This window comes from Actinoallomurus sp. CA-142502 (assembly GCF_050936355.1).
Classification (GTDB): Bacteria; Actinomycetota; Actinomycetes; order Streptosporangiales; family Streptosporangiaceae; genus Actinoallomurus; species Actinoallomurus iriomotensis.
In genome coordinates this window covers 10555115-11002434 of sequence record NZ_JBNJMY010000001.1, presented here as the reverse complement: position 1 = coordinate 11002434, position 447320 = coordinate 10555115, and the positions used below count along the sequence as shown (strand labels likewise).

Sequence of the window (447320 nt, the reverse complement as noted above, 5' to 3'; positions counted from 1 at the left end):
GGCGTGAACGCCGCCGTCGACTCGCCGCCGGAACCGGTCATCGTGGGCTCGCGCGGCGGCGGGGGCACGTGCGGAGCGCTCGGCGAACCGTAGCCGCCGGTGTTGTAGCCCTGCTGTTGCTGGGGCTGCTGCTGGTACGGCTGCTGCTGCTGTCCGTAGCCCTGGTCCTGGTGCTGTTGCCCGTAGCCCTGGTCCTGGTGCTGCGGGGCGTAGCCCTGGTCCTGCTGCGGGGGCGGGTAGCCGCCCTGGTCGTGCTGTGGCGGGTAACCGTGCTGCTGGGGGGGCGGATACCCCTGCTGCTGCCGGTCCTGCTGCGGTGGGTACCCCTGGTCCTGCGGCGGCGGGTAGCCGCCCTGCCGCTGCTGGTCGTGGGGCGGAGGGTAGCCGCCCTGGTCGTGCTGGGGCGGGTAACCGCCCTGATCGTGCTGCGGCGGGTACCCCTGCTGCTGGGGCGGGTAGCCGCCCTGCTGCCGGTCCTGCTGGGGGTAGCCCTGCTGTGGGGGGTACTGCTGATAGGGCTGTTGATCGTGACCCTGGTACCCCTGCTGCTGAGCGTAGGGAGACTGGTCCTGTGGCGGATACCCGTGCTGCTGGTCCTGCTGTGGTGGGTACCCCTGCTGCTGAGGTGCCTCGCGCCTGGCGAGGTTGGCTCCGCAGTTGATACAGATCAAGTCTCCCTGTCGTACCGGAGCGGCACAGACCGGGCATGTCAGGGACGCCATGACACCTCCCCGCCGTGGACTCCGGAGAGCGAGAGTCGCTCTGTCAGCCGCTCCATGTCGCCCCTCCGTGGAATCCCGATGTAGTAAACACGATCGGCTTCAACCGATATCTGCATGTGCGGCCGCGTTTCGCCGCCCTCCGCGTCACCATAGCGTTTCCTGCCTAGCTCACTAACAGGGATGATGCGCTGATTGGCCGAACCACGCCAGAGGTGTCCGGAGTCTGGGGAGTTCAGGCGGTCGATGTACGGCCCCGTGACCACGGCGTCGCACAGCGCGAGAAGTTCGCGCGACCACGCGGAACCGCGCAACCGTGACGATGCGTATCCGCTGTACACCAGAACGTCCACCTCTGGTGGTGCCCAGGCGCGGATTCCGAGGAGTAGCTCGCGCAACGCCTCCGGCTGCTGGAACGGCTCTCCCCCGGAGATCGTCACGCCGTCCACCCGGTCGAGCGACCTGAGCCAGCCGAGCACGGCCGGAACCGGGATCGCGGTGTCCGGGTCGGCGTCCCAGGTGTCGCGTGACAGGCAGCCGGGGCAGTGCAGCGTGCAGCCCTGGGTCCAGATCCCCGCCCGTCGCCCGGGCCCGAGCGTCGTCACCGGGTAGTGCGCCTTGGCGAGCAGCAGCTCGCTCATGCTCGCCCTTTCACCGCAGGTCCACGACGGCGATGTTTCCTTCTCTGCGGATGCCGGTGACGGTGACCTCGGCGGCGGGGCCGCGGTCGAACAGGGCGCGGGCGAGGGGGTTGATGAACGACGACTCGAGCGCCATGCCGATGCCGCGGCCGCCCTTGTCGAGCTCGCTCGTGCACCAGTCGCGGAGCGTGGCCGTCACCTCCTCCGACAGCAGGAGCTTCATGTGGTGCTCGTCGCTCACCCGGCGGCAGATGTTGGCGAGTTGCAGGTCGAAGATGCGGCCGGCCGCCTCCGGCCCGATGAAGTCGAAGATGACGATGTTGTCGCCGAACCGGTTGAGCAGCTCCGGGCGGTTCAGCTCGGTCGTGAAGTGCTCGGTGATGGCGCCGCGGATCGAGCTCTCCAGGTCCTCGTACGGCATGCCGGGCCGTACGCCGCGGGTGCCGAGGTTGGAGGTGAAGACGAGGATCGACTCGGAGAAGAACGCCGTGTTGCCCCGGCCGTCGGTCAGCCGGCCGTCCTCCAGGATCTGCAGGAACTTGTCGAGGATGCGCGGGTGCGCCTTCTCGATCTCGTCGAAGAGGATGACGCGGAACGGGTCCTCGCGCACGGCGTTGGTCAGCTCGCCGCCGGCCTCGAAGCCGACGTACCCGGGCGGCGAGCCGATCAGTCGGTCGCCGGCGTGCTCGGCGGAGAACTCGCTCATGTCGAAGCGGAGGTAGGCGTCCTCGTTGCCGAAGACCAGCGAGGTGATCGCCTTGGCCAGCTCGGTCTTGCCCACGCCGGTCGGCCCGGCGAAGAACAGCACGCCGCGCGGGCGGCTGGAGGCGCGCGCCGCCTGGGCGCCGGACAGGCCGAGGACGGCGCGTTTGAGGATGTCGAGGGTCTTGGTGACGGCCTGCGGCTGGCCGACGACGCGTGCCGGCACGCGTTGCTCGCCGTCGACGATGCGCCTGCGCAGGTGCTCGCGCTTCCAGGGGTTGTCCAGCACGCCCAGCTTGTAGGTGCGGACGGCGTCGGGCAGGTCCTCCAGCGCGACGTCGCGCTCCTTGGCGAGCCGGGTCACCTCGATCATCGCCTGGAGCGTGAGGCCCTCGGCCTCCTGCGCGAAGTCGTCGGTCACGTCGACCGACGGGTCGGCGGCCTCGAACGCGCGGGCCAGCAGCCGCGCGGTCTGCTGCCGGTCGCCGAGGTGCGGGCGCGGCACGGAGATCTCGCGGACGCCGTCGTTGTCGGCGGTCAGCCAGGGCGGCAGGTCGCCGGGACGGCGCGCGAGCCAGATCACCGGGTTGTAGAGCGGCTTGGGACGCTCGCCGTCGGTGCGCACCGGCGTGGCGGTGCGCGAGAGCTTCTCGCAGAAGACGAAGAAGTCCTTCTCCGCGGGCTCGAGCTCGGTGGGGTTGCGGGCGATGCGCGAGGCGTAGTCGATGACGAAGGCCGCGCGGATCGGACGGTTGGGCCGGGCGAGCGCGCCGAGGTAGGTGCGCAGCCCCTCCAGCGAGGGCACCTTGCGTTCGTCGACCCGGCTGCCGAACAGGCTCGCCGCGGCGTCGGCCGCGTCGCGGTCGTCGGCGGGGTGCACGCGCAGCCCGTCGACCTGGTCGTACACGACCATGAAGGAGTAGCCGCTGCGCCGCAGCGTCTCCCACAGCAGGTCGCGCAGCGGGAACAGCCGGCCCTCCTGGGGCACCAGGAAGCTGTCGTGCAGGTTGCCCCACAGGACGTACTGCGGATGCACCGAGAGCGTCGCGTCGAGCTCCCGGACGAAGGCGGGAAAGCCCTCCAGGCGCGTGTCGTCCGGCGTACCCGGCTGCGTCGTCACCTGATGAAGCGTAACCGCAACACGGTCGGGTTTTGGAAGGACGACGACCGCGTGACCACCCGGCGCGGGCGGTCACGCGGTCGTGGCCGTAAGCGGTCGTCAGCCGCCGATCATGTTGCTGGGGACGTTCTTGTCCTTGAATCCGGCGCCGGCGCTGCCGGCCGTGCTCCGGGTCTGCTCCAGCGCGCCCGAGGCGGCGCCGATCGCCGACGGGTCGGCGTTGCCGCCCCTGAGCTTGTCGACGGCGCTCTTCATCACGTTGCTGAGGTTCTGCAGGGGGGCGGACAGCGTCCTGCACAGCATCGGGTCGGCCTGGACGTTCGCCTTGGCCCGGCGCAACTGGTCGAGGACGAACAGGCCGGCGGCCGCTGCCTTGACGATCGCCCGCTTGTGGCCCTTGGCGTCGCTCTTGAACGCGCCGCTGCGGTACGGGTCGTAGATGTAGCGCTTGAACGCGCCCGCCGCGAGGCCCGCGTTGGCGATGAAGCGGGTCTTGGCGAGCTTACGGGTCTTGCCGGTCGGGCACGCGGTCGGTGTCGCCGTGGCCGTCGGCGCGTTGCCGGGAGCAGCCGGGGCCCCGACGCTGGGCGCCGCACCCTGGGCGGTCTCCTTTGCTTTGGTGTTGCTGCACCCGGCTAGCGCGAGCAGGATGATCGGAATGATGACGAATGTTTTCCGGAGCATTGAGCTTCCCCCGATACAATGCCACTGTTTCGGACAATTCCTCTGCGGGTTTACGAGCGTCGGCCGCATCGCTCTTCTTTTTTACCCTGTGGAAGGCCCTTGGGGTTAATTCCAACGAATGATTTGCGCAGCGTGCCGGGCCAATAGTGCGCTATCGTCATTCGGTATGACATCGCGGAGACTGATCGTCGTTGCGGCGTTCCTGTCCCTGGCCTCGGCCGCGGGCTGCGGCGGAGGTGGCGGCGGCCGTGCCGGGGGTGGTTCCACTCCGTCCTATGCCGCGCCCGTGCCGGGCTCCTACAACGCCGACCAGCTCACCCAGGCGTTGCTCACCGACATTCCCGGATACGTCCGATCGGGCGCGCCTCAATGGGGCGAATACGGATCGCTCGCCGCCATCCAGAATCTCAACCAAATGCAGCAGGCGGTCAAACTCGACAAACCGCAGTGCGCGTCGTCGACGCGCGCCGTGTCGCAGGAAAAGGCGGTGCAGACCGCGCCTTCGGCCCTCGTGGCGTTCGCCCAGGGCAACAAGCAGAGCGTCACCGAGACGCTGATGGCGGTCGGGCCCGACGTCGCCGCCCGGCAGGTGAAGGTCAGCGTCCCGGCGGACTGCCGCAGCTTCCGCGTGAAGGTCGGTGGCGCCTGGGTCACCGACACGATCTACGAGCCGACGGGCACGCGCATCGGCGAAGGCTCGCGGACGGCGGGGATCCTCACGTCCTCCGGCGTCACGAGCGTCCGTACGTGGTTCGTCGTGTTGCGCTCACGCGGTTACCTCGCGACGATCACCTTGTACGGCCCGGGTGCCACCCGGGTCCAGGCCGAGGGGTTCGCGCGCCAGGCCTACCAGCAGGCGGAGCGGATTCTGCCCTAGAGGGTGTGCGCGCGGGCGAAGGAGGACGCCGTGGTCGGCAGGCAGGGCCGGGTCACCGGCAAGATCGGACCGGGCCTTGTCGGCGAGGTGATGATCCCGATCAGGGGCGGCGTCGAGGCGTTTTATGCCTATTCGGCCATCCAGGGGGAGGAGATTCCGGTGGGATCTCTCGTCGTGGTGATGGATTATCACCCACCGCGAACCGTTTACGTCTCCTCTGCGTCTATTTGACGTCACCATCCCTGCTGTCCGAGGAGGAACGATGCCGATAGTCGCCGTGGCGATCGGCGCCGTCGTCGCGATCATTGTTCTGATCATCATCTTCAAGGCGATCTGGCGCGTCGCCGAGCCGAACGAGGCACTCATCATCTCCGGCTTGGGGGCGAAGGCACACAACCGGGACACCGCGGAGAGTCTGGGCTTCAAGATCACCACGGGTAAGGGCACGATGGTGCTTCCCGGGTTCCAGACCTGCCGCCGTCTCTCCCTCGACACGCGGGTCTCCGGCCTGGAGGTCACCTGCGTGACGTCGCAGGGCATCAAGGTGCACGTCCGAGGCGTGGTGATCTACAAGGTCGGTGACGACTTCTCCTCGATCGCCAACGCCGCGCGGCGGTTCCTCGACCAGCAGAAGATGATGGACGACAAGACCCACCAGCTCTTCGCCGGTCACCTGCGCTCGATCGTCGGCAACCTGACCGTCGAGGACCTCCTCCGCGACCGCGACCGGCTCACCAACCAGGTGCGCACCTCGTCCGCGGACGAGATGGGCAAGCTCGGTCTGGTGGTCGACTCGCTGCAGATTCAGGACATCGAGGACGAGGTCGGCTACATCGACAACCTCGGCAAGCCGAACTCCGCCGCCGTCGCCTCCGCCGCCCGCATCGCCGAGGCCCAGCGCAACCAGGAGGCCACCCAGGCCGAGCAGATGGCCGAGCAGGCCAACTCCGCGCAGATCCGCGACACCGAGATCAAGAAGCGCGAGTACCAGGGTCAGGTCGACCAGGCCGCCGCCGAGGCGCGCCAGCAGGTCATCATGAAGGAGACCAAGAACGCCGAGCTGGAGGCCGACCGCCGCGAGAAGGCCCTGGAGGCCGAGGTCCGCAAGCCGGCCGACGCGAAGGCGTACGAGCGGGTCACCCTCGCCGAGGCCGAACGCCGCGCGGCCGTGGCCCAGGCCCAGGCCGAGGCCGAGGCCACGAAGATCAACGGTCAGGCCGAGGCCGAGGCGACCCGCATGAAGGGCATCGCCGAGGCCGAGGCGATCAAGGCGCGGGCCGACGCTCTCGCCGAGAACCAGGAGGCGGTCATCGCCCAGCAGCTCGCCGAGCGCTGGCCGGAGATCGTCGAGGCCGGGGCGGGCGTCTTCGGCAACGTCGACAACATGGTCGTGCTCAACGGCGCCGAGGGCGTCGAGGACATGCTCGCCAAGGCGCTCACGCTCGGCGGCACCGGCCTGGGCGTCGCCCGGCAGCTCCTGTCCACCATGAACGGCCAGCGGTCCGCGGACGCCCCGGCGAGCAACGGCAAGCTCGTCCCGGTCGACCCGGACCCCGAGAAGAAGTAACCCTTCGCGACCAGGGCCCGGAGCACACACTCCGGGCCCTTCGCATACCCATGAGCGGCGCGGCCGGCCGAGATCCCCCGCCCGCGGAGTCCCCGTCCGCAGGGTTCTCGTCGGCAGGGTTCTCGTCGGCAGGGTTCTCGTCGGCAGGGTTCTCGTCGGCAGGGTTCTCGTCGGCAGGGTTCTCGTCGGCAGGGTTCTCGTCGGCAGGGTTCTCGTCGGCAGGGTTCTCGTCGGCAGGGTTCTCGTCGGCAGGGTTCTCGTCGGCAGGGTTCTCGTCGGCAGGGTTCTCGTCCGCAGGGTCCCCGCCCGCCCTGGGGGCCGACCCCAATTCCATCGTCCAGTGGCCCGGGGATTCGCGGCAAGGCCCGCCGTACGGCTGTGGATAACAGACCGCGCCGGCTGGGCGGTTGGGGATGACAGGCCCGGCCGGCCGTGTCGCGCGGCTGGACGGCGGGCGCATGTGGCAGGCGCTAACGTGCGGAATATGACCATTGCGCGCGTGGCCGTCACCGTCGATCTTGTCGTGCTGACGGTCCGTGAGCAGCAGCTGTCCGCGCTCGTGTGGTGGCGTGACCGGTCCCCGTACGCGGAGAGCTGGTCGTTGCCCGGCGGGTTCGTTCAGCTCGACGAGGATCTGCCGGTCGCGGCTCATCGTCTGATGGCCGAGCGGGCCGGTCTGGCCGACGTGCGGGTGCACCTGGAGCAGCTCGCCACGTACGGCTATCCCGACCGGGACCCGCGTCAGCGCGTGGTCAGCGTCGCCTACCTCGGGCTCGCTCCCGACCTGCCCGCCTCGACCCGGGCACAGGTGATGTGGCGGCCGGTCGCCGACCTGACCGAGAAGGGGCGGATCGCCTTCGACCACCGCCGCATCCTGCTCGACGGCGTCGAGCGGGCCCGGGCCAAGCTGGAGTACTCCCCGCTGGCGGCGGCGTTCTGCCCGCCGGAGTTCACCGTGGCCGAGCTGCGCCGGGTGTACGAGATCGTCTGGGGTCATCCGCTCGACCCGCGGAACTTCCACCGGAAGGTCACCGGCGCCCAGGGGTTCCTCGTCCCGACGGGGCGGACGACGACGCGTGACGGCGGCCGGCCGGCCCGGCTCTACCGCCGCGGGGACGCCGAGTCGCTTCACCCGCCGATGATGCGTCCGACCTGGTGAAACGATGGAGCCCCTCGTGGCGCCCGATGCCACCTCGGGCTTGCCCGGTCCGGCGCAGTCCTTAGAGTGATCTCGTAAGACTTCTGAGGGAGGACAAGGGTGTCCGAGCAGCGCAGTCCCCGCTTCCGTTCCGTGCTCGACGAGTACGTCGCCTACCGGCCCGGCAAGGTCGCGCTCTCGCCCGAGGGCCGGTCGTACAAGCTGTCCTCGAACGAGTCGCCGTACGGCCCGCTGCCGTCGGTGCGTGAGGTGATCGCCGACGCGGGCGGCCTGGTCAACCGCTATCCGGACAACGGCTGCACCGCGCTGATCCAGGCGATCGCCACGCGGTTCGGCGTACCGGAGCAGCACGTCGCCGTCGGCTGCGGGTCGGTCGGCGTGGCGCAGATGCTCCTGGAGTCGATCGGTGAGCCCGGCGTCGAGGTCGTGTACGCCTGGCGCTCGTTCGAGGCCTACCCCACCCTGGCCGACCTGTCCGGCGTGACCTCCGTACGGGTGCCGCTGACCGACGAGACCCACGACCTGGCGCAGATGGCCGACGCCGTGAGCGACCGCACCCGCCTGGTGTTCGTCTGCAACCCGAACAACCCCACCGGCACGGTCGTCCGCCGCCGTGAGCTGGAGGCGTTCTTCGACCGCGTGCCGGAGGACTGCCTGATCGTCCTGGATGAGGCCTACACCGAGTACGTCCGCGACCCGGAGGTCCCGAACGGGCTCGACCTGTACGCCGACCGGCCCAACCTGGTGATCCTGCGGACGTTCTCCAAGGCGTACGGCCTGGCCGGGCTCCGCGTGGGCTTCATGGTGGCGGCCGAGCCGATCGCCACCCAGGTGCGCAAGACCTACCTGCCGTTCTCGGTGAACTCCGTCGCCCAGGCCGCCGCGATCGCCTCGCTGAACGCCGAGAGCGAGCTGCTCGACCGCGTGGAGTCCACCGTCAAGGAGCGCGGCCGGGTCTACGAGACGCTCGCCGCCCAGGGCTGGAAGGTGCCGCCCACCGAGGCGAACTTCCTGTGGCTGCGCCTCGGCGAGGACACCATGGCCTTCTCCGCCGCCTGTGACGCGGCGGGCGTCAGCGTACGCCCGTTCGCCGGCGAGGGCGCCCGGGTGTCGATCGGCTCACCCGAGGAGAACGACGCCTTTCTCGCCGTCGCCGGGGCGTACCGGGCGGCACGGGAGCGGTGACCTCCTCGCGCGGGCGGCGCTCGGTCGATACGACGAGCCCGACGCCGAGGATGATGATCAGGCCGCCGGCGACGATCGTCCACGTGGCGTTCTCGCCGGCGAAGGCCACGCCGAGCAGCACGGCCACCGCCGGGTTGACGTAGGCGTACGTGCCGACCAGCGAGATCGGCGCGTTGCCCAGCAGCCAGACGTACGACGTGAAGGCGATCAGCGACCCGAAGGTCACCAGGTAGGCCAGGCCGAGCCAGGACGCCTGTGAGACCTCGTGCGGATGGAACCGCTCACCGCGCCCGAACCCGACCGCGAGCAGCGTCACGCCGGCGGCGGCCATCTCGTACACGCTCGCCACGAACGGGTTCGCCGGCATCGGCATGCGGGCGGACAGGAACGACCCGACCGACCAGGACAGCGACGCGCCGAGGACGATCGCCACGCCGAGCGCGCTGCCCGAGCCGCCGCCCCGCGTGAGGGTCAGCAGCGCCAGCCCACCGAAGCCGACGAGGACGCCGGCGATCGTGCTCGCCGCGGGCCGGTCGCCCGTGACCCAGCGGAACACGACCAGCCACAGCGGCACGCTCGCGACCAGGAGCGCGGCCAGGCCGGTGGACATGTGCTGCTCGGCGACACCGATCATGCCGTTTCCGCCGGTGAGCAGCAGCACGCCGGCGAGCGCGGCGGTGCCGAGCCGCCGCCACGGCACGCGCAGGACCCGCGGGCCGCTCCGGATCGCGAGGACGGCGGCGAGCAGCACGGCCGCCACGACGAACCGGAGGCCGGCGCCGACCATCGGCGGGATCGTCTGGACGAGGTAGTGGATGCCGAGATAGGTCGATCCCCACACGACGTAGACGATGGAGAGGGCGACCCAGACGAGCGAGGAGCGGTTGTCAGCAGTATGTGAGCTCATGGCTCATTACACGCTAGACGATCCGGGGCGAATCCGCGCGTCGATTTCTCACCGGCACGTGTAGTCGAAGGAGGCCGACGCCGTGCCGTCCGGGCCGGTCGGCGAGACGACCTCCAGCGTCGCGACGGCGTGCAGGGAGCCGGGGCCCTGGACCGTCCAGCGCAGGGGGACCCGGATCGTGCGCCGCCCCCGCGACAGGCTGTCCGTGAAGACGCCGGAGTTCTGGCCGTCACTGCGCTTCCAGCGGTACGACACGTCGCCCTGTCCGCCGTTCGTGTGGATCACGCCGACGACCGTCGTCGTCGCGCCGCAACCCTGCACCCCGGCCGGCGCGGTCACGGTGACGCCGGTGACCTGGACGGGCGGGCCGCCGTGCAGGAGCCACCAGACCACCAGTCCGGTCAGCACGGCCAGCCCGAGCGTCGCCAGCCCGCCGGCGATCCGCCACGGCAGCGGGCGCCCGCGCCGGCCGCCGGACCGCCAGGCCCGGGTCACGCCCGGCGGTACGCCGGGCCCGAACCGCAGCGTCACGTCATCGGTGGAGGACCGCTTCTCCGGCCACGTCTCCGCGTCGTCCGGTTCGCCGACGTCCCGTGTCGTCTCGTCCATCGGCTACTCCGGCTTACAGGTCGTCTTCGCCTCGGCGGTCCGGCCGAGTGACGTGGTCACGGTGACGCGGGCCGCCGGACATCGTTCGCCGTAGTCGTGCGTGAACGTCAGGTCGTGAGCGCCGCTGCCGCTCACGGTCTGCGCGCCGGAGTCGCCCGCCGCGGCCACCTGCGCGGTCGGGGTGTCCGCGCCGAAGACCGCCGACACGGTCACCCGGCCGGGCCCGCTCACCGTGACCTTCACCTGAGCCGTCGCGACCGTCCCGGTGAGCGTGAACGAACCGATCGTCAATCCGGTGACGCTGGTGGCCGGGACGGTGGGGGAACGCCTGGTGATCAGCGGCCGGGGAGGCGTCGTCGCCGGCGACGCGACCGGCGTGCTCGCCGGGGACGACGTCGTGGGCGCCGTCGTCTCCGGGCTGGGAGAGTCGCTCGGTGACGGGCTCGGCGAGTCCGCCGGAGGCGTGCCCGGTTCGGCGATCGGCGCCGGGCTGGACGTCGCGCTCGTGTGCGCGCCGAGGCTCCGGTGGACGCCGGCGAGCACGGCCGCGCCTCCCCCGCCCGCCACGACGGCGGCCACCAGCGCGCCCGTCGCCATCGCCAGCCGCCTGCGGCCGAGCCGGGTGAGGGCCAGTGCGGTGCCGGCCTCCGGCGGCGCACCGGTCAGCGGGAACAGCGAGGCGAGCAGGGCGGCCAGCGCCGCGAGCCGTACGCGCCCGCGCTCCTCCCAGCCGGGGCCGTACGCGGCGAGGGCGACCTCCTCCAGGTCCTCCAGGAACACGGCGGCCGAGCGCGGCCGGTCGTCGGGGTTCTTGGCCATGCCGTACGCGACCAGCCCGCGCAGTGGCTGCGGCACGCGCTCGACCGGCACCGGGTGAGAGCGGTGTGCGGCGGCCAGGGCCCAGTGTCCCTTCACCGGGAACGGGCGCTCGCCGGTGAGGCACTCGAAGCAGACCGCGGTGGCCGCGTAGACGTCCGTGGCCGCGCTGACCGCGCCGGAGGCCCACTGCTCGGGCGCCATGTACGCCGGAGTGCCGGACGCGCCGACCTCCTCACCGGCCCGTACGGCGATGCCGAAGTCGGCGAGCTTGCTGTGACCCTGGTCGTCCACGAGCACGTTGGCCGGCTTGTAGTCGCGGTGCACCACGCCGGCGGCGTGCGCGGCGGCGAGGCCGAGCAGCGACCCTTTGAGCACCAGCAACGCGGCCTCGGGCCCGGTCGCGCCCTCGGCCCTGATGACGTCCTTGAGCGTGACGCCGTCGACCAGTTCCATCACGAGCGCCGCCGAGTCCGGCGTCTCGGCGTACTCGTAGAAGCGGACGACGTGGGGGTCGTCCAGCCGTGACATCAGCCGGGCCTCGGCGCGGAAGCGCGGCAGGAAGGCCTCGTCCGTGCGGAGCCGCTCGGAGAGGTACTTGATGGCCACCGGAGCGTTCGTCGCCTCGTGGACCGCGAGCATCACCTTTCCGGAGGCGCCTTCGCCGAGAGGGCGCAGGTGCCGATAACCCGGAACCGTCCAGTCACCACCCATGGGCGATCCTTGCTCTAAGCGACGCATGCGTCGTTCGACCTGAGCAACCGCTATGTGTGCGACGCCTGGAGAGGTGTCCCGGTTGGTGCCACTCCGCCGCTGTGACCGGATGCGGCCACGTTGGGTCACGATCCGGGCACAGCGACGGAGAGAGCGTCAGCCGGTGTTCTTCGGCCCGAGCTTCTCGACGATCAGCCGGTAGAGCTGCCGTGGCCGGCCCGGCTGAGGAGTGCGGTTGGGCGGCAGCGGCCAGGCGAGACCCTCCTCCACCAGGGTCCGCAGCAGCCGGCGCGCGGTGCGCGGGGTCACGCCGAGCATGTTCCCGGCGTTCTCCGCGTCCACGATGAGCGGCTGCTCCTGGTCGCCGAGCCGGTCGGCCAGCCGCGCGAGGATCTCCAGGCCCTTCGGCTTGGCCGGGGCCTGTGCGCGCGGCGGGGTGCGGGGCGCGGGCACGAGCGCCCGCCCGTCGCGGTCGAGCGCGAAGCCCTGCGCCCGCTGTGAGGTCTGCGACCGTGCCAGCGCCGCCCGCGCGTGGCTCTCCGCCTCCTGGGCCGTACGGCCCATGCCGATGCCCACCTCGATGGCCAGACCCAGCTCCTCGCGTACCCGCTCGACGAAGGGCGGGGTGCGGAAGCCCTCGGTCGCCGCCGCGATCGAACCACGGGTGGCGGTGACCAGGTAGCTGTGGTCGTCGAGCGGCCACACCGCGGCGCTCATCCGGTGCGCCTCCTGGAGGAGGAGCCGCTGCAGCGACAGCTTCAGCTCCTCGCGCCAGTAGCGCGGCGTGACCCGCCGGGGGGTCTCGCGCAGCGTCGGCACGTCCACCAGGACGACGACGAGCTGGGACTCCTCCAGACGGTGGTGCGCCCCGAGCAGCGCCGAGGTCTGCAGCGCCGAACGGATCGCGGCGCCCGTCGGCCGGATCCGCAGCGTCGGCACGCCGGCCAGCTCCAGCCGCTCGGCGGTCGCGTGCACGCAAGTGAGCGCAACACTTGTGGCGCCGCGCCGCCAAAGACGCTCGTGAAACGCGGCCAGCGTGCCCGGCCCGGCGGCCTCTTCGCGCAAGTGCACATGATCGGTGTTGAGGTCGATCTCGCTGAAGGCCTCTTCGACCTCGGCACGGGTGAGCACGTCGATGCTCACCCGCTCGGGTTCGTGCCGCTCGTCGAGCGAGGCCCGCAGGAGCGCGCCCTGCAGGGCGGCTCCGTTCAGCGGCACGTACGTCGCGGGCATCGTGAGCACGCCCGCCTTGCGGGCGAACTCGTACGGCACCGGGCTCGCGAAGAGGCAGACGTCCACCCCCGACCCGAGCCGTACGACCTTGTCCGCCGCCTCCTGCTCGTCGCGGTACGCCGCCGCGACGAGTCGGCTCGGCACCGATGTCGGGCCGTGGCCCATGAGCATGACCCGCTCGACCAGGTCATGAGGACCGACGACCCCGATTGTCAGATCCGGAGTTACCGAACCACTCCGCGGACCGCTCATGTAAGCCCCCTCCTGGCTTCGAGCGATCGCGGGTGGTTTCGGGCCGGTGAGGCCAGTCGCTTGACCCCGATAACGTCCGCCCTTGGACGGCCTTCACCCAACGCATGACTCATACCTTTGACGCCCCTGTCCGGTCGACAGCCCCTGCCTCCGTGTACTTCATTCCTCCATTGGGCAGATCGGCCGGAGACCACGAGATGTGACGCCTCTGAGCAAAATCGGTTAAGAGCACGTTGAAAAACTACTAGTAGGGCGGATCCGGTGAGGAACTTATTACTAACCGGACAGGTAACAAACCGTCGGGTACGCGTCTGACAGATACCGGTCAGTACGCGTCAGGCGATACGTTCGATCTCCGCGCCGAGCGCAGTGAGCCGCTCCGCGACGTGCGCGTGGCCCCGGTCGATGTAGTAGGCCGACGTGATCGTGGTCTCGCCCTCGGCGGCCAGGCCCGCGAGCACCAGAGCGCTGCCGGTACGCAGGTCGTGCGCGACCACCTCGGCGCCGCGCAGCGGGGTCACTCCGTGAACCTTCGCGCGGTTGCCGTTCACCTCGACGTCGGCGCCCATCCGCACGAGCTCCTCGGCCAGCTTGAAGCGGCCGTCGAAGATCCGCTCGTAGATGTAGCTCTCGCCCTCGGCCTGCGACGACAGCGCCATGATCGGCGACTGCAGGTCGGTGGCGAAGCCGGGGTACTCGTCGGTGATGACGTTGATCGGCCGCAGCGGCCGGTCGCGGCGGACCTGGAGCACCGCGCCCTGGGAGTGGAACTCCACGCCCATCTGCTCCAGCTTGTCGCCCGCCACCCCGAGATGCTCCAGCGACGCGCCGACGAGGCTGATCTCCCCGCCGCTGATGGCCGCGGCCATCACCAGCACGCCCGTGTCGATCCGGTCCGGCATGACCGTGTGCTCGACCGCGGTGAGCCGGTCGACGCCCTCGACGGTGATGAAGCCGGTGCCGCCGCCGGTGATCCGCGCGCCCATGCGCTGCAGCAGCGTGATGACGTCGAGGACCTCGGGCTCCAGCGCGCAGTTCTTGATCAGCGTGGTGCCGTGGGCCAGCGAGGCCGCCATGAGGAGGTTCTCGGTGCCGGTGTGCGACGGCGTGTCGAGGTAGAGCGTGCCGCCCTGCAGGTGGCCCGCCTTGACGTGGATCGAGCCGGTGCCGTCATCGGTGACCTGCTCGGTCACCGTGGCGCCCATGCGCTTGAAGCCGTTGTAGTGGAAGTCCAGGTTGCGGCTGCCGAGATTGCAGCCGCCGACCCCCTCGATGACCGCTTCGCCGAGCCGGTGCAGCAGCGCCGGCACGAACAGGAAGGAGCCGCGGAAGCGGGCGGCGATGTCGGCGGGCAGCACCGGGCTGGTCAGCGTGGAGGCGTCGATCACGAGGGTGCGCTCGGCCTCGTGCAGCTCGGCCTTGGCCCCGATCGCCTGGGCCAGCTCGACGGCTCGCCGTACGTCTTCGATGATCGGGACGTTGCGCAGGACCGTACGGCCCTTCGTCGCCATCAACGACGCCCCGATCATGGGCAGGACGGCGTTCTTCGCGCCCTGCACGAACACGGTGCCGCGCAGCTCGCGGCCGCCTCGTACGCGGTAACGGACCTCGTGGCCCAAGCTCATAGCGCCGATACTCCTTTGATGCGGGGATTGACTTGACCTGCCCGCTCGTCTGTCGTCAGCGGGTCACGAGTGCCCACACACGGTGTGTGCCGCGTGGGGCACAGTATTCCACCGGGTCTGCTGTGGCATGACCGAAACATCCGGTCTTGTTCGCCCACTCGATCTCTTAGAGACCCCCGGCCGGGGATTGGTTCGGACCCGGTGATGACGGTCTCAGGTGTCGCCGGCGGTTCTTCATGTTCTTCGAGTGTCTCATGAGGGCGAACGCCGCGTAGAGGCCCATACGGCGTCACCTGGGCAAATGTTGTCAAACGTGCCCGGGATGCCGTTCTGGCTGCAGGAACGCCGCAGGGCCCTGGCATCCCTGCGGCCGCTGCGATGGCTGACGAACCCGCACAGCGGCGGTCGCGCTCACGCCGCTCCGACGCGAGTGGTGGCGGTCACGTTTCGGCCGCCCGTGGCACGGCCGGAACCGGCGGTCACGGCGCGGTCACAGGTTCTCGGACCGCGGCGTGACCGCCCGCCGTCTGGAACGGCGCGCGACGTAAAGCTCGAGCAAAGGATCATTGGTCATGATCCGCGGAACCACGGTCCGGGTCACCGGTCTGACCTGCGCTGCGCCCACCGGCGACCGGTGATCCATCGCCCGGCTCAGGCCCCGTCCTCCGCCTCGACCCGGCGAAGCCAGGCATCCCACGCCTCGTAGTCGGGGTGGTCCGGACCGATGGTGACCAGAGCGTCACCGATGATCCCGCCGGTCTCGGCGCGCATCGGCACCGTCAGGGTGCCGTCGGGGTTCCGTGTCGCCCGCACGTTCGGCCTCCTCTTCGGTCTCGATGGCTAAAGGCTGTCCTGCAAGGTGGAGAAGTAGCGGTCGAGCGCGATGCTCATGTGCTTCTTGTCGGCGCTGAGGTCGAGCGTGTCCGCGATGCTCAGAGCGCGAGCGTCGTCCGACCAGTGGCGATGGTGCGCCCAGGCCGCGAAGGCATCGGCGAAGGTCTCCTGCCGTCCGGCGACGCCGGGCTGAGCGCGGTAAGGCGACAGCGCTCCGAGCCGGTCGTACAGGTCGGTGAACTCTTTCGAGCCGGACCAGAGGCCGCCGGCGAAGTCGACGGCATGGCCGAACTCATGGAGCGCCGAGAGCCGTGGGCGGTCATGGCCGCTGATGACCAGCCGTCGCGTCTCAGTGTCGAGCAGTCCTGGCACCTGCGCCCACGTCGAGCCTGCCGGCCAGCCGCGCGGGGTCTGTCCACGCAGCTCGGGCATGACGTCGGTGACCGGGCCGTCGACGATGTCGATACCGCCCTCGGGATGGCCCCTGAGGTATTCGGCGACATGGGCGTGGAAGGGGCCGGGGACGTCCTCCAGGTCAATGAGGTGCCGGAGGGTGACCTGTGAGCTTCCGACGACCCTGAGCCGGGCGCCGTAGACGCCGGACAGGAAGGTGCTGGGGACGCCGACCCGGGCGGGCGACGGCGAGTGGAGCGCGCCGAAGTCCGCGGCGCCGGGCACGGCGCGAAAGTACTCCGCGGCTCTCTCGAAGACGGTGCGTTCGACGGAGGAAATCGGCGTCTCCTTCCGAGTCGCGCCGCCGTCTCAGGAGGGCGTGCTCGAGGGCGAGGCCCGTACGGTGTCACCTACACGGATGGTGCCACAGGTGCGCGGGATGCCGTTCTGGCCGAAGAACACCCCGCGGCTGCCGTCCTCGTCGCGCGCCGTGCGGTAGGTCGCGAGCGTGCGCAGCGGTTCGCGGCCGCGCAGGCCCGTCTCCTGGTCCGTGGTGGTGATCACGCAGCGGTCGCAGGCCCGGACGAGCTCGATCTCCACCGGGCCGATCCACAGCCGCCGCACCGAGTCCTCGCCGAAGGGGCCGAGGCCCTCGACGACGATGCTGGGACGGAAGCGGTCCATCGGCAGCGGCTCATCGAGCCGGCCGTTCAGGTCCGCCAGCGACTCGGCCGAGATCACGAGGAGCGGATAGCCGTCGGCGTAGGCGACCGTGCCCCCGCCGCGCGACGTCTCCCGGCGGCCCGCGAACCGTACGAGGCGGCACTCGACGTCGAGGAGGGCCCCGAACCAGTCGGCCGCCTCGTCGCCCTGGTCGACACCCTGGCACGTCGTACGCGGCAGCCGGACCTCGCGGAGCGGCCCGTCGGAGCGTGCCTCGTGGACGAGGGGCGTCACCGCGTTCAGGGCGTCCACGACGAGCTTCTGGCCGTCGTAGGAGGGCCGCAGCCGCGCCATGCGGGGCACCTCGCGCTGGGACAGCCGCGCCCCGTCGGGCCGGATGAGGATGAACTCGCGGTCGTACCGGATGCCCGTCGGGGTCACCTCGGCGGTCGTCAGCCCGGTCCCCCCGCCGCTCTTCAGGGGATAGACGGTGAGCTCCCGGACGACCGCTCTCACGTCAGTGCCGCCAGGCGGTCGAACATCCCCGACAGCCGTTCGACGTAACGCTCTGGGCGGCACACCTCGTCGAGCCGCGCCTCGTCGAGGGTCTGCCCGGCGTCCGTGGCGTGGCGGCGAAGGGTCTCCCGGAACGGCACCCCGGTCTCCCAGGTCTCCATCGCCGCGCGCTGGACCAGCGGGTACGCCTCGTCGTCACGCGACATCCCGGCGTTCACCAGTTCGAGCAGCACCGTGCTCGTGTAGATCAGGCCGCCGGTGGAGTCGAGGTTGGCCCGCATCCGCTCGCGGTCGACGACGAGGCCGGTGACCAGCCGCTGCGTCAGGTTGAGCATGTAGTCGAGCGCGATCGAGGCGTCCGGCAGCGCGATCCGCTCGGTGGAGGAGTGGGAGATGTCCCGCTCGTGCCACAGCGGTATGCCCTCCATCACCGGCGTGACCTGGGCGCGCACGATCCGCGCCATGCCCGCCAGCCGTTCGGACATGATCGGGTTCTTCTTGTGCGGCATGGCGGAGGAACCCTTCTGCCCCCGGCCGAACGGCTCCCACAGCTCGCGCACCTCCGTGCGCTGGCCGTGCCGCACCTCCAGGGCGATCGCCTCGCACACGGTCGCCATGATCGCCAGCGCGGACGCCCACTCGGTGATGCCGTCGCGCATGACCACCTGCGTGGACACGTCCGCGGGCTGCAGCCCGAGCGCCTCCGCGACGTACCGCTCCACCTCCGGGTCGATGTTGGAGTACGTGCCGACCGCGCCGGAGATCGCGCAGACCCCGACGGCCTCGCGGGCCCGCCGCAGCCGGTCGCGCGAGCGCGCCATCGCGAACGCGAAGTCGGCCACCCGGTGCCCCCACACGTCGGGCTCGCCGTGGATGCCGTGCGTACGGCCGACGCGCAGCGTGTCGCGGTGCTCCAGAGCGTGGTCGCGCAGCGCCGCCACCAGCGCGTCCGCCTTGACCAGCAGCAGGTCGGTGGCCTCGGTGAGCTGGAGCGCCAGCGCGGTGTCGAGCAGGTCCGAGGAGGTCATGCCGAAGTGGACGTACGCGGCGGCCTCGCGCGGCACGGTGTTGTCCGCCCAGGCGCTGAGGAACGCGATCACGTCGTGCTGGGTGGTCGCCTCGATCTCGGCGACCCGCTCGGGCGCCGGTGGCGGAGCGGAACGCACCGGCTCGACGGCGTCGGCCGGGACCGTGCCCGCCTTCGCGTGCGCCTCCAGCACAAGGGTTTCCACCTTGCACCACAGCTCGTACTTGTGCGCGTCGCTCCAGACGCGGCCCATCTCCGGGAGGGTGTAGCGCTCGATCACCCTCACAGTCTCCCAGGTCCGGCCCTGGAGCCGGTCGTCGCGGGTCGCCGGACCTCTAGGAGCAGTCGAACCGGTGGTCGTAGGGGAGATCCATCGCCGGACTCAGGCGCGTGCGGCGATGTCGGTGCGGTAGTGGGCACCGCGCAACCGGACGCGGTCGACGGCCGCGTAGGCGCGTGCGCGGGCCGTCGCGACGTCGGGGCCGGTGCCGACCACGTTGAGCACCCGGCCGCCACCGGTGACCGGGAGGCCGCGTTCGAGCTTGGTGCCCGCGTGCAGGACGTACGCGCCCTCGACCTCGGCGGCCTCCTCCAGACCGGCGATCGGGTCGCCCGTGACGGGCTTCTCCGGGTAGTTCTCCGCGGCGATCACGACGGTGACGGCGGCGCCGGGGTGCCACTCGATCGGCGGTGCCGAGTCGAGGCTGCCGACCGCGCAGGCCTCCAGCAGGCCGCCCAGGGGCGTGGCCAGCCGGTCGAGGACGACCTGGGTCTCCGGGTCGCCGAACCGGGCGTTGAACTCGATCACGCGCGGCCCGTCGGTGGTCAGCACGAGTCCCGCGTACAGCACGCCGACGTACGGCGTCTCGCGGCGGCGCAGTTCGTCGACGGTCGGCTGGATGATCCGCTCGACCACGTGGGCGGCCAGGTCCGGCGGCGCCCAGGGCAGCGGAGCGTAGGCGCCCATGCCGCCGGTGTTGGGGCCCTCGTCGCCGTCGAGGGCGCGCTTGAAGTCCTGTGCCGGCAGCAGCGGCACCACGGTGACGCCGTCGGTCAGCGCGAACACCGAGACCTCGGGGCCGTCGAGGTACTCCTCGACGACCACCCGGTCGCAGGAGTCCGCGTGCCGCTCGGCGAGTTCACGGTCGTCGGTGACGACGACGCCCTTGCCCGCGGCGAGGCCGTCGTCCTTGACCACGTACGGCGGCCCGAACTCGTCGAGGGCCTCGCGTACCTGGCCGGAGTCCTCGCAGACGCGTGCGGCCGCGGTCGGGACCCCGGCCTCGGCCATGACCTCCTTGGCGAACGCCTTGGAGCCCTCGATCTTCGCCGCTTCGCGGTCGGGTCCGAAGCACAGCAGCCCCGCCCGGCGTACGGCGTCGGCGACCCCGTGGACCAGCGGAAGCTCGGGTCCGATCACGACCAGCCGGGTGTCGAGCCGCTGCGCGAGCTCGACCACGGCGACCGGGTCGGTCGGATCGAGGACGTGGTTGTCCGCGAGTGCGGCCGTGCCGGGGTTGCCGGGGGCACAGTGCAACGCGGTGACATTGGGATCAAGGGCGAGGGAGCGGATCAGGGCATGCTCGCGTCCGCCCGAGCCGAGAACGAGGACTCGCACCCCCAGAGCCTATCCAGAACCGGATACCCCGCAGTGCCCGATCACCAGGAGGGAAGCGATGGGACGATGAGGTTGTTGTAGCGGGGGTATGCCGGTCGGTCGTTCACCGACGGCGACCGGGGGCCCGACAAAAAGTTCGGGCACCATGTGAACCCGGAGCCCCATACGGGCGTCTTCTTACCCGGTATAGCCTTGAGCTCGGCTCTGGCGCCAACGGACCTAAGGAGGTGGTTGTGATGAGTCCTGGTGATCCTTGCGGAAACGCCGAGATTCCTCCTAGTACCACCCCCTCTACTCGGCGTCCGGCCGCTCGCTGCGCGCGCTCCCCGTTCTAGCTCGGGCTGACGCGCGGACAGGCGCGTGTGCCGGGCCGGGGAAGGACCCCCCATGGCCATGACAAAGGTTCGTCCGACCCGCGCTACCCGCGTTCTCCTCAAGCCACTGGCCCGCCCCGGGCGCGGTGCCCCTCGCGTCGCCGCCCGCCGGAGCTCGGCCGTCATCGACTGGGCCGCCTACATCGACGGCAAGCGCGTCGACACCCCCGACGTCGCGGACGCCGTGCAGCTCGTACGCGCCCCGCAGTCCTCCGAATACGCCACCAACCTGCACACCGACGCGGAGAGCCGCTTCGTGTGGGTCGGCCTGCACGAGCCGGACGCGTCCGAGCTCGAGCGGCTGGCCGAGGTGTTCGGCCTGCACCCGCTCGCCGTCGAGGACGCCATCCACGCCCACCAGCGCCCCAAGTTCGAGCGCTACGACGACGTGCAGTTCTTCGTGATGAAGACGGTCGGCTACGTCGAGCGCGGCGACGCCGACGTCGTGCAGACCGGCGAGATCGCCATCTTCTGCGGCCCCGACTTCGTCGTCACCGTGCGCCACGGCGACCACGGCGCCCTCGGCCCGGTGCGCATGCGGCTGGAGGAGAGCCCCGAGCGGCTCGCCCTGGGCCCGGCCGCCGTCCTGCACGCCATCGCCGACCGGGTGGTGGACGAGTACATCTCCGTCGCCGCGGCCGTGCAGGAGGACATCGACGACGTCGAGGAGTGCGTCTTCTCCGCCGACGCCACCAACCAGGCCGAGCGGATCTACCGCCTCAAGCGCGAGGTCATCCACCTCAAGCGCGCCGTCGGCCCGCTGGCCGGCCCGATGCGCAACCTGGCGAGCCGCCGGTTCGTGCCCGCGGAGATCCGGGAGTACTTCCGCGACGTCGACGACCACCTTTCCCGCGTACGGGAACAGGTCGAGTCGTGCGACGAGCTGCTCACCCCGATCCTGCAGGCGCACCTCACCCAGGTGACCGTCACCGACAACCACGACATGCGCAAGATCTCCGCATGGGCGGCGATCCTCGCGCTGCCGACCGCGATCACCGGCATCTACGGGATGAACTTCTCCCACATGCCGGAGCTGCACTGGAAGTACGGCTACGCGCTGGTGCTCGGCATCATCGCGGCCTCCTGTTTCACGCTCTACCGCCGCTTCCGCCGCACCGGCTGGCTCTGACCGGCCTGCCGGGCCCGTGTGGGAGAGGGTCTCGATCGGCCGGGGCGGGGCGCGGGTCAGCCGCCACGGCGGGGTCTATCGCAAGGAGTCCGACGACCCGCGGATCGATCTCGTGGCGGAGGGCGAGCGCCTGGCGTGGCTGCGGCGGCAGGGCGTTCCCGCCGCCGAAGTGCTCGACTGCCGGCCCGGGCTGCTGGTCACCGCCGAGGTGCCCGGCCGGTCGGCGGCCGAGCCGTGGCCTGTGGCGGATCGCCCGCGCGTCGTCGACGCGCTCGCCGACCTTACGCGGGCCCTGCACACCCTGCCGGTCGCGGACTGCCCGTTCGACCGGCGGCTCGCGGTGACCGTCCCGCGGGCGCTGGCGGCCGAGGTCGACCTGGCCGGCCTGGACGACGAACGCCGCGGCCGGACCCGCGAGGAACTGGTCGCCGAGCTCCTCGCCACCCGGCCCCGCGAGGAGGACCAGGCGGTCTGCCACGGCGACCTGTGCGTGCCGAACGTGCTGTTCGACCCTGGAACGTGCGAGGTGACCGGCGTGATCGACACCGACCGCCTCGGCGTCGCGGACCGCTGGACCGACCTGGCGATCGTCACGCGTTCGCTGACCGCCCGCTACAACGCGCAGTACGGCCCATGGGCGGCCGAGCGCTTCCTCGACCGCTACGGCATCGCGCCGGACCCCCAGAAGATCGCCTTCTACCGGCTGCTGGACGAGTTCGGCTGACGCTCCTCCCGGCGCGGCATCGTACGGAGGCGGTCAGGGTGGCCCGTGACGACGGCGTCGCCGCCGGACGCGGCGTACCGGGCGCTCTCCGCCGGATCGTTCACCGTCCACACTGACCGCGGCCGGCAGCCGCGAGCGGTCGCATCCGCCGTACCGGCCGGCCGTGGGTCAGGAGACCCAATCGTTGATCGCCGTGACGGCGGCGGCCGGGTCGGCGGCGCGCATGTGGATCCGCCGGTGGCGGTCGCCCGGCTCCGGGAACCGCGGCGGCCTCTCGTGCCTGCGGGGTACGAGCCAGATCCAGGTGCCGCCCCGGCGGCGCCTGGCCGATGTGAAGATGTGCTCCTCGGTCAGGAGGATCGCCACGTTCAGCGGCTCGCGGTACGGCGACAGCTCGGCGGTGTCGTACCCGGCCTGAGCGCTCCCGTCCAGGCGTTCGGCCCCGGCGATGATCTCGCGTCGGATCCGGGCCGCCCCGCGGAGCAGGGCCGCGTCGTGGACGACCAGTGCCTCCGGGCCGAGGGCGAGGCGGGGGCGGCTCACCAGCGCGCGTACCGTCTGCGCCTGCGCCGGCACGGTGACGGCGGACGCCGCGCCACCGAGCACCGCGACGGTGAGTTCCAGCGGCCCCCCTTCTCCCGCGACGGCGTCCAGGACGAAGGCCACGGCCGCCAGGGGCAACCCGAGGCCCCACGGCACAAGGGCGACGACGGCGAACGCGCCACGCCATCGCGACCGCAGGACACGGATGACCACGGTCTCACCCTCGGCGGCCGACCACGTCGCGGAGGCGATCCGGGTAGTCCGTGACGATGGCGTCGGCGCCGAACGCGACGTACCGCGCCATCTCGACCGGGTCGTTCACCGTCCACACGACCACGGCCAGCCCGCGGTCGTGCGCGGCGGCGACCAGCTCCGGAGTGACCATGACCCGCTTGGGCGAGATCATCGTGGCGCCCGCGGCCGCCGCGGCGGCGACCAGGCCGCCGGCCGGGTCGTGCCCGGCCATCCACGACGCTTCGAGTGTGTCCGGCTCGACCAGCGCGATCCGCTCGCCGCTGGGCAGCAGCCCGCGGGCGACGCCGAGGACCCGCCAGTCGAACGCCAGAAGCCGCGAACGCTCGGTGAGCCCGTAGGAGTCGAGGACCTTCACGGCGGCGGTGGTGATCGTCTCGACCTCGGGCCAGGACGGGTCGGTCTTGATCTCGACGGCGAGCCGTACGTCGTGCGGGGCGAAGAGCTCGCAGGCCTCGGCCAGCGTGGGCACCCGGGCCCCGGGCAGCGGAGTCTGCGTCTCGGCGAACCGCGGATGCGGGACACCCGCGTCGACGGTCTTGACCTGCGCGAGCGTGAGCTCGCGTATCGGCCGGCCGACATAGGGGTACATCGGGTCCCCCGGCCGGCACGGCTCACGGTCGCGTACGGTGTCGCCGCGCAGCGCCTGGTCGTGGTGCAGCACCGGCACGCCGTCGGCGGTCAGGCCGACGTCCAGCTCCACCACGTCGACGCCGAGCTCCAGCGTCCGCGCGAACCCCGGCAGGGTGTTCTCCGGCCACAGCCCCCGCGCACCACGATGCCCCTGGATCTCCACGCCGATCAGCGTAGGGGGTGCCGGGCGATCGGGAAACGTGCGCTCAGGTGGTGGGACGCGTGGCGGCCAGCGACCGGTGGTGCTCGCCCAGGGCGGCGTTCATCTTCGCCAGGTAGCGGGCGACGGTGTCCAGCTCTTCGGCGGAGAAGTGGGACCGGACCTCGGCGGCCCGCTCGCCGAGCGGGAGGAAGAAGTCCCGCGCGAGCGCCATGCCCTCGGGGGTGTAGTGCAGGTGGACCAGGCGCCGGTCGGCCGACTCGCGGCTGCGGCGCAGGTGGCCGGTGCGTTCGAGGCGGTCGATCGCGGCGGAGACGGCTCCGGTCGTCATCGAGAGCGCGCGGGCGAGACCGGCGGGGGTGATGGGCGCGCCGCGGCGTTCGGCGTCCATGACGATCCCGAGCGCCTGGAAGTCGGTGCGGTGCATGCCGTGGCGCTCGCAGAAGGCCCGGCCGATCCGGTCCGCTTCGACCGAGTAGCGGCGCAGCAGAACGTCCAGGTCATCGCGGGAGGGTGAATCGGTGGGTGGCACGGACGCTCCGGGATCGGTTCGACGTTCCCCTCAAGAATAAGATAGCTTCACGGTGAAGTTACTTTATTGTCGAGTGATCCGGCGGGAAGCATGGGAGAACGACTGGCCTCGTTCGTCTCCGGGCGTCGCACCGCGTGGGTGGTCCTGATCGTCACGATGGCGCTCGGCGGGTTGATGATCGCGTTCGGTGGATCGCCCAAGGTCTCCGACGACCCGTCCGCGGGACTGTCGGCCTCGGCCGAGTCCAGCCGCGCGGCGCGGCTCCAGCGGGAGCTGCCCTCGGGCAAGGTCACGGCCGCGGTGATCGTCTACGCCCGCGCGTCCGGCCGGCTGACCGGCGCGGATCTCACGGTGATCTCCGCGCAGCGCGCCGGGATCGCGAGGGCGGCGCGGGGCGGCACGGTGGTGACGCCGGCGCGAAAGTCCGATGATGGCCGGGCCGCGACCGTGGCCGTGCCACTGCCCCGCGACACCGCCTCGACCGAGCTCGCCGCGACGGTCGGCCGCGTACGGGCGGCCGCGCGCGCCGGCCTGCCGCCCGGTGTCACCGCCCAGGTCACCGGGCCGGCGGGCATCACCGCCGATCTGGCGGGAGTCTTCGACGGCGCCAACCTCACGCTGCTCCTCACGACGGTCGCCGTGGTGGCGCTGCTGCTGATCATCACCTACCGCAGCCCGTGGCTCTGGCTGGTGCCGCTCCTCACCGTCGGCGTCGCCGATCAGGTGACCTCCGCCCTGGTGGCCGTGCTCAGCCGGCACAGCGGGCTGAACGTCTCCAACGCGACGGTCGGCATCGTCGAGGTTCTCGTCTTCGGCGCCGGCACCGACTACGCCCTGCTGCTCATCGCCCGCTACCGCGAGGAGCTCCGCCGCGACGCCGACCGGCACGACGCGATGCGGCGTGCGGTCCGGCGGGCGGGGCCCAGCATCATCGCCAGCGGCGTCACCGTCGCCCTGAGCCTCGCCTGCCTCCTCCTGGCGACGCTGCCCAGCAACACCGGCATCGGCGTCGCCAGTGCGATCGGCGTGCTCTGCGCCCTGTTCTTCGGCCTGTCGGCGCTACCCGCCGCGCTCGTCATCTGCGGACGCGGGCTGTTCTGGCCGCTCGTGCCCCGCGCCGACGGTCGCGACGACCACCTCACCGGCCGTACCGGCGGCGTGTGGGCACGGCTCGGCCGGGGCGTCGCCCGCCGCCCGCGCGTCGTCGCGGCCGCGTCGATCGTCCTGCTCGCCGCGCTGGCCGCCGGCCTGTCCGGCGCCCACCTCGGCCTCTCCCAGGCCGACCGGTTCCGTACGAAGGCCGAGTCGATCGACGGGCTGGCCACCCTGTCGGCGCACTTCCCCGCCGGCGAGGCCGACCCGGTCAGCGTGATCACCGTGCCGGCCCAGGCGGAGCGCGTGCTGGCGGTCGTGCGCCGGAGCCCCGGCGTCGCGGACGGCACGATCGCCGAGAAGGGCGCGCGCGACGTCCGGATCACCGCCGTGCTGCGCGCCCAGCCCGACACCGACGCGAGCTACACGGCGGTCCGCGTCCTCCGCGACCGGGTGCACGCGATACCCGGAGCCGAGGCGGTCGTCGGGGGCACGGTCGCCACCGATCTGGACACCAGGGACGCCGCCGCCCGCGACCAGAAGGTCATCATCCCGCTCGTCCTCGCCGTCGTGCTGATCATTCTCGTGGGCCTGCTGCGGGCCCTCGTCGGGCCGGTGCTGCTGGTGCTCACCGTCGTGGCGAGCTTCGCCGCCGCGATCGGCGGTGCGGACTTCGCCTTCACCCACTGGCTGGGGTACCCGGCGCTGGACACCTCCGTGCCGCTGCTCGCCTTCCTGTTCCTGGTGGCGCTCGGCGTGGACTACAACATCTTCCTCGTCAGCCGGGCCCGCGAGGAGGCCACTCGGCAGGGCACCAGAGCGGGCGTGCTGACCGCGCTGGCGGTCACCGGCGGGGTGATCACCAGCGCGGGCGTCCTGCTCGCCGCGGTCTTCGCCGTCCTCGGCGTGCTGCCCCTGATCACCCTGACCGAGATCGGGATCATCGTCGGGTTCGGCGTGCTGCTGGACACACTGCTGGTCCGCACCGTGCTGGTGCCCGCGCTGGTGACCATCCTCGGCCGCGGTTTCTGGTGGCCCGGCCGTCTCTCCCGTACCGACGGCACGGGAGAGGCCGGCGAGGCGCAGCGGGCGCGGACCTCCCCGGTCGGCTGAGCGAGTGCCGGCCGGGGCCGCCGTCAGAGGAGCGAGCGGACCTGAATGGTCTGGTCGCGGCCGGGACCGACGCCGATGGCCGAGATCTGCGCGCCCGCCATCTCCTCCAGCGCGCGGACGTAGTCGCGCGCCTTCTCCGGCAGGTCGTCGAAGACCTTCGCGCTGGAGATGTCCTCCTGCCAGCCGTCCAGGTGTTCGTAGATCGGCTTCGCGTGGTGGAAGCCCGTCTGCGTCATCGGCAGCTCGTCACAGCGCTCGCCGTCGATGTCGTACGCCACGCAGACCGGGACCTTCTCCAGGCCGGACAGGACGTCCAGCTTGGTCAGGAAGTAGTCGGTGACGCCGTTGACGCGGGTCGCGTACCGGGCGATCACCGCGTCGAACCAGCCGCAGCGCCGGTTGCGGCCGGTCGTGACGCCGTACTCCCCGCCGGTCTTGCGCAGCCAGTCGCCGGTCTCGTCCAGCAGCTCGGTCGGGAACGGGCCCGAGCCGACGCGGGTCGTGTAGGCCTTCAGGATGCCGATCACCTTGCCGATGCGCGTCGGGCCGACGCCCGAGCCCGCGCACGCGCCGCCCGAGGTCGGGCTGGAGGAGGTGACGAACGGGTACGTGCCGTGGTCGACGTCGAGGAGCGTGCCCTGCGCGCCCTCCAGCAGTACGACCTTGTCGTCGTCCAGCGCGCGGTTGATCACCAGCGAGGTGTCGGCGATGTGCGGTGCCAGCCGCTCGCCGTAGGCGACGAACTCCTGCACGATCGCGTCGATCTCGATCGCCCGCCGGTTGTAGACCTTGGCGAGGATCTGGTTCTTGTCGCGCAGCGCGAGCTCGAGCTTCTGCCGCAGGATGCCCGGGTCGAGCAGGTCCTGCACCCGGATGCCCATCCGCGCGATCTTGTCGCCGTACGCCGGGCCGATGCCGCGGCCCGTGGTGCCGATCTGAGCCTTGCCCAGGTAACGCTCGGTGACCTTATCGAGGGCCTTGTGATGGGGCATGATCAGATGCGCGTTGGCGGAGATCAACAGGCGGTCGCACGAGATGCCGCGCCCCTCCAGTACGTCGATCTCCTCCAACAGCACACCCGGGTCGATCACCACGCCGTTGCCGATGACCGGTATGACGTCGGGGGAGAGCACCCCCGACGGCAGCAGGTGCAGCGCGTACGACTGGTCGCCGATGACGACCGTGTGTCCCGCGTTGTTCCCGCCCTGGTATCGCACGACATAGTCGACGTCGCCGCCGAGGATGTCGGTGGCCTTGCCCTTGCCTTCGTCACCCCACTGGGCGCCGACGAGCACGATGGCCGGCATCGGAATACTCCCTGACATCGACGAAGCCCCTGCGCAAGCAGCGACAGGGGCTCTTGCGATCAGAGCGTACCCGCCGGATGGCCACCAAGAAAACGGGAGAAGCCGGTCAGGTGGCGAGAACCTCGACGGCGGCGGAGCTACTGTCCCGCAGGAACGTCCGGCAGCGGTCGGCCTCTTCCTCCTCACCGATCGCGGCGGCCGCGCGCCCGAGGGCGTGCAGGGACCGCAGGAACCCGCGGTTGGGCTCGTGCTGCCACGGAATCGGGCCGTGGCCCCTCCACCCGGCACGGCGCAGCTGGTCCAGCCCCCGGTGGTAACCGGTGCGGGCGTACGCGTAGGACTCGATGACGTCGCCGTTGCCGAACGCGCGGTCGGCGAGTTCGGCCCACGCCGCCGGGTTGTCGGGGAATCTGGCGGCCACTTCGAACGGGTCCACGCCGGCCTCGAGAGCCTGGCGGGCCTCCGGGTTGTCCGGAAGCTCGGTCGCGGGCGGCCCTCCGAGGAGGTTCTGTTGCTCCATGTGCACATCCTGCCCAATCCGCGGCAGATCTCCTATCCCGCTGATCGGGATTCTTCGGCGGGCAGGCTCCAGGTGGGCGGCGCCGGACGCGGCCGCCCACCGTCGAAACCGTCGTGTCAGCCGAGCTTCTTGCCCGAGGACAGGAGGTTCTCGCAGGCGTGGCTGATGCGCTCGGCCATGCCCTGCTCCGCCGCCTTGCCCCACGACCGCGGGTCGTAGGTCTTCTTGTTGCCCACGTCACCGTCGATCTTGAGCACGCCGTCGTAGTTCTTGAACATGTGGTCCGCGACCGGCCGCGTGAAGGCGTACTGGGTGTCGGTGTCGATGTTCATCTTCACGACGCCGTACGAGACCGCCTCGCGGATCTCCTCCAGCGTGGACCCGGAACCGCCGTGGAAGACCAGGTAGAACGGCTTCTCCTGGCCGTGCTTGGCGGCCACCGCGTCCTGGATCTCCTTCAGCACCTCGGGCCGCAGCTTGACGTGGCCCGGCTTGTAGACGCCGTGGACGTTGCCGAAGGTCGCGGCGAGGAGGTAGCGCCCACGCTCGCCGAGGCCGAGCGCCTCGACGGTCGCCATGGCGTCCTCGACCGTGCTGTACAGCTTCTCGTTGATCTCTCCGACGACGCCGTCCTCCTCGCCGCCGACGACGCCGATCTCCACCTCGAGGACGATGTTGGCCTTGCGCGCCTCTTCGAGCAGCTCGGCCGCGATGGAGAGGTTCTCCTCCAGCGGCACCGCCGAGCCGTCCCACATGTGCGACTGGAACAGCGGGTTCTGCCCGGCCGCCACCCGCTCCTGCGAGATCTTCAGCAACGGCCGTACGAAGCCGTCGAGCTTGTTCTTCGGGCAGTGGTCGGTGTGCAGTGCGATGTTGACCGGGTACTTGTCGGCGACGACGTGCGCGTACTCGGCCAGCGCCGTGGCACCGGTGACCATGTCCTTGACCGTGCTGCCGGAGAGGTACTCCGCGCCGCCCGTCGACACTTGGACGATGCCGTCACTCTCGGCCTCGGCGAAGCCGCGCAGCGCGGCGTTGAGCGTCTGGCTCGACGTGACGTTGATCGCGGGGTAGGCGAAGCCCTCACGTTTTGCCCGGTCGAGCATCTCCGCGTAGACCTCAGGGGTCGCGATGGGCATGACTTTTCCTTCCTTAGGGCTGTGGCTCCCGGCGGGCTCGCTTCCAGTATCCCGAAATCGTTGCCGTGCCGAGACCAGGCCACACCTACCGGTACGCTCGGCGCGTGGCTCTCGCCGTGAACGTCATGGATCCCAAGTCCCTCATCGAGGCCTTCGGGCTCATCGGAGTCCTCGTCATCATCTTCGCCGAGACGGGGTTGCTCGTCGGGTTCTTCCTGCCCGGCGACACGCTGCTCGTCACCGCCGGAATCTACACCGCGGCGGGCACCACGCTCGCGCACCCGCTGCCGCTTCCGGTGCTGATGATCGGCGCGCCTGTGGCCGCCATCGCCGGTGCGCAGGTCGGGCACTTCCTCGGCGCCAGATACGGGCGGAAACTCTTCGAACGCCCGAAGTCTCGAATCTTCCGCCAGGAGCACGTCGACAAGGCGGAGCACTACTTCAACAAGTTCGGCCCCGCCAAGGCGGTCGTGCTGGCGCGGTTCGTCCCCGTCGTGCGCACGTTCCTCAACCCGCTCGCCGGCATGCTCGAGATGTCGGCGATCAGATTTTTTGTGTGGAATGTCGTCGGTGCGGTGCTCTGGACCGAAGCGATCATCTTGCTCGGCCGTTTCCTCGGCGACCGGGTCAAGGGAATCGACAAGTATGTGCTGCCAGTGGTGGCAGTGGCGGTCCTGCTGTCGGTGGTGCCGGTGTTGCGTGAGGTGTTCCGCGGCCGCCGTCAGGATTCGTACAAGTCACCCAAGACGCAACAACCAACTGGCCGTCACCGTCGCTGACGGGGCCCGGTCACCGCTAATCTCCCCCTGTGGGACGTCACCGGTCGGACCCAATGGGCCTCGCGCGCATCGCCATCGCGGTGCTCGCCGTCGTGCTGGCCTGCGGCCTGCTCGTCATCGGCGGCATGGCGCTGTGGGGAGCGCTCACCGGCAAGGACGAGAAGAAGTCGAACGCCGCGCCGTCGCAGGCCGGCAGCGCGGCGGCGTCCAGCACGGAGGCCAAGCCGAGCGCGTCCTCCGGCCAGGTGGGCAACAGGATCACCGTCCGCTGTCTGGCGGCGCAGTGCCCGGTGTTCGTCTCGGGTCCCGCCAACGATGTCCAGTTCAACGGCAACCTGCGCCAGAACGAGACCCGCATCTTCGAAGACACCCGGCTGACCGTCGCGGTCCAGGACGCCGGCGGCGTCACCGTGACGATCAACGGGCACGTCCAGCCGCAGGGACGCCACGGCGAGGCCAAGACGTACGAGGCGCCCACCGGGCAGTGAGCCCGGTGTTCCGATCGCGCGCGCTCAGTCCAGCCCGAGGTCGGCGAGCGTGAACACCGACCGGTACTCCAGTCCCGTCTCCGCGATGCGCTCCCGCGCTCCCCGCTCCACGATGGTGGCGACGCCGGCGATCTCCGCGCCGGCCTCCCGCAGCGCCTCCACGGCGGTCAGCACCGAGTTGCCGGTCGTCGAGGTGTCCTCCACGGCGAGCACCCGCCGCCCCGCGACGTCGGGGCCCTCCACGCGCCGCTGCAGCCCGTGCGCCTTGCCCTCCTTGCGTACGACGAAGGCGTCCAGCGTCCGCCCGCGCGCGGCCGCCGCGTGCAGCATCGCGGTGGCGACCGGATCGGCGCCGAGCGTCAGCCCGCCGACCGCGTCGTACCCGAGGTCCTCGGTGAGGTCGAGCATGGCCCGGCCGACGAGCGGCGCGGCCCGTCCGTCGAGCGTCACCCGTCGCAGGTCGACGTAGAAATCGGCCTCCCGGCCGGACGACAGGACCACCCTGCCGTGCACGACCGCCTTGCTCTTGATCTCCGCGAGGAGATCGTCCCGGTCCGTCATGCCTGAAACTTTAGTCATGACACCGGGCACGCTCGTCCTCCTGCACAGTCCGTTGACCACCGCGTCGGCGTGGGGCTCACTGCCCGCGGCGCTCGGCGCGTACGACGTGGTGGTCCCGGAGGTCACCGACGACGACCGGCCGCCGTACGCCGGCCGTTACGTCGCGCGCGCCGCGCTGGAGATCACCGCCGCCGGCGCCAGGCCGCCGCTGGTGCTCGTCGCGCACGGCGACGCGGGGCCGCTCCTGCCGCCCATCGGGGCGGCGCAGCGGGCGGCGCACCGGCTCGTGGGCGGCTACGTCTTCCTCGACGCCCGGCTGCCCGGCCCGGGGACGAGCCGCCCGTACCGGGAGGAAGAGGTGCCGGTCGGCGTGACGGTGCGTCAGCGCGGTGGCGACTTCCTCGGCGAGGAGCCGCCGATGGCTCAGGACTGGCCGGACGCGCCGTGCGGATACCTGGCCACCTCGGACCGTTACCAAGATCAAGTACGGCAGGCGCGGATGCGCGGCTGGGAGGTCCGCGAAAGCCTGTTTTCGCACTTCTCGGCGGTGATCGATCCCGGTGCCACGGCGGAGGCTCTCACCGCCCTCATCTCCGCTCTCTGAGATGTTCCCACCGCTTCAGAATCGGGTGATACCGTCGCCGAACGGACGTACTGACTGTCGAGCTTCGGAAGTCACGCAGTGTTGTCAGGCGACTCGTCCTACAGTGGCGAGCGACCGAGTCAACGTGACACGCCGGAGTGGTCTGGCCAACTGAATGAAAGTAAGCCGCATTCGCCCCATAGTCCTCAGGAGACTCCAATTACTGGATCGGCATACGGCGGCCGCGGACTTCACTACGCTTTGGTTGCCCAAGGTCGCTCGCCGGCTCGAAAGTTCACCCGTAAGCCATCGATATAGGGTCTCGTGCCGAGGAAGGGGCGGTGTCGCGTGGATCGCTGCGCGCTGTTCGTTGATGCCAGCTATCTCCTGGCGGACGGCGCGATGGCGGTGCACGGAACCCGCCGTCGCGAGTCCGTCTCGTGGGACTACGCCGGCCTTCTCCAGCTGCTCGGCAATCTGGCGCGCGAGCGGACCGGCCTGCCGCTGCTGCGCTGCTACTGGTACGAGGCGACGGTCGAGGGCCGCCGGTCGCCCGAGCACGACGCCCTCGCCGACCTGCCCGGCATCAAGCTCCGCCTCTCGCGCATCCGCCCGGGCCGCCGCGAGGGCGTCGACACCGAGATCCACCGCGACCTGATGACCCTCGCCCGCAACGGCGGGGTCGCCGACGCCGTCGTCGTCAGCGGCGACGAGGACATCGCCCAGGTCATCGCCGACGCCCAGGACCACGGCGTCCGCGTGAGCGTGCTGCACGTCGCGGTGGACGGCAACTGGACGATCTCCCGCGTGCTCCGTCACGAGTGCGACGACCTCATCGAGATCGGCGCCGGCCACCTGCGGCCGTACGTCAACCTGCTGGCGGGTGTGAACACCTCCTCGCCGCCGCTGTCCAACGGGCACGGGACCAGCACCACCGGCGGCGCGCTGACCCCGTTGCAGCCCTCGGTGTCGAGCCCGCCGCCGAGCACGCCGATCACTCCGCCGCAGCTCGGCGGCTCCTCCACGTCGTCCACGTCGGGTCTGGGCTCGTCGCCGACCGCCGGCCCGGTGATCCCGGTGCCGCCCCTGCGCTCGACGCCCACGCACTCCGCGCCGACGCCGCCGATCATCCCGCCCAAGCCCACGAGCCCGCCGTCGTCGAGTACGCCGTCGTCGGGAGGCTCGTCGTCGAACGGCAACAACAGCGGCCCGCAGTACGTCCAGCAGCCCGTCGGCCCCTACACCGGCCCGCAGCAGATCCCGCCGCCGCAACCGCAGCAGTCCACGCCGACGCTCTCCGACGCGGTCAAGGCCGCCCACCAGGAGGGTCAAGACTTCGGCGAGTCGGTCGCGCGCGACGCGCCGGCTCTGTGGCTCGAGGCCGTGCTCGCCCGCAAGCCGCGAATGCCGTCAGACCTTGAGGCCCGGCTGCTTCAGGGGTCCTCGCTGCCGATCGACTTCCTGCTGCACGACGAGGTGCGACACGCCCTTCGCCGTGGGTTCTGGGATGCGCTCGAACGCTCACGCCGCGTATAGCCTTCTCGCGGCGGGGGCCGTCCCGTCCGGCGAACCCTTGTGACGTGTCGCAGGGATGATACGAAATGACCAGATTCGCAGGAGGTCCGCCGGGTAGCGTCTAGAAGGTGACGCATGTGACCGAAGACGATCTCGATGACATGGAGTTCGACACGCTCCGCACGGGCGATCACGCGGCGGCGGCGAAGCGTTTCGTCGAACTCGCCGAGACGGTCTCAGGCGGCGTGTCACGCGCCAGCCTGTTGCTGCGTGCGGGTGAGCAGTGGCAGCACGCGGGAGACCACGGCAAGGCGGCGGAGAACTATCGCGACGCGCTCGCCGACGGCGGCGACACCTACGGCGATCCGCGGATCTATCTCGCCGGCGCCCTGTTCGAGCTGGGTGAGCTCGACGAGGCGCGCGGACTGATCGCCCAGGTGCGCGCCGACTCGCCTCAGGACCCGGAGGTCCATCGTGCGGTGGCCGAGCTGCTGTACGAACAGGGCGAGCTGGCCGCCGCGCACGACTGGGCCACGGAGGGCGCCGACCTGGCACGGGCGGGTGACCAGGAGAGCCTGGAGGGTCTGCTGCGCATCCGCTACCGCTGCCGGCTCGACCTGCGCCGTCCGGAGGACCGGTACGACGCGCTGCTGGACGAGCTGCTCAAGAAGACCGACGACGCGCCGGGCCGTCAGTTCCGCTGAGCCGTGCCACGCGGCTCCACGGGCTTCGACAGGGACGCGTGGTCGACTTCGCGGAGCTTCCTGCCGGGGCCGGCGGCCTCCCAGCGCACGGACGCGGTGGACCCGTCCACGACGAGCGTCGCGACGGCGTTGTCGAACCACGGGCCGTGGCTCAGCCGCCACGTCATCGGCGCCCTGGGCACGCGGGCGAGCCGGGCGAGGGCGCGGGCGGGCCCGTCGGTGAGCCGGCCGTACGCCGCGCGCTGGAGCAGCCGGTACTTCAGCGGCAGATGGTTACGCATCGGTGAGCAGACCACCTGGGAGATCGGCGTGGTCGTGCCGGCGACTCGCGCGAGGTAGGAGTAGTGGACGTCGCCGGAGAGCAGCGTGATGCTCTGCGGCCCGTCCTCCCGCCGCGCGACCTCCAGCAGCGTGTCGGCGAGCGCGTGGAAGGACGCCTCGAACGCCGCCCAGTGCTCCAGGTCGGCGCCCTGCCGGATCTTCTCGCCGAGCCGGGCGAACCGGCGTCCCCACACGCCGCCCGCGATCGCCTCGTCGAACGACTCCAGGTGGTGGATCGTGGCCGGCAGCAGGAACGGCAGCGAGGTGGCGACGATGAGGTGGTCGACGTCGCCGCGGCACTGCTCCTGCACCCACTCCAGCTCTTCGTCGTCGAGCATCGACCGCCGGCCGTCGCGGAGCACCCGCCCGCAGCGGCTGTCCACCACGACGAGCCGCGTACGCCCGTAGTCGTGGGAGTAGCTCCACCGGGTGCCGTCCGCCTGCCGGTCGGCGCGTTCGGCGAACTCGTCGACGATCCGCCCGGCGTCGCCGTCCGCCGCCAGCACCTCGCGGTAGACCGGGTCCTCGGCCCGCTTGGCCGCCGACATGTTGCCCAGATGCTGGTAGACCCAGTACGCGCCGAGCCCGCCGGTGATCCGGTCGTGCCACCAGGACTGGGCGCGGATGTCGCGCAACCAGGTCTCGGAGGTGTTCCAGTCGTCCCGGATGTCGTGGTCGTCGAAGACCATCAGGCTGGGCACGGTGGACAGCAGCCACCGCACCATCGCGTCGTCGGTCCAGGCGAGCCGGTACAGCTCGGTGTACTCCTCGTAGTCGGCGATCTCCATGCCCGGCGCCTCGCCGGTGTCACGGCGGGCCTCGATGAACTTCCGCATCTCCGGCCCGGTCTCGTCGGCGTACACCTGGTCGCCGACCATCAGCAGCAGGTCGGGCCACTCGTGCCCGTCCGCCAGCCGCCGCGCGAACGCGCCGAGCACGTCCGGCCCGTGGACCTCCTCCACGCCGGGAGCGACCCGGCACGAGCCGAAGGCGATCCGCTGGGCCGCGCCGGGCGCGGGAATCCGGATCCGGCTGGGCGGCGAGCCGGGCTCGGGCCAGACGGTCTCGCCGTCGAGCGCGACCTCGTACTCGGTGTCCGAGCCGGGGGCCAGCCCCTCGATCTGGACGAGCGCGTAGTGGTGCCCGTGGACGGTGAACGTCGAGGCGGTCGTGCCGAGGACGCGCACGTCACACGGCTGGTCGGTCTCGAGCCAGATCGCGGCCGTGTCCGGTCCGACGTGGCGGAGCAGGGGGCCGACGACGAGTTGGGTCATGGATGTATGGACTACGCCATAACCAGGGTGTTAGTCCACTTGGAGGTGGTTGAGCCGCTACAGCGACGTGCTCAACGCCGACGATTCGCCGGAGATCATCGCCCTGCACGAGGCCGCCAGCGCCTGCGCGTCTTCGGTCACCCGCCGGGTCGCGTCGGCGATGCCGTTCATCGCGTCATGCATGCCATGCCATTTGTTGATCTCGACGCCGCCGAACGCCGCGGCCACCGCCGAGGCGATCGCAGCGCCGATCGGCGAGAACGCGGGCACGAACACCAGCGCACCGATCATGGTGATGTGTATGACGGTCTGTTCCGCCATGAACCGCTCCTGTGCCCGCGCGATCTGCCCGCACAGGTCGCTCACCTCCAGCGCCAGATCCCCGAACCGATTGACGGTCTGGACGAACGCCGAGTCGACGTACCGGGCGAACGCGTCGGAGGCGTCACCGATCCAGTACTTACGGTAATGGCGGAGAGCGCCCTCAGCCGCACCGGCCAGGCCGCCCTCGCCCGCAGTGGCCGTCGCGATCTTGCGCCACCGGTCCTGCTCGACGGCGAACGGATGCGGGGCGACCTCGTTCGGGATCACCAGACTCGCGTCGATGGTCGCGATCGCCAGATCCGCGCCGAACCCGGCGGCCGTCCGGAGGAGCAACCCGCGCGACGAGCGCAGGGCCTCCACCAGCGGGGAGTACCTCACGGCGTCCCGAATGCCGACAGGGGCGTCCAAGGCACGGATGGCCTCCAGCACCGGTGCCCCCTGCTTGAGCCGTCCCAGGGACGTGTTCAGCGGGCCGATGTTCCTTCGGAAGCCGAATGCCGCATTCAAGATCGGTGCGCCCAATGCGGGGTAGTCACGGTCCACGTGACCGCTCGGCTGCGAAGCGTGCGTAATGTCGTCGATGAGGGTCTGAGCGGCCCGACCTGCCGTTGAATCGTGGAGCGCCTTTCCGACGTCGAACGTAGCGATCTCTGCCGCGCGTTCGGCATCGCCGTACTTGCCCAGCACGGCCGCCAGCCGCTCAACGATGTCGTGCCCCACTTCGCCGATTCCCTTGCCGGAGCCCGTGCCGCCGACGGCCTCGGCCAAGCTCGTGCGCGCCGACTCGTAGGCGTGCTGGGCGTTCCGCGCCACATCCGGCCAGGCACCGGACGGAATGTTCGTGTATTCGGAGATGCCGGAACCCACGTGATCGCACAGGTAGGAGATCTCTTTGACGCTGTGGGCGAGATCAGTCAGTGCCGTGAGCCGGGCCGCAAATTCGTCCGCCATCGATTCCCATCCATGCTCGTTCGCGCTGGCGATATTTACGGAAGCACAGAGAGAGTCTCGCAGCAGCGCGTGCCCCGCGGTGGGGAGCCCGGGTGGTGGCTCCCCACCGTCGCGCGTTGTGTCAGGCGGCCCGTACCGCGGGTTTGACGGTCGCAGGAGGCGGGAGCCGCCTCATCCCATCTGCCCGCCGCGCTCCCGCATCGTCGTCTGCCTGATGAGGATGCGGCGCATCATGCCGTAGCTCACGCCGAACTCGGCCGCGACTCGGCGGATCGGCCACCCCTGGTCGTAGAGCCGGGCCGCGTCCTCCTCGATCCGTCGTTGGTGGTGTTGGCGGTCCGCAGGGCCAGCACCTCGCCACGCCGGTAGCGGCGATGGCCACCAGGGGTGTGGACGGCGGGCTTGATGATCCCGTCTCGTGCCCACCGGGCGATCGTGGTGGTCCGTACGCCTAGCAGTGCGGCCGCCTCGCGCGGCGTGAGCAGATCGTCGAAGTCAGGAATGGCAGATGACATGGGGAGAGAGCCGATCCAGTCGGGTATCAGAAGCGAGACGTCCGGCACGGTGAGCGCCGGTCGCGATAACGGCTCAGGGTTTGAGTGACTCTCTCTCCTCGGGGGTCAGCTCCACGCCGGTGCGGGTCACGACCACGTGGACTGTCTTGTATTCATCGGCTTGCTCGACCCAGGTCATGGCCGCGAGGTGGCGGATGATCGGGATGCCCCGTCCAGAGGTCGGAAGTGGCCCGTAGCCGGTTTCCCTGGGCAGGTCCGGGGCCGTATCGACCGCGGAGATGTGGGTCCAGCGGGGCCGGACGGCGAGGCCGAGGTGTACCGGTCTGCCATCGTCTTGCGCGCGGTTCAGCCTGGCGACCTCGCGGACGGCATTGGTGATCAGCTCTGAGACGACCAGGACCACATCGTCGACGTGGTCGGCGTCGGGTTCGGCCACCTCCGCGAGGACGCCTTCTGCGAACCGACGTGCCTGCGTCACCGACTCGGGCGCGGCCGGCAACGATCGCCACCTCCGGCCGGCCACGGTTCCCAGAGCCAACCGTCCGCTCTCATCTGCTCGGTGCATCGGTTGCTCTCGCGGGCCGACCGTCGCCCTACTCACTGGCCACCGCCAGCAGGTCCACGGGCGGCAAGCGAGCTGACAAGCTGGTCCAGGCATGTCAACGTGGTCATGCGGACCAGTGAACCGGGCGGCCACGGTCGGCAGGAGATGACATCTGGTGACACGGGAAGGGATGCCATGCCGCGCGCCGTGACGATCACTGGGACACGGTCAACGGGGCATCGCCCGCTGGAGAAGTACCGGCATCTGTTCGAGGAGTACCTCGCCCCGTTCGCCCTTGACGGTGTCCGGTTCTATCTGGGCGGTGCGAAAGGCATCGACAGCTTGGCGCTGCTGTGGCTGACACGGGAGACCCGCGTACACCTGACGGTCGCCGTACCGGCTCGGCTGGCCGACCAACCCGCGGACGCACGCCAAGCCATCGCCACGGCGAAGGACGCCGGCCGGCTCGACGAAGTGGTCGAGCTCGGTGGGCCGCTCGCGACAGACGGCTATCACGCGCGGAACCGGTGGATGGTCGACCGGTCGGAAATGGTCATCGGCTTCCCCCGAATGGGAACCACCGCTGGCGGCACCTATTACACCCTCGACTACGCGGCGAAGCTGGACAAACCGCGAATGGTGCTGCCCGTCTGAGGCGTCAGTGGTGTACTGCGAGAGTGACTGCCGGCCGGGACAACGCAGCCGCGAGTGCAACGATTGCGTGTCGCGCGTGGCATGTCGTGGTCCGCGCTTGCCGCTGGGCTGCGGGAGACGGCGCGGAGGCTGCGTATCGACCGGATCGCGTCCGCGCAACAGGCCAGCGTCCGACGCGCCATCGCACGTTGGGCAGCCGGGGCGGTCGTCCCGGACGAGCAGTATCGGCTGCTGCTCGCGCACATCTACGCACGTACTCCGGCCGGAGAGGTCGCGCTCGGTCCCGGCTCCGATCTGGCCGAGCTGCTCGACGCGTACGCGGGATACGACGTCCCACAGGCCGCCATTGACGAACTGGCCTCGACCGTCACCGCATCGGTCACCGGGAGCGGCGGGCATCTGCTGGCGTTTCTCAACCCCTCGTTGCGTGGGGCGCTGACGGCCGCGCTCGCCGATCCGGCGACGCTGGACTCTGCCGTCGTGGACGCACTCGGCGCGGCGTCGGTCGCCGTTGACCGGCAGATCGGGACCGTCCCGTTCGTCCGGCTGCACCTGGCCCAGGCCGCGATCACCGAAGCGTGCCGTCACCTGCTCGCTGGTCCCGTCCCGGCCCCGGTCGTAGGGCCGTTACGGCGAGTCGCGGCGGAGGCGTTCGCGCTCGCGGCGCGACTCGCGTTCGAAACCCACGATGACGGTGCGGCGCTCGCCCTGTACCGGCAGGCCGTTCGGACCGCGGACCCGGCGGTTCCGGAGCGACGGGCACTGATCCGCACTGGCCAGACGATGGTCACCTACTACGCGACGGGCGACATCGCCGCCGCCCGCCGGATCGTGGAGGCGGCCGTCGCGGATGCTCGCCGCGGGCAGAGCGCGCTGATGCGCGCGCGAGCACATGCCCTCCAAGCGGAGATCGCCGCTCGCGGGGAACCACCCGCGGAGCGGCAGGCCCGGACGGCACTGCACCTGGCGTACCACGACGTTGACCGAGACACCTCCGACGATCCGATGCCGCAGGTTTTCTCCGCCGCCCGATTGCATGGGTTCATAGGGGTGTGCGGCATCTTCCTCGGTGAGTCCGGCGAGGCGGAACGACGGTTGTCGGCGGCTGCGGCCGAGTTGACCCGGCCACGTGAGTCGGTGCAGCGGGCGATCGTGTTGACGGATCGGGCCCTGGCCCTGTTGCGCACCGGGGAGCCAGGCGGGCCGGAGACGGCGGCGACGGACCTGCACGAGTGCGTGACGCTGACGACGGCGACGCGCGGCCGGGTGCCTGCCCAGCGACTTCGGACGGCGCGGCTCGCGCTGCGCCCCTGGCGCACGGAGCCGTTCGTCGCCGAGCTGGACGACCACATGCACACCGCCCTGATCGGGTTGTGACATGCGCGGTGGGGAGCCTGGATGGTGGCTCCCCACCGTCGCGAAGCCGCGTCAGGCGGCCCGTACCGCCGGTTTGACGGTCAGGCGGTCGGCGGTCGGGTCGGCGTCGACGACGACCTCGTCGCCGTCGCGGATCTCGCCCGACAGCAGCTCGCGGGCGAGCTGGTCGCCGATGGCGCTCTGCACGAGCCGGCGGAGCGGCCTCGCGCCGTACGCCGGGTCGTAGCCGGTCAGCGCCAGCCAGTCGCGGGCCGCGTCGGTCACGGTCAGCGTCAGGCGGCGGTCCGCCAGGCGTGCCGCGAGCCGGTCCACCTGGAGATCGACGATCTTCGTGAGCTCCTCGGTGGACAGCGCGTCGAAGACGATCACATCGTCGAGGCGGTTGAGGAACTCCGGCTTGAAGTTCGCCCGCACCGCGTTCATCACGGCCTCGCGTCGGGCCTTGTCGTCGAGAGACGGGTCGACCAGGAACTGCGAGCCGAGGTTCGACGTCATGATCAGGATCGTGTTGCGGAAGTCGACCGTACGGCCCTGGCCGTCGGTCAGCCGTCCGTCGTCCAGCACCTGGAGCAGCACGTCGAAGACCTCGGGGTGGGCCTTCTCGACCTCGTCCAGCAGCACGACGCAGTACGGCCGGCGGCGGACCGCCTCGGTCAGCTGGCCGCCCTCCTCGTACCCGACGTAGCCGGGAGGCGCGCCGACGAGCCGTGCGACGGAGTGCTTCTCGCCGTACTCGCTCATGTCGATTCGCACCATGGCCCGCTCGTCGTCGAACAGGAAGTCCGCCAGGGCCTTGGCCAGCTCGGTCTTGCCGACACCGGTCGGGCCGAGGAACAGGAACGAGCCCGTGGGCCGGTCGGGGTCGGCTACGCCCGCCCGCGCCCGGCGTACGGCGTCGGAGACGGCTCTGACGGCGCTCGACTGACCGATCAGGCGGCGGCCGAGCTCCTCTTCCATGCGCAGCAGCTTGGCCGTCTCGCCCTCCAGCAGACGCCCGGCCGGGATGCCGGTCCAGGCCGCGACCACCTCGGCCACGTCGTCGGCGGTGACCTCCCGCTTGACCATGGCGTTGGGGTTGTTGGCGGCCTCCGCCGCGGTCTCGAGCTCCTCCTGGAGCCGCTTGATCTCGACCGCGATGTCGCTGGGAGCCTTCCAGTCGCCGTCGAGCTGCGCCTGGCGGAAGGCCTGCTCGCGCCGGCTCTCGGCCTCGTCGATGCGCTTCTTCAGCTCACCGACCTTGTTGAGGCCCTCCTGCTCCTCGTGCCAGCGGGCGTTCAGGTCGTTGAGCTGTTCCTTGCGGTCGGCGAGCTCGGCCTTGAGCCGTTCGAGCCGCTGCTGGGAGGCCTCGTCGGACTCCTTGCTGAGCTGGTGCTGCTCCATCTCCAGCCGGTCGACGACGCGTTGCAGCTCGTCGACCTCGACCGGCCGCGAGTTGATCTCCATGCGCAGCCGGGACGCGGCCTCGTCGATCAGGTCGATGGCCTTGTCCGGCAGGAACCGGGCGGTGATGTACCGGTCGGAGAGCGACGCCGCGGCGACGAGCGCCGCGTCGGTGATCACCACCTCGTGGTGCGCCTCGTACCGGCCCTTGAGCCCGCGCAGGATCCCGACGGTGTCCGCGACCGTCGGCTCGCCGACGAAGATCTGCTGGAAGCGGCGCTCCAGCGCCGGGTCCTTCTCGATCCGCTCGCGGTATTCGTCCAGCGTGGTCGCGCCGATCATGCGGAGCTCGCCGCGGGCCAGCATGGGCTTGAGCATGTTGCCGGCGTCCATGGACCCCTCGGCCGCGCCCGCGCCGACGACGGTGTGCAGCTCGTCGATGAAGGTGATGATCTGGCCGTCGCTCTGCTTGATCTCGTTCAGGACCGCCTTGAGGCGCTCCTCGAACTCGCCGCGGAACTTCGCGCCGGCGACCATCGCGCCGAGGTCGAGCGCGACGAGCCGCTTGTTCTCCAGCGTCTTCGGCACGTCGCCGTCGATGATGCGCTGGGCGAGGCCCTCGACCACCGCGGTCTTGCCCACGCCCGGCTCGCCGATCAGCACCGGGTTGTTCTTCGTGCGCCGCGACAGCACCTGCACGACGCGGCGGATCTCGTTGTCGCGGCCGATGACCGGGTCGAGTTTGCCCGCCTCGGCCTGCTCGGTCAGGTCGACGCCGTACTTCTCCAGCGCCTGATAGGTGTCTTCGGGGTTCTCGCTGGTCACGCGCGCGTTTCCGCGGACCCGGGGGAACGCCTCCACCAGGGCGTCGGGGGTCGCACCGGCCTCACGCAGCAGCTTCGCCACCGGCCCGCCGTCGGCCGCCAGGCCCACGAGCAGGTGTTCGGTCGAGATGTACTCGTCCTCGAGCTGCTGGGCGCGGTTCGCCGCGGTGTTCAGCACCACCAGCAGCGCCCGCGAGGTCTCCGGCGCGCCGACCGTGCTGCCCGCGGCCTTCGGCAGCGCGGCGATCTGCTCCTCGGCCCGGCGGCGCAGCGCCTGCGGATCGGCGCCGACCTCCTTCAGCAGCCGGTTCACCGTGCCCTCGCCCTGCGACAGCAGCGCGACGAGCAGATGGGCGGGCTCGACCTGGGGGTGCCCCTCGGTCGCAGCCCGGCGCAGGGCGGCGGAGAGCGCCTCCTGACTCTTCTCGGTCCGTTTGTAGTCCACTTATTCCTCCCCGCGTGAGCGCCACACGACCACACTCGTCTGACGGATCGGCACCAGCTCGGCGCCGGCCGTCGACTCGGGGGTGTTCTTCAGCCGGGCGAGCCGGGCGGCCACCGCACGGGTGGACTCCAGCTCGTTGCCCAGCTCCTCGACCAGCCCCCTGAGGCGTGCGACCTCGGCCCGCAGGGCCTCGGACTCACGCTGCAGGTCGAGGATGTGCCTGATGCCGGCCAGGTTGATGCCCTCGTCCTGGGACAGCCGCTGGATCTCCCGCAGCAACACGATGTCGCGCATGGAGTAGCGGCGGCCGCGGCCGGACGTACGGCCCGGCGAGACCAGGCCCATCCGGTCGTACGTGCGGAGCGTCTGCGGGTGCATGCCGGACAGCTCCGCGGCGACGGAGATCACGTAGACCGGGCTGTCGTCGCCGAAAGGGTCCATGATGTTCACTCCTCACGCGCCATCCGGATCAGCTCGCTCCGCACACCGTCACCGCCGAGGCTGCCGGACATCTTCTCCAGTGCCTCGCGGGTGGTGTCGTCGACCTCGCTGGGTACCTGAACGTCGACGGTGACGAGCAGGTCGCCCCGGGTGCCGTCGCGCCGTGGGGCGCCCTGGCCGCGGACCCGCAGCACCCGCCCGTTGGGCGTGCCCGGCGGGATCCGTACGGTCTTGGGCTGGCCGCGGTGGATCGGCACCTTGATCTCGGCGCCGAGCGCGGCCTCCGGGAAGGTGACCGGCACCTTCAGCGTGAGGTTGTCGCCCGAGCGGCCGAAGACCTTGTGCGGCTTGACGTGCACGACGACGTACAGGTCGCCGTTCGGTCCCCGGTTCTCTCCCGGCGCGCCCTTGCCCTTGATCCGGATGCGCTGCCCGTCGTTCACTCCCGCGGGGATGCGCGCCTGGATCGTGTGGGTGCTCTGCGCCCGGCCGCTGCCGTAGCACGTGGTGCACGGGTCGTCGACGACCAGGCCACGGCCGTGGCACTCGCGGCAGGGCTCGGAGAAGGCGAACCCGCCGGCGTTGCGGCTCTCCTGCCCGGTGCCCTCGCAGCGGGGGCACACCCGGGGGACCGTGCCGGCCTTGGCACCGGTCCCCCGGCAGGTCGGGCAGGCCGCCTCGCTCGTCAGCCGGAGCGGGACGGTACGGCCGTCGAGCGCCTCGCCGAACGTCATGGTGATCTCCGACTCGACGTCGGAGCCACGACGCGGCCGCTGACCCGCCTGGCGGCGACCGAACAACCCGCCGAACAGGTCGCCGATGCGTTCGCCCGTCCCGCTCGTGGTCTGACCCGTGCCCGTGTTCCCGAACAGGTCGCCGAGATCGAAGCCGAACCCCCCCTGGGCGCCTCCACGGGGCCGCGCACCGCCGAACAGGCTGCGCGCCTCGTCGTACTCCTTGCGCCGTTTCTCGTCCGACAGCACGTCGTACGCCTCGGAGATGTCCTTGAACTTCTCCTCGGACTCCGGGTCGCCCTTGTTGGCGTCCGGGTGGTACTGGCGAGCGAGCTTGCGGTAGGACTTCTTGATCTCGTCCTGGGTGGCGGTCTTCGTAACACCGAGGACCTTGTAGTAGTCCTTCTCCAAATAGTCCTTGGTGCTCACCGGCGCCCCTTACCTCGTTTCGTTGTGCTCGTTCGTCAGTCCTCGTCGGCCGTGTCGGCCTTGGGCGGCGTCTCGGCCTCGGAGTCCTCGGCCTCGGCCGTCTCCGGCTCGACCGGCTCCTCGGGCTCCGCCTCACCGCCCGGCTCGGCCACGGCGACGCGGGCCGGCCGGAGGATCCGCTCACCGATGCCGTAGCCCGGCTGCAGGATCTGCACGGCCGTCGGCTCGGTGACGTCGGCGGAGTAGGAGTGCATCAGCGCTTCGTGGATGTTCGGGTCGAACGGCTCGCCCGGAGCGCCGAAGGACTGCAGACCCAGCTTGCCGACGATGCCCTCGAGCCCCTCGGCGACCTGCTTGAACCCGCCGTTCAGCTCGTCGTGTTCGCGGGCCCGCCCGATGTCGTCGAGCACCGGCAGCAGCTCGGTCAGGACGTTCGCCAGGGCCTGCTCGCGCACCATGACCCGGTCGCGCTCGACCCGTTTGCGGTAGTTGGAGTACTCCGCCTGAAGCCGCTGCAGGTCGAGCGTGCGCTCGGTCAGCTGCTTCTTGAGGTCCGCGGTCTCTTCGTCGGCCGCGGTCTCGGGAGCGCCCGGGGAGGACCCGGGAGCCGGCTCAGCCGACTCCCGGACCTTGCCCGTCTTGGGGTCGATGCGCCGCTTGTCGCGGATCACCGGTCCCTCGCGCTCCTCGGCGTCGTCACGACGCTCCGTCACGCTTCCTCCTCGCCTCGCGGCTCGTCAGCGCGTGACGAACCGTGCTGTGCTCTTTGGTCCGCTCCGCTCACCAGTCCTCCTCTGCGAAAAGGACCAGGGCGGAAAGGGGGGTGCGGCTCACGCCGCACCACCTTCGCGCTTGTCCTTGTCGTCGTCGACGATCTCGGCGTCGACGACCTCGTCCTCCTGGGCGGTGCCCTGCGCGCCCGCGCCGGCGTCGGCGGTGGGCGCACCCTCACCGGGCTGGTTCTGGGCGTACATCGCGGCGCCCATCTTCTGGCTGACCTGGGCGAGCTTCTCCGACGCCGAGCGGATCGCGTCGATGTCGGTGCCCTCGAGGGTCTTCTTGACCTCGTCCAGCGCCGTACGGACCTCGGTCTTCACGTCGTCCGGGATCTTCTCGTCGTTCTCCCCGAGGAACTTCTCGGTGGAGTAGGCGAGCGTGTCGGCGTTGTTGCGGGTCTCGGTCTCCTCGCGGCGCTTGCGGTCCTCCTCGGCGTACTGCTCCGCCTCGCGCATCATCTTGTCGATGTCGTCCTTGGGCAGCGCCGAGCCGCCCGTGATGACCATCGACTGCTCCTTGCCGGTGCCGAGGTCCTTCGCGCCGACGTTCACGATGCCGTTGGCGTCGATGTCGAAGGTGACCTCGATCTGCGGCACGCCGCGGGGCGCCGGGGGCAGACCCGTCAGCTGGAAGGTGCCGAGCTTCTTGTTGTACGCCGCGATCTCACGCTCGCCCTGGTAGACCTGGATCTCCACGGACGGCTGGTTGTCATCGGCGGTAGTGAAGACCTCCGACCGCTTGGTCGGGATCGTGGTGTTCCGCTCGATGATCTTGGTGAAGATGCCGCCCTTGGTCTCGATGCCCAGGCTCAGCGGGGTCACGTCGAGCAGCAGGACGTCCTTGACCTCGCCCTTGAGCACGCCGGCCTGCAGGGACGCGCCGACCGCCACGACCTCGTCGGGGTTGACGCCCTTGTTGGCCTCCTTGCCGCCGGTCAGCTCCTTGACCAGGTCGGCGACGGCGGGCATACGGGTCGAGCCGCCGACGAGCACGACGTGGTTGATGTCGCTGACGTTGATGCCGGCGTCCTTGACCACCTGCTGGAACGGCGTCTTGCACCGGTCGAGCAGGTCGGAGGTCATCTTCTGGAACTCCGCCCGGGTGAGCTTCTCGTCCAGGTGGAGCGGGCCCTCGGAGGACGCCGTGATGTACGGCAGATTGATGCTCGTCTCCGAAGAGCTGGACAGCTCGATCTTGGCCTTCTCCGCGGCCTCACGGAGCCGCTGCAGCGCCATCTTGTCCTTGGACAGGTCGACGCCGTGGGCGTTCTTGAACTTGGTGACCAGCCAGTCGACGACCTTCTGGTCCCAGTCGTCACCACCGAGGTGGTTGTCGCCGTTGGTCGCCTTCACCTCGACGACGCCGTCGCCGACCTCGAGGAGGGAGACGTCGAAGGTGCCACCACCGAGGTCGAAGACGAGGATCGTGGCCTCGCCCTCCTTCTCCAGGTGGTACGCCAGCGCCGCGGCGGTCGGCTCGTTGATGATGCGCAGGACGTTGAGGCCCGCGATCTGGCCGGCCTCCTTGGTGGCCTGCCGCTGGTGGTCCGAGAAGTACGCCGGGACGGTGATCACCGCGTCGGTGATCTTCTCGCCCAGGTAGGCCTCAGCGTCGCGCTTGAGCTTCTGCAGCACGAAGGCGCTGATCTGCTGAGGAGTGAAGTCCTTGTCGTCGATCTTCTGCTTCCAGTCGGTGCCCATTTCGCGCTTGACCGACCGGATGGTGCGGTCGACGTTGGTCACCGCCTGGCGCTTGGCGACCTCGCCGACGAGAACCTCACCGTTCTTGGCGAAGGCGACGACGGACGGCGTGGTCCTCGACCCCTCCGCGTTGGCGATGACGGTGGGCTCGCCACCCTCCAGGATCGCGACGACCGAGTTGGTCGTCCCAAGGTCGATACCGACCGCTCGTGCCATGAGTTGGTTCCTCCGACCGTGCTCTCTTGTCCATGAAGCTGAGTTCAGCAGACGCAAGGTTGCCCGAGCCATCCCGGCTTGTCAAATGACTTGAGTCTGGCACGCTCAACTTTGCTGATTGGTTCAACGAGGGAGCATGCCGCGATGTTCCCGTGTGAGGACGGAAGTTCCTGTGGGGCTCAGCGGCGGGAGATGTAGTGCATGCCGGCGCCGATCTGCAGGGCCTTGGCCAGCACCCTCGCGGGCAGCGTGTGGACGCCGCCGGTGGGCCGCCAGGGGTCGAAGACGGTGATCGTGCCGGCGGTCTGGTCGTAGCCGTACGCGAGGATCGCGTGCCCGATCCACTGGCCTCTGAGCCGGCCCTGGTTCCAGGGCAGCTTCTCCATCCACACCTGCATGATCGGCGCCCGGCGCAGGGTGCCGACGTCGTAGGAGACCCGCTGCATGAGGATCTGGGGACGGCCGACGACGTCGGCGACGATCCGGTCGTCGTACCGGCGCGGGTGCAGGTAGCCGTCCATGACCTCGGCGGCGTTGTCGCCGCCGGTGCCGCGGATCGTGGTCTTCATCTTCCGGGCGAGCGTGTCCTGGCTGACCTTGATCCCGAACGTGGACAGGCTCATCGCCGTGGACGCGGGGACGCAGTAGTAGTTCGTGGTCTGGAACTGCGCGTGGAGAGCCAACCGGTACGCCCGCGGCATCGCCCGGAGAGCCGCCGTGGCCGGCGTGGCCCTCGATACCCAGGCGACCGGTGTGACCGATGTGACGGCACTCGGAGTCGCCGTGGTCGCGTGGGCCGGCGGGGCGGAAGTCCCCACCAGCAGGGCGGCGACGGCGAGACCCACCGCCGGTCGCAGGCCGGGTGCGTTCTTCACTTGCGTCCCCCAGACATCACGTGGCCCGGTCGGGGCCGTGTCGGCGGTACCTGCAAGACGGTCCAAGCGAATGCTGCTATATGCGCATGTAACGCGTTGTAGAACTCTATTTACTCATATGGGCGCGGATGGGTGCTTGGCTGGAGTGCCGGTCGCCGCACGGCGCCGTCGGCGCGGGGCGATGAAGGTGATCTCAGGCCGACGCGCCACGGAGCGACCGCGCCAGAAGGCGGGCCGGTGCCCTCGGGGGCAGGGTGACCCGTGCCACGCACGACGCCGTGGTGGTCGGAGGGCGAGCGCACCTCACCGAGATGCGCGCACGTGATGAGGAGGGGCGACCGGAGCAGGCCGCTCTGTGTGGGGACGACGCCGGCCCCCGGGCGGGGTCACATGCTGATCGGTACGGGAAGATCCTTGGCCACCTCGTCGACGCGCTCCTGGATGCCGCCGTCGTCGGTGACCGTGATCGTCCGGCGTTGCAAGGTCGAGCCGCGTAGGACGTAGAGGGTGACGAGATGGCCGCCTTGCCGGGGCTCGGCGCCGGGCGGTGCGATGACGCCTCGCAACCGGTGGACCAGCGCACCGATCTGCTCCGGCGGAGGAGCGAGCGGGCCGGACGCCCACTGGATGTCGTCGACGCTCCTCAGGACGCCGCTGAACACGTTCATCGCGCGAGTGGTCTCAACGAACCAGCGCGCGACCGCGACCGCGTCCGTCGGCGAGGCGACACGGAGTCCGGCGGCACGCATCATCTCGGTGAACGCATCCGGTGACTCCGTGAGGTAGAAGATCTTCCCAACGACGACTCCGACGTAGAAGCTCGCACCGGGATGCGGGAAGGAATCGAAACGAACCACTTCCGCGCCACCGGGAAGGACGCTGGACGGGCGCATGATCGCCGAAGCGGGGTTGGCCGCCAAGAACGCCTTGTCGGGGTGATCTTCCGCTGCCAGCGCACTGCTTATGAGCTCGCGAGTTTCCCGGTCTCCAGTGATCATAGGATCCATTCTTAATGGTGCGGCTAGCTCATCTGCCCGTTTTGACGACGCCAGGCTTGGTAGGCGTCCCAGAAATCACCGTATTGTTGCGGATAGGGGACGCCCGTGCTGGAGCCTGTAATCGCTCCACTGTGGTAGGCGGCGTTCACTGCGGCGCGACCACCCGCGTCGCCAAGTCGTTCCAATTCGGCATAAGAGAGAGGTTTGCCCTGCGACTTCGCTATGCGCTTGTTCCATCGATATGATTTTTTGTAGCCATATTCGTAATGACTCTGGAGGAGGGATTTGGGCACCTTGATGCCATTTTTCCGCAACTCGAAGACCCCTTTGATCTCATTTACCGTGGCATCGGTTTCTTCGTCCAGAGTTTGCTTGATGTAGTCGTCTTTGCCGAGCTTCGAGAGCTCTGCATGCCTGCCCTCATGGTTCCATCGAGAATGCGTGGCTTCGTGGATCAGCTGGTTTGTGGGGTGGGCGATCTTCACGTCGACGTAGATCGTATTATTTACGGGGTCATGCAGGCTGCCCCCGCCTTCTCTGAAGATGACCTTGACGTCGTATTTTTCGAGCGTATCCATAGCCGCGCGACCTTGAGGTCCGGCAAATTGCGTCAACTCTCGCTGGTATTTCTGAGGAATTGAATATGCGATGACCTTTGGCTCTGAGCCGGTGGCCGCCTTGGCGACCTGTGACTCGGAAGCACGGAAGAACGACTTCGTCGCCCGAAAGATTCCCATCTCGGCGAGACGGCCGACCTTGGCCACCGAAGACTCCGATCCAGGGCGATGAACTAAGGGGAATTTGCGGGATAAAAGGTTACTGGGTGTCCTTCGGGGTCGTCAGCCGACCACGACCTCGGCGCACGCACCGGCCCGGCCGTGGCGGTGCGCCGAGGATACGACCGGTGCGGTCGCCGTCTGGTTCCGTGTGAAAGCTGAGGGATGCTCCGCCGGAGTACCGGTGTGAGCCATACCGATCACCGGAAGGTGACCTCGATGACGGAGCCCCCCGCGTGAGGGCCGGGCCGCGGACGACGCCCACGGCCGCCGAACCGGGCCTGCCGCAGGCCGCGTTCACCGCCCTGTACGACGAGCATTTTCACGACATCTACCGCTACGTCGCCGGACGGCTGGGCCGGGAAGTGGCCGACGACATCGCCGCCGACACCTTCCTCGTCGCCTTGAGGAAGCGGGACCGCTTCGACGGGTCCCGCGGCGGCGTACGGCCGTGGCTGTTCGGCATCGCCACGAACCTCGTCGCCGACCACCGGCGGAAGGAGACACGCCGCTACCGCGCGCTCGGCCGTCTCCGTCGGGATGAGGTCGCCGAGAGTCACGAGGGTCAGGTGGTGGACTGGGTCACGGCTCAGAGCCTCCAGCCGCGGCTGGCGAAGGCCATCGCCGCGCTGTCTCCGGGCGACCGCGACGTCCTGCTGCTCAACGCGCTCGGCGACCTGTCCCACGAGGAGATCGCCCAGGCGCTCGGCATCCCGTACGGGACGGTCGGTTCGCGCCTCAGCCGGGCCCGTAAGAAGGTGCGCTCCGCGCTGGAGGAGGACAGCAATGGATGAGATCCGCATGATCCGGAACCTCCTCGAGGAGGCCCCGCCGACGGGAGAGGTCGTCGCGGAGGGCCGCCGGCGCCTGACCGACCGCGCGCCGGTGCGCTCGACCCGTACGCGCCGCCGCCTGTGGGGAGGCCTCGCCGTGGTGGCGGCGGCCACCGCGGTGGCGGTGGCGATCGGCCTGACCGGCGGTGGCACACCGGCCACCGGCGGGCACACGCCGGTCCGGCCCATGACCGCCCGGCAGATCCTGCTGACCGCGGCGGAGAAGGCCGCGGCCACGCCCGTCGGCCGGTACTGGCACGTCCACTTCATCCGCAGCGAGGGCTACCACATCGACCACGGCGATTACATGATCTTCGGTACGCGGACCGAGCAGGACAACTGGACCGCGCGGAGTGACAAGGAACCAGACCTCATCCGCGTACGGACCGCCGGAGCCACGCCGCAGACCGCGGTCGACCGCGCGGCGTGGGCGCGGGCGGGGTCGCCGGCGAGCTGGACAGTGCTCGTCGATGAAGGCGGCGTCAAGCAGTCCGCCAGATCACAAGCCTGGAGGCTGATCCGATACACGCCGGCGGCCAAGCGGGAGCAGAAGCAGGCCGAGACACGAGTGGCCGCCTGCGCCAAGCGTGGGGCGTGCCCGCCGATGCCGCCGACCGACAAGGATCGGGACGCCATGGCCCGTGACCCGCAGGCACTCGAGAGGTACCTGCTCGCGGCCGCTGGGAACGGTGAGGCGAGCTCCCTGCCGACCGTCGCCGGGCACTTCTTGACGGCCCCATCTTCGCCGCAGCTGCGGTCCGCGGTCTTCCGCGTGCTCGCCGGTGTCCCCGGTGTCCGGAGCCTCGGCACGGCACGCGACTCATCGGGGCGTCCCGCGATCGTCCTGGCCGGACGGATGACGCAGGCGGGGAACGTCTTCGACAACGAGTTGCTGCTCGACCCAATGACGTACGCGCCACTCGAAACCCGGCTCGTCCTCGTGAAGGACAACGGTGGCAAGCGGGTCCCGCCCACGCCGGGTAGGCCGCCCGTCTCGCACGTGGATACCAAGGGGATGAAGCCGGGCGCCATCGTCCGCAGCGAGATCTACCTGACGATGGGCTGGACGAACACCGCGTACGGCGACTGAATTCCGGCTCCGGGGGGCCGGCGCCGGCCCCCCGGAGCTTCTGTCGTCTGACCTGCCGTTTTCGGTACCGTACGTCCGAATTTGGGCTCTGGGGACTGGCGCGTAAGCTACTGATCGGTAGTATGCGGAGCGTTGTCCGTGGCTGTCAGTCGCCGGTCATACGCTGACTGCACAGCGCCGCAACCAGGCCGTACCGGAAGGACGGAAACGTGGTTATCAGGTTGATCATCGGGCTCGCGGCCACCGTGGTCGCGCTCGCGCTCGCCGGGCGGCGGGTCCGGTTCCTCTACCGCGTGGCGATGAGCGGCCAGCCCGCTCCCGACCGGTTGGCCTCGGCCAAGGACAACGTCGGCGACGAGGTCAAGGGTCAGGTCGTGGAGGTCCTCGGGCAGCGCAAGCTGCTCAAGTGGACCGTGCCCGGCCTCGCTCACTTCTTCGTGATGTGGGCGTTCATCATCCTCATCACCGTCTACATCGAGGCGTACGGCGCGCTGCTCACCGGGCTCGACTTTCACATCCCGGTGGTCGGCAAGTGGGACGCGCTGGGCTTCCTGCAGGACTTCATCGCCGTCGCCGCCTTCCTCGGGCTGGTGGTCTTCAGCGTCATCCGGCTGAAGAACTCCCCGAAGCGGCTCGACCGCAAGTCCCGGTTCAAGGGCTCCCACCTGGGCGGTGCCTGGCTCGTCCTGTTCATGATCTTCAACGTCGTGTGGACGATGTTCCTGTTCCGCGGCGCGGGCGTCGCCACGGGCAACTTCCCGTACGGCGACGGCGCCTTCATGTCCCACCTGGTGGGCAGCGCGCTCAAGCCGGCCGGACACGACGTCAACGAGGCCCTGGAGTCGGTCGGCCTGCTGCTGCACATCGGCGTCATGCTGATCTTCCTGATCATCGTGCTGAACTCCAAGCACCTGCACATCTTCCTGGCGCCGCTCAACGTCATGTTCAAGCGCCGTCCCGACGCGCTCGGCCCGGTGCCGCCGATGATGAGCGACGGCAAGCCGATCGACTTCGAGGAGGCCGACCCCGACGAGGACACCTTCGGCCGCGGCAAGATCGAGGACTTCACCTGGAAGGGCTTCCTCGACTTCGCCTCCTGTACGGAGTGCGGCCGCTGCCAGTCGCAGTGCCCCGCGTGGAACACCGGCAAGCCGCTGTCGCCCAAGACGCTCATCATGGACCTGCGCGACCACGCCCTGGCCAAGGCGCCGTACCTCCTCGCCGCCGAGGACGAGCGCGACAACCTGCCCGAAGACGTGCTCAAGGAGGCCGGCCGGCCGCTCGTCGGCGACGCCGAGTCCATGGGCGTCATCGACCCCGACGTGCTGTGGTCCTGCACCAACTGCGGCGCCTGCGTCGAGCAGTGCCCGGTGGACATCGAGCACATCGACCACATCGTCGACATGCGCCGCTACCAGGTCATGATCGAGTCGAGCTTCCCGTCGGAGGCCGGCGTCATGCTGAAGAACCTGGAGAACAAGGGCAACCCCTGGGGCATGTCCGAGATGAAGCGCGCCGAGTGGATCGAGGAGCTGGACTTCGAGGTCCCGATGGTCGACGACAAGCTCCCCGAGGACACCGAATACCTCTTCTGGGTCGGCTGCGCGGGCGCGCTGGAGGACCGCGCGAAGAAGACCACCAAGGCGGTCGCGGAGCTGCTGCACATCGCGGGCGTGAAGTTCGCCGTCCTCGGCCCGATGGAGGCCTGCTCCGGCGACCCGGCCAGGCGGCTGGGCATGGAGTTCATCTTCCAGATGCTCGCCCAGCAGAACATCGAGACGCTCAACGACGCCGGCGTCAAGAAGATCGTCGCGACCTGCCCGCACTGCTTCAACACGCTGTCCAACGAGTACCCGCAGCTCGGCGGCACGTACGAGGTGGTGCACCACACCCAGCTGCTGTCCCACCTGGTCGAGACCGGCAAGCTCACCCCGGTCACGCCGGTCGAGGAGAAGATCACCTACCACGACCCGTGCTTCCTGGGCCGGCACAACAAGGTCTACTCCCAGCCCCGCGACATCATGGCCAAGGTCCCGGGCGTGCAGACCCAGGAGATGCACCGCTGCAAGGAGCGCGGCTTCTGCTGCGGCGCCGGCGGCGCCCGCATGTGGATGGAAGAGCGCATCGGCAAGCGCATCAACACCGAACGCGTCGACGAGGCCCTGGAGACCGACCCGGACACCGTGTCCACGGCCTGCCCGTTCTGCCTGGTGATGCTCGGCGACGCGATCAACGAGAAGAAGTCCGCGGGCGACGCGAAGGACTCCCTGGAGGTCGTCGACGTGTCCCAGCTGCTGATCCGCTCCATCAAGGGCGAGCCCGCGCCCGCCGCGACGGAGTAACGACGCGAGCGCCCGGTCGCGGTCGCCGTCCCGACGACCGCGACCGGGCGTCAGTCGGAGCTCTGCCAGACCAGGACGCCGGGGCCGTCGGCGGTGAGCACCGGGATCCACGCCTCGTCCAGGTCGCCGAGCCGGCTCTCGTCCAGCTCCAGCGCCTGCGGACCATCGCCGTCCACGCCATCCGGGCCGGCGGCCGATCTCCAGAAGACGATCTTCGCCACCGCGCCGCGCAGCCGTCGCACCTCGTCCTCGGTCCAGGACCGCCCCTCCGCGCCGGCGCCGCGAAGGCGACGTTCGAAGAACGTGCGCAGCTCGGCCAGCGCCGGGGCGCTCCGCACCGGGACCAGGTAACCCTCGACGTGGCTCGACCGAGTCGCCGTTCCGCCGTACTGCTGCTCGTAGCAGATCCCTGTGAGGGCCCGGACGATGACGTACGACCAGTCGCGTCCCTGCGTCCCGTCCGGATCCAGGAAGACGTACCGCCGCGCGAGCACCATGAACGGGCAGTATCCCAGGATCCCGGTCTTTCGTACGTGATCATTCCGTGACGGGAGTGGGGATAGTCTCCGTGCTCATGAGAAACCGAGTGATCGCCATGGCGACCCTCCTATGGCTGGTCACGGGATGCGCGCCGGCGAGCGCGGCGCTGCACGGATATCACCGGTACACCAATCCGAGTGTCGCGATGGAGCCCACACTCCGGGCGAACCAGACGTTCAGCGCCCGGCCCGTCCAGCACGGCAAATACGTGCCGAAGCGCGGGGACGTGGTGGTGTTCACCATGCCGAGCTGGACCCCGGACGGCCGGGGCACGCAGCCCTTCGTCAAGCGGGTCGTGGCGATCGCCGGCGACCGGATCGGCTGCTGCTCGGGCGGCCGGATCACGCTGAACGGCACGCCACTGGCCGAGCCGTACCTCGCGCCGGACACTTCTGAGACGGCCTTCGGCACCGTGGCGATCCCGCCCGGTCAGATGTGGCTGATGGGCGACAATCGCGACAGTTCGGCGGACTCTCGTATGGGTCGCGGCCCCGTTCCGGCCTCCGCGGTCATCGGCGTGGCGGTGCTCAAGTGACGCCGGCGCCGCGTCAGGGCGGGTCCAGCGCCCACCAGCGCGCGGCGAGCGCGTCGAGCGTGGGTTCCGGTGGCGCGGGCATCTCCTCCAGGTACCAGGCCAGATCGCTGTAGCGGTGCAGCAGCGTGTAGGCGAGAAGCCGCCGCTGCAACGCGGCGTCGAGCCGGTCGTCGGGATGGCCGTAGGCGGTGAGGAGGCGGCGTAGGAAGCGCGCGTCGCCCTGGGCGACGAAGACGCCGACCGAGACGAACTCATAGTTCCGGTCGCCCACCATGGCGGGCTCGAAGTCGTAGAGGCCCGAAAGCGACCAGCCGGCCGGTCCCCGAGTGACGAGGAGATGTTCGCGCATGACCTCGGTGTGCAGGAGGACCGGAGGTGACGGCGGCAGCGGCACCGAGTCGAGGAAATCGGGGATCTGTGCCAGCCACCGCGGCGCCAGCCCGCGGGCGCGCTGGCGCTCGACGCAACCGGCTCGCTGGTCGGCGACGAAGCGGTGCCAGTCCGGCGGCCCGAGCGCCGGGACGGTGATCTCGTGCAGGGCGGCGAGGGCACACCCGAGCTGTTCGGCGATCGCGTCGCGGTCCCGCTCGTCCATGCGTGACCAGACCTCGGTCAGCGGTTCGCCGCCCAACCGCGTCATGAGCACGTAGCGCCAGCCCTCGAACTCGCCGGCCGCCTCTACTCGTGGCGTCGGCACCGGCAGCCGGCCGTCGATCACCCGCAGCACGTGGTCCTCGACCTGCCCGTTGTCCCGGCAGGTCGGCGGATAGAGCTTGAGCACGAGCCGGTCCCCGACCGCGTAGACGGGCAGCGAGCCACCCGGAAAGCGCGTGACGTCCGCCCCGCCGTGTCCGAGCCGACGGCACAGTGCGAGGACGCCCGGCCGCAGGTGAGCCTCGTCCCGGCGTACGGCGGCGAACCGCGCCTCGGTCTCCGCCGCCGGGAGCGCATGGTTCGTCACCTCGCCACCGTACGGTTGGGGCGGGCGACCGTTCACTCCTTTTTCGCCCGCACCGGCAGGAGGGCTCATGCGTACGAGGTTGCGGAGGCTGCGTACCCGCGGACGGGAGTTCGTGTGGAAGGCCGACATCCGCTGCGTCCGCGGCGAGCGTGACTGCCACCGGTGCATCCGCGTACGCGCGTGGGGCGCCGGGAAGAACAGCCGCGCGCTGCAGGCGGACCTGCTGTCGAAGAGCTGGGGATCGCCCTGGGGCGCCTGCGCGACCGACGGCGCCTACCCGGAGCCGGGCGACGTACGATCCCTGATCGAGTACGCCCTGGCCCACGGGTGGGCCCCCGATGTCGTCGGCGGCACGCACTTCCTGACCGAACGGGAGCACCCGGCGTTCGAGCTGCCCGGCTTCCTCCTCACCGACCGGCTCCGCGTCCCCACCGCGCCGGACCCCACCGACCGCGTCATCCGCGCCGCCGAAGCGGACTGACCCTCAGTGCTCTGCCGGGCAGACGAGGTCCCGGGCGGGCAACCGTCCCGTCGCCAGGTAGTCGTTCACCCGGTCGCGGACGCACAGGTTGGGGTATCCGCGCTGGTAGGGCGCGTGGACATCGGCGTCCCGCAGGGTGATCATCCGGGAGCCCGGCAGCAGCCGGTGGACCGTCCGGTTGCGTTCGTACGGGGTGCGGGTGTCGCCGGTCGCGGCGACCATGAGCGCGGGCAGGGGGCCGCCGAGGCTGGTCGGCGGCTCGGCGGGCCGCGTCGGCCAGAACGCGCAGGGGCCGATGTCGTAGCTCATCGACGCGAAGACCGGGCTGTCGCGCCGGTGTCGCCGGACGTCCCGCCAGTAGCCGGCGGGGTCGCGGGGCGCGGCCACATCTCCGCAGATGATGGCGGCCTGACCGCTGCCGTCGCGCGAGTCCGTACCGGTCAGCACGTAGGCGAGCTCATCGTCGAGCGCCGGGGTGGGCCGTACGGGCCGGCCGGCGGCGGCCTGCGCGAGTACGCGGACGGAGTCGGCGAGAGTGGCCCTGGCCTCCTCCTCGTCGGTGCCGAGGTTGTCGGCCAGCACGACCGGCAGCATCGTGTCGTCGAGGCGGTAGCGGCCGACGACGAGCGGAGAGTGGGCGGACGCCGCGAGGATCCGGTGCACGGTGGCCAGCACTTCGGCACGGGTGCCGCCGAGCCCGTACGTCGCGTGGCGCCCGGCCGCCCACGCCGCCCAGTCGGAGAGCGCCCGCTCGTTCGCCTGTTCGGTGCCCGCCAGCAGCCGTGGTCCCCAGGAGGCCCCGTCCTGTGAGCTGTCGAGGACGACGCGGTCCAGGCGCCCCGGGAACATGGCCGCGTAGACCTGGCCGAGGTACGTCCCGTACGACGCGCCGTTGTAGGACACCTTTCGCTCGCCGAGCGCCCCGCGGACGACGTCCAGGTCGCGGGCGATGTTCGGCGTGCTGATGTACGGCAGGACGGCGCCGTTGGTCCGCGCGCACCGTGCCGCCAGGTCCTCGGCGAAGCCGACGGAACCCTCGAAGGACCGGCGCGTCTCACCCGCACCCCTGATCCACGTCGCGCTGGGCCAGCCGCAGTCCACCGCCCCGCTGCGACCGAGAGAGCGCGGATCCACGCCCACCAGGTCATAGCGCGGGCCGGCCGCGCCCATGAGTTCGCGCATGTACGGCGGCAGGTCGATGGAGGGCCCGGGGCCGCCCCCGTTGAGGATCATCGTCCCGATCCGGTGCCCGGTGTCGGACGCCGCGAGCCGGGAGATCGCGACCGTCATGGTGCGTCCCTCCGGGTGGGCGTAGTCGAGCGGGACGGTCACGTCCGCGCAGCGGGCACCGGCCGCGTCGAGCTGAGCGCCGACCTCGTCACCCGGACCGAGCGTGCAGGCCTTCCAGGCGAGCCGCTGATGGTAGAACCGGCCGAGGCCGCCGTCCGAGGCCGAGGCGGGGGTCACCGATGACACGACCACCGCGGAGACGGCCGCGGCGGCCCATCGGATCCTTCTCATCGTCGCTCCGTTCGTCATGAGTCGCACAGGGCGGTCTGGATGAGGTTCAGCTCGTCGTCGAAGGCTTCTTGCGTGGACGGGTTCTCGTTGAAGGCGATCGCGACGCGGCGTCCGGACGGTGCGACCCCGGAGATCGCGGTGAACCCGTCGATGTCGCCCGCGTGCCCCCACCAGACGCCGCCGCACCGCAGCGGCGTCCGGATCAGGCCCAGGCCGTACTCCGCGCCCGGCCACAGCCGATCGGGATCGCCGGGTACGGCGCGTTCCATCTCGGCGAGCATCGCCGCGGGCAGCAGCCGCCCGCCGAGCAGGGCTCCGTAGAACGTGCTCACGTCGCGGGGGCTGGAGATCAGGGCACCGCCGGCCCAGGCCACGGTCGTGTTCATCGCGGTGGTGTCGGCCCACTCGGCCTGCCCGCCCCGCTCCTCCCGCACGTAGCCGCGCGGATGCGGACCCCGGATGCCGAGTTCGTCGCCTGGCCAGTAGAAGGTGTCCATGTGGTCGGGCAGCCCGCTGGTGTGCCGCAGCAGGCTCCGTACGGTCACCCGGCGTCCGTCGTAGCCGTCTCGGTCCAGCAGTCCCGGCAGGTAGCGCTCGACCGGAGCGTCGAGCGAGATCCGGCCCTCCGCCGCCAGCGCGAGCACCGTGACCGCCGTGAACGACTTGGTGATGCTGCCGATCCGTCCCCGTAGGTCCGCCCGCATCGGACGCCCCGTCCGCCGGTCGGCCACCCCGCTCGCGTCCGTCCACGCCCCGCACCCGGGGTCGTCCACGCGTACGGCGGCGCCGGTCAGCCCATGCCGGTGCGTCATGCGCTCCAGGACGCGATGGGTGGCGGCGTGGCCCCCGCATTCCCGATGGTCCGCCCGCGCGGACGCCGGTACGACGCCGACGGCCGCGGCGCCCACCGCCAGCACCACGATCGCCCGCCTGCCGAGCCGTCGCTCTCTGGTCCTCATCGCCATGCGGCTCGACACTAGGCAGCCACGCTCCGCGGCACACTGCGGTGATCACCCGTATGACGACTCGGGACAGCGGGCTCATCGACGGTGGGGCCAACCCCCGCCAAGTTTCCTGTTCACCGCAAAAGGCTTCATTTGCTCCGCTATGGTGCTCCCCGGTACGCGGGGGGCTGCCGATATGCAGGAGGAGTCGTGCGCCTTTCCGTGGTCATCACCGGTCTCGCGTTGCTCGCGGTCGCCGCGACCGCGTCCGGATGCGGATCGTCGAAGCCGGAGCAGGCGAAGGCCGCGGTGGTGCCAAGCCCGACGCCCACCCCGCGGAAGGTCGTCGTGGTGGTCGACCACAAGAAGAAGGCCGAGACCATGACCACGGCCGGGACCGTACGCGCGGTGCTCGCCCAGGTGGGCGTGCAGCTCGGCCCGCACGACCTGGTGACCCCGCCCGCCGACGCCGCACCGGCCGCGACCGTCAAGGTGCTCCGGCTGCTGTCCGACCCGGTGACCAAGGTCGTCAAGATCCCGGCACCGATCGTGCGGAAGAAGAGCAGCAAGGTCCCGGCCTTCAGCCAGAAGGTGCTGCGGAAGGGCCGCACCGGCCTCAAGCAGGTGCAGGTCGCGTACGTCCGGCGGAAGGGCAAGAAGGTCAAGGCGATCATCGCCCAGAAGATCAAACGCAAGCCGGTATCGCAGATCATCGCCGTCGGGCCGCAGCCGACGGGCGTCGGCTCCGCCGCCCGGCTCAACTGGAGCGGCTTGGCGAAGTGCGAGTCGGGCGGAAATCCCCGCGCGGTCAACCCCGCCGGTTACTACGGGCTGTACCAGTTCAACCGGCAGTCGTGGGCGACGGTCGGCGGCTCGGGACTGCCGAGCCAGGCCTCCGCGGCCGAGCAGACCTACCGCGCCCAGCTCCTCTACAACCGGGTGAACGGCAACTGGCAGGGCCAGTGGCCGAACTGCGGTCGCTACCTCTTCAGCTGAATCGGGGAAGGTCAGCAGGCCAGTTCCTCCTGCGTGCCGGTGAAGCTCAGCGGCAGGGTCTCGACGGCGTGGGTGGCGATCGTGATGCGGAAGGACCTGTCTCCGCCCGCCACGAGCAGGTGCGCGCCGTCGCCCTCGCGGCAGATCGCGTCGCCCAGGAGGTTCGCCGGCGTCGGTGGCTTGCCGGGCACCTCCGCCGCCTCGTAGTGCCGCTCGAACAGGACGCGGGCCGCGCCACCTCCGGAGACCGGCGCCGCGATCACCCGATCGACCGCGCGTGGAGGGTGGCTGTGGTCGTGGGTGATGAAGTACGTCTGCGTGCCGTCGCCGCTCAGCGTGCCCGCCTCGGCGTCCACGTCGCCGTACCATCCGGTCGCGGGCACCACCAGGCGGCTGTCCCGGGCCAGGTCGTGTGCGGTGCCGGTGTCGACCACGCGGATGCCGGGGCCGGCGCGCTGCGCCAGCCGCAGGGTGCGTCCGTTCGCCGCCCAGGAGAGACCGACGATTTCACTCCAGCCGCGGTCCGCCCAGAGGGTCGTCCTCGGCCGTCCGGTGGCGCCGGTCACCACCACCCCATAGGCCATCCCACCTTTGCCGGGGCGGCTGGTGGGGAAGGCGAACCGGGTGCCGTCGGGGGTGACGGCGATAGCGTCGACCGCGTCGTCGGCCGAGGTCATGCCGGGTACCGGCGCCAGCTCAACGATCTTTCCGTGCTCGTCGACGCGTATCCGGTAGAGGCGCATGTGGGCCCGATCGGTCGTCAGCCCCCTGAGAAAGAAGATCCGGGACGGCCGTCCGGGCGATACGCCGGCCGTCACCGTGCTCCAGTCGCAGATGCCGGCGGGACGCCTCACCAACGCGACCTGCCGCCCGGCGGCGGTCAGCAGCCGAGCCACTCCGTCACCGCAGACGGCGCCGCCGGACGACCGTACGGCCAGCACGTAGTGAGCTCTCTCCGGGGCGTGGCCGTCCTGGCACGCGCCGGTCGCTAACAGCACCGACACTGCCGGGACCAGCGCCGAGAGGGAGCTCTGCCGGCCGCGGTTCCCGGTCACAGGGGGGCGCCGCCGAACCCGATCTCGTTTCCGTCGGGATCGCGGTAGGTGGTCTTGCGCACGCCGTTCGCGTAGGTCTCCTGCACCGCCGGCTCCAGCCCCCGTTCGGCGATCCCCGCGACGAGCGCGTCGTGGTCCTGCGCGAAGATCGTGTGCAGGGCGTGGCCGGCGTGCTCGGGCCGCCGCACGATGTAGACGTACCGGTGCTCGGCGACCTCCCACACGGCCTCCGTGTCATTCGGGAAGAACGCCGGCGGCGCACCCAGCAGCCGCTCGTACCACTCGAGGGCCGCGGCGTAGTCGGTGACCGGGATTCCCGCGAACAAGTCCAGAGTCATGAGGCGATCGTAGAAATGTCCTCGGCGCCGTAACCAGACTTATGCGAATCGGCATCGGCCGAGGAGGCGTTCGCCGACCTCGGTGATCTCCTCGCCGCCGCCATCCTGAGCACCCGCGACCGCCACCACCGGAGGCGATCGGCACGCCCCCGGGTCAGAAACGACGGGTGAACGGGGACGCCGCGCGCATCCGGATCAGCAGCAGGAGCGGCACCAGGACGTACGGCAGGTTGAACGCGAGGAACTTCGCCGGGTTGCCGGTGCGCGTGGCCGGGTCGCCGAAGAACTCCACGCCGAACACGACGATGCCGGTCAGCGTGACGATCATCGTGGCGTAGATCACCGCCGGCAGCTGGATCCAGTTCTTCCCGGTCACCAGAGCGAACACGAGCACGACGTAGAACGGCATGTAGACGAACGCCGAGAGCCCGGTGACGATCCGCATCCAGTCCGGCGGGTGCATGAACAGCGGGTCGGCGTCATGGGCGTACCAGTAGTTGGAGTCGACGAAGAAGTCGCCGGTCGGCCGGGAGAAGTTCACGCCCACGGTCGGCAGCAGGTCGCTGATCAGCGACGTCACCGTGAAGGCCGCGAACAGCACCGCGAAGAAGATGTCGACCTTCCGGTCGCGCAGCGGCAGCGACACGCTCATGACGCCGATCTTAGGCATGCCGCCCTTCTACGCATACGGGTTGTTCAACGCCTCACTGGCCCACGCGACCGTCGATGCACTCCCGCAGCAGATCCGCGTGGCCGCAGTGCCGGGCGTACTCCTCGATCCGGTGGACCAGCAGTTCCCGGACCGCGATGGCGTCCTTGCCCAGCCGTACGCCCAGATCCGGATGCTCGGCCAGTGCGGCGTCGGTGGCCGCCTGCTCGCGGGCCAGGTCGGCGTACGCGGCGTCGACCACCGCCTGGTCGGCGACCGCTCCCTCGAAGTCCCCGTCGCCGTAGAGCTTCGGCGGCGGGTCACCGGGCAGGACCCAGCCGCGCCAGTCCCGCTCCACCTCGGCGAGGTGCCGCAGCAGGCCGAGCAGCGACATGGTCGACGGCGGCACCGACCGGCGGGCCAGCTGTTCGGCGTCGAGGCCCTCGCACTTCATCAGCAGAGTGTGCCGGTAGTTCGTCAGGTAGTCCTGCAGCGTCGCCGGCTCGCCGTCCGGACTGGCTCCGGCGTTGTCGCGGGGATCATCATCCGGATCCACCCACATGTCCGGGTAGACGTTCGCCTGGCTCCAGCGTTCGGGTCGGTCGCTCACCCGGGCCATGGTGGTCCTCGGGTGCCTGGTTCGCCAGCGAATTTCCGTTGCGGCTCCGGACGAGCCACAGGCCGGTCAGGATCGCGCCGGCCGCGGTGACGACGCCTGCGGCGAGGAACGCGGTGTCGAGTCCGGTCCCGAAGGGGGCCCCGTGGCTCTGCCGGGTACGGACGACGGCGCCGAGCACCGCGACTCCCAGAATCGCGCCGATCTGCCGGGCGGTGCTGCTGACGCCGGAGGCCAGGCCACTGTCCTGAGGGTTCACCGAGGACACGGCCGCGCCGGTCAGCGGCGACATCGCCAGACCGAAGCCGACGCCGACGACGGCCAGCCGCCACCACACGGTGCCGTAGCCGGTGGCGTGATGGACCGTGGACAGTGTCAGGAGTCCGACCGCCGCGAGCGCCAGTCCGGCGGTGACCACGACCCGGAAGCCGAATCGGGCGGCGACGCGACCGGCGTACGGCCCAATGATCACCATGGCCAGCGAGCAGGGCAGGGTCTGAACACCGGCCGACAGGACAGAACGCCCTTGGACGAAGACGAAGAACTGCGAGAAGAAGAACGCCGAACCCATCAGGGCGAAGCCGACCACGGCCATGGCGGTGTTGGACACGGTGAACAGCCGGCGCCGGAACAGCCGCAGCGGCAGCATCGGTGTCATCACGCGCGCTTCGACGGCGACGAACGACGCCAGCAGGACGGCGGCCACGGCGAGAGCGCCGAGGATCAGCGGTGAGGTCCACCCGTGGTCGCCCGCCGCGATGAGGCCGAAGGTGAGCGCGCCGACGCCGAGAATCGACAGTGCCTGGCCGGCGATGTCCAGCGTGGGCGCCGCCGGGTTGCGAGACTCGTCCAGCACTCGCATTCCGGCCAGCAGCGATATAAGGCCGATCGGCACATTGACCAGGAAAATGCTGGGCCAGCCGAACGCGTCGGTGAGGATGCCGCCGGCCACCGGACCGGCGGCCATTCCGACGCCGCTCAGGCCCGCCCACAGCCCGATCGCCTTCACCCGTTCCTGCGGTCGCGGGTACGCCGAGGCCAGCAAGGCGAGCGAGGCGGGACTCAACGCCGCGGCCCCGACGCCCTGCAGAACGCGCGCGGCGACCAGCCAGCCGAGCGTCGGGGCGACACTGCACAACAGCGACGCCAGCGTGAACACCGCCACACCGGTCAGGAACACTCGTCTGCGACCGAGACGGTCGGCGAGCACGCCACCGGCCAGCAGCAGCATCGCGACCACGAGCACATAGGCGTCCACGATCCACTGCAGGCCGGTGAGGGTGGTGCGCAACTTGAGTTGCATGGCGGGCAGGGCCGCACCGACGATGGTGTTGTCGAGCAGCACCATGAACTGACCGACGCAGGTCAACGCCAGCAATATGGCTCTGTTCGGCCGAACGTCTTCGGACACGGGCGATTCCCTTCTTCCCGACCGGCGGAACGTGGACGCTAACGATTGACATCGATGTCACCTCAAGCCCGGCCGAGGGTGCGGATCCAGAGACAGGAGTCTGTGATGCGGATCGGTGAGCTGTCGCGTCTGTCCGGGGCGAGCCCGCGTTCGATCAGGCACTACGAATCGGTGGGGCTGCTGTCGTCGGGACGCGACAGCCGCGGGTACCGCGACTTCGATGAGAGCGCGGTCGCGCAGATCGCGAAGATCAAGCTGTTGCTGGGAGTCGGCCTCGACATCACCGACATCGTCGTGATGCTCCCCAGCGCGGACACTTCCGAGGTCGTCTACTGTGCGCGCGCCCAGGAGCGCATCGATGAGCAGATAGTCCGCATCGAGCGCCAGCAGGCGCTGCTGAGCGAGGCCAGGTCGCTACTTCTGGAGCTGCAGCGCGTCGGACAGGTCACCGCCACCGTCCGCCCGCCCGCCGAGCCCATCCGAGCGGTCAGCGGGAACAGGACCGCGGGCATCCGCTGACCGCCCGCTCGGAGTACGACGCCAACGGTTCGGCGGACGCGGACGTCCTACAGATCATGAGCCAGGACTCGCCCCCGGTGCCGGATTACGGGACCCGAATCGGCTTGGGATGCGCCCTGCTGATCCTCAGCCCGCTGATCGGCGCCGCGCTCGCCCTCCTTCAGAACGCGAACATCGAGGACGCCTGGGTCCACTGCTCGGGGCTGGCGCCCGAGGTGGCGAACGACATCGCCGACACGGGACAGGTCTGGCTCGGCTCGCTGGTGCTCCGCGCCATCGGCTATTCGCTGTGTCCGCCGGTGGGGATCATCGTCGGTCTGTGGATCTGCCGCCGGCGTACCCGCGTGGTCAGGGTGACCGTCGCCTGCGCGCTGGCCCTGGTCATCTGCGCCCTAGCGTTCTGGGGCGACTACGCCCTCAACAACGGCATGACGCATGGCTTCTACCTGCCGTCCCTGTGCCCGGGCGGCCGTCCGCCGTGGTGGCCGGCATGGCTTCCCCTACGGATCACCGGGCACCGATGAATATCCGGCGCGTACGAAGTCTGTGCCCTGAACGTAAGGAGCAGAGTATGGCGACAGAGCCGGACACAGGCTTTCCCGCAGGTATCCCCGCGCCCGCGATCCGGGCACTCCACGCCGCTGGGTACCTCGACCTCGGGCAGCTCGCGGACGTGCCCGCCGCAGAGTTGCGGAAACTCCACGGGGTGGGTCCGAAGGCGTTGCGACTGCTGCAGGAGGCTCTCCAGCGGCACGGCCTGTCACTCGGCTGACGCCGTCCCGCGTGATCAGGACTGGCACGCTCGCCGCAGCCGGGTCAGGGCGCCTTCGGGGTCGTGCAGGATTCGCACGCCGTCGGTCACCACGCGGCGCGTGCCGGGATCGACGGGGTCGGTGCGCGCCCAATCGGAAGAACCGATGTTGAGCTCGACCTCGAGTCCGGCGCCGGTGAGAAACCGCCGTTCGGTGATGGGGCCCCACGTCTGGACTCTGGTCAGTTCGCCGAGGTCCAGCTCGTCGGCCCAGGTGCCATCGGCGTAGCGGTCGATCTCCTTGGTGAGCAGGATGAGATCGAGGTCGGAGTCCGGTCCGGCCGCGTCCCGGGCGTAGGAGCCGGCCAGGAGCAGCCCGAGAACGTCGTCACGCTCGGCCGCCCAGCGGGTGACCCGCGCGATCACGTTCTCGACGTCAACGGCACCCTCGGCCGGAACGGCAACCGAGCCGGCCGCCGGGCGTTCATCACGCTGGGTCACTTCTGCTCCTCGGTACGCAGGCCGGCGGGCTCTGGAAGCGGTCACTACATCGTGAGCCGCGTACGGCTAGGGCACAGCCCGCCTGGCGGCGTTGATCAACTCTGCCATCTTGATCAGACGGCGGACGTACGCCGCGGACTCGCCACGCAGGCGGGGAAGAATCCTTCGGAGATCCCGGGCGCAGACCTGTAGTGCGCGGAACCGGTCGTCGTCCAGTGCGCCGCGGCTTTTCACATAGGCCGAGACGCATCCGGCCATCGCACCGTCGATCTCGACGACATCCTCGTCACGGTCGTCCACCCGGTAAAGATCGTCAGGCCACGTTGCACCGACGTGTTCGGCCCACAACACCGCGACTTCGTTGAAGATCGCCTCGTTCATCCAGCCGAGCCTACGGTCGTGATCGCCCCTTCTGAACGAGCGCCCGGGCCGGCGATTCAGCCGAGATATCCAGCCCATTTCACCTGACCGTTGAGCGCGCGGCCAGAGGCGCTCAGAGCGAAGCGATCGGGATCTCGGCCGTCCAGTAGGAGTTCGGCGGCCGGTGCGCCTTCTTCAGCCGCAGCCGTTCCTTGCGGTACAGCGCGAGCGAGTCGGTGACGGCATCAGGCAGGTCGGCCAGGTCGTCCGGTACGGGAACGGTCAGGACGAGGTTGTCCTTCTCGTGTACGAGGACCAGCTGCCCGGCGGGATCGAACTCCCTCAACTGGAACCGCGCGAGCGGCTTGTGCTCCTTGTCGTCGGTGGACAGCCGCGCCGTCCTCCTACCAGCGTCGTCGAACACGTACAGGCCGAACGTGTTGAGGTGGAAGATGCGACGCCGCGCCTGGTCCACGACCACGTCGTACCGGACGCCCCGGCTGGCCGAGTCGCGATAGGTGTGCAGATCCAGCTGGCCCAGGAGCTTCCCGCCGGCGTCCACCAGGGCGAACACGAACTCGCAGCCCCGCGTGTAGGCCTTCTTCTTCCACCCGACGGTCAGTACGACGAAGGTCGAGTCGTCGATCGGCACGGCGTCGTACAGCCAGGCATGACGCGGTCCACCCGGTCCGGGGCGCTCCGCCCAGATCTGCTCGTCGAGTTCGGTGAGGGCCTCGCCCTCGCCCGAGGCGCCGTTCGGTGGGCAGTAAAAGGCCCAACGCGTGCTTCCGTTCGGCTTCCGCAACAGCGCGGTCACGGCCGTCAGCGGGGGCATCACCGCTCCCACCGGTTCGGTCGAGACGGCCACGACGTTCTCGCCGATCAGGCACAGTGCTCGCCCGGACGGCGTCAGCCGGGTACGGAACGCCCAGTGCGGCTTCTCTCCCGATCCCGGTGCGGTGACCTCCTCGGCCGAGCCGAGCGCCGCGTCGAGGACGAACGCCTGGTTGCTCTTCGTGGAGAACAGAACCCTCCCGTCCGGGAGAACGCACAGCGAGGCCTGCGGGTAGAGCGCGCCCACATTCTTGCTCGCCCACCGTACGAAGACCTGGTTGATCGGCTCGCCGTCCGGGCCGTACCGGCTCACCACATGACCGGCGACCATGTCCCGCTCGTCCGTGCTGTCATACCGGTAGTAGTTGTAGGCGAGGTCCGACAACACGTAGCGGTCCCCTCCCGGCCCCGTGCACACCGATCGGTGCGTCCACTCGAACGTGTTGTCCAGGTCGATCTCCCGGTCGCGCACGAGCGTCTTGGAGAGCTGGATCGGGTACACACGGGTCATTGGTCGTTCTTCCTCGCCTTCGGCCGGCTACGAAGAACTTGGAGCGGTCGGACGACGATTCGGTTCCGGGCGCGGAGCTTCTCACGGAAGCCGTCAGCGGTCGGTGCGCCCATGGTCAGCGAGCGCGAACAGAGTGCTGTTCATCGAGACGCACCTGACGGAGGTTCGATCATGGACGGCACCAGCGTCACCGCGATCCGCGGCGAGTTCCCCATCGACGGCCGCCGACTGTCCTACCTGGACTTCGGCGGACCGGGCCGGCCGCTGCTGGCCCTGCACGGCCACCTGTACGAGGGCCGGACCTGGGAGCAACTGGCCGAGGCACTGGCGCCGCAGTGGCGGGTCATCGCACCCGACCAGCGCGGGCACGGCGACTCCGACCGGGCCGCCTCCTACACCCGCGAGGACTACGTCGCCGACACGATCGCCCTCCTGGACCACCTGGGGATCGAGCAGGTCGTGACGCTCGGCCACTCCGGCGGCGGCATCACCGCCTTCCAGATCGCCGCCCGGCACCCCGAGCGCGTGTCGGCCATCGTCAACGTCGAGGGCCCGGTCCGCGATCTCGATGACGGCCCCAGCGCGCTCTCGTTCGTCCTGTCGATGCCGTACACGGCTCCCGACCGGCAGGCGCTCCTGGACGCCATCGGCCCGCTGGCCCCGATGCTCGGCGACAAACTGCGCCCCACCGCCGACGGCGGCTGGCGTCTGCCGTTCCACCCGCAGGACACCATCGCCTCAGAGCAGGGAACATACGGCGACCACTGGGCCGACTGGACCTCCACCGGGTGCCCCGCCCTGTTCGTGCTGGCCCGCGACAGCCAGGTCATCACCCCAGAGGAAGGCCGGCAGATCGTCACCCGCCGTGCCAACACGCGACTCGCCGAACTCGACGGCGACCACTTCGCCCACACCACCGACCCGGATGGCTTCGCCGCCGTCGTCAAGGACTTCCTGGACACCCTCGCCTGACCGTTCGCCGGGGATCCGCACGGCCGTTGCCGATCCCCGCTCACGCCCCGAAGATTGTCGGCCCGGCCTGCTAGCGTCCGAGCGATCGGGAAGGGCGTGGACTGGATGGACGACGCTGAGAAGAACGCACTGTTGATGTTCTTGGAGGCGCAACGCGCGAGCGTTCTGGCGATCATCGACGGGCTCGACGATGAGGCCTTGACGATCCCGGTACGGCCTCTGGGGTGGACGCCTCTGGGTCTCGTGGAGCACCTTGGTCACGCCGAGCGGCACTGGTTCCAGGAGATCGCCACCGGTTCCGCCGAGCCGCTGCCGTGGCCCGACGACCACACGCCACTGACCACCTCACGGCCACCATCGGTGGTCTTCGCGTTCTACCGCACTCAGTGCGAGCGCTCGAACGCGATCCTCGCCTCGATGCCACTGTCGACGCCCCCGCGCGGACGTCACCCCGATCCACTCGGAAAAGAAATCACCGACCTACGCCGCATCGTCCTCCACATGATCGAGGAAACCGCGCGCCATGCCGGCCACCTCGACATCGCGCGCGAGCTACTCGACGGAAAGACGGGGCTCGGACCCCGATAAGGGCTGCCGATCCAGTCGGTGGAAGTCTGATAAAAGATCACACATGGTACGACTTACTGCCGTCGATCCGATCGATGCTCCCGAAGCTGCCGGAGGATACACACAGGCGCTGTCAGTCGAAGCAGGCTCTCGTCTGTTGTTCATCAGCGGCCAGATCCCGGAGACGCGTGAAGGCGAGGTCCCGCAGGAATTCGAGGGCCAGTGCCGACTCGTCTGGACCAACATCCTCGCCGCACTCCGCGAAGCCAATCTTGATGTGTCCAACCTGGTGAAAGTAACGACCTTTTTGTCCGACCGCCGCTATGCGGACATCAACTCACGAGTACGGCGCGAGATCCTCGGTGAGCACCGCCCCGCTCTCACCGTGATCATCGCGGAGATCTACGACAGCCAGTGGCTCCTCGAAATCGAGGCGATCGCCGCTGGGTGATCTGGCCGTCCCCGGGCAACGGACGTCTGTCAGTCCGTCGCGGGCAGAAGAAGCCAGCGCGCGAAACACCCGTCATCGCCGAGCTCGGTGTACCACCGAATGCGAAGCATGTACTCGCCTCGGACCATGGCGAGCATGAGGCCAGGGTCGAGTCCTCGTGACATCGGTGGCCTCGTGACGGGAGGCGGCCTCGGGTTCGCGCGCACCAGTTCGGCACCGTGCGGCCCCACGCCGTCCATGGCGGCACTGAACAACGCGAGATCGCCGCTGCGTACCTCGACCACGTCACCGGCATCGTCATTGCCGACGGGAACACAGTATGAAGCGTCGGCGTGATGAGCCCGGTCTCATGGGATCAGACGGTGAGGACGAGCTTGCCCTGGAGGTGACCGCCGTCGAGCAGCCGGTGCGCGTCGGCGATGCGCTCGAACGGGAACGTCTCCTGCACGTGGACCCGGAGCCTGCCCTGTTCGACGAGCCCGACGAGACCTCGCAGGGCGACTGGATCGGGGGCGACCGCGATGCCGCTGAAGCGCATGCCGGCCGCCTCGTACCTGGCGGCTAGCTCCAAATCCTCCTCGGCGACCGCCGTCACCAGGTGACCGCCTGGGCGGAGCACTTCGAGCGACCGTTCGACGGTGTCGCCGCCGATCGTGTCGAGCACGATGTCGATGTCGCGGACCGCCTTGGTGAAGTCGACCGCCGTGTAGTCGATCACCTCGTCGGCGCCGAACCCCTCGACGAACTTCCGCTTGCTCCCGCTGGCGGTCGCGATCACGTGCGCGCCGAGCGCTTTCGCGATCTGGATCGCGACGTGACCGACCCCGCCACCGCCGCCGTGGACCAGGACCCGGTCGCCCTCGGTCACGCCGCCGAGGTCGACGAGGCCCTGCCACGCCGTCAGCCCGACGACCGGCAGTGCCGACGCCTCGACGTGCGAGAGCGACGCCGGCTTGTGTGCCAGGTGCAACGCCGGCGCCGACACGACCTCGGCGTACGCGCTCGCCGCCCGCGGGAACAGCGGCATCCCGAACACCTCGTCGCCGGGCCTGAACCGCCACGTCTGCGGCGCCTCCTCGACCACGCCGCTGATGTCCCAGCCGAGGATGAACGGCGGCTTGCCGATCAGCGGGAACTCGCCGGCGCGCAGGCGCGCCTCCAGCGGGTTCAGGCCGATCGCCTTGACGCGAACGAGAACCTCGGTCGGGAGGGGCTGGGGCTCGGGCGCGTCCACGATGGTGAGCACCTCGGGACCGCCGAGCGTCTGCTGGGTGATGACTCGCATGGCTCTCCTGGCTTTGGAGGGGGAGAGACCAGGCTATTTTTCCGATAGGAACCGCCAGGTACCTTTGGCGCCATGAGCAGTTTCGGTCCCGGTGGTCCCTTTCTCGCCGACTGTCCGGCGCGTCTGACGGTCGAGCTGATCGCCGACAAGTGGACGGTGGTCGTGCTCTACGGCCTCAGCAAGGGCCCGGTGCGCCATGGCGAGCTGATCGAGCTGATCGGCGGTATCTCCCGCAAGATGCTCACCCAGACGCTCCGGCGGCTGGAGGCGCACGGACTCATCCGCCGCCACGCCTACGCCGAGGTGCCGCCCCGTGTCGAGTACGAGCTCACCCCGCTCGGAGCGACGCTGATCGATCCGATCCACACGCTGACCGAGTGGGCGAGGACGAACGGCGACGCAGTGCTCGAAGCGCTCGACGCCGATCCCGAGCCGGCCGCCCGCGGCGACTGAGGCTTCCGACCTTACGGCTGGCCGGTTCTCCGCGAGCCTGGCAAGTTGCGCCGCGTGTCTGACGCCCGCATACTGCGGTGTGTCAGAGCCGACCACGGAGGTACAGCGATAATTATCAAGGCCGTCCACGCCGCCGCGTCATCCGTGCGATTCGCCTGAGCCTGGATCTTCTTCCACCCACCCGGTCTGGAGCAACAGCCCATAGGAGAGGCTGAGCGCAGGCGTATACGGGTTGCTTCAGGGCCTTCGCGCGCGGGACGCCGCGGCTGCAGCGTTCAATCGTCGCAGCTCCGCGTGGAGGCCTTCTTTCATGCCTGTTTTCTCGGGTGGCCGCCGTATCCCGGCGCACCCGGTTCGTCCTTCGTTCCGTGATCCGCGCTTCGCCCTCCTGCTGGTCGGCCAGTCGGTCGGCTGGGTCTGCAGCTGGGCGGCGTCCCTTGTCCTGTGGGGATTCGCCGCCTACCACTTCGGCGCCGACCCGGCGGGCATCTCGCTCACGGCTCTGTGCTGGTCGGGTCCGCCCGTAGTCCTCACCGCGTTCACCGGCGGTCTCACCGACCGGTTCGGCCCGCGGACCATGCTGATCATCGGCTACACATGCTCCGCCGGCACGTCGCTGGGGATGTCCGTCTCGGGATCGCTGACGTCCCTGGACATCATGGCACTCGCCTGCGGTGCCGCCCGGTCACTGTGCAGCCCCGCGAGCAGTGCGCTGCCGACACGAATCGTCAAGTCCGATGACTTGCTCGCCGCCAACTCCCTCCTCGGCGTCACCGCCTCGATCGGGCAGGTAGCAGGACCGCTGGCGGCCAGCGTCCTCATGGCCACCGCGGGATTCCGGATCGCGTTCACCGCCGACGCCATCATGTACCTGGTGGGCGCTCTGGTCCTCATTCCGCTTCCGGTTCTCCCGCTGCCGGAGGAGCCGAGGAATGCCGGGGCAATGGTCACCAGGCGTCCGGCGTACGGGCTGTCGTGGTTCCGTACCGCCACGGCGGGCGCGGTCGCGGTAGCCCGGGAGCCGCGACTGCGCGCCATCGCGCTGGCCCGGATGGGGGTGGGCTTCACATCCGGGGCGTTCCTGGTCATCGAGCCGCTTTACACACGGCACGTGCTGCACCAGCCGTCGTCCCAGTTCGCACGGTTCGAGGCGGCGATCGGGATCGGAGCGGTCGTGACCGGGCTGCTGCTCCCGGTCATTCGCCGCCGAGTACCGGGGATCCGGTCGCCAATGTGGCTCCTGACGGCAGGAGCGGTCAGCTGCGGGCTGGCGGCGGCGCTGTTCACGGGCACGCCGTGGGTTCTCGTTGCCTACCTGGGTGCGTTCGTCTGGGGTGTCTGCGGCACCGTGTTCTACGCGGTCGCGGCCACGACCTTGCAGCGGCTCGCCCCCGTGGGGAAATTGGGCCGGGTCTCGGGTGTGATCTCCACGGCCGAATCCACAACGGAGAGCCTCAGCATGCCGGCGGCGGGCGCACTCGTGGCCGTCGCCGGCCTTCAGCCGGGCGCGCTCATCTTGGCAGCGGTAGCCGTCGCGGCCGGGGCGGTGTGCCTGCTGAGATAGTCGGAAACTCGACTACGCGCTCGTGTCCGGTCTCTACGCGCTGCCGGGCATGAGCGCGCCACCCGCTGAAGGCTCCTGCGTCACCTGGGTCAACGAGGCCGAAACGGCGTAGTCGATTCCGACGGCACAGGGGCCGTAAGCGGTGACATGCGGCGGCTACGCGCCAGACAGAGCGTCGAATTTACACGGGGCGGCGGCTCGTACACTTGCCCGCGATCGGGCGTGCTTCCCAGCTCGCCACGGTTAGCCCGATGGGAACCGCCGCAGGGGCTCCGTGCCAAATCCGGCACGGCCTGGTGACTTCATGGGGTTCAGCGGGCCCCGGCTCGTCTCGCCTTTCGCGCCAGCCGACCGGAGTTCCTTCTGGTACTAGCCACCCAGCGTCAGCGTGGCCTCTTATCCCCTGCCCTCCCGTGCGCTCTTGACCTGCCGCGTCCGGAATTCGCCTTCTGGCCGCACATGGGTGGCTCCCGGACTGAGGCGGTATCTGGAGTGGTGGCTAAGCGGTCAGATCAAGCTATGAATCGGCCTATTGCCGAGCGCACAGATGGTCTTGCTTGGCTTCGCCTGGGACGTCGACGGGGGGATGGCCCAGCTTCCACCTCAACCAGTGACCACCCTGGCTTGCGCGCCGTGAGCGAGCCGTCCCCGAGTCGGAGTGCCCCCGCCGGAGGCAAGTAGTAAGAGTTCCTCGACATGAGCGGCGCTGCCGTCCCGATCGCGGGGTACCACCTCGGGCTGGACCCCGTGCTCCGCGAAGCCGAATATCTGGGTGACGCGCAAGAAGAGTCTGTCTACGGTGACGGCGTGAATCCGGCTGACTTCTACACGGGTATCGTCGCGGAGCTGTACGGGCCGCTGAAGTCTTTCTCTCAGGATCCCGAACCGTATGCGGCCTTCATCGAGCAAGTCGGCGCCCCGGCGCTGGAGTTGGGCTGCGGGGACGGTGATCCCCTGCTGGAGTTGCGTCGGCGCGGCCTGGAGGTCGAGGGCGTCGACTCCTCCGCCGACATGCTGGAGCGCCTCGGTCGCCGGGCGCACGAACAAGGGATCACGGCCACGGTGTTTCACCAGCGCATGGAGGCGTTGGAACTGCCCCGTCGCTATCGGGCGATCTTTTTGGCCGGACCGACCTTTACCCTGCTGCCAGACGACGTCGCCGCGCTGGCCTGCCTTCGTGGGATCCGGGCTCACCTGGCTGAGGGCGGCGCCGCCCTGGTGCCCCTGTTCGTCCCCTCTCCGACTCCGGCCGAGCAGATCGGCCGAGTCCGCACGTCGTTCGCAGCTGACGGTGCCGAGCTTCGGGTGTCCGTCGTCGCGGAGGAACGTGATGAGGTTGCGCGGACGCAGACGACGCTGCTGCGCTACGAACGCCACCGCGGCGCAGACCGCTCCGTCGCCGAGCGCCCATGGGTCCTGCACTGGTACTCCCGCTCCGGATTCGAGGCGCTGGCCGCATCCGCCGGCCTGACCGTGACCGCGGTCACCGATGACCACGGAAACCCTGCTCCTATCAGTGCCACCGACCTGAACTTCCGTCTTCGAACCACCGCCTGACCGTCCTTACAAGGACGCGCGGGAGTGGGGGAAGCCAACTGGCGGCCCTCCGCGCCTGACGCAGCGGCAGCGCGGGCGCGACGATGCGCTGAAGATCCTTCACGGCAGCGATTCGTGGGGGCGAAGCCCCTCACATCGGGGGTTCCAGGGGGTCGCCCCGCCTGGGCCAACACGAGCGGGTGACGGGAATCGAACCCGCACTACCGCTTGGGAAACGTAGGGATCTCGGCCGTCACGGGCGCTGACCTGGGCGTCGGTGTGCTCGTGAGTGACCGGCGTTGACCCTTGATCACCGGGGCTAATGGCACGACGATCACTCGGCTGCAAGTTCTGCGATGATGAGAGCGCTACGTACCTTCGCCCGCGAGGTGATCGTTTGAGGAAGGTGGCACTGCGTCCTCACGCACTGTTGCCTCGGCAGTACGACGAACGAAAAGTCCTGGCCACTACCGTGGACGCATGGGGCAGAGCCCTTTGGTTGCTCTGCCTCGACGCGGACGTCATAACGTCTTCGCGCGGAGAAACTCGATCTTGGCCACGGAACTACCCCTATGACGCGCTCCTCGTCACCAGCGATGCAGGGAGTGTGCGAGAACGTGTGCTGCGTGATGTGATTTTGCGGCCCCAGCACATAGACGCTCTGCCCAATGGCCGGCTCATCTTGCAGAGCCATGGTGCAGTGGGAGAACGGAACGCGCAGATATTCGGGGATGACGGCCGACCGCGACGCAGCTTTGTCATGGGCCGTGCCATCGAGTTCATGATGGCTGATCGACAGAACAACCTATGGAGCGCCTACTTCGACGAGGGGGTCTACTCCGACCCGATCAGCGCCGCAGGTCTGGTCCGCTGGGACAGCGATGGCGACCAGACATGGAGCTACTCGTCGCCACAGGGGGTGGAATACATTGACACCGTCTACACCTTCAACGTTGCCGAAAACGTCGCCTGGGCCATCTACTACCCCACGTTCCCGCTCCTCGAAGTGCACGCCGATGGGCATTTCCACCTGCGAAAGAACACCGTGGAACCTAGAGGCATGGCCGTCCGCGGCAGCGAGGCACTTATGCTCGGCTACGGCTCGCGGCTGCGCTACTGCGAGATGACCGGCCGCGAAGCCACCGTGGTCGGGGAAGCGGAAGTCACCATGCCCGACGGAACCCCACTCAAGCGGTACGCGCGACCCGTCGGGCGAGGAGGAAGCCTCTACCTGCGCGGCGATACTTCCGTCAGACAATGGTACGTACTGGCCATGTAGGGCCGATTCGACGTACCTCATGCCGTGCTGACGACAGGAAGGCACGAAGCGTGAGGACGACGCGCTGGTCTTCGCCGGGATCAAGGGCGGACCGCTCCGGCGGAGCAACTTCAACAAGCTGACTCGCTGGGTCGACGTCGTCCGCACGATGGGCGTTCCCGGCCTGCACTTCCATGACCTTCGGCACACCGGCAACACCCTCGCCGCCGACATGGGCGTCTCGCTGCGGACTCTGATGGCGCGCATGGGTCATGACAACGAGCGGGCGGCGCTGATCTACCAGCACGCGTCGAACCAGGCGGACCGGAAGATCGCCGAGGGCTCGACGCGTTGCTCAGGACAGCACGCGACGAGGACGACCCAGATGACGACGGGACCGCCGGCAGCCTGGTCTCCGTGGCCTAATGGCACGCTAATGGCACGGCGGGCGGAAAACCGCCTCGACAGCAAAGAGGCCCAGTGCCGGGATCATCTCCCTGACCTGGGCCTTCGGCGTGTGGAGCAGAATCGAACCCGCACTACCAGCTTGGGAATCGTCTGGTTCCGAGCCGTCACGGGCGCTGACCTGGACTTCGACATGACCACGAGTGACCGCTGTTCACCGTGGCTAATGGCTCGTTAATGGCCCGGACGGCCGAACCTGGACCCGGCCGACGGACCATTCTAATCCGTAGATACCCAAACGCTCTCCGAAGCCGTTCGGATCCGTCCGCAGGCTCGGCTGACGTCGTCTCGGTCGTCCAGATCCGTACGGCTCCACTCAAGATCGTTCGTCCCGGTGGCTCCCGCTGTGGCTCCCGGGAGCCACCGTCGCGCACCAGTCCCAAAGCCGAGCACACCAGGGCCGACGACGGACGGGAAGATCAGGCCTAGGGAGCCCACTGGGATTGGGGTACAGCTGACAGACTGGCCTGATGTACGAGCCGAACATGCGGATCCTGCGACCGTCGCGCCGGAAACTGCGCCCCGGGGATGTGTTCGCGCTGAAGCCCGACGAGTGCTACCTGTTCGGCCGGGTGATTTACACGGATATGCCCGCCGGCCCGATGGGGCCAGGCTCCAACCTCATCTACCTCTACGACGCCAGAGCCAACACCGAGACGCCGGACCTGTCCGCGCTGGTCACTGATCGGCTCCTCATCCCGCCGCAGATCATCAACAGGCTGCCTTGGTCGCGGGGGTATCTGATGACCGTGCATCACGCCGATCTTCAGCCTGGCGACGTGCTCCTCGATCACTGCTTCTTCGACTCGGCGCGCCGCCGGCACGTCGGCCTGGACGGCAAACCCCGCGACGCCGGCTTCGAACCGTGCGGGCGCTGGGGCCTCAACAGCTTCGCCAGCCTCGACGACACGATCAGCCGAGCTCTCGGGATCCCCCTGGCACCCGACTGAGCAAGCAAAGCCGCCTTAGCGGACCCGGCCGCAGCCGAACGCGCGGAACCATCACGGAACGGGCGACCCGATCGTGCTGGGTGGGGCCGTCTGTGCGCGGTCAACGGCTCGGCGCTAAGTGACCTGGTCACTCCACATGATCGAGTGGGAGTTCAGCCCGTCTGCGATCTGGTCGCTGTCCTAGATTGTCTCTCCTCGACGGCACCCACGGATTTACAGGACGCCATGGATCTCGGCGCCATTTCCTCGCTGACCTGCACGGCATCCCGGCCAGCGCCCCCGCTGCCGTCGATGCGTTCCGCTTATGTTCCGGATCTTGAAACAGGCGCCCAGGGCCTGTCCGTGTCGATCTAGAAGAAGCCGAAGAAGCGATCCCACCAGCTCGGCTGCCCGTGCGGTTCGCGACCAAGCCGAAAAAGTCGGCTCTGTCCGTCGTAGCGGCGGTCCAAGAGCTCTTCGGGCACGGCGACGAATCCCGCGTCGTGTACAGCGCGTTGCACCTTGGCCAGATCCTTGCCGTCCAGATCACCGAGCGCCTGTGCCTCGTCCAGGCCGAGGTAGGCACCAGGGTTCTCTGCGGTCACCAGCGCGAGCGGCTCGAACTTGCTCACGCACACGATGATCCTCGTCCCGCGCACGGTCGCTGGCGCGGGGATCTCGACGCGGCCGTACTCGCTGGAGTCCTGGTTGTTCCCCTCCGCTGGGCAACGGGTGTCGAAAGCACTCTCCAGGCCGGACGCAAGACGTTTCAAGGAAGCGGCAGCCTTGCTGTTGCTGTAGTCCGAGGGCCACTCCAACCACTCGGGATCATCGAGTCGATGTAGCAGCGCCACGAGGTCCGATTCATCCGTCGCCACCAGCCCAGCCTCGCACGGCCGAGTTATCTGCAACAGCAGGACCCGACGCCCTCTTCCAGCTTCGTAGCGACACCAGGGTTGTCAGCTTGGGAAGCGTAGGGATCTCGGCCGTCACGGGCGCTGACCTGGGCGTCAGTGTGCTCGTGAGTGACCGCTGTTGACCCTTGATCACCGGGGTTAATGGCACGCTAATGGCACGGACGGCCCATCGCGCACAGCGGTGAGTCATCCACTCCCGTCGTTTGACAGCAGCGCCCAGATACAGCTCTCAGGCTGGAGCGATGGGTGATTGGCTACGTGGAGAGTCCGTTGTCCTCTGATCTCGCTCGCCTCGTTGACGGCCGGCATCATCTCCGCATCCCCGATCGGGTGTATCTGGCCGTCTCGCCGGCGGAGCTCAAGCCGCTCGCCAGGGTTCCAGTCTCCCGAGCGCCAATGCCCCATCAACGCGGCCTTCCCGTAAGGCACCGGGATGACTCGCTTGACCCGAAAATGGAATGGCCCGCCCTGACCACGGCGGGCAATCGAATAGCGCTCTCCGCACTCACACCGTCGCTCCCACCACGTCGATGGCTCGTCGCCCATCCACCTAACCTCTCGCCGATCGCACTGGCGCGCACCTGCGCGCAGCCCTCGCCTGCCTGGTCATCCCGTCTGCCTTCGGCCCACCGCCCGCTCGGCTTGTCCTGGGACGAAGGCGGCCGGGATAACCAGGCTTCGACCTCAACCACCCACCCAGCTCAGCCCCGTCACCGCGGCCATCCCGGAGCGTGAGACCCCCCGCCGGAGGCAGGAACCGGGGTATGTCGCCGGTTGCTTGTCTTGCTAGGAGTCGATCTCCCAAAAGAGCGCGCCGGCCTCCTCGAGGTCGCTGAGAGGGGCCGTCAGTGGTTGTGGGTCGGTTCCGGGTGGCAGGTCGACGGCCAGGTAGGTGCCTTGCAGCCACTCGTGGGCCAGTCCGGAGGCTGCGGCTTCGCGGTGGAGTAGTTCGTGGAGTTGGTTGAGTTGGGGGTGGTCCCTTACGAGCGCGACGCGCAGGGTGCGGTGACCTGATTTCTCGACCACGGCGGAGACCAAGTGCTGGTCATCGATGGTCACGATGTCGCGGTGGCAGATGCCGTAGGTGAAGAACGGCAGGCAGGCGATTTGGAATCTCTGCGGCGTGAGCTGGTGGGTCCACAACTGCTCGCGCGAGCCGTCCTCCCGGTCGGACAGGTCCGCGTGGATCAGGTAGTTACTGGCCTCGCGGCCGATCGGGTTCTCATGCGCGATGACGGTGATGGGTCACCTCCTAGTCGACGCTGGGACGGAGACATGTTCCAGCACTGGCGTGAGATCGCCAAGCGGGGATAGGCATCGGCAGCGAGCCAGCGTGGTTGGCCGCCCGATCGGCACGACCGGAGGGACCGGCGCCCACGCCGCACGCCCGTAGGGCGTGCCGGAGCCGGCGACCAGCGGCGGCGCTTGCGTCGCCGCCTTGATCCATTACAGCGGAATTCAGCAATACACCGCACCAAGGTCACGTCGGGAACCATGCCCCGTCGGTGGCTCGGCCACGAGGCAAGATGCTTCTCGGCCTGTCCAGCAACGCGCGCTGCGAAACGGCACGGGATGCGAAGGGACCCTCTTGAGGCAGCCACCAGTGGAGGGCGTGGGGGGCGGAGCCCCTCACCTCGGGGGTTCCAAGGGGTCGCCCCCCGGACCAGCACGAGCGGGTGACGGGAATCGAACCCCACTACCAGCTTGGGAATTCAATGGAGACCGGCCGTCAGCAGCCCTGACTTGCGGTTGCGGTGCTCCGCGAGCGACCCCTCTTGACCCCTGTTCACCCTGGCTAGTTGCACGCTAATTGCACGCGCTCGGCTGGTCGTCCTGCTCTTTTGCGGCCCCTCGGTAGCCCGGTCACCTCGGTCGCAAGCGGACCCGGAGCGCAGGGCCGGCTGCGGTCCGAGCACCGGAAGCCGCGCGGCAGCGATCGCCCCAACCACGAACGGTGAGTAACCATCCACGGCGATCGTCACGGCCTCACTGCCACTCCACCCGCTGTAGGCCGGCAGATTTACAGAGGGTCACCGAATCTACGTCCCTTACCCGCTGACCTGCGCTCGTACCATGCGACAGGTCACGGTGAGGCAAGGTCATCCCGCGCATATCCCGTGCTCGATCCCTCGACTGTCACTGCTGTGCCCTGGGCCACGCGATCCCGATCGTTGCTGCCTCAGGAGTGCGAGTGGATGCCGTCGATTTGTCACGGATGCGTGTCGCAGCCGCTTTTGCCGCGATTCCTGAACTTCGCTAATCCCAGCAGTCGAGCTGCGAACCACCTATCGAGCTTGCGGTATTGGAGGACGATGAACATCGACTAAAGCTCAGCCATTATCCGGACGGCTTTGTTCAGTTCTCCGGGCAGGCATCCGGTCCGGACGCAACGTCGACGGCTCGCCCAAGGGGGGTGGGATTCGTATCATTTCCCCTCGGCTCGGCCATCGCCACTTTACCGAGAGGACCTAGGTCCTCACCACCGGGGAACTTGATTCATCGACGGTCTGGGAGGGCCTTCGGCCGAACCGGCGGCGCCAACTGGCACGTCCTCGACTTCAACGCTTCCTTCTTGCCGGAGGCGCGAGTGATGGGCGAGGACCCGGCACGGGCCCGCTCTCTCAGAGGCTGGAGTCGAGGCGGCGCGGCCTTCATGAACGCGCAGCCTCCAGGCGGGAGCGCAGACGGCCTATCTCGGATCGCAGGGCCCGGCCGGCCTCGTGGTCGTGCAGGTCGTCGTCGATCAGGTTCAGCTCGGCGGTGCGCAGCTCGATCAGGAGGTCGCGGGGCGCCCCGTGCGGTGTACTGCGGAGTTCCCTGTGACGCCGTCGGCGGTGGGTCAGGATTTCGGTCTCCGTCTCGGTGAGCACGCCACGGCTCACCTCGGCCACGGCTGCGTTCCGGAAACATCTGAGGTATTGCCGGCGTGCGACACGGTAGACGGCCACAGCGCTGATCAGGATCACCGATCTCCTGAGGACCTCCCAGCCACCGCCGGCCAGAAACGGAGAGTCCCACCAGGCGTGCATAATCACTGCGAAAAGGAACGCGCCGACGGCGACAGGCAGCCGCCATGCCAGCGGACGCTCGCGGTTGCCGATCAAGTACCCCAGACCGGCGCCACTGACCGCGGTGAACGCCCAGTGCGTGAACCAGAGGTCAAGGGCGACCCGCCCTACCAGCGAGGTGACGGCGGCGGAACCGGCCTGCACGGCTCCTTTCTGCGTGATGGTGATGAAGACATAGCTATAGTCCTCCAGGACCGCGAAGCCGAAGCCGATCAGGGCTCCGTATGCGAACCCGTCGAGCGGGCCGCGAATCGCCTGCGGTGCCATCAGCGCTAGCAGCACGACCCCGATCAGCTTCAAGGTCTCCTCATCGATCGGAGCGGCGATCGCGATGCCCCATCGGTCTGCGAGGTCCGCCCCTGCTAGTTTCTTCACGATGTTGAGCAGTGAGCCGTTCGGAATGCCGGCGATGCCCCCCGCGCTGAACGCGCCCCAGCCAATCATCAGCAGCGCATAACCTCTCGGATGAGAGCGGATCGGATGCAGCCGGCGGAAGAACCAGTACCCGGCTAGCAGCACCGGGAGCAGAACCAGCAGCCCTACAAGGGCACCGTCGGGGAACACCGCCGCGTTCACGCCGATGTCGAGGCCCGTGAGGACGAAGCCGATCAGGAACGCCACGGCCCACAGCCAGAACGCCGAACGTCGCGTCAGTCGCGGTGTCCGTGTCGTGCGCGTCGTGCGCGCCATCACGCGCCGTCCGCGAACCGGATGTCGCGCATCATGCCGCGGATCTGGTCCGTCTTACTCCGGAAATCTGCGGGCGGGCCGGTGGCGACCATCTCGACGCCGCCGGTCGGAAGGGCGAGCACGGTGGCGATGCCGATCCGGTGGCGATCGACGAGCGCGCCGCTCAGCCCCGACACCCCTTGGGCGTTGGTGACCGGGTCCGGGCGCGCGGAGCGCCGGCGCCTTGATCCACTACAGCTCAATTCGGCAACCGTTCGTGATGATCTTCGCAGCCACTAGCTGCTCGCTCGACCCCGCTTCAAGGGGCGCCGCACGGTTGGAAAGCCATCCTGCCGACCGGCTCGTAAGCGCTTGGCCGGATCCGGCCTCCGCGCGGGCGGCATCAGGTCAGCCCAACTAGGTCGCTATGTCTGGCCTCTGTGTGAAGGAGGCATTGCAGGCAACACCGCCCGATCTGGCCCGCTACGTACTACCCTCCTCTGCTGGGGACAGGGGGTGGGAGGAGAAGAATGGCGGGGGACGAGATCGACCCGTCCACTCATCCGAAGCAGGCCGTACGGAAGGTCTTGAAAGCCCTCGTGGCGCAGGGCTGGACTCTTCGCAAGGGCGGGCACTGGGGCAAGCTCTACTGTCCATGCGAGGACGGTGGATGCACCACTATTCCGATCAGCGGCACACCTGCGAACCCCGATCGACATGCACAGCGCCTGCAACGCCTAGCCGATCGTTGCCCGCTGGAGCCAGATGATCCCCGCAGGAGTCTGACGGGCATGAAACGTGACGATGACGACAGGGATAACCGTTGACGATTGTCAACAGCTGCCTCAAGCTAGCAGGTAGGCTGCTATGAGGGATCAGCGGAGGTGCGCGTGGAATACGAACTGACGTTCGTAGTTACTGGCGCTGACGTTGATGACGACGGCGCCGTCTGGAGCTTGATGGAGCATGCTGACGCAACGCTCCATCGTGGTGCCGGCGTGGATTTGTTGACGATCTCGGTAGATGCCGACAACGCGGTAGATGCCACACAAATGGCCATAGTTGAGTGCAAGCGGCACGTGCCCGAGTTGGTATTCCTGCGATTGGATCGTGACCTGGTCGGCGTGTCCGAAATCGCCCAACGCACTAAGCGCTCACGACAGAATGTTTCGCAATGGATTTCTGGTGAGCGACATGTAGGGCTTGCCCCTTTTCCTGCACCTGAAGGGGTAGTCGGGAGAGCGCGGGTCTGGCTTTGGGGTGAAGTAAATACATGGCTGGCGCAGTTGGGTCTAAACGATGATCTATCGCGGCCTACTCGCGATGAGATTTTGGAGATCGACTACCTACTAAGCGTTTTGGAAAAAAGTAAGCGGCTTCGCGCTGAGCGAGCTTTGCTGTGGTCTGCTACGCGAGTTCGCAGAGGTAAGAGTTTCAACGTCGGGCTGCTAAATACTCGTAAGAGTTTGAGTAGAATCCATGCCGATTTCACAAATACCGGGCATATCGTTTTCGATATACACTCACTATCTCGCGTAGCGCCAAAGCGGGCGGTATCGGAAGAATTCGATGCTGCTACATCTGCTTCGAGCGCAGTGGAACTGACAGAGGTAGAGCAGTGAAAATAAGCTCGGCGATTCTAGCCGAAGCCTTTGCACGTGACAGCCGGAACGCGTTGACGCTTGTCGGGGTTGGGCAGAACGTAATCCTGACGTCGAAGCTTCCCTTGCAATTGAGGCGTGTCGTTTTTGTTCAAGTTACGGGCGATGTCGACGAATTTAAAGAGGATCGTCTTGTGACGTTTACTTTGAATGTCACGTCTCCTTCAGGTGATGTTCTCACCGATATTTCGAGTCAGGCGAATATTAGTTCGCTGCCGTGGAGTGATATTCCAGGCAGCTTGGATCTCCTGGCGGAGACCGATTTCACGGCGAAAGAGTACGGCAAGTATCCGCTAAAAACCCTTGTGAATATGGATGAACACCAAGAGTTTGATATAGAGCTGACACTCTATATCAAAGAGCCTTCGCCTTGAAAGCCTTAATCTCGCGCTAGAAGCTTTTGCGCCTAAGATTCCCCTGAAATCAATGGCGGACTGAACCGTATCCCTGTAAGTAGCGCGCCGTCGCAGCCATAGTTTGGGCCGTAGTAGGTTAGCGAGTCTTGTTCTGCGGGGCTGTAGATCCAACTAACAGGATCCAGCTCTGTTCCAGGAATATGCCGAAAGCATGCTGCTTCATCCTGGATATTTATACCCGTTGGTAGCGGTCCACTGCCAAATGACCTAGCGCTTTGCTGCGCTTGATCGCGGCGGACTATCGTGCACATGATATTTGGCCCCACTAGCTTGTTGCTGGATGAGACTTCTCTGATTGAGGATGCTAGAAGTCGCGCGATGGATTCGGGGTGGCTAACCCTGTGAATGGAGTGACGCAGGCTTCTTTCTAGCCGATTTCTCACTGACCCCGCGAAATTCTGGCCTGCCGCATGTAGCAGATAAGCTTGATTTTTGTCCAGATGACGGAAGGCGACACTGAAGTGATCGTCGGCGACAGGACGCCAATTCTCATCGAGGTCTTGAGCGTTGCTTATTACTGCGATAAACGGATGAGTGGTGCTGTCCATATGGTGTCCGTTGGACTGACGCTCAGCAGTCATTCCAGCAAAGCCGCAGCCTACGAATGATGTTCGCTTCAAGCTGTCCTGCTGTAAGGCGGGCACTGGAAGACGGAGATTGTTAATAGCCTGTGCTGCTTCTTCCGCGAGACCGGTCAGTAGATCCAGTAGGCGAACACTACGCCGAGCAAGGCAGCGTAGTAGCAGCTCATCAGTGCGTTCTAGCCGACTGCAGCGCGCTAAACCAGTAAAAGCAAACGACGAATGGCCGCACAGTACTGTTGCCTTATTTGCCGTATCTTCATGCACGCTTCCGCCGGACAGCGTCAGCCTGCGGTCAGATGCTTGGATTGTGAATCTCTGGGTAATGCACGTAAGTATCAAGGTCATTGCTCACCTTGCCCGCCATCGATCATCTATTGATCTCGCAGTTATTCCCCTGGCCGCCTATAGAGATCCTAGCTTGTGCTGCTACAACATTAGACTGGGTGCGGTAGCTGGCCGGTGCTCTGCTATGAAATCGGGGATCAGAAGCTTTCTAACAACAATCGGCCGGGCGGAGCCATCACGGTCAGGACTCTGTCACCGCTCTCCTGACGGCAGCAGGATCGGCAAGGTCGGTGAGTACAGTGATCGCTCCGGCGGTCCGCAGTTCCTCTGGAGGCGTGCTGCCGGAAGCGACGGCGATGATCTGTGCGCCGCCCTTCAGTGCGGCTTCAACATCACTGGGGCTGTCGCCGATGATCACAGTAGTTTTCTCAGTAAACATGATGCCCGTTTGCTCACGCGCTCGCTGTCTGGCGATGTTTACGAGGTTGGCGCGTACTGGGTCGTCATCGCCGTATGCGCCGGTGTTGCCGTTCAGCAACACGGCCAGGCCGAAGATGCTTAGTTTGGCTTCTGCGGAGAGGCGTGGGTTGCCAGTCAGGACGGTCTGGTGAATGTATGGGATCGTTGCAAGGCTTTCGAGTGCTTCGCGGGCTCCTGGTAGGACTCGACCGCGGCGCCGCATCTCGTCTGCGCGGCTTCGATATATCTTGGCCTGAGTTTGGACGAACTTGGGGAAGTAGTCGCCGGGGTCCTCGATGCCGTACATCTCCAGCGTCTCGCGGAAGATGATCGGCTCCGTTCGGCCGGTGACGTCGGCCAGCTTCTCGATCTTGCGGCCGGTGACCTGCTCGAACGCGGCGCGGAAGACTTCGCTGCCGACTCCGCCGGTTTCGATCAGTGTGTGATCGATGTCCCACAGGATGAGTCTCGCGGTCGTCACCGTTCCGTCCCCTGATGGCCTACGTATCTTCACGACAGCCTGCCACACCATGTTGCGGCTGTTTATGCTCCGGAAAGACAGAGGGCCATCAGAAACTCAGTTAAGCGAGCATACGCTCCGCCTCGCTAAGAGCCAGCGGCCAAGGGAACGCCTCGATGCGTTCGCCTCCTGTACCTGGAGGGTGCGGCTGGAATTCGTCGTCTCCTAGAAGAACGCGCACGCCTTCGTTCTGGAGTTCATCAACACTGCGGTGAAACGCGCGGCGCCCGGCTAGTGCGCTGTTAACAAACGGTAGGACGACCGTCGGGATCTTTAGACCCGGAGCCTCTGCGAGGATTCCCAGGGCGTAAGTGTCGCTGGTCCCCGCAGCCCACTTGTTGATCGTGTTGTAGGTGGCAGGAGCAACGATGATGGCATCGGCTCTGGGTGAACGTGGTTCACCAGGGGTCCGGTATTGGCTGCGCACGGGGCGGCCTGTCTGTGCTTCGAGCCTAGAGACGTCGATGAATCCCAGGGCCGCAGGCGTCGCAATGACAAGAACGTCCCAAGCCCGTTGCTGTGCAAGCTCGACCAGTCGGCCAACATCGGTGGCCGGTCCGGCACCACACACGATCACATAGAGAACGCGAGCGTTGCCCGGCTCTGTCACAAGCGAACCCCGATCTGAGTCGTGAACTCCCGTACCTGTCTCCTCAGACTCGGCGGGGATGTAGCTGCTAGATCGCGGAGTAGTCGATGGACAGCCGGGCGGGCCGAGACTTCTTCCGGCGCGAGTTGCTCAGCGGCACGGAGAATCTCGTATGCCTTCTCATGCTTGCCCCACTGCGTGAGAGCGCGTGAGGTGTCGATCAAGAGCGCTGCCTTGCGCTCGGTGATGGGAATGCGCTCTAGGCCGATACGGCGGGCTTCGGCGATGGCGTGGCCGGCGTCGCCGAGGAAGGTGGAGATGTTGACGCGGTGGAGTTGGACGTTGGTGGGGCCGAAGGCGGTCCAGCGGTGGTTGTAGTCGCCGCCGAGGCGTCGTCCGGCGTCTTCTGCTTCGTCGAGCATGGTGGCGACGGCTCCGCGGTCGTTGCGTTGGCCGGCGGCTACTGCTCCGCGTAGGAGGAGTGAGCCGTAGACCGAGAGGGAGTCGGGGTTGTGCTGGTCGATGTCGCGGTCTAGGCGGGCGGCGAAGCGGCTGGCGGTGGTGGTTGCTGCGCCGAAGTGGCCGTCGTCCATGAGGGCGTGGGTGATGATGCGGGCGCTGGAGGCGACGGTGACGGGGTCTTGGCTGAGTTGGGCGGCTTGCATGCTGCGGTCGGCGGCGAGCCAGGCCAGTCCCTCGTCGTCGAGTTTGAGCAGGATGCTGGCCGCGACGTGATGTGCTTCGGCCGAGAGCGCGTGGACCTGGAGCTGGGTGTCTCCCTCGATGCTCTCGGTCGCTGCTCGTAGGTCCGACAGCAGGCCGGGGAGGGTCTCGATCACTGTCGAGTAGTGGCACGCCTGGTAGTTGCGCTTCGCTGAGGCAACTGAGGCGGCCAGTGCGGACACGTTGAAGCGGGTCGCCTCGGGGAGTCCGCCGGGGACGTCGGGGTAGCCGGCCAATGCGGCGGCGAATGCCTCGACGCCTTCGAGTGGGGCGTCGCTGTCGGGGATGTCGGCGAGTACGGCGCTGAACAGCCCGGCTGCCGCGAGTCGGTGGAAGGTACGTCTGCGCAACGGGTCCCCCGCTTCCTCGGACTCGTCGTGGTCCATCTCTAGTGAACCTAGGAGAGAGGAACTCGCCAACTCCGGCGGGGTATCCCGCGGCTGGATGTCAGGCGGCGGGGTGAACGATCGGGGGGCCAGGCCGAGGGCCATGCGGGCCTGGTCGGGCATGTTCAGGCCGTCTGCGATGCGTTCGAAGACTTCTAAGGTGAGGGCTTGGCGGCCGCCGCGCTTCATGTACTCGCTGACCTTGCCCTGGGTCATGCCGCACGCGATGGCGATCTGGGTCTGGCTTGCTCCGGCGTACTGGCGTACGAGGTGGAACAGGCGTCCGACGTCGCGGGAGTTGAGGGCGTTGAGGGTCTCGGGGCGGTCCCACAGGGACGGCGGGATCGATACCGGGTCGGTTCCCTTTCCCGGCATTTCACATCTCCTCGTGCTCGCGGTACACCGACGGACACTCGCCTGTCACTGAGCGTATATCCCACCGGGGGATACCGCCGGGTTATGGGTTCGGGCTTGCTGCTGGACGACGGTTGAGGCATGCAACAGCAGCAAGCCGACGAGCAGTCACCGTGGGTCTCCTGCAACGGGCGTCGCTGGAAATTCGTGACTCCCCGCCGGGGTCTGGTCCTCGCGCGGCCTGGTGAGCCGGTGGCCCAGGAGCGGACTCGTCAGCCGTGCTCGCTATGTGCCGGTTCAGGCCTCGAACGTTCGGCGGCCTGATCAAAGCTGCAGGACCGGCGATGGCCTCCGTTTGACCCCCTGCGGAATCCCTATCTCCGTCGCCGGTCCCGCCTCCACTTCGAGAAGCGATTGGAGTTGTGGCGTTGTGTTCGACCGTGATGCGGACCTTCACGCGGTGGCGATGCTGTGCCGTGAGCTGGCGAAACTCGGGCTGAGTATTGGACTGAGCGACGCGCGGCCAGCGGTGTTAATCCGTGTCAATCGGATGTCTTCTTTGTACGTCACGCTCGACAGTTCGGGTGAGTTCTTCGAGTGGGGGAAGCCGGAGGACCGGCACCCGGTCGGGGACCCGGCTGGGGCGGCCGCCCAGCTCGCCGAAGAGGTCAAGGCACGGCTGGGCGCTCAGGACGGTGAGGCGTGATGTCGCTGAGACGTCTGGTCGGCCGATTCGTATCTAGGCGCGCGGTTCGGCGTTCGCGTCCATCTGTCCACAGGGTTTTGGATGATGTCGCCTGCACGGCTGAGGCTCGGCGGATTCAGGCGGTGCATCGCGGGTGGGTGGTGATGTGGTCGGCCTGGCACCGGACGTTCACGGCCTTCAGCTACTTCACGCCGGTCCCGCTCGTGCTGGATGAACCAACCCCCAACGCGTTGATCAACCGGATGCGTCAGGCCGAGCTGGGTTACAGCACTGCCCGCATCAACGCCCGGCCTTTCTAACGCCCTGTTGTTCCCAACCCCTTCGAACATCTTCTACGCCCTGCTGGATTGGCTCCCCCATGTCATCTCCCCGTTCTGGTTCCGGTTCTGACTTCGATGATCTGCTCAAGCCGCGGGAGGCGGCGGCGTTGTTGGGCGTGCGGACCACCACGCTGGCTCACTGGGCACGCGATGGGCTGATCAAAGCTGCCGTGCACACTCCCGGTGGTCATCGCCGTTACCGCCGTGGTGAGGTCCTGGCCCTGCGGGCCGCCAACACCACCCAGCGGCAGCAGTTCGAGCAGGACGCGGCCCGGCTTTACGACCAGGGCTGGTCGATCCGACGGGTCGCGGAAGAGTTCGGCGTCAGTTACGGCCAGATGCGCCGAATCCTGTTGAAGCAGACGGCGTTGAGGGAGCGTAGTGGTCGGGAGTGATGGCTGGTGGCTCCTGCGGACGCACCTGAGCCGGACGTCCTGGTCTTACGCGGAGTTGAGGCTGGACCGCCGCGCCGGAGCAACTTCCGCAAGGTCATCCGGTACATCTACCTGGGTGGCAGTGTTGGGAGCTTGCGGGTCCGCACCTTCACGACCTGCGGGGCGACGATCAGGGATCTGATGCGGAGGATGGGCCAGGACGGCGAGTGCTGGCGTCAGTGGCCTAGTTGCACGATGGGGCGACACACAAGCTGATCAGCGATCCGGCTTAGAGCCAACGAAAGCCGAGAAACGAAAAGAACCCTCTTGAGGCAAGAACCCGTGGGGGGCGTGGGGGGCGGAGCCCCTCACATCGGGGGTTCCAGGGGGTCGCCCCCCTGGGCCAGCACGAGCGGGTGACGGGAATCGAACCCGCACTACCAGCTTGGGAAGCTGGAGTTCTGCCATTGAACTACACCCGCAGCGGTCCGGGGACCGTTCGCACATGCTACCGGAACCCGCGACCCGGTGGTTCCCTTCATCCCCGCCTCGTACACGTCGCAGTGTCGTAGCCGGTAGTTTCAGCCTGTGCTGCTCTCCGATCGGGATCTCAAGGCCGAGATCGAGTCCGGGCGTATGAAGATCGACCCGTACGAGCCTGCGATGGTTCAGCCGTCGAGTGTCGACGTGCGGCTGGATCGGTACTTCCGGGTCTTCGAGAACCATAAATATCCTCACATCGACCCCGCCGTCGAGCAGCCAGATCTCACCCGGCTCATCGAGGTGGCGGCCGATCAGCCGTTCATCCTGCATCCCGGGGAGTTCGTGCTCGCCTCCACGTATGAGGTGTTCGGGCTGCCCGACGACCTGGCCGCGAGGCTGGAGGGTAAGTCGAGTCTCGGGCGGCTCGGGTTGCTCACGCACTCCACGGCGGGCTGGATCGATCCCGGGTTCTCCGGGCACGTCACGCTGGAGTTGTCCAACGTCGCCACGCTGCCGATCAAGCTCTGGCCCGGCATGAAGATCGGGCAGATGTGCCTGTTCCGCACGAGTTCGCCCGTCGAGCATCCGTACGGTTCGGCGCTGCACGGGTCGCGCTATCAAGATCAGCGCGGGCCGACTCCCTCGCGGTCCTACCTCAACTTCCACCGCACCCAGGTGTGAAGCGCTACAGAAAGTAACGCATACACCACGCTGCGCAGAATAATTGTGCATAGCAATTAACCTGTCGATAACCTCGCCAGACGTCTGACCTGAAAGTTCGGTTGGCGGATCCGTGCGTGGCGTGCGTCACATCGGACCTTTCGGGTCGTACAGGCGAGCCATCGGTGCGGTGCGGAGCGAGGCCGGCGGCTCGCGCCACTTGCCGCGCGGCCCCCGGGCGCGGCCTGGCTCGGTCTGGCTCGGTCCGGTCGCGCCCGTCCGTCCCGGGGCGGTGCGGCCGTACCGGAAGGACGATGTGTCCAGACTGCGCGTACGAGGGGTCTCCAAGGTCTTCGGCCGGAAATCCGCCGAAGCACTGCGCAAGATCAGTCAAGGCGCCGAGCCGGGCGAGGTACGCCGGCTCGGTGCGACCGTGGCGGTGGCCGACGTCTCCTTCGAGGTGGGAGACGGCGAGATCTTCGTCGTCATGGGCCTGTCGGGCTCGGGCAAGTCGACGCTGATCCGGATGCTCAACGGCATCCTCGAACCCAGCGCCGGCAGCATCGAGATCGACGGCGTCGACGTGGCCAAGATGAGCGGCAAGGAGCTCCGCGAGCTCCGCCAGCAGAAGATCAGCATGGTCTTCCAGCACTTCGCGCTGTTCCCGCACCGTACGGTGCTGGAGAACGCCGCGTACGGGCTGGAGGTGCGGAACGTTCCACGCCAGGAGCGGCTCGCCAAGGCCGAGGAGTTCCTGAACACCGTCGGCCTGGAGGGCTGGGGGGACCGCTACCCCGACCAGCTTTCCGGCGGCATGCAGCAGCGGGTGGGGCTCGCCCGCGCGCTGGCCGCCGAGACCGACATCCTGCTCATGGACGAGGCGTTCAGCGCCCTCGACCCGCTGATCCGGCGCGAGATGCAGGACCTGCTGCTCGACCTGCAGGGACGGCTCAACAAGACGATCGTGTTCATCACGCACGACCTCAACGAGGCGATGCGCCTCGGTGACCGGATCGCGATGCTGCGGGACGGGCAGGTCATGCAGATCGGCACCGCCGAGGAGATCCTCACCGATCCGGCCAACGACTACGTCGCGCAGTTCGTGGCGGACGTCGACCGTACCCGGGTCCTCACCGCGCGCTCCGTCATGGAGAACCCGGTCGCCGTGGTCGACGCGAACGGCGGCCCGCGTGCGGCCGTACGCGTCATGCGCGAGACCCAGTCGTCCGCGGCGTTCGTCCTCACGCGCGAACGCCGGCTGGTCGGCGCCGTCCACGCCGAGTCCGCCGCCAAGGCCGTCCGAGAGGGGCGGGCCGACCTGGAGGGACTGGTCGACGAGGACGTTCAGCCGGTGGAACCGGACACGCCCGTCGCCGACCTGTTCACCCGGTCCGCCGAGAGCCCCTTCCCGGTGCCGGTCGCCGACGGAGACGGCAAGCTGCTCGGCGTCATCCCCCGGGTCACCCTGCTCGCCGCGCTGGGCAACGGCAACGGCACCGGCAACGGCAATGGAAACGGCAACGAGGACAGCGAGGAGGTCGCCGCCGGTGTTTAGGCTCCATCTCGGTGACTGGGTCACCGACGTCGTCAACTTTCTCACCAAGCACTGCAAACCGGTCTTCTCCGCGATCAGTGACGTCGTCGACGCCGTGGTGCACGGCCTGAACCACCTCCTGGGCGCGCCGCCGTCGCTGGCGCTCGCCGCGCTGGTCGCGATGGCGTGCTGGTGGTTGCGCGGGCTGGCCGCGGGCGTGCTGACGTTCGCCGGGTTCGTGCTGATCGACGCGCTCGGGCAGTGGAACGCCGCGATGGAGACGCTCTCCCTCGTGCTCGTCTCCAGCGTCGCCGCGCTGGTGATCGGGATTCCGCTGGGCGTCCTGAGTGCCCGCGCGCCGGCGTTCAGCGCCGTCGCGCGGCCCGTGCTGGACTTCATGCAGACGATGCCGGCGTTCGTCTACCTGATCCCGGCGATCTCGTTCTTCGGACTCGGGGAGGTGCCGGGCGTCATCGCCACGATGATCTTCGCGATTCCACCCGGCGTGCGCCTGACCGAGCTCGGCATCAAGCAGGTCGACCGGGAGACGGTCGAGGCCGCCGAGGCGTTCGGCACGCCGCCGGGACGCGTGCTGACGCGGGTGCAGCTTCCGCTGGCGCTCCCGACGATCATGACCGGTGTCAACCAGGCCATCATGCTGTCGCTGTCGATGGTCGTCGTCGCGGGCATGGTCGGCGCCGAGGGGCTGGGAGCGAACGTCTTCGGCGCGATCACCCAGTACGACCTGGGCGCCGGCGCGGAGTCCGGCCTGGCCGTGGTCGTCCTGGCCATCATCCTCGACCGGATGACGGGTGCGCTCGGCGCCCGGCTGGCCCCGGCCGCCCGGCGCTCGGCCGACCGGGCCGCGCGCGGGGGCGCCGCGGCGGTTCTGCGGTACCGTCCACGGCCGGCGCTCGGCCTGTCGGGCATCGTCGTGTTCGCGCTGCTCGCCACCACGCTGGGCATCGTGGGCACGGGCGGCGGCGGAGGCAAGGGCAAGCCGATCACCATCGGCTACATCCCGTGGGACGAGGACATCGCCGTCACCCAGCTGTGGAAGACGGAGCTGGAGAAGCGCGGGTACCAGGTCACGCTGCGGCAGGTCGACGCCGGTCCGCTGTTCGCCGGGCTCGGCCAGGGCGACATCGACCTGTTCCTCGACGCCTGGCTGCCGTCCACCCACGCCGACTACTACAACAAGTACAAGAACAAGATCGAGGACATCGGCACCTGGTACGACAACGCCACCCTGCAGCTCGCCGTGCCCAAGGACGACCCGGCCAACTCCGTGGCCGATCTCAAGGGGCAGAGCTCGCGCTACCAGGGCCGCATCGTCGGCATCGAGCCGGGCGCCGGCGAGATGAAGATCGTCAAGAACAAGGTGCAGTCCGCGTACGGACTGGGTGACTACAAGCTGGTCGCGAGCAGTACGGCGGCGATGCTCGCGGAGCTGAACCGGTCGGTGCAGAGCCACCAGCCGATCGTGGTGACGCTCTGGACGCCGCACTGGGCGTACTCCAAGTTCCCGATCAAGCAGCTCGCCGACCCGCAGAAGGCCTTCGGCGCGCCGGAACAGATCCACGCGCTGGGTCGCCAGGGGTTCGGCAAGGACTTCCCGGAGCTGGCCGGCTGGCTGAAGAAGTTCAAGATGCCCGACGCGCAGCTGTTCCCGCTGGAAGACCTGGTGATGAACAAGTACAAGGGCAAGGAGGCCCAGGGCGTCGCCGAATGGGAGAAGCAGAACCCGGCGGTGGTGAAGAAGCTGACCGGGTGACACTTCGGCCGGCCGTTTCCGGTCGCACTGAGTGGCCGTCAGGTAGCGCAGACGGTAATTCTCGGTACGAGGGGTGGATAATTCCCCGTCGAAGGCGGTAACGTCGGCCCCGACGCGTTACTGGTCGATTCGGTTGACGAGAGTCACTGTGGCCTTCGTCACACGGATCGGCCGGGGACGTTGACGGCGCCATCGCACTCCCCGCTCCCCCCCGCGATGGCGCCGTCAGTCATTTCCGGGCCGTTTCCCGTAAGGGCTCATAACGTCGCGCGCCGGTCCGGATGAGGCGGTGACGTACAGTCCCAGGCATGGAGATCACGTGGCTGGGCGCGGGCGATGAGGAGCGGTACCGGGAGATACGGCTGCGGGCACTGGCCGACGCGCCGCAGGCGTTCGCCTCGACGTACGAGGACGAGAGCGCGTTCTCCCCGGACGTCTGGACCTCCCGCCTCACCAGCGACAAGAGCGTCAATCTCCTCGCCGTCGAAGACGGTGCGACGCTGGGCATGACCTCGGCGCTGATCGAGGACGGCGGCGTCGCGCACATCGTCGGCATGTGGGTCGCCCCCGAAGCGCGCGGCCGGGGCGTCGCCCGGCACCTCATCGACACGGTCGCCGGCTGGGCCGTCGACCAGGGCCTGCGTGAGCTGACCCTCTGGGTGGCCGAGCCCAACGCGCCGGCGCGTGCGCTGTACGAGAGCTGCGGGTTCCGCCCGGCCGGCGAACGGCAGCCGCTGCCCTCCGACACGTCCGTCATGGAGGATCGGCTCGTACGGGAGGTCGGGAGCGGGCTGCTGGTCGAGCGGAGCCCGTTGCCGGACGGCCTGGACGCGCGGCTGGCCGAGCAGCTCACCTTCGTGATCGAGATCGACCGGCTGAAGGCGATCCTCCGGCAGTCGCCGCTCGCCGCCGCGCCGCGCCGGGAGAACGACGCCGAGCACTCCTGGCACCTGGCCATGATGGTCCTGGTGCTGGCCGAGTACGCCGACGAGCCCATCGACGTCGGCCACACCCTCCGCCTCGTCCTCGTGCACGACCTCGTGGAGATCTACGCCGGCGACACGCCGCTGTACGACACCGCCGCCGGGGTGGACCAGCGCGAACGCGAGCTGGCCGCGGCGGACGAGCTGTTCGCGCTGCTCCCCGACGACCAGGCCGGCCACCTGCGCGCGCTGTGGGACGAGTTCGAGGAGCGGCGCACGCCCGAGGCCCGGTTCGCCAAGGCGATGGACCGGTTCCAGCCGATCCTGCTCAACTGGATGGCGCGCGGCGGCACCTGGAAGACCTTCGACGTCACGGCCGACGACGTACGGGCGCGCAAGGCCGTGATCGGCGACGGCTCCGGGACGCTGTGGAAGGCCGCCCGGCAGCTCATCGACGAGGGGCAGCGCCGCGGCTGGGTCCGGTGAGGTCCCGGCACCTGCCCGCGCGGGCAGGTGCCGGAACGCCGTCAGAGACAGGCCGGAAGGTGCATGGCCTCGACGTAGCCCCAGCGGCCGGACGACGGTGCGTACCCGAGGATCCAGGTCGTCTTCGCGTGGTGGCCGCAGTGCGCCGTCGTGATGCGGAACGTGTCGCCCTTGATCGCGTTGCCGATCACGAACGAGCGCGGGCCGCTGCGGAGCGAGCCGTTCGAGCCGAGGTGGATCGTGCCGTGCTGCGTCTTCCCGCTGTGCGGCGCGCTGATCGGCACCGTCTTCACCTGGCCCCCGCCGCCGATGGCGCGCAGGTCGCCCAGCACCGAGCCGTGGTCGCCGCCGCTGTACGCGTGCGGGTTCGTCAGGCAGGACTGGGCGATGAATCCCCAGCTCGGGTCCGTCTGCTGCGCGTAGTCCAGGACGAGCGCGTATCCCTTGTAGGTGTACCGGACGCCCACGTGCGTCGCGCTGCCGTTGGCGGACTTGCGGGGCTTGGTCCACGTACGGTCGGGCACGCCGTTCTTGGGGAAGTTCGCGTGAATCGCGCAGTCCTGCTTGAGCGTCGTCTTGTGCGTGTAGTGCGTCGCGGCCTCGGCGGTGCCGGCCAGCGCGGGCACGCTGATCAGCATTCCGGCGAGGGCGGCGGTCGCCGCGATCTTGTGCGGCACGTCTCCTCACTCCCTCGAAGAGTCGGTTACAGGTGTTCGGCATGCCGGGAACCACTGTCACGCACCCCACCGCGCGAGCGCATTGGTAAGGGCGTCCCAAGGGAGAAGGGGCGCGAGTGCGGTAATTTCGGTCCTCTTGGGAGGACTCGGGAGAAGGAGCCTCGTCCATGGACCGGCCGGTACGCATCGCCAACTGCTCGGGTTTCTACGGCGACCGGATGTCCGCGCTCGCCGAGATGGTGGAGGGCGGTCCGGTGGACGTCATCACCGGCGACTACCTGGCCGAGGTCACCATGCTCGTGCTGGCCAAGAACCGGCAGAAGAGACCCGACGGCGGTTACGCGAGCACGTTCCTGCGCCAGCTCGCCCCCGTCGTGACCCGGATCGCCGAACGCCGCATCAAGGTCGTCGTGAACGCCGGCGGCCTCGACCCGGCCGGCTGCGCCGACGCCACCCGTACGCTGCTGGCCGACGCGGGTGTGGACCTCGCGGTCGCGCACGTCGAGGGCGACGACCTCGCCGCGCGCGTCCCCGCCCTGCTCGCCGACGGCCACGACCTGGCGCACCTGGACACCGGCGAGCCGTTCGGGCGCCGGCACACGCTCACCGCCAACGCCTATCTCGGCGGTTTCGGCGTCCAGGCGGCGCTCGCCGCCGGCGCCGACATCGTCATCACCGGCCGGGTCGCCGACGCCTCACTGGTCTCCGGCGCCGCCGCGTGGTGGTGGCGCTGGACCCCGGCCGACCTCGACGCGCTGGCCGGCGCGGTGGTCGCCGGGCACGTGATCGAGTGCGGCGCGCAGGCGACCGGCGGCAACTTCTCCGGGTTCCAGGAGATCGCCGACCTCACCCATCCCGGCTTCCCGCTCGCCGAGGTCGATCGCGACGGCGCCAGCGTGATCACCAAGCACGAGGGCACCGGCGGCGCGGTCACCGTCGACACCGTCACCGCGCAGCTGCTGTACGAGATCGGCGCGCCGGGCTACCTCAATCCGGATGTCGTCGCCCATCTCGACTCGGCCCGTCTCGCCCAGGAGGGGCCCGACCGCGTGCGCGTCAGCGGGGTCCGCGGATCGGCGCCGCCGCCCACCACCAAGGTCGCCATCACCGGGCCCGGCGGCTGGCGCAACGAGTCCACGTTCGTGCTCACCGGCATCGACGTCGACGCCAAGGCGGCACTCGTCGAACAGGCGATCCGTGCCCGCCTCGACGGCGATCCCGGCATCGCCGATCTGCGGTTCACCCGCATCGGCACGCCCGCCGGGGACCCGGCCGACCAGATGGCGGGCTCCAGCCTGCTGCACGTCGCGGTCGACGGTGAGCAGGGCAGCGCCGGGCGTGCCTTCTCGTCGCTGTGCGTCGAACTCGCCCTCGCCAACTACCCGGGCATCTACGGCATGGGCGTGCCCGGCCGCGGCACGGCCTTCGGCACGTACTGGCCGACGCTCGTGCCGCAGGACCTGCTCGACCACACCGTCGTGCACGCCGACGGGCGCCGCGAGGTGGTGCCTCCTCCACCCGCCACGGCGCCGTACGAGACCGGGACCCCGGCGATCCCGGAGCCGTACGACGAGGGCGCGACCGTGGCCGGGCCGCTCGGCCGTCTCGTACGGGCCAGGTCCGGCGACAAGGGCGGCAACGCCAACGTCGGCCTCTGGGTCACCGAACCGGAGGCGTGGCCCTGGCTGCGCGCCACGATGACGACCGAACGCCTGCGCGCGCTGCTGCCCGAGGCCGCCGGCCTGCCCGTCGACCGGTACGAGCTGCCGAACCTGCGCGCGGTGAACTTCGTCGTCCGCGGTCTCCTCGACGGCGGCGCCACGGAGGCCCGCCGCTTCGACAAGCAGGCCAAGGCACTCGGGGAGTGGATCCGCGCCCGGCACGTCCCGATCCCGGAGAGGCTGCTGCCCGGCCATCACCGGGAGTGATACCTCCCAGGAACGCGGCGTGCGCGGCTCAGGCGAGGAGACGCGTCACGGCTTCGCGGGCGACGGCGCGGGCGTCCGCCGGGTCGTCGAGGTCGCCGGCCACGACCAGCCCGTCGCGGAGCATGGCGAGCATGGCGGCGGTGCGGTCGGCGTCGGCCTCGGGGCGGCCCGCCTCGGTCAGCAGGTCGCGGAGCACGCCGTGGAACCACGCGCGGTGTTCGGCGACCACCCGGCGTACGGGGTGGTCGGGGTCGGGGTACTCCGCGGCGGCGTTGACGAACGCGCAGCCGCGAAAGCCGGGACCGCAGATGAAGTCGCCGAGGTCGTCGAAGACCGACAGGATCCGGTCCTGCGGCGTGTCGCCCCGCGGGACGGTCGTCGCGTGCACGCGGTCGCTCTGTTCTTGCAGGTAGGCGCGGACGAGCTCGTCCTTTGACGGGAAGTGGTGGTAGAAGGTCGCCTTCGCCACGCCCGCCTCGGCGATGACCCGGTCGACGCCGACCGCGTGGATGCCCTCGGTGTAGAAGAGGGCGGCGGCGGTGTCGAGGATCCGCCGCCGCGCCGGGCTCGCCGCCCGCCTGTGCTCCGTCATCTCGGTCGTGGTCATGTCATTGACATTACCAGACAGATCTGTCTAGTATCAGGGCCACGACAAGACAGACAGGTCTGTCTAGACAGGAGAATGTCATGAGCGCTCTCTACACCGCGATCGCCACCGCCTCAGGCCGCGACGGCCGGGCCGTCAGCTCCGACAACAAGCTCGACGTCACGCTCGCCATGCCGAAGGAGCTCGGCGGCAGCGGAGAAGGCACCAACCCCGAGCAGCTCTTCGCGGCCGGTTACTCCGCCTGCTTCGCCAGCGCGCTGGGGCTCGTGGCGAGCAAGAAGAACATCGACGTGGCCGACGCCTCCGTGACCGGTGAGGTGGGCCTGCACCCGAACGGCTCGGGCGGCTTCAGCCTCAGCGTCACGCTGCGCGTCGAACTGCCGGACCACGTGGACGCCGAGACCGGCCGCGAACTGCTCGAGGCCACACACCAGGTGTGCCCGTACTCCAACGCGACCCGGGGCAACATCCCGGTCGAGCTGGTCAGGGAGTGACCGTCACCGGGACGGTGAGCACCCGCCCGGCGCCGAGGACACGCTCGGCGCCGGTGAGCACGAACTCCCCGCGCAGCGGCAGGTCCTCCGAGGACGAGCCGACCGCCACCTCGATGGTCCCCGGCTCGACGATCCGGCGCAGGTCGGTGCCGGTGAACGCGGTACGGTCGGCGTGCACCGAGAAGGTCACCCGGGCCGTCGCGCCCGGCGCGAGCCGCACCCGCGCCCACCCTGCCAGCCGGCGCACCGGCTGTACGACGGAGGCCACCGGGTCGGACAGGTACAGCTGCACGACCTCGGTGCCGGGACGGTCGCCGAGATTGCGCACGGTCACCGCGACCTCGACCGTGCCGTCCGTCGGCGCGGAGGGGTCCACGCGCAGGTCCTCGTAGCCGAACCTTGTCCACGTCAGGCCGTGCCCGAACGCGAACAGCGGCTCGGGGTCCACCGCGCTCCACCGCGACGACGCGCCCGTACGGGGCCGCAGGTAGGTGCCCGGCTGGCCGCCCGGGTGGCGCGGCACGCTCACCGGCAGCCGGCCCGACGGCTCGACCCGGCCGGACAGCACTCCGGCGATCGCCGGGGCGCCCTCCTCGCCGGGGAAGAAGGTCTGCACCACGGCGGCGGCCCGATCGGCGATGCCGCCCAGCGCGTACGGCCGGCCGGTCAGCAGGACCACGACCGTGGGAGTGCCGGTCGCCAGCACCGCCTCGGCGAGCGCGCGCTGCCGGCCGGGCAGGGCGAGCGTCTCGGCGTCGCAGCCCTCGCCGGACGTGCCGTGGCCGAACATCCCGGCCCGGTCGCCGAGGGCGAGCACGCACACGTCGGCCCCGCGCGCCGCCGTGACCGCCGCATCGATGTCGCCGTCGCCGGACACCATGACGTCGCCGCCGCCCGCCGCCGTCAGCTCGACGCCGGGCAGCTCGGCCCGCAGCGCCTCGGTGAGAGAGGACACCTCCACGCCGATCGGCAGGTCCGGGTACCGCGCGGCCATGTGGTTGGGGAAGGTGTAGCAGCCCATCATCGCCCGCGCGTCGTCGGCCAGCGGGCCGGCCACGGCCAGCCGCCGCGCCCGCAGCGGGAGCACGCCGTCGTTGGCCAGCAGCACGACCGACTCCTCCGCGAGGCGGCGTGCGAGGCGCCGCAGCTCGGGTGGGTCCAGGTCGGCCGCGTCCGTCTCCTCCACCCGGTCGTCCAGCAGCCCGAGCTCGCACTTGAGCGCGAGCACCCGGGCGACCGCCCGGTCGAGATGCTCCTCGGGCACCGTGCCACGCCGCACCTGTTCGACGAGCGGAGCGCCGTAGCAGCGCACGGTGGGCAGCTCGACGTCGACGCCGGCGCGCAGCGCGAGCGCGGCCGCCTCCCCGGGGGAGCCCGCGACCCCGTGCATGTCCTCCAGGAACGAGATCGCGAAGTAGTCGGCCACCACGATGCCGGTGAAGCCGAGCTCCTCGCGGAGCAGCCCGGTGAGCAGGCGCTCGTTGGCGGCCATGGGAACGCCGTCGACGTCGGCGTAGGAGTTCATCACCGCACGCGCGCCGCCCTCGCGCAGCGCGAGCACGAAGGGTTCGAGGATGACGTCGGCGAACTCCCGCGGGCCCATCGGCACCGGGGCCATGTTGCGGCCCCCGCGCGAGGCGGAGTACCCGGCGAAGTGCTTGAGCGTCGCGACCAGACCCGCGCGTTCGAGCCCGCGGACGTAGGCGGTGCCGACGACGCCGACGAGGTAGGGGTCCTCGCCGATGGTCTCCTCCGTACGGCCCCAGCGGTAGTCGCGGGTGACGTCGAGGACCGGTGCCAGTCCCTGGTGCACGCCGGCGCGCCGCATGGTCGCCGCGACGGCGGCGGCCATCTCCTCGACCAGCTCCGGGTCGAAGCTCGCGCCCCAGGCGAGCGGGCAGGGGAACACGGTCGCGGTCCAGGTCATGAAGCCGGTGAGGCACTCCTCGTGCGCGATCGCGGGGATGCCGAAGCGGTTCGCCGCCGTCACCCGTGCCTGGAGCTCGCGCAGCCGCGCCGCGCCGTCGGCCGGGCGTACCGGCGCCGTGCCGAAGACGCGGGTGAGCTGGCCGAGCCCGTGCCGGAGGACCTCCTCCAGCGGCGGCGGCTCGCCGAAGTCGTCGGGCAGCGGCGCCACCTCCTCGCCCTCGCGCGCGGACTCGGCCCAGTAGCCGATGAGCTGCGCGGCCTTCTCCTCGACGGTCATGCGGTCGAGCAGGTCGGCGACCCGCTCGGCCACCGGGAGCCGGGGGTCCCGCCACGACTCGTGGGTGCGGAGCGTCTCGGCCATGGGCGGCCCTCCCTAGGCGGCGGGCGGCGGCGCGGTGGACAGCCGGACCCGCAGATCGGTGGCGAGCTCCATGCGAGGACTCACGAGGGCCTCGCCGTCGAGCTGCTGGAACAGCATGCGGGCCGCGAGCCGGCCCATCTCCTCCAGGGGCTGGCGGACCGTGGTCAACGGTGGTGACAGCCACTGGCACAGGGGAAGGTCGTCGAAGCCGACGACGCTCAGATCGTCGGGCACCCGCAGCCCGGCCTGCCGGGCGGCCTCGTACGCGCCCATGGCCTGCTGGTCGCTGCCCGCGAAGATCGCCGTCGGCCGGTCGTCCAGGGCGAGCAGCTCACGGGAGGCGCGGAACCCGCCCTCGTGCCGGAAGTCGCCGTACAGGACGAGCCGCCGGTCGAACTCGATGCCCGCGCGCTCCAGCGCGGTCCGGTAGCCGTCGATGCGGGCCTGGGTGCAGAGCATGGTGCGCGGGCCGCCGATGGCCGCGATGCGCCGGTGCCCGAGCGACAGCAGGTGCTCGGTCGCGGCCATGCCGCCCGCCCAGTTGGTCGCGCCGACGCTGGCCACGTCGGTGTCGGGCAGGTCGACCGGGTCGATGACGACGAGGGCGATCCCCGCGCGTTCGAGCTGCTCACGCTGCTGCGACGTCATGCTCGAGGTCACCAGGATCACGCCGTCGCTGTCGTGCATGGTCGTCATGGAGGTCCAGCTGGGCGGGCGCGCGTCGTCGTCGCGTACGAGGGAGACGACGGTGCCCGTGCCTCGCTCGGTGCACTCCGCCTCGACGCCGCGCAGGATCTCCACCGCCCACGGGCTGTCCAGTCCGCCGATGACCAGGTCGACCAGCCCGGAACGGCGCGCACGACGACCGCCCGGCGCGAGGTAGTTGTGCGTCCTCAGCAGGTCCGCGACCCGCTCGCGCGTGGCGGGCGCCACGTCGGTGCGGCCGTTCAGCACCTTGGAGACGGTGGCCTGCGACACACCCGCCTCCGATGCGATCAGGGCAAGCGTGGGTCGTGTGGGCTGCTCGCTGATGACGCTACCTTCCTTCGCTCCGCCGACCTGTGATCACGAATGCTATCGCAAACTTTCGAACCGGCACAGACCATCGTATCCAGCGGCTTAGCCGAGCGCAGTTCACGATTACGTGACAGGGGGTTGACCCCCGTACCGGCCTTTTCTAGGGTACGGCAGCAATAGATATCGATAAATTTTCGAAAATCTATCGCCCGCGTTCTCGGACCGTTCTCCCACCCCCAGTCAAGGAGGTCCTGATGGGCGAGACGCCCCTCTCTCGGCGCACCTTCCTGTCCGCTGCCGCGATCACCGGCCTGTCCGCGCCTCTCCTCAGCGCCTGCGGCACCTCCGGCCCGGCCGGCGCGAAGGGAGGCGGGAAGACCGTCCAGGCCTGGGTCCTGGTCGACGAGGCGCAGAACCGCGTGCAGAACGTGGCGATCGACGACTTCAACAAGGGCTCCTCCGGCAAGGTGAAACTGCTGCCGATCTCCAGCGACGGCGCGGTCTACGCCGACAAGCTGCGGGTGAGCATGGGGTCGCCCAACCCGCCCGACCTGCTGTTCAACTGGGGCGCCGGCAGCATCCGCAACTACGTGCAGGCCGGTGGCCTGGTCGACCTGAGCTCGCAGCTGAACGCCGACACGACCTGGAAGAACTCCTTCCTGCCCTCGGTGCTGAACGCCGGGCAGATCGACGGGAAGTACTACGGCATCCCGATGCGCGGCATGCAGCCGGTCGTGCTGTTCTACAACAAGACGCTCTTCGCCGAGCAGGGCCAGAAACCGCCGGCGACCTACGACGACCTGCTCAAGCTGGTCGACTTCTTCAAGGGGAAGAAGATCCAGCCGTTCGCCCTCGGCGGCCTCGACCAGTGGCCCGAACTCATGTGGCTGGAGTACCTCGTCGAACGCGCGGGCGGCCCGACCGTCTTCCAGAACATCGCGGCCGGCCGGCCCGGCGCCTGGCGCGACCCGGCGATCGCCACGGCGTTGAGCCAGATCCAGGACCTGGTGCGCCGCGGCGCGTTCGGCACGAACTTCAACTCGGTCAACTACGTCAACGACGGCGCCGGGCTGCTGTTCGCCAAGGGCAAGGCGGCCATGCATCTCATGGGCACCTGGGAGGTCTCCAACCAGGTCGAACGGCACCGGAAGTTCGCCGAGACGGACCTCGGCTTCGCGCCGTTCCCGTCGGTGGCCGACGGCAAGGGCGACCCGAACGCCGTCGTCGGCAACCCGACCAACTACTTCTCGGTCAGCACCAAGTCCGTCGACAAGGACGCCGCGATCGCCTTCCTCAAGAAGGAGATGGCCGCACCGGCGTACGTGGACGCGCTCATCAAGTCCGGCGACGTGCCGGCCGTGACCGGCATCGACGCGAAGCTGTCCGCCTCGCCCCAGCCGGAGTTCGCGCGCTACGTCTACCAGCTCGTGCAGAAGGCGCCGAGCTTCACCCTCTCGTGGGACCAGGCGCTGATGCCGCAGTTCAAGACGCCGCTGCTGGCGAACCTGCAGAAGGTCTTCTCCGGCAAGCAGACCCCGCAGCAGTTCGTCACCGCCCTGGAGTCGGTTAAGTGACCACCGCGCTCCCGGCCGCGCGCCGCGGGGGCGTCCGTGCGGCTGAGAAGAGCACCGACCGGGCGGCGCGGCCGGGTGTGCTGTGGGTCGTGCCGGCGGCGCTGTTCTTCATGGTCTTCGCCGGGCTGCCGCTCCTGCTCGTGGCGGTGCTGTCGTTCACCTCCTGGAACGGCCTCGGCACGCCCAGGTTCAACGGCCTGGACAACTGGAGCCGTCTGCTGTCCGACTCGTCGGTGTGGCAGTCGCTGCGGATCAGCGCGATCCTCACCGTCCTGTGCTGGGCGGTGCAGACCCCGCTGGCGCTGCTGCTCGGCGTGTGGGCGGCCGGCCGGCAGCGCAACCGGGCGGTGCTGTCGTCGATCTTCTTCCTGCCGCTGCTCATGTCGACGGCGGCGATCGCCATCACCTGGCTGACGCTCCTCGACCCCAACTTCGGGCTCGCCGCCAAGTGGGGCCACTACATCGGCTTCCCCGACGGCAACATCATCGGAAGCCCGCGCGGCGCGCTGGGCTGCGTCGTGGTGGTCGTCGCCTGGCAGTTCGTGCCGTTCCACACGCTGCTCTACCAGGCGGCCACGCGGCAGATCCCGCAGTCGCTGTACGACGCGGCCACCGTCGACGGCGCCGGGCGGGTGCGGCAGTTCCGGCACATCACGCTGCCGCAGCTGCGCAACACCATCGTCACCTCGTCGGTGCTGATGCTCGTCGGGTCGCTCACCTACTTCGAGACCGTGCTGATCCTCACCGGGGGCGGGCCGGGGAGCGCGACGAACATCCTGCCGCAGCACATGTACATGACCGCCTTCCGCGACTACCAGATGGGGTACGCCAGCGTGATCGCGCTCGCCCTGGTCGCGCTCGGCACCGCCCTGTCGCTGCTCATCGTCCGGTTCTCCGGGTTCGCCAAGATGCGCAGCACGCTGGAGGGGATCTGAGGATGGCCGACGTCAGGCTGAGGGGAGCGCACCGCGCCGTGCGCGGTCGCCGCCTCACGGAACGGCCGAACTGGGGGGCGGGCGTCGCGGCCGTCGTCTGGCTCGCGTTCGTGATCATCCCGATCTACCTCATGGTCAAGGACGCCCTGCAGACCACCGACTCCTACCTCGACGGCGGCCCGCTGTCGCTCCCGCGGCACGTCACCGGGCACAACTTCGTCGACGTCTTCGACCGCGGCTTCACGCGCTACCTGATCAACACGGCCATCGTGACGGTCGCGAGCGCCGCGCTGACCGTGCTGCTGGCGTTCCCGGCCGCGTACGCGATCGTGCGGTCCCGCAGCCGGGCGGTCTCCGGGATCTTCCGGCTCTTCCTCGCCGGCCTGGCCATCCCGGCCCAGGCGACGATCATCCCGGTGTACCTGCTGATCACCCGGATGCACCTGTACGACTCGCTGACCGCGATCGTGCTGCCCACGGTCGCCTTCGGCCTGCCGCTCAGCATCCTCGTGCTGGCCTCCGCGCTGCGGGACGTGCCACGGGAGCTGTATGAGGCGATGACGCTGGAGGGCGGCGGGTCGGTGCGGCTGATGTGGAGCCTCGCGCTGCCGCTCAGCCGCGCGTCGCTGACCACCGTGTCGGTCTACTGCGCGCTGAACGCCTGGAACGGCTTCCTGTTCCCGCTGATCCTCACCCAGTCCGACGAACAGCGGGTGCAGACACTCGGCCTGTACAACTTCCAGGGCCAGTTCAGCTCGAACATCCCCGGTCTGATGGCGGCGGTGCTGCTGTCCGCGTTCCCGATCTTCGTGGTCTACCTGTTCGCGCGGCGGTGGCTGGTCGCCGGGATGGCCGGCGTCGGGGGGAAGTGAGCTCAGCGAGCGCCCGTACGGTGCTCGCGCAGGAACGCCGCGATGCGTCGTGCGGCTCCCGCGGGGTCGCGGACCGGATGGCGCATCGCGGCGTTGTGCCAGTCGAAGTCGGTGCCGGACTCGCTGACGAAGACGTACAGCGGGACACCGGGGACGTCGGTCGTGACGGTGAGGCCGGGCAGTGCCTCGCGAAAGCCGACGTTCAGCCCGAGTCCGGCCAGCTCATCGTGCAGTTCGCCGAGCAGCCGCAGTTCTTCGTCGTACCGCATCGCGTGTCGCATCGCCCCGCCCCTCTCTGGTCGCCGGAGGTGAGGTGATCCGGGGACCGCCACATCTCCACATACGCAGCGGAAGTGGCAAAAGGTTCATTTCGGTCGGGGCTGGGCCGTGCGGGCGGCCTCACGACACCTGGTCGACGGTACGGCGGGGAGCGCGGAAGACGCGGACGACCTCGCTGACCCGGTCGGTCAGGATCTCCTCGGTCCGGTTTTCGTACGTCCCGCGGCCGGCGCGGCGCTGCGCCCAGCGGGGCACCGGCGTGGCCGTACGGTTGGCGGCGTGCCAGCGGTCGGTCAGCTCGCCGAGGCTCTGCCGCGCCTGGGCGAACGTGTGGCCGGGCAGGTCCACCTGCCGCGCCTGACGGGCCGCCGTCTCCGCCGACTGGTAGGCCTTCGCGGCCTCCACGGCCTGGCTCTCCTTGCGCGCCGGCCCCACCATGCTGATCACGGTGGTCAGCATCGCGGCCGACAGGGCGAGCGCGCCGGCCACCACGGGGAACCGGTCCCCGGCGAGTGCGACGCTGCCGGCCACCCCGGCCGAGACGACGGCGGACGAGCCGAGCCCGAGGTTGATGAACCGCCAGATCCGTACGGTCTCCCACTGCGCCCGCGCGGCCCGCGCGCAGACCTCCTCGATCCGGCAGAACTCGGCCGCGACCGCGACGCGCCACGTGGGCTCGATCCCGCCGAACAGCTCCTTTTCGGCCATGGGGCTTCTCCGATCACCTCGCCGACGATGAGCCAGATGATTCAGTGATCACCGCCCGCGCGTGGCCCCGACAACGGAAACCGGGAATGCCCTTGACCGATGATCTTGCGCCGGGGCCGGGCGGGACCGGCGAGTACGCCGGCGTCAGAGCTGGAGCTTGAGTCCCTCATGGGTGGGCTCGAAGCCGAGGGACTCATAGAAGCGGATGGCGTCGGCGCGGCGCTTGTCGGAGGTGAGCTGGACCAGGCCGCACCCGCGCTGTTTCGCCTGGTCGACCGCCCAGGTGATCATCTCGCGGCCGAGGCCGCGGCTCCGGTGGGCGGAGGCGACGCGCACTGCCTCGATCTGGGCGCGCTCGGCGCCCATCCGGCTGAGGCCGGGGATGTAAGTGATCTGCAGCGTGCCGGCGACCTCGCCGTCGATCTCGGCGACCACCAGGTGGTTGCGGGGGTCCGCGTCGACGTCGCGGAACGCGGCCAGGTAGCGGCCGGACTCGCCTTCGCGGCCGGCGCCGATCATGTCGTCCGCCAGCAGGGCGACGATGGCGGGCACGTCCTTCTCGGTGGCGGAGCGGAAGATCACGTCGGTCGGCACGTGAATCACCTTAGTGCGGATTGACACGACCCCACGTAGTACTACAGTTGGTAGTACTACAACATGTCAATGCGTCGATGGAGGCGGCAGTGACCGCACCGCCCGTGCTGGTGTCTCCGAGCCGCCTGCTGGACCACCGTCTCGAGGATCTCGTCGCCACGGAACTGGCCCGGCTGGCCCGCCGGGCACCCGCACTGGCCGACGACCACCTAGGTCTCGTCGAGGCGTCGCTTCAACAGATCATCAACCGGCTGCTGCCGGCTCGGGGGCGCGCGAGCGCCTCCCCCGAGGCGGTGGCCGCCCTGTTCGACCTGGAGTGGGTGTGAACATCGAGCACTGGACGGACCTCGCGGCCTGTCGTGGCGAGGACCCCGAACTCTTCTACCCGGTGAGCGCGACCGGCCCGGCCATCATGCAGGTGGAAGAGGCCAAGCGCGTGTGCGCGGGCTGCCCGGTCACCGCGGACTGCCTGAACTGGGCCCTCCGCGCCGGCGAGCCGGCCGGCATCTGGGGCGGCACCACCCCGGAGGAGCGTCGCTACCTGCGCCTGAAGCCCCTCCCGGCGGCCCCCGCCTGGTACTGAGCGCCCTCGGTCATCCACAGCACGGCTGAACTTATTTCGCCGACACACCAGGCGACGTACCGTTGCCGCATGACCGACGCCTCCCTCCCCACGCGTTCGCCGAGTGACGGGCTCACCGGGCACGCGTCGCGTGTGGTCGGTGCTCTCTTCATGACGTTCCTGCTGCTCGGCGCGTGCTGGGCGGTGGAAGTGGTGAACTACGCCGACGACGGCGCGCTCAGCGCCCGTTACGGCATCCGCCCGCACGACACGGGCCAGATCTGGCACGTCTTCACCGCGCCGTTCCTCCACGCGAACCTCGACCACATCATGGCCAACTCCGTGCCGTTGGCGGTCTTCGCCTTCCTGGCCGCGCTGCGCGGGGTGTCACGCTTCGTCTCGGTCAGCCTGATCATCATCGTGGCGAGCGGCCTGGGCGTCTTCTTCCTCTCCGCGCCCGACAGTGTGACCGTCGGGGCCAGCGGACTGATCTTCGGATACTTCGGCTACCTGCTCGCCCGCGGCTTCGTCGAGCACCGGGCGTTCGACATCGTGGTGGCCGTCATCCTCGCCGTGTTCTACGGCACGATGATCTTCGGCGCGCTGCCGGGACAGCCCGGGATCTCCTGGCAGGCGCACATGTTCGGGCTGATCGGCGGCATCCTCGCCGCCTGGATGACCCGGCAGCGCACGGCCTGACCTCCGGGAGGCGTCTATGCGCGCACGCTGATGTCGGTGACGGTCGCGTCGCGCGGTGTCCGCAGGGCGTTCACGATCACCGTGGCGACCGTCCGCGGGGACATGAACTCGTCCGGGTCGTACTCCTCGCCCTCCAGGGCGCGCACCTGACGCTGCATCTCGCTCGCCGTACGGCCCGGGAACACCGACGTGACCCGCAGCTCCGGTTCCTCCGCGCGCAGCGAGTCGGCGAGTGCGCGCAGCGCGTGCTTGCTCGCCGCGTACGCGCTCCAGGCCGGCTTGGAGCGCAGCCCCGAGCCGGAGTTGACGAACACCACGTGTCCACGGGCCGCGCGCAGCGACGGCAGTAGCAGGCGGGTCAGCTCGGCGGGCGCGGCGGTGTTCACCAGGAGCTGGTCGAGCCAGTCGCCGGGCCGCAGCTGCTCGATCGTGCCCAGCCGGATCCCTCCGGCACTGTGCACGAGGCCGTCCAGCGGCGGGAGCTCCGCCTCGCCGAGCGCCGGCTCGATCTGCCGCGGGTCGGTCAGGTCCAGGACGAGGGTGCGCACCCGTTCGCCGCCCGTGTCGCCGGCGATCCGGCGCGCGGTGGCGTCGAGGCGTTCGGCCGAACGCCCGGTGAGGATGACGTGGTGACCGTCCTCGTGCAGCATCTCGGCCACGGCCGCGCCGATGGCGCCGGTGGCCCCGGTGATCAGGTAAGTGCCCACGTCACCATCCTCACGCACGACGGAGCACGCGGGCGACACCGGCGATCAGGGCGGTCGCCAGGATCCATCCCGTGCCGGTCAGCCCCCACGCCAGCCAGTCCGTCCAGCCGACCGGATCCCAGGCGCTGCGCTGCCCGAACGTCTCCAGCGGCAGCATCAGATCCAGTGTGTAGACGAACGCGTGGAAGTGCGGGCGTTCGTCCGGCTGCCGGATCGTGTGCGGGTGGTACACGCTGAAGACGATCGTGCCCACGGCCACCAGCAGCACCAGCCACAGCCCGGAGATCCACGGCCGGTAGCCGTACCCGACCGTCCAGTCGAGGAGCACGCCCCACGTACGGCTGACCGGGTTCAGGTGCCGGCGGCGCGCCCGCTGCTTGACGAGCTGGCACCGGCGCGCGAGGTCGTCCCGGCCGATCTGGCGCAGCCACGTGGCGAGCTGCTCGTACGGCTGCGGGCGGAAGCCCATCGGGTCCCGGCCGACCCAGCCCAGCCGTCTGGCCTCGGGCCCGCCGCGCAGGGTCTGGTAGACGAGCCCGTTGAGGCGGAGCGTCTCCGGCCACACGTCCTCGCGATCGAGGATGACGTCGATCGTGGAGTACCCGAGCGTCACCTCGCCCTCGATCGCCACGCGTGGCGTGAGGATCAGCTCCTTGACCTGTGCGTGAGAGAGGTGGAGCGCTCGCTGCCCCGGGGCGTGCAACGCGCCGTCGTCGAAGGACAGCGTGCCGGTGATCCGGGCGCCGCGCAGCCGCACCGGGCCCTCGGCGGTGAAGCCCTCGCTGCACTCCATCCGGTCCTCGACGAGGAGGTTCTCCCCGTCGAGCGCGAAGCCGTCGGGGGCGCGCAGCGTCGTACGTTCGAGGAAGAGCCCGCCGGTCATCCGGGCGCCGGTGAGCCGTACGCCGCCGGTGATGTCCGAATTACGGATGAACGCGCCGACGTCGACCGTGAGCCCGCCGGCGAACAGCGCGTACCCGCCCTGGTTGCGGATCTTCGCGCCGTTGATCCGGAGGCCGCCGGAGACGTATCCGCGGATCAGCCGCACCTCACCGTCGATCTCCGACCCGGACAGGCTGAAGAACCCGTCGACGCGCAGCCCGCCGCCGTCGAAGCCGGGCATCGAGCAGTCACCGAACCGCATCTGCCGGGCGCGGGCGTTGGAGAAGTCGGGCGTCTCGTCCAGGACGCAGTGCCGCAGGCGGAGCTCGCACCCGACCTCACCGCCGGACACGTTGATCGCCCCGGTGATCCGGGCCCCGCGGAGGCGGAGGGCCGGCACCCGGCCGGGCGCGCGGTCGTGGGCGCCGAGCAGGAGGGCCGCGATCACCTCGGCCCGCACGATCCGCTCCGGATCGTCCGTGCCGTCGGGCCGGTCGTCCCCGAGGTCGACGGGCGCGCCGGTGGGGTAGGCGTCCCACAGCCGCTGTTCGACGGGGGTCAGGCCGGGCCGGTCACGCCTGAACCAGGCGACGACGGAATCCCAGGCATCGGCCACAGGCCGTAATCGTAGAGGTTCCGGCGGCGTACGTGTCGTGACAACAGGCGATATGAACGGCTGCTCTCATGGCGGCGACGCGGGGTGGAACGGGTGTACCTCGTGCAACCCGTGCTCGGTCACGATGTACGTCGACTCGGGTACCTCGTTCCACGCGCCCGGAAGATCGCGCAGCGGCTCGGAGACGACGATCCGCGCGTCGTCGGACAGCACCTCCCGGATGAAGACCTCCGGGTGCAGTTGCCGGAGAGTGCGCACCTCGGTGCTGTAGAACAGGGACCGCGACCGGTTCTGGCTGGAGTACCGGAAGGACCACACCCGCTCGCCGTCGGAGGTCGCGACGGTCATCTGCACCGCGTTCTCGACGCCGTACCGCCGTCCGGTCCACTCGACGAAACCCACCATCCGCTCGACCGCCGCGGGCGGGTCCTGGCGCAGCCCGAAGGTGAGCGCGAGGAAGAACATCACCTCGGAGTCCGTCGAGCCCTCGATCGCCGGGTAGAGCTCCGGATCGACGGCGAACACCAGATCGCGCTTGAGGCGGCCGAAGTCGGTGATCGCGCCGTTGTGCATCCACAGCCACCGGCCGTACCGGAACGGGTGGCAGTTGGTCTGCTGCACCGCGGACCCGGTGGAGGCGCGGATGTGCGCGAAGAACAGTCGCGAGCGGAAATGGCCGGCGAGTTCGCGCAGGTTCAGGTCGCTCCACGCCGGTATGGTGCTCCGCACCACCGTGGGCGGGACGTCGCCGTCACCCTCGTACAGGCCCAGACCGTATCCGTCGCCGTTGGTCGTCTCCGCTCCCAGCCGGGCGAACCGGCTCTGCTCGATCAGCGAGTGCTCCGGTTCGTAGAGAAGTTCGTCGAGAAGGATCGGAGAGCCGGTATAAGCGAGCCATCGGCACATGTGTGCCCCCTCCCCGGGCAACGGAAAATTCCCTTCTCCTGTTTGTATGTCCGGTTACCGGCGGGTAGCATCATGCGTGTTACTAGCCGGTACGTAAGGGCACGACTCGCCCGCCCGAGAGCTACGGGGTGCTTCATGGGCCACTACAAGAGCAACCTGCGGGACATCGAGTTCAACCTCTTCGAGGTGCTCGGTCGTCAGGACGTCCTGGGCACCGGGCCCTTCAGTGAGGTCGACGAGGCGACCGCGCGCAGCGCTCTGGAAGAGGTGAACCGCCTCGCGACCGGCGTGCTCGCCGACTCGTACGAGGACGCGGACCGGCACCCCCCGGTCTTCGACCCGGCCACCCACTCGGTCACCATGCCCGAGGCCTTCAAGAAGTCGTTCAAGGCCTACTTCAACGACGCCGAGTGGTGGCGGCTCGAACTGCCCGTCGAGCTCGGCGGCATGCACGCGCCCCGCAGCCTGCACTGGTCCGTCGCCGAACTCATCCTCGGCGCCAATCCGGCCATCTGGATGTACTCCAGCGGCCCCAGCTTCGCCCAGCTCCTGTGGGAGATCGGCACGCCCGAGCAGAAGAAGCTCGCCGAGCTCGCCATCGAGAGTCACTGGGGTTCGACGATGGTGCTCACCGAGCCGGACGCGGGCTCCGACGTCGGCGCCGGCCGTACGAAGGCGATCGAGCAGCCCGACGGCACCTGGCACATCGAGGGCGTCAAGCGCTTCATCACCAGCGCCGAGCACGACATGGCCGACAACATCCTGCACTACGTGCTGGCCCGCCCCGAGGGCGCCGGGCCGGGCACCAAGGGCCTGTCGATGTTCATCGTGCCGAAGTACCTCGTCGACACCGAGACCGGTGAGCTCGGCGAGCGCAACGGCGCGTACGTCACCAACGTCGAGAAGAAGATGGGCCTGAAGGCCTCCACGACCTGCGAGCTGACGTTCGGCGAGAAGCACCCGGCGGTCGGCTACCTCGTGGGCGGCGTGCACGAGGGCATCAAGCAGATGTTCATGATCATCGAGCAGGCCCGCATGATGGTCGGCACCAAGGCGATCTCCACGCTGTCCACCGGCTACCTCAACGCGCTGGCGTACGCCAAGGAGCGCGTGCAGGGCGCCGACCTGACCAAGATGGCCGACAAGACCTCGCCGCGCGTCACCATCACCCACCACCCCGACGTACGCCGCCTGCTCATGCTGCAGAAGTCCTACGCGGAGGGCATGCGGGCGCTCGTCCTGTACACCGCGACGTACCAGGACAAGATCCAGGTCGCGCGCGCCGAGGGAACGCGCGACGAACTGGCGGAGAACGTCAACGACCTGCTGCTGCCGATCGTCAAGGGCGTCGGCTCGGAGCGGGCGTACGAGGTGCTGACGCAGTCGCTCCAGACGCTCGGCGGCTCCGGCTTCCTGCAGGACTACCCGATCGAGCAGTACATCCGGGACGCCAAGATCGACTCCCTGTACGAGGGCACCACGGCGATCCAGGGCATGGACTTCTTCTTCCGCAAGATCCTGCGCAACAACGGCGAGGCGCTCCAGCACCTCGCCACGCAGATCAAGGAGTTCGCCGAGAGCGACGCGGGCAACGGCCGCCTCAAGCAGGAGCGCGCCCTGCTCGCCAAGGCCCTGGACGACGCGCAGGGCATCGTGACCCCGATGGTCGGCTGGGCGATCGAGTCCATGGAGAAGCCGCAGGAGGCCTACAAGGTCGGCCTCAACACGACCCGCCTGCTCATGGTGCTCGGCGACGTGGTCATCGCCTGGCTGCTCTGCCGGCAGGCCGAGGTCGCGCTGAACCGGCTCGGCGGCGAACTGTCACCCGCCGACCAGGCGTTCTACAGCGGCAAGGTGGCCGCCGCGCAGTTCTTCTGCGCGACCCAGCTGCCCAAGGTCGCCGCCGAGCGCGCCATCGTGGAGGCGACCACCACCGATCTGATGGAACTGCCCGAAGAGGCTTTCTGAGCCGATGGCCTGATACACCGCACGAGAGACCATTTCGTATGTCCCGCCGCCCCTGGTTCGAGCGGCGGGACATACGTCATCATCGGTGTCGATAGGGTGGTGTGCCACAGCAGTCGGGTGTTTACTCGAAGTGAAATCCGGGCCCGTGGGGGTTCCGGAGGTCGGAGGCATGGTGGGCTTTGGCGTCAGCATCTTCCTGATCACACTTGGGGCCATTTTCAAGTGGGCCATCAAGGCGCACCTCAGCGGCATCGACCTGCCCGCCCTCGGCGTGATCCTGATGGTCGTCGGCGCCGCCTCGTTCCTGCTGCAGCTCGTCATGATGAGCCGCACCCGCGCCCCGCGCGGCAATCCCGAGGTCATCAACGACGACCGCAACCAGCCGCCGGTCTGAGCAACCCTTGGACTTCGAGCTCTACCGCGGTGAGCTGGTCGCCTACTGCTACCGCATGCTCGGATCGTTCCACGAGGCCGAAGACCTGGTGCAGGAGACCATGCTGCGCGCCTGGAAGGCCCGCGACCGGTACGACTCCGCCCGTGCGTCCGTACGGACCTGGCTCTACCGCATCGCGACCAACGCCTGCCTGACCGCGCTCGACGGCCGGGCGCGGCGGCCGCTGCCGTCCGGGATCGGCGCGCCGAGCGACGACCCCGGAGCGCCGCTCACGCCGGCGTTCGACATCCCCTGGCTCCAGCCGTTCCCCGACACGCGGTACGACCCGGGCGCACGCGCCGGCCTGCGGCTCGCGCTGGTGGCGGCGACGCAGGTCCTGCCGCCGCGGCAGCGCGCCGTCCTCGTCCTCCGCGAGGTGCTGGAGTTCAGCGCCGCCGAGGTCGCCACACAGCTCGACACCACGGTCCCGGCGGTCAACAGCGCCCTCCAGCGGGCCCGGGCCGCCCTCGCCGGCGTCGGGGACATCGGCGAGGTCGCCGAGCCGGACGACCCGGAGGTACGCGCGGTCGTCCAGCGGTACGTCCAGGCGTTCGAGGCGGCCGACGTCCCGGCGCTCGTCCGGCTGCTCACCGACGAGGCGATCCTGGAGATGCCGCCGGTGCCGCTGTGGTACCGCGGCAGCGCCGACTACGGCCGCTTCATGCATCGCGTGTTCGCGATGCGCGGGCCGGGTTGGGCGGTACGGACCCTGACCGCGAACGGGCAGCCCGCCCTCGCCGCGTACGCCCCGGAGCCCGGCGGCGGACACCGGCTGCACACGCTCCAGGTCCTCACGGTCACCGGCGGGCGGGTCGCGCACAACGTGGTGTTCGCCGACCCGTCCGTGTTCCCGGCCTTCGACCTGCCCGAAAGTTTTTCTTCCGCGGAGCGATGAGTCCGGCCGGTCTCGCCGGTATGTACGGCGAGCATCGACCGAAAGGACACCATCGTGAGCGTCATCGTCATTCAGTTCGTCACTCTGGACGGGATCGTCTCGGACCCGGACGGGTCCGCGGGCACGCCGTCCGGCGGCTGGGCGTTCCGGCACGGACCCGAGACCGTCGCCGGGGACAAGTTCAAGCTCGGCGCCACGCTGGACGAGGGGGCCATGCTGCTGGGGCGCAGGACCTGGGAGCTGTTCTCCCGGCTGTGGCCGGGCCGCGACGACCCGTTCTCCACGCGGATGAACGCCGCGTCGAAGCTGGTCGCCTCCCGTGCGCTGACCGACGCGTCGGCGTGGGCGAACTCCCAGGTCATCGAGGGCGACCTCGTCGACGTCGTCAAGCGTGAACGGCGCGACGTGATCATCACCGGCAGCATCAGCGTCGTGCACGCGCTGATGGCCGAGGACCTGATCGATGAGTACCGGCTGCTGACCTTCCCGACGATCCTCGGCGCCGGGGAGCGGCTGTTCCCCGTCGGCGGTCCGCCGGCCCACCTGGAGTGCCGTTCGGCCGAGAAGAACGGAGCCGCCGTCCTCACCCGGTACGTCAGGGGGTGAGTCCGTTCCATGAGGGCGCCGTCCTCGCCGCTACGGCAGGACGGCTGAGAGCTCCGGGTGAGCGTCGAGGGCCCTGGCCGTGACGTCGGCGGGAGCGGCGGCGATGACGCGGTCGAGGGCGGCACGTGAGGTCTGCAGATCGGCGATGGCCCGGGTGATCCGGCCACGCTCCTGGGCGAGGTCGGCGAGCAGGTCCGGGCAGGTGGGCACGAGGTGCTCTTCCTCGTCGCGCAGGCACGGGAGGACCGTGGCGATGGCGCTGGTGTTCAGTCCGGCGGCGAGCAGGCCGCGGATGCGGCGGACCGTGACGACGTCCGCTTCGTCGTACTCCCGATAACCGCTGGAGCGGCGCCGGGGCCGGAGGAGGTCCTGCTCCTCGTAGTAACGCAGCAGCCGCTCGTGCACGCCGGTCCGCCTGGACAGTTCGCCGATCCGCACCTGGTCCCCCTGGGAAGACTTGACTCTCACATAGATGTGAGAGTTTAGCGTCCAGGCATGGCAACGAACACGTCCGCCTGGACGCGATGGTCGGCCCTGGCCGCGCTGACCGGATGCGTCTTCACGGTGGGCACGGCGGAGTACGTGATGGTCGGCCTGCTGCCGACGCTCTCGGCCGGCCTGCGGGTGCCCGTGCCGACCGCGGGACTGCTGGTGTCCTGGTACGCCCTGACGGTGGCCGTCGGCGGGCCACTCGTGACCGCGCTGACGCTCCGGCTGCCGCGCAAGGCGCTGCTCCTGGCCCTGCTCGTGGTGTTCGCGGGCGCCAACGCGGTCGCGGCGGTGGCCACCGGCTTCGGCATGCTGGTGGCGGCCCGGATGGTCACGGCTCTGACGCACAGCACGTCGTTCGCGGTCGCCATCGTGCTCGCCGTCGGAATGGTTCCGCCGGCGCGCCGAGGTCAGGCGATCGCGGTGGTCGCGGCAGGCTGGAACCTCGCCACCGTGCTCGGCGCGCCGCTGGGCACCTGGCTCGGGCAGACATACGGCTGGCGGACGACGTTCTGGGCGATCGTCGTGCTGAGCGCGCTGATGTTCGCCGCCGTCGCGGCGCTGACGGCCAGGCCCGCCGAGGAAGCCTCCGGTCCGTCGCGCGCCGAACTCGCGTCGCTGCGTGGACGGCGGGTCGTGACGCTCCTCGGGGTCATCGTCGTGTCCCAGGCCGGCCTGTTCGCCTTCTACACCTACCTGTCTCCGTTCCTGGGCCTGCGCGGCTTCTCGCCCCGGACCGTCACCCTCTTGCTGGCCGTTCTTGGCGCCGGGGCGCTCGTCGGCAACTTCACCGGCGGGCGGCTGGCGGACCGCGCGCCGTGGGGCTCGCTGTCCGCGACCATCCTCGCCCTGGCCGGGGCGCTCGCCGCTCTCGCACTCGCCGGACGGCTCCACGCGATGACGGTCGTGACCGTCCTCGTCCTCGGCGTGGTGATGGGCGCGCTCATCCCGCTGCTGCAGGAACGGGCGCTCGCCGCCGCGCCCTCGGCCCCCACCCTGATCACGGCGACCAGCGCCTCGGCGTTCAACCTCGGGATCGCCGGCGGATCGTGGCTCGGCGGCCACGCCCTCGACGCGGGCCTCGACCTGGCGCACCTGCCCTGGACGGGGATCCCGGCCGTTCTCGCCGCGCTCCCGCTCACCGTGTACGCGGCCCGCGCCCACCGGAGCGATCCACGCCCCGCCGACCACTTTGTCCGTGTGAAGTGACACCACATCAGGGAGATTCATCAATGTCCGAACTCGCCCGCATCGTCCGCGGAAGCGGCCCCGGCCTCCTGCTCGCCCACGGCGGCGGCGGTGGCATCCAGGCCAACTACGGCCCGATCCTGGACGGACTGGCCGAGCGCTACACGGTGATCGGCCCCGACTACCCCGGCACGGGCGGTACCCCCCGTGCCACCGAGCCGCTCACCCTGGACGGCATCGCCGACGCACTGGTCGAAGCCGCCGACGAGGAGGGCGTCGAGACGTTCGCCGTCGTCGGCTACTCACTGGGCGGCCCGGTGGCGATCCGCGCGGCCGTCCGCCACCCGGACCGGGTGACGGCCCTGGTGCTGACCGCGAGCTTCGCCCACCCGAGCGCCCGGATGCGACTCGCCACCCGGACCTGGCGGAGACTGCTCGACGCGGGGGACCCGCCCAGGCTCGCCGCCTTCCTCGCGCTGATCGGTGCGGGAGCGTCCTTCCTGGACCGGCTCTCCGCGGAGGAGCTGGAGGCGATGCTGGCCGGGGCCGCCGCGACGGTACCCCCGGGCACCCCGGACCACGTCGATCTCGTCGAGAGCGTGGACGTCCGTGCCGACCTGGCCCGGCTGAACGTTCCCACGCTGGTGATATCGACGACCGAAGACCAGCTGGCGACGCCCTACCACCACCGCCAGCTGGCCGATGGCATCCCGGGCGCGAAGTTCGCCGAGATCGCCACCGGCCACCTGCCGTTCGCCGAACGCCCGCAGGAGTGGCTGGGCCTCATCCGCGCCTTCCTCGACGAGACGGGTCCGGCGGTTCAGGGGGCGTCGATCAGCTCGCCGTCGTCGGCGCGGTAGACGAGCAGGCGGCCGGGGGCGGGGGTCACGTGCAAGGTGGCCCCCGGCTCCGGTTCGCGGCCTTCGGGGACGGTGAGCTGGACGCTCGGGCCCGTGGTCGTCAGGGTGACCAGCGAGGTGGTGCCCAGGTTCTCCACGATCTCGACCGTGCCCTTGATGCCGTCCTCGGACTCGGTCAGGTACTCCGGCCGGATGCCGACGATCACCTTGTCGCCCGGGGTCAGCTCGGTGACGATGTCCTCGGGCACCGGCAGCCGTACGCCCGCGACGTCGATCTGGTGGCCCCACGACGTCGCGGTCTCACCGTCGCCGGGTACGCACTCACCCGCCAGCAGGTTCATCGGCGTCGAGCCGATGAAGCCCGCGACGAAGACGTTCGCCGGTCGCTGGAACACCTCGCGCGGCGTGCCGAGCTGCCGGATGCGGCCCGACTCCATGACCGCGATCCGGTCGGCCAGGGCCAGCGCCTCCGCCTGGTCGTGCGTCACGAAGACCGTGGTCACGCCCAGGTCGTGCTGGAGCTTCTTGAGGAACGTACGGGCCTCCAGCCGCAGCCGGGCGTCGAGGTTCGACAGCGGCTCGTCCAGCAGGAACACCGTCGGCTGCGCCGCCATGGCGCGGGCCAGCGCGACGCGCTGCTGCTGACCGCCGGACAGCTGCGCCGGCCGCCGCTCCATCAGGCTGCCGAGCGAGAGCCCCTCACCCGTGGCGGCCGCCTTGGCCCGGCGCTCCGCCCGGCCCACCTTCTTGATCCGCAGCGGGTACGCGATGTTGTCGGCCACCGTCATGTGCGGGAACAGCGCGTAGTCCTGGAACACCATCGCCACGTCCCGCGCGCCCGGCGGCATCCGCGTGACGTCGCGGTCACCGATGCGCAGGCTGCCGGACGACGCCGTCTCCAGCCCCGCGATCGTGCGCAGCAGCGTCGTCTTGCCGCACCCGGACGGCCCGAGCAGGGCGAAGAACTCCCCGTCCTGGATCTCCAACGACAGGGCGTCGAGCGCCGTCACACCGCCGTCGAAGACCTTGGTCACCTCTTCCAGCGAGACCTTCACGCCTTGATCCCTCCGTGGAAGCGGAAGCCGTACCGGCGGCTGACGAACAGGAACATGATGACGACCGGAATCGAGTAGAGCAGGGAGAACGTCGAGATCAGCGCGAGGTTCGGCTGACCGCCCTCGGTGTAGAAGTTGTTGAGCGTGACCGCCGCCGGCTGCTTCTCCGGCGTCCGGTACAGCAGGAACGGCATGAGGAAGTTGCCCCACACGTTGACCACCGCCCACACGGCGATCGTCGCGAGGCCCGGCCGGACGTTCGGCAGCACCACGTGACCCAGCACCTGGAAGGAGTTCGCCCCGAACACCCGCGCCGACTCCTCGTACGACTTGGGCATCGTGTCCATGAAGTCCTTGAGGATGAAGATCGCCGCGGGCAGCAGGCCGCCGGTCATGACCAGGATGACGCCGATGTCCTTGTCCAGCAGGTGCAGCTTGAACATCAGCTGGAAGATCGGCACCATCGCGGACGTCCCGGTGATCACCGAGGACAGCAGCAGGAGCAGATAGAGGATCCCGTCGCGGCCCGGGACGCGCACGCGGCTCAGCGCGTACGCCGCGAGCGCCGCGGCCGCGACCGTGATCAGCATCGTCCACAGCGACAGCACCGCCGAGTTGTACAGCGACGGCAGCGCGTTGGGGTCGTCGGTGAGGTGCTTGAAGTTGCCCAGCGTGAAGTCAGGCCACGAGACGGACAGCGTCGGGTTCCGCGTGAACGGCGCGGTCACCAGCCACAGCATCGGCAGCGCGAAGAACGCCGTGACGAGCGCCACGAACACGTAGAAGCCGATGCGCCGCACCACCTGGACGGGACTCACGCGCGCCTCCGCAGGATCCGGATGTAGGCGAGCGCCAGCAGCAGGTTGATCACCAGCATGATCAGGGAGATCGCGCTGGCGAAGCCCAGGCGTTCGCCCGGCAGGGCGGTCAGGTAGATGTAGACGGGCAGCACCGCCGAGGCGCCGTGCGGCTCTCCCTTGGTGATCAGGTACGGCGTGAAGTCGTTGAACGTCCACAGGCTGATCAGCAGCGTGTTGGTCAGGATGTGCCCGCGGATGCCGGGCAGGACGACGTCGCGCAACTGCTGCCAGCCGCTCGCGCCGGCCAGCCGGGCGGACTCCAGCTGGCTCGGCGGCACGCTCGACAGCGCCGCCGTGAACAGCATCATCGAGAACGCCGTGCCCCGCCAGACGTTGAAGGCGATCAGCGACCCCATCGGGTGGTCGAACCACCAGTCGCGGCCGGGCGTGTGCAGGATCGCGTTGAGCGTGCCGCCCTGGTCCTTGAGGAACGCGATCCACAGCCAGGCGACCACGACGCCGGGCAGGATCCAGGCGAGCAGCACGAGCGTCTCGACGAGGGCGCGGGCCCAGCGCCGCGCCGAGCATCGGGGGCGGCGGGGCGTAGCCAAGGGGGTGGAACGGAGCGTCCAGGCGAGGAGAAAGCCGAGGACGTTCTGCCCGATGATCGCCGAGCCGAGGACGAACAGCAGCGTACGGCCGAGGGCGTCGCGGAAGTCCTTGTCCCCGAGCGCGTGCGTGTAGTTCGCGGTGCCGACGACCTTCGGGTGCGCGGCCTGGACGCCGGTGAGCCGGTAGTCGGTCAGCCCGAGGTACAGCGTCCACAGCGCCGGCAGGATCAGGAAGACCGTGACGAGCAGCAGCGCGGGCACCACGAAGGCCAGCCCCTGCCGCCGGTCGCCGCCGCCCGGCACGTCGCCGGCGAGCGAACGCTGAGCCGTCTGGTGCGCCATCAGCCTGTCGTCACGTGCCCGGCGCCGCCGACGGCCTGGGTCAGGTTCTGCTGGTACGTCTTGACCGCCTTGTCCACGCTGTCGCCCGCGACGACGTCACCGGTCGCCTTCTGCAGGGCCGTGGACACCTGCGGGTAGGCGGCGAGGCCGGGCCGTACGTCGGTGATCGGCAGCACCTTCGTGGAGATGAAGTTCAGCAGCGGGTCGCCGCCGAGCAGTTCGGCGTTGACGTCCTGGCGGGGGCTGATGCCGACCGCGGAGCGCTGGACCTCGTCCTTGACGGCGTCGTGGGAGCCCATGAAGCTCAGCAGGTCCCAGACCAGCGAGGCGTTCCTGGTGTGCGGGTTGATCACCCAGCCGGAGCCGCCGGACATGCTGACCGCGTTCTGGGCGCGGATGCCCTTTCCGGGGAACTGCGCGGGGATCAGCGTGTAGCCGACGTCCTTGTCGCGGTCGGGCATGGGGTCGATGCCGCCCTTGGGGTTGACGACCGAGCGCCAGAAGTAGTCGCTCTCCAGCAGGATGCCGACCTTGTTCTTGGAGAACCGCTGGAACGACTCGTCACGACCCTGCGGGTTCTGCTGGAGCCGCGGGTCGCCGAGCCCGCTCGTGTACACCTGCCGGTACAGGTCGAGCACGCTCCTGATCGGCGCGGTGTCGCCCAGCCACCGGCCGTTCTCATAGATCTCGTGGCCGGTGCCCACGAGCAGGGGGAGCACGCCCTGCATCGTCGTCGCCTCGGTCATCGCGGTGCCCGCGTTGAGCTGGATCGGGGTGACGCCGCTCAGCGACTTGAGCTTGCGGCCGGCGGCGAGGATGTCGTCCCAGCTCTTCGGCTGCCAGTCGGCGGGCAGGCCCGCCTTGGCGAACAGCTGCTTGTTGTAGAAGACGACCCGGCCGTCGGTGCCGCTGGGCAGGCCGTACCTCTTACCGTCGAAGGCCATGATGTTCTGCACGGGGCCGGGGATCTGCTGGAGGCCGTCCCAGCGGTCGACCTGCGCGCCCACCACCTCGTTGAGCGGTTTGACGTACCCGGCCTGGGCGAACTCCCCGACCCAGATGCCGTCGATGTTGATCAGGTCGGCGCCGCCGCCGGTCTTCAGGTCGAGCGCGGTCTTCTGCTTGTACGGGGCGTCGTCCACGCCGGTGCCCTCGAAGCGCACCGTGACCTTCTTGCCCTTGGCCTTCTCCATCGCGGTGAACTTGGGAATCACGTAGTCGGTGATCCATTCGGCGCCGCTGGAGTTCTTGCCGCCCTTGACGGAGTTGGCGCTGATCCGGATCGTGGTGCCGCCGCCACCGCTCGCGCCGCCGGAGCATCCCGACACCGCGAGACCGGTCGCCGCGATCAGAGCCGCCATCCGCGTGATCTTCATGCCGCAGCCTCCCAGGAAGGCATTTGCACTAATACCGGCGTTGCCGAAACATTCCCACGATCACCAAATGTTCACACCGGTACCGATGGTCACGATTCGAGATCATCCGCGCGATGGGACTAGATTGCCGGGATGACTGAGGACGCCCCGCTCGAGGATCTGATCCAGGAAGGCCGTATCGGAACGTTCGCGCCCGCGCGGATCGGCGGCCACGATGTCCTGGTCGAGACCGACCCGATCGGGACGAGCGTCTACCAGATCCGGGGCGAGCGCGTGCTCACGCTGCGCGGCAACAAGGGGTATCGCGAAGAGATCGTCGCCGCGCTGCTGGACGCCGTGGACGACCTCGCCGACGCCGACGACCTCGGCTCGATCGTGCGGCTGCGCCCGATCGAGGTGCCGGGATTCGCGCTCGACCGGGCCGCCCTGCTCGGCCCCGGGCACACCGCCTTCTTCAAGGACAAGCCTTTGGCGGACCGTGGCATGCAGGTGATCCCGGTGCACCGTTCCGAGGCCGTCGACGGTGAGGAGTACGCGACCTTCTGGCCGGGCGTCATCGGCAGGAACCTGTCCATCCGGCAACTCGACTGGACCCGCGAGCCGTCGCCGCGGGCCGACGTACGGCGCCTGGACGATGGCGAGGGCGGGCTGTACCGGCGCAAGGGCAGCCGCAGGAGCCCCAAAGCCGGAACGGTGACGGCGAAGACGGTCCTGAAGCACGACCTCCCCGGCCTGCTGGACGGCGTCCGGCTGTCCGCGATGGACGTGCGCGGCCACGACCTGCGGCTGCACCGCGAATGGGACCGGCTGCGCGGTACGCTTCACCTCCCGGGCGGCTCCGAGGTCGTCGACGTGGACATCCCCCGGCTCTCGGCCCTGGCCGTCTTCGGCCCGCTGTTCGCCGGCGCCGACTTCGACGCGGCCGCGCTGGCGGCGGCGTCGGCGTCGCCGCCGGAGGACATGCTGGAGATGCGGGTGAACGACGAGGGGCGTCGACGGTACGACAGCGAGGCCCGCCCCACCTCACTGGAGGAGTGCCTGGAGTGGCTGCGGGCGCTGTGCCCCCACGACGGCAACTTCCTGGTCTTCTGCGGCAGATCCGGCGGTTGTGTCCAGATGATGTGGCAGTCGAAGCCCGAGTCGCAGGAGCCGCGGCTCTGGCTGGAGACCCCCGAGCTTGAGCACCGCCGCTCGCGTGGCCGTCACGTCACCCTCGACGAGGCAGAGCAGATGATCACGGTCCTCGCTCGCGAGGACCGCGTCGCCGTGGACGACCTCGGCGATCTCGAACACGTCCCGTTCTAGAGGGCGGGTTTGAGGGCGAGAACCGCCATGTCGTCCTGGCGCTGTCCGCCGGTCCAGCGTGTGACGCTGCGGGCCAGGGAGTCCACCAGCTCGCGCGGGGTGGAGGACCGGATCTGGGCGAGTCCGACAGCGGGGTCGTAGAAGGTCCCGTCCCGGTCACGGGCCTCGGTGATCCCGTCGGTCACCAGCAGCAGGGTGGCGTCCGAAGGCCAGTCGACGATGTCCGGCCGGGCCGCGCCGTCCGCCGACGGCAGGTCCATGCCGAGGGGAAGACCGGGGTCGCTCGGCTCCAGCATGGCCACCTCGCCGGCCCGCAGGAGGTACGGAGCCGTGTGCCCCCGGCTGAGAAGCGATGCCTTGGTCGCGTCCGGCGCGATCTCGACGAGCAGGGCGGTGACGAAGTTCTCGGAATGATCGGCCTTGCTGGAGTCCGCCTCCAGGGTCACGGCGTTGTGCAGTCGATCCGCCAGCTCCGAGAGCGTCGCCGCCCTCCCGGCCTCGTGACGGAAGGCGCCGATGACCTGGCAGACGGTGGACACCGCCGGCAGTCCCTTACCGCGGACGTCGCCGATGATCGCGCGGACCCCGAACGGCGTGGCCCGCACCGCGTACAGGTCCCCGCCGACCTGGGCCTCCGCCTGGGCCGCCTCATAGCGGGCGGCGATCTGCAGCGAACCCAACCGCGTCGGCGGATCGGGGAGCACGGCACGCTGGGCCGCCTCCGCGATGTCCTGGGTGACCGCCAGGTGCCGGCTCTGCCGGTCCATCAGCCACTTGGCCCACAGCCCGATCACGCCGACCAGCACCACGATCGCCAGATCGACGAGCAGCGCCGGCAGGGGGCGCCGCAGTTGAAGATCTACTCCGGCGACGACGACACCCACCACCGCGGCGGTGACGACGCTCGTCCGCCAGTGGAGCAGGATGCTGGCGAGGAGTGGCGCGGACGCCAGGAACGGCAGGCCGAGATAGGGTTCCGGCCCGAACAGATCGGCCGCCGCACCGCCCAGAACCATCAATACCGGCACACCGCGTAGGACCACGACCGGGTTGGCGCGGATTGGCTTCATGCATCCCCCCAGAGAGCCAACGGCTCGCAAAAGCCCTGGTAAGGCACCATACCTGCGCCTGGAAAGGCGGCAGCCGACCGTGACCCACCCTCCGGAGCCCCGCGGAAAGCGAAACCGCCCCGGCCACGGGCCGGGGCGGTCTCTCGCGTAGAACTCAGCCGAACAGCGAGGGCAGGGCGCCCTGGTAGACCTCGCGCAGCTCGGTCAGCGGGATGGAGAACTGGCCCTCGACGGTGAAGGAGTCGCCGCCGACCACGCCCAGGCGCCGTACCGGCACGCGCGCGGCCTCGCACAGCGCCGCCACCCGCGCCTCGCGCTCCGGGTGCACCGCCACCACCGCGCGGGCCACCGACTCGCTGAACAGCTCCACGAACGGATCGCCCGGCAGGGTCACCGTGCAGCCGAGGCCGCCGCGCAGGCACGACTCCAGCAGCGCCTGCGACAGCCCGCCGTCGGACAGGTCGTGCGCGGCGTCCAGCAGACCCTCGCGCGCCGCCCCCACCAGCACCGACGCCAGTGCGGCCTCGGCCGCCAGGTCCGGGCGGGGCGGCAGGCCGCCGAGGTGACGGAACACGACGTTCGCCCACTCGGAGCCGCCGAACTCGGGCCGGGTCTCGCCGAGCAGCAGCAGCGACATGCCCTCGACGTTGAACGAGATCTGGACCCGGCGGGTCACGTCGTCGTGGACGCCGAGCACGCCGATCACCGGCGTCGGGTTGATCGGCGTGGTGCCGGTCTGGTTGTAGAAGCTCACGTTGCCGCCGGTCACCGGCACGCCGAGCGCCTGGCAGGCGTCCGCGAGACCCTCGACGGCCCGCGCGAACTGCCACATCACGCCCGGGTCCTCCGGCGAACCGAAGTTGAGGCAGTTGGTGACCGCGAGCGGGCGGGCGCCGGTGGTGGCGACGTTGCGGTACGCCTCCGACAGTGCGAGCTGGGCCCCGGCGTACGGGTCGAGGCGGGTGTAACGGCCGTTGCCGTCGGTGGCGAGCGCGATGCCCTGCGGGCCGTCGCCGATGCGGATCACCCCGGCGTCGTCGGGCATCGCCAGCACGGTGTTGCCCTGGACGTACTTGTCGTACTGGGAGGTCACGAACGACTTGTCGGCGAGGTTGGGCGAGCCGGCGAGCCACATGACCGTGTCGCGCAGCTGTTCCGGCGTGGAGGGCCGGGGCAGCTTGTCCGGGCTGTCGGCCTGGAGCGCGTCCAGGTCGGCCGGCCGCTCGTACGGGCGCTCGTACACCGGACCCTCGTCGGCGGCGGTGCCCGGCGGGATGTCGACGATCGTCTCGCCGCGCCACGTCATGCGCAGCCGTCCGGTGTCGGTCACCGTGCCGATCACCGTCGCGGGGACGTCCCAGCGTTTGCAGAGTTCGAGGAAGCGCGCGACCTTGGCCGGCTCGACCACGGCCATCATGCGCTCCTGAGACTCGCTCATCAGGATCTCTTCGGGCCGCAGCGTCGGGTCGCGCAGCGGAACGAGGTCGAGATTCACGTCCATGCCGCCCGTGCCGGCCGCGGCCAGCTCGGTGGTGGCGCAGGAGACACCGGCGGCGCCGAGGTCCTGGATGCCGACGACGAGGTCCTCGGCGAAGATCTCCATGCAGCACTCGGTGAGGAGCTTCTCCATGAACGGGTCGCCGACCTGCACCGACGGGCGCTTCTGGTGGGAGGCCTCGTCGAAGGTGGCGCTGGCCAGCACGGACGCGCCGCCGATGCCGTCCGGCCCGGTGCCCGCGCCGAACAGGATGACCTGGTTGCCCGGGCCGGGGGCGGTCGCCCGCTTGATGCCCTCCGGCTTGAGCACGCCGACGCACAGGGCGTTCACCAGCGGGTTCGCGCCGTAACACGGGTCGAAGACGACCTCGCCGCCGATGTTGGGCAGGCCGAGGCAGTTGCCGTAGCCGCCGACGCCGCGCACGACCCCGTCGAGCACCCGGCGGGTGTCGGACGCGTCCGGCGCCCCGAACCGCAGGGAGTCCATGACCGCGACCGGCCGGGCGCCCATCGACAGGATGTCGCGGACGATGCCGCCGACGCCCGTGGCCGCACCCTGGTACGGCTCGACGTAGGACGGGTGGTTGTGCGACTCGATCTTGAAGGTGACGGCCCAGCCGTTGCCGACGTCGACGACACCGGCGTTCTCGCCCATGCCGACGAGCAGGGCGTCGCTGTGCGGCGCCTTGTCACCGAACTTGCGCAGGTGCACCCGCGAGCTCTTGTACGAGCAGTGCTCGCTCCACATCACCGAGTAGATCGCCAGCTCGGCGGAGGTCGGCCGGCGGCCCAGGATCCGCTGGACGCGGGCGAACTCCTCGTCGTTCATGCCGAGCTCGGCGTAGGGCAGCGCGACGTCGGGCGTCTCGGCGGCGCGCGCGACCGTGTCGACCGCGGGCCGCGCGGGTTCCGTTCCATAGATCGTCATGCCGAGACCATCCGCTGGACGACGGAGACGAAGAAGCCGAGACCCTCGCTGGAGGGTCCGGTCAGGGACTCCACGGCGTGTTCGGGGTGGGGCATCAGGCCGACGACGTTGCCCGCCTCGTTGCAGATGCCGGCGATGTCGTTGAGGGAGCCGTTGGGGTTCACGTCGACGTAGCGTGCCACGACGCGCCCGGACGACTCCAGCTCCTCCAGGGTCTCCGGGTCGGCGATGAAGCAGCCGTCGATGTTCTTGACCGGGATGACGACCTCCTGGCCTTCCTCGTACGCGCGGGTCCAGTCGGTCTTGGCGTTCTCGATCCGCAGCCGCTGGGCCCGGCAGACGAAGTGCAGGCTCGCGTTGCGGGTCAGCGCGCCGGGCAGCAGGTGCGACTCGCACAGGACCTGGAAGCCGTTGCAGATGCCGAGCACGGGCATGCCGCCGCGGGCGGCGTCGGCCAGGCGTTCCATCAACGGCGCGAACCGCGCGATCGCACCGGCGCGGAGGTAGTCGCCATAGGAGAAACCGCCCGGCAGGATGACGGCGTCGACCTCGCTCAGGTCCGTCGCCGCGTGCCACAGGGGCACGGGCTCGGCATCGGCGAGGCGCACCGCTCGCGCCGCGTCGCGGTCATCGAGTGATCCGGGGAAGGTGATGACGCCCACGCGGGCTGTCATGGGCACACTCCGATCAAGGTGATACGGGGACGCCCACCAGTTTATCCGGGCCCTAGCCTGCGGTTTTCAGCAGTTCGGGGTGCGGGTGCCGCGCGTGGGACTCGTCCTGCCAGCTGAGACGCTTCTGGAGGTAGACGACCGTGCCGCTGTCGGGACGGCTGTCGAAGCTGACGTCGTCGACGAGCGCCTTCATGATCGTTATTCCGCGCCCGGACTCGGAGTCGGGATGGACGTTTTTCTCGGTTTCCCCCGTGAAACCCTGCCCCCGGTCGACGATCTTGAGTACGCACTCGCCGCCGTCGATTCCGGCGATCACTTCATAACGGGACGTCTCGTCCGCGTGCTGAACCACATTGGTGCACGCCTCCGAGATGGCGACGAGGATGTCGGCGACGCACGCCTCCGACACACCGAGTCCGCGCAGCGTGTCACCCAGGATCCGCCTGATGACCGGCACGCTGAGGGTCTCACGCGGAAGGTCGAGTGAGAACTTCATGTCTACCGGCCACCTCGTGTCGCTGTCCTTACCCCGTGACATGGGACTCGCCCCGTCTCCGTCGAAAATCTTCGAACGTTGGTAAGGCTTCCCCACGAGAAACTGCCGTAATCGCGTCCCCGACTATCTTTGGGCCACTATTCCGCGCGGAGTTCGAACGTTTCGATGACGGGGTTGGCCAGAAGCGTCTCCGCCATCTTGCGGACACGTTCGGTGGCGGCCTCGTCCGCCGGCCCCTCCAACTCGATCTCGAACCGCTTGCCCTGCCGCACGCCGGTCACGCCTTCGAATCCCAGCCGGGGCAGCGCGCGCGCCACGGCCTGACCCTGGGAATCGAGAATTTCCGGCTTGAGCATCACCTCGACGACGAAGCGTGCCACGACTGCCCCTCCCTGATCTGCGGATTTCGTACGGCACCGAAGCGTACGGCACGGCGCCTGGACCCCGTTACGTCGGTGTGAGGCGCTATACATGGATGGTTCACCACAATCCCCCCTGCCTCCGGAGTCACGGTTGATGCAGATCGATGAGCTGACCGAACCGGAACGTCTCCTCTGGGAGGCGTTCCCGCGCGGCGAGCCGGTCGACCTGTCCGGCGGTGACCACGACTTCGACAGCACGAACGCCTGGGGGCCCGAGCGCACCGTCCGCGCCGAGGTGATCTCCTCCCTGCTCCTCGGAGCCCAGGAGGACGAGCCGGGACACGTCGCGGCGGTGCGCCTGACCGGAGCGCGCATCACCGGCACGCTCAACCTCGGCCACGCCCACGTGACCGTCCCGCTCGCGCTGACCGCCTGCCAGCTCACGGACGCGCCGCACCTGTACTGGGCGCAGCTGCGCAGCGTCCACCTCATGCGCTGCCGGCTGCCGGGCCTGGTCGCCTCCGGGGCCCGCATCGACGGCCACCTGTGGCTGGAGGGCAGCCACATCTACGGCGGCGTCTGGCTGGACAGCTGCCGCATCACCGGCATCCTCAACCTCACCGCCGCGCACCTGTCCCACCCGACCGGCGACGCGCCGCTGCTCGCCGACCGGCTGGTCGTGGACAACAACGTCTACTGCGACCAGGGTTTCACCGTCGAGGGCGAGGTGCGCCTGCCGGGCGCGCAGGTCGGCGGCCAGCTGATCTTCCGCGGCGCGCGGCTGCGCAACCCCAAGGGCCAGGCGCTGTACGCGAGCCGGCTCTCCGTCGCGGCGAACGTCTTCTGCGACGGCGGGTTCTCCGCCGAGGGGGAGATCCGGCTGCGCGGCGGGCGGATCGGCGGCTACCTCTCCCTGGTCGGCGCGTCCATCAGCCACCCGGGCCGTACGGCGCTGAACTGCGACGACCTGAGCATCGAGACCGACATCTACTGCTCGGACGGGTTCCGCGCCGAGGGAGCGGTCAGCCTGTCCGGCGCGCGGGTCGGCGGCCTGCTCAGCCTGCGCGGCGGCCGGATGAAGAACCCCGCCGGCGTCGCGCTCAGCCTCCAGCGGCTCCAGGCGGAGGAGGTGCTGCTGCGCCCGGCCGAGCCCATCGCCGGCACGGTCGACATGCGGTACGCCCGCATCAAGCTGCTCCGCGACGACCCGCTGTCCTGGGCCCCGCGCTACACCCTCGACGGCCTCACGTACGACACGATCGACCCGCCGCTGACCGCGGGCGAACGCCTGAAGTGGCTGGAGCGCGACGGCGACGGGTACGTGCCCCAGCCGTACGAGCGGCTCGCCGAGACCTACCGCACGCTCGGGCACGACGGCGAGCGCCGGCTCGTGCTGCTCGCCAAGCAGCGCCGCCGCCGCTCCACCCAGACCGTGCCGCTGCGAGTGTGGGGGTACGTCCAGGACTGGACGGTCGGCTACGGCTACCGGCCGTTCCTGGCCGGCGCCTGGCTCGTGGCGCTCCTGGCGTTCGGGACAGTGATCTTCCAGCACCACCCGAAGATCACCGAACCGGGGCACAACACCGAGTTCAACCCGTTCCTGTACACGCTCGACCTGCTCCTGCCGGTCGGCTCGCTCGGGCAGGAGAGCGAGTTCGCGCCGCACGGCGTCTACCTGTGGATCGCCGACGCGCTGGTGGCGGCGGGCTTCCTCCTCGGCCTGACCGTCGCGGCCGGCGCCACCCGGGTGCTGCGACGCGACTAGCGCGCTCGTACCGCGACGACTCCGTTCATCGTGGGGACGAGGACGAGTGATCCGGCGAGGGTCGGGGAGGCGAACCGGCTGGCCGGCCCGACGTTCACCGACGCGACCGGGCGGCCGGTCGACCGCGCCAGCGCGTGCAGCACGCCGGCCTTCGCGTCCAGGGTCCACACCGTGTTCCCGCCGACGACCGGTGAGCCCACGATGGAGGACGAGGCGGTCCACACGCGGTGCAGCGTGTCGCCGGAGACGTCGATGCGCTGCACGCCGTTCTGGCAGGGCAGGAACGCCGACGAACCGGCCCGCGCCATGCCGCCGAACGACACGCAGCCGGGCAGCGACGCGCGCTGCCGTCCGATGCCGCCGAGGTTCGCCGTGTCGAGCAGGTAGACGTCGCCCGTCTTGCCGGCGATCAGCGCCTTCCCGCCGGGCAGCAGCAGCGGGCCGGTCGAACCGAGGTCCTGGTCCTCGCTGTTCTCCTCGCCCCAGTTCTTCGGCGCGAAGTAGCCGATGCGGCGGCTCAGGTCGGGCGACAGGCGCACGACGGAGTCGCTGCCGTCGTACGGGCCGCCGAGACTGGCGCCGTTCCCGCTGGCCACGTACACGTCGCCGGCCGCGTCGACGGCCGGCCCGGACGGCGCCCACATGCCGCCCTCCCGGCTGGTCGGGATGGCGTACGACGAGACCTTGCCTGTCCCGTTCGTACGCGACGCGGTGACGTAGCCGACGTAGTCGCCGCAGTCGCCGTCGAGGCCGCCGAACGGCACGTACACACGGCCGCCCGCGACCGCCAGCGCGCCGCGCTGCTGCTCGGCCTTCGGGTCCCGGCCGGGGGCGACGTCGAGGTTCTCGCGGAAGCGGATGCCGCCGTCGCCGGCGTTCAGCGCGACGAGGGTGTGGCGGGCGCCGGTGCTCTCGGTGGCGACGAACACCGTGCGGGTGGCCGCGTCGTACGCGGGCGTGCCGGTGATCCCGAGCGGGTCGATGTTGCCGCACGGCAGGCGCGACAGCGGCATCGGGGTCGCCAGGTGCCGCTTCCAGCGCTGCCGCCCGGTGGCCGGGTCGAGCGCGTAGACCGTGTCGTTCTCGGTGCCGACGTAGGCCGTTCCGCCCGCGACGATCGGCTGGCCGTACACCGCACCGTCGAGTTTCGCGCTCCAGGCGGTCGTCGGCCGTCGAGGATCGGGGAAGGCCGCCACCCAGCCGGCCCGGTCGTTCCCGCCGTGGTAGGTCGGCCAGGACGCCGCCGGCACGGCCTTGCCCGGCGGGGTGGGCGAGGGGCCGTGGGGCCGGGCCGTACCGGAGCCGCACCCCACCGCCGAGAGAAGGGCGACAAGCACGACGCCGTACGCGGTCCTGCCCATGCCTCCGAGACTAATCCGGCGATGGGTCTCCGGTAGGGGATGTCGCCGCGAGCGTGGGGTCGCCGTTCGAGGCTCCGCCGGCGGTTCAGGGCTCCAGCGAAATGAGGCGTACCTCCGTCATCTCCCGGATCGCGTACGCCGGGCCCTCGCGGGTGTTGCCGGAGTCGCGCACGCCGCCGTACGGCTGCTGGTCCACGCGTGCCGTGGGCACCTCGTTGATCAGTACGCCGCCGAACCGCAGCGTGCGGGCGGCTCTCAGCGCCTTGCCGAGGTCGGACGTGAACACGCCCGCCTGCAGGCCGTACCGGGCGTCGTTCGCGAGCGCCAGCGCCTCATCGAAGGACCGGTAGCGCGTGAGCGTCACGACCGGCCCGAAGACCTCCTCGCGCTGGAGGCGTACGGTCGGCGGCGCGTCCTCGACCACCGCCGGGCGCAGCAGGCCGTCCGCGGTGACGTCGCCGCCGCACAGCACCTTCGCGCCCGCGGCGACCGCCTCCTCGATCCACTCGATGACGCGTGCCGTGTCGTCCCTGCTGATCAGCGCGGACACCTCGGTGTGCTCGTCCAGCGGGTCGCCGAGCCGCAGGCTCTCCACGCCGTGGACGAGTGCCGCGGTGAACTCGTCCGCGACGTCCTCGTGCACGTAGATCCGCTGCGTGGAGATGCACGACTGCCCCGCGTGGGAGAACCCGGCCGTCCGCGCCTTCCGCGCGGCCCGCGCCCAGTCGCCGTCCGTCTCCACGATCAGCGGGGAGTTCGACCCCAGCTCCAGCCGTACCTTCTTGCGCGGCGCCCTCGCCACGAGCGCCCAGCCCACCGAGGCCGACCCCGTGAACGTGACGTACGCGACATCGTCGTGGGCGGCCAGCGCGTCGCCGACGACCGAACCGGAGCCGGTGACCACGCCGAGCCAACCCGGCGGCACGCCGAGGCCGTCCAGCAGCTCGGCGAGCAGCAGCGCCGACACCGGCGTCTGCGAGGCGGGTTTCAGCACGACCGGGCAGCCCGCGGCGATCGCCGGTGCGACCTTGTGCGCCACGAGGTTCAGCGGGAAGTTGAACGGTGAGATCGCCGCGACCACGCCGACCGGTACCCGCAGCGTGAAGCCGAGCTTGCCGATCCCGGCCGTGGAGGCGTCCATGGGCACCACCTCGCCGGCGAGCCGCCGCGCCTCGGCGGCCGAGAACGCGAAGGTCTCCACCGCCCGCCGGGCCTCCCCGCGCGCGGTCGTGATCGGCTTGGCCGCCTCGCACGCGATGGCGCGGGCGAAGTGCTCCAGCCGGTCGTTCAGCGCGGCGGCGGTCTGCTCCAGCACCCGGATCCGGTCGGTGCGCGGGAAGTCGTCGCGGGCCAGGGCCGTACGGGCCGCCGCCACGGCCTGGTCGACGTCGCCGGCTCCGGCCGCCGGCACCCGCGCCACGAGGGACCCGTCGTACGGGGACCGGACCTCCGCCGTCCCCTTCTCCCCGGCCGGCCGCCACCCGCCGTCGATCAACATGCCCGGGAGCTCGAAGAGAGTCATGGCGAACCTCCCCTAGCGAATCCCTACCCGCGATGGCGTTGGTGGCACGGCACAACGTTCCGGGTACGTTTCCCGTAGCCGTCGTGGCTTGCGCCCCACTTGGAGGTGTCTGCCACGATGACGGTGATACGGCGCCCGTACTCGCCGAGATCCGCGGGATGGGCGGCGCGTAACCAGGCCGGACGCGGTGATCCCGCGGACCGGCCCTGAACGCACGAGGAGTGGCCACGTGACCATCGACGCCGCGCGCGGTGCGCCCCCGAGCACCGGTGCACAATCCCCATCCGCCCCACCCGAACTCGTTCAGCTGCTCACCCCCGAGGGCGAGCGCGTCGAACATCCCGAATACGACGTGGAGCTCACCGCCGATGAGATCAAGAGCCTCTACCGCGATCTGGTGATCGTGCGGCGGCTGGACCAGGAGGCGCTGGCGCTGACCCGGCAGGGTGAGCTGGGCGTGTGGGCGTCACTGCTCGGCCAGGAGGCCGCGCAGATCGGTTCCGGGCGCGCGCTGCGGCCGACCGACATGGCGTTCCCGAGCTACCGGGAGCACGGGGTGGCCTGGTGCCGCGACGTCGATCCGGTGAGCGTGCTGGGCCTGTTCCGCGGGGTCAACCACTCGGGCTGGGACCCCAGGGAGCACAACTTCCACCTCTACACGATCGTCATCGGCAGCCAGAGCCTGCACGCCGCCGGGTACGCCATGGGCATCCAGCGGGACGGCGGCGACGACGCGGCGATCGTCTACTTCGGCGACGGCGCGACGAGCGAGGGCGACGTCAACGAGTCGTTCGTCTGGTCCGCCGCGCAGAACGCCCCGGTCGTGTTCTTCTGCCAGAACAACCAGTGGGCGATCTCCGAGCCGCTGGAGCGGCAGTCGCGGATCCCGCTGTACCGGCGCGCGGAGGGTTTCGGCTTCCCCGGCATCCGGGTCGACGGCAACGACGTCTTCGCCGTGCTCGCGGTGACGCGCAAGGCGCTGGACAACGCGCGCAGCGGCCAGGGCCCGACGCTGATCGAGGCGTTCACGTACCGCATGGGCGCGCACACGACGACGGACGACCCGACGCGCTACCGGCTCGAGGCCGAGCTGGAGGCCTGGAAGCTCAAGGACCCGATCGAGCGCGTCAAGGCCTATCTCGTCAAGAACCAGATGGCCGACAAGGACTTCTTCGAGTCGATCGACGACGAGGCCAAAAAGATCGGCTCCGACGTGCGCAGACGCTGTCTCGAACTGCCCGACCCCGAGGCGACGGCGATCTGGGAGAACGTCTACGCGACGGACCACTCGCTGCTGGCCGGCGAGCGTGATCAGTTCACGTCCTATCTTGGTTCCTTCGAGGAGGTGACCAGATGAAGCGCGACGGCGCACTTCACCGGTCCGGCATGAGGGGAGCTCGACGTTGAGCACCGAGACCCTGTCTCTTTCCCGTGCCATGAACGAAGGCCTGCGCAAGGCCATGGAGAACGACCCCAAGGTCCTGGTCATGGGCGAGGACGTCGGCAAGCTCGGCGGCGTCTTCCGGGTCACCGACGGCCTGCAGAAGGACTTCGGCGAGGCACGCGTGATCGACACGCCCCTCGCGGAGTCGGGCATCGTCGGCACCGCCATCGGCCTCGCGCTGCGCGGCTACCGGCCGGTGTGCGAGATCCAGTTCGACGGCTTCGTGTTCCCCGCCTTCAACCAGATCACCTCCCAGCTCGCCAAGATGCGCATGCGCTCCCTCGGCACGCTGGAGCTGCCGGTCGTGATCCGCATCCCGTTCGGCGGTGGCATCGGCGCGGTCGAGCACCACAGCGAGTCCCCCGAGGCGTACTTCACCCACACCGGTGGCCTGCGCGTCGTCGCCTGCTCCAACCCCTCCGACGCGTACACCATGATCCAGCAGGCCATCGCCTGCCCGGACCCGGTGATCTTCTTCGAGCCGAAGCGGCGCTACTGGGACAAGGCGCCGGTCGAGCTGGACCTGTCGGCGGCGGCGTCGTTCGAGTCGGCGGTCGTCGCCCGCGAGGGCACCGACGTGACGCTGCTCGCGTACGGGCCGATGGTCAAGACCTGCCTCGAGGCGGCGCAGGCCGACGAGGAACGCTCGATCGAGGTCGTCGACATCCGCTCGCTGAACCCGCTCGACGAGTCGACCGTGATGGACTCGGTCCGCCGTACGGGCCGGTGCGTGGTCGTGCACGAGGCGCCGGTCTTCAACGGGTACGGCGCGGAGCTGGCCGCTCGGATCACCGAGAAGTGCTTCTACCACCTGGAGTCCCCGGTGCTGCGGGTCGGCGGCTTCTCCACGCCGTACCCCCCGTCGCGCCTGGAGGACCACTACCTGCCCGACCTCGACCGCGTCCTCGACGCCGTCGACCGGACCTTCGAATGGTGACGCATGGGTGAGCTGAAGCAGTTCAAGCTGCCGGACGTCGGTGAGGGGCTCACCGAGGCCGACATCGTCAAGTGGCACGTCCAGCCCGGCGACACGGTCGAGGTCAACCAGACCATCCTGGAGATCGAGACGGCCAAGGCCGTGGTCGAGCTGCCGTGCCCGTACGAGGGAACGGTCACCGAGCTCCTCGTGTCCGAGGGCACGACGGTCGACGTCGGCGTGCCGATCATCACGGTCGACGTCGGCGGCTCGGCGCCCGCCGAGACCGCGAACCAGGTGACCGCGCCGCCGCCGGAGAGCGCTCAGGAGCCGGGCACGGTGGGCAGCATCGCCCCGAAGGTCGACCCGACCGCGCCGCAGCAGCAGAAGCGCGTGCCGGTGCTGGTCGGGTACGGGGTGAAGCCGGGCACGACGACGCGGCGGGCGCGCAAGAGGCCCGACGCCGCGGCTCCTGCCGTACGGCCGACGGCCGCTCCGTCGCCGAACGGCGGCGGGTCGCGGGTCGCGGTGCTGGCGAAGCCGCCGGTGCGCAAGCTCGCCAAGGACCTCGGCGTCGACCTCGCCGCGATCACCGGCACCGGGCCGCAGGGGTCGATCACGCGGGACGACATCCAGCAGGCGGCCTCCTCGGCTCCGGCCGTCGCGCCGGCGCGCTCGGCCGGGGAGCGGGAGGAGCGCATCCCGGTGCGCGGCGTCCGCAAGCACACCGCGGCGGCGATGGTGCAGTCGGCGTTCACCGCGCCGCACGTCACCGAGTGGCTCCAGATCGACGTCACCGAGACGATGAACGCGGTCCGGCGGCTGCGCGACCTGCCCGACTTCGAGGGCGTCAAGGTCTCACCGCTGCTGCTGGTCGCCAAGGCGCTCCTGCTGGCGGCCCGCCGGCACCCGATGATCAACTCGATGTGGGACGAGGCGGCCCAGGAGATCGTGGTCAAGCACTACGTGAACCTCGGCATCGCCGCGGCCACCGACCGCGGCCTGGTCGTCCCGAAGATCAAGGACGCCCAGGACCTGTCGCTGCCGGATCTGGCCAGGGCGCTGGGCGACCTCGCCGCGACGGCCCGCGCGGGCAAGTCGACACCGGCCGACCTGTCCGACGGCACGATGACGATCACCAACGTGGGCGTCTTCGGCGTCGACGCGGGCACCCCGATCCTGACCCCGGGAGAGTCGGCCATCCTCGCCTTCGGCCAGATACGGGACATCCCGTGGGTCCACGAGGGCGAGATCAAGATCCGCAAGGTGACGACGCTGGCGCTGTCGTTCGACCACCGCATCGTGGACGGCGAGCTGGGCTCGGCCGTCCTGCGCGACGTCGGCGCCATGCTGGAGGACCCGATGAGGATGCTCGCCTGGTCGTGAGCTCGTCCGTGAGGGCCGCTCCTTTTCGTGGAGCGGCCCTCACGGTTCTCGTCAGCTCGCGGTGCAGGAGACCGTCGGCCAGGTCCAGGTGCCGTTGGTCTGGATGGTGACGCCCCAGTTGTTGCCGTTGCCGTTCGGTCTGGCGGTCATCACCTGACCGCTGGAGTCCCAGGTCGGGCTGATGTTCCAGGTGGCGATGATCTTTTCGGGGGAGGGAACGTTCATGGTGACGGTCCAGTTGCCGGCGCCGGAGACGGCGACGTTGAGGTTGTAGCGGTCGCTCCACTGCTGGCCGGCCGAGAGCGTCGCGGTGCAGGCACCGCCACCGCCGCCGCCGCCGCCACCGCCGTCGGGGGCCACGGCGCGGCCGGTCTGCGGGGAGATCATTCCGGCGCACAGGCCGCGACTCGCCAACGTCTGCGCGATGCGCGGGATCGCGGCGAGCGTGTTGGCGGGCCACTCGTGCATGAGGATGATCTGACCGTTGGTGAGCCGGGCGTTCGCCTGCACGATCGCGTCGACACTGGCGCCGTTCCAGTCCTGCGAGTCGACGTCCCAGATGACCTGGGTGAGGCCGTATTTGGCCTCGACCGACTGGAGTGTCCCGTTGGTCTCGCCGTACGGCGGGCGGAACAGCTTCGGCGTGCCGCCGCCCGCGCTCGCGATGGCCTGCTGGGTCCGGGAGACCTCCGAGTCGATCTGCGCCTGGGTCTCCTGGATCAGGTGCGGGTGGGTGTAACTGTGGTTGCCGACCCACATGCCGGCGTTGACCTCGGCCTGGACCTGGGCCGGGTACGCGGCGGCGTACTGGCCCTCGTTGAACAACGTGGCCCGCAGCCCGTTCTGCCTGAGCGCGTTGAGCAGGGCCGGGGTGTGGTCGTTGGACGGGCCGTCGTCGAAGGTGAGCCCGACGTACCCGGTGCACGTGGCGGCGTGTGCGGGTGCGGCGTTCAGGCCCAAGCCGACGAGGCTCGCGACGGCCATCGCGGCGACGGCCAGTATCGGGAGGAAGGAGCGTCTCTTCCGTTCGGTGCGCATGGTGAGCAGGTCCTTCTCAGCTCGCGGTGCAGGAGACCGTCGGCCAGGTCCAGGTGCCGTTGGTCTGGATGGTGACGCCCCAGTTGTTGCCGTTGCCGTTCGGTCTGGCGGTCATCACCTGACCGCTGGAGTCCCAGCTTGGACTGGTGTTCCAGGTGGCGATGATCTTTTCGGGGGAGGGGACGTTCATGGTGACGGTCCAGTTGCTGGAGCCGGAGACGGCGACGTTGAGGTTGTAGCGGTCGCTCCACTGCTGGCCCGCGGAGAGCGTCGCGGTGCAGCCGCCGCCACCACCACCGCCACCGCCGCCGCCGCCGCTCGAGGAGTCCAGAGTGATGTTGGAGTTGCCGCTGCTCTGGTAGCCCTCGGTCGCGAGGATCTGGTAGTTGAAGGTGCCCAGGTTCATGCCGTAGCGGGACCACGCGTCGAAGTGGTTGCCGGTCGTGATGGTCCCGCCCGTTCGCTTGGACTGCCGGACGCTCCAGTACTGGTTGAACGTCGCGGTGCCGATGATCGAGGGGGCGTTGTAGCGGGTCGTCTCGTAGATGTCGTAGGTGCCGCCGTCGGTGGTCACCGTGCCCTTGTACGTGCCCGTGGGCCGGTAGTTGCCCCAGTTGTCGACGATGTAGTACTCCACGAGCGGGTTCGTCGTCCATCCGTACAGGGACAGGTAGGCGTTGCCCGATGTGTTGAAGCTGCCGGAGTAGGTCACGGTCCTGCGTGCGCCGGGATTCCAGCCCTTGCCGGCGACGAAGTTCCCGACGTTGCTCCATGAAGTGCCGTAGTTGCCGCCGGACCCGAGGGTCATGGAACTCGACCCGCCGCCGTCGGTCCAGAACGAGTAGAAGTAGCCGTTGTTGGTACCGGTCTGGTTGCTGGAGATGACCGTGTCGGCGTTGGCCGTGCCGGGCATGAGCGCCCCGGCCACGACCAGCGCCACGGCGCAGACCGCGTGGGCGAGCAGCCTGATGCCACCGCGTCCGCGGCCCTTCCTGGGGTAGGCGCGACTGTCGTTCATGTGCGTGCTTCCTCCTCGTGAACGCTGGCGGGGAGCCAGGCCGTGAACCCGCCGCGAGAACCGCCGGCGGCGACTCTCGCGTGGCGAGAAGTGCCGATCGCTGGGGCGAGTGTGCGCCCTATACGACATCGCGTCAACGATAGATTTCGAAATCTTTCGGTTGTCTCGTGACGTCGTTCACCCGCATGGCCATGACCTGCCGAATACGGCGCCGGCGGAACGGCGGTGGCTGTGAAAGCGGATGAAAGCCGGGCGGCGTACGGTCTGGGCAGGTATCACCCGAGGCCATGAGGCACGGGGGGATGGGTGGGCGCGCCAGTGGGTGCGCGGGCGGTCAGCCGTCGCCGAGGCCCGTTGGCGGTATGTACCTCGGCGCCCGTACGGGTCGCCTCTTCTCTCCCTTGCCCCTAGATCGATCCGTGACCTGTTGCAAGCCGGCGAACGTATCGAAATATTTCGAAACTTGATCGGCGTCCGTAAGGCGGTCGGAGACAGGGCGGGCCTATTCCACCTTGGTCAGCACGACCGTCCAGTCACGGCTTCCCAGGCCTTCGACGCGGTCCAGTTTCCATGTTTGGTCGCTGACCTGGAAGGTGTCACCGACATGAGATCCATCGGGAAGCATGGCGGCGTTGAAAACGCCGAAGCTGCCAATGGACGTATTCCGCTGCCTGCCGTGTTTCAAAAACATTTCAGATGGTGCCATGGCTATTCCAAGGTCGCATGCGCGACATCGAATATCGGGCCTCGTGCAGCCGTACCTCGTAGTTGCCGTCGTCGGTCTCCCGTACGCAGTCGCGTATCGCCTCAGGCCGATGGCCGGCGACGGCGCCGAGCGTCGCGATGATCCCGCAGTCGCCGAGATCACCCTGCTTGGTCTGTTCTCGCGTGGGCTCGCCGCGGGACAGCGGAGTACGGGTTCCGTCCGTGCGCTCCAGGGGAGTGTCGTAGCGGTCGGGAACCAACCGCGGATCTTCCCGCGGGTCCTGGAAGTCCGGCCGGTCCACCACTTCGGCCGGTTCCTCGCCGTCGTCGACCCGCTCAGAAGTGAAGGCACGCTTGAGGCTCGCGAGGATACCTCGCTCTGCCTCGCCGTCATCGTGGTCGGCGACGCGGGCGATATCGTCCGACGGTCCATCGCCGACGATGCCCTTTCGTCCGTCCTCGCGGTCCGAGGCGGCAATGGCGTCGTTGGCGGCCGCGGCGCCTTTTCGGCTGTCGGCACGGGAGGGGTAGCCGTCGACGCCCGGCCGGTCCGGCTGCGTCGCCGCTGCGGGGCGGTCCGCTTCTTCTCGACGGCCTCGACGTGGGTGTCGGAGTCGTCAATGCCCATTGGCAAGGCCGCTCCAGCGCCCGAAGTCCTCGACGGTCATCCCAGTGCACCTCCGCCGTCCGGAGACCGCCTGTCCCCCGTCTCGACCCAAGCAGAGCGATCCGGGACTCGCCACTGTTGCATAATCTCGGCATGAGGTTCCGTGCGACGGTACAACTGGACGGCAAGACCGCTACCGGCATCAACGTTCCGGCCGAAGTCATGGAGGCGCTCGGAGGCGGCAAACGCCCGCCCGTGAAGGTCACCATAAAAGGTCACACCTATTCCAGCACCGTCGGGACGATGCGGGGAGTGGCCAAGATCCCGCTCAGCGCGGAGAACCGCGAGGCCGCCGGGGTGAACGCCGGTGACGAGGTGGACGTGGACATCGAACCCGACGACTCTCCGCGTGAGGTGGCCGTACCAGACGATCTCGCCAAGGCTTTGCACGGCGACGCGGAGGCCGAACGTTGCTTCGAGGGCCTGTCCCCGTCGCGCAAGAAGGCGTACGTGACCTGGATCGAACAGGCCAAGAAGGCGGAGACCCGTGAGCGTCGCGTCGCCCAGGCGGTCACGGAGCTGAGCGAGGGCAAGCCCAAGCGCTGACCCGCGGCGGTGCGGCCCGCCCTGCCCGATCGAACGTCAGCCGTCCGCGTCGCCCAGGACCGCGGGTCATCGGCGTACCATGCCCGCCCGCGGGCCTGGCGAGAGATTCGTCAAGCGTGCAGATGATCGCTCGCGCCCGATCACGGGCTACGGGCGGCGGAGCCATTCGACGGCGAGTCGGGCGGCGGTGCCGATGACGGCGTCGGCCTGTGGGAGGACGGCGATCGGCAGGAGGGAGCGGGTGAACACGGCCACGGCGTAGCGGCCGCCGTCGGGGTACTCGACCACGCCGATCTCGTTGCGGATCGTCAGCAGCGTCCCCGTCTTGCCGCTGACCACCACGTCGTCGTACGGGAAGCCGGACGACAGCCGGTGCGGCCAGACCTGGAGGCCCAGCAGGCGGCGCATGGCCGCGCACTCGGCGGGTGGGGCGGCCTCGTCGCGCCAGATCAGGCCCAGCAGCCGGGTCATGTCGCGGGGTGTGCTGTGGCTGGTGCGGAGCGGGTCGAGGGCGCGCAGGCGGTCGAGCATGCCGGGTTCGTCCAGCCGGGCCCAGACCTCGCCGAACGTGCTCGCGCGGGCGTCGGTGAACAGGCTGTCGAGCAGGTCGCGGCCGCTGCCGTCCACGGCCGTGCCGGGCAGGCCGAGGTCGGCGGCGGTCGCGTTGACGGCCTCCAGCCCGACCCGGTCCAGTACGACGTCGGCGGCGGTGTTGTCGCTCACGGTGATCATGAAGCAGGCGAGGTCGCGCAGGGACATGCGGACCTCGTCCAGCAGTACGGACACGCCGGTCGGTCCGGTCGTGCGATCCCCGGGAGGCAGGGTGACGGGTTCGGTCGGGTCGAGCAGGCCCTCGGCGGCCTGCCGGTGGAAGGCGACGAGCAGCGGCACCTTGAAGACGGACGCGAGCACGACCGGTTCGTCGGCGTGGACCGCCACCTGCCGTCCGGTGTCGATGTCGGTGGCATGCAGGAAACCGGTCACCCCGGCGTCGCGGAACGCCGCCTCGATTCGCGCATGCACGTCCGTTCGCAGCTCGCCGGGCGCGCTCATGCGAGGAACCCCGAGGCCGGGCGCTGGACGACGCGGCGGGCGGGGGCGGCGTCGAGTGGGGCCATGCCCGCCTCCCGGCGCAGTACGGCGGTCGCGACGGCGGTGAAGTCGGCGATGGCGCGGGCCTGGTCGGGGTCGCGGGAGGGCCGCCACACACAGGACGTTCGCCAGGTGATCGGCTCGCCGAGCAGCGGGCGCCAGGTCGCCCCGGCGGCGTCCTCGGTGCGCGGCACCAGTGCCACGGCCGTCCCCGCCAGGACGAGACCCAGCGCGAACTGCGGATGCCGCGCCTGGTGTACGGCGGGCGGCGCGTACCCGTGGCGGCGGCAGGTGGCCAGCAACTCGTCGTACGCCCCGGGCGCCTCGTCGCGCGGGAACACCGCCAGGTCGTGCCCTGCCAGGTCGGCGAGGTGGACCTCGGCGGAGGCGGCGAGGCGCGAGGACGCGGGCAGGAGGACGCCGACCGGCTGGCCGAGCATCGGGCCGAGTTCGAGGTCGCGGGTGTCGCAGGGGTGCCGGACGATGCCGGCGTCGAGCGCGCCCTCGCCCAGGGCACGGATCTGCTCGGCCGTCCCGGTCTCGCGCAGTTCGAGCCGCAGGTCCGGGCGTTGCTCGCGGAACGCGGCGATCAGCGCGGCGACGATCGGGCCGCCCAGATCGCTCGGCAGGCCCGCGCGTACCGCGCCGACCTCGCCGAGGCGCGCCCGCTCGGCGACGGAGTAGACGCGGTCCACGCGGACGAGGATCTCACGGGCCTCTTCCAGCAGCAGCCGCCCCGGCGCGGTGAGCTCCACCTTCCGGCTCGACCGGTCGAACAGCCGGACCCCGAGTTCCTTCTCCAGCCGCTGGATCCGCTGGCTCAACGGCGGCTGGGCGATGCCCAGACGCTCCGCCGCGCGGCCGAAGTGCAGTTCTTCCGCGACCACGACGAAGCAGTTCAGATGCCCCACCAGGTTCACGACCGCCGATCATATCGATGCACGGGTTCGATAGTTAATTCGTTATCTCCGCTGGTCCGACACGGATGAGAGGCCGGGCGCAGGCCGCCGCCGACAGCGGCCCGAGGACGGCGAGCGCGGCCAGCGCGGTGGCCGCCCCCGCGGGCCCGATGTCGAAGAGAGACCCGACCGCGGGATCGCCCGCGAACACGACCATGCCGGAGACGAACGAGGACACCCCGAGGTAGGCGCCGATCCGTTCGGGCGGCGCGTACCGGGCGATGGACTGAAAGACCGAGGACTGCATGAGGCCCTGCCCGGCTCCGGCCAGAGCGGCGGCCGCCACCAGGCCGGCGACCTGCGGCACGTCGCCGTTCCCCTCCAGCGGAAGGAGCGCCAGGTAGCACGCGCCCATCAGCAGCAGTCCCGTCTGGAGGACTCGTGGGCGGTCGGCGCGGCTCCCGGCGGCGCACCACGGCTGCACGGCCGCCGTGGCCGCGGCGGCGACGCAGAAGAACACGGTCGTCCAGTTCGACCCGAAACCCTTGAGCGGCACGACCGTCGTCGTCTCCCCGGCGAGCAGGATGCTGGCGGCGGTCGCCCCGGCGAACCGGAGGAACGCCCGGTCGCGAACGACGGCCGCCATGCCCCGGAACGTCGCCGTACGAGCTCCGGCCGGGACCCGATCCGCCCCAGGACCGCGGCGTCCGCCCACGTACAGGAACAGGCCGCCGGCGATCGCCCAGCACCCGGCTCCGCCGGCGGCGAGAGGTCCGAAGCCGCCGTCTCTCAGGACGGCGAGTCCGACGAGCGGCGCCACGATGGCGGTGACCTGGCCACTGATCAGGTAGGCGGCGAAACCGGCCGGTCGGCGCGCGGGGGACGTCCCGGCGATGATGGCCTGTACGGCCGGTACGAACAGTGCGCCGCCCGCGCCGAGCAGGCAGGCCGCGCCGAACAGGCCGACCGGCCCGTCCGTCGTCGCCAGCAGCGCGAAGCTCGCGACGCGGAGCGCGCAGGCGAGCGCCCCGGTCCGGGGCGCCCCGAGCACGTCGATCAGCGCCCCCAGCGGCGGCTGCAGCGCGGACTGAACGAGGAACCGGGTGCCGAGCGCCAGGCCGATCGTCCCGGCGAGCAGGCCCACGTCGTGCCGCAGATGGGCGACGAGGTGCCCCATCACCGCGTAGTAGCCGAGCGCCGAGACGACCTGCACGCCCACGCCTACGGCGATCGCCCGGCGGTCGGCGGCGTCCCGCCCGGCCGGAGGCGGCGTGCCGGCCGGGCGGGACGCGACGGAGACGGCCGGGCCGCCGGATGGCATCGAGATCTAACCGGCCCGGCCGAGCCCGTGGGCGAGTACGGTCGCGGTCTCGGCGACGGCCTTCTCGTCGGTGGCACCGTCCGCGGCCCGGCTGTTGGTGAGGATCACCATGACCACCGGAGCGCCGGAAGGCGGCCAGGCGACCGCGATGTCGTTCGTGGCGCCGTACGTCGAACCGGTCCCGGTCTTGTCGGCGACGGTCCAGCCCTTCGGCAGCCCGGCCCGGATGCGCGCGTTCCCGGTCGTGTTGGCCTTCATCCAGCCGACCAGACGGGTGCGGTCGGCGGGCGCGAGCGCGTTGCCCAGCGTGAGCGCCCGCAGGTCGCGGGCGTAGACGGAGGGCATGGTGGTGTCGCGCTTCTCTCCGGGCCGCCAGATGTTGAGGTCGGTCTCCCAGCGGTCGAGCCGGCTGACCGGGTCACCGAGCGAACGATAGTACGCGGTGAGCCCGGACGGCCCACCGACCTGCTTGAGCAGCAGGTTGGCCGCCGTGTTGTCGCTCACGGTGATCGCCGCGTCGCACAGGTCGGCCACGGTCATGCCGGTGTCCACGTGCTGCTCGGTGACGGGCGAGTTGGCCACCACGTCGTCGCGGGTGTAGTGGACGACCCGGTCCATCAGCCCGGGGTCGGACCGGCGCGCCTTCTGGAGCACGGCCCCGGTCACCATGGCCTTGTACGTCGACGCCTCCGGGAACAGCTCACCGGACCGGTAGCTCAGGACCCGGCCCGTCCCGGTGTCGATCGCGTACGCGCCGATCCGTCCGTGATGCCGCTGTTCGAGCCCGTGGAGCCGCCGGCCGACCTCCGCCTGGGACGACGCGGGCGAGGTCGCGGGCGCGCGGAGCGACGCTGTGGCGCTCCGCGGCACGGCCTTCTGGGCGGTTGCGTCACCGCAGCCGGTGACGGCGACAAGGGCGGAAAGGGCGAGTCCCGCGGCGCCGAGCGCCGTTCGAGATCGTGGTGAGCCAGTGCGCATGCATGAGAGAAGATCAGAGCTCCACCGATTGTGTCCAATATTGGAATCGATTGAGCATTAATATGAGCACGCATATCGCAGCAGTTCAGAGCACCAATCGCCGCGCGCTTCTGGTGTCCGCGGCTCTCCTGCCGCTCGCGGGGTGCGGCGCGGATCGTCGCTCGACCGCCCGGCCGTCGTCCCCGTCGCCGGGTCGCGGCGCGCCGGACCTCTCGCGGTTCGCCGCGCTCGAACGCCGGCACGACGCCCGGCTGGGCGTGTACGCCCTGGCGACCGGCACGGGTGCCGTCGTGGCCTACCGGGCCGACGAGCGCTTCGCGTTCTGCTCCACCTTCAAGACGCTCGCCGCGGCGGCCGTCCTGCACCGCAACCCGCTCAGCCACCTGGACGAGCGCGTCACCTACACCAGGGCCGACGTCGACTCCATCTCGCCGATCACCCAGCACCACGTCGCGACCGGGATGACCATCAGGCAGCTGTGCGACGCGGCCATCCGCCACAGCGACGGAACGGCCGGCAATCTGCTCGTGCGCGACCTCGGCGGCCCCGCACGGCTGACCGCCTACCTGCGGGAACTCGGCGACACCGTCAGCCGCATGGACGACTACGAGCCGAAGTTGAACCGGATCCCGCCCCACGACCCGCGCGACACCACCACGCCACGGGCGATCGCCGCCGACTACCGCGCACTCGTGCTCGGCGACGCGCTGACCGCCGACCGGTGCACCCTGATCGGTGACTGGCTCGAACGCAACACCACGGGCGCCACGCGCATCCGCGCCGGCCTCCCCAAGGGCTGGAAAGTGGCCGACAAGACCGGCACCGGCGACTACGGCCGGGCCAACGACGTCGCCATCGTCTGGCCGCCCCACACCGCCCCGCTCGTACTGGCCGTCATGTCCGACCGATCCGGGTACGGCACCCCGCCGAAGGAGCCGCTGATCGCCGAGGCCACCAGGCAGGTCGTCGCGGCGCTCGCCTAGGTGAAGTCGGAGTACGCGAGGTGGGCGCCGCACGAGCGGCACTCGAAGAGGTACGCCGTCGGCCGGCCGCTGCGGTCGAGGGCCGCCAGATAGCCGTCGATCTGGTCGTCGGTCCAGCGGTGCGCGCCGAGCTCGGCCCGCAACGATGACAGCGCCGGTTCGTCTCCGCGCAGCTCACGCGCGCCCGCCGGGCCCAGGAACGCCGCGCCGTCGCCGCAGTGGAACAACCATCGCTCCTGCTGCCACCCGGAGAAACCCGGGGTGCGCCTGGCGATCGCGTCCACCACCGTGCCGTCGATCTCCGGGGGTCCGAGAACGTCACAGTAGGTGGCGTCGAACCGCTCGGCCGCGCTGCCGTCGGCGATGCACCAGGGGCAGAGTGCCGCCACCTCCTCCTCGCAGTACACCGGGCCGGTGTAGACGAGGCCGCGCCGCTGTGAGCAGTTGTCGCACGCCTGCTCCGACGCCTTGATCGAGCCCGTTCCCACCGGGTCCGGGTGGTAGACGAAGACCGGCAACTCCTCGAGCTCAGCCACCTCGATCACCTTAGTCGCGGGGCCTCCCGCTAACGCCTGGCGGCCAGGGCCTCGACGCCCGCCACGAACAGGTCGATGCCGAAGGCGAACTCCGCCTCCGGGTCGTCGATCTTGGTGAACGGGCCGGCCGCGGCGATCAGGCAGGGATAGCGCGACGGCGAAAGCGTCTCAATGCTGAGACGCTTGCGGCGGAGGTGTTCCGCGGCCTCCTCCTCCGTCTGCTGCGGCTTGAGGCCCGGGTCGCCGATGACCAGCGTCGTCACCGTGCGGAGCCCGTGCCGGCACAGCATCGCGCCCTCGGCCGGAGTGAATCCCGCGTCGGCGAGGATCCTCAGCGCCGCCTCCATGATGTCGAAGCAGTGCTGTGCCGCCTCGGGCTGCGTCGTCACCATGAGCGACGCCGCGTACGGGTGCGCCCGCAGCACGTCGACCATCGAGTTCATCAGCGTCCGCAGCCGCGACGGCCACGGCGCGGACGGGTCGACCGTGGTGTCCACGAGCGACCACAGCCGGTCGGCGAGGCCGTCCAGCAGCTCTTCCTTGTTCTTGAAATGCCAGTACAGCGCCATCGGCGTAACGCCGAGGTGTTGGGCGAGGCGCCTGATCGTCAGGCCGTCGAGGCCCTCCGTGTCCGTCAGCGCCAGCGCCCCGTCGACGACCGTCTCCCGGCTCAGCCGAGCCCGTTCCTCTCCAGTGGCCACTTGACAACTATACGTCGTACAGGGTCTTATACGCAGTACATGTACAACGTATAAGAACAACGTAGAGGAGCGGGGAATGGCCCCGACGAGACGCTGGTGGACCCTGGTGGGGGTCGCGCTGGCAACGTTCATGACCTTCCTGGACAACAACGTCGTCAACGTCGCGTTGCCGTCGATCCAGCGTGACCTGCACCTGTCCATCTCCGGCCTGGAGTGGATCGTGAGCAGCTACATCCTCGTCTTCTCGGGGCTGATGCTGGTCGGCGGCCGGCTCGCCGACGTGTACGGGCGCCGGCGGCTCTTCGTCGGCGGGATCGCCGTCTTCACCGTCGCCTCGCTGATCGCCGGACTCGCGACCAGCCAGGAGATGCTCATCGTCGCCCGCGTGCTCCAGGGCCTCGGCGCCGCCGCCAGCATCCCCTCGACGCTCGCGATCATCTCGTCGACCTTCCCCGACCCGAAGGAGCGCAGCCGGGCGGTCGGCGTCTGGAGCGCGGTCAGCGCTCTCGCTCTCGCCCTCGGCCCGTTCACGGGCGGCTTCGTGAGCGACCGCTGGGACTGGGGCTGGATCTTCCTGATCAACGTGCCGGTCGGCGTCGTCACGGTCGCGATCATCGCGATCTCGATGCGGGAGTCGCGGGACGCCGTACGGCGCCGGCTCGACCTGCCCGGCCTGGTCACCTCGGCGGTCGCGCTGTTCTCCGTCACGTACGCGCTGATCGAGGGGCACAACCAGGGCTGGACCTCGGCGGTGATCCTCGGCGCGTTCGCCCTGGCCGCCGTCGCCGCGGTGGCGTTCGTCATCGTCGAGAGGCGCACCGCGGACCCGATGGTCGACCCCTCCCTCTTCGGCATCCGCACCTTCAGCGGCGGCACCGGCGCGATGATCCTCTGGGGCTTCGGCGTGATGGGCGTCTACTTCTTCACCGCGATGTACCTGCAGAACATCCTGGGCTTCTCCCCGACCGAGGCGGGCGCGGCGTTCATCCCGATGGCCCTGATGATGGCCGCGATCGCCCCGGTCGCCGGCGTGCTGGCACGGCGGATCGGCACGCACGTCACCGTGGCGCTCGGGCTGACGCTGAACACGGCCGGTCTGATCATGCTCTCGTTCGTCGGCGAGCACGGCCACTTCATGGACCTGATGCCCGCGTTCGTGGCGTTCGGCATCGGCTCCGGCTTCACGATGATGCCGCTCAACGATGCGATCATCGGTGTGCTGCCACCCGGCCGCGCCGGCGCCGCCTCCGCCGTCATGAACGCCTCGCGCGAGGTCTCCGGCCTGCTCGGCGTCACGATCGTCGGCGCGATCCTCACCTCACGCCAGGCGGCCGTACTGCGGGGCGGCGCGACGGCGGTCCACGCGTTCCTGTCCGGTTACCAGCTCGCGCTGCTCATCGCCGCCGCGATCGTCTTCGTCGGCGCCCCGCTCAGCCTCGCCACGCTGCGCGCCCGGCGCCGTACGCCGGTGGTCGTCGAGCCGGAGGCCGTGCCGGTCGCCTGACACGGCAGCGAGAAGGGCCGGTCGCGGGGGCGACCGGCCCTTCTGGTGTCCAGGTCAGAGCGAACTCTTGTTCAGCAGCCGGTTGTGCGTGCCGGACTTGTTCTTCTTGATCACGCCGTTGACGGCGTGCGCGGTGATCCACTTCTGGATCGTGCCGAACGACGCCTGCCCGTACGCCGACTTGTACAGCGCCGCGACGCCCGCCACGAACGGGGACGCCATCGACGTGCCGCTCAGGTACTCGGTGCCGCCCTGGTAGGTCGACTTGATGTTCACGCCGGGCGCGTACACGTCCACGCAGGCGCCGTAGTCGCTGAACGACGCGCGGGTGTCGCTGGAGGAGCTGGCCGCCGCGGCCTCGACGCTCCCGGCGCTGGCCGGTGAGCCCTTGCAGGCGTCGGCGCCGTCGTTGCCCGCCGCCACCGCGACGAACACGCCGGACTTGGACAGCGCGGTGACCGCGTCGTTCAGCGCCGTCGACTTCGAGCCGCCCAGCGAGAGGTTGGCGACCGACTTGGCCGCGTGGTTCTTCCGCACCCAGTCGACGCCCGCGATGACGTCGGAGGTGCTGCCCGAGCCGTCGCAGTCGAGCACCTGCACCGCGTGCAGCCGTACGTTCTTGGCCACCCCGTACGACGTGGACCCGATGATCCCGGCCACGTGCGTGCCGTGGCCGTTGCAGTCCTCGTTGCCGTACACGGTGTCCGCCCGGCCGCCGAACTGGCTCAGCGTCGTCTCGATGCCCGTGTCGATCACGTACGCGTCCACGTTCGAGGCGGTGTGCTTGTACGTGTAGGTGTGCGACAGCGGCAGCTTCGCCTCGTCGATCCGGTCCAGGCCCCACGTCGGGCTCGTCTGCGTCGTGGAGGTCTTCATGACCTGGTCCTGCTCGATCGCGGCGACGCCGGGGTCGCGCCGGAGCCGGTCGAGCTGAGCCGCCGAGAGCTTCGCGGCGAAGCCCTTGCCGAACCGGTGGACCGTCGGGAAGGCGATCGCGCGTGAGACCTCGCTCGTGTCCTTCATCGTGACGATGTACTGGCCCCGGATGCCGTTGTCGGCGGCCATGGCGACCGCCACCCGCGGTGCGACCACCGCGCCGGACAGCGGCACGGACACGCATGCGACGGCGGTGAGGCCGAGGAGGAAACGGCGGGGGACCCGCATGGGGGCTCCTTGCATCGGGGGGCTCGTGACCGCGACCAGGCGCGGCAATCCCGAAAATCTCCCATAAACACCCTGATCACAGCAACAACATGTGATCACTGACCGCGGGCGCCCGCGGACCGGGTACCGTCGGTCCCGCCATGGCCCGACTGAGACCGGAGCGGCTGCGCGCCGCCCTCGACGAGCAGCTCATCGCCCTCGGCCGCGCCGACGAGGCGCCACCGCCCGACGCTCGTCTGGAGGACGCCCTGGTCGCGGCCGTCCTCGCCGCGTACGACGCCGGAGAGGAACCCGTACGCACCGCCCTGCGGGTCACCGCCCGGGTCCTGCTCGAGCGGCTGGCGACCGACTTCCCCGGCCGTTCGGTCGAGGTGCGCGTGCCGCCGTACGCCGCCGTGCAGTGCGTCGAGGGCCCCCGCCACACCCGCGGCACGCCGCCCAACGTCATCGAGACCGACGCCAAGACCTGGATCATGCTCGCCACGGGCCGTACGACCTGGGACGAGGCCCGCGACCGGATCAGCGCCAGCGGCGAACGTGCCGACCTGTCGACTCGTCTTCCCGTACGGCCGTACGGGGCTCAGCCCTGAGCGAGTCAGACGTCCCAGATCCGCGCGGTACGGTCGACGCCGCCGGAGGCGAGACGGCGCCCGTCGGGTGACCACGCGACCGGCATGGTCCGGAATGTGAGTGAGCGGGTCGCGATGTGGCCGGCGAGCGTGCGGGTCACGTCACCGGTCGCCGGGTCCCAGAGGTTGATGATCTGGTGAGTGTGGCCCGTGGCGAAGCGATCGCCGGCCGGTGACCACGCGACGGAGGCAAGCTTCCGGACGCGAACGGAGAACTTCGGTCTTGGTGCGGCCGTGTCCCAGACGAGGAGGCGGGCGCCCCCATTGCTGACCCCGGCGATCCGCTGCCCGTCGGGCGACCACGCGACCGAGCCGATGGGGGTGTCGTTCTTGTCCGCGGAGAAGCTCCCGACCTCCTCGCCGGTGACCGGGTCCCAGATGAGCACCTCTTCGTGGGAGCAGGTGGTGGCGAGCCGCCGGCCGTCGGGCGACCAGGCGACGGACCTGCCCCCGAAGGGATGGCTGAGCAGCGAGTGGCGCAGCTCGCCGGTGGCGGCGTCCCAGATTCCCAGGCGTCCTCCCCGAGCGCAGGCGGCGATCCAGCGACCGTCCGGCGACCATGCCACGTTTCCGCGCGTGCCGGAGGGTTCGAGCGTGGTCCGGAGGTCGCCCGTGGCGGGGTCCCAGATGTGCACCGCGTCTCCGGAGGTGGCGAGCCGCCGCCCGTCCGGCGACCACGACACCGCCTTCACCACGGCACCCGGGGCCCCGAGCGTGGCGCGCAGGCCGCCGTCCGCGGTGTCCCACACGAACCCGACGTCCGCGGCGGCGGCGAGGAACCGCCCGTCCGGTGACCAGGCCACGCCGTTGACCCAGCCCGGATGCGGGCTGAGGACACGCTGCGCGGCGTCGGTCGGCCTCTGTACGGGCGGATTGATCACGGGTACGGACGCCGGGTCCGGCTCCGGCTCGACGGCCGCGGGCCGCTCCGGGATCGGCTGGGGTTCCGGCTCGTCATCGGAGGGCAGCCGCCACGGCCGCGCGCGGTCGAGCAGGTCCAGCAGCCGGCGGTCACCGTGGACGCGCTCGACGGCCTCCCGGAGCTTGGCGAGATGTTTGTGGTGCATCCGTCCGGTGGCGAACGCCTCCTCGACCAACTCCCGAAGCGACGTCTCCGGGGCGGCGTCCGTGCCCGCGAGCAGCGTCACCGCCAGCCGCAGGTCCTCCTCGGCCACGGCGTGCTGTCCACGGGCGTGCCGCCGCAACGCCTGGTGGAGCAGGTGGTACGCGGGATCGGCGACCAGCGGCAGCGGCATCAGCCCGTTGATCGGCCAGTCCGTCCCGACCACCCCTGCGGCGGCGATCGCCTGGTCGAGCCGCTCGTCGTACCCCGGCACGCGGGCCAGATGGTGACAGTCGACCATGGCCACCGCGCACAGCGTCGACACCCGCGCGGCCAGCTCGTGGTTGAGGTCCGCCAGTTCGTCGTCGGTGCTCGGCGGGACCAGGGTGAACGCCTGGCGCGGCGCCGACCGGTTGAGCTCGTCGACGAGTTCGCCGCTCCAGTGCTCGGCGCGGGGAAACCGCAACGGCGCCATCGGCCGCATGGGCAGCACCGGGGGATCGTCGAACCCGAGGTGGCAGCCGCCCACCCGGATGTCGAGGCGCTCTCGGTCGGAGAGCAGTTCGACGATGACCGTGGGCACCTGGGCCAGGTCGTTCGCGTACAGGCCGGCATGGGGCCACTGGAACGGCCGGTCGGCGATCCGCACCTGGAGGATCTCGTGGTACCGGCCGAGGTCGGAGGACACGCGGTTGACCAGCCGGTCGCCCCATCGTGTCGCGTCGGCGCCCTCGCGCGGCGGGACGATCAGTACGAGCGGGCGTACCGGGTCCAGCGCCAGAGCCCCGGCCAGCACGCCGGGACCACCCATGATCGGATACGCGGACAGCTCGTCCTCGTACCGTTTCAGCTCCTTCAGCTCGCTCAGTCTCGTGGCGGCGCCCGACGCGTACGCCGCGGTCCCGGAGCCCGAGGGGAGGACTCCCAACTCGCCCAGCCGCTGCCGACGACTCTGCTGCCAGGTGTGCAGCAACTGCCCGGCCTGGACGAGGACGAGCGCCCCCTGGATGGCGCCGGCCGCCGTCCGGTGACGGCTCTCGGATCGGCGGGCCGCCTGTGCGTCGGCGATCTCTAATCTCTTGGTCTGGTTCTCCACGATGACGGAGAAGGCCTCGCCGATGAGTTCGATGAACGGCGCGATCGGCACCATACGCAGCCCCCACATGCCCCGTAGGTCGCGACGCCCCGGGACAGGCGCCGGGGGCGTTTTTCCAGGCTAGCCACGAACGGCGAAAACCCACCCGGACAACTGGATAACGATCCGCCCCCTCAGCGCGCGCCGGGGAACCGGGGTCCCGGTGGCGCGGATCGGGGGCTTGCGCCTCCGCATTTCCTATAGCATCATCCCTCCAAGTCAGGATTTTCTATATGAACTGCTGAGGATGTTGCGATGAACGCGCCGGTGGCGGTCGTGGGTCCCGGTTCGGTCGGGCTGGCCCTCGCGGCGCGGCTCGCCCTGCACGGCCATCCGGTGACCCTGTGCGGGCGCTCGAACTCGCCCGTGGTCCCGGCGATCGAGCTGACCGAGCAGAGCACACGCCGCTCCGTCGACGTCGGGTGGGGAGGTGAGCCACACGACGTCGGGCCGGTCCCGTGGGTCGTGGTGACGACGAAGCTGCACCAGACCGGGTCGGCGGGCGTATGGCTGGAGCGCCTGGTCGACCGGGACACCCTGGTCGTCGCCGCGCAGAACGGCGTGGACCATCGCGAGCGGCTCGCGCCCTGGGTTCCCGCCGATCGGGTCGCGCCCGCACTCGTCTATTTCAATGCCGGGCGCCGCGGCCGTGGCCAGGTGGAGGTCCGCCACAGCGGGCCGGACCTGGCGGTCGACGACGACGACCCGGGCCGGCGGGCCCGGCTGCTGCTCGGCCCGGCCGGGCTCCAGGTGGAGATCGCGACGGACTTCACCACGGCGGCGTGGCGCAAGCTGATGGTCAACGCCGTGGCGAACCCGGTGACCGCACTCACGTGCCGACGGGTCGATGTCTTCCGGGAGCCGGCGGTCAGGGCGCTGACGCGCACGATGCTGAGCGAGGTGGCCGCGGTCGGCCGGGCCGAGGGCGCCTCCCTTCCGGACGACGCCGTGGACGACGTCCTGGCGTGGCTCGACGCGCGCCCCACCGGCGCCGGCTCGTCGATGCTCGACGATCGCCTCGCCGGACGTCCTCTGGAGTACGACGGCCTGCTCGGCGCCGTCGTACGGCGCGCCGGGCAGCGCGGACTCGGCGCGCCGGCGTGCGAGGCCGCGCTCGCGCTCGTCTCCGCCCTGGACGTCACGACATTCACAGGTTCTTCGATCAGGGAGTCACAGTGCCGGCAGTGATCAAGGCATCGGCCTACCTCGTGGACATCGAGGTGGAGACCGTCCGGACGGACGCGTCCCAGGCCTTCCTCAAGCAGGAGACGCTCTTCGTCGAGCTCACGACGGATGACGGACTGACCGGGACGGGCTACTCCTACACGATCGGCACCGGCGGACGCGCGGTGCTCGCGATGCTGCGAGATCACCTGCTGCCCGCACTCGTCGGCCGGGACTCCCGCGAGATCGAGGGAGCCTGGCGGGCGATGTACGACAGCACGCGCGCCACGATGGTCGGTCCGCTGACCGCACTCGGCCTCGCCGCAGCGGATCTCGCGCTGTGGGACCTGCGCTGCCTGCGGGCGGGGGAACCGCTGTGGCGCGTCGCCGGAGGCCACCAGTCCGCGGTCCCGATGTACGACACCGAGCGCGGCTGGCTCCAGCTCAGCGAGGACGACCTGGTCGCGGGCGCACTGGAGGCCCGCGAGCAGGGCTTCTCCGGGGTGAAGATCAAGGTCGGCAAGCCGACCGCGGGCGAGGACGCGGCCAGAGTCCGCGCCGTCCGTGAGGCCGTCGGGGCCGACATGGAGATCATGGTCGACGCGAACCAGGCATTCACCCCGGCGGAGGCCGTGCGTCGCGCCGCTCGGCTGGAGCCGTACGACGTGGCCTGGTTCGAGGAGCCGCTGCCCGCCGATGACGTCGCGGGGCACGAGCGTCTCGCCGCGTCGACCGCCATCCCGGTGGCCGTCGGCGAGTCGATCTACTCCTTGGCGCACTTCCGTGAGTACCTGCAGCGAGGCGCCGCGGGGATCGTTCAGCCCGACGTCTCCAGAATCGGCGGCATCACCCCCTGGTTGAAGGTCGCGCACCTCGCGGAGGCATTCGGCGCCCCGGTCTGCCCGCACTTCCTGATGGAGATCCACACCAGTCTCGTGGCGGCCGTGCCCAACGGCCGCTATGTCGAGTACATCCCGCAGCTCCGCGCGGTCACCACGCGACAGCCGCGTATCAGCGACGGGCACGCGTTCGCCCCGGAGGAGCCAGGCCTCGGCATCTCCTGGGACCGTGACCGCATCGACGACCGGCGAGTCGCCTGAGGCCGGCGAGCCACCGGTACCACCACCCGTCTCCAACCCCAGCCCCGCCTCGACGACAGGGGACACCGATGTCGACCTCGCCCGTCACCAGATCTCACAGCTCGCCGCCCACGGACCGCCGACGAGTCCTGCTGGCCTCACTCGTGGGCTCCGCCCTGGAGTGGTACGACTTCTACCTCTACGGGACGGCCGCCGCCCTGGTCTTCAACAAGGTCATCTTCCCGTCGTTCGACCCGACCGCCGCGACGCTCGCGTCGTTCGGCACCCTGGCCGTCGGCTACTTCGTCCGCCCGATCGGGGGCCTCATCTTCGGCCGGCTCGGTGACCTCGTCGGCCGGAAGAAGGTCCTCGTCATCACGCTCCTGGTGATGGGCGCCTCGACGGTGGCCATGGCGCTGGTGCCGACCTACGAGCAGGCCGGCGTTCTCGCCCCGATCCTGCTGGTCGTCCTGCGGGCGGTCCAAGGTCTGGGCGCGGGCGCGGAATACGGTGGTGCGGCGATCCTGGCGGCCGAGTTCTCCGAGCCGAGGCGGCGCGGGCTCTTCGGGGCGGCCCCGAGTACCGGCGTCTACATCGGCATCCTGCTCGCCTCCGGCGCCTTCTCCGCGGTGACCCAGCTCCCGTCCGAGCAGTTCTTGTCGTGGGGCTGGCGTATCCCCTTCGCCGCCAGCATCGTCGTGATCGGGGTGGCGCTGTTCATCCGGCTGCGGCTCGCCGAGAGCCCGGCGTTCGTCGAGGCGCAGAAGCACAGCCGAGAGGCCGAGGTCTCACCCGTACGCGACGTTCTCCGCTCGGAATGGAAGTCGGGTCTCGTCGTCATCGGCCTGCAGACGTCCCAGAACGTCGTCGCGTACATCAACCTCACCTTCCTCGCCGCCTACCTGACCGGCACCCTCAAGCTGCCGAGCTCGGTCGGACCGGTGGCGACCACCGTCGGTACGGCCGTCACGATCGTCACCCTTCTGGTCTTCGGCCGGCTTTCCGACCGGATCGGCCGCAAACCCGTCGCGCTGATCGGGATCGCGTTCTCGGCGGCCTTCGTCTACCCGTACTTCTGGGTCGTCGACAACGTCCGGACCCCCCTGGCCATCACCCTGGTCGTGGTGGTGAGCATGGGCGTCGGCGTGGGCTGCATGTTCGCCCCGCAGGCCGCCTACTACAGCGAGCTGTTCACGGCCCGTTCCCGTTTCACCGGCCTCGCGCTTAACCGGGAGGTCGCCGGCGCCCTGACCGGCGGGCTGACACCGCTCATCGCGGTCGCCCTCGTCGCCGCGGCCGGTGACAGTTCGTGGGGCGTGGCGCTGTTCGTGATCGCCGCGTGCGCGGTGGGCGCCCTCGCGGTGGGGCTGGGACCCGAGACCCGAGGCCGCGATCTCACCGCCACGACGCTCACCGAGCTCCGGTCCTCCACGGGGACCTACCGATGACCACGGCTCCACGGCAAGAGAGGAAGCACGCATGCGCATCGCCAGAGTAGGCGGCCCCGGCCGGGAGGTCCCGGTCCTGCTGGACGGGGACCGCATCCTGGACCTGCGCGGGGTGACGGCCGATGTGACCCCCGAGTTCCTGGAACACGTCCTGCCCACTGTCACCCGGTCCGACCTGCCAGAGCTCCAGGGAGCCGGCGAACTCCGCTTCGGTCCACCGATCACCCGGCCGACCGCGGTCATCTGCGTCGGCATGAATTACGCGAAGCATGCCGCGGAGTCCGGCGCCGAACCGCCCACCGAACCGGTGGTGTTCCTGAAGCACCCGAACACCGTCGTCGGCCCCGACGATCCCGTACCCATCCCGCGCGGGAGCACGATGACCGACTGGGAGGTCGAGCTCGGGGTGGTGATCGGCCGGCGCGCCCTCTATCTGGACTCCCCCGCCGACTCATCGCGCCACATCGCGGGTTACGTGCTGGCCAACGACGTGTCCGAGCGCGAGTTCCAGTTGCGGACCTCCGGCGGGCAGTGGTCCAAGGGCAAGTGCGCACCCTCCTTCACCCCGCTCGGGCCGTGGCTCGTCACGCCTGACGAGCTCGACCCGGGCGCGGTGCGGCTGCGCAGCCACGTGAACGGCGGCGCCCGGCAGGACTCTCGCACGTCGGACCTGATCTTCTCTGTCGCCGATGTCGTCCACCGGCTGAGCCAGTTCATGGCCCTCGAGCCGGGCGACCTGATCCTCACCGGTACGCCCGAGGGCGTCGCCCTGTCAGGACGCTTTCCCTACCTGCGCCCCGGGGACGTCGTCGAGTTGGAGGGCGAAGGTCTCGGCGCGCAGCGCCAGGAGATGGTGTCGGCCGAAGGGACGACCGTATGAGCACCGGAGCGGGCGAACCTCGGGCGGAGTTCGACGGGTTGGTCGCGGCCGTGACCGGCGGAGCCTCCGGCATCGGCCTCGCCACGGCTCACGAGCTGAGCGCGCGCGGAGCCCGCGTGGCGGTGCTCGACCTGGCCGAGACGCACGGGCCCTTCCTCGGGATCCGGTGCGACGTGACCGACGATGACTCGGTTCGTACGGCGGTCGCGGCCGTGGTCGACCGGCTCGGCGCTCTGGACGTCCTGGTCAACAACGCCGGCATCGGAGCACAGGGCACGGTCGAGGACAACGGATCGGCCGAGTGGCACCGCGTGCTCGACGTCAACGTCGTCGGGCCGGCCCGAGTCTCGGCGGCTGCTCTGCCCGCCTTGCGCCGGGCCGCCGCGACGGGCTCCGGCCATGCCGCCATCGTCAACATGTGCTCGATCGCCGCCACCGCCGGGCTACCCCAGCGCGCCCTGTACTCGGCGAGCAAGGGGGCCGTCCTCGCGCTGACACGGGCGATGGCGGCCGACCACATCCGCGAAGGAATCCGGGTCACCTGCGTGAACCCGGGCACGGTCGACACGCCGTGGGTCGGTCGCCTGCTCGCGACCGCCGAGGACCCGGACGTCGAGCGGGCGGCCCTCGCATCGCGCCAGCCGACGGGACGGCTGGTCAGCGCCGCCGAGGTCGCCCACGCGGTCGCCTATCTGGCGAGTCCGAGATCCGGCGCGACCACCGGCACCGATCTCGCCGTCGACGGCGGGATGCACGGGCTGCGCCTGCGGCCCGCCTGATGCGCGGGCATGTGTCAGGTACCCGTGCGTTCCCTGCTTCTCAGCGGTCCGCGCCTCGGCGCTGAGCCGCCGGGCGGTGTCGCACCCGGCTGGACCTCAGGTGCTCGGCCATCGCCTCGGCGGCCTTCTCCGGGTTGCGGCGCGTCACGGCGTGCAGGATCCGCTCGTGCTCGGCGATGGTCGTGTCAGCGGCGCCCGGCGCGCTGTTGAGCCGGAACATGTGCAGGTGCGCATGCAGCCGGCTCACCGCCTCGGCCATCAGCGGCCGGCCCGCCGCCTCGGCGAGCGCGTCGTGAAACTCCTGGTCGAGCACTGCGAAGCGCTGGTAGACCGTGTACTGCTGCCCGGTGTCGGGGTGCTCGCGCATCTCGTCGACGATCGCCTGGAGCCGCCGCAGATCCTCGTCGCGTGCGTGCTCGGCCGCGAGAGCGGCGGCTCGTGGCTCCAACAGCAGGCGCATCTCGAACAGGTCGGTGAAGGCGTCGGAGTCGAGCAGATCGGTGGCGCGGTAGCCGGCGTTCGGGCGCTTGACGACCAGACCGTCGGACTCGAGCCGGGCGAGCGCCTCGCGGACCGGGGTCGGTGAGACCTCGAGATCACGAGCGAGCCCGTCGATGCTGACCCGGGCCCCGGGCGCGATCTCGTGGTCCATGACCATCGCCTTGACGGCCTCGTAGACGCGATCGGCCAGCACCTCGTGCCGCTGCCCGTCCACCACAACCACAGATTGTAGAGGCCCCGCCCGGCCTCCCCGGTCACGGCCTCGTGCCGTCGGCAGGCCCGACGCCGGCGCGCTGGCGCTGGCCGGGCACCGGGGTCTCGGTGGCGCGGAAGAACGGCACGCGGTGTTCCAGGCAGTGATCGCGGTCGGCCTTGGTCGGGTAGCGCGACCGGTCGCTGCAGGGCGCGACGCGGCTGAAGAACCAGACGCCCGCGGCGATCGCGATCAGCAGGGCCAGCGACGACAGCACCAGCCCGGTCACCGCCATTCCGCGGCCGTTGTCGCGTACCACGGCGATGATCCCGACGATGATGCCCGCGACGGCCACGACCACCCCGAAACCGCACAGCACCAACGTGACGAGCGCGGCGATCCCGAGGACGAGCGCCGCGGCGCCGATACCCCGGTGTTGCCGGGGCGGGTATCCCACCGGTCGATAGGCCATGGACAGCTCCCTCCGGCTCTCCATGGTGGAGGATCCGGAGCCCGCGGGGGCTGCGGCGCGCCGGGCCGTGAACAGGGAGACCAGGTCACCACCTACACTGGTCAGCGTGTCGAACGGAGACGGACGACTGACCCACGACCTCGACCCCCTCGATCACAGCCCTCAGGACGCATGCGGTGTCTTCGGCGTCTGGGCGCCCGGAGAGGAGGTCAGCAAACTTACCTACTTCGGGCTCTACGCCCTCCAGCACCGTGGCCAGGAGTCGGCCGGGATCGCCGTGAGCGACGGTGCGCGCATCGTCGTGTTCAAGGACATGGGCCTGGTCGCGCAGGTCTTCGAGGAGCCGGTCCTCAACACGCTGCGCGGCCACATCGCGGTCGGCCACTGCCGCTACTCCACGACCGGATCCAGCGTCTGGGAGAACGCCCAGCCGACGTTCCGGTCCACCGACGACGGCAGCCTGGCCCTCGGCCACAACGGCAACCTCATCAACACCCCTGAGCTCGCCTCCCGCCTGCGTGACGGCGAACTCGGCGCCACCACCGACACCGAGGTGCTCACCGCCCTCCTCGGCAGCGGTTCGGGCGGCGTCGAACGCGCCGCGCTCGACGTCCTGCCGCTCGTACGCGGCGCGTACTCCCTGGTCTTCATGGACGAGCGCACGCTGTACGCCGCGCGCGATCCGCAGGGCATCCGCCCGCTGGTGCTCGGCCGGCTGGAGCACGGATGGGTGGTCGCCTCCGAGACCGCCGCACTCGACATCGTCGGCGCCACGATGGTCCGCGAGGTCGAGCCCGGCGAGCTGCTGACGATCGACGAGGCCGGGGTGCGCTCCACCCGGTTCGCCGAGGCCCAGCCCAAGGGCTGCCTGTTCGAGTACGTCTACGTCGCCCGGCCCGACACCTCGATCGCCGGTCGCAGCGTGCAGGCCACCCGGGTCGACGTCGGCCGCCGCCTGGCCCGCGAGCACCCGGTCGAGGCCGACCTGGTCATCCCGACGCCCGAGTCCGGCACGCCCGCCGCGATCGGGTACGCCGAGGAGTCCGGCATCCCGTACGGCCAGGGCTTCGTGAAGAACTCCTACGTCGGGCGCACGTTCATCCAGCCGTCGCAGACGATCCGCCAGCTCGGCATCCGCCTCAAGCTCAACCCGCTGCGCGAGGCGATCGCGGGCAAGCGGCTGATCGTCGTGGACGACTCGATCGTGCGCGGCAACACCCAGCGGGCCATCGTCCGGATGCTCCGTGAGGCCGGCGCCAAGGAGGTGCACGTCCGCATCTCCAGCCCGCCGGTGTCCTGGCCGTGCTTCTACGGCATCGACTTCGCCACGCGCGCCGAGCTGATCGCGGGCAACCTCTCCGTCGAGGAGATCCGCGCCTCCCTCGGCGCCGACACCCTCGGCTACATCTCCCTCGACGAGCTGATCGCCGCGACCCGGCAGCCGCGCGACCGCCTCTGCCGGGCCTGCTTCGACGGCATCTACCCGATCGACGTCGCCGAAGACGCCCGTGGCAAGCACCTGCTCGAAGAGGCCCGCAAGTGACTGAAACGTCTTACGAAGCGGCGGGCGTCGACATCGCCGCCGGTGACCGCGCCGTCGACCTGATGAAGGCGCACCTGGCCAAGGCGCGCCGGGCCGAGGTGGTGCACGATGCCAGCGGCTTCGCGGGGCTGTTCGACGCCTCCGCGCTGAAGAAGTACGACCGGCCGCTGCTCGCCACCTCCACCGACGGCGTCGGCACCAAGGTCGACCTGGCCCGGCGCCTCGGCGTGTACGACACGATCGGGCACGACCTGGTCGGCATGGTCGTGGACGATCTCGTCGTCTGCGGCGCCGAGCCGCTGTTCATGACCGACTACATCGCCTGCGGCAAGGTGGTGCCCGAGCGGATCGCCGCGATCGTCGCGGGCGTCGCGGAGGGCTGCGCCCTGGCCGGCTGCGCGCTGGTCGGCGGCGAGACCGCCGAGCACCCCGGCCTGCTCGAACCCGACGAGTTCGACCTGGCGGGGGCGGGCACCGGGGTCGTGGAGGCCGGCCGCGTGCTCGGCCCCGAGCGCGTCGTCCCCGGTGACGTCGTCCTGGGCCTCGCCTCCTCGGGCATCCACTCCAACGGCTACTCCCTCGTGCGCCACATCCTGCGCACGACGGATCTCACGCTGGAGACGGTCCTGCCCGAGCTGGGCCGGAGCCTGGGCGAGGAGCTCCTCACCCCGACCCGGATCTACGCCAAGGACTGCCTGGCGCTCGCCGAGGCCGCCGAGGTGCACGCGTACGCCCACATCACCGGCGGTGGCCTCGCGGCGAACCTCGCCCGCTCGCTGCCGTCCACCTGCGACGCCGTCCTCGAACGATCCTCGTGGACCCCACCGCCGATCTTCGCGGCGCTGGAGTCGTACGGGCGGGTGCCGCGCGAGGAGATGGACAAGACCTTCAACCAGGGGGTCGGCATGGCGGCGGTCGTCGCCGCTCCGGCCGCCGACGCGGCGCTGCGGCTGCTGGCCGAACACGGGCTGCCGGCCTGGGTCCTCGGTGAGGTCGTGCCCGGATCCGGCACGGTAAGCATCGCCTGACCTGGGAACTCCCGCCCCGTCGGCGGCGTCGTACACGGTTGTGGGGCGGTTCGCGCGTGGCGTGTGGCGGTGCAGGGCGCCGCTGGCGGTGCTGTGCGCGCTCGGCGTCTACGTCTTACTGCTGCCGCTCGGCTGGATGTACGTCGCCTCGGCGCGCTACCGGCTGGGCGCCGCCCAGGCGCCGCCCACGGCCGTCGGCATCGTCTTCGGCGCCGGTGCCCCGCAGGGCCGTCCCTCGCCGATGCTGGCCGGGCGCCTCGAACTCGCCGCCGCGCTCTACCACGGCGGCAAGGTGCAGGTGCTGCTCGTCACCGGCGACAACAGCCGTTCGCACTACAACGAGCCGCTGGTGATGCGCGACTACCTGATCGACCGGGGCGTGCCGCGCGGCCGCATCGTGCTCGACTACGCCGGTTTCGACACCTGGGACTCCTGCGTACGGGCCAGGAAGATCTTCGGCGTCGACCGGGCGATCCTGATCACGCAGCGGTTCCACCTGCCGCGCGCCCTCACGCTGTGCCGGTCGGTCGGCATCGACGCGATCGGGGTCGGCGACGACAGCCGCCCGTACGCCCCGGTCGCCACCGTGATCTCTTATCTGCGCGAGCTGCCCGCCGGGCTCAAGGCCGCGCTGTTCCTGGCGATCCGGCCGGACCCGCACTTCCTCGGCCCGAAGGAGCCCGGCGTCGAACAGGCCCTGCACACGCCACGGTAGGCGGCCGCCCGGGCCCGTGCCCGGGCGGCCGCGTCGTCACACAGGCTCGGAGACCCGTACGGGCGTGTCGTCCCGGCGGCGGTGCTGGGCGGCCCAGGAGAGCAGGGCCGTACGGCACGCGTGGTCCAGGTGGCGCAGCCCGGAAAGATCCAGTTCGACCGGACGGCCGTGCGGAATCGCCTCCAGGGTGTCCAGCACCCGCGGCAGGCGCAGGAACGTCGCGTTGCCGGTGAGCCTGATCTCGATCGGTCCCTCGTCGTGTTCGCGCACGTCGACGTGGATGTCGGAGACGTCCCACGCGGTCTTCGACACCGCGAGCAGGATGCCGATCAGCACGCCCTCGAACAGGTTCGTGCACACGATCGCCAGCGTCGTGCCGATCAGCACGATCGCCTCGCCGCGCTCGGTACGCCAGAGCCGGCCGACCTCGCGCGGTGACAGGAGCTTCCAGCCGGCGTGCACGAGGACCGCTGCCAGCGCGGTGACCGGGATGACGCCGAGCGCCGCCGGGGCCGCCACGGTGAAGAGCAGCAGCCACCCGCCGTGCAGCACGCGGGACAGCTTCGTCCGGGCCCCCGCCTGGACGTTGGTCGCGCTGCGGACGATCACCGCGGTCATCGGCAGCGCGCCGAGCATCCCGCAGACCGTGTTCCCGGCGCCCTGCGCCATCAGCTCCTGGTCGTACCGGGTTCGCGGGCCGTCGTGCATACGGTCGACCGCGGCGGCGCTGAACAGGCTCTCCGCCGAGGCGATCAACGTGAACGCGATGATCGTGCCGAGTACGCCGACGTCGGCGAGCCGGCCGAGCTGATCCAGCGCGGGCGGCCGGATCGACTCCAGCAGGCCGTGTACCTGGATGCGTTTCACGGGCAGGTCGAGCAGCGCGGTGGCCAGCGTCGCGAGCGCGACCGCGGCGAGCGCCGCCGGGACCGTCCGCAGCCACGCCGGGACGAACCGCCAGCAGACCAGCACCAGGAGCGTGCCCACCCCGACGCCGCCGGCCGCGAGGGCCGACGTGTCGCGCGCCGAGTCGGCCACCAGCGCGGGCAGCGCCGTGATGTTGGCCAGCGCGGCGCCGGGCGACCGGCCGTCGAACAGCGTGTGCGCCTGCCCGAACACGAGCGCGAGGCCGATGCCGGCGAGCATGCCCTGGACCACCGAGACGGAGATCGCGCGGAACCAGCGCCCCAGCCTGAGCGCGCCCATGGCCAGCTGGAGCAGGCCGGTGGCGAGCACGATCAACCCGAGTACCGGTAGCCCGTGCTCCCTTACGGCCTCGTACACGAGCACGGTCAGGCCGGCCGCCGGGCCGCTGACCTGCAGGCTGCTGCCGGGAAGCGCGCCGGCCACGAGGCCGCCGACGATGCCGGTGACCAGGCCGAGCTCCGGCGGGACGCCGGACGCCACGGCCACGCCGATGCACAGCGGCAGGGCGACCAGGAAGACGACCACGGAAGCGAGGACGTCGCGGGCCGGAATGTCACGTGCAGGGAAGAGTTCCATCTTTCACCCTGGGTGTCGAGGATGGGACTGACAGTGGCGGGAGGTGGCCAGGCGGGGGTACGGCGGAGTGTGAGTGCGCAGCCTGACATGGCCACGGCGCCCTACCGTGGCCTGCCGTTGGTGAGAGCGGCCTGGTTACCGCGAGCCGGTTACCGTGGTTCGGTTACAGCGGCCGGAAGGTTCCGTCCTGCGGGTCCAGCACGCTGACCGTGCCGGTGTCCACGGCGTAGAACCATCCGTGCAGCTTCAGGCCGCCGTGCTCCAGCCGCTTGGCGACGGCCGGGTGACGCCGCAGGCGGTCGAGCTGGACCTGGACGTGCCGCTGCACCGCCGAGGTGAGCGCGTTGCCGTCGAGGAAGTCCGACGCCTTGCGCGTCTCGTCGTGCGGCTCGGTGTCGGCGAGCCACCGGTGGACGGCGGGCAGCGCGCTCGGCGCTCCCGGGTAGAGGATCGCGTTCACGGCCCCGCAGTGGGAGTGGCCGCAGACGATGATGTTCTCCACCCCGAGCACCTCGAGGGCGAACTCGATCGTCGCCGTCTCGCCGGACCCGCGCCCCTCCTCGTACTCGGGCACGATGTTGCCCGCCGTACGCAGTTCGAAGAGGTCTCCGGGCGACCCGCCGGTGATCAGCGCGGGCACGACCCGTGAGTCGGAGCACGTGATGAACAGAGCGTGCGGGTGCTGACCGTCCGCGAGAGGGCGGAGGTCCTGGGCGCGCTCGGCGAACGTGCGGGCATTGTCGATCAGCGACTGCATGGCGCAGCCCTTTCTGTGCATCCGTAGGGTCTGGTACGAAAAGACGCGTCATCGCGCCGCTCGTGGACGGACGTAGCCGGTCGATAAGCGGACAAATCCGCCTTATTTTACGTTGGCCGAGATGACGGTCAACGACCGGCCTGCCTACGGGTGCTCAGCAGCGGAAGATCTGGAGGGCCTCGGGCGTACGGGCGCCGAGGCGTGGCGGTGGGCCGCCCTCCATGACCGCGGGCGGCACGGCGTCGGGCATCGCGAGGGTCGCGGCCCTCACCGGCACCGGCGCGGCGGTCTGCGCGGACGGCGGAAGCGCGAGCAGCCGGGGCCGCCCGGGTGTGCCGTGATCGGCGACCTGGTGACCGAGGTCGAGATCGTCGCGCACCTGAGGGCCGCGCTTTTCGGCGAGCTCGGCGGAAATCTTGCCCTGTGCGACGGTCGGCGTCGCGTCGATCGCCTCGGGACCCCCGGTGAAGGCGAGCGCGACCAGCAGTATCGCCGCGACCCAGCCCAGCCGTGCCCTCACCGCGCGCTCCCCCTGACTCGCGTCCTTACCGAGTTCGACTCCGATAAGCCTAACCTAAGACATTCGGTGAAGGGGAGAGGCAATTTCCCGGCCACTGGGGCATATATGCGGCTAAGTAGGACTATTCCGGTGAATATTCGACGAGTATTCTCTGCCAGATCGCGGTACGGACGCGCCCGATCCGGACGCCGCGTAGCCTGGCCGTGATCAAGACTCGGGCAGGGGGACCTCATGTCGGCCGTCGCCCCCACCGCCGGACGGCTCCTGGCCTCGCGTCTGCGCGTCGCACCGCCGCGCCCGGTGATGGTACGCCTGCTCGGCGCGGACGCGGAGCGCGTGACGCTGGAGAGCACTCCGGAGACGCGTCACCGCGGTTCCTTCGGCCTCTCATGGCCCGGCGGCGACGCGATCGTGGGAGATGTCGTCGCCGAGGACGGCCGGACGGTCACCCGGCGGCTGATCACGTCCATGGCCCGGCCGCCGCGCGACGGCGTCGTACGGTGGAACAAGTTCGTCCACCGAGGCGACCCGTACACCGCGCACGGCCTGCCCTTCGACGAGGTGGTCATCGACGGCCCGCTGGGCCCGCTGTCGGCGTGGTACCTGCCGGGACGGCGTTCCACCTGGGTACTGGCGGTGCACGGCAACCGGGCGACCCGCGAAGAGGCCCTGCGGGTGCTGCCGGCCCTGAGCGGAGCCGGGTTCCCCGTGCTGGTGCCGGCCTACCGCAACGACGCGGAGGCGCCCCGGAGCCCGGACGGCATGTACCACCTCGGCGACACCGAGTGGGCGGACCTGGACGCGGCGGTACGGTACGCCCTGCGCTCGGGCGCCGGTGACGTCGTCCTGTACGGCTGGTCCATGGGCGGCGGCATCGTCGAGACGTTCCTCGACCGTTCGGCCCACGCCGGGTGCGTACGCGCGGCGGTACTCGACGCGCCCCTGCTGAACGCCGGGGCGGTCACTGACGCGCAGCTGCGCCGCCTGCACCTGCCGCAGTGGGCCGGCGGCGCCGTCAAACGCCTGGTGACCGACCACGCCGGAATCGACCTGACCCGACTGGACCACCAGAACCGCCCGGACCGCAGGCCCGTCCCGACGCTGCTGTTCCACGGTGACGCCGACGTCCACATCCCGGTCGCCTGCAGTGACGCCTTCGCCCGGCGGCACGGAGAGCTCGTCGGCTACGTACGAGTGCCCGACTGCGCGCACACCCTGGCTTGGAACGCCGACCCGCGGGCGTACGAGAAGGCTCTCATCGCATTCCTCGTCCACGGCCGGACGTGCTGAGAATCCCTCGCACGGTGGAGCCGCCCCCCTCGGCCAGGTGAGGCGCACGGCCGCGACCGGCTGCGATCTTCGGATCCGAACACCCGGGGTGCGTCCCCGGGCCACGGATCCAGGGAAGGCAGGGGCCGATGACCGCGGGCGCGATCCTGACGAGGCTGCACGGCCGGACGGCGAGAGGCGTGCCCCGGTGGGCCGTGCCTGCCGCGTACGCCACCACGCTGACCACGCTGCCCTCATGCGTCTGGCGGATCGCCGCCGTGAACCTCCACGCGCCGCTGCTCGAGCGGACCTCGGCGCCCCCGAGAGGTCACGGCCCGGTGCTGTTCACCGGCCTGTGGTACGTGGTGGCGCTCAGCGTGGTCAGCGAACTTCTCGCGTACCTGACCGTCGGACTGGTCAGCGAGTGGGGTGAGGTGGTGCCGCGATGGATCCCCGGGCTGGGCGGGCGGCGGGTGCCGGTGCTCGCCGCGGTCGTGCCCGCTGGGCTCGGTGCGACGGTGCTCACGGTGCTCTTCCCGTACGCGCTGATCATGCTGAGCCTCGGCCGGATGATCGACGGAACGAAGGGCACGGGTGTGATCGTCCACGGCTGGCAGGCCGTCGCGTTCGCCGTGACGTACGCGCCGCTGGCGGCCTGGGGGCCGCTGCTCGGCATCGTCACCGTGCACTACCACCGGCGACGCCGCGCTCAAGGCGTCTGATCACACGTGAAGCGCTCCCGCCGGGGCGGCGGGAACGCTTCACGATCATGCCATCAACGACCCCTGAGAACCGTCTCAGTGCGTGACTGGAACGACCTCAAATAACGGGACGGCTACTTCGCCGTACTCTTGCCGTCGTTCTCGTCGTGGTCCTCGGCGTAGTCCGCATAGCGGTCAGCGAGGTCCTCATACGACGAGTCATCGTCGTAGGGGTCATGGTCATCCTGCGAGTTCTGGTTGACGCCCAGCTCGCCGCGCAGACGGTCAAGGTCTGTCCCGCCGCTGTTGTACTTCAGCCGGCGAGCTACCTTCACCTGCTTGGCCTTGGCTCGGCCGCGCCCCATTGGCTCGACCCCCTCGATGGTCGGGGACCCGTCGTTGGCCCCACTTACGCTCGCTTACGCATCCACAGCCGGGCGCGACAAGACCCCACGCACCAGCTACGGCTACAACCGTACCCGTTTTGCGCCCGGCTCGGTACGTCGTCTGCGCGGTGGCGGCTTCAGCAGAGGATAGCCGACGATGTGGAGTGACACGTCCGGGATCTCCGTCACAACGAAGATCCCGGACGCGAGCCGGTCAGGAGCCGACCAAGATGCCGCGCAGGCGGCCGATCTCGGACATACGGCGCTCGGCGAGCCGATCGGCGGCGACGGCCGGGGGTACGCCCTCGTCGGCGGCGATCTGGAAGATGCGGCGCGTGGTGTCGAAGATCCCGGTGGCCTTCTGCCGGGCCCGGTCGAAGTCGAAGCCCTCGATCTCGTCGGCGACCTGGATGACGCCGCCGGAGTTGACGACGTAGTCGGGCGCGTAGAGCACGCCGCGGTCGGCGAGCTGCTTCTCGATGCCGGTGTGGGCGAGCTGGTTGTTGGCGCCCCCGCACACGATCTTCGCCCGCAGCGTCTCGACGGTCGCGTCGTCCAGGGCGCCGCCGAGGGCGCACGGGGCGTACACGTCGATCTCGGCGCCGGTCAGCGCCGCGTGCCCGTCGACCACCTGCACCTCGGGGTGCTCGGCGCGCACCCGGTCGATCGCGGCCTCGGTCACGTCGGTGACGACCACTTCGGCGCCGTCGGAGACGAGGTGCTCGACCAGGCGGCGGCCGACCTTCCCGACGCCCTCGACGCCGACGCGGCGGCCGCGCAGCGACGGCTCGCCCCAGGTGTGCTCGGCCGCGGCGCGCATCCCCTGGAACACCCCGAACGCGGTCAGGATGGACGAGTCGCCGGCGCCTCCGTGGGCGACCGTGCGGCCCGTGACGTACGAGCACTCCCGCGCGATGACGTCCATGTCCTCGGAGAAGGTGCCCACGTCACAGGCGGTGAAGTAGCGGCCGTGCAGCGACTGCACGAACCGGCCGTACGCGCGGAGAAGCCCCTCGGACTTGATCGTGGTGGGATCGCCGATGATGACCGCTTTGCCGCCGCCGAGGTCGAGATCGGCGAGAGCGTTCTTGTACGCCATGCCCTTGGCGAGGTTCAGCACGTCGGCGAGCGCCTCGTCCTCGGATTCGTAGGGGTAGAAGCGGGTTCCGCCGAGGGCGGGACCCAGCGCGGTCGAGTAGATGGCGATGATCGCCTTGAGGCCGGTGGCCTCGTCGTGGCAGAAGACGACCTGTTCGTGGGGGACGCCGAAGACCTTTGTCACGTTGTGGCTCCTCTCTGAGCGCACACTTGCCCGGTGCCGTGGTGGCGGCGTTGAGCGTTGTACCCGGTACCCGGCCGCAGGGCAGCATGTTCGTGGATCGCACGACAGGTGACCAGCGGCGGGAGCGTGAGTCCGACACGATCAGCGTAGGCGTACCGCCGCCCGCTCCGCAGTGATCGGCGTCATCCGGGGCGTCGCGTGAATCCCGGCTTGGAGCCCGGCCGCGGGTGGCGGGGGTGCGAAGATCTCCGGGAGTCCGTCCGGTACGGTGGCCGGAGGTCTCAGGAGCGTCTCGGCGGGCGTGACGACGAGCGTTCCGTGGCGAGATCGTGTCACGATGCGGTCGTGCTGCCCTACGCCGCGTACCTTCGGGTATACGAACCGCTGAACGCCTTTGCCGAGCCGGAGAAGTCCATTTGGGCAGCGTATGCCGTATCGGAGAAGCGGCCACGGCGCGTCGGCGCTCTTGACGTCGAGCACACCCACGCCCTCAGACGCCTGATCGCGGTCCCGCCGATCGTCGCTCCGGTTCGGGAGAGCCGTGACGCGTACGTGCGGCGCGCCGAGGACGTGACCTACATCTGCCCCTGGGAGACGCGGCTGCGCTCCTGGCTGGCCTTCGACCGGTTCCGTGCGGGCATGTCCGAGCAGCTCGCCGAGATGTTCGTGCCGCAGCGGGTGGCGGAGCAGGCCGATGGCGCGTTCGACCGCTGGAAGCGGCAGTCCGGCACGCTCACCCCGCACATCCTGTCGAGCACCTGGCAGGTGCCGATCGCCTGGTTCGTCCCTTTTGTGGCGAAAGAGCGGTGGCTCGTGCTCGGCGCGCACGACGACAACCCGGGCGGCGGCCCGACGACCGCCACGCCCGTGCGCACGCTGATCTACGTCACGCCGATGGCCCAGGCGCGCCGCCGCGTCGCCCGCGCGCTGGCCGCCGTACGGCGCCACGCCGGTGATCACCTCGACGCCGGCGAGGTCGAGTCGGTGGGTCGCTGGCTGGAGGAGTTCCACCCGCACTCGCTGGTCGAACTCGACTACGGAGGGCTCGTGCACCTCCTCGACGACGCCGCTCTGCGCGCCGATGAGTCCGTGGCCGAGGTGGGCGCGGCGATCACGGGTATGGAGACCGGGCAGGCCGAACTGGCCGTCGCGATGCACAAGCGTGTCGTCGCCCGGTGGCGCGTCGTACGAGCTCTTGAATCCGCGAACTGAGGACAATTACCTGAATCAGCGCGCGATGCGACGATACGTGTCGCTAGAATCACGCAGCGTGACTCAGCCACCAAAAATCGCAGAGTTGCTATCAGGGACTTGCCTGTTGCGCTGAGTGGTGGCATGGTTACGTCTTGTGATGTCAAAGTGGTTCATCCAGACCATAAGAGACATCAGTGGCACGCGCGAGGATCAAACGCTGGATCGCTGTCATCGGTCCACGGAGGAGAGGCCGCACAAATGTCAGCTCGTACGCCAGAGGCCGAGCCCCTGCTGACGCCGGCAGAGGTGGCGACGATGTTCCGCGTCGACCCCAAGACCGTCACCCGCTGGGCGAAGGCTGGGAAGTTGACGTCAATCCGGACGCTGGGAGGGCATCGGCGCTACCGCGAGGCCGAGGTCCGCGCTCTGCTGGGGGGGATCCCGCAGCAGCGGTCGGAGTAACCCGGAGACACCCCGATCCGGGTCGGCGAGCCAAGTGATCGCCGGTCGCCGTCGTCACGGCGACGCATCCGGTCGGCCGCGTCTCTCCGCGGCCGGTCGCACCGCGTGAACCGCGATGTGGCGGAGCCACCGTCACGTGCGGACGGTCGGGGGGCTTCCACGAGAAGTTCAATCGGCCCCGTCCCGAACGGGGCCGCGTAGGGGGGTTCTACGGACTCCGCGAGAGTCGTCTCCGGCCTGGAGGGGCCATCGTTCCCGCGAGGATCGACGGCCGCTTCGGACTGGAGACGACTCACGCTGAAGGTGCGGTCGCTCCGCCCGAGGCCGGGCGGAGCGGTCGTACCGCCGCAAAGCCGCTCCGGAACACCTGCTCCAGCGCAGGCCGGACGGCGGGCCACGCCCAAAACCGCCGGGACACGCCCAAAGGGCTGAGACACGCCCGATTGGTCAAACGCTCCCAGTCGATCGAAGGACGCACGACGCGACCCCGGCCCATCGGGGGGTACCGGATGGGCCTCGCAGGGGAGAAGCGGGCGCATGGTTCGCGCGGTAGGACGGCGGGGCTTTGAGGCAGGCACTGGGATCGGCCGACCGTCACCGGCCGCCCACCCGGACGGCGCGTGGCCTGCGAGCGATCAGAGGCGTCCTGTGGCGCCCGCACGCGGTACCGGGACCCTTGACATGGCGTGAGCGGAGCGCGTACGACGTGACCTGTCACAGGGTCGCTCAGGGGGTACCGCCCACCGGCCGACCGCTGGGCAAGGACGAACCTAGCCCGGGTCCTCCTCGGCGAGGCGTTCGAGCAGGGCGGCCACCTCGGGGTCGTGCCGGGCGGCGACGTCCAGCAGCACCACGTGGTGGTCGACGAGGAGACGTTCGAGCTCCGCGCGCGGCAGGTCGCGGTGTTCGAGCCAGTCGAGGCCGGCCGTCTCCACCGACGCCATCCACGAGCGCAGCGTGATGCGGAGCACCGGGCCCGGGTCCGTGACGCCGATCGCGGCGGTGATGTGGTTCATCACCAGGCTCCGGATGTTGTCCAGGACCTCCCCGACCTCGCCCGAGCGGTACGCCGGGCCGCCGCGCAGCAGGGCCACGAAGCCCGCCGCGTGGTCTTCGACGTAGTCGAAGTAGCGGTGCAGCGAGACCGCCAGCCGTTCGAGCGGCTTGCCCTCGGCCGGAGGCTTGAGAAGATCGCTCAGCTGCTTGGCGGCGCTGTGCAGCGCGGCCAGGTAGAGCTCCTGCTTGCCGCCGAAGTAGTGGTAGACGAGGGCCCGTGACGCCCCGGCGGCATCCGCCACGTCGTCGATCGAGATGTCTTCCGGCTGCCGGTCGCTGAACAGCTCGAGGGCAGCGGCGATGAGCTCGTCGCGGCGCTCGTCGACGCTGAGCCGCCGCCTGCTCGGGCGGCCGCCGGACGAGCGTCGAACGGCCTGCGCAGGCTCCTTCCCGTCTACTGCGCGATCACCCACGCTTGGCAGCGTATCCGAGCCCGCGTCCAATAGACGGCCATCCATGGCAGGTCAGCGCCGACGCGGCGCCCAAAGGCCACCTATCGACCATGACCGAAAGTCCCCTCCTGACCGCCCGTTACGCACTGTTACAGCAGTCAAGGGTCTTGTCGGGGCATCATGGCATCTCCTCCCTTGCGGCGGTCCGTCTGTTTCTGCCCGGATTCAGGTGGTACGTCGGAGATCCAGGAGACTCAAGTGGCAGCAGAGGTTGAACGCCGGGAGAGGGCCGTGGCGGCGAAGCCCACCATCCGGAACGTCGCCGAACGGGCAGGCGTGTCCAAATCACTGGTCTCGCTCGTCATGCGCGGGTCGCCGCACGTCAGCGAGCACCGCCGGCAGGCCGTGCTCAAGGCCGCGCGGGAGCTGGGATACCGGCCCAACGCGGTCGCCCGGAGCCTCGTCGAGGGCCGTACGCGCCTGATCGGAGCGCTGGTCGCCGACCTGCACAACCCCTTCTTCGCCGAGTTCCTCGACGGACTGCAGGAGAGCCTGCACGGCGCGGGCCTGCGCATGCTCGTCGGCAGCGGCCGGTGGGACCCGCACTTCCAGGCGGAGGCGGTCGAGGCGTTCCTGGAGATGCGGGTCGACGGCCTGGTCCTGCTCAGCGTCGTTCCCGACTCGCTGAAGGAGGCGGCCAAGAGCGTCCCCGTCGTGGTCGTGGGCGAGCGCGACGTGGAGGGCGTCGACATCGTGGTCGACGACGACGAGCTCGGCGCGCGGCTGGCCGTCGACCACCTCGTCGGGCTCGGGCACGACCGGATCGCGCACATCGAGGGGGCGCCGTCGACGACCGCGCACTACCGCAGGATCGGGTACGAATCGGCGATGAGAAGCCACCGGCTCGATGACCGGATCATCGTGGAGCCGGGCGACTTCACCGAGGACGGCGGCTACCGCGCGGCGCGCAAGCTGCTGTCCCGCGACCCGCGCCCGACCGCGATCTTCGCCCCGAACGACCTGGTCGCGACCGGTGTCCTGTCCGCCGCGGACGAACTCGGCCTGCACGTGCCCGAGGACATCTCGATCGTCGGGTACGACAACACCCATCTGGCCGCGATCCGGCACGTCTCCCTCACGAGCGTCGACCAGCCGCGCCGCGACATGGGCCGTGTCGCCGCCGAGCGCCTCTGCGCCCGCATCGACGACCCGTTGCGCGACACCCTGCAGACGCTCGTCGTGCCGCACCTGGTCATCCGCTCCACGACCGGCCGCGCCCCACGCTGACCCGGCCGCGCGGGTCACGGCCTCAAAAGTCAGCGGCCGGGGCGAACGCCGGAGGCACGACCGGGTGCCGCCGCACGCGCCGGCTCTTCACGCTGGTGAGCCGTGAGCCGCGGGGGCCTGCCCGCCGCGCGGGCGACGGTGATCCGTTCCAGCGTCCACAGCGCGATGGTGCCGGCCGAGCAGGCGGCGCCCAGAACGCACACACTGGTCCACCCGCCGTGCGTCCAGACCACGGACGTCAGCGCGGAACCGCACGTGCCGCCGGTCACCATCTGCACGTGCCCGCGGTCGGCCAGCCGCCCGGCCACCGAGGCGGTCAGCGCCCCAGCGGCGCCCACCAGCGCGAACAGGCCGATGGCCGACTCCGACCAGCCGTACGGCGACCGCACCAGCAGAAAGGTCAGCGCCGTCCACAGCACGTTGAACGAGGCCATGCTCAGGGCGGCGATGCCCGCCCGCCACCGCAGCAGCGGCTCGTACCGGAGCATCGCGACCGTCGAGCGGAGCAGACCGGGGTAGGACAGGCGTGCGCCGTCACCGCCGAGCCGGGGCAGGAAGACACGCAGCAGCACGGCCACCAGCGCCATCAAGGCCGCGTTCACCCAGTAGACGGTCCGCCAGCCGCCCAGGGCCGACAGCACTCCGGACGCGGTGCGCGCCAACAACGCGCCGAGCAGCAGCCCGGTCATCACCGTGCCGACCACCCGGCCGCGCTCGCCCGGGGCCGCGAGCGTCACCGCGATCGGCACGACGACCTGCGCTCCCACCGCGGTCAGCCCGGTCAGAGCCGTGCCGACCAGCAGCACCGTCCCGTTGGCCGCGGTGGCCGACACCAAGAGGAACACCGCGGTCGCCGCGTAGAGGGACACGGCGAGCCGCCGCCGCTCCACCAGGTCACCGAGCGGCACCAGAAGGATCAGTCCCAGTGCGTATCCGCCCTGCGCGGCGTCCGCTGCCGTGAACTGGCGCGGGGTGAGCTCGTCGTCGTGGTGGCGCCCGACCACCCGCTGGCGGACCACGAACACGTGAACGTGCGCCGGCTGGCGGAGGAGACGTTCGTCGACTTCCCCGCGGGCACCGCCGGACGGGCCCACTCGACGCGGCCTTCGCGGCGGCCGGGGTACGGCGCGAGGTCGCCTTCGAGGTGACGGCCGCCCACCTCATGGCCCGCCTGATACGGCAGGGCCTGGGGATCGGGATGCTGCCCGCCGCCTTCGTCCCCGAACTCGCCGACCTGCCCGTCGTCCGGCTCCGCGACGCACCGGCACGCATCGAGCATCTCATCTGGAGCCGCCACCAGCCCTCTCCGGCCGCCGCGGCCTTCCTGGCCGTACTGGGCATCGGAGGCGAGGGATGATCTCCGCGCGGGTCTGTTCCCGGTAAGGGGCCGGTCAAGCCTGGTCGAAGCCGCCCGCCGTACGGCCGGGGCACGGCCTTAATGGGTGAGCACACCAGCCGCTCGGCGGGCCGACGCGGGTGGCGCCACCGGCCCTTCGGGGGGATCGGCCGGTGCGCCGCCGCGAGGCCGCCTGGCGGCGACCAGAGCCGGCCAGAGCTGGATCGTGTGGACCCGGGGGTAATCATGCGTGATCCGGAGTTGGTGTCCTGCGCCCAGCGCGCCGCGAGCGAGCTGGAACGCGCGTGGTCCCAGTGGCGCCGCGCACGAGGCCTGATCGAGGAGGCCTCGGAGTCGGTCGCGAGCTACGTCGCCCACTCGATCGACCACCCCTGGGGCCGCCCGCGCGTGGTCCTGGGGCTGGACGCGGAAGAGGCCCGTGCCCTCGCGGCCCTGCTCGGCAAGGAGCACGCCTGCCTGTAGCGGAACCCCCGGCCGCCTCCCGGGCGGTCGCGGGAAGTCAGGCGTGACCGCCGTCGCCGCGAACTCAGCGCGGAGAGGGCGGCGGCGGTCACTCTCCCCGTACGTGAGGGGCCGCCGTGGCCGTTGTGAACGCGGATGCGCTGGTCAACGGGTCCTAGGCCTTCGGTTGGTCAGGGCTTTGCCGGCAACCGGCCAAAGCTCCCCCGCGTCTTTGGCACACTGAGGCATGATGTCTGAGCTCATGACTCGTTCCGGACAAAAAGCCTTCGGCGCCTTGGCGATCGCGGCCGTGGCCGGGCTGGTCAGCGCCTGCGGTTCCGGCGGCGACTCCACCGCCTCCGCCGCGCCGCCGTCCGCCGCGCCCACATCCGCCGCGGCATCTTCGGCGTCTTCGGCCGCACCGACGCCGCAGGGGGCGCCGCTCGCCGGCAAGACCATCGTGATCGACCCGGGGCACAACGGCGGCAATGCCTCCCACCCGGAGATCATCAACAAGAAGGTCAACGTCATCAACGCGATGAAGCCGTGCAACACCACCGGCACCGCGACGAATGACGACTACTCCGAGCACGCCTTCACCTGGGACGTCTCGCTCCGCCTGGCCAAGATCCTCCGGGCGAAGGGCGCCAAGGTCGTCCTCACCCGCAAGAACGACAAGGGCGTCGGGCCCTGCGTCGACGAGCGGGCGAAGATCGCCAACCGGGCGCACGCCGACGCCAGCCTCGCCATCCACGGCGACGGCGCCCCGGCCAGCGGTCACGGGTTCCACATCATCGAGCCGGCGGTGCTCAAGGGCCACAACGAGAAGGTCGTGCCCCAGTCCAAGCGCCTCGGCATGGACCTTCGCAACGCCTTCCACCAGGGCACCGGCATCCCGTACTCCACCTACCTCGGCAAGAACGGGATCGACGTTCGCAGCGACCTGGGCGGGCTCAACGTCGCCACCGTGCCGGCCGTGTTCATCGAGGCCGGCAACATGCGCAACGCCGGTGACGCCGCCAAGATGAAGAGCGCCGCCGGACGCCAGAAGATGGCCGAGGCGCTGGCCCAGGGTTTCGTGAAGTTCCTGAGCTGACGCCGGCACCGCGACAATGGGGGCATGCCCCCGTCCATGCCGTCCACCGCGGCCGAACGCGTACGTGACCTGTTCCACCAGGCCGGATACACCGTCGCCGGCGTACGGGACCTGCTCGGGCCGGTCGCGGGCGCCGCGCTGGCCCGCGGCGAGATCGTGCCCGCGCTGCGCGCCTCAGGCGGAGGCACGCCCGTAGAGGCGCTGCTCCGGCTCTTCTGGCTCCAGGTGCCGGTATCGACCGGCGATCTGCCCGTCGACGACCTGATCGCACTCGGCCTGGCCGAACGCGACGACGGCGACACCGTACGGGCGCGCCTGCACGTCGAACCGGTCGAGGGCGGTCCGGACCGGCGTCACCTCGGCTACGTCGTCTCCGACCTCAACGTACGGCCCGGGAGCGGCCGGGTGCGGCCCGACCACGTCGTCGGCCAGGGCGGCGCCTCCGCGAACCTGGCCCAGCTCGTTGTCCACAGGCCTGTGGACAACCTTCTCGATCTGGGGACGGGCTCCGGCGTCCAGGCGGTTCACCTGGCGCACCGGGCCCGGCGGATCACCGCGACCGACCTCGACCCGCGCGCCCTCGACCTGGCCGCGCTGAGCTTCGCCCTGTCCGGGGTGGACGCCGAGCTGCTCGCCGGCGACCTGTTCGCGCCGGTCGAGGGCCGTACGTTCGACCTCATCGTGTCCAACCCGCCGTTCGTGATCTCGCCGGACCGGCGGTTCGGCTACCGCGAGTCCGGCCTGCCCGGTGACGAGGTCTGCCGGCGGCTCGTACGCGAGGCGCCGCGCCACCTCGCCGACGACGGCTGGTGTCACCTCCTCGCCAACTGGCTGCACGTCGAGGGCGAGGACTGGCGTGAACGCGTCGCCGGCTGGATCGAGGGTGTGGACGGCTGGGTCGTCCAGCGCGACGTCCAGGACCCGGCGGAGTACGCCGAGCTGTGGCTGCGCGATTCGTGCGAGGCCGGCACGCCGGAGTACCGCGACCGGTACGACGCCTGGCTGGAGCTGTTCGAGAGCCGGAAGGTCACCGGCATCGGCTTCGGCTGGATCAGCCTGCACAAGAGCGGCGGCGAGGACGTCCGCGTCGAGGAGCTCCGGCACGCGGTCGACCAGCCCGTGGGCGCCTACGTGGACAGGGTCGTACGCGGCCGGCCGGTGATCATCGATGAGATGACGCTGCGCACCGCCGACGGCGTCGTCCAGGAGCAGACCGGCCGGCCCGGCGCGGAGGATCCCGAGTGCATCGTGCTCCGCCAGACACGCGGCCTGCGTCGTGCCGCCCAGGTCGGCACGGTCGAGGCGGCGCTGGCCGGAGCCTGCGACGGCGACCTGCCGCTCGGCCCGCTGCTCGACGCGATCGCCCAGATCACCGAGACCGACCCCGGCGCCGTACGCGCGGCGGCCCGGGACGTGCTCCCGGATCTGATCGCCGACGGCTTCTTTGAGATCATCGCCTGATGGTCCCGATCCGTACGCTCACGCTCGGGGTGGCCGAGCCGCACCCGCTGACCGGAGACGTCATCGCCAGGTCCGCCGAGGCGCTGCGCCGCGCCGAGGCCGCCTGCCGCGCCGACGGCCACGAGGTGCAGACCCTGCGGCTGTCCACCCGCCCGGTCTTCGGCGACATGACCCCGACCGCCGCGTACGCCCGCGAGCTGCAGGCGATGCTGGACGACGCGGGTCTCGTCTACCTCTCCCTCGGCCCGGCGACCGACGGCGTCGAGCTCATCCCCGAGTTGCTGATCGGCAACGACGCGCTGAACTGCACGGTACGGCTCGACGGCAACACCGCCGCCGCGCGCCCGGCAGCCGAGGCCATGCTCCGGCTCGCGAACGAGACCGAGGAGGGCTTCGGCAACTTCCGCTTCGCCGCGCTCGCCTGCGTGCCGCCGAACGGCCCGTTCTTCCCCGCCGCGTACCACGACGGACCGGCCGACCTCACCGTCGGCCTGCAGGCCGCGAGCATCGCCGTGAAGGCGGCCGAGGGCGGCCTCGACGGGCTCACCGAACGCGCCGCTGAGGCGTTCACCGCCGAGGCGACCCCGGTCGTACGGCTCGTGGAGCGGATCGCCGGTGAGCTGGGCGTACGCTTCGGCGGCATCGACCTGTCCCCGGCGCCGAACGGCCCCGACAGCATCGGCGCCGCGTTCGAGGCCGCGGTCGGCGCCTTCGGTGCGCCGGGCACCCTCGCCACCGCCGCCGCGCTGACCGCCGCGATCCGCGGCACCAGCCTGCCGACCTGCGGATACAACGGGCTCATGCTGCCCGTGATGGAGGACGTCGTCCTGGCGCGCGCCTGGGAGGAGGGCCGGATCGGCCTGCACGACCTGCTGGCCTACTCCTCGGTCTGCGGCACGGGCCTGGACACCGTCCCGCTGCCGGGCGACAGCTCGCCGGACGACCTGGCGCGGCTGCTGCTGGACGTCACCGCGCTGGCCGTGAAACTCCAGAAGCCGCTGTCGGCGCGGCTGTTCCCGGTGCCGGGTAGGCGGTCCGGCGACCGTACCTCCTTCACCTCGGAGTACCTGACGGACACGATCGTCAGGTGGTGACCCGGGCGATCGCCTCCAGGCTCGCGGCGACGTAGGTCTTCGGCGCGGCGAGGAAGACGTCGTGGTCCTCGTCGACGGTGATCACCTCGGCGCCGAGGCGCTCCGCCATGTCACGCTGGTCACGCGGCGGCACGGCGGAGTCCTTGGAGGTGAGGACGACGACGGTCGGCACGTCCCGCAGCGACGCCGCGTGCGGGCGGAAGTCGAAGTCGTACTCGGCCAGCATGACGTCCACCATCGTGCGCGGATGGCACAGCATGAGCTCGCGGCGCAGCCACTGCCAGAGCAGCTTGGTCTCGGTGCTCCGGTTGCGGGTGTCGCCGAAGAACCGCAGCGGTGCCGTACGCCCGAGCCCGAGCGCGGTCAGCGGCCGTACGGCGCGCAGGAGTGGCCTGGTCAGCTTGTCCATCCAGCTGTCGAACCGCAGCGCGGTGGCCTGGAGGACCAGCCCGGCGACCCGCTCGGGGTACCGGCGGGCGAGGTCGAGCCCGATCGGCCCGCCGAGTGAGTAGCCGAGCACGATCACCTTGTCGATGCCGAGCGCGTCGAGCAGTGCGATGTGGTCGTCGGCGGCACCCTCGATGGTGAACCGCTCCGTACGGGCCGGCCCGCGGCCGTGCCCGTGGTGGTCCATCGCCACCAGCCCGCCGGGCAGGCGTGGCATGAGATGGCAGAAGTTCACGTCGGCGGTGAGGGTCCAGCCGTGCAGGAGCAGAACGGGAGCGTCTCCGTCGACGACACGGGCGGTCACCCGGCCACGGCCGGGCAGGTCGAGCACACGTGTGGGCGGAAGGGCGGGCTCGATCACACTGGGACCGACCCGGCCGAGCGGACGCATGAACCCCAGCCCCCGGCGGAGATCGGCCTGCGCACCCATGTCAAGAGCTTCGCACGAGAGGCGAATCCAGCATATGAGACGGTTGTCACACTGATCTGGGGATTATCCACGGGCTCCGCTCGCAATGGAGTCACGGCCGGTGTCCTTGCCCAACGTGCCAACGGTCACCGTCGGTTCCCGATATATTGCGCCGCGACGTCGAGACCGTACATTTCCCTTTTCGAATACGAGGATATGCGATGCGCTTCTCACGACCCTTGGGGGCTTTGTTGGCCGGCTCCCTCATCGTGGCCGGTATGACAGCGTGTCGAGATGACGGAGACCCGGCGGGAAAGGGTGGTTCCGCGTCTCCGTCGGGTGCCGGAACTCCCGCCGCGGCCGGGTTGCGACCGCGTGATGTGGTGGTGACCGCCGACTGCATGCTGGGCGGCAGCGCCGCCGCCATCGACATCGCCGGTTGGGATCCACGGACCTGGAAACGGCTCACGCAGATCACCTTCGACCTGCCCGCGCCCGCCATTTTCTCCACGGTCGACGCCCGTGCGCTGACTCCTATGATCGATCTGTGCCGGCAGCCCGGTTCCGAGGGCGTCTACGACTCCGACAGCATGGAATGGGCCGTTCCTCGCATACGCGCCATGTTCGATCGGGATTTCACCAGGATGGCGGTCGTGCTACGCGGTTCGGGCGGTGACGAGACACACGTCGGATTCATCGACCGCCAAGGCAAACTGACCGACCTCACCGGCGGCGGCGATTCCCTGGGCTTCACTCCGCGCGAGGAGAACGCCGCCATGGCGCCGGACGGCTCGGCCGTCTGGTTCACCTTTGAAACGTCCGACGGAAAACACCGAATCGGCAGTCGGCCGGTCAACGGCGCCCACACCCTGACCGACCAAGGACCGGCCACGGACACGAACCTGCCGCTCGTCCTGGTCGGGCAGCCGTTCCGCGGCGTCCAGGCGGAGATGGTGCACCTGTCCCCGGACGGGAGTCGCATGACGGCCTGGGCGCACGGTGTGGACGAGAACGTCTTCGATGTTCCCGCCACGTCCACCGCGCTGACCGCCGACACCGCCAAGCACCCCAAGAGCCTCGACGGCTGCCCTGAGGCGGTGGGCTGGACCGGACCGCAGACCGTGCTGTGCCGTATGGACCAATTGGGGCAGTTCAGGACCGTCGGCACCGATCCGGGCGCGGCACCCGGGCCCGTGCTGGTGCCCGCCAACGACAAGGAGAACGAGGGAGAGGTCATCTCTCCGGACGGGAAGCGGTTCATCTTCAACAGCCATCGGGCGAGCGATCCGACCGGGGGCTTCATGGGCTTCTATGTCGCCGGGACCACACCGGGGAGTGCCCCGCAGAAACTGACCGTCGACGCGCTCAACGCGCAGACGGTCTTCCTGGAGTGGCGTTAGGTACGGGGGTGTAGATCACCAGATGCAGGTCGGGCTGGTCCGACGGCGCCAGGCGGTGGTGCTCCAGGTGGAGGTCGCCGGCGACCGGATGGTGGAACACGCGCTCTCGCGAGGCGAAGCCCTCGATGTCGTGGCTCTTCCAGCCGGCGCGGAACTCCTCACTCGCGTCGAGCAGGCGCTCGATCAGCCGCGCGTACGACGGGTCGCCCAGGCGGGGACCGGCCTCGGCCCGGAACTCGGCGAGGAACCGGCGGCTGGTCACCTCCCAGTCGGGCAGCAGTTCGCGTACGTACGGATCGGTGAACACCAGCCACAGCAGGTTGCGGTCCTCCGCCGGGACCGTCGCGACGTTCGGGTAGAGCGCGGCGTACGCGGTGTTCCAGCCGGAGATATACCAGTCTGGGGCGATCGCGTACGCCGGGAAGCCGTCGAGCGCGTCGAGCAGCCGCTGTACGTGGGGCGGGGCGGCCCGCGGGATCGGTTGGGCGTCCGGCTCCGGAGCGGAGTATCCGACCAGCGTCAGGACGTAGGTGTGCTCGGCGACCGACAGCCGGAGCGTGCGCGCGATCGCGTCCAGCACCTGCCGTGACGGATGGATGTCGCGGCCCTGTTCGAGCCAGGTGTACCAGGTGACGCTGACGCCGGACAGGTACGCCACCTCCTCGCGCCGGAGTCCGGAGGTGCGGTTCCGGCCGACCGGTGGCAGCCCGAGGTCGGCCCGTACGAGCTGGTTGCGCCGGGCCCTGAGGAAGGCGCCGAGCTCCGCGCGACGCTCGCGCTCGATGGTCACCATGCGAATACTAGTAGTGCCACTACTAGAAGTTGCGCCGTCTTCAGCCAGGCCCGGTCCGGCGGGGATCGTTGGGCGCATGCCAGAGCTGAGATCACGAACCGTCACCCACGGGCGGAACATGGCCGGTGCCCGCGCCCTCCTGCGTGCGGCCGGAGTCGACCGGAACGACTTCGGCAAGCCGATCGTCGCCGTCGCGAACAGCTTCACCGAGTTCGTTCCCGGTCACACGCACCTCCAGCCGGTCGGGCGGATCGTCTCCGCCGCGATCAAGGAGGCCGGGGGCGTTCCCCGGGAGTTCAACACCATCGCGGTCGACGACGGCATCGCCATGGGACACGGCGGGATGCTCTACTCCCTGCCCTCGCGCGACCTCATCGCCGACTCCGTGGAGTACATGGTCAACGCGCACTGCGCCGATGCCCTGGTGTGCGTCTCCAACTGCGACAAGATCACCCCGGGCATGCTCATGGCCGCGCTGCGGCTGAACGTCCCCACCGTCTTCGTCTCCGGCGGTCCCATGGAGGGCGGCGCCACCACTCTGGCCGACGGCACGGTCCGCGACCGCCTGCACTTGATCTCCGCCATGTCCGGCGCGGCGTCCGACGCGGTCACCGATGAGGACATCGCCCGCATCGAGGAAGCGGCGTGTCCCACGTGCGGCTCCTGCTCGGGGATGTACACGGCGAACTCGATGAACTGCCTCACCGAGGCGCTGGGCCTGGCCCTACCGGGCAACGGCACGACTCTGGCCACCCACACGGCGCGCCGGGCGCTGTACGAGGCCGCCGGGCGGACGGTCGTCGAGCTCGCCCACCGGTACTACGAGCAGGACGACGCCACCGTGCTGCCGCGTGCCATCGCCTCCCGCGCCGCCTTCGACAACGCGATGTCGCTGGACATCGCCATGGGCGGCTCCACCAACACGGTCCTGCACCTCCTGGCCGCCGCGCGCGAGGCCGAGCTCGACTACACGCTGCGCGACATCGAGGACCGCTCCCGCGCCGTGCCCTGCCTCTGCAAGGTGGCCCCGAACGGGAGGTACCTGATGGAGGACGTCCACCGCGCCGGGGGAATCCCCGCGATCATGGGCGAGTTGCATCGCGCCGGGCTCCTCCGTGAGGACGTGCACACCGTCCACGCCGGCTCGCTGGGCGAATGGCTGAAGACCTGGGACGTGCGTGGCGGATCACCCTCGCCGGAGGCCCAGGAGCTGTTCCACGCCGCTCCGGGGCGCGTCCGCTCGGCCACGGCGTTCTCCCAGTCGAAGCGCTGGGAGGATCTGGACCTCGACGCGGAGAACGGCTGTGTCCGCGACACCGCGCACGCGTACTCCGCCGACGGCGGGCTGGCGGTGCTGCGCGGCAACCTGTCCGAGGGCGGATGCGTGGTGAAGACCGCCGGTGTCGACGAGTCCATCCTGACCTTCACCGGTCCCGCCGTGGTGCTCGAGTCACAGGAGGAGGCCGTCGAGGCGATCCTCGGCGGGCGCGTCCAGGCCGGCGACGTCGTCGTGGTCCGCTACGAGGGCCCGCGCGGAGGGCCGGGCATGCAGGAGATGCTGTACCCGACCGCGTACCTGAAGGGCCGTGGGCTCGGCAAGAGCTGTGCCCTCGTCACCGACGGACGTTTCTCCGGCGGCACCTCCGGACTGTCGATCGGCCACGTCTCACCGGAGGCGGCGGCCGGCGGCGTCATCGCCCTCGTCGAGGACGGCGACACCATCGTCATCGACATCCCGAACCGGTCGATCCGGCTGGACGTCCCGCGCGCCGTGCTGGCCGAGCGTCGCACCCGCCTGGAGGCGGCCGGCGGTTACCGCCCCCGGCGCCGGGACCGGGTCGTGTCGACCGCGCTGCGCGCCTACGCCTCCATGGCCCTGTCCGCCGACAAAGGGGCCGTCCGCGAGGTGAACTGACCTACCGTGGAGGTTGATGGAGCGGATCCTGGTCAGTGCCTGCCTGCTGGGCCAGCCGGTGCGTTTCGACGGCACCGGCAGGCGCAGTGACGACGTGCTGTTCGAACGCTGGCGGCGGGAAGGGCGGCTCGTGCCGTTCTGTCCCGAGGTGCGGGGTGGGCTGCCGGTGCCACGTCCGCCCGCCGAGATCAGCGGCGGGTCCGGTGCGGACGTTCTTGACGGCCGTGCCGTGATCCTCACACCGGACGGGACCGACGTCACCCGGCACTTCGTCATCGGCGCCCGGCAGGCGCTCGACCGCGCGCGGTCGTACGGGATCCGGCTCGCGATCCTCAAAGAGGGCAGCCCGTCCTGCGGCAGCGCCCAGATCCACGACGGGTCGTTCGCCGGGCGCAAGATCCCCGGCGAGGGTGTCACGACCGCCCTGCTCGAACGGCACGGCATCGCCGTCTTCGCCGAGGACGCCCTGGAGGACGCCGCCGCCCGGCTGGCCGAGCTCGAACGGCGCTGACGGCCGGCGCTTGACCTCAATCATGGTTGAGGTTGAACACTGCTTCTCACGTTGACGAGGGGGAGCAGTGACCATGCGAGTGATTCAGGTGGAACGTTTCGGCGGGCCCGAGGTGCTGGTGCCGACCGACGTGCCGGACCCGGTGGCCGGGCCGGGGCAGGCGGTGATCCGGGTGTCCGCGGCGGACGTCGGGTTCGTCGAGACGCAGATCCGGGCCGGCGCCTTCGGCGAGTACTTCACGGTGACCCCGCCGTACGTCCCGGGGCACGGCGTGACGGGCGTGGTCACCACCGTCGGCGACGGTGTCGACCCGGCCTGGGTCGGCCGGCGGGTCGCGGGCTACACCGGCGAACACGGCGGGCGCGGCGGTTACGCCGAGCGCGCGGTGATCGAGGCCGCCGCGCTGGTCCCGGTGCCGGACGGGCTCGCGCTGCGCGACGCGGCGGCGTTGCTGCACGACGGCGTCACCGTGCTGCGTCTGTTCGACGTGGTCGGCGTACGCGCCGGCGAGCAGGCGCTCGTCACGGCGGCGGCCGGCGGCATGGGCCTGCTGCTGGTGCAGCTCGCGCACGCGGCCGGCGCGCGCGTCATCGGGGCCGCCCGCGGCAGGCGGAAGCTCGCGCTGGTCGGCGACCAGGGCGCGGAGCTGGTCGTGGACTACTCCGAACCGGACTGGGCGGACCGGGTGCGCGAGGCGACCGGCGGGACGGGAGCGGACGTGGTCCTCGACGGCGCGGGCGGCGCGATCGGCCGGGCGGCCTTCGCGGTGACCGCGCGCGGCGGCCGCTTCTCGGCGCACGGTGCGCCCTCGGGCGGGTTCGCCGCGCTCGACTCCGCGGAGGCGGAGAAACGCGGCATCACCGTGAGCGGCATCGGCGATCTCCAGCTCGGACCGGAGCAGATGCGGCAGGTGCTCACGCGGGCACTGGCCGAGGCGGCGGAGGGCCGGATGCGCCCGGTCATCGGGCAGACCTTCCCACTGGAACGTGCCGCCGACGCCCACGCCGCGATCGAGGCCCGCGAGGTGGTCGGGCGGACGCTCCTGCTGGCCGGCCCGCCCGAGTAGGCGTAGCGGCGTTGAAGAAGAGCCCCAGCGGCTCCGGGTGGCAGTACGGCGCCGCTGACGGCCGCTTCCTCGGCCTTGTCCCTTTCGGCGAAGGTCACACAGGTGCCGTCCAGCAGCGTCCTGACCGCCTGCAGGGCGCCTCTCGCGATATGTCTTGACCCTCGCGAAGAACGCGATATATCTTCTCTCTTAACGAGACACCCTGCCATCGCCTGAGCGTGGCGGAACTCCGTTCATCGTAAACGAACGGCGTTCCTAAAACGATCGGCGTTCAGAGACGTTGCGTTTCTCGCGACACCGGAGGAGACCATGACCACGTCGACCGCGCCCCCTACCGGGCCCGTAGCGGCCCGTGAGCCGTACCCCCTGCGCTGGATCGCGCTGTTCGTCCTGCTGGCCGCCGAGGTCATGGACCTGCTCGACGCCTTGATCACGAACATCGCGGCGCCGTCCATCCGGGCCGACATCGGCGGCGGCGCGAGCACGATCCAGTGGCTCGGCGCCGCGTACACGCTGGCCATGGCGGTCGGCCTGATCACCGGCGGCCGGCTGGGCGACATCGTCGGGCGCCGGCGCATGTTCCTGATCGGCGCGCTGGGCTTCACCGTCGGCTCGCTCCTGTGCGCGGTCTCGCAGTCGCCGGAGATGCTGATCGCGTGCCGAGGAATACAGGGGCTCTTCGGCGCCGTGATGCTCCCCCAGGGCCTGGGCCTGATCAAGGAGATGTTCTCCGAGCAGGAGATGTCGTCGGCGTTCGGCATGTTCGGGCCGGTCATGGGCCTGTCGTCGGTCGGCGGCCCGGTGCTGGCCGGCTGGCTGATCGACGCCGACTACTTCGGCACCGGCTGGCGCATGATCTTCCTGATCAACCTGCCGCTGGGGCTGCTCGCGGTGCTCGGCGGCCTGCGGTTCCTGCCGGAGTCGCGGGTGGCCCGGCCGCCACGGCTCGACCTGGTCGGCGCGGTGCTGGCCGGACTGGCCTCACTTCTGGTCGTCTACCCCCTGGTCCAGGGCCGCGAGCTCGGCTGGCCCGCGTGGACCTTCGTCTCGATGGCCGTCGCGGTCGCCCTCTTCGGCTTCTTCGGCTGGTACGAGGCGCGCAAGCGGCGTATGGGCGGTGACCCGCTGGTCGAGCCCGGCCTGTTCCGCAAGCGCGGCTTCACCGGCGGTCTGATCGTCGGGATCGTGTTCTTCGCCGGCATCTCCGGGTTCTCGCTGGTCTTCAGCCTGTTCACCCAGCTGGGTCTCGGTTACTCCCCGCTCAAGGCGGGCCTCGTCGGCCTGCCGCTCTCGGTCGGCATGGTCGGCGGGTTCGGCGTCGCCCAGGCCTTCCAGAAGTTCGGCCGTACGGTGATCCACGCCGGCATCGTCGTCATGGCCGCCGGTGTCGTGGCCGTCGTCGTCACGCTGCACCTGGCCGGTGTCGACGTGTCACCCTGGCAGCTGATCCCCGCGCTCACCCTGGCCGGTCTGGGGATGGGTGTGCTGATGGCGCCGTTCTTCGCCATCGTCCTCGCCGGCGTGGAGACGCACGAGACCGGCTCGGCGTCCGGCGCGCTCACCGCCGTACAGCAGCTCGGCAGCGCTCTCGGCGTCGCGGTACTCGGCACGCTGTTCTTCGGGTTCCTCGGCGGCCACGTCGCCAGTGCCACCGACGCGGTCGCGCCCCGGACCCTCGCCGCGGCCGGCGTTGAGGGACCGGCCCGCGACCACCTGGTCGCCGCGCTGCGCACCTGCGGCCACGACCGGGCGGCCGCCAAGGACCAGGAGCAGGTGCCGCCCTCGTGCGTACGGCTCGAGGGGGAGCTGCGCACCGCCGAGGCGCCCGTACGGCTGGCGGCGGTGCGCGCCGCCGAGCAGTCGGCCAAGCGCGGGTTCGGGCAGTCGATGAACCTCACGCTGTGGATCGAGGTCGGCCTGCTGGCGCTGACGTTCGGCACGGCGTTCCTGCTGCCACTGCGTGCCCGCCCGGAGGAGTGACCGGCCGGAGGTTATCCACAGCCGCCCCGCGCACCTTCCGCCACCGCTCCTCGCCCTGGACACTGGAAGTGGGCTGGAGCCCCCGGGCGGGAGGGGCGCGGGAGGGGCGCGGGAGGGGCGCGGGAGGGGCGCGGGAGGGGCGCGGGAAGGGCGCGGGAAGGGCGCGGGAAGGGCGCGGGAAGGGCGCGGGGCCGTCCGTTGGCGCTGAAGGATCAGGGGGACGAGACGGTCCCGCTCTCACCAGGTGAGAGCGGGACCGTCTCACTGTCCGAGCTGTCGGCGCTGTTCGCGCCTCTGCTCCTTGCGTTCGAGCTTGCGGCGTTTGAGCTCCGCCTCCGTCGCCTTGCGCTCGACGCTGACGCCGCCCCAGAACGCCACGCCGGTGACGACGATCCGTGGTGCGCCCGGCGCGCCGGGGCCGGTCGCCCGTGTGTCGAAGCCGCCCATGATGCCGAGGCCGCCGACGTGCACCTCGGCGTCCTCCGGGACGATGATGTGGACCCCGCCCATCACGGCGTACGCCCGGATGGTGACCTGCGGGCCGGAGAAGCGCGCCTCGCGCAGGTCCACGACGCCGCCGCCGCAGAACGCCACCGCGTTGAACGTCTCGGGCGCCACCCACCCGCCCTTGCGCTCGAAGCCCCCGAGGATCGCGATGCCCATCGTCGAGGTGGGTGTGCCGCCGAACCGGTCGCGGGAGGGGGCCCGTGGCGCGGAATGGGACTCTTGCGGCAGGTCACGGGTGATGGGCTCGAGGTCACCATACGTTTTCGCGGCGTACACTGCGCTGAGTCGCTCGTCGAGTTCTTCCAGGTCAAGGCGGCCTTCCCCGGCTGCTTCGCGGAGAATCGCGGCGACGTCGTCCCGATCGGCGTCCGAGATGCGCATCTCGCGCCGCTCAGGAAGATTCATCATGCAGACAGACTAAAACGCCGGATCGCGCGTGCGTAGCCCGTTGGTACCGGCGCGCCTTTGGAGGAGCGGTGAACTACAGGACGCTGGCGTCGATCGCGCTGGCCGGGGGCGCCGCGCTCGCGGCGCTCACGGCTCTCGGCCCCCCGGCCGCCGCCGCGCCGTTCGACCCCTGTTCGGCGATCTCCCAGGGCAGGCTGCGGTACCCCACCGGCAGCGCACAGCACCTGGTTCTGGCGGTCTCGTCGGACTACGCCTCGAATTACGTCGTCGTCACCGAATGCGCCAAGAAGGGGCGTTCGTGGACGAAGGTCACCGAGACGCAGGGGCGCGCCGGCGCGAACGGCTTCGCCCGGCCCGGGCAGAAGCGCGAGGGCGACGGCAAGAGCCCGACCGGCTCCTTCACCTTCACCCAGGCGTTCGGTATGGGCAATCCCGGCACGCGGCTGCCGTACCGCACGCTGCGCGAGTCCGGCGACTGCTGGGGCGCCACGCCCGGCGAGAGCCACTACAACGACTACTACTCGGGCACCTGTGGTCAGACGGATGAGGACCTGTCCACCATCATGCAGCTCGGGTCGTACCGGCAGGCGGCCGTGATCGACTACAACCGGCCCAAGCCGGTGCCCGGTCACGGCTCGGCCATCTTCTTCCACGTCGGCGGCACGTCCCCGACGGCGGGCTGCATCGCGATCGACGAGGCCCGGCTGCGCGGCATCATGCGGACTCTCGCACCCGGCGACCGGATCATCATGGGTCCGAGGTGGGAGTTGTTCCGCGGCTGAGCCTAGGACTCACGGCCGATGGCGTCCGCGTCCCTCAGTGTGGGGGAATGGCGCCATGAACGACTCCTGGGTGGACGCCTACCTCGCCCGGATCGGGGCCGCACGCCCGGCGCGGCCCGACGGCGAGGCGCTGCGCGACCTGCATCTCCGTCACCTGCTCGCGGTGCCCTTCGAGAACCTGAGCATCCATCTCGGCGAGGACATCGTCCTGGACCCCGAGGCGCTCGTCGCCAAGGTCGTCGACCGAAGGCGCGGCGGGTTCTGCTACGAGTTGGGCGGGGCGTTCGGGACGCTGCTCGCCGCGCTCGGCTTCGACGTCGAGATCCTCGCGGCGCGTGTGTTCGACGGTGACCGGCTCGGCGTGCCGTACGACCACCTGGCGCTGCGGGTCGGACCGTGGCTCGCCGACGTCGGCTTCGGCGACCACGCGCACCACCCGCTGCGGCTGGACGTCCGGGGCGACCAGCCGGATCCCGGCGGCGTCTTCCGGATCGCCGAGACGCCCGAGGGCGACCTCGACGTCAGCAAGGACGGCCGGCCGGCGTACCGCCTGGAGACCCGGCCCCGCGCGCTGGGCGACTTCGAGGCCGGCTGCTGGTGGCACCGCACCTCACCGAAGTCGCACTTCACCCGCTCGGTCGTCTGCTCGATGCTCACCGAGTCGGGCCGCGTGACCCTGAGCGGACGCACCCTCATCCGTACGACCGGCGGCGAGCGCGACGAGCGGGAGCTCACCGGCGACGATGAGGTGCTCGCCGCCTACCGATCGTTGTTCGGCGTCGAGCTGGACCGCGTTCCGAAGGTCGCCTGAACTCCGGTTCACCGCTTCCGCGATCGGCTACCGGAGCCGGACGTTATGGGGTTAGGTTGGGCGATCATGGCCGAATGTCGCCGTACGTGCGGATTGTCGTTGTCGCCGTTCCGGGCGGCCGGCGCATGAGCGGTTACGAGGCGGCGCCCGCCTCCTGGGCACGTTCGGGCCGGGCGTACCTGGGTGCCGGTGACACGCTCGCCGACGCGGTGGACCGCCTCCATGACACGTTGGTCGAGGTCGGACAGTGTTTCGGCAGCGACGGTTTCGTCGGGCGCCCGGCCTTCAACGGCTCGGGCGGGTCGGTGGGGTTCCGGGTGGCCCGGGACGACCTGCTGGCTCGCCTGGTGCTCGTCGTGAACCTCGTGCGGGTGGCCGGGCACGGGCAGATCGTCACCGGGGTGAACTACCAGGACGCGGAGAACGCCTCGGCCGCGGTCGTCGCAGAGGACATACAGCGTGCGCAGAGCACGCTGGCCAAGGTGGCCCAGGACGACGTTTACCAGCTCGAAGCACTGCCGGACAGCATCATCCACCCCATTCCGGCGCCCGGTGCGGTGAGGACGGCGCTGGGACTGCTGGAGATGCTCGGGCTTCAGTGCGAGTGGGCCGACGGGCACTCCGACAAGGTCGCCCGGATCCACGAAGCGTTGCACGACGTCTCGGCCGCCCTGAACCAGGCGGGCGCCGCGTTGGCCCGCCACACGAACACGGTGGTCGCCGCCAACGGCGGCGAGGCCACCGACGCCTACACCCGGGCCGTGAACTCCCTGGCCGGCCACGACGGCGTGCTGTCGCGGCTGAGCGCGGACGCCAAGGGCCTCGGCGACAACTGCCGGACGGTCGCCAACACGATCGCGGCCGCCCAGCTTCAGTTCGTCTACTCGGCCGTCTTCATCGTCGGCCTCACGCTGCTCACCAGCTTCGGACCCGGCGGTGCGCTGCTCGCCCGGATCCAGATCGCCTTCCAGGGTCGGAAGCTGTACCTCTTCCTTCTCTCCTGCAGCAAGGCGGTGCTGGTGTTCGTCGCGCTGGACGCCGCGCACCAGGAGGCATGGCGACAGGAGCATCTGCAGCACGGCTGGAACGTCGGAGAGACGCTCCTGTCCGCGGGCGAAGGCGTGACGATGGGCGTGGTCGCCGGTGGCATCGAAGCGGGGATCACCCGTCTCGCCGGCCGGTACGGCCCCGTCACCGCGGTCGCCGACGCGATGAACGCGCCCGGCCTCACCGGTGTCGCCGCTCGGTTCGGGGTCACCGCCGGCACGGGCACCGCCGCGACGATGGCCACCCAGTTGGCGTTCGACCACGGCCACGTCGATCCGGTGCAGGCCGTCGAGGCCGGCCTGGCGATGGCCGGCATCGGCGCCTTCGCCAAGAACGGTCCCACCGGCCGGCCGGGAACACCGGACTGGTTGACGCACCGCAGCCGCGCCCTCGGCGGTACGACGGAGGCATGGGCCCGCGACCTGCCCGCGGAGCAGCGCGCGGCGGTCGAGGACGTGCTGGCGCCCGACGGGATCAAGCGGCTGAACGACGGGCTGCACAGCGACGATCCCCAGGTCCGCGCCGAGGCGGCCGGGAGGGAACAGGCGGCGAAAGAGGCACTGGGCCCGTTCCAGGTCGAGGGCGACACCACCGTGTACGCCCGCCCGGCGGACGACCACCTCACGGCACTCGCGGCCGGTGAGGACGTCACCGTGGGGAGCGTGCTGACCGAGAGTGCGGGTCACCTGGGCTCGACCGAGGTGGTGTTCCGCACCGGCACCGCGGTCGACGTGTCGGACCTGGTCGGACACCGTCAGGTCATCACGTGGTCCGACACGCGCGCACACGTGCTGGCCGAACAGCGACTCCCGCCCGAGGAGCGGATCGGCACGCAGGAGCCCGCCCGCCGGCTCTTCCTCGCCGACCCGCCGGCCGCCGATGCTCCACCCCGCGCGATCCGGCACCTCAAGTCCCTCGCGACGGATCTGTCCATCCCACCGTCTCCCAAGCCGTCCTACGGACTGCCCAAGGATTACTGGGAGTTCCGGGACAAGATCGCGCTCAGGCTCGAGTCGGGTGAGCTGTACAAGGTGAACGCGGCGGACGCGTCCGCGGCGCCCTCCATCCGCCCTCTCGAGGGCGTGCACGACTTCGGTGTCTCCGGCGGGAGCGTCGACGAGTTCCTCCGCGCCCATGGTCTGGAGCCGCAGGCCCTGGGCAGGCTGATCGGCAACTACAGGGCCGCGGGCCATGTCTTCCGCTCGGTCACGCCGCTCGACGACGGTGTCGCCCGAGCGATCGCCAACGAGACCCTCACGCCGATCATCTATCCGACGGGTGAGACCCGGATCGGCCCGAACGGCGACGTACACCTCCACATGCCGGACTCCGCGTGGCGCATCGCCGTTCCCGACGCGGAACACGTTCCCTCGATGCCGGGCCGGCTCGGGGACGACGGAATCCGTCGCTTCGCCTCCGCCGATGACGTGGCGCGCTACGGCAACGCATACCTCGGGACCGTGCACTTCAGCGATGTCGCCTTCGACGACCTCGGCGTGGTCACCAACTATCAGCGGACCCCCTGGCCGTACAACACGATCCTGCGGATGAGGAGCAACGGGCGGACTCCTGCCGAGCTGGGCGAGTGGTGGGACGGGATCACGCCCGGGGCGCCCCTCGCACTCTTCGACGATCCCATGAGGGTGAATTATCACTCGATCATCTTCAGTGATTCGCCTGAGCTCGCCCCCCTCCGCAGGGATCTTCTGGCCAGTGAGTCGATGGGGGAACGCCTGCAGTACTGGCAGAGCTACCTCCACAGCAACATGCATTACGTGCGTGAGCTGTATGTGAACTACGGCCACTTTCCGACCGTCGATGAGCTCGGCGGGACGATCGCGCAGTTGCAGCAGCTGACGGACAAGCAGCTGCCGGAAGGGGTGGCCACCAGCCGTAGCCTGCGGAGCGTCTACTTCATGGAGGGCTTCGACCGGCAGAACCCCGACAACCTGAAGGCGCTGGAGAACACGGTGCAGGTGGAGCCCGGCTTCATGTCGGTCTCGCTGGGCGACACCGGATACTGGGCCCATACCGATGCCGCCGGGCGGTACCCCTACACCCTCCACCTCGACCTGCCTGCGGGAACGCGTGGACTGTGCTCGGCGTTCAATGACATGTACGAGATCACTCTCGCGCCCGGAACGCCCTACCGGATCACGCGCGTGACGGTGAATCCCGACGGTACGACGGACCTTTACGGCGTCGTGCTCCCACACTGACTCACGGAGGCCGATGTCGTGAGTGACTTCCCGGACGAGACCGCGCCGGACGCCGAGCTGTCGCCGTTCACCCTGCGGCGGCGGGGATACGGGTTCCGGACCGAATCACCGGTCCGCTATCTTCCGGTCACCAAGGACGAGAAGGTCATCGGTTATCTGTGGGCGTCGGTCAGCGGGGACGCCGCCCACTTCGTCGCACGCGTCGACGCGGGTGCCGAAGGGAACCTCGCCGAGTATCCGTGGTTCCTCCGGCTCGAACGGGCGAAGGAGGAGGGGCTGACCGCATTGGCGGCCCTGCACCACTGGATCGGCGCACCCGAGCATCCGCGCGCCGGCCGGATCGCGGCCGACGCGACCGAGCGGGAGGCGCCCGGCCTCGACGCCCTCCACCAGGTGGCCCGCTCGAAGACCGCGACGTGACCTACCGGCCGGAACGGCGGCGCAGGAGCACCCTGAGGCCGTTCGTGGTGCGGACCAGCCAGAACACCGCGACCGCTCCGAATATCGCGAAGAAGATCGTCTGCCGGACGCCGGTGTCGTCGTCGAGCAGGCTCATGACGCTCCAGCCCAGGCAGATCAGCGCGGCGAACAGGCTCAGGTAACCGACGGCGAGGTTCCTCGGCGTGAACCGGTACCACGGGTCGTCGGCGGGCCAGGGCTCCCTCTCCTCGGACATCATCGAACCACCTTCTCTGTCGGCGTTTCCGGTCGCTTCGCATCCTGCCGAGCGGTCGCCCCGGTCCGCCTCGGTCGCGGGTTCGGTCCTGGCGCCGTTCTCTCGAACTTTCGGCCGATCCGGGTACCGGAAGAAGACGGCATCCTCGATGGCATGACCGGTGCGCGATCTGAGGACGGCCCAGCAGGAACCGTCGTCCGCCGTGGCCCGATCGTCGCCGAGATCGCCGCCCTGGCGCTGTGCCTGGTGGCCGACAGTGTGGCGGTCGCCGGTTCCTCCGGTACGGGCGGCCTCGCGGCGGGGCTGGCCACCGCGACGGCGACCGCGTTCGGGCCGGTGGCGGCCGTACTGGCCGTGCTGCGCCGCCGCTTCACCGACTGGATCGGGCCGCTCGGCGGCGGTGTCGTCGCGATCAGCCTGCTGGACACCGCGATCGCCGCCCTGGCACACCCGTCCGTCATGGCTCCGGGCGCCACCGAGACGCTCGCGCTCGCCCTGCTCGTCGGCGCCGGATGCCGGCGGACCGGCCGTACGGCGGCCGTGGGCCTCGCCGTCTGCGGCGGCGTCGCGATGACCGCCGCCCCGGTGCTGCGGTACGGCGTCGGATCGCCCACCGCGCTGATCGCGGTACCCGCCGCACTGCTGTGGGGCGGCTCACTGGCCGTCGGCCTGATCCTGCGCGACGCCGACACCCGCCGCCGGGCCGCCCTCGCCGAGGCCCGTACGGCCGAACGGCTGCGCATGGCCCGCGAGCTGCACGACTTCGTCGCGCACCACGTCACCGGCATCGTCGTACGGGCCCAGGCCGCGCGGGTGCTCGCCGGCCGGTCGGCCGAGCCGGACGACGACGTCTTCCGCGAGATCGAGGAGGCCGGATCGAACGCCCTGACGGCGATGCGGCGGCTCGTCGGCATGCTCCGCGAGGACACCGGTCAGGAGCCCGCGCCGCCCGCCTCCGGCATCCGCGCGGCCGTGCTCGACGCCGCCGCCGGCCACGACGGGGTCGTCACGGACCTGCCCGGTGACCTGGACCGGCTCGATCCCGCGCCCGCGCTGATCACGACGGTCCACCGAGTGGTCCTCGAGGCGCTGACCAACGTCCGCCGGCACGCGCCGGACGCGACGGACGTACGCGTTTCCGCGCGGGTGCAGCACGACCCGGCCGCCGACGTGCTCCACCTGGAGGTCCTCAACGACGGCGCCGGCGAACCGTCCGGCGGGGGATCCGGGTACGGGCTGGTCGGCATGGGCGAACGCGTCAGCGCGCTCGGCGGTACACTCCGCGCCGGTGCGGAGTCCGGACGACGATGGCGGATCACCGTACGCCTCCCCCTCGACCGCCAGGAGCCCCATGAGCGAACGCAGTGAGCGAACAGGCGACGCAGCGCCCATGGTCTCTCCTCCGAGGAACGAGGACTCATGAGCATCCGCGTCCTCGTCGCCGACGACCAGGCGATGGTGCGCACCGGGTTCCGGCTGATCCTCGACGCCGAACCCGACATCGACGTGGTCGGCGAGGCGCCCGACGGCGAGGCGGCGGTGAGCCTGGCCCGCGAACTGCGGCCCGACGTGACGCTCATGGACATCCGCATGCCGCGCATCGACGGCATCCAGGCCACGCGCCTGCTGGCCGGCCCGGACGTGCCCCAGCCGATGCGCGTCGTGGTCGTCACCACCTACGACGAGGACGAGAACGTCTACTCGGCGCTGCGTGCGGGCGCGTGCGGCTTCCTGCTCAAGGACGCCGGGCCGCGGCTCCTCGTCGAGGCCGTGCGCGCCGCCTCCGAGGGCGAGTCGATGGTCTCGCCGTCGATCACGACGCGCCTGCTGGCGCGGTTCGCCCGCCCGGCCTCCGGCGCGGCCCGGCCGGCCGAGCCCCTGACCACGCGCGAGCTGGAGGTCGTACGGGCCGTGGCCCGCGGCATGACTAACGCCGAGATCGGTGACGCGCTCGTCATCTCACTGTCCACGGTCAAGACGCACCTGAACGGCGTCCAGCGCAAGCTCGGGGTCCGCAACCGTACCGAGGTCGCCATCTGGGCCTGGGAGAGCCGCCTGGTCGAGTGAACCCGGCTCAGGCGCGGCGTACGACGAGAGTGCGCGCCACCATGTCACCGAACCGCTGGTGACGCGGGCTGAGCGCGATGGAGAGCGCCCCCACCAGGCCGAAGAAGTAGCCGTCCACGATCATCATGGCCCAGCGGATCAGGTACGCGCGCAGGCCGGGCGTCTCGCCGCGCTCGGTCACCACCCGCAGCCCGAGGCAGCGCATGCCCGGGGTGCCGCCGAGCCAGCGGTGCGGCACCCACACCTCGACGAACCAGTTGCCGACCAGGACGACGAGCAGGAAGCCGGCCATCGTGAGGTACGCGGGCGTCATCCGGCCCTCGTTCCGGGGCAGGTGCAGCGTCCAGCGCAGGCCGAGCACCAGCACGACGGCCGCCGGCACCGTCGTGACCAGCCGGTCGAGCGCGAACTGGGCGTACCTACGGAGGACCACTCCCGCCGGATCGGACACGCGCGTCATCATGCCATGCTGTTTTCGCCGGTCTAGTACCTCCACCGCGTGCGCGCGGCGATCTCTTCGGGCGGCAGGCCGTCGAACAGCGCGATCTCGCTCCGCCGGACGACCGCGACGGTGTCGATCAGCTCCTCGCCCAGCGCCTCTCTCAGCACGTCGTCGGCCTCGAACGCCTCGACCACCTCGTCCAGGGCCGGCGGCAACGGGGGGACGTCGTCGAGGGACGCCGGGTCGACGTCGATCGGCTCGGGGAGCGCCTCGTCCCCGTTCCGGCCCGCGCGCCCCGCGGCCAGGAGCGCCGCCATGACGAGGTAGGGGTTGGCGGCCCCGTCGAAGCACTTGACCTCCAGGTTGGCCGCCTGGTCCCGGTCGCCGACCGCACCGGTGACGAACCGCAGCGCCGCCTCCCGGTTCTCCAGCCCCCAGCACGCGTACGCCCCGGCCCAGTGGAAGGGCACGAGCCGCAGGTAGCTGGCGACGGATGGCGCGCCGATCGCCAGGAGCGCCGGAAGCCGCGACAGGACGCCCGCGGCGAAACCGTCGGCGTCCGCCGTCAGGCCGAACCGGCCCGCGCCGCCGGACATCAGGTTCTCGCCCTGGCGCCACAGGCTCAGATGGACGTGCGCGCCGTTGCCGACGCCGTCGGCGACCACCTTGGGGGCGAACGTCGCGCGCAGGTCGTGGGCCAGGCTGACCGCGCGGATCGTCTCGCGGACCAGGACGAACGTGTCGGCCGCGGCGACCGGGCCGGCGGGCGCGACCGACACCTCGTACTGTCCCGCGGCGTACTCGGGGTGGATCTGCTCGACCGCGATCCCCGCCGCCGACAGCGCCTCCACCACGTCCCGCAGGTAGTCCGACCGCTCGGCCAGCCGCGTCATGCCGTACGCGGGACCGGAGCAGGCGGGGGTGAAGTCGTCGCCGTCGCCGAGCGAGACGGCCCACTCGACCTCGAACGCGGCCTTGACCGCCAGGCCCTCGGAGGCCAGCCGCTCCACCTCGCGCCGGGCCAGGTAGCGCGCGTCGAGCGGATGCCGCCGCCCCTCCTGGTCGTAGCGGTCCGCGGGCGCCCACGCCCAGCCGGGCATGGCGGCCATCACGGTGAGCCGGTCCAGGTCGGGGTGCAGCCGCAGGTCGCCGACGGGTCCGCCCGCGAAGCGGCCGCTCGTGATCGAGTCGTCGACCAGGAACGCGTCGAACACGGGGGACATGCCGATGCCCCAGGCCGCCGCGTGCTCCAGGCGCGAGAGCGGCACCGCCTTGACCCGCGTGACGCCGGAGGTGTCCACCCACGTGACCGCGATGCCGGTGATGTCCCTCGCGGCGAGGTCACCGGCCACCTGCCGCGCGGCCGCCGCCCGCCGCGCCCGCTCCTGCTGGTCCATGACAATCGCTCTCTCGTTCGGCACGTACACCTTGTACGGCGTCGCGACCGTCTCGGCAAGAGCGTGAGCGAGCGGAGCGAGCGAACCAAAAGGCACGCGCGCCTGATCACTCCCCCGACGAAGGAGGATTCGTGAGGGAGAGCACGCCGTATCCGGGCGAAAGGCGGGTAACAGAGGGTCAGTGATCAGTCGGGAGAGGAGGAATGACCGAGTGCCTTCGCCGCTGCCCTTCGTTGCGCATCTCCGTCTCGTCGACCATCACTGTCACGGCGTGGCAGGTCGCGACCTCGACCGGAGCGCGTTCGAGTCCCTGCTCACCGAGGCGGAGGCCCCCGCCCCGCTCGGCGGCACGCTCTTCGACTCCCAGCTCGGGTTCGCCGTACGCCGCTGGTGCGCGCCGGTGCTGGACCTGCCGCCGCACGCGCCCGCCGACGACTACCTCGCGCGCCGCGCCGACCTGGGATTCGCCGAGGTGAACCGGCGCTTCCTGCGCGAGGCGGGGCTGGCCGCGCTCTGCGTCGACACCGGCTACCCGATGGACACGCTTCTCACGCCCGGCGAGCTGGGCGCTCTCGCGGGGGCGACGGCGCACGAGATCGTCCGGCTGGAACAGGTGGCCGAGGAGGTCGCGGAGTCCGGGACGAGCGCGGAGGGGTTCGCCGGCGCGTTCCGTGAGCGGCTGGCCGGGCGCGCCGCCTCGGCGGCCGGGTTGAAGTCCGTCGCGGCGTACCGGGTCGGCCTCGACCTGCCCGCCGACCGCCCCGGAGACGCCGAGGTCACGGCGGCGGCCGGGCGCTGGCTCGCCGCGATCGAGGCCGGCGCCCCGGTGCGGCTCGCCGACCCGACCCTCCAGGCGTTCCTGGTCTGGTGCGGCGTCGACCTGCGGCTGCCGATCCAGTTCCACGTCGGGTACGGCGACGCGGACCTCGACCTGCACCGCTGCGACCCGCTGCTACTCACCGGGCTGCTGCGCGCGATCGAACCCACCGGCACACCGATCATGCTCTTGCACAACTACCCGTTCCACCGGCACGCCGGGTACCTCGCGCAGGTGTTCCCGAACGTCTTCGTCGACGTCGGGCTCGCCACGCACGGCGTCGGGCACCGGGCGCCGGCACTGATCGCCGAGCTGCTCGAACTCGCCCCGTTCGGCAAGTTCCTGTTCTCCTCCGACGCCTACGGCCTGCCCGAGCTGTTCCACCTCGGCTCCCTGCTGTTCCGCCGAGGGCTGTCGGACTTACTGCGGTCCGGGCTGGACGAGGGGGTCTGGACGGAGAAGGACGCGGAGCGGATCGCGCGGCTGGCCGGCGGCGAGAACGCCCGGCGCGTGTACGGGCTGGAGGAGCGGCACTGATGGACGAGCTGAACGAACTGCATCTCAAGCTGCGCGCGGCCATCGCGGACGAGCTGCCGGCCGCGGTCGCGCTGCGGCACCGGCTGCACGCCGACCCGCGGCTGTCGGGCGACGAGGCCGACACCGCGGCCGAGGTCGTACGCGCGCTCGGCGCCGGACCCGGACAGCGCGCCGCCGACACCGGACGGGTCGTACGGATCGGCGACCGGGGTCCGGCGGTCGCCCTGCGGGCGGAGCTGGACGCCCTGCCGGTCATCGAACGCACCGGGGTCCCCTGGGCGTCGGCGAACAACGCCATGCACGCCTGCGGCCACGACGTCCACCTCGCCGCGCTGGTCGCGGTCTGCCGCGCCGCCGAGCGCATCGGCGTGGACGTGCCGATCCTCGCCGTTCTGCAACCGCGCGAGGAGACCTCGCCCTCGGGCGCCGAGGACATCGTCGGCTCCGGAATCCTGACCGACCACGACGTACGCGCGATGGTGGCGGCCCACGTGCAGCCGCGCCTGACCGACGGAGTCGTCGCGGTCACTCCGGGGCCGGTCAACGCCGCCACCGACGAGTTCGAGGTGACGGTCACCGGACTCGGCGGCCACGCCGGGTACCCGCACGTCGCACGTGACCCGGTGCTCGCCCTGTGCCAGATCGTCGTCAGCCTCCAGCACCTGGCCAGCCGGCGGTTCGACCCGGTGCTCGGCGCGGTCTGCTCGGTCGGCCAGATCGGCGGCGGCACGGCCGCCAACGTGGTGCCCGAGACCGCGTCGGCGCGCGGCACCGTACGCGTGATGCGCGACTCCGACCGCGCCGTCGCGGCGTCGCTGATCACCGAGATCGTCACCCACACGGCCGCCGCGCACGGCTGCGAGGGCCACGCGCACTTCTCGCCCGGAGAGCCGGTGCTGGTCAACGACCCGGCCCTGGCCGCCGACGCGGCCGGCCGCCTCACCGACGACGGCGTGACCGTCGACGCGGGCTTCCGCTCGTACGGCGCGGACGACTTCTCCCACTACTGCGACGTGACGCGGGGCCTGATGATGTTCATCGGCACGGCACCCCCGGACGCCACCGACGCCCCCGGCCTGCACACCGAGCGGTTCCTGCCGGGCGACCACATGGTCGGCCGCACCGCCGACGCCCTGCTGGCGGGCTACCTCGCCGCGATACGGACGGCCATCGCATGAGGAATGGCCCCGCCGAATTCGGCATTGTCGCGGACCGCGCTCGTTTTCCGCACAATTAGGGGCTGACCGGCTGGAACTTCACGCCATTCTCCTCGCGTCTCAGTACCGTGGTAGGGGCGACGGAGGGAGTCTCGATGGAGATTCGTATCGGCTTCGAAAGTAAAGATCCGGAGCGGGAGATCACGTCCCTCGGCGCCTGGCTCAAGGGCAGGCCCACGATCGTCCAGAGTGCCCGGGTCACACTCGAGCACGCTCGGCCGGGGTCCGGCCAGATGGGCACCGCCTTCGAGGTCGTCAAGCTCGCCCTGGAGAGCGGCTTCTCGCTCGGTAACCTCGCCCTCGCCATCGCGAGCTGGCGCCGCACCCGCACCTCCACCCCGCCGCTCGTCATCCAGGTCTCGGGCCGCACGGTGCGCATCGGCGGCGAGGTCACCGATCCGGCGCAGATCACCCACATGCTGGAAGGCTCCGACGGTGACGCTGCCGGACGCTAGGACGTCGCGTGTCGTGCTGATCGGCACGGCCCGGTACACCGCGCTCGACGAGCTGCCGCACGTCGCGAACAATCTCGAGGCGTTGAAAAAGCTGCTGTGTGAGCCGGATCTTTGGGGAGTGCACGAAGCCAACTGCCGCATCGTGGCCGATCCCGCCCACGTTCCCGACGTCGTCGAGGCGGTGGCGAAGGCCGCGCAGGAGGCAAAGGACACCCTCGTGGTCTACTACGCGGGGCACGGGCTTCTGGACGAAAAGCTGGACTTGCATCTCACCCTCACCGATTCCCAGCCCGGCAAGGTGGATTACACGGCGGTGCCGTACCAGCACGTGCGTAAACGCATCCACGAAAGCGGCGCGCGCCGGAAAATAGTGATCCTCGACTGCTGCTACAGCGCCCGTGCGGAAATGACCGGGCGCTCCGCCCCCATCATCGACAAGGCGACCATTTCCGGCACCTACCTGCTCACCGCGGCGGAGGACGCGGCGCTCGCGGTGCCCGGCGAGACCTACACGGCCTTCACCGGCGAGCTCGTGTCCCTGCTGCGGAAGGGGCTGCCCGGCGGCCCGGAGCTCCTCGATCTCGACACCATCTACCGCACCCTGCGAGAGATGCTGGCAAGCCGGTCCCGGCCACTTCCGCACAGCCAGGATCGCGACCAGGGCGGCGACCTCACCCTGGTCCGCAACCGGGCCGTCACCCAGCCGGACGCACCCGAGGCCCGCGCGGAGGCCCGGCATCGCGTCGCGGCGATCCGCGACGCCCGTGCCGTCGGCCGCCGTGCGTCCGCGGCGTTCCTCCGCCGGAACAAGCTGCCGAACCATCAGCTCATCTACGTACGCCGGGCCCTCGACCGCGACCTCGCGACGGTGACACGCGCCGTCGCCCCGGGCGCCCTCGAACGCCTCACCAGACGCCGCACCTTCCGGCACCGTGGCGAGCAGGCGGTCGACCGCGACGTCCCTCCCCAGATCGTGCTCGTGCTCGACCCTCCCGGATCGGGCAAGACCATGCTCGCCACCCAGCTCGCGCTCGCCGACGAGGCCTTCTTCTGCGTGGCGCGGACGGCCGATGACCCCGGCGTGCACGAGCTGAATGAGGTCCTCCGGGACCTCGGCGGCAAGGACCCCCTCGACCTGCTGGTCGAGACGGGCATGCCGCTGGTGTACGTCGTCGACGGCCTGGACGAGGCCGACAACCCCGAGAGCCGGCGCGCGATCGTCCAGCTGCTGAAGACGCTCGGCAAGCTGAACGCGGCCGCCGACCGGCGACGGCTGCTCGCCTTCCCGGTACTCCTGGTCTTCACCGCGCGCGACGACACCTGGGAACGCTGGATCTCGGTCTTCGAAGGTCGTTCGGTCGTGCGTTTCAAGGACCGCCTGGCCCGTTTCTCGGACGAGGAGCTCGGGCAGGCCCTCACCCGCTACTCCGAGGCCTACCAGTACTCCCTGGTCGGTTCGCGTACCCCGGACGGCACGGAGGCGCTCTCGGTCCCCTTCAACCTGCGGGTGCTCTCGGAGGCGTACGAGTTCCAGGGGCCGGTCAGGTTCGGGGACGCGCTCGGTGAGAACGTCCTCCAGCAATACTTCGAACGCCGCCGGTCCAACATCGCCGCCCAGGGGATCTCCGGACTGACCGCGACGGTGTTCATGGAGCTGGCGGGCGACCTGGCGCTCGCGGCGGTGCGGACTCCCGAGGCGCGGATCCCCGAGCAGACGGCGCTGCGTCTGATCGCCGAGCGCTCGCCCCGGCTGCGGGGGAACGAGCGGGAGGTGCTCGGTCTCCTGATCGCCGAGCAGCTGCTGCGGCACGACGGCACCGGCGCGCTGCGCTTCCGGTACCCGGCCTTCATCGAGTACCTCGTCGCGCTCACGGCCGTACGCAGCCCGGGCCTCGACCGGCTGGAGGAGGTGACCGAGAAGGTCGCCGCGGCGCCGGAGGTCTCCTCGGCCGCGGTGCGGCGCAATGTGCGGTCGCTGGCCCGGTCCATGCCCCCCGAGGTGGCCCGGCAGGCGAACACCGTCTACACGACCTCGCCGACGTACGTCACCGCGAACCTCACCACGTTCCGGAGCGACCTCGGCCGGGGCACGGTCACCGCGGCGGAGGACCTGGAGACCATCCACCGGACCATCGGCCGGATGAGCCCGGCGGACGCGTGGGAGGCGTTCTTCGTCGTCGTGGCCAAGCCCAACGGGCAGCCCGCGGACCGGGTCGTGTACGCCTTCGGCCATGCCTGGGACAAGAACTCCCGGCGGCCCGACCGCTGGCGGCTTCTGGAGAAGATCGGCGAGCGCCGTGTGCTGACCGACGACGAGGTCGTCGAGCGCATCGCCGGCAGCCGCCGCCCACGTGAGTGGGAGGTCTTCCTGGCCTGGCTGTCGACCTACCCCGAGCGCAGCGCGGTGGCCCACCGGCTGCGGACCTCCCGGGACGGAGACCTGCTCGCCGTCTTCCGCGAGGGCGGCCTCGTCTGGGACCAGGTGACGGGGCTGTTCACCCTGGCCCTGAACGACCAGGACTACGTGGAGGGTGTCCTGTTCGGATCCGCCGCGTACGCGCCGACCGAATGACGCGGCTAGCCTGCCGCCATGGACGTACGGGGCGCGGCGGACGGCGATCTGCCGGCGATCGCGCGGATCGCGCTGGCCAACGACGACGGTGACGGGGCGGATCCGCGTTACGTCGCTCACCTGCGCGCCCACGGGCGGTTCCTCGTCGCGGCGGCGGCGGACGGGGCGGCGGCGGGGTACTGCGCGGTCCGGTGCCTCGATGGGCTCACGCTGCTGTGCGACCTGTTCGTGGATCCGGCGCGGCACGGCGGCGGCGCCGGGCGGCGCCTGCTGGACGCCGCGTTCGACGCCGGGTTCGAGGCCGGGTTCGAGGCCGGCGGGGAACGGTCGACCTTCGCCTCCCGGGACCCGCGGGCCATGTCGCTCTATGTCCGGTACGGCATGGTGCCACGCTGGCCACTGCTCTACCTGGAGGGACCGCCGCTCGCCGGGACTCCCGCCGAGCGGGTGCCGGCGGCCGTGGCGGCCGCGGCCGAGCGGGAACTGAACGGGCGCGACCGGTCGGCCGACTACGCGTTCTGGGCCGCGACGCCGGGCGCCACCGGGCTGCTCGTCCGCGACGGGGACGCGGTCGCCGCCGCCGGGATCGCCGGACCGGACCGCCTCTTCCACCTGGTCACCGCCGACGGCGCCGACCCGGCGGCCACCCTCCGCGCCGCGCTCGCCACCTTCACCGCCGCACGCGTCCGCCTCTGCCTGCCCGGCCCGCATCCCGCCCTGCCGCTCCTCCTGGACGCCCGCTGGCGGATCGAGGACGCCGACCAGCACATGTCCAGCCGGCCGGACCTGCTCAGCCCCGCCGACGTGCTGTCGGCCTCCCTCGCCTGACCGGGGTGCCCATGTCTCTGCTGTATGAGTTCTTCGTCGCCGAGGACGACCGGGCCGCGGCCGGGGTCCTCACCACCGGCTGCCCGCGGCCCGTCTTCCGCGACGAGGGGATCCCCCCGGCCGCGCTCGCCGCCATCGAGTCGCTCCTGACCGGCCGTACCGAGGCGGAGATCACCGCGGACCCCCGGCACTGCGCCGGCGTCGCCGAACTGGTCGACGAGGACGCCGGCGTCGCCGAGTGCGGCGTGCTGACCGTGACCGACACGCTCACCCGCGCCCTGGCCGCCGCGTCGGCCTCGGACCCCGGATGGCACACCGAGGCCGCCGTACGGGGCCTGGCGCCCGTCGCCCGGCACGCGGTGGCGACCGGGCACCGCATGTACTGCCTCTGGACGGTCTAGCCCCTACTCGCCGAGCGAGGCCGTGTCGTCGCCGTTGAAGAAGCGGTCGAGCCAGTCGAGTGAGCGGGTGCGCAGCAGTTCGTCGGCCAGCTTCTTGCCGGACGCCGTCTGGAGCGCCGCGAGCGAGCTGTCGATCCAGAGCTGGATGTTCTGGTTGCCCTGCTCCCGGTACTCGATCGCCTGGACCAGGCACTCCAGCTTGTCCGCGTCCCGCGCGCAGCGCGCCTCCAGGCTCGTCTTGTCCTCGTACTCCGCGACGCTGCCGCAGATCATGTCGGCCACCGCCGCCGGCAGGCCGCGCGTCTGCTCGGCCGTCACCTGCTCGTTCGGCGCGCGCTTGACGTACGCCTTGGCGAGGTAGGGGATGTCGGTCAGCCGGGTCTCCTGGCTGTCGTGGAAGATGCTGAGCAGCGCGGCGCGCTCGGGACTCGCCCCCTCCAGCACGGCGACGATCGACGCGAGGGCCGCGGCGCGGAACGAATGGTCCGCGATGCTCTCCGGATCGCGGACGCCCGCGACGAGCCAGCCGGTGCGCTTGTAGCGCTTCAGCAGACCGATCTCGTACACGAAGCCCGTCAACTGTGCCAGCTCGTCCTGCATGACTGCCCCCTTCGACCGAGCGGCCGGGCGGTGTCGATCCGGCCGTAGAGGACTCCTTCCCCGGCACCGGCGATAACCACCGCCGGAGGCCCGCCGTACGGTGGCCGCATGGCAGCGAAGCTCAACGAGTTGTGCCTGGTGCCTTGACCGGCAGGGCCCGTACGGTAGCGGCATGGAGGTTCTCGCCAGCCGGGTGCTGCTGCGGCCGACCGACCTGGACCGCAGCCGTGCCTTCTACCGCGACACACTGAAACTGCCGATCTTCCGCGAGTTCGCGACGCCGGACGGCGTGGGCACCGTCTTCTTCATCGGCGGCGGTTACCTGGAGGTCGCCGGGCACGCCGACACGCCGCCCGCCGAAGGTCTCCAGCTCTGGCTCCAGGTCCGCGACATCGCGGCGACCCGGCGCGAGCTGGACGGCGTACGCGTGCTGCGCGAGCCGGAGCGCGAGCCCTGGGGCCTGATCGAGATGTGGATCGCCGACCCCGACGGCGTACGGATCTGCGTCGTCGAGATACCCGACGACCACCCGATGCGCCGCCGCGACTGACCGTGCCCGTGACGGATCCGGCCCGGATGGCGCGGGCGTTCGACGAGCTGGCCGAAGACTATGACGACGATCATCACGACGACGTCGCCCGTGCCCTCCTCGCGCTGATGCCCACGTCGGCGGGGCAGGACAGGATCGCCGATGTCGCGTGCGGGAGCGGCGCGGCGGCGCTGGCGATGGCCCGGACACGCCCGCCCGCGGGCACGCCGATCCTGGCCGTCGATCTCTCGGCCGGGATGATCGCGGCCGGCCGAGCCCGCGCCGTACGGCTCGGGCTTGAGCATGCGATCGACTGGCGCGTCGGGCCGGCGGTGCCGTTGCCCGTGGCCGACGCGGGCCTCGACCTGATCGTGTGCGCCTCGTCGCTCCACTTCCTGGGCCCGCGGGCGTTGTCCGACTGGCGACGTGCGCTCAGGCCCGGCGGACGCGTGGCCTTCACCCTGCCGGTGGCGTCGGGGTTCCGTCCTTCCGGCGTGTTCGCCGACCTCGTCGCCGCCGACCTACCGCTGCCGCACACGGCGGAGGACGCACGCACGCTCGCGACGACCGCCGGCTTCACCGACGTCGACGCGCGCGTCATCGCGGTCGGATCCAGGTCCGTCGCCCTGACCGCCGCCACGAACCCAGCGGTCCCCGTACGGCACACCTAGTGTCCTGAGTCGTTGATTCGCCGCACCGTAGTGTCCCCGCGACATTCCGATCACCAGGAAGCGTGAGCCCCGTCTTCTGGGCCCGCGAACGGACTAGTCGCGTTTGAAGATCCCGGTCAGGCCGGCCACCGCCGCGGTCGTCAGGACCCAGCCCACTGCGATCAGCGACCACGTCCAATACTCCGCCCAACCGTTCGGAGTCCAGGCTTTCTCCTGGCCGAGATCGACGATTGGCAACAGCACGTCCAGGGTGTAGGCGAGCGCGTGGAAGCCGGGCGCGTTCGGCGTCGCCCGGGTCATGTGCTGAGGGTAGGCGCGGCCGAATACCCACCAACCCAGCGCGGCGAGTCCTGCCAGCCAGACTGCGGCCAGCCAGGTCCGATAGCCGTAACCGATGGTGACGTACAGCAGCCAGTTGAGGGGGTTGAGCGCACTGCGGCGTCGCCGCTGCTTGGCCACGCCCACCTTTCGGGCGGCCTCGGCGTTTCCGGCGCGGCGGTACGCCTCGGCGAGCTGGTCATAGATCTGCGGTGTGTAGCCGCCTGGGTGTCGGGTGAGCCAGCGCAGGCGGTCGTGAACGCTGACTTGATCGTTTTCCAGGGTCTGGTAGGTGAAACCGCGCAGCCGCAGGATCTGGGGCCAGGTCGCCTGATCGTCGTCGAAGGCGCCGACGCGAGCGTTGGTGAGGTCGATGATCCCCTCACAAGAGGCGTCTCGAAGTCCCAGCTCGGCGACTCGCGCACTCCTGAGGTCCAGCGCCTTGCCCTTTCGGTTGTTCAAGGCTGCCCGGAAGAGGGTGAGTTGTCCTCCGACGTTGGCGCCGCGCAGGCGTACTTCCCCGCCAGCGGTGAACAATTTCGAACAGTCCATGTTCCGGGCGATGCTGATCTGGTCGGCGGCCAGAGCGTATTCACCGGGTTCGGTCAGGTCCGCGTTGTGGAGGTCGAATTCTCCGATGTGGGCACCGACCAGGCGCACTTCACCGCGTGCGGTGAATTCCGAGCAGTCCATCCCGTGATCGACGCTGAGCTGGTCGGCGGTCAGCGCGGGTCCGCCGGGATTGGCCAGCCGCGCCCCGCTGAGTACGAGATCGCCGCCAATGTGGGCGCCGATCAGGCTGATCTCACCTTCCGCGCTGAACCTGTCCGAGCAGAACATGCCCTGGCCGACGCCGATCCGGTCGGCGTGCAGCGCGGGTCTGCCGGGATTGGACAGGCGTGCCCCGGCGAGGACGAGCGGCCCTCCGATGTCAGCCCCGAGCAGGCTCACTTCGCCGCGTGCGGTGAACCTGTCCAGGCAGTACATGCCTTGGCCGACGCGGAGCCCGTCGGCGTGCAGCGCGTGTCCGCCGGGATTGGACAGCCGCGCCCCGCTGAGTAAAAGATCACCGCCAACACGGGCGCCGCCGAGCAGGTTCACGTCGCCGCATGCGGTGAACCCGTCCGAGCAGTACATGCCTTGCTCGACGCGGAGCCCGTCGGCGTGCAGCGCACGTCCATCGGGATTGATCAGCTGCGCCCCACTGAGGTCGAGCTGCCCTCCGATCCGAGCACCGGACAGGTCGACCTCTCCTTTGGCGGTGAACCTCGGCACGCAGACCATGTCCTGGTCGACAGTGATCCCGCCGGCACTCAACGCCACGCCGCCCGGATTGGTCAGCAGCCCGCTCAACCAGAGCGCACCTCCGATGCGGGCGCTGAGCAAACTGACTTCGCCGCCGGCGAGGAAACCGTCGTTGAACTCCAGGTTTCCGAGGATGCGTACCCGCTTGGCGGACAGGCCTGGAAGGTGACAGCCCGGCAGACGGATCGCCGGCGCGGTGGCTTCGTCAAGGTTGATGGGATCGTCGATGTAGCAGTCGCGCAGCAGCAACGGGCATGCGAGACCGCAGGCTTCCAGATCGAGTGGGCCGAGGATACGGGCGCCTCGCACCTTGATCGCCCGTGGCCTTCCCGATGTGCCTTCCGCGGTGAGCAACTCGATCAGTAACTCGGCGCGCACGGTTCGAGTCCCATCCCATAGGGCGCCGTTCGCGGGGTCATCGTGTTCCGCGTCGCCGACGGACAGATCGACCAGTGTCCCGGTGCGGGTCGCCGAAACGATGCGACGTTCCTGCTCAGCCGGTGCCTCATCACTGATCACGGGAGCCTCCCCACGCATCTGCTAGTGCGGCAGCGCCAGGCCATCCGTCGTCGGCTCCGTGGCCGGAGCGGCGGCCGGTGTGTCGTCGGCGACCGCGATCAGCACGTCCGACAGGGCCCGGACGACCGGTACCGGCAGGAGCCCGTACGTGATGAGGTCCTCCACGGACGCGAAGCCACCCGTCACGCGGCGGCGGGCCACGATCTGCTGGGCCTGCGGCACGGTGACGCCGGGCAGCGCGGCCAGGACGTGTTCGGGTACGCCGTTGATGTCGACGAGGCCGCCGTCGTTGAACACCCGCGACAGGTCCGGGCGCCCGATGCGCAGCTCGCGGGCTATCGGCGGGTAGTGGTCGAGCAGCGTGAGCGCCTGCTCGCGGCGGATCCGCAGCTCCAACGACCGCAGCGTGTCCAGGTCGGGCGGGGCGTTCTGGTGCCGGGCCGACGTGCCGAGCACCAGCACGGCGAGGTGCACCGTGCCGCCGACCATCGTGAGCAGCAGCGCCAGCATCCCGACGTTGTCCCAGGCCGATTCGCTGCCGGTGCCCATCGTGAAGGCGAACACCGCCACGAGCAGGAAGTATCCGGCCGAGGCCAGCCCCAGTGCCCGGCTGCGACGCCGGGCCGCGAAGAAGGCCAGCGCCGCCCAGGTCAGGAAGCCGAAGCTGAGCAGCGGCACGGCGATCGCCAGCGCGCGGAGCGCCGGCGGCGGACGCCACACACGCGGCACGGCGGCCATCGCGGCCGGAGCGGCGGGGATGAACGGCGGCGGTGGGGCGGGCGCGACCGGGGCGGGTGCCGGCATGGGCGGCTCGGCGTACGGCGCGAGCGCGCGGTCGGAGCGCAGGATCGCCAGGTGCAGCTGCCGTAGCCGCTCGCCCGGCTCGACCCCGAACTCCTCGGCGAGGAACTCCCGCGCGCTCTGGTACGCCGCGAGCGCCTCCGCCTGCCGGCCGCACCGGTACAGGGCGAGGATCAGCAGGTACCGGAGCTCCTCGCGTACGGGGAACTCCGCGACGAGGCGGCTCAGCTCCGGCACCAGGCGCGCGTGCTCGCCCAGGTCCAGCTCGATCCGCGCGCGTTCCTCGACCGCCGCCGCGCGGTCCTCGGCGAGGCGTTCGCGCGCCGCGTCGAAGTAGGGGCCGCGCAGCCCGGCCAGCGGCTCGCCGCGCCACAGCGCGAGCGCGCCCCGCAGATACCCGGCGGCGTCGGCGGTGCGGCCCGCCGTCCGGGCGCGCGTGACGTGGTCGGTGAACACCTCGGCGTCGAGACGGCCCGGCGGCACGACGAGCGTGTACCCGGCCTCGGTGAGCGTCAGGAGCTGCCCGGGGGCGCGGGGCGACCGGCCGGGCTCCAGGATCCGCCGCAGCCCCGCGATGTACTTCTGGACGACGTTGACACCGTTCTCGGGCGGTTCGTCCCCCCAGACGGCGTCGACGATCCGCGCGGTCGGCGTCGGCCGGTTCGCGTTGAGCAGGAGCACGGCGAGGACGGCACGCTGTTTGCCCGGTCCGAGGTCCAGTTCGGTGTCCGCGCGCCAGGCGCGCAGCGGGCCGAGGATCTCGAAACGGACCGGTGCGGCCGGCGACGGCTCGGTCACGGTTTTCCTTTCCGCGCGGGCCGGCATCCCCCGTGAGCTGGCCCGATACCGTGCGGCAGTCAGAGCGCCCGAAGGGCGGCAGTGAGAGCGCAGTGCGCTACAGCATAACGACAGCGATCCGGCACGGCGACGGCGAAAGCTGGCCGCAGAACGCCCGCACTCACGCCGGAAGGAACAAGCAATGTCATTCCAAGCCCCCGCCACCCAACCGGGTTGGTACGGCGCCGGCCCCGACGGCGGGGCCGATCGGGACCGCCGTCGCTCCACGAATGGCCTGGCCGTCACGTCCCTCATCCTCGGGATCCTCGGTTTCCTGCTGATCACCATCCCGCTGAATCTGATCATCGGCCTCGCGGCACTCGTGCGCACGCGCCGCCGGGGCGACAAGGGCGTCGGGCTGGCCGTAACCGGCCTCGTCCTGTCGCTGCTGTGGGCCGTGGGCCTCGGCGTCGGCGTGTTCGCGCTGTCCAAGTGGCACGAGCCCAAGCGCGATGCGAGCGGTCAGATCAACTCGACGCAGAAGGCGGCCCCGGACACGCTGCGCGTCGGTGACTGCGTCGCACCGCAGACCGGCGAGGTCAGGACCGTCCAGGCCCAGCCGTGCACCACGCCGGGCAGCAACAAGGTCTTCTCGATCTTCTCCCTGCCGCAGGGCGCGTGGCCCGGCGAGTCGAGCTCGGGCGCGGCCGCCGAACGCGGCTGCACCAAGCGGTACCAGGCGAAGCACGCGACCTCGAAGAAGCAGCTGGACATGTACTACTTCTCGCCGACCAAGGCCCAGTGGACCCTGGGCGACCGAAAGGTCATCTGCCTCGTCGGCCCCGTCTCGTAGTAGCGGACGACGCCCGGCCGGGCCCACTCCCGGCCGGGCCATCTCGCGGGAGCTCTTACTGAGCGTCTTGCCGGACGACGTCAGTCCAGGTCGAGGACCCGGCGTTTCGCCGCCTCGAACTCGGCGTCGGTCAGGCTGCCCACCATGTGCAGGGCCGCCAGGCGTTCGAGTTCCGTCACGGTGTCGCGCGACTCCCGCCGGTACTCCGGGGGAACCGTGTCCTCCGGCTCCGAATCCCGTGGACCGCCGTCGCCCGGGACGTTCGTACCGCCGGTCAGGCGCTCCGCCATCGCCTGGAACTCCGGCACCGCGCTCTGGTCGAAGCCCGCCACCTCGCGCCAACGGATCCCCGCCAGCGCCGGTCGGTCCGCGTCCACGAGTACCGGCAGGAGGGTGCCGGACCAGGGCCAGCGGGCCCGGGCCACCACCTCCCGGTGGTCGGCGAGGAACGGTTCGCGGCCGGGAGCCCGGACCGCGAGCCGCAGCTCCAGAGGAGCCTTTCCCCCGTACCGGACGGGCCGGTCGGCGGCGATCACGTACGCGATGGCGGGCACGCCGTCACTCTTCCGGCGGAAGATGCCCATCTCGCCCTCCCGGCCCCTGCGTTCACTGGAACAGGACGCTGATGCTCTCACGGCGGTGGATGCGGCCGATGGCCTCGGCGAACAGGGGGGCGACGGACACCGTCTCCACCTTGGCCGACAGCCTCACCGGCTGGTTCTCCACGGTGTCGGTGACGTAGAGACGCGAGATGGGGCTGTCGTCGAGCCGTTCCATCGACTTGCCGGTGAACACCCCGTGCGTGACCGCCGCGCGTACGCTGCGGGCGCCGCGGGCGATCAACGCCTCGGCGACCTCGGCGAGGGTGCCGGCGGTGATGGTGAAGTCGTCCACGATGACCGCGTCGCGGCCGTCCACGTCGCCGATGAGGTCGATGACGCGCGCCGCCTCGCTGTGGTCGACGCGTTCTTTGTCGGCGATGGCGAGCGGTGCGCCGAGCCGCGTGGCGTACTTGCGCGCCTGCTTGGCGAAGCCCACGTCCGGCGAGACGACGACGAGGTCCTCGCCCGTGCCGATCGCCTCGGCCAGCAGGGGCAGGGCGTACAGGTCGTCGACGGGCAGGGTGAAGAAGCCCTGGATCTGCGGCGCGTGCAGGTCCATCGTGACCACCCGTGCCGCGCCGGCCGCCTCGATCGCCTCCGCGCACACCCGCGCGCGGATCGAGACGCGTGGCTCGTCCTTCTTGTCGGCCTTGCCGTAGCTGAAGTAGGGCATGAGCACGGTGACCGACGCGGCGCTCGCGCGCTTGAACGCGTCGATCCAGAACAGCAGCTCCATGAAGTTGTCGTTGGCCGGGAACACCGTCGACTGCACGACGTAGACGTGCCGGCCGCGGACGTTCTGGTTGGCCTTCACGAACAGGTTGCCGTCGGAGAAGCGGATGACCTCACCGTCGCCGGGCTCGACCTCCAGGTGCCGGCAGATCGCCGAGGTGAGACGGCGACTGCCCGATCCGCCGAACACCAGAAGCTCTTCCATGATCACTCCAGCCGAGTACGACGCGCGAGGCCCGTTGCCAGCATCGCGCCTGCGGTGCTCAGCTGACAACGTCCTTGTCGCGGAACCGGCGTACGGCCAGCGCGAGAAATATCACGGCGTACGACGCCGACAGCACCATGCCCTTGACCATGCCGGTCCATACGAGGTCCGGCTGCAACGCGTCGGTCCAGGCGAACTGCCAGTGCGTCGGCAGGAACTCCCGCCAGTGCCCGAGCGCGGTGACCGCGTCGATGATGTTGCTCACGATCACCAGCCCGACCGCGCCGCCGACCGCGCCCAGCGGTGAGTCGGTGGTCACCGACAGCAGGAACGCCAGCGCGGCCACGACCAGCTCGGAGACGAGCGTGTAACCGACGATGATGAGCAGCCGGGTGAGCGCGGTGCCGTTCGGCAGGGCCGTGTCGGTCGCGGGCAGCCGCAGGCGCGCCCAGCCGAAGACGTAGATGCCGGTGATCATGGCCATGACCGGCAGGCTGAGCACCGCGAGCGCCGACAGGGACAGGGCGACGATGAGCTTCTGCCGCAGCAGGCGCACGCGCGGCACGGGCGCGGCGAGCAGGTACCGCAGGGACGCCCAGCCCGCTTCGCTGGCCACCGTGTCGCCGCAGAACAGCGCCACCGCGACCACGAGCAGGAAGCCCACCGACGCGAACAGCGTGAACGCGGTGAAGTTCAGCGCGCCGGTCGTGGCGACGGTGACGAGGCCGGGCGTGTTCGGGTCGTTGCCGGACGGCGAGCCGCCGATCTTGAACGCGGCGGCCAGCACCCACGGCAGCAGGAGCAGCACCGCGAACGCGATCCACGTACGGCGCCGGCGAAACTGCCGTACGGCCTCCACCCGCAGCGGCAGCGTACGGCGCGGGCGGTAGCTCGGATCGGCGCCCCGCCGCCCCGAGTCGGTCATGAGTCCTCCTTCGTCGGAGGGCGTGACCACTGGGGCGTGCTTTTTGATTCCCTCGCTTCGCTCGGTCATGAGTCCTCCCCGATGAGGGCCAGGAACGCGTCCTCGAGACGGCGGTGCGGCGCGACCCGTTCGACCGCGACGCCACCGCCGACGAGGGCGGCGACGACGGCGGAGGGCGGTGAGCCGTTGACCCGTACCAGGACGCCCGGTTCGTACGGTTCGGCGTGCTCGATGCCCTCCAGCGCGGTCAGCACGCTCAGCGCGCGGTCCACGTCCGGCGTGCCGATGACGACCGCGCCGTCGTGGCCGGCGATCTCGGCGACCGGGCCGGCGGCGACGAGCCGGCCCTTGTGCATGACGACGACGTCGGTGCAGGTCTGCTCGACCTCGGCGAGCAGGTGACTGGAGATGATGACGGTGCGGCCCTCGGCGGCGTACCGGACCAGCACCTCGCGCATCTCCGCGATCTGCGGCGGGTCGAGGCCGTTGGTCGGTTCGTCGAGGACGAGCAGGTCCGGCAGGCCCAGCATCGCCTGCGCGATGGCCAGCCGCTGCCGCATGCCCTGCGAGTACGTGCGCACCGGACGGCGTACGGCGTCGCCCAGGCCGGCGATCTCGAGGGCGCGCTCCATGTGCGACTCGCCGCGCCCGGCCGCCTTCCAGTACAGCTCCAGGTTGTCGCGGCCGGACAGGTGCGGCAGGAAGCCGGGCCCCTCGACGAACGACCCCAGCCGGGACAGCACGGGCGCGCCCGGCCGTACCGGTTCGCCGAAGATGCGGATCTCGCCGTCGTCGGGGTGGATCAGCCCCATGAGCATGCGCAGGGTGGTGGTCTTGCCGGCGCCGTTCGGGCCGAGCAGCCCGCAGACCTGGCCGCGCTCGACGCGGAAGGACAGGTCGTCCACGGCGAGATAGCCGTTCTTGTAACGCTTGGTCAGGCCGCGGATCTCCAGCGGCGTCGAGGCGTCCGTCTCGCCCTCCGCGCGCGGACGCCGGCGGCGCCGCGACGTCGCCGCGATGACGGCCCCGGCCGCCACGGCGATGACCGGGAAGCCCCAGACCCACCACGGCAGCGGCGCGGGCGGCGTGCGCAGCGCCGGGTCGACCGGCACGCTCAGCGGCGACTCGACCGACACCTGGTAGGCGGCCGGGCGGGCCGGGGAGGCGAAGCCCATGTCGGTGGTGCTGAACACCAGCCGGATCCGGTGGCCGGCCGCGAACCGGTAGTCCATCGCCGGCAGCGTCACCTGCGCGGTGCCGTCGAGACGCAGCGGCGCGGCGATGCGGCGTGCCGGTGACGCCTGGCCGTCGGGGCCGACGTCGTACACCTTGGCGAACAGCGTGGGCGGCTCCGATGAGGGTTTCACCGCCTTGACGCGCAGGCGCACCTGGGCGGCGCCGGTCAGCTGCAGGGGCGCGTCGAGCGGTTCGGAGTCGAACGTCGCGGACTGGCCGGGCAGGTCGACGCCGACGCCGCCCGTGGCCGGTGTGCTGGGGAGGGCGCCGAGCAGGCCGAGGCCGGGCATGGAGGAGATCGAGGACGGCGAGCCGCCGGCCGGGTTCTGGACCGTGACCTGCTCGCCGCCCAGCGGCACGGACCGTCGCGTCGTGCCGGACAGCCCGGGGTAGCGGGGCGCGGACGCCGCGCTGATCGTCACGCGCTGGGTGGAGGAGTCGATGCCGCCCGTACGGGTGACGACGAAACCGCCGTCATCCGGTGGCGGACCGCCCTTGAGGTAGTGGTCGAACCAGCCCGTGACCAGGCCGTCGACCCGCGACGTCTCCGGGTCGCCGCCGTCGTGCCCGCCCTGGTACCAGACGGTCCGCACCGGCGCCCCGGTGATGGCGCGCGCGTTGCGGTCGGACTGGTCGAGGGGGAACAGCGAGTCGGTCTGGCCCTGTACGAGGAGGGTCGGCGCGTGGATGCGGCCGGCCACGGACGCGGGGCTGTCGCGGTGGAGCGTCGCGATCGCCTCCGGCGTCGGCCGCCCGGTCTCGGCCACCTTCTGGTACATCGAGCAGAGCGACGGCAGGAATCGTCCACAGGCTGTGGATGACGCGCCGCTCGTGAAGAAGATGCCGGCCCAGGCCTTCTTGAACACCCCGTTCGCCGCCCCCTTGCCGGTGGCGTCGGGGAACAGCGCGTCGGCCAGGTCGTACCAGGTGATCTGCGGCGCGATCGCGTCGATCCGCGCGTCGTACGCGGCCGCCAGCAGCGAGATCGCGCCGCCGTAGGACTGCCCGGCGACACCGACCCGCGGATCGCCGGGCCGGTCGAGGCGCACCTCGGGACGGCGCGCCAGCCAGTCGACGAGCTGCCGGACGTCCTTCACGTCGTAGTCCGGCGAGTCGAGCGTGATCTGGCCGCCGGACTGCCCGAAGCCGCGCGCGGACCAGGTGAGCACGGCGTACCCGTGCCGCGCGAGATCCTCGGCCTGGGACCGGGTGTCGTCCTTGCTCCCGCCGAACCCGTGCGCGAGGAGCACCGCCGGGCCGCGCCCACCGCGTACGGGCGGGAAGAAGGTCGTGTCGAGAGTGACGTGCTGGTCGTTCTTCGGCCCGTCGATGACCGTGATGCGCTGGTCCGTGGCCTTCACTTGTGGCTCGTCATCGACGGCCGCCCAGGTGAGAGCCCCGGCGAGCACGACCGCCGCGCAGGCGATCGCCGCCGCCCTTCCCCGTCTCATGCGAAGACCATATTCGTCCGCACGGTTGACCCGGAGTGTGCCCTTTGTCGTACACGGCGTCCAATGATGCGATGATCCCCATGAGGATCCCGACGTAGGCGGCTCCGACCGTGTGCGCCGCGCCTTTCGGGGGTGCGCGGACAACCACGGCCCGGACGCAATCGTCCTCATTCTGGAGGACGGCAGAACGGAGGCCAGGATGCGAGCCGCGCGGCGCCCCCACGCACGGCCCGGACTGATCGCGGTAGTGATCGCGCTCTGGGTGGTTATCGCGGCGATCGCCCTGACCGGGACGCTGATCGCCGCCTTCTCCCAGGAACACCCCGTGCGCTTCTCGGCGCCGCTGAAGATCTATCCGGTGACCCAGCAGATCCCCGGCGCGCAGTGCCCGCCGGGCGTACAGGGCGCGATCGGGCAGAGCCCCACCGGTGCGATCTGCTACCAGCTCGCCGTCGGCATCACCATCAAGCGCGTCAACGACATCCACGTGGAGCGGATGAAGACCGGTGGGTACGCCGTGTCGCTCAGCCTGATCCCGGCCGACGGCCGCGCCCTGACCCGGCTGACCCGCGGTAACACGGGCCGCCCGTTCGCGCTGACCGTACGGGACCAGGTGGTGGCCGCGCCGCGGGTGGACGCTCCGATCACCAAGGGCCGCATCCTCATCAGCGGCAACCTCACCCGCGGCGACGCGAACACCATCGTCAACCGTCTGAAGGGCCGCGCCGCCCAGTCCGCCTGAGCCGCGGCCGGTCAGATCGCGCGGAGCGCGGGCGCCCCCGCGCGCGCCTCACGGGCCACGGTGTCCAGCGCCTCCTGCGACACCGGGTCGGCGGCGCGGTAGACGACCAGCCGCCGGCTCGCGTCGCCCAGCGGGGTCAGCACGTCGTACTCGATGGAGAACGAGCCGACACGCGGATGCACCAGCGCCTTGGTGCCGTGCCCGTTCACCATGACGTCGCGGCGCTCCCACAGCCGGGCGAAGTCCTCGCTCTCGGACCGGAGCCGCTCGATCAGGTCCGCGAGCGCGGTGTCGTCGGGGTGCGCGGCCCAGGCCGCCCGCAGGTCGGCGATGCCCTCCTGGATGATGCGCTCCCGGTCGCGGTAGAAACCCGCGAACGCCGGGTGCAGCACACAGAGGTACATCGTGTTGCGCTGCTCCTCCGGGAACTCGGGGAAGCCGAGCATCAGCCAGGCCATCTCGGGGTTCCACGCGACGATGTTGAAGCGATGGTCGACCACCATGGCCGGCAGCGGCGACAGGGCGCACACCAGCGAGGACAGCCATCCCCCGGCGTCACCGGACGACCTACGGCCCGCCGACCAGTGCCGGGTCAGGTCGAACAGGTAGGCGCGCTCGTCGTCGCTCAGCCGCAGGGCGCCCGCGAGCGCGTCGAGCACGTCCGGCGAGGGCCGCAGTCCACGGCCCTGCTCCAGCCGGATGACGTAGTCGACGCTCACCGCGGCCAGCTCCGCGACATCCTCCCGGCGCAGGCCGGGTGTGCGCCGGGTCCGCCGGCGCTGCGGCAGGCCGACGTCTTCGGGGCTCAGGCGCTCACGCCGCGTCCGCAGGAAGACCGCCAGCTCGTGCGCCACGTCGACCCTGTCTGCCATGAGCTCGAATCTACCTGGGACTGCCGATCCCATGAAGAAGCTTCCCTTACGCCGCCTCGGGCGCCGGGCGCAGGCTGTACGCGATGGCCCGGCCGACGGCCGGGCGAGTGACTGCACGAAGGGGACACACCGTGTCTGGATCGTTGGACACCTACCGGTTGCTGGGCCGTTCGGGACTGCGGGTCTCACCGCTGTCGCTGGGGACGATGACGTTCGGCTCCGACTGGGGCTGGGGTGCCGCGAAGGACGAGTCACGCCGCATCTTCGACGCGTACGTCGACCGGGGCGGCAACTTCATCGACACCGCCAACCAGTACACGAACGGCACCGCCGAGCGCCTGGTCGGGGAGTTCGCCGAAGACCGCCGCGACAGCCTGGTGATCGCCACCAAGTACACCCTGACCTCGCGGCCCGGCGACCCCAACTCCGGCGGCAACCACCGCAAGAGCATGGTCCGTTCGGTGGAGGACAGCCTGCGCCGGCTGCGGACCGACTACATCGACCTGCTCTACCTGCACTCATGGGACTTCACGACGCCGGTGGAGGAGATCCTCCGGGCCATGGACGACCTCGTACGGGCCGGGAAGGTCCTGTACGTCGGCATCTCCGACGCGCCGGCGTGGCAGGTCTCCCGCATGCAGGCCATCGCCGACCTGCGCGGCTGGTCGCCGCTGATCGCACTGCAGATCGAGTACAGCCTGATCGAGCGGACCGTCGAACGCGACCTGATCCCGATGGCCGGCGAGATGGGGCTCGGCGTCATCCCCTGGTCGCCGCTGGGCAGCGGCGTGCTGACCGGCAAGTACACCCGCGACGACCTGGACCACGGGGGCGGCTCGGCCTCGGCCGAGGGAACCCGCAAGAACGTCGCCGCCGCCAACGGCGCGCTGACCGAACGCGGGCTCGCCATCGCCGACGTCGTCGCCAAGGTCGCGGGCGACCTCGGCGTGACGCCCTCACAGGTCGCTCTCGCCTGGACCCTGCGGGACCGGCGGGTGACGGCCCCGATCGTCGGCGCGCGGACGCTCGGCCAGCTGGAGGACAACCTCGGGGCGCTCGACCTGACGCTCCCCGAGGCCGCGCTGGCCGAGCTGGACGCGGCGAGCGCGGTCGAACTCGGCTTCCCGCATGACTTCCTGCAGCGTCCGATGACGCGGAACGTGATGTTCGGCGACGTGCGGATCGAGACGGCGTCCTGACCGGTCACCGCGGCGCCGGGCCCGCGAGAGGGCCCGGCGCGGCCGGTCAGTCGATGCGCCAGGTGTCGCCGCTGGCGAGCAGACCGGCGAGGTCGCCGGGGCCCTGCTGGGCGACCGCCTCGTCGAGCTGTTCGCGCATGAGCTGGTCGTATGTCGGCCGCTCGACCTGGCGGAAGATGCCGATCGGGGTGTGCTCGAACGTCGGCGAGTCGAGCCGCGACAGCGAGAACGCCAGCGACGGGTCCTCGGCCTTCGCGTCGTGCACCAGGATGCCCGGCTCGTCGGCGGAGACGACCTCGATCGCGCCCGACGGCGTGCGGCGCAGGGCCTTGTCGCGGTCGGCGCCGAACACGATCGGCTCGCCGTGCTCCAGCCGCACCGTCACGTCGTCGCGCCGCGCCGGGTCCTTCAGCGGCAGGAACGCGTCGTCGTTGAAGATGTTGCAGTTCTGGTAGATCTCCACCAGTGCCGTGCCGTTGTGCTGGGCCGCCGCGCGCAGCACCGACTGCAGGTGCTTGCGGTCGGAGTCGATCGTGCGGGCCACGAACGAGGCCTCGGCGCCGATCGCCAGCGAGATCGGGTTGAACGGTGAGTCCAGCGACCCCATCGGCGTCGACTTGGTGATCTTGCCGACCTCCGAGGTCGGGGAGTACTGACCCTTGGTCAGCCCGTAGATCCGGTTGTTGAACAGGAGGATCTTGAGGTTGACGTTGCGCCGCAGCGAGTGGATCAGGTGGTTGCCGCCGATGGACAGCGCGTCGCCGTCACCGGTCACCACCCACACCGACAGGTCGGGCCGCGACGAGGCCAGCCCGGTCGCGATCGCCGGAGCGCGGCCGTGGATCGAGTGGAACCCGTAGGTGTTCATGTAGTACGGGAACCGCGAGGAGCAGCCGATGCCGGAGACGAAGACGACGTTCTCCCGGCGGAGCCCCAGCTCGGGCAGGAAGCCCTGCACGGCGGCGAGGATCGCGTAGTCACCGCACCCCGGGCACCAGCGGACCTCCTGGTCGGTCTTGAAGTCCTTGGCGGTCTGCCGCTCCGGGTCCTTCGGAACGAGAGCGAGGGGATCAGTCATGAGTCGATCACATCCTGCAGGACGGTCTGGAGCTCCTCGGCCTTGAAGGGCAGGCCGCGCACGCGGTTGTAGCCGATCACGTCGACGAGGTAACGGCCGCGCAGCAGCAGCGCCAGCTGGCCGAGGTTGATCTCCGGGACCACGACCTTGTCGTAGGAGCGGAGCACTTCTTCGATGTTGGCCGGGAAGGGGTTGAGGTGCCGCAGGTGGGCCTGGGCGATCCGGCCGCCGGCGGCGCGGACGCGGCGTACCGCCGCGGTGATCGCGCCGTACGTGCCGCCCCAGCCGAGCACCAGCACCCGTGCGGCGCCCGACGGGTCGTCGACGGCCAGCGGCGGGATGTCGCGCGCGATGCCGTCGATCTTCGCCTGGCGCAGCCGGACCATGAGGTCGTGGTTGGCCGGGTCGTAGGAGATGTTGCCGGTGCCGTCGGCCTTCTCGATGCCGCCGATACGGTGTTCGAGGCCGGCGGTGCCGGGGATCGCCCACGGCCGCGCGAGCGTCTCGGGGTCGCGCTTGAACGGCTGGAAGTCCTCGCCCTCGACGGCCTCGGCGAAGCCGGGCGTGATCTCGGGCAGGGAGTCGACGTCGGGGATCTGCCACGGCTCGGAGCCGTTCGCCAGGTAACCGTCGGACAGCACGATGACCGGCGTGCGGTACTTCACCGCGATGCGCGCGGCCTCGATCCCGATCGCGAAGCAGTCCGACGGCGTGCACGGCGCCACGACCGGCACCGGCGCCTCGCCGTTGCGACCGTGCAGCGCCTGGAGCAGGTCGGCCTGCTCGGTCTTGGTCGGCATGCCGGTGGACGGGCCGGCCCGCTGCACGTCGATCACGATCAGCGGCAGCTCGGTGGCGACCGCCAGGCCGACCGTCTCGCTCTTGAGCGAGATGCCGGGCCCGGACGTGGTCGTGACGCCCAGCGCACCGCCGAACGACGCGCCGAGCGCGGCGCCGACGGCCGCGATCTCGTCTTCGGCCTGGAACGTCCGGACGCCGAACCGCTTGTGCTTGGACAGCTCGTGCAGGATGTCGGACGCCGGCGTGATCGGGTACGAGCCGAGGAACACCGGCAGACCCGACCGGCTGCCGGCGGCGACCAGGCCGTACGCCAGCGCCGTGTTGCCGGAGATGTTGCGGTAGAGCCCGGGTGGCAGCGTCGCCGGCTTGATCTCGTACGACACCGAGAAGGACTCGGTGGTCTCGCCGTAGCTCCAGCCCGCCTGGAAGGCCGCGATGTTGGCCTTCATGATCTCGGGCTTCTTGGCGAACTTCAGCTCCAGGAAGCGCACGGTCGCGTCCGTCGGCCGATGGTAGAGCCAGGACAGCAGCCCGAGGGCGAACATGTTCTTGGCCCGCTCGGCGTCCTTCTTGGAGATGTCGAAGTCCTCGAGCGCCTTGACCGTCATCGACGTCAGCGGCAGCGAGTGCACGCGGTATTCGTCCAGCGATCCGTCTTCGAGCGGGTTCTCGGCGTACCCCACCTTGGTCAGCGCCCGCTTGGTGAACTCATCGGTGTTGACGATGAGGTCGGCCCCGCGCGGCAGGTCGGCGACGTTGGCCTTCAGCGCGGCCGGGTTCATCGCGACGAGCACGTTCGGGGCATCGCCCGGGGTGACGATGTCGTGGTCGGCGAAGTGCAGCTGGAAGCTGGACACACCCGGCAGCGTGCCGGCCGGCGCGCGGATCTCGGCGGGGAAGTTGGGGAGCGTCGACAGGTCGTTGCCGAAAGCGGCAGTTTCCTGGGTGAACCGGTCACCGGTGAGTTGCATTCCGTCGCCGGAGTCACCCGCGAAGCGGATGATGACGCGATCGAGTTGTTGGACCTGCTTGGTCACGGAGCAAGACCTCCTCGACGAGCAGCGCTTCTGCGGTGGAAGGGGTCCGTTTCCGAAGCACTACTTAGGCTTACCTTCATGCTACGTCCCGGGTGCGATGGTCGGTCCCGTCTGCGCGGGCTGCCAGGCGCGAGCCAGGAGGGATCGCGCAGTCCGGTACCCCGCCCCGTGCCCATCGAGTCGGTTCCCCGCCACGGCGGGGCGCAAGCATGCCGGGGACGGATCGAGGGGTCCCAAGGCGTAGATCAGGGGTCACGAGCGGAACTATAGGTCGCGGCGCTTGAGCGCCGATCGACCGGCGGCGGCCGGGCGCGGGCCCGGCCGCCGCCGCTCAGCCGCCCTGCTGTTCCTGCTGCAGCTTGGTGAGCAGCTCATTCACGTCGCTGCTGGAGTTCACCGTGGCGTCGAAGGTCGAGCTGGCGTGGATGGTGAACCGCCCGTTGTGTGACCGGTACCACGACGTCCAGGCGCTGCCGCTGGTGCGACATGTGATCGTCGTCTCATGGCTCGGCGTGGTCGTGCCCGTGCCCTTGCACGTCGAGACGGTCGGTCCGTCACCCCAGAACTTGGCGTTCATCGTGATGTGCACCGAGGCGGTCGAGGTGCCGGTCGAGGAGGGCATCACGCTGCCGTGCACGGTGCAGCCCGACTCGGTGCAGCTGCCGAACTGGATCTTGCCCATCGGCAGCGTGGTGATGGAGGGGTCGTAGACGTCCTTGAGGTCCTGCACGTCGCCCCGGAGCTCGGAGAAGACCGTCGACATCTCCGAACCCTGCAGCGCCTGCACGTCCAGGGCGTAGGAGTCGCTGCCGGCGGTGCCCTCGATGCGCAACAGCCGGTGCGGGCTCTTCTTGGAGATGTAGTAGGTCGACTCGCCGACCGTCATCTTGATCGCCGGCGTGCTGCCGGCCGGGGTGTTGACGGCCTGCGGGTCGTTGCCGGCCTGCTGGAGGACCTGCGACAGCTTGGCCGGCGAGAAGTCGGCCAGCTTCAGGTCGGTCGCGGAGTCCGGGGACTTGGCCCACTTGTTGGCCGCCTTGTCGGACTCGGTCGAGGACTGACCTTCGGCGCTCCAGTAGCTGGAGTCGGCCTTGATGTAGGTCGCGCCGCCGACGTCGACGCGGGAGACCGGCGAGCCGTGGCTGTTGTAGGTGCCCCGGGCGCTGCCGGCCTTGGTCACCTTGAACGTCGCCTGGTTGCCGCCGTACGTGCCGGTGTAGATCGCGCCACCCGCCGAGCCGAGGGCCCGCCCGGCCTCCGCGGCCGCCTTGCCGGAGGTCTTCTTCGGGTCGTCGCCGGATCCCTTGCTGACGGCGACCACGACGACCACGATCACGATGAGGGCCAGCACACCGGCGCCGATCGCCAGGAACACCCCGGCGCCGCCCTTCTTGGCCGGCGCGGGCGGCGGGCCGAAGCCGTACGGCTGAGCGGGGCCGCCCCACGGAGGCGGGCCGCCGGGACCGCCAGGGCCGGGTCCGCCCGGGCCGCCGGGGTACGCGGGGCCGGTCGGGCCGCCGGGATAACCGCCGGGCATGCCGGGACCGCCCGGTCCGGCCGGCGGTCCGCCGGGATAGCCCGGGCCCGAAGGACCGCCCGAACCACCGGGTCCGCTCGACGGCCAGCCCGGCGCGGGCGGCGCGGGCGAGGAGCCGGGCTGCCACTCCTGAGTCTCCGGCGGCGGCCACGAGTCCGGCTGCCCGGGCTGTGCTCCCTGGCCGCCCTCTGGACCGTTGCTCATGGCTCCCCCTATATCAATGCCACTCGTCGCCGTGACCTTACGGTTTGCAGCTATGTCCGACAAGTGATGTCGCCGTTTCTGTTACCTGGCGGAGACCGCCCGCAAAGGGGCACCGCAAAGGAGGACATCCTAGGCGCCGAGCGCATTACGCTGATCCCATGCACGGCTACTTCGGCACGTACCTCAGCGTCGTCGTGTTGTTCCTGCTCGGCGGTCTGATCGTCGGCGGCGGGCTGCTGGCCAACCGGTCGCTGCGCCCGCACCGGCCGACGCCGGAGAAGCTCACGACCTACGAGTGCGGTGTCGATCCGGTCGGCGAGGGATGGGCGCAGTCCTACGTCCGGTACTACGTCTTCGCCTACCTCTACGTGATCTTCGCGGTCGACGCGGTGTTCCTGTTCCCGTGGGCGACCGTGTTCTCCGCCCGGGGCTACGGTTCGGTCACCCTCGGGGAGATGTTCGTCTTCCTCGCCTTCATCGCGGCGGGACTCGCGTACGCGTGGAAGAAGGGTGTGCTCGGCTGGGTCTGAAAGAATGACCGATATGGGTGTCGTCGATCTGCCGGAGCCCCGCATCGGGGCCGCCAGCAAGCTCGCTCCGAAGCCGATCAAGTTCGTGCTGAACTGGGGGCGGCGGTACTCCCTGTGGGTCTTCAACTTCGGCCTGGCCTGTTGCGCGATCGAGTTCATCGCCACCTCGATGTCGCGGCACGACTTCATCCGGCTCGGCGTGATCCCGTTCGCGCCGGGGCCGCGGCAGGCCGACCTCATGGTCGTCTCCGGCACGGTGAGCGACAAGATGGCGCCGGCCGTCAAGCGCCTGTACGAGCAGATGCCCGAGCCGAAGTACGTCATCTCGTTCGGCGCCTGCTCCAACTGCGGCGGCCCGTACTGGGACTCCTACTGCGTGACCAAGGGCGTCGACCAGATCATCCCGGTCGACGTGTACGTTCCGGGCTGCCCGCCGCGGCCCGAGGCGCTGCTGCACGGCATCATCCGGCTCCAGGAGAAGATCGCCGGCGAGTCGCTGGGCGGCCGGTACTCCCAGCCGGGCGAGCCCGTCGCGCCGGCGCCGGAGGTCACGCGCAAGCCGCCCACCCCCGCGGTCCTGCGGCGTCCGCTCGTGCTGCCGCCGATGCCGGAGCCGGAGGAGATCGAGGCGGCCGAGGAGCCGACCCTGAGCATCGACCTGCCGGTGGACCTGACGTCGTCCGAAGGGGAGTCGCCGGTGAAGAAGGAGCCCCCGGCCGAAGAGGTTCCGGACGAGTCGGCGTCCGCCGAGACCCAGCGGCTGTCCCCCGTCGAGGAGCCCGCATCGGCGAAGACCCAGCAGCTGCCCCCGGTGGAGGAGGCTCCGTCGGAGACGACCGACCGGCTTCCGGCCGTCGAGGAACCCGCGTCTGAGACCGCGGGCACGGAACAGCTGCCGCCCGCCGAGGAGGTACGGCGCGAGGCGGCGGCCTTCGAGGAGACCCAGGAGTTCCGGCCCGGACAGGAGTCGACGCGTGAGGACCCGCTGCCCGTGGCGGAGCCCGACGACGGGCCGGCGCCGGTCGAGCGGACCCGCCGGGACCTGCCGCCCGCCGAAGAGGTGCGCAAGGCCGCCGAGATCAGACAGCGCGCCCGACGGCGGGGCGACCGGCTGCGGAAGTTCGCCGAACCCCCGCCGGTCGACGCCGTCGACGACCCCGACATCATTCCGGGACTGAGCGATGACGATTGAGCTGTCCGTGGCGTGGTCGCGGCGGTTCGGCGACGAGGTGCACAGCGAGGAGACCTTCGGCCTGCTCACCGTGGACGTGCCGCCGGCGCTGTGGACCGAGTCGCTGACCTTCGCCCGCGACGACCTGGGCTGCGCGTACTTCGACTGGCTGACCGCCGTGGACGAGCTGGAGGACGGGTTCGCGATCGTGGCGCACGTGTACTCCCTGGAGGAGGGCCACCACCTGCTCGTACGGACCCGCGTGCCGCGTGCGGACCCGCGCCTGGCCACCGCGATCGACGTCTACCGCGGCGCGAACTGGCACGAGCGCGAGACCCACGAGATGTTCGGCGTGGTCTTCGACGGGCATCCGGGCCTGACGCCGCTGCTGCTGCCCGAGGGCTTCGAGGGTCATCCGCTGCGCAAGGAGTTCGTGCTGGCAGCCCGGGTCGCCAAGCCGTGGCCGGGCGCCAAGGAGCCGGGCGAGTCCGGGCACGGCGCGCCGAGCCGCCGCCGCATGATGCCGCCGGGCGTCCCCGCCGACTGGGGCCCGAACGCCGCCCCGGAACGTCCCGCCAGAGAACGCCCCGCCCCGAGACGGGCGGTCGCGGAACCCGAAACCGCGGAGCCCGAAACCGCGGCACCGGAACCGACGGAACCCGCTGTCGAGGAGCGGCCGCAGCGTCGGCGGCGCGAGCGCGGCATCGAGGGCGGCGACGATGTCTGACCTGGCGATCATCGCGATCAAGCTGCTGCTGGTCGTGGTGGCGTTCCTCGTGCTGCCGCTGATCGTCGGGCAGGTCGAGCACAAGGCGATGGCCCACATGCAGGGCCGCCTCGGCCCGATGTACGCCGGGGGTTTCCACGGGTGGGCCCAGCTCGTCGCGGACGGCGTGAAGTTCGCCCAGAAGGAGGACGTCGTCCCGGCCGACGCCGACCGCCGGATCTTCAGCCTCGCCCCGGCCGTGGCGCTCATCCCGTACCTGGTCGTGCTCGTCGTGATCCCGGTCGGGCCGCACGGCCAGGTGGGCGTGTCCCTCGACCCGGGCCTGTTCTTCGCCCTGGCCATGATCGGGGTGGCGGTCCTCGGCGCGCTGATGGCGGGCTGGTCGAGCGCGAACAAGTACAGCCTCCTCGGCGGCATGCGGGTCGCCGCCCAGCTGCTGTCGTACGAGCTGCCGATGGTGCTGGCCGCCTCGTCGGTGGCGATGGCCGCGGGCACGCTGAACCTCTCGCGGATCGTCGACCACTGGGAGTGGTGGTGGCTGCCGTGGCAGGCGATCGGCGGCGTGGTGTTCTTCATCGCCGGCCTCGCCGAGCTGCGCCGCCCGCCGTTCGACATGCCCGTGGCCGACAGCGAGATCATCTTCGGCCCGTACACCGAGTACACCGGCCTGCGCTTCGCGTTCTTCCTGCTGGCCGAGTACGCCGGGATCGTCGTACTGTCGGCGCTGACGGCCGTGCTGTTCCTCGGCGGCTGGAAGGGCCCGGTGATGAACACCGAGCTCGGCTGGCTGTGGACCCTGATCAAGGTGATGATCCTGGCGTTCGTCGTCATCTGGATCCGCGTCAGCTACCCGCGCATGCGCGAGGACCAGCTGCAGAAGCTCGCCTGGGCCGGCCTGGTGCCGCTCGCCCTGGTTCAGCTCGCCCTCACCGGCGTCATCAAGCTCGCGATCGCCTAGATCCCCAGGTAGCGCAGGACGGCGAGGACCCGGCGGTGGTCGTCGCCGGATGGTGGCAGGTCCAGCTTGAGGAAGATGTTGGCGATGTGCTTCTCCACCGCGCGGTCGGAGACGACCAGTGTCTTGGCGATCGCCGCGTTGGTGCGGCCTTCGGCCATCAGGCCCAGCACCTCGCGTTCGCGTGGGGTCAGGGAGCGTACGCCGCCGTGGCCGGCGTTCAGCAGGTGTCCGACCACCTCCGGGTCCAGGGCGGTGCCGCCGGAGGCCACGCGGTGCAGGGCGTCCACGAAGTCGTCGATGTCGCCGACCCGCTCCTTCAGCAGGTAGCCGACCCCGGCCGGCGACCCGGCGAGCAGGTCGGTGGCGAACCTTGTCTCGATGTACTGCGAGAACAGCAGGAGGCCCATCCCCGGGTGGTCGCGGCGCAGCTCGATCGCGGCGCGCAGGCCCTCGTCGGTGTGCGTGGGCGGCATGCGGATGTCGATGACCGCGGCGTCCGGGCGGTGCTCGGCGACCGCCGCGCGCAGCGCGTCCGCGTCGCCGACGCCCGCGACGACCTCGTGGCCGCGTGCGGCCAGCAGATGCGCCAGGCCGTCCCGGAGGATGGCGGCGTCGTCGGCGATCACAATGCGCATGGCGGCCTTCAGGCGTGGGAGGGGAGTTCGACGGTGACCACCGTAGGGCCACCGGGCGGGCTGGAGACGTCGATCCGCCCGTCCACCGTACGGACCCGGTCGAGCAGGCCGGACAGTCCCGAGCCGCCGCCCAGGGCGGCCCCGCCGCGGCCGTCGTCGTGGACGCGCAGGCACAGCCGGTCGTCCTGCTGGGTGAGGGAGAGCCGGATCCGGCTCGCGCCGCTGTGCTTGGCGGCGTTGGCGAGGAGTTCGGCGGCGCAGAAGTAGGCGATCGACTCGATCGCGGCGGTGGGCCGCGCGGCCAGGGCGATCTCCGTCTCGACCGGCACCGCGGAACGCGCGGCGAGAGTGGTGAGGGCGGTGTCCAGGCCGTGGTCGAGCGCGGGCGGGTGGATGCCGCGCACGAGTTCGCGCAGCTCCACGACGGCCTCCTTGGCGGTGGCCCGCGCGTTGTCGACGAGGGCGCGTGCGGCCTCATCGGTGACCACGTCGCGCACCATCGTGAGCTGCATGGTCAGCGCGATCAGCCGTACCTGCGCGCCGTCGTGCAGGTCGCGCTCGATCCGGCGCAGGGTGGCCGCCGCGTCGTCGACGGCGTGGGCGCGCGTCTCCTCCAGGTCCCGTACGCGCTCCTGCAGCCCCCGCCGCCCCAGCAGCCACCGCGCCAGCAGGCGGTCGGGAATCGTGGCCACGTGCATGGCCCACGGGGCCAGGAACAGCAGGGCCACCCCGCCGACGCACATGAGCGCGCCGTTGTCGAACAGAGTGTGGGAACCAGGCGCACCCTGGTTGAGATCGAGCGCGTTCTGCAGGGGACGGGTGACCAGGACCACGCCCCAGACCCAGGTGAGCGTGAGGACGTACACCTGGAGGGCGACGACGGGGAACTTCAGCAGCAGGTAGCCCATCGTGCGCCAGCCGACCGCGTCGCTGAGCCGTGTCTGCATCCGGCCGAGCGGTCCCGGCGCGGCCACCGGCCGCGCGGGCGCCTCGATCCGTTCGCCGAGGAACCGCCCGGCCAGCCCCCGGTGCAGGCCGCCGATCCGCCGGGCCCCCACCAGCCCGGCCGCCAGCAGCGGGAACCCGGCGGCGCTGACGGCCAGTCCGGCGCCCAGCACCAGCGTCGCCACCACGTACGCGAAACCGAGAGCGGCCAGCGGCGTGTTGACCAGCACGTACGCGATCTCGGCCCACGCCCGGCGGCTGACCGGCGCCCGCAGGACCGTCCCGAGGGTCATGGGCCGAGCAGGCGGATCCGCGCGTGGTTGAGGCCGCGCAGGATCCAGGGGGTCAGGTACAGGAAGGTCAGTCCGCCGAACACCGCGTGGAACGCCCAGACGCCCGCGAACGTCGGCCCGCCCCACGCGTCGTGGTACGAGCCGCCCATGCCGATCAGCCAGCGGGCCGGATAGGCGAGGTTGAGCGCCACGATCGACCACGCGTACCCGGTGATCACCAACGTCGGCAGGTCGAGCGGCAGGGCGAGCAGACCGCGCAGCCGCCTCATCGGCACGTCCCGGCCGAGCAGGGCGGAGGCGAGCCGGCGCTGGAGCCGCCCGCCGTCGGCGACCGCGGCGAGCCCGGCGAACGGGGCGAGCAGGACGTAGGCGGTGCGGCGCCAGGGCTCGGCGGTGAACGGCAGGCGCCACGGCGAGACGTGGCCGGTCATGGTCATCTCTGGCTTCATGCCCCCAATGCTCACGGACCGGCGCCCACCAGGTCGATCGTGCCAGTACGGGCGAACGAGGGTGGGGGTAGCCCCACCGCGTCAGCGGATGAACACGGAGTACTCGGCGATGTCGGAGACGATGGACGGCGGCAGGTCGCACCGTACGGCGACCTCCTCAGCGGAGACGAACCCGCCGCCCTGGCCGCGGGCCTGCATGATCCGGTCGACCATCTCGTAGGTCAGGCCGGGCAGCCGGCTCAGCACCTCCGGCGGCACGTGGTTCACGTCGATCAGGCCGCCGTCGTCGAACTGCCGCGGCATCAGGTCGGGCCGGCCGACGCGCAGCTCACGCGCGAGGACGGGGTCGTCGGCCACGATCTTCCGCGCGGCCTCCCGCAGCGAACGCCGTTGCCGCGCCATGGCGACGACCTGCTCGTTCATCTGGCCGCGCACGTCGGGCCGCGGGTAGACCCGGGGACGGGCGGTCAGCGCGTGGGCCGTGCTGACCGTCCAGGTGAGGATGAACAGGAACAGGCCGAGCGCGACGCCCGCCGCGCTCCCGGAGCCGAGCCCGAGGCACGTGCCGACCACTCCGGCGCCGTACCCGGCCGCGGCGGCGCCCAGGGCGAGCGACCTGCGGCGCAGGGCGGCGTAGAGGAAGGACGCGGGCGCGCCGAAACCGCCGGTGAGCAGCGGAACCACCGCCCATCCCAGCCCCTGCGACGACGGCGCCGGAGGCCGGGGAACGCTCACCGGCGGCCTCATCGGAGGCCGCGGTTGCGGCGAAGGCCAGCCCATACGTCGATCGTACGGCGGCACCGGCCGGAAGTGACTCACACTGATTCTGACGGATTCGACGGACGGGAGGTTTCCGCCCTGCCGCTGTGATCCGTCGTGACGCCGAATTCCCGTGTATCCCCGTGGGGCCGGAGGGGCGTAGGCACGGGCTCCGGTTTGCCAACGGGCAGGGATAAGCAATCATGGTGACCCGTGGCACGCATTCCCGGATCCGGTCTGGCAAAGGGCCTCGCGGTCACGCTGCGTACGATGACCCGGCGTTCCATCACGCGGCAGTACCCCGAGGTTCAACCCGACCTGCCGCCACGCAGCCGCGGCGTCATCGCCCTCCTTGAGGAGAACTGCACCGTTTGCATGCTGTGCGCCCGGGAGTGCCCCGACTGGTGCATCTACATCGACTCCCACAAGGAGACGCTGCCCGCGCCCGAGGGCGGCCGTCCGCGGACGCGCAACGTCCTCGACCGGTTCGGCATCGACTTCGCGCTCTGCATGTACTGCGGGATCTGCATCGAGGCCTGTCCCTTCGACGCGCTGTTCTGGTCGCCGGAGTTCGAGTACGCCGAGTACGACATCGCCGAGCTGACCCACGAACGCGACCGGCTGCGCGAATGGATGTGGACGGTGCCTCCGCCGCCCGCCCACGACAAGGGCGCCGAACCACCCCGCGAGCTGCCGAAGGACCGGCTCTCCGGGAGTGCGGGGCCGGACAGGGGCAAGGCCCGGTGAGCACCGCCGACATCGTCATCCTGGCGCTCGGCGTGGTCGCGATCGGCTCCGGCGTCATGGTCGTGAGCACCCGCCAGCTCGTACACGCCGCGCTCTGGCTCGTCGTCTCGTTCGGCGCGCTGGCCGCCTCGTACGTCGTCCTCGCCGCGGAGTTCGTCGCCTGGGTGCAGGTGCTGATCTACGTCGGCGCGGTCGTGGTGCTGCTGCTGTTCGGCATCATGCTGACGCGGGCGCCGATCGGCCGTTCGGAGGACCTGGACTCCGGCAACCGCATCGTCGCGATCATCACCGCCGCCGCGACCGCCGTCGTCCTCGTCACCACCCTCATACGGGGCTTCCGTGACGCCTACTTCCCGCTGAAGGCCAGGGTCGGCAACGGCAGCTCCAGCGTCATCGGCGCCGGCATCTTCCGCACCTGGGTGCTGCCCTTCGAGGCCCTGTCGGTGCTGCTGCTGGCCGCGCTCATCGGCGCGATCGTGCTCTCCCGCTCCGACATCGGGCCCGAGCAGGCCGAACCGGAGCCCACGCCGCCCGCGCGCCCCCGCAGCCGCCCTCCGGGCCCGCTCGCGCGGAGAAAGCCGCGCGGCGCCGACGACGAGGACACCATCGTGATCTCCCGGATCGACGAGGGGGCCTGAGGATGCACCTCGTCTATCCGGTGGTCATCGCGGCGGTGCTGTTCTCGGTGGGCGTGTACGGCGTGCTGGCCCGCCGCAACGCGATCCTCGTGCTCATGTCCGTCGAGCTCATGCTCAACGCGGTCAACCTCAACCTCGTCGTGTTCGACATGCGCTGGGCCGACCGGCTGCACGGCGGGCAGGTGCTCACGCTGTTCGTCATCGTGCTGGCCGCCGCGGAGGTCGGGCTCGGGCTCGCGCTCGTCCTGCTGATCTACCGCAACCGCCAGACGGTCGACGTCGACCGCCTGCGCACGCTGCACGAGGACAGAGAAGAAGGAGCACGCCAGTGATCGTCCTGGCGGCCGTCGCGGTTCTGCTGCCGTTCGCCGCCGCGTTCATCGGCATGATCTTCGGGCCGACCATCTCGCACCTGCTGACCCCGCTCGCGCGCCGCCTGCGCCGGAGCGTCCCGCCGGGCGCGGCGAACGGCCGGGCGCGGACCCTGGCCCGGCGGCTGCCCGCCAACGGCCCCGCCCTGGTCGCGGTGCTGCCGGTCGCGGCCTCCACGGTCCTGGCCGCGGTGGTCGCCGTGGCCCAGTGGCAGCACCCGCGGCCCCGCACGGGCACGCTCACCGTCGTACGGACCGGCGGGATCCCGTTCGGCCTCTCTCTGGAGGTCGACGGCACGGCGGCGGTCGTCGCCCTGCTGGTCTGCTGCGTCGCGCTCGCCGTGCAGATCTACTCGGTCGCGTACATGCGCGACGACCCGCGCTACTCCTCCTACGCCGCGTTCGTCAGTCTGTTCACCGCCGCGATGCTCCTCGTCGTGCTGTCGGGCGACCTGCTGGCCCTGTACGTCGGCTGGGAGGTCATGGGCGTCTGCTCCTACTTCCTCATCGGCCACTACTGGCACGACCGGGCGACCTCCAGGGCGGCGGTCAAGGCCTTCCTGGTGACCCGTCTCGGCGACGTCGGCTTCCTGTTCGGCATCTTCGTCCTCGGCCTGGCGGCGCACTCGTTCGAGATCGGCACGGTGCTGAGCCGCGTGCCGTCGATGTCGCACACCACGCTCGTCGCCGGCACGCTGCTGCTGCTCTGCGGCCTCGCGGGCAAGAGCGCCCAGTTCCCGCTGCACACCTGGCTGCCGGACGCCATGGCCGGCCCCACTCCGGTCAGCGCGCTGATCCACGCCGCCACGATGGTCGCGGCCGGCGTCTACGTCGTCGCCCGCCTCTACCCGGCGTTCCTGTTCGCCCCGGCCGCGTTGGCCGTTCTCGGGGTGATGGCCGCGATCTCGATGCTCGGCGCCGCGCTCGCCGCCCTCGCCCAGGACGACCTGAAACGCGTCCTCGCCTACTCCACGATCAGCCAGCTCGCCTACATGGGCGGCGGCCTCGCCGTCGGCACCCGCGACGGCGCGCTGTTCCACCTGCTCGCGCACGGGGCGTTCAAGGCGCTGCTGTTCCTCGGCGCCGGCTGCGTCATCGTCGCGGTCGGCTCGAACATGCTGAGCGCGATGGGCGGCCTGCGGCACACCATGCCGGTGACGTTCTGGTCGATGACGGTCGGCTTCGCGGCCCTCGCCGGCGTCCCGCCCGCCAGCGGCTTCTTCAGCAAGGACACCATCCTGTCCCAGGCGTGGCACGCGACCCGGCCGGAGCACACCCAGGCCTGGTTCGCCTCCACGCCGCTGAACTCCGGCATCCAGCGCCTGACCGTGAGCGTCCCGTCCGTGCCCACGTGGACGGCCTGGCTGGTCCTGTCCGCCGGGCTGCTCACCGCCGCCGTCACCGCCGCGTACGCCACGCGCACCTGGCTCGTCGCGTTCTTCGGCGAACGCCGGTCCGCCACGGGCGCGGGGGAGGCGACCGGGCTGATGCGCTGGCCCGTGGCGGTGCTCGCCGTTCCGGCGCTGGTCATCGGCTTCCTCGGCCTCGGCAGTGACGAGCTGCGGCCCGAACTCGGCATGACGCTCGTGTCGCTGCTGTTCGTGGTCGCGGGCGGCGGCGCGGTCTTCCTGGTCTGGAACCGCGACCCGGCGCTGGACCCGGTACGCCTGCTGGGTCCGGCCCGCCCGTTCCTGCGCGACGGCTTCCGTCTCGACACCGTCTACGACGTCCTGGTCGTACGGCCGCTCGTGGCGCTCGCGGAGATGGTCGTGCACACCGACGAGCGGGCGGTTGACGCCGCCGTCGTCGGCACCGGCCGTGGCACGCGGCGCCTCGGCGGCCTGCTGCGCCGCACCGAGAACGGCAACCCGCAGACGTACATCTCCGGGGTCCTGGCGGGCGTGGTGCTCATCGTTCTCGCGGTGGTGGTGCTCACATGATCCTCACGGCGATGCTGGTCGTGCCCTTCGTCGGCGCGGTGCTCACGCTGTTCTCGCCCGGAGGGAGCCCGCCCCGGCTCACCCGGCTGGCCCGGCTGCACGGCCTGTTCTTCTCGGCGGTGACGCTGGTGCTCGCCGTCGTCGCGGCGGCGACCTTCGACTACGGCCGGCGCGGCCCGCAGCTCGGCTTCGACCACACGTGGGCGGCCTCCATCGGCCTGCGCTTCCACCTCGGCGTCGACGGCATCTCGCTCCCGCTCGTCGTGCTCACCGCGGCGCTGACCTTCCTGTGCATGATCTACACCGCGCGGGTGCTGCCCGCCGCCGACGAGGGCGCCGGCTCGCCGCGCGCGCTGATCGGGCTGATCCTGCTGCTCGAGGTCGGCATGCTGGGCACGTTCGTCTCCCTCGACCTCGTGCTGTTCTTCGTCTTCTTCGAGGTCGTCCTGGTCCCGATGTACTTCGTCATCGCGCACTGGGGCGGCTCGCCCGGGGCACGCGAGCGCGCGCGGGCGGCGGCGAACAAGTTCATCCTCTACACCCTGCTCGGCTCCGGCTTCCTGCTCGTCGGCATCCTGCTGATCGCGGTGAACGCGCACACGCTCGACATGACGACGCTCGCCGCCCGCCACGGCGCGGGTCTGTCGCACAACGTGCAGCTCGCCGCGTTCGGCCTGGTCGCCATCGGGTTCGCGGTCAAGACGCCGATGTGGCCGCTGCACACCTGGCTCCCGGACGCGCACACCGAGGCGCCGACCGTCGGCTCGGTCCTGCTCGCCGGCGTCCTGCTGAAGATGGGCACGTACGGGTTCGTCCGCATCGCGGTGCCGGACGTCCCCGAGGGCGCGCGGGTCCTGGCCCCGTGGCTCGGCCTGCTCGCGGTCATCGGGATCATCTACGGAGCGCTCGCCTGCCTGGCGCAGCGCGAGCTCAAGCGCATGATCGCCTACTCCTCGATCGGCCACATGGGCTTCGTGCTGCTCGGCATCGCGACGCTCACGCCCGTCGGCGTCAACGCCGCGCTGTTCGGCAACATCGCGCACGGGCTCATCACCGGCCTGCTGTTCTTCGTCGCGGGCGCGATCAAGGAGCGGTACGGCACCGGCGACCTCGACACCCTCGGCGGCGGCATGCTCGCCAAGGCGCCGTACCTCGCCTCGATCCTCACGTTCGCGGCGGTGGCGAGCCTCGGCCTGCCGGGCCTGGCCGGGTTCTGGGGCGAGATGCTCGCGCTGCTCGGCGCGTACCAGCCGCACGCCGGGCTGCCGCGCGCGACGTACGTGACGTTCATGGCGCTGGGCGGCCTCGGCGCGGTCCTCACCGCCGCGTACTTCCTGCGCCTGCTCTCGCGGGTCACCCACGGCGCGGTCGCCGAGCGCTGGGTCCGCACGAGGTTCGCCGACGTCCGCGCGCACGAGCTGCTCGCCTGGACGCCGCTCATCACGGCCACGCTGTTCATCGGCCTGTGGCCCAAGACGCTCCTCGACCTCACCGACGGCGCCGTACGCGTGCTCCTGGGGGGCCGTTGACGATGATCCAGACGATCGACTACCTCGCGATACTGCCGACGCTGATCGTCGCGGTCGGCTCCGTGGTGGTGCTCATGGCCGACGCGTTCGGCACGCCCCGGCGCGTCACCGGCCTGCTGACGGTCCTCATCCTCGCCGCCGCGGCCGTCGCGCTCGTGCCCGGCCACGGCCGTACGACGTTCTGCACCGGGTCGTCCTGCTCCTACGTCGCCGACGACTTCGCCACGCTCTTCCAGGCGATCGTGCTGCTGACGGCGCTCGTGGTCGTGCTGCTGTCGCACGGCGAGATCGGCCGCTCGGCGCTCCCGGCCGGGGAGTACCACTTTCTGCTGCTCGCCGCCGTCACCGGTGCGCTGCTGCTGGCCTCGGGCCGGGACCTGATCACGCTCGTCGTCGCGCTGGAGACGCTGTCGCTGCCGGTGTTCGCGCTGGTGGCCCTGCGCCGCTACGACGGGGTGGCGAGCGAGGCGGCACTTAAGCTCTTCCTCGTGTCGGTCGTGTCGTCGGCGGTGACGCTGTTCGGCATCAGCCTGGTGTACGGCGTGACCGGCGCGATGCACCTCGACCGGGTCGCGGCCGGGCTGACCCGCGTGCCCGCGGACCTCAAGCCGGTCGCCGCGGTCGGCGTCGTCGCGGTGATCGCCGGGTTCGGCTTCAAGGTCGCGGCGGTGCCCTTCCACTTCTGGGCGCCGGACGTCTACCAGGGCGCGCCGCTGCCGGTCGCGGCGTTCCTGTCGGTCGTGTCGAAGGCGGGCGGGTTCGCCGGCCTGACGCTGGTCCTCACGGCCGGGTTCTGGCCGCTCGGCGGCACCTGGGGACCGCTGCTCGGCGTGCTCGCCGCGGCCACGATGACGCTCGGCAACCTGCTCGCGATGCGCCAGCGCGACGTGGTGCGCCTGCTCGCCTGGTCGTCGGTGGCCCAGTCGGGGTTCATGCTGGCGCCGCTGGCCGGCGGCACCCGCGTCCGGCCGCACGAGTGGATGACGGCCACGGCCGCGTACGTCGCCATGTACGCGATCATGAACATCGGCGCCTTCGCGGTGGTCACCGTCGTCGCCCGCCGCGGCCGCCGCGACCTCGGCGACTACCGCGGCCTGGCCCGCGCCAACCCGGGCGTCGCGATCGCCCTGGCGTTCTTCCTCGTCTGCCTGGCCGGCCTCCCGCCGGGGGTCATGGGCCTGTTCGCCAAGGTGGTCGTCTTCAAGGCGGCGGTCGGCGGCGCCGCGACCTGGCTCGCGGTGATCATGGCGGTGAACACCGTGCTCGGCCTGTACTACTACCTGGGCTGGGCGGCACGTCTCTTCAGTCCCGCCGAACGGGCCGAGACGGTGCGCGTCGGCCGTACGGGCGGCATCGCCATCGCGGTCTCCCTGGCCGGGGCGCTGGTCGTGTCGGCGGCTCCTGAGCTGGTCCTCCACGCGGCGGCGCTGGCCGTTCCGTAAGGGGGAACATCCCTCCTGGTCAGACCGTTTTACTAACGGGAGTCCGGGGAGGTCTTCAAGGTGCGGTTCAACGGCGTCCGTACGGCGGTCCTGCTCGGCGCGCTGTCGGCCCTGATCGTGGTCGTCGGAGGCGCGCTCGGCGGGCGCACCGGTCTGACCATCGCGATCGTGATCGCCCTGCTCACCAACGGTGTCGCCTACTTCGCGAGCGACCGCATCGCGCTGTCGGCGATGCGCGCCCGGCAGGTCAGCGAGGTCGAACAGCCCGCGATGTACCGCATCGTGCGCGAGCTGTCCACGGCCGCCCGCGCTCCGATGCCGCGGCTCTACGTCTCACCCACCGTCGCGCCCAACGCCTTCGCCACGGGCCGTAACCCGCGCAACGCGGCGGTCTGCTGCACCCTGGGGATCCTGCAGATCCTCGACGAGCGCGAGCTGCGCGCCGTGCTCGCCCACGAGCTGTCGCACGTCTACAACCGCGACATCCTGATCTCCTCGGTCGCCGGCGCGCTCGCCGCGGTCGTGACCTGGATCGCCAACCTCGCCTGGTTCCTGCCACTCGGCAACTCCGACGACGACGAGGGCGGCATCCTGGGCGCGCTGCTGCTGATGCTGCTCGGCCCGATCGCCGCGACCATCGTCCAGCTGGCCATCAGCCGCACCCGCGAGTTCCAGGCGGACTCCTCCGGCGCCCAGCTCTGCGGCGACCCACTGGCCCTCGCCTCGGCCCTGCGCAAGATCGAGCACGGCACGCGCCAGCTCCCGCTGCCCCAAGACGGCCGCCTGGCCTCGGTCAGCCACCTCATGATCGCCAATCCGTTCCGCGGCGAGGGCATCGTCCGCCTGTTCTCCACCCACCCGCCGACGGCCGAGCGCATCGCCCGCCTGGAACAGATGGCCGGCTACCGCCGGTAGGTGTCCGCCCTCACGAGTGCGCCTGCTCGGGCAAGGTGAGAATCTCGGCTCCGTCACGGGTGATGGCGATCGTGTGCTCACTGTGTGCCGTCCGGCAGCCTGTCGCGCTTCGGAGGGTCCAGCCATCGGCATCGGTGACGAACTCGGCCGTGTCCGCCATGATCCACGGCTCCAGTGCCAGCAACAGCCCAGGGCGCAGCCGATAGCCACGACCGGGCCGGCCGGCATTCGGAACGTGCGGGTCCTGGTGCATCGTCGAGCCGACGCCATGACCGCCGAACTCGGTGTTGATCGGGTACCCCGCTTCGCTCAGGACCGAGCCGATGGCGTGGGAGATGTCACCGATGCGAGCCCCCGGCCCGGCGGCGGCGATCCCCGCGTGCAGCGCGCGCTCGGTCGCACTGATCATCGTCACGCTCTCGTGGGGTGCTGAGTCACCCACGATGAAGCTGATGGCGGAGTCCGCGACGACCCCTCCTCTGGAGACGGCGAGGTCGAGGGACACCAGATCGCCGTCGGCGAGCGTGTAGTCGTAGGGCAGCCCATGCAGCACCGCGTCGTTGACGGAGGTGCAGATGTAGTGACCGAACGGCCCGCGTCCGAAGGACGGCTCGTAGTCGACGTAGCAGGACGACGCTCCGGCTTCGGCGATCATGGCCCCGGTCCACCGGTCGATGTCCAGAAGGTTCGTGCCGACCGCGCTGCGGCTCTTCAGGGTCTGCAGGATGTCGGCGACCAGCGCGCCGGTGTCCCGCGCTCGTGACAGGTCGGTGGGGTTCAAGATTTCGATCATGTGGTGCCTTCCACCCGCGACCAATAACTATCCCGGCCATAGTATCCCGGTATTAGAATTGGAGTCATGGTCAGGTCGCCGCTCACTCCCGCAGAGGTCGAGCGCGGGCAGCGCCTCGGTGCGCTGCTGCGTCGCGCCAGGGGGGACCGCTCGATGCTCGACACCGCGCTGGACGCAGGCGTCTCGCCGGAGACTCTTCGGAAGATCGAGTCTGGTCGGGTGGCCACCCCTGCCTTCCCGACCATCGCGGCGATCGCCGATGTCCTCGGCCTGTCCCTCGATGCGGTGTGGGCCGAGATCAATCGACCCGAACGCGGCACCGTGCCGGCGAGCTCTGGTCGCAACGCACACGCGAACGCGAGGGCGCGGCTCTCGGCCAATGTCCTCAGTCAGTACGGCTAGGGCATCAGGTCAGAAACCGGCCTGATCGGTTCCTAGCGTGTGCGCCATGAGCATCACGCCCTTTCGCATCGACATTCCCCAGGCCGACCTGGACGACCTGAACGACCGGCTCGCGCGCACGCGTCTGCCTCGGCCGGTGCCGCCCGGAGACGGATGGAGCCGCGGCGTCCCCGCCGACGTCGTCGCCGAGTGGGCCGACCACTGGCGTACCAGGTACGACTGGCGGAGGCACGAGGCCGAGCTGAACGAATTCCCGCAGTACACCACCGAGATCGACGGGCAGGACGTGCACTTCCTCCACGTCCGCTCGCCGGAGCCGGACGCCCTCCCGCTGATCCTCACCCACGGCTGGCCGAACTCCGTCGTGGAGTTCAGCCGGCTCATCGGCCCGCTCACCGACCCGCGCGCCCACGGCCGCGACCCCGGCCGGGCGTTCCACGTGGTGGCGCCCTCGGTGCCGGGATTCGGGTTCTCCGCCCCGCCGCGCGAGACCGGCTGGGGCCCGTCGCGTGTGGCGCGGACCTGGGTGGAACTCATGCGCCGCCTCGGCTATGACCGGTACGGAGCCCAGGGCGGTGACCTCGGCGCGTACGTCGCTCCGGAGGTCGCCAGGGCCGCTCCGGAGCACGTGGCCGGCGTCTACGTCATCAGCGGGCTCGGCTTCCCGACCGAGGCGGACCTGCCCGAGATGACCGAGGACGAGCGCGCCGCGTACGCGCGGATGATGGAGCAGGACTGGGTCCGCGGCGTCGACCACCACGCACTCCTCCGCGCCGCCCCGCAGACCTTCGCGTACGGCTGGCACGACTCACCGGTCGCGGCCCTGGCGTGGATGCTGCAGAAGTTCCATGAGTTCAACGCCGGCGGCAAGCCGCTGGAGGAGGCCGTCGACCGCGACCTGTTCCTGACCAACCTGACGATCTACTGGCTCACCGGCACGTTCGCGACCTCGGCGTGGCCCTACTACGACAGCGCCGCCTCCGCGTGGCCCGAGGGCCAGAAGCAGGTGCCCACCGGGCTGTACAGCGGACCGCCCGGGATCCGCCGGCTCGCCGAGCGCGGCAACACCATCGTCCACTGGCCGAAGGACAACCCCGCCGGGCACCACTTCATCGCCATGGACCGCCCCGGCGACCTGGCCGCCGACATCGGCAGGTTCTTCGCCGAAGTGTTGTGATCAGGAGTCCTCGCCGTCCGGCAGCGGCCGCACGTTCCCGGTGATCAGTGCGGCCAGCGCCAGGAGCACGGCGACCGCGGTGAGGGCGCGCAGCACGGTGAACCGCTGGCCGAGGAAACCGATCAGCGGTGGCCCGCCGAGAAAGGCGCAGTAGCCGATCGAGGCGATCACGCTGACGCGCGCGGGCGCCCGGGCCGGATCGTCGGCCCCGGCGCTCATCCCCACCGGGAACCCCAGCGAGGTGCCCGCGCCCCACAGGACCGCCCCGGCGAAGGCGACCGGCGTGGACGGACCGAACACGAAGAGCACGAGCCCGGCGACGGCCAGCAGCGAGATCGCCCGGATCACCACGACCCGTCCGTACCGGTCGAGCAGACCGGGTCCGACCCACCGGCCGGCGGTCATCGCGGCGAGGAACACCGCGAATCCCAGCGTGCCCAGGGTGGCGTCCGCGTGGTGGCCGTCGATGAGCGCCACGCTGATCCAGTCGTTCCCGGTGCCCTCGGCGAAGGCGAACGCGAGGACGAACAGCCCGATCAGCAGCGTACGGGGCTCGGCCCAGGCGTCACGGGAGCGGCCGCGCTCCTCCGCGGAGTCCTCATCCTGGTCGGGCACGAACCGCTGGACCGCGAGCGGCACCACCGCCGCCACGACGACCGCCACTCCCAGCAGGTGGGCGGTGACGGGGACGCGCAGCGCGACCATCCCGGCGCCGATGACCGCCCCGGCGACCGTACCCAGGCTGAACCCGGCGTGGAACCGGGACATGATCGAGCGGTTGAGGAGACGCTCGACGCGGGCGGCCTGGACGTTCATGGCGACGTCCCAAGCGCCGTTGCCCAGGCCGATCAGGAACAGCCCGCCGACGACCGGCGGCACGCCGGCGAGGTAGCCGAGGGAGACGATCACCAGCCCGACGGAGAGGAGCAGGGCCATCGCGGAGACCATCCGGCGCGACCCGAGCCGGGCGAGCACCGGCCCGGACAGCGGCAGGGCCAGCACCGAACCCGCCGCGATGGCGAGCAACACGAGCCCGAGCTCGGAGGGCTGCAGGTGCAGCCGATCCCGGACCTGGGGAATGCGCGCGGCCCAGCTGGCGAACGCGAAACCGGTCCCGATGAAGGCGACGTACGTGGCACGGGTGGCGGCCCGCACCCGCGCGGGCGAGGGGGCGGTCTCGGACAGGATCAAAGCGCGGTCCTCGAAGTGGGGGAAAGCGCCCTGGCGCGGGCGAGTTTCACGGTACGCCCAACACCGGCCTGGTCGAGCCGGGAGGAGGTCACCAGAACGGGTCCGGGTGCGCGGGGGCGCGGTTCCCCACGCGGTCGTAGATCGCGCGCAGCCACGGCTCGCGGACCTCGGGCAGCCGTGCCAGCGTGCGGAGGAAGACTCTCCGGTCGGGCCGGAAGCGCATGGACGGCAGCAACGGAGGCGGGTCGTCGCGCCAGGCGTCATCGGGCCACCGCCCCGCCCCGGGAACAGGTCTGCGGTCGTGGTGGCGGGCGAGATACGCCCAGACCTCGGCGGCCAGCGGCACTGTCTCCCCCGCGTACGGCCATGTCTCACCGGTCCGCGGATGCCGGGGGACGAGCGCGATGTCGGCGTCGGTGGACCGGCCCGGTCCGGCCAGAGCCAGGGTCCTCGTCGGCGGCCCCGGCGGGAGCAGCGCGTCGAGCGCCGGGCCGAACGTCTCGGTGACCAGCCCGTCCGGAACGTTCACCCGTACGCCCGCCGACACCGCCAGCAGGTGGGCCAGGGCCGCCGAGACCGCCACATCCCACAGCGGGCTCCACCTCCCGGACGACTCGAGCGGCGGCACGCCCTCCGGCAGGGCCTCCCAGCCGGCCGCCCGATGGGGAGGGTCGTCGCCGGTGAGGCGCCGCACGGCGCGTGGATCCAGCCACACCGCCTGCCAGTACGAACAGTCGTCGACGCGGGTCGCCACCGCCCGCCCGCACCGCACACACGCGAGGTTCGGGCCGTCCCGGCCGTCCAGCCCCAGGCAGCCGTCGCCGCGGTCCGGGACGAAGGCCGTGCCGCGGACGTCACCCGGTGCGATCACGACGGCTCCCCGCGGCCCGTACGACAGGGAGCACACCGGCGCGTACACGCCGCGGGCCTCCGCCTCGGCGGCGCCCACCTCGTCCCACGGCCGCCACGGCGGCCCGAAGGGCTCCGGATCCACCGCGAACGTTCCGGGCTCCATGAGCGGAGGCAGGAACTGATGGCCGTACGTGTGGTGCGCGTTGACGGGAAGCGCGACCCGCGACACCGGCGCGGTCAGCGCGGCACCGCATCCGGCGCACCCGAACACGACCGTCGCCGCCGCACCCTCCCGCCCGTCATCCAGGTCACCCGATCGCCGTACCGCGTCCACTGCGTCGCCCCCGCCCGGCCTCTCCGCGCATCCGGTTCCGGCCATCGCCGCCACTGTTCGGTAAAGATCTTTTACTATCGTCCGTCATGCGACGATCAACCGGATTGGCCCTGTTGCTCGCAGGAGGGGTGATCGCCGGTTCCGGCGTCGCCGTTCCGGCTCAGGCCGCCGTCGGCTCGGCCCCGACGCGCGCGGCCGCCCCCGGCGATCTGAAGACCGACATCGACCAGATCCTGTCCGACAGCCGCCTGAGCGGCGCGACCGCCGGCGTGACCGTGCGGGACGCCCGTACCGGCGCGGTCCTGTACTCCCACGACGCCGACACGCGCGTCGTCCCGGCCTCCAACAACAAGATCGAGACGTCCGCCGCGGCGTTCGGGATCCTCGGCACCGGCTACCGGTTCCGTACGGACGTCTCCACGCGCGGCGGCACGCTCTACCTCAAGGGCACCGGCGACCCGACGCTGGGCGCGGCCGCGTACGACCGGCTCGCCGCGGAGGTCGCGGCCAAGGGCATCAAGACGGTCAGGGGCGGCCTGGTCGCCGACGACAGCTGGTTCGAGGGCCCGCGGCTCGGACCCGACTGGGACCCGACCGACTTCCCCTACTACTACGCCGCCGAGATCTCCGCGCTGACCGTCGCCCCGGACGACGTCCTCGACGTGGGCACGGTCGACGTCGTCGTCACGCCGACCACGCCCGGCCGGCCGCCGAAGGTCTCGCTCAGCCCCGAGACGGGCGCCGTCACGATCGATGACAAGGCGACCACGGGCGCGCCCGGTTCGGCCTCGACGGTCTCGGTGGACCGTACGGTCGGCACCAACACGATCGTGGTCAGCGGTTCCATCCCCGCGGACGGCACGTTCGACGACCTGGCCACCGTGCCGGACCCCGCGCTGTACGCCGCGGACGTGTTCCGGCGGGCGCTGAAGGCCCACGGCGTGACGGTCGAGGGCGACACGACGCACGGTACGACGCCGAAGGGCGCCAGAGTCGTCACGACGCGGCGGTCGATCCCGCTGTCGCGGATCGCCACCCCGTACCTGAAGCTGAGCAACAACATGATCGCCGAGACCCTCGTCAGGGAGATCGGCCACAAGGTCACCGGGCACGGGAGCTGGACCGCGGGCCTGCCGGTGGTCGCCAAGTACCTCAAGTCGCTCGGGGTGGACACCTCGCAGGTCAAGCAGACCGACGGTTCGGGGCTCGGCCACACGAACTACACGACGGCCACCCAGATCAGCAACGTGCTGCGAGCCGCGCAGCGCAAGAGCTGGTTCCCGGTCTTCTACAACGCGCTCCCGATCGCCGGACAGCCCGACGAACTCGTGGGCGGCACGCTCCGCTCGCGGATGGCCGGCACCCCGGCGGCCGGCGACGTACACGCCAAGACCGGCACGCTGACCGGCGTCAGCGCGCTCTCGGGGTACGTGAAGGACCCGGACGGCCGGCCGCTGATCTTCTCCATCGTCTTCAACGGCTACAAGGGCGGTGCTCCCACCGACCTCCAGGACAGGATCGCCGTCCGGCTCGCCGGCGGCCCGTCCGCGGCGACCTCCGCCGTACGGTCCACCGCGCGCTCCTCGGCGCAGAACCTCGAGTGCTCCTGGACGCACTCCTGCTGACACGCCACCCGAGAACCGCCCCGTCTCGTACGGGGCGGTTTCTTATCGGGTGAGGATTTCCGGGCCGTCCGCGGTGATAGCGACGGTGTGCTCGAAGTGGGCGGCGCGGCTGCCGTCGGCGGTGGCCACCGACCAGCCGTCGGCGAGCGTACGGCCCTCGTCGCCGCCGCTCTCGATGAGCATCGGCTCGATCGCGATCACCAGGCCCTCGCGGAGCTTCATGCCGCGCCCGGGCCGCCCGGTGTTGGCCACGTGCGGGTCCTCGTGCATGGCGGTGCCGATGCCGTGGCCGCCGCAACCTTCGAGCAGCCCGTACGGCCGTGCGGTGCTCTCCACCGCGTACGAGACGTCGCCGAGCCGCCCGCCGGGTACGGCCGCCGCGATCGCCGCCGTCAGGGCCTCGCGGGTGACCTTCATGAGGCGTTCGGCGGCGTCGTCCACCTGGCCGACGGGCACGGTCACCGCGGCGTCGCCGTGGTAGCCGCCGACGATCGCGCCGCAGTCGATCGACAGGATGTCACCCTCCTTGAGCCGCCGTCCGGTGGGGATGCCGTGCACGATCACGTCGTTGACCGACAGGCAGAGCGTCGCCGGGTACGGGGGTTCGGCCCACTGGGGGCGGTAGCCGAGAAACGAGGACTCGGCCCCGTGTTCCTTGATGCAGGCGGCGCCGATGGCCTCGAGCTCGGCCAGGCTGATGCCCGGCTCGACCGCGTCGGCAACGCGCCGCAGGGTCACGCCCACCACGTGTCCCGCCGCCCGCATCTGGTCCAGCTCCGCCTGATTCTTCAGAGTCACCATGGGGTAGATTTTAATACCAGCCATATAATCTCTGTCCATGGTGCGCACCCCACTGACCGAAGACCAACGCGACCGCGGCCGTGCCCTCGGTCAGATCCTGCGCGCGGCCCGCGGCCCGCGCAGCGCGGCCTCCGTCGCCGCCGACGCCGGAATCTCCCTCGACACCCTGCGCAAGATCGAACGCGGCGCGATCGCCGCCCCGGCCTTCTTCACGGTCTCCGCGCTCGCCGCGACGCTCGGCCTCGACCTGACGGACCTGGCCCGGCGTCTGGAGGTCGCCGAAAGCTCTCGCCTGGCCGGATGACCGACGCACGGGAGGTGCTGACGCGGCCCGCGCCGCCGCCGGACCTGACCCTGCGGTACGGCCCGCATCCGGACCACGTCATCGACGTACGCCTGCCCGCTGCCTCTCCGGGGCCGCTCGTCGTCGTGCTGCACGGAGGCTTCTGGCGGTCCGCGTACGACCGTACGCACACGGGTCCGATGGCGAGCGCCCTGGCCTCGGCGGGATGGGTGGTCGCGATCCCGGAGTATCGCCGTACGGGCCAGGAGGGCGGCGGCTGGCCGGGCACGTTCGAGGACGTCGCAGCGGCGCTGGACGCCGTACCGTCGCTGCTGGAGCCGTACACCGCGGCGCCGCCGGTGGTGCTGGGCCACTCGGCGGGCGGCCACCTGGCACTGTGGGCCGCGACCCGGCCGGCGGCGCGAATGCGGGCGGTGGTGTCGCTGGCCGGCTGCGCCGACCTGGGGATGTGCAGCGACCTGCACCTGGACGACGGCGCGACGGACCTGCTGCTGGGCGGCTCGCCCGCCGAGGTGCCGGACCGGTACGCCGCCGCCGACCCAGTTCGGCTGCCCGTGCCCTCGGCTCCGGTGAGACTGCTGCACGGCACGTCCGACGACCGCGTCCCGATCGAGGTGAGCCGCTCCTACGCCACGCGCCGGGACGCACCGTTGCGGGAGCTTCCCGGCGTCGGCCATTTCGCCCTGATCGACCCGCTGTCCGGCGCCTGGCCGGCCGTACTGGAGTCGCTGCCGCTGCGCCCCCGGTAAGCGGTGGTTCCGGAACGCGAAAAGCCCAGGTCATGTGCCTGATGAGGTTGTTTTCTGGTGATTTCCCTGGGGCAGAATGCGCGATAGACGACGGTGCTCGTTAGGAGGTCGCGTGAGTATCAGGAAGCATGTGACGCTTACCGCGGCAGGGCTGGTATTCGCGGGCGGCACCGCACTCCTGGGAGGCCCGGCCGGCGCGGCCACCCGCGCCGAAGCGGCCGCCATGACCCCTGTGACCAGCGGTGAGCAGGCGCCCACGTTGAGACCTCCACGCTGCCGCACGTACGTACGGGGCCGCTACGAGCGCAGGCGCGTGCGCGGAAGGGTCCGCCGGGTCTGGGTGGCGGGTCACTGGCTGCCCCGAGGCTGTCGCCGGTAGCCCGATCGGGTGAGGGGGCCGCGACCCCCTCACCGCCAGGCCGTTCGCGCCGGGCGCCGCCGCTAGCGGTAATTCGTGAACTGGAGGGCGACGTCGAGGTCCTTGCCCTTGAGCAGCGCGATCACCGACTGGAGCTCGTCCTTCTTCTTGGAGGTGACCCGGAGCTCGTCCCCCTGGATCTGCGCCCGGACCCCCTTGGGCCCCTCGTCCCGAATGATCTTGCCGATCTTCTTGGCGTCCTCCTGGGAGATCCCCTCCTTGAGGCCGACCGTGAGTTTGTAGAGCTTCCCGGACGCCTTGGGCTCCCCAGCGTCGATGGACTTGAGCGAGATCTTCCGCTTGACGAGCTTGTCCTTGAACACGTCGAGCACGGCGTTCGCCCGCTCCTCACTGTTGGCCTGCACCTCGATGCTCTCCCCGGTCCACCGGATCCCCGCATCCACGTTCCGGAAGTCGAACCGCGTCGCGATCTCCTTGGCCGCCTGGTTCAGAGCGTTGTCCACCTCCTGCCGGTCGATCTTGGACACGATGTCGAAAGAGCTGTCTGCCACTTTGCGTCCTCACAGAGAATGACGATCTCAACGACAGAGTAGTGAGACCGCGCCCCACAGGCCCCTCCGACGCCACCACCCGCGCGCCGGGAATCCGATGTCACCTTAGGGTTCAGAGTCCGCTATCCTTCAGAGCGTCGTTACGGACGACGTGACGGCGGGTTGCCCGAGTGGCCAATGGGAGCGGACTGTAAATCCGTCGGCTTAGCCTACCCAGGTTCGAATCCTGGACCCGCCACCACCTGATCAAACAGCCCCCCACCTGCGGAGACGTGCGTGGGGGGCTTCGTCGTTCCATGATCCGTTGTTCCCCCTGTTTCCCCTTTGATCACCGCCGTAACTGGCACGCTAATGGCACGAGACGCGGGGGCTGAGGCAGTCTCTCGGCGGCGCTCTGCCACAGTTCGACCCGGCTTCCACCTCAACCACTGACCAGCCCGACGCCGGGGTGGTCCATCCCCGGGCCGGAGTGCCCCCGCCGGAGGCATCCGTAAGAGTTTCCCGTGATCGGGTGAGCGGAGTGGGTAGGCCGGCGGCGTGGAGCCTGATCCGATTAAGCCCCACTGTGCTATCGGCGGCGGCGATCCATCCATTCGCTACCAGGGCCGCGACCGCTCTTGAACCTGTCGTACGCGCGCAAGTCGCGGCGGTCTTCTCGGATTGCTCCCCAGATGTTGCGCCAGTCGGCGAGCTTGGATCCCCTACGGCGATTGCGCCGATCTGAGATGAACCCCAGGACCAGGACTAACACGATCAGACCGAGGACAGGCTCCCACCAGAACATGAGCACAGTGTCTCGGACGGAACGATCGCCGTCCATGAGCGATTCCGGCTACACGGCCCTGGCTGTGGTGCTGTGGAGCTGCTGACCGGTACGACCAGCCGGTTGTGTCAGTGCCCTAAAGCTAGTGCAGCGCCGCGTTGATCCTTCGGGGGTTCATGCGGCTTTGAGTGGGCTGCCGTCGTAGGTCCAACGGTAGGGCTTGGCGTCGTGTTCGTCGTAGGCCAAGACGAAGGTGGCGCTCGACGATGCCGGCGAAGGGAACCCCGCGCCGCACGACATAGTCCCGGGGGATGACTCCGGTACTTCGCGGGGGTTACGACACAAAATTGTTTACATCTATGGGCTGATTCGATACGGAGCTGCGGAACCTAGCGTCGATCCCATGAAACGCAATCGCCGTATCGGCGCTGTCGCGGTGCTGGCGCTCGCCGCCCTCGTCGCCGGAACCGGCGCCGGGTTCGCCGCCACGACCACACCGTCGGCCACACCGGTGGCCACGCACGCGTTCGATACCGCACCGGCCACGGCAACCGCGCCCACGCGATCCTTCCAAGGCACGCTCCCCGCGCCGACCGGCCCCTACGCCGCCGGCGAGGACGTCATCCACCTCACCGACGCGAGCCGTCCCGACCCGTGGGTGCCGTCATCCGGCTCCCGCCAACTGACCGTCACGATGGTCTACCCGGCCGTCTCCGGGACCGGGACTCCGGCCCCTTATATGACCCTCGCCGAGGCAGCCGGATCCATCCAGCACCGGAAGATGCCGGCGAGCTCCGGCGTCACCCCACAGAACCTTTCCAGTGTCACCACTCACGCCTTCGACGGCGCGCGGCCGCAGAGCGGCAAGTATCCACTGGTGGTCCTCTCACCCGCGTACGAGGACCCGCGCATGGTGCTCACCTCGCTCGCGACCGACCTGGCCAGTCACGGCTATGTCGTCGCGCTCGTCGGCCACACATACGAGGACAGCGGCGAGACGCTGGCGAACGGCCAGACGCCGCCGTGCGCTATCTGCGATGACCCGGCGCTCGACTTCGACTCCGTCACCGCCAGCCGCGCGCTGGACGTGTCCTTCGTGATCGACCAGTTGACGCATGGCAATACCGCGTGGCGCCTGGCACACCTCATCGACAAGCACGAGATCGGCATGGCCGGACACTCCCTCGGCGGAGCGGCGGCCACCGCCACGATGATCGCCGACCCGCGAGTACGGGCCGGAGTGAACATGGACGGCGCCTTCCACCCGGCCCCGAGGCCCCGCCAGATCAACCGGCCGTTCCTCATGCTGGGTGCGGCCGCCAACCACCCGCCCGGCGGCCACGACACCACGTGGGAGCAGACCTGGGCCGCCCTCGGCGGCTACAAGAAGTGGCTGACGGTCGCCGGCGCCGACCACTTCAGCTTCAGCGACCTGGACCTGCTTCTGGAGGAGGCCGGGTTCCCGACGCCGCCCCTCTCCCCGGAACGCGGGGTGGTGATCACCCGCGAGTACGTGACAGCGTTCTTCGACCAGACGCTGAAGGGGATCCACAGTCCGCTGTTGGACGGCCCGTCGCCGAACAATCCGGAAGTACTCTTCCAGTACTAGTGCAGCGCTGCGTTGATCCTTCGGGGGTTCATGCGGCTTTGAGTGGGCTGCCGTCGTAGGTCCAGCGGTAGGGCTTGACGTCGTGTCCTCGTAGGCCAAGACGAATGTGTCGATGGCCGCGGCCAGTTCGTCGCGGGAGGCGAACTGGCCGCGGCGTAGTAGGGGAGTGTCAATTTAACGGCTGAGCTTGGTTGTTAGGGGTTCAGTTGTTGGCCGGGGTAAGACGGCCTTCGAAGGCGATCTGGAAGGCGTTGAGCGGTGCCTTCCAGCGCATGATCTACCTCTTGCGGCCCTTGCCGGTCGGGTCGAGGCTCATCAGCGCCATGTAGACGCATTTGAGAGCGGCGGCCTCGGTCGGGAAGTGGCCGCGGGCCCGAACGGCCTTGCGGATCCGGGCGTTGACGGACTCGATCGCATTCGTTGAGCAGATCACCTTGCGGATCTCCACATCGAAGGCGAGGAACGGGACGAATTCGGCCCAGGCGTCCGACCACAGCTTCACGATCGCCGGGTACTTCGTGCCCCAGGACTCGGTGAACTCCAGAAAACCTTCCTCGGCGGCCTCGGCCATAGGGGCGGTGTAGACGGGTTTGAGCGCCTTGACGATCTTGTCCCAGTCCTGGCGGGCCGCGTAACGGAAGGAGTTCCGCAGCAGGTGGATCACGCAGGTTTGGACCACCGTGCGGAGCCAGACCGCCTCGACCGCCTGCGGCAGGCCCTTCAGCCCATCACAGATCAGCATCAGCACGTCCTCGACCCCGCGGTTCTTCAACTCGGTCAGCACCCGCAGCCAGTGCTTGACGCCTTCGCCGCCCTCCGCACCGGCCCAGATCCCGAGGATGTCGCGGTTGCCTTCGACGGTCACGGCCAGGGCCAGGTGGACGATCTGCGGCTCGAAGGTGCCGGCGACGTCCCGGAGCACCTTCACCTCGACCGAGCCGACATCAGTCAGCACGGTCTTGCCCCCGCGTGCCATTGCGGCTGTTACCGCTGTTCTTCCCGGCCGCATCGTGCTTGTCATAGCCGACGTGATCGGTGATCTCACCCTTCAGAGCCGACTCCAGCACCCGCTTGGTCAGCTGCTGAAGCAGTCCGCCCTCCCCGCTCAGTCGCAGGCCCTCGCTGCGGCACGGTTCACGAGCATCACGATCACTCGCCGCGCTCACCGACGGCTCAACGGCCTGCTCCACAGACTCAGACTCAACGGCGTTCTTGGCCATCCGGCGTCTCTCTCTTGATCATCAGATCCGCCGTTAGTTTTACAGTCCCGCCATCACGGCATCCTTGATGCGGGCGCATGTTCGTGCTGGTCAGTGCCGGTATTGACGGTGATCGGCATGATTGGACGTTCTGAGGTTGTCCTGTGCATGGACCTGAGCGGTTTGGTTTGGGCAATAACAGGTGTCCTGACCGCCGCACGAGAGGTCACCCCATGGTTGAAGAAAGCCAGATAGCGGCTGAGTATCGGTCCCTACCTGGCGATGACGACTCGGACGACGCCGGCGTTATCCAGTCGTCCTGGCATGAACCCGAGCGGTTCGAAGCCGTGTTCCATCGGCACGCGCCGCAGATTACGCGGTACGTCACCAGGCGGCTGGGGCCCGGTCCGGCCGAGGACATTGTCGCTGAGACGTTCCTGCTCGCGTTTCAGAAGCGCAAGTCGTACGACCTCGCGCGCCGTGACGCGCGGCCCTGGCTGTACGGCATCGCGACCAACCTGATTCGTCGTCATATGCGCGACGAAGTCCGCTTGCTCCGGGTGTTGGAACGTACCGGAGCCGACCCCGTGACCGAGTCGTTCACCGAACGCGCCGACAGTCGGATCAGTGCCGACGCGGTGAGTCGGCGGCTGGCTGCGGCGATCGCGGCTCTGCCGGCGAAACACCGCGACGTCCTGCTGCTGCTCACGTGGGCCGACCTGACGTATGACCAGGTCGGCCAGGCGCTCGGCGTGTCCTCGGGGACCGTCCGATCGCGGATGAACCGGATCCGCACCAGGCTGCGCCGAACCCTCGGCGGAGTCGACCCCACCAACGTTCGAGAGGAGCCGGTCAATGGATGAGCTGACAGCGGTGCAGCAGTTGCGCGCGGAGGTTCCGCTGCCGACCGATCTGTCCACGACCGAGGCCCGTTTCCAGGCGGGCCTGTCCGACCAGCGTAAAGCCCCGTCGAGGGCTCGCGTGTCGCGTCGGTTCGGTCCGGCGCGACGAAGCATGGTCGCCGGCGGGCTCGTCGCCGCGACCCTGGCCGCGGGCGTCGTCACCATGGGCGTCTTCAGCCGTGACAGGGGCGACCTTCCGGGCGGGGGCGGGCGGACCCACAACGTCGCCGCGGTCTCCGCACTGCTCGACCGTGCCGCGGCTACGGCGCGGAACCGGCCGGCTCCCACTCCGGGCCAGTACGTTTTCACGCATACCGTGAACTGGGGCCCGACCTATGACGACAAGAACGATCGTTGGAACGGCTATCGCAAGGTCGAGCGGCTCAGCTGGCAGCCGGCCGCCGGAGGCCGGCCCGGGTTCACGCGGACAAAGCAGACCGGCACCGGTCAACTGCCTCCGGCCGACGGGACGCCGGTGCCCGGCCAGCCGGGCTGGGTCCAAGAGTGGGACTGTGACCGTGCAACGAGGGCCGACGAGCCGGTGGACCTCGCCCGGCCGCCCGCGAACTGCACGACCAGTCCGGCGTACGCCTCCGACCTGCCGACCGATGCGGACCACATGCTCGCCTATCTGCGTAAGACGCGAGGCGAGGGTTCCGAGGCGGACGCGACATGGGGGCGGGCCACCGATCTCCTGAACGGTGGGCTGATGCCCCCGAAGGCCCGGGCGGCGCTCTTTCAGGCGATGAAGAAGATCGGAGGGCTCGCCCTGGTCGCGGATTCGGTGAACGTGCAGGGCCGACACGGGGTCGCCGTCTCTCATGTCGTCGAAGGTCGCATCCGGGAAGAGCTGATATTCGACCCTAAGACCTACGACTATCTGGGTGCCCGTAGCGTCCTGGTGGCGCGGCTGGGCGACCGGCCGGCGGGCACCCAGACCGCGGCTGAAACCGTGATCGACAGTGCCTTCGTCAACCGGATCGGGGACCTACCCCGGCATTGACCGGCAGGCCGTTGTGACCACGCGGCCGGCCGCGTGGTCACAACGGCCGCTAGATGTGCTGTCCGGACAGGTTGGTGACGCGGCTGGCTGGGGTTTGGCCGCCGATGCCGGTGTGGGGTCGGTGGTAGTTGTACCAGTCCAGCCAGTCGATGAGGACGGTTTGGCGTTCGGTTTCTGAGGTGTAGGGCTGGTGGTAGGCCCATTCCTCGGTCAGGGTGCGGTGGAATCGTTCGACCTTGCCGTTGGTCTGGGGCCGGTAGGGCCGGGTCCAGCGAGGGCTGATGCCCAGTTCGTCGCAGATGGTGCGCCAGGTGGTCTTGGTGTAGGCCCAGGCGTTGTCGGTCAGGACCCGTTGGATGGTGATGCCGCGGGCGGCGAACCACGCGGTGGCGCGGACGAGGAAGGCGGCGCAGGTGGCGGCGGTCTCGTCGGTGAGGGTTTCGGTGTAGGCCAGGCGGGAGTGGTCGTCCAGGGCGGTGTGCAGGTACAGGTAGCCGATGCCGGCACGTCGCTGGTTTTTGCGGCCGGCGGCGCGGCCCAGGGTCTTGTGTCCGCCGCCGTCGGGGATGCGGCCGAGTTTCTTGACGTCGATGTGGACCAGGTCGCCGGGGCGTTGGCGTTCGTAGCGGCGGATGGGTTCGCCGGTGGCGCGGTCACAGACCGCCAGGGGTGGCAGGCCGTGGCGGGTCAGGATGCGGTGAGCGGTGGAGGGCGCGATGCCGGTGCGGGCGGCCAGCCGGAGCGGGCCGATGCGGTGCGCCCGGCGCAGCGCGACCACGTGTGCCTCGATTTGTGGTGGGGTTCGGCGCGGGCTGTGGTGCGGGCGGCTGGAGCGGTCATGCATGCCGGCGGCGCCCAGTTGCCGGTAGCGGGTGGCCCAGCGTGCGGCGGTGGTGTGGCTGACGCCGAAGCGTTCGGCGGCCCGGCGTAGTGGCCAGCCGTCCTCAACGATGCACTGGGCCAGGCGCAGGCGGCCGGTCGGGGTCAGCGGGGCATTACGGTGGGGCATGAGGGCCTCCTGGACGTCGGTGCAGATGTCGCAATCCACACCGAAACCAGAAGGCCCTCCCCTTGTTCAAGAACCACCCAGGGCGTGTCGCCTGTCACCAACGTCCCCGGACAGCACAGCTAGATAACCAACCCGCACCGGCCCGCGGATGCTCAGAAACGGCTTCCACCTCAACCACTGACCAGCTCAACGTCTGAGCGGGCCATCCCCGGGCCAGAGCGCCCCCGCCGGAGGCAGTAGTAACAGGCTTCCGTGATGTGGCGAGCGGGGCTGCCGGTCGATCGCCGCGGGCGACCCGAAGGGCGACCAAAGGGAGTCAGTCGGCGGGCCTGCGCCCTGGTGCTGGCGGACACCTGGAAGGGCTGGCATACGGTCGCGGAAGTGCAGGTAGACGGACAGGTGTTGTGCCGGTCAGGCGGACATCGGGAGTGCCCGGTCAGTGTCCTCGGTAGGAGCCTTGGATGTCGGATGGGTCAATCGGTCGTGCTGGCGTGCACGGCGATGACTCGCCAACCGTGCGTCTCGTCGTATAGCCAAGTACGGGTGTAGCGCATCCTGGCGGCGAACGGCGTCCCGGAGACGGTCCCTTCGACGGTGCCGAGAAACCACGTCACCCCGGTGCGCCCGTCGGCGAGCACGGTCAACTCCTCCTCGGCTACTCTCGTCAGCACCTGCACTCGAGTGCGGTGCAGCTCCAGGTCGTCCGCCTTGGTTTGAACGTTCGCACCGAAGGTGAAGATCAGCCGATCATCCAGCAGCCGATCCAGCGCCTCGACATCTCCAGCGAGCTGCGCGGCCTGGAGTCGGCGCTCGGCGTCCCGCAAGTCTTCCATGAGGCACACCCTCCCAGCCGGCGCCGTATCCGCGCCAAAATGTTCACGCTCGGCTGATCTTCGCAGTCCGATCCAGGACTCCGATCGCGAGAATCCACTCCCGATGACTTTGCATTGGACACCCGTGTCCGCTAGCAGGCCGGCGACGGCCACCCCGCGAGCAGGCGCACGGCTTTGGCGGCCGCCTCCTCCGGTTCTGGAGTCATCAGGACTGGGTTCCGGTCAGCGTCGTACGGGCCGCCATTCCATACGACATATCCGTGGTCGGGGTCCTGAGAGATACAGGCGGGAGCGATCTGGCCCCCGCCGGATTTCCACGGAGTCGGCCCGTCGCTGAAGGACAGGTATTGATGCGCGGTGAAGGGAAAGAAGCGACGCAACTCGGTCCGCCGGGCAGCTGCGACCAAGGCAGCAGCGTTCGGCGGAACCCACGTCTCGTTGGACAAGCACCAAGTGTCACCGGATCTGGCCGCGGACTCCTGAAAGTCCCAATGCTTCTCTGGATTCAGGAGATCTTCGTCGGTGAAGAGCCAACGACCGTCCTCTAGTTCGGTCACCGTTTGATGGTCGCGCGGACACCCTACAGCGGCAAGGTTTCCCATGCTCATGCCTCCGGCGGGGGCCTCAGGCGGTCACGTCCAGCGGGGTGGTGTACGAGTCGGCCTCCGCGTGATCCGTTGTTGCAGGTTAAGCGGTGATTGCTTGGGTGGTGGTGTTCTCGTTCGGCGGGTCGCCGGCGAGGGCTCGGAGGCGTGCTTTGGCGAGGAATTCAGGGCCCGTGTAGCGGCGGGCTTCGGTCCATTCGTCGGTTTGTTCCATCAGGACCGCGCCGACGAGGCGGATGATGGCGCCGCGGTCGGGGAAGATCCCGACGACGTCGGTGCGGCGGCGGATTTCTTTGTTCAGCCGTTCTTGGGGTTGTTGGACCAGATCTGCCGCCAGATCTCGCGCGGGAAGCCGGTGAAGGCCAGCAGATCCGGCCGGGCTTCGTCCAGGTGCGCGGCGGCGTCGGGATGCTTGGCTTCCAGGCTGTCGACGACGCGGGCGTGCTGGGCGTGGACCTCTTCGGCGGCGGGTTGGTCGAAGATGGTCCGCGCGAGTGTGGCGACCCAGGGCTGGGCGGACTTGGGCACCTTGGTCAGCAGATTCCGCAGGTAGTGCGTCCGGCAGCGCTGCCAGGCAGCACCGGGCAGCGTCGATCCGATGGCCTCGATGAGGCCGCGGTGGGCGTCGGAGATGACGAGTTGGACGCCGGACAGGCCACGGGCGACCAGGCTCCGCAGGAACGCCAGCCAGCCGGCGCCGTCCCCGGATGAGGTGACCTCCACCCCCAGGATCTCCCGGTGCCCGTCGGCGTTGACGCCGGTCGCGACCAGGACGTGGACGTTGACGATCCGGCCGCCTTCACGGACCTTCTGGGTGAGGGCGTCCATCCACACGAAGGAATACGGGCCGGCGTCCAGGGCCCGGTTCCGGAACGCGGTCACCTGCCCGTCCAGGACCTTCGACATTTCACTGACCTGGCTTTTGTAGATGCCCTTGATCCCGAGCTGGTCGACCAGCTTGTCCACCCGCCGGGTCGAGACGCCCAGCAGATACGAGGTGGCCACGACCGAGACCAGGGCCTGTTCGGCGCGGCGGCGTTCCAGCAGCCACTCGGGAAAGTACGATCCGGACCGGAGTTTCGGGATCGCCAGCTCCACGGTGCCTGCGCGGGTGTCCCAGTCCCGCTCCCGATACCCGTTGTTCCGCCGGTTCGTGCGGCCTTCGCTGCGCTGCCCATAGCCCGCGCCGCACATCGCGTCGGCCTCAGCCGACATCAGCGCCTCGGCCATCGTCTTGACCATCTGCCGCAGCAGATCCGGCTCACACGCCCCGATCTGCTCGGCGAACCAGCTTCCAGGGTCCACACTGTTGTCCGCGGCCATCGCGTTGATCTCCTTCTTGTCTTGGACGACTTCGAAGGATCTACGCGGTGGCCGTCCTCAACTCCACGACGACACGCCCGTCACCAGCGGAAACTCATACACCACTCCCGTGGACGCAACCCCTCAGGCTCCGGGCTGGGTCTCACCCGCGGGTTGAGCTGGGCAGGTGGTTGAGGTGGAAGCCTGGTCATCCCGCCCGCCTTCGTCCAGGACAAGCCGAGCAGACCAGGCCACGGTGGCGAAGGTCGTTCAGTCGTGGAGTGCTCCACCTTCACCACCGTGGCCTGGCCCGCTCCCCGGAGGGTGGGACGACGGCAGACGGGATGGCCAGGCCGGGGGGACCGTGGCGTGCACCCGTCAAGCTTCCGGCATAGTGCTCGCGGGACCCAAGGCCGCACCATCGTGCCTAGCGTACGATTCGCCTACGCCGCCACGGTTGATCGGGTGAAGCGGTCGGATCGTTAACGGTCCTTCTAAAGAAAGCGTCGTCTAGCGGTACAAGCGCTCGGTTCAGGTCTCGTCGTGCGGCTCGTCGCAAGGTGTGCAGGACGTCATTGAGCAAGGTACGCGCATGCATGTCGCGCCAGAGGGTGGTCCCTGCTCCGTATGTCAGCCCTCCGTTGGGGTGAGGGGTCGGGCCTTGAGCCCAGATGCGGAGGGCGCGAGCGACGTGGCCGGGTGGCAATCCGTTTCGTCGCTCGAAGGAAGCGATCTGATGGTTGGTCGCACCGGACAGCCCCTTGATTGGGGGCACACGGCCGCGGAAAGCTGCACGTGGTAGCTGACGTCTGATCTCGCCTGGGGACCGGCGAGGCATGGCAACTTCCCTGGAGCGTAGAGGCTGCAATACCTTAGCCCGGCCCGCTTCCGAAGGGTGGGACGACGGCAGACGGGATGACCAGGCCGGGTGGAACCGTGCGCGATGCGCCCAAGGAGAAATAATGTCCTCATGACCGGTGATCCTGAACAGCCCAGCGAAGAGGAGATGGCGCGCCGCGTCCAATGGTTCGAGTGGTACACGGACAGCGCGGAAAACAACAGTATCCATCGATCCGAGCGCGGAGAGCCGTATGCGTGTCCCTGCTGTGGATATCTCACCCTCGACCAGCGGGGCTATTACGAGATCTGCCCCGTTTGCTTCTGGGAGGACGACGGCCAGGACGACCATGATGCCGACACCGTTCGTGGTGGTCCCAACCGTGGTTTGAGCCTCACCCAGGCCCGCCGGAACTTCGCCAAGTTCGGAGCCTCCGAGACAAGACGGCTCCCCAACGTTCGGGAGCCACTCCCCGAGGAGCACCCGATCAAGGCCGAACCATCAGCCACGAACGAAGCGTAGTGGGCTGACAGCAACGGTGACAGCAACAAGGGCAGACGCCGCCGGATGATCACGGCCGCATGCAGACGGGCCGACGTCGAGCGCTGATCGATCACCTTCACCGTGATCGAACTGATAAAGATGCGGCCGACCGGTAATGCCGCTCAGGAGATGCGAGGCTCCCCGCCGTGCCATTAGCGTGCCATTAGCCCCGGCGATCAAGGTCAACAGCGGTCACTCACGAGCACATCGACGGCCAGGTCAGCGCCCATGACGGCCGAGATCCCTGCGCTTCCCAAGCTGTTAGTGCGGGTTCGATTCCCGTCACCCGCTCTGACATCGAAGGCCCAGGCCAGGCGCTCCACCTTTCGCCCTTGGGCCTTGCCCGTTCCCCAGAGCACGGGGCGGAGGCAGAGAGGGGATGACCCAGCCGGGGGAGCCGTGGCGTATGCCTGGTAGAACAGCACTTACTTGCGCGTACCCCTTCGGTCAGGAGGTACGAGGCCATCAGGGGAGAACATGGACGACGCCGAGTATTTCCGGGCTCCCGACCGAGCGACAGCCAAGGCGCTTCACGGGAAGTCGTATGCGCTTTTTGAGACAGCGGCCAGGCACGGATGTGAGGCGTTGGCACCCGGGTTGGTCGATATTGGTGACCCATTCGGCGCTGTCAACAAGCTCGTCGGTCTCCTGTCTGGCCCCTCATACGAGGAGATCGTTTTCTCCGGCATCCCCACGGCTCACATTCCTCCGCCAGAGGAAGTCGCCGCGTCTTCGTCAGGGCTCCTCGTTGAACTCAGCGAAGTCGTGAGAGACACCCTGGCTGATGCCTCTGATCAAGCTTTGGCAGAGGCTGCTCCGCTGTGGGTGATGATCGAAGAGTTCACTTACCGGACCGACCACGCCGACGAGATGTTGAACACGGCCCGTGAACTCGCGGCACTCGCTCGCCGCGCCCGGGATGCCGGACAGATGCTCTACGCGTCTATCTCCCTCGGACGCTAACGCAAAGCAAGATCCGGGACATACGCGGAATGAACCAGTCGGGTTGAGCACACAGGACGAAGACGCGCGCAGGTCAGGGAGGGGTTTGACTCCGGATCCATGGCGGGCTGTAAACCTGTCGCTACTGACGAGGTCCGGTGTGGCTGGCCGCAGGTGAGGGTCAAGGCAGGCTGTGACCGTGTTCAGCGGGCGTGATATCCGGTGAAAGTCGTTGGCAGTTCGGATGGGTCGGAACTTACGCTGGCCGGATGGTTCGCGAGAGGTGGCAACGCCGCGTCCGTCACCGTGCCCGCTCTCACCTGGTCGAGCATCCTGCACCACAAACATCCGCTGTCATCGCTGGTACGGACGTGCTCATAGCGGGTCTCTTCTCAGCCAAGCGGAAGGACTACCTCTCGTCGATGGACGCGGTGGCAGAGTCGGTCATTCGGCTCGGCGGGCGGGTCACTGGCCGTTTCGTGCAGCGCCGGGGGAACTCGGGCAACAAGAAGGGCAACGCACCAGGCGGTCGCCGGAACACGGATCGTCCCTACTCCAGGCGCACTCTGATGAGCACCGGCAAGATCCGGGAGATAGCCAAGGCGCGTGCTCAGCATCAAGCCGAAGCGGTCGTCTTCTACAACGAACTGACCGACCACCAGCGCATCGTCCTTGCCGAAATCATCGGATGCGCTGTGTTCAGCCGCCACGACCTCTGACCGCCAGCATGGACGATGGCAGGTCACCACCGTACGGGATATGCACGGGATGGTCTGCCATGCCGGTGCCCAGCGGCACGGTCGATGCCCAGGTCAGTGGGCTAGTGAAGTCGAGATCGCCGACCCTCTGTAATCCGTCGGCTTAGCCTACCCAGGTTCGAATCCTGGACCCGCCACCACGTGATCAAATAGCCCCCCACCTGCGGAAACGTGCGTGGGGCTTCGTCGTTCCATGATCCGCTAGTCCCCCTGTCCCCCCCTTGATCACCGCCGTGACTGGCACGCTAATGGCACGCCGGGGGCGGTCCCTGACCGCGCAGTGAATCACGGAGGGATGACCCAAGCCCTTGGGACAGCATCTAGCGTGGTCGCTCTCCCCTGAGAGCCGGTTGGTGCGTGACTCGCCGGGCTGGTCCTAATGAGCAGGACTGTCTATTTCCACCAGCAGAGGTGCCGTCCCGCCCGAGTCGCCTGACCGTTGGACCGTATCTCGATCACGGCCAAGGCGATCAAGCTCTGCCCGAGTTCGATCCATCTCCCGATGATCGCGATGATCTGCATCCGTCTGCCGGTGTTGCCGTCATCTGACCTATCTGTGTCAGGCGCTAGGTTCTTGTTCATGTACGTGCGGTCGACGCCTCGGCGACACACGGGCGGTTCCGTGGTCCGTTACCTGCAGTGGGCGCCTAGCGTGCGGGATTTCAGGCTGCATGCTGAGAGAAGTTTTTAATTAAGGTAATCAAGTGAATATTTTTAGTAAGGCGATTGAGTTGCTTCGCGGCGCGAAAGTTGAACCCGCTGTTGAAACGGTGGCGAGATCCAAGTCCACCATAAGTTTCGATATAGCCAACGATCTAGACCGTATGAGTGGGTCGGTTTATTCGCGGAAGAGTGAGTTTGATGAAGCGGCTACATTTCTAAGTAAGACGAGAGGCGTGGATAGGTTCGAGCCGGCATCGGCGGAAAAGTACTACATCCATTTCGAGGATGGCAGGGCGCAAGTGTCCTACGCCTCCGCTGACATTTTCGGAACACCGAAATTGTGGGCAAGTAAGGCAGGCGAGGCGCTAAAAGAACTGGACAGAGCCGCGAAGGATGCATCAGAGAAAGCTCGAAAGGTAGCCGCAGATGGGTTCGATCACCACTCGTCCTCCTACCGCCGCATCGCGGCGGACGCAGAAGAGTCCGCACGCGGCAGACGGCAGACGCTGAACGAGCTGCGTGATGCCGAGCAACAGAATATAGAAAGTCACCTGAACCACGTCCAATCTCATACCGAGCGCTTGCGTAACTATGCGAACGCGTACCCCCATGATGCCGCATCAGTCGAGGAGAGGATCGCAGGGAACGATAGCTTCGTTAGAGAGCTGAACGGATATGCTTCAAATGTTCGAAATTGGGGCAGGTGAGCACCTGTTAGGGTGTTTGAGAAGTTGATTTCATTCGTATTCAAGGGGTCGTGCTCTTGGCCGGGAAGCGGGTAGCTGGTCGGCCATCGGAGGCGACGGCTTCGGTCATCGTTGCTGTCACCGTAGTGCGCTACCGGGAGTCAACTGCGAACAAAACTCCCTGCTCTACGTGGTACGCCGCACGACAGGCGGGGCCTGCCACACTCGGTCGCCCTCGGGTGCACCACGACCTAACTGCTACTACCGGACGATCGTCGACGAGACGTCGCTAGAGCACGTTTTGACCTTCACCGGTAGGGCCTGGCCCGCTTCCCGGAGGTTGGGACGACGGCGAAGAGGATGACCCGGCAGGGGACTAGCGTCCGTTGTCCAATGTGGTGTCGGCGAGTCCGTCACCGTCGCCGATCCGGCTGACTCCACCCTGCACCCCCGGGATCTGGCTGCCCGGTGGGTAGTTGGTCAGGGCGGCCAGGTCGTCGGCCGTGACGCCGCGGCGCTGAGCACGCCGAGGACACCGCACACGCCGGAAAGGACCCGGCTCATCGTGGCGGAGCTGAGCAGGCGAACCGCCTGATCGATCCCGTCGCTCCACTGCCGGCTGCGCATGCTCCGTGAGCGCCACGGGTAGACCGCCACCCGGGCCGAGCCGATCAACAGGTCATCCGCCTCGCTCGGCTTACAGCGGGCCCGGAGCTATTTCCGGCCGAAGCCTCGCAGGCGCTACGGACCCCATCAATCGAGGCCGCTCGCCGAAATACCTGCTGGGAGATTCGGGCGCCATCCCTTCCATGGAGTTGCGTCCACGTTTTCGATGAACATCTGGGTGAACTCGGGGCGTGCCAGCGGAGCACCAGGTTTCATGTCGCCGAGGAAATGGATAATCGCCGGTCGTTCGCTGTTGCGCTCCGAGTAGTGGTTCCATCTGTCAGGCAAACGCTTCCATCGATTTTGCAGCACTACGTTGAAGCCATATTGATCGTGCTGGTTCCAACGGTTTCGAATAAGAAGCCGGTGGCGATCTATCTGGCAGCGATGGAGTACGCGTTCGCAAATCTCTTCGGACCGCCACTGTGCTAGATCGATCACCATCACGCCGGAGTTGAAGTAGGGCGCGTCGCCATCGAGTCCGATCTCCTGCCAGTGGCTGATGGCATCTTTGATTACTGACACCAGATCACCAGCCGCGGCGACAGGGTTGCCGTCGAGCTGCTGATTCCACAGAGGAAAGAGATCCTCAAGAATTAGAGTGTCCGCGTCGACGTAGACAACACGGCTCACAGGGTCGGGATGGATTTTCGGCAAAAAGCACCGAAAATAATGAGGGTCCAATATCAGTGGATCGGGCTCCATCCCCCAACCCTGATAGCTGGCAGGATCCATGGAAACCCAGTGCACGGCGATTTGATCGGCAATGCTCTCCAGCTTCTCCTGATCTCGCCTGGAGACATCCCTGTGCATAATCGTTAGCTCAAGTCGGGTGCTCGCGCTCCGGTGAGTTGCCATTGAATGGACCATGGCGGCGGTGTATGGCAGATAGTTCTCATCGGTTGCTGTGGCCACTCGTACGACTGGATTATTCGACCGTGTAGAGCTGTTCTTTGAATGTGCGCCGCTAGTCACAAGCTCTCCTTGGACCTGAGAACACCGTACACTCGTCAAATTGTCAATATGTTACATCGCCGCAATTATGTTTGTCCAGCGAGCGTTCGGCGGGCCATTCCAAGCGTGAGATGCGGAGGCTGTATAAAGTACGGGTGGCGACCATGGTTACGGGCGCCCGTAATCCGGTCGCTGTTGCGTGGCGTGGCGTGGTCTGTGGAGATGTGTGAGCAGGCTGCGAGGATCGGAGTGCATGGTATAACCGTGGCGACGATCAATGTGATCTCCCAAGGGGCCGGCTGCGAGCCCGGAGAATGATCCGAGGGGGAGGCGGTACGCCAGTAGCGTGAAAGCAAGTTCTGTGTCCGGCGCGCCTAACGTCCCTGACTGTCTTGACGGCCCTTCCTCGATGTGTGTCTGTCCGGTCCGGAGTGAAGCCGACGACCTTTCTTCCTGGTGGCGCGGATATCCGGGTAAGACCAGGGGATTTTCAGTGGCGTGGCTCCCGGTGAGGCGTCGCCGCCGGCTGGGCGGCTCGGCGACAGGCTGTTTTCTGTGCAGCCCAGAAGGGTACGAGGGGAATCGGAATGACTCGGGTACTCGTGACAGGCTCGGCCGGATTTATTGGTCGCCACGTAGTGGCGCGGCTACAGTCCGACGGTATAGATGTGACTGGACTGGATCGTCGAACGGGCCATATCTCAGGCGACTTCATCCACAAGGACCTGCTCGACCTCCGGACGGACTTCCAGTTCCAGACCCAACTGAAGTCCTTTACTCACGTGATTCATCTCGCCGCAGAGGCGTACGTACCCACGTCCGTTACCCACCCTGATCGATACGTGCAGAACAACGTGATCGGTACGACCAACCTTATCGAGGCATTAGCGGTAGCGCCCCACCTGCGCCGATTCCTTCTGGTGTCCTCATGCGAGGTGTACGGCACGACGCCCGCACCGGTCGACGAGTCGGCATCTCCGCGTCCCGCGAGCCCCTACGCTGCGAGCAAGCTGAGTCAAGAGGCGTTCTGCCAAGCAGCCACCCAGTGTTACGGGCTGCCTCTGGTGACCGCGCGGCTCTTCAACAACTACGGCCCTGGCCAGCAGCCCGACCGCCTGATTCCGGCGCTGATTCGAGCCTGCAGCGGGGAAACCGACTTCTTTTTGACATCGGACGGCAGCCAGACTCGAGACTGGGTTTATGTCCAAGACACGGCCGATGCCTTGGCTCGCCTTTTGTTTGCGGATGACGTGCAGGGAGAGGTCTACAATGTGTGCGCCGAGAACGAGGTTTCTGTCGGTGACATATGTAAGCTAGTGTTCTCGCGCGTGGATACGCCACCAAAAGTCATAAGAGCCTCGGCTGTTGAGGGTCATCTGCGCCGTTCAGCGGGGATCGGCGCGAAGCTGAGGAAAGCAACCGGATGGCGTCCCTCAGGTTCGCTGGACGGCTACCTGGAGGAGGCGTTCAAATCTTGAGGCTCAGTCCCCTCGAGTCACGTCTTCAACGAGGACGGCGTGCTGCCCCACGTGTTCTTCTGGGACGTCACCCAGGAGACAGTCGCCTCCTTCCTCGGCGACGAGGACGCACCGGACTGGCGGGCCACCGTGGCCTTCCTGGAGGAGCAGTTCGGCGCTGTCGAGCCGAAGGCACGAGAGGTCGTGGTGACGTCGTTCCTGGATTCCCTGCCTTTCGCGGGGCAGCCGGGAAGCGACCTGACCCGGTATCTCGGTCCCCGGCTCACCGGCAAACTGGCCGAGCTGCGCCCCGGCCTTACCTTCTGACGCCTCGGCACGCGGCGTACGGAGAAGACACCTACACGGCCATCTCGGGGGTACCGAACCTGGCCACGTAGTGCCAGACCCGCTTGAGGGCCTGCTCGTCATATCGGCCGGTGCGAGATGCGTCTCCGAGGATTCGCGGATCGAGACGGCCGGCGTGAGCGAGCGATATGCCGAGGTCGACGAACTCCGGACCCCGGTACTCGGGGTGTCGGCGTAGTTCGGCCGTGGTCAGCGTGAAGCCGCCATGCCACTCGACCGGGCAGGCCAACCGCTTGGCCGCGGTGGCCACCGGGGTGTCGCGGTAGCAGGGGTCGAGGACCAGGGCCTCGATGTCTCGGCGGAGGTCGACCGTACCGTGCACGTGGGCTTCGACGTAGTCGTCGAGCGGGTCCTTGTCGTCGGCCTCGGCCAGCGCGATCAGCGTCGACAGCTTCGACGCCACGCCGAAATGCTGAGGCTCGAACACGCTGTCCGGATAACAGAACGTGGTGCGGGCCAGAGTGTGGGCGGCCAGGCGCAGATGGGCCGAGCCGAAGCGCGGTGAGCCGCCGACCAGGCGACGGCGGAAATTCAGCGATCCGTACTTGGGTCGCTGTGTCGCGGGCCCGTCGTCATAGGCCCCGGCGAAGATCCGGCTCTCCCACCCCCAGCGGTCACCGCCAGGATGCGCAGTCAGACCGCCGTTGCTGGTTCCGGTCTCGAACTGCGACCGGTACACCGCGTCGCGGGCCATCCGCTCCAGGATCGGCACCCCGCCCACGAGCCGATCAGGGTGAAAGTGCAGCGTCACTCGCAACGACGGGTCCGACGGTTCGCCGGTCGCCAGCGACGTCACATGGGCGATGGCCCGCCCCAGAGGGTGCATGGCGGCAGTATCCATGGTCGCCACGAGGGCAGCGACACCAATTCTTTGGCGCGTACGCCCAAGTTTTTCACCGCGTACATGTACGCCCGTCTGGCCTCGCCGGCGGCGGGCGGCACGTACGAGGAGCTCCCGCCGTACATCGCGCTGTTCGCGTCGGGCGGCCGGCAGATGCTCTGCCGCCGGATTTGACCCGGAGCCGGCGCGGTCACCCCAGCGACTCGACGGTACGGCCGGGGCGCCAGCAGAGCTCCGTTGGCGCGCCGTCCTGCTCGAAGTCCTCGTCAAGTAGGCGCACCCAGCCGGGACGCCATTGCGCGTCGCGCCGGGCCATCTCGGTGCGGAGCGCCGCCACCTGTGCGTCGGGCATGTAGGCGGGCTGCCACCATGCCGGTACGTGATCGTAGGCGCGTTCGACGGTCGTCGTGTCCGCGGTCGCCCGGATCCGCGCGTGCGTCCAGTGGCCCGTGCGGGGGTCGGCGCCTTCCTGCCGCCAGGCGTCCAGCACCTCCGACAGGTCCTTGTCGAGCCAGCCACCAGGGGAGATGAAGGTGAAGCCCGGCCTGTCATAGCCCACGTAGGCCACCGTGACGGTGCCGTCCGGACAACGGTCGCGTACCCATGCCACCGCCCGTTCCAGAGCCGGTCCGGCGTCGGGCTCAGGGCGGTCCAGTTCGGCCGACGCGCGCATCGCAGTGGTGATCAGGCCGCTGACCTGCGAGGGATCCAGGACGTGGACGCGCCGGTCCGCCGGTTCGCCGTGGCCGGCGGGAATGCCGGGGCGGGTGGAGCCCGGTGTCACGCCGGTCCGGTCGGCGATGTCGAGGGCCGCCCGGACATCACAGCCCTCCTCGCTCAGGGCTTCAGCACCCAGCGGTGCCGCCAGCGCTTCGATGACCGACCGATCCACGGCCCGGGTACGCGCGGCGCTCACGAGGTTCTCGAGCGCGGTGACCGCCTTGTCGTAGTCGTCCGCAAGATCCCAGTAAACGTTCTCGGTGGTGGAGTCGTTGTAGAAGACACCGTCCTCCATCCCGTCCGGGGTGGGCGCCTGGGACCAGGAGGACCCGTCCCACCAGTGGACGAACGTGAGCATCGGCGTCTCGTTCATCAGCCCGACGAGCCACTCCCACGGCAACCAGTCCGGTCCGCCGGCGAGCAGGTCGATGGGCGGCACCTGGTATCGCGTCTGGCTGCTGTCGTTGTGACAGCCGCACAGGACCGCGCGGCCACCGTCGATCCAGGTGATGTTGCACCACCCATCGCCGATGTCCCGCATCCACAACCCGCCCTGGTCCAGCGCGAATCCAACGTTGTGAAGCTTCGGGATCGCCGTCGACGCGATGGCCATGGCGGCGACCTCGGCCCAGATCTCCTCCGGATGGGGCAGGCTCACCTGCGAGTCCTCTCTAAGTCGGTGATTCGCGTGATCTCCAACGCTCCCATGGCACACGCCTGGGCGTAGCCGGCCGTCAGTCGCGAAGCGGTAGAAGTGAAGAGAGCGAAACTGCGAGGCACATCGAGGGCGCGGATGTGTCGTTGACGGTCACCCCGGTGCGGTAACCATCACCGGAAACCGCTCAATCCGTGGCCAACGGTTGCGCATTCAGTGGTAAGAAGGGCACTTTGCGGCCTGGACAAATGCAATGGCGACGGGCAATCTTATGGCGTCATCTCGCACATTCGCCACCAAAGGAGACTCGCGTGACGTTGGGCCGATCTGTTCTCACCCTTGCCGCTGCGGCGAGCCTGGCCGTGTCCGCGGCGCTGACCGCACCGGCCGCCTCGGCTGCTACCGCCGCATACCCGAGCAAATCGGTCGTGGTCCAGGATGGCTCCGGCAGCTGGGTCGGGGGCGTCCTGACCTTTTACGGCCGGTCGGTCGGATTCGACGGGGACATGCGCTCCATCGGCTGCAGAAGAGCGTGGCTCAGCGCTTACGATGCTGCTGGCGGATCGCTCGGCCCCAGGAGCAGCAGTACTCACTGCGACTCGATCGCCGAGGTTCCGACCACGCTTCCCGCCAACGTCGCCGGCGGCGCCGCATACGTCTGGGTCTGCCTTGACGACGCGACCGCCGTCCACACGGCCTGCGAGCGCCGCTACGCCAAGTAGCCGATCACCGGCCGTTTCTCCACGACTGGAGCCGTGGGGAAACGGCGTCCATCGAAGCCGAGCGAGCGCCAGCCGCTCAGTCGAACGCTTTGAGGAATGGACCTAGTGGGGCGGGCGTCTCACTTGACGGCTACGTCGTCGGGCCGCGATCGGAAGGCCGCTCCCCAAGGTGGTGTTCTCCACCACGCGGCGGAGGCCGCAGGCCTTCGAGGTGTCCTTTCGGGTCGGCGTCGACGTCGTTCGCCATGGAGCTTCCGTTCCGGTCCTTCGGCCGCTGTCGCGGTGTGCGTCACCGGTCGTGCGTGCGGGCGATCGTCAGAATAGTTGAGCGACAAGATCCTCTAGCGTGCGGCGACAGTGGCCGTACCGCTGGAGCATCGGCGGCTTCGGACCGCTCTCAGCAGGACTAGTGGAGAGGGAATGTGATGGCGAGTGCTCCGGCGTTGGCCGAGTTGCGTGAGGTCTGCCAGCCGAACGCGAAGATGCGGAGCCGTAACGGGGAGCATTGGGCCGGCCGCTTGTACATGCGGAGAATCTCGCTGCGCGCCACCCGGCAACTCGTACGGACCCGCGTCACCCCCGATGCCCTGACCTGGTCGATGGTCGTGTGCGGAATCGCCTCCGGCTTCGCTCTGCTCATCCCGAATCTGGCGGGGGCGCTGCTTGCGGCCCTGCTCTTTCAGCTCTTCCTGTTCTTCGACTGCGTAGACGGAGAAGTCGCCCGCTGGAAGGGGCAGAACAGCGCGGCAGGGATCTACCTTGATCGACTGGGCGCCTACCTGGCCGACGCGGCGCTCATGGTCGGGGCCGGTATCCGAGCAGCACACGGTTCTTCGGCCCTCTGGGTGTCCGCGGGTCTTACCGCAGCACTCGGAATCGTACTGCTGAAGGCCTCCACGGACCTCGTGGATGTCGCCCGCGCGCGCCGTGGTTTGCCGGTCGCCGATGATGAGGCCGCCCGGCCACGCTCAGCAGGCATCGCGTCGGCTCGACGCCTGGCCTCGGCCTTCAAGATCCACCGAATCACCAACGGCATCGAGGCATCCATCGTCCTCCTGGCGGCTGCGGTGATCGACACGATCATCAACGGCCAAGGGGCGACTCACGTGGCGGTTCTGGCCATCGCGGTGATCACTTGGGTGATGGTCATCGCGCACCTGACCTCCATCTTGTCCTCCTCTCGCCTGCGCTGACCAGCACGGGAGAGCGCGGAGCCCAGCCGCAGACCGTGCGGTGCCCGCGGGCCGTGTCCATGTATTCGCGGACCCGGTGGATCAGGCCGTCCCGGAGTTCGAAGACGAAGCGGTAGTCGTTGGCGTAGTGCCGCTCCTCGCGGCCGATCCACGCCGCCGGTTTCGCGCGACTGCCCCGTTCACCGTCGACCCTGAAGGAATCCTCAGGGCCGAGGCCGCGGCCCGTACGGTCGTCGAACGGCTTGTCCCCTGGGACGTCCCCGCCACCGACCGCGTCGTGTGGCGCGTCGGCGGCCCACTGGCCAAGCCGATGCGGGCCACCATGCCCTACCCGCGTGCCGAGGTGCTGCGCCGGCTCTTCTTCCAAGAGTGGCGCTCCTCGCCGGTGACCGCCACGGACGACCAGGTCGGTACTTACGAAACGTGAGGACGTCGCCTGTTCGCGGTCACAAGAATCGCCGCCGGATTCTAACTGGCATGACAGTGATTCGACGATGTCCGAGTTTGCATTATTTGTTGCGACTGGAATGTCGACCGTGCCTTTTTCGATCCGAGGCGACCGGAGGCAGGCGAAGATGAGGCTGAGCAGCGGACTCGGTGGGTGCCTGGTCGCGGCCGGGCTGGCGGCGGGCGTGATGGCGACGCCCGCGTCGGCCGCCACGTGGACCCGGACCGCGCAGTACTACCGGTGGACCGGGACGAACGCCCTCGAGCGCGGTCAGGGCGTGGCGACGGACGGCACCTACTTCTACTACGCGGGCCCCGGCGGGATGGTGAAGGCGACCATCTCCAATGACAGCGAGGTCGCCTCGAAGCCGTTTCCGATCCCATCGTCGCTGAGCGGGACGTACCACTCGGACCATATTGGTGACCTGGAGTACTACGCCGGGTACGTGATCGCGCCGATCGAGGACGGGGACGACGGCTACCAGCATCCGCTGCTGGCGCTCTACAACGCGAGCGACCTGTCCTACACCGGGCGGTACGTGCAGCTTCCGCTCGACCAGATGCCGGGTGGGGTGCCGTGGGTCGCGGTCGACGCGAACGCGGGTCTCGTCTACACCGCACCGTGGACCCAGGAGGCCGCAGAGGGTACGAACGAACTGGTCGTTTACCACCTGAGCGACCTGCTGGGCCTTCCGGCCGGCGCCACGCTTCCGGTGGCGAGCACCGTCACGCTGTCGCAGCCGCTGAGCAGCATCCAGGGTGCGGCCTCGTGGGAGGGCAGGCTCTACGCCTCGGTCGACACCGACAACTCCGTCTACTCGATCGACCCGACGTCCGGCCAGGTCGCGTACGAGTTCCACCAGGACACCGAGACCGATGACGAGGTCGAGGGAATCGCCGCCTGGGACCTCGGCCCGACCGGCGGCCAGCTGCACATCGTCAACGTCGGATCAGGTCTGAAGCGGATCTTCCTGTACCTCCAGCACTACACGAAGACCGGCTGACCTGACAGCAGGACCGAGATCACTCACGTTGCCGCACGTAGTAGTCGCCGAGTACGCCGTCGTAGCGTCCGGTGGGCCGACAGCAGCGCTGGAAACCGGCGCCCGGAGCCGCAGGGACAGGGGTCCTTGCCGCCCAACTTCTCGATCAGCTCTTTCTCGCCGCCCACGACGCGGTCGCCGCGCTTGACCCGAGTCTCGCTAGAGGGAACCCCCTGCGACGTTTGCTGGTCCGCTCAAAACCGCACCTCGTCGTCGCCGTACATGATGGCCTCCTTGGTGAGGGAACCCGACGACGATAGACGGTTCCACCGGCGACGGCGATCCCTTTTTCCGCCGCTCCATGAGTCGGCACCTCACCGATGAGCGGCCAGCACCGCCGCGAGGCCCTCTTGCAGATCTTTCACGAAATACTCAGGAACCTCCAGCGACGGGAAATGTCCCCCGGTTTCGGGTGACCTCCATCGGACGATCTGCCGGTACCGCTCCTGCGCCCAGGGGCGCGGACACTTCTCGATGTCGCGGGGATACATACTGATCGCTGACGGGACGTCGACCCGAAGTTCGGGATCGAGCGAGTTGTGGCTCTCGTAGTAAATGCGGGCCGATGATGCGCCGGTCCGCGTCAGCCAGTACAGGGTGACGTCGTCAAGAACTCTGTCTCTGGAAATCGTCTCGAACGGGCTGTCTTCGGTGTCCGACCACTCGGCGAACTTGTCGAGGATCCAGGCGAGAAGCCCGACCGGTGAGTCGACGAGCGAGTAGCCGATGGTCTGCGGTCGGGTCGCCTGCTGCTTCGCGTACGCCGCGCGGTGGCGCCAGAAATCGCGCGTTTCCTCGGTCCACCTGCGCTCGGCCGCCGTCAGCCCGTCCGTCGTCAACCCGGGCGGTGCCTCCGCGAACGTCGTGTGGATGCCGAGAACGTGCGCCGGGAACCTGCCGCCGAGAACCGTGGTGATGTTGCCTCCCCAGTCGCCGCCGTGGGCTGTGAACTCGCTGTAGCCGAGCCTTCCCATCAGTTCCACCCAGGCGGCCGCGATCTTTTCGGTTCCCCACCCGGTCGTGGCCGGCCTGTCGCTGTAACCGAAGCCCGGCAGCGACGGCACCACGACGTGGAACGCCGGCGCGTCCGCGTCTTTCGGATCTGCCAGCTCGTCCACTACGTCGATGAACTCGGCGATGCTGCCTGGCCAGCCGTGCGTCAAGATCAGAGGAGTGGCATCCGCGCGCGCGGATCGGCGGTGCAGGAAGTGGATCCCCAGATCATCGATGGTCGTGCGGAACTGGCCGATCCGGTTGAGGCGCTCTTCGAACGACCGCCAGTCGTACCCGGTGCGCCAGTAGTTCACGACATCGGCGAGGTCGGCGAGAGGAACGCCCTGTCCCCACCGGCGAGGATCGGGCGCGGCGCGACGGACCGTCTCAGCCTCCGGTAGGCGCGCCGCGGCCAGTCGCGCGCGCAGATCGTCGAGGTCGGCGTCAGTCGCGTGGGCTTCGAATGCTCGCACGTCGCTGGTCGGACGGGACATGAGACCTCCTGGCCATCGCGGAACCGGCTAAGGCGGTTCTAGCAGGTCTCCGAGCCACCCTGCAACCGGCTAAGGTGGTTCCATGCGTGCCGGGTTCCCTGACTTCCGCCTCGGTAATGTGCTGGCGACCAGCTTCACGGGGACTCTGTCGGAGCGTCATGGCAACGTCGTGGAGCGCATTCCCACGCCGCAGCGGCTCGTCGACTGGCTGGCGGTGAACGGCCTCGCCGTGGACTCCTGCACCACCGCCCAGCTCGACCTCGCTCGGGAACTCAGGGAGTCGATTCACGCCGCCGCGACGGCGGCCGCGATCCAGGACGCTCTCCCCGCATCCGCTGTCCAAGTCATCAACGACCGCAGCGCTCAGGGTCGGGCCGCGGCGATCCTGACGGCCGAGGGTAAGCGGCAATGGCGGCTCAGCTCGGCTTCCTGTGTGGAAGACGCCCTCAGCGTGATCGCCGCCGACGCGATCAGCATCATCGCAGGCGAACGAGACGGAAGATTGGCCTTGTGCGCCTCGCCGACCTGCCAAGCCGCCTTCTTCGACACCAGCCAAAGTCGCACCCGCAAGTGGTGTGACATGAACACGTGCGGAAATCGCCAGAAGAAAGCGCGCTTCAACGCCAACCAGCGCAAAAACTCCAGATCAGCGGACTGATCGTTACCCTCGGTACGGCCTGAGGGGAGCTCACTCTCGGTGCCTTGTTAATACGATGCACTGCCGGCCTCCTTGGTTCGTGTGACGACCGTCACGGCAGAAAGCCGGATAATCCGGCGAACCTTTGCGCCGTTATCGGACATCGGACTAACCGAGTCAGTAAATATCCGGGGAGGTTTTACCAATGCAGTTCAAGAACCTGCGTACGGCCGCTGCTCTGGCCTGTGGTGGTGGAATGATCGCTGTCGCTCTGACCGGCTGCAACGCCGATGGCAAGGCGTCTGTGGCATCTGGTTCGTCAGGGAAGATGTCGTCGTCCGCCAATAGCGCCGGTGACCAGAAAGCGGCGGCGAACACGAGTCATGGCGATACGCCGAGCTGCATGGGATCCGAACTCAATGCCGAACTGCAGCTTCAAGATCCCGGCCTCAACGATTTGGGATCGGAAACGGCAGCGGAAAAGGCGATCGCCACACTGATCCTCACCAACCGATCCAGCGAAACCTGCTACCTGCCGGCCGGCTGGACACCGCTCGGGAAGGGCGGGCGGAACAACTACACCGCGATTCCCGCGACCCAGATGAACTACCCCGGCGCCGGCACGACCATCACGCTACGACCCGGGCGTTCGGCCTTCGCCGGCACCAAGTGGCACACCACGAAGGGCTGCCCCGGCGGCACCACCGACGGCCTCGGCGTCGCCTGGCACAGCACCTGGATCCCGCTCACCTACCACGGTCTCGACGACGGCTACCAGCCACCGATCTGCGACAGCCTCGTCCTGGGCACACTCCAGCCCACCATGAACGGCGTCAACTTCACCTGATCCGCCCCGAGCGGAACAGGATGGACACGAGGGTTCGCCGGGAGCGGGAACGTTGGAGTTCCCGCTCCCGCCGGGCGGGTCCGCGCCGAAATCACTCGACACCTTCTCCGGCTGGGCTCTACCGCAGGCGGCGTACGGTGACTGTCTCCGGCTGGACGACGCGTGGCAGGACGCGGGGCCGCAGGCTGGATCCATGCGGTTCAGCATCAATATCGGGAACTTCACCTCTCCTGCCGGCCCGGAATCCATCGGCCGTTCGCTGCTGGATGTGGCACGCGCGGCCGACGAGTCCGGTATCGACACGGTGTGGGTGGGAGATCACCTGATCCAGGCCAATCCGTATGACACAACGGGCGACGACATGCTCGAGGCCTACACCGCCCTGGGGTTCCTGGCGGCCCGGACCGAGCGTGTCCGCCTCGGTGTCATGGTCTCAGCGGTGACCTTTCGGCCGCCGAGTCTGCTGATCAAGGCCGTCACCAGCCTCGACGTGCTGTCGGGTGGCCGAGCATGGTTCGGGGTCGGCGCCGGCCACAACGAGACCGAGGCGCGGGCGATGGGACTGCCGCTGCCGCCGACCGCGGAACGGTTCGAGCGGCTGGAGGAGACGCTACGGCTGGCCCGGCAGATGTGGTCCGGTGTGGAGGCACCGTTCGAGGGCGTGCACTACCGGCTGGAACATCCCACGAATCGGCCGAACTCGTTGCGCCGTCCGCATCCGCCGATCGTGGTGGGAGGCGCCGGCGAGAAGAAGACGCTACGTCTGGTGGCGACCTATGCCGATGCCTGCAACCTGTTCGACATTCCCGGGCAGGGGGACCTCCTGCGACGCAAACTCGCGGTGCTCGCCGGGCACTGCGAGGCAGTGGGCCGTCCGTTCGGTGAGATCGAAAAGACCGTGAGCAGCCGCCTGGAGCCCGGCGAAACCCCGACAGCGGTCGCCGAGCGCTGCGCGGCCTTCGCCGAGTTGGGGATAGACCACGTCGTCATGATCGTTGACGGCGCCTGGACCGCCGAAGCCGTTGAGCGGTTGGCCGCGGCGGCCGACCTCGTCGCCTATGAGCGAGGAGGCCTGTCTGCTTCGCACGTGCCGAACCCGGGCCATTAACAGGCCATTGGCGATCGGACGACAACCCTGCTCGACTCTCGGCGGTCAGGGCATCGGGTGGTCCCAGAGGATCTCCACCTTCTTGGGGTGGTCGCGATCGGCGCGGCATGCGTATCCGGTCCGGCCCGCACCGCTGCCTCCGGCGACCAGTGGGGACACCGCGGCCGTACTGTCGGTCTCGTACGGGGCTTTCCCGGGAGTGCTTACCCGCACGTGGAAGCGGTAGACGGAATCGCCGTTGAGCCGGGAACGCGAGTCCCGCGCCCTGAGGATGTCGGCTGTGCAGTTCACCGCGCGGGCGCGGTCGACCCGGGTGGGGACGATCTCTTTGTAGCGCGAAGCGACCGTGAAGATTCCCCAGCCGATTCCCGCGATGGCAAGCATGATGACCAGACTGCCGAAGGCCGTACCGGGCTTGCGATCGCGTATCGCTTCCACGAAGCCGGGCAGGATTAGGGCGAACACGCCCAGCACGACGATGCCTAGAAAGGCCTGGAGGATCAGAAAGCCGACCACGAGGTCAGATTAGATCGGCTGCGATCTTCGACCTGCGCCGACGGTGCCGTCCGGCGACTCGTGCGGTGGCCGGCTGGACGTCACCACGTCACGTCCACCAGGACCTTGCCGACCGTGCCGCTCTCCACCGCCCGGTGCGCGTCGGCGGTGCGGCCGAGCGGAAAGCGGACCAGCGGCAGGCCGTGCTCCTCGCCGACCGGCAGGGCGCCGTCGCGGACCGCTGCGGCGACGTCCTCGGCGGCCGCGGCACGCGCCTCGGACCCGGCCGTGTAGAGCACCAGGAACTGCAAGCGTGCGTTCAGCACCATGCTCTGCGGTACGGCGAGTTCGACCGGCTTGCCGCCGTCGTTGGCGTAGGTGGAGATCGTGCCGCGTGTTCGCAGCACGGCCAGGTCCAGTGCGAGGTTCGCGCCGAGGGCCACCTCGGCGACGATGTCGACGCCGTCGGGGACGATCTCGCGGATCTCGGCGGCCGGGTCGCCCTCGCGATAGTTGATCACGTGGTGGGCGCCGGCGGCCGTGGCCAGCCGGGCCTTCTCCGGGCCGCTGACCGTGCTGATCACGGTGGCACCGGCCCACCGGGCGAGCTGGATCACCGCGTGCCCGACCGCCCCGGCGCCACCCGCGGCGAGCACCACCCGGCCGTCGAGCGCGCCGGGCCGCAGACGACGCGGCCCGTCCTCGGCGACGGTGAGCGCGCGGTGCGCGGTGAGCGCGGGGACGCCGAGTGAGGCGCCGATGTCGAAACCGGCCGCGTCGGGCAGCGGTACGGCCTGCTCGGCGGGCACGACGGTGAACTCCGCGGCGGTGCCGGTGGGCCGCCCGGCGGCGGCCAGGAACAGCCAGACCCGCTCACCGAGCCGGCTCCGGTCGACCCCCTCACCGAGGGCGTCGATCACTCCGGCGCCGTCCAGGTGCGGCGTGACCTCTGGGAACGCCTTCGGACCGGTGGCGCCGGAGCGGGCCTGCCAGTCGGTCGGATTGACCCCGGACACGGCGACCCGGACGCGCACCTCGCCGGGGCCCGGCACGGGCACGTCACGGTCGACGAGCTGAAGCACGCCGGGGCCGCCGTTGTCGCGGTAGGTGATCGCCTTCATGAACCGTCCTTGTCGTGCCGTCAGCCGAGCGTGACTTCGTTGGAGCGGGACTCGACCGCGTCGAGGGTGTCGCGGGTCGCATCGTCGAAGGTCAGCTCGCCGACCGCCATGTTGGCCTCCAGGTGGGCGGGGTCGGCCGTGCCGGGGATGAGCAGCACGTGCGGGGCGTGGTGCAGCAGCCAAGCGAGGCCGACCTGGGAGGGCGTGACGCCCAGCGACTCCGCCACGGCGTGGACGGCCGGCTCCTCGGTGACCTTCGGCAGGCCCGGAAAGGCCCCGCCGAGCGGGAAGAACGGCACCCACGCGATGCCCTCGGCCGCGCACAGCCGCAGCATGTCCTCGTCGTCACGGGAAACAAGGCTGTACGCGTTCTGCACGCAGACGATGCCGGCCGGCAGGGCGCGGCGCAGGCCGTTGATGGTGACGCTGCTCAGGCCGATCGCGCCGATCTTGCCCTCGTCGCGCAGCGAGGTCATGACCGCGAGCTGGTCGTCGAGATCGACCACCTGGTAGCCCTCGGGGCGCAGCCCCGGACCGGAGTCGAGGCGCCGGAGGTTGACCACGGGGAGCTGGTCGACGCCGAGGCTGCGCAGGTTGTCCTCGACGCTGGCCCGCAGCTGCTCCGGCCGCTGTGCGGCCCGCAGCGGCAGCCGCCCGCCCGGGTTGGGATCGGCGCCGACCTTGGTGACGACCAGAACACCGTCTTCGGGGCGCAGAGCTTCGCGGATCACGGCGTTGGCGAAGCCGAAGCCGTAGAACTCGGCGGTGTCCACGTGATTCACGCCCAGCTCGACCGCGCGGCGCAACAGCGCGACGGCCTCGCCGCGGCGGTCGTGCAGGCGGGGGAGCTGGGCCGCGCCGTAGCCGACCCGGGCCACCGTACGGCCGGCGAGTGAAGCAGTTGGGGTGCTGATGAGCGTGCCTCCTTGTCAGTGCCTGCTGGCGTTGCGGCCACACGATACATAGTGGAGGTGACAGATGTCGATATTTGTCATCCAGATAACACGATGACAGAATTTGACATCCGTCACTTCATTGACGTACGTTCCTGGCTGCGGAGGTCTGACGACACAGGGGAGATCTGATGCGCGGAGAGCCTCTCGACGCGGAGAGGATCGTGTCGGCCACCGAGGAGGTGCTACGCCGCCACGGCCCGGAAAAGAGCACGGTGCTCGATGTCGCGCGGCTGCTGGGAGTCAGCCACGGGAGCGTGTACCGGCATTTTCCGTCCAAGGCCGCACTGCGCGAGGCCGTGATCCGGCGCTGGCTCGACGGGGTGCGTGAGGATTTCGCCGCGGCGGTTCAGGACTCCGCACTGGCCCCGCCCGACCGGTTGCGCGGCCTGCTCACCACCATGTTCGCCATGAAATGGGCGAAGGCGAGGGAGGACCCGGAGCTCTTCGCCACCTTCCGGGTGCTGGCGGCGGAGCACAGCACCGTGTCCTCCGGCCATGTCGCCTTCTTGCTCGCCCAGATCGGCGCCATCGTCGTCGACGGCATCGCCAGTGGCGACTTCGCTGCGGGTGAGCCGGACGTGATCGCGCGAGCCATCTTGAACGCGACCAGCCGCTTCCACGATCCGATGCACGCCGAGGAGTGGCACTCCCCCGAGATCGAGGCGGAGTCCGCGGACGTCATCTCGCTCATCCTCGACGGCATCCGGGCACGGTGACGCGCGGCGCGCTTCCCGCTGACGGCGACGCCCGCCCGCCGACCGGCCCGTGAAATTCACCGGCCTCAGCCAGCCCGGCAACCTCCTTCGGGCGTTGAAGGTCCACGTTCAGGGGTTCATCGTCAAGGACGCCCCGGCGCAGACCCTCACCGACGGGATCCGCCGCATTCCTGCGATGCCGGCTGGCTCTGACGTCCGTCTCGGTGAGGGCGACCGGCCACATCGCCTGGCAAGATGGGCGGGTGAACGAACTCGAAGAAGGCACCGCGCTCGAACTGGACTTCGGCAAGCTCGCCAAGGTCGCCGCGACCGGCGCTGACGTCCTTCCCGTCGTCCTGCAGGACCAAGACAGCGGTGACGTCCTCTTCGTGGGCTACGCGAACCAGGAAGCCGTGGAGGTCTCGCTGCGTGAGCGGATCGCGGTCCTGTGGTCGACCTCCCGCAACGAGCTGTGGCGAAAGGGCGCGACCTCCGGCGACACGTTGGCGCTGGTCGACATCCGCGTCAACTGCGAACAGAACTCTCTTCTCTACGTCGTACGCCGGACGACAGGCGGGGCCTGCCACACTCAGTCGCCCTCGGGCGCGCCACGACCTACCTGTTACTACCGGAACATCGTCGATGAGGCGTCGCTGGAACACATCCGCTGAACGTTCGCCGGTCGTGGTCTACTGACCAGATGGGTTCAGAGAGCCGAGTCGGATCCCCTGCCGCGACGGTGCGAACCGCAGGCAATCTCGCCCTGTTGGTGTCCGGGGTTCTGCTGTTGCTGGACGTCCTCTCCCCTCGGGTGCAAGTCGAGCTCGCCTCGATCCTCCTGGTCATCGCAGGGGTGGGGCTGCGGATCGAGGCCGCGATCAGGGACCGCGCCACCGACGACTAGAGACCAGCGTGAGCGCGGCTGACCGTTCAGTCGAGTTGGGACCACGGGCCTTCGGTCTCTCCCTTGGGGATCCACAGCAGCGGTTGGCAGGTGCGGCAGTAGTCGTCCACCCCGTCCTCCCAGGGGAAGTGTCCGGACTTGTCCGGCCAGAACAGTTGCGTGACCGGCAGCGGAGGGACTTGGTAGAAGTCGAGGCCGGCGCCGAAGAAGTCGTAGTACCAGCTGGAGTGCACGGGGCGAACGGCCACTTCGTAGTTGTTCAGGACGTCGTCCCTGCGCTGGTCCGGTTCGAGGGGGAGGCCGTCGCGGATCCCCGCGCCGGCGGAGTTCACCACCGGCATCCCGACCCGTACGGGCAGGCCGAAGACGCAGACCTCGGGGCTGCGCAACGTGTGCCAGAGGCCGATGGAGTAGGCCCAGTCGGCGGGCGCGTCGCCGCCGCCGACTCCCATGACGTGCCAGCCGGCGTCGGTGACGCTCTTGGCGATGCGGCTGTCGCGCTCCTCCCAGGCCGGCCCCTCCGGAGGCGGCGAGCAGAGGAGACAGAAACAGGGGGAGTCGTCCATCGGCAGGAGAGTAGACGAAACCTCAGGTTGGAGGCGACTCCCGACCGCCTCAGCGGTGCCCTGTTCGCCGGTGACCAGGCTCAGGACGGTCGGTGGGCTCGGACGATCAGGTCGGTGGTCTGGCGGGCGATCTCTCGGATCTCGTCTTCGGCGAGAGTCTGTACGCCGCGCAGCGAGCGCACCTGCCCCTCGGTGCTGAGCAGCATGATGAACTGGCGCGCGGCCAGCGGCGGGTCGGGTACGGCGAGGTCTCCGCGACGGTCGCGTTCGGTCAGGTAGGTGGCGATCGCATCGCTGATGGCCTGGCTGTTGCCGTCGTCGCGCCAGGACCGTTGCAGCTCCGGATGGTGGGTCAGCTCCGCGATGGTCAGCCGGTGCAGGGCCATGTTCTCGGGGGCGAGTATGGCCCGTAGCAGCCGCTCGCCCGCGCTCTGCAGGTCGGCGCGCGCATCGCCGGTGTCGGGGACGAGCGTGCCCAGGTCCTCGGGGGCCACGCCCGTCGCCTTGCGTGCCTCCGCGACGACGGCGAGGAACAGGCGTTCCTTGTCGCCGAAGTGCCCGTACACGGTCTGCTTGCCCACGCCGGCCGTGGCGGCGATGGCGTCCACGCTCGCTCGCGCATAGCCGTCTCGCAGGAACACCTCGGTCGCCGCACGCAGGATCGCCTCGTGCTTGGCGGCGGACCGGCCGGGCGGCGCTGTCGGCTGAGGCATGGCCGCACTCTATCACTTGCTAGACGAGACGGTTCAGTCTAGTCTCCCGGAACGGAACTGAACCGTCTAGTCTCGTGGAGGCTCGCCATGACTCGCTCCGCTCCTCAGTCGCGCCGGCGCGGGAGGCCCGAACCTCAGGCGCCCCCGTCCGACCGCCTCGATCCCGCGCTGATCAGGCTGGCGCTGACCCTCATGCTCGGCTCGGCCGCCTCGGGCATGGACACGACGATCACCAACGTCGCGATCGCGCCCCTCGCCCGGCACTTCGACGCGCCGGTGACGTCGATCCAGTGGGTCAATACGGCCTACCTGCTGGCCCTGTCGATGGTCATCCCGCTCACCGGCTGGTCGATCGAGCGTTTCGGGGCCCGCCGGATGTGGTTGTTCTCGCTGGCGACGTTCCTGGGCGGCTCGGTGCTGTGCGCCGCGGCGTGGTCGGTCGGAAGCCTGGTCACCTTCCGGGTGCTCCAGGGCCTCGGCGGTGGGATGTTGCTGCCCCTGGCCCGCACGATCCTCGCCCAGGCGGCGGGACGCGAGCGAATGGGCCGGGCCATGGTCTTCGTGGCCGTCCCGGGGAGCTTCGCGCCCGCCTTCGGCCCGGTGATCGGCGGCCTGCTGATCGACGAACTGAGCTGGCGCTGGGCGTTCTACATCAACATTCCGATCTGCCTGCTCGGCCTGCTCATGGCGTGGTGGACGGTGCCGGCCGACGGCCCGCGTCAGGCCACCGCCCGGTTGGACGGGCTCGGTCTCCTCCTGCTGTCGCCCGCGCTGGCCGCCCTCATGTACGGCCTCTCCGAGGCCGGCAACCGTGGCAGCCTCACCGGCGGCGCGGTGCCGGTCGCTCTCGCTATCGGCGTGGCCCTGCTGGTGGCCTACGTGGTCCACGCGCTACGCGCCCGGATCACGCCCGTCATCGACCTACGGCTGTTCCGGATCCGGTCCTTCAGCGCGGCCTCCACCCTGCTGTTCCTGCTGGGCGGGTCGCTGTTCGGGACGATGTTCCTCGTGCCGCTCTACTACCAGCAGTCGCGTGGCGTCAGTGTGCTGCACGCCGGGTTGCTGCTGGCGCCCCGCGCGCTGGGCTCGGCCCTGGGCCTGCTGTTCGTCGGCAAGCTGATCGACCGGACCGGCGCCGAGCGATCCCTCACCCTGACCGGAATGGCCATGGTCACCGTCGGGACGATCCCGTACGCCCTCGCGGGCCCGCACACCAGCCAGCTGCTCCTCGGCACGGCCCTGTTCGTGAGCGGTGCGGGCATCGGAGCCGTGCTGATGACGGCGATGACCGCCACGTACCGCGAGCTGTCCGCCGAGCAGATGGCCGCGGCCACCAGCGCCAGCCGGATCTTCCAGCAGGTCGGCGGATCGTTCGGCACCGTGGTGCTCGCGATCATCCTCCAACATCGGCTCGCCGCGACGCACGAACCGTCCGGTGCCTTCCATCACGCGTTCGCCTGGGCGCTCGGTCTCGCCGTACTGGCCCTCGTCCCGACCCTGCTCCTGGCGCGACGCAAGAACCCGACGCCCGACCGGGACTGATCGACCGCCGGGGAGCCTCTCGCTGTCATGCTGAGCGGCATGGCCGACACGACAGACGGGCACGACGGCGCGCCGCTCACGGGTGGCTTCCAGCTCCCCGACGGTTCGTGGATGCGCGGTCGTGGCCTGCGTCATCCACTGCCGGCGGGGCGCGTACCCGACTTCGGTCTCTACCTCGGCTCCACGCGGCTCATCCGCCGCCATGAGAGCGGTCTGCGGTGGCCGTACGAATGGATCGACTGGCCCGACTTCCTGCTGCCCCCCGACCGCGACGAGGCCGTCCGGCGGATCCGCGCGCTGCATCAGCGGGCCAGGGCGGGCGCCGCGGTGGAGGTCGCCTGCGGAGGCGGTGTCGGCCGCACCGGTACGGTCATCGCGTGCCTGGCCGTGCTGGCCGGTCTCGACCGGCGGGACGCGGTCGCCTGGACCCGCGAGCACCACCATCATCGGGCCGTCGAGACCCCCTGGCAGCGCCGTTGGGTGCAGCGCTTCCCCACCGAATGAGCCCGATCAGCGCCGGTGACGCTCGGCGAGTCGCTTCAGGTTCAGCAGCTGCCGGCGAGCCATGATCAGGTCGCCGACGGACAGTCCGGGTGCCGCCCAGCGGGCGGTCCGCATGACGACCTTGAGCAGCAGGCGCGTCGTGTCCTGCTCCTCGGGCACGACGACGTAGGACATGAAGGCGCCCATGATGGTGGCGGTCAGCTGTCTCCCGGGATCGACCGAGACGATCCGGCCCAGCTCACGCCCGCCGGCGGCGGTGGTGAACCGGTCGCCGACCCGTGGCTCCGGAAGGTCCACCGGCTCCCGCGGTGAGCGGCGGCCGAGGTTGTCGATCCAGTCGTAGGAGTACGGGGCGAGCCGTACCTGCACGACCCACGGCCACACCGCTTCGGCGGGCGCCTCGACCCGTACGCCCCGCCACGCCTGCAGCACGGGTGAGGTGACGAAGTCGTCGCAGGGATACGAGCGCAGGGTCTCGCTCTCGCTCACGCCCCAGCGGTCACCGATCACGTCCCCATCCTCCGCCAGAACGCCGCACCGAACCATCCCCCGTGCGAGCTACCTGAGAGTGTCCACCGCGCGGTGACGATTCCAGGCCGTCGAATCCCTAGCGTTCTCGACGTCGCCGCGGCGCCCCGGCCGCGGGATCCCAACGGAATCTCACACGGGAGCCGTCATGCGGTTGTTGAAGCAACTCGTGCCCGTAGTGGTGGTCGCCTTCGCCGGCGGGCAGCCCGTGAGCGCGGTACAGGACAATGCGCTTCTGTGCCTGATCCTGGGTCTCGCGACGGCCGTGCTCGCGGTGTTCGTGTGCTGGTGACGATCGCGTTCCTGTGGCTGGCTCACCGGCACGGCAACCTGGTGCCTCGACGGCTCGGTGGGCGGACGACGCCGACCGCTACGCTCGCCCAGTGATCGACTTCCGGCGGGTCCCGGACCTGTGACGGCGGTGGAACGCCGGTGGAGTTCACCGAGGAAGGCGGGCCGGCGGAGTCGGCCGGCAGCGCCGAGTTCGTGGCCTACCGGGTGGTGCAGGAAGCACTGACCAACGCGCTCAAGTACGCACACGGCAGCCGCACTTCGGTTCACGTGCGCTATCACGAGAAGGAGATCACGGTGGAGGTCGGCACCGACGGTTCCGGTGCGCGGAGCGGTTCTCCCGGCGGGAGCGGGCGAGGTCTCGCCGGGCTCCGCGAGCGGGTCGACGCTCTGGGCGGCGAGTTCAGCGCCCACCGGCAGGCGAACGGCGGCTTCGTCGTACGCGCGCGCATCCCCGCGGGGAGCCCCTCGTGACCGCGCCGGTCCGGGTCCTGGTCTGCGACGACCAGGCCCTGATCCGCACCGGGTTCGCCACGATCATCGACGCGCAACCCGACCTGGAAGTGGTGGGCGAGTGCGGGGACGGTCGCGCCGCGGTCGACCTCGCCCGCCGGCTCAACCCGGACATCGTGGTGATGGACGTACGGATGCCGGTGCTCGACGGCATCGAGGCGACCCGCCTGCTGGCCGGCGCCGAGGTGGAGCATCCCGTCAAGGTGCTCGTGGTGACGACGTTCAACCTGGACGAGTACGTGTACGAGGCGCTGCGCGCGGGGGCGAGCGGGTTCCTGCTCAAGGACGCGCCACCGGCGCAGCTGCTGCACGGCATCCGTACCGTCGCGACCGGCGCCGCGCTGCTGGCGCCCGAGGTGACGCGGCAGCTCGTCGGCAGGTACGCCGCGCGGATCCGCCCCGCCGAGACCGCACCGGACGACATCGCGCTGACCCCGCGCGAACTGGAGGTCCTGCGCCTCATCGCCGACGGCCTGTCCAACGGCGAGATCGCCGCGCGGTTGGTGATCAGCCACGAGACCGTCAAGACGTACGTGTCGCGCATCCTCACCAAGCTCGACCTGCGGGACCGCGTGCAGGCGGTGGTCTACGCCTACCGCAACGGCCTGGTGAGCTGAGACCTCCGCCGAACTCGAGCCTCAGCCGTTGACGAATGCCACGATCTCGTCGAGGCCGGGGGCGTAGCCGTCCGTCGTGTCGACCTCGATCCAGGGGGCGTCCACCGAAACCCGGTCGAACGCGTTGTGCCGCTGTGCCCGCATCGCGGCGTTCTCCGGCCGGGTGCCCTCGTGTGCGCGGCGCAGTGGATTCTCCTCCCAGCGCCGTACCTTCCGGGAGAACGCGACGTCCGCGTCGACGAGGCAGTGCACGACGCGCAGGCGCGCCAGGCCGTGGAGCGGTTCCAGCCCGGGCCGCCACAACCGATCCTGGAACGCGGCCTCCGCGACCACGGTCACCCCTGCGTTCAACAGCAGCTCCAGAACACCGAAGAACGCCGGCAGCGTCCGTGCGCTCAACTCGTCGCCCGGACCTGCCGTGAATCCGGGAACGGCATGCGCCATGCCTTCCTTGATCTCGTCCCGGCAGATCGCCGGACAGCCCACCGCCCGTGCGATCGCATGCGCGAGAGTCGTCTTGCCCGTTCCGGGTGGGCCGCTGACGATGACAAGTGTGGGCTGACGGGTTGTCACGCTCATAGTTCGAAGATTTCACGAACCAGCGTTCTCGGGCTGATCGCTTACTACGCTCCCCATCACGCCATTTTCGGTGAGTCTCGAGCCGGCTGGTTGACTGGCCTCCGTGAGCTCATCAGCGTTCGAAGCGACCACGCCGGACCGCGTCTCCTACCTCGACCGGCTCGCCGTGACCGACCTGGGCCGCTCCTACAAGCGGCGCATGCTCGACGAACTCGACGTCCGGGCCGGGCAGACGGTCCTGGACATCGGCTGCGGCCCCGGCACCGACCTCGCGTCGCTCGCCGAGGCGGTGACTCCCGATGGAGCGGTGATCGGCGTCGACCGCGACCAGAAGATGATCGACGCCGCACGCGACCGCACCGCCGGCCGGACCACGGTGAACATCTGCCTCGGCGACGCCCACGACCTGCCGCTGGCGGACGGTACCGCCGACCGGGCCCGTACCGACCGGGTGCTGCAACACGTCGCCGACCCGGTCCGGGCGCTCGACGACATGCGCCGGGTGCTGCGGCCGGGCGGACGGCTGGTCATGGGCGAGCCCGACTGGAACACCCTGGCCATCGATCACCCCGACGACGACCTCTCGCTCGCCTACACCCGTCATGTGGCCGAGAAGGTGATCAAGAACGCGGGGATAGGCAGGCGGCTCGCCCGGCTCGCGACCGACGCCGGGTTCTCCGTGCCCACCGTGATCCCGGTGACCCCGGTGTTCCGGGACGTGCAGGCCGCCGACAAGGTGCTCGGCCTCGAACGCACCACCCAGCGCGCCGTGGCCGCCGGGTACTTCACCGCGGAGCAGGCGCGGCACTGGCTGGACCACCTCGCCCGCGGCCCGTTCCTCGCGGCCGTCACCTTCTACATCGTCGTCGCCGAATAACGCCCGGATCGTCGCGATCCGCCCACTAGAGTCGTGGGCCGTGACCGAACGACCTGCCTACCTCAGCGCGACAGCGGATGCCTACGACGCCGTGGTGGCTCCCTACGTGGAGCTCGCCCAGGGCGCGCTCGCCCAGGTGCCGCTGGACCGCGCGGTGCTCGCCGCGTTCGCCGACTCCGTACGTGCGGACGGCGCCGGAACCGTCGCCGAAGTGGGCTGCGGCCCCGGGTACACGACCGCGCATCTGCGCGACCTGGGCCTGGACGCCTTCGGCGTCGACCTGTCCCCGGCGATGATCGACCATGCCCGCGCCGCCCATCCCGACCTGCGCTTCGAGGTCGGCTCGATGGACGCCCTCGACGTGGCCGACGGCGAACTCAGCGGCATCCTGTCCTGGTACTCCCTCATCCACGTCCCTCCGGCGGAACTGCCCCCGTACTTCACCGAGTTCCGCCGGGTGCTGGCCCCGGGCGGTCACCTCCTGCTCGGCTTCTTCGAATCCGAGGGCGGGCCGACGACGATGTTCGACCACAAGGTGACGCCGGCCTACCGGTGGCCGATCGACGACCTGGCCGCGCTGGCGCGCAAGGCCGACTTCGTGGAGGTCGGCCGGATGCTGCGCGAACCGCAGGAAGAGGAGCGGTTCCGCCGGGGCAACCTGCTCATGCGCCGACAGTAGGTCCGGCGAGCAGCGCGGCCGGTTCAGTACGGTGGCGCCACGCTCTTCGGTCACTTCCGGGCGGAGCGCGAGCGCGCGAAGGCCGCCAGCTTCACCGGGTTCATCATCCACAGGAGCGTCTGGATGCCCTCCGGCCGCGCGTCGATGCTCAGCAGGGCGACGTCGGTGCCCTCGCGGGAGATCAGCACGCCGGGGCGTCCGTTGACCTCCACCCATTCGACGTTCGCGCCCGGCCAGAAGCGCGGCCCGAAGGCGACGATGAACTTCGCCACGCGGGTGTGGCCCGCGACCGGGATCCTCGCGGCCCCCTTGATGCCGTCGCCGTCGGTGTAGCTGACGACGTCCGCGGCGAAGAGATCTTCGAGGGCGGCGACGTCGCCTGCCCGGGCGGCGGCGAGGAAGACCTCCAGGAGCCTCCGGTGCTCGGCCGTGTCGACGGGTTCGCGCCGCTCGGCGGACAGGCGTTTGCGGGCGCGGCTGACGATCTGGCGGGTGTTGACGGCGCTGGTCCGCAGGATGTCGGCGATCTCGCCGTACGGGTAGTCGAAGGCCTCACGCAGGACGTACGCGGCGCGTTCGGTGGGGTTGAGCTTCTCCAGCAGGAGCAGGACGGCGAGTTCGACGGCCTCTCCGCGTTCGGCCCCCACCGCCGGGTCGGCGCTCGTGTCGACGGGCTCGGGCAGCCAGGGGCCGACGTACGTCTCGCGGCGTGCCCTGGCGGACTGCGCCTGGTTGATGGCCAGGCGGGTGGTGGTACGGGCGAGGAACGCCGCGGGGTCGAGCACGACGGTACGGTCGGTGCGCTGCCAGCGCACCCAGACCTCCTGAAGGATGTCCTCGGCCTCCGTCACGCTGCCGAGCATGCGGTAGGCGATGCCGAACAAGCGTGGGCGCAGCTCCAGGTAGGTGGAGGCGGCCTGGTCGAGCCCGCCGTCCGTTCCTGGTCGTTCCGCGCGCATAGACCGCCCGCCCGATCGCCGTCCGTCGCTTCCGCCCAGCCTATCCAGGGCGGACTTGGGGCAGGCCGCGGGCGTCATCGAGCGAATTCCGCGGGGGCTGTCACAGATCGCGGGGCTGTCCGGTCCTAGCTGGTGAGCCGGGCGGAAAGGACGCCCCGGCGGACAGGAAGGCACTTCATGAAGATCGTGGTCATCGGCGGCACCGGCCTCATCGGATCCCGGCTCGTGACGAACCTGAGCGAGCACGGACACGAGGCGGTGGCGGCGGCGCCGAGCACCGGAGTCAACGCTCTCACCGGCGAGGGGCTCGCCGACGTCGTGGCCGGCGCGTCCGTGGTGGTCGACGTCTCCAACTCCCCGTCGTTCGAGGACGGCCCGGTGATACCACGTCGCGCTGTCGGTGGTGGGGGCCGACCAGCTGCCCGACAGCGGCTACCTGCGGGCGAAGACCGCGCAGCACAAGCTGATCGAGAGCTCGTCCATCCCGTTCACGATCGTGCAGGCGACGCAGTTCTTCGAGTTCGTCCGCGGCATCGCCGACACGGGCACCGAGGGCGGCACGTTCCGGGTGGCTCCGGTCTCCTTCCAGCCCATCGCGGGTGAGGACGTGTCCCGGCTGGTCGGCAGGGCCGCGGTGGCGGCGCCGGCGAACGGCAGGGTGGAGATCGGCGGGCCGGAGCGGTTCCCGATGGATGAGTTCTTCCGGGCGGCCCTCGCCGCCTGGAACGACCCGCGCGAGGTGGTCACCGACCCGCACGCCCGCTACTTCGGCACCGAGCTGAGCGAGCGGTCCCTGGTGCCGGGCGACGACGCGACCCTCGGCGAGATCCGGTACCACGACTGGCAGGGCCGCTCGTGAGCGTCCCGGGAGACGGCTTCCTGCACGAGCTGGAGCTCGAGGTCAGAGAGGAGATGATCCTGACCGAGTCCAGCGGCCCGGAGGACACCTCCGGCCTGCCGGTCGGCGAGTGGCTGTTCGACCCGGCGGACGCCGAACGCGACCAGGTCGGTCTGCAGGCGCTGCTCGGCGCGGTCCAGGCGCTGGAAGACGGCCCACGCACGGCCGACGAGTAACGAGCGAAGGTGAGAGTGTGACCGTCCAGTTCGACACGGATCTCAGCGGCAGGGTCGTCGTCGTCACCGGCGCCGGATCGGGCATCGGCCGTGCCACCGCGCGTGCCTTCGCCCGCGCCGGCGCCCGCGTCCTCGGCGTCGGGCGTCGCGAGGACGCCCTGGCGGAGACCGCCACCGGACACCCCGGGATCGTCGCGCACTCCGCCGACGTGTGCGCCCCGGACGCGCCCGCCGGAGTGATCGACGCCGCCACCGGCCGCTGGGGACGCCTGGACGTGCTGGTCAACAGTGCCGGTGCCACCAAGGTGATGCCGCTGACCGAGACCACCGCCGACGGTGTCGCCGGCCTGTTCGACCTCAACGTCACCGCGCCGAGCCTGCTCGCCCGCGCCGCCCTGCCTCACCTCCGCCGGGCCAAGGGGTCGATCGTCAACGTCTCCAGCACGTACGGCCATCGGCCCCTCCCCGGTGCCGCCCACTACGCCGCGTCGAAGGCCGCGCTGGAACAGCTCACCCGCAGCTGGGCGCTGGAACTGGCCGCCGACGGTGTCCGCGTCAACGCTCTGGCTCCGGGACCGACCGAGAGCGAGGCGCTGGCCGCGTCCGGGCTGCCCGAGACGACCGTCGAGAAGATCAAACAGGACGAGGCCGCCCGCATCCCTCTCGGCCGCCGCGGCGAACCCGACGAGGTCGCCTCGTGGATCCTGCGTCTCGCCGACCCGGCCACGACCTGGCTCACCGGTCAGATCCTCACCATCGACGGGGGCCTGGAACTCACCTGAGCCGTCGCCGGTCTCCGGCCGGGCCGGTCAGTCCAGCTCGGCATCGGTACGGGCGGTCAGCCGCTGGTGTCGCTGGCGGGCCGCCTGAGCCGAGCCCAACCCCATGGAGAAGGCGATCTGCTGCCAGGTCATGCCGCGTCCCCGGGCCATCTCCAGCAGTCCGATCTCCAGCTCGTCCACCTCGGCTCGCGCCGAGTGGACCAGGGTCAGGGCCGCGGCGATGTCATCGACGTCCGCGCTCGGCTCCCCCTCCTGAAGCGTCAGCCCACCGCCCGCGACGTCGATCACCTGACGCCAGGCGTCCAGCGGGCCCATGGGCATCCGGGACCGCTCCCAGCGCGCGCGGAGGTCACCGCGCGCGTGTCGCTCGGTGAGCCTCGTCAGCGCCAGATACCTGCGCTTGGCACGGGCGTCGGCCGGATCGGGGGTCACGAACGGATCATCGGTCATGTGCTCACGTTAAGAATTAAACGTTCTGTTGTCAACGGAATGTTCAAAGCCCTCGCTGATTCCGGCGAGTTCGGCCGGGACCGCTCCCGGGTGGAGGACGCCGAGGCGCTGGGTCGCGCGGGTGAGGGCCACGTACAGGTCGTTCCGGCCGCGCGGGGAGGCGGTCAGGATCGCCGCGGGGTCGGCGATGAGGACCGAGTCGAACTCCAGGCCCTTCGCCTGCCGGACGCTCAGCACCACGACCGGGCGCTCCAGATCGGGGTCGGGGCCGTACGCCGCGCCGGGGACCTCCGCGGCGACGGCCGCGGCCAGTTCCGCCAGGCGGGCCTCCGGGACGATCACGGCCAGGCGGCCCTCCTCCAGGCGCGCCGCCTCCCTCGCGGCGTGCTCGGCCAGGGCGTTCGGGAGGCCGGCGGGGGTGGTGGCGAGGCGCCAGGGCGGCACGCCCGCCTGCCGTACGGACCGGGGTGGTTCCAGTGCGGGGTCGAGGGTGGCGAGCACGTCCGCGGCGGCGGCCATGATCTCGGCCGGGGTCCGGTAGTTCACGGTCAGCTGCGCGAGGCGCCAGCGGTCACCCGCGTGGGGGCGCAGGGCCTGCTCCCACGAGGAGGCGCCGGCCGCGTCGCCGGTCTGCGCCACGTCGCCCACGATCGTCATCGAGCGGCTCGGGCAGCGCCGCATGAGCAGCCGCCAGGCCATCGCGGACAGCTCCTGCGCCTCGTCCACGATCACATGCCCGAAGGTCCAGGTACGGTCGGCGGCGGCCCGCTCGGCCACGGTGCGGCGGGTCACCGTCTCCTGCCGTCCGGCCAGCTCCTCGGCGCCCAGCAGGTCGGCCGCGGTGAGGATCTCGGGGATCTCGCCCTCCTCCAGGTCGCTGGATCGCGAGCCGACCGAGATCTCCAGCACGCCCTGCGCGTACTCGATCTCCTCGCGGCGCTCGGCCGCCGCACGCGCCCGGCGGGCCGCCTGCGCCCGTGCCTCCCGGTCGTCCTCGCCGAGCAGCTCGGCCGCCTCGTCCAGCAGCGGGACGTCCGCCGGCGTCCAGCCGCCGCCCGATGCGCGTGACAGCAGCCCGCGCTCCGCGTCGGTGAGATGGGGCGCGGCCGACGCGAGCCGAGCCGGGTCGGCGAACAGGTCCGACAGCAGACGCCGCGGTGTCAGGCCGGGCCACAGCTCGTCGAGTACGGCCCGTACGCCCGGGGCGGCGGCGAGTTCCGCGCGCAGCTCCGCCAGGTCGTCCTCGTCCAGGAGCGGCCGTCCGTCGTCCCCGGCGACGGAGTCGGCGTCGAGCAGCTCCTGGGGATACCCGGCCTTGAGCAGGGCCCGTACGTCCGCCTCACCGAGCGTGCCAAGGCCGTCGCCCCCGTCGAGCGGGCGACCTTCGTCGTCGAGCGCGACGGCCTCCAGGCGCTGGGCGACCTGTCGCGTGAGCAGGTCGAGCAGCTCCCGTACGAAGATCCGCCGTGCCTGGTTGTGGAGCACCGGCCCGGTCAGCGCCGCACGCGCCGCACGCCGGTAGTCCTCCTCTTCCAGCCGCAGCGTCTGGTCGCCGTACGCGATCTCCACGGGGCCGCGGGGTGGCGCCTGCCGATCCCGTACGGCGGCGGCCACCACGTCGGCCATGATCGCCCGGCCCTTGATCTCGGCGGTCGTCGGTGGTTCGGCGCGGCCGGCCGTGACCCCGGGGAACAGGTCGCCGACCGTCGACAGCAGCACGCTGGTCTCGCCGAGGCCGGGCAGCACCTGGCCGATGTACCGCAGGAAGGTGGCGTTCGGGCCGACGACGAGCACGCCGCGCTCGGCCAGCTGCCGGTGGGTGTACAGGAGGTACGCGGCGCGGTGCAGCGCGACGGCCGTCTTTCCGGTGCCCGGCCCGCCCTGCACCACCAGCACTCCCCGCGGGCCGGAGCGGATGATCTCATCCTGCTCGGCCTGCAGGGTCTCCACGATGTCCCGCATCCGGCCGGTACGCCCGGCGTTGACCGCCGCCAGCAGCGCGGCCTCCCCGATCAGCCCCTCCTCACCGGCGGCGTCGCCGTCCAGCACCTCGTCGTCGAGGCCGATCACCCGGCGGTCGCGCGTGGTGATGTGGCGCCGGCGCCGTACACCGCCCGGCGCGGCGGCCGTGGCGACGTAGAAGGGACGCGCGGCCGGGGCGCGCCAGTCGAGCAGCAGGGGGTCGCCCTCCTCGTCGAGAACGCCGATCCGCCCGATGTAGAACCGCTCGTCGTCGCGCCGATCGAGCCGGCCGAAGCACAGTCCCTTCTCCGCCGCGTCGAATTTCGCCACCCGCTCGGCGTAGCGGGTGACCGCGACCTCCCGTTCAACGCGCGCCTGCCGGGTTCCGGCAGCCTCCCGCAGCACGCCCGCCATCCGCTCCGCCGCCCGTTCCCGCAGCTCATCGACACGCCGGTAGAGCATCGCGACGTAATTCTGTTCGCGCTCGATTTCGCGAGTAGACAATTGCGCCCCCTTGTTGCTATAATGTCAATAAGAATTACTGCGATTGCCGATTCGGATTAGTGCCGACGTCCATAGTAATTCTCTTTGCGGGCGCGATCGCCCGGCATGTCGACAAATCTTTTGGGGCACCGGGCAGCGGCGTGGGTCAGGACAGGCCCAGCAGGGCGGCGGCGGTCGCGCCGAGGACGCGGTCGCGGATCTCACCAGAGGCGGTAACGCGCTCGACGGTCGTCCTGGCCAGCACGGGGTCGCCGTACGGAGCGTCGGACCCGAACATCGTGCGTTCGGGGATCTCGCTGATCGCCAGGCGGACCGCGAAGACGATGCTCGCGGTGGACAGCTCCAGGTACATGGAGGGCGTCTCGCGCACCAGTTCCACGGCGTCCATCCAGTACGCCCCGCCGAGCTGGCTCACGACCAACGGCACGCGCGGATACCGGCGAGCGAGCGCGGCGAGAGTACGAAGGTCGTCGGCCGTCGTGGGCGCGGCACCGTGGACGACCACCGGCAGGCCACCCTGGTCGTCGGCGGCCCGCAGCACGGGCTCGATGCGCGCCGCCTGCCCGGGCGGCGGGGTCAGTTCTCCGATGCCCCGCAGCCCGTGCTCCACCACGTCCCGTTCCACGGCGGCCGCGATCCGCTCGTCCGGCAGCACGAGCGGCACCGAACCGAAGCCGATGAACCGGTCGGGCCACGCCGCCAGGGCGGCGTCCAGCTCCGCCGAGGCGGCCCGGTACGTGTCGGCCTGGTCGTCCCGGCCGTGCAGCCGGTCGTGCAGGATCGCCATCTCCCGGCGCAGCGACGCCAGATCGGCCGCGCGCTCCGGATGGGGCCGGGTCATGAACAGCACCGCGCGGTCCACTCCCGCCTCGTCCAGCAGTGCGATGTGGTCGGCGACCGGGTCGTGGACGTGGCTGTGCGCATCGATGATCAATTGTTCTCCTCGGGTACCGGCCGGGCCGCGGCTGGAATGGGCCCGGCCGTGTCACCGTTGCGCCCTGACATAGTTGGAAGGTCAAGCGAACAGGGGACCTGGTGCTGATCGGAGAACTCGCGCGGCGCACCGGAGTGAGCGAGCGCCTGCTGCGCTACTACGAGAACCGAGGCCTGATCAGCTCCCGGCGCCTCCCCAACGGCTACCGCGACTACGGTGAGGCGACCGAGCAGACGGTCGCCCGGATCCGGGTCCTGCTGTCCGCCGGACTCCCCACGCGCGTCATCCGGCAGATCCTGCCGTGCGCGGCCGGCACGTCGAACCTGCGTCCGTGCCCCGGTGTCCTGGACGCCCTGCGCGAGCAACTGACCGCCCTCGACCGCCGCGCCGGCGAGCTCGCCGAAGCACGCGAGATCCTCGTGCGCACCATCGACCGCACCGCCGGGGCACAAGAGGCGGCCCCCACCGCGATGACCGCGGTGGGGGCCGTTCCGGACGGCGTCAGTCGCGCGGGCCGTGGTAGCCGAGGCGGCCGCGGGTGACGACGAGGAGGATGACCGCGACGGTGCCGTAGCCGATCACGCCGGCGGTCAGAATCCACGACTGGTGCGTGTCGGCGAACAGCTCCGGCAGGACGAGGCTGGCGACCGCGTTGTTGCTCGCGTGCAGCAGCAGGGCGACCGGCAGGCTCTCACGGGTGTGGTTGAACACCCAGGTGATGAGGTAGCTGATCGCCACGGCCATGACGAGGAACGCGCCGAGCGCGATCCACCAGTGGGCCGTGTCGGGCCGGGTGCCGCCGAGCGACCAGCTCGTGAAGAACAGCGGCAGGTGCCAGCAGCCCCAGACCACGCCGAGGATCAGGGTGCCGAGGGCCGCGCCATGGCGGCGCTGGATCAGCGGCAGGGCGAAGTCGCGCCAGCCGGGCTCCTCGGCCATGCCGGTGGTCAGCACCTGGACGAGGAGCATGGGCAGGTACGCGGCGACGACGGCGATGGAGGGGGTGCGGAGGCTCGCGGCGGCGCCGGGCAGCGCCACGGTGCCGCCCACCAGCAGCACCGGGACGCCGATCAGCACGATCGGGTACCAGTACCAGCCGCCGACCCGCAGCCGGAACAGCCGCTGCCGCCAGCGGCGCAGCCCGTCCCGCCCGCCGGTGACCGCCGAGACCACGAGGGCGGAGCCGAGCGGTCCGAGGTAGGCACCCGGCAGGACGCCGGGGATCTGGGCGTCGCCCAGCAGTTCGGGGAAGCGGAAGTGCAGCACGCCGAGTCCGTCGCCGGACAGCACGTACGGCAGCCAGGCCAGCCAGCTCGCCGCGTACGCCAGGACGAAGAACGAGACCAGCGGGTGCCGCCGGATCATTTCGACGGGACCGCGGGGAGCGGGACGGCCGCGATCGTCGGCGCGGCGGGCGGATCGGGGCGGCATCGTGGGCGTACTCATCGGTCGAACCCTTCGGGGACGGCGGGCTGGGATGCGAGAACATCGCACCATCGCCGTACGGCCCACGTCGCTCCCGTGACCTGCCCGAACGCGTTCCAGCGCACCCCACCCCCGAGGTAGCGCAGGCTGGAGTACGGGCTCGCCGCGGAGTGTTCATTTCAGCCAGATCTGAAGTGAGGCCGGGTGTCCACGGGGCCTTCTTACGATGGCCGCGCGACCGTCCAGCGAAATGGCAGGGAGAACCGTGGTGAGAATGTTGAGCCGTCCCGTCGGGACCATTGCCGTCGTCGCGGCGGCAGGAGTGGCCCTGGCGGGCTGGGGGGCGTCGGCGTACCAGCACCCGACGCCGTCCACGCAGAGGAGCGCCGTCGGCCGGGCCGTACCGAACGCCGCGAAACCCGTCAGCAGGCCGCCGTCGGCGAAGGCCGAGGTCGCCGCGGTGCCCGCCAGTAGGCCGCCGTCGGCCAGAGCCGAGGTCGCCGCGGTGCCCGCCAGCAGACCGCCGACGCGCCGGGCCGCCGCGGTGCCCGCCAGCAGGCCGCCGTCGGCCAAGGCCGAGGCCACCGGTAACTAGACGAGGCGAACAGCGCCGCGTTCCGCGGCGTCATCGGCGGATAGCGCAGGTTACTTGGCCGTACACCCGCGGGTGTACGGCCAAGTGTCATCCCGGGACGGACGTCAGCTCACAGGCCTCCACGTAGCGTGTTCCTACAACCTGAGACCACCACGGAGGCCTGACGCGTCGTCTGTGAATTCGGGGGGATTCATGGGGGAGACGATGCGAGGGTCGGTTTCCCGGGCCCTGGATCTGTACCCGTCCAAAGCCCTGGAAGGCGAATGTTCGCGGGTGGGCCCTCTTTGGGGGAAGGGGACCCACCCGCGGACGTCGTGTACCCACCGTGACCAGGGCGCCGCCGGTTCACCCGGCGGCGTCCTCTTTCGTCTCAGGCGTCCGCTCCGGCCGGCGGAGGCACCTCGAACAGCCGTGCGGCGTTGTCGTGGCACACCGCGCGCAGCCAGTCGTCGCCCAGATCCAGCCGTACGAGCGCGGCCAGCTGTTCCGCGTACGCGTACGGGATGTTCGGGAAGTCCGTGCCCAGCAGGATGCGGTCGCCCAGGTCGGCCAGGCGCGGCGTCAGCGACGACGGCCACGGCCGCACCTTCTCCGTGAAGTCGGTGAACGCCATCGTGGTGTCCAGGTGGACCTGCGGGAAGCGTTCGGCCAGCGACAGGAACTCCCCGTACTCCGGCATCCCCATGTGCGCGATGATCGGCACCAGCCGCGGATGCCGAACGATGACCTCGCCGAAGATCGCCGGGCCGGTGTGGCCGCCCGGCTCCGGTCCCGACCCGCAGTGCACGACGACCGGCACGCCCGCCTCCGCCAGCAGCCCCCACACCGGCTCCAGCAGCGGATCGCGCGGGTCGTAGCCGCCCACCTGGACGTGTGCCTTGAACACCCGGGTGCCCGAGGCGAGCGCCTCCTCCACGTAGCGCGCCGCGGACGGCTCGGCGAAGAACGTCGCGGTACGCAGGGCGTCGGGCGTTCGCGCGGCGAACTCGGCGCCCCAGCCGTTGAGCCACTCCGCCATGCCGGGGCGGTGCGGATACAGCAGTGCCGTGAACCGCCGTACGCCGAAGGAGCGCAGCAGCGCGAGCCGGTCCGGTTCATCCGACCGGTACCGCGCCGACCATGACAGCCCCGCCTCGTCGAAGCGGTCGAAGTAGGCCCGTACCTTGCGCAGCACGTTGTCCGGCATGAAGTGCGTGTGCACGTCGATCAGGCCGGGAAGCCCGAGCGACCGCCAGAAGCCGGGAATATCGGAGTCGTCCGAGGGCGGGGTGAGCGGGGGAGCCATGCCCGCATCATCGCAAAGCGGAGCGAGCGGCGGCCCCTGGCCGGCCGCGCGGCCGTGGTCACGAGCGAGCGGCCGCCGGGTCCAGGTGGAGGCGGGCCAGCTCACGGCGGGACGAGACACCCAGCTTGGGATAGGCCTTGTAGAGGTGGTACTCGACCGTGCGCGGGCTGAGGAACAGCCGAGCGGCGATCTCCCGGCTGCTGCTCCCCTCCGCGGCAAGCCGCACGACCTGGAACTCCTGCGGGGTGAGCCGGTCGAGGAGGTCGGGCGCCGTGGCCTGCCGGTGCGACGGGACGGCGGAGCCGGTCTCGCCGGTCGCCCGCAGCTCCGAGCGAGCCCGTTCGCTCCAGGGCGCGGCCCTCAGGCGGTCGAAGAGCTGCGCGGCCGAACGAAGGGGATCGCGGGCGTCGCTCCGGCGCCGGACACGGCGCAGCCACTCGCCGTAGAGCAGCTCGGTGCGCGCCCGCTCGAACGGCCGCCCGCCATCCTCCTCGTGCAGCCGCACGGCACCCGCGAACGCCGCCTCGGCGTCCGCGTCGATGTCACACAGGAGAGCCCGGCTGCGGAGCGCGACGGCGCGCGCCCACGGCGGTCCGCCGGCCTCCGTCCAGGCGTCGAGCCGCCGCGACGCCTCATGCGCGCGTTCCGGCTGCCCGGCCCGCACCGCCGCCTCGACCTGGTCCGCGGCGGCGGCCGCCCCGGCCGCCGAGTGCCGCCAGGGGCCCTGCGCGACCTCCTCCAGGCGGTGCAGCGCCGCCTCATACCGGCCCAGCCCCAGGTCGAGCAGTGCCAGCGCGATGTCGGCGGTCCCGCCGGCGGGCGGCGACGCGTCCTCGATCAGGGTCCGCAGGCGTTCCTCGTCTCCCTCGATCGCCGCGATCCGCGCCAGCACCGTGCCGACCCGGCCCTCGCACGGTTCGACGCCGATGTCGCGGGCGATCGTGATCGCCTCCTGCGCGGTGGCCTCGGCGTCGCGGTGCGATCCGGCCGCGAGCTGCGCCTGCGCGAGGGCCTCCAGGGCGTTCGGCAGCCCGCCGACGAGTCCCTCGCGGCGGCGGTACGCGACCTCGGCGGTGGCCAGTTCGAGCGCGGCCGTGTCGTCGCCGAGCACCAGGCTCCAGCGGACGGCGTGGATCCGGTCGTCCGTGGCGGCCGGCGCCGTCGTACGGCGGTCCCGTACGGCCCGTGCCAGGAGAGGCAGCCCGGCCGCGTGATCGTTTTCGGCGAGGCGGCCCAGGCCCCGAACGGCGTCGTCGTCGCGACCCGAGGCGTCCAGCAGGCCGACCGCGCGGCCGATCGTCGCGGTGTCGCCCGCGGCCCACGCGTGGGTGGCGCCCGTGCGCAGCATGGCGACGGCGTCGGCGGGCGCCGCGTGCGCGGCGTACTCGACGAGCAGCCGGGCCGCCGCCGCGGGATCGCCGCGTTCGAACTCCACGGCCGCGCGGATCCGGGCGAGCCGGGCTCGCGCGTCCGGGGCGTCGGTGAGCTTCTCCGCCTGCCTCGCGAGCTCGTCGGCGTCGGCCGGAAGACCCGACCGGAACACCGCGTCCGCCGCCGCGCCGAGCCGCCGCGCCCGGTCGGCGCGGTCCGGGGTGAGCTCCGCCGACCGCCGGTAGAGCGCGGCGGCCGGGCCGAACCCCGCGCGGCGCAGCGCGCGTTCGGCCGCGTCCTGCAACTCGGCGGCGACGTCCTCGTCCGGCGACAGCGTCACCGCGGCGCGGTGACGCACGCGGCAGTCGGGGTCCTCGGACGCGTCGGCGAGCGCCCAGTGCACCGTGATCCGCTGGGCGGCCACGGCGCCGTGGTAGGTCGCCGAGCGGATCAGCGGATGCCGGAACCGGATCGAGGCGCCGGTGACCTCCACGAGGCGGGCGCGTTCGGCCTCCTCCAGGTCGGTGAGGCCGACGCCGAATGTCGCCGCGGCGGAGAGCAGAGTGGGCATGTGCCCGCGCCCCTCGGCCGCCGAGAGCAGCAGCATGAGCCGGGCCCGGTCGGGGAGGTCGGCGATCCGCGCGCGGAACGCGGCGGCGACCCGCTCGGCCAGCGGCAGCGGCGTCAGGGCCACGGGCGCGCGCCGCGCGGAGCCGAACTCCAGCAGTGCCAGCGGATTGCCCTCCGACTCGCGGAGGACCCGCGTGCGCAGGTCCGGGGGGAGGCCGTCCCGGCGCTCGGCCAGCAGGCGCTCGGCGTCGGCGTCGGTCAGCCGGGACAGCGGCGCCTCGGGCAGGCCCGGGCGTACGAAGCCGTCCTCGCGTGCGGCGAACAGCATCAACACGCCCTCGGCGGCGAGCCGGCGGGCGGCGAACAGCAGGGCCTCCGCCGTCGCGGCGTCGAGCCACTGGGCGTCGTCGATCAGGCACAGCACCGGTCCGTCCTCGGCGAGGTCGGCCATGAGCGTCAGCACGGCCAGCCCGCAGGCGAAGCGGTTCGGCGCCGCGCCGTCCGCGTCGGCGGCCCGGTCGTGCGCCCCGAGCGCGCCGTGCAGGGCGTCGGCCTGCGCCTGCGGCAGTCCGTCGATCCGGTCGCGCACCGGCCAGAGCAACTGCAGGAGACCGGCGAAGGCGATGTCGCGCTCGGCCTCGAAGCCGGTGACGCGCAGCACCCGCATGTCCCCGTCCGCCCCCGGTGTGGCATGCGTCGCCTCCTGCGCGGCCCATTCGAGCAGCGCGGACTTGCCGATGCCCGCCTCGCCGCGCAGCACCGCCGCGCCGCTGCGCCGATCGACGCGCGCCTCGGTGATCAGCTGGGAGAGCCGCGCCAGCTCGGTCATACGCCCGTGAAGCACGGCATCCAAATTACGGGGCCGAATACCGAAACCCTACGGATTCGGTCCGTACCCGGCCGTCCGTACGTTCGTGAGCAGCCACAACGAGTGTGAGGAAGCCATGAACGAGCTGTTCGAGCCGGTGAAGATCGGAAAGCTGGAGCTGCGGAACCGCCTGGTGATGTCCCCGATGACCCGGAGCCGTGTCGTGGACGCGGGCAGGGTGAACGAACTGACCGTGGAGTACTACGCGCAGCGCGCCGAGGCGGGACTGATCATCACCGAGGGGATCCAGCCGAGCGTGATCGGCCAGGGCTACATCTGGACCCCGGGACTGCACGACGCGGACCAGACGGAGGCATGGCGCGCGGTGACCGGGGCCGTGCACGCCAGAGGCGGCCGGATCTTCGCCCAGATCATGCACAGCGGGCGGGTCGGCCATCCCTACCTCTACCCCGATGACGCGCTGCCGGTCGGGCCGTCGCCGATCGCCTCGGGCGAGAAGCTGTTCACCCCGGAGGGCATGCTCGACCACCCGACGCCGCGGGAGCTGACCCTCGAGGACATCGCCCGGACGATCGAGGACTTCGCGGCCGCGGCGCGCAACGCCATCGAGGCCGGGTTCGACGGAGTGGAGCTGCACGGCGCCAACGGCTACCTGATCCAGCAGTTCCTCGCCGACGGGAGCAACCGGCGTACCGACGCGTACGGGGGCTCGATCCCGAACCGGATCCGCTTCGCCACCGAGGTCGTACGGGCGGTCGCCGACGCGATCGGGCCCGAGCGCGTCGGCCTGCGCGTCTCGCCGGGCGGTGCGGCCAACGGCGTCAGCGAGAGCGACTCCGAGGAGCTCTACCGCGCGCTGCTGCGCGAGCTGGCGCCGGTGGGCCTGGCGTACCTGCACGTCATGGAGCTCGGCGACCGCGCGCTAACGCGGACGCTGCGCGCCGAGTGGCCGGGTGCGCTGATCCTCAACCCGCACCCGACCCCGGAGGCGCTGTCCTCCCCGGCCGCACCCGAGGACGGCGCGGCGGCCCTCCGCGAGGGCGTCGCCGACGCGATCGCGTTCGCCCAGCTCTGGCTGGCCAACCCGGACCTGCCCGCGCGCATCCGGGCCGGTGGGCCCTACAACGAGGCGGACCGGGCGACCTTCTACGGCGGCGATCACCGTGGCTACACCGACTACCCGACGCTGGAGAGCGGCGTCTAGGTCAGCGGCCGGCGAGCCACTGCTGGAGCTCGATCAGGTTGCCCTCCGGGTCGCGCAGGTACGCGACCCGGAGCCGCTCCCACATCACCGAGGGCTCCGCGAGCAGCGTGACCCCGCGCTCGGCGAGCGAGGCGGCGTAGCGGTCCACGTCATCGACCTTCAGCACGACGAGCGCCCGGTCGCCGGCGGCGGCCGCGAGGCCCGGCACGGCCTCCTCCAGCGAGGCACGGTCGTGCAGCGCGATCCCGGCCGATCCCTCGTCCGGGCTGAACTTCGCGTACGGCCCGGAGTCGTCGTCGAACTGCGGCTTCAGCCCCAGCACGTCCCGGTAGAAGCGAAAGCAGGCCTTGAAGTCGGAAACGATCAGTCGCACCTGGGTGAGTTCCATGACTCCCCATTGTTCCCTCGCATACCTACGGAAGGGGCGACTGGGTAGAGTCCAGAACATAATTTCGGAATCCGATTCGGTCAGCCGGAGGCCTCATGGACGTCCAGGACTTCGCGGATGTGCTCGACGCGGTCCGTTCCTTCGTGCGCGAGAAGGTGGTCCCGCGCGAGGAGGAGATCGAGGAGACCGACCGGATCCCCGATGACCTGCGCCAGGCCTCGGCCGACATGGGCCTGTTCGGGTACGCCCTCCCCGAGGCGTACGGCGGCCTGGGCCTGTCGATGAGCGAGGAGGTGCGCCTCGCGTTCGAGCTCGGCTATGCCGGTCCGGCCTTCCGGTCGATGTTCGGCACCAGCAACGGCATCGCCGGCCAGGTGATCGTCAAGGCCGGCACCGACGAGCAGCGCGAACGGTGGCTTCCGCGGCTGGCCGCCGGTACGGCCATCGGAGCGTTCGCCCTGACCGAGGCCGAGGCCGGCTCCGACCCGAGCACGCTGACCACGACGGCCCGGAAAGACGGCGACCGCTACGTCATCGACGGCAGCAAGCGTTTCATCACGAACGCGCCGGAAGCCGACGTCTTCCTGGTGTTCGCCCGCACCGGGGGCGAGGGCGGCCACGGCATCTCGACCTTCATCGTCGAGGCGGGCACGGAGGGCCTCACGGTGGGCCGGCCGGACCAGAAGATGGGTCAGCGCGGGGCCCACACCGCCGAGGTGTTCTTCGACGGCGTACGCGTCCCGGCGTCGGCCATGGTCGGCGACGAGGGCACCGGCTTGCGCACGGCCATGACCTCGCTGTCCCACGGCCGCCTGCACATCGCCGCCGTCTGCGTCGGCCTGAGCCAGCGCCTTCTCGACGAGACCGTCGCGTACGCCAAGGAGCGGAAGCAGGGCGGGCGGCGGATCGCCGACCACCAGCTCATCCAGGGCCTGCTCGCCGACTCCCAGACCGAGCTGTACGCGGGCCGCGCGATGGTCCTGCAGGCCGCCGAGGCGTACGACTCGGGCGAGGACCGCCGGATGGGGCCCTCGTGCGCGAAGTACTTCTGCTCGGAGATGGCGGGGCGGATCGCCGACCGTGCCGTGCAGGTCTTCGGCGGGATGGGCTACATGCGCGGCGTGGCCGTCGAGCGCCTCTACCGGGACGTTCGCCTCTTCCGCATCTACGAGGGCACCAGCCAGATCCAGCAGATCGTCATCGCCCGGGCCCTGGTCCGGTGAACCCCCGGTTATCGATTTCGTGTCGCGGACGCGAACCGTGTATGGTTACGGAGCGCGGAAGGCCGCACGCCCCCTTAGCTCAGTCGGCAGAGCGTCTCCATGGTAAGGAGAAGGTCTACGGTTCGATTCCGTAAGGGGGCTCCACCAGCCGATATTCACTCAAAGAGTGCGATGTCGGCTGTTCCGGGTGCGGGCGGGGAATCCTGTATTCTGGCCCCGGTCCTCCCGGATTTGTTCGTGGCGGAGTAGCTCAGTCAGGCAGAGCAAGCGGCTCATAATCGCTGTGTCGCCGGTTCAAGTCCGGCCTCCGCTACTACCTCACCGATCGCCCGCACACGTGAGCGATCCGGTGAGGGATGTCAGTCAGTTGTCCCTCGGAAGGAAGGCACTCCCTAGTGGCTGCCACCGACGTACGGCCAAAGATCACGCTGGCCTGCCAGGAGTGCAAGCACCGCAACTACATCACGCGGAAGAACCGGCGCAACGACCCGGACCGCATGGAGCTGAAGAAGTACTGCCCGAACTGCCGCAAGCACCAGGCGCACCGCGAGACTCGCTGAGTAGCGCCGCCTTCGGGCGTCACCGAATCTCATCCGGCCCGTCCCGGCGATCTGCCGGGGCGGGCTGAACCACGTTCTGTTACGGTCGCCCCATCGGCACCGGCCGGGACCGGTGGCGGTGCGCACCCGGCTCGAAGGGATGGACTGCATGGCGCTGAACCGCGACTTCATCGGGCGGGCGTTCCCGCCGTCGGAGCCGTACGAGGTCTCCCGCGTGAAGATCAGGGAGTTCGCCGAGGCGATCGGTGACCCCAACCCGGTCTACCGCGACCGCGACGCCGCCAAGGCCGCGGGACACCCCGATGTGATCGCGCCACCCACCTTCCCGATCGTCATCACGCTCGGCAGCGACGCGCTGCTCGACCCCGAACTGGGCCTGAACTTCGCGATGGTGGTCCACGGTGAGCAGCGCTTCGAGTACCAGCGCCCGCTGCGCGCCGGCGACGTGGTGGTGACCGAGTCGACGATCTCCGGCATCCGCTCGATCGGCCGCAACGAGCGCCTCGACATCCAGACCGTCGTCACGACGGTCGAGGGCGAGCACATCTGCACGTCGCACAACGTCCTGATCGAGCGGGGGGCCTGACGCATGACCGCCACGGTGAAGTACGACGAGGTCGAGGTCGGCCAGGAGATCCCGGAGCGCACCTACCCGGTCAAGCGCCTCGATCTGGTCAAGTACGCGGGCGCGTCCGGCGACTTCAACCCCATCCACTGGAACGAGAACTTCGCCAAGTCCGTCGGCCTGCCCGACGTCATCGCGCACGGCATGTACACCATGGCCGAGGGCGGCCGGTTCGTCACCGACTGGGCCGGCGACCCGGGCGCGGTGATCGACTACGGCGTCCGGTTCTCCTCGATGGTCGTCGTCCCCGACGACGAGGGCGCCGAGATCGTGATCTCCGGCAAGATCGAGGAGAAGCGCGAGGACAACACCGTCGTGGTCGCGCTGACCGCCCGCGCGGCCGGTGAGAAGATCCTCACCCGCGCCAAAGCAACGGTGCGCCTGGCCTGATGGCCGTCCTCTGCGAGCGGGTGAACCTCTCCGGCTACACCACGCTGCGCCTCGGCGGTCCGGCGCGACGCTTCGTCGAGGCCATGACCGACGATGAGCTGATCGGCGCCGTCCACGACGCCGACGAGTCCGGCGAGGCGCTGCTCGTCCTCGGCGGCGGCAGCAACCTCGTCGTCGCCGACGAGGGCTTCCCCGGCACGGTCGTCCACGTCGCCACCCGCGGAGTGACGATCACCCCGTCCCCGCGCGGCGGCGTGCTGGTCCGCGCGCAGGCGGGCGAGGAGTGGGAGCCGTTCGTCGCCCGCTGTGTGGAAGAGGGACTCGCCGGGGTCGAGTGCCTGTCGGGCATCCCGGGCCGCCTCGGCGCGACGCCCATCCAGAACGTCGGGGCGTACGGCCAGGACGTCAGCGAGACGATCGTCGAGGTCCGCGCCTACGACCGCGAGCGCGGCGAGGTCGTCACCCTCGACCGGGAGGCCTGCGGGTTCGGCTACCGCAGCAGCGCCTTCAAGCGCTCCCGCCGTCACGTCGTGCTGGAGGTGACGTTCGCGCTGGAGCCGGCGGACCTGTCCACGCCGATCCGCTACGCCGAACTGGCCCGCCGCCTGGACGTGCCCGTCGGCGACCGCGTACCGCTCAAGGACGCGCGCGAGGCCGTGCTGGCACTGCGCCGCGGCAAGGGCATGGTGGTGGACGTCGCGGACCCCGACACGCGCAGCGCCGGGTCGTTCTTCACCAACCCGATCCTCGACCCCGGCCAGGTGGCCGAGCTGGAGCGGCGTGTCGCCGACCGGCTCGGCCCGGACGTGACGTTCCCGCGCTATCCGGAGTCCGACGGGCACGTGAAGACCTCCGCCGCCTGGCTCATCGACAAGGCCGGCTTCGGCAAGGGATACGCCCGCGGCCCGGTGCGCATCTCGACCAAGCACACCCTGGCCCTGACCAACCCGGACGGGGCCCGTACCGCCGACCTGCTGGCCCTGGCCCGCGAGGTCCGCGACGGGGTGCGGGCGGCGTTCGGCGTGACCCTGGTCAACGAGCCGGTCTTCGTGGGCGTCAGCCTGTAGTTGAACTCTCAAGTATCTGGCGGGAAACGGGAATCGCGCCGGTGAACCCCGCGTTCCAGTGGTCATGCCGATCAGAGGTTTGAACCACGCTGTCCTGTTCGTACGCGACGCACAGCGCAGCGCCGCGTTCTACCGCGAGGTACTGGGCTTCCGGGAGATCGTGAGCCTGCCGGACGCCGTCTTCCTGCGGGCACCGGAGTCCGACAACGATCACGACCTGGGCCTGTTCGGTGTGGGGGAGGCCGCCTCGGCGTCCCCGGCGGGCCGCTCGGCGGTGGGGCTGTACCACCTGGCCTGGGAGGTCCCCACCCTCGGCGACCTGCGCGATCACCGCGACCGCCTGGCGGAGGCCGGCGCCCTGGTCGGAGCGAGTGACCACGGCTCGACCAAGGCGCTGTACGCCAAGGACCCGGACGGCCTGGAGTTCGAGGTCTCCTGGCTGGTCCCGCACGAGCTCCTGGGCGAGGAGACCGAGATGCGAACCCTGCCGCTGAACCTGGAGGCCGAGATCGAGCGGTACGGCGGCGACCGGGTGGGCGCTCTGAGCCGCGTCCCCCCGGCCGCCCGAGCCTGACCGCCTCAGGAAAGCCGTCCCGGACGGTCGACGACCCTGGTGCTCAGCAGGGCGGTGACGGAGAGCGTCTGGCCCCGCGCGACGCCCTTCAGGTCGGCGAAGCGCCTGTTGTAGGCGGCGGGATCGTCGAGAACGTCGCGTGAGCCGAGCGGGACGTAGCTTCCGCGGTCGAAGATGATCTCCTCCCTCGTTCCGTCCTCGAAGGTGAGGGCGACCGCCACGCCGTGCCGTCCGGCCGCGTCGACGGCGTCCTTGACGAGAGTGATGCCCGGGATCTTCTTGGTGGCCTGGAACAGCGCCGCCCGCAGTGTGGGCGGCACGTAGCTCTGCGTGACCATCCCCTCGACCCCGTCGAACACCTCCTCGTCGGAGCTCCGGTCGCGGATGGGGTCGGCGCTGTGCCGTCCGGGGTACCTCCGGTGGAGCGCGGCGAGGAGCTTGTCCGGGTCGCGGGGCAGCCGGTCGAGTGAGAGGTAGTTGTTCGGGTCGCCCAGCGGCCCGCCGTTCGGCTGCCGGAGCGGACTCGTGCTCCACGCCTCGCCGGCCGGGGCGCCGCCGCCGGTCCTTTTCTCCTGGAGCAGGCCGTCCGCCTTTCCGTCGGCCGGTATCCAGGTTCTCAGGTGCGTGTTCTGCCAGCCACGTGCGGCGCCTCGCACGCCGCCCGAGCCGTACTCGCTCCTCAGCACCTCGGTGTACACGAACTGCGTGGGACGCGGCTCCGGGTCGTGTCGGTGCCGGGCGGCCGTGGCGGCGTTGTCGAGCACCTCGGCGGCGCTGGCCGGCTCGGCCTTCAGCACGCCCGGTTCGCGGTCACCGTCCACGACCTGAACGACCACCAGGCCGACGGCGAGCGCGGCGCCGAGAGCACCGGCTCCGAGAGCGACCCGGCCGAGGCGCGGCAGCCGGAGACCGCGCGGCCGTGTGTGCGCGGCGAGCCGGGCGCGTGCCGCCACGACGCTGTCCGCGGAGGGCGACGGCTGGGCGTCGTGGTGGTCGCGCAGCATCCGCATCTCATCCATGGACGTACATCTCCTTGCCGAGTGTGGCGCGAAGTCGCTTTCTGGCCCGGTTCAACCGTGAGCCGACGGTTCCGGCGGGGATGCCGAGGGCGACGCCGACCTCGTCGTAGGCGAGCTGTCCGCAGGCGACGAGGAGGAGGACGTCGCGGTCCCCCTTGGACAGGGCCGCGAGCCCGGCGGCGAGCCGGGGGTTCATGCGCTCGGCGCTGACCCGGTCGGCGACCCGGTCGGCGTGGGAGTCGGCGTCGTCCCGTTCGGCCGCCCGGCCCATCGCGCGGTAGGCGCGTATCTCGGCCCGCCGATGCCGGCCGATCAGGTTCGTGGCGATCCCGAAGAGCCAGGCACGTGCCTCGGGTCTGGCCAGGTCGTAGCGCCGCCGCTGGTCGAAGGCGGCCAGGAAGGTGTCGGCGGCCACGTCGTCGGCGGCGGCCGGACCGAGCCGGGAGGCCACGTACCGATGGATCCGCGCGTAGTACCGATCAAAGATCACGGAGAACCGTTCCGGCTCGTCGCGGGACTGTTCGATGAGCTCCGCATCGGTCGGCTCGTCAGGCACCCGGACGACTCCGGGTGGCGATGTGTGCGGCAAGGCCATGCATCTGGTGCCTTTCGTGGGGTTCGGAAAGCCACCGTTCATTGCCCGCACTCGTGATTCGCCTTCACGGCCTCCCGCGGCTCAGGTCTCGCGGAGCCACCTGTCCACGTCTTCCAGCATCCGCTTCTGCAGGTCCGCCGGGGCGGCCGAACCGCGGATCGAGCAGCGGGCCAGTTCCGCGAGTTCCGCGTCCGTGAAGCCGTGCACCTCGCGTGCCAGCTCGTACTGCCGCGTCAGCCGGGATCCGAACAGCAGCGGATCGTCCGCGCCCAACGCGATCGGGACTCCCGCCGAGAAGATCTGCCGCAGCGGCACCTCCGCCGCCGTCCCGAACACCCCCAGCCCGACGTTGGACGACGGGCACACCTCCAGCGTCACGCCGCGCGCCGCCAGCGTGGCCAGCAGCGACTGATCGTCGGCCGAGCGGACCCCGTGCCCGACCCGGTCGGCGTCCAGGGCGTCCAGGCACGCCCGTACGCTCGACGGTCCCAGTAGCTCCCCGCCGTGCGGCGTCGACAGCAACCCGCCCCGCTTGGCGATGCGGAACGCCGCGTCGAAGTCGTACGCACGGCCGCGCCGCTCGTCGTTGGACAGGCCGAACCCGACGACGCCGCGCCCGGCGTACTGGACCGCGAGGCGGGCCAGCGTCCGCGCGTCGAGGGGATGCCGCGTACGGTTCGCCGCGATGATCACGCCGATGCCCACGCCGGTCGCCGACGAGGCCGCGCGTACGGCGTCCAGGACCAGTTCGGTGAAGGCCGTCAGCCCGTCGAACCGCGCGGCGTACCCGCTCGGGTCCACCTGGATCTCCAACCAGCCCGAGCCCTCCGCGGCCTCGTCCTCGGCCGTCTCGCGCACCAGCCGGCGTACGTCCTCCTCGTCGCGGAGCACCGAACGGGCGATGTCGTAGAGCCGCTGGAACCGGAACCAGCCGCGTTCGTCGGTGGCGCGCAGGCGGGGAGGCCACTCCTCCACCAGGGCGTCGGGCAGGTGCACGTTGTGCCGGCGGGCGAGCTCCACGAGCGTGGTGTGCCGCATCGAGCCGGTGAAGTGCACATGCAGGTGGGTCTTCGGCAGCGCGGCGATCGGACGGGCCTCCATGCGGAGATATAACCGTATGCCCCTGCCCGCTCATGCCACCTCCCCCGAGAACCGCCCGTCCGGGCCATGCCGGGACCGCCTGAAAAAAGTTTTGGAGAGGCGTGCAACCCCCCATGGGACTCACGCGTATATGAGGGGCGCGAGAGCAGAACAGGCTGAACCAACACAGGCTGAAAGGGCATGACTCAATGAAGACGCTCAAGGTAGCTCTGCTGGTGACCACTGCGGCCGGAGCCGTCGCCGCGGGCGGTGTCACGTACGCGACCGTCGGGAACAGCAGCCCCGCCCCGAGCGCCCCCGCGGCCGTCAAGGACGTGGCCAAGCACGCCCCTGAGGTGAAGACGCCCACCACCCCGACCGTGCCCTCGGTCCCCACCTGCGTGCCGAACCTGCCGAAGGGCAGCAAGGCCCTCACCGCCGCGCGGGCGAAGGTGAAGAACGAGATCGAGGCTCTGGCCGCCAAGGCGCCGAACACCCCGCTGACCCTGCCCGCGCTGCCGGGCAAGGCGCCGAAGGTGCTCCCCGCCGCGGAGCTCGCGAAGCTGCCGGTGAGCAAGCTGCCCACCTGCCACGCTTCCACCGAGCAGAAGGCCAAGACCGCGACCCCGCCGAAGGTGCCTGCCGCGCCGTCCCTGCCGGACGCCGTCTCCTGCGACAAGGTCCCGGCCGTGATCAAGAACGAGCAGGCCAAGGCCAAGCAGTTCACGCTGCCGAACGGCGCGAAGTTCGGCGTCGTCCACGCGCACAGCATCACCATCCAGAGCCGCGCGGCGTGCGTCTGGACCCAGCAGCTCGTCGGCTCCCTGCCCGGCACCATCACGGTCGACCGCATCAAGACCCCGCCGCAGGTCACCCTGGCCGAGCTGGCGCAGGAGCTGAAGATGCCCGGTCAGTTCGTGTCGGTGAGTGGCGGAAACGCGTGGCAGACGCCGACCCACGAGGGCATGCTGTGGATTGACGACAGCGGCTACGCGGTCCGGCTCACCGGCACCAACCCGGCGACGGCAGCGCTGCTGCCGGGCATCGCCTCCCAGCTGCACACGCAGTGAGCACGGCGCGGGTGGCCCCGGCGCGGCGGGCCACCCGCGACCGGTCGGCATTCGATGTGGGGTTCACCGGACGGAGCACATTGGCGCGTCGAGATGACGAGTCATTCGTCAAGTTCGTGACGGAGCGGGGTACCGCACTGCTCCGCACAGCGAGTCTGCTGTGCGGTGCGCGGTCGGACGCGGAGGACATCCTGCAGACGGCCCTGGAAAAGGCCTATCGGCACTGGCACAAGATCAGTACCGATGCCGATCCGGAGCCGTACGTCCGCCGCATCCTCGTGAACCTCACGGTGAGCCGGGCGAGACGATGGCGGGTTCTGCGTGAGGTGCACATGCCGAGCCCGCCGGAGGTCCCCTCGGCATCGGAGACGGCCACGGTCGAGCTCCGGGGAGTCCTCATCGACGAGTTGCGCCGTCTCGGTCCGCGCCAGCGAGCGGTGCTCGTCCTCCGTTACTGGGAGGACATGTCAGAAGCCGACACGGCGAAGATGCTCGGATGTTCGGTCGGCACGGTAAAGAGTCAGGCCGCGCGGGGGCTCGCGCGGCTGCGTGAGCGGATGGGCTCATCCGCCCACACGGCAGCCTCAAGGGGGTGAACCATGGATCTGGAAGATGAGCTGCGGCAGGCCATGGCGGACCATGTCACGGAGCTGTCCGCGCCGGGAGATCTCGCCGCGGGCGCCAAGCGCCGCCATCACCGGACGGTACGACGCCGCGCGGCGTTCGCCGTCGGTGCCGCCGGGGTGATCGTGGCGGCCGGGATGATCCCGGCGTACAACACGATCCACCCGCAGACCGTCGGTGCGGACGGTCCGGAAGGTCGGAAACAGGGGCAGCAGACGACCCGCACGCTGTCCACGTCGCCGACGCCTTCGACGGACGTCCCCTCGAGCTCGCCTGGTGCCGGACCGAAGGGTTCACATCCCGCGGGGAGGCCGACGCGTCAGTCCGACGACACCCCAAACCCTGGCCTGAGCACGGTCAAGGCGCTGCTCACCTACCTTCCCCACGGCCTCACCGCCAAGCCGTGCACGACCGAGCACACGGGCACGAAGGACACCAAGACCTGCCGCTGGAGCGGTTCCAGCGGCTGGATCGAGGTGCGCCTCGTCCACGGCAAGGGGCTCAAGTCGCCGTCCGACCTGAAACTGGCCCCCGTGGTGGCCAAGGCGTTCCGTGTGCACGGCCACCAGGGCCTGCGTGCGGACGGCCCGGCGCTGCCCAACCAGATCATGTGGATCGAACGGCAGGGCCTGGGGGTCTGGGTCGGCGTGAGCCCGTCGCTCGGCGGCAGCATGACCCGTATCGCCGAAGGTGTGAACGTCACCTGAGAGGCGCCGGGACGCGCCGCCCTCCACCCCGAGCGTCCCGGCACCCACAGAAGAGGCCGCCCCGTCATCGGACGACGGGACGGCCTCTTCGCCGTGTCGGCGGCCGGAGGTCGTCCATGGATTCCCCCGGCCGTGTGCCTCAGTGAGCCTCGGCGAGGAGCTTGGCCATCCGGCCCACGCCCTCGGCGAGGTCCTCGTCGCCCAGCGCGTAGGACAGGCGGAAGTACCCCGGCGTGCCGAACGCCTCACCCGGCACCACTGCCACCTCGGCCTCCTCCAGGATCACCGCCGCCAGCTCCACGGACGTCTGCGGACGCTTGCCGCGGATCTCCTTGCCCAGGAGCTGCTTGACCGACGGGTAGACGTAGAAGGCGCCCTGCGGCTCCGGGCACAGCACACCCGGAATGTCGTTGAGCATCCGGACGATGGTCTGCCGGCGGCGGTCGAACGCCTCGCGCATCCGCGCGACGGCCGTCAGGTCGCCGCTCACCGCCGCGAGCGCCGCGGCCTGGGAGACGTTCGCGACGTTGGACGTCGCGTGCGACTGGAGGTTCGTGGCGGCCTTCACGACGTCCTTGGGGCCGATCATCCAGCCGACACGCCAGCCGGTCATGGCGTACGTCTTGGCCACGCCGTTGAGGATGAGAGTGCGGTCGGCCAGCTCGGGCACCACCACGGGCATCGAGGAGAACTCCGCGCCGCCGTACACGAGGTGCTCGTAGATCTCGTCCGTGATCACCCACAGGCCGTGCTCGGCCGCCCAGCGGCCGATCTCGGCGACCTGCTCGCGGCTGTAGACCGCGCCGGTCGGGTTGGACGGGGAGACGAACAGCAGCACCTTCGTACGGTCCGAACGGGCCGCCTCCAGCTGCTCCACGGTCACGAGGTAGCCGGTGGTCTCGTCGGCGACCACGTCGACCGGCACGCCGCCGGCCAACTTGATCGACTCGGGGTACGTCGTCCAGTACGGGGTCGGTACCAGCACCTCATCGCCCGGGTCGAGCAGCGCGGCGAACGCCTCGTACACCGCCTGCTTGCCGCCGTTGGTGATGAGCACCTGGGACGCGTCCGCCTCGTAGCCGGAGTCGCGCTTGGTCTTCTCCGCGACCGCAGCCTTGAGCTCGGGCAGCCCGCCCGCGGGCGTGTACTTGTGGAAACGCGGCGTACGGCAGGCCTCGACGGCGGCCTCGACGATGTAGTCGGGTGTCGGGAAGTCCGGCTCGCCGGCGCCGAATCCGATGACCGGGCGGCCCGCGGCCTTCAGCGCCTTCGCCTTGGCGTCCACGGCGAGTGTCGCCGATTCGGAGATCGCGGCGATCCGGGCGGAGATTCGAGTGCTCATGAGTCCTCCTTCGTCGGGAGAGCGACCATGGGCGCTGTGTTCATCGATTCACTCGCTCGCTCGCTCATAGGCCCCATCGTCGCAGACGGCGTACGGAGATCTCAGCCGGATATAGGCTGAGGTCGGAGCCGAGCCGAGCGCGCTACGGCGTTTGGTTCGACGCGGAGGTGGTTTGACACGTAGACTGCAGCACTTAGTGACGTCGCCCAGGGATCTGACGCGCCCTGAGGTGGTGTTACTGCGAAGGGCAGTAGCTCAATTGGCCAGAGTCCCGGTCTCCAAAACCGGTGGTTGGGGGTTCGAGTCCCTCCTGCCCTGCGGATTGCGGTTCGCGGCTAACCTGTAGTACGCGGACGTAGTGATGCGCACGCCCGCAGCGGAGTTTGCGACACGACCGACGAGGGGATGCGTCGACAGCGATGGCGACTGACACGCGCGGCGACGCCGCGACCAAGGACAAGGAGAAGAAGCCGCGCCGGAAGCGGACTTCTCCTGTGCTGTTCTACCGCCAGGTGGTCGCCGAGCTTCGTAAGGTCATCTGGCCGACCCGTCACGAGCTTGTCACGTACACGACCGTTTCGCTGATCTTTGTGATCATTGTGCTGGCGATCGTGTTCGGTCTCGACCAGCTGTTCAACTGGTTGACCATTAAGGCGTTCGGCTGACTCGGCTGATCCCGCATCGCATCCGGCAAGACACCACGAACGAGAGAAAGAGTGATCGTGTCCGAGTCCCCTGAGCTCCACGACGAGGCCGTCAAGGAGGCCGAGACCGTGGAGACGGCGGCTACGACCGAGGCTGAAGACGTCGCCGCGGAGTCCGCCGAGACGCCGGAGGGCGCCTCGGCCGAGGACGCCGCCGCCGAGACGACCGCGGACGAGTCTCCTGAGGAGTCGGCCGACCCGGTCGGCGACTTCATGACGCAACTGCGGCGCCTGCCGGGCGAGTGGTACGTCGTTCACTCGTACGCGGGGTATGAGAACCGCGTCAAGACCAACATCGAGCAGCGCACCCAGTCGCTCAACATGGAGGACTTCATCTTCCAGGTCGAGGTGCCGCAGCACGAGGTCACCGAGGTCAAGGGCGGCAAGCGCCAGAAGGTCAGCGAGAAGGTCCTGCCGGGCTACATCCTGGTTCGCATGGACCTCACCGACGAGTCCTGGGCCGCCGTACGCAACACGCCTGGTGTGACGGGCTTCGTAGGACTTTCCAACACGCCGTCGCCGTTGCACCTCAGTGAGGTCGCCACCCTGCTGGCGCCCGAGCCGGAGGAGCAGGTCAAGGCGAAGGAGACCGCCAAGACCACGGCCACCGTCGACTTCGAGGTCGGCGAGTCCGTCACGGTCATGGACGGCCCGTTCGCCACGCTGCCCGCGACGGTGAACGAGATCAACGCCGAGGCGCAGAAGCTCAAGGTGCTGGTCTCGATCTTCGGTCGAGAGACCCCGGTCGAGCTGTCGTTCAACCAGGTCTCCAAGATCTGACCCTCCTCGCTCAGCGAGGAGTCCCCGGTTCGCCGGGGAAGTGAAGGGCCCCAACGCGGCGGTCGACGTTCCAGTCGCCGTGTTGCCCGTACCTGCGGGAGTCGGGGCCAAGCCACACAGGAACGCTAGGGGTGAGGCATGCCTCCCAGGAAGAAACTCGCCGCGATCGTCAAGGTCCAGCTGCAGGCCGGTCAGGCGACCCCCGCGCCGCCCGTGGGTACCGCCCTCGGTCCGCACGGCGTCAACATCATGGACTTCTGCAAGCAGTACAACGCTGCCACGGAGTCCCAGCGCGGCAACGTCATCCCCGTAGAGATCAGCATCTACGAGGACCGCTCGTTCACCTTCGTCACCAAGACGCCGCCGGCCGCGCAGCTCATCAAGAAGGCCGCCGGGGTCGACAAGGGCAGCGGCGAGCCGCACAAGAACAAGGTCGGCAGCATCTCCCGCGACCAGCTCCGCGAGATCGCCCAGACCAAGATGCCCGACCTGAACGCCGGCTCGATCGAGCAGGCCGAGAAGATCGTCGCCGGCACCGCCCGTTCCATGGGTATCAACGTCGCCGACTGATCCCGACCAGCGAAACCTGTGGGAGGGCTCGCGCGGCCCGTACCACGCACTCCAGCAAGGAGACGCACATGAAGCGCAGCAAGGCCTACCGCGAGGCCGACGCCAAGATCGACAAGTCCGCTCTGTACAGCCCGGCCGACGCCGTCAAGCTGGCCAAGCAGACGGCGGCCACCAAGTTCGACGCGACCGTCGAGGTCGGGCTCCGGCTCGGCGTCGACCCGCGTAAGGCCGACCAGATGGTCCGCGGCACCGTCAACCTGCCGCACGGCACCGGTAAGACCGCGCGCGTGCTGGTCATCGCCGGTGGCGCGAAGGCGGACGAGGCCCGTGAGGCCGGCGCCGACTACGTCGGCACGGACGACATGATCGAGCGGATCCAGGGCGGCTTCCTGGACTTCGACGCGGTCGTCGCGACCCCGGACATGATGGGCAAGGTCGGCCGGCTGGGCCGCGTGCTCGGCCCCCGCGGTCTCATGCCGAACCCCAAGACCGGCACCGTCACCACCGACGTGGCCAAGGCGGTCACCGAGATCAAGGGCGGGAAGATCGAGTTCCGTGTCGACCGGCACGGCAACCTCCACTTCATCATCGGCAAGGCCTCCTTCGACGAGAAGCAGCTCGTGGAGAACTACGCCGCGGCGCTGGAGGAGATCCTGCGGCTCAAGCCGTCGGCCGCCAAGGGTCGCTACATCAAGAAGGGCACCCTGAGCACCACGATGGGCCCGGGCATCCCGCTCGACCCGAGCCAGACCCGCAACCTCACCGCGGAGCTCGAGGGCGCGGCGAGCTGACCTCGCCGTTCTACTCGTAAAGGGGCGTCTCCCACCGGGGAGGCGCCCCTTTTCGCGTCCGGTCGCGGGTTCGCGAGCTCGAATTGGCCCTGAGGCAGACGCCCGTACGACTTGGGGAGCATGCGGGGATAAACCATTTGGTCCCTGTGGGGGATGTCCGACGAAGCGTTGGGGACAAGACTCGTAATCGGCCGGAGACAGAACGGTTCGCGGACCGAGATCCGCGTCCGGTAGCCATACGCGAGACGCAGGAGGAACCAATGGTTCGTCGATACGCCGTGGGGACGGCGGCGGGAGCCGCGCTCATCGTCTCCCTGACCGCATGCCAGGGAAGCGGCGACGACAAGCAGAGCGCCCAGGTCCCGGCGGCTCAGGCCATCGCCCTGGCGTCGCAGAAGACGTCCACCGTCGACTCGTACAAGGTCGCGGTCACGGCCGCCGGCACCGGCGGCGAGGCGGCGGCCAAGATGCACGGCACCATCCAAATCCGCCTCAAGCCGCAACTCCAGGCCACCGGCACGCTCGACTCGGCCACCGTGAAGGGTCAGTCGCTGCCGGGCGGCGAACGCGCCATCCTCCTCGGGGATGACTTCTACGCCAAGGTTCCGCAGCAGCTGTCGCAGTTCGCCGGCGGCAAGCCGTGGGTGAAGTTCTCGGTCTCCCAGGCGAGCAAGCAGGCGGGGGTCAACCTCGACAGCATCATCAAGCGGGCCAACCCGGCCGAGCAGACGAAGATCTTCACCGGGTCCAAGGACGCCCGCCGGGTCGGCACCGAGAGCATCGACGGCGTGAAGACCACCCACTACGAGGGCACGGTCACCCCGGAGCAGGTCGGTCAGCTCGACCCGCGGGCGCAGCAGGCGTTCAAGCAGTTCTACCAGCGGTCGGGTGCGAACAAGGTGACGTTCGACCTGTGGGTGGGCAAGGACAGCCTGCCGCGCAAGCTCGTCACCAAGGTCACGGCCGACAAGGGCACCGCGTCCTCGACCATGATCTTCAGCGACTACAACAAGTCGTTCTCGGTCAGCGCGCCCCCGGCGAGCGAGGTGACCGACGGAAACCAGCTCAAGAACGCTTTGGGCTCCCAGATGCACTAATAGCGTGCTGACCAGCAGTTTCATCGTTCAAACGGAGTGTCCCGTGACTTAAGTCACGGGACACTCCGTTTAGAGGGCTCTTGCTCAGGTATTGATCCGTCACGCCGCGAGGCGGGCCGAAAGCGAAAAAGGCTCCGCCTCCACCGAAATGGTCGGCCGTCGACGGAAGGACTCGAGATGACAGCAAGGGCCAGTCGATATGTGGCAGGCGCCGCCGCCGGGCTGGCGCTGACGGTGTCCCTCACCGGCTGCCGTACGGATGAGGGCAAGGGCGACGCGGCGGGCACCGACAAGCCCGCGAAGGGCGTGCACCTCACGGCGGCGCAGGAGGCCCTCGGGAAGGCCTCGGACAGCACCGCGGACCTGAAGTCGTTCCGCGCGACCCTGTCGACCTCCAGCGTCGTGAGCGGGCGGCAGACCGACCTCAAGGGCGATCTGGCGTTCCGGCTGAAACCGGACCCGGCGATGAAGCTCGACGTACCCGCGATCAAGTCTCCGGGCAAGACCACGGAAGGCTTCCACGAGGTCTTCACCGACGACACGGTCTACCTCAAGGTCCCCGCGCTGGCCAAGCAGGCCGGCAAGCCGTGGGTGAGCTTCACGACCGCCGAGCTGAGCAAGGCGACCGGAGTCGACGTCAAGGGCCTGGAGAGCCAGGGGCGTCAGGCCGACCCGGCGCTGAACGCCAAGATGCTCACCGCGTCCAAGGACGTGCACAAGGTCGGTACGGAGACGGTCGGAGGTGTCTCCACGACGCACTACCAGGGCACGTTCGCGCTCAGCGACGCCCTGTCCAAGCTCGGCACCCAGCAGCGCGAAGAGGCCCAGAAGATCTTCAACCAGACCGGCCTCGACAAGCTGAACTTCAACCTGTGGATCGACGGGAAGCAGCTGCCGCGCAAGATCACGCTGGCCACGCCGCCCGGAGCGAAGCTGAAGCTCGACACGGCCATGAACTACCTCGACTTCAACAAGCCCGTTTCGATCAAGGCTCCGGCCAAGAGCCAGGTCGCGGACGGCATGAAGCTCAAGGGCGCCGGCTCGAACACCCCCGGCTGACGCCCGCCGTCGAGAGCCACGCGGCCGCCCGGATCACCTCTGGGCGGCCGCGTGTCTTTGCCGGGCTCTCGGCGAACACGTCAACCTCTTCCCGGTGCACGGCGTCTGATCATCGACCACGCGCACGGGAGACGTGCCGTTCATCGAGAGGAAATTCTTCCCATGAGGCCGAAGGCCGCTCGATACGTGGCCGGAGCCGCGATCGCCCTGTCACTGACCGGCTGTAAGGACGCGGGCCGGGACACGGCGGAGGCCGTCGCTCCGACGCCCTCGGACGGCGCCCGCGCGTCGGCCGCCCAGAAGGTCCTGGCCGAAATGGCGGACCGGGCGAGCCGGGTGACGTCGGTCCGGGGGGCGATGTCCACGACGTCCGGTGCGCCGGGTGAGCAGAACGAGACCAGAGGCTCGTTCGTCTACCGGCTCAAGCCGACGGCGGCGATGAGGTTCTACGTTCCGGCCGCCCGGATCGGCGGCCGGAACACCGGAGGCTTCACCGAGATCGTCGTGGGCGGCCGGCTCTACATGTACATGCCGGATTCCGCGGCGGAGACGGACAAGCCGTGGGCGAGTGTCAGGCTCGAACACCCCCGGCTGACGCCCGCCGTCGAGAGCCACGCGGCCGCCCGGATCACCTCTGGGCGGCCGCGTGTCTTTGCCGGGCTCTCGGCGAACACGTCAACCTCTTCCCGGTGCACGGCGTCTGATCATCGACCACGCGCACGGGAGACGTGCCGTTCATCGAGAGGAAATTCTTCCCATGAGGCCGAAGGCCGCTCGATACGTGGCCGGAGCCGCGATCGCCCTGTCACTGACCGGCTGTAAGGACGCGGGCCGGGACACGGCGGAGGCCGTCGCTCCGACGCCCTCGGACGGCGCCCGCGCGTCGGCCGCCCAGAAGGTCCTGGCCGAAATGGCGGACCGGGCGAGCCGGGTGACGTCGGTCCGGGGGGCGATGTCCACGACGTCCGGTGCGCCGGGTGAGCAGAACGAGACCAGAGGCTCGTTCGTCTACCGGCTCAAGCCGACGGCGGCGATGAGGTTCTACGTTCCGGCCGCCCGGATCGGCGGCCGGAACACCGGAGGCTTCACCGAGATCGTCGTGGGCGGCCGGCTCTACATGTACATGCCGGATTCCGCGGCGGAGACGGACAAGCCGTGGGCGAGTGTCAGGCTCGAACACCCCCGGCTGACGCCCGCCGTCGAGAGCCACGCGGCCGCCCGGATCACCTCTGGGCGGCCGCGTGTCTTTGCCGGGCTCTCGGCGAACAGGTCAACCTCTTCCCGGTGCACGGCGTCTGATCATCGACCACGCGCACGGGAGACGTGCCGTTCATCGAGAGGAAATTCTTCCCATGAGGCCGAAGGCCGCTCGATACGTGGCCGGAGCCGCGATCGCCCTGTCACTGACCGGCTGTAAGGACGCGGGCCGGGACACGGCGGAGGCCGTCGCTCCGACGCCCTCGGACGGCGTCCGCGCGTCGGCCGCCCAGAAGGTCCTGGCCGAAATGGCGGACCGGGCGAGCCGGGTGACGTCGGTCCGGGGGGCGATGTCCACGACGTCCGGTGCGCCGGGTGAGCAGAACGAGACCAGAGGCTCGTTCGTCTACCGGCTCAAGCCGACGGCGGCGATGAGGTTCTACGTTCCGGCCGCCCGGATCGGCGGCCGGAACACCGGAGGCTTCACCGAGATCGTCGTGGGCGGCCGGCTCTACATGTACATGCCGGATTCCGCGGCGGAGACGGACAAGCCGTGGGCGAGTGTCAGGCTCAGCGAAGTCAGCAGGTCCACCGGCCCGGGCGTGCTGGCGCTGTCGCAGGGCGATCCGGCGCACGACGTGCGGATGTTCACCGCCTCCACGGACGTTCGCCAGGTCGGCCGGGAGACCGTGGGCGGTGTGCGGACCGCCCACTACCGGGGGACGTTCGGGCTGGCGGCGGGTGTGGCGAAGCTCGGCGGCGAGCAGCGCGCCGAGGAGCGGAAGGCCCTCGCGCAGGTCGGCGCCGACACCCTGGTCTTCGACGTGTGGGTCGATGGACGGCGGCTGCCGCGCAAGGTCGTCTGGGCGACGCCGCCCGGCGCCGAACCGCGCATGACGTTGACGACGAGCTACACGGCCTTCAACATGCCGGTCCGGGTGACGGCTCCGCCGAAGAGTCAGGTGGAGGAGGACCCGGCCCTCTTCGGCGCCGGGAACGACGCCCCCGGCTGACCCGCGATCCACGACGCGTCCGGACGCCGATTTGGAGTCCTGGTTCCGGGCGCGTACTCTTTTGTCTGCCGAAGACCGCCGGTCGTCACCCGCATGGGTGACCGAAGGTCCCGCACAGCGGGTGGCCAGCGCAGGTGATGACGAGAGCCTTCGATCGCGACGTCCGTCGTGCTCGGCCCCGTGCGCCTGCGCCGGGGCTTTTCCTGTTCCTGGGCCTTCCTCACCGGCGTACATCTGGAAGGAGGGCCATGGCGAGAGCGGACAAGACGGCAGCCGTCGCCGAGCTCCGATCTGCATTCGAGAGCTCGAGTGGCGCCGTGCTGACCGAGTACCGCGGGCTCACCGTGGCGCAGCTCAGCGAGCTGCGCCGGTCCCTCGGAGACAACGCACGGTTCGCCGTGGTGAAGAACACGCTGACCAAGATCGCGGCGCGGGAGGCCGGGGTCGCCGAGGAGCTGGGGCAGCTGCTCCAGGGCCCGTCGGCGATCGCGTTCGTCCGCGGCGACGTGGTCGAGGCCGCCAAGGGCCTGCGTGACTTCTCCAAGGCCAACCCGGACCTGGTGATCAAGGGTGGTGTCGTCGACGGCAAGCCGATGACGCCCGACGAGATCACCAAACTCGCCTCCCTCGAGTCGCGCGAGGTCCTCCTCGCGAAGCTCGCGGGCGCGATGAAGGCGTCGATGGGCAATGCCGCCGCCGTCTTCAACGCCCTGCCGGTCAAGGCCGCCCAGCTGGCCGACGCCCTGCGGGTCAAGCGCGAGAGCGAGGGCGAGGCGCCGGCCGAGGCGCCCGCCGAAGCGTCCGACGAGGGTTGATCCCGCGGTCGTAACAGACCTTTTGGAAAGACGTCGTCCCGGTCAGTGACCCGGGCCGACAGGACAGGAGAGATCATGGCGAAGCTCAGCACCGACGAGCTGCTCGACGCGTTCAAGGAGATGACGCTCCTCGAGCTCTCGGACTTCGTGAAGCAGTTCGAGGACACCTTCGACGTCAAGGCCGCGGCCCCCGTCGCGGTCGCCGCCCCCGGCGCCGCCGCCCCGGGTGCCGCCGCCGAGGCCGAGCCCGAGAAGGACGAGTTCGACGTCATCCTCGAGGCCGCCGGCGACAAGAAGATCCAGGTCATCAAGGAGGTCCGCGCCCTCACGAGCCTGGGCCTGAAGGAGGCCAAGGACCTCGTCGACGGCGCGCCGAAGCCGCTGCTGGAGAAGGTCAACAAGGAGGCCGCCGACAAGGCCAAGGAGGCCCTGGAGAAGGCCGGCGCCACCGTGACGGTCAAGTAGTCATCTGCTTCACCGCTCTGTTGGGGCGGCCACCCGGAAACGGGTGGCCGCCCTTTCTCTTGCCCCGGCCACCCGGTGGCGTACGCCGGTGGTTCCGCGTTAACACGCTCTTCACAAGGGCCTTGTTGGACCGCTAGTCTCATAAGGATCCAGTAACGATCTGCTTACGAGGCCCTCGCCGTGACACCGGTATCGGCCATGCCCCCTTCCAATGGTGAAAGGGACGACTACGGTAGTTGCACGCTATACACGGAACCGTCCGCCATCTTGCGGTGGCGCCACGCCATACGGCACCGTGACTCAGCGGTAACTCGCTCGTTGGACCGGATACCCCCCGGCCGGACGAAAGGTGACGAGTGGGCGTCGAAATCAGAGTCGATGGTCTGACCAAGTCCTTCGGACGTCAGGTCATCTGGGAGGACGTGACCCTCACCCTGCCCGCCGGAGAGATCTCGGTGATGCTCGGGCCCTCCGGTACGGGTAAGTCGGTCTTCCTCAAGACGCTCGTCGGGCTGCTCAAGCCCGACCGCGGTCACTGCTGGATCGGCGACCGCGACATGCCGCACCTGCGCGAGCACGACCTGTACGAGACGCGCAAGCTGTTCGGCGTCCTGTTCCAGGACGGCGCGCTGTTCGGTTCGATGAACCTCTTCGACAACATCGCCTTCCCCCTGCGCGAGCACACCAACAAGAGCGAGTCGGCGGTCAAGAAGATCGTCATGGAGAAGATGGAGATGGTCGGCCTGGTCGGGGCCGAACGCAAGCTCCCCGGCGAGATCTCCGGCGGTATGCGCAAGCGCGCCGGGCTGGCCCGCGCCCTCGTGCTCGAACCCGAGATCATCCTCTGCGACGAGCCCGACTCCGGTCTGGACCCGGTCCGCACGGCGTACCTCAACCAGCTCATCGTCGACCTCAACGCCGAGACCAACGCGACGTTCCTCATCGTCACCCACGACATCAACACCGCTCGGACCGTTCCCGACAACATCGGCCTGCTGTTCCGGCGCGAGCTGGTGATGTTCGGCCCGCGCGAGATGCTGCTGTCGAGTGAGGAGCCGGTCGTCCGGCAGTTCCTCAACGCCCGCAAGGTCGGCCCCATCGGCATGTCCGAGGAGAAGGACGTCTCCGAGCTGGAGGCCGAGGCCCGCATGGGGCACGACCCCGGCGTCCTGCCGCCCATCCCGCCGCAGCTCATGCCCGCCGACGGCCGCCTGCGCGCGGCCCAGCGCGCCCCCGGCGAGTGGCTGCGCGCCCACGGCGTCACCCCGCCGGCCGGTTCGTTCGTCGACGAACAGGGCCGCGACTGGCTGGAGGAGTGGCCACGGTACGTCGCCGAACGCACCCCCGTGGCGGGCGGCGCCGGAGGTGGCCGCCCATGACCGAGCGAAGCGAGGGAATCAGAGGACACGGCCCAGTGGTCACACCCTCCGACGCAGGAGGGCTCATGACCGAGCGGAGCGAGGGAATCAGAGGACACGCCGCAGTGGTCACACCCTCCGACGCAGGAGGACGCATGACACAGGCGCCGGAACGTACTGAGTCTGAGACCAAGCCCAGCCGTCTCGCGCCCGTCGCCGACGGTGCGGTCAACGTCATCTTCCGCGAGCCCGGCCGCTTCTTCGCGATGTCGCTCGACACCGCGCGGGCGGCGTTCAAGTGGCCGTTCCAGTGGCAGGAGTTCCTCCAGCAGGCCTGGTTCATCGTCAGCGTCACCGTGGCGCCGACGATCATGGTCGCCATCCCGTTCGGCGCGATCCTGTCGCTCCAGGTCGGCAACCTCATCCGCCAGCTCGGCGCGCAGTCGCAGACCGGTTCGACCGCCGTGCTCGCGATCGTCCGCGAGGCCAGCCCGATCGTGACCGCGCTGCTGATCGCCGCCGCGGCCGGCTCGGCGATCTGCGCCGACCTCGGCGCCCGCAAGATCCGCGAAGAGATCGACGCCATGGAGGTGCTCGGCATCAACCCGCTGCACCGGCTCGTGGTGCCGCGGGTGCTCGCCTGCGCCTTCGTCGGGTTGTTCCTCAACGGCATCGTGTCGGTCGTCGGCATCGCCGGCGGCTACATCTTCAACGTCATGCTCCAGGGCGGCACGCCCGGTGCGTACATGTCCTCCTTCAGCGGCCTCGCGCAGCTGCCCGACCTCTACCAGGCCGAGGTCAAGGCGCTGGTGTTCGGTGTCACCGCCGCGCTGGTCGCCTCGTACAAGGGTCTGACCGCCTCCGGCGGGCCCAAGGGCGTCGGTGACGCCGTGAACCAGACCGTCGTCATCGCGGCCATGGCACTGTTCGTGGAGAACTTCGTGCTCAGCGCGCTGTACTTCCAGCTCGTGCCGCAGAAGGGAATGTGATGGTCGCGAGTACGCGCGGCGGCGGCTTCCGTGCGGCCAAGCGTGTCGTCGACGCGCCGCTGGAGCGCCTCGAGGACTTCGGCCGCCAGATGGCCTTCTACGTGCGCGTGTTCGCCTGGGTCTGGCGGGTGCTCATCCGCTACAAGAAGGAGGTCGTCCGGCTGCTGGCCGAGGTCAGCCTGGGCACCGGCGGCCTGGCCGTCATGGGCGGCAGCGTGGCGATCGTCGCGTTCATGACGTTCTTCACGGGCACCGAGGTCGGCCTGCAGGGCTACAACGCCCTCAATCAGATCGGCAGCGCCGCATTCAGCGGCTTCGTCTCCGCGTACTTCAACACCCGGGAGCTCGCGCCGACGGTGTCGGCGCTCGCGCTGTCGGCCACGGTCGGCTGCGGCTTCACCGCCCAGCTCGGCGCCATGCGGATCAGCGACGAGATCGACGCCCTGGAGGTCATGGGCGTGCCGTCGCTGCCGTTCCTGGTGACCACCCGCATGGTGGCCGGCATGCTGGCGGTCATCCCGCTGTACGTCATCGGCCTGCTGGCCTCGTTCTTCGCCACGCGGATCATCGTGACGGTGTCGTTCGGGCAGTCCAGCGGCACGTACGACCACTACTTCTATCTGTTCCTGCCGCCGCACGACGTGTTGTGGTCGTTCGGCAAGGTCCTCGTCTTCGCGATGCTCGTGATGCTCATCCACTGCTACTACGGCTACAACGCCAGCGGCGGCCCGGCCGGCGTCGGCCTGGCGGTCGGGCGCGCGGTGCGTACGAGCCTCGTGGTCGTGAACGTCGTGGACCTGCTCATGGGGATGGCGATCTGGGGCACCACGACGACGGTCCGGATAGCCGGTTAGAGGACGAGAAGGTGACAACCGCGATGATGACGGGTGAGGGGACATGACCGCCGGTTCGTGGTCCGAACGCCTGCGCTATCGCCTGTACGGCCTGGCGTTCATGATCGTTGTCGTGGTGCTCGTGCTGCTGATGCTCGCCCAGTACAACCAGGCCTTCAAGTCGGTCTACCACGTCACCGTCAACAGCGACCGGGCCGGCCTGCAGCTCGTCCCGCACTCCGACGTCAAGGTACGCGGCCTGATCGTCGGCGAGGTCCGCAGCATCCACTCCACCGACAGCGGCGCCGCGATCGACCTCGCGCTCGACCCGGGCAAGGCGGCGCTGATCCCGGACAACTCCTCGGCACGCATGCTGCCCAAGACCGTGTTCGGCGAGAAGTACGTCGACCTGGTGCCGCCCACCGCCGACCCGGGCCCGCACCTGAAGGACGGCGACCGCATCGGCCAGGACAAGTCGACCACCGCCGTCGAGGTGAACCAGCTCCTCGACGACATCATGCCGCTGCTGACCGCGGTCAAGCCCGAGAAGCTCAACGCGACGCTCAACGCCCTGGCCACCGCGCTGCAGGGCCGCGGCGAGGAGATCGGGCAGACGATCGACCTGGCCGACGGCTACCTCACGAAGCTCAACCCCCACCTGCCGACGATCGTGCACGACCTGCGCGCGCTGGCCACCGTCAGCGACAACCTGAACGGCGCCGCGCCCGACCTGCTGACGATCATGCAGAACCTCCAGGTCACCAACAAGACGATCGTCGACAAGGAGCCCCAGCTGGTCTCCCTGCTGGACAAGGGCATCGGCCTGACCGGCAAGGTCACCCCGTTCCTGGAGGACAACGAGCCGCGCCTGGTGGGCGCGCAGCTGGCGAACCGGCAGGCGCTCGCCCTCATCGCCAAGGAGTCCCCGAGCATCCCTTGCGTCTTCAGGGGCATGGCCAAGATCCAGCCCCGTCTGGTCGAGGCGATGGGCGGCGGCCAGCCCGGCGTGCACGTCACGCTGGAGCTGAGCAAGCCGCGCCCCGCGTACAAGCCGATCCTGGACACGCCGGAGAACAAGGACCAGCGCAACGCCCGCTGCTACGGCATCCCGAACCCCAAGGTGCCGTTCCCGCAGTACCAGACCCTCGACGGCACCGAGGACGACACGTGGTGGAAGGGCCCGGCCGGCCGTTCGCTGTCCAGCGTCCTGATCAAGCCAGGCGCCGCCGATGACGACACCATGCTGAAGAGCCTCATGGCCCCGGCGATGGGCACCTCCGCGAACCAGGTCTCCGACCTGGCCTCGCTGTTGTACGCTCCGGCCGCCAGCGGAATGGTGGTGACGGTGAAGTGAAGACGACGTCGGCGGCCGTCAAGCTGCTCATCTTCGCGGTGATCGCGACGCTGTTCACCGGCATCCTCGCCGTCACGATCTCCAACACCCAGTTCGTCGACACGACGAAGTACCGTCTGATCTTCACCGACGCGGCCGGGGTGCTGCCGGGCGACGAGGTCCGCATCGCCGGCGTACGCGTCGGGCAGGTCGACTCGATCAAGCTCTACCGCGGCACGCTCGCGCAGGTGACGGTCTCGGTGCTCAAATCCGAGCCGCTGCCGCGCAGCACCGAGGCCCAGCTGCGCTACCGCAACCTGATGGGCCAGCGCTACGTCTCCCTGACCCAGGGCTCTGGCCAGGGCGGCGCACTGCCGCCGAACGGCGTCATCCCCAAGGAGCAGACCCAGCCGGCGCTCGACCTGACCGCGCTGTTCAACGGCTTCCGCCCGTTGCTGCGCGCGATCCGGCCGCAGGACGTCAACCAGCTCTCGTACGAGATCATCCAGGTGCTCCAGGGCGAGGGCGGAACGGTCAACGGCCTGCTCGCGCACGTCGCGTCGCTGACCCAGACCCTGGGCGACCGCGACCAGGTCATCGGCCGGGTCATCGACAACCTCGACCGCGTGATCAGCACCATCGACTCGCGCGACGAGGAGGTCTCCTCGCTGATCACCAACCTGAGGAGCCTCGTCTCCGGCCTGTCCGGCGACCGCAAGGCGATCGGCGACTCGCTCGTCAGCGTCAACCAGCTCATCGGCACGACCAACGGCCTGCTCAGCCAGGCACGGCCTCCGCTCAAGGACGACATCACCCAGCTCGGGAAGCTGTCGAAGGTCCTCGCGGCCAACGGCAACGACCTGGACAAGGCGTTCGCGTCGCTGCCGACCAACTTCACGCTGCTCGACCGGGTGGCGTCCTACGGATCCTTCTTCAACTTCTACCTCTGCAGTCTGGACGCCCAGATCGGGCTGCCCGGAAAGGTCTCTGTCAACACGCCGCAGATCGTGAACGACAACGCCCGGTGCAAAGAATGATGACGTTCATCTCCGGGCGGAGAGGGGAGTACGGCCATGAAGCGGTCGTTCCGGGAGCGGGATCCCCTGCGGATGGGCTTGCTCGGCGTGACCTCGGTGACGCTGCTCGTGGTCCTCTCGTTCAACCTGTCGCGCCTCGAGGGCGGGACGAAGTACCAGGCCGCGTTCACGGAGGCCAGCGGGCTCAAGCCGTCGGAGGACGTACGGATCGCGGGCGTGAAGGTCGGCAAGGTCCTGAGCGTGGGCCTGGAGGGCGACCACGTGAAGGTCGGCTTCACGGTGGACCCCAAGGTGCGCTTCGGCACCAGCTCGCGCGCGGCGATCAAGCTGAGCACGATCCTGGGCTCGCACTACCTGGAGATCCAGCCGATCGGTTCGGGCCGGCAGTCGGCGCGCTCGGAGATCCCCACCTCGCGCACGACGCCGTCGTACGAGGTCGTGCCGGCGTTGCAGGACCTCAGCGGGCAGCTGCAGAAGATCGACGTGCCGCAGCTCGGCAAGGCGTTCGACACCCTGTCGGACACCCTGCGGGGCTCCCCGGAGAACGTCCGCGGGGCGCTGGACGGGCTGCGGAAGATCTCCCGGGCGGTGGCCTCGCGCGACGAGTCGCTGAGCGACCTGCTCCAGCACACGAACAACGTCACGAAGCTGCTGGCCGACCGCAGCGGCGACCTGGCGGCGCTGGTGTCGGACGGCTCGCGGCTGCTGCAGGAGATCGACGACCGTCGCGCGGTGGTCCGCTCGCTGCTGTCGGGCACGGTGAGCCTCTCCCAGCAGATCGACGGCACGATCGCGGAGAACCGCGCCACGCTGCACCCGGCCCTGACCCAGCTCCACAAGGTCGTCGGCATCCTGCTGCGCAACCAGGACAACCTCGACCGGGCGGTGAAGGTCCTCGGGCCGTTCGTCACGACCTCGGCGGACGCGACGTCGACCGGCCGGTGGTTCGACGGATACCTCCAGAACCTCATCCCCCTGCCGGCGAGCGTCAAGGGCCCGTCGGGCAAGTCCCCCGGCGCGGACACGCTGCCGAACGTTCCGTGAGCGCAAGTACGACACGAGTGGGAAGGGAGGCGCGGACATGAGGCGACGCGCCATCCGCCGCGCGGCCCCGCGGGCCCTCGCGATCGCGCTCGCCCTCGGCACCGCGGTGTCGGGGTGCACGTTCAAGGGCGTGTCGTCGATGCCCTTGCCGGGCGGCGTCGACACGGGCTCGCAGCCGTACGACGTGAAGATGGTCTTCGAGAACGTCCTGGACCTGGTGCCGCAGTCGCAGTGCCGGGTCAACGACGTCCCGGTCGGCATGGTCACCAAGATCGACCTGGTCGACTGGAAGGCCGTCGTGACGTGCCGGCTCCGCCGTTCGGTCGACCTGCCCGCCAACGCGGTCGCCACCATCTCCCAGACCAGCCTTCTGGGGGAGAAGTTCGTCGCGCTGTCCGCCCCGCAGGGCCAGACACCGCAGGGACGGCTCGCGGCGGGCGCCGAGATCCCCCTCGACCGCACCTCACGCAGCACCGAGGTCGAGGAGGTGCTGTCGGCGATGTCGATGCTCGTCACCGGCGGCGGCCTCGAACAGGTCTCGACGATCAACCACGAGCTGAACGCCGCCCTGCAGGGTCACACCGAGCAGCTGCGCGACGTGCTGAACCGCCTCAACACCTTCGTCGGCACGCTCGACCGGCAGAAGAGCCAGATCGTCACGACGATCGACAAGGTCGACCAGCTGGCCGCCACGCTCGCCAAGCACAACAAGACGATCGCCGACACGATCGACAGCACCGGCCCGGCGGTGAAGGTCCTGGCCTCCCAGCGCAAGGACCTCACCAAGCTGCTCGTCAACATGGACAAGCTCGGGACGGTCGCGACCCGCGTCATCAACCGGTCGCAGGGCGACACCGTGGCCAACCTCAAGTCCCTGCAGACGATCCTGGACAACACCAACAAGGCCAGCGACACGATCCCCAAGATCCTCGGAGGCCTGTTCACCTTCCCGTTCCCGCAGACGGTCAGCCAGGCGGTCAAGGGCGACTACGGCAACCTCATGGTCTCCATGGACCTCAACGTCGCCGACCTCGCGCACAACCTCCTCGCCGGCACGCCGCTCGCGGGGATCTCCAAGGCCGCGGACAAGCTGCAGAACGCCCTGCCGCCGCCGCGTACGAGCCTCCCGGACACGCCGCTGGGCGTGCTGCCGGGGCTCACCTCGAGCGGGACGGGCCAGGACGGCTCATCCGGGTCCTCCGGGTCGAAGGGCGGTTCCGGGGGGATCGGCGATATCCTGCCGCCGCTCGGTATGAACGGCTCGTCCGGTGACGACCTCGGTGCGCTGCTCCAGGGAGGCACCGCATGATCATCAAGCGCGGTGTCAAGATCCAGCTGCTGGTGTTCGCCGTCATCACGGCGCTGACCATGGCGTACACCCTGGTCAACATCATCGGCATCGGGCAGGGCGTGCTCGACCTGCGGTACCGGGTGTACGTCGACCTCGCCGACTCGGGCGGCATCTTCACCAACGCCGAGGTGACCTACCGCGGCGTCACGGTCGGGCGCGTGGGCCCGCTACGGCTCACCAAGAACGGCGTGCGCGTCGAGCTGCGCATCGACCGGAGCAAGAAGGTGCCCGCCAACAACGTCCAGGCGTACGTCCTCAACCGGTCCGGCGTCGGCGAGCAGTACGTCGACCTGCGCCCGGCCGGCAACGGCCCGTCGCTCAAGGACGGCTCGGTCATCCCGGTCTCGCAGACGCACCTGCCCGTGCAGACGTACGAGCTCCTGCACAACGTCGACGCGCTGGTCCGTACGGTCAACCCCCAGGACCTCGGCACGGTCATCGACGAGCTCGACCGGGGTCTGTCGGGCACCGGCCCGGACCTGCAGTCGCTGCTCGACTCGAACAAGCGGATCCTCGAGGCGCTCAACGCGACCTACCCCGAGACGATCCAGCTGCTCAACAACGGCCGGACCGTCCTGGACACGCAGGTGGACGAGGGCCCGACGTTCCGGCAGTTCTCCCACGACCTGGCGTCGCTGACCAGTGAGCTCAAGCACGACGACGGCACCGTGCGCTCGGTGCTGAACACCGCGCCCGGCACACTCGACCAGGCCGACGACCTGTTCGACCGCATCGAGCCGACGCTGCCGACGCTCCTGGCCAACGGATCCGTGGTCGGGCAGGTGCTGACCTCACGATCCACCCAGCTGCGGCAGATGCTGGTCACGTACCCGCTGATCGTGGGCTCCGCGTTCACCGTGGCGCCCGGCGACGGCACCGTGCACTTCGGCCTGGAGCTGAACCTCAACGCGCCGCCCGTGTGCACCAAGGGATACGAGAACACGCGGGTGCGGTATCCGCAGGACACGCGTCCGGCGAGCATCAACCCCAAGGCCTCCTGCAAGCTGCCGAAGAACTCGACCACGGCCGTACGCGGCTCGCGCAACGCTCCGCCCGCGGGGCCGTACCCCAAGCTCCCGGCCGGGGCCACCGCGGGTGCGGGCTTCCCGTACGAGCGGAGCTACTCGAGCGGGTCGTCGTCCTCGTCCTCTTCGGACGCGGCCAAGCAGGCGTCGGCGCGGCAGTCGCCGGGGGCCTCGGACGGTGCGCAGTCCGCATCCCAGCTTCAGACGCTCTTCGTCAGCGGCTACGATCCCCGGACTCGCGTGTACGTGGGACCCGACGGAAAGCAGTACCGGTTGGGCAAGGTCAGTCAACTGACGGGAGACGCTTCATGGCAGACGCTTCTGCTGAGCCCGATCGTCGGCTGAGCGCCGGCCGTGGCCGGCTGGGGGCGATGCTCGACCGGAGGGTCCGCGGCGGCCGGCTGGGAGCGGCCTTCGCGGCACTGGGACTGATCTTCATCGCGCTGACGGTGTGGGCGGGCTTCCTGGCCAAGAGCACGTACGCCGCCGACACTCGCAAGTCCGACATCGCGGCCGTCCAGGAGGTCGCCCGCCGGGTCGTCACCCACTTCTACGACGTGAGCTACCAGACCTTCGACCAGGACACCCAGCGGGTGTACACGGACCTGGACAGCGCGTTCAAGGCGCAGGCGGTCCAGCAGCTCGGCTCGACCTGGAAGCAGACCGTGGTGACCAACCAGCTGATCTCCAGCGCGGTCGTGTACGCCTCGGGCGTGGTGAACATCACCTCCAAGTCGGCCGAGGTCATGGTCACCGTCAAGCGCACCTCCCAGTCCAGCCAGGTGAAGACCCCGGTGTCGTCGTGGGCGAGCGCACAGGTGCAGCTCACCAAGCGTGGCGACGACTGGAAGGTCTCGGGGATGGGCGGTCTGCAGTGACGGTGGAGACGGACAGCGAGAGCCGCCGGTCGGCACGACGGGCCGGCCGCGAGGACAAACGCTCGGCCCCGTCGAAGGCGCCGGCGGCGGACCGCCGATCCCCCGCGACGCCGATGCTGGCGCTGCTGGGCTGCGCGTGCCTGGTGATGGCGGTGTGCTGCCTGTACCTGTGGCACCAGGAGAGCCACGACCGAGCCGTCGCCCACGCCCGCGACGACGCGCGCGCGGCCGCCCAGTCCGAGGCGAAGGACCTGCTGTCGTACAACTTCAAGACGCTCGACTACGACCTGAGCAAGGCGAAGTCGGAGATGACGCCGGGGATGGCCAAGTCGTTCGGCGACTACTGGGCGATCTTCCGCCCGTCGGTGGAGAAGAGCCAGACCCAGGCCCTGACGCAGATCCAGGTGACGGGAGTGACCGACGCGACCCCGACGAGGGTCGAGGTGGTCCTGTTCGTGAAGATGATCTCCGTCAACGCCGCGCACAAGGAGCCTCAGGTCGACACGTCCTGGCCGCGGCTCCAGATGCGGAAGATCGGCAAGAGGTGGCTGATCGACGGCCCGAGGATGACCACCCCGCCCCCGGCGTCGGCCTCCCCGACCCCGGCCCCGGCCTCGCCGAAGAAGCCGTCCGCTTCGCCGAAGTCCTCGAAGAAGCCGTAGCCGACCCCACTCGCCGCCTGCGCGCGTGAGGGCGGCGCAGGGCGGCGGGGAGGGTTTCGGGGCCTTGCGGCGCCTGAGAGGCCCGTGACGGGCCTCTCAGGGCCTGTGAGGCCGTTTGCGGGGATGCCGTGGGCTCCGTGCGGGGCGGCCTGGTTGATCACTCCTCGCCAGAGAATCGCTCCCACGCGGACTGGCGAGTGATGCCGAGGGCCTGTCCGATCCGCGCCCAGGTGACGCCGCGCCGTCGCAGCTCCTGGACCCAGGAACGCAGATCCGCCGCCACCTGATCGGCGACCACGGCGACGCGCGGGATGTGGTCGAGCATCTGTTCGTCGGTGAGGGACTCCCAGAGCGGCAGCCGCGGCGCGGCGACCGGCACTTGGACGATAGAAGTGGGCTGGCGCCCCTGGGCGGGCGGGCCTCACCGGGCGGGCCTCACCGGGCGGGCCTCACCGGGCGGGCCTCACCGGGCGGGCCTCACCGGGCGGGCCTCACCGGGCGGGCCTCACCGGGCGGGCCTCACCGGGCGGGCCTCACCGGGCGGGCCTCACCGGGCAGACGCCACTGGGCGGGTGTCGCCCCAAGCCGCCCCTGCCGCGGACGCCCGCCGAAACGCCCTACTGCGGGTGCCGTGATCCCCGGCTCTATGCACAGGCTTCGCCCAGTCGGCCATCCCCGACGTGCGCTGTGCTGTGCCGCGACGCGGACCCGCGGCCATCCACCGCCTCAGGACCCGGCGGCCTCGCGGACGCCGCCAAGCCGTCCCGACCTCGGGCGTCATCATCCTCAGCTCTATGCCCAGGCCCCGCCCAGTCGGCCACGCCTGTCGCGCGTGGCGCTGTGCCCGCAGCGTGTGGCCCACGGCCATCCACCCCCCCACAGGGCCCGGCGGTGTCGCGGACGCCGCCAAGCCGTCCCGATCTCGGACGCCATCAACCCCGGATCTACCCCCAGGCCCGGCCAAGCCGGCCGGTTCTGCCGCGCCGTTACGGCGGTTGCGTGCGCAGGTGTCGCGGCGTCACCTCGTCAGTCCTGGCTCACGTCCACCGGACGCCGTGGCGCTCGACGAAATCACCCACTGGCGTCGGCGCCGATCGGCGTCCGCGGCAGGCTCGGACGAGGTGGGGGCGGGTGGTCTTCCGATGGCCGTTCGATGGCGCGGATGAGGCCTGCCCATGGTCCCTGCGACACCCGCGCGATGGGCCTCCGCGACGCGGCGCAGCGACATCTGCGCACATGTCCACCCACTGAGATGAGGAGGCCTTGCGAACGTCAGCTAAACTATGGTCTTCGTCACGCCTGATGAGCGGGCGGAATGTCCATGTCTAGTCTTGACGTGGGGCCGCTGACGAGCGATGCTGCGGAGCAACTGTGATGCATACTGCGGCGCTCTGCTTGCCAGCGGTGTAGCCCTCGGCTACACTGCCCCTTTGCGCTGCCCTCTGACTATCCACAACCTGAGCGACCCGTGAAGAGTCCATCTCGCACGGTTTTGGGACGTGGATCGTCTGGCGTGCGCGTCGTCAGTCCCGCCGCGAGCCCTCGGAAGGACCACTCTTGGCAGCCTCGCGCAACGCCTCGACTACCGCAACCGGTCCGAACCGCGTTTCTTTCGCGCGTATCAAGGAGCCTCTGGGAGTCCCGGATCTCCTCGCGCTGCAAACGGAGTCCTTTGACTGGTTGCTCGGTAACGAGAGGTGGAAGGCCCGGGTCGATGCGGCCCAGCAGGCCGGTCGTAAGGATGTCCCGACCCAGTCGGGACTTGAGGAGATCTTCGAAGAGATCAGTCCCATCGAAGACTTCTCCGGCACCATGTCCCTCTCGTTCCGTGATCACCGGTTCGAGCCGCCGAAGTACTCCGTCGAGGAGTGCAAAGACAAGGACATGACCTTCTCCGCCCCGATGTTCGTCACGGCGGAGTTCATCAACAACTCCACGGGGGAGATCAAGAGCCAGACGGTGTTCATGGGTGACTTCCCGCTCATGACGCCGAAGGGCACTTTCATCATCAACGGCACCGAGCGTGTCGTCGTCTCTCAGCTCGTCCGTTCGTCCGGTGTCTACTTCGACCGGACCCTGGACAAGACGTCCGACAAGGACATCTTCGGCTGCAAGGTGATCCCCTCCCGGGGTGCATGGCTCGAGTTCGAAGTCGACAAGCGTGACAATGTCGGCGTCCGGATCGACCGTAAGCGCAAGCAGAGCGTCACCGTTCTGCTCAAGGCGCTGGGTTGGGACGACGCCCGCATCCTCGAGCGCTGGGGCGACTACGAGTCGATGCGGATCACCCTGGAGAAGGACCACACCACCGGGCAGGACGACGCGCTGCTCGACATCTACCGCAAGCTGCGTCCGGGCGAGCCTCCGACCAAGGAGTCCGCGCAGACGCTGCTTGAGAACCTCTACTTCAACCCGAAGCGGTACGACCTCGCGAAGGTCGGCCGATACAAGGTCAACAAGAAGCTCGGCCTGGACCTGGATCTCAGCCAGGGCACCCTGACCGAGGACGACATCGTCACGACCGTCGACTACCTCGTCCGGCTGCACGCCGGCGAGGAGGAGATGACCGCCCCGGCGGGTCGTGACATCCCTGTCGAGACCGACGACATCGACCACTTCGGCAACCGCCGTATCCGGTCGGTCGGCGAGCTCATCCAGAACCAGGTCCGCCTGGGTCTGGCGCGTATGGAGCGCGTCGTCCGCGAGCGCATGACCACGCAGGACGTCGAGGCGATCACGCCGCAGACCCTGATCAACATTCGCCCGGTCGTGGCGTCGATCAAGGAGTTCTTCGGCACCTCGCAGCTGTCGCAGTTCATGGACCAGACCAACCCGCTCGCGGGCCTGACGCACAAGCGTCGCCTCAACGCGCTGGGCCCCGGTGGTCTGTCCCGTGAGCGCGCCGGCATGGAGGTCCGTGACGTCCACCCGTCGCACTACGGCCGCATGTGCCCGATCGAGACGCCGGAAGGCCCGAACATCGGGCTGATCGGCTCGCTGAGCTCGTACGGCCGGGTCAACTCGTTCGGCTTCATCGAGACGCCGTACCGCAAGGTCGTCGACGGCCGGGTCACCGAGCAGATCGACTACCTCACCGCGGACGAGGAGGACCGGCACGTCGTCGCCCAGGCCAACACGCCGATCGACGACGACGGCAACTTCGCCGAGAACCGCGTCCTGGTCCGCCGGAAGGGCGGCGAGATCGAGTTCATCTCGCCGGCCGACGTGGATTACATCGACGTCTCGCCGCGCCAGATGGTGTCGGTCGCGACGGCGATGATCCCGTTCCTCGAGCACGACGACGCCAACCGCGCGCTGATGGGTTCGAACATGCAGCGCCAGTCGGTGCCGCTGCTGCGCAGCGAGGCTCCGCTGGTGGGCACGGGCATGGAGTACCGCGCGGCGACCGACGCCGGTGACGTCATCACGGCCGAGAAGGCCGGTGTCGTCGAGGAGGTCTCCGCCGACTACATCACGGTGATGAACGACGACGGCACGCGTACGACGTACCGTGTCGCCAAGTTCAAGCGCTCCAACCAGGGCACGTGCTTCAACCAGAAGCCGATCGTGAACGAGGGTCAGCGGGTCGAGGTCGGCACCGTCATCGCCGACGGTCCGTGCACGGACAACGGCGAGATGGCGCTCGGCAAGAACCTCCTGGTGGCGTTCATGCCGTGGGAGGGCCACAACTACGAAGACGCGATCATCCTCTCCCAGCGTCTGGTGCAGGACGACGTTCTGTCCTCGATCCACATCGAGGAGCACGAGGTCGACGCCCGCGACACCAAGCTGGGCCCGGAGGAGATCACCCGGGACATCCCGAACGTCTCCGAAGAGGTCCTGTCCGACCTGGACGAGCGCGGCATCATCCGCATCGGCGCCGAGGTCACCACGGGCGACATCCTGGTCGGCAAGGTCACGCCCAAGGGCGAGACCGAGCTGACGCCGGAGGAGCGCCTCCTGCGCGCGATCTTCGGTGAGAAGGCCCGTGAGGTCCGCGACACCTCGCTGAAGGTGCCGCACGGTGAGTCCGGCAAGGTCATCGGTGTCCGCGTGTTCAGCCGCGAAGAGGGCGACGAGCTCCCGCCGGGCGTGAACGAGCTGGTCCGCGTGTACGTGGCCCAGAAGCGCAAGATCACCGACGGCGACAAGCTCGCCGGTCGTCACGGCAACAAGGGCGTCATCTCCAAGGTGCTGCCGGTCGAGGACATGCCGTTCCTGGAGGACGGCACCCCGGTCGACATCGTCCTCAACCCGCTCGGCGTGCCGGGCCGGATGAACGTCGGCCAGGTCCTGGAGACCCACCTCGGGTGGGTCGCGAGCCGGGGCTGGAAGGTCGACGGGGACGACGCCGAGTGGAAGCGCCAGCTGAAGGCCATCGGGGCGGACAGTGCCGAGCCCGGCACCAACGTCGCCACGCCGGTCTTCGACGGCGCCCGCGAGGAGGAGATCACCGAGCTGCTCGACAGCACCATGCCGAACCGCGACGGCGAGCGCATGGTGCAGAAGACCGGCAAGGCGCGGCTGTTCGACGGCCGCACCGGTGAGCCCTTCAAGGACCCGATCGCCGTTGGTTACATCTACATTCTGAAGCTGCTCCACCTGGTCGACGACAAGATCCACGCGCGTTCGACCGGCCCGTACTCCATGATCACCCAGCAGCCGCTCGGCGGTAAGGCCCAGTTCGGTGGCCAGCGCTTCGGTGAGATGGAGGTCTGGGCACTGGAGGCGTACGGCGCCGCCTACGCCCTCCAGGAGCTGCTCACCATCAAGTCCGACGACGTTCTCGGCCGGGTGAAGGTCTACGAGGCCATCGTCAAGGGCGAGAACATCCCTGAGCCGGGCATCCCTGAGTCCTTCAAGGTGCTGATCAAGGAAATGCAGTCGCTGTGCCTGAACGTCGAGGTGCTTTCCAGCGACGGCATGTCCATTGAGATGCGTGACACCGACGAGGACGTCTTCCGCGCAGCGGAGGAGCTCGGCATCGACCTGTCCCGGCGTGAGCCGAGCAGTGTCGAAGAGGTCTAGCGAGCGGATGGCCGGGCCGGCGCGCGTAGCGCTGGCCCGGCGGCCGCGACCTGGGAACGGCATACGACAGCAGGGGACTGGTTAACAAAGTGCTCGACGTCAACTTCTTCGACGAGCTGCGGATCGGCCTGGCGACGGCAGACGACATCCGGCAGTGGTCGCACGGTGAGGTCAAGAAGCCGGAGACGATCAACTACCGGACTCTGAAGCCTGAGAAGGACGGGCTTTTCTGCGAGAAGATCTTTGGTCCGACCCGCGACTGGGAATGCTACTGCGGGAAGTACAAGCGCGTCCGCTTCAAGGGCATCATCTGTGAGCGCTGTGGCGTTGAGGTGACCCGCGCCAAGGTGCGTCGTGAGCGGATGGGCCACATCGAGCTGGCCGCGCCGGTCACGCACATCTGGTACTTCAAGGGCGTGCCCAGCAGGCTGGGATACCTCCTGGACCTGGCGCCCAAGGACCTTGAGAAGATCATTTACTTTGCGGCCTACATGATCACGTGGGTCGACACGGATTCGCGCGAGCGTGACCTGCCCTCGCTCGAGGCCAAGATCTCCGTGGAGCGGCAGCAGATCGAGCAGCGCCGCGACGCCGAGATCGAGGCCCGGCAGAAGAAGCTGGAGCAGGACCTCGCCGAGCTTGAGGCCGCGGGGGCAAAGGGCGACCAGCGCCGCAAGGTGCGTGAGGCCGCCGAGCGTGAGATCAAGCAGATCCGCGACCGGGCCCAGCGCGAGCTGGACCGTCTCGACGAGGTGTGGAACCGCTTCCGTAACCTCAAGGTCCAGGACCTCGAGGGCGATGAGCTGCTCTACCGCGAGATGCGCGACCGGTTCGGCCGCTACTTCGAGGGCGGCATGGGCGCGGCCGCGATCCAGAAGCGTCTGGAGAACTTCGACCTCGACGCCGAGGCGGAGCGGCTGCGGGAGATCATCCGCAGCGGCAAGGGCCAGAAGAAGGCCCGCGCCCTCAAGCGCCTCAAGGTCGTCTCCGCGTTCCTCAACACCCGCAACAGCCCGCGGGGCATGGTGCTGGACTGCATTCCGGTCATCCCGCCGGACCTGCGCCCGATGGTGCAGCTCGACGGTGGCCGGTTCGCCACGAGCGACCTCAACGACCTGTACCGCCGGGTCATCAACCGGAACAACCGGCTGAAGAGGCTGCTCGACCTCGGCGCGCCCGAGATCATCGTCAACAACGAGAAGCGGATGCTCCAGGAGGCCGTCGACGCGCTGTTCGACAACGGCCGCCGCGGCCGGCCCGTCACCGGGCCCGGCAACCGTCCGCTCAAGTCGCTGTCCGACATGCTCAAGGGCAAGCAGGGCCGGTTCCGGCAGAACCTCCTGGGCAAGCGCGTCGACTACTCCGGTCGAAGCGTCATCGTCGTCGGCCCGCAGCTGCGGCTGCACCAGTGCGGTCTGCCCAAGCAGATGGCGCTGGAGCTGTTCAAGCCCTTCGTCATGAAGCGGCTGGTCGACCTCAACCACGCACAGAACATCAAGAGCGCCAAGCGCATGGTCGAGCGTGCCCGCCCGGCCGTGTGGGACGTGCTCGAAGAGGTCATCACCGAGCACCCGGTGCTGCTCAACCGGGCGCCGACGCTGCACCGCCTGGGCATCCAGGCCTTCGAGCCGCAGCTGGTCGAGGGCAAGGCCATCCAGATCCACCCGCTCGTCTGCACCGCGTTCAACGCGGACTTCGACGGTGACCAGATGGCCGTGCACCTGCCGCTGGCGGCCGAGGCCCAGGCCGAGGCGCGCATCCTGATGCTCTCGACCAACAACATCCTCAAGCCGTCCGACGGCAAGCCGGTCACCATGCCGACCCAGGACATGGTCATCGGCCTGTTCTGGCTGACCACGGGCAAGGAGGGGGCGGACGGCGAAGGCCGTACGTTCACCACCCTGTCCGAGGCGATCATGGCCTACGACCGGGGCGAGCTCGACCTGCAGGCCCGGATCCAGGTCCGGGTCAAGGACGTCCCGCCGCCGCGCGGCTGGACGGCGCCGGAGGGTTACGAGGAGGGGCAGCCGTACCGCCTCGAGACCACGCTCGGCCGCCTGCTGTTCAACGAGGCGCTGCCGGCCGACTTCCCGTTCGTGAACTACGAGGTCGGCAAGAAGCAGCTCTCGACGATCGTGAACGAGCTGGCCGAGACGTACCCGAAGGTCGACGTGGCCAACGCGCTCGACGCGCTGAAGGACACCGGCTTCCGGTGGGCGACCCGCTCCGGCGTCACCATCGCCATCGACGACGTCATCGCCCCGCCGAACAAGGCGGACATCATGGCGTCGTACGAGCGGCAGGCCGACAAGGTGCAGCGGGAGTACGACCGCGGTCTGATCACCGACGACGAGCGCCGTCAGGAGCTCATCGAGATCTGGACCAAGGCCACGGTCGACGTCGCCAAGGACATGGAGGCGGCGTTCCCCGCCACCAACCCGATCTGGATGATGATCAACTCCGGTGCCCGCGGTAACCCGCTGCAGCTCCGGCAGATCGCCGGTATGCGTGGTCTGGTCTCCAACCCCAAGGGTGAGACCATCCCGCGGCCGATCAAGTCCTCCTTCCGCGAGGGCCTGTCTGTGGTCGAGTACTTCATCGCCACGCACGGTGCCCGGAAGGGTCTGGCCGACACCGCTCTGCGTACCGCCGACTCGGGCTACCTCACCCGTCGTCTGGTCGACGTCGCGCAGGACGTCATCGTCCGCGAGGACGACTGCGGCACCGACCGTACGATCAAGTTCGCGATCGCGACCAAGGGCGCCGACGGCTCCCTGACCAAGGTGGCGAACTCCGAGAACAGCCTCGTCGGACGCAACATCGCCGAAGACGTCGTGGTCGACGGCACGGTCATCTACCCGGGCGGCACCGACCTCAACGACACGGTGATCAACCGTCTCATCGAGGTGGGCATCTCCGAGGTCCGTACGCGGTGCGCGCTGGTCTGCGAGTCCAAGATCGGTGTCTGCGCGCAGTGCTACGGCCGTTCGCTGGCCACCGGCAAGCTCGTGGACGTCGGCGAGGCGGTCGGCATCATCGCCGCCCAGTCGATCGGCGAGCCCGGCACCCAGCTGACGATGCGTACCTTCCACACCGGTGGTGTGGCGGGTGTCGACATCACGCACGGTCTGCCGCGTGTCCAGGAGCTGTTCGAGGCGCGCATCCCCAAGGGTGTCGCCCCGATCAGCGAGGTGGCCGGCCGGATCCGCATCGACGAGACCGAGAAGACCCGGAAGATCGTGGTCATCCCGGACGACGGCGGCGAGGAGATCGCCTACCCGGTGCCGATGCGGTCGCGGCTGAGCGTCAAGGACGGCGACCACGTCGACGTCGGCCAGCAGCTCATCGCGGGTGCCATCAACCCGCACGAGGTGCTGCGCATCCTCGGCCCGCGCGCGGTCCAGCTGCACCTGGTCGACCAGGTGCAGGAGGTCTACCGGTCCCAGGGTGTGTCGATCCACGACAAGCACATCGAGATCATCGTTCGGCAGATGCTGAAGCGGGTCCAGGTGCTGGAGTCCGGCGACACCGACATGCTGCCCGGTGTCGAGCTGGTCGAGCGGCCGCGGTTCGAGGAGCTCAACCGCGCCGTCGTCGCCGAGGGCGGTCAGCCCGCCGTCGGCCGGCCCCAGCTCATGGGCATCACGAAGGCGTCGCTGGCCACCGAGTCGTGGCTGTCGGCGGCCTCCTTCCAGGAGACGACGCGGGTCCTCACGGACGCGGCGATCCACGCCAAGTCCGACCCGCTGGTCGGCCTGAAGGAGAACGTCATCATCGGAAAGCTGATCCCGGCCGGTACGGGCATGCCGCAGTACCGCAACATCCGGGTGGAGCCGACCGAGGAGGCCAAGGCGGCCGTCTACTCCGTCGGGTCCTACGACGAGGGCGCCGAGTACGCCTTCGGCCAGGGCTCCGGCGAAGCGGTCCCGCTGGAGGAGTACGACTTCGGCCAGTACAACCGCTGAGCGAGCAAGCGAAGAGGCCCCTTCCGAGCGATCGGAGGGGGCCTCTCCGCATGTGTGGACGGATGAACGTCGGGACGCCGCGTGGTCAGTAGACCGTGTAGAACCAGCTGGTGGCGTCGTCCCACAGTTTCGTCCGCTCCACCTTGGTGCCGCGGCCCAGTTCATGTAGACCGAGCAGCGTTTGGTGACCATGGACGGTCAGCCTGAGGTTCGGGATGCCTCTGAGCGGTGTGACATCCAGCGGATGAGCGATTCCGTTGAGCTGCAGTTCGTCCAACCGGGTCAGCCCGGCGAGCGGAGTCAGATCCCGGATGTTCTGGCAACCGGCGACTCCCAGCGACTGGAGGCGAGACATCCCCGCCAGCGGGGCCAGGTCGGCCACGTCGGTGTTCCACAGCACCAGATTGCGTAGCCCCGTCAGGCCGGCCAACGGCGCGACGGAGGTCAGGCCCTTGGCCACGGAGAGGTTCAGGGTCGTCAGCCGGGCCATGCCGGCGAGCGCGGCCACATCGCCCACCTGCCCGCAGTTGACGAGCTGTAGTGCTTCGAGGTCGGGAAGGGTCTCGGCCAGGTCGCGCAGGGACGGCCGCTCCTTGACGTTGACCAGTGTCAGATGCTTCAGACGGCGCAGCGGTCGTAGCCGGTCGGTCCCGATCGGAGCATCCAACGTCAGCGACTCGAGTCGTTCCATCGCCGCCAAGAAGCCCAGGCCGTGGTCGGCACGAACGCCGCTGAGCGCGAGCGAGACCAGCGCCTCTTGACCGGCGATGGCGTCGAGTTCGGTTATGTCGGTGACATTGACCGAGAGGGAACGCAGCCGTTCTAGCGAGAGGATGTGCCGAAACGCCTCGTGCCCGACGGCTGGCAGCTCCAGTCTCACCAGCGCCGTCTGGGCGGCGAGCGCCTCCTGGGCTGTCACCGGGGCGAAGACTCGAAGCGACTCCAACTGGGCGACACGACCAAGGAACGTCAGGTCCACTTCGGAGTCGGTCTGGATGTACAGCCGACGAAACGGTTTCACGAAGGGCAGCCCGGACAGCACCCGCGAGGTCTTCAGCCCGACTTCTTCTCCGCTCCAGGGCGTGCGGGCCAGCACACGGCGTGCGTAGGTCACCGGTTCGAAGTACTCCCAGCCGGTGAGTAACTCGTCCTGCACCTCTCTTCGCCGGTCCATGCCGTAGCCGGCGAGGACGTCCAGGGCGGCCGGGCCGTTGATGAGCCAGGCGGTTCGTACGGCCGCGACGGCGCGGGCGGTGCCGAGGCCGTCGAGGTCGCGGGGCAGCCGGCGCAGGATCTCCTCGCCCGCGCCGACCAGCAGGTGGGCCTCCTCGGCGTTGCGCGGAGGGATGACGTTCGCCAAACAGTCTTCGATGCGGTCGCGTAGTTCGGCCGGGATCTCCGACACGGTCTCCAGACAGGCGGCCACCAGGCGGCGCAGGCGGCGGGCGTGCCGGGGTTCGCGGTCGGCGCGGTCCAGGAGGCCGGTCAGCAGGTCGCGGCGGAGTGGTCCCGTCGCGTGGCCCGCGGTCATCACGATCGTCTCGCGCCACTGGTCCAGGTGGGCTCGTTCGATCAGTGGTTCCACGTCGTCGCGGTCGGCGGCCTCCTTCGCCGCCAGGTACTCCTGCACGGTCCGGTGCACGAAGTCGATCCGGCCCTCGGCGGGCGAGCGGATCACGCCGCTGCGTTCGAGCAGGTAGTCGAGCAGCGTCGACGGCGGGACACTCACGCGCGGCATCCCGGCCGTACGGTCGGCGACGTGGCGTTCCGCCGTCTCTCGGCGCAGCTCCGAGCGGCCCCAGACAGAGAGCTGCCAGGCCAGATGTTGCAGCACGCGGACCTTCTGGTCGGGCTCCAGGCCGACTCCCGCGAAGGCGGACACCTCGCGCTCGGCGTCGCGTCGTTCGAGGAGCATGTCGAGTGCGGCGGCGTAGATGCCCATCCGGTCGCGCGGCAGTTGCCGGGCGCGGTCCAGGTTCAGGGCGCAGAGCATGGCCGCCAGCAGCGGCGTCGCGGCGAGCGCGCGCAGGTGGGGGCTGCTCTCCAGCCGGGCGAGCAGTGCTCCCTCGTAGGCCGGAAGCCGTTCGACCGGGCATGGCAGGTCGCCCGCGTCGCGTACGGCGGCGTGCCAGTGCCGTACGAGTTCGCGCAGGTCGTCCGGGGCCATGGGGGACAGCGTCACCGGGGCGAAGTTCTCCGCTGTGAGCCAGCGGGCGTCGACCGCGGCCGGGCGGGAGGTGACCACGGTGCGCAGGCCCGGATAGAGGGTGAGGAGCCCGCGCAGCCAGTCCCGTACGGCGGGGCGGCGAGCGGGCGGCAACTCGTCGACCCCGTCGACGAGCAGCAGGCCGCGCCCGGCCGACAGCACCCGGTGTGCCCAGCCCGGCGGCGCCAGCCCCGCGAGCGGAGCCGCCACGTCGTGCGGGAGGTTCTCCGGCCGCGGGAGGCCGGACTCGGCGTGGCTGCGAAGCTTGACGACGAACGGTACGAGGCCGTTCCAGTCGCGGAGCGCCCCGGTGAAGCCGCCGCGCGCCGCGGTCACCGCGAGCCAGCGCAGCAGTGTGCTCTTGCCCGAGCCCGCGTCGCCGCGCAGGAGGGTCCGTTCCGCGCGGGCCAGTGCCGACTCGACGCGCGTGTTCGCCGGTTCGCCGTCCCGTGCGGCGCCGGTGAGGTCGGAGTGGCGCAGCCGGCCCACCGCGGGGCCGGAGGGCTCGTCGCTCTGGGCGTTCAGGCTGATGTAGGCGACGCTGAGCGTCGCGCGCGGCCGGTAGTTGACGATGCGCACGCCGAACAGCTCGACCTCGTCGAGCGCCGTCGCGGCGAACTCCAGGTACCGCCGCTCGAACTCCCCGTCGTCCCCCGTGCCGCTCGGAGCGTCGAGCGTGCGTACGGGCAGCCGGTCGAGCACGGTCGCGATCTGCTCTCCCACGCCGGACAGCCGCATGAGCATCTCGGTCTCCGCTCGCGCGGAGAACTCCGGGAGCTGCCGCACGACCCGTACGAAGCAGTCGCAGCATTCTTCGAGGAGGAGGTCGTAGAGCCGGGCGCCGGCCTCCCCGAGATGTGCCGGCGAGCCCCGCAACCCCTCGCGGAGGTGACGGGCGAGCCGTACCGGATCGGCGTCGGCCGCGAACAGCGCGTGGTCCGACAGGTCGGCGTGCTTCATCGTGTCGCCCACCTCGGCGGCGACGGCCGCCCGGTCGTTCTCCGCGAGGGAGGCGTACTCGCCGCGGATGAGCGGGTCGAGGCGGCGTTCGACGGCGTCGACGATCTCGTCGAGCTGCCGGTCCAGCCGCCGTCGCGCGAACCGGTCGGGGAACCCGGTGCGCAGCAGCTCGGCCAGATCCTTCTTTCCGTCACGCCGGGCGGAGCGCGCGGCCAGCCACTCGCGGGCGGCCCGTTGAACGACCGTCCTGCCGACAGCGGCGGCCACTCCCTCGACACCGGTCACGGATCCTCCTTCGTCGGGGATGTGACCACCGGGCCGTGCCTTCTGGTTCCCTCGCTGCGCTCGGTCACGGGCCCTCCTTCGTCGGGGGGTGTGACCACCGGGCCGTGTTGTCGGTTCCCTCGCTGCGCTCGGTCACGGGCCCTCCCTCTGTCCGAAAGAATTCCGGTGGCCTGCGGTCCTCCCTGACGGGCCCGTCTTTCGGGAGGTCAGACCGCGTGATTTGCGATTAGGCCGGTCATCACGGCAGGCTGGGGCGAAGGGTATACCGGCGGAGATTACCGTCGGCTTGTGGTCGATGACTCGGAGGTCCCCATGCGCCACGTGCCTTCGAGTGAAGTCATGCACTGCGGGCGGCACACCGCCGGCGGCATCGGCGCTGAAGGAGCCCGACGATGACCGAGCAGAACGGTGGCCAGGGATCCCACTGGCCGCTGCCTGACGAGCAGTCCCCCAAGACCGAGGCGTCCGGCGACCAACGCGACGAGGCGCCGGCCGGCCAGGACGCCACCCCGGGCACATCACCCACGCCGTCGCAGGAGGCGGAGACCTCCGCCCCGGTCGCCGATGTTCCGCCGGACGTCCTCGAGTCGGGCCGCACCGTGGTCTTCGGCCAGCACCGGCGGCCCAGCAAGCCGGAGGTCTCATCCGACCCCGGCACGCCCGTCGCGGGCGGTGAGAGCGGTGAGTCGAGCGAATCCGCGCCGCCGCCGTTCGGCCAGCCGGGCGGGTACGCCGCGCCGGGCGCCCCACCGCCGTTCGCCGCGCCGGGTGAGCAGGGACCGCCCGCGTACGGCCAGCAGCCCTACGGCACCCCGCCGTCCTACCCACAGCAGCAGCCGTACGGCCAGCCCTCCTACGGCCAGCAGAACCAGCCGGGCCAGCCCTCCTACGACCAGCCGCCGTCGTACGGTCAGCAGCAACAACAGCCTCCGTACGGGCAGCAGCCGCCGTACGGCCAGCAGCAACAGCCTCCGTACGGGCAGCCGGGCGAGCAGCCCGCGCCTTCCTACGGCCAGCAGCCCGGCGCGCCGTACGGGCAGTCTCCGGACTCCCCGAGCGGCCCGCCGGCCTACGGACAGGAGCCCTACGGGCAGAGTGGCCCTCCGCCGTACGGTCAGCAGCAGCAACAGCCTCCGTACGGCCAGCAGCCGCCGGCCTACGGCCAGCCCGGCTACGGCGGCCAGCCCTACGGGGAGCAGGGCCCGTACGGTCAGCCCGGTTACCCGCCGCAGTACGGCGGCCCGTACGGCCAGCCGGGGCAGCCGGGACAGCCGGGACAGCAGCAGGGCCAGCCCGGCCAGTTCGGCGCACCCGCGTACGGCGACAAGCCCGGGGAGGAGGACGCCGCCGAGCGCACCGCGTTCGCGCCGTCCTCGGGCCCGGGAGAGTCCGACTCCTCACCCGGCGAGGGTTTCGGCGCGCCCGCCACGACGGCGTTCTCCCCGAGCCAGGAGACCTCCGGCTCCGAGCCGCAGCCTCCGTCCTCGTTCGGCGGCACCCCGCCGGGTGAGGGCGAGGGCACCAAGCCGCCCGCCACGATGCTGGACACGCCGCTGTCGCAGGGCTCGGCGACGGGCGAGCACGCCACGCCGTCCGGCGACGCTCCCGTGTACGGATCGTCCCCGGTCGAGGACGTCGTCCCCGGGTTCGGGCCGTCGCAGGACGAGACGGTCAGGGAGCCGCAGGACGACCGCGACGACCAGGGCGGTGCCGAGCGCACGATGCTGGTGCCGCCGCCGGACTCCGAGACCGAGAACGCGAACCGCTTCGGCGAGGACGCGCCGGCGTACGGCCACGACCAGGGCGCCGCGTCCGGTGGTGAGAAGACGACCGCCTTCGGGCAGACGTCGCCCTCGTCGTCTCCGTATGAGCCGTCCTCTCCGTACGAGCCCTCGTCGCCCTACGACGCCTCCTCGCCGTACGCGGCCCCGCCGCCGGCCGGGGAGCAGGGCTCGTCCTGGGCGGCGCCCGGTGGCGAGCAGCAGGGCGGCTACCCGCAGTACGGCCAGCAGAACCAGACGGGCCCGCAGCCCGGGCAGCCGGGTCAGGACGCGTCCGGCCCGCAGTCCTTCGGCGACCAGAGCCGGCCGGGCCAGCCGCAGCAGGGCTACGGCCAGGCCGCCTACGGGCAGCAGCAGTACGGTCAGCAGGGCTACGGCCAGCAGCAGGGCTACGGCCAGCAGCAGGGTTACGGCCAGCAGCCGTACGGCGGGCAGCAGGGCCAGTCGCAGCACGGCCAGTCACAGCAGGGGCAGTCACAGCAGGGGCAGTCGCAGGAGGGCCAGCCCCAGCAGGGATACGGCCAGCAGGGCTACGGGCAGGGTTACGGCCAGCAGCCCTATGGTCAGCAGCCGTACGGCCAGGTCGCCCAGGGCGGCGGCTATCCGGGCTACGGCCAGTCGCAGCCGCCCGCCGGTGGAGACGGATCCAAGCAGAAGCTGTGGATCGCGCTCGGCGCCGGCGCGGTGGTGCTGGTCATCCTGCTCATCATCTTGTTCGTACTGCTCTGAGGCACGCCGGGGCGTCGTCTTCCCAAACCCCGGATGACTGAGACAGAATGCCGACGGGAACAAACCGTCGGCATTCTCTCGTTGTATCAACGTCTCACCGCGCCACGCCGATGTGGTAGGGCACTTGTTTTGACCCATGCGCGGGTGTTGGGTAGTCTCTCCCTTCGTGCCCGCGGTTCGCGGGTCCAACGTGCGTGCACACCGATCTAGGTGCCTCACCATCGCGATCATCGCCTGGTGACCGGCCTGAAGTCAGCGTGCGGCGCGGATTCGACTCCCTGAGTTCACCTGGCCTTTCCAGGCTGAGTGCAGGAGGGCGTGTGCGACACGCCCGACCACGGGGGTCGGAGGCAAAAGCAAAACGGCAGGTCGTCCCGCTCGTTGGGGCGCGACCAGCCGGCCGCGCGAGAGCACGGCAAACCCAGCAAACGGCTTGGTACGAGGAAGACGGAGACGCGGTGCCCACGATCCAGCAGCTGGTCCGCAAGGGCCGCCAGGACAAGGTGACCAAGAACAAGACGCCGGCGCTCAAGGGAAGCCCGCAGCGCCGCGGCGTCTGCACGCGCGTCTACACGACGACGCCCAAGAAGCCCAACTCCGCGCTGCGCAAGGTCGCCCGTGTCCGGCTGACGAGCGGGATCGAGGTCACGGCCTACATCCCCGGCGTCGGGCACAACCTGCAGGAGCACTCCATCGTGCTCGTGCGCGGCGGCCGTGTGAAGGACCTCCCGGGTGTGCGGTACAAGATCATCCGCGGGTCGCTCGACACCCAGGGTGTTCGGAACCGGAAGCAGGCTCGCAGCCGCTACGGCGCGAAGAAGGAGAAGAGCTGAGATGCCTCGCAAGGGCCCCGCAGGCAAGCGCCAGCTGATCGCTGACCCGGTGTACAACTCGCCGCTGGTCACCTCGCTGGTCAACAAGGTCCTGCTCGACGGCAAGCGGTCGATCGCTCAGAGCATCGTGTACGACGCCCTGGAAGGCTGCCGCGAGAAGACCGGCAACGACCCGGTCGTGACGCTCAAGCGCGCGCTGGACAACGTCAAGCCGACCCTCGAGGTCCGCAGCCGGCGTGTCGGTGGCGCCACCTACCAGGTGCCCGTCGAGGTGCGTCCGGCGCGCAGCACCACCCTCGCGCTCCGCTGGCTCGTCCTGTACGCCCGTCAGCGACGTGAGAAGACCATGACCGAGCGGCTGATGAACGAGCTGCTCGACGCGAGCAACGGCCTCGGCGCGAGCGTTAAGAAGCGCGAGGACACGCACAAGATGGCGGAGTCCAACAAGGCCTTCGCTCACTACCGCTGGTAATCCAGCACCACGTACGAGACTAACGAGGGCGCGAAAGTGGCTACTAAGACCGGCGTAGACCTGGCCAAGGTCCGAAACATCGGGATCATGGCCCACATCGACGCGGGTAAGACCACGACCACCGAGCGGATCCTGTACTACACCGGCGTCAACTACAAGATCGGTGAGGTTCATGAGGGCGCTGCCACCATGGACTGGATGGAACAGGAGCAGGAGCGCGGCATCACGATCACGTCTGCCGCGACGACCTGCCACTGGACGGTTGACGACGTCGATCACACCATCAACATCATCGACACGCCCGGACACGTCGACTTCACCGTCGAGGTGGAGCGTTCACTGCGCGTCCTCGACGGCGCGGTCGCGGTGTTCGACGGTGTGGCCGGCGTCGAGCCGCAGTCCGAAACGGTGTGGCGCCAGGCCGACCGCTACAACGTGCCGCGGATCTGCTTCGTCAACAAGCTCGACCGCGTAGGCGCGGAGTTCCACCGCTGCGTCGACATGATCGTCGACCGGCTCAACGCCACGCCGCTGGTGCTGCAGATCCCGATCGGCGCCGAGGCCGACTTCAAGGGTGTCGTGGACCTGGTCCGCATGAAGGCTCTCGTCTGGAGCGCCGAGGCTGCCAAGGGCGAGATGTACGACGTGGTCGACATCCCCGACACGCACGCCGACGCCGCCCGTGAGTGGCACGACAAGCTGGTCGAGACGCTGGCCGAGGCCGACGACGAGATCATGGAGCTTTACCTCGAGGGCAACGAGCCCACGACGGCGCAGCTCATCCCGGCGATCCGCCGGGCCACGATCGCCGGCGCGCTGACCCCGGTCACCTGTGGCACCGCCTTCAAGAACAAGGGCGTCCAGCCGCTCCTCGACGCGATCGTCAACTACCTCCCCTCGCCGCTCGACGTCGAGGCCATCCAGGGCCACGACTACCGCGACGAAGAGAAGGTCATCGAGCGCAAGCCGAGCGAGGACGAGCCGTTCTCGGCGCTGGCATTCAAGATCATGAGCGACCCGCACCTGGGCAAGCTGACCTTCATCCGCGTCTACTCGGGCGTGCTGGAGTCCGGCAGCTCGGTCCTGAACAGCGTGAAGGACCGCAAGGAGCGCGTCGGCAAGATCTACCGGATGCACGCGAACAAGCGTGAGGAGATCGAGCGCGTTGGCGCGGGCGACATCGTCGCGGTGATGGGTCTCAAGCAGACCACCACCGGCGAGACGCTCTCCGACGACAAGAACCCGGTGATCCTGGAGTCGATGAGCTTCCCGGCGCCGGTCATCAACGTCGCCATCGAGCCCAAGACCAAGGCCGACCAGCAGAAGCTGGGCACCGCGATCCAGCGGCTCGCCGAGGAGGACCCGTCCTTCCAGGTGCGGACCGACGAGGAGACCGGGCAGACCATCATCTCCGGCATGGGCGAGCTGCACCTCGAGGTGCTGGTCGACCGCATGAAGCGGGAGTTCAAGGTCGAGGCCAACGTCGGCCGGCCGCAGGTCGCCTACCGCGAGACCATCCGCCGCAAGGTGGAGAAGGTCGAGTACACCCACAAGAAGCAGACGGGTGGCTCCGGTCAGTTCGGTCGCGTCATCATCGACATCGAGCCGCTCGGCGGCGGCAGCGACGGCTACGAGTTCGAGAACAAGGTCACCGGTGGCCGCATCCCGCGGGAGTACATCCCGTCGGTGGACGCGGGCTGCCAGGAGGCGGCCGAGTTCGGCGTGCTCGCCGGATACCCGCTGGTCGGTGTCAAGGTCACCCTGCAGGACGGCGCCTACCACGACGTCGACTCCTCCGAGCTGGCCTTCAAGATCGCCGGTTCCATGGCGTTCAAGGAAGCGGCCCGCAAGGCCGATCCCGCGCTGCTGGAGCCGATGATGGCCGTCGAGGTCACCACTCCTGAGGACTACATGGGTGACGTCATCGGCGACCTGAACGGCCGTCGTGGCCAGATTCAGGAGATGGGCGAGCGCAGCGGGGTCAAGGTCATCAAGTCCATCGTGCCGCTGTCCGAGATGTTCGGATACGTCGGTGACCTGCGGAGCAAGACCCAGGGGCGCGCCGTCTTCACGATGCAGTTCGACTCCTACGCCGAGGTTCCTGGGAACGTCGCGCAGGAGATCATCGCCAAGGCGCGCGGCGAATAACCCGTCGCGGCACAAGACCAACCACTGAAGCTACAGACGGTCGCGAAAGACGGCCGAGGATCGCAACAAGGAGACACCGGTGGCCAAGGCCAAGTTCGAGCGGACGAAGCCGCACGTAAACATCGGCACCATTGGGCACATCGACCATGGTAAGACCACCCTTACCGCGGCGATTACCAAGGTGCTCCATGACAAGCACCCGGACCTGAACCCCTTCACGCCGTTCGACGAGATCGACAAGGCGCCGGAGGAGCGGGAGCGGGGCATCACGATCTCGATCGCTCACGTCGAGTACCAGACGGAGAAGCGTCACTACGCCCACGTCGACTGCCCGGGTCACGCCGACTACATCAAGAACATGATCACCGGCGCCGCCCAGATGGACGGTGCGATCCTGGTCGTGGCGGCGACCGACGGCCCGATGCCGCAGACCAAGGAGCACGTGCTCCTGGCGCGTCAGGTCGGCGTTCCGTACATCGTCGTGGCGCTCAACAAGGCCGACATGGTCGACGACGAGGAGATCCTCGAGCTCGTCGAGCTGGAGGTCCGCGAGCTCCTGTCGGAGTACGAGTTCCCGGGCGACGACGTCCCGGTGGTCCGCGTCTCCGCGCTCAAGGCCCTCGAGGGCGACGCCGAGTGGGGCGCCAAGATCGTCGAGCTCATGGACGCCTGCGACGAGAACATCCCCGAGCCGGTCCGTGAGACCGACAAGCCGTTCCTGATGCCGATCGAGGACGTCTTCTCGATCACCGGTCGCGGCACGGTCGTCACCGGCCGTATCGAGCGTGGTGTCGTCAACGTCAACGAGACCGTCGACATCATCGGCATCAAGGACAGCGCCACCTCGACCACGGTCACCGGCGTCGAGATGTTCCGCAAGCTGCTCGACCAGGGCCAGGCGGGCGACAACGTCGGCCTGCTCCTGCGCGGCATCAAGCGCGAGGACGTCGAGCGCGGTCAGTGTGTCATCAAGCCGGGCACCAACACCCCGCACACCGAGTTCGAGGCGCAGGTCTACATCCTGTCCAAGGACGAGGGCGGCCGCCACACGCCGTTCTTCAACAACTACCGTCCGCAGTTCTACTTCCGGACCACGGACGTGACCGGCGTCGTGCACCTGCCCGAGGGCACCGAGATGGTCATGCCGGGCGACAACACCGAGATGCGTGTTGAGCTCATCCAGCCCATCGCGATGGAGGAAGGCCTCAAGTTCGCGATCCGCGAGGGTGGCCGCACCGTCGGTGCGGGCCGCGTGACCAAGATCATCAAGTAGTACCCGCGGAGCGGCGGTCGGGAGCTGAGACAGGCCCGGCCGCCGCACCACGACTCCCGACGATTTCGATCTGAGGGAGATCTCCGCGGAGGACGCGTGAGCGACCTCCGCGGAACGTAAACCAGCGGCACCTAGGAAGCAAAGGACACCGAGGCCACCATGGCGGGACAGAAGATCCGCATCCGGCTCAAGGCCTACGACCACGAGGTCATCGACACTTCGGCGCGCAAGATCGTCGAGACGGTGACGCGCACGGGCGCGAAGGTCGCCGGCCCGGTGCCGCTGCCGACCGAGAAGAACGTGTACTGCGTCATCCGCTCGCCGCACAAGTACAAGGACAGCCGCGAGCACTTCGAGATGCGCACGCACAAGCGCCTGATCGACATCATCGATCCGACGCCCAAGACGGTCGACTCGCTGATGCGGCTCGACCTTCCGGCCGGCGTCGACATCGAGATCAAGCTCTAAGGGCATCCAGAGATGAGCAAGCAGAGAAAGGGCGTTCTGGGCGAGAAGCTCGGTATGACCCAGGTCTTCGACGATGAGGGCCGGATCGTTCCGGTAACCGTCGTCCAGGCTGGGCCGTGCGTCGTCACCCGAGTGCGCACGCCGGAATCCGACGGTTACTCCGCCGTCCAGCTCGGCTACGGCCAGATCGACCCGCGCAAGGTCAACAAGCCGCTGACCGGTCACTACGAGAAGGCCGGCGTGACACCGCGCCGCCACCTCGTCGAGCTGCGCACGGACGACGCCGCCGAGTACGAGCTCGGCCAGGAGATCACCGTCGAGGTCTTCGAGGCCGGACAGCGGATCGACGTCACCGGCCGCAGCAAGGGCAAGGGCACCGCGGGTGTCATGAAGCGCCACGGCTTCAAGGGCCTCGGCGCCTCGCACGGCACCCAGCGCAAGCACCGCTCGCCCGGCTCGATCGGTGGCTGCGCCACGCCGGGCCGCGTGTTCAAGGGCCTGCGCATGGCCGGCAGGTACGGCAACGCCCGTACGACCGTGCAGAACCTCACCGTGCACTCCATCGACGCCGACAAGGGACTGCTCCTGATCAAGGGTGCGGTTCCCGGACCGAACGGCGGCCTGATCCTGGTGCGCAGCGCCGCGAAGGGGGCGAAGTAAGTGGCCACGAAACTGGACATCGAGCTCGCTCCGGAGATCTTCGACGCGAAGGTCAACGTGCCGCTGATCCACCAGGTCGTCGTGGCGCAGCTCGCCGCGGCGCGGCAGGGCACGCACAAGGCCAAGACCCGCGGTGAGGTCTCCGGTGGCGGTAAGAAGCCGTACCGGCAGAAGGGCACCGGTCGCGCCCGCCAGGGCTCGACCCGCGCGCCGCAGTTCGCCGGCGGTGGCACCGTCCACGGCCCGCAGCCGCGCTCGTACGCGCAGAAGACGCCGAAGAAGATGAAGGCCGCCGCGCTGCGCGGTGCGCTCTCGGACCGCGCTCGCTACGGCCGCGTGCACGTGGTGTCCGGTCTGGTCGAGGGCGAGACGCCCAAGACCAAGGCCGCGCTCGCCTCGCTGCGTTCGGTGACCGAGGCGGCCAAGGTGCTGGTGGTCCTCGACCGCGAGGACGACCTGACCTGGCTGAGCCTGCGCAACGTCGCCGAGGTGCACGTGCTCATGGCCGACCAGCTCAACACCTACGACGTGCTCTGCAACGACGAAATCGTCTTCACCGAGCCGGCGTACCAGGCCTTCGTGAACCACGTGAGTGGGAAGGAGGAGGCCAAGTGAGCAAGATCGCCGACCCGCGCGACATCCTCATCGCGCCCGTGATCTCGGAGAAGAGCTACGGGCTGCTCGACGAGGGCAAGTACACGTTCGAGGTTCGCCCGGACGCCAACAAGACCCAGATCAGGCAGGCCGTCGAGGCCGTCTTCGGGGTCAAGGTGACCGGCGTGAACACGATCAACCGGCAGGGCAAGCGCAAGCGCACCCGGTTCGGTTACGGCAAGCGCAAGAACACCAAGCGGGCCATCGTGAGCCTGGCCGAGGGTGAGCGGATCGAAATCTTCGGAGGCTCGGTCTCATGACCCTCTCCTCCGCGGCGCACCGCTCCGGCCAGGGAGCGCACGCGCGCGACCTCCGGACCCCGGGCACCGCGGAGGGCCGGTCCGGATCGGTTCACCGTCCGAAGACAGACAAGGGATGAACGAAAAAGATGGGCATCCGTAAGTACAAGCCGACGACGCCCGGCCGTCGTGGTTCGAGTGTGGCCGACTTCGTCGAGGTCACCCGGACCGAGCCGGAGAAGTCGCTCGTGCGTCCGCTCCCCAAGAAGGGCGGCCGTAACGTTCACGGCCGTATCACCACCCGGCACCAGGGCGGCGGACACAAGAGGGCGTACCGGGTCATCGACTTCCGGCGCGCCGACAAGGACGGTGTGCCGGCGAAGGTCGCGCACATCGAGTACGACCCGAACCGCACCGCGCGCATCGCGCTGCTGCACTACGCCGACGGGGAGAAGCGCTACATCCTCTGCCCGACCGGTGTGAAGCAGGGCGACCGCGTCGAGAACGGTCCGTCCGCCGACATCAAGCCGGGCAACTGCCTTCCGCTGCGCAACGTCCCGACCGGTACGGTCGTGCACGCCATCGAGCTGCGGCCCGGCGGTGGCGCGAAGCTGGCCCGCTCGGCCGGCTCCGGCGCCCAGCTGCTGGCCAAGGAGGGCAAGTACGCCACGCTGCGTATGCCCTCGGGCGAGATGCGGATGGTGGACCTGCGCTGCCGCGCCACGGTCGGCGAGGTGGGCAACTCCGAGCAGTCCAACATCAACTGGGGCAAGGCCGGCCGCATGCGGTGGAAGGGCAAGCGCCCGACCGTCCGCGGCGTCGCGATGAACCCGATCGACCACCCGCACGGTGGTGGTGAGGGCAAGACCTCCGGTGGCCGTCACCCCTCCAGCCCGTGGGGCCAGCCCGAGGGTCGCACCCGGAGGGCGAACAAGCCGTCCGACCGGCTCATCGTCCGTCGTCGCAGCAAGAAGAAGCGGTAGGAGCCGAAGCCATGCCACGTAGCCTTAAGAAGGGTCCCTTCGTCGACGACCACCTGATCAAAAAGGTGGACGCGCAGAACGAGAAGGGCACCAAGAACGTCATCAAGACGTGGTCGCGTCGCTCCATGATCGTGCCCGACATGCTCGGTCACACGATCGCCGTGCACGACGGCCGCAAGCACGTTCCCGTGTTCATCACCGAGGCCATGATCGGTCACAAGCTCGGGGAGTTCGCCCCGACTCGGACCTTCAAGGGCCACATCAAGGAAGACCGCCGCAGCCGGCGGGGCTGAACCAAGAAGTATCGAGAGCGAGGAAACAGCGATGGAAGCCAGGGCCCAGGCGCGGTACGCCCGCGTCACGCCCAGAAAGGCCCGCCGCGTGGTGGACCTCATCCGCGGCATGCAGGCCGCGGAGGCTCAGGCGGTGCTGCGCTTCGCCCCTCAGGCTGCGAGCGAGCCGGTGTACAAGGTGCTCTCGAGCGCCATCGCCAACGCCGAGCACAACCAGAAGCTCGACGCCGACACGCTCTTCGTGAGCCGGGCGTGGGTGGACGAGGGACCGACGCTGAAGCGCTACCGCCCGCGGTCGATGGGGCGCGCGTACCGCATCAACAAGCGGACCAGCCACATCACGGTCGTGGTCGAGTCGCGGCCCGAGGGTGACAAGGGCGGCAAGAGTTCGGGTAACGGCCGCAAGCAGACGAGGAGGACCCGCTAGTGGGGCAGAAGGTCAACCCGCACGGGTTCCGACTGGGCATCACCACCGACTTCAAGAGCCGGTGGTACGCCGACAAGCTGTACAAGGACTACGTCAAGGAAGACGTGTCGATCCGCCGGATGCTGACCCGCGGCATGGACCGCGCCGGCATCTCCAAGGTCGAGATCGAGCGCACCCGTGACCGCGTCCGCGTCGACATCCACACCGCGCGCCCGGGCATCGTGATCGGCCGCCGTGGCGCCGAGGCCGACCGCATCCGCGGCGACCTGGAGAAGCTGACCGGCAAGCAGGTCCAGCTCAACATCCTCGAGGTCAAGAACCCCGAGATCGACGCGCAGCTCGTCGCGCAGGGCGTTGCCGAGCAGCTGTCCAGCCGGGTCGCGTTCCGACGTGCCATGCGTAAGGCGATCCAGAGCGCCATGAAGAGCGGCGCCAAGGGGATCAAGGTGCAGTGCGGTGGCCGCCTAGGCGGCGCCGAGATGTCCCGCTCGGAGTTCTACCGCGAGGGCCAGGTGCCCCTGCACACGCTCCGCGCCGACATCGACTACGGCTTCTACGAGGCCCGTACGACCTTCGGCCGCATCGGCGTGAAGGTCTGGATCTACAAGGGCGAGGCGCCGACGAGCCGCGCCGAGCGCGAGGCGCAGGCCGCGAAGGAGCGCGCCGCCGGTGGCGGTGGCCGTCGCGAGCGGCCGCAGCGTCGTGGCGGCGGTGGCGGCGGCGGTGGCGGTCGCGGTGGCCGTGGCGGCGACCGTGGTGGCGACCGCGGCGGCCGGCAGCAGCAGCAGGCCGCGTCGAGCGCGCCCGCCGAGCAGCAGCAGGCGACTGAGGCGGCGGCGCCGTCCAGCGCGGGTGAGGGGAGCTGAATTACCAATGCTGATCCCTCGCAGGGTCAAGCACCGCAAGCAGCACCACCCGAAGCGGGCCGGCATGGCCAAGGGCGGCACCAGGGTCGTGTTCGGCGAGTACGGCATCCAGGCCGTCGAGGGCGCGTACGTGACCAACCGGCAGATCGAGGCCGCACGTATCGCCATGACCCGGCACATCAAGCGTGGCGGGAAGGTGTGGATCAACATCTACCCCGACCGTCCGCTGACCAAGAAGCCCGCCGAGACCCGCATGGGTTCCGGTAAGGGCTCGCCGGAGTGGTGGGTCGCGAACGTCAAGCCGGGCCGGGTCATGTTCGAGCTCGCGGGTGTCCCGGAGCCGCTGGCGCGCGAGGCGCTCCGCCGCGCGATGCACAAGCTCCCGATGAAGTGCAAGTTCGTGAAGCGTGAAGTGGGTGAGGCGTGATGGCTCAGGGCCTAACCGCCGAGGATCTGCGGTCCCAGCCGGAGGCCGAGCTGGTCACGAAGCTGAAGGAGGCCAAGGAGGAGCTGTTCAACCTCCGCTTCCAGGCGGCGACGGGCCAGCTCGAGACCCACGGTCGGCTGCGCGAAGTGAAGCGGGAGATCGCCCGCATCTACACCGTGATGCGGGAGCGGGAGCTCGGCATCGTCGTGTTCGCCGAGGAGCCCGCGGAGGAGTCCACCGATGAGTGACGAGAAGACGCAGCAGACGCGGAGCTACCGCAAGATCCGCGAGGGTCTCGTGGTCAGTGACAAGATGGACAAGACCGTCGTGGTCGCCGTCGAGGACCGCGTCAAGCACGCGCTGTACGGCAAGATCATCCGCCGTACGACGAAGTACAAGGCGCACGACGAGTCCAACGCCTGTGGCGTCGGCGACCGGGTCCGGCTGATGGAGACCCGCCCGCTGTCGGCCACGAAGCGGTGGCGTGTCGTGGAGATCCTTGAGAAGGCCAAGTAAGGGGTTCCGCCCCCGAGGTGGTCCCCGCTAAATGGCAGTCGCCGCCGAGCGACTGAAGGATCGAATCCGCCAGGCTCGAAAGAGAACCGGCGAGAGAATTCAGGAGTAGACGTGATCCAGCAGGAGTCGCGACTCAAGGTCGCCGACAACACGGGTGCCAAGGAGATCCTTTGCATCCGCGTTCTCGGTGGCTCGGGTCGGCGCTATGCGGGCATCGGCGACATCATCGTCGCGACCGTGAAGGACGCCCTTCCCGGTGCCGGCGTGAAGAAGGGTGATGTCGTTAAGGCCGTCGTCGTGCGCACCCGCAAGGAGCGCCGCCGTCCCGACGGCTCCTACATCCGCTTCGACGAGAACGCGGCTGTGCTCATCAGGGACGGCGGAGACCCGCGCGGTACGCGCATCTTCGGGCCGGTCGGCCGGGAGCTGCGCGACAAGAGGTTCATGCGCATCATCTCGCTCGCGCCGGAGGTGCTCTGATGAAGATCAAGAAGGGCGATGACGTCATCGTCATCGCCGGCAAGGACAAGGGTGCGACCGGCAAGGTCATCGCTGCCGACCCGAATCGCGAGCGCGTGACCGTCGAGGGCGTGAACCTGGTCAAGCGTCACACCAAGGAGACCAACCAGGGACCGCGCGGCGCCAAGGACGGCGGGGTCGTCACCAAGGAGGCCTCGATCCACGTCAGCAACGTGGCGCTGGTCGAGGACGGCAAGCCCACCCGCGTCGGTTACCGATTCGACGACGACGGCACGAAGGTTCGTATCTCGCGCCGTACCGGTAAGGACATCTGATGACCGCCGACACGACCACCCAGGAGACCGTGCAGCCGCGGCTCAAGCAGCGCTACCGCGACGAGATCGCCAAGGCGATGCGCGACGAGTTCGGCTACGCGAACGTCATGCAGATCCCCGGGTTGACCAAGATCAAGGTCAACATGGGCGTCGGCGACGCCGCCCGCGACTCGAAGGTCATCGAGGGCGCGGTGCGCGACCTGACGACCATCACCGGGCAGAAGCCGGCCGTGGCCCGGGCGAAGAAGTCGATCGCGCAGTTCAAGCTGCGTGAGGGCATGCCGATCGGCGCGCACGTGACGCTTCGCGGTGACCGCATGTGGGAGTTCCTCGACCGGCTGCTGTCGCTGGCCCTGCCGCGTATCCGTGACTTCCGCGGCCTGTCGCCGAAGCACTTCGACGGCAACGGCAACTACACGTTCGGTCTCACCGAGCAGGTGATGTTCCACGAGATCGACCCGGACAAGGTCGACCGGCAGCGCGGTATGGACATCACGATCGTGACCACCGCCAAGACCGACGAGGAGGGCCGGGCGCTTCTGCGGCACCTGGGCTTCCCGTTCAAGGAGAACTGACAGATGGCGAAGAAGGCTCTGATCGCCAAGGCGAACCGGAAGCCCAAGCACTCGGTGCGCGCCTACACTCGGTGCTCGCGCTGTGGGCGTCCGCGCGCCGTCTTCCGCAAGTTCGGCCTGTGCCGGATCTGCTTCCGGGAGATGGCGCACCGCGGCGAGCTGCCCGGCATCACCAAGTCCAGCTGGTAAGCCAGCAACAGATAATGACCAACCGGGTGCCTGAACAAGGCACCCACGACCACGTCGAAGGTCCGCGCGGACGACACGTGTGGAAACCGCGGCGAGGAGGGCCCAGTAGGCCATGACGATGACCGACCCGATCGCAGACATGCTGACACGTCTGCGGAACGCGAATTCGGCATACCACGACACCGTGGCCATGCCGTACTCGAAGATCAAGGCGCACATCGCCGAGATCCTCCAGCAGGAGGGTTACATCTCGGGGTGGAGCGTCGAGGACGCCGAGGTCGGCAAGAAGCTGGTGGTCGACCTCAAGTTCGGCCCGAGCCGTGAGCGTTCGATCGCCGGGCTCAAGCGGGTTTCCAAGCCGGGCCTGCGGGTCTACGCGAAGAAGGACAACCTGCCGAAGGTCCTCGGTGGTCTCGGCGTCGCGATCATCTCGACGTCCTCGGGCCTGATGACCGACCGGCAGGCCGGCAAGAGCGGTGTGGGCGGGGAAGTCCTCGCCTACGTCTGGTAAGAGGGGAGGGAACACAGCATGTCGCGCATTGGACGTCTGCCCATCCCCGTCCCCAGCGGCGTCGACATCAAGGTCGACGGCCAGGACGTCACGGTCAAGGGCCCCAAGGGCGAGCTCAAGCACAAGGTGGCCCGGCCGATCGAGGTCGTCCAGGAGGACGGTCAGATCAAGGTCGGTCGCCCCAGCGACGAGGGACCGGTCCGTGCTCTGCACGGCCTGACCCGGACGCTGATCCACAACATGGTCGTCGGTGTGACCGAGGGCTACAGCAAGACGCTGGAGATCGTCGGCGTCGGTTACCGCGTTCAGGCCAAGGGCAGCAACCTCGAGTTCTCCCTCGGCTTCAGCCACCCGATCACGGTGGAGCCGCCGGCCGGCATCACCTTCCGTGTCGAGCGGCCGACCCAGTTCGTGGTCGAGGGCATCGACAAGCAGAAGGTCGGCGAGGTCGCCGCGAACATCCGCAAGTTGCGCAAGCCGGACCCGTACAAGGGCAAGGGCGTGCGCTACCAAGGCGAGCAGATCCGCCGCAAGGTCGGAAAGGCTGGTAAGTAGTCGTGCCTGTGAGCAAGACCCAGGTCCGCAAGCGGACCTCGGCGCGCGCGGCGTCCCGAGCCCGTCGGCACCTGCGCGTCCGGAAGAAGATCCAGGGCAGCGCCGAGCGGCCGCGGCTGGTCGTGACCAAGTCGGCGAAGCACATGTCCGCGCAGATCATCGACGATATCGCCGGTCACACGCTGGTGTCCGCGTCGACGCTCGACTCCACGCTCCGTACGAGCGAGGGCGACAAGACGGCCAAGGCGCGCAAGGTCGGCGAGCTGCTGGCGGAGCGGGCCAAGGAGGCCGGCATCGGCGCCGTCGTCTTCGACCGCGCAGGGCACCGGTACCACGGTCGCATCGCGGCTCTGGCCGACGGTGCCCGCGAGGGTGGGCTGGAGCTCTGATGGCCCGCTCACTGCAATCGACGGACGAGAAGAGGAACCACTAATGGCAGCACCACGTCGTGGCGGCGGCGAGCGGCGCGACCGGCGTGATGATCGCCGGGGTGGCGCCGACAAGGGCCAGTCGTACATCGAGCGTGTCGTAGCGATCAACCGTGTCGCCAAGGTCGTCAAGGGCGGCCGGCGCTTCAGCTTCACCGCGCTGGTCGTGGTGGGCGACGGCAACGGCACGGTGGGTGTCGGCTACGGCAAGGCCAAGGAGGTGCCCGCGGCGATCGCCAAGGGTGTCGAGGAGGCCAAGAAGCACTTCTTCAAGGTGCCGCGGATCCAGGGCACCATCCCGCACACCAGCCAGGGCGAGGAGGCCGCGGGCGTCGTCCTGCTGAAGCCGGCCAGCCCCGGTACCGGTGTGATCGCGGGTGGCCCCGTCCGCGCGGTGCTGGAGTGCGCGGGCATCCACGATGTCCTGTCCAAGTCGCTGGGCTCGTCCAACGCCATCAACATCGTCCACGCGACGGTGGCGGCGCTGAAGCAGCTCAGCCGGCCGGAGGAGATCGCGGCCAAGCGCGGCCTGCCGATCGAGGACGTCGCCCCCGCCGCCATGCTGAAGGCCCGCGCGGCCGGCAGCGAGGCCCGGCAGGAGGCTGCGGCGTCATGAGTAACCTGAAGATCACGCAGGTCAAGTCGCAGATCGGCGGCAAGCAGTACCAGCGCGCCACCCTGCGTACCCTCGGGCTCAAGAAGATCGGTCAGAGCGTCGTCCGCGAGGACCGTCCCGAGGTGCTCGGAATGATCCAGACCGTGCGCCACCTGGTCACGGTCGAGGAGGTTGACTGATCATGGGAGCCGAGACTCCGCTGCGGCCGCATCACCTGCGGCCCGCTCCGGGTGCTCACAAGGCCAAGACCCGTAAGGGCCGTGGTGAGGCGTCCAAGGGCAAGACCGCCGGACGTGGCACCAAGGGCACCAAGGCCCGCAGCACGGTGCCGGCCGGGTTCGAGGGCGGCCAGATGCCCCTGATCCGGCGGGTGCCGAAGCTCAAGGGCTTCAAGAACCCGTTCCGTGTCGAATACCAGGTCGTCAACCTGGGCCGGCTCGCCGAGCTCTACCCTGAGGGTGGAGAGGTGACGCCCGACGACCTCGCCGCGAAGGGCGCGGTTCGCCCGGGACACCCGGTAAAGATTCTCGGTACTGGTGACATCTCCGTAACGGTCCAGGTCAAGGCTCACGCCTTTTCCGGCTCCGCTAAGGAAAAGATCACAGGTGCCGGGGGCACTGCCGAAACACTGTGAGACCAAGCCCTTGTGGGAATCGCCCCCGCCGAGGCCCGGCGGGGGCGTCAGCCCATGCAAGGGCTGTTAGAGTGCGAGCGGCGGCTATCGCCGCCTACCATCGACCGGGGCCCATCCGCGGCCCTGATTGTGCCTCATGGCCGGAAGTCGCGCAGGAGGAATGGTGCTGACCGCGTTCACTCGGGCGTTCCGAACACCCGACCTGCGCAAGAAGCTTGTCTTCACGCTCTTCATCATCGCCGTGTTCCGGCTGGGGTCCCAGCTGCCGGCACCGGGCGTGAACACCGGCGCCGTCCATCGCTGTGTCGATGTGGCGACCAAGGGTGCGAACGGCAATATTTACGGCCTCGTCAACCTCTTCAGCGGTGGCGCGCTGCTCAAGCTGTCGATCTTCGCGCTGGGCATCATGCCCTACATCACCGCGAGCATCATCCTGCAGCTGCTGACCGTGGTGATCCCGCGCCTGGAGGTGCTCCGCAAGGAGGGCCAGTCCGGCACCACGAAGATCACGCAGTACACGCGGTACCTGACGATCGGCCTCGCCATCCTTCAGGGCACCGGCATCGTCGCGATGGCGAGCACGGGCAACCTCCTTCAGGGCTGCACCGAGGACCTGCTCTGGAACAAGAGCTGGTTCACCATCGTCACGATGGTCATCGTGATCACCGCCGGCACCTCGGTCATCATGTGGCTGGGTGAGCTGGTCACCGACCGCGGCATCGGCAACGGCATGTCGATCCTGATCTTCACGCAGGTCGTCGCCGTCTTCCCGAGCGAGTTCTGGAACATCTACAAGACCAAGCACGGCTTCGTCTTCGCGATCGTCATCCTCGTCGGAGTGGCGATCGTCGCCGGTGTGGTCTTCGTCGAGCAGGCCCAGCGCCGCATCCCGGTGCAGTACGCCAAGCGGATGGTCGGCCGCCGGATGTACGGCGGCACGTCGACCTACATCCCGCTCAAGGTCAACCAGGCCGGTGTCATCCCCGTCATCTTCGCCTCCTCGCTGCTGTACCTCCCGCAGCTCGTGGTGCAGATGTGGCACAGCACCAACCCGGTGAGCACCTTCATCTCGAAGTACCTCGTCAAGGGCGATCACCCGATCTACATGGGGCTGTACTTCGTCCTGATCATCTTCTTCACGTACTTCTACGTCGCGATCACCTTCAACCCGACTGAGGTCGCCGACAACATGAAGAAGTACGGTGGGTTCATCCCGGGCATCCGTCCGGGCCGACCAACCGCCGAGTACCTCGACTACGTGCTCACGCGCATCACCGCTCCGGGCGCGCTCTACCTCGGGCTCATCTCCTTGATCCCGATGGTGGCGTTCGGGCTCATCGGCGCCAGCCAGAACTTCCCGTTCGGCGGCACGAGTATCCTGATCATGGTCGGTGTCGGGCTGGACACGGTCAAGCAGATCGAGAGCCAACTCCAGCAACGTAACTACGAGGGCTTCCTGCGGTAGTGCGCATCGTGCTCGTGGGTCCCCCCGGAGCGGGCAAGGGGACGCAGGCCCAATTCATCGCATCGCACCTGTCAATCCCGAAAATCTCGACAGGTGACATCTTCCGCGCGAACGTGAGCGGGAACACCCCCCTGGGCCGCAAGGCCAAGGAGTACATGGACCGCGGTGACCTTGTCCCGGACGAGGTCACCATCGCGATGGTGCGCGACCGGTTGGGCGAGGAGGACGCCCAGGAGGGCTTCCTGCTCGACGGCTTCCCACGCAATGTTCCGCAGGCGGAGACGCTCAAGAAGATCCTGTCCGAAACCGACCGCAGGCTCGACCTCGTGCTCGAGCTCGTGGTCGACGACGACGAGGTCGTACGCCGGCTGTCGGGCCGCCGCACGTGCCGCAAGTGCGGGCGGATCTGGCACCTCGCCTTCGACCCGCCCACCAAGGACGGCGTCTGCGACGTCTGCGGCGGTGAGCTCTTTCAGCGCGACGACGACCGCGAGGAGACCATCCGGCACCGCCTGGAGGTCTACCAGGAACAGACGGCGCCTCTCGCGTCGTTCTACGCCGATGAGGGCATTCTGGTGGGCATCGACGCCACCGGGCCCGTCGAGGATGTCACGGAGCGGGCCCTCGCCGCGCTCCGCCGCTTCGCCGCCTGATCTTCGCGGTCGTGGCAGGCGCCTGCGCGCCTGCCGCGTCCGCCGGGGCGGTGGGCGCCGTCCTCATAGGCAACCCCCGGACCACGTGCGGAGCAAAGAGTGTGGAAGAAGCGTAAGCCGGCCATCCAGATCAAGTCTCGCGACCAACTCGCGGTGATGCGGGAGGCCGGCCTCGTCGTCGGCCGCACTCTGCACCGGCTCACCGAGGAGGTGCGCCCGGGGATCACGACGGCCGACCTCGACGCCATCGCGGAAGAGTCGATCCGCTCCGCGGGCGCGACGCCGTCGTTCAAGGGCTACCAGGGTTTCCCCGCCACGATCTGCACGTCGGTGAACGAGGAGATCGTCCACGGCATCCCCAGCCCGGACAAGGTCCTGCGCGACGGTGACATCATCTCCATCGACTGCGGCGCCATCGTCGACGGCTGGCACGGCGACTCCGCGGTGACGGTGCCGGTCGGCGAGATCACGCCCGAGCTGAAGCGGCTCCTCGAGATCTGCGAGGAGTCGATGTGGCGCGGCATCGGCGCCGGCCTGGTCGAGGCCCGGCTGAGCGACATCGGCCACGCGGTCGAGACATATGTGCGCGATCAGGGCGACTATGGCATCGTCGAAGAGTACGTCGGCCACGGGATCGGTACGCAGATGCACATGGACCCGCCGGTGCCCAACTACGGCGAGGCCGGGCATGGCCCCCGCCTCGCTGCCGGCATGTGCTTCGCGGTCGAGCCGATGGTCAACCTCGGGACGGCGGCGACCGTCCTGCTGGATGACGACTGGACGGTGGTGACCGGCGACGGTGCCCGCTCGGCGCACTTCGAGCACACCTTCGCGGTCACCGAGGACGGCCCCTGGGTGCTCACCGCGCTCGACGGCGGTGCGTCCCACGGTTTCCTCAGCCGGGACGAGAGGATCAAGGATGGCGCTCAACCCTGAGATGCGGGCCTCCGACGCCGACCGTGACCGGGTCGCGGCGGCGCTGAGAGAGCACTGCGCTCAGGGGCGCATCGACGTCGAGGAGCTGAACGAGCGGCTCGAAGGCGTCTACTCCGCGCGGACCCTCGGCGACCTGGAGAAGGTCACGGCGGATCTGCCCGAAGAGGACCTGTACGAGCTTCCCGTGCCGTCGTGGCGGCAGTCGACGCCGGCCCGCCGCATGGGCGGCGGGCTGTCCCTCCCGAACATGCGGGCGGGCTGGGCCACGTATGCCGGCGTGAACGTCGTGTGCATCGTGATCTGGCTGCTCACGGCGGTGTCCTCCGGAACCTGGTACCCATGGTGGATTTGGGTGGCCGGGCCCTGGGGAGCGGTGATGCTCGCCGGACAGGCCTTCGGCACCCGCGGCGACCGTCGCTGACCGGTCCCTCACACGGGTCAGGGCGTCTCCTCCACCGGCCGGAAGTGAGTGACGGCGCTCATGCCGTCGATGAGGTGCAGCGCCAGGCCGGGTGGCGCGTCGGAGAGCGCGGGCCGGCCGCCGGGGTCGACGTGCAGCTGCCGGTACGTGCTGGGACAGGTCGTGGCGACCGTACCCGCGAAGGCGCGCACCGAGCCGGCGTGCACGTGCCCGGCGATGACGCGGACGACCTGCGGATGGCGGGCGATCACGTCGCCGAGCCGCTCGGGCCGCGCGTGGCCCATGGCGTCGACCCAGCCGACCCCGACCTCGTACGGCGGGTGGTGCATCGCCACGACCGACGGTGTGCCGGGCTCCTCGGCGAGGGCGGCGTCCAGCCACTCCGGATCCGACAGCGTACCGTCGTCCCGGCCCGGGATGGTGGAGTCGCAGCACAGCAGCCGTACGCCGGCCACGGTCACGGCGTAGTTCGCCGCGGGGAGCTCGGGGAAGGCCGTCAGCAGCGCGGCGACGTCGTCGTGGTTGCCGGGCAGCGGGTGCGCGGGGATCGGCAGGCGGGCGAGCTCGTCGCGCAGGAGCGCGTACTCCTCGGGGCGGCCGTGGTCGGCCAGGTCGCCGGTGAGGACCACCGCGTCGGGCGGCGTGGCGAGGGCGAGCAGCGTGGTCAGGGCGGTGCGCAGCGAGCGTACGCGGGTGGGGTCGTCGACGGTCAGGTGGAGATCGCTGAGTTGCGCGAGGATCGTCATGGCCCCCAGCCGACCACGCGGGGGGCGGGAACCACCATGGCCACTCGTACGTTGGGATTCCAGGAGGAGTGGCCCGGCCACGACGCCGGTCGGGTGAGGCCGGTCTGGTGGTGAATCCGCGCCGATTTCACATTCTCGCGGCCGGTGACGTACACTTCTGTGTCGGTCCTGTGTCGGCTCATGTCCGCATGCTCTGCGTGCCCGAGTGCCGCGAGGGCCGTTCTCCTGACGAACCGATCAGTGAAGCGCGGAGGACATGCCCAAAAAAGAAGGGGCCATCGAGATCGAAGGCACCGTCGTCGAGTCTCTCCCGAACGCCATGTTCCGGGTTGAGCTGGACAACGGGCACAAGGTTCTCGCTCACATCAGCGGGAAGATGCGGATGCACTACATCCGGATCCTTCCCGATGACCGTGTGGTCGTTGAACTCAGTCCGTACGACCTCACCCGCGGCCGGATCGTCTACCGCTACAAGTAAGCAATACACCCACTGGGGTTGCCTTCCCCGCGTCTGGCAACGCGGGGGTGACCCTGTATTGAGGAGACCCAGTGAAGGTCAAGCCGAGCGTCAAGAAGATCTGCAGCAAGTGCCGCGTCATCCGCCGGCACGGCCGGGTCATGGTCATCTGCGACGACCCGCGCCACAAGCAGCGCCAGGGCTGACCTCTCAATAGGTACAGCTCAGCTCTAACAACATCATCGTTCCGCGGCTCCCTGACGGGAGCGACCCCCGGTCGGAGGCCGGGGCCCCAACCGGGCAGGTGGGGGTGCGGGGCGCAGACCTCCGTGAAACAGAAGGGAACTGCCCGAGATGGCACGCCTCCTCGGCGTCGACCTCCCGCGCGAAAAGCGTCTCGAGGTCGCTCTTACCTACATCTTCGGCATCGGCCGCACCCGCGCGCTCGAGACCCTCAAGGAGACCGGCATCAGCGGTGACCGCCGGGTCCACGAGCTCGGCGACGACGAGCTGATTCAGCTCCGCGACTGGATCGAGGCGAACTACCGGATCGAGGGCGACCTCCGCCGCGAGATCCAGGCCGACATCCGCCGCAAGATCGAGATCGGGTGCTACCAGGGCATCCGGCACCGCCGCGGGCTGCCGGTCCACGGCCAGCGCACGCAGACCAACGCCCGTACGCGCAAGGGCAAGAAGAAGACCGTGGCCGGCAAGAAGAAGGCCGGCAAGAAGTAGTCCGCCGCCCCGGTCCACGCGGCCGGGACGCCGGATCGACGACCTCCAGGAGACTTGAGAGCAGATGCCGCCTAAGAGCCGCACCGGCGCCAAGAAGGTGCGCCGCAAGGAAAAGAAGAACGTCGCTCACGGGCACGCCCACATCAAGAGCACGTTCAACAACACCATCGTCACGATCACGGACCCGATGGGCGCCGTGATCTCCTGGGCCAGCGCCGGCCACGTGGGCTTCAAGGGCTCGCGTAAGTCGACGCCGTTCGCCGCTCAGATGGCCGCCGAGGCCGCCGCGCGCCGCGCCATGGAGCACGGCATGCGCAAGGTCGACGTCTTCGTGAAGGGCCCGGGCTCGGGACGCGAGACCGCGATCCGGTCGCTGCAGGCGACCGGCCTCGAGGTCGGTTCCATCCAGGACGTCACCCCGGTCCCGCACAACGGCTGCCGCCCGCCGAAGCGCCGCCGCGTCTGAGTTAGGAAAGAGAGAGATGGCTCGATACACCGGCGCGGACTGCAAGCTGTGCCGCCGCGAGAAGATGAAGCTGTTCCTCAAGGGCAGCAAGTGCGACGGGCCGAAGTGCCCGATCGAGATCCGGCCCTACCCGCCGGGTGAGCACGGTCGCGGCCGTCCCAAGGAGAGCGAGCACATGCTCCAGCTCCGGGAGAAGCAGAAGGCCCGCCGCATCTACGGGGTCCTCGAGGCCCAGTTCGTGAACTACTACAAAGAGGCGAACCGCCGTCAGGGCAAGACGGGTGAGAACCTGCTGAGCCTGCTCGAGCGCCGCCTCGACAACGTGATCTACCGCGCCGGCTACGCCAAGAGCCGTGACATGGCCCGCCAGCTGGTGCGCCACGGTCACTTCCTGGTGAACGGCAAGAAGGTCGACATTCCGTCGTACCGCGTCAGCGAGCGGGACATCATCGAGGTCAAGGGCAAGAGCCTCGAGCAGACCCCGTTCGTCGTGGCGAAGGCCGAGGCCGGCGAGCGTCCGGTCCCGGCATGGCTCGAGGTCGCGCCCGAGAAGATGCGCATCCTCGTGCACTCGCTCCCGGTCCGCCAGCACATCGACGCGCCGGTCCAGGAGCAGCTCATCGTCGAGTGGTACGCCAAGCGCTGACGTACGACTCGGGCGGGCGTGCGCCACTGCGGCGTACGCCCGCCGAACGCAAGGTCGCGGCAGTCAAATAGCGGGCGCCGCGGGAAGGATGTTCTGAAATGCTCATCGCACAGCGACCGACCCTCACCGAGGAGCAGGTCGACGAGTTCCGGTCCCGGTTCACCATCGAGCCGCTGGAGCCGGGCTTCGGCTACACCATCGGCAACTCGCTCCGCCGTACGCTCCTGTCCTCGATCCCGGGTGCCGCGGTCACCAGCATCCGCATCGAGGGCGTGCTGCACGAGTTCTCCACGATCCCGGGGGTCAAGGAGGATGTCACCGACATCATCCTGAACCTCAAGGAGCTCGTCGTCTCCTCCGAGCACGACGAGCCGGTCGTGATGTACCTCCGCAAGCAGGGGCCCGGTGACGTCACCGCCGCCGACATCGCGCCGCCGGCCGGTGTCGAGGTGCACAACCCCGAGCTGCACATCGCCACGCTGAACAACAAGGCGAAGCTGGAGATGGAGCTCACCGTCGAGCGTGGCCGAGGCTACGTCTCCGCGGCGCAGAACAAGCAGCCGGGCCAGGAGATCGGGCGGGTGCCGATCGACTCGATCTACTCGCCGGTCCTGAAGGTCACCTACAAGGTCGAGGCGACGCGTGTCGAGCAGCGCACCGACTTCGACCGGCTGATCGTCGACGTCGAGACCAAGCCCGCGATGCTGCCGCGCGACGCGGTGGCGAGCGCCGGCAAGACGCTCGTCGAGCTGTTCGGGCTGGCGCGCGAGCTCAACGTCGAGGCCGAGGGCATCGACATGGGCCCGTCCCCGACGGACGCCGCGCTCGCCGCGGACCTGGCACTGCCGATCGAGGAGCTCAACCTCACGGTCCGGTCCTACAACTGCCTCAAGCGCGAGGGCATCCACACCGTGGGTGAGCTCGTGGCGCGCAGCGAGCAGGACCTGCTCGATATAAGGAATTTCGGCGCCAAGTCCATCGAAGAGGTCAAGCAGAAGCTCAACGACATGGGCCTCACGCTGAAGGACTCCCCGCCCGGGTTCGACCCGACCGCCGCGGCGGACTCCTACGGCGACGAGGACCAGAGCTACGCCGAGACCGAGCAGTACTGATCATCTGGGTGGGCGGCTCCGATCGCGGGGCCGCCCGCTCGTCGATACGCGGCGGGGTGATCGCCCCGCCGGACCGACGCCGGTACCTCGTACGGCCGGCGCGGGTTGAAAAAGGAGAGAAGCACTCATGCCCCAGCCCACCAAGGGCCCTCGTCTCGGCGGCAGCCCCTCGCACCAGCGGCTGATCCTGGCGAACCTCGCCACCGCGCTGTTCGAGCACGGCCGCATCACGACGACCGAGGCCAAGGCCCGGCGGTTGCGGCCGCTGGCGGAGAAGCTCATCACCAAGGCCAAGCGCGGTGACCTCGCCGCGCGGCGCCAGGTCCTCACCGTCGTGCAGGACAAGGGCGTCGTCCACACGCTGTTCACCGAGATCGGCCCGCGCTTCGAGAACCGCCCCGGCGGTTACACGCGGATCACCAAGCTCGGCCCGCGCAAGGGCGACAGCGCTCCGATGGCCCTGATCGAGCTGGTCGACGAGCCGATCGGGGCCGTGACCACCAGCCGTCCGGCACCGGCCGCCGAGGCCGCCACGACCGAGGAGCCGGCCGCCGAGGCCGAGACCCCGGCCGAGGAGCCGGCCGCCGTCGAGGCCGAGGAGCCGCAGGACAGCGCTCCGGCCGAGGCAGCAGACGAGGCCGAGGACAAGAAGTAACCCACGCTTGGTCCCGAGCCCGCCGTGCCCTACGGGACGGCGGGCTCGATCTTTGGGAGAGTTGTGGAATGGCCAGGACACGGAGAGCATGGACACGGGGTCACCGCCGAATGATGGCACCCGAGGGGCAACCGACATGGACGAACGCCCACCCGAGCCGTCTCCTGATGCCATGACCGCTCTCGTACGACTCCGGCTCGACATCGGTTACGACGGGTCGGACTTCGCGGGCTGGGCCCGCCAGCCCAACCAGCGGACGGTGCAGGGCGTCATCGAAGAGGCTCTGGGACGCGTGCTCCGCCTGGACCCGCCGCCGGTGCTGACCGTGGCGGGCCGTACGGACGCCGGTGTGCACGCCCGCGGCCAGGTGGCGCACGTCGTCGTACCGGTCGCGGCCTACCACCCGGTCACCGGCACCCTGCCGCGTCGCCTCGCGGGCGTGCTGCCCTCCGACATCCGGATCTGGCGCATCGGCCAGGCCCCGGAGGGCTTCGACGCGCGGTTCTCGGCGCTGTCGCGGCGCTACGCGTACCGGGTGTGCGACAACCCGATCGGCGTCGACCCGATGCGCCGGCACGAGGTGCTGTGGCACCCGCGGCCGCTCGATCTCGACCGGATGAACGCCGCGGCGGCGCTGCTGCTCGGCGAGAACGACTTCGCGGCGTACTGCCGCCGCCGTGAGGGCGCCACGACCATCCGCCGGCTGCTGCGCTGCGACTGGGCTCGCGAGGCCGGCAACATCGCCGTCGCGACCATCGTGGCGGACGCGTTCTGCCACTCGATGGTGCGGGCGCTGGTCGGCGCGCTGATCTCGGTCGGCGACAGCCGCCGTCCCATCGAGTGGCCGGCCGAGGTGCTCGCCGGCCGGCAGCGTGACTCCGCCGTGCAGGTGCTCCCGCCGTACGGGCTGTCGCTGGAAGAGGTCACGTATCCGGACGCCGCGCACCTGGCCGACCGGGCCCAGGAGACGCGCCGCATCCGCGTCCTCGGCGGCATCACCCCGGAGGAACGCCACGCGAGTTAGGGCCTGTCTCAAAGCCCCGCTGTCCTACTGCGCGGCGTCCAGGCCGCTCGCTACGGACGTGGACTTGAGACAGGCCCTCGGGCTCAACGCCGCGCGTGGCGGATCCTCAGCCGTCCGAACCCCATGCTCCCGGAGATCCGGATCTTCGGGCCGCCGGAGCTCCGCCGGGGTTTGTAACGCGAGTCCTTCCACCCGGTGTGCAGGCCCTCGACGTCGACGATCGCGTCGCGAGGCACCGTGATCTTCGCCCGGCCGGTGCCGAGCCGCAGCTCGATGTCGACCACCGGATGCTCGATGACCGCGTGGGACAGGTCCAGGTGGACCCTTCCGAACGCGGACTCGACCTTGAGGGTCCGGGGGACCCGCCATGCGCCGCGCCGCCGGATCCGGCCGCCGAAGGCGGCGATCGTGGACGGGTCCTCCTTCGGGAGGGAGGCCAGAGCCGTCTCGAGCTCGTCCCGCGTCCTGGCGGTCAGCACCTGGTGGAGGCGCTCGTCCATCTCCTCGTGGGAGAGGTGCCCTTCGGCGTAGGCGTCCTGGAGGCGCCGCACGGCCACGTCGCGGTCGTCTTCGCCGACGGAGGGCGGCGGGTCTTCCGGCAGGGGAGCCACCACGCCATCGTAGAGCCGTCACGGCGACCTTCCCGGACCCCGCGCACCTGTCTCCTCACGGTCCGATAATGGGCGCGTGCCCGATCTCGCGAGTTCTGACTTCTGGCTGGGAATGATCGGCGGGCTCTTGCTCAACTTGTTGGCGAGCGAAGTCTATGACCGGTCTCCGCGACTGGCGCGGAGGGTCGCGCGTCGGTCGGCGCGGTTCCGCTTCTTCCATCCGGGCAAGGCGCAGACATACGGCGAGGAGTACGCCGGCCGGATCGACCGGATGTCTCCTGGGAACCTCGGCAAGCTGGTCGTAGGGTTCGGGTTCTGGCTGGACGCGGTCCTGGCACGAGCGGGTATGGCGGGGTACACGCCCTTCAGCCGAGCGGACAACGTCGCCAGGTATCTCGAGGACGCGGCACGGTACGCCCAGCGCGTCACCCGGGGCATCGGGGGGGCGCGCGTCAGGGTCGACGCCGTCGACCCCGATGCCATGACCCGGTTCGCCGCCGAGCTGAGGCGTACGGCGGACCTCGCCCTGGATCTCGCGGGGTGCATCGACGACACCGATCCCCAGGACTGTGAACCTCGTGTGGGGGAACTCCTACGTGCGATCACCGAGTTCCAGGATCGCCTGCACGCCGAGGACCTGGCGACCCGGACGCTGGTCGCCGCCAATCCCCGCTCGGGGGTGAGCCGCAGTGTGGGCGAGGACCGGCAGCTCACCGTCAGCCTTCGGGCGGCCCGTCATCATGCCGAGGAACTCGCCCAGGAGGTGGCGTCGGCACACTGATCCGAACGCCGTGCGTCTCCGCCGGTGGCGATCCGCCCGCGCACCGGCGGACGGGTCGCCTACCGCGCCCTCGTACCCGTGGTGGTCAGTGCTTGTCGCGCCGTTCGATGGGGCGGGCGGTCGAGTCGCGGAACGCGGTGCCGGCCTTCTTCAGCGTGTCGTCGTCCGCGGCCGGCTTGTGGCCGTCGACGTACGTCGCGTAGGAGTAGCAGATGTAGCGGCCGCGGACCGTGCTCGCGGCGAAGCCGCCGGCGTGGTCGATCTTCGGGGCTCCGGTGGCCTTCATGCCGCGGAACCACTCGTAGTGCGCCGGGTCCTGCACCTTCAGCACGGCCTTGGCGGCGGCGTCCGTCGGCATCACCGCGATGCCGGTCGTCACGGCGACCTTCTTGTCCTTCGAGACGAACGTCGCGCGGACGATCCGGCGGCAGTGCTGGCGGGTCAGTTCCGTGGCGAACGGCCCGTTGGCGGCCAGGGAGCAGTGGTCGTTGACGACCGCCTTGGCGCGCGTGAACTTGCCGCCCGCCAGCGTCAGCGTCGACGACGGGAAGACCTCGCCGACGGTCAGCGGCTTCGGGTCGGTCTTCTCGTCGCGGATGTCGATCGGCACGTGCTTGGGCTTGTGCTGGGACTTGGTCTTCGACGGTGTCGGCGTGGGCGTCGGGCGCACCTGCGTCGGCGTGGGCGGCGGCTGCGAGTCGGCGACCTTGTGCTCCTTCGCCGTGCCGCCGGAGAGCTGCGTGACGGCCAGCGCGCCGCCGCCCCCGAGTACGAGGGCGGCCACGAGCCCTCCGGCCACGAGCAGCGCTCTACGGGCTCCTGAGGAGCCTCCGGCGCCGCCGCCCTGGGGCGGGTGCATGCCGGGGCCGCCGGGGAAGGACGCCCCGGAGCCGAGCCGGGGGATCGGGCCGGTGGTGGTCACGTGCGGGTCGTGCGGCGGCTCCGGCGGCGCCTGCGGCGGGATGCCGGGCGGCAGGATCGCGTCGGGTTCGAGCTCGGGGCCCGGGGCGGTGGTCGTCTCCCCGTCCGCGGGGATCTTCAGTACGGCCAGCGTCCGCTGTCCGCCCGCCGAGCCCGCGCCCGTCTCGCCGGCCTCGGCGGCGGAGGAGGCGGAGGAGGTGGCCTCCGATGCGGAGCCGGGCGGCGGGACGTCGTCGGCCACGGTCCGCTCCGCTTCGGGGAGGTCGTCCGGCGCGGGGTACGGCTCGTCGGTGACGGTGCGCTCGGCCTCCGGCACGGGCGGCTCCTGCGGAGGCGTCCGGCCGGACTCGCCCGCCGCGCCGGGGAAGCCGGGCGGCGGCGTCGCGCCGTACGGGGTGCTTGAGCCGTTCACGTCGCCGGGGATGCCGGGCGGTGGTGTGGCGCCGTACGGGGTGCTTGAGCCGTTCGCGTCGCCGGGGATGCCGGGCGGCGGCGTCGCGCCGTACGGGGTGCTTGAGCCGTTCGCGTCGCCCGGGGCGCCAGGCGGCGGCGTCACGCTGTACGGGGCGCCTGGGTCATTCGCACCGCCGGGGAAGCCGGGCGGCGGTGTGGCCCCGTACGGGGCGCCTGAGCCGTTCGCGTCGCCTGGGAAGCCGGGCGGCGGGGTGGTGCCGTACGGGCCGGGGGCGTGACCAGGGTCACTCCCGCCGTTCGCGGAGGCGGAGAAGCCCGGCGGCGGCGTGGAGGGGGCGGGGTTCTGCGGGGAGGGGTCCTGCGCCGGCTGCGGGGACGGCGTGGGCTGGTGGGCGTCCGGCGTGGGGGCGCCGGGGCGCGGGAAGGGCGGGGTCATGGTCTCCTCGGCGTCGGACGCCGCCGACGATCCGGAGAAGTCCGGAGTGCCCGGCCATGCGTCGGCGGTCTGGAAAACGACTGACGGCCTCGTGGCCGAACCCTGTCCGAAGTGGGGCGGAGCGGCTGTCGGCGGCTGCGGCGGAAGCTTCGCTTCCCCCTCAGGAGGGGGAAGGAAAGTCTCGTCATGGCCAGACATGAGTCACCAGAGTATTAGCTGAGGGCAAATTTCATGACGGTTTGCCCTCCATTGACCGATAGTTCAGGGCCGTGCGCAGATTGCTGCCATACGTCGTGTACTTCACGAACGAGGTCACGGCCGAGTAGTCGCCCTTGGCGATCTGCTTGCCGTTCGGGTACTGCACCCAGCTCATGATCAGGTAGTGGCCGTTCACCTCCGTGGTGGTCAGCGACAGGCCCTGGCCGATCTTCTTGGTGGTGCCCGAGCCCGGCAGCGCGAGGATGAACGCGTCCTTCGTCTTGGAGGCGGACTGAGCCGACGTGGCCGCGGCTTGGGTCCTGAGGTTGATCACACCGATCGTGCCGATCAGCTTGCCGTTGCTGAACGTCGCGCGCAGCACCTGGGTGCAGCCGCCCTTGGCGAGGGCCTTGCGGAACTTCGTGCCGTGCGTCGGCGGCGCGCACTTGCGCTCCGCGCGCCGCGCCGTCATGAGGTAGCGGCGGCCGCCGGCCTTGAACGATCTGGCCTTGAAGATCTCGTTCAGCGTGAGGGGCCTGGGGTCGGTCGTACGGCTCTGGAGGCGGTCGCCGCGGCCGGTCTCGGTGGGAGACGGCGTGGGGGTCGGCGTCGGTGTGGCGGGAGGCGCCGAGGGCTGGGCCGCCTCCGTCTTGGGCTTGTCGTCGCCCCCGGAGGTGAGCGCGAAGGCCGCGCCGCCCGCGACCACGATGACGCCCACCGCGATCGCCGCTCCGATGATCAACTTCTTGCGACCGGAGCCCGAGCCCGAACCCGAGCCGAAGTCGTCTTCCGGGCCGTAGCCGCCCGGACCGCCGCCGTAGGGGTCCGCGTTCTCGTCGTGGGACTCGTAGGAGTCGTAGGAGGGGTTCGGCTCGAAGGCGTTGCCGTACGGCTCTGAGCGCTCGTCGCCGAACGAGCCGCCGTAGCCGCCCGCGCCCCCGCCGCCCGGCCCGAAGCCGCCGTCTCGCGGGGGGCCGCCGTACGGATCGTCGCGGGGGCCGCCGAAGGGAGGACCGCCGTGTCCGGCCTGGTCGTCGCCCGGGCCGTACGGCGACGACGGCGGCTGGGAGGGACCCCAGCCGCCGGGTTGCTGCTGATCACCCGGATAAGACATGAATGCGACCCTACCTGCTCGAATCAGGTGATCAGGGGGTTTACCGGAAGCCGAAGTCCTGCGTCCACCACGGTCCGCCGGAGCCGTACTCGACGCCGATTCCGACCGCCTTCAGGCTGCAGTTGAGGATGTTCGCCCGGTGTCCGGGGCTGTTCATCCAGCCCGTCACGACCGCCTGGGCGGTGGCGTATCCCATGGCGATGTTCTCGGCGCCGGGCTGGCTGTAGCCGGCCGCCTTGATCCGGTCCCACGGGGTCTTGCCGTCCGGTGAGTTGTGCTCGAAGTAGTGCCGCACGCGCATGTCCCTGGAGTGGGCGCGGGCCGCGGTGCGCAGGTCGACGTTCACGCGCAGCGCGGAGCAGCCGTGCTTGGCGCGCTGCTGGTTCGTCAGCTGGACGGCGAGGTTCTCGGCCGTGACGTTCTTGGCCGCGGTGCCCGCGGTGCCGGCGTCCGCCGCGGCCGAAGGCTTCTTCGGCTTGACCACCTTGGCGGCGGAGGCCGGGCGGTGGCTCGGCGTGTGCGTACGGGAACGGCTGGGCGAGGGAGTCGCGGTGGGCGGCTTGACGGCCGAACCCTCCGGGCTGGGGACCACGGCCGCGTCCTGCGCGGGCTGGTCGCCGGGTGCGAGGTGCGCCGTGGTCACGTAGCGGTTCGCCGCGAAGCCGGCGGCGACGAAGAACGCGATCGCCAGGATCACGAATGCCTGGACCTTGCGCTTGATGGGGATCGAACGCTTGGCGGACAGGGGGTCCTCCAGGGGGCTGCGGAGGTGCAGCACTATAGAGGCGGTAACCACCATCGAGCGCGCCGTTCTGGAGTAATCCCTGCTATATGCTGTAAAAAGGACGAACGCATGATCGTCCGAAGCGACGGCAGGAGGCGGCGGAAGCCGCCCGCTTTGACCCGCACGTCAGTGGGCCGGTATCCTGCCAGTTCGTTGTGTGCGTCAGCGTGCCCGTTCTTCGGGTCGCTTGACCATGCGGGCCAGTGACGGACGTCGCCCGTCCCGCCGGCCCGGTCTCTGTTGTCAGACACGAAACGAAGGCATACGACCGTGCGCACCTACACCCCTAAGCCCGCTGACGTCGAACGTCAGTGGCACGTCATCGACGCGACCGATGTCGTGCTGGGTCGGCTGGCCAGCCAGGTCGCGACGTTGCTTCGGGGTAAGCACAAGCCGATCTACGCGCCACACCTCGACACGGGCGACTTCGTGATCATCGTCAACGCCGACAAGGTGGCGCTGTCGGGTAAGAAGCTCGAGCAGAAGAAGGCCTACCGCCACTCGGGCTACCCCGGCGGTCTCCGCTCCGTGGCCTACTCCGACCTCATGGCGAAGCACCCCGAGCGCGCCGTCGAAAAGGCGATCAAGGGCATGCTGCCCAAGAACTCGCTCGGCCGGAAGATGTTCGGCAAGCTCAAGGTCTACGCCGGTCCCGAGCACCCGCACCAGGCCCAGCAGCCGGTGCCCTACGACATCAAGCAGATCGCGCAGTGACGCGCGCCGTCGAGATCGAATCCTGAGGAGTCCCGTGGCTGAGTCCACCGGTATCGAGACGCCCCTCGAGGGCGCCGAATTTGAAGAGTACGTGGGGGACTACACCTCCGAGTCCGCTGAGGCTGTCGTCGAGGAGACCCCCCGTCCGGTGCTGACCGGCCCGGCCGCGGGCACCGGCCGCCGCAAGGAGGCGATCGCCCGCGTGCGCATCGTCCCCGGCAGCGGAAAGTGGACGATCAACGGTCGTCCGCTCGACGCCTACCTCCCCAACAAGGTCCACCAGCAGATCGTGAACGAGCCGTTCGTGACGCTGGGCCTCGAGGACCAGTTCGACGTGATCGCGCTGGTCACCGGCGGCGGCGTGACCGGCCAGGCCGGCGCCCTGCGCCTGGGCATCGCCCGCGCGCTGCAGCTCGTCGACCCCGACAACCGCCCGCCCCTCAAGAAGGCCGGCTTCCTCACCCGCGACGCGCGGGCCAAGGAGCGCAAGAAGTACGGTCTCAAGAAGGCGCGTAAGGCTCCGCAGTACAGCAAGCGTTGATCGGCCCTGTGCGGCGTTTCACCGGCCCGGTACGACCGGGCGGCGACGCCGCACAGGACTTCGGCGGTTCCGTGGTTTCGCGGGGCCGCCGATCGCTTTGTTCGAGGGCCGGCAGGCCGGCCGTACCACGCGCGACCTTGGGGTGTTAGCAGTGTCACGTCTGTTCGGTACCGACGGTGTCCGGGGGGTGGCGAACCGTGACCTGACCGCCCGGCTCGCGCTCGACCTTTCGGTGGCCGCCGCCCGTGTCCTCGGCGAGGCCGGCGCGTTCGAGGGCCACCGGCCCGTCGCCGTGGTGGGCCGCGACCCGCGCGCCTCGGGTGAGTTCCTCGAGGCCGCCGTCGTGGCCGGGCTCGCCTCCGCCGGCGTCGACGTGCTCCGCCTGGGCGTCCTGCCGACGCCCGCCGTCGCGTACCTCACCCAGTCGCTCGGCGCCGACCTCGGCGTCATGCTGTCGGCGTCCCACAACCCCGCGCCCGACAACGGCATCAAGTTCTTCGGCCGCGGTGGGCACAAGCTCGCCGACCAGATCGAGGACCAGATCGAGGCGCACCTCGGCGAGGAGTGGTCCGGCCCGACCGGCTCCGGCGTCGGCCGCGTACGCGACGCGCAGGGCGAGGTCGAGAGCTACATCGCGCACCTGCTGTCGACGCTGCCCCGCTCGCTGGACGGCCTTCGCGTGGTGGTCGACTGCGCGCACGGCGCCGCGTCCGGCGTCTCACCCGAGGCGATGCGCCGCGCCGGCGCCAGCGTGGTCGCCATCGGCGCCTCCCCGGACGGCCTGAACATCAACGACGGCTACGGCTCCACCCACCTGGAGCCGCTGCGCCGCGCCGTGATCGAGCACGGCGCCGACGTCGGCATCGCCCACGACGGCGACGCCGACCGCTGCCTCGCCGTCACCGCCGCGGGCGAGCCGATCGACGGCGACCAGATCATGGCGATCCTCGCGGTCGAACTGCGCGAGGCCGGCCGGCTGCCCGGCGACACGGTCGTCGCGACGGTCATGTCCAACCTCGGCTTCAAGATCGCCATGCGCGAGGAGGGCCTCAACGTCGTCGAGACGACGGTGGGCGACCGCTACGTCCTGGAGGCCATGAAGTCCGGCGGATACGCCTTCGGCGGCGAGCAGTCCGGCCACGTGATCATGCTGGACCACGCGACCACCGGAGACGGCCTGCTGACCGGCCTGCACCTGCTCGCCACCGTCGCGGGCCGCGGCCGCCCGCTGGACGAGCTGGCCAAGGTGATGACCCGCCTGCCGCAGGTCCTCGTCAACGTCAAGAACGTCGACAAGTCCCGCGCCAAGACCTCACCGGAGCTGAACGCGGCGGTCGAGGCCGCCGAGGCGGAACTCGGCGACACGGGCCGCGTCCTGATCCGCCCGAGCGGCACCGAGCCGATGGTCCGCGTCATGGTCGAGGCCACCCGCGAAGAACAGGCACGGGCCCTGGCCGAACGCCTCGCCGAGGTCGTCCGCACCGCGCTGTAGCACTCTTCGGCGGCGGTGGCGCGGCCCGCGCGTCTTCGGCCGACTCGGCGTCCCGTCATCTGCCGCGGGCCGCGCGTACCCACTCCTCGATGCTCGGGGCCTCGGTCGGGTATCTCACCGCGAACCCGCTGTCGACGATCAGGCCGTCCCAGGCGCGGCCGGTTATCCTGCCCTCCTCTCGCATCTCCGTGAGGCGTGCGACGGCTCCGTCGATGGCCGGGGTGTCGAGTTCGGCGGCGTGCATGCGGTCGGCGACACGGCCGAGGTCGGCGGAGCGCAACTCGTCCACGAGTCCGGGGGCGAGCGGCTCGTTCAGGTGGGCGACGACGAAATTGGACTGGATGAACTGCACCTTCCCCGGCGCGGGTTCGTTGAAGGTCGTCCCGTTGTCGTGGGACATCGGGCGGCCGTCGTGGAGCACGAGGAAGTTCTCGTCGGCCTCCGCGCGATCTCCCTGCGCCACGGCATAGTCGAAGGCGGCCATCCTCTGGGTCCCCTCGCCCTTGCGCATCGCGGTCACTCCGGCGGTGGCCGGGACGTACTCCTGGAGGATGCCCTTCCCGTAGCGGCCGGACCACTTTCTCGTACGCGGGACGACCCCGAGGCCGGTCTCGTCGCTCAGTTCGAACGCCGCGACCTCGCGCTGGGCTCCCTGGCCGCGCCCCCACTTGTACACGCCGAGGGTCCGGCCGTCGCGCAGCACGAGGTGGCTGCCGAACGCCCCCTCGATGACCTTCAGCGGAAGGTACTCGAGCCGGTGCACGGCGACGGCGAAGTCCTCCGGAACGCTCCTGCGGTACAACCGGATCACCGGTCGGAAGACGCTCCTCGCCACCACATCCTCGGCTGTGCTCACGGGTGTCGAGGCTAGTGCGGCATCAGGCAACGTTTGCCTCGTCGGTGCGGTGGGGTGAAGGACAGGGTTTTGTCGTAGGCACTTGCTGTAATCGTCTGGTGACTCGACGTGATGATGGTGGGCGGGTGGTCATGCGGACCTCGGCCGGTCAGCGGCGCCGGTGTTTCGGGTTGCTGGTCTCGGCGGGGAATGTGGGGGCGTGTGTGCTTGATATGAATCGGTGGTGGCGGCGACGCGGCTTGTCGGCGATCGTCGGCTATCAGGCGTTGTGCGGGGGCTGTCGGCGGCGCGGCCGGGCATGTTCGGGGAGTTGGACGCGGTCGGGGCGCGGTCGGTGTTGCGGCGCTACAGCGACGCGTGGTTCGCTACCGCCGCGCGCCGCAAGGGCGGTGACGTGGCGGCGCGGTTCCCGCGGCGTGCACGCGGGTTGATGCCGGTGCGTTGCTACCACGGCACGTTCACCCTGGAGGGGCGGCGGCTGCGCCTGCCGGTCGGTCGCGGGTGTGCGCGGTTGTGGGTGCGGCTGGATCGGCCGGTTCTCTACCCGGCCGGTCAGGTGCGGTCGGTGACGTTGGTGGCCGAGGGCGGCCGGTTGTTCGTCGATGTCACCGCCGAAGTCCCCATCGCGACCTATCCGCCAGAACAGCAGCCGGATTCCGTGCGGGGTGGCGAGAGTCGATCCGGGAGTGATCCACCCGTTCGCGGTGGCCGGGCCGGATGGGGAGGGGCTGGTGGTGTCGGGGCGGGCGATCCGTGCCGAGACCCACCTTCACCTGCGCGACGCGAAGGACAGGCAGCGTGCGGTGGCGGGACGGGCGCTGAAACCGGGTCAGGCCGGGTCACGGCGGTGGCGTAAGCGGACCGCACCTCCCCGGTGCCGGACGGTCCCGGCATGACCCCCGACGCTCCCCCCCATCACGGCACCGCACACGGGTCCCCTGGTCGACCGCGGCCCGCCCCACCTCACGTGGGGAGTCGCTCGCCCACCACAGCGAGGATCAGCCAACTTCACCTCCCCAACGAGGCGAACGTTGACTGACACGGCACTAGTCGGAGCCGGTGATCGAGAGGGTGCGGAGCTTCCAGCCGGCGACGGCGACGCCGAGGACGGTCAGCACGATCAGCAGGGGTACGGCGGTGGAGCCGTGCACCTCCGAGATGACCGAGGTGGCGTTCGTGCCCAGGTCGGTGACCGAGATCGCCCACTGCCGGACGGAGAGCGTCCTGGCGCCCGAGGCGTACCGGCCGATGAGGTTCTCCCACACCAGGGCATAGATCAGTCCGATCGTCACGGCGAACCGGCTCATCACCGCGAGCGCCACGAACAGCGCGCAGTACGCGATGCCGCCCACCAGCGCGCCCAGAGCGAAACCGCTCGCCAGGCCCGCCGTCAGGCCGTTCATGATGAGGCCGGAGACGAAGATCGGCACGACGCCGAAGCCGACGACCAGGGCCACCGCGACCAGGTACTTCGTGGTCGAGATGATCGGCCGGGCGATCGGCTTGGTCATGAGGTACATGATCTGGCCGTCGTCGATCTCCGGGCCGATCACTCCCGTGCCGGCGAGCAGCGCCAGCAGGGGCAGCAGCGCGCCCAGCCCGAACTGCGTCAGCAGGGCCGCCGCGGTGTCGAGGTCGGCGTTGCCGGTGACCCGCAGGCCGATGCTGAGCAGGAGCAGCACGGCCGGGAGGATGAACAGGAGCAGCGCGCGGCGTCGCCCCAGCATGCCGCGAAAAGTGATGTACGCGATGGTGTTCATGAGTCCTCCTTCGTCGGAGGAGTGATCAAGGGTGCTGTGTTGTTAATTCGCTCACTGCGTTCGTTCATGAGTCCTCCTTCGTCGGAGGAGTGATCAGGGGTGCTGTGTTATTGATTCGCTCACTGCGTTCGTTCATGAGTCCTCCTTCGTCGGAGGAGTGATCAGGGGTGCTGTGTTGTTGATTCGCTCACTGCGTTCGTTCATGAGTCCTCGTTCATGACGCGACCAGGTAGGAGAAGACGCTTTCGAGGGACTCGTCGGCCGGGGAGACCTCCCACAGCCGGATGCCGGCGCCACGGGCCACCTGCGGCAGCAGCTGGGTGAACCGCCGGAAGTCGACGGCCTCCACCTCCAGGCCGGCCGCGGTGAGCTCGACGCCGCGGGTCGAATCGTCGGCGATCAGCGCGGCCGCCAGACGGCGGTCGTCGCTGGAGCGGATCGCGAACATGTGCGGCCGGTCGGTCATCAGCCGGCGGATCGCGCGGAAGTCGCCGGAGGCGGCGTGCCGTCCCGCGACGATGACCTCGATGTGGTTCGCGAGCCGCTCGACCTCCTCGAGGATGTGCGAGCTGAACAGCACCGTGCGGCCCTCGGCGGCCATCTTGCGGATGAGTTCCATGAGCTGGAGGCGCTGGCGCGGGTCCATGCCGTTGAACGGCTCGTCGAGCAGCAGGACCGCCGGGTCGTGTACGAGCGCCGACGCCATCTTGACGCGCTGCCGCATCCCCTTGGAGTAGGTGCCGATGGCCCGGTCGGCCGGCGGCAGCATCTCCACCATCGCGAGGGCGCGGTCGGCGGCGGCACCCGGATCGGACAGCTTGTGCAGCTTGGCCATCGAGCGGACGAACTGCCGGCCGGTGAGGAACTCGTAGGCGGACTCGCGTTCGGGCACCAGCCCGATGTTGCGGTAGACCGAGGGGTTCTTCCAGATGCGCTGCCCGTCGATGCCGACCTGGCCGCCCGAGGGCGCGAGGAAACCGCCCATCATGTGGATGAGCGTGGACTTGCCCGCGCCGTTCGGGCCGAGCAGGCCGGTCACCCCTGGGCCGATGGTCATCGACACGCCGTTGACCGCGACCACGTTGCCGTACCACCGGGAGACGTCCCGGAGCTCCAGGACACTCACGATGCCTTCCTCTCGTCGGTGGGCCGGCCGGTCATCGCGCGCCCGCCTTGCGGAACCGCTGGTACAGGATCGCGAGCGAGCCCGCGACGACGGCCACGCACACGAGCGTGAACACGGGACCGCCGAGGCCGGACGGCGGCGGCTCCGGCGAGGACGACTTGGCCCCCAGCGCCCAGACCTGCACGTCGTCCACGAGGTTGAAGGGCGTGAACACGCCGGCCCAGCGGGCGACTCCGAACTTGGTCTGGCTCTCGGCGATGCCCTGGATGGAGGTGACCGCGGCCGTGCTGATGAGGTACACCGCCATCACCGCGGTCACGCCGAAGCCGCGGCGCGGGGTGAAGGCGGCCACGACCAGGCCGATCGCGGCGAGCACCAGCGCGAACATCAGGCAGCCCACCAGGCCGCCGGCCCAGTCGAGCGCGTGCGTGCCCAGGTGCTTCTGCTTGGTGGCGAGCGCGCCGATGAACAGGATCGTGATCGGGGTGCCCAGCAGGATGAACAGCGCCGCGGTCAGCGCGCCGTACTTGGCCAGCACGTAGTCCAGGCGTGACAGCGGGCGGGAGAAGTACAGCGGCGTGACGTGGAACCGCAGGTCGCGCGAGGCCAGCACCGGCGACTGCGCGGCCAGGAAGATCGCGATCAGCGGCTGCAGGTAGACGGCGTACGCCGAGTAGCGGATCAGGTTGATGGACTGGCCGCTGCCGATCGAGGACGCCAGCGCCGTGATCGCGACGCTGATGGCCGCGGGCAGCAACATGATCGTGAACAGCAGGAACGGCATGATCTTGGCCTTGACCGGCCGCCCCAGCCCGTACGCCGCGCGCAGGTTGTGCGTGAACAGGGAGCGGACGGCGTACGCGCGGCCGAGCCGCGGGCCGTCGTAGTGCCGGTAGCCGATGTCGTGGATGACGCTCGTCATGAGGAGAACACCTCTTCGATGCGGTGCCGGCGGTTCTCCATGCGTACGAGGGCCAGCCCGAGGTCGGCGACGCAGTCGCGCACGAGGTCGTACGTCGTCTCGTCGGCGATGTCGATGAGCAGGCCCCGTCCGTCGGGGTGGACGCGCAGCCCGGCCTCGGCCAGGCTGTGGCCGAGCCGGTCGCGGCCGGCGGCCTCGTCGTCGACCTCGACCGCGAGAACGCCACTGGCCTGGGTGAACGCGGTGACCGCCTGCGACCGCAGCAGCCGGCCGCCGTCGATGATGACCAGGTGCTGGGCGACGCGTTCGAGCTCGCCCAGGAGGTGGGAGGTGACCAGGACGCTGATGCCGAACTGGGTGCCGATGCGCTGGATCAGGGCCAGCATCTCGTCGCGCCCGGCCGGGTCCAGGCCGTTGGTGGGTTCGTCGAGGAAGACGAGCTTCGGGTCGTGCACGAGGGCCTGGGCGAGCTTGACCCGCTGGCGCATGCCGGTGGAGTAACCACCGATCGGCCGGTAGCGCTCCTCGTACAGGCCGACGTGGCGGAGGGTGTCGGCGGCGCGTTCGCGCGCGGCGGTGGCCGGCAGCCCGGACACGCGCGCGATGTGCACGATGAACTCGGTCGCGGAGACGTCGGGCGGAAGGCAGTCGTTCTCGGGCATGTAGCCGACCAGCTCGCGGATCTTCAGCGACTCGCGGGCCGTGTCGAGGCCGAGCACGCTCGCCTGCCCGCGCGTCGGGGGGATCAGCCCCAGGAGGATCTTGATGAGGGTCGACTTGCCCGCGCCGTTGGCCCCGACCAGCCCGACGACGCCGGGCTCGATGTCGATGGTCAGCTCGTCCAGGGCGAGCACGCCGGGGAACTGCTTGCCGAGCCCCCGGGTGGCGATGATGGACATGCGCCGAACTTAGTGGACCACGGTGGTCGCGTCGTCACCCTTGGGCGGTACTCACGACCCACCGTAGGGATGAGAACTCCCCCCTACCGAGGCTGGACCCGCGTAAAGCCTTATATTCCGGGCATAGCTTCGCCAAAAAATCCTGGATGGTGGGGAAATGTCAGTACGGCGGCGAGTGGGCGTGCAGGTCACCTCGGTGGTCGTATCCGTGTTTGTCGCGGCCGGATGTGCGGGCAATGTCAGCCTGTCGGGCGACGGGCCGTCGGCCTCGGGCAAGTCGTCCAAAACGGATAAAAAGGACGGCAAGGGCAAGGAGGGAACGGCACGGAAGGAGCTCGCCGGGCTCAAGGAGGCCAAGCCTGACTCCATGAGCGGGTACAGCCGGGATGAGTTCGGCCCCGCCTGGAAGGACGTCGACCACAACGGCTGCGACACCCGCAACGACATCCTCGCCCGCGACCTGGACGCCGTGAAGAAGCGCAACAAGTGCGTCGTCATCGCCGGGACGCTGGACGACCCGTACACGGGCAAGCAGATCACCTTCGCCAAGGCGCACGCCACCGAGGTGCAGATCGACCACATCTTCCCGCTCGCGCTCGCCTGGCGGATGGGCGCGGACCACTGGACCGAGGAGAAGCGGGCGGAACTGGCCAACGACCGCGACAACCTCCTCGCGGTCTGGGGGCGGCCCAACGCGCAGAAGAGCGACAAGGGCCCCGCGGAGTGGCAGCCGCAGAAGTCCTTCCAGTGCACGTACGCGGAGAAGTTCGTCGCCGTGGCCGATGAGTACCACCTGGCGGTGACGCAGGCGGACCACGGTGAGCTGGGCGACATGCTCGACACCTGCTGAGCCGTACGGAGAAGCGGAGAGCGCCCCCGCCAGGCGCTCTCCGCTCTCTTCTCCGGTGATCAGCCCTTATGCGGCCTGGCGATGCGTCCTCCGCGCCGCCCCCGGCCGTCCTTTGCTCGACACGCCCAGCAGGCGGGCGAAGACCCGGAAAGGCAGGAGGAGTACGTTCGCCACCGTCGCGACGACGGCTCTGAGCGCTGCGATGATGCGGCCCGCCATGGGTCTCTCCCTTCACTGTCCGTTCGGGAGAGGTGTATACCCGGTGAGCGAGTTCTACACGGCGAGCGACAAAAGGTTCGTGACCGTGTTCCAGTTGCGCATCGTAGCCGGCGTCTTCAGGCGCCGCCCGAGCGCGATCGGCAGTTTCGCGCGGCCGATGCCGTTCGGCAGCCGGTAATAGAGCTCCCGCTCGCCGGCTCGCATTTCCTCCGGGGCGAATCTTCCCAGGTCAATGCCCGAAAGCCAATCCTCGGGCGGCGGTTCGAGCAGGAACAGGACGGTGGACTTCGCCGGGTCGCCCACCTCCAGCGGATTGTGCTCGACCACGCCCTGAAGCTCCTCCGCGGTCCGCAGGATCACCTCGGTGGTCAGCCCCAGCCCGGCGGCGAGACGCTCCTCGATCGCCGCCGCCACCCGCTCCGTCCGCGTCTCGCGAGCGGTGAAGACCGCGTTGCCGCTCTGCAGGTACGTCCGCACGTCGCCGTACCCGAGGCCGGCCAGCAGCTCGCGCAGGTCGGCCATGGAGATCTTCTTGTGGCTGCCGAGGTTCACCGCGCGCAGCAGCGCCACATATCGCGTCACAACGTCGCTTCCTACTCCATCGCGGCGGAATTCGCCAGGTCGCAAAAAACCCGGGTGCCGCAGGTCGGCATCTATGCGACCCTCGAACGCCTGCGCCGCCCGCGGCGTTCGGAGGGGTTGAACGCGTTGTACGCGCTCCGGTTCGACGGCGCGGGAGGTTTCCCCGTCCGGCCGTTGGCCGAGGAGGTGGAGGGATGAAGGGCAAGGACCTGGAAAACCGCATGCGGTCGTTGGAGTGGTTCCACTCCCTCGCCGTGCTGCCGGGCGCCTGGACCATCATTCGGGTGGACGGGCGAGGCTTCTCCCGCTTCACCGTGCCACGGCCGCCTTCACGCACGCCGTGGGCGAACCCGTCCACTTCGACAGTCGCGTGTGGATGGGCGCCGCCGCGCAAGACGTCGTCGACTACTTCTCCTGGCGGCAGACCGACGCGGCGCGCTGCGCGCGGCTGACCGTCTGCTCTATTCCACGGTGACGGATTTGGCGAGGTTGCGCGGCTGGTCGACGTCGTGGCCCCGGGCGGTGGCGAGCTCGCAGGCGAACACCTGGAGCGGTACGGTCGCCACCAGCGGTTGCAGCAGGGTCGGGACGGCCGGCACGCGGATGAGCGTGTCGGCGTACGGCGCGACCGCCTCGTCGCCCTCCTCGGCGATCACGATCGTCCGGGCGCCGCGGGCGCGGATCTCCTGGATGTTGGAGACGATCTTGTCGTGCAGGACCGGGCGGGCGCGCGACGGCACGATGACCACGACCGGCAGGTCCTGCTCGATCAGGGCGATCGGGCCGTGCTTCAGCTCGCCGGCGGCGAAGCCCTCCGCGTGCATGTAGGCGAGTTCCTTGAGCTTGAGCGCGCCCTCCAGCGCCACCGGGAAGCCCACGTGCCGGCCCAGGAACAGCACACAGCGCTCACCGGCCAGCGACCGGGCCAGGTCGCGTACCGGCTCGACGGTCTCCAGGACCTGTTCGACCTTCTGCGGCATCGTGCCCAGCAGCTGGATCATGGCGAAGACCTCGTCGCCCCACTTGGTCCCGCGTACCTGCGCCAGGTAGAGCGCGATCAGGTAGACGGCGATCAGCTGGGTGAGGAACGCCTTGGTCGAGGCGACCGCGATCTCCGGCCCGGCGTGGGTGTAGAGGACGCCGTCGCACTCGCGCGGGATGGTCGAGCCGTTGACGTTGCAGATGCCGAGGACGCTGGCGCGCTGCTCGCGGGCGTGGCGCACCGCCATGAGCGTGTCCATCGTCTCGCCGGACTGGGAGATCGCGATGACCAGCGTCGAGCGTGTCAGGATCGGGTCGCGGTAGCGGAACTCGCTGGCCAGCTCGACCTCGCAGGGGAGCTGGGTCCAGTGCTCGATGGCGTACTTGGCGATCAGCCCGGCGTGGTAGGCCGTGCCGCACGCGACAATAATGATCTTGTCGATGTCGCGCAGCTCGTCGTCGGTGAGCCGCATCTCGTCGAGGCTGAGCCGGCCGTCCGCGCCGATCCGGCCGAGCAGCGTCTCGGCGACGGCGCGCGGCTGCTCGGCGATCTCCTTGAGCATGAAGTAGTCGTGGCCGCCCTTCTCCGCGGCGGACACGTCCCAGTCGACGTGGTACTCCTTCACGTCGGCCGGCTTGCCGTCGAAGCCGGTGACCGTGACGCCGGACCGCCGTAGCTCGACGACCTGGTCCTGGCCCAGCTCGATCGCGTCGCGGGTGTGCGCGATGAAGGCCGCGACGTCGCTGGCCAGGAAGTTCTCCCCGGCGCCGACGCCGACGACCAGCGGGGAGTTGCGGCGGGCGCCGACCACGAGGTCGGGCTCGCCGGAGTACACCGCGACGAGCGTGAACGCGCCTTCGAGGCGCAGGCAGACCCGGCGCATCGCGTCGGCCAGGCTCGCGCCCTTGGCCACCTCCTCCTCGAGCAGGTGGGCGACGGCCTCGGTGTCGGTGTCGGAGGACAGCTCGTGGCCCCGGCCCTCGAGTTCGAGGCGGAGCGCGGCGAAGTTCTCGATGATGCCGTTGTGCACGACGGCGACCGCGCCGGTGCAGTCGGTGTGCGGGTGGGCGTTGCGGTCGTTCGGCGGGCCGTGGGTGGCCCAGCGGGTGTGACCGATGCCCGAACGGCCGGTGTCCGAATGGTCGGCGCCCGCGAGTGCCTCACGCAGGTTGGCCAGCTTCCCGGCGCGTTTGGTCACCGTCAGCTTGCCGTCGGCGGAGACGGCCGTGCCCGCCGAGTCGTACCCCCGGTACTCCAGCCGGGAGAGGCCGTCGATGACGACGTCGAGAGCCGGCTGCGAGCCGACGTACCCCACGATTCCGCACATGCGGGCCACAGTAATGGGTCCAGGTGAACGGGTAGACCACCGCCGCGCCAACTCTCCGCTCGCCCTTGTTGCCGCGCGTGACCATCTCGTAACACAGCAAATCACCGTAATCTGCCAGGCTCCGGCTAGGGTCACAGCACATGACGAGCATCGGGGGCAATCCTCCCAGCCCGTATGTCGAGCTCGACCGTGACGCATGGCGTGCCCTGCGCGCCGGCACACCGCTCTCTCTCACTCCGGCGGACCTGGAGGAGATCCGCGGGCTCGGCGACCCCATCGACCTCGACGAGGTCGAGGACGTCTATCTGCCGCTGTCGCGGCTGCTGCGGCTGTTCGTCACGGGCGACGGGCGGCTGCGCGACACCGTCAGCGCCTTCCTCGGCGAACCGGTCGCCCCCACCCCGTACATCATCGGCATCGCCGGCAGCGTGGCCGTCGGCAAGTCGACGGTCGCCCGGCTGCTGCGCGTCCTGCTCTCCCGCGGCCCGGGAGATCCGAGGGTCGAGCTGGTCAGCACGGACGGCTTCCTCTACCCCAACGCGGTCCTCGTCGAGCGCGGCCTGATGCAGCGCAAGGGCTTCCCGGAGTCCTACGACCGGCGCGCGCTGCTGAAGTTCGTCTCGGAGGTCAAGGCGGGCGTGCCCGAGGTGTCCATGCCGGTGTACGAGGCGCTGCGGTACGACATCGTGCCGGACGCCCGGCAGGTCGTACGGCGGCCGGACATTCTCATCGTGGAGGGGCTCAACGTGCTGCAGAGCGCGCGGCCGGGCAGCCTGGCCCTGGCGGACCTGTTCGACTTCTCCATCTACGTCGACGCGCGGGTCGACGACATCCGCCAGTGGTACATCGACCGCTTCTTCGCCCTGCGCCGTACGGTCTTCACCGACGAGCGCTCCTACTTTCACCCGTACGCGCAGGTCGACGGGGACGAGGCGGCGGCGCAGGCGGAGCGCTTCTGGCGCGACATCAACGAGGTCAACCTCGTGGCCAACATCCTGCCCACCCGCGCCCGCGCCACCCTTGTCCTGAACAAGGACCGCGACCACCGTGTCCGCCGCGTACGGCTGCGGCGGATCTGACCGGGGCGGCTCAGCCCCGTCGTCGCCGGAGCAGCGGTGTCGCGCAGCACGCGCCCACCGCCGCCGTGACGGCCAGCGCCACGCACGTCACCGTCAGGGCGTGCCCGGTCGGCGGCGCGACGCTGAGGAACAGCGTGCCGAACGTCGCCACGCCCACGACCTGGCCGAGCTGGTTCGTCATCACCAGCAGGCCACTGGCGTCCGCCGCGTCCGCCACGGCCACATGGCTCAGCGCCACCGCGAGCAGCGGGCTGAACGCCGCGCCGAGGCCCAGCCCGGCCAGTCCCATCGCGACCTCGAACCCGACGCCGCCCGACTCGAACACCTCGAGCCCCAGGTAGCCCAGCCCGGCCACGACCAGCGCGGCGGGGATCATCGGGCGGTGCCACCGCGCGGGTGCGCGCCGCCAGTTGAGGCTGGCCAGCGCGAACCCGCCCGCGCCCGGGATGAAGAACAGCCCGGCCCGCAGCGGGCTGTAGCCGAGGCCGCCCTGCAGGTGCAGGGCCACGCTGAACAGGAACCCGCCGAAGGTGCCCATGCACAGGAAGATCGTCACGAGCCCCGCGCGCATGCCGGGGGCGCCGGCCACCCGGCCGGGGATCAGCGGTGCGGACGCGCGCCGCTGCGCCACCACGAACAGCGCGAACACCACGACGCTGCCGCCGAGCATCAGCCAGCCCCACAGCGGCCAGTCCTCCTCGTGCCCGAGCACGAGCGGCACCACGAACAGCAGCGTCGCCGCGGCCAGGCTGACCAGCCCCGGCAGGTCCAGGCCGCTGTCCTGCTCGCCACGGTCGCCGGGCAGCGTACGGGCGCCGGCGACCAGCAGCACGACGCCGATCGGAACGTTCACCAGGAAGACCGGGCGCCAGCCGGTGCCGAACAGGTCGGCGCTGACGAGGAGCCCGCCGACGACCTGGCCGACGACCGAGCCGCCCGCCAGTACCGCCCCGTACACGCTGAGCGCGCGGGCCCGCGCGGCGCCGGTGAAGTTGCGTTGGATGAGGCTCATGACCTGCGGCACCATCAGCGCCGCACCCACCCCTTGGACGAAGCGGAAGCCGATGAGCATGCCGGTGCCGCCGGCCAGGCCGCAGGCCAGCGACGCGGCGGTGAAGACCGTGAGGCCCGCCTGGAAGGCGGCGCGGTGCCCGAGCCGGTCGCCGAGACGGGCGCCGGTGATGAGGAGAACGGCGTACGCGATGGTGTAGCCGGCGATGACGAGTTGCAGCCCGGCGCCGGACGCGTGCAGGTCGGTACGGATGGTCGGCGCGGCGACGTTGACGACGGAGACGTCGAGGATCGCCATGAACTGGCCGGCCAGAATGATCGTGAGCAGCCGGCCGAGCCGGACCGGCGCATGTGACGCCGGTGCGTCGAGGGTGATCTGGGCCATGCGCAGCAGCCTGCGGCCGCGCGGGTGAGAGTGCTGAGAGCCCCGTGATACTGGTGTTGCCAGCACCTGGCACGCGGCCGGGATCGCGTGGACCGGCCCGGCTACTCCTGGGGCAACGTCGCGGTGGCCTTCCGCCCGGCATCGACCTGCGCGATCCGCTGGGCGAACATCGTTGTTCCCCGGGTCGGCTCCGACGACACTCCCGGCACGCTGGTCACGGCGTTAACCTGAACCGGTGATCGTCGGAGTGGGGATCGACGTCGTGGACATCGCGCGGTTCGCGGGGTCCCTCGAACGCACGCCCGGCCTCGCCGTCCGGCTGTTCACCGAGTCCGAGCGGGGGCTGCGTCCGCGCTCCCTCGCCGCGCGCTTCGCGGCCAAGGAGGCCCTGGCCAAGGCACTGGGCGCGCCGCGTGGGCTGAAGTGGACCGACGCCGAGGTGCGCAGGGCGCCCGACGGGCGGCCCAGCCTGCACGTCGAGGGCACCGTCGCCGCGGCGGCGGCGCGGCTCGGCGTCGACTCCTGGCACGTCTCGCTCAGCCACGACGGCGGTGTCGCCGTCGCGGTGGTGATCGCCGAGCACACCGACCGACGAGAGGGAACCTGAGCATGCGGTACGCGTACGAGGTGGAGAAGGTCCGCGCCGCCGAACGCGCCCTGATGGCCCGGCTGCCCGAGGGCGCGCTCATGCGGCGTGCCGCGGCCGGGCTCGCCTCCGTCTGCGCGGGCCTGCTGCGCAGCGGGCGGGCGGGGGTCACCGGCCCGGGCGACGGCGTGTACGGCGCGGAGGTCGTGCTGCTGGTCGGCAGCGGTGACAACGGCGGCGACGCGCTGTACGCCGGCGAACGGCTGGCCCGCCGCGGCGCGCGGGTCACCGCGATCCTGGCCGGTTCGAAGACCCACGAGGGCGGCCTGGCGGCGCTGCGTTCGGCCGGGGGACGCGCCGTCGAGGCGGGCGACGGCGACCGGCCGGTGCGCGCGATCGAGGCCGCGGACCTGATCATCGACGGAATGCTCGGCATCGGCGGCCGGGGCGGGCTCCGCGAGCCGTACGCGACTCTGGCCGGGCACGCCTCGTGCGCCATCGCCACCCTCGTGGCGTGCGACCTGCCCAGCGGCGTCGACGCCGACACCGGCGTGGTGAGCGGTGCGGCCGTCCGCGCCGACGTGACGGTGACGTTCGGGGCGTACAAGCCGGGCCTCTTCGTCGATCCCGGAGCCGGGCACGCGGGCGTGGTCGAGCTGGTCGACATCGGGCTCGGCCCGTACCTGAGCGACCCGGACGCGTGCCTGCCGCAGGCGGTCGACGTCGACCTGTGGACCCCCCAGGCGCAGCGGGAGTCCAACAAGTACCGCCGCGGTGTTCCCGGCGTGCTCGCCGGGAGCGAGACCTTCACCGGGGCCGCGGTGCTGTCGGTCGGCGGCGCCGTACGGGGCGGCGCCGGCATGGTGCGCTTCGCCTCGGCGCGGCACGCGGTCGAGCTCGTCCGGCACCACTGGCCGGAGGCGGTGACCAGCGTGGTCGAGGACTCCCTGAGCGGCGTCGGGCGGGTCAACGCCTGGGTCGCCGGACCCGGCATGGGCACCGACGAGCGGGCCGAGACGCTGCTGGGCGAGGTGCTCGCCACCGATCGGCCGGTGCTGGTCGACGCCGACGGGCTCACCGTCCTGACTCGCCGCCGCGACCTGCTGGGGCGCAGCGCCCCGACCGTGCTCACCCCGCACGCCGGCGAGCTCGCCCGGCTGCTGGGCACCGACGCGGACCAGGTCGAGGCCCGGCGGCTCGAACACGTACGCCGGGCCGCCGAGGAACTCAACGCGACGGTGCTGCTCAAGGGCTCCACCACGGTCATCGCCGAGGCCGGCCGGCCGGTGCGCGTGAACCCGACCGGCACGCCGCGGCTCGCCACCGCGGGCACCGGCGACGTGCTGTCCGGCCTGATCGGCGCGTTCCTGGCCGGTGGGGCGGCCGCGATCGACGCCGCGGCCGCAGGCGCGTACCTCCACGGTCTCGCCGGGCGCCTCGCCGCCGCCGGTCCGGAGCCGGGCTCCGACGCGGAGGCTCCGATCAGCGCTCAGGACGTCGTCGACGCCGTTCCCGCCGCCTTCCGCACGCTCGCCGGCTGAGCTCCGGAGCCGGCCTTCGCGTGCGGCGCGCCCGTCGCCGATGGCCTGGGCAAGGGTCCGGCGCTGCCACACTTGGTGCATGAGCGTTACCACAGCGGCCCGTGTCGATCTTGGTGCGATCAGGCGCAACGTCGAGTTGCTGCGGGAGAGCGCCCCGGGTGCCGAGCTGATGGCGGTCGTCAAGGCGGACGGCTACGGTCACGGGATCATCCCGGCCGCACGCGCCGCGGTGGCGGGCGGAGCGTCCTGGCTGGGCGTCGCCACCCTGGACGAGGCGCTGACCCTGCGGCGCGCCGGCCTCGACGTGCGGGCGATGTGCTGGCTGTACGCGCCCGGCGAGCGGTTCGACGACGCCGTCGCCGAAGACGTCGACCTGTCGGCCACCTCCGTCGGGCAGGTCGAGGAGATCACCCGGGCCGCCGCCCGCGTCGGGCGGCAGGTCAGACTGCACCTGAAGACCGACACCGGGCTGGCCCGCAGCGGCGCGACCCCGGCCGACTGGCCCGCGCTGGTCGACGCCGCCCTGCGGGCCCAGGCCGAGGGCCTCGCCACGGTAGTCGGGCTCTGGTCCCACATGGCCTGCGCGGACGAGCCGGGCCACCCCTCGATCGCCGCCCAGCTCCGGGAGTTCGACGAGGCGGTCGAGCTCGCCGAGAAGGCCGGCGTACGGCCCGAGGTGCGCCACATCGCGAACTCCGCCGCCACGCTGACCCTCCCGGAGGCCCGTTACGACCTCGTACGGCCCGGCATCGCGGTCTACGGCCTGGATCCGATCCCCTCACTCGGGCCCGCGCGCCGTCTGGGCCTGCGGCCGGCGATGACACTGACCGGACGCCTGGCGCTGGCCAAACGGGTCGGGGCCGGGCAGGGCGTGTCGTACGGCCACCGGTACACCACCTCGGCGGAGACCACGCTCGGCCTGGTGCCGCTGGGGTACGCCGACGGGATCCCGCGGCACGGCACGAACCTCCTGGAGGTCTGGGCGGCGGGCCGGCGGCGGCGCGTCGCGGGCACCGTGTGCATGGACCAGTTCGTCATCGACGTCGGCGACGACGAGATCCACGCGGGCGACGAGGTGATCCTCTTCGGGCCGGGCGACCACGGCGAACCCACCGCCCAGGACTGGGCGGACATGCTCGGCACGATCTCATATGAGATCGTCACCAGGATCGGGGCCCGGGTCCCCCGTACCTACGCTGAAGAGGCGGTATGAACAAGAAGCGAGCCGGCCTGATCGGTGCCGCGATCGGCACCGCCGGGGCCATCGGTGTCGGCGCGGTCGTCGGGGCGCGCCGCTACGCCGTCGGACGCGAACGCCTGCGTCCCGACCCCGACCGGTACGAACGGTTCGGCGAGCTGCGCGGCCGCCCCCAGACCGTCCTCGCGAGTGACGGGGTACCCCTCCACGTCGAGGTCGACGGGCCGGACGACGCCGCCCTCACGGTCGTGTTCAGCCACGGCTACTGCCTGACCCAGGACTCCTGGCACTTCCAGCGGCGCGACCTGGCCCGCCTCGACGACGTGCGGATGGTCTTCTGGGACCAGCGCAGCCACGGTCGTTCGGGGCGCAGCGACCTCACCCACGCCACCATCGACCAGTGCGGCGACGACCTGCTCGCGGTGATCGAGGCCACCACCTCGCCGGGGCGGCCGGTCGTGCTCGTCGGTCACTCCATGGGCGGCATGACGATCATGGCGCTGGCCGACCGGCACCCGGAGCTGTTCGGCTCGCGCGTCGTCGGTGTGGCCCTGGTCAACACCTCGTCGGGGCAGCTCGCCGAGCTCACGCTGGGCCTGCCGGAGCTGTTCGGCAAGGTGTTCCGGCGCGCCGTGCCCGGCGTCGTACGGGGCATCGGCAAGCGCGGCGCGCTGGTCGACAAGGGCCGCCGCATCGGCGCCGACGTGGCCTTCGTGATCACCCGCCGGATCGCGTTCGCCGACCGTGAGGTGAGCCCGTCGATCGTGGAGTTCGTGGAGGGAATGATCGGGTCCACGCCCACCGACGTGATCGCGGAGTTCTACCCGACGCTCGCCGAGCACGACAAGCTGGAGGCGCTCGGGGTGCTCCGGGACCTGCCCGCCGTGATCGTGGTCGGCGACGACGACCGGCTCACCCCGCCCGCGCACGGGCGGGCCATCGCGGCGGCGCTGCCGGACGCCGAACTGATCGAGGTGGCCGAGGGAGGCCACGTGTTGATGCTCGAACACCCCGAGGCCGTCACCGATGCCATCGCCGAACTGATCGGCCGCGTCCGGCCCGTGGCCGAGGAGCGTTCCGCATGAGCGAACGGAGTGAGCGAACCGGTAACACGGCACCCGTGGTCACTCTTCCGGCGAAGGAGGATTCTTTGACCAGCAGCCCACTTCGTGTTCCGACCGAGGGAGAGATGCGCGACCTGGGCCGCCGGCTGGCCGCCCTGCTGCGCGCCGGCGACCTCGTGCTGCTGTCCGGTCCGCTCGGCGCGGGCAAGACGACCCTGACCCAGGGCCTGGGCGACGGCCTGCAGGTCCGGGGCCCGATCACCTCACCGACCTTCGTGATCGCGCGGGTGCATCCGTCACTGGCGGGCGGCCCGGCGCTCGTGCACGCCGACGCGTACCGGCTCGGCGGCCTGGACGAGCTGGACGACCTCGATCTCGACCTGCAGGACGCGATCACCGTGGTCGAGTGGGGCGGCGGCATCGCCGAGGGCCTGTCCGACGACCGCCTGGAGATCGTCATCGAACGCAGCGAGACGGACGAGCGCACGGTCACGCTGACCGGCGTCGGCGCCCGATGGGCGACCCTGGGCGACCAGCCGATCTGACGGGCCCGCGCCGTTCAGTACGCGAGCCGTTCCCGCCACGGGTGCGCGCCGAAGCAGTGCGCCAGGGCCTCGCTCAGCCACCGTCGCCGCGCCTCGTCGAGCAGGGGCAGGACCGCGAGGAGATCGGTCTCGTCCTTCCGCCGGGGCCGCTTGGCCTTGTAGAACAGCTGGATCTCGGGCGCGAGGTAGGGGATGCCGTCCGGACCGGCCGCCCCGATCCCGGCCAGCGGGCGCCGGACGGCGGGATCTCGCCGGGACACCCACTCCTCGCCGTCCGCCTCGTCCAGCATCACCTGGACACGCCACGGTTCGCCGGGTCCCGGACGGCACCAGATGTCGTGGACGGCCGGCGGCAGCACCTCGGAGGGCTCCCAGGGACGCAGGACCCCCGGTGGGTCGGCCGCCCAGCACTCCCAGCCGCGCAGGGCGTCGTGCAGGTGGAACTGGTCCCGGCGCAGCATCATCACGTCGATGTCACCGTGGTCGCGGACGCGACGGCCGACGGCGAGCTCGATGGCGTACCCGCCGGCGATCCACCACGGGCACGGCAGGGCGGCGAACAGCGACGCGACCCGCGCGGGCGTCGCCGGCTCCCAGCGCCCGTACGGCGCGACGATCGACTTCATCGGTACGTCTCTCCGACCCGTGGCCCACGGCCCACCGTGACGGCCATACCAAATCGGGGACCCTCGAGCGGTCAAGATTACGATCTTGTCGTACTCTCTTCCCCTGAATCTCATCTTCCGGCAAAGCACGCGAACGGGAGATGAGGGAGGAGGGACCTGGTGAGCGGTCGTCGTCGTGCCGCCCGGCCGGCCAGACGCCGGGGCCGGCTTGTCGCCGCCGCCTGCGCGGCCGCGTTCGTCCTCGTCGTGTCCGGCGCCGTGGCCTGGGTCTCTCTCGGCGGGGACCATGCCCACCAGCCGCGCTCCCGCGACGCGGGGGCCGAGAGTTCGCCGATGAGCACCGGCCGGGGGTCCGACCGCGACGCCGTGCCTAGCGCCTGCGACACGCTCAGCAAGAGCGTCGCCGACAAACTGGCTCCCGGCGCCGACCGCAGCGCGACCCTCGCCAACCAGTCCGACGAGCACAGCGAATGCGCCTGGAGCCTGTACGGCTCCCGTACCCGCCAGCTGAGCGTCGAACTGCGCGCCCTCGCCGCCACCGGCGGCACGTCCGCCACGGACACCGCGATCCGTACCTTCTCCACCGAGTGGCAGGCCGACCGCGGCGGCAAGGATCTCTCGGACGGCGTCAAGGTACGGGACAGCCGGGGCGTGAGCGGCGTCGGTGAACAGGCGTACGTCGTGTACACGGTCGACGTCTCCGCCGCGATCGGTGAGGCCGTCGCCAACGCCCGCCTCGCCAACGTGCTGATCACCGTGCACTACTCCGGCGGAGACCATCTCAACGCCGCCGGCACGCCGCTGTCCTCCCACACCGCCAGCGACGGCGCCCTCGGCGCCGCCCGCGACATCGTGTCCAAGCTCGAGTCGCACTCGTAACTGGCAGTGGCCGGGGCGCGCTACCCTCAAGGATCGTGCTGGTCCTGGCTTTCGATACCGCGACCGCCGCGGTCACCGTCGCGCTGAGCGAGTGGGCCCCGGGCGAGACGCCACGTCTCCGGGCCGAGTCCAAGGTCGTCGATCGACGCAGACACGCGGAGGTGCTCGCGCCCGCGATCGACACCGTGCTCGGTGACGCTCAGGTGCGCCGCGAAGACCTGTCCGCGATCGCCGTCGGCGTCGGTCCCGGTCCGTACACCGGGCTGCGGGTCGGCCTGGTCACGGCGCGCTCGCTCGGCGCCGTGCTGCAGATCCCGGTGCACGGCGTCTGCACGCTCGACGCGCTCGCCTGGGAGTCGAAGCGGACCGATCCGTTCGTGGTGGCCACCGACGCGCGCCGCAAAGAGGTCTACTGGGCGCGGTACGACTCGGCGACCGTCCGCACCGACGGGCCGTCGGTCGGCAAGCCGGCCGACGCCGCGATTCCCGGTCTGCCCGCGCTGGGTGAGGGCGCGCTGCTCTACCCCGACGTGCTCAAGGGCGAGACTCCGGCGCTGCCGTCGGCGGCCGCGATCGCCGAGCTCGTCGTCTCGCGGCTGTCCGGGGGCGCCGGGCCCGATCTGCTGCCGCCCGAGCCGCTCTACCTGCGCAAGCCCGACGCGCGTGAGCCCGGGCCCCGCAAGCGGGTGACGCCGGGATGAAGGTCCGCGACCTGACTCTCGACGACCTGCCGGCGGTGCTGGAGCTCGAACACCTGCTGTTCCCCGACGACGCCTGGTCCGAGAAGACGTACCGCGGCGAGCTGGTCGATCGCACCGGCACCCGCCGCTACGTCGCCGTGGACGACGACGGCGTGCTCGCGGGCTGGGCCGGCCTGTCCGCTGTGGGCGGGCAGGGCGACGTGCTGACCATCGGCGTACGCCCCGAGCTCCAGGGCCGGGGCATCGGCTCGGCGCTGCTGACCGCGCTGCTGGAAGAGGCGGCCGTACGCGGCTGCGTCGAGATCTTCCTCGACGTGCGGGCCGACAACGACCGGGCGCGCCGGCTCTACGAGCGCTTCGGCTTCACCGCCGTCGGCGTCCGCAAGCGCTACTACCAGCCCTCCGGGGTGGACGCGATCGTGATGATGAAGGAGTCGCGGCCGGGCGAGGCGCCGGCGCGGCAGGGGGTGAAACCGTGACGGACCAGCCGCTGGTGCTGGGCATCGAGACGTCGTGCGACGAGACCGGCGTGGGCGTGGTCCGCGGCCACACTCTCCTCGCCGACGCGATCGCCTCCAGCGTCGACGAACACGCCAGGTTCGGCGGGGTGGTGCCCGAGGTGGCCTCCCGCGCCCACCTGGAGGCGATGACGCCGACCGTGGACCGGGCGCTGAGCGAGGCCGGCGTGACGCTCGCCGACGTCGACGCGATCGCGGTCACCGCCGGCCCCGGCCTGGCCGGCGCCCTGCTCGTGGGCGTCGCGGCGGCCAAGGCGTACGCCCTGGGCCTGGGCAAGCCGCTGTACGGCGTCAACCATCTCGCCGCCCACGTGGCCGTCGACCAGCTCGAACACGGTCCGCTGCCCAAGCCCTGCGTGGCCCTCCTCGTCTCCGGCGGGCACTCATCGCTCCTTCTCGTGCCGGACGTGGCCTCCGACGTGCGCCCGCTGGGCGCGACGGTCGACGACGCCGCCGGCGAGGCGTTCGACAAGGTGGCACGAGTGCTCGACCTCGGCTTCCCCGGCGGCCCGTACATCGACCGCGCGGCGCGCGAGGGCGACCGGGCGTCGATCTCCTTCCCGCGCGGCAAGTACGAGGACGGCACCTACGACTTCTCCTTCTCGGGGCTGAAGACCGCGGTGGCCCGCTGGGTCGAGTCACGCGAGCGCGCCGGCGAGCCGGTGCCGGTGGCCGACGTCGCGGCGGCGTTCCAGGAGGCGGTGGTGGACGTGCTGACCAAGAAGGCCATCGCCGCCTGCAAGGACAACGGCGTCTCCCACCTGCTCGTCGGCGGCGGCGTCGCGGCCAACTCCCGCCTGCGGGCGCTGGCCCAGGAGCGCTGTGAGGCGGCCGGCATCCAGCTGCGGGTGCCGCGCCCGAAACTGTGCACCGACAACGGCGCGATGGTCGCGGCCCTCGGCGCGGAACTCGTCGGCGCGGGCCTGAAGCCCTCGGCCCTCGACCTCCCGGCCGACTCGTCCCTGCCGATCACCGACGTGCTGGTGTAGGGCGCGGTTCGGCGAGTCCGACCTCAGAACCGCGTCGCGGGCGCGCCCAGCTCGATCAGGGCGTGCTCCAGGAAGCTCTCCAGCGCGGGGATGTCGTTCGGCGAGATCGGGCGCAGCGGCTGCTCGGGCAGGAGGTCGAGCACGGTGCGCAGGTCCCAGTACGGGTTGTGCCGGTAGCCGCCGGAGACCTGGTCGAAGGCCCCGAGGAACTGGTCGGCGACCTCGACCCCGTACCGGAGGGCGAGGTTCCACCGCATGTGGGCCACGTCGACGGCGGCCGGTCCGTGTGAGGCGCCGGACCAGTCGACGATGCCGGTGAGCCGCCCGTACGCCCAGAGGGTGTTGTCGGGCAGGTAGTCACGGTGGATGAAGTGCGGTGTGGCGCCGGGGGACGGGCCGGCCGCGATGTCGAACGCCCGCTCCCACAGTGCCGGATGCCGGGCGTTGATCGGCGCGAGACGCACGTCGAGGTGGTTGTACGGGCGGTAGGGCGGCATCGTGGAGGCGCCCCCGACCGCGTGTACCGACAGCAGACCGGCGGCCAGCTGGATGAGGTATTCGGGCAGCTCTTCGCGCGCCGGTCGCGGCGGGTGGCCGAGCAGCCTCGTGATCAGCAGCGTCGGCGTCTCGCAGTGGGCGCCCGAGGGGTCGGCGGCCACGAGCGACGGCGTCGGGATCTCGCAGCCCGCCAGGAGCGTCAGCGCGGCGATCTCGCGCTCGGGCGAGAACTCGATGTCGATGTCCGGCCAGGACGCGGAGGCCCAGCGGCGCAGCACGAGCCGGTGCACGGTGCCGGAGCGGCTCTCCGCGAGCAGCGCGTGGTTGATGTGGGACAGGCCGCCGACGAGCGGCCGGACCATCTTCACCTCGCTGCCCGGCCCCAGGCATTCCTCGACCCAGCGCAGCGTCGCAGCGCTCAGCGGCTCTGAGAATCTGGGGAAGGTCACGGGTCCCATCCAAACGGATTCCGAACCGTATCGGGAGTGATTTTATCAATCCAAGGCGAAGTAAACGGCATGTCATTGCGGCCCGACGATCTTCTTGGGTCTGCTATTAATCCCGAAAACCCCGCAAATACCTATGTGTGCAGCGTTTCGCGCAAAGGGCGACGAAAAGGCCGCTCCGGGACAAGACCGGAGCGGCCGTCGTCGTCACTCCTTGCTCTCCCGGCGCGGGCGGAACAGCGCCTCGGCCAGCGCGAGCATGGTCTCCTCAAGAGTGATGAGCCGCTTCATGAGGTCCTCGTGGACCGAGGTCATGCGCTGCGTCATGTCGTGCTGGGCCGTGTCGACCTTCTTGCTCACGTCCTCGTGCACACCGCCGACCTGCCGCAGCAGGTCCTCGCGGAGGATCTCCATGTGTTTGGTGAGGTCGGAGCGCGACGACTCGACGATCTTGGAGAGGGTCTCCTCGGCCTCGTCGCGGTCGGGCCGCGCCCGCAACTCGTCGACGAGCGGGTCGATCGCCTCGGCCAGGCGTTTCTCCAGGGCGTCGAAGCGGTCGGTCGGATCGATGAACGGCCGGTCGCCGATGGCGGCGAGTTTGCGGTGCAACTCGCCGATCTCCAGCGTGACCGGCAGCTGGCCGATGCGCTGGTTGACCCCGTCGACGCGGTCGTCGACCCCTTCGATCTTGGCCTCGAGCCCCTGGAAGTGGCCCTCGATGCCCTTGATCTTGCCGGACAGGCCCTCGACGCGGCCGTCGATGCCGTCGAGACGCCCGCCGACGCCCTCGACCCTGCCGTTGACCGCGTCGAGGCCCTGCTCGACGCGCTCGGCCATGTCGCCGAGCGACTGGTCGACCTTGCCGGCCACGGCGTTGATCTGGTGCTCGAGCTTCTCGGAGCGGTGTCCGAGGTCGGCGAGGGTCTTGTCGAGCCGGTTGAAGCGTACGGACGCGGCCTCCATCGTGCCCGCCAGCCGGTCAAGGCGTTTGGTGAGGTCGTCCATCTGCTGCGCGGCCCGCAGCGTCGCGTCGGTGATGCTCTTGCTCGAGTCGAGGACGTTCTGGATGCGGGAGAGGCCCTCGTCGACGTTCTCCGCGATGACGCCGACGTCGGCCCACAGCGAGGGCAGCTCGGCGACCGGCTTGACCTTCTCGCCGACGGACTCGATGTGCTCGGCCAGCCCCTCGGCCCACTCCGGAGGCTTGCCGTACAGCTCGTCGACCTGGCCACGAACCGAGTCGAGCTGGGTTGTCAGGCCGCTGAGCTCGCGCTCGCGCACCTCGCGGAGCAGCCACTCGATGCCCTCGAGCCGCTGATGGATCTCGTCGAGGACCTGACCTGTCGAGCGTTGCTCGTAAACATGATCTTGAGCAGCGCGGGCCAGCAATTCCCGCATTCGGTCCGAGACCGGTTGACCTCCTGTCTGCAGGAAGTTGTGATTGGTGTCCACCCGGGGAGCTCCTTCGTTTTGCCGGGTCGCCGGCCTGCGCGCGGAAATGGCAGTGGCGTGCGTCGCGAAGGGTCACTCTAATGAGCCGACCATGGTCATCGAGCGTAAGCAAAGAAATTCAGGGAAAAGAGATCCTTATCCCGGAGTAGCGGAATGCCGTTTTAGTCGCGGCGGTGACGGCCTTCGTAAGGCGCGGACGCCGCATGCGCGTTCGCCCCCGTGCTCGCGGCGCCCCGGCCGAGGAGCCGGTCGAGTTCGCCGCGGCCGAGGAAGACGCCGCGACATGCGCCGCACTCCCGCAGGGTGACGCCGGCGCGGTGAAAGCCGGCCATGGCGACGCCGCACTTGGGACATTGCAGCACGGCGTCGGTCATCGTCGTTCCCCATTTCCCCCGTGCGCCCCACCGGGCGCTGCTCCCGCCCGCGCCCCCCGCGGCGCGGATTGCGGCCGCTGCCAAGAGTAGTCAACCCAATACGGCAATAGTCGCAGTGTTTGCCTTAGGGTGGCGTGTCTTCTGCCGTGACCTGGTGTCGGCGGGCCGCGCAGATGAGTGCCGTTGGTGTTTCGCCCACCCGAGTGAGAACCACGACCCACTCCTTGGACCCCGACGGCCGGAGGTCGCGCCGCAGGCGTTCGATGTCGGCGGCGAATCCCCGCTTCTTGATCGTCAGGGTGCCGGCGTCGCGTCGCCGCAGTTCCGCGCGCAGGCGTTTGACCGAGAAGGGCAGAACGTCGTGGATCTCGTACGCGCGGGCGAACGGCGTGGGCCGCAGCGTGTCGGAGGTGATGTAGGCGATGCGCGGGTCGGCGAGCGCCCCGCCGAGCGCGGCGGCGACCTCCGCGACGAGATGGGCGCGTACGACCGCTCCGTCCGGTTCGTAGAGATAACGCCGCCACGACGCGACGGGCGGGGGCCCGAGCGCCGGATCGGCCGTCATCGTGGCCGGCTCCGCGCCTTCCCTGAGCACGGTCGCCCGCCGCAGCGTCGTGCCCCGCCGCGCCCCGGACAGGCCGCCGAGCCACAACGCCGCCTCCTTGACCTCGCCGCCGTCGGAGATCCACTCGGCCTCGGCCCCCTCCGGCACTGCGTCGTGCGGGATGCCCGGCGCCACCTTCACGCAGCCGGCCGGCGCCGTACGGGCGAGGCCGAGCACGGTGGTCAGCGGCGGCTCGTACGCCTCCGGGTCGAACACCCGCCCGCGCGACGTGCGCCGCCCGGGGTCGGCGAAGACGGCGGCGTGCCGCGCGGGATCCTGGGCGACCGCGTCGCCCGCGCGTACGGAGGCGGAGTCCGCCAGGCCGAACGCCGCCACGTTCGCGCGGGCGACGGCGGCGGTCAGCGGGTCCAGGTCGACGCCGAGCCCACGGCAGCCGGCCCGCCCGCGCGCGACCAGGTCGCCGCCGATGCCGCAGCCCAGGTCGAGCACGCTCCCCGTGTCCTCCAGGTGGGCGGCGAAGCGCCGGGCCCGGTGCCGCGCGACGCTCGCCCGCGTCGCCTGCTCCAGGCCGGCCGGCGTGAAGTACATGCGGTCGGCGTCGGTGCCGAACTTGGCGCGCGCCCGCTGCCGCAGGCGTACCTGGGTCAGCGCGGCCCCGACCAGCTCCGGAGGATGGCGGGTGCGCAGCCGCGACGCGGTCGTCAGCAGCGCCCCCTCGCTCACGTCGGCCGCGCCCGCCTCGCCGAGCAGGGCCTGGCCGCCGGGGGTCAGCAGGCCTTCGAAAGCGGCGATGTCCACCCGAAGAAGGTAGCGACGCCCGCGCGCGGTACGGCACGGGCGGTGGGCGCCGGAGAGTCACACCGTGCGCCACACCTGTTATCGGGGCAGGTCACAGGCGGCGGACTCCCAGGGTGCGGGCCCGTGTTGACGGGTTCCCGGCCACGGCATAATCTCCATGACTGGCACTCTCATCATCAGAGTGCCAATCAAGCGACAGGCTGGTCTGGCACCCGCGACGGCAGACCACCGTGGTCGCGTCTCCATCATGCGGCTGGCCGCTTCGGTCGGCCGAGGATACGCAATCGAAGGGGAAGGTCAGATCGTGTCGACCGCCACCAAGGTTGTTCTCAAGCCGCTCGAGGACCGCATCGTCGTCCAGCCCCTCGAGGCCGAGCAGACAACTGCGTCAGGTCTGGTTATTCCGGACACCGCCAAGGAGAAGCCGCAGGAGGGCACCGTCCTCGCCGTGGGCCCGGGCCGCTTCGACGACAAGGGCGAGAAGCGCGTGCCGCTCGACGTCAAGGTCGGGGATGTCGTGCTCTACAGCAAGTACGGCGGCACCGAGGTCAAGTACAACAACGAGGACTACCTCGTGCTGTCTGCTCGCGACGTGCTCGCCGTCGTCGAGAAGTAACAACTGAAGACAGATGCACCGCCCCGGTCGGCCCCTGCGGGCGGCCGGGGCTGTGTGCTTCTAGCCCATAGCTGACGTACATCCCTTACTTGGAGCTTCTCTCATGCCGAAGATCCTGGACTTCGACGAGGACGCGCGGCGCTCGCTCGAGCGTGGCGTCAACGCCCTCGCCGACGCCGTGAAGGTGACGATCGGCCCGCGTGGCCGCAACGTCGTCATCGACAAGAAGTGGGGCGCCCCCACGATCACCAACGACGGTGTGACCATCGCGCGCGAGGTCGACCTGGAGGACCCGTTCGAGAACCTCGGGGCCCAGCTCGCCAAGGAGGTCGCCACCAAGACCAACGACGTCGCGGGTGACGGCACCACGACCGCGACCGTCCTGGCCCAGGCCATGGTCCACCAGGGCCTGCGCAACGTCGCCGCCGGCGCCTCGCCGATCGGCCTCAAGCGCGGCATCGACGCCGCCGCCGCGTACGTCTCCGACGAGCTGCTCAAGTCGGCCCGCGAGGTCGACGACAAGGAGTCGATCGCGCACGTCGCCACCATCTCCGCCCAGGACGCCAAGATCGGCGAGCTGATCGCCGAGGCGTTCGACAAGGTCGGCAAGGACGGCGTCATCACGGTCGAGGAGGCCCACACGATGGGCCTGGAGCTGGAGTTCACCGAGGGACTCCAGTTCGACAAGGGGTACCTCTCGCCGTACATGGTGACCGACCCCGAGCGCATGGAGGCGGTCCTCGAGGACGCCTACATCCTCATCCACGACGGCAAGATCTCCAACGTCACCGAGTTCCTGCCCCTCGCGGAGAAGGTCGCCCAGACCCGTAAGCCGCTGCTGATCGTCGCCGAGGACGTCGAGGGCGAGGCCCTGGCGCTCCTGGTGCAGAACAAGATCCGCGGCACGTTCGTCAGCGTCGCCGTCAAGGCGCCGGGCTTCGGCGACCGCCGCAAGGCCATGCTCGAGGACATCGCCGTGCTCACCGGCGGCCAGGTCATCACCGAGGCCGTCGGCCTCAAGCTGGACGGCGTCGAGATCGACATGCTCGGCACGGCCCGCCGCGTCACGGTGAAGAAGGACGCGACCACGATCGTCGACGGCGCCGGCGAGCAGTCCGCCATCGAGGACCGGGTCCGCCAGATCCGCCAGGAGATCGAGAACAGCGACTCCGACTGGGACCGCGAGAAGCTCCAGGAGCGGCTCGCCAAGCTCGCCGGCGGTGTGAGCGTGCTGCGCGTCGGCGCGGCCACCGAGGTGGAGCTGAAGGAGAAGAAGCACCGTCTCGAGGACGCCATCTCCGCGACCCGCGCGGCGATCGAGGAGGGCATCGTCTCCGGCGGCGGCAGCGCGCTGGTGCACGTCGCCAAGGGCGGCTTCGACGCGCTCGGCCTGTCGGGCGACGAGGCCACGGGCGCCGAGTCCGTGCGCAAGGCGCTCGTCGAGCCGCTGCGCTGGATCGCCGAGAACGGCGGCAACGAGGGCTACGTCGTCGTCTCCAAGGTCCAGGAGCTGTCGGCCGGGCACGGCTTCAACGCCGCCACCGGCGAGTTCGGCGACCTGATCGCGCAGGGCGTCATCGACCCGGTGAAGGTCACCCGCTCGGCGGTCACCAACGCCGCGTCGATCGCGGGCATGCTCCTCACCACCGAGGCGCTGGTCGCGGACAAGCCGGAGGAAGAGCCCGACGCCGCGGCCGGCGGTCACGGCCACGGCCACGGTCACTGATTCCGACCGGTCTTTTTTCAGACCCTCGCCGCGTCGCGCGGCGAGGGTCTTTCTTTTGTCTTCGGCGGCCCTATGTACGCTGGACTTGCGAGGGATGCCAATAATTTCCCGAAAGCCCGCTGCTCTCGGAATGTATGTTGCAAATGACACACAACGCTGACAGCGAGCTTGCGTGCGGCTACAATGAGTGAGAAATGGCCGCTCGATCGTGCACTGTGACCATTCCGTTGTCATCAACGAGGCAGACAGGCGCGATCTCGATGGGCATCATGCTCTCGTGACCGAGGGAGCAATCGCCGGGGCCACGTATCGGGGTGCTGCCGACGATCTACGGTTGAGCCGTCCGGCCAAAGGGGATGAAAGCGATCTCCGAGACCTGACGAGCCTCGCCGTACAAGGAGACCCGGCGGCTGTCGAGTCTCTGATCGGGCGTGTACGCCCGATGATCGTCCGTTACTGCCGTGCGCGACTCGGCCGGGTGTCCGGGCAATACCACATCGCCGATGACGTCGCGCAGGAGGTGTGTATCGCCGTGCTCGGGGCCCTGCCCCGTTACCGTGACATGGGCCGGCCGTTCGCCTCTTTCGTCTTCGGAATCGCCTCACACAAGATCGCCGATGCGTTGCGCAGCGCCATCCGCGCGGCCGTGCCGACCGAGGACCTGCCCGACGGGCCCGACGAGGGGCCCGGACCGGAGGAGACGGTCGTGCGCTACATCGAGGCCGAGCGCGCTCGCGACCTGCTCGACCGCCTGCCGGAACACCAGCGCGAGCTGGTTCTTCTGAGGGTGGTGGCCGGTCTGTCCGCGGAGGAGACCGGTAATGTACTCGGTATGTCAGCGGGGGCCGTTCGCGTCGCGCAACACCGGGCGATCGCCCGGCTTCGAGCGATGGCAAGTGAGGAGTCGATCGCTTGACACGTGGTCGTGCCACCACCCCCGATCCGTTCGACATCAGCGCGGTCAGCGGCACTGACGAGCTCTTCGACGCGCTTTCCGCACGCCGCCTCGCCGATGCCCGCCGCTCCGTCGCCGACGATCCGGCGGCCGCCCTGCTGGCGGCGCTGGTCGCCGACGTCGACGCGGGCGCCCCGCCGCTGCCCGCTCCTCCGGCCAGGGTTCCGTGCGGCCTCCAGGGGCAGTACCGCCGTGGCGTCCGCGCGTTCGTGACGTTCGGCGTGGCCGCGATGGTGCTGACGTCGGCCGGCGCCGCCGCGGCGGGCGGGGGCAAGGATCTCGGCGCGATGGGCCGCACGCCCGGATCGGCCGGCATCAAGGCATCGGAACGTTCCAACGTGAACGTTCAGCGCCGTGATCCGGTGGCCGGCACGAACGCCGTCCCGGCCGACCGCCGCACGCCGGTGCGACGCACCACGGACAGAAGCGCGCGCGCCGTTCCGCCGGAGGCCGCGAAGGAGTCCGCGCCCCGCACCGGCGATGACCCGCAGCCGCCGTGGTTCCACCGGGGCCACCGGCCGTCACGCGGCACCGTACGACCGCCGGTGGACGGCCACCATCCGTCGAGCCGCGCCGAACCGCGCTACCCGGCCGGCGGCCGGTACAGATCGCCGTCCCGGCCGGAGCACCCGCCCTCCCCCTGACCGGGACCATCGGTAGTCGCGCGGCACGGTACGACCGCCGGTGGACGGCCACCGTCCGTCGAGCCGTGCGGGTCACTGTCCCGGCCGGAGTGCACCTTCACCCTTTGATCGGGGTCGCCGACCGTCACGCGGCACCGTACGACGGCCGGTGGATGGCCACCGTCCGTCGATCCGCGCTACCTGGCCGGCGGCCAGTACAGATCGCCCTCCCGGCCGGAGCACACGCCCAGCCCCTTGACCGGGGCCGCCGGTAGTCACGCGGCACCGTGCGACCGCCAGTGGACGGCACCATCCGTCGAGCCGCGCCGATCGGCGTTATCCGATCGGCGGCCGGTACAGATCGCCGTCCCGTCCGGAGTACACCTCCACCCCTTGGCCGGGGCGCCGGCCGTCGTGCGGCACCGTACGAGCGCCGGTGGACGGCCACCGTCCGTCGATCCGCGCTACCTGGCCGACGGCCGGTACAGATCGCCGTCCCGTCCGGAGCACACGCCCAGCCCCCTGATCGGGGCGCGGCCGTCGCGCGGCACCGTACGAGCGCCGGTGGATGGCCACCGTCCGTCGAGCCGCGCGGATCCGCGTTATCAGATCGGCGGCCGGTACAGATCGCCCTCCCGGCCGGAGCGCATCCCATGGCCGGGCCTCAGTCTGGGCGGGCGCGGTGCGGACGAGATCAAGCTTCGCTCATCGCGATCGACTTCGACCGGCGCTCGCCACAGGCGACGCGGAGCGGCCGGCTGGACGGCCGAGCCGGTGCGCCCCCTGATCGATCATGAGCACGTCCCGCACCCGTCAGGCCGTACGCACCGCTCTGACGGCACCTGTGGCGGAGGGGAGCGAACGATCGCCGGGTGATCGGCGAGGATAAGGTGACCGTCGTGACGGGCCGGAATCACGGGCAGGGTGGCCCACCGTCGGCGTGGGAGCAGCCGGGGCAGGGGCCGTACGGACGGCCACCGGGGCACGGGACGGCTCCCGATCACTTCGCGCGGCATCCGGCCGGGGCGCCGCAGGGTCCGGCGGGCCGCCGCCGGTTTCCGCCGCCCGCGCTACGGCTTCGCGGGCGCGGCTTCTGGGGGACCGTCGGCCGGGTGCTCCTGCTGATCGTCCTGCTGCCGTTCCTGGCCCTCTACGCCGTGTACTGGGTGGTCACGTTTCTGCTGACTCCCGTGCTGTTCGCCCTGCACCTGATGTTCTGGCCGCTGGGATGCCTGTGGGCGGGCATCTGCCGCGTGTGCGGCGCCAGGCGGGACGCGAGATGGCGGATCCTCCGCCCGATCCCGCCCGCGTTCCCGGCGATCTGGCGGTTGAGCTACTGGTTCACGCTGCGCAGGGGCATCTCGGCCATCGTGATGATCGTCTCGGACTGGTGAGCTGAGGGCCCGGCTCGGGACCCTCGCCGCTTTGCCCGGACGTGGCAGGCACGTCGCGGCGTGCTCATCGGTGTGACGGACCCCGCACGCACCACTTGCGCCGCGCAGTAGCGTGGGTTTGTGCACGATGACGCCCCGCTCGATCCCTTCGCGGACGATCCGGAAGACCCGGCCGCCGCCCTCGGCGACCTGGATGACGAGGCCGAGCCGCTGAGCATGACGGAGCGTGAGGACGTGCTCGCGGATCTGTCCGACCTCGAGGTCTTCCGCGCGCTCCTGGAGCCGTTGGGCATCAAGGGCCTGACGGTCGACTGCACCGACTGCGGCAAACCCCACCACATCGACTGGGACCTGCTGTACGGCAACCTGCGGCAACTGCTCGACCAGGGCCTGGCCCGGGTGCACGAGCCGGCCATCGCCGCGGAGCCCAGCGACTATGTCAGCTGGGAGTACGCCCGTGGCTACGTCGACGGTGTGATCGACAGCGAAGAGGGCCAGTCCGGCTGACGCTCCGTGACGCTGTACGGGCGCCTTCCGGTTATCCACAGCCCCACCCGACGGGCCTTGTCAGCGACCCCCTCGCTCTAGGATGTAACCAGGATCCGCTGACCTGGCCCGATATCGCACCCCATCGGATGATGCCAATGACTTCCGCGCCCGAGCCCGCCAAGTTCGCTCCGCAGGGCTTCACCTACGACGACGTGTTGCTCGTGCCCTCCTACTCCGATCTCGGGCCGGGCGACGCCGACACGACGACCCGGCTGTCCCGCTCGGTGACCCTGCGCATCCCGCTGGTCTCCGCGGCGATGGACACCGTCACCGAGGCCCGGATGGCCGTGGCGATGGCCCGTCAGGGCGGCCTCGGCGTGCTGCACCGCAACCTGCCGATCGAAGAACAGGCGCTTCAGGTCGACCTGGTCAAGCGGTCCGAGGCGGGCATGGTCACCGACCCGGTGACGTGCTCGCCCGGCGACACGCTCGCCGACGTCGAGCGCCTGTGCGCCCACTACCGCATCTCCGGCGTGCCGGTGACCGACGAGCAGGGCGTCCTGGTCGGCATCGTGACCAACCGCGACATGCGGTTCGAGGCCGACACCTCCCGTCCCGTACGCGAGGTCATGACGCCGATGCCGCTGGTCACGGCCCCGGTCGGCGTGTCACGTGAGGACGCGTTCGCCCTCTTGCGCAAGAACAAGGTGGAGAAGCTCCCGCTGGTCGACAAGGGCGACCGGCTGCGCGGGCTGATCACCGTCAAGGACTTCACCAAGAGCGAGCAGTACCCCGACGCCACCAAGGACTCCGCCGGCCGGCTGATCGTCGGCGCCGGGGTGGGCGTGGGCGACGAGGCCGAGCGGCGCGCCCGCGCGCTGGTCGAGGCGGGGGCCGACGTCATCGTCGTGGACACCGCCCACGGCCATTCGCGCGGCATGCTCGACATGGTCGCCAAGCTCAAGGCCAACACTCGTGCGGACGTCATCGCGGGCAACATCGCGACCCGCGCGGGAGCCCAGGCGCTCGTCGACGCGGGCGCCGACGCGGTCAAGGTCGGGGTCGGTCCCGGCTCGATCTGTACGACGCGGGTGGTGGCCGGCGTCGGCGCGCCCCAGGTGACCGCGATCTACGAGGCCGCGCTGGCCTGCCGTCCCGCCGGGGTGCCGGTGATCGGCGACGGCGGCCTGCAGTACTCGGGTGACATCGCCAAGGCCATCGCGGCCGGGGCCGACTCGGTGATGCTGGGGTCCCTGCTCGCGGGCTGCGAGGAGAGCCCCGGCGAGCTGATCTTCATCAACGGCAAGCAGTACAAGACCTATCGCGGCATGGGCTCGCTCGGCGCGATGAAAAACCGCGAGCGCGGCGGTTCGTACAGCAAGGACCGCTACTCCCAGGACACCGTCGAGGGCGAGGACAAGCTCATCCCCGAGGGCATCGAGGGCCAGGTGCCCTACCGCGGGCCGATCGCGGCCGTCGCGCACCAGCTCGTCGGTGGGCTACGCCAGGCGATGTGGTACACCGGCTCCCGCACGATCACGGATCTGAAGGAGAACGCGGTCCTCATGCCGATCACTGGGGCGGGTCTGCGAGAGAGCCACCCGCACGACATCCAGATGACGGTCGAGGCGCCCAACTACCAGGTCCGCTGAAAGAAAGACTTCTCGGCCGTGACCACAGGGTGGTCGCGGCCGAGCCATGGAAAGGGACACCAGATGGCTGAGGTTGAGATCGGGCGGGGCAAGAGCGGCCGCCGGGCGTACGAGCTCGATGAGATCGGCATCGTCCCCTCCCGCCGCACGCGCGATCCCGAAGAGGTCAGCGTGGCCTGGCAGATCGACGCGTACCGGTTCGAGATGCCGCTGGTCGTCGCCCCGATGGACAGCGTGGTCAGCCCCGAGATCGCGATCGCGATCGGGCGGCTCGGCGGGCTGGGCGTGCTCGACCTCGAAGGCCTGTGGACCCGCTACGAGAACCCCGAGTCGCTGCTCGCCGAGATCACCTCGCTGGAGGACGACACCGCGACCAAGCGGCTTCAGGAGCTGTACGCCGAGCCGATCAAAGAAGAGCTGATCGGGCAGCGCATCAAGGAGATCCGCGACGCGGGTGTGACCGTGGCGGCCCGGCTGTCGCCGCAGCGCACCGCGCAGTACCACAAGGCCGTCATCGACGCCGGGGTCGACCTCTTCGTCATCCGCGGCACGACGGTCAGCGCCGAGCACGTCTCGGGCCGCGCGGAGCCGCTCAACCTCAAGCAGTTCATCTACGACCTCGACGTGCCGGTGATCGTCGGCGGCTGCGCCACCTACACCGCCGCGCTGCACCTGATGCGCACCGGCGCCGCGGGTGTGCTCGTCGGGTTCGGCGGCGGGTCGGGGCACACGACCCGCACGGTGCTCGGCGTCGCGGTGCCGATGGCCACCGCGATCTCCGACGTCGCCGCCGCCCGGCGCGACTACCTCGACGAGTCGGGCGGACGCTACGTCCACGTGATCGCCGACGGCGGCATGCGGCAGTCCGGCGACATCGCCAAGGCACTCGCCGTCGGCGCCGACGCGGTCATGGTCGGCTCTCCGTTCGCGCGGGCCGCCGAGGCGCCGGGCCGCGGCTTCCACTGGGGCAGCGAGGCGCACCACGAGGAGCTGCCGCGCGGCACCCGGCTCGACGTGGGGTCGATCGGCACGCTGGAGCAGATCCTCTACGGTCCCTCCAACGTCGCCGACGGCTCGATGAACCTCATCGGCGCGCTACGCCGTGCCATGGCGACCTCCGGATACTCCGACCTGAAGGAGTTCCAGCGCGTGCAGGTCGTCGTCGCACCGCACTGAACACCTGCTTTGTGGCTGAAGTGACACCGTCATAGCGTGGTCGGTGCAGACGACGCGAGGGAGTGCGCAATGGCAGATGGGCAGTCGGTGAACGGACTCGGCACCTCGCGTCTCGGTCCCGCCGAGCGCGAGACGGCGCTGAAACGCATGGGCGCCGAAGAGTTCGACGTCGTCGTGGTCGGCGGTGGCATCGTCGGCGCCGGTGTGGCGCTCGACGCGGCGACGCGTGGGCTGTCCGTGGCACTCATCGAGGCGCGCGACTTCGCCTCCGGCACCTCCTCACGGTCGTCCAAGCTCATCCACGGCGGGCTGCGCTACCTCGAACAGCGCGACTTCGAGCTCGTACGCGAGGCGCTCACCGAACGCGGTCTGCTGCTGAGCCGCATCGCCCCGCACCTCGTACACCCGGTGCCGTTCCTGTTCCCGATGACGCACCGGGTGTGGGAACGCGCGTACATCGGCGCCGGCGTCGCGCTGTACGACGGCCTGTCCCTGTCGATGGGCACGGCGCGCGGCGTCCCCCACCACCGCCACCTCACCCGTACGAAGGCGCTGAAGGTCGCGCCGTCGCTGAAGCGCGACTCGTTCGTCGGCGCCATCCAATACTGGGACGCCCAGGTGGACGACGCCCGCTACGTCACGATGCTGCTGCGCACGGCGGCGGAGTACGGCGCGCAGATCGTCTCGCGCACGCAGGCCGTGGGCTTCCTGCGCGAGGGCGAGCGCGTCACCGGCGTGCGCATCCGCGACCTGGAGTCCGAGACGGAGACCGACGTCCGCGCCAAGCAGGTCGTCAACGCCACCGGCGTGTGGACCGACGACATCCAGGAGCTCGTCGGCGGCCGCGGCCAGATCCACGTACGCGCCTCCAAGGGCGTGCACCTCGTCGTGCCCAAGGACCGCATCCACTCCGCCAGCGGCATCATCCTGCGGACGGAGAAGTCGGTCCTGTTCGTGATCCCGTGGGGCCGGCACTGGATCATCGGCACCACGGATACGCCGTGGGACCTGGACAAGGCGCATCCGGCGGCGTCCAAGGCCGACATCGACTACGTCCTCGAACACGTCAACGCGGTGCTCAACGTGCCGCTGACGCACGACGACGTCGAGGGCGTGTACGCGGGACTGCGGCCGTTGCTGTCCGGCGAGTCGGACGAGACGTCGAAGCTGTCGCGCGAGCACGTCGTGGCGCATCCGGTCCCCGGCCTGGTCGTCGTCGCGGGCGGCAAATACACCACCTACCGGGTCATGGCCAAGGACGCCGTCGACGCGGTGGCACACGGCCTGGACGGCAAGGTGCCGGGTTCGTGCACCGACCAGGTCGCGTTGGTCGGCGGTGACGGCTTCCAGGCGCTCTGGAACTCCCGCCACCGGCTGTCGGAGTCCTCGGGCCTGCACGTGGCCCGCATCGAGCATCTGCTCCGCCGGTACGGCACGCTGGCGGAGGACCTGCTGGCCCTGATCCGCGAACGCCCCGACCTGGGCCGCCCGATCGAGGGCGCCGACGACTATCTGCGCGCCGAGATCGTCTACGCCGCCACCCACGAGGGCGCCCGGCACGTCAACGACGTGCTCTCCCGCCGCACCAGGATCTCCATCGAAACGTGGGACCGCGGCGTCCGCGTGGCCCGCGAGGCCGCCGAACTCCTCGCCCCCGAACTCGGCTGGTCCGACGAACAGACCGAACGCGAGATCGAGTACTACGAGAAGCGCGTCGAAGCCGAACGCATCTCCCAGAAGCAGGAGGGCGACCTGGAAGCCGACGCGACTCGCCGTGGCGTCCCGGACATCGTCCCCACGATGACTCCCTGACGGCGTTCTGAGCTTGCCGGCGCTCGGGGGCCGTCCGAGGCGCTAGGCGATCTGGTGGCCGTCGGGGAAGTCGGTCGAGTGGGACAGCTCCTCCCAGGTGTCCAGGTCCTTGTCCAGGTCCGCTCGAGCCCCGCGTATGAGGCGCAACGCGTCGGAGCCGAGCACCAGGTGGGCGGGCGGGTCGGGCTCGTCGAGGATGCGCAGGACGGCAGCCGCCGCTTTGTCAGGGTCGCCGAGCTGGTTCCCGCTGGCCGCGTGCCGGGCCGCGCGGATCGGTTTGAAGATCTCGTCGTAGTCGGGGATGCTGCGCGGCACGCGGACCATCGAGCGTCCGGCCCAGTCGGTGCGGAAGGAACCGGGTTCGATGGCGGTGACATGGATGCCGAACCCGATGACCTCCTTGCCGACCGCTTCGAGGATGCCTTCGAGCGCGTACTTGCTGCCGCAGTACGCCGAGACGCCGGGGAAGCCGGCCAGGCCGCCCATCGAGGTTACGGCGAGGATGTGTCCGCGTCGGCGCTCGCGCATGTACGGCAGGACGGCCCGTACGGTCGCGGCAGCGCCGAACACGTTGACCTCGAACTGGGCGCGGAGTTCGTTCAGCGGCGTCTCCTCGAAGGTCCCCTCCACGCCGTAGCCGGCGTTGGCGATCAGTACTTCGATGGGGCCGACGGAGGCCTCCACGTCCTCCACCACGGAGTGGACCGCCGCCTCGTCGGTGACGTCGAGGAGGCGTGCGTGGGCGCGTTCGGGGCTCAGGGCTGCGAACTCTTCGGCGTCGGCCTGCTTGCGCACCGTCCCGACGACGGTGTGACCAGCCCGGAGGGCGCCGGCGGCGAAGGCGCGGCCCAGACCGCTGCTGACCCCGGTGATCAGGAATGTCTTGTCCATGGCCCTAACTCTACACGTCGCAGATTTTTTTCAGCACTATGCAGATTACGGTAGCCTCTTCGGTGGTCAGGGAGGAAACAATGGGCAGGCGAGCTGGCGCTCCGAGCAAGGGGGACCGGCGGGAGCAGGCGCTCCTCGACGCGGCGGAAGTACTTCTTGAACAGACCGGCCTGGAGCGGATGACGGTCGACGCGATCGCCCGGGGGGCCGGCATCTCCCGCGGATCGATGTACTTCTACTTCGGCTCCAAGCATGAGGTGCTCGCGGCGCTGGTCCGCCGCACGGTGGCCGAGATCCGCAAGGAGGCGTCGATCACCGCCGACGACCTGGCGTCCTCGCCGGTCGGAGCCATGGAGCGCGCGGTCAAGAGCGTCGAGAAGATGTGGCGCGACCACGGCACGGTGATGCGCGCCGCCGTCGAGTACGGCACCGTACACCCGGAGATCGGCACCGCGTGGGATGAGACCGTGGAGCTGTTCACCGCGACGATGCGGGGCGTGCTCGCACGTGCGGGCGTGCCCGACGGGGACGGGCCCCAGGAGGCCACGGCCCTGGCCCGCGCCCTGTGCTGGATGACCGAGCGGACCTTCTATCAGGCCTCCCGCTCTCCCGGTGATCAGTTGGCGCAGGCCGCCGAGACGTCCATCGAGGTCTGGCGCCGGATCATGACGGCGCCCGCGCCTCCGGAAAGCCGAGCCGGAGACGCGGGCGCCGATTCCAGGTAGATCGGTTGCCTGCACGCCGGTACGGCGCCGGCCGTTCGGGGCCGCCGCCGATGGCGAGGCTCATGGGGGAGGGTCACTGGCGGAGTGCGGTGTCGATGTCGGTGGTCAGGTGCTGCGGCCGCGCCGGGCTGCCGGACAGTTCGGTGACGGCGATGGTGGCGGCCCGGCCATCCGTGGTGACGGCGTCGCTGGCGTGGTAGCCGGGGAAGTCGCCGCCGTGGCCCCAGGCGACGCCGCCGCAGGTCAGCGGGGTGCTGGTCAGGCCCAGTCCGTACCGGACGCCGTTGCCCGGCGCCGGCGGGCGCCGTGGTCCGCATCTGCTTGAGCTGGGCCGCGGGCAGTGGCCGGCCGGCGAGCAGCGCGGAGAACAGGCGGTTGACGTCGCGCGGCGCGGAGATGATCTGACCGGCCGCCCAGCCCGGAGGGGCCCTCGTGGGTGACGTCGTCAGTGCCGCCTTCGGCGTCATGGTGGTACCCGTGGGGGTGCGGAAGTACGTGTGCCGCAGGCCGGCGCGTTCGATCACCCGCCTGGTGATCTCCTCGCCCAGCGGACGGCCGGTGACCTTCTCCACGATGTGGTTCGTGAGTTCGTGCCGGGCGCGAAGGGCGCCTTCTGGCTGAACGCCATCGCGAGCAGCTGGTGCGACGCGAAGTACGTGTGCTGGTACGGCAGGAGGCGCTGCGCGAACAGGTTCGTGTAGTTGGGCAGCCCGCTGGTGTGCTGGAGGATCTGCCGCACCGTGATGTCCCGCGTCGTCGCCGACCAACGCGTCGAGACGTTGCTGGACCACGTCGGCGGGTCGGTCGCCGGTGTGCGCCGCGAACGCCGCGGCGGGGGAGGCGAGGCCGCCCAGCAGTCCCAGACCGCTGAGCGCGACGACGGCGGCGACACGGCGCCGGTTGCGCTTGACCACGTTAAAGATCATCGCGGCGCCGCCTCGATGGGCCGGAGCCCCCTTGGCGGGTGGACCAAGACGCCTTCCGGCTGGTGCCAGCGGAACCCGCCTGACTCGGCGCAGTCGGGGAGAGGTATCCCGCTGACCTGGAGGTTCGGGATAACTCTTGACCGTATAAGGCTGTTCTGGGCACCCGTAACTCATGTACGCTTTCGGCACTTCAAGCGCCTTCTGCGTGCTTTGACGCTTAGTGTCCTCTTCGGGAGTCCGTGTGGCGAAGTTCGTGCCGGCCGCCAGGGCCGTGATCGCGGCCTCGGTGCTGGCCGCCGCCGTCACCGCAGCGCCCGCGGCCGCCCACGCCCGGCCCGGCGGGTCCGATCCGAGTCCGCAGACCGGGCCGATCTTCAACTCTCCGGTCAGCGGCACGGCGAAGCGCGACGCGATCGCCAGCCGCGTCGCCCGCCTGATCGCCGGGACGCCCAAGGGCAGCCGGATCGCCATCGCGATGTATCACTTCTCCAGCATGGACACCGCCGCGCAACTCGTCGCCGCCGCCAGGCGGCACGTGAGCGTGCAGGTCGTGCTCGACCACGAGTCGAGCGCGTACGCCGCCTTCAAGCGCCTCAAGCGGGGGCTCGGCACCGACACCAAGAAGGCGTCCTGGGTGGTCGTGTGCGAGGAGGACCGGGGCTGCATCGGGCCGGAGTTCAACCACAACAAATTCTTCCTGTTCTCCACCACGGGCGACGCGCAGGACATGGTAGTGCAGACCTCCGCGAACGCCACCGACGGCGCGCGCGACACCCAGTGGAACGACGCGCTCGTCCTGCGGGACCCGGCGGTCTACGCCGCCTACCTGTCCTACTTTCAGGACCTGGCCGCCCAGCACCACAAGCTCGACTACCACCGCATCGTGCAGGCCGGGAAGTACCGCCTGGACTTCTTTCCCTGGGCCAAGGGCAACCCGATCGGCCAGGCGCTCGACCAGGTCTCCTGCGCCGGCGGCACCCGGATCAGGCTCAGCCTCGGCCACTTCACGGTGGCGTCCATCGCGCGGCGGCTATGGAAGCTGGACGACGCGGGCTGCCGGGTGCAGGTCGTGTTCGACATCATCGGCCCGGGGACCCTGCGCGCCCTCACCAAGAAGGGCGGGCGGCACGGGGGTCCCGAGACCCGCTACCTCACCGAGGGCGGCCGCACGACGTACGCGCACTCGAAGTACCTGCTGATCGACGGCCGTTACCAGGGCCGACCGCAGGAGGTCGTCTTCACCGGCAGCAACAACTACACGAGCGTCGGCTTCCACGGCCACGACGAAGCGATGATCACCGTGGCCGACGCGCAGCTGGAGCAGGAGTACGCCGGGAACTTCGACGCGGTGTTCAAGCATGGCCGTACGGTCAAGAGCGCCGACTCCGTGCCCGAGGCCGTACTGGAACCGCCGGACCCGGAGCAGGCCGACCGCAGCCGCGAGTGACCCCGGCCCCCTGACGGTTCGCGGTCTGCCGGCACGACGTTTCCTGAACGGGCCTACGCGCACACTGCCCGAGGCCCGGCGGGTCGAACTGCTCGCCCAGATCAGAGAACACATCACCGTCACACTGTCCGGCGCCCAAGACCAGGGTGAGGCCACGGTGCGTACCATCCTCGACCGTCTCGGTGAACCCGAGGACATCGCCCGTGAGGCGGGAGCGGGATCGGCTCCGGCCGGCGAGGAGGTCGCCGGGCGCCTGTCGGTCGGCGCCCTCGAACTGGTGACGGTGGTCCTCCTGCTGATCGGCGGCATCGTGCTACCGGTGCTCGGCTGGCTGGCCGGAGTGGTGCTGCTGTGGGCCTCGGCCCGTTGGACGAGCCGTGACAAGCTGATCGGCACGCTGGTCTTCCCCGGAGGTCTGGCCGTCGCCGCCTGGTACCTCCTGTTCTGGGGCGGTTCGAGTGTGTGCACCTCGGACGGGGCCTGTCAGACGTCGGGAATGTCCGCCGGCCCCGCGCTGACCCTCGCCCTCGTCGGCTCGATCGGCTCCATCGGCTCGGCGGCGTACCTGCTGCACCGCGCGAGGCGCACCGCGGCGTGACCTCCGGGACTCACGGCATGGCGGGCCCCAGGACGAGGTCCATCCCCGGGCCGTACAGCTCCGCCGGGACGCGGTCGGGGTCGAGCAGGTGCTGCAGCGCCAGCCCGAACTCGATCGCCATCGCCAGCGACGCGCGGTCCGCGGCCGACAGGTCGTCGCCGCCCGCCCGCAGCCCCGCGGCGAGCCCCTCGCGGTGGCTCTGGTACCAGTCGGCGATGCGCCAGCCGGCCGAGAAGTCGCGCATGCCGAAGAGCCACAGCTCCATCAGCAGCAGCGCCTTCATCCGGGTCTCCTCGGCGGACAGCCGGCTGGCGTAGTGGCGGCCCGCGTCGGCGCAGCGGTCGGCGCGCGGGCGGCCCTGGTCGCGCAGCGTCGAGGAGGTGCGCCGCCCGAACTCGAGCTGGGTGTACCGCTCGAGGAGCGCCAGGATCAGGTCGGTCTTGCCGGCGAAGTTGGAGTACACCGCGCCCTTGGTCATGCCCGCGGACGCCGCGATCTCATCCAGCGACGCTCCCCGGATGCCGTGTTTGGCCCACAGCCGCTCCGCCGCGTCCAGCAGCGCCTCCCGTGTCTGGGCGCGCTTCTCCTGACGAGACGTCCGTCTCACCGCTTCTGGGACGGCGCGTTCCTGCGGGTCGGAGATCATCCTTGCCCTTCCGTCGACTACCGGTCACCCCTCCAACACCGGGATACAAGGTTTTCTCAAGACGCACCAGTAGAAACGAAAGTTGAGTGCGGCTCGGCGGTGCTTGAGTCGGCCGAAATCCACTTTGAGGCTTGTCCGGCACCCCAAAACGGACGTCTTGGTTACCGAGCGGTAGCCAACCGCCGAACCACGTTCTACGCTTCGTCCATGAGCTCCACCGCCGCGTCCCCCGCCGAAGCGCCCGACGCGGGGACCGGCGAGGCCCCCGACGTCAAGGCGCCCCCCGTACCGGACGGCCTCGATCGGCTGGCCGCCCGCGTCGTCTCCGGCGGGCGGACCACCACCGTACGGACCCCGCTCACCGGAGAGGCGCTCGCCGAGCTGCCGGTCTCCGGCCCGGACGACGTGGCGACCGCGTACGAGCGCGCCCGTGCCGCGCAGCGGGAGTGGGCGCGCCGGTCGCCGGCCGAGCGCGCCGCGCCGTTCATCCGCTTCCACGACGCGGTGCTGGACCGGCGGGAGGAGATCCTCGACATTCTGCAGCTGGAGACCGGCAAGGCGCGCCGGCACGCGTTCGAGGAGGTCATGGACGCGGCCGCCTGCACGCTCTACCACGCGCGGCACGCGCCCGGCCTGCTCCGGCCGCACCACCGCCAGGGCCTGATGCCGCTCGCGACCCGCACGATCGAGGTCCGCCATCCCAAGGGCGTCGTCGGGCTGATCTCGCCGTGGAACTACCCGCTCGCGCTCAGCGTGCCCGACGCCGTGCCGGCGCTCCTCGCGGGCAACACGATCGTCCACAAGCCGGACACCCAGACCACGTTCACCGCGCTGTGGGCCCTCGACCTGCTGGTCGAGTGCGGGATGCCGCCCGAGATCTGGCAGGTCGTGGTCGGCGACCCGGCCGAGATCGGCGAGCCGCTGGTCGGCGCGGCCGACTACGTCGCGTTCACCGGCTCGACGCGGGGCGGCCGCGCCATCGCCGAACAGGCCGCCAGGAGGCTGATCGGCTACTCACTCGAACTCGGCGGCAAGAACCCGATGATCGTGCTGGACGACGCCGACATCGAGAAGGCCGCCCAGGGTGCGGTCCGCGCGTGCTTCGCCAACGCCGGTCAGCTCTGCATCTCGATCGAGCGGCTCTACGTCCACGAGAAGATCTTCGACCGGTTCGCCGAGCGCTTCGCCCACCGTGTGCGCAACATGCGGCTCGGCGCCGGCTACGACGCCGACATGGGCTCGCTCACCTCCCAGCGGCAGCTCGACACCGTCGTCCGGCATGTCGAGGAGGCGGTCGAGAAGGGCGCCAAGGTGCTCGCGGGCGGCCGGCCCCGCCCCGAGACCGGGCCGTACTTCTTCGAACCGACCGTGCTCACCGGCGTCGAGGACGAGATGGAGCTGTGCCGGTCCGAGACGTTCGGACCGGTCGTGGCGCTGTACCCCTTCCGCGACGAGGACGAGGCCGTCGAGCTCGCCAACGACTCCGCCTACGGGCTGAACGCCAGCATCTGGAGCGGCGACGTGGGCCGCGCGCGCCGCCTCGCCGTACGGATCAAGGCCGGCACGGTCAACATCAACGAGGGATACGCCTCGGCATACGGGTCCTACGACGCGCCGATGGGCGGTATGAAGGACTCCGGTGTGGGCCGTCGGCACGGTGCGGAGGGCCTGCTGAAGTACACGGAGGTCCAGACCGTCGCGAGCCAGCACTGGCTCGGTTTCGAACCGGTCATGGGCATGCCCTACGAGAAGTACGCGGCGCTGCTCAGCCGTGGCCTGAAGACGATGAAACGCCTGCGCCTCAGGTAGGAGCCCGCATGGATTACGACGTGATCGTGGTCGGCTCGGGGTTCGGCGGCAGCGTCGCGGCGCTGCGGCTGACCGAGAAGGGGTACCGCGTCGCCGTGGTCGAGGCCGGCCGGCGGTTCGACGACCCGGACGGCGAGCCGGGGAGGCGCCACCGCGACCTGCCCAAGACCTCCTGGCGCACCCGCAGGTACCTGTGGGCGCCCGGCCTCGGCATGACCGGCATCCAGCGCATCCATCTGCTGCGCGGGGAGAAGGGCTCGCGGGTCCTCGTCCTCGCCGGAGCGGGCGTCGGCGGCGGGTCGCTGGTGTACGCCAACACCCTGTACGAGCCGCCGGAGCCGTTCTTCCAGGATCCGCAGTGGCGGCACATCACCGACTGGCGGGCCGAGCTGTCGCCCTTCTACGACCAGGCCCGCCGCATGCTCGGCGTCCGGACGAACCCCACGATGACGCCCGCCGACCAGGCGATCCAGCGGATCGCCGAGCGGATGGGCCGCGGCGAGACCTTCCACCGCACCCCGGTGGGCGTCCTTTTCGGCGAGAAGGCCGGTGAGCGGGTCGAGGACCCCTACTTCGGCGGCGCCGGCCCCCGTCGTACGACGTGCACCGAGTGCGGGTCGTGCATGACCGGCTGCCGCGTGGGCGCCAAGAACATGCTCACCGAGAACTACCTCTACCTGGCCGAGCACGCGGGCGCGAAGGTCCTGCCGATGACCACGGTGACGGCCGTACGCCCGCGGGCGGAGGGCGGCTACACGGTCGAGGTGACGCGCACGGGCCGGCGGTCGCGCCGGTGGCGGCGCACGCTCACCGCCGAGCACGTCGTGCTGGCCGGCGGGACGTACGGCACGCAGCGCCTGCTGCACCGGATGAGGACGGTCGGCGCGCTGCCCCATCTGTCCGACCGGCTCGGCGTCCGCACCCGGACCAACTCCGAGGCGATCCTGGGCGTCGAGCGGTTCGGCCGCAAGGGCGACGACCACTCGCGCGGCGTCGCGATCACCTCGTCGTTCCACCCGGACGACCACACCCACATCGAGCCGACCCGCTACGGGCCCGGCTCGAACGCCATGGGCGCGCTCCGGTCGCTGCTGATCGACGGCGGGGGCCGTACGCCCCGCTGGGCCAAGTTCGTCGGTCAGGCGGTGACCCACCCGCACCAGCTCGTCCGCCTGCCGAACCTCCGCGACTGGTCGCGCCGGACGATCGTGGCCCTGGTCATGCAGACTCGAGACAACTCGATCACCGTCGTGCCGTCGCCGTCCGGCCGCGGCATGCGCGCCCGACGCGGCCACGGCGAGCCGAGCCCGACGTGGATCCCGGAGGCCCACCGCGCCGTACGGATGCTGGCCGAGGAGATGGGCGGCATGCCCGGCGGCACGTGGCTGGACCTGTTCAACATCCCGACGACGGCGCACTTCATCGGCGGCTGCACGATCGGAGCCTCGCCGGAAGAGGGCGTGATCGACCCCTACCACCGGGTGTACGGCCACCCGGGCCTGCACATCGTGGACGGCTCGGCCGTGTCGGCCAACCTGGGCGTCAACCCCTCGCTGACCATCACCGCCCAGGCCGAGCGCGCCATGGCGTTCTGGCCGAACCAGGGCGAGGAGGACCCGCGCCCGGAGCTCGGCGCCGCGTACGAGCGGCTGGCCCCGGTCGCCCCGAAGGCCGCCGTCGTGCCCGCCGACGCTCCGGCGGCACTGCGCCTGCCCATCTCACCCGCCTGACCAGGAGCAACGCGGCCGGCCGGGCACGCAGCCCGGCCGGCCCGTCCGGTCAGGAGACGGTCGCTCCGATGGCGGCGCCGTAGCCGGTGCCGTCCGTCGCCGTCCACTTCTGCTGCGGATCGGTCGGCGGCGGAGGATCGACGTCACCGTCCACCTTGCTCGGGGCGGTGTAGACGACGCCGGCCGGCTCCGTACGGTCGTCGGGGACGCCGATGATCATCGTGGGCAGGTAGCGGGAGCCGGCGTACGCGACCGCGGCACCGAAGTGGTCGCCCGGTTCGGACACGCCGCCGAAGGTCTCCTGCTCGATGAACGCGTTCTCGGTCGGGTCGCCGACCGAGAACTCCTGAACGGCGCCGGAGTCCGCGACGCCGCCGTGGTCCTCTCCGGGAATGCCGACGAGGAGACGGGCGAAGGCCTGCTCGCGGCCGAGTGCCACGACGGCGCCGAACCGGTCGCCCGCCTCGGCCTGGTCCAGCACCTCGGGGGTGTCCTGGCTGAGCGCGGCCACCTCGGTGAAGGCCTTCGTCAACAGGACGTGCACCATGCCGGCGTCCGCGATCGTGCCGATGTCCTCCCCGGGTACGCCGATGGCCAGCAACGGCCCGTCCGTCGACGGGAAGGCCGAGGAGAGGCTCGCGCCGAACCGGTCGCCCGGTTCCACGGCGCCGCTGAAGCCCGCGCTGTCCTGGTTGTAGGCGTAGCTGGTCATCGTGGCGTCGGCCGGGTCCGGGATCGCCGTCACCGAACCGGCGTCCTGGTCCGTGCCGATGTCCTCGTCCGGTGCGCCCACCGCGATGCCGGTGCTGGATCCCTTCACCCCGCTCAGCGCCACCGCGGCGCCGAAGTGGTCACCGGACTCCGCGGCACCGGTGACTCCCGGGCTGTCCTGGCTGATCGCGGCCGCGGTGCCCGGGTGCCCGGACACGAAGGGAACATAGGTCACCTGCCCGGCGTCGGTGGCCGTGCCGATGTCGCGGCCCGGGGCGCCCACGACCATCGCGTGTGCGACGAAACCCGGTCCGGACACGTCGACCGCGGCGCCGAACCGGTCGCCGGCCGCCGCCGTCCCCGGTACCCCGTCCGCGCCCGGCCGGATGACCCGCGACGGCTCCCCACGGCCGAGCCCGTCCGGCGATCCGTAGATCACCTGGACGACGCCCGCGTCCGCGGCCGAGCCCACGTCCTCATCCGGTACGCCGACGACCAGGTCGGCACACCCGTCGCCGTCGACGTACCCGACGGCGAGGACCGAACCGAACCGGTCCCCGGCCTCGGCGGTCTCACCCGTGTCCGCCTGCGTGACCGTGGTGTCCTCGCCGCCCCCGGTCTTCCCGGCGACGCCGTACCTGACGTGGACGACGCCGGCCTGGGCGGCGGCGCCGACGTTCGCTCCGGGTTCGCCGACGGCCACGTCGGTGAACCCGTCACCGTTGAAGTCCGACGGGCTCGTACTGGAGCAGGTCGCGGCCCGGTGGATCGGCTGAGCTCCGGCGGCCCCGGCCAGGCCGGGCACGAACGCTCCGGCGAGCAGCACGACACCTCCGGCGAGCCGTATTAATCTCGCGATCTCCCGTTGCGGTACATGATCAGAAGCCATGATCAACTGAGTACCGCCCGTACGCCGGAAAAGCTACCCACCCAGGTGTAAACCGGTTGCACCGCAGGAGAGTCGCCGTCGGCGCCTGAGGCGCCTCGTTATCTTCTGGTGGCTCTGAGCCGAGGCGATGCCGGAAATCGGCAGAGCAGCGCACTGATCGCTGGCTCGTTTCCGAGGAGATCGCCATGAGTGTCATGCCGCCGCTGGAGCATGCCGTGTCCGAGAACGTCTACGCCGGGACCGCGATGAACCGGCGGGCGATCTTCATGTACGGCTCCGCGCTGCCCAAGAGCGCCACCGCACCACTGGCCGACGTGGGGCACCCGCGAGCTCACCGTGTTCCTCTCCCAGCAGCGTGACCTGTACGGCTATCTGCACGATCAGACGCTGCGGCTGCTCAACCAGGGCTTCACCGGCCCGGAGATCGCCGAGATGTTCGAGCTTCCGCCGGCGCTGGACCGGGTGTGGCACACCCGCGGTTACTACGGCTCGGTGTCCCACAACGTCAAGGCCGTCTACCAGCGCTACATGGGCTGGTTCGACGGTAACCCCGCGCATCTGTGGGAGCTCCCGCCGCAGGAGTCGGCGCGCAGGCACGTGGAACTGATGGGCGGCCCGGAGAACATCCTGACCAGGGCAGAGGAGGCCTTCGAGGCCGGCGAATGGCGGTGGGCCGCCCAGATCCTCAACTACGTGGTGTTCGCCGACCCGGCCTACGACGCCGCGAGGGAACTCCTGGCGAAGGTCTACGACAGGCTCGGCCAGGGCAGCGAGAACGGCACGTGGCGGAACTTCTACCTGCAAGGCGCCGCCGAACTGCGCGGAGGCGAGCCGGCGAACCCCCTCGACGGTGCCGGCCCCGACGTCGCCGGCGCGCTGAGCGTCGAGCAGATCTTCGACTCCCTGGCCGTCCGCGTCAACGGCCCCGCCGCCTGGGACGCCCGCCTGACCATCGACTGGAACCTCACCGACCTCGACGAAGAGATCAGGATCAGCCTGGTCAACGGGGTCCTCACCCAGACCCGGCCGCATGAGGTGACCCCGGCCGACCTCACGGTGACCCTGACCAAGCCGCGGTTGCTCGCACTGGTCGCCTCCGGAAGCCTGCACGACGACGTCCAGACCTCTGGCGACCGCCAGGCCCTCACCACCCTGCTGGGGTTCCTCGACGACGCCGATCGTGACTTCGACATCGTCACCCCGTGACGGTCTCACGCGCGCGGGACCGTGCGGGCGGCCAGTACGGCGCAAAGGACGGCCAGCGGGATCTCCAGGCACGCGGCCATCGCGATCGCCGTCGCCTGGTCGGCGCCCGGCGCCGCGGTGGTGACGTCGAACCACGCGTCGACGGTCAGCAGGGTCGCGGTGACCGCCGCCGCCAGGCAGCGGCGGGGGTCGCGCCGGTTCAGCAGCACTCCCGTCGTGATCAGGCCGATCGCCTCCAGGCCGTCCAGCCCCACCCACGCGGTCGACCAGTGCGCGGCGGTCGTACTGGCGGGGAGTCCGACGGCCAGCACGACCAGCCACGGGATCAGCGCGAGTCCCGAACCGATCAGGCCGAGCCCCACCCAGCGCACCCGGCCGCGCCACCGTGCGGATGACGGCAGGTCAACGGGCGTCTCGGAGGACACGGGCGCGGGCCTGACGCAGGTGATCATTGGTGCGGTCTCCTTCTGAACCCGGCCGTTCCGGGACGATCACCAATGTGCCGGTCGCCGCCATCACCGTCAGTAACGGAGATATCCGACGTGGGGGTAGTGCTAGCTTCACCATGAAAACTGCGAGAAACGACATTGCAGCCGACAAAGTGCGGAAACTAGGGTCCTGGCATGGCGATCACGCTCCCGGCGCGGCGAGCGTTCCACTGGGGGAACGCGCACGCTCCGTGGTCACCCTGGGCGTGGCGGAACACGACGTTCGTCACGGCCGGGGTGCCCGTCCACTTCACCGCGCTGACGATCTTCTCGGTGCCATGGCTGTTCGCGATCTCGACGACCGGGGTCCTGCTCGCGCTCGTGATCTCGGTCGGGCTGCCGATGGCCGCGCTCCGGCCGCTGACCGCCGTCCAGCGACACCGGTTCTGGGCCCTGCTCGGCCTGGACGTGCCCGCCGTCCCCCGCGAACGTCTCGGCCGCGGGGCCGTCGCGGCGATGGTCCGCTCGCCCACGACCTGGCGGCAGCTCGCGTACCACCTCCTGGTGGGGCCCGTCATCGCCACCGGTGGGCTGCTGGTCGTCGCCATGTGGGCGACCGGTCTTCCCCTGGCGCTGCTCAACACCTATTCGTGGGCGCTCCGCCCGTCCAGCCCGCTCGCGCTGACCGGGCACGCGGTGACCGACGGCCTCCTCAACGCGGGCGGCGTCGTTCTGCTGCTGATCGCCCCGGGGCTGGCCGGCGCGATCGTCCGGCTGGACACGCGGGTCGCGCTCGCCCTCTTGGGGCCCAGCCGGGCGGACGAGCTCGAACGCCGGGTCGAGGACCTCGCGGAGAGCCGCGCCGGCGTCGTCGACGCCGCGGACGCCGAACGCCGGCGCATCGAACGCGACCTGCACGACGGCGTACAGCAGCGGCTGGTCGCGCTCGCCATGAACCTCGGGCTGGCCCGCGAGACCCTCACCGGCGTACCCGACGACGCCATGGAGGTGATCGCCGAAGCGCACCGGGAGGCCAAGGAGGCCCTGACCGACCTGCGCAACGTCGTCCGTGGCCTGCACCCGGCCGTCCTCGACGACCGCGGGCTGGACGCCGCGCTGTCCGGCATCGCCGCGCGAGCGCCCCTCCCCGTACGGCTGCAGGTCGACGTGCCCGAACGCCCCTCACCGACGGTCGAGGCTGTCGCCTACTTCGTCGCCTCCGAGGCGCTCACCAACGCGGTCCGGCACGCGCGGGCCGAGCAGGTGCGGATCGTCGCGGCCCGCGACGGAGACGTCCTGCGGATGGTCATCACCGACGACGGGATCGGCGGTGCGGAGCCGTCGAAGGGCACGGGCCTGACCGGCCTGCGTCAGCGCGTCGGGTCGGTCGACGGTACGTTCCGGATCAACAGCCCGGCCGGCGGGCCGACCGTCCTCACCGTGGAGTTGCCGTGCGCGTTGTGATCGCCGAGGACTCGGTCCTGCTCCGGGCCGGGCTGATCAAGCTGCTGGAGACCTCGGGATTCGAGGTGGCGGCCGCGGTCGGCGACGCCGAGGCGCTGCTCGCCGCGGTCGAGGAGCATCGGCCCGACGCCGTCGTCGCGGACGTGCGGATGCCTCCCGGCCACAGCGACGAGGGCGTGCGAGCCGCGCTCGTGATCCGGCGGCAGTGGCCGGACACCGCGGTGCTGCTGCTGTCGCAGTACGTCGAGGAGCGGTACGCCGCGGACCTGCTCGCGGCGAACACCAGCCGGGTCGGCTACCTGCTCAAGGACAGGGTCGCCGACGTCTCGGCGTTCATCGACGCGCTGCGCCGGGTGGCGGCCGGGGAGACCGCGCTCGACCCGGAGGTCGTGGCCCAGCTCCTCCTGCGGCGGCGCAGCGACCCGCTGGACCGCCTGACACCACGCGAGCGCGACGTACTGGCCCTCATGGCCGAGGGACGCTCCAACAGCGGCATCGCCGAGGCGCTCGTGGTCAGCGACAGCGCCGTCGCCAAGCACATCAACAACATCTTCACCAAGCTGGACCTGCCGGCCGCCGACGCCGACCACCGCCGCGTCCTCGCCGTGCTGCGCTTCCTGGGCGTGGGTTCATGACCGAGCAGAGCGAGGGAATCGAAGGCACGGTCCGGTGGTCACTCCCTCCGACGAAGGAGGGTTCATGACCGGCGCCGAGCGGCCGCGCCGCCGGGGCGTCTGGATCGCCGTCGCCGCGGTCACGGCCTTCACGGTGATCGTGCCCGTCGGCGAGAAGTTCTGGGGCCGCCTCCTCCGCCAGACCGAGAGGCTCCCGGCCGTCTCGTACGGGCACGCGATCAGCGCCCTCGAGATCGAGGCCGGCAGCGGTTCGGTGACGGTCGGCGCCGGGCCGCCCGGCCGGGTGACCGTCGGGCGGACACTGCGATGGACGATGGGCAGGCCGAACGTCGGACTGTCCTGGAAGGGCGACACACTGGTCCTCAAGACGGACTGCGGCGGGCGCGAGATCCTGTTCTCCGGCTCCGGATGCGACGTCGACCTGGATGTACGGGTTCCGGCGGGTGTCACCGTGCGGGCCACGGTGAGCTCGGGGACCATCACGGCTCAGGGGCTCACCGGTGCCGTCCGTCTCCAGGCGCACTCGGGAACGGTGAACGTCGAGCGGACGCGCGGCCCCGTCTGGGCGCGGGCGAACTCCGGCGCGATCAACGGCACCGACCTGTCCTCACCGCAGGTGGACGTCGGAACCACCTCCGGGGTCGTGGGGCTCGGCTTCGCCGACGCTCCACAGCAGGTGAAGGCCACGGCCCGCTCCGGATCCGTCACCGTCGCCCTGCCCCGCGGCTTCCGTTACCGGGTGCACGGCACGTCATCGTCCGGGGACGTACGAGTCGACGAGGGCCTCCGCGACGACGGTTCGAGCCGCCGGATCGACGTGGCCACGAGCTCCGGCGCGGCCAGAGTGCGCTACGCGCCCTAGCTGTGCTGTCCGGGGACGTTGGTGACAGGCGACACGCCCTGGGTGGTTCTTGAACAAGGGGAGGGCCTTCTGGTTTCGGTGTGGATTGCGACATCTGCACCGACGTCCAGGAGGCCCTCATGCCCCACCGTAATGCCCCGCTGACCCCGACCGGCCGCCTGCGCCTGGCCCAGTGCATCGTTGAGGACGGCTGGCCACTACGCCGGGCCGCCGAACGCTTCGGCGTCAGCCACACCACCGCCGCACGCTGGGCCACCCGCTACCGGCAACTGGGCGCCGCCGGCATGCATGACCGCTCCAGCCGCCCGCACCACAGCCCGCGCCGAACCCCACCACAAATCGAGGCACACGTGGTCGCGCTGCGCCGGGCGCACCGCATCGGCCCGCTCCGGCTGGCCGCCCGCACCGGCATCGCGCCCTCCACCGCTCACCGCATCCTGACCCGCCACGGCCTGCCACCCCTGGCGGTCTGTGACCGCGCCACCGGCGAACCCATCCGCCGCTACGAACGCCAACGCCCCGGCGACCTGGTCCACATCGACGTCAAGAAACTCGGCCGCATCCCCGACGGCGGCGGACACAAGACCCTGGGCCGCGCCGCCGGCCGCAAAAACCAGCGACGTGCCGGCATCGGCTACCTGTACCTGCACACCGCCCTGGACGACCACTCCCGCCTGGCCTACACCGAAACCCTCACCGACGAGACCGCCGCCACCTGCGCCGCCTTCCTCGTCCGCGCCACCGCGTGGTTCGCCGCCCGCGGCATCACCATCCAACGGGTCCTGACCGACAACGCCTGGGCCTACACCAAGACCACCTGGCGCACCATCTGCGACGAACTGGGCATCAGCCCTCGCTGGACCCGGCCCTACCGGCCCCAGACCAACGGCAAGGTCGAACGATTCCACCGCACCCTGACCGAGGAATGGGCCTACCACCAGCCCTACACCTCAGAAACCGAACGCCAAACCGTCCTCATCGACTGGCTGGACTGGTACAACTACCACCGACCCCACACCGGCATCGGCGGCCAAACCCCAGCCAGCCGCGTCACCAACCTGTCCGGACAGCACACCTAGCGCCGGTAGGCGGCGAGCAGGGCCTCGCGATCGCTGTCCGGGATGTGGCGGACGGCCTCGCGGATGGTCACGCCCGACACCACGGTGACGTGGTCGCGGACCCAGGCCCGCACCCAGGCCGGGTCGGACTTGGCCAGCTCGCGCAGCACCCAGCCGAGGGCCTTGCGGATGAAGAACTCGCGCTCCGCGACGAGCGCGTCGCCGTACCGGGCGAGGCGCTCCAGGTCGGCGGAGCCGGAGCGGATGCCCGGGAGCAGCGCGAGCAGGGCGCTGCGCCGGATCCAGAAGTCGTCGTCGCCGACCCACCGGTCGAGCGTGCCGGCCAGCTGCGGATGCCGGGTGACCAGGCCGCCCGCGATCTTTTCGGCGAGCGTGTCCACATATGCCCAGCTGAGCGAGTCACGGATCAGCCGTTCGGCGAAGGAGAGATCGTCGGCGATCAGCAGCGGGACGCCCCGTCTCAGCACCTCGATCGCGACCATCCGGCGTTCGTGTACCGGGGCGCTCCACAGCTCCTCGGCCAGAGTGAGGATCTCCTCGCGGGTGAGATCGGTGGCGGCGGCGATCGCGAGCCTCCTGAGGGCGGGAACCCGTACTCCCAGGTGGCGCAGGTCGCTTTTCAGATAGCGTTTTTCCTGTACGGCGCGGGCCGGGTCGGCGAGTTCGCCCAGCTGCGCCTCGATGTCCTCCGCCGTGATCACCCGATCAGTATGGGCTCCTACGAGGGAAAACGTTCGTCGTTTCACCACTAGACTGTGGCTATCCCGCGACTCCGAAAGGCGTTCTTGGTGTCCGTCGAGTCAGTCGAGCAGTCCTTCGACACGGTCCTCGTTGTCGACTTCGGGGCGCAGTACGCGCAGCTCATCGCCAGGCGTGTGCGTGAGTGCCACGTGTTCAGCGAGATCGTGCCCTCGACCATGCCGGTCGCCGAGATGCTGGCCAAGCGGCCCAAGGCGATCATCCTGTCCGGCGGGCCCGCGTCGGTGTACGAGCCCGGTGCGCCGCCGGTCCCCGACGGCCTGTTCAAGGCCGGGGTGCCGACCCTGGGCATCTGCTACGGCTTCCAGGCGATGGCGCGGGAGCTGGGCGGCATGGTGGCCAACTCCGACATCGCCGAGTACGGCCGTACCGACCTGACCGTGGTGGACGAGGGGACGCTCCTCGCCGGCCTGCCCGCCGAGCAGTCGGTGTGGATGTCGCACCGGGTGACCTGCAGCGCGCCGCCCGCCGGGTTCATGGTGACCGCCCGTACCGCGAGCGCCCCGGTCGCCGCGATGGAGGACCCGGCGCGCCGCCTCTACGGGGTGCAGTTCCACCCCGAGGTCATGCACACCGAGCACGGGCTGACCGTGCTGCGGCACTTCCTCGCCGCGGCCGGTTGCCGCCCGTCGTGGACCATGGTCAACATCGTCGAGGAGTCGGTCGAGGCCGTCCGCTCCCAGGTCGGCGCCAAGCGGGCGATCTGCGCGCTGTCCGGCGGGGTCGACTCCGCGGTGGCCGCCGCGCTCGTCCAGCGGGCCATCGGATCCCAGCTGACCTGCGTCTTCGTCGACCACGGGCTGCTGCGCAAGGGCGAGGCGCTCCAGGTCGAGAAGGACTTCGTCGCCGCGACCGGCGTCGACCTCAAGGTCGTCGACGCCTCCAGCCGGTTCCTGTCCGCGCTCGACGGGGTCACCGACCCCGAGGAGAAGCGCAAGATCATCGGCCGGGAGTTCATCCGGGTCTTCGAGGAGTCCGCCCGCGAGATCGTCGACGCTCACGGCGAGGCGGTGGAGTTCCTCGTGCAGGGCACGCTCTACCCGGACGTGGTCGAGTCCGGCGGCGGCACCGGCGCGGCCAACATCAAGTCCCACCACAACGTCGGCGGGCTGCCCGAAGACCTGAAGTTCTCCCTGGTCGAGCCGTTGCGCACGCTGTTCAAGGACGAGGTGCGCCGGCTCGGCGAGGAGCTCGGCCTGCCCTCGGAGATCGTCTGGCGGCAGCCCTTCCCGGGCCCCGGCCTCGGCATCCGGATCATCGGCGCCGTCACGCGCGAGCGGCTCGACCTGCTCCGCGAGGCCGACGCGATCGCCCGGGAGGAGCTCACCCGGGCCGGTCTCGACCGCGACATCTGGCAGTTCCCGGTCGTGCTGCTCGCGGACGTGCGCTCCGTGGGCGTGCAGGGCGACGGCCGCACGTACGGTCACCCGGTGGTCCTGCGCCCGGTGACCAGCGAAGACGCGATGACCGCCGACTGGGCACGGCTGCCGAACGAGGTCCTGCAGCGCATCTCCACGCGCATCACCAACGAGGTCGCCGAGATCAACCGGGTCGTCGTGGACATCACGAGCAAGCCGCCCGGCACCATCGAGTGGGAGTGACTCTCAGGTCACCCGCGCCGGCTCGCTGGAGAAGCGTTCGTACGTCCGGTCGGCCACGATCGTGCGCAGGCGGTCGAGGCCGTCCCACACCTCGGTGAAGCTCGTGCTGATCGGTGCGGGGCCGAGCCGGAGCCGGTCGGGCGTCCGGTAGTCGGGGATCACCCTGTCGGCGATCATGGCCTGCGCCATGCGCCAGGCCTCGGGGTGGCGCAGCGCGACGTGTGAGCCGCGCCGCTTCGGGTCGGCGGGGGTGGCCAGGGCGAGGTCCGGCAGCCAGGCCGCGGCCAGGTCGATCAGGTAGCCGGTGAGCGCCTCGCCCTTGGCCCGCAGCCGGTCGATCCCGGCCTCGGCCAGCAGCCGTACGCCCTCCTCGACCGCGGCGATCGCCATGATCGGCGGAGTGCCGACGAGGAACCGGCCGATCCCGGGCGCCGGGTCGTACGCCGGGCCCATCGCGAACTGGTCCCGCTGCCCGAACCAGCCCCAGATCGGCTGCCGCAGATCCTGCAGCTCCTTCCGGACGTACAGGAAGGCAGGGGAGCCGGGGCCGCCGTTCAGGTACTTGTAGGTGCAGCCCACCGCGAGGTCCGCGCCGCTCGCGTCGAGCCGTACGGGCACCGACCCCGCGGAGTGGCACAGGTCCCACAGCACGAGCGCGCCGGCCTCGTGGACGATCTCGGTCACGGCGGCCAGATCGAGCAGCGCGCCGGAGCGGTACGCGACGTGCGACAGGCTGACCAGCGCGGTGTCCGGGCCCACGGCCTCTCGGAGGGCATCGAGGTCCAGGCCCTCGTCGAGGTCGGTGTGCAGCACCCGCAGTGCGAGGCCGCGCTGGGCGGCCAGCCCCTCCAGGACGTACCGGTCGGTGGGGAAGTTGTCGTCGTCGGTGACGATCACGTTCCGGTCCCGGCGCGCGTCGAGGGCGGCGACGGCGAGCTTGTAGAGGTTGACCGTGGTGGAGTCGGAGACGATCACCTGGCCGCCGGCCGCGCCGAGGAGGGTCTCGCCGATCAGGTCACCGACCCGGTACGGCACGTCCGCCCAGTGACTCCACGACCGGATCAGGTCGGCGCCCCATTCGTCCCGTACGACACTCGCGATCCGCTCGGCGGTCGTCTTCGGCAGCCGCCCGAGGGAGTTGCCGTCGAGGTAGATCAGCTCGGGATCGTCGCGCACGAAGGCGTCCCGCAGCGAGGCGAGCGGATCGTCGGCGTCCAGCGCGGCCGCGTACTCCCGGGACGTGTCGGTCATGCCGCTCACTCTAGATCGGGCGCCGGCCCTTACGTCCGGGAGCCGCCGTGCCCGGCGAGGCGGGCACGGCGGCTCGTGCAGTGCGGGCTACCTCGGTGCGGTGTTCGTCCACTCCGCCACGGCGAACACCTGGTACGAGGCCACCTCACCGGTCTTGAGGAAGCGGTCCGGCATGTCCGCGGCCCTCAGGCGGCGGGGCCTGCCGTCGTCACCCGGCGGAAGTGCCCGGCTGCCGTGTGGCGGTGTGGCCACCAGGTCGCGGATCGCCAGGAGCCGCCCGCCGGCCGGATCGATGATCCACTGACGCTCGTAGGTGCCCAGTTGCTTGGGCGCGGTGTACAGACCGAGCGGCATGGTCGTCACCATCGGCATGGAGACCACGCCTCCGGTGCGGCCCATCGGGTCGGTCGCCGTGCCCCCGACCTTGACGCCGGGCAGGGTGGCGAGCATCCGGAACGCCGCCGCCCGCACCCGCGGCGGGGCGGGCGCCTTCGACAACAGGGTCGAGGCCACCTCGCTCAGCGCCCGTGTGCGTTCGGCACCCCGCAGGCTCCGGATGGGTTGCTTCTCGGGCGTGGAGGAAACGGCGTGCCAGTTGCCCCTGAGGTTCAGCAGAGTGTTCTCGAGCGCCTTGGCGTCGGTGGGCAACTGGGCGACCTGCTCGGCCGACAGGCCGAAGTAGTCACCGTCGAACGGGCGCCCCGGAGTCGTACGCGGGGAGCGGGACGCTTGCGTGCTCATCTCCACCTGCGTCACCACCCCGGTGCCGTCGGGATTGGGCACGTCCACCATTTCGGGGGATCCTGCCTGCCGCCACTTGATCATGTCCTTGGCCGCCACCGGGTGGCCGAGCTCATCCACGATCGCGAGGCTCCCCTTGCCGTCCTGGCCGACCCAGGTGATGCTGCGCTGCCTCGCATCGACCTCGTAGCTGTTCGCCGCGCTCTTGCCGACCCCGTAGATCTGCCCTATGACCGTCTCGGTGTGCCAGTATCGGCCGGTCGGTGCCTTCTCCGCGCTCGTCGCGGCCGCCAGCAGCACGTTGCCGGAGGCCGCGCCCTGGCCGCCATGGCCAGGGGCGACACCGTCGCCCGAACCACCGGGCGCGAGTACGGCGACCGCGGTCACGGCCGCGGCGGCCGTCGCCGCCACGCTCACCAGCGGGATCGTGAAACCGCGCCGCCGGCGACGCGGTGCCGGGTCGGACCGCCAGGCGGTGCGCAGGGCGAGCCGGTCCGGGTGTTCCTCCTGGGCCAGCGTGGTCCGCATCTGGCGCAAGGCGTCCATCTCATCCATCGTTGTGCTCCTTGGGAAGGGCGCTGCGGAGCTTGATCCGGGCCCGGTGGATCTTGGCCTTGACGGTGCCGAGAGGGAGGTCCAGAGCCGCGGCGATCTCGGCGTACGACATCTCGCCCCAGGCGAGCAGCAGGACGGCGTTGCGGTCCTGGGGGCGCAGTGAGGCGAGCGCCTTGGCCAGGCGGGGACCGAGCGCCGCGGCCGACGCCCGGTCGCTGGCCCGCTCGGCGACGGCGTCTTCGGCGGGGTCGACACCGGTCCGGGCGAACGCCCGGTACATGCGGGTCTCCTGCCGATGATGCCTGGCGATCAGGTTGCTGGCGATGCCCCACAGCCACGCACCGAAGTCCGTCCGGCCGTCGAATCTGTCCCGTCGCCGGAACGCGGTCGTGAACGTCTCCGACACCAGGTCGTCGGCGAGGGTGCGTCCCAGCCGTCGACTGATGTAGGCGTGCAGCCGTGGCGCATGGCGGCGGAACAACTCACCGAACGCCTCGGCGTCCTCAAGAGAAGCCGCGACGATTCTCGAGTCGTCGCGGTCGTCCCTGGTATGACTCACCATGGCCATGAGCCGGGATGTCCCTTCACAGAAGGTGTCCTTTGCTCTAGGAGTGCTGACACCCTCCTCTATCCCGAAGCTCGCCCACCGGTTGCGGTCTAGATCCGGTGTCGGCCCCGCCAGCTCACGACGGCGGCGGCGATCAGGTCGGGGCGGTCCTCGGGCGTGTGGTGGCCGGCGACCGCGTCGTACCGTTCGACCTCCAGGCCGGCCAGGTGGCGCTCACACCAGTCGATCATCTCGGGGGTCATCATCGCGCCGGGCCCGGGGGCGAACGTGATCAGTAGCTTGGGCACGTCCGGGCTGGCCGCGAGCCACGCGTCGTACGCCTCGACCCGGGCCACGACGTCCGCCGGTTCGCCGCCGAGCGGCATCGACCGTGCCCAGCGCAGCAGCGGGAGACGGCTCTCGCGCGTGGGGTACGGCGCGCGGTAGGCGGCGATGTCGTCCTCGGCGAGCGGGGTGGCGACGCTGCCGGGGAGCATCTCGATGAAGGCGTTGTCGTCGAGCATCATGACCTCGCCCCGGTCGCTCTTGATCGCCTCGAACAGCGCCCGGCCGGCCTCGGGGAACTCCTCCCAGGCCATGGGCTTGACGATGGTCTCGGTGACCGCGATGCCGCGCACCCGCTCCGGATGCCGGGCGGCCCAGTCGAAGGCGAGTGCGCCGCCCCAGTCGTGTCCGACCAGGGTCACCTCGTCGAGGGCGAGCGCGTCGAACCAGGCGTCCAGGTACCGCGCGTGGTCGGCGAAGGAGTAGCCGATGGCGGGCTTGCCGGACTCGCCCATGCCGATCAGGTCGGGCGCGAGCCGCCGCCCCGGCACGGCCGGGATGACGTCGCGCCACAGGTGGGAGGAGGTGGGGTTGCCGTGCAGGAAGACGACGGGCGCGCCGTCGCCCGTCTCCCGATAGAAGATCGTGGAGTCGAGTACTCGCTGGATGGGCATGAGGGCCTTTCAAAGGTTGAGTCTCATCACGTGGTCGACCGCGATCTCGATCACGACCCGGCCGGGCGGGTCGGGCGGAGGCGATCCGTAGCGTTCGGCGTAGCGGCGTACGCCCTCGGCCACCCGCGCCGGGGCCGCCGACACGGTGGCGGTGCCTTCGAGAGTGACCCAGCGGAAACCGGCCACCTGGCAGAGGGCGGCGCGGCCGCCCGCCACCAGGTTGCGGGCCTTGCGCGAGGACCCCACCGTCAGGACGCGGGCCATGCGCGCGGCGCCGTCCCAGGTGAAGCGGACGGCCACCACATGGGGCGACCCGCCGGGCCGCAGCGTCGTCAAGGTGGCGACGTGCGGCCGGGCGAGGAAGTCCTCCAGCGGGTCGCGGGTCACCGGAAGGCCGCGACGTTCCGCCGCGCCCAGTCGGCGAAGGTGCGCGGCGGGCGGCCGAGGATCTGCTCGACGGTCGGGCTCACCTCCTGCTCGGCGGCGGTCGGATCGCCGAGGATGGTGAGCGTCGGCTCGACGACCGGCTCGGGCATGAACCCCAGCATCTGCGCGCGGGCCTCGTCGCGGGTCTGCTCGACGAACCGCACCGGCTCGCCCAGCGCCTCGGTGATCGCCGCCGCCCGTTCGCGTGGAGTGATCGCGGCCGGGCCGGTGAGCACGTAGGTGCGGCCCTCGTGGCCCGGCTCCCGCAGGACCGCGGCGGCGACCTCGGCGATGTCGGCCGGATCGATGCTCGGCAGGCCGACGTCCGCGAACGGCGCGGCGGCGACCCGGTTCGTGCGGATCGGCTCGGCCCACGCGTACGCGTTGGAGTGGAATGCGCCCGGCCGCAGGATCGTCCATTCGAGGCCCGACGCGCGTACGGCCGTCTCGAAGGTCACCGGGTGGCGGTAGCCGCCCGGCCGGGTGCCCGCGCCCTGAGAGGACAGCAGGACCACCCGCCGTACGCCGCCCGCCGCGGCGACCTCGAGCACGCCCCGCGGATCCTCCCCGGCGACGAGCAGGAACAGGGCGTCGGCGCCATCCAAGGCGGTCTTCAGGCTGGTGGGTTCGGCGAGGTCGGCCGCCTGGTGCCGGACGCCGCCGGGCACCTCCGCGGGGCGGCGCGAGACCGCCCTCACCTGCTCGCCGGCGGCGGCCAGCGTCCGTACGAGCTCCGTGCCGACGTTTCCGGTCGCCCCTGTCACCACGATCATCGAATCGCTCCTTAGTCAGTTAACTAACTAAGACCGTAGCCGACTCCGGCCGGTCACGTCTACAGTTAGTCGGGTGACTGACTCAAAAACCGGGCGGGGGCCCGGCAAGCGGGAGCGGCTCGCGGGCGCGGCGGCCCGGGTGCTGCACGAGCAGGGCGTCGAGCGGACCACGCTCGCGGACATCGCGCAGGCGGCCGACGTCCCGGTGGGCAACGTCTACTACTACTTCAAGACCAAGGACCAGCTGGTCGAGGCCGCGATCGACACGCAGGCGGACCACCTGCGGAAGACGATCGCCGCACTCGACCGGCTGCCCTCGCCCGAGGAGCGGCTCAAGGCGCTCGTACGCGGCTGGGTCGACGGCCGCGACGTCGCCGCTCGGTTCGGCTGCCCCACGGGCAGCCTCGCCGCCGAACTGGACAAGCGCGCCGACGGCCTCGACCGTACGGTCGCCGCCGTCATGCGGCGGCTGATCGACTGGATCGAGGGCCAGTTCACGGCGATGGGGCGCGACGACGCGCGGGAGCTCGCCGTCGCCCTGTTCGCCGCGTATCAGGGGATCTCCCTGCTCACCAACACCTTCCGGGACCCGGAGCTGATGGCCGCCGAAGGCCGCCGGCTGGAGCGCTGGATCGACTCTCTCCGCTGATCACGATGAGCTCGGGCGTCACATGCCGTAGTCCTGCAGGAGGTTCAGCCAGATCTCGCCCGTGGCCGGGAAGGACGGAACGGCGTGCCAGAGCCGATCCAGGGTGACCTCGGCGGTCACCGCGATGATGGCTCCGGGCAGGAGGTCGACCGTCGTCGGGCCGGCCGCCGACGCGGGCGACGATCACGTCGCCGCAGACGCGGGCCTGGTGCTTGCCCATGTGGGTGAGCAGGTTGCGTCCGTTGACGTCCCCGACGGCGTACAGCCGGCCGTCAGGCACCTCGGTCGCCCGCATGCGACGGTGGTCTCCTTGGCGCCGAGGGCGTGCAGTGCCTGCGACATCTCACAGGCGACGGGCCGCCGCCGATCGCGATGAGCCGCTCGGGTACCCGCCGGACGGGCGTGCCGGGCCCGCACCGAGCACGATCACGTCGAAGACAGAGTCCTCGTTCAGCACGACGTTCTCCTTGCACGGTCCTCGGCCGGGCGTGTCGCCCGGACCTCCCGTTCAAGCGGGGGCGGTGCCAGGGCGAAGGCGTGGCCGGCGGTGACGGCGGCGCGCTTCACGATCGAGGATGTGGTCGATTTGATGGAGAAGGGCGGAGCCGGCGTGATGAATGCCGGTGGCGAAGCCGACCTCTTCGGCGGAGAGGTTCTTGCGCGGGTTGTCGGCCAGCAGCCAGGCATAGACGAGTATCGAGGTCAGGGGTGTGCGCAGCGCATGCGACAGCTCGGTCACGAGTTGTGGTGCGAGCTCTTGACCCTGGTGTCGGTTGTCATCCATGACCTTGAGCCTCGTCGCCTAAGATTGAGCGAACAAGGCGTATGAGTCTCAATTTCCCGCGCGAGCGTCTCATGGACACTGTCAGTCGGCTTATCCAGATGGCGAGACTTCAGGCGAGCCTGGACAAGCGTTGCCTCCTCGCCGGCACGACCGTCATGGACGTGTCCGGGTACGGCCAGGGCGAGGCTCCATTCCACGTGCTGCTTGACGGCACCTGCACACTCGAACTCCCCGGCCGGCGTCTCGACCTACGGCCCGGTGATGTCGTCCTGCTTCCGCGAGCCGAACCCCACCGCATCCGCACGGCCGGCGCCGGACGGGCTCAGAGAGCGGTCGAGACGCCGGGCGAGACGTTCGACACCATCCGCAGCCCGGTCGGCGAGGAGATGATCGACCTGTTCTGCGGACATTACTCGTACGGTTCCGGCGCGGGCACGATGCTCTTCCGGAGCCTCCCCGACCCGATCCACGTCTCCTTCGCCGAATCCGGCGAGGCGACCGAGGTCGTGCGGATGCTGAGCACGGTCATGCGCCGCGAGGCGCAGAACGACGGGCCCGGCACGGCTGCCATCCTCTCCTACCTCTGCGGCGCCCTGCTCGCGATGGTGCTACGGAAGTCGAACCGGCGGCCGGCCGACACGGCACTGTGGACCGCGGCCGACGACGAGCGGATCCGTGGCGTCATCGACGTCCTGCTCCGCGAGCCCGACGCCGACTGGTCGATCGCACATCTCGCGCAGATCGCCGGCATGTCGCGGGCCACGTTCGTCCGGCATTTCTCCCATCGCACGGGGATGACCGTCGGCGCCTTCCTCACCCACATCCGCATGATGATCGCGGCCGATCTGCTCACCGAGACCGACCTCACCGTGGCCGCGGTCGCCGCCAAGGTCGGGTACCACTCCGAGTCGGCCTTCGGCCGGGCATTCCGTCTCGCGAGCGGATCGACCCCGGCCCGATTCCGCCGGAGCGCGGCGGCGTAACCGAGCCGACGGCCACCGGCTCCGACGCCCCCGCCCGGCGCGGGCGGGCGGCTTAGCTGATCACTTGCGCCGGACGCGCCGGACGATCCGCCACAGGCCCACCAGACCCACGAGGGCCAGCGCCACGGGTGCCAGCCGCTTGGCGATCGAGGGGCCCGCGAACTCCAGCAGGTTGATCGCCTCGTCGTTGGACGCGCGCGCCGCGACGGGCCGCTGCGCCGCCGGCTGCGGCGGGGTCTCGGCGGGTGCGGCCTGCGGTTCCGCGGCCTCGGCGGGCTGCGGAGCGCCGTCACCGCTCGGCGCGGGCTCGGCCTGCGGCTCCGCCGGAGCGGCCTCGGGCGCCTCTGCGCCTTCTGCGGGCCGTGTGATCTCCTCGGCGAGGTTGTCCGCGAACCGCCCGACCAGCTTGCCGCCGACCTCGGACATGATGTTGCGGCCGAACTGCGCCGGACGCCCGGTGATGTTGAGCTTGGTATGCACCGTGACCCGGGTGCTGTCGCCCTCGCCGTGCAGCTGTGCCTGGACGTTCGCGCTGGCCGTTCCGGCGCCGCGCGCCTCCTTGCCGGTGCCCTCGATGGACACCGTGTGGGTGTCCTCGTCGCGCGCGGCGATGCGGGCCGAGCCCTTGTACGTGATCGTCATCGCCCCGAGCTTCACCTTGAGCCGGCCCGTGAAGTCGTCGCCGTCGACCGAGTCGAGTGTCGCGCCGGGCATGCACGGAGCGATCCGCTCGATGTCGAGCAGGACCGCCCACGCCTGGTCCACGGGCACGGGAACGGTGAATTCATGATCGAGTTCCATGGACATCCTCCCAGATGGAGCCTATGAGGGCCCCCAAGCTCCGCTGACGCGGGGTATGCACGACTGCATACCCCGCGCCGGCGGAGCCAACATGCGACGAGTTCTAGACGCCGGCCGCCGCCGACAGCGCACGCGCGGTCAGGACCGTCGCGAGGTGCCGGCGGTAGTCGGAGGATCCGTGCAGGTCGCTGGGTGGGCTGGTGCCCTCGGCGGCGCTTGCGGCCGCCGCGCGGAACGCCTCCCGGTCGGCCGCGCCGCCCCGGACCGCCGCCTCCACCGCCGACGCGCGTACCGGCGTCGAACCCATGTTGGTCAGGCCGATCCGGGCCCCGGCGACCTCGCCGCCCGAGCGGTCGACGAGGCACGCGACGCCGACGATGGCCCAGGCCTGCGCCGTCCGGTGGAACTTCTCGTAGTGGAAGCCCCAGCCGGCGAAGGCCTTCGGCAGGCGGACGCCGACCAGGACCTCGTCGGGTTCGAGCGTCGAGGTCAGGTAGTCGGCGAAGAACTCGGCCGCCGGGATCTCCCGCGACGACGTGACGAACACCCCGTCCATCGCCAGCACGACCGCCGGCAGGTCGCCCGCCGGGTCCGCGTGCGCGAGCGAGCCGCCGAAGGTGCCCCGGTGGCGTACGGCCGGGTCGGCGACGGTCGAGGTGGCCGCCGCGACCAGGGGCGCGTGCTCGCGGATCAGCGGATCGCGCAGCACGTCGTAGTGCGTCGTCATGGCGCCCACCAGCAGTGAGGAGCCCTCGTCGCGCACACCGTGCAGCTCCGGCACCGAGGCGACGTCGATCAGCACCTCGGGGAACGCCAGCCGCAGGCGCAGCAGCGGCAGCAGGCTCTGCCCGCCCGCGATCACCTTGCCCTCGTCGCCGGCGTCGCGCAGCGCCGAGACCGCCTCATCCAGCGACGACGGCCGGACATAGTCGAACGATCCGGGAATCATGCCTCACTCCTGCTGTCCTCGGTGGCCGATCCGAGCCCGCCGCCCGCACCGGGCCGCGTCGAGTGTTCCGGTCCACCCCCGCGCAAGGCCCGCCACACGCGTTCGGGCGTGCACGGCATGGGCACGTCGTCCACCCCGTACGGGCGGAGGGCGTCGACGATCGCGTTCACCACGGCGGGCGTGGAGGCGATCGTGCCGGCCTCGCCGACGCCCTTGACGCCCAGCGGGTTCGTGGTCGCCGGCGTCTCGGTGCGGTCGGTGGTGAACGTCGGCAGGTCCGAGGCCGCCGGGAGCAGGTAGTCGGCCATCGTCGTGGTCGTCAGGTTGCCGTCGGCGTCGTAGACCGCCTCCTCGTACAGCGCCTGGGCGATGCCCTGCGCCAGGCCGCCGTGCACCTGGCCCTCGACGATCAGCGGATTGACCACCTTGCCGACGTCGTCCACCGCGACGTACGAGCGGATCTTGACGTACCCGGTCTCGGTGTCCACCTCGGCGGCGCACAGGTGCGTGCCGTGCGGGAAGGAGAAGTTGTCCGGGTCGTGCGTGGCGTCGGAGTCGAGCGACGGCTCGAAGCCCTCGGGCAGGTCGTGCGCCGCGAAGGCGGCCAGCGACACCTCCTGCAGCGTCCGCGACTGGTCGGGCACGCCGCGTACGGAGAACGCGCCTCCTTCGAAATCGATGTCCTTCTCGTCGGCCTCCAGCAGGTGCGCGGCCATCCGGCGGGCCTTGTCGATCACCTTGTCGCAGGCGTTGTACAGCGCCACGCCGCCGACGGCGAGGGACCGCGAGCCGTAGGTGTCCATGCCCTTGGGCGAGACGGCGGTGTCGCCGTGCAGCACGCGTACGTCCTCGAACGGCACGCCCAGCCGGTCGGCGGTGATCTGCGCCCACGCCGTCTCGTGCCCCTGCCCGTGCGCCGACGAGCCGGTCACCACCTCGACCTTGCCGGACGGCAGCACCCGTACGGACGCGTGCTCCCAGCCGCCCGCGCCGTACGACAGCGAGCCGAGCACCCGCGACGGCGCGAGACCGCACATCTCGGTGAACGTCGAGACGCCGATGCCGAGCTGCACGGGATCGCCGCGGTCGCGCCGGTCGGCCTGTTCGGCGCGCAGTTCGTCATAGTGGAACAGCTGCCGCGCCTTGTCCGTCGCGGCCTCGTAGTTGCCGGAGTCGTAGGTCAGCCCGGCGATCGTCTCGTACGGGAACTCCTCGTGCTTGATCCAGTTGCGGCGGCGCACCTCCAGCGGGTCGAGGGACAGCTCGCCGGCCAGCTCGTCCATCAGCCGCTCGATCGCGTACGTGGCCTCCGGCCGGCCGGCGCCCCGGTACGCGTCGGTCGGGGTCTTGGTGGTGAAGATCCCGGCGCACTTGAAGTGGTAGGCGTCCATCTTGTAGATGCCGTTGAACATGAACGCGCCCAGCAGCGGGACGCCCGGCGTGACCAGCATCAGGTAGGCGCCCATGTCGGCGAGCAGGTCGACCTTGAGCCCGCGGATCCGCCCGTCCGAGTCGGCCGCCAGCGACAGCCGCTGGATCTGGTCGCGGCCGTGGTGGACGGTCGCGTTGCCCTCGCTGCGCGACTCGGTCCACTTGATCGGGCGGCCGAGCCGTTTTGTCAGCAGGAGGCAGGCCACCTCCTCGCCGTACACCTGGAGCTTGGAGCCGAAACCGCCGCCGACGTCCGGCGCGACGACCCGGAGCCGGTGCTCGGGGATGCCGGTCACGGTGGCCAGCATCAGCCGCAGAATGTGCGGGATCTGCGTCGCCGACCACAGGGTGTACTCGTCGCCCACGGCCGAGCAGACCACCGCGCGCGGCTCCATCGCGGTCGGGATCAGCCGCTGCTGGACGTACCGGCGTTCGATGACGACCGGTGCGTCACGGAAGGCCGCGTCGATGTCACCCGCCTCGAAGACCCACTCGTAGGACTTGTTCGTGCCCTTGTCGGCGTGGACGAGGTCGGCGCCCTCCCTGACCGCCGACTCCATGTCCAGCACGGCGGGCAGGGACTCGTAGTCGACGTCGATCGCCTCGAGCGCGTCCGCGGCGGCGTACCGGTCGCGGGCCACCACGACGGCCACCGGCTCGCCGACGTACCGGACCTCGCTCACCGCGATCGGCGGATGGTCCGGCAGCACCATGTCCTCGGTGACCGGCCATGCGCACGGCAGGCTGCCCTGCTCGTCGGCCAGGTCCGCGCCGGTGAAGACCGCGATCACGCCGGGCCGCTCGCGGGCCTCGCTCACGTCGATCGCGGTGATGCGCGCGTGCGCGACCGGGCTGCGCAGGAACGCCGCGTGGAGCAGGCCCGGCAGCTGGATGTTGTCGGTCCAGTTGGTCCGTCCGGTGATCAGCCGGGCGTCTTCGGAGCGCAGGCGGGCGCTGCCGATCTCGGGGGCGGCGGTCATCGGGTGGCCTCCTGCTGCGCCGGATTCGGGCTGAGGTCGCCGGCGGCTCGCCTCACCGCTCGCACGATGTTCTGGTAGCCCGTACAGCGGCACAGATTGCCTTCGAGCCCCTCGCGTACCTCCTCGTCGGAGGGGTCGGGGTTCTCCCGCAGCAGGTCGAGCGCGGCCATGATCATGCCGGGGGTGCAGTAGCCGCACTGGAGGGCGTGCTCCTGGTGGAAGGCGCGCTGGAGCGGGTGCAGCCCCTGGCCGTCGCCGAGACCCTCGATGGTGGTGACGTCCTGCCCGTCGGCTTGGACGGCGAGGACGGAGCAGCTCTTGACGCTCATGCCGTCGAGGAGGACGGTGCACGCGCCGCAGTTGGATGTGTCGCAGCCGATGGGCGTCCCGACCTTGCCGAGGCGGTCACGGAGATAGTGGGCGAGTAGAAGACGCGGCTCGACGTCATCGTCGTACTTGACTCCGTCGACCTCTATGGACACGCGCGGCATTCGTCCTCCCTGGATGAACTGTTTGCGAACCTGGGCGTGCCAGGCATCCAGGAGGTCCGCGGGTTCGTCGGTGCGCCGGCCACATGACGTTGCCTTCTTCGTCGAAGGAAAGTGGCAGAGGGGAGCGTCGCGGTGGCGCTCTTTCGTACGAGGAGTGCGTCGCGGCGGTGGTCAGCCCTTGGCGGGCTGCTCGGGCAGGACCACCTTGTGGGTACGGCGTGCGCCGGAACGATGCTTGCGGCGGATACGCGCGGAGGCTTTGCGGATGCGTCTGGTGCGGCTACGCGGCATCACGAACTCCTGTGGCAAGGAGGCTGGTGGTGCCAACGTAAGCCTCAACACCCCCCGTAGACCAGAGCTGGCGCAACGTCGCCACCGGATCATCACCGACCACTCTCGTTCACTTGACCGTCCCGCGGCCGCCACGAGGCGTTTTCGATTCGGGCGCGGGCTTGTCGTTCGTTCCGGCTGTGGTAGCACTGCACGCATGGACGACAAGAGCGGTCAGCGCGCCGGTTACCACCACGGCTCCCTGCCCTCGGCTCTCGTCGCGGCGGCGCTCGACCTCCTGGACGAACGCGGGCTCGACAAGGTGAGCGTGCGCGAGGTCGCGCGCCGCGCCGGCGTGTCGCCGGGGGCCCCGTTCCGGCACTTCAGCGACCGGCAGGCGCTGCTGACGGCGGTCACGGACCGGATCCTGGCCGACTTCGAGGAATGGCAGTCCGCGGCGCTCGCGAGCGCCCAGGGTCCGGCGATGCACGCCTACGGTCTGGGGTTCGTGCGGTACGCGATCCGGCATCCGCACCGTTTCGAGCTGATCAAATCGAGGGTCTTCGGCGCCGAACAGCCGGACGAGCTCCGGGGCCGGCTGTCCCGCCTGGAGCAGACCCTGGGCGACATCGTCGTGGCGGGCCAGCGGGCGGGCGAACTCCCGGACGGCGACCCCATCATGATCGCCATCGCGGGTCAGGCGCTGGTCTACGGGCTGTCCCAGATGATCATCGATGGCTATCTGCCGCGGTCCGAGGGGGAGGGGCTGGCCGAGCAGGTGCTGAACGCGTTCGGGCCGTCGGTCACGGGGTGCGGTCGCGGAGGCGACGCGTAGCCCGTTCTGCTTTCTCCCGTCTTCTCGTCATGAGAGAGTCAAGACTCTGATCTTGGTGTGAAGGCGAGGGTGCGCGGAGTGTCCAGCGGCAGGCTGCTACCGCTCAAGCCGGGTGATCCGCAGCGGGTCGGTCAGTACCTCCTGCTCGCACGGCTCGGAGCCGGCGGGATGGGCCGGGTCTACCTGGGCCGCTCGCAGGGCGGCCGTACGGTCGCGGTCAAGATCGTCCATCCCAACTTCGCCGACGACATGCGGTTCCGGCGGCGGTTCACGCAGGAGGTCGCGGCGGCCCGGCGCGTCGGCGGGTTCCATACCGCGCAGGTGGTGGACGCCGACACCGACGCCGATCCGCCGTGGCTCGTGACGGAGTACATCGCCGGTCCGTCGCTGCAGGAGGCCGTCGACGAGCACGGGGCGCTGCCCGAGCGGACGGTGGCGGCGCTCGGCGCGGGCCTGGCCGAGGGGCTGACGGCGATCCACGCCCGCGAGGTGGTCCACCGGGACCTCAAGCCCGGCAACGTGCTGCTCGCCTCGGACGGCCCACGGATCATCGACTTCGGCATCGCCCGCGCGCTGGACGCCACCTCGCAGACCACCCGCAGCGCCCTGATCGGCACGCCCGGGTACATGTCGCCCGAGCAGTTCCGCGGCCGCGAGGTCGGACCGGCCAGCGACGTGTTCTGCCTGGCGGCGGTGCTGGCGTTCGCCGCCACCGGCCGGGGACCGTTCGGCGAGGGGCCGGGTGACGCCCTCGGCTACCGGATCGTCAACGAGGAGCCCGACCTGACGGGCGTGCCCGCGTCGCTGCTGCCCCTGATCGCGGCCGGCCTGGAGAAGGACCCGGACGACCGGCCCGGCGTCGGGGAGTTCCTCGACCACTACTCCGCGCTGGTGGACGGCGAGGGACTGTCGCTGCCCCAGCCCGTCAACACGATGATCGTCACCCAGGTGGCGGAGACCAGCGCCCTGACCGGCGCGACCGTCCCCGATGACGTCCGCGAGAACGCGAAGGCTCCCGGGCCGCCGCCGGTCCCGCCCCAGTTCGCACCCCCGCCTCCGCCGCAGGGCCCTCCCTATTTCCCACCTTCGTCTCCGCCGCCGAACAAACCCGCGCAGCAGCAGGCGGTGTACGGGGTGGCGGCGCTGGTGGGTGCGGTGCTGCTCGCCGCGATCGTCTGGTTCGTCGTCAGCCAACAGGACAAGAACGACGCGTCGGGTTCGGGCGACGCGCGGGCGAGCGAGTCCCAGTCGTCCGATGAGGAGACCCCGACGCCGGACCCCACCGGCCAGGCGTTCGCGGCCATCTCGGCCGGCGACTGCCTGAACGCGTACATGGACCCGCACGCGAGGGACGAATGGAGCGAGGACCTGCCGCGTGCGGTCGACTGCGACCGTACGGACGCCTACGTGCGGGTCACCCGGGTGACGGACGGCACCTGCGACGACAAGCCCATCGACGGGAACGCGACGTGGAGCTACCGCGGCACGGGGAAGCCGGTCAACCTCTGCCTCGAACGCCAGCTTCGCGTCGGTGAGTGCTTCCTGGGGGTCAACGGCTCGAAGAAGGGCAGGCCCGCCATCAACTCCTTCGGGCTGATGACCTCGTGGGAATGCGGCAAGAGCACCGTCCCGCAGGAATTCAACTACATACTCCAGGTCACCGGGCTCACCAACGGCGCCTGCCCCAGCGACTCCTACACCTGGGACTTCCGCGGCGGCAACCTGTGCGCCAAGGTCGATTGAGGCCGAGCCTCGGGGCCGCCGTCACCGCGGTCTGAGTCAGGAACCTTGACCCGCGGCTGTCGCCCTGATGTAATCACCGCTTACATGAGGAAGGAGGCCGGATGCGCATACCACGATTCCCCGACCCCGCGGCGACGGGCACGGTGACCATCGGGGCGGAACCGGACGAGGCGTACAGCGTCATCAGCGATCCGCCGTCCATGGCCCTCCTCGCCGAGGAGACCTACAGCGCCCGCTGGCTGGACGGCGTCACCGCCCCCGCCGTCGGCGCCCGCTTCCGTGGCTACAACCGCAACGGGCCGCGTCGCTGGGCCACCACCTGCAGCATCACGGACGCCGATCCGGGCCGGCGCTTCGCCTACGAGGTGACGGCGCCGTTCAACGTTCCCGTCTCACGCTGGCAGTACGACATCGAGGCCACGGCGGACGGCTGCAAGGTCACCGAGACCAGCTGGGTGCGCGTGCCGCGCTGGTTCATCCCGTTCAGCATCGCGTTCACCGGCGTCGCCAACCGCGGCGGGGTCAACGGCGCCAACATCGCCGCCACACTGCGCCACCTCAAGGCGTACCTGGAGAGGAGACCCAACCTGCACACCGACGCCCGGCCGGTGGACACCGGTACGGGATAAGTTCGCCGCCGGAACCTCGGCCACCGGTTCGGCCGCCGGCGGCTCCACGCGCCGGCGGTGGGTGCCGTGCCAGACGGTGACGACGAAGACCAGCAGCCACACCAGGTTCAGCCAGCGGACGGCGAGGTGCTGGTACCCGTCCACCCGCACTCCGGGCAGCGTCATCACGGCCAGCATCACGCCGCGGACCACGAGCGGCCCGTCCAGCCGGGCGTACGGCCGCAGCGGGAGGGCGGCGAGCAGCGGCAGGAGCATCGCGTCGTACCAGGGGTACTGCAGGGGCGAGACGAGTGTCGTGCCGAACGCCAGCACCGCGACGGGCAGGAGGCCGGTGTCCGGCACGCGGCGCCACAGGGCGAACGGCAGGCCCGACCGCCACCACAGGAACGCGGTCAGCGTCACGGCCAGCAGCGCCATCCACACGGCGTACAGGCCGTGGTGATTGAGAATGACGTCCGGAACCGGCAGGTACCGGTCCTTCTTGCGGCCGAGGCGGGTGTGCAGCGAGTGGACGGCGGCCGGTCCGGCCAGCAGGTAGCCGCCACCCGCGACGAGCAGGAGGCCCAGCGCGGTAGCCACCGATCGCCTGATCCGTGCCGGGCCGAACCAGGCGACGGCGACCAGCGCGGCGGCCGGGAACAGGAAGGACGCCTTGACCGCGACGGCCGCGCCCCCGGCGGCGCCGCCGAGGATTCCCAAGAGTGACGGGCGGCGCAGCAGCCACAGGGCCAGCACCAGGAAGAACACCGCGAACACGTCCGCGTGCCCGCTGCCGACCATCCAGAACAGCATGATCGGGTTGACCGTCCACAGCAGGCAGGCCCGGACGCGGCGGACCGGGTCCGGACCCGCGAGGCGGTCGAGGAGGACGGCGGTGCCGGCGAACGCCGCCGCGTTCGCCCACTTGAGCAGGAAGATGATCCGCGCCATCGAGCCGGCGCCGACGTGCGCCGCCGCCCACTGGATCGCGGTCGTGACCGGCCCGTACACGGTCGGCACCCGCTGCCAGCCGCTCGGCAGCAGCACGCCGACCCGGTCGCCGGTACGCGCCAGCAGGAAGGGCGTCGTGACGTACGGGTCACGGCCGAGGTCGGCGATCCGCCCGTAGATCGCGTAGTTCAGGATGTCCACCGAGCCGGCCGGCGGCAGCAGCGCGAACACGCAGGCCGTGACGATCCCGGCGGCGAGCAGGCGTCCCGGGCCGGCGAGGCGCCCGCGGCGCAGGGCGTACAGGCCGGCCAGCGTGCCCGCCCCGGCGCTCAGCGCCGCGAACCAGGTCAGCGCGGTCACGACCGCGTGCGACGGCGAGGCGTGAAGCGTGAGGAACGGGCCGGTCGAGCCGAAGAACGGTACGGCGTCCGACGGGCCGAGCACCATGGTCGCGCACATGGCGGCGACGCTCGCCACCAGGGCGATCAGGGAGAGGGGACGCGCCATGTGACTCGACGCTATGGGGTCGATGTCGGCTTTCCACGGTCTGCTCCGTGGAGTTCACTCAACGCTCATCCACGGTTCGCGTGCAGGCTGAGGGCATAGCCGGGTCCGAGGTTGACCAGCTCACGGGGGTTGTCGGCGCCGTACACGCGGATGCGGTTGGCCCGCAGCGTGCGCTCGGCGACGCCCTGGTCGGTGATCGTCCGCTCGGACAGCTCGCCGGCGAGGACGGTGAGCACGGCGGCGCCCGGGTCGGCGTGGTGGCCGGGCGGCCAGACCGACAGCCACAGGTCGTTCGCGGCGGCGATCCGCACGGGCGTGCCGTCGAAGCGGGCGAGGTGCCACCAGTACGCGGGCCGGGCCGCGACCTCGCGGACGACGCCGGCCAGGCGGCCGACGGTGAGGCCGTCGACGGCCTCGTGGCTCTGCATGGTGAGATCGGGAATGGCCGAGAAGTTCATCAAGGGTCCTTCGGAGTGCGGCCGAACGCCGCGGGCTGACGTCTACGACGAAGATCAGGTCAGCGACAACACGAAGGACACAGCGCGATGACCGCGTGGCGGGACGCCACGTCGGCGGTCAGGAAGGTACGCGCTGGCATGGAAGAAGTCTGTAAGCCGTCACGGGGTCATGTCAAGCCGGACGAGCGCCCCTACCAGGCACGAAGCACTCAAA

Annotated in this window: 452 protein-coding genes, 5 tRNA genes and 6 pseudogenes (1 of these 463 cut by a window edge); 269 read left to right on the top strand and 194 right to left on the bottom strand. The window is 70.0% G+C overall.

Going from position 1 to position 447320, the window contains the following annotated elements; all coding sequences use genetic code 11:
• The 4 genes from ACQEV1_RS51800 to ACQEV1_RS51785 form a co-directional block, all read right to left on the bottom strand.
• On the bottom strand, positions 1 to 671 hold the 5' portion of the coding sequence (locus ACQEV1_RS51800; RefSeq protein ID WP_433405622.1) for an FHA domain-containing protein. The gene continues 421 nt to the left of window position 1, outside the view; the window shows 671 of its 1092 coding nt (coding positions 1–671); the start codon lies at positions 669 to 671; the stop codon falls past the left edge of the window.
• 38 nt (positions 672 to 709) lie between these two features.
• Complete coding sequence (locus ACQEV1_RS51795) at positions 710 to 1360, bottom strand: 4Fe-4S single cluster domain-containing protein (RefSeq protein ID WP_285629422.1); 651 nt, start codon at positions 1358 to 1360, stop codon at positions 710 to 712.
• 10 nt (positions 1361 to 1370) lie between these two features.
• A complete protein-coding gene (locus ACQEV1_RS51790; RefSeq protein ID WP_285582036.1) occupies positions 1371 to 3182 on the bottom strand; it encodes an AAA family ATPase in 1812 nt (603 codons plus the stop codon).
• 99 nt (positions 3183 to 3281) lie between these two features.
• On the bottom strand, positions 3282 to 3866 hold the full coding sequence (locus tag ACQEV1_RS51785; protein ID WP_285629424.1) for a hypothetical protein: 585 nt from the start codon (positions 3864 to 3866) through the stop codon (positions 3282 to 3284).
• Between the two features lie 166 nt (positions 3867 to 4032).
• Here ACQEV1_RS51785 and ACQEV1_RS51780 point away from each other — a divergent pair, with 166 nt between their 5' ends.
• From ACQEV1_RS51780 to hisC, 5 genes are all read left to right on the top strand, one after another.
• Complete coding sequence (locus ACQEV1_RS51780; protein ID WP_285629425.1) at positions 4033 to 4743, top strand: hypothetical protein; 711 nt, start codon at positions 4033 to 4035, stop codon at positions 4741 to 4743.
• 30 nt (positions 4744 to 4773) lie between these two features.
• Positions 4774 to 4974, top strand: a complete 201-nt coding sequence (locus tag ACQEV1_RS51775; RefSeq protein WP_285629426.1) for a hypothetical protein — start codon at positions 4774 to 4776, stop codon at positions 4972 to 4974.
• A 31-nt stretch (positions 4975 to 5005) separates the two neighbouring features.
• Positions 5006 to 6310, top strand: a complete 1305-nt coding sequence (locus ACQEV1_RS51770; RefSeq protein ID WP_285582041.1) for a flotillin family protein — start codon at positions 5006 to 5008, stop codon at positions 6308 to 6310.
• 484 nt (positions 6311 to 6794) lie between these two features.
• The gene (locus ACQEV1_RS51765; RefSeq protein ID WP_285582043.1) at positions 6795 to 7469 is read left to right on the top strand and encodes an NUDIX hydrolase; all 675 of its coding nucleotides are present in this window, start codon (positions 6795 to 6797) and stop codon (positions 7467 to 7469) included.
• A 99-nt stretch (positions 7470 to 7568) separates the two neighbouring features.
• Positions 7569 to 8654: a histidinol-phosphate transaminase gene (gene hisC, locus ACQEV1_RS51760; RefSeq protein WP_285582046.1), complete on the top strand. Its 1086-nt coding sequence runs from the start codon at positions 7569 to 7571 to the stop codon at positions 8652 to 8654.
• Here the strand turns inward: hisC and ACQEV1_RS51755 are convergent.
• From ACQEV1_RS51755 to purD, 10 genes are all read right to left on the bottom strand, one after another.
• Complete coding sequence (locus ACQEV1_RS51755) at positions 8542 to 9561, bottom strand: EamA family transporter (RefSeq protein ID WP_433405618.1); 1020 nt, start codon at positions 9559 to 9561, stop codon at positions 8542 to 8544. The genes hisC and ACQEV1_RS51755 overlap by 113 nt on opposite strands.
• A gap of 48 nt (positions 9562 to 9609) precedes the next feature.
• Positions 9610 to 10170, bottom strand: coding sequence for a hypothetical protein (locus tag ACQEV1_RS51750; protein ID WP_285629430.1), 561 nt, complete (start codon positions 10168 to 10170; stop codon positions 9610 to 9612).
• 3 nt (positions 10171 to 10173) lie between these two features.
• Entirely contained in the window at positions 10174 to 11700 is a 1527-nt protein-coding gene (locus ACQEV1_RS51745) for a serine/threonine-protein kinase (protein ID WP_433405615.1), read from the bottom strand.
• 156 nt (positions 11701 to 11856) lie between these two features.
• A complete protein-coding gene (locus ACQEV1_RS51740) occupies positions 11857 to 13119 on the bottom strand; it encodes a transcriptional regulator (protein WP_432705631.1) in 1263 nt (420 codons plus the stop codon).
• A gap of 401 nt (positions 13120 to 13520) precedes the next feature.
• Positions 13521 to 14810, bottom strand: a complete 1290-nt coding sequence (gene murA, locus ACQEV1_RS51735; protein ID WP_285582053.1) for a UDP-N-acetylglucosamine 1-carboxyvinyltransferase — start codon at positions 14808 to 14810, stop codon at positions 13521 to 13523.
• Between the two features lie 651 nt (positions 14811 to 15461).
• Positions 15462 to 15623, bottom strand: coding sequence for a hypothetical protein (locus ACQEV1_RS51730; protein ID WP_285629432.1), 162 nt, complete (start codon positions 15621 to 15623; stop codon positions 15462 to 15464).
• 27 nt (positions 15624 to 15650) lie between these two features.
• Positions 15651 to 16322, bottom strand: a complete 672-nt coding sequence (locus tag ACQEV1_RS51725) for an anthrax toxin lethal factor-related metalloendopeptidase (RefSeq protein WP_285629433.1) — start codon at positions 16320 to 16322, stop codon at positions 15651 to 15653.
• A gap of 84 nt (positions 16323 to 16406) precedes the next feature.
• Complete coding sequence (locus ACQEV1_RS51720) at positions 16407 to 17216, bottom strand: MOSC domain-containing protein (RefSeq protein WP_433405610.1); 810 nt, start codon at positions 17214 to 17216, stop codon at positions 16407 to 16409.
• Complete coding sequence (purB, locus tag ACQEV1_RS51715) at positions 17213 to 18523, bottom strand: adenylosuccinate lyase (protein ID WP_433405606.1); 1311 nt, start codon at positions 18521 to 18523, stop codon at positions 17213 to 17215. Before purB ends, ACQEV1_RS51720 begins: the two co-directional genes overlap by 4 nt.
• Before the next feature lie 102 nt (positions 18524 to 18625).
• Positions 18626 to 19861: a phosphoribosylamine--glycine ligase gene (gene purD / locus ACQEV1_RS51710; RefSeq protein ID WP_285629436.1), complete on the bottom strand. Its 1236-nt coding sequence runs from the start codon at positions 19859 to 19861 to the stop codon at positions 18626 to 18628.
• Between the two features lie 393 nt (positions 19862 to 20254).
• Between purD and corA the strand changes: the two genes are divergently transcribed.
• Positions 20255 to 21364: a magnesium/cobalt transporter CorA gene (gene corA / locus ACQEV1_RS51705; protein WP_285582061.1), complete on the top strand. Its 1110-nt coding sequence runs from the start codon at positions 20255 to 20257 to the stop codon at positions 21362 to 21364.
• A 16-nt stretch (positions 21365 to 21380) separates the two neighbouring features.
• Positions 21381 to 22088 (top strand): APH(3') family aminoglycoside O-phosphotransferase, encoded by a 708-nt coding sequence (locus ACQEV1_RS51700; RefSeq protein ID WP_433405603.1) that lies wholly within the window; start codon positions 21381 to 21383, stop codon positions 22086 to 22088.
• Positions 22089 to 22256: 168 nt separating this feature from the next.
• Here ACQEV1_RS51700 and ACQEV1_RS51695 read toward each other — a convergent pair whose 3' ends face one another.
• From ACQEV1_RS51695 to ACQEV1_RS51685, 3 genes are read right to left on the bottom strand one after another with little or no spacing between them, the layout of a single operon-like run.
• Positions 22257 to 22844: a hypothetical protein gene (locus ACQEV1_RS51695; protein WP_433405600.1), complete on the bottom strand. Its 588-nt coding sequence runs from the start codon at positions 22842 to 22844 to the stop codon at positions 22257 to 22259.
• 4 nt (positions 22845 to 22848) lie between these two features.
• Complete coding sequence (locus ACQEV1_RS51690) at positions 22849 to 23679, bottom strand: glycerophosphodiester phosphodiesterase family protein (protein WP_433405597.1); 831 nt, start codon at positions 23677 to 23679, stop codon at positions 22849 to 22851.
• A 43-nt stretch (positions 23680 to 23722) separates the two neighbouring features.
• Positions 23723 to 24208, bottom strand: a complete 486-nt coding sequence (locus tag ACQEV1_RS51685) for a MarR family winged helix-turn-helix transcriptional regulator (protein WP_285629440.1) — start codon at positions 24206 to 24208, stop codon at positions 23723 to 23725.
• A gap of 90 nt (positions 24209 to 24298) precedes the next feature.
• On the opposite strand from ACQEV1_RS51685, the gene ACQEV1_RS51680 reads away from it, so the two are divergent.
• Positions 24299 to 26413 (top strand): MMPL family transporter, encoded by a 2115-nt coding sequence (locus tag ACQEV1_RS51680; RefSeq protein ID WP_433405594.1) that lies wholly within the window; start codon positions 24299 to 24301, stop codon positions 26411 to 26413.
• A 23-nt stretch (positions 26414 to 26436) separates the two neighbouring features.
• Here the strand turns inward: ACQEV1_RS51680 and ACQEV1_RS51675 are convergent, their stop codons facing one another.
• The 3 genes from ACQEV1_RS51675 to fbaA form a co-directional block, all read right to left on the bottom strand.
• Positions 26437 to 27720 (bottom strand): adenylosuccinate synthase, encoded by a 1284-nt coding sequence (locus ACQEV1_RS51675; RefSeq protein WP_285629442.1) that lies wholly within the window; start codon positions 27718 to 27720, stop codon positions 26437 to 26439.
• A 106-nt stretch (positions 27721 to 27826) separates the two neighbouring features.
• Entirely contained in the window at positions 27827 to 28240 is a 414-nt protein-coding gene (locus ACQEV1_RS51670; RefSeq protein WP_433405592.1) for a DUF3151 domain-containing protein, read from the bottom strand.
• Between the two features lie 116 nt (positions 28241 to 28356).
• Positions 28357 to 29379 (bottom strand): class II fructose-bisphosphate aldolase, encoded by a 1023-nt coding sequence (gene fbaA / locus ACQEV1_RS51665; RefSeq protein WP_285629444.1) that lies wholly within the window; start codon positions 29377 to 29379, stop codon positions 28357 to 28359.
• A 104-nt stretch (positions 29380 to 29483) separates the two neighbouring features.
• Here fbaA and ACQEV1_RS51660 point away from each other — a divergent pair, with 104 nt between their 5' ends.
• Together ACQEV1_RS51660 and ACQEV1_RS51655 are read left to right on the top strand one after the other, a co-directional pair.
• The gene (locus tag ACQEV1_RS51660; RefSeq protein WP_285629445.1) at positions 29484 to 30158 is read left to right on the top strand and encodes a DedA family protein; all 675 of its coding nucleotides are present in this window, start codon (positions 29484 to 29486) and stop codon (positions 30156 to 30158) included.
• A gap of 53 nt (positions 30159 to 30211) precedes the next feature.
• Positions 30212 to 30646: a hypothetical protein gene (locus tag ACQEV1_RS51655; protein ID WP_285629446.1), complete on the top strand. Its 435-nt coding sequence runs from the start codon at positions 30212 to 30214 to the stop codon at positions 30644 to 30646.
• A 24-nt stretch (positions 30647 to 30670) separates the two neighbouring features.
• Here the strand turns inward: ACQEV1_RS51655 and pyrE are convergent, their stop codons facing one another.
• Positions 30671 to 31207 (bottom strand): orotate phosphoribosyltransferase, encoded by a 537-nt coding sequence (gene pyrE / locus ACQEV1_RS51650; protein WP_285582083.1) that lies wholly within the window; start codon positions 31205 to 31207, stop codon positions 30671 to 30673.
• A 16-nt stretch (positions 31208 to 31223) separates the two neighbouring features.
• Here pyrE and ACQEV1_RS51645 point away from each other — a divergent pair, with 16 nt between their 5' ends.
• The 3 genes from ACQEV1_RS51645 (at position 31224) to ACQEV1_RS51635 (ending at position 34009) form a co-directional block, all read left to right on the top strand.
• Positions 31224 to 31811 carry a hypothetical protein gene (locus ACQEV1_RS51645; protein ID WP_433405587.1) on the top strand — a complete coding sequence of 196 codons (588 nt, stop codon included), beginning with the start codon at positions 31224 to 31226 and terminating at the stop codon, positions 31809 to 31811.
• A 327-nt stretch (positions 31812 to 32138) separates the two neighbouring features.
• Positions 32139 to 33326 carry an NYN domain-containing protein gene (locus ACQEV1_RS51640; RefSeq protein WP_433405584.1) on the top strand — a complete coding sequence of 396 codons (1188 nt, stop codon included), beginning with the start codon at positions 32139 to 32141 and terminating at the stop codon, positions 33324 to 33326.
• A gap of 116 nt (positions 33327 to 33442) precedes the next feature.
• The gene (locus tag ACQEV1_RS51635; protein ID WP_285582086.1) at positions 33443 to 34009 is read left to right on the top strand and encodes a tetratricopeptide repeat protein; all 567 of its coding nucleotides are present in this window, start codon (positions 33443 to 33445) and stop codon (positions 34007 to 34009) included.
• On the opposite strand, the gene ACQEV1_RS51630 is transcribed toward ACQEV1_RS51635, so the two are convergent.
• The 5 genes from ACQEV1_RS51630 to ACQEV1_RS51610 form a co-directional block, all read right to left on the bottom strand.
• Positions 33997 to 35604: an alkaline phosphatase D family protein gene (locus tag ACQEV1_RS51630; RefSeq protein WP_433405582.1), complete on the bottom strand. Its 1608-nt coding sequence runs from the start codon at positions 35602 to 35604 to the stop codon at positions 33997 to 33999. The genes ACQEV1_RS51635 and ACQEV1_RS51630 overlap by 13 nt on opposite strands.
• 57 nt (positions 35605 to 35661) lie before the next feature.
• Positions 35662 to 36879 (bottom strand): hypothetical protein, encoded by a 1218-nt coding sequence (locus tag ACQEV1_RS51625; protein WP_433405580.1) that lies wholly within the window; start codon positions 36877 to 36879, stop codon positions 35662 to 35664.
• Positions 36880 to 37050: 171 nt separating this feature from the next.
• Entirely contained in the window at positions 37051 to 37152 is a 102-nt protein-coding gene (locus ACQEV1_RS51620) for a hypothetical protein (protein ID WP_433406165.1), read from the bottom strand.
• Positions 37122 to 37394, bottom strand: a complete 273-nt coding sequence (locus tag ACQEV1_RS51615) for a helix-turn-helix domain-containing protein (RefSeq protein WP_433405578.1) — start codon at positions 37392 to 37394, stop codon at positions 37122 to 37124. The genes ACQEV1_RS51620 and ACQEV1_RS51615 overlap by 31 nt, the downstream gene beginning before the upstream one ends.
• Before the next feature lie 73 nt (positions 37395 to 37467).
• Positions 37468 to 37893: an ATP-binding protein gene (locus ACQEV1_RS51610; RefSeq protein ID WP_433405575.1), complete on the bottom strand. Its 426-nt coding sequence runs from the start codon at positions 37891 to 37893 to the stop codon at positions 37468 to 37470.
• A gap of 240 nt (positions 37894 to 38133) precedes the next feature.
• On the opposite strand from ACQEV1_RS51610, the gene ACQEV1_RS51605 reads away from it, so the two are divergent.
• Complete coding sequence (locus ACQEV1_RS51605) at positions 38134 to 38592, top strand: hypothetical protein (RefSeq protein ID WP_433405572.1); 459 nt, start codon at positions 38134 to 38136, stop codon at positions 38590 to 38592.
• A gap of 63 nt (positions 38593 to 38655) precedes the next feature.
• Positions 38656 to 39969 (top strand): hypothetical protein, encoded by a 1314-nt coding sequence (locus ACQEV1_RS51600; protein ID WP_433405569.1) that lies wholly within the window; start codon positions 38656 to 38658, stop codon positions 39967 to 39969.
• Positions 39970 to 40020: 51 nt separating this feature from the next.
• Here ACQEV1_RS51600 and clpB read toward each other — a convergent pair whose 3' ends face one another.
• From clpB to ACQEV1_RS51560, 8 genes are all read right to left on the bottom strand, one after another.
• Positions 40021 to 42618 carry an ATP-dependent chaperone ClpB gene (clpB, locus tag ACQEV1_RS51595; protein ID WP_433405566.1) on the bottom strand — a complete coding sequence of 866 codons (2598 nt, stop codon included), beginning with the start codon at positions 42616 to 42618 and terminating at the stop codon, positions 40021 to 40023.
• A complete protein-coding gene (locus tag ACQEV1_RS51590) occupies positions 42619 to 43059 on the bottom strand; it encodes a heat shock protein transcriptional repressor HspR (RefSeq protein WP_285629452.1) in 441 nt (146 codons plus the stop codon). It abuts the gene before it with no gap.
• 5 nt (positions 43060 to 43064) lie between these two features.
• Positions 43065 to 44222 carry a molecular chaperone DnaJ gene (gene dnaJ / locus ACQEV1_RS51585; protein WP_285629453.1) on the bottom strand — a complete coding sequence of 386 codons (1158 nt, stop codon included), beginning with the start codon at positions 44220 to 44222 and terminating at the stop codon, positions 43065 to 43067.
• Between the two features lie 35 nt (positions 44223 to 44257).
• Positions 44258 to 44935, bottom strand: a complete 678-nt coding sequence (gene grpE, locus ACQEV1_RS51580) for a nucleotide exchange factor GrpE (RefSeq protein WP_285629454.1) — start codon at positions 44933 to 44935, stop codon at positions 44258 to 44260.
• Between the two features lie 117 nt (positions 44936 to 45052).
• The gene (dnaK, locus tag ACQEV1_RS51575) at positions 45053 to 46915 is read right to left on the bottom strand and encodes a molecular chaperone DnaK (protein ID WP_285582096.1); all 1863 of its coding nucleotides are present in this window, start codon (positions 46913 to 46915) and stop codon (positions 45053 to 45055) included.
• 179 nt (positions 46916 to 47094) lie between these two features.
• A complete protein-coding gene (locus tag ACQEV1_RS51570) occupies positions 47095 to 47790 on the bottom strand; it encodes a C39 family peptidase (protein WP_285629455.1) in 696 nt (231 codons plus the stop codon).
• A 386-nt stretch (positions 47791 to 48176) separates the two neighbouring features.
• On the bottom strand, positions 48177 to 48647 hold the full coding sequence (locus tag ACQEV1_RS51565; RefSeq protein WP_433405562.1) for a hypothetical protein: 471 nt from the start codon (positions 48645 to 48647) through the stop codon (positions 48177 to 48179).
• A gap of 164 nt (positions 48648 to 48811) precedes the next feature.
• Positions 48812 to 49552 (bottom strand): hypothetical protein, encoded by a 741-nt coding sequence (locus tag ACQEV1_RS51560; protein ID WP_433405559.1) that lies wholly within the window; start codon positions 49550 to 49552, stop codon positions 48812 to 48814.
• A 248-nt stretch (positions 49553 to 49800) separates the two neighbouring features.
• Here ACQEV1_RS51560 and ACQEV1_RS51555 point away from each other — a divergent pair, with 248 nt between their 5' ends.
• From ACQEV1_RS51555 to ACQEV1_RS51545, 3 genes are all read left to right on the top strand, one after another.
• The gene (locus tag ACQEV1_RS51555; RefSeq protein WP_433405557.1) at positions 49801 to 50358 is read left to right on the top strand and encodes an RNA polymerase sigma factor; all 558 of its coding nucleotides are present in this window, start codon (positions 49801 to 49803) and stop codon (positions 50356 to 50358) included.
• Complete coding sequence (locus tag ACQEV1_RS51550) at positions 50351 to 51487, top strand: CU044_5270 family protein (RefSeq protein ID WP_433405555.1); 1137 nt, start codon at positions 50351 to 50353, stop codon at positions 51485 to 51487. The genes ACQEV1_RS51555 and ACQEV1_RS51550 overlap by 8 nt, the downstream gene beginning before the upstream one ends.
• A 209-nt stretch (positions 51488 to 51696) precedes the next feature.
• Positions 51697 to 53829, top strand: coding sequence for a (Fe-S)-binding protein (locus ACQEV1_RS51545; RefSeq protein ID WP_285629460.1), 2133 nt, complete (start codon positions 51697 to 51699; stop codon positions 53827 to 53829).
• Positions 53830 to 53879: 50 nt separating this feature from the next.
• Here the strand turns inward: ACQEV1_RS51545 and ACQEV1_RS51540 are convergent, their stop codons facing one another.
• Positions 53880 to 54326, bottom strand: a complete 447-nt coding sequence (locus ACQEV1_RS51540) for a DUF6210 family protein (protein WP_433405550.1) — start codon at positions 54324 to 54326, stop codon at positions 53880 to 53882.
• A gap of 77 nt (positions 54327 to 54403) precedes the next feature.
• Between ACQEV1_RS51540 and lepB the strand changes: the two genes are divergently transcribed.
• Positions 54404 to 54904: a signal peptidase I gene (gene lepB, locus ACQEV1_RS51535; RefSeq protein ID WP_433405548.1), complete on the top strand. Its 501-nt coding sequence runs from the start codon at positions 54404 to 54406 to the stop codon at positions 54902 to 54904.
• A gap of 13 nt (positions 54905 to 54917) precedes the next feature.
• Here the strand turns inward: lepB and ACQEV1_RS51530 are convergent, their stop codons facing one another.
• The gene (locus ACQEV1_RS51530) at positions 54918 to 55865 is read right to left on the bottom strand and encodes a phosphotransferase (protein ID WP_433405546.1); all 948 of its coding nucleotides are present in this window, start codon (positions 55863 to 55865) and stop codon (positions 54918 to 54920) included.
• A 67-nt stretch (positions 55866 to 55932) separates the two neighbouring features.
• Here ACQEV1_RS51530 and ACQEV1_RS51525 point away from each other — a divergent pair, with 67 nt between their 5' ends.
• On the top strand, positions 55933 to 56346 hold the full coding sequence (locus tag ACQEV1_RS51525) for a hypothetical protein (protein WP_433405543.1): 414 nt from the start codon (positions 55933 to 55935) through the stop codon (positions 56344 to 56346).
• Positions 56347 to 56349: 3 nt separating this feature from the next.
• On the opposite strand, the gene ACQEV1_RS51520 is transcribed toward ACQEV1_RS51525, so the two are convergent.
• Entirely contained in the window at positions 56350 to 57867 is a 1518-nt protein-coding gene (locus ACQEV1_RS51520) for an alpha/beta fold hydrolase (protein ID WP_433405540.1), read from the bottom strand.
• Between the two features lie 14 nt (positions 57868 to 57881).
• Positions 57882 to 58832 (bottom strand): serine hydrolase domain-containing protein, encoded by a 951-nt coding sequence (locus ACQEV1_RS51515; protein ID WP_433405537.1) that lies wholly within the window; start codon positions 58830 to 58832, stop codon positions 57882 to 57884.
• Between the two features lie 189 nt (positions 58833 to 59021).
• Between ACQEV1_RS51515 and ACQEV1_RS51510 the strand changes: the two genes are divergently transcribed.
• On the top strand, positions 59022 to 59807 hold the full coding sequence (locus tag ACQEV1_RS51510) for a transglycosylase family protein (RefSeq protein WP_285629467.1): 786 nt from the start codon (positions 59022 to 59024) through the stop codon (positions 59805 to 59807).
• 11 nt (positions 59808 to 59818) lie between these two features.
• Here ACQEV1_RS51510 and ACQEV1_RS51505 read toward each other — a convergent pair whose 3' ends face one another.
• The 5 genes from ACQEV1_RS51505 to ACQEV1_RS51485 form a co-directional block, all read right to left on the bottom strand.
• Positions 59819 to 60862, bottom strand: a complete 1044-nt coding sequence (locus ACQEV1_RS51505) for a hypothetical protein (RefSeq protein ID WP_433405534.1) — start codon at positions 60860 to 60862, stop codon at positions 59819 to 59821.
• Entirely contained in the window at positions 60859 to 61200 is a 342-nt protein-coding gene (locus ACQEV1_RS51500) for a VOC family protein (RefSeq protein ID WP_285582123.1), read from the bottom strand. Before ACQEV1_RS51500 ends, ACQEV1_RS51505 begins: the two co-directional genes overlap by 4 nt.
• A gap of 154 nt (positions 61201 to 61354) precedes the next feature.
• A complete protein-coding gene (locus ACQEV1_RS51495; protein ID WP_285629470.1) occupies positions 61355 to 61852 on the bottom strand; it encodes an EXPERA domain-containing protein in 498 nt (165 codons plus the stop codon).
• Positions 61853 to 61904: 52 nt separating this feature from the next.
• Complete coding sequence (locus tag ACQEV1_RS51490) at positions 61905 to 62459, bottom strand: DinB family protein (protein WP_285629471.1); 555 nt, start codon at positions 62457 to 62459, stop codon at positions 61905 to 61907.
• Positions 62392 to 63834, bottom strand: a complete 1443-nt coding sequence (locus tag ACQEV1_RS51485) for an MFS transporter (RefSeq protein ID WP_433405530.1) — start codon at positions 63832 to 63834, stop codon at positions 62392 to 62394. Before ACQEV1_RS51485 ends, ACQEV1_RS51490 begins: the two co-directional genes overlap by 68 nt.
• Before the next feature lie 147 nt (positions 63835 to 63981).
• Here ACQEV1_RS51485 and ACQEV1_RS51480 point away from each other — a divergent pair, with 147 nt between their 5' ends.
• The 3 genes from ACQEV1_RS51480 to ACQEV1_RS51470 are packed head-to-tail and all read left to right on the top strand — an operon-like array spanning position 63982 to position 65167.
• Positions 63982 to 64395, top strand: a complete 414-nt coding sequence (locus ACQEV1_RS51480; protein WP_433405527.1) for a MerR family transcriptional regulator — start codon at positions 63982 to 63984, stop codon at positions 64393 to 64395.
• A gap of 56 nt (positions 64396 to 64451) precedes the next feature.
• Entirely contained in the window at positions 64452 to 64919 is a 468-nt protein-coding gene (locus tag ACQEV1_RS51475; protein WP_433405524.1) for a hypothetical protein, read from the top strand.
• Positions 64920 to 64966: 47 nt separating this feature from the next.
• Positions 64967 to 65167 (top strand): DNA-binding protein, encoded by a 201-nt coding sequence (locus ACQEV1_RS51470; protein WP_433405522.1) that lies wholly within the window; start codon positions 64967 to 64969, stop codon positions 65165 to 65167.
• 15 nt (positions 65168 to 65182) lie between these two features.
• Here the strand turns inward: ACQEV1_RS51470 and ACQEV1_RS51465 are convergent, their stop codons facing one another.
• The 3 genes from ACQEV1_RS51465 to ACQEV1_RS51455 form a co-directional block, all read right to left on the bottom strand.
• Entirely contained in the window at positions 65183 to 65647 is a 465-nt protein-coding gene (locus ACQEV1_RS51465) for a nucleotidyltransferase domain-containing protein (protein WP_433405519.1), read from the bottom strand.
• A gap of 66 nt (positions 65648 to 65713) precedes the next feature.
• Positions 65714 to 66028: a hypothetical protein gene (locus ACQEV1_RS51460; protein WP_433405517.1), complete on the bottom strand. Its 315-nt coding sequence runs from the start codon at positions 66026 to 66028 to the stop codon at positions 65714 to 65716.
• A 112-nt stretch (positions 66029 to 66140) separates the two neighbouring features.
• On the bottom strand, positions 66141 to 67352 hold the full coding sequence (locus ACQEV1_RS51455; RefSeq protein WP_433405514.1) for a hypothetical protein: 1212 nt from the start codon (positions 67350 to 67352) through the stop codon (positions 66141 to 66143).
• A gap of 171 nt (positions 67353 to 67523) precedes the next feature.
• On the opposite strand from ACQEV1_RS51455, the gene ACQEV1_RS51450 reads away from it, so the two are divergent.
• The 3 genes from ACQEV1_RS51450 (at position 67524) to ACQEV1_RS51440 (ending at position 69342) form a co-directional block, all read left to right on the top strand.
• Entirely contained in the window at positions 67524 to 68324 is an 801-nt protein-coding gene (locus ACQEV1_RS51450; protein WP_433405512.1) for an alpha/beta fold hydrolase, read from the top strand.
• 105 nt (positions 68325 to 68429) lie between these two features.
• Positions 68430 to 68912 carry a DinB family protein gene (locus tag ACQEV1_RS51445; protein ID WP_433405509.1) on the top strand — a complete coding sequence of 161 codons (483 nt, stop codon included), beginning with the start codon at positions 68430 to 68432 and terminating at the stop codon, positions 68910 to 68912.
• Positions 68913 to 68955: 43 nt separating this feature from the next.
• A complete protein-coding gene (locus tag ACQEV1_RS51440) occupies positions 68956 to 69342 on the top strand; it encodes a RidA family protein (protein ID WP_285629484.1) in 387 nt (128 codons plus the stop codon).
• Positions 69343 to 69697: 355 nt separating this feature from the next.
• Here ACQEV1_RS51440 and ACQEV1_RS51435 read toward each other — a convergent pair whose 3' ends face one another.
• Positions 69698 to 70627 (bottom strand): NADP-dependent oxidoreductase, encoded by a 930-nt coding sequence (locus tag ACQEV1_RS51435; RefSeq protein ID WP_433405505.1) that lies wholly within the window; start codon positions 70625 to 70627, stop codon positions 69698 to 69700.
• 72 nt (positions 70628 to 70699) lie between these two features.
• On the opposite strand from ACQEV1_RS51435, the gene ACQEV1_RS51430 reads away from it, so the two are divergent.
• The 6 genes and pseudogenes from ACQEV1_RS51430 to ACQEV1_RS51405 all read left to right on the top strand — a co-directional run bounded on the left by ACQEV1_RS51430 (position 70700) and on the right by ACQEV1_RS51405 (position 76853).
• Positions 70700 to 71080, top strand: coding sequence for a winged helix-turn-helix transcriptional regulator (locus ACQEV1_RS51430; protein WP_433405502.1), 381 nt, complete (start codon positions 70700 to 70702; stop codon positions 71078 to 71080).
• 310 nt (positions 71081 to 71390) lie between these two features.
• On the top strand, positions 71391 to 72644 hold the full coding sequence (locus tag ACQEV1_RS51425) for an MFS transporter (protein ID WP_433405499.1): 1254 nt from the start codon (positions 71391 to 71393) through the stop codon (positions 72642 to 72644).
• A gap of 696 nt (positions 72645 to 73340) precedes the next feature.
• Positions 73341 to 74201: a class I SAM-dependent methyltransferase gene (locus ACQEV1_RS51420; protein ID WP_433405498.1), complete on the top strand. Its 861-nt coding sequence runs from the start codon at positions 73341 to 73343 to the stop codon at positions 74199 to 74201.
• A gap of 598 nt (positions 74202 to 74799) precedes the next feature.
• Positions 74800 to 75459 (top strand): hypothetical protein, encoded by a 660-nt coding sequence (locus tag ACQEV1_RS51415; protein WP_433405495.1) that lies wholly within the window; start codon positions 74800 to 74802, stop codon positions 75457 to 75459.
• Between the two features lie 58 nt (positions 75460 to 75517).
• Positions 75518 to 76081 (top strand): annotated as a pseudogene (locus ACQEV1_RS51410) (tyrosine-type recombinase/integrase); the annotation flags it as partial.
• A gap of 292 nt (positions 76082 to 76373) precedes the next feature.
• Positions 76374 to 76853: an immunity 26/phosphotriesterase HocA family protein gene (locus ACQEV1_RS51405; RefSeq protein ID WP_433405492.1), complete on the top strand. Its 480-nt coding sequence runs from the start codon at positions 76374 to 76376 to the stop codon at positions 76851 to 76853.
• A gap of 350 nt (positions 76854 to 77203) precedes the next feature.
• On the opposite strand, the gene ACQEV1_RS51400 is transcribed toward ACQEV1_RS51405, so the two are convergent.
• The 4 genes from ACQEV1_RS51400 to ACQEV1_RS51385 form a co-directional block, all read right to left on the bottom strand.
• Positions 77204 to 77710, bottom strand: a complete 507-nt coding sequence (locus tag ACQEV1_RS51400) for a hypothetical protein (RefSeq protein WP_433405489.1) — start codon at positions 77708 to 77710, stop codon at positions 77204 to 77206.
• An 825-nt stretch (positions 77711 to 78535) separates the two neighbouring features.
• The gene (locus tag ACQEV1_RS51395) at positions 78536 to 78892 is read right to left on the bottom strand and encodes a DUF4265 domain-containing protein (protein ID WP_433405487.1); all 357 of its coding nucleotides are present in this window, start codon (positions 78890 to 78892) and stop codon (positions 78536 to 78538) included.
• 1508 nt (positions 78893 to 80400) lie between these two features.
• Positions 80401 to 81507, bottom strand: coding sequence for a PrsW family intramembrane metalloprotease (locus ACQEV1_RS51390; protein ID WP_433405484.1), 1107 nt, complete (start codon positions 81505 to 81507; stop codon positions 80401 to 80403).
• On the bottom strand, positions 81507 to 81683 hold the full coding sequence (locus ACQEV1_RS51385) for a hypothetical protein (protein ID WP_433405481.1): 177 nt from the start codon (positions 81681 to 81683) through the stop codon (positions 81507 to 81509). The genes ACQEV1_RS51390 and ACQEV1_RS51385 overlap by 1 nt, the downstream gene beginning before the upstream one ends.
• Positions 81684 to 82376: 693 nt before the next feature.
• Between ACQEV1_RS51385 and ACQEV1_RS51380 the strand changes: the two genes are divergently transcribed.
• The 3 genes from ACQEV1_RS51380 (at position 82377) to ACQEV1_RS51370 (ending at position 84171) form a co-directional block, all read left to right on the top strand.
• On the top strand, positions 82377 to 83108 hold the full coding sequence (locus tag ACQEV1_RS51380) for a helix-turn-helix transcriptional regulator (protein ID WP_433405478.1): 732 nt from the start codon (positions 82377 to 82379) through the stop codon (positions 83106 to 83108).
• Positions 83105 to 83521: a hypothetical protein gene (locus tag ACQEV1_RS51375; protein ID WP_433405475.1), complete on the top strand. Its 417-nt coding sequence runs from the start codon at positions 83105 to 83107 to the stop codon at positions 83519 to 83521. Before ACQEV1_RS51380 ends, ACQEV1_RS51375 begins: the two co-directional genes overlap by 4 nt.
• Positions 83522 to 84003: 482 nt before the next feature.
• A complete protein-coding gene (locus ACQEV1_RS51370) occupies positions 84004 to 84171 on the top strand; it encodes a hypothetical protein (RefSeq protein WP_433405472.1) in 168 nt (55 codons plus the stop codon).
• Positions 84172 to 84673: 502 nt separating this feature from the next.
• On the opposite strand, the gene ACQEV1_RS51365 is transcribed toward ACQEV1_RS51370, so the two are convergent.
• The 3 genes from ACQEV1_RS51365 to ACQEV1_RS51355 all read right to left on the bottom strand — a co-directional run bounded on the left by ACQEV1_RS51365 (position 84674) and on the right by ACQEV1_RS51355 (position 87484).
• The gene (locus ACQEV1_RS51365; RefSeq protein WP_433405469.1) at positions 84674 to 85372 is read right to left on the bottom strand and encodes an HAD family hydrolase; all 699 of its coding nucleotides are present in this window, start codon (positions 85370 to 85372) and stop codon (positions 84674 to 84676) included.
• A 100-nt stretch (positions 85373 to 85472) separates the two neighbouring features.
• Positions 85473 to 86021, bottom strand: coding sequence for a flavoprotein (locus ACQEV1_RS51360; RefSeq protein ID WP_433405467.1), 549 nt, complete (start codon positions 86019 to 86021; stop codon positions 85473 to 85475).
• Positions 86018 to 87484, bottom strand: coding sequence for a helix-turn-helix domain-containing protein (locus ACQEV1_RS51355; RefSeq protein ID WP_433405464.1), 1467 nt, complete (start codon positions 87482 to 87484; stop codon positions 86018 to 86020). Before ACQEV1_RS51355 ends, ACQEV1_RS51360 begins: the two co-directional genes overlap by 4 nt.
• A 529-nt stretch (positions 87485 to 88013) precedes the next feature.
• On the opposite strand from ACQEV1_RS51355, the gene ACQEV1_RS51350 reads away from it, so the two are divergent.
• The 3 genes from ACQEV1_RS51350 to ACQEV1_RS51340 all read left to right on the top strand — a co-directional run bounded on the left by ACQEV1_RS51350 (position 88014) and on the right by ACQEV1_RS51340 (position 88884).
• Positions 88014 to 88169 (top strand): hypothetical protein, encoded by a 156-nt coding sequence (locus ACQEV1_RS51350; protein ID WP_433405462.1) that lies wholly within the window; start codon positions 88014 to 88016, stop codon positions 88167 to 88169.
• 77 nt (positions 88170 to 88246) lie between these two features.
• A complete protein-coding gene (locus ACQEV1_RS51345) occupies positions 88247 to 88468 on the top strand; it encodes a hypothetical protein (RefSeq protein WP_433405459.1) in 222 nt (73 codons plus the stop codon).
• 59 nt (positions 88469 to 88527) lie between these two features.
• Positions 88528 to 88884 carry a MerR family DNA-binding transcriptional regulator gene (locus tag ACQEV1_RS51340; protein WP_433405456.1) on the top strand — a complete coding sequence of 119 codons (357 nt, stop codon included), beginning with the start codon at positions 88528 to 88530 and terminating at the stop codon, positions 88882 to 88884.
• Between the two features lie 390 nt (positions 88885 to 89274).
• Here ACQEV1_RS51340 and ACQEV1_RS51335 read toward each other — a convergent pair.
• Positions 89275 to 89345 (bottom strand) — tRNA-Gly (locus tag ACQEV1_RS51335).
• Positions 89346 to 89451: 106 nt separating this feature from the next.
• Between ACQEV1_RS51335 and dcd the strand changes: the two genes are divergently transcribed.
• From dcd to ACQEV1_RS51315, 4 genes are all read left to right on the top strand, one after another.
• Entirely contained in the window at positions 89452 to 90027 is a 576-nt protein-coding gene (gene dcd / locus ACQEV1_RS51330; protein WP_285582174.1) for a dCTP deaminase, read from the top strand.
• 295 nt (positions 90028 to 90322) lie between these two features.
• Positions 90323 to 91561, top strand: a complete 1239-nt coding sequence (locus ACQEV1_RS51325; RefSeq protein ID WP_433405453.1) for a quaternary amine ABC transporter ATP-binding protein — start codon at positions 90323 to 90325, stop codon at positions 91559 to 91561.
• Entirely contained in the window at positions 91554 to 93314 is a 1761-nt protein-coding gene (locus tag ACQEV1_RS51320) for an ABC transporter permease/substrate binding protein (RefSeq protein ID WP_285629500.1), read from the top strand. The genes ACQEV1_RS51325 and ACQEV1_RS51320 overlap by 8 nt, the downstream gene beginning before the upstream one ends.
• Before the next feature lie 308 nt (positions 93315 to 93622).
• The gene (locus tag ACQEV1_RS51315; RefSeq protein ID WP_433405450.1) at positions 93623 to 94723 is read left to right on the top strand and encodes a GNAT family N-acetyltransferase; all 1101 of its coding nucleotides are present in this window, start codon (positions 93623 to 93625) and stop codon (positions 94721 to 94723) included.
• A gap of 41 nt (positions 94724 to 94764) precedes the next feature.
• On the opposite strand, the gene ACQEV1_RS51310 is transcribed toward ACQEV1_RS51315, so the two are convergent.
• Positions 94765 to 95400 carry a hypothetical protein gene (locus ACQEV1_RS51310; protein WP_285582177.1) on the bottom strand — a complete coding sequence of 212 codons (636 nt, stop codon included), beginning with the start codon at positions 95398 to 95400 and terminating at the stop codon, positions 94765 to 94767.
• 167 nt (positions 95401 to 95567) lie between these two features.
• On the opposite strand from ACQEV1_RS51310, the gene ACQEV1_RS51305 reads away from it, so the two are divergent.
• Complete coding sequence (locus ACQEV1_RS51305; protein ID WP_433405447.1) at positions 95568 to 97328, top strand: acyclic terpene utilization AtuA family protein; 1761 nt, start codon at positions 95568 to 95570, stop codon at positions 97326 to 97328.
• 28 nt (positions 97329 to 97356) lie between these two features.
• Here the strand turns inward: ACQEV1_RS51305 and ACQEV1_RS51300 are convergent, their stop codons facing one another.
• Positions 97357 to 97935 (bottom strand): TetR/AcrR family transcriptional regulator, encoded by a 579-nt coding sequence (locus ACQEV1_RS51300; protein ID WP_285629502.1) that lies wholly within the window; start codon positions 97933 to 97935, stop codon positions 97357 to 97359.
• Between the two features lie 80 nt (positions 97936 to 98015).
• Here ACQEV1_RS51300 and ACQEV1_RS51295 point away from each other — a divergent pair, with 80 nt between their 5' ends.
• The gene (locus tag ACQEV1_RS51295; protein ID WP_285629503.1) at positions 98016 to 98429 is read left to right on the top strand and encodes an organic hydroperoxide resistance protein; all 414 of its coding nucleotides are present in this window, start codon (positions 98016 to 98018) and stop codon (positions 98427 to 98429) included.
• Here the strand turns inward: ACQEV1_RS51295 and ACQEV1_RS51290 are convergent.
• Both ACQEV1_RS51290 and ACQEV1_RS51285 read right to left on the bottom strand, forming a co-directional pair.
• Entirely contained in the window at positions 98419 to 100719 is a 2301-nt protein-coding gene (locus ACQEV1_RS51290; RefSeq protein WP_433405444.1) for a glycoside hydrolase family 3 N-terminal domain-containing protein, read from the bottom strand. The two genes, ACQEV1_RS51295 and ACQEV1_RS51290, sit on opposite strands and share 11 nt — an antisense overlap.
• A gap of 12 nt (positions 100720 to 100731) precedes the next feature.
• Positions 100732 to 101715, bottom strand: a complete 984-nt coding sequence (locus tag ACQEV1_RS51285) for a LacI family DNA-binding transcriptional regulator (RefSeq protein WP_433406163.1) — start codon at positions 101713 to 101715, stop codon at positions 100732 to 100734.
• 275 nt (positions 101716 to 101990) lie between these two features.
• On the opposite strand from ACQEV1_RS51285, the gene ACQEV1_RS51280 reads away from it, so the two are divergent.
• From ACQEV1_RS51280 to ACQEV1_RS51270, 3 genes are all read left to right on the top strand, one after another.
• On the top strand, positions 101991 to 103310 hold the full coding sequence (locus ACQEV1_RS51280; protein WP_285629505.1) for an ABC transporter substrate-binding protein: 1320 nt from the start codon (positions 101991 to 101993) through the stop codon (positions 103308 to 103310).
• Between the two features lie 110 nt (positions 103311 to 103420).
• On the top strand, positions 103421 to 104245 hold the full coding sequence (locus tag ACQEV1_RS51275) for a carbohydrate ABC transporter permease (RefSeq protein WP_285629633.1): 825 nt from the start codon (positions 103421 to 103423) through the stop codon (positions 104243 to 104245).
• 2 nt (positions 104246 to 104247) lie between these two features.
• A complete protein-coding gene (locus tag ACQEV1_RS51270) occupies positions 104248 to 105117 on the top strand; it encodes a carbohydrate ABC transporter permease (protein ID WP_285629506.1) in 870 nt (289 codons plus the stop codon).
• Between the two features lie 2 nt (positions 105118 to 105119).
• Here ACQEV1_RS51270 and ACQEV1_RS51265 read toward each other — a convergent pair whose 3' ends face one another.
• From ACQEV1_RS51265 to ACQEV1_RS51255, 3 genes are all read right to left on the bottom strand, one after another.
• Complete coding sequence (locus ACQEV1_RS51265) at positions 105120 to 105398, bottom strand: hypothetical protein (protein ID WP_285582188.1); 279 nt, start codon at positions 105396 to 105398, stop codon at positions 105120 to 105122.
• Positions 105399 to 105516: 118 nt separating this feature from the next.
• Positions 105517 to 106104 carry a hypothetical protein gene (locus tag ACQEV1_RS51260; protein ID WP_285629507.1) on the bottom strand — a complete coding sequence of 196 codons (588 nt, stop codon included), beginning with the start codon at positions 106102 to 106104 and terminating at the stop codon, positions 105517 to 105519.
• Positions 106105 to 106248: 144 nt separating this feature from the next.
• Complete coding sequence (locus tag ACQEV1_RS51255) at positions 106249 to 106698, bottom strand: GNAT family N-acetyltransferase (RefSeq protein WP_285629508.1); 450 nt, start codon at positions 106696 to 106698, stop codon at positions 106249 to 106251.
• Between the two features lie 89 nt (positions 106699 to 106787).
• On the opposite strand from ACQEV1_RS51255, the gene ACQEV1_RS51250 reads away from it, so the two are divergent.
• From ACQEV1_RS51250 to ACQEV1_RS51240, 3 genes are all read left to right on the top strand, one after another.
• Positions 106788 to 107024 carry a hypothetical protein gene (locus ACQEV1_RS51250; protein ID WP_433405439.1) on the top strand — a complete coding sequence of 79 codons (237 nt, stop codon included), beginning with the start codon at positions 106788 to 106790 and terminating at the stop codon, positions 107022 to 107024.
• Positions 107021 to 107281: a WhiB family transcriptional regulator gene (locus tag ACQEV1_RS51245; protein WP_433405436.1), complete on the top strand. Its 261-nt coding sequence runs from the start codon at positions 107021 to 107023 to the stop codon at positions 107279 to 107281. Before ACQEV1_RS51250 ends, ACQEV1_RS51245 begins: the two co-directional genes overlap by 4 nt.
• 69 nt (positions 107282 to 107350) lie before the next feature.
• Positions 107351 to 107959: a rhomboid family intramembrane serine protease gene (locus tag ACQEV1_RS51240; protein ID WP_285582195.1), complete on the top strand. Its 609-nt coding sequence runs from the start codon at positions 107351 to 107353 to the stop codon at positions 107957 to 107959.
• 14 nt (positions 107960 to 107973) lie between these two features.
• Here ACQEV1_RS51240 and ACQEV1_RS51235 read toward each other — a convergent pair whose 3' ends face one another.
• The 3 genes from ACQEV1_RS51235 to ACQEV1_RS51225 form a co-directional block, all read right to left on the bottom strand.
• The gene (locus ACQEV1_RS51235; protein ID WP_285629509.1) at positions 107974 to 108666 is read right to left on the bottom strand and encodes an SDR family oxidoreductase; all 693 of its coding nucleotides are present in this window, start codon (positions 108664 to 108666) and stop codon (positions 107974 to 107976) included.
• A gap of 10 nt (positions 108667 to 108676) precedes the next feature.
• A complete protein-coding gene (locus ACQEV1_RS51230; protein ID WP_433405432.1) occupies positions 108677 to 110164 on the bottom strand; it encodes a hypothetical protein in 1488 nt (495 codons plus the stop codon).
• A gap of 66 nt (positions 110165 to 110230) precedes the next feature.
• Positions 110231 to 111070 carry a class II glutamine amidotransferase gene (locus ACQEV1_RS51225; RefSeq protein WP_285629511.1) on the bottom strand — a complete coding sequence of 280 codons (840 nt, stop codon included), beginning with the start codon at positions 111068 to 111070 and terminating at the stop codon, positions 110231 to 110233.
• A gap of 135 nt (positions 111071 to 111205) precedes the next feature.
• Here ACQEV1_RS51225 and ACQEV1_RS51220 point away from each other — a divergent pair, with 135 nt between their 5' ends.
• The 4 genes from ACQEV1_RS51220 to ACQEV1_RS51205 all read left to right on the top strand — a co-directional run bounded on the left by ACQEV1_RS51220 (position 111206) and on the right by ACQEV1_RS51205 (position 114972).
• Positions 111206 to 113038 carry an acyl-CoA dehydrogenase gene (locus ACQEV1_RS51220; RefSeq protein ID WP_285582203.1) on the top strand — a complete coding sequence of 611 codons (1833 nt, stop codon included), beginning with the start codon at positions 111206 to 111208 and terminating at the stop codon, positions 113036 to 113038.
• Positions 113039 to 113207: 169 nt separating this feature from the next.
• On the top strand, positions 113208 to 113432 hold the full coding sequence (locus ACQEV1_RS51215; RefSeq protein WP_285629513.1) for a DUF6458 family protein: 225 nt from the start codon (positions 113208 to 113210) through the stop codon (positions 113430 to 113432).
• A gap of 7 nt (positions 113433 to 113439) precedes the next feature.
• Complete coding sequence (locus ACQEV1_RS51210; RefSeq protein ID WP_433405424.1) at positions 113440 to 114366, top strand: sigma-70 family RNA polymerase sigma factor; 927 nt, start codon at positions 113440 to 113442, stop codon at positions 114364 to 114366.
• A 54-nt stretch (positions 114367 to 114420) separates the two neighbouring features.
• Positions 114421 to 114972, top strand: coding sequence for a dihydrofolate reductase family protein (locus ACQEV1_RS51205; protein WP_433405421.1), 552 nt, complete (start codon positions 114421 to 114423; stop codon positions 114970 to 114972).
• Between the two features lie 30 nt (positions 114973 to 115002).
• On the opposite strand, the gene ACQEV1_RS51200 is transcribed toward ACQEV1_RS51205, so the two are convergent.
• Complete coding sequence (locus tag ACQEV1_RS51200) at positions 115003 to 115440, bottom strand: MerR family transcriptional regulator (RefSeq protein WP_349498013.1); 438 nt, start codon at positions 115438 to 115440, stop codon at positions 115003 to 115005.
• Positions 115441 to 115467: 27 nt separating this feature from the next.
• On the opposite strand from ACQEV1_RS51200, the gene ACQEV1_RS51195 reads away from it, so the two are divergent.
• Both ACQEV1_RS51195 and ACQEV1_RS51190 read left to right on the top strand, forming a co-directional pair.
• Positions 115468 to 116670, top strand: a complete 1203-nt coding sequence (locus ACQEV1_RS51195; RefSeq protein WP_433405417.1) for an MFS transporter — start codon at positions 115468 to 115470, stop codon at positions 116668 to 116670.
• 23 nt (positions 116671 to 116693) lie between these two features.
• Positions 116694 to 117509, top strand: a complete 816-nt coding sequence (locus tag ACQEV1_RS51190; protein ID WP_285629517.1) for an alpha/beta fold hydrolase — start codon at positions 116694 to 116696, stop codon at positions 117507 to 117509.
• Here the strand turns inward: ACQEV1_RS51190 and ACQEV1_RS51185 are convergent.
• From ACQEV1_RS51185 to ACQEV1_RS51170, 4 genes are read right to left on the bottom strand one after another with little or no spacing between them, the layout of a single operon-like run.
• Positions 117470 to 118564 carry an ABC transporter ATP-binding protein gene (locus ACQEV1_RS51185; protein WP_433405413.1) on the bottom strand — a complete coding sequence of 365 codons (1095 nt, stop codon included), beginning with the start codon at positions 118562 to 118564 and terminating at the stop codon, positions 117470 to 117472. The two genes, ACQEV1_RS51190 and ACQEV1_RS51185, sit on opposite strands and share 40 nt — an antisense overlap.
• Positions 118561 to 119382 (bottom strand): carbohydrate ABC transporter permease, encoded by an 822-nt coding sequence (locus ACQEV1_RS51180; protein WP_285582212.1) that lies wholly within the window; start codon positions 119380 to 119382, stop codon positions 118561 to 118563. Before ACQEV1_RS51180 ends, ACQEV1_RS51185 begins: the two co-directional genes overlap by 4 nt.
• Positions 119379 to 120317: a carbohydrate ABC transporter permease gene (locus tag ACQEV1_RS51175; RefSeq protein WP_433405410.1), complete on the bottom strand. Its 939-nt coding sequence runs from the start codon at positions 120315 to 120317 to the stop codon at positions 119379 to 119381. The genes ACQEV1_RS51180 and ACQEV1_RS51175 overlap by 4 nt, the downstream gene beginning before the upstream one ends.
• Complete coding sequence (locus tag ACQEV1_RS51170) at positions 120317 to 121693, bottom strand: extracellular solute-binding protein (RefSeq protein ID WP_433405407.1); 1377 nt, start codon at positions 121691 to 121693, stop codon at positions 120317 to 120319. Before ACQEV1_RS51170 ends, ACQEV1_RS51175 begins: the two co-directional genes overlap by 1 nt.
• 132 nt (positions 121694 to 121825) lie before the next feature.
• On the opposite strand from ACQEV1_RS51170, the gene ACQEV1_RS51165 reads away from it, so the two are divergent.
• Complete coding sequence (locus ACQEV1_RS51165) at positions 121826 to 122998, top strand: hypothetical protein (protein ID WP_433405404.1); 1173 nt, start codon at positions 121826 to 121828, stop codon at positions 122996 to 122998.
• Here ACQEV1_RS51165 and ACQEV1_RS51160 read toward each other — a convergent pair.
• From ACQEV1_RS51160 to purS, 5 genes are all read right to left on the bottom strand, one after another.
• Entirely contained in the window at positions 122995 to 124068 is a 1074-nt protein-coding gene (locus tag ACQEV1_RS51160; RefSeq protein WP_433405401.1) for a PP2C family protein-serine/threonine phosphatase, read from the bottom strand. The genes ACQEV1_RS51165 and ACQEV1_RS51160 overlap by 4 nt on opposite strands.
• A gap of 154 nt (positions 124069 to 124222) precedes the next feature.
• Positions 124223 to 126493 (bottom strand): phosphoribosylformylglycinamidine synthase subunit PurL, encoded by a 2271-nt coding sequence (gene purL / locus ACQEV1_RS51155; RefSeq protein ID WP_433405398.1) that lies wholly within the window; start codon positions 126491 to 126493, stop codon positions 124223 to 124225.
• Positions 126490 to 127167, bottom strand: a complete 678-nt coding sequence (gene purQ, locus ACQEV1_RS51150) for a phosphoribosylformylglycinamidine synthase subunit PurQ (protein ID WP_285582221.1) — start codon at positions 127165 to 127167, stop codon at positions 126490 to 126492. Before purQ ends, purL begins: the two co-directional genes overlap by 4 nt.
• 52 nt (positions 127168 to 127219) lie before the next feature.
• Positions 127220 to 127663 carry an ATP-binding protein gene (locus ACQEV1_RS51145; RefSeq protein ID WP_285629525.1) on the bottom strand — a complete coding sequence of 148 codons (444 nt, stop codon included), beginning with the start codon at positions 127661 to 127663 and terminating at the stop codon, positions 127220 to 127222.
• A gap of 137 nt (positions 127664 to 127800) precedes the next feature.
• Positions 127801 to 128043, bottom strand: coding sequence for a phosphoribosylformylglycinamidine synthase subunit PurS (purS, locus tag ACQEV1_RS51140; protein WP_285582223.1), 243 nt, complete (start codon positions 128041 to 128043; stop codon positions 127801 to 127803).
• Between the two features lie 136 nt (positions 128044 to 128179).
• On the opposite strand from purS, the gene ACQEV1_RS51135 reads away from it, so the two are divergent.
• Entirely contained in the window at positions 128180 to 129790 is a 1611-nt protein-coding gene (locus ACQEV1_RS51135) for a hypothetical protein (RefSeq protein WP_285582224.1), read from the top strand.
• Here ACQEV1_RS51135 and ACQEV1_RS51130 read toward each other — a convergent pair.
• Positions 129787 to 131151 carry a PQQ-binding-like beta-propeller repeat protein gene (locus tag ACQEV1_RS51130; protein ID WP_433405392.1) on the bottom strand — a complete coding sequence of 455 codons (1365 nt, stop codon included), beginning with the start codon at positions 131149 to 131151 and terminating at the stop codon, positions 129787 to 129789. The two genes, ACQEV1_RS51135 and ACQEV1_RS51130, sit on opposite strands and share 4 nt — an antisense overlap.
• Before the next feature lie 85 nt (positions 131152 to 131236).
• Positions 131237 to 132673 (bottom strand): aldehyde dehydrogenase family protein, encoded by a 1437-nt coding sequence (locus ACQEV1_RS51125; protein WP_433405389.1) that lies wholly within the window; start codon positions 132671 to 132673, stop codon positions 131237 to 131239.
• A gap of 229 nt (positions 132674 to 132902) precedes the next feature.
• Here ACQEV1_RS51125 and pdhA point away from each other — a divergent pair, with 229 nt between their 5' ends.
• From pdhA to ACQEV1_RS51110, 3 genes are read left to right on the top strand one after another with little or no spacing between them, the layout of a single operon-like run.
• Complete coding sequence (gene pdhA / locus ACQEV1_RS51120) at positions 132903 to 134030, top strand: pyruvate dehydrogenase (acetyl-transferring) E1 component subunit alpha (protein WP_433405387.1); 1128 nt, start codon at positions 132903 to 132905, stop codon at positions 134028 to 134030.
• A 46-nt stretch (positions 134031 to 134076) separates the two neighbouring features.
• The gene (locus tag ACQEV1_RS51115) at positions 134077 to 135054 is read left to right on the top strand and encodes an alpha-ketoacid dehydrogenase subunit beta (protein WP_285629528.1); all 978 of its coding nucleotides are present in this window, start codon (positions 134077 to 134079) and stop codon (positions 135052 to 135054) included.
• Between the two features lie 3 nt (positions 135055 to 135057).
• Positions 135058 to 136419: a dihydrolipoamide acetyltransferase family protein gene (locus ACQEV1_RS51110; protein ID WP_433405385.1), complete on the top strand. Its 1362-nt coding sequence runs from the start codon at positions 135058 to 135060 to the stop codon at positions 136417 to 136419.
• Between the two features lie 51 nt (positions 136420 to 136470).
• Here ACQEV1_RS51110 and ACQEV1_RS51105 read toward each other — a convergent pair whose 3' ends face one another.
• The 4 genes from ACQEV1_RS51105 to ACQEV1_RS51090 form a co-directional block, all read right to left on the bottom strand.
• Positions 136471 to 137457 (bottom strand): polysaccharide deacetylase family protein, encoded by a 987-nt coding sequence (locus ACQEV1_RS51105; RefSeq protein WP_433405382.1) that lies wholly within the window; start codon positions 137455 to 137457, stop codon positions 136471 to 136473.
• A gap of 16 nt (positions 137458 to 137473) precedes the next feature.
• Complete coding sequence (locus ACQEV1_RS51100) at positions 137474 to 138475, bottom strand: glycoside hydrolase family 11 protein (RefSeq protein WP_433405379.1); 1002 nt, start codon at positions 138473 to 138475, stop codon at positions 137474 to 137476.
• A gap of 502 nt (positions 138476 to 138977) precedes the next feature.
• Positions 138978 to 139181: a DUF6406 domain-containing protein gene (locus ACQEV1_RS51095; RefSeq protein WP_285629532.1), complete on the bottom strand. Its 204-nt coding sequence runs from the start codon at positions 139179 to 139181 to the stop codon at positions 138978 to 138980.
• On the bottom strand, positions 139168 to 139485 hold the full coding sequence (locus tag ACQEV1_RS51090; RefSeq protein WP_433405376.1) for a hypothetical protein: 318 nt from the start codon (positions 139483 to 139485) through the stop codon (positions 139168 to 139170). Before ACQEV1_RS51090 ends, ACQEV1_RS51095 begins: the two co-directional genes overlap by 14 nt.
• 455 nt (positions 139486 to 139940) lie before the next feature.
• Between ACQEV1_RS51090 and ACQEV1_RS51085 the strand changes: the two genes are divergently transcribed.
• On the top strand, positions 139941 to 140393 hold the full coding sequence (locus ACQEV1_RS51085; RefSeq protein WP_433405374.1) for a YdeI/OmpD-associated family protein: 453 nt from the start codon (positions 139941 to 139943) through the stop codon (positions 140391 to 140393).
• A gap of 147 nt (positions 140394 to 140540) precedes the next feature.
• Here ACQEV1_RS51085 and ACQEV1_RS51080 read toward each other — a convergent pair whose 3' ends face one another.
• Genes ACQEV1_RS51080 through bla (ACQEV1_RS51065) form a run of 4 tightly spaced genes read right to left on the bottom strand, consistent with a single transcriptional unit; the run spans position 140541 to position 144683 of the window.
• Positions 140541 to 141446: a serine hydrolase gene (locus ACQEV1_RS51080; protein ID WP_285629535.1), complete on the bottom strand. Its 906-nt coding sequence runs from the start codon at positions 141444 to 141446 to the stop codon at positions 140541 to 140543.
• Entirely contained in the window at positions 141443 to 142405 is a 963-nt protein-coding gene (locus tag ACQEV1_RS51075) for a LysR family transcriptional regulator (RefSeq protein WP_285629536.1), read from the bottom strand. Before ACQEV1_RS51075 ends, ACQEV1_RS51080 begins: the two co-directional genes overlap by 4 nt.
• Before the next feature lie 34 nt (positions 142406 to 142439).
• A complete protein-coding gene (locus ACQEV1_RS51070; protein WP_433405370.1) occupies positions 142440 to 143705 on the bottom strand; it encodes an MFS transporter in 1266 nt (421 codons plus the stop codon).
• Positions 143706 to 143711: 6 nt separating this feature from the next.
• On the bottom strand, positions 143712 to 144683 hold the full coding sequence (gene bla / locus ACQEV1_RS51065) for a class A beta-lactamase (RefSeq protein ID WP_433405367.1): 972 nt from the start codon (positions 144681 to 144683) through the stop codon (positions 143712 to 143714).
• A gap of 62 nt (positions 144684 to 144745) precedes the next feature.
• Here bla (ACQEV1_RS51065) and bla (ACQEV1_RS51060) point away from each other — a divergent pair, with 62 nt between their 5' ends.
• Positions 144746 to 145666, top strand: coding sequence for a class A beta-lactamase (bla, locus tag ACQEV1_RS51060; protein ID WP_433405364.1), 921 nt, complete (start codon positions 144746 to 144748; stop codon positions 145664 to 145666).
• Here bla (ACQEV1_RS51060) and ACQEV1_RS51055 read toward each other — a convergent pair.
• Both ACQEV1_RS51055 and ACQEV1_RS51050 read right to left on the bottom strand, forming a co-directional pair.
• Entirely contained in the window at positions 145663 to 146202 is a 540-nt protein-coding gene (locus ACQEV1_RS51055; protein ID WP_433405361.1) for a CbrC family protein, read from the bottom strand. The two genes, bla (ACQEV1_RS51060) and ACQEV1_RS51055, sit on opposite strands and share 4 nt — an antisense overlap.
• A 29-nt stretch (positions 146203 to 146231) precedes the next feature.
• The gene (locus ACQEV1_RS51050; protein WP_285629541.1) at positions 146232 to 146903 is read right to left on the bottom strand and encodes a TetR family transcriptional regulator; all 672 of its coding nucleotides are present in this window, start codon (positions 146901 to 146903) and stop codon (positions 146232 to 146234) included.
• A gap of 76 nt (positions 146904 to 146979) precedes the next feature.
• Between ACQEV1_RS51050 and ACQEV1_RS51045 the strand changes: the two genes are divergently transcribed.
• On the top strand, positions 146980 to 148407 hold the full coding sequence (locus ACQEV1_RS51045) for an MFS transporter (RefSeq protein ID WP_285629542.1): 1428 nt from the start codon (positions 146980 to 146982) through the stop codon (positions 148405 to 148407).
• A gap of 54 nt (positions 148408 to 148461) precedes the next feature.
• Here ACQEV1_RS51045 and ACQEV1_RS51040 read toward each other — a convergent pair whose 3' ends face one another.
• Positions 148462 to 149571 (bottom strand): S8 family peptidase, encoded by a 1110-nt coding sequence (locus ACQEV1_RS51040; protein WP_285629543.1) that lies wholly within the window; start codon positions 149569 to 149571, stop codon positions 148462 to 148464.
• Positions 149572 to 149711: 140 nt separating this feature from the next.
• On the opposite strand from ACQEV1_RS51040, the gene ACQEV1_RS51035 reads away from it, so the two are divergent.
• Positions 149712 to 150161, top strand: a complete 450-nt coding sequence (locus ACQEV1_RS51035; protein WP_433405356.1) for a sterol carrier family protein — start codon at positions 149712 to 149714, stop codon at positions 150159 to 150161.
• A gap of 5 nt (positions 150162 to 150166) precedes the next feature.
• On the opposite strand, the gene ACQEV1_RS51030 is transcribed toward ACQEV1_RS51035, so the two are convergent.
• On the bottom strand, positions 150167 to 152428 hold the full coding sequence (locus ACQEV1_RS51030; protein WP_433405354.1) for a WD40 repeat domain-containing protein: 2262 nt from the start codon (positions 152426 to 152428) through the stop codon (positions 150167 to 150169).
• 225 nt (positions 152429 to 152653) lie between these two features.
• Here ACQEV1_RS51030 and ACQEV1_RS51025 point away from each other — a divergent pair, with 225 nt between their 5' ends.
• From ACQEV1_RS51025 to ACQEV1_RS51005, 5 genes are all read left to right on the top strand, one after another.
• Positions 152654 to 153586 (top strand): 2-dehydropantoate 2-reductase, encoded by a 933-nt coding sequence (locus ACQEV1_RS51025; RefSeq protein WP_433405352.1) that lies wholly within the window; start codon positions 152654 to 152656, stop codon positions 153584 to 153586.
• Positions 153583 to 154662, top strand: a complete 1080-nt coding sequence (locus ACQEV1_RS51020) for a mandelate racemase/muconate lactonizing enzyme family protein (protein ID WP_285629547.1) — start codon at positions 153583 to 153585, stop codon at positions 154660 to 154662. The genes ACQEV1_RS51025 and ACQEV1_RS51020 overlap by 4 nt, the downstream gene beginning before the upstream one ends.
• Positions 154663 to 154730: 68 nt before the next feature.
• Positions 154731 to 156089, top strand: a complete 1359-nt coding sequence (locus ACQEV1_RS51015; protein ID WP_433405349.1) for an MFS transporter — start codon at positions 154731 to 154733, stop codon at positions 156087 to 156089.
• Positions 156090 to 156120: 31 nt separating this feature from the next.
• Positions 156121 to 156969, top strand: a complete 849-nt coding sequence (locus tag ACQEV1_RS51010; protein ID WP_433405346.1) for a fumarylacetoacetate hydrolase family protein — start codon at positions 156121 to 156123, stop codon at positions 156967 to 156969.
• Positions 156966 to 157748: an SDR family NAD(P)-dependent oxidoreductase gene (locus ACQEV1_RS51005; protein ID WP_433405343.1), complete on the top strand. Its 783-nt coding sequence runs from the start codon at positions 156966 to 156968 to the stop codon at positions 157746 to 157748. Before ACQEV1_RS51010 ends, ACQEV1_RS51005 begins: the two co-directional genes overlap by 4 nt.
• Positions 157749 to 157788: 40 nt before the next feature.
• Here ACQEV1_RS51005 and ACQEV1_RS51000 read toward each other — a convergent pair whose 3' ends face one another.
• Both ACQEV1_RS51000 and ACQEV1_RS50995 read right to left on the bottom strand, forming a co-directional pair.
• Positions 157789 to 158466: a GntR family transcriptional regulator gene (locus ACQEV1_RS51000; RefSeq protein WP_285629551.1), complete on the bottom strand. Its 678-nt coding sequence runs from the start codon at positions 158464 to 158466 to the stop codon at positions 157789 to 157791.
• 37 nt (positions 158467 to 158503) lie between these two features.
• Positions 158504 to 158914 carry a hypothetical protein gene (locus ACQEV1_RS50995; RefSeq protein ID WP_285629552.1) on the bottom strand — a complete coding sequence of 137 codons (411 nt, stop codon included), beginning with the start codon at positions 158912 to 158914 and terminating at the stop codon, positions 158504 to 158506.
• 106 nt (positions 158915 to 159020) lie between these two features.
• On the opposite strand from ACQEV1_RS50995, the gene purF reads away from it, so the two are divergent.
• The 3 genes from purF (at position 159021) to ACQEV1_RS50980 (ending at position 162200) form a co-directional block, all read left to right on the top strand.
• Positions 159021 to 160457 (top strand): amidophosphoribosyltransferase, encoded by a 1437-nt coding sequence (gene purF, locus ACQEV1_RS50990; protein WP_285582270.1) that lies wholly within the window; start codon positions 159021 to 159023, stop codon positions 160455 to 160457.
• Positions 160454 to 161485, top strand: a complete 1032-nt coding sequence (gene purM, locus ACQEV1_RS50985) for a phosphoribosylformylglycinamidine cyclo-ligase (protein ID WP_433405338.1) — start codon at positions 160454 to 160456, stop codon at positions 161483 to 161485. The genes purF and purM overlap by 4 nt, the downstream gene beginning before the upstream one ends.
• Before the next feature lie 61 nt (positions 161486 to 161546).
• A complete protein-coding gene (locus ACQEV1_RS50980) occupies positions 161547 to 162200 on the top strand; it encodes a SanA/YdcF family protein (protein ID WP_433405335.1) in 654 nt (217 codons plus the stop codon).
• A 36-nt stretch (positions 162201 to 162236) separates the two neighbouring features.
• Here ACQEV1_RS50980 and ACQEV1_RS50975 read toward each other — a convergent pair whose 3' ends face one another.
• From ACQEV1_RS50975 to ACQEV1_RS50965, 3 genes are all read right to left on the bottom strand, one after another.
• Positions 162237 to 163703, bottom strand: a complete 1467-nt coding sequence (locus ACQEV1_RS50975) for a SulP family inorganic anion transporter (protein ID WP_285629554.1) — start codon at positions 163701 to 163703, stop codon at positions 162237 to 162239.
• Between the two features lie 163 nt (positions 163704 to 163866).
• Positions 163867 to 164460 carry a carbonic anhydrase gene (locus ACQEV1_RS50970; protein ID WP_433405332.1) on the bottom strand — a complete coding sequence of 198 codons (594 nt, stop codon included), beginning with the start codon at positions 164458 to 164460 and terminating at the stop codon, positions 163867 to 163869.
• A 154-nt stretch (positions 164461 to 164614) separates the two neighbouring features.
• A complete protein-coding gene (locus ACQEV1_RS50965; RefSeq protein ID WP_285629556.1) occupies positions 164615 to 164980 on the bottom strand; it encodes a hypothetical protein in 366 nt (121 codons plus the stop codon).
• A gap of 231 nt (positions 164981 to 165211) precedes the next feature.
• On the opposite strand from ACQEV1_RS50965, the gene ACQEV1_RS50960 reads away from it, so the two are divergent.
• Entirely contained in the window at positions 165212 to 166270 is a 1059-nt protein-coding gene (locus ACQEV1_RS50960; RefSeq protein ID WP_433405330.1) for an alpha/beta hydrolase, read from the top strand.
• A 128-nt stretch (positions 166271 to 166398) separates the two neighbouring features.
• Positions 166399 to 166971 carry a hypothetical protein gene (locus ACQEV1_RS50955; protein WP_285629558.1) on the top strand — a complete coding sequence of 191 codons (573 nt, stop codon included), beginning with the start codon at positions 166399 to 166401 and terminating at the stop codon, positions 166969 to 166971.
• Between the two features lie 113 nt (positions 166972 to 167084).
• On the opposite strand, the gene ACQEV1_RS50950 is transcribed toward ACQEV1_RS50955, so the two are convergent.
• The 3 genes from ACQEV1_RS50950 to ACQEV1_RS50940 form a co-directional block, all read right to left on the bottom strand.
• A complete protein-coding gene (locus ACQEV1_RS50950) occupies positions 167085 to 167315 on the bottom strand; it encodes a DUF3073 domain-containing protein (protein ID WP_285582305.1) in 231 nt (76 codons plus the stop codon).
• Between the two features lie 235 nt (positions 167316 to 167550).
• On the bottom strand, positions 167551 to 168618 hold the full coding sequence (locus ACQEV1_RS50945) for a Glu/Leu/Phe/Val dehydrogenase dimerization domain-containing protein (protein ID WP_285629559.1): 1068 nt from the start codon (positions 168616 to 168618) through the stop codon (positions 167551 to 167553).
• A 141-nt stretch (positions 168619 to 168759) separates the two neighbouring features.
• Positions 168760 to 168954 carry a hypothetical protein gene (locus tag ACQEV1_RS50940; RefSeq protein WP_433405325.1) on the bottom strand — a complete coding sequence of 65 codons (195 nt, stop codon included), beginning with the start codon at positions 168952 to 168954 and terminating at the stop codon, positions 168760 to 168762.
• A 9-nt stretch (positions 168955 to 168963) separates the two neighbouring features.
• On the opposite strand from ACQEV1_RS50940, the gene ACQEV1_RS50935 reads away from it, so the two are divergent.
• Both ACQEV1_RS50935 and bldC read left to right on the top strand, forming a co-directional pair.
• Positions 168964 to 169830: a hypothetical protein gene (locus tag ACQEV1_RS50935; RefSeq protein ID WP_285582310.1), complete on the top strand. Its 867-nt coding sequence runs from the start codon at positions 168964 to 168966 to the stop codon at positions 169828 to 169830.
• Positions 169831 to 170070: 240 nt separating this feature from the next.
• On the top strand, positions 170071 to 170274 hold the full coding sequence (gene bldC, locus ACQEV1_RS50930) for a developmental transcriptional regulator BldC (RefSeq protein WP_141956617.1): 204 nt from the start codon (positions 170071 to 170073) through the stop codon (positions 170272 to 170274).
• A 770-nt stretch (positions 170275 to 171044) separates the two neighbouring features.
• Here the strand turns inward: bldC and ACQEV1_RS50925 are convergent.
• Positions 171045 to 171743, bottom strand: coding sequence for a TetR/AcrR family transcriptional regulator (locus ACQEV1_RS50925; RefSeq protein WP_285629560.1), 699 nt, complete (start codon positions 171741 to 171743; stop codon positions 171045 to 171047).
• Between the two features lie 237 nt (positions 171744 to 171980).
• Between ACQEV1_RS50925 and ACQEV1_RS50920 the strand changes: the two genes are divergently transcribed.
• Positions 171981 to 173009, top strand: a complete 1029-nt coding sequence (locus tag ACQEV1_RS50920; protein WP_433405320.1) for a LacI family DNA-binding transcriptional regulator — start codon at positions 171981 to 171983, stop codon at positions 173007 to 173009.
• A 29-nt stretch (positions 173010 to 173038) separates the two neighbouring features.
• Here the strand turns inward: ACQEV1_RS50920 and ACQEV1_RS50915 are convergent, their stop codons facing one another.
• The gene (locus ACQEV1_RS50915) at positions 173039 to 174034 is read right to left on the bottom strand and encodes an MFS transporter (protein WP_433405317.1); all 996 of its coding nucleotides are present in this window, start codon (positions 174032 to 174034) and stop codon (positions 173039 to 173041) included.
• Between ACQEV1_RS50915 and ACQEV1_RS50910 the strand changes: the two are divergent.
• The 5 genes and pseudogenes from ACQEV1_RS50910 to ACQEV1_RS50890 all read left to right on the top strand — a co-directional run bounded on the left by ACQEV1_RS50910 (position 173996) and on the right by ACQEV1_RS50890 (position 178458).
• Positions 173996 to 174366: pseudogene (locus ACQEV1_RS50910) on the top strand (LysR substrate-binding domain-containing protein). The gene ACQEV1_RS50915 and the pseudogene ACQEV1_RS50910 overlap by 39 nt on opposite strands.
• Positions 174367 to 174591: 225 nt before the next feature.
• Positions 174592 to 174828, top strand: a complete 237-nt coding sequence (locus ACQEV1_RS50905) for a hypothetical protein (protein ID WP_285582320.1) — start codon at positions 174592 to 174594, stop codon at positions 174826 to 174828.
• Positions 174829 to 175069: 241 nt separating this feature from the next.
• The gene (locus tag ACQEV1_RS50900; RefSeq protein WP_433405313.1) at positions 175070 to 175903 is read left to right on the top strand and encodes an N-acetylmuramoyl-L-alanine amidase; all 834 of its coding nucleotides are present in this window, start codon (positions 175070 to 175072) and stop codon (positions 175901 to 175903) included.
• Between the two features lie 24 nt (positions 175904 to 175927).
• On the top strand, positions 175928 to 177364 hold the full coding sequence (locus ACQEV1_RS50895; protein ID WP_433405310.1) for a DUF7059 domain-containing protein: 1437 nt from the start codon (positions 175928 to 175930) through the stop codon (positions 177362 to 177364).
• A complete protein-coding gene (locus ACQEV1_RS50890) occupies positions 177364 to 178458 on the top strand; it encodes a DUF711 family protein (RefSeq protein WP_433405307.1) in 1095 nt (364 codons plus the stop codon). Before ACQEV1_RS50895 ends, ACQEV1_RS50890 begins: the two co-directional genes overlap by 1 nt.
• Here the strand turns inward: ACQEV1_RS50890 and ACQEV1_RS50885 are convergent.
• The gene (locus ACQEV1_RS50885) at positions 178448 to 179335 is read right to left on the bottom strand and encodes an alpha/beta fold hydrolase (protein ID WP_285629565.1); all 888 of its coding nucleotides are present in this window, start codon (positions 179333 to 179335) and stop codon (positions 178448 to 178450) included. The genes ACQEV1_RS50890 and ACQEV1_RS50885 overlap by 11 nt on opposite strands.
• 146 nt (positions 179336 to 179481) lie before the next feature.
• Between ACQEV1_RS50885 and ACQEV1_RS50880 the strand changes: the two genes are divergently transcribed.
• Positions 179482 to 180714, top strand: a complete 1233-nt coding sequence (locus ACQEV1_RS50880; RefSeq protein WP_433405305.1) for a hypothetical protein — start codon at positions 179482 to 179484, stop codon at positions 180712 to 180714.
• Here the strand turns inward: ACQEV1_RS50880 and ACQEV1_RS50875 are convergent.
• Positions 180680 to 181507, bottom strand: coding sequence for a helix-turn-helix transcriptional regulator (locus ACQEV1_RS50875; RefSeq protein WP_433405302.1), 828 nt, complete (start codon positions 181505 to 181507; stop codon positions 180680 to 180682). The two genes, ACQEV1_RS50880 and ACQEV1_RS50875, sit on opposite strands and share 35 nt — an antisense overlap.
• A gap of 76 nt (positions 181508 to 181583) precedes the next feature.
• On the opposite strand from ACQEV1_RS50875, the gene ilvD reads away from it, so the two are divergent.
• The 4 genes from ilvD (at position 181584) to ACQEV1_RS50855 (ending at position 186979) form a co-directional block, all read left to right on the top strand.
• On the top strand, positions 181584 to 183422 hold the full coding sequence (gene ilvD / locus ACQEV1_RS50870; protein ID WP_433405300.1) for a dihydroxy-acid dehydratase: 1839 nt from the start codon (positions 181584 to 181586) through the stop codon (positions 183420 to 183422).
• A gap of 16 nt (positions 183423 to 183438) precedes the next feature.
• Positions 183439 to 183933, top strand: coding sequence for a DUF523 domain-containing protein (locus tag ACQEV1_RS50865; RefSeq protein ID WP_433405297.1), 495 nt, complete (start codon positions 183439 to 183441; stop codon positions 183931 to 183933).
• Between the two features lie 73 nt (positions 183934 to 184006).
• Positions 184007 to 184999, top strand: a complete 993-nt coding sequence (locus ACQEV1_RS50860; RefSeq protein ID WP_433405296.1) for a zinc-binding dehydrogenase — start codon at positions 184007 to 184009, stop codon at positions 184997 to 184999.
• A gap of 309 nt (positions 185000 to 185308) precedes the next feature.
• Complete coding sequence (locus ACQEV1_RS50855) at positions 185309 to 186979, top strand: MFS transporter (protein ID WP_433405293.1); 1671 nt, start codon at positions 185309 to 185311, stop codon at positions 186977 to 186979.
• A gap of 261 nt (positions 186980 to 187240) precedes the next feature.
• Here the strand turns inward: ACQEV1_RS50855 and ACQEV1_RS50850 are convergent, their stop codons facing one another.
• Entirely contained in the window at positions 187241 to 187894 is a 654-nt protein-coding gene (locus ACQEV1_RS50850; protein ID WP_285629572.1) for a DUF1707 SHOCT-like domain-containing protein, read from the bottom strand.
• Positions 187895 to 187962: 68 nt separating this feature from the next.
• Between ACQEV1_RS50850 and ACQEV1_RS50845 the strand changes: the two genes are divergently transcribed.
• From ACQEV1_RS50845 to ACQEV1_RS50830, 4 genes are all read left to right on the top strand, one after another.
• Complete coding sequence (locus tag ACQEV1_RS50845) at positions 187963 to 188676, top strand: L,D-transpeptidase family protein (RefSeq protein ID WP_433405290.1); 714 nt, start codon at positions 187963 to 187965, stop codon at positions 188674 to 188676.
• A gap of 55 nt (positions 188677 to 188731) precedes the next feature.
• The gene (locus ACQEV1_RS50840; protein WP_285582340.1) at positions 188732 to 189487 is read left to right on the top strand and encodes an arylamine N-acetyltransferase family protein; all 756 of its coding nucleotides are present in this window, start codon (positions 188732 to 188734) and stop codon (positions 189485 to 189487) included.
• A gap of 86 nt (positions 189488 to 189573) precedes the next feature.
• Positions 189574 to 192753 carry a hypothetical protein gene (locus ACQEV1_RS50835; protein ID WP_433405287.1) on the top strand — a complete coding sequence of 1060 codons (3180 nt, stop codon included), beginning with the start codon at positions 189574 to 189576 and terminating at the stop codon, positions 192751 to 192753.
• 18 nt (positions 192754 to 192771) lie between these two features.
• Positions 192772 to 193173 carry a hypothetical protein gene (locus ACQEV1_RS50830; RefSeq protein WP_433405284.1) on the top strand — a complete coding sequence of 134 codons (402 nt, stop codon included), beginning with the start codon at positions 192772 to 192774 and terminating at the stop codon, positions 193171 to 193173.
• A 1-nt stretch (position 193174) separates the two neighbouring features.
• Here the strand turns inward: ACQEV1_RS50830 and ACQEV1_RS50825 are convergent, their stop codons facing one another.
• Positions 193175 to 193429: a hypothetical protein gene (locus ACQEV1_RS50825; protein WP_285629577.1), complete on the bottom strand. Its 255-nt coding sequence runs from the start codon at positions 193427 to 193429 to the stop codon at positions 193175 to 193177.
• A 153-nt stretch (positions 193430 to 193582) separates the two neighbouring features.
• Here ACQEV1_RS50825 and ACQEV1_RS50820 point away from each other — a divergent pair, with 153 nt between their 5' ends.
• The gene (locus tag ACQEV1_RS50820; protein WP_433405281.1) at positions 193583 to 194797 is read left to right on the top strand and encodes a sensor histidine kinase; all 1215 of its coding nucleotides are present in this window, start codon (positions 193583 to 193585) and stop codon (positions 194795 to 194797) included.
• A gap of 51 nt (positions 194798 to 194848) precedes the next feature.
• Positions 194849 to 195496 (top strand): response regulator, encoded by a 648-nt coding sequence (locus tag ACQEV1_RS50815; RefSeq protein WP_285629579.1) that lies wholly within the window; start codon positions 194849 to 194851, stop codon positions 195494 to 195496.
• A gap of 7 nt (positions 195497 to 195503) precedes the next feature.
• Here the strand turns inward: ACQEV1_RS50815 and ACQEV1_RS50810 are convergent, their stop codons facing one another.
• Together ACQEV1_RS50810 and ACQEV1_RS50805 are read right to left on the bottom strand one after the other, a co-directional pair.
• Entirely contained in the window at positions 195504 to 195947 is a 444-nt protein-coding gene (locus tag ACQEV1_RS50810; protein ID WP_433405279.1) for an RDD family protein, read from the bottom strand.
• 32 nt (positions 195948 to 195979) lie between these two features.
• Positions 195980 to 197359: a hypothetical protein gene (locus tag ACQEV1_RS50805; RefSeq protein ID WP_433405277.1), complete on the bottom strand. Its 1380-nt coding sequence runs from the start codon at positions 197357 to 197359 to the stop codon at positions 195980 to 195982.
• A 247-nt stretch (positions 197360 to 197606) separates the two neighbouring features.
• Between ACQEV1_RS50805 and ACQEV1_RS50800 the strand changes: the two genes are divergently transcribed.
• The 6 genes from ACQEV1_RS50800 (at position 197607) to ACQEV1_RS50775 (ending at position 204162) form a co-directional block, all read left to right on the top strand.
• A complete protein-coding gene (locus ACQEV1_RS50800; RefSeq protein WP_433405275.1) occupies positions 197607 to 198689 on the top strand; it encodes an amidohydrolase family protein in 1083 nt (360 codons plus the stop codon).
• Positions 198689 to 199867 carry a M20 metallopeptidase family protein gene (locus ACQEV1_RS50795; protein WP_433405272.1) on the top strand — a complete coding sequence of 393 codons (1179 nt, stop codon included), beginning with the start codon at positions 198689 to 198691 and terminating at the stop codon, positions 199865 to 199867. Before ACQEV1_RS50800 ends, ACQEV1_RS50795 begins: the two co-directional genes overlap by 1 nt.
• Positions 199868 to 200001: 134 nt before the next feature.
• A complete protein-coding gene (locus ACQEV1_RS50790) occupies positions 200002 to 200361 on the top strand; it encodes an effector-associated constant component EACC1 (RefSeq protein ID WP_433405270.1) in 360 nt (119 codons plus the stop codon).
• A gap of 13 nt (positions 200362 to 200374) precedes the next feature.
• The gene (locus ACQEV1_RS50785; RefSeq protein ID WP_433405268.1) at positions 200375 to 202933 is read left to right on the top strand and encodes a caspase, EACC1-associated type; all 2559 of its coding nucleotides are present in this window, start codon (positions 200375 to 200377) and stop codon (positions 202931 to 202933) included.
• Positions 202934 to 202951: 18 nt separating this feature from the next.
• Positions 202952 to 203761 carry a GNAT family N-acetyltransferase gene (locus ACQEV1_RS50780; protein ID WP_433405265.1) on the top strand — a complete coding sequence of 270 codons (810 nt, stop codon included), beginning with the start codon at positions 202952 to 202954 and terminating at the stop codon, positions 203759 to 203761.
• An 11-nt stretch (positions 203762 to 203772) separates the two neighbouring features.
• Positions 203773 to 204162, top strand: a complete 390-nt coding sequence (locus ACQEV1_RS50775) for a hypothetical protein (RefSeq protein WP_433405262.1) — start codon at positions 203773 to 203775, stop codon at positions 204160 to 204162.
• A 3-nt stretch (positions 204163 to 204165) separates the two neighbouring features.
• On the opposite strand, the gene ACQEV1_RS50770 is transcribed toward ACQEV1_RS50775, so the two are convergent.
• Entirely contained in the window at positions 204166 to 204762 is a 597-nt protein-coding gene (locus ACQEV1_RS50770; protein ID WP_285629588.1) for an HD domain-containing protein, read from the bottom strand.
• A 172-nt stretch (positions 204763 to 204934) separates the two neighbouring features.
• Between ACQEV1_RS50770 and ACQEV1_RS50765 the strand changes: the two genes are divergently transcribed.
• Both ACQEV1_RS50765 and ACQEV1_RS50760 read left to right on the top strand, forming a co-directional pair.
• A complete protein-coding gene (locus ACQEV1_RS50765; RefSeq protein WP_285629589.1) occupies positions 204935 to 205312 on the top strand; it encodes a VOC family protein in 378 nt (125 codons plus the stop codon).
• Positions 205313 to 205320: 8 nt separating this feature from the next.
• Positions 205321 to 205962, top strand: coding sequence for a class I SAM-dependent methyltransferase (locus tag ACQEV1_RS50760; protein ID WP_433405259.1), 642 nt, complete (start codon positions 205321 to 205323; stop codon positions 205960 to 205962).
• A 93-nt stretch (positions 205963 to 206055) separates the two neighbouring features.
• Here the strand turns inward: ACQEV1_RS50760 and ACQEV1_RS50755 are convergent, their stop codons facing one another.
• On the bottom strand, positions 206056 to 208104 hold the full coding sequence (locus ACQEV1_RS50755) for a hypothetical protein (RefSeq protein WP_433405256.1): 2049 nt from the start codon (positions 208102 to 208104) through the stop codon (positions 206056 to 206058).
• Between the two features lie 21 nt (positions 208105 to 208125).
• Positions 208126 to 209703 (bottom strand): BTAD domain-containing putative transcriptional regulator, encoded by a 1578-nt coding sequence (locus ACQEV1_RS50750; protein WP_433405253.1) that lies wholly within the window; start codon positions 209701 to 209703, stop codon positions 208126 to 208128.
• A gap of 181 nt (positions 209704 to 209884) precedes the next feature.
• Between ACQEV1_RS50750 and ACQEV1_RS50745 the strand changes: the two genes are divergently transcribed.
• On the top strand, positions 209885 to 210535 hold the full coding sequence (locus ACQEV1_RS50745) for a DUF4190 domain-containing protein (RefSeq protein ID WP_433405250.1): 651 nt from the start codon (positions 209885 to 209887) through the stop codon (positions 210533 to 210535).
• 80 nt (positions 210536 to 210615) lie between these two features.
• Here the strand turns inward: ACQEV1_RS50745 and ACQEV1_RS50740 are convergent, their stop codons facing one another.
• The 4 genes from ACQEV1_RS50740 to ACQEV1_RS50725 form a co-directional block, all read right to left on the bottom strand.
• Positions 210616 to 211119 carry a hypothetical protein gene (locus ACQEV1_RS50740; protein ID WP_433405249.1) on the bottom strand — a complete coding sequence of 168 codons (504 nt, stop codon included), beginning with the start codon at positions 211117 to 211119 and terminating at the stop codon, positions 210616 to 210618.
• A 22-nt stretch (positions 211120 to 211141) separates the two neighbouring features.
• The gene (locus ACQEV1_RS50735) at positions 211142 to 212074 is read right to left on the bottom strand and encodes a ribose-phosphate diphosphokinase (protein ID WP_285629595.1); all 933 of its coding nucleotides are present in this window, start codon (positions 212072 to 212074) and stop codon (positions 211142 to 211144) included.
• 58 nt (positions 212075 to 212132) lie between these two features.
• Positions 212133 to 212999, bottom strand: coding sequence for an ABC transporter permease (locus tag ACQEV1_RS50730; RefSeq protein ID WP_433405245.1), 867 nt, complete (start codon positions 212997 to 212999; stop codon positions 212133 to 212135).
• Positions 213000 to 213064: 65 nt separating this feature from the next.
• Positions 213065 to 215686, bottom strand: coding sequence for an alpha/beta fold hydrolase (locus ACQEV1_RS50725; RefSeq protein ID WP_433405243.1), 2622 nt, complete (start codon positions 215684 to 215686; stop codon positions 213065 to 213067).
• Positions 215687 to 215885: 199 nt separating this feature from the next.
• Between ACQEV1_RS50725 and ACQEV1_RS50720 the strand changes: the two genes are divergently transcribed.
• Positions 215886 to 216428: a SecDF P1 head subdomain-containing protein gene (locus ACQEV1_RS50720; RefSeq protein ID WP_433405240.1), complete on the top strand. Its 543-nt coding sequence runs from the start codon at positions 215886 to 215888 to the stop codon at positions 216426 to 216428.
• 11 nt (positions 216429 to 216439) lie between these two features.
• On the opposite strand, the gene ACQEV1_RS50715 is transcribed toward ACQEV1_RS50720, so the two are convergent.
• Positions 216440 to 217300 (bottom strand): helix-turn-helix transcriptional regulator, encoded by an 861-nt coding sequence (locus tag ACQEV1_RS50715; RefSeq protein WP_433405239.1) that lies wholly within the window; start codon positions 217298 to 217300, stop codon positions 216440 to 216442.
• A 131-nt stretch (positions 217301 to 217431) separates the two neighbouring features.
• On the opposite strand from ACQEV1_RS50715, the gene ACQEV1_RS50710 reads away from it, so the two are divergent.
• Complete coding sequence (locus tag ACQEV1_RS50710) at positions 217432 to 218499, top strand: aldo/keto reductase (protein ID WP_433405238.1); 1068 nt, start codon at positions 217432 to 217434, stop codon at positions 218497 to 218499.
• 46 nt (positions 218500 to 218545) lie between these two features.
• Here ACQEV1_RS50710 and ACQEV1_RS50705 read toward each other — a convergent pair whose 3' ends face one another.
• The 3 genes from ACQEV1_RS50705 to ACQEV1_RS50695 all read right to left on the bottom strand — a co-directional run bounded on the left by ACQEV1_RS50705 (position 218546) and on the right by ACQEV1_RS50695 (position 223156).
• A complete protein-coding gene (locus ACQEV1_RS50705) occupies positions 218546 to 219577 on the bottom strand; it encodes a 2-oxoacid:ferredoxin oxidoreductase subunit beta (RefSeq protein ID WP_285629601.1) in 1032 nt (343 codons plus the stop codon).
• On the bottom strand, positions 219574 to 221415 hold the full coding sequence (locus tag ACQEV1_RS50700) for a 2-oxoacid:acceptor oxidoreductase subunit alpha (protein ID WP_285629602.1): 1842 nt from the start codon (positions 221413 to 221415) through the stop codon (positions 219574 to 219576). Before ACQEV1_RS50700 ends, ACQEV1_RS50705 begins: the two co-directional genes overlap by 4 nt.
• 331 nt (positions 221416 to 221746) lie before the next feature.
• Positions 221747 to 223156 carry a hypothetical protein gene (locus ACQEV1_RS50695; RefSeq protein WP_285629603.1) on the bottom strand — a complete coding sequence of 470 codons (1410 nt, stop codon included), beginning with the start codon at positions 223154 to 223156 and terminating at the stop codon, positions 221747 to 221749.
• 158 nt (positions 223157 to 223314) lie between these two features.
• Between ACQEV1_RS50695 and ACQEV1_RS50690 the strand changes: the two genes are divergently transcribed.
• The 4 genes from ACQEV1_RS50690 to nuoH are packed head-to-tail and all read left to right on the top strand — an operon-like array spanning position 223315 to position 226542.
• Positions 223315 to 223686, top strand: a complete 372-nt coding sequence (locus ACQEV1_RS50690; RefSeq protein ID WP_285582395.1) for an NADH-quinone oxidoreductase subunit A — start codon at positions 223315 to 223317, stop codon at positions 223684 to 223686.
• Between the two features lie 13 nt (positions 223687 to 223699).
• Positions 223700 to 224878 (top strand): NADH-quinone oxidoreductase subunit B, encoded by a 1179-nt coding sequence (nuoB, locus tag ACQEV1_RS50685; RefSeq protein ID WP_285629604.1) that lies wholly within the window; start codon positions 223700 to 223702, stop codon positions 224876 to 224878.
• Entirely contained in the window at positions 224868 to 225584 is a 717-nt protein-coding gene (locus ACQEV1_RS50680) for an NADH-quinone oxidoreductase subunit C (RefSeq protein WP_433405233.1), read from the top strand. Before nuoB ends, ACQEV1_RS50680 begins: the two co-directional genes overlap by 11 nt.
• Positions 225577 to 226542, top strand: a complete 966-nt coding sequence (gene nuoH / locus ACQEV1_RS50675) for an NADH-quinone oxidoreductase subunit NuoH (protein WP_285582400.1) — start codon at positions 225577 to 225579, stop codon at positions 226540 to 226542. Before ACQEV1_RS50680 ends, nuoH begins: the two co-directional genes overlap by 8 nt.
• Here the strand turns inward: nuoH and ACQEV1_RS50670 are convergent.
• From ACQEV1_RS50670 to ACQEV1_RS50655, 4 genes are all read right to left on the bottom strand, one after another.
• The gene (locus tag ACQEV1_RS50670; protein ID WP_285582402.1) at positions 226539 to 227177 is read right to left on the bottom strand and encodes a LuxR C-terminal-related transcriptional regulator; all 639 of its coding nucleotides are present in this window, start codon (positions 227175 to 227177) and stop codon (positions 226539 to 226541) included. The two genes, nuoH and ACQEV1_RS50670, sit on opposite strands and share 4 nt — an antisense overlap.
• 8 nt (positions 227178 to 227185) lie before the next feature.
• Positions 227186 to 228415, bottom strand: coding sequence for a sensor histidine kinase (locus tag ACQEV1_RS50665; RefSeq protein WP_433405230.1), 1230 nt, complete (start codon positions 228413 to 228415; stop codon positions 227186 to 227188).
• A complete protein-coding gene (locus ACQEV1_RS50660; protein WP_433405228.1) occupies positions 228412 to 228864 on the bottom strand; it encodes a hypothetical protein in 453 nt (150 codons plus the stop codon). Before ACQEV1_RS50660 ends, ACQEV1_RS50665 begins: the two co-directional genes overlap by 4 nt.
• Before the next feature lie 81 nt (positions 228865 to 228945).
• A complete protein-coding gene (locus ACQEV1_RS50655) occupies positions 228946 to 229599 on the bottom strand; it encodes a ComEA family DNA-binding protein (RefSeq protein WP_433405226.1) in 654 nt (217 codons plus the stop codon).
• A 294-nt stretch (positions 229600 to 229893) separates the two neighbouring features.
• On the opposite strand from ACQEV1_RS50655, the gene ACQEV1_RS50650 reads away from it, so the two are divergent.
• Genes ACQEV1_RS50650 through htpX form a run of 7 tightly spaced genes read left to right on the top strand, consistent with a single transcriptional unit; the run spans position 229894 to position 237205 of the window.
• A complete protein-coding gene (locus tag ACQEV1_RS50650) occupies positions 229894 to 230370 on the top strand; it encodes a 4Fe-4S binding protein (protein WP_285629608.1) in 477 nt (158 codons plus the stop codon).
• Positions 230367 to 231008 carry an NADH-quinone oxidoreductase subunit J family protein gene (locus ACQEV1_RS50645; RefSeq protein WP_433405223.1) on the top strand — a complete coding sequence of 214 codons (642 nt, stop codon included), beginning with the start codon at positions 230367 to 230369 and terminating at the stop codon, positions 231006 to 231008. The genes ACQEV1_RS50650 and ACQEV1_RS50645 overlap by 4 nt, the downstream gene beginning before the upstream one ends.
• Before the next feature lie 2 nt (positions 231009 to 231010).
• Positions 231011 to 231340: an NADH-quinone oxidoreductase subunit NuoK gene (nuoK, locus tag ACQEV1_RS50640; protein WP_285582414.1), complete on the top strand. Its 330-nt coding sequence runs from the start codon at positions 231011 to 231013 to the stop codon at positions 231338 to 231340.
• Positions 231337 to 233319, top strand: coding sequence for an NADH-quinone oxidoreductase subunit 5 family protein (locus tag ACQEV1_RS50635; RefSeq protein WP_433405219.1), 1983 nt, complete (start codon positions 231337 to 231339; stop codon positions 233317 to 233319). The genes nuoK and ACQEV1_RS50635 overlap by 4 nt, the downstream gene beginning before the upstream one ends.
• The gene (locus ACQEV1_RS50630; RefSeq protein WP_433405216.1) at positions 233316 to 234848 is read left to right on the top strand and encodes a complex I subunit 4 family protein; all 1533 of its coding nucleotides are present in this window, start codon (positions 233316 to 233318) and stop codon (positions 234846 to 234848) included. The genes ACQEV1_RS50635 and ACQEV1_RS50630 overlap by 4 nt, the downstream gene beginning before the upstream one ends.
• A 2-nt stretch (positions 234849 to 234850) precedes the next feature.
• Entirely contained in the window at positions 234851 to 236290 is a 1440-nt protein-coding gene (locus ACQEV1_RS50625; RefSeq protein WP_433405213.1) for an NADH-quinone oxidoreductase subunit N, read from the top strand.
• 60 nt (positions 236291 to 236350) lie between these two features.
• Complete coding sequence (gene htpX / locus ACQEV1_RS50620; protein WP_433405210.1) at positions 236351 to 237205, top strand: zinc metalloprotease HtpX; 855 nt, start codon at positions 236351 to 236353, stop codon at positions 237203 to 237205.
• 10 nt (positions 237206 to 237215) lie between these two features.
• On the opposite strand, the gene map (ACQEV1_RS50615) is transcribed toward htpX, so the two are convergent.
• A complete protein-coding gene (map, locus tag ACQEV1_RS50615) occupies positions 237216 to 237998 on the bottom strand; it encodes a type I methionyl aminopeptidase (protein ID WP_433405209.1) in 783 nt (260 codons plus the stop codon).
• Between the two features lie 66 nt (positions 237999 to 238064).
• On the opposite strand from map (ACQEV1_RS50615), the gene ACQEV1_RS50610 reads away from it, so the two are divergent.
• Both ACQEV1_RS50610 and ACQEV1_RS50605 read left to right on the top strand, forming a co-directional pair.
• Complete coding sequence (locus tag ACQEV1_RS50610) at positions 238065 to 238400, top strand: helix-turn-helix domain-containing protein (RefSeq protein WP_433405206.1); 336 nt, start codon at positions 238065 to 238067, stop codon at positions 238398 to 238400.
• 46 nt (positions 238401 to 238446) lie between these two features.
• Positions 238447 to 239577, top strand: a complete 1131-nt coding sequence (locus tag ACQEV1_RS50605; protein ID WP_433405204.1) for an epoxide hydrolase family protein — start codon at positions 238447 to 238449, stop codon at positions 239575 to 239577.
• On the opposite strand, the gene ACQEV1_RS50600 is transcribed toward ACQEV1_RS50605, so the two are convergent.
• Positions 239578 to 240768 carry an MFS transporter gene (locus tag ACQEV1_RS50600; protein ID WP_433405202.1) on the bottom strand — a complete coding sequence of 397 codons (1191 nt, stop codon included), beginning with the start codon at positions 240766 to 240768 and terminating at the stop codon, positions 239578 to 239580. It lies immediately after the preceding gene.
• Positions 240769 to 240856: 88 nt separating this feature from the next.
• Complete coding sequence (locus tag ACQEV1_RS50595) at positions 240857 to 241999, bottom strand: hypothetical protein (RefSeq protein ID WP_433405200.1); 1143 nt, start codon at positions 241997 to 241999, stop codon at positions 240857 to 240859.
• A gap of 41 nt (positions 242000 to 242040) precedes the next feature.
• Here ACQEV1_RS50595 and dacB point away from each other — a divergent pair, with 41 nt between their 5' ends.
• A complete protein-coding gene (dacB, locus tag ACQEV1_RS50590; protein WP_433405197.1) occupies positions 242041 to 243579 on the top strand; it encodes a D-alanyl-D-alanine carboxypeptidase/D-alanyl-D-alanine endopeptidase in 1539 nt (512 codons plus the stop codon).
• A gap of 42 nt (positions 243580 to 243621) precedes the next feature.
• Here the strand turns inward: dacB and map (ACQEV1_RS50585) are convergent, their stop codons facing one another.
• Entirely contained in the window at positions 243622 to 244380 is a 759-nt protein-coding gene (map, locus tag ACQEV1_RS50585) for a type I methionyl aminopeptidase (RefSeq protein ID WP_433405195.1), read from the bottom strand.
• Positions 244381 to 244417: 37 nt separating this feature from the next.
• Between map (ACQEV1_RS50585) and ACQEV1_RS50580 the strand changes: the two genes are divergently transcribed.
• Positions 244418 to 244684: a helix-turn-helix domain-containing protein gene (locus ACQEV1_RS50580; protein WP_433405193.1), complete on the top strand. Its 267-nt coding sequence runs from the start codon at positions 244418 to 244420 to the stop codon at positions 244682 to 244684.
• On the top strand, positions 244681 to 245433 hold the full coding sequence (locus ACQEV1_RS50575) for an alpha/beta hydrolase family protein (RefSeq protein WP_433405190.1): 753 nt from the start codon (positions 244681 to 244683) through the stop codon (positions 245431 to 245433). Before ACQEV1_RS50580 ends, ACQEV1_RS50575 begins: the two co-directional genes overlap by 4 nt.
• 441 nt (positions 245434 to 245874) lie before the next feature.
• On the opposite strand, the gene ACQEV1_RS50570 is transcribed toward ACQEV1_RS50575, so the two are convergent.
• The gene (locus ACQEV1_RS50570; RefSeq protein WP_285582445.1) at positions 245875 to 246363 is read right to left on the bottom strand and encodes a YajQ family cyclic di-GMP-binding protein; all 489 of its coding nucleotides are present in this window, start codon (positions 246361 to 246363) and stop codon (positions 245875 to 245877) included.
• 156 nt (positions 246364 to 246519) lie between these two features.
• Here ACQEV1_RS50570 and ACQEV1_RS50565 point away from each other — a divergent pair.
• Together ACQEV1_RS50565 and ACQEV1_RS50560 are read left to right on the top strand one after the other, a co-directional pair.
• Positions 246520 to 246604: transfer RNA gene (locus ACQEV1_RS50565), tRNA-Tyr, on the top strand.
• Between the two features lie 925 nt (positions 246605 to 247529).
• Positions 247530 to 248735 (top strand): alpha/beta hydrolase family protein, encoded by a 1206-nt coding sequence (locus ACQEV1_RS50560; protein ID WP_433405187.1) that lies wholly within the window; start codon positions 247530 to 247532, stop codon positions 248733 to 248735.
• 202 nt (positions 248736 to 248937) lie between these two features.
• On the opposite strand, the pseudogene ACQEV1_RS50555 reads toward ACQEV1_RS50560, so the two are convergent.
• Positions 248938 to 249955, bottom strand: a pseudogene (locus ACQEV1_RS50555) (IS256 family transposase).
• 212 nt (positions 249956 to 250167) lie between these two features.
• Here ACQEV1_RS50555 and ACQEV1_RS50550 point away from each other — a divergent pair.
• A complete protein-coding gene (locus tag ACQEV1_RS50550; RefSeq protein ID WP_433405185.1) occupies positions 250168 to 250797 on the top strand; it encodes an RNA polymerase sigma factor in 630 nt (209 codons plus the stop codon).
• Positions 250790 to 251839 carry a CU044_5270 family protein gene (locus ACQEV1_RS50545; RefSeq protein WP_433405182.1) on the top strand — a complete coding sequence of 350 codons (1050 nt, stop codon included), beginning with the start codon at positions 250790 to 250792 and terminating at the stop codon, positions 251837 to 251839. Before ACQEV1_RS50550 ends, ACQEV1_RS50545 begins: the two co-directional genes overlap by 8 nt.
• 49 nt (positions 251840 to 251888) lie before the next feature.
• Here the strand turns inward: ACQEV1_RS50545 and ACQEV1_RS50540 are convergent, their stop codons facing one another.
• The 4 genes and pseudogenes from ACQEV1_RS50540 to ACQEV1_RS50525 form a co-directional block, all read right to left on the bottom strand.
• The gene (locus ACQEV1_RS50540; RefSeq protein WP_433405179.1) at positions 251889 to 252848 is read right to left on the bottom strand and encodes an IS481 family transposase; all 960 of its coding nucleotides are present in this window, start codon (positions 252846 to 252848) and stop codon (positions 251889 to 251891) included.
• Positions 252849 to 253321: 473 nt separating this feature from the next.
• Positions 253322 to 253681 (bottom strand): nuclear transport factor 2 family protein, encoded by a 360-nt coding sequence (locus ACQEV1_RS50535; protein WP_285624972.1) that lies wholly within the window; start codon positions 253679 to 253681, stop codon positions 253322 to 253324.
• 131 nt (positions 253682 to 253812) lie between these two features.
• Positions 253813 to 254238 carry a DUF6193 family natural product biosynthesis protein gene (locus ACQEV1_RS50530; protein WP_433405177.1) on the bottom strand — a complete coding sequence of 142 codons (426 nt, stop codon included), beginning with the start codon at positions 254236 to 254238 and terminating at the stop codon, positions 253813 to 253815.
• Between the two features lie 130 nt (positions 254239 to 254368).
• Positions 254369 to 255609 (bottom strand): annotated as a pseudogene (locus ACQEV1_RS50525) (IS256 family transposase).
• A gap of 949 nt (positions 255610 to 256558) precedes the next feature.
• Here ACQEV1_RS50525 and ACQEV1_RS50520 point away from each other — a divergent pair.
• From ACQEV1_RS50520 to ACQEV1_RS50505, 4 genes are all read left to right on the top strand, one after another.
• Complete coding sequence (locus tag ACQEV1_RS50520; protein ID WP_433405174.1) at positions 256559 to 256948, top strand: CPCC family cysteine-rich protein; 390 nt, start codon at positions 256559 to 256561, stop codon at positions 256946 to 256948.
• A gap of 498 nt (positions 256949 to 257446) precedes the next feature.
• Positions 257447 to 257932 carry a hypothetical protein gene (locus ACQEV1_RS50515; protein WP_433405172.1) on the top strand — a complete coding sequence of 162 codons (486 nt, stop codon included), beginning with the start codon at positions 257447 to 257449 and terminating at the stop codon, positions 257930 to 257932.
• Between the two features lie 401 nt (positions 257933 to 258333).
• Positions 258334 to 258630, top strand: coding sequence for a hypothetical protein (locus ACQEV1_RS50510; RefSeq protein WP_433405169.1), 297 nt, complete (start codon positions 258334 to 258336; stop codon positions 258628 to 258630).
• A gap of 743 nt (positions 258631 to 259373) precedes the next feature.
• Entirely contained in the window at positions 259374 to 260039 is a 666-nt protein-coding gene (locus ACQEV1_RS50505; protein ID WP_433405167.1) for a hypothetical protein, read from the top strand.
• A 459-nt stretch (positions 260040 to 260498) separates the two neighbouring features.
• Here ACQEV1_RS50505 and ACQEV1_RS50500 read toward each other — a convergent pair whose 3' ends face one another.
• Positions 260499 to 260693, bottom strand: coding sequence for a hypothetical protein (locus tag ACQEV1_RS50500; protein ID WP_433405164.1), 195 nt, complete (start codon positions 260691 to 260693; stop codon positions 260499 to 260501).
• A 78-nt stretch (positions 260694 to 260771) separates the two neighbouring features.
• Complete coding sequence (locus tag ACQEV1_RS50495; RefSeq protein ID WP_433405161.1) at positions 260772 to 261599, bottom strand: glycosyltransferase family 8 protein; 828 nt, start codon at positions 261597 to 261599, stop codon at positions 260772 to 260774.
• Between the two features lie 626 nt (positions 261600 to 262225).
• Between ACQEV1_RS50495 and ACQEV1_RS50490 the strand changes: the two genes are divergently transcribed.
• Together ACQEV1_RS50490 and ACQEV1_RS50485 are read left to right on the top strand one after the other, a co-directional pair.
• Positions 262226 to 263116 carry an NAD-dependent epimerase/dehydratase family protein gene (locus ACQEV1_RS50490; RefSeq protein WP_433405158.1) on the top strand — a complete coding sequence of 297 codons (891 nt, stop codon included), beginning with the start codon at positions 262226 to 262228 and terminating at the stop codon, positions 263114 to 263116.
• 39 nt (positions 263117 to 263155) lie between these two features.
• Entirely contained in the window at positions 263156 to 263422 is a 267-nt protein-coding gene (locus tag ACQEV1_RS50485; protein WP_433405155.1) for a hypothetical protein, read from the top strand.
• A gap of 31 nt (positions 263423 to 263453) precedes the next feature.
• Here ACQEV1_RS50485 and ACQEV1_RS50480 read toward each other — a convergent pair whose 3' ends face one another.
• On the bottom strand, positions 263454 to 264287 hold the full coding sequence (locus tag ACQEV1_RS50480) for a DUF3626 domain-containing protein (protein ID WP_433405152.1): 834 nt from the start codon (positions 264285 to 264287) through the stop codon (positions 263454 to 263456).
• Between the two features lie 205 nt (positions 264288 to 264492).
• A complete protein-coding gene (locus ACQEV1_RS50475) occupies positions 264493 to 265680 on the bottom strand; it encodes a hypothetical protein (protein ID WP_433405149.1) in 1188 nt (395 codons plus the stop codon).
• 308 nt (positions 265681 to 265988) lie between these two features.
• On the opposite strand from ACQEV1_RS50475, the gene ACQEV1_RS50470 reads away from it, so the two are divergent.
• The 4 genes from ACQEV1_RS50470 (at position 265989) to ACQEV1_RS50455 (ending at position 269043) form a co-directional block, all read left to right on the top strand.
• A complete protein-coding gene (locus tag ACQEV1_RS50470; protein ID WP_285624993.1) occupies positions 265989 to 266399 on the top strand; it encodes a hypothetical protein in 411 nt (136 codons plus the stop codon).
• A gap of 425 nt (positions 266400 to 266824) precedes the next feature.
• Positions 266825 to 267592, top strand: a complete 768-nt coding sequence (locus tag ACQEV1_RS50465) for a CDP-alcohol phosphatidyltransferase family protein (RefSeq protein ID WP_285624995.1) — start codon at positions 266825 to 266827, stop codon at positions 267590 to 267592.
• Positions 267593 to 267719: 127 nt separating this feature from the next.
• Complete coding sequence (locus ACQEV1_RS50460; protein WP_433405145.1) at positions 267720 to 268019, top strand: hypothetical protein; 300 nt, start codon at positions 267720 to 267722, stop codon at positions 268017 to 268019.
• Positions 268020 to 268167: 148 nt separating this feature from the next.
• A complete protein-coding gene (locus tag ACQEV1_RS50455) occupies positions 268168 to 269043 on the top strand; it encodes a hypothetical protein (RefSeq protein ID WP_433405143.1) in 876 nt (291 codons plus the stop codon).
• Positions 269044 to 269066: 23 nt separating this feature from the next.
• Here ACQEV1_RS50455 and ACQEV1_RS50450 read toward each other — a convergent pair whose 3' ends face one another.
• Positions 269067 to 269210: an SEC-C metal-binding domain-containing protein gene (locus ACQEV1_RS50450; protein WP_433405140.1), complete on the bottom strand. Its 144-nt coding sequence runs from the start codon at positions 269208 to 269210 to the stop codon at positions 269067 to 269069.
• Positions 269211 to 269396: 186 nt separating this feature from the next.
• Positions 269397 to 270569 (bottom strand): epoxide hydrolase family protein, encoded by a 1173-nt coding sequence (locus ACQEV1_RS50445; protein WP_433405137.1) that lies wholly within the window; start codon positions 270567 to 270569, stop codon positions 269397 to 269399.
• 82 nt (positions 270570 to 270651) lie between these two features.
• Between ACQEV1_RS50445 and ACQEV1_RS50440 the strand changes: the two genes are divergently transcribed.
• From ACQEV1_RS50440 to ACQEV1_RS50430, 3 genes are all read left to right on the top strand, one after another.
• Positions 270652 to 271227, top strand: coding sequence for a CGNR zinc finger domain-containing protein (locus ACQEV1_RS50440; protein WP_285625005.1), 576 nt, complete (start codon positions 270652 to 270654; stop codon positions 271225 to 271227).
• Positions 271228 to 271411: 184 nt separating this feature from the next.
• Complete coding sequence (locus ACQEV1_RS50435) at positions 271412 to 272053, top strand: DUF4232 domain-containing protein (RefSeq protein ID WP_433405134.1); 642 nt, start codon at positions 271412 to 271414, stop codon at positions 272051 to 272053.
• A 193-nt stretch (positions 272054 to 272246) separates the two neighbouring features.
• Complete coding sequence (locus ACQEV1_RS50430) at positions 272247 to 273161, top strand: LLM class F420-dependent oxidoreductase (protein WP_433405132.1); 915 nt, start codon at positions 272247 to 272249, stop codon at positions 273159 to 273161.
• A 45-nt stretch (positions 273162 to 273206) separates the two neighbouring features.
• Here ACQEV1_RS50430 and ACQEV1_RS50425 read toward each other — a convergent pair whose 3' ends face one another.
• The 3 genes from ACQEV1_RS50425 to ACQEV1_RS50415 form a co-directional block, all read right to left on the bottom strand.
• Entirely contained in the window at positions 273207 to 273677 is a 471-nt protein-coding gene (locus ACQEV1_RS50425; protein WP_433405129.1) for a hypothetical protein, read from the bottom strand.
• A gap of 80 nt (positions 273678 to 273757) precedes the next feature.
• Positions 273758 to 274777 (bottom strand): NADPH:quinone reductase, encoded by a 1020-nt coding sequence (locus ACQEV1_RS50420; RefSeq protein WP_433405126.1) that lies wholly within the window; start codon positions 274775 to 274777, stop codon positions 273758 to 273760.
• A gap of 20 nt (positions 274778 to 274797) precedes the next feature.
• The gene (locus ACQEV1_RS50415) at positions 274798 to 275655 is read right to left on the bottom strand and encodes an aldo/keto reductase (RefSeq protein ID WP_433405124.1); all 858 of its coding nucleotides are present in this window, start codon (positions 275653 to 275655) and stop codon (positions 274798 to 274800) included.
• 206 nt (positions 275656 to 275861) lie between these two features.
• On the opposite strand from ACQEV1_RS50415, the gene ACQEV1_RS50410 reads away from it, so the two are divergent.
• The 3 genes from ACQEV1_RS50410 to ACQEV1_RS50400 all read left to right on the top strand — a co-directional run bounded on the left by ACQEV1_RS50410 (position 275862) and on the right by ACQEV1_RS50400 (position 277332).
• Positions 275862 to 276449 (top strand): TetR family transcriptional regulator, encoded by a 588-nt coding sequence (locus ACQEV1_RS50410; protein ID WP_433405121.1) that lies wholly within the window; start codon positions 275862 to 275864, stop codon positions 276447 to 276449.
• Positions 276450 to 276691: 242 nt separating this feature from the next.
• Positions 276692 to 277099, top strand: a complete 408-nt coding sequence (locus ACQEV1_RS50405; protein ID WP_433405118.1) for a phosphoribosyl-AMP cyclohydrolase — start codon at positions 276692 to 276694, stop codon at positions 277097 to 277099.
• 95 nt (positions 277100 to 277194) lie between these two features.
• On the top strand, positions 277195 to 277332 hold the full coding sequence (locus tag ACQEV1_RS50400) for a hypothetical protein (RefSeq protein WP_433405116.1): 138 nt from the start codon (positions 277195 to 277197) through the stop codon (positions 277330 to 277332).
• A gap of 26 nt (positions 277333 to 277358) precedes the next feature.
• Here ACQEV1_RS50400 and ACQEV1_RS50395 read toward each other — a convergent pair whose 3' ends face one another.
• A complete protein-coding gene (locus ACQEV1_RS50395; RefSeq protein WP_433405113.1) occupies positions 277359 to 277898 on the bottom strand; it encodes a DUF4262 domain-containing protein in 540 nt (179 codons plus the stop codon).
• An 80-nt stretch (positions 277899 to 277978) separates the two neighbouring features.
• Positions 277979 to 278611 carry a TetR/AcrR family transcriptional regulator gene (locus ACQEV1_RS50390; RefSeq protein WP_285625032.1) on the bottom strand — a complete coding sequence of 211 codons (633 nt, stop codon included), beginning with the start codon at positions 278609 to 278611 and terminating at the stop codon, positions 277979 to 277981.
• A gap of 87 nt (positions 278612 to 278698) precedes the next feature.
• Between ACQEV1_RS50390 and ACQEV1_RS50385 the strand changes: the two genes are divergently transcribed.
• Both ACQEV1_RS50385 and ACQEV1_RS50380 read left to right on the top strand, forming a co-directional pair.
• Positions 278699 to 280153, top strand: a complete 1455-nt coding sequence (locus ACQEV1_RS50385; protein ID WP_433405110.1) for an MDR family MFS transporter — start codon at positions 278699 to 278701, stop codon at positions 280151 to 280153.
• A 39-nt stretch (positions 280154 to 280192) separates the two neighbouring features.
• Positions 280193 to 280657, top strand: coding sequence for a protein-tyrosine phosphatase family protein (locus ACQEV1_RS50380; RefSeq protein WP_433405107.1), 465 nt, complete (start codon positions 280193 to 280195; stop codon positions 280655 to 280657).
• Between the two features lie 6 nt (positions 280658 to 280663).
• On the opposite strand, the gene ACQEV1_RS50375 is transcribed toward ACQEV1_RS50380, so the two are convergent.
• Complete coding sequence (locus tag ACQEV1_RS50375; RefSeq protein WP_285582811.1) at positions 280664 to 281167, bottom strand: hypothetical protein; 504 nt, start codon at positions 281165 to 281167, stop codon at positions 280664 to 280666.
• Between the two features lie 166 nt (positions 281168 to 281333).
• On the opposite strand from ACQEV1_RS50375, the gene ACQEV1_RS50370 reads away from it, so the two are divergent.
• The 3 genes from ACQEV1_RS50370 (at position 281334) to ACQEV1_RS50360 (ending at position 282606) form a co-directional block, all read left to right on the top strand.
• Positions 281334 to 281477, top strand: a complete 144-nt coding sequence (locus tag ACQEV1_RS50370; RefSeq protein ID WP_433405104.1) for a hypothetical protein — start codon at positions 281334 to 281336, stop codon at positions 281475 to 281477.
• Positions 281478 to 281617: 140 nt separating this feature from the next.
• Positions 281618 to 281950 carry an ATP-binding protein gene (locus tag ACQEV1_RS50365; protein WP_432705593.1) on the top strand — a complete coding sequence of 111 codons (333 nt, stop codon included), beginning with the start codon at positions 281618 to 281620 and terminating at the stop codon, positions 281948 to 281950.
• Complete coding sequence (locus ACQEV1_RS50360; RefSeq protein WP_285625046.1) at positions 281947 to 282606, top strand: response regulator; 660 nt, start codon at positions 281947 to 281949, stop codon at positions 282604 to 282606. The genes ACQEV1_RS50365 and ACQEV1_RS50360 overlap by 4 nt, the downstream gene beginning before the upstream one ends.
• A 21-nt stretch (positions 282607 to 282627) precedes the next feature.
• Here ACQEV1_RS50360 and ACQEV1_RS50355 read toward each other — a convergent pair whose 3' ends face one another.
• Positions 282628 to 283185, bottom strand: coding sequence for an AAA family ATPase (locus tag ACQEV1_RS50355; protein ID WP_433405100.1), 558 nt, complete (start codon positions 283183 to 283185; stop codon positions 282628 to 282630).
• Positions 283186 to 283288: 103 nt separating this feature from the next.
• Between ACQEV1_RS50355 and ACQEV1_RS50350 the strand changes: the two genes are divergently transcribed.
• Both ACQEV1_RS50350 and ACQEV1_RS50345 read left to right on the top strand, forming a co-directional pair.
• Positions 283289 to 284062, top strand: coding sequence for a methyltransferase domain-containing protein (locus tag ACQEV1_RS50350; protein WP_433405097.1), 774 nt, complete (start codon positions 283289 to 283291; stop codon positions 284060 to 284062).
• 40 nt (positions 284063 to 284102) lie between these two features.
• Positions 284103 to 284741, top strand: a complete 639-nt coding sequence (locus tag ACQEV1_RS50345) for a class I SAM-dependent methyltransferase (protein ID WP_285625054.1) — start codon at positions 284103 to 284105, stop codon at positions 284739 to 284741.
• Positions 284742 to 284791: 50 nt separating this feature from the next.
• Here ACQEV1_RS50345 and ACQEV1_RS50340 read toward each other — a convergent pair whose 3' ends face one another.
• Positions 284792 to 285700, bottom strand: coding sequence for an RNA polymerase sigma-70 factor (locus ACQEV1_RS50340; protein WP_433405095.1), 909 nt, complete (start codon positions 285698 to 285700; stop codon positions 284792 to 284794).
• Positions 285701 to 285877: 177 nt separating this feature from the next.
• On the opposite strand from ACQEV1_RS50340, the pseudogene ACQEV1_RS50335 reads away from it, so the two are divergent.
• From ACQEV1_RS50335 to ACQEV1_RS50320, 4 genes and pseudogenes are all read left to right on the top strand, one after another.
• Positions 285878 to 285934 (top strand): annotated as a pseudogene (locus ACQEV1_RS50335) (hypothetical protein); the annotation flags it as partial.
• Between the two features lie 169 nt (positions 285935 to 286103).
• A complete protein-coding gene (locus tag ACQEV1_RS50330) occupies positions 286104 to 286559 on the top strand; it encodes an SDR family oxidoreductase (RefSeq protein WP_433406219.1) in 456 nt (151 codons plus the stop codon).
• Complete coding sequence (locus ACQEV1_RS50325; RefSeq protein WP_285625063.1) at positions 286556 to 286774, top strand: hypothetical protein; 219 nt, start codon at positions 286556 to 286558, stop codon at positions 286772 to 286774. Before ACQEV1_RS50330 ends, ACQEV1_RS50325 begins: the two co-directional genes overlap by 4 nt.
• A 17-nt stretch (positions 286775 to 286791) precedes the next feature.
• Positions 286792 to 287556 (top strand): SDR family NAD(P)-dependent oxidoreductase, encoded by a 765-nt coding sequence (locus ACQEV1_RS50320; protein ID WP_285625066.1) that lies wholly within the window; start codon positions 286792 to 286794, stop codon positions 287554 to 287556.
• Positions 287557 to 287583: 27 nt separating this feature from the next.
• Here ACQEV1_RS50320 and ACQEV1_RS50315 read toward each other — a convergent pair whose 3' ends face one another.
• The 3 genes from ACQEV1_RS50315 to ACQEV1_RS50305 all read right to left on the bottom strand — a co-directional run bounded on the left by ACQEV1_RS50315 (position 287584) and on the right by ACQEV1_RS50305 (position 291406).
• Positions 287584 to 288006, bottom strand: coding sequence for a DNA-binding protein (locus tag ACQEV1_RS50315; RefSeq protein ID WP_285625069.1), 423 nt, complete (start codon positions 288004 to 288006; stop codon positions 287584 to 287586).
• Positions 288007 to 288015: 9 nt separating this feature from the next.
• Complete coding sequence (locus ACQEV1_RS50310; RefSeq protein ID WP_433405091.1) at positions 288016 to 290472, bottom strand: HelD family protein; 2457 nt, start codon at positions 290470 to 290472, stop codon at positions 288016 to 288018.
• Positions 290473 to 290617: 145 nt separating this feature from the next.
• Positions 290618 to 291406, bottom strand: a complete 789-nt coding sequence (locus ACQEV1_RS50305) for an amidohydrolase family protein (protein WP_433405088.1) — start codon at positions 291404 to 291406, stop codon at positions 290618 to 290620.
• 101 nt (positions 291407 to 291507) lie between these two features.
• Between ACQEV1_RS50305 and ACQEV1_RS50300 the strand changes: the two genes are divergently transcribed.
• On the top strand, positions 291508 to 291948 hold the full coding sequence (locus ACQEV1_RS50300) for a MerR family transcriptional regulator (RefSeq protein ID WP_285625077.1): 441 nt from the start codon (positions 291508 to 291510) through the stop codon (positions 291946 to 291948).
• Here the strand turns inward: ACQEV1_RS50300 and ACQEV1_RS50295 are convergent.
• The 4 genes from ACQEV1_RS50295 to ACQEV1_RS50280 all read right to left on the bottom strand — a co-directional run bounded on the left by ACQEV1_RS50295 (position 291908) and on the right by ACQEV1_RS50280 (position 297496).
• Positions 291908 to 292852: a CPBP family intramembrane glutamic endopeptidase gene (locus ACQEV1_RS50295; protein WP_433405085.1), complete on the bottom strand. Its 945-nt coding sequence runs from the start codon at positions 292850 to 292852 to the stop codon at positions 291908 to 291910. The two genes, ACQEV1_RS50300 and ACQEV1_RS50295, sit on opposite strands and share 41 nt — an antisense overlap.
• A gap of 153 nt (positions 292853 to 293005) precedes the next feature.
• Entirely contained in the window at positions 293006 to 293416 is a 411-nt protein-coding gene (locus ACQEV1_RS50290) for a hypothetical protein (protein ID WP_433405082.1), read from the bottom strand.
• Positions 293417 to 293796: 380 nt separating this feature from the next.
• Entirely contained in the window at positions 293797 to 294711 is a 915-nt protein-coding gene (locus ACQEV1_RS50285) for an amidohydrolase family protein (protein ID WP_433405080.1), read from the bottom strand.
• 58 nt (positions 294712 to 294769) lie between these two features.
• A complete protein-coding gene (locus ACQEV1_RS50280) occupies positions 294770 to 297496 on the bottom strand; it encodes an ATP-binding protein (RefSeq protein WP_433405077.1) in 2727 nt (908 codons plus the stop codon).
• A gap of 100 nt (positions 297497 to 297596) precedes the next feature.
• Here ACQEV1_RS50280 and ACQEV1_RS50275 point away from each other — a divergent pair, with 100 nt between their 5' ends.
• Positions 297597 to 298685, top strand: coding sequence for an alkene reductase (locus tag ACQEV1_RS50275; protein WP_433405074.1), 1089 nt, complete (start codon positions 297597 to 297599; stop codon positions 298683 to 298685).
• 1 nt (position 298686) lies between these two features.
• Here the strand turns inward: ACQEV1_RS50275 and ACQEV1_RS50270 are convergent, their stop codons facing one another.
• Positions 298687 to 299073, bottom strand: a complete 387-nt coding sequence (locus ACQEV1_RS50270) for a VOC family protein (RefSeq protein WP_285625092.1) — start codon at positions 299071 to 299073, stop codon at positions 298687 to 298689.
• Between the two features lie 95 nt (positions 299074 to 299168).
• On the opposite strand from ACQEV1_RS50270, the gene ACQEV1_RS50265 reads away from it, so the two are divergent.
• From ACQEV1_RS50265 to ACQEV1_RS50230, 8 genes are all read left to right on the top strand, one after another.
• Positions 299169 to 300296, top strand: a complete 1128-nt coding sequence (locus ACQEV1_RS50265; protein ID WP_433405071.1) for an acyl-CoA dehydrogenase family protein — start codon at positions 299169 to 299171, stop codon at positions 300294 to 300296.
• 68 nt (positions 300297 to 300364) lie between these two features.
• Positions 300365 to 300440: transfer RNA gene (locus ACQEV1_RS50260), tRNA-Thr, on the top strand.
• Between the two features lie 95 nt (positions 300441 to 300535).
• Positions 300536 to 300609 (top strand) — tRNA-Met (locus ACQEV1_RS50255).
• A gap of 82 nt (positions 300610 to 300691) precedes the next feature.
• Entirely contained in the window at positions 300692 to 300856 is a 165-nt protein-coding gene (rpmG, locus tag ACQEV1_RS50250) for a 50S ribosomal protein L33 (RefSeq protein ID WP_285582773.1), read from the top strand.
• 148 nt (positions 300857 to 301004) lie between these two features.
• Positions 301005 to 301442 carry a MaoC family dehydratase N-terminal domain-containing protein gene (locus ACQEV1_RS50245; RefSeq protein ID WP_285625096.1) on the top strand — a complete coding sequence of 146 codons (438 nt, stop codon included), beginning with the start codon at positions 301005 to 301007 and terminating at the stop codon, positions 301440 to 301442.
• Positions 301443 to 301445: 3 nt separating this feature from the next.
• On the top strand, positions 301446 to 301871 hold the full coding sequence (locus tag ACQEV1_RS50240) for a MaoC/PaaZ C-terminal domain-containing protein (RefSeq protein ID WP_433405068.1): 426 nt from the start codon (positions 301446 to 301448) through the stop codon (positions 301869 to 301871).
• Complete coding sequence (locus ACQEV1_RS50235; protein WP_433406160.1) at positions 301868 to 302938, top strand: UDP-N-acetylmuramate dehydrogenase; 1071 nt, start codon at positions 301868 to 301870, stop codon at positions 302936 to 302938. The genes ACQEV1_RS50240 and ACQEV1_RS50235 overlap by 4 nt, the downstream gene beginning before the upstream one ends.
• Before the next feature lie 79 nt (positions 302939 to 303017).
• The gene (locus ACQEV1_RS50230) at positions 303018 to 303512 is read left to right on the top strand and encodes a VOC family protein (RefSeq protein WP_433405065.1); all 495 of its coding nucleotides are present in this window, start codon (positions 303018 to 303020) and stop codon (positions 303510 to 303512) included.
• 5 nt (positions 303513 to 303517) lie between these two features.
• Here ACQEV1_RS50230 and ACQEV1_RS50225 read toward each other — a convergent pair whose 3' ends face one another.
• From ACQEV1_RS50225 to ACQEV1_RS50215, 3 genes are all read right to left on the bottom strand, one after another.
• On the bottom strand, positions 303518 to 304531 hold the full coding sequence (locus ACQEV1_RS50225) for a CU044_5270 family protein (protein ID WP_433405063.1): 1014 nt from the start codon (positions 304529 to 304531) through the stop codon (positions 303518 to 303520).
• A complete protein-coding gene (locus tag ACQEV1_RS50220) occupies positions 304524 to 305087 on the bottom strand; it encodes an RNA polymerase sigma factor (protein WP_285625108.1) in 564 nt (187 codons plus the stop codon). Before ACQEV1_RS50220 ends, ACQEV1_RS50225 begins: the two co-directional genes overlap by 8 nt.
• Before the next feature lie 120 nt (positions 305088 to 305207).
• A complete protein-coding gene (locus ACQEV1_RS50215) occupies positions 305208 to 306227 on the bottom strand; it encodes an adenosine deaminase (protein ID WP_433405061.1) in 1020 nt (339 codons plus the stop codon).
• Between the two features lie 188 nt (positions 306228 to 306415).
• Here ACQEV1_RS50215 and ACQEV1_RS50210 point away from each other — a divergent pair, with 188 nt between their 5' ends.
• Genes ACQEV1_RS50210 through ACQEV1_RS50200 form a run of 3 tightly spaced genes read left to right on the top strand, consistent with a single transcriptional unit; the run spans position 306416 to position 308607 of the window.
• Positions 306416 to 307276, top strand: a complete 861-nt coding sequence (locus tag ACQEV1_RS50210; protein WP_285625110.1) for a hypothetical protein — start codon at positions 306416 to 306418, stop codon at positions 307274 to 307276.
• Positions 307273 to 307872, top strand: a complete 600-nt coding sequence (locus ACQEV1_RS50205; protein ID WP_433405059.1) for a SigE family RNA polymerase sigma factor — start codon at positions 307273 to 307275, stop codon at positions 307870 to 307872. Before ACQEV1_RS50210 ends, ACQEV1_RS50205 begins: the two co-directional genes overlap by 4 nt.
• Before the next feature lie 3 nt (positions 307873 to 307875).
• Positions 307876 to 308607, top strand: coding sequence for a hypothetical protein (locus ACQEV1_RS50200; protein WP_433405056.1), 732 nt, complete (start codon positions 307876 to 307878; stop codon positions 308605 to 308607).
• Between the two features lie 139 nt (positions 308608 to 308746).
• Here the strand turns inward: ACQEV1_RS50200 and ACQEV1_RS50195 are convergent, their stop codons facing one another.
• Entirely contained in the window at positions 308747 to 309949 is a 1203-nt protein-coding gene (locus ACQEV1_RS50195; RefSeq protein ID WP_285625120.1) for a pyridoxal phosphate-dependent aminotransferase, read from the bottom strand.
• Positions 309950 to 310193: 244 nt separating this feature from the next.
• Between ACQEV1_RS50195 and ACQEV1_RS50190 the strand changes: the two genes are divergently transcribed.
• The 20 genes from ACQEV1_RS50190 to ACQEV1_RS50095 all read left to right on the top strand — a co-directional run bounded on the left by ACQEV1_RS50190 (position 310194) and on the right by ACQEV1_RS50095 (position 328950).
• Positions 310194 to 310267 (top strand) — tRNA-Trp (locus tag ACQEV1_RS50190).
• A gap of 101 nt (positions 310268 to 310368) precedes the next feature.
• Positions 310369 to 310614 (top strand): preprotein translocase subunit SecE, encoded by a 246-nt coding sequence (gene secE / locus ACQEV1_RS50185; protein ID WP_285625121.1) that lies wholly within the window; start codon positions 310369 to 310371, stop codon positions 310612 to 310614.
• A gap of 57 nt (positions 310615 to 310671) precedes the next feature.
• Entirely contained in the window at positions 310672 to 311433 is a 762-nt protein-coding gene (gene nusG, locus ACQEV1_RS50180) for a transcription termination/antitermination protein NusG (RefSeq protein WP_285625123.1), read from the top strand.
• A 138-nt stretch (positions 311434 to 311571) separates the two neighbouring features.
• Positions 311572 to 312003, top strand: coding sequence for a 50S ribosomal protein L11 (rplK, locus tag ACQEV1_RS50175; protein ID WP_285625125.1), 432 nt, complete (start codon positions 311572 to 311574; stop codon positions 312001 to 312003).
• A 68-nt stretch (positions 312004 to 312071) separates the two neighbouring features.
• A complete protein-coding gene (rplA, locus tag ACQEV1_RS50170) occupies positions 312072 to 312794 on the top strand; it encodes a 50S ribosomal protein L1 (protein WP_285582751.1) in 723 nt (240 codons plus the stop codon).
• Positions 312795 to 313054: 260 nt separating this feature from the next.
• The gene (locus ACQEV1_RS50165; protein WP_285625127.1) at positions 313055 to 313891 is read left to right on the top strand and encodes an LppX_LprAFG lipoprotein; all 837 of its coding nucleotides are present in this window, start codon (positions 313055 to 313057) and stop codon (positions 313889 to 313891) included.
• 177 nt (positions 313892 to 314068) lie between these two features.
• On the top strand, positions 314069 to 314950 hold the full coding sequence (locus ACQEV1_RS50160; RefSeq protein ID WP_433405049.1) for a hypothetical protein: 882 nt from the start codon (positions 314069 to 314071) through the stop codon (positions 314948 to 314950).
• A 1352-nt stretch (positions 314951 to 316302) separates the two neighbouring features.
• The gene (locus ACQEV1_RS50155) at positions 316303 to 317160 is read left to right on the top strand and encodes a hypothetical protein (protein ID WP_433405046.1); all 858 of its coding nucleotides are present in this window, start codon (positions 316303 to 316305) and stop codon (positions 317158 to 317160) included.
• A 248-nt stretch (positions 317161 to 317408) separates the two neighbouring features.
• A complete protein-coding gene (gene rplJ / locus ACQEV1_RS50150; RefSeq protein WP_285582741.1) occupies positions 317409 to 317975 on the top strand; it encodes a 50S ribosomal protein L10 in 567 nt (188 codons plus the stop codon).
• A gap of 75 nt (positions 317976 to 318050) precedes the next feature.
• Positions 318051 to 318440, top strand: coding sequence for a 50S ribosomal protein L7/L12 (gene rplL, locus ACQEV1_RS50145; protein ID WP_285582740.1), 390 nt, complete (start codon positions 318051 to 318053; stop codon positions 318438 to 318440).
• Between the two features lie 356 nt (positions 318441 to 318796).
• Positions 318797 to 319819: an ABC transporter ATP-binding protein gene (locus ACQEV1_RS50140; protein ID WP_285625133.1), complete on the top strand. Its 1023-nt coding sequence runs from the start codon at positions 318797 to 318799 to the stop codon at positions 319817 to 319819.
• 134 nt (positions 319820 to 319953) lie between these two features.
• Positions 319954 to 320787 (top strand): MlaE family ABC transporter permease, encoded by an 834-nt coding sequence (locus tag ACQEV1_RS50135; RefSeq protein ID WP_433405042.1) that lies wholly within the window; start codon positions 319954 to 319956, stop codon positions 320785 to 320787.
• Positions 320787 to 321641, top strand: a complete 855-nt coding sequence (locus ACQEV1_RS50130; RefSeq protein ID WP_285582735.1) for an MlaE family ABC transporter permease — start codon at positions 320787 to 320789, stop codon at positions 321639 to 321641. The genes ACQEV1_RS50135 and ACQEV1_RS50130 overlap by 1 nt, the downstream gene beginning before the upstream one ends.
• A 43-nt stretch (positions 321642 to 321684) precedes the next feature.
• Positions 321685 to 322974, top strand: coding sequence for an MCE family protein (locus tag ACQEV1_RS50125; RefSeq protein ID WP_285582733.1), 1290 nt, complete (start codon positions 321685 to 321687; stop codon positions 322972 to 322974).
• Positions 322971 to 323990, top strand: a complete 1020-nt coding sequence (locus ACQEV1_RS50120) for an MCE family protein (RefSeq protein ID WP_285582731.1) — start codon at positions 322971 to 322973, stop codon at positions 323988 to 323990. The genes ACQEV1_RS50125 and ACQEV1_RS50120 overlap by 4 nt, the downstream gene beginning before the upstream one ends.
• A 36-nt stretch (positions 323991 to 324026) precedes the next feature.
• The gene (locus ACQEV1_RS50115; protein ID WP_285625142.1) at positions 324027 to 325034 is read left to right on the top strand and encodes an MCE family protein; all 1008 of its coding nucleotides are present in this window, start codon (positions 324027 to 324029) and stop codon (positions 325032 to 325034) included.
• A gap of 37 nt (positions 325035 to 325071) precedes the next feature.
• On the top strand, positions 325072 to 326343 hold the full coding sequence (locus ACQEV1_RS50110; protein ID WP_285582728.1) for an MCE family protein: 1272 nt from the start codon (positions 325072 to 325074) through the stop codon (positions 326341 to 326343).
• A complete protein-coding gene (locus tag ACQEV1_RS50105) occupies positions 326340 to 327755 on the top strand; it encodes an MCE family protein (protein WP_433405037.1) in 1416 nt (471 codons plus the stop codon). The genes ACQEV1_RS50110 and ACQEV1_RS50105 overlap by 4 nt, the downstream gene beginning before the upstream one ends.
• Entirely contained in the window at positions 327719 to 328288 is a 570-nt protein-coding gene (locus tag ACQEV1_RS50100) for a hypothetical protein (protein ID WP_285625149.1), read from the top strand. The genes ACQEV1_RS50105 and ACQEV1_RS50100 overlap by 37 nt, the downstream gene beginning before the upstream one ends.
• Before the next feature lie 2 nt (positions 328289 to 328290).
• Positions 328291 to 328950: a hypothetical protein gene (locus ACQEV1_RS50095; protein WP_433405034.1), complete on the top strand. Its 660-nt coding sequence runs from the start codon at positions 328291 to 328293 to the stop codon at positions 328948 to 328950.
• Positions 328951 to 329107: 157 nt separating this feature from the next.
• Here the strand turns inward: ACQEV1_RS50095 and ACQEV1_RS50090 are convergent, their stop codons facing one another.
• The gene (locus ACQEV1_RS50090; RefSeq protein WP_433405031.1) at positions 329108 to 329329 is read right to left on the bottom strand and encodes a hypothetical protein; all 222 of its coding nucleotides are present in this window, start codon (positions 329327 to 329329) and stop codon (positions 329108 to 329110) included.
• Between the two features lie 1178 nt (positions 329330 to 330507).
• Between ACQEV1_RS50090 and rpoB the strand changes: the two genes are divergently transcribed.
• Positions 330508 to 333978: a DNA-directed RNA polymerase subunit beta gene (gene rpoB / locus ACQEV1_RS50085; RefSeq protein WP_285582718.1), complete on the top strand. Its 3471-nt coding sequence runs from the start codon at positions 330508 to 330510 to the stop codon at positions 333976 to 333978.
• An 89-nt stretch (positions 333979 to 334067) separates the two neighbouring features.
• A complete protein-coding gene (locus ACQEV1_RS50080) occupies positions 334068 to 337943 on the top strand; it encodes a DNA-directed RNA polymerase subunit beta' (RefSeq protein ID WP_433405028.1) in 3876 nt (1291 codons plus the stop codon).
• Positions 337944 to 338028: 85 nt separating this feature from the next.
• On the opposite strand, the gene ACQEV1_RS50075 is transcribed toward ACQEV1_RS50080, so the two are convergent.
• Entirely contained in the window at positions 338029 to 341394 is a 3366-nt protein-coding gene (locus ACQEV1_RS50075; protein ID WP_433405025.1) for an NACHT domain-containing protein, read from the bottom strand.
• A gap of 392 nt (positions 341395 to 341786) precedes the next feature.
• On the opposite strand from ACQEV1_RS50075, the gene ACQEV1_RS50070 reads away from it, so the two are divergent.
• The 30 genes from ACQEV1_RS50070 (at position 341787) to ACQEV1_RS49925 (ending at position 361940) form a co-directional block, all read left to right on the top strand.
• Positions 341787 to 343904 (top strand): hypothetical protein, encoded by a 2118-nt coding sequence (locus ACQEV1_RS50070; protein WP_433405022.1) that lies wholly within the window; start codon positions 341787 to 341789, stop codon positions 343902 to 343904.
• Between the two features lie 458 nt (positions 343905 to 344362).
• A complete protein-coding gene (gene rpsL / locus ACQEV1_RS50065; RefSeq protein WP_019632621.1) occupies positions 344363 to 344737 on the top strand; it encodes a 30S ribosomal protein S12 in 375 nt (124 codons plus the stop codon).
• A 1-nt stretch (position 344738) separates the two neighbouring features.
• Positions 344739 to 345209, top strand: coding sequence for a 30S ribosomal protein S7 (rpsG, locus tag ACQEV1_RS50060; protein WP_252780395.1), 471 nt, complete (start codon positions 344739 to 344741; stop codon positions 345207 to 345209).
• A 36-nt stretch (positions 345210 to 345245) separates the two neighbouring features.
• A complete protein-coding gene (gene fusA / locus ACQEV1_RS50055) occupies positions 345246 to 347357 on the top strand; it encodes an elongation factor G (RefSeq protein WP_285582706.1) in 2112 nt (703 codons plus the stop codon).
• Positions 347358 to 347436: 79 nt separating this feature from the next.
• Positions 347437 to 348630 (top strand): elongation factor Tu, encoded by a 1194-nt coding sequence (gene tuf, locus ACQEV1_RS50050; RefSeq protein ID WP_285625163.1) that lies wholly within the window; start codon positions 347437 to 347439, stop codon positions 348628 to 348630.
• Between the two features lie 159 nt (positions 348631 to 348789).
• On the top strand, positions 348790 to 349098 hold the full coding sequence (gene rpsJ / locus ACQEV1_RS50045) for a 30S ribosomal protein S10 (protein ID WP_141956729.1): 309 nt from the start codon (positions 348790 to 348792) through the stop codon (positions 349096 to 349098).
• A 12-nt stretch (positions 349099 to 349110) separates the two neighbouring features.
• On the top strand, positions 349111 to 349758 hold the full coding sequence (rplC, locus tag ACQEV1_RS50040) for a 50S ribosomal protein L3 (RefSeq protein WP_285625166.1): 648 nt from the start codon (positions 349111 to 349113) through the stop codon (positions 349756 to 349758).
• Positions 349759 to 350373 carry a 50S ribosomal protein L4 gene (gene rplD / locus ACQEV1_RS50035; RefSeq protein ID WP_285582698.1) on the top strand — a complete coding sequence of 205 codons (615 nt, stop codon included), beginning with the start codon at positions 349759 to 349761 and terminating at the stop codon, positions 350371 to 350373.
• On the top strand, positions 350370 to 350672 hold the full coding sequence (gene rplW / locus ACQEV1_RS50030; protein ID WP_285582697.1) for a 50S ribosomal protein L23: 303 nt from the start codon (positions 350370 to 350372) through the stop codon (positions 350670 to 350672). The genes rplD and rplW overlap by 4 nt, the downstream gene beginning before the upstream one ends.
• Before the next feature lie 128 nt (positions 350673 to 350800).
• The gene (gene rplB / locus ACQEV1_RS50025; protein WP_285582696.1) at positions 350801 to 351634 is read left to right on the top strand and encodes a 50S ribosomal protein L2; all 834 of its coding nucleotides are present in this window, start codon (positions 350801 to 350803) and stop codon (positions 351632 to 351634) included.
• A gap of 11 nt (positions 351635 to 351645) precedes the next feature.
• On the top strand, positions 351646 to 351927 hold the full coding sequence (rpsS, locus tag ACQEV1_RS50020; RefSeq protein ID WP_285625169.1) for a 30S ribosomal protein S19: 282 nt from the start codon (positions 351646 to 351648) through the stop codon (positions 351925 to 351927).
• A gap of 31 nt (positions 351928 to 351958) precedes the next feature.
• Positions 351959 to 352354, top strand: coding sequence for a 50S ribosomal protein L22 (gene rplV / locus ACQEV1_RS50015; protein ID WP_285582693.1), 396 nt, complete (start codon positions 351959 to 351961; stop codon positions 352352 to 352354).
• A complete protein-coding gene (rpsC, locus tag ACQEV1_RS50010) occupies positions 352354 to 353220 on the top strand; it encodes a 30S ribosomal protein S3 (protein WP_433405014.1) in 867 nt (288 codons plus the stop codon). The genes rplV and rpsC overlap by 1 nt, the downstream gene beginning before the upstream one ends.
• A gap of 7 nt (positions 353221 to 353227) precedes the next feature.
• Positions 353228 to 353647 (top strand): 50S ribosomal protein L16, encoded by a 420-nt coding sequence (gene rplP / locus ACQEV1_RS50005; RefSeq protein ID WP_285582690.1) that lies wholly within the window; start codon positions 353228 to 353230, stop codon positions 353645 to 353647.
• The gene (rpmC, locus tag ACQEV1_RS50000; RefSeq protein WP_285625174.1) at positions 353647 to 353895 is read left to right on the top strand and encodes a 50S ribosomal protein L29; all 249 of its coding nucleotides are present in this window, start codon (positions 353647 to 353649) and stop codon (positions 353893 to 353895) included. Before rplP ends, rpmC begins: the two co-directional genes overlap by 1 nt.
• Positions 353888 to 354163, top strand: coding sequence for a 30S ribosomal protein S17 (gene rpsQ, locus ACQEV1_RS49995; RefSeq protein WP_285582686.1), 276 nt, complete (start codon positions 353888 to 353890; stop codon positions 354161 to 354163). Before rpmC ends, rpsQ begins: the two co-directional genes overlap by 8 nt.
• A 111-nt stretch (positions 354164 to 354274) precedes the next feature.
• A complete protein-coding gene (rplN, locus tag ACQEV1_RS49990) occupies positions 354275 to 354643 on the top strand; it encodes a 50S ribosomal protein L14 (protein WP_141956740.1) in 369 nt (122 codons plus the stop codon).
• On the top strand, positions 354643 to 354957 hold the full coding sequence (gene rplX / locus ACQEV1_RS49985; RefSeq protein ID WP_285582683.1) for a 50S ribosomal protein L24: 315 nt from the start codon (positions 354643 to 354645) through the stop codon (positions 354955 to 354957). The genes rplN and rplX overlap by 1 nt, the downstream gene beginning before the upstream one ends.
• Positions 354957 to 355532 carry a 50S ribosomal protein L5 gene (gene rplE / locus ACQEV1_RS49980; protein ID WP_285625176.1) on the top strand — a complete coding sequence of 192 codons (576 nt, stop codon included), beginning with the start codon at positions 354957 to 354959 and terminating at the stop codon, positions 355530 to 355532. The genes rplX and rplE overlap by 1 nt, the downstream gene beginning before the upstream one ends.
• Positions 355533 to 355535: 3 nt before the next feature.
• Positions 355536 to 355721, top strand: coding sequence for a type Z 30S ribosomal protein S14 (locus tag ACQEV1_RS49975; RefSeq protein WP_285582680.1), 186 nt, complete (start codon positions 355536 to 355538; stop codon positions 355719 to 355721).
• A gap of 112 nt (positions 355722 to 355833) precedes the next feature.
• Positions 355834 to 356232 (top strand): 30S ribosomal protein S8, encoded by a 399-nt coding sequence (gene rpsH / locus ACQEV1_RS49970; protein ID WP_285582679.1) that lies wholly within the window; start codon positions 355834 to 355836, stop codon positions 356230 to 356232.
• Between the two features lie 18 nt (positions 356233 to 356250).
• Positions 356251 to 356787, top strand: coding sequence for a 50S ribosomal protein L6 (rplF, locus tag ACQEV1_RS49965; RefSeq protein WP_285582678.1), 537 nt, complete (start codon positions 356251 to 356253; stop codon positions 356785 to 356787).
• An 8-nt stretch (positions 356788 to 356795) separates the two neighbouring features.
• Positions 356796 to 357176, top strand: coding sequence for a 50S ribosomal protein L18 (gene rplR / locus ACQEV1_RS49960; RefSeq protein ID WP_378205481.1), 381 nt, complete (start codon positions 356796 to 356798; stop codon positions 357174 to 357176).
• Between the two features lie 43 nt (positions 357177 to 357219).
• Positions 357220 to 357831 carry a 30S ribosomal protein S5 gene (gene rpsE, locus ACQEV1_RS49955; protein ID WP_285582675.1) on the top strand — a complete coding sequence of 204 codons (612 nt, stop codon included), beginning with the start codon at positions 357220 to 357222 and terminating at the stop codon, positions 357829 to 357831.
• Complete coding sequence (gene rpmD / locus ACQEV1_RS49950) at positions 357828 to 358010, top strand: 50S ribosomal protein L30 (RefSeq protein ID WP_285625180.1); 183 nt, start codon at positions 357828 to 357830, stop codon at positions 358008 to 358010. The genes rpsE and rpmD overlap by 4 nt, the downstream gene beginning before the upstream one ends.
• A 2-nt stretch (positions 358011 to 358012) precedes the next feature.
• Complete coding sequence (gene rplO, locus ACQEV1_RS49945; protein ID WP_285625182.1) at positions 358013 to 358465, top strand: 50S ribosomal protein L15; 453 nt, start codon at positions 358013 to 358015, stop codon at positions 358463 to 358465.
• 163 nt (positions 358466 to 358628) lie between these two features.
• Positions 358629 to 359930, top strand: coding sequence for a preprotein translocase subunit SecY (secY, locus tag ACQEV1_RS49940; protein WP_285625184.1), 1302 nt, complete (start codon positions 358629 to 358631; stop codon positions 359928 to 359930).
• The gene (locus ACQEV1_RS49935) at positions 359930 to 360583 is read left to right on the top strand and encodes an adenylate kinase (protein WP_285625185.1); all 654 of its coding nucleotides are present in this window, start codon (positions 359930 to 359932) and stop codon (positions 360581 to 360583) included. The genes secY and ACQEV1_RS49935 overlap by 1 nt, the downstream gene beginning before the upstream one ends.
• Positions 360584 to 360682: 99 nt before the next feature.
• Positions 360683 to 361519 carry a type I methionyl aminopeptidase gene (map, locus tag ACQEV1_RS49930; protein ID WP_285582668.1) on the top strand — a complete coding sequence of 279 codons (837 nt, stop codon included), beginning with the start codon at positions 360683 to 360685 and terminating at the stop codon, positions 361517 to 361519.
• Positions 361503 to 361940, top strand: a complete 438-nt coding sequence (locus tag ACQEV1_RS49925) for a DUF1707 SHOCT-like domain-containing protein (protein WP_285625187.1) — start codon at positions 361503 to 361505, stop codon at positions 361938 to 361940. Before map (ACQEV1_RS49930) ends, ACQEV1_RS49925 begins: the two co-directional genes overlap by 17 nt.
• A 17-nt stretch (positions 361941 to 361957) precedes the next feature.
• On the opposite strand, the gene ACQEV1_RS49920 is transcribed toward ACQEV1_RS49925, so the two are convergent.
• Positions 361958 to 362686 (bottom strand): metallophosphoesterase, encoded by a 729-nt coding sequence (locus tag ACQEV1_RS49920; protein ID WP_433405002.1) that lies wholly within the window; start codon positions 362684 to 362686, stop codon positions 361958 to 361960.
• Positions 362687 to 362942: 256 nt separating this feature from the next.
• On the opposite strand from ACQEV1_RS49920, the gene infA reads away from it, so the two are divergent.
• The 8 genes from infA to truA all read left to right on the top strand — a co-directional run bounded on the left by infA (position 362943) and on the right by truA (position 367781).
• A complete protein-coding gene (gene infA / locus ACQEV1_RS49915) occupies positions 362943 to 363164 on the top strand; it encodes a translation initiation factor IF-1 (protein WP_067912209.1) in 222 nt (73 codons plus the stop codon).
• Between the two features lie 71 nt (positions 363165 to 363235).
• Positions 363236 to 363349 carry a 50S ribosomal protein L36 gene (rpmJ, locus tag ACQEV1_RS49910; protein WP_141956754.1) on the top strand — a complete coding sequence of 38 codons (114 nt, stop codon included), beginning with the start codon at positions 363236 to 363238 and terminating at the stop codon, positions 363347 to 363349.
• A gap of 148 nt (positions 363350 to 363497) precedes the next feature.
• Entirely contained in the window at positions 363498 to 363878 is a 381-nt protein-coding gene (gene rpsM, locus ACQEV1_RS49905) for a 30S ribosomal protein S13 (protein WP_285582660.1), read from the top strand.
• A gap of 64 nt (positions 363879 to 363942) precedes the next feature.
• On the top strand, positions 363943 to 364344 hold the full coding sequence (gene rpsK / locus ACQEV1_RS49900) for a 30S ribosomal protein S11 (protein ID WP_285582658.1): 402 nt from the start codon (positions 363943 to 363945) through the stop codon (positions 364342 to 364344).
• 16 nt (positions 364345 to 364360) lie between these two features.
• Positions 364361 to 364990 carry a 30S ribosomal protein S4 gene (gene rpsD, locus ACQEV1_RS49895; protein WP_285582657.1) on the top strand — a complete coding sequence of 210 codons (630 nt, stop codon included), beginning with the start codon at positions 364361 to 364363 and terminating at the stop codon, positions 364988 to 364990.
• A 98-nt stretch (positions 364991 to 365088) separates the two neighbouring features.
• A complete protein-coding gene (locus ACQEV1_RS49890) occupies positions 365089 to 366102 on the top strand; it encodes a DNA-directed RNA polymerase subunit alpha (protein ID WP_329250690.1) in 1014 nt (337 codons plus the stop codon).
• A 127-nt stretch (positions 366103 to 366229) separates the two neighbouring features.
• Positions 366230 to 366757 (top strand): 50S ribosomal protein L17, encoded by a 528-nt coding sequence (gene rplQ, locus ACQEV1_RS49885; RefSeq protein ID WP_285625192.1) that lies wholly within the window; start codon positions 366230 to 366232, stop codon positions 366755 to 366757.
• 136 nt (positions 366758 to 366893) lie between these two features.
• Positions 366894 to 367781: a tRNA pseudouridine(38-40) synthase TruA gene (gene truA / locus ACQEV1_RS49880; protein ID WP_285625195.1), complete on the top strand. Its 888-nt coding sequence runs from the start codon at positions 366894 to 366896 to the stop codon at positions 367779 to 367781.
• 83 nt (positions 367782 to 367864) lie between these two features.
• Here truA and ACQEV1_RS49875 read toward each other — a convergent pair whose 3' ends face one another.
• Positions 367865 to 368392 carry a DUF1707 SHOCT-like domain-containing protein gene (locus ACQEV1_RS49875; protein WP_285625197.1) on the bottom strand — a complete coding sequence of 176 codons (528 nt, stop codon included), beginning with the start codon at positions 368390 to 368392 and terminating at the stop codon, positions 367865 to 367867.
• Between the two features lie 76 nt (positions 368393 to 368468).
• On the opposite strand from ACQEV1_RS49875, the gene ACQEV1_RS49870 reads away from it, so the two are divergent.
• A complete protein-coding gene (locus ACQEV1_RS49870) occupies positions 368469 to 369173 on the top strand; it encodes a hypothetical protein (RefSeq protein ID WP_285625200.1) in 705 nt (234 codons plus the stop codon).
• Between the two features lie 85 nt (positions 369174 to 369258).
• Here ACQEV1_RS49870 and ACQEV1_RS49865 read toward each other — a convergent pair whose 3' ends face one another.
• The 3 genes from ACQEV1_RS49865 to ACQEV1_RS49855 form a co-directional block, all read right to left on the bottom strand.
• Positions 369259 to 370944: a hypothetical protein gene (locus tag ACQEV1_RS49865; protein ID WP_433404993.1), complete on the bottom strand. Its 1686-nt coding sequence runs from the start codon at positions 370942 to 370944 to the stop codon at positions 369259 to 369261.
• A gap of 229 nt (positions 370945 to 371173) precedes the next feature.
• Complete coding sequence (locus ACQEV1_RS49860; protein WP_433404990.1) at positions 371174 to 372256, bottom strand: hypothetical protein; 1083 nt, start codon at positions 372254 to 372256, stop codon at positions 371174 to 371176.
• A gap of 40 nt (positions 372257 to 372296) precedes the next feature.
• Positions 372297 to 373055: a CAP domain-containing protein gene (locus ACQEV1_RS49855; RefSeq protein WP_433404987.1), complete on the bottom strand. Its 759-nt coding sequence runs from the start codon at positions 373053 to 373055 to the stop codon at positions 372297 to 372299.
• A gap of 255 nt (positions 373056 to 373310) precedes the next feature.
• Here ACQEV1_RS49855 and rplM point away from each other — a divergent pair, with 255 nt between their 5' ends.
• From rplM to glmM, 3 genes are all read left to right on the top strand, one after another.
• Positions 373311 to 373754 (top strand): 50S ribosomal protein L13, encoded by a 444-nt coding sequence (gene rplM / locus ACQEV1_RS49850; RefSeq protein ID WP_285582645.1) that lies wholly within the window; start codon positions 373311 to 373313, stop codon positions 373752 to 373754.
• A 34-nt stretch (positions 373755 to 373788) separates the two neighbouring features.
• Positions 373789 to 374295 (top strand): 30S ribosomal protein S9, encoded by a 507-nt coding sequence (gene rpsI, locus ACQEV1_RS49845; protein WP_285582643.1) that lies wholly within the window; start codon positions 373789 to 373791, stop codon positions 374293 to 374295.
• Between the two features lie 151 nt (positions 374296 to 374446).
• Positions 374447 to 375787 carry a phosphoglucosamine mutase gene (gene glmM / locus ACQEV1_RS49840; protein WP_285625209.1) on the top strand — a complete coding sequence of 447 codons (1341 nt, stop codon included), beginning with the start codon at positions 374447 to 374449 and terminating at the stop codon, positions 375785 to 375787.
• A gap of 55 nt (positions 375788 to 375842) precedes the next feature.
• Here the strand turns inward: glmM and ACQEV1_RS49835 are convergent, their stop codons facing one another.
• The 5 genes from ACQEV1_RS49835 to ACQEV1_RS49815 all read right to left on the bottom strand — a co-directional run bounded on the left by ACQEV1_RS49835 (position 375843) and on the right by ACQEV1_RS49815 (position 381350).
• Positions 375843 to 376643: a hypothetical protein gene (locus ACQEV1_RS49835; RefSeq protein ID WP_433404983.1), complete on the bottom strand. Its 801-nt coding sequence runs from the start codon at positions 376641 to 376643 to the stop codon at positions 375843 to 375845.
• A gap of 1046 nt (positions 376644 to 377689) precedes the next feature.
• Positions 377690 to 378403, bottom strand: a complete 714-nt coding sequence (locus tag ACQEV1_RS49830) for an ABC transporter permease (protein WP_433404981.1) — start codon at positions 378401 to 378403, stop codon at positions 377690 to 377692.
• 214 nt (positions 378404 to 378617) lie between these two features.
• The gene (locus ACQEV1_RS49825; RefSeq protein WP_433404979.1) at positions 378618 to 379529 is read right to left on the bottom strand and encodes an ABC transporter ATP-binding protein; all 912 of its coding nucleotides are present in this window, start codon (positions 379527 to 379529) and stop codon (positions 378618 to 378620) included.
• A 31-nt stretch (positions 379530 to 379560) separates the two neighbouring features.
• Entirely contained in the window at positions 379561 to 380451 is an 891-nt protein-coding gene (locus tag ACQEV1_RS49820) for an ABC transporter permease (RefSeq protein WP_285582633.1), read from the bottom strand.
• Positions 380448 to 381350 (bottom strand): ABC transporter ATP-binding protein, encoded by a 903-nt coding sequence (locus tag ACQEV1_RS49815; protein WP_433404976.1) that lies wholly within the window; start codon positions 381348 to 381350, stop codon positions 380448 to 380450. The genes ACQEV1_RS49820 and ACQEV1_RS49815 overlap by 4 nt, the downstream gene beginning before the upstream one ends.
• Positions 381351 to 381507: 157 nt before the next feature.
• Between ACQEV1_RS49815 and ACQEV1_RS49810 the strand changes: the two genes are divergently transcribed.
• Positions 381508 to 382200: an HNH endonuclease family protein gene (locus ACQEV1_RS49810; protein ID WP_285625220.1), complete on the top strand. Its 693-nt coding sequence runs from the start codon at positions 381508 to 381510 to the stop codon at positions 382198 to 382200.
• A gap of 273 nt (positions 382201 to 382473) precedes the next feature.
• Here ACQEV1_RS49810 and ACQEV1_RS49805 read toward each other — a convergent pair whose 3' ends face one another.
• Positions 382474 to 383001, bottom strand: a complete 528-nt coding sequence (locus ACQEV1_RS49805) for a DUF1697 domain-containing protein (protein WP_433404975.1) — start codon at positions 382999 to 383001, stop codon at positions 382474 to 382476.
• Positions 383002 to 383055: 54 nt separating this feature from the next.
• Here ACQEV1_RS49805 and ACQEV1_RS49800 point away from each other — a divergent pair, with 54 nt between their 5' ends.
• Complete coding sequence (locus tag ACQEV1_RS49800) at positions 383056 to 383199, top strand: hypothetical protein (RefSeq protein ID WP_433404972.1); 144 nt, start codon at positions 383056 to 383058, stop codon at positions 383197 to 383199.
• 263 nt (positions 383200 to 383462) lie between these two features.
• Here the strand turns inward: ACQEV1_RS49800 and glmS are convergent, their stop codons facing one another.
• Positions 383463 to 385310, bottom strand: a complete 1848-nt coding sequence (glmS, locus tag ACQEV1_RS49795; RefSeq protein WP_285625227.1) for a glutamine--fructose-6-phosphate transaminase (isomerizing) — start codon at positions 385308 to 385310, stop codon at positions 383463 to 383465.
• 140 nt (positions 385311 to 385450) lie between these two features.
• Between glmS and coaA the strand changes: the two genes are divergently transcribed.
• Positions 385451 to 386389 carry a type I pantothenate kinase gene (coaA, locus tag ACQEV1_RS49790; protein WP_285625229.1) on the top strand — a complete coding sequence of 313 codons (939 nt, stop codon included), beginning with the start codon at positions 385451 to 385453 and terminating at the stop codon, positions 386387 to 386389.
• Positions 386390 to 386399: 10 nt separating this feature from the next.
• Here the strand turns inward: coaA and ACQEV1_RS49785 are convergent, their stop codons facing one another.
• The gene (locus tag ACQEV1_RS49785) at positions 386400 to 387785 is read right to left on the bottom strand and encodes an MFS transporter (protein WP_433404970.1); all 1386 of its coding nucleotides are present in this window, start codon (positions 387783 to 387785) and stop codon (positions 386400 to 386402) included.
• Between the two features lie 87 nt (positions 387786 to 387872).
• Between ACQEV1_RS49785 and ACQEV1_RS49780 the strand changes: the two genes are divergently transcribed.
• The 6 genes from ACQEV1_RS49780 to tsaE all read left to right on the top strand — a co-directional run bounded on the left by ACQEV1_RS49780 (position 387873) and on the right by tsaE (position 392719).
• Positions 387873 to 388016: a hypothetical protein gene (locus ACQEV1_RS49780; RefSeq protein WP_433404967.1), complete on the top strand. Its 144-nt coding sequence runs from the start codon at positions 387873 to 387875 to the stop codon at positions 388014 to 388016.
• A 4-nt stretch (positions 388017 to 388020) separates the two neighbouring features.
• The gene (locus tag ACQEV1_RS49775; RefSeq protein WP_285625236.1) at positions 388021 to 388392 is read left to right on the top strand and encodes a holo-ACP synthase; all 372 of its coding nucleotides are present in this window, start codon (positions 388021 to 388023) and stop codon (positions 388390 to 388392) included.
• Between the two features lie 2 nt (positions 388393 to 388394).
• Positions 388395 to 389912 (top strand): NAD(P)H-hydrate dehydratase, encoded by a 1518-nt coding sequence (locus tag ACQEV1_RS49770; protein ID WP_433404964.1) that lies wholly within the window; start codon positions 388395 to 388397, stop codon positions 389910 to 389912.
• 79 nt (positions 389913 to 389991) lie between these two features.
• The gene (gene alr / locus ACQEV1_RS49765; protein WP_433404961.1) at positions 389992 to 391125 is read left to right on the top strand and encodes an alanine racemase; all 1134 of its coding nucleotides are present in this window, start codon (positions 389992 to 389994) and stop codon (positions 391123 to 391125) included.
• Positions 391122 to 392195: an alpha/beta fold hydrolase gene (locus tag ACQEV1_RS49760; RefSeq protein ID WP_433404958.1), complete on the top strand. Its 1074-nt coding sequence runs from the start codon at positions 391122 to 391124 to the stop codon at positions 392193 to 392195. Before alr ends, ACQEV1_RS49760 begins: the two co-directional genes overlap by 4 nt.
• A 104-nt stretch (positions 392196 to 392299) precedes the next feature.
• Complete coding sequence (tsaE, locus tag ACQEV1_RS49755; RefSeq protein WP_432705601.1) at positions 392300 to 392719, top strand: tRNA (adenosine(37)-N6)-threonylcarbamoyltransferase complex ATPase subunit type 1 TsaE; 420 nt, start codon at positions 392300 to 392302, stop codon at positions 392717 to 392719.
• 14 nt (positions 392720 to 392733) lie between these two features.
• Here tsaE and ACQEV1_RS49750 read toward each other — a convergent pair whose 3' ends face one another.
• A complete protein-coding gene (locus ACQEV1_RS49750) occupies positions 392734 to 393345 on the bottom strand; it encodes a nucleotidyltransferase domain-containing protein (protein ID WP_285625246.1) in 612 nt (203 codons plus the stop codon).
• 159 nt (positions 393346 to 393504) lie between these two features.
• On the opposite strand from ACQEV1_RS49750, the gene ACQEV1_RS49745 reads away from it, so the two are divergent.
• From ACQEV1_RS49745 to tsaD, 4 genes are read left to right on the top strand one after another with little or no spacing between them, the layout of a single operon-like run.
• Positions 393505 to 394224 carry a hypothetical protein gene (locus tag ACQEV1_RS49745; RefSeq protein WP_433404955.1) on the top strand — a complete coding sequence of 240 codons (720 nt, stop codon included), beginning with the start codon at positions 393505 to 393507 and terminating at the stop codon, positions 394222 to 394224.
• Positions 394225 to 394259: 35 nt separating this feature from the next.
• Positions 394260 to 394925 carry a tRNA (adenosine(37)-N6)-threonylcarbamoyltransferase complex dimerization subunit type 1 TsaB gene (gene tsaB / locus ACQEV1_RS49740; protein WP_285582597.1) on the top strand — a complete coding sequence of 222 codons (666 nt, stop codon included), beginning with the start codon at positions 394260 to 394262 and terminating at the stop codon, positions 394923 to 394925.
• Positions 394922 to 395404 carry a ribosomal protein S18-alanine N-acetyltransferase gene (gene rimI / locus ACQEV1_RS49735; RefSeq protein ID WP_285582595.1) on the top strand — a complete coding sequence of 161 codons (483 nt, stop codon included), beginning with the start codon at positions 394922 to 394924 and terminating at the stop codon, positions 395402 to 395404. The genes tsaB and rimI overlap by 4 nt, the downstream gene beginning before the upstream one ends.
• On the top strand, positions 395401 to 396432 hold the full coding sequence (gene tsaD, locus ACQEV1_RS49730) for a tRNA (adenosine(37)-N6)-threonylcarbamoyltransferase complex transferase subunit TsaD (protein WP_285582593.1): 1032 nt from the start codon (positions 395401 to 395403) through the stop codon (positions 396430 to 396432). The genes rimI and tsaD overlap by 4 nt, the downstream gene beginning before the upstream one ends.
• A 23-nt stretch (positions 396433 to 396455) precedes the next feature.
• Here the strand turns inward: tsaD and ACQEV1_RS49725 are convergent, their stop codons facing one another.
• From ACQEV1_RS49725 to ACQEV1_RS49710, 4 genes are all read right to left on the bottom strand, one after another.
• A complete protein-coding gene (locus ACQEV1_RS49725) occupies positions 396456 to 397379 on the bottom strand; it encodes a phosphotransferase family protein (protein WP_285625254.1) in 924 nt (307 codons plus the stop codon).
• Positions 397380 to 397583: 204 nt separating this feature from the next.
• The gene (locus ACQEV1_RS49720; RefSeq protein ID WP_285582590.1) at positions 397584 to 398828 is read right to left on the bottom strand and encodes a hypothetical protein; all 1245 of its coding nucleotides are present in this window, start codon (positions 398826 to 398828) and stop codon (positions 397584 to 397586) included.
• A gap of 161 nt (positions 398829 to 398989) precedes the next feature.
• Positions 398990 to 399202 (bottom strand): zf-TFIIB domain-containing protein, encoded by a 213-nt coding sequence (locus ACQEV1_RS49715; protein WP_285582589.1) that lies wholly within the window; start codon positions 399200 to 399202, stop codon positions 398990 to 398992.
• Positions 399203 to 399326: 124 nt separating this feature from the next.
• Entirely contained in the window at positions 399327 to 400565 is a 1239-nt protein-coding gene (locus tag ACQEV1_RS49710; protein WP_433404950.1) for a THUMP-like domain-containing protein, read from the bottom strand.
• Between the two features lie 304 nt (positions 400566 to 400869).
• On the opposite strand from ACQEV1_RS49710, the gene groES reads away from it, so the two are divergent.
• From groES to glpD, 9 genes are all read left to right on the top strand, one after another.
• Entirely contained in the window at positions 400870 to 401181 is a 312-nt protein-coding gene (groES, locus tag ACQEV1_RS49705; RefSeq protein WP_141956791.1) for a co-chaperone GroES, read from the top strand.
• A gap of 103 nt (positions 401182 to 401284) precedes the next feature.
• On the top strand, positions 401285 to 402907 hold the full coding sequence (gene groL / locus ACQEV1_RS49700; protein WP_285582585.1) for a chaperonin GroEL: 1623 nt from the start codon (positions 401285 to 401287) through the stop codon (positions 402905 to 402907).
• 277 nt (positions 402908 to 403184) lie between these two features.
• On the top strand, positions 403185 to 403823 hold the full coding sequence (locus ACQEV1_RS49695; RefSeq protein WP_432705594.1) for a sigma-70 family RNA polymerase sigma factor: 639 nt from the start codon (positions 403185 to 403187) through the stop codon (positions 403821 to 403823).
• On the top strand, positions 403820 to 404506 hold the full coding sequence (locus tag ACQEV1_RS49690; protein ID WP_433404947.1) for a hypothetical protein: 687 nt from the start codon (positions 403820 to 403822) through the stop codon (positions 404504 to 404506). The genes ACQEV1_RS49695 and ACQEV1_RS49690 overlap by 4 nt, the downstream gene beginning before the upstream one ends.
• Positions 404507 to 405384: 878 nt before the next feature.
• A complete protein-coding gene (locus ACQEV1_RS49685; protein WP_433404944.1) occupies positions 405385 to 405879 on the top strand; it encodes a hypothetical protein in 495 nt (164 codons plus the stop codon).
• 120 nt (positions 405880 to 405999) lie between these two features.
• Positions 406000 to 406386, top strand: coding sequence for a DUF5319 domain-containing protein (locus ACQEV1_RS49680; protein WP_285582579.1), 387 nt, complete (start codon positions 406000 to 406002; stop codon positions 406384 to 406386).
• 137 nt (positions 406387 to 406523) lie between these two features.
• Complete coding sequence (gene guaB / locus ACQEV1_RS49675; protein ID WP_285582577.1) at positions 406524 to 408020, top strand: IMP dehydrogenase; 1497 nt, start codon at positions 406524 to 406526, stop codon at positions 408018 to 408020.
• A gap of 63 nt (positions 408021 to 408083) precedes the next feature.
• Complete coding sequence (locus ACQEV1_RS49670) at positions 408084 to 409196, top strand: GuaB3 family IMP dehydrogenase-related protein (RefSeq protein WP_285582575.1); 1113 nt, start codon at positions 408084 to 408086, stop codon at positions 409194 to 409196.
• Positions 409197 to 409265: 69 nt separating this feature from the next.
• Positions 409266 to 411008 (top strand): glycerol-3-phosphate dehydrogenase, encoded by a 1743-nt coding sequence (gene glpD, locus ACQEV1_RS49665; protein WP_433404940.1) that lies wholly within the window; start codon positions 409266 to 409268, stop codon positions 411006 to 411008.
• A 42-nt stretch (positions 411009 to 411050) separates the two neighbouring features.
• On the opposite strand, the gene ACQEV1_RS49660 is transcribed toward glpD, so the two are convergent.
• Entirely contained in the window at positions 411051 to 411899 is an 849-nt protein-coding gene (locus ACQEV1_RS49660) for an oxidoreductase (RefSeq protein WP_433404938.1), read from the bottom strand.
• A gap of 80 nt (positions 411900 to 411979) precedes the next feature.
• On the opposite strand from ACQEV1_RS49660, the gene ACQEV1_RS49655 reads away from it, so the two are divergent.
• Entirely contained in the window at positions 411980 to 412624 is a 645-nt protein-coding gene (locus ACQEV1_RS49655) for a TetR/AcrR family transcriptional regulator (protein ID WP_433404936.1), read from the top strand.
• On the opposite strand, the pseudogene ACQEV1_RS49650 reads toward ACQEV1_RS49655, so the two are convergent.
• Positions 412516 to 413363 (bottom strand): annotated as a pseudogene (locus ACQEV1_RS49650) (serine hydrolase domain-containing protein). The gene ACQEV1_RS49655 and the pseudogene ACQEV1_RS49650 overlap by 109 nt on opposite strands.
• Positions 413364 to 413791: 428 nt before the next feature.
• Here ACQEV1_RS49650 and ACQEV1_RS49645 point away from each other — a divergent pair.
• Positions 413792 to 414997 carry a phospholipase D-like domain-containing protein gene (locus ACQEV1_RS49645; protein WP_433404933.1) on the top strand — a complete coding sequence of 402 codons (1206 nt, stop codon included), beginning with the start codon at positions 413792 to 413794 and terminating at the stop codon, positions 414995 to 414997.
• Complete coding sequence (locus ACQEV1_RS49640; protein ID WP_433404932.1) at positions 414909 to 415595, top strand: HAAS signaling domain-containing protein; 687 nt, start codon at positions 414909 to 414911, stop codon at positions 415593 to 415595. Before ACQEV1_RS49645 ends, ACQEV1_RS49640 begins: the two co-directional genes overlap by 89 nt.
• A 10-nt stretch (positions 415596 to 415605) precedes the next feature.
• On the opposite strand, the gene ACQEV1_RS49635 is transcribed toward ACQEV1_RS49640, so the two are convergent.
• The gene (locus tag ACQEV1_RS49635) at positions 415606 to 416202 is read right to left on the bottom strand and encodes a TetR/AcrR family transcriptional regulator (RefSeq protein ID WP_285625280.1); all 597 of its coding nucleotides are present in this window, start codon (positions 416200 to 416202) and stop codon (positions 415606 to 415608) included.
• Between the two features lie 246 nt (positions 416203 to 416448).
• Between ACQEV1_RS49635 and ACQEV1_RS49630 the strand changes: the two genes are divergently transcribed.
• Together ACQEV1_RS49630 and ACQEV1_RS49625 are read left to right on the top strand one after the other, a co-directional pair.
• Positions 416449 to 418050, top strand: coding sequence for a succinic semialdehyde dehydrogenase (locus ACQEV1_RS49630; protein WP_285625283.1), 1602 nt, complete (start codon positions 416449 to 416451; stop codon positions 418048 to 418050).
• Between the two features lie 8 nt (positions 418051 to 418058).
• Positions 418059 to 419780 carry a GMC oxidoreductase gene (locus ACQEV1_RS49625; protein ID WP_285625285.1) on the top strand — a complete coding sequence of 574 codons (1722 nt, stop codon included), beginning with the start codon at positions 418059 to 418061 and terminating at the stop codon, positions 419778 to 419780.
• A 49-nt stretch (positions 419781 to 419829) separates the two neighbouring features.
• Here ACQEV1_RS49625 and ACQEV1_RS49620 read toward each other — a convergent pair whose 3' ends face one another.
• A complete protein-coding gene (locus ACQEV1_RS49620) occupies positions 419830 to 421380 on the bottom strand; it encodes an FG-GAP repeat domain-containing protein (RefSeq protein WP_433404928.1) in 1551 nt (516 codons plus the stop codon).
• Between the two features lie 185 nt (positions 421381 to 421565).
• Here ACQEV1_RS49620 and ACQEV1_RS49615 point away from each other — a divergent pair, with 185 nt between their 5' ends.
• Positions 421566 to 421739 (top strand): hypothetical protein, encoded by a 174-nt coding sequence (locus tag ACQEV1_RS49615; RefSeq protein ID WP_285625291.1) that lies wholly within the window; start codon positions 421566 to 421568, stop codon positions 421737 to 421739.
• Positions 421717 to 422586: an alkyl sulfatase dimerization domain-containing protein gene (locus ACQEV1_RS49610; RefSeq protein ID WP_433404925.1), complete on the top strand. Its 870-nt coding sequence runs from the start codon at positions 421717 to 421719 to the stop codon at positions 422584 to 422586. Before ACQEV1_RS49615 ends, ACQEV1_RS49610 begins: the two co-directional genes overlap by 23 nt.
• 5 nt (positions 422587 to 422591) lie before the next feature.
• On the opposite strand, the gene ACQEV1_RS49605 is transcribed toward ACQEV1_RS49610, so the two are convergent.
• A complete protein-coding gene (locus ACQEV1_RS49605; protein WP_285625296.1) occupies positions 422592 to 423038 on the bottom strand; it encodes a hypothetical protein in 447 nt (148 codons plus the stop codon).
• A gap of 171 nt (positions 423039 to 423209) precedes the next feature.
• Between ACQEV1_RS49605 and ACQEV1_RS49600 the strand changes: the two genes are divergently transcribed.
• From ACQEV1_RS49600 to ACQEV1_RS49585, 4 genes are all read left to right on the top strand, one after another.
• On the top strand, positions 423210 to 424478 hold the full coding sequence (locus ACQEV1_RS49600) for a histidine kinase (protein WP_433404922.1): 1269 nt from the start codon (positions 423210 to 423212) through the stop codon (positions 424476 to 424478).
• Positions 424466 to 425113, top strand: a complete 648-nt coding sequence (locus ACQEV1_RS49595; protein WP_285625300.1) for a response regulator — start codon at positions 424466 to 424468, stop codon at positions 425111 to 425113. Before ACQEV1_RS49600 ends, ACQEV1_RS49595 begins: the two co-directional genes overlap by 13 nt.
• A gap of 64 nt (positions 425114 to 425177) precedes the next feature.
• Positions 425178 to 425975 (top strand): DUF4097 family beta strand repeat-containing protein, encoded by a 798-nt coding sequence (locus tag ACQEV1_RS49590; protein ID WP_433404919.1) that lies wholly within the window; start codon positions 425178 to 425180, stop codon positions 425973 to 425975.
• 119 nt (positions 425976 to 426094) lie between these two features.
• Positions 426095 to 427054, top strand: coding sequence for an IS481 family transposase (locus ACQEV1_RS49585; RefSeq protein WP_433393274.1), 960 nt, complete (start codon positions 426095 to 426097; stop codon positions 427052 to 427054).
• Here the strand turns inward: ACQEV1_RS49585 and ACQEV1_RS49580 are convergent.
• Complete coding sequence (locus ACQEV1_RS49580) at positions 427051 to 427755, bottom strand: DNA alkylation repair protein (protein WP_433404917.1); 705 nt, start codon at positions 427753 to 427755, stop codon at positions 427051 to 427053. The two genes, ACQEV1_RS49585 and ACQEV1_RS49580, sit on opposite strands and share 4 nt — an antisense overlap.
• Positions 427756 to 427842: 87 nt before the next feature.
• Here ACQEV1_RS49580 and guaA point away from each other — a divergent pair, with 87 nt between their 5' ends.
• Entirely contained in the window at positions 427843 to 429414 is a 1572-nt protein-coding gene (gene guaA / locus ACQEV1_RS49575; RefSeq protein ID WP_433404914.1) for a glutamine-hydrolyzing GMP synthase, read from the top strand.
• Between the two features lie 3 nt (positions 429415 to 429417).
• On the opposite strand, the gene kynU is transcribed toward guaA, so the two are convergent.
• The 6 genes from kynU to ACQEV1_RS49545 all read right to left on the bottom strand — a co-directional run bounded on the left by kynU (position 429418) and on the right by ACQEV1_RS49545 (position 434666).
• Positions 429418 to 430665, bottom strand: coding sequence for a kynureninase (gene kynU / locus ACQEV1_RS49570; protein WP_433404911.1), 1248 nt, complete (start codon positions 430663 to 430665; stop codon positions 429418 to 429420).
• An 87-nt stretch (positions 430666 to 430752) separates the two neighbouring features.
• Complete coding sequence (locus ACQEV1_RS49565; protein ID WP_433404909.1) at positions 430753 to 431961, bottom strand: CU044_5270 family protein; 1209 nt, start codon at positions 431959 to 431961, stop codon at positions 430753 to 430755.
• Positions 431954 to 432520, bottom strand: a complete 567-nt coding sequence (locus tag ACQEV1_RS49560) for an RNA polymerase sigma factor (protein ID WP_432705595.1) — start codon at positions 432518 to 432520, stop codon at positions 431954 to 431956. Before ACQEV1_RS49560 ends, ACQEV1_RS49565 begins: the two co-directional genes overlap by 8 nt.
• A 98-nt stretch (positions 432521 to 432618) precedes the next feature.
• Positions 432619 to 433467 carry a haloalkane dehalogenase gene (locus tag ACQEV1_RS49555; RefSeq protein WP_433404906.1) on the bottom strand — a complete coding sequence of 283 codons (849 nt, stop codon included), beginning with the start codon at positions 433465 to 433467 and terminating at the stop codon, positions 432619 to 432621.
• Positions 433468 to 433476: 9 nt separating this feature from the next.
• A complete protein-coding gene (locus ACQEV1_RS49550; RefSeq protein WP_285625314.1) occupies positions 433477 to 433854 on the bottom strand; it encodes a pyridoxamine 5'-phosphate oxidase family protein in 378 nt (125 codons plus the stop codon).
• Positions 433851 to 434666, bottom strand: coding sequence for an NAD(P)H-binding protein (locus ACQEV1_RS49545; RefSeq protein WP_433404903.1), 816 nt, complete (start codon positions 434664 to 434666; stop codon positions 433851 to 433853). Before ACQEV1_RS49545 ends, ACQEV1_RS49550 begins: the two co-directional genes overlap by 4 nt.
• Positions 434667 to 434739: 73 nt before the next feature.
• Here ACQEV1_RS49545 and ACQEV1_RS49540 point away from each other — a divergent pair, with 73 nt between their 5' ends.
• Positions 434740 to 435315, top strand: coding sequence for a TetR/AcrR family transcriptional regulator (locus ACQEV1_RS49540; RefSeq protein WP_433404900.1), 576 nt, complete (start codon positions 434740 to 434742; stop codon positions 435313 to 435315).
• A 508-nt stretch (positions 435316 to 435823) separates the two neighbouring features.
• Here the strand turns inward: ACQEV1_RS49540 and ACQEV1_RS49535 are convergent.
• Positions 435824 to 436099, bottom strand: coding sequence for a histidine kinase dimerization/phospho-acceptor domain-containing protein (locus ACQEV1_RS49535; protein ID WP_433404897.1), 276 nt, complete (start codon positions 436097 to 436099; stop codon positions 435824 to 435826).
• Positions 436100 to 436140: 41 nt separating this feature from the next.
• On the opposite strand from ACQEV1_RS49535, the gene ACQEV1_RS49530 reads away from it, so the two are divergent.
• A complete protein-coding gene (locus ACQEV1_RS49530) occupies positions 436141 to 437082 on the top strand; it encodes a cupin domain-containing protein (RefSeq protein ID WP_433404895.1) in 942 nt (313 codons plus the stop codon).
• A 60-nt stretch (positions 437083 to 437142) separates the two neighbouring features.
• Here the strand turns inward: ACQEV1_RS49530 and ACQEV1_RS49525 are convergent, their stop codons facing one another.
• From ACQEV1_RS49525 to ACQEV1_RS49510, 4 genes are all read right to left on the bottom strand, one after another.
• The gene (locus ACQEV1_RS49525) at positions 437143 to 437883 is read right to left on the bottom strand and encodes an SRPBCC family protein (protein WP_349497986.1); all 741 of its coding nucleotides are present in this window, start codon (positions 437881 to 437883) and stop codon (positions 437143 to 437145) included.
• A 103-nt stretch (positions 437884 to 437986) separates the two neighbouring features.
• Positions 437987 to 438832: an FAD binding domain-containing protein gene (locus ACQEV1_RS49520; protein ID WP_285625331.1), complete on the bottom strand. Its 846-nt coding sequence runs from the start codon at positions 438830 to 438832 to the stop codon at positions 437987 to 437989.
• Positions 438829 to 441243, bottom strand: coding sequence for a xanthine dehydrogenase family protein molybdopterin-binding subunit (locus ACQEV1_RS49515; protein WP_433404891.1), 2415 nt, complete (start codon positions 441241 to 441243; stop codon positions 438829 to 438831). The genes ACQEV1_RS49520 and ACQEV1_RS49515 overlap by 4 nt, the downstream gene beginning before the upstream one ends.
• Positions 441240 to 441734, bottom strand: a complete 495-nt coding sequence (locus tag ACQEV1_RS49510; RefSeq protein WP_433404888.1) for a (2Fe-2S)-binding protein — start codon at positions 441732 to 441734, stop codon at positions 441240 to 441242. Before ACQEV1_RS49510 ends, ACQEV1_RS49515 begins: the two co-directional genes overlap by 4 nt.
• Before the next feature lie 487 nt (positions 441735 to 442221).
• On the opposite strand from ACQEV1_RS49510, the gene ACQEV1_RS49505 reads away from it, so the two are divergent.
• The 3 genes from ACQEV1_RS49505 (at position 442222) to ACQEV1_RS49495 (ending at position 445211) form a co-directional block, all read left to right on the top strand.
• On the top strand, positions 442222 to 442839 hold the full coding sequence (locus ACQEV1_RS49505) for a TetR/AcrR family transcriptional regulator (protein ID WP_285625338.1): 618 nt from the start codon (positions 442222 to 442224) through the stop codon (positions 442837 to 442839).
• 78 nt (positions 442840 to 442917) lie between these two features.
• Positions 442918 to 444582, top strand: coding sequence for a serine/threonine-protein kinase (locus ACQEV1_RS49500; RefSeq protein WP_433404885.1), 1665 nt, complete (start codon positions 442918 to 442920; stop codon positions 444580 to 444582).
• Positions 444583 to 444683: 101 nt separating this feature from the next.
• Positions 444684 to 445211, top strand: a complete 528-nt coding sequence (locus ACQEV1_RS49495; RefSeq protein WP_433404883.1) for an SRPBCC family protein — start codon at positions 444684 to 444686, stop codon at positions 445209 to 445211.
• Between the two features lie 1502 nt (positions 445212 to 446713).
• On the opposite strand, the gene ACQEV1_RS49490 is transcribed toward ACQEV1_RS49495, so the two are convergent.
• Positions 446714 to 447106, bottom strand: a complete 393-nt coding sequence (locus ACQEV1_RS49490) for a cysteine dioxygenase (RefSeq protein ID WP_433404880.1) — start codon at positions 447104 to 447106, stop codon at positions 446714 to 446716.
• Positions 447107 to 447320 lie beyond the last annotated feature (214 nt).

Bases quoted from the DNA above. Each gene is read 5' to 3' on its own strand.
- ACQEV1_RS51025 (WP_433405352.1), top strand. From the start codon at position 152,654: ATGAACGCGCCGGTGGCGGTCGTGGGTCCCGGTTCGGTCGGGCTGGCC.
- ACQEV1_RS50510 (WP_433405169.1), top strand. From the start codon at position 258,334: ATGGACGCGGTGGCAGAGTCGGTCATTCGGCTCGGCGGGCGGGTCACT.
- ACQEV1_RS51130 (WP_433405392.1), bottom strand. From the start codon at position 131,151: ATGGGCAGGACCGCGTACGGCGTCGTGCTTGTCGCCCTTCTCTCGGCG.
- ACQEV1_RS50680 (WP_433405233.1), top strand. From the start codon at position 224,868: ATGACGATTGAGCTGTCCGTGGCGTGGTCGCGGCGGTTCGGCGACGAG.
- ACQEV1_RS51605 (WP_433405572.1), top strand. From the start codon at position 38,134: ATGCCGCGCGCCGTGACGATCACTGGGACACGGTCAACGGGGCATCGC.
- pyrE (WP_285582083.1), bottom strand. From the start codon at position 31,207: ATGACGGACCGGGACGATCTCCTCGCGGAGATCAAGAGCAAGGCGGTC.
- rplP (WP_285582690.1), top strand. From the start codon at position 353,228: ATGCTGATCCCTCGCAGGGTCAAGCACCGCAAGCAGCACCACCCGAAG.
- ACQEV1_RS51445 (WP_433405509.1), top strand. From the start codon at position 68,430: ATGGACGACGCTGAGAAGAACGCACTGTTGATGTTCTTGGAGGCGCAA.
- rpmD (WP_285625180.1), top strand. From the start codon at position 357,828: ATGAGTAACCTGAAGATCACGCAGGTCAAGTCGCAGATCGGCGGCAAG.
- ACQEV1_RS50885 (WP_285629565.1), bottom strand. From the start codon at position 179,335: ATGGGTGCGCAGGCCGATCTCCGCCGGGGGCTGGGGTTCATGCGTCCG.
- ACQEV1_RS51100 (WP_433405379.1), bottom strand. From the start codon at position 138,475: ATGAACGACAGTCGCGCCTACCCCAGGAAGGGCCGCGGACGCGGTGGC.
- rplQ (WP_285625192.1), top strand. From the start codon at position 366,230: ATGCCCCAGCCCACCAAGGGCCCTCGTCTCGGCGGCAGCCCCTCGCAC.
- ACQEV1_RS49490 (WP_433404880.1), bottom strand. From the start codon at position 447,106: ATGAACTTCTCGGCCATTCCCGATCTCACCATGCAGAGCCACGAGGCC.
- ACQEV1_RS50265 (WP_433405071.1), top strand. From the start codon at position 299,169: ATGGACGTCCAGGACTTCGCGGATGTGCTCGACGCGGTCCGTTCCTTC.
- ACQEV1_RS51165 (WP_433405404.1), top strand. From the start codon at position 121,826: ATGACTGAGGACGCCCCGCTCGAGGATCTGATCCAGGAAGGCCGTATC.
- infA (WP_067912209.1), top strand. From the start codon at position 362,943: ATGCCCAAAAAAGAAGGGGCCATCGAGATCGAAGGCACCGTCGTCGAG.
- ACQEV1_RS50950 (WP_285582305.1), bottom strand. From the start codon at position 167,315: ATGGGGCGCGGCCGAGCCAAGGCCAAGCAGGTGAAGGTAGCTCGCCGG.
- ACQEV1_RS51085 (WP_433405374.1), top strand. From the start codon at position 139,941: ATGAGGTTCCGTGCGACGGTACAACTGGACGGCAAGACCGCTACCGGC.
- ACQEV1_RS49535 (WP_433404897.1), bottom strand. From the start codon at position 436,099: ATGGATGACAACCGACACCAGGGTCAAGAGCTCGCACCACAACTCGTG.
- ACQEV1_RS51795 (WP_285629422.1), bottom strand. From the start codon at position 1,360: ATGAGCGAGCTGCTGCTCGCCAAGGCGCACTACCCGGTGACGACGCTC.
- bldC (WP_141956617.1), top strand. From the start codon at position 170,071: ATGTCAGCTCGTACGCCAGAGGCCGAGCCCCTGCTGACGCCGGCAGAG.
- ACQEV1_RS50970 (WP_433405332.1), bottom strand. From the start codon at position 164,460: ATGCAGTCGCTGATCGACAATGCCCGCACGTTCGCCGAGCGCGCCCAG.
- purL (WP_433405398.1), bottom strand. From the start codon at position 126,493: ATGACGATCTATGGAACGGAACCCGCGCGGCCCGCGGTCGACACGGTC.
- ACQEV1_RS50430 (WP_433405132.1), top strand. From the start codon at position 272,247: ATGCGGTTCAGCATCAATATCGGGAACTTCACCTCTCCTGCCGGCCCG.
- ACQEV1_RS51125 (WP_433405389.1), bottom strand. From the start codon at position 132,673: ATGACTCTCTTCGAGCTCCCGGGCATGTTGATCGACGGCGGGTGGCGG.
- rimI (WP_285582595.1), top strand. From the start codon at position 394,922: ATGAAGGTCCGCGACCTGACTCTCGACGACCTGCCGGCGGTGCTGGAG.
- ACQEV1_RS51045 (WP_285629542.1), top strand. From the start codon at position 146,980: ATGGCCCCGACGAGACGCTGGTGGACCCTGGTGGGGGTCGCGCTGGCA.
- ACQEV1_RS50890 (WP_433405307.1), top strand. From the start codon at position 177,364: ATGGTCCCGATCCGTACGCTCACGCTCGGGGTGGCCGAGCCGCACCCG.
- ACQEV1_RS50610 (WP_433405206.1), top strand. From the start codon at position 238,065: ATGGTCAGGTCGCCGCTCACTCCCGCAGAGGTCGAGCGCGGGCAGCGC.
- rplK (WP_285625125.1), top strand. From the start codon at position 311,572: ATGCCTCCCAGGAAGAAACTCGCCGCGATCGTCAAGGTCCAGCTGCAG.
- ACQEV1_RS50840 (WP_285582340.1), top strand. From the start codon at position 188,732: ATGAACGACTCCTGGGTGGACGCCTACCTCGCCCGGATCGGGGCCGCA.
- ACQEV1_RS49810 (WP_285625220.1), top strand. From the start codon at position 381,508: ATGTCAGTACGGCGGCGAGTGGGCGTGCAGGTCACCTCGGTGGTCGTA.
- ACQEV1_RS50770 (WP_285629588.1), bottom strand. From the start codon at position 204,762: ATGCAGGACGAGCTGGCACAGTTGACGGGCTTCGTGTACGAGATCGGT.
- ACQEV1_RS51010 (WP_433405346.1), top strand. From the start codon at position 156,121: ATGCGCATCGCCAGAGTAGGCGGCCCCGGCCGGGAGGTCCCGGTCCTG.
- ACQEV1_RS49785 (WP_433404970.1), bottom strand. From the start codon at position 387,785: ATGGCCCAGATCACCCTCGACGCACCGGCGTCACATGCGCCGGTCCGG.
- ACQEV1_RS49530 (WP_433404895.1), top strand. From the start codon at position 436,141: ATGAGTCTCAATTTCCCGCGCGAGCGTCTCATGGACACTGTCAGTCGG.
- ACQEV1_RS51525 (WP_433405543.1), top strand. From the start codon at position 55,933: ATGCGTACGAGGTTGCGGAGGCTGCGTACCCGCGGACGGGAGTTCGTG.
- rplO (WP_285625182.1), top strand. From the start codon at position 358,013: ATGGGAGCCGAGACTCCGCTGCGGCCGCATCACCTGCGGCCCGCTCCG.
- ACQEV1_RS50875 (WP_433405302.1), bottom strand. From the start codon at position 181,507: ATGGTGACCATCGAGCGCGAGCGTCGCGCGGAGCTCGGCGCCTTCCTC.
- purQ (WP_285582221.1), bottom strand. From the start codon at position 127,167: ATGACAGCCCGCGTGGGCGTCATCACCTTCCCCGGATCACTCGATGAC.
- dnaK (WP_285582096.1), bottom strand. From the start codon at position 46,915: ATGGCACGAGCGGTCGGTATCGACCTTGGGACGACCAACTCGGTCGTC.
- ACQEV1_RS50215 (WP_433405061.1), bottom strand. From the start codon at position 306,227: ATGGAGGCCCGTCCGATCGCCGCGCTGCCGAAGACCCACCTGCATGTG.
- ACQEV1_RS50540 (WP_433405179.1), bottom strand. From the start codon at position 252,848: ATGCCCCACCGTAATGCCCCGCTGACCCCGACCGGCCGCCTGCGCCTG.
- ACQEV1_RS51355 (WP_433405464.1), bottom strand. From the start codon at position 87,484: ATGCCGGGAAAGGGAACCGACCCGGTATCGATCCCGCCGTCCCTGTGG.
- ACQEV1_RS50200 (WP_433405056.1), top strand. From the start codon at position 307,876: ATGGATCTGGAAGATGAGCTGCGGCAGGCCATGGCGGACCATGTCACG.
- ACQEV1_RS50210 (WP_285625110.1), top strand. From the start codon at position 306,416: ATGAAGACGCTCAAGGTAGCTCTGCTGGTGACCACTGCGGCCGGAGCC.
- rpsH (WP_285582679.1), top strand. From the start codon at position 355,834: ATGACGATGACCGACCCGATCGCAGACATGCTGACACGTCTGCGGAAC.
- ACQEV1_RS49625 (WP_285625285.1), top strand. From the start codon at position 418,059: ATGGATTACGACGTGATCGTGGTCGGCTCGGGGTTCGGCGGCAGCGTC.
- ACQEV1_RS50690 (WP_285582395.1), top strand. From the start codon at position 223,315: ATGCACGGCTACTTCGGCACGTACCTCAGCGTCGTCGTGTTGTTCCTG.
- ACQEV1_RS50285 (WP_433405080.1), bottom strand. From the start codon at position 294,711: ATGGCTCCCCCGCTCACCCCGCCCTCGGACGACTCCGATATTCCCGGC.
- ACQEV1_RS49495 (WP_433404883.1), top strand. From the start codon at position 444,684: ATGCGCATACCACGATTCCCCGACCCCGCGGCGACGGGCACGGTGACC.
- ACQEV1_RS50070 (WP_433405022.1), top strand. From the start codon at position 341,787: ATGACCGAGCAGAACGGTGGCCAGGGATCCCACTGGCCGCTGCCTGAC.
- ACQEV1_RS51460 (WP_433405517.1), bottom strand. From the start codon at position 66,028: ATGAACGAGGCGATCTTCAACGAAGTCGCGGTGTTGTGGGCCGAACAC.
- ACQEV1_RS51240 (WP_285582195.1), top strand. From the start codon at position 107,351: ATGACCGACGCCTCCCTCCCCACGCGTTCGCCGAGTGACGGGCTCACC.
- ACQEV1_RS51295 (WP_285629503.1), top strand. From the start codon at position 98,016: ATGAGCGCTCTCTACACCGCGATCGCCACCGCCTCAGGCCGCGACGGC.
- ACQEV1_RS50370 (WP_433405104.1), top strand. From the start codon at position 281,334: ATGCGGTTGTTGAAGCAACTCGTGCCCGTAGTGGTGGTCGCCTTCGCC.
- ACQEV1_RS49890 (WP_329250690.1), top strand. From the start codon at position 365,089: ATGCTCATCGCACAGCGACCGACCCTCACCGAGGAGCAGGTCGACGAG.
- ACQEV1_RS50480 (WP_433405152.1), bottom strand. From the start codon at position 264,287: ATGCACCCTCTGGGGCGGGCCATCGCCCATGTGACGTCGCTGGCGACC.
- secE (WP_285625121.1), top strand. From the start codon at position 310,369: ATGGCGACTGACACGCGCGGCGACGCCGCGACCAAGGACAAGGAGAAG.
- ACQEV1_RS50115 (WP_285625142.1), top strand. From the start codon at position 324,027: ATGAAGCGGTCGTTCCGGGAGCGGGATCCCCTGCGGATGGGCTTGCTC.
- ACQEV1_RS50580 (WP_433405193.1), top strand. From the start codon at position 244,418: ATGGTGCGCACCCCACTGACCGAAGACCAACGCGACCGCGGCCGTGCC.
- ACQEV1_RS50110 (WP_285582728.1), top strand. From the start codon at position 325,072: ATGAGGCGACGCGCCATCCGCCGCGCGGCCCCGCGGGCCCTCGCGATC.
- ACQEV1_RS50775 (WP_433405262.1), top strand. From the start codon at position 203,773: ATGTCTCTGCTGTATGAGTTCTTCGTCGCCGAGGACGACCGGGCCGCG.
- nuoH (WP_285582400.1), top strand. From the start codon at position 225,577: ATGTCTGACCTGGCGATCATCGCGATCAAGCTGCTGCTGGTCGTGGTG.
- rpsJ (WP_141956729.1), top strand. From the start codon at position 348,790: ATGGCGGGACAGAAGATCCGCATCCGGCTCAAGGCCTACGACCACGAG.
- ACQEV1_RS51135 (WP_285582224.1), top strand. From the start codon at position 128,180: ATGCAGATCGATGAGCTGACCGAACCGGAACGTCTCCTCTGGGAGGCG.
- ACQEV1_RS50735 (WP_285629595.1), bottom strand. From the start codon at position 212,074: ATGGAAGAGCTTCTGGTGTTCGGCGGATCGGGCAGTCGCCGTCTCACC.
- ACQEV1_RS51440 (WP_285629484.1), top strand. From the start codon at position 68,956: ATGGTACGACTTACTGCCGTCGATCCGATCGATGCTCCCGAAGCTGCC.
- ACQEV1_RS51095 (WP_285629532.1), bottom strand. From the start codon at position 139,181: ATGGCACCATCTGAAATGTTTTTGAAACACGGCAGGCAGCGGAATACG.
- ACQEV1_RS51680 (WP_433405594.1), top strand. From the start codon at position 24,299: ATGGGAGAACGACTGGCCTCGTTCGTCTCCGGGCGTCGCACCGCGTGG.
- ACQEV1_RS51550 (WP_433405555.1), top strand. From the start codon at position 50,351: ATGGATGAGATCCGCATGATCCGGAACCTCCTCGAGGAGGCCCCGCCG.
- rplJ (WP_285582741.1), top strand. From the start codon at position 317,409: ATGGCGAGAGCGGACAAGACGGCAGCCGTCGCCGAGCTCCGATCTGCA.
- ACQEV1_RS50730 (WP_433405245.1), bottom strand. From the start codon at position 212,999: ATGACCGACTCGGGGCGGCGGGGCGCCGATCCGAGCTACCGCCCGCGC.
- ACQEV1_RS51405 (WP_433405492.1), top strand. From the start codon at position 76,374: ATGTACGAGCCGAACATGCGGATCCTGCGACCGTCGCGCCGGAAACTG.
- ACQEV1_RS50270 (WP_285625092.1), bottom strand. From the start codon at position 299,073: ATGGAACTCACCCAGGTGCGACTGATCGTTTCCGACTTCAAGGCCTGC.
- ACQEV1_RS50535 (WP_285624972.1), bottom strand. From the start codon at position 253,681: ATGGAAGACTTGCGGGACGCCGAGCGCCGACTCCAGGCCGCGCAGCTC.
- ACQEV1_RS50165 (WP_285625127.1), top strand. From the start codon at position 313,055: ATGGTTCGTCGATACGCCGTGGGGACGGCGGCGGGAGCCGCGCTCATC.
- bla (WP_433405367.1), bottom strand. From the start codon at position 144,683: ATGCGCACTGGCTCACCACGATCTCGAACGGCGCTCGGCGCCGCGGGA.
- ACQEV1_RS50740 (WP_433405249.1), bottom strand. From the start codon at position 211,119: ATGGGCATCTTCCGCCGGAAGAGTGACGGCGTGCCCGCCATCGCGTAC.
- alr (WP_433404961.1), top strand. From the start codon at position 389,992: ATGAGCGTTACCACAGCGGCCCGTGTCGATCTTGGTGCGATCAGGCGC.
- ACQEV1_RS50420 (WP_433405126.1), bottom strand. From the start codon at position 274,777: ATGAAGGCGATCACCTACCGCGACAACGGCGGCCCCGGCGTGCTTCAG.
- ACQEV1_RS50975 (WP_285629554.1), bottom strand. From the start codon at position 163,703: ATGGAACTCTTCCCTGCACGTGACATTCCGGCCCGCGACGTCCTCGCT.
- ACQEV1_RS51105 (WP_433405382.1), bottom strand. From the start codon at position 137,457: ATGCGCACCGAACGGAAGAGACGCTCCTTCCTCCCGATACTGGCCGTC.
- ACQEV1_RS50905 (WP_285582320.1), top strand. From the start codon at position 174,592: ATGCGTGATCCGGAGTTGGTGTCCTGCGCCCAGCGCGCCGCGAGCGAG.
- nuoK (WP_285582414.1), top strand. From the start codon at position 231,011: ATGCACCTCGTCTATCCGGTGGTCATCGCGGCGGTGCTGTTCTCGGTG.
- ACQEV1_RS51420 (WP_433405498.1), top strand. From the start codon at position 73,341: ATGAGCGGCGCTGCCGTCCCGATCGCGGGGTACCACCTCGGGCTGGAC.
- ACQEV1_RS49600 (WP_433404922.1), top strand. From the start codon at position 423,210: ATGGCGATCACGCTCCCGGCGCGGCGAGCGTTCCACTGGGGGAACGCG.
- ACQEV1_RS51070 (WP_433405370.1), bottom strand. From the start codon at position 143,705: ATGCCATCCGGCGGCCCGGCCGTCTCCGTCGCGTCCCGCCCGGCCGGC.
- ACQEV1_RS51270 (WP_285629506.1), top strand. From the start codon at position 104,248: ATGGCCGACGTCAGGCTGAGGGGAGCGCACCGCGCCGTGCGCGGTCGC.
- ACQEV1_RS50815 (WP_285629579.1), top strand. From the start codon at position 194,849: ATGAGCATCCGCGTCCTCGTCGCCGACGACCAGGCGATGGTGCGCACC.
- ACQEV1_RS50465 (WP_285624995.1), top strand. From the start codon at position 266,825: ATGGCGAGTGCTCCGGCGTTGGCCGAGTTGCGTGAGGTCTGCCAGCCG.
- ACQEV1_RS49520 (WP_285625331.1), bottom strand. From the start codon at position 438,832: ATGATTCCCGGATCGTTCGACTATGTCCGGCCGTCGTCGCTGGATGAG.
- ACQEV1_RS49770 (WP_433404964.1), top strand. From the start codon at position 388,395: ATGCGGTACGCGTACGAGGTGGAGAAGGTCCGCGCCGCCGAACGCGCC.
- ACQEV1_RS50745 (WP_433405250.1), top strand. From the start codon at position 209,885: ATGTCATTCCAAGCCCCCGCCACCCAACCGGGTTGGTACGGCGCCGGC.
- ACQEV1_RS50855 (WP_433405293.1), top strand. From the start codon at position 185,309: ATGACCACGTCGACCGCGCCCCCTACCGGGCCCGTAGCGGCCCGTGAG.
- ACQEV1_RS49760 (WP_433404958.1), top strand. From the start codon at position 391,122: ATGAACAAGAAGCGAGCCGGCCTGATCGGTGCCGCGATCGGCACCGCC.
- ACQEV1_RS50575 (WP_433405190.1), top strand. From the start codon at position 244,681: ATGACCGACGCACGGGAGGTGCTGACGCGGCCCGCGCCGCCGCCGGAC.
- ACQEV1_RS51435 (WP_433405505.1), bottom strand. From the start codon at position 70,627: ATGCGAGTCATCACCCAGCAGACGCTCGGCGGTCCCGAGGTGCTCACC.
- ACQEV1_RS51145 (WP_285629525.1), bottom strand. From the start codon at position 127,663: ATGAAGTTCTCACTCGACCTTCCGCGTGAGACCCTCAGCGTGCCGGTC.
- ACQEV1_RS50545 (WP_433405182.1), top strand. From the start codon at position 250,790: ATGGATGAGCTGACAGCGGTGCAGCAGTTGCGCGCGGAGGTTCCGCTG.
- ACQEV1_RS50820 (WP_433405281.1), top strand. From the start codon at position 193,583: ATGACCGGTGCGCGATCTGAGGACGGCCCAGCAGGAACCGTCGTCCGC.
- ACQEV1_RS49820 (WP_285582633.1), bottom strand. From the start codon at position 380,451: ATGACGAGCGTCATCCACGACATCGGCTACCGGCACTACGACGGCCCG.
- ACQEV1_RS49590 (WP_433404919.1), top strand. From the start codon at position 425,178: ATGACCGGCGCCGAGCGGCCGCGCCGCCGGGGCGTCTGGATCGCCGTC.
- ACQEV1_RS50380 (WP_433405107.1), top strand. From the start codon at position 280,193: ATGGCCGACACGACAGACGGGCACGACGGCGCGCCGCTCACGGGTGGC.
- ACQEV1_RS51015 (WP_433405349.1), top strand. From the start codon at position 154,731: ATGTCGACCTCGCCCGTCACCAGATCTCACAGCTCGCCGCCCACGGAC.
- ACQEV1_RS50895 (WP_433405310.1), top strand. From the start codon at position 175,928: ATGCCCCCGTCCATGCCGTCCACCGCGGCCGAACGCGTACGTGACCTG.
- ACQEV1_RS50385 (WP_433405110.1), top strand. From the start codon at position 278,699: ATGACTCGCTCCGCTCCTCAGTCGCGCCGGCGCGGGAGGCCCGAACCT.
- ACQEV1_RS49660 (WP_433404938.1), bottom strand. From the start codon at position 411,899: ATGGACAAGACATTCCTGATCACCGGGGTCAGCAGCGGTCTGGGCCGC.
- ACQEV1_RS51305 (WP_433405447.1), top strand. From the start codon at position 95,568: ATGGACCGGCCGGTACGCATCGCCAACTGCTCGGGTTTCTACGGCGAC.
- map (WP_433405195.1), bottom strand. From the start codon at position 244,380: ATGGTGACTCTGAAGAATCAGGCGGAGCTGGACCAGATGCGGGCGGCG.
- ACQEV1_RS50395 (WP_433405113.1), bottom strand. From the start codon at position 277,898: ATGGACGACTCCCCCTGTTTCTGTCTCCTCTGCTCGCCGCCTCCGGAG.
- map (WP_433405209.1), bottom strand. From the start codon at position 237,998: ATGATCGAAATCTTGAACCCCACCGACCTGTCACGAGCGCGGGACACC.
- ACQEV1_RS50960 (WP_433405330.1), top strand. From the start codon at position 165,212: ATGTCGGCCGTCGCCCCCACCGCCGGACGGCTCCTGGCCTCGCGTCTG.
- ACQEV1_RS49750 (WP_285625246.1), bottom strand. From the start codon at position 393,345: ATGAAGTCGATCGTCGCGCCGTACGGGCGCTGGGAGCCGGCGACGCCC.
- ACQEV1_RS49640 (WP_433404932.1), top strand. From the start codon at position 414,909: ATGGCCGTACGGTCAAGAGCGCCGACTCCGTGCCCGAGGCCGTACTGG.
- rpsD (WP_285582657.1), top strand. From the start codon at position 364,361: ATGGCTCGATACACCGGCGCGGACTGCAAGCTGTGCCGCCGCGAGAAG.
- bla (WP_433405364.1), top strand. From the start codon at position 144,746: ATGAGCACGCATATCGCAGCAGTTCAGAGCACCAATCGCCGCGCGCTT.
- ACQEV1_RS51175 (WP_433405410.1), bottom strand. From the start codon at position 120,317: ATGGCGCACCAGACGGCTCAGCGTTCGCTCGCCGGCGACGTGCCGGGC.
- ACQEV1_RS50795 (WP_433405272.1), top strand. From the start codon at position 198,689: ATGGACGAGCTGAACGAACTGCATCTCAAGCTGCGCGCGGCCATCGCG.
- ACQEV1_RS49670 (WP_285582575.1), top strand. From the start codon at position 408,084: ATGGCTGAGGTTGAGATCGGGCGGGGCAAGAGCGGCCGCCGGGCGTAC.
- ACQEV1_RS50390 (WP_285625032.1), bottom strand. From the start codon at position 278,611: ATGCCTCAGCCGACAGCGCCGCCCGGCCGGTCCGCCGCCAAGCACGAG.
- ACQEV1_RS50135 (WP_433405042.1), top strand. From the start codon at position 319,954: ATGACACAGGCGCCGGAACGTACTGAGTCTGAGACCAAGCCCAGCCGT.
- rplB (WP_285582696.1), top strand. From the start codon at position 350,801: ATGGGCATCCGTAAGTACAAGCCGACGACGCCCGGCCGTCGTGGTTCG.
- ACQEV1_RS51780 (WP_285629425.1), top strand. From the start codon at position 4,033: ATGACATCGCGGAGACTGATCGTCGTTGCGGCGTTCCTGTCCCTGGCC.
- ACQEV1_RS50195 (WP_285625120.1), bottom strand. From the start codon at position 309,949: ATGAGCACTCGAATCTCCGCCCGGATCGCCGCGATCTCCGAATCGGCG.
- ACQEV1_RS51455 (WP_433405514.1), bottom strand. From the start codon at position 67,352: ATGACCCGTGTGTACCCGATCCAGCTCTCCAAGACGCTCGTGCGCGAC.
- rpsG (WP_252780395.1), top strand. From the start codon at position 344,739: ATGCCTCGCAAGGGCCCCGCAGGCAAGCGCCAGCTGATCGCTGACCCG.
- murA (WP_285582053.1), bottom strand. From the start codon at position 14,810: ATGAGCTTGGGCCACGAGGTCCGTTACCGCGTACGAGGCGGCCGCGAG.
- ACQEV1_RS49865 (WP_433404993.1), bottom strand. From the start codon at position 370,944: ATGACCCCGCCCTTCCCGCGCCCCGGCGCCCCCACGCCGGACGCCCAC.
- ACQEV1_RS51005 (WP_433405343.1), top strand. From the start codon at position 156,966: ATGAGCACCGGAGCGGGCGAACCTCGGGCGGAGTTCGACGGGTTGGTC.
- fbaA (WP_285629444.1), bottom strand. From the start codon at position 29,379: ATGCCCATCGCGACCCCTGAGGTCTACGCGGAGATGCTCGACCGGGCA.
- ACQEV1_RS50625 (WP_433405213.1), top strand. From the start codon at position 234,851: ATGATCCAGACGATCGACTACCTCGCGATACTGCCGACGCTGATCGTC.
- ACQEV1_RS50630 (WP_433405216.1), top strand. From the start codon at position 233,316: ATGATCCTCACGGCGATGCTGGTCGTGCCCTTCGTCGGCGCGGTGCTC.
- lepB (WP_433405548.1), top strand. From the start codon at position 54,404: ATGAGAAACCGAGTGATCGCCATGGCGACCCTCCTATGGCTGGTCACG.
- ACQEV1_RS51040 (WP_285629543.1), bottom strand. From the start codon at position 149,571: ATGCGGGTCCCCCGCCGTTTCCTCCTCGGCCTCACCGCCGTCGCATGC.
- ACQEV1_RS51675 (WP_285629442.1), bottom strand. From the start codon at position 27,720: ATGCCGGCCATCGTGCTCGTCGGCGCCCAGTGGGGTGACGAAGGCAAG.
- ACQEV1_RS50650 (WP_285629608.1), top strand. From the start codon at position 229,894: ATGACCCGGCGTTCCATCACGCGGCAGTACCCCGAGGTTCAACCCGAC.
- glpD (WP_433404940.1), top strand. From the start codon at position 409,266: ATGGCAGATGGGCAGTCGGTGAACGGACTCGGCACCTCGCGTCTCGGT.
- ACQEV1_RS49615 (WP_285625291.1), top strand. From the start codon at position 421,566: ATGAGTGTCATGCCGCCGCTGGAGCATGCCGTGTCCGAGAACGTCTAC.
- rplF (WP_285582678.1), top strand. From the start codon at position 356,251: ATGTCGCGCATTGGACGTCTGCCCATCCCCGTCCCCAGCGGCGTCGAC.
- rpsM (WP_285582660.1), top strand. From the start codon at position 363,498: ATGGCACGCCTCCTCGGCGTCGACCTCCCGCGCGAAAAGCGTCTCGAG.
- ACQEV1_RS51300 (WP_285629502.1), bottom strand. From the start codon at position 97,935: ATGACCACGACCGAGATGACGGAGCACAGGCGGGCGGCGAGCCCGGCG.
- ACQEV1_RS50105 (WP_433405037.1), top strand. From the start codon at position 326,340: ATGATCATCAAGCGCGGTGTCAAGATCCAGCTGCTGGTGTTCGCCGTC.
- ACQEV1_RS50825 (WP_285629577.1), bottom strand. From the start codon at position 193,429: ATGTCCGAGGAGAGGGAGCCCTGGCCCGCCGACGACCCGTGGTACCGG.
- ACQEV1_RS51035 (WP_433405356.1), top strand. From the start codon at position 149,712: ATGGCCCGACTGAGACCGGAGCGGCTGCGCGCCGCCCTCGACGAGCAG.
- ACQEV1_RS51215 (WP_285629513.1), top strand. From the start codon at position 113,208: ATGGTGGGCTTTGGCGTCAGCATCTTCCTGATCACACTTGGGGCCATT.
- ACQEV1_RS51275 (WP_285629633.1), top strand. From the start codon at position 103,421: ATGGTCTTCGCCGGGCTGCCGCTCCTGCTCGTGGCGGTGCTGTCGTTC.
- ACQEV1_RS49975 (WP_285582680.1), top strand. From the start codon at position 355,536: ATGGCGAAGAAGGCTCTGATCGCCAAGGCGAACCGGAAGCCCAAGCAC.
- ACQEV1_RS50445 (WP_433405137.1), bottom strand. From the start codon at position 270,569: ATGTCCCGTCCGACCAGCGACGTGCGAGCATTCGAAGCCCACGCGACT.
- truA (WP_285625195.1), top strand. From the start codon at position 366,894: ATGGACGAACGCCCACCCGAGCCGTCTCCTGATGCCATGACCGCTCTC.
- rplA (WP_285582751.1), top strand. From the start codon at position 312,072: ATGAAGCGCAGCAAGGCCTACCGCGAGGCCGACGCCAAGATCGACAAG.
- ACQEV1_RS51785 (WP_285629424.1), bottom strand. From the start codon at position 3,866: ATGCTCCGGAAAACATTCGTCATCATTCCGATCATCCTGCTCGCGCTA.
- ACQEV1_RS50955 (WP_285629558.1), top strand. From the start codon at position 166,399: ATGACCGCGGGCGCGATCCTGACGAGGCTGCACGGCCGGACGGCGAGA.
- ACQEV1_RS51195 (WP_433405417.1), top strand. From the start codon at position 115,468: ATGGCAACGAACACGTCCGCCTGGACGCGATGGTCGGCCCTGGCCGCG.
- ACQEV1_RS51280 (WP_285629505.1), top strand. From the start codon at position 101,991: ATGGGCGAGACGCCCCTCTCTCGGCGCACCTTCCTGTCCGCTGCCGCG.
- ilvD (WP_433405300.1), top strand. From the start codon at position 181,584: ATGCCAGAGCTGAGATCACGAACCGTCACCCACGGGCGGAACATGGCC.
- ACQEV1_RS50410 (WP_433405121.1), top strand. From the start codon at position 275,862: ATGCGCGGAGAGCCTCTCGACGCGGAGAGGATCGTGTCGGCCACCGAG.
- ACQEV1_RS50695 (WP_285629603.1), bottom strand. From the start codon at position 223,156: ATGAGCAACGGTCCAGAGGGCGGCCAGGGAGCACAGCCCGGGCAGCCG.
- ACQEV1_RS50595 (WP_433405200.1), bottom strand. From the start codon at position 241,999: ATGGCCGGAACCGGATGCGCGGAGAGGCCGGGCGGGGGCGACGCAGTG.
- ACQEV1_RS50605 (WP_433405204.1), top strand. From the start codon at position 238,447: ATGAGCATCACGCCCTTTCGCATCGACATTCCCCAGGCCGACCTGGAC.
- ACQEV1_RS49555 (WP_433404906.1), bottom strand. From the start codon at position 433,467: ATGCCCATCCAGCGAGTACTCGACTCCACGATCTTCTATCGGGAGACG.
- rpsS (WP_285625169.1), top strand. From the start codon at position 351,646: ATGCCACGTAGCCTTAAGAAGGGTCCCTTCGTCGACGACCACCTGATC.
- ACQEV1_RS51450 (WP_433405512.1), top strand. From the start codon at position 67,524: ATGGACGGCACCAGCGTCACCGCGATCCGCGGCGAGTTCCCCATCGAC.
- ACQEV1_RS49655 (WP_433404936.1), top strand. From the start codon at position 411,980: ATGGGCAGGCGAGCTGGCGCTCCGAGCAAGGGGGACCGGCGGGAGCAG.
- ACQEV1_RS51430 (WP_433405502.1), top strand. From the start codon at position 70,700: ATGAGCAGTTTCGGTCCCGGTGGTCCCTTTCTCGCCGACTGTCCGGCG.
- rpmC (WP_285625174.1), top strand. From the start codon at position 353,647: ATGGCTCAGGGCCTAACCGCCGAGGATCTGCGGTCCCAGCCGGAGGCC.
- ACQEV1_RS49830 (WP_433404981.1), bottom strand. From the start codon at position 378,403: ATGAACACCATCGCGTACATCACTTTTCGCGGCATGCTGGGGCGACGC.
- ACQEV1_RS49815 (WP_433404976.1), bottom strand. From the start codon at position 381,350: ATGTCCATCATCGCCACCCGGGGGCTCGGCAAGCAGTTCCCCGGCGTG.
- ACQEV1_RS50850 (WP_285629572.1), bottom strand. From the start codon at position 187,894: ATGATGAATCTTCCTGAGCGGCGCGAGATGCGCATCTCGGACGCCGAT.
- ACQEV1_RS51225 (WP_285629511.1), bottom strand. From the start codon at position 111,070: ATGTGCCGATGGCTCGCTTATACCGGCTCTCCGATCCTTCTCGACGAA.
- ACQEV1_RS51220 (WP_285582203.1), top strand. From the start codon at position 111,206: ATGGGCCACTACAAGAGCAACCTGCGGGACATCGAGTTCAACCTCTTC.
- ACQEV1_RS49630 (WP_285625283.1), top strand. From the start codon at position 416,449: ATGAGCTCCACCGCCGCGTCCCCCGCCGAAGCGCCCGACGCGGGGACC.
- ACQEV1_RS49605 (WP_285625296.1), bottom strand. From the start codon at position 423,038: ATGATCACCTGCGTCAGGCCCGCGCCCGTGTCCTCCGAGACGCCCGTT.
- ACQEV1_RS51655 (WP_285629446.1), top strand. From the start codon at position 30,212: ATGGGCCTCGCGCGCATCGCCATCGCGGTGCTCGCCGTCGTGCTGGCC.
- ACQEV1_RS50100 (WP_285625149.1), top strand. From the start codon at position 327,719: ATGGCAGACGCTTCTGCTGAGCCCGATCGTCGGCTGAGCGCCGGCCGT.
- ACQEV1_RS50515 (WP_433405172.1), top strand. From the start codon at position 257,447: ATGGACGACGCCGAGTATTTCCGGGCTCCCGACCGAGCGACAGCCAAG.
- ACQEV1_RS49855 (WP_433404987.1), bottom strand. From the start codon at position 373,055: ATGGTGGTTACCGCCTCTATAGTGCTGCACCTCCGCAGCCCCCTGGAG.
- ACQEV1_RS50665 (WP_433405230.1), bottom strand. From the start codon at position 228,415: ATGACCCTCGGGACGGTCCTGCGGGCGCCGGTCAGCCGCCGGGCGTGG.
- ACQEV1_RS51615 (WP_433405578.1), bottom strand. From the start codon at position 37,394: ATGTCATCTGCCATTCCTGACTTCGACGATCTGCTCACGCCGCGCGAG.
- ACQEV1_RS50765 (WP_285629589.1), top strand. From the start codon at position 204,935: ATGGAGGTTCTCGCCAGCCGGGTGCTGCTGCGGCCGACCGACCTGGAC.
- ACQEV1_RS51350 (WP_433405462.1), top strand. From the start codon at position 88,014: ATGTCTTCTTTGTACGTCACGCTCGACAGTTCGGGTGAGTTCTTCGAG.
- ACQEV1_RS49585 (WP_433393274.1), top strand. From the start codon at position 426,095: ATGCCCCACCGTAATGCCCCGCTGACCCCGACCGGCCGCCTGCGCCTG.
- corA (WP_285582061.1), top strand. From the start codon at position 20,255: ATGACAAAGGTTCGTCCGACCCGCGCTACCCGCGTTCTCCTCAAGCCA.
- ACQEV1_RS49515 (WP_433404891.1), bottom strand. From the start codon at position 441,243: ATGACCGCCGCCCCCGAGATCGGCAGCGCCCGCCTGCGCTCCGAAGAC.
- ACQEV1_RS49620 (WP_433404928.1), bottom strand. From the start codon at position 421,380: ATGGCTTCTGATCATGTACCGCAACGGGAGATCGCGAGATTAATACGG.
- ACQEV1_RS51770 (WP_285582041.1), top strand. From the start codon at position 5,006: ATGCCGATAGTCGCCGTGGCGATCGGCGCCGTCGTCGCGATCATTGTT.
- ACQEV1_RS50245 (WP_285625096.1), top strand. From the start codon at position 301,005: ATGGCGCTGAACCGCGACTTCATCGGGCGGGCGTTCCCGCCGTCGGAG.
- rpsQ (WP_285582686.1), top strand. From the start codon at position 353,888: ATGAGTGACGAGAAGACGCAGCAGACGCGGAGCTACCGCAAGATCCGC.
- ACQEV1_RS51080 (WP_285629535.1), bottom strand. From the start codon at position 141,446: ATGAGCGCGCCCGGCGAGCTGCGAACGGACGTGCATGCGCGAATCGAG.
- ACQEV1_RS49925 (WP_285625187.1), top strand. From the start codon at position 361,503: ATGGCGCTCAACCCTGAGATGCGGGCCTCCGACGCCGACCGTGACCGG.
- ACQEV1_RS50900 (WP_433405313.1), top strand. From the start codon at position 175,070: ATGACTCGTTCCGGACAAAAAGCCTTCGGCGCCTTGGCGATCGCGGCC.
- ACQEV1_RS50440 (WP_285625005.1), top strand. From the start codon at position 270,652: ATGCGTGCCGGGTTCCCTGACTTCCGCCTCGGTAATGTGCTGGCGACC.
- ACQEV1_RS50725 (WP_433405243.1), bottom strand. From the start codon at position 215,686: ATGAGACGGGGAAGGGCGGCGGCGATCGCCTGCGCGGCGGTCGTGCTC.
- ACQEV1_RS50790 (WP_433405270.1), top strand. From the start codon at position 200,002: ATGGAGATTCGTATCGGCTTCGAAAGTAAAGATCCGGAGCGGGAGATC.
- rplX (WP_285582683.1), top strand. From the start codon at position 354,643: ATGAAGATCAAGAAGGGCGATGACGTCATCGTCATCGCCGGCAAGGAC.
- ACQEV1_RS50130 (WP_285582735.1), top strand. From the start codon at position 320,787: ATGGTCGCGAGTACGCGCGGCGGCGGCTTCCGTGCGGCCAAGCGTGTC.
- ACQEV1_RS50160 (WP_433405049.1), top strand. From the start codon at position 314,069: ATGACAGCAAGGGCCAGTCGATATGTGGCAGGCGCCGCCGCCGGGCTG.
- nuoB (WP_285629604.1), top strand. From the start codon at position 223,700: ATGGGTGTCGTCGATCTGCCGGAGCCCCGCATCGGGGCCGCCAGCAAG.
- ACQEV1_RS49715 (WP_285582589.1), bottom strand. From the start codon at position 399,202: ATGACCGACGCCGTGCTGCAATGTCCCAAGTGCGGCGTCGCCATGGCC.
- ACQEV1_RS51480 (WP_433405527.1), top strand. From the start codon at position 63,982: ATGCGGATCGGTGAGCTGTCGCGTCTGTCCGGGGCGAGCCCGCGTTCG.
- ACQEV1_RS50340 (WP_433405095.1), bottom strand. From the start codon at position 285,700: ATGCGCGCGGAACGACCAGGAACGGACGGCGGGCTCGACCAGGCCGCC.
- ACQEV1_RS51755 (WP_433405618.1), bottom strand. From the start codon at position 9,561: ATGAGCTCACATACTGCTGACAACCGCTCCTCGCTCGTCTGGGTCGCC.
- ACQEV1_RS50125 (WP_285582733.1), top strand. From the start codon at position 321,685: ATGACCGCCGGTTCGTGGTCCGAACGCCTGCGCTATCGCCTGTACGGC.
- ACQEV1_RS50435 (WP_433405134.1), top strand. From the start codon at position 271,412: ATGCAGTTCAAGAACCTGCGTACGGCCGCTGCTCTGGCCTGTGGTGGT.
- groL (WP_285582585.1), top strand. From the start codon at position 401,285: ATGCCGAAGATCCTGGACTTCGACGAGGACGCGCGGCGCTCGCTCGAG.
- ACQEV1_RS49505 (WP_285625338.1), top strand. From the start codon at position 442,222: ATGGACGACAAGAGCGGTCAGCGCGCCGGTTACCACCACGGCTCCCTG.
- ACQEV1_RS50155 (WP_433405046.1), top strand. From the start codon at position 316,303: ATGAGGCCGAAGGCCGCTCGATACGTGGCCGGAGCCGCGATCGCCCTG.
- ACQEV1_RS51765 (WP_285582043.1), top strand. From the start codon at position 6,795: ATGACCATTGCGCGCGTGGCCGTCACCGTCGATCTTGTCGTGCTGACG.
- ACQEV1_RS51170 (WP_433405407.1), bottom strand. From the start codon at position 121,693: ATGAAGATCACGCGGATGGCGGCTCTGATCGCGGCGACCGGTCTCGCG.
- ACQEV1_RS51750 (WP_285629430.1), bottom strand. From the start codon at position 10,170: ATGGACGAGACGACACGGGACGTCGGCGAACCGGACGACGCGGAGACG.
- ACQEV1_RS50490 (WP_433405158.1), top strand. From the start codon at position 262,226: ATGACTCGGGTACTCGTGACAGGCTCGGCCGGATTTATTGGTCGCCAC.
- ACQEV1_RS49565 (WP_433404909.1), bottom strand. From the start codon at position 431,961: ATGGATGAGATGGACGCCTTGCGCCAGATGCGGACCACGCTGGCCCAG.
- ACQEV1_RS50550 (WP_433405185.1), top strand. From the start codon at position 250,168: ATGGTTGAAGAAAGCCAGATAGCGGCTGAGTATCGGTCCCTACCTGGC.
- ACQEV1_RS51495 (WP_285629470.1), bottom strand. From the start codon at position 61,852: ATGAGCGTGTCGCTGCCGCTGCGCGACCGGAAGGTCGACATCTTCTTC.
- ACQEV1_RS51265 (WP_285582188.1), bottom strand. From the start codon at position 105,398: ATGCGACACGCGATGCGGTACGACGAAGAACTGCGGCTGCTCGGCGAA.
- ACQEV1_RS51625 (WP_433405580.1), bottom strand. From the start codon at position 36,879: ATGGCGGACGAATTTGCGGCCCGGCTCACGGCACTGACTGATCTCGCC.
- rpsK (WP_285582658.1), top strand. From the start codon at position 363,943: ATGCCGCCTAAGAGCCGCACCGGCGCCAAGAAGGTGCGCCGCAAGGAA.
- ACQEV1_RS49920 (WP_433405002.1), bottom strand. From the start codon at position 362,686: ATGACGATCCTCGCGCAACTCAGCGATCTCCACCTGACCGTCGACGAC.
- ACQEV1_RS49510 (WP_433404888.1), bottom strand. From the start codon at position 441,734: ATGCCGCGCGTGTCCATAGAGGTCGACGGAGTCAAGTACGACGATGAC.
- ACQEV1_RS51030 (WP_433405354.1), bottom strand. From the start codon at position 152,428: ATGTGGGGGCTGCGTATGGTGCCGATCGCGCCGTTCATCGAACTCATC.
- ACQEV1_RS50520 (WP_433405174.1), top strand. From the start codon at position 256,559: ATGACCGGTGATCCTGAACAGCCCAGCGAAGAGGAGATGGCGCGCCGC.
- ACQEV1_RS50560 (WP_433405187.1), top strand. From the start codon at position 247,530: ATGAAACGCAATCGCCGTATCGGCGCTGTCGCGGTGCTGGCGCTCGCC.
- ACQEV1_RS51340 (WP_433405456.1), top strand. From the start codon at position 88,528: ATGTCATCTCCCCGTTCTGGTTCCGGTTCTGACTTCGATGATCTGCTC.
- dacB (WP_433405197.1), top strand. From the start codon at position 242,041: ATGCGACGATCAACCGGATTGGCCCTGTTGCTCGCAGGAGGGGTGATC.
- ACQEV1_RS51470 (WP_433405522.1), top strand. From the start codon at position 64,967: ATGGCGACAGAGCCGGACACAGGCTTTCCCGCAGGTATCCCCGCGCCC.
- ACQEV1_RS50660 (WP_433405228.1), bottom strand. From the start codon at position 228,864: ATGAAGCCAGAGATGACCATGACCGGCCACGTCTCGCCGTGGCGCCTG.
- ACQEV1_RS51260 (WP_285629507.1), bottom strand. From the start codon at position 106,104: ATGGCCGAAAAGGAGCTGTTCGGCGGGATCGAGCCCACGTGGCGCGTC.
- ACQEV1_RS51290 (WP_433405444.1), bottom strand. From the start codon at position 100,719: ATGGCCGAGACGCTCCGCACCCACGAGTCGTGGCGGGACCCCCGGCTC.
- ACQEV1_RS51425 (WP_433405499.1), top strand. From the start codon at position 71,391: ATGCCTGTTTTCTCGGGTGGCCGCCGTATCCCGGCGCACCCGGTTCGT.
- ACQEV1_RS51540 (WP_433405550.1), bottom strand. From the start codon at position 54,326: ATGGTGCTCGCGCGGCGGTACGTCTTCCTGGATCCGGACGGGACGCAG.
- ACQEV1_RS50315 (WP_285625069.1), bottom strand. From the start codon at position 288,006: ATGACCGATGATCCGTTCGTGACCCCCGATCCGGCCGACGCCCGTGCC.
- guaB (WP_285582577.1), top strand. From the start codon at position 406,524: ATGACTTCCGCGCCCGAGCCCGCCAAGTTCGCTCCGCAGGGCTTCACC.
- glmS (WP_285625227.1), bottom strand. From the start codon at position 385,310: ATGTGCGGAATCGTGGGGTACGTCGGCTCGCAGCCGGCTCTCGACGTC.
- ACQEV1_RS50720 (WP_433405240.1), top strand. From the start codon at position 215,886: ATGCGAGCCGCGCGGCGCCCCCACGCACGGCCCGGACTGATCGCGGTA.
- ACQEV1_RS51520 (WP_433405540.1), bottom strand. From the start codon at position 57,867: ATGAGAAGGATCCGATGGGCCGCCGCGGCCGTCTCCGCGGTGGTCGTG.
- kynU (WP_433404911.1), bottom strand. From the start codon at position 430,665: ATGACCGACACGTCCCGGGAGTACGCGGCCGCGCTGGACGCCGACGAT.
- rplC (WP_285625166.1), top strand. From the start codon at position 349,111: ATGAGCAAGCAGAGAAAGGGCGTTCTGGGCGAGAAGCTCGGTATGACC.
- ACQEV1_RS50715 (WP_433405239.1), bottom strand. From the start codon at position 217,300: ATGGCAGACAGGGTCGACGTGGCGCACGAGCTGGCGGTCTTCCTGCGG.
- rplV (WP_285582693.1), top strand. From the start codon at position 351,959: ATGGAAGCCAGGGCCCAGGCGCGGTACGCCCGCGTCACGCCCAGAAAG.
- ACQEV1_RS50705 (WP_285629601.1), bottom strand. From the start codon at position 219,577: ATGACTGATCCCCTCGCTCTCGTTCCGAAGGACCCGGAGCGGCAGACC.
- ACQEV1_RS50455 (WP_433405143.1), top strand. From the start codon at position 268,168: ATGAGGCTGAGCAGCGGACTCGGTGGGTGCCTGGTCGCGGCCGGGCTG.
- ACQEV1_RS50780 (WP_433405265.1), top strand. From the start codon at position 202,952: ATGGACGTACGGGGCGCGGCGGACGGCGATCTGCCGGCGATCGCGCGG.
- ACQEV1_RS51645 (WP_433405587.1), top strand. From the start codon at position 31,224: ATGACACCGGGCACGCTCGTCCTCCTGCACAGTCCGTTGACCACCGCG.
- ACQEV1_RS51745 (WP_433405615.1), bottom strand. From the start codon at position 11,700: ATGGGTGGTGACTGGACGGTTCCGGGTTATCGGCACCTGCGCCCTCTC.
- ACQEV1_RS50865 (WP_433405297.1), top strand. From the start codon at position 183,439: ATGGAGCGGATCCTGGTCAGTGCCTGCCTGCTGGGCCAGCCGGTGCGT.
- ACQEV1_RS50275 (WP_433405074.1), top strand. From the start codon at position 297,597: ATGAACGAGCTGTTCGAGCCGGTGAAGATCGGAAAGCTGGAGCTGCGG.
- rplL (WP_285582740.1), top strand. From the start codon at position 318,051: ATGGCGAAGCTCAGCACCGACGAGCTGCTCGACGCGTTCAAGGAGATG.
- ACQEV1_RS51370 (WP_433405472.1), top strand. From the start codon at position 84,004: ATGACGGAAGGCGACACTGAAGTGATCGTCGGCGACAGGACGCCAATT.
- tsaE (WP_432705601.1), top strand. From the start codon at position 392,300: ATGCGCGACCTGGGCCGCCGGCTGGCCGCCCTGCTGCGCGCCGGCGAC.
- ACQEV1_RS50670 (WP_285582402.1), bottom strand. From the start codon at position 227,177: ATGCGCATTGTGATCGCCGACGACGCCGCCATCCTCCGGGACGGCCTG.
- ACQEV1_RS51315 (WP_433405450.1), top strand. From the start codon at position 93,623: ATGGAGATCACGTGGCTGGGCGCGGGCGATGAGGAGCGGTACCGGGAG.
- ACQEV1_RS49860 (WP_433404990.1), bottom strand. From the start codon at position 372,256: ATGTCTTATCCGGGTGATCAGCAGCAACCCGGCGGCTGGGGTCCCTCC.
- ACQEV1_RS51500 (WP_285582123.1), bottom strand. From the start codon at position 61,200: ATGACTCTGGACTTGTTCGCGGGAATCCCGGTCACCGACTACGCCGCG.
- ACQEV1_RS50225 (WP_433405063.1), bottom strand. From the start codon at position 304,531: ATGGATGAGATGCGGATGCTGCGCGACCACCACGACGCCCAGCCGTCG.
- ACQEV1_RS50355 (WP_433405100.1), bottom strand. From the start codon at position 283,185: ATGAGCGTGACAACCCGTCAGCCCACACTTGTCATCGTCAGCGGCCCA.
- ACQEV1_RS51190 (WP_285629517.1), top strand. From the start codon at position 116,694: ATGTCCGAACTCGCCCGCATCGTCCGCGGAAGCGGCCCCGGCCTCCTG.
- ACQEV1_RS50995 (WP_285629552.1), bottom strand. From the start codon at position 158,914: ATGGCCTATCGACCGGTGGGATACCCGCCCCGGCAACACCGGGGTATC.
- ACQEV1_RS51670 (WP_433405592.1), bottom strand. From the start codon at position 28,240: ATGGAGCAACAGAACCTCCTCGGAGGGCCGCCCGCGACCGAGCTTCCG.
- ACQEV1_RS50240 (WP_433405068.1), top strand. From the start codon at position 301,446: ATGACCGCCACGGTGAAGTACGACGAGGTCGAGGTCGGCCAGGAGATC.
- ACQEV1_RS51630 (WP_433405582.1), bottom strand. From the start codon at position 35,604: ATGACCCAACTCGTCGTCGGCCCCCTGCTCCGCCACGTCGGACCGGAC.
- ACQEV1_RS49525 (WP_349497986.1), bottom strand. From the start codon at position 437,883: ATGGAACTCGATCATGAATTCACCGTTCCCGTGCCCGTGGACCAGGCG.
- ACQEV1_RS51475 (WP_433405524.1), top strand. From the start codon at position 64,452: ATGAGCCAGGACTCGCCCCCGGTGCCGGATTACGGGACCCGAATCGGC.
- ACQEV1_RS49545 (WP_433404903.1), bottom strand. From the start codon at position 434,666: ATGATCGTGGTGACAGGGGCGACCGGAAACGTCGGCACGGAGCTCGTA.
- ACQEV1_RS50860 (WP_433405296.1), top strand. From the start codon at position 184,007: ATGCGAGTGATTCAGGTGGAACGTTTCGGCGGGCCCGAGGTGCTGGTG.
- ACQEV1_RS51160 (WP_433405401.1), bottom strand. From the start codon at position 124,068: ATGAAGCCAATCCGCGCCAACCCGGTCGTGGTCCTACGCGGTGTGCCG.
- coaA (WP_285625229.1), top strand. From the start codon at position 385,451: ATGACGAGCATCGGGGGCAATCCTCCCAGCCCGTATGTCGAGCTCGAC.
- ACQEV1_RS51590 (WP_285629452.1), bottom strand. From the start codon at position 43,059: ATGGACCCTTTCGGCGACGACAGCCCGGTCTACGTGATCTCCGTCGCC.
- ACQEV1_RS51110 (WP_433405385.1), top strand. From the start codon at position 135,058: ATGGGTGAGCTGAAGCAGTTCAAGCTGCCGGACGTCGGTGAGGGGCTC.
- ACQEV1_RS50295 (WP_433405085.1), bottom strand. From the start codon at position 292,852: ATGAGTACGCCCACGATGCCGCCCCGATCCGCCCGCCGCGCCGACGAT.
- ACQEV1_RS51390 (WP_433405484.1), bottom strand. From the start codon at position 81,507: ATGGCGCGCACGACGCGCACGACACGGACACCGCGACTGACGCGACGT.
- rplE (WP_285625176.1), top strand. From the start codon at position 354,957: ATGACCGCCGACACGACCACCCAGGAGACCGTGCAGCCGCGGCTCAAG.
- rpsE (WP_285582675.1), top strand. From the start codon at position 357,220: ATGGCAGCACCACGTCGTGGCGGCGGCGAGCGGCGCGACCGGCGTGAT.
- ACQEV1_RS51515 (WP_433405537.1), bottom strand. From the start codon at position 58,832: ATGGCGATGAGGACCAGAGAGCGACGGCTCGGCAGGCGGGCGATCGTG.